405 protein-coding genes, 1 tRNA gene, 1 other RNA gene, 7 pseudogenes and 1 riboswitch (1 of these 415 running past the window's edge) are annotated in these 452188 nt (G+C 60.9%); of the genes and pseudogenes, 204 read left to right on the top strand and 210 right to left on the bottom strand.

Features of this window, described 5'->3' with window-relative positions; genetic code table 11:
* Nucleotides 1-85 precede the first annotated feature (85 nt).
* A complete protein-coding gene (locus tag GKKCFE_RS25190; RefSeq protein ID WP_139048639.1) occupies nucleotides 86-1087 on the bottom strand; it encodes a FecR domain-containing protein in 1002 nt (333 codons plus the stop codon).
* Nucleotides 1077-1577 (bottom strand): sigma-70 family RNA polymerase sigma factor, encoded by a 501-nt coding sequence (locus tag GKKCFE_RS25185; RefSeq protein WP_047230328.1) that lies wholly within the window; start codon nucleotides 1575-1577, stop codon nucleotides 1077-1079. Before GKKCFE_RS25185 ends, GKKCFE_RS25190 begins: the two co-directional genes overlap by 11 nt.
* 151 nt (nucleotides 1578-1728) lie before the next feature.
* Between GKKCFE_RS25185 and GKKCFE_RS25180 the strand changes: the two are divergent.
* Together GKKCFE_RS25180 and GKKCFE_RS25175 are read left to right on the top strand one after the other, a co-directional pair.
* Nucleotides 1729-2805, top strand: a pseudogene (locus GKKCFE_RS25180) (cache domain-containing protein); the annotation flags it as partial.
* Between the two features lie 117 nt (nucleotides 2806-2922).
* The gene (locus tag GKKCFE_RS25175) at nucleotides 2923-3708 is read left to right on the top strand and encodes a methyl-accepting chemotaxis protein (protein ID WP_371517439.1); all 786 of its coding nucleotides are present in this window, start codon (nucleotides 2923-2925) and stop codon (nucleotides 3706-3708) included.
* Nucleotides 3709-4584: 876 nt separating this feature from the next.
* On the opposite strand, the gene GKKCFE_RS25170 is transcribed toward GKKCFE_RS25175, so the two are convergent.
* From GKKCFE_RS25170 to GKKCFE_RS25150, 5 genes are all read right to left on the bottom strand, one after another.
* Nucleotides 4585-5049: an SRPBCC family protein gene (locus GKKCFE_RS25170; protein ID WP_047230510.1), complete on the bottom strand. Its 465-nt coding sequence runs from the start codon at nucleotides 5047-5049 to the stop codon at nucleotides 4585-4587.
* A gap of 34 nt (nucleotides 5050-5083) precedes the next feature.
* The gene (locus GKKCFE_RS25165) at nucleotides 5084-8503 is read right to left on the bottom strand and encodes an amino acid adenylation domain-containing protein (RefSeq protein WP_445577230.1); all 3420 of its coding nucleotides are present in this window, start codon (nucleotides 8501-8503) and stop codon (nucleotides 5084-5086) included.
* 10 nt (nucleotides 8504-8513) lie between these two features.
* On the bottom strand, nucleotides 8514-9446 hold the full coding sequence (locus GKKCFE_RS25160; RefSeq protein ID WP_445577229.1) for a diiron oxygenase: 933 nt from the start codon (nucleotides 9444-9446) through the stop codon (nucleotides 8514-8516).
* Nucleotides 9443-10219, bottom strand: a complete 777-nt coding sequence (locus GKKCFE_RS25155; protein ID WP_076383235.1) for a DUF3050 domain-containing protein — start codon at nucleotides 10217-10219, stop codon at nucleotides 9443-9445. The genes GKKCFE_RS25160 and GKKCFE_RS25155 overlap by 4 nt, the downstream gene beginning before the upstream one ends.
* A 688-nt stretch (nucleotides 10220-10907) precedes the next feature.
* Nucleotides 10908-11600 carry a GntR family transcriptional regulator gene (locus GKKCFE_RS25150; protein WP_107321456.1) on the bottom strand — a complete coding sequence of 231 codons (693 nt, stop codon included), beginning with the start codon at nucleotides 11598-11600 and terminating at the stop codon, nucleotides 10908-10910.
* A gap of 273 nt (nucleotides 11601-11873) precedes the next feature.
* Between GKKCFE_RS25150 and lapG the strand changes: the two genes are divergently transcribed.
* Nucleotides 11874-12497 (top strand): cysteine protease LapG, encoded by a 624-nt coding sequence (lapG, locus tag GKKCFE_RS25145; RefSeq protein WP_370695181.1) that lies wholly within the window; start codon nucleotides 11874-11876, stop codon nucleotides 12495-12497.
* A 14-nt stretch (nucleotides 12498-12511) separates the two neighbouring features.
* Nucleotides 12512-14458 carry a cyclic di-GMP receptor LapD gene (gene lapD, locus GKKCFE_RS25140; protein WP_188251841.1) on the top strand — a complete coding sequence of 649 codons (1947 nt, stop codon included), beginning with the start codon at nucleotides 12512-12514 and terminating at the stop codon, nucleotides 14456-14458.
* Nucleotides 14459-14970: 512 nt separating this feature from the next.
* On the opposite strand, the gene GKKCFE_RS25135 is transcribed toward lapD, so the two are convergent.
* A complete protein-coding gene (locus GKKCFE_RS25135) occupies nucleotides 14971-15354 on the bottom strand; it encodes a DUF6124 family protein (protein ID WP_139048870.1) in 384 nt (127 codons plus the stop codon).
* A gap of 451 nt (nucleotides 15355-15805) precedes the next feature.
* On the opposite strand from GKKCFE_RS25135, the gene GKKCFE_RS25130 reads away from it, so the two are divergent.
* On the top strand, nucleotides 15806-16183 hold the full coding sequence (locus tag GKKCFE_RS25130; RefSeq protein WP_139048871.1) for a helicase: 378 nt from the start codon (nucleotides 15806-15808) through the stop codon (nucleotides 16181-16183).
* Between the two features lie 180 nt (nucleotides 16184-16363).
* On the opposite strand, the gene GKKCFE_RS25125 is transcribed toward GKKCFE_RS25130, so the two are convergent.
* From GKKCFE_RS25125 to exbB, 6 genes are all read right to left on the bottom strand, one after another.
* Nucleotides 16364-17764 (bottom strand): aminoacyl-tRNA deacylase and HDOD domain-containing protein, encoded by a 1401-nt coding sequence (locus tag GKKCFE_RS25125; RefSeq protein WP_139048872.1) that lies wholly within the window; start codon nucleotides 17762-17764, stop codon nucleotides 16364-16366.
* A 78-nt stretch (nucleotides 17765-17842) separates the two neighbouring features.
* Complete coding sequence (gene recG / locus GKKCFE_RS25120) at nucleotides 17843-19918, bottom strand: ATP-dependent DNA helicase RecG (protein WP_047226182.1); 2076 nt, start codon at nucleotides 19916-19918, stop codon at nucleotides 17843-17845.
* A gap of 9 nt (nucleotides 19919-19927) precedes the next feature.
* On the bottom strand, nucleotides 19928-20848 hold the full coding sequence (locus tag GKKCFE_RS25115; protein WP_047226181.1) for a hydrogen peroxide-inducible genes activator: 921 nt from the start codon (nucleotides 20846-20848) through the stop codon (nucleotides 19928-19930).
* Between the two features lie 295 nt (nucleotides 20849-21143).
* A complete protein-coding gene (locus tag GKKCFE_RS25110; RefSeq protein WP_076383095.1) occupies nucleotides 21144-21899 on the bottom strand; it encodes an energy transducer TonB family protein in 756 nt (251 codons plus the stop codon).
* Nucleotides 21896-22324: a TonB system transport protein ExbD gene (exbD, locus tag GKKCFE_RS25105; RefSeq protein ID WP_047226179.1), complete on the bottom strand. Its 429-nt coding sequence runs from the start codon at nucleotides 22322-22324 to the stop codon at nucleotides 21896-21898. The genes GKKCFE_RS25110 and exbD overlap by 4 nt, the downstream gene beginning before the upstream one ends.
* A gap of 6 nt (nucleotides 22325-22330) precedes the next feature.
* Entirely contained in the window at nucleotides 22331-23311 is a 981-nt protein-coding gene (gene exbB, locus GKKCFE_RS25100; RefSeq protein WP_047226197.1) for a tonB-system energizer ExbB, read from the bottom strand.
* 188 nt (nucleotides 23312-23499) lie between these two features.
* Here exbB and GKKCFE_RS25095 point away from each other — a divergent pair, with 188 nt between their 5' ends.
* Entirely contained in the window at nucleotides 23500-24357 is an 858-nt protein-coding gene (locus tag GKKCFE_RS25095) for an SDR family oxidoreductase (protein ID WP_445577228.1), read from the top strand.
* Nucleotides 24358-24528: 171 nt separating this feature from the next.
* Here GKKCFE_RS25095 and GKKCFE_RS25090 read toward each other — a convergent pair whose 3' ends face one another.
* The gene (locus GKKCFE_RS25090) at nucleotides 24529-26514 is read right to left on the bottom strand and encodes a hypothetical protein (protein ID WP_445577227.1); all 1986 of its coding nucleotides are present in this window, start codon (nucleotides 26512-26514) and stop codon (nucleotides 24529-24531) included.
* Nucleotides 26515-26558: 44 nt separating this feature from the next.
* Nucleotides 26559-28226 (bottom strand): hypothetical protein, encoded by a 1668-nt coding sequence (locus GKKCFE_RS25085; RefSeq protein WP_445577226.1) that lies wholly within the window; start codon nucleotides 28224-28226, stop codon nucleotides 26559-26561.
* 564 nt (nucleotides 28227-28790) lie between these two features.
* On the opposite strand from GKKCFE_RS25085, the gene GKKCFE_RS25080 reads away from it, so the two are divergent.
* A complete protein-coding gene (locus GKKCFE_RS25080) occupies nucleotides 28791-29156 on the top strand; it encodes a DUF6124 family protein (protein ID WP_445577225.1) in 366 nt (121 codons plus the stop codon).
* Between the two features lie 501 nt (nucleotides 29157-29657).
* On the opposite strand, the gene GKKCFE_RS25075 is transcribed toward GKKCFE_RS25080, so the two are convergent.
* The 6 genes from GKKCFE_RS25075 to GKKCFE_RS25050 all read right to left on the bottom strand — a co-directional run bounded on the left by GKKCFE_RS25075 (nucleotide 29658) and on the right by GKKCFE_RS25050 (nucleotide 34953).
* Entirely contained in the window at nucleotides 29658-30398 is a 741-nt protein-coding gene (locus GKKCFE_RS25075; RefSeq protein WP_076383093.1) for a hypothetical protein, read from the bottom strand.
* Between the two features lie 54 nt (nucleotides 30399-30452).
* Nucleotides 30453-30833, bottom strand: a complete 381-nt coding sequence (locus tag GKKCFE_RS25070; protein WP_003229509.1) for a RidA family protein — start codon at nucleotides 30831-30833, stop codon at nucleotides 30453-30455.
* A gap of 27 nt (nucleotides 30834-30860) precedes the next feature.
* The gene (spoT, locus tag GKKCFE_RS25065) at nucleotides 30861-32966 is read right to left on the bottom strand and encodes a bifunctional GTP diphosphokinase/guanosine-3',5'-bis pyrophosphate 3'-pyrophosphohydrolase (RefSeq protein WP_047226172.1); all 2106 of its coding nucleotides are present in this window, start codon (nucleotides 32964-32966) and stop codon (nucleotides 30861-30863) included.
* A 60-nt stretch (nucleotides 32967-33026) separates the two neighbouring features.
* Nucleotides 33027-33290 carry a DNA-directed RNA polymerase subunit omega gene (rpoZ, locus tag GKKCFE_RS25060; protein ID WP_003177259.1) on the bottom strand — a complete coding sequence of 88 codons (264 nt, stop codon included), beginning with the start codon at nucleotides 33288-33290 and terminating at the stop codon, nucleotides 33027-33029.
* 166 nt (nucleotides 33291-33456) lie between these two features.
* Nucleotides 33457-34077, bottom strand: coding sequence for a guanylate kinase (gene gmk / locus GKKCFE_RS25055; RefSeq protein WP_445577224.1), 621 nt, complete (start codon nucleotides 34075-34077; stop codon nucleotides 33457-33459).
* Between the two features lie 12 nt (nucleotides 34078-34089).
* The gene (locus GKKCFE_RS25050) at nucleotides 34090-34953 is read right to left on the bottom strand and encodes a YicC/YloC family endoribonuclease (RefSeq protein WP_139048875.1); all 864 of its coding nucleotides are present in this window, start codon (nucleotides 34951-34953) and stop codon (nucleotides 34090-34092) included.
* Between the two features lie 280 nt (nucleotides 34954-35233).
* Here GKKCFE_RS25050 and rph point away from each other — a divergent pair, with 280 nt between their 5' ends.
* Nucleotides 35234-35956 carry a ribonuclease PH gene (rph, locus tag GKKCFE_RS25045; protein WP_047226169.1) on the top strand — a complete coding sequence of 241 codons (723 nt, stop codon included), beginning with the start codon at nucleotides 35234-35236 and terminating at the stop codon, nucleotides 35954-35956.
* Between the two features lie 30 nt (nucleotides 35957-35986).
* Complete coding sequence (locus tag GKKCFE_RS25040; RefSeq protein WP_047226168.1) at nucleotides 35987-36355, top strand: DUF4870 domain-containing protein; 369 nt, start codon at nucleotides 35987-35989, stop codon at nucleotides 36353-36355.
* A gap of 175 nt (nucleotides 36356-36530) precedes the next feature.
* Here GKKCFE_RS25040 and GKKCFE_RS25035 read toward each other — a convergent pair whose 3' ends face one another.
* Nucleotides 36531-37310: an exodeoxyribonuclease III gene (locus tag GKKCFE_RS25035; RefSeq protein WP_003177265.1), complete on the bottom strand. Its 780-nt coding sequence runs from the start codon at nucleotides 37308-37310 to the stop codon at nucleotides 36531-36533.
* Between the two features lie 82 nt (nucleotides 37311-37392).
* Here GKKCFE_RS25035 and pyrE point away from each other — a divergent pair, with 82 nt between their 5' ends.
* Entirely contained in the window at nucleotides 37393-38037 is a 645-nt protein-coding gene (pyrE, locus tag GKKCFE_RS25030; protein WP_047226167.1) for an orotate phosphoribosyltransferase, read from the top strand.
* A gap of 192 nt (nucleotides 38038-38229) precedes the next feature.
* Here pyrE and argB read toward each other — a convergent pair whose 3' ends face one another.
* The 4 genes and pseudogenes from argB to coaBC all read right to left on the bottom strand — a co-directional run bounded on the left by argB (nucleotide 38230) and on the right by coaBC (nucleotide 42486).
* Nucleotides 38230-39135, bottom strand: a complete 906-nt coding sequence (gene argB / locus GKKCFE_RS25025; protein ID WP_047226166.1) for an acetylglutamate kinase — start codon at nucleotides 39133-39135, stop codon at nucleotides 38230-38232.
* A 26-nt stretch (nucleotides 39136-39161) separates the two neighbouring features.
* Nucleotides 39162-40565, bottom strand: a pseudogene (locus GKKCFE_RS25020) (phosphomannomutase/phosphoglucomutase); the annotation flags it as partial.
* 251 nt (nucleotides 40566-40816) lie between these two features.
* On the bottom strand, nucleotides 40817-41272 hold the full coding sequence (gene dut, locus GKKCFE_RS25015; protein WP_047226164.1) for a dUTP diphosphatase: 456 nt from the start codon (nucleotides 41270-41272) through the stop codon (nucleotides 40817-40819).
* A gap of 5 nt (nucleotides 41273-41277) precedes the next feature.
* Entirely contained in the window at nucleotides 41278-42486 is a 1209-nt protein-coding gene (coaBC, locus tag GKKCFE_RS25010; protein ID WP_047226163.1) for a bifunctional phosphopantothenoylcysteine decarboxylase/phosphopantothenate--cysteine ligase CoaBC, read from the bottom strand.
* A gap of 145 nt (nucleotides 42487-42631) precedes the next feature.
* Here coaBC and radC point away from each other — a divergent pair, with 145 nt between their 5' ends.
* Entirely contained in the window at nucleotides 42632-43306 is a 675-nt protein-coding gene (gene radC, locus GKKCFE_RS25005) for a RadC family protein (protein ID WP_047226162.1), read from the top strand.
* A 134-nt stretch (nucleotides 43307-43440) separates the two neighbouring features.
* Here radC and GKKCFE_RS25000 read toward each other — a convergent pair whose 3' ends face one another.
* Nucleotides 43441-45027 carry an ABC transporter substrate-binding protein gene (locus tag GKKCFE_RS25000; protein WP_445577223.1) on the bottom strand — a complete coding sequence of 529 codons (1587 nt, stop codon included), beginning with the start codon at nucleotides 45025-45027 and terminating at the stop codon, nucleotides 43441-43443.
* Between the two features lie 436 nt (nucleotides 45028-45463).
* Here GKKCFE_RS25000 and rpmB point away from each other — a divergent pair, with 436 nt between their 5' ends.
* Together rpmB and rpmG are read left to right on the top strand one after the other, a co-directional pair.
* On the top strand, nucleotides 45464-45697 hold the full coding sequence (gene rpmB / locus GKKCFE_RS24995) for a 50S ribosomal protein L28 (protein WP_003229474.1): 234 nt from the start codon (nucleotides 45464-45466) through the stop codon (nucleotides 45695-45697).
* A gap of 11 nt (nucleotides 45698-45708) precedes the next feature.
* Nucleotides 45709-45864, top strand: a complete 156-nt coding sequence (rpmG, locus tag GKKCFE_RS24990; protein ID WP_003177274.1) for a 50S ribosomal protein L33 — start codon at nucleotides 45709-45711, stop codon at nucleotides 45862-45864.
* Nucleotides 45865-46068: 204 nt separating this feature from the next.
* Here the strand turns inward: rpmG and GKKCFE_RS24985 are convergent, their stop codons facing one another.
* Nucleotides 46069-46431 (bottom strand): cupin domain-containing protein, encoded by a 363-nt coding sequence (locus GKKCFE_RS24985; RefSeq protein WP_076383089.1) that lies wholly within the window; start codon nucleotides 46429-46431, stop codon nucleotides 46069-46071.
* 244 nt (nucleotides 46432-46675) lie between these two features.
* On the opposite strand from GKKCFE_RS24985, the gene GKKCFE_RS24980 reads away from it, so the two are divergent.
* Both GKKCFE_RS24980 and GKKCFE_RS24975 read left to right on the top strand, forming a co-directional pair.
* Entirely contained in the window at nucleotides 46676-48169 is a 1494-nt protein-coding gene (locus tag GKKCFE_RS24980; RefSeq protein WP_107321363.1) for an aldehyde dehydrogenase, read from the top strand.
* 187 nt (nucleotides 48170-48356) lie between these two features.
* On the top strand, nucleotides 48357-49499 hold the full coding sequence (locus GKKCFE_RS24975) for an MFS transporter (RefSeq protein WP_047226158.1): 1143 nt from the start codon (nucleotides 48357-48359) through the stop codon (nucleotides 49497-49499).
* A 40-nt stretch (nucleotides 49500-49539) separates the two neighbouring features.
* Here the strand turns inward: GKKCFE_RS24975 and GKKCFE_RS24970 are convergent, their stop codons facing one another.
* Nucleotides 49540-51105 carry a phospholipase D family protein gene (locus tag GKKCFE_RS24970; RefSeq protein WP_047226157.1) on the bottom strand — a complete coding sequence of 522 codons (1566 nt, stop codon included), beginning with the start codon at nucleotides 51103-51105 and terminating at the stop codon, nucleotides 49540-49542.
* 61 nt (nucleotides 51106-51166) lie between these two features.
* Nucleotides 51167-52600 (bottom strand): aminotransferase-like domain-containing protein, encoded by a 1434-nt coding sequence (locus GKKCFE_RS24965; RefSeq protein ID WP_047226156.1) that lies wholly within the window; start codon nucleotides 52598-52600, stop codon nucleotides 51167-51169.
* 179 nt (nucleotides 52601-52779) lie between these two features.
* Here GKKCFE_RS24965 and GKKCFE_RS24960 point away from each other — a divergent pair, with 179 nt between their 5' ends.
* Complete coding sequence (locus tag GKKCFE_RS24960; RefSeq protein WP_047226155.1) at nucleotides 52780-53025, top strand: DUF1127 domain-containing protein; 246 nt, start codon at nucleotides 52780-52782, stop codon at nucleotides 53023-53025.
* A 114-nt stretch (nucleotides 53026-53139) separates the two neighbouring features.
* On the opposite strand, the gene GKKCFE_RS24955 is transcribed toward GKKCFE_RS24960, so the two are convergent.
* Nucleotides 53140-54453: an NAD(P)/FAD-dependent oxidoreductase gene (locus tag GKKCFE_RS24955; RefSeq protein ID WP_274091381.1), complete on the bottom strand. Its 1314-nt coding sequence runs from the start codon at nucleotides 54451-54453 to the stop codon at nucleotides 53140-53142.
* A 146-nt stretch (nucleotides 54454-54599) separates the two neighbouring features.
* Here GKKCFE_RS24955 and GKKCFE_RS24950 point away from each other — a divergent pair, with 146 nt between their 5' ends.
* On the top strand, nucleotides 54600-54953 hold the full coding sequence (locus GKKCFE_RS24950) for a YkgJ family cysteine cluster protein (RefSeq protein ID WP_003206850.1): 354 nt from the start codon (nucleotides 54600-54602) through the stop codon (nucleotides 54951-54953).
* 13 nt (nucleotides 54954-54966) lie between these two features.
* Here GKKCFE_RS24950 and GKKCFE_RS24945 read toward each other — a convergent pair whose 3' ends face one another.
* Entirely contained in the window at nucleotides 54967-55455 is a 489-nt protein-coding gene (locus GKKCFE_RS24945) for an Lrp/AsnC ligand binding domain-containing protein (protein ID WP_003206849.1), read from the bottom strand.
* Nucleotides 55456-55610: 155 nt separating this feature from the next.
* On the opposite strand from GKKCFE_RS24945, the gene dadA reads away from it, so the two are divergent.
* The 6 genes from dadA (at nucleotide 55611) to GKKCFE_RS24915 (ending at nucleotide 61738) form a co-directional block, all read left to right on the top strand.
* The gene (gene dadA, locus GKKCFE_RS24940) at nucleotides 55611-56915 is read left to right on the top strand and encodes a D-amino acid dehydrogenase (RefSeq protein WP_047226153.1); all 1305 of its coding nucleotides are present in this window, start codon (nucleotides 55611-55613) and stop codon (nucleotides 56913-56915) included.
* A complete protein-coding gene (locus GKKCFE_RS24935) occupies nucleotides 56887-57240 on the top strand; it encodes a RidA family protein (RefSeq protein WP_445577222.1) in 354 nt (117 codons plus the stop codon). The genes dadA and GKKCFE_RS24935 overlap by 29 nt, the downstream gene beginning before the upstream one ends.
* 94 nt (nucleotides 57241-57334) lie before the next feature.
* A complete protein-coding gene (alr, locus tag GKKCFE_RS24930; protein WP_139048882.1) occupies nucleotides 57335-58408 on the top strand; it encodes an alanine racemase in 1074 nt (357 codons plus the stop codon).
* A gap of 128 nt (nucleotides 58409-58536) precedes the next feature.
* A complete protein-coding gene (locus tag GKKCFE_RS24925) occupies nucleotides 58537-59085 on the top strand; it encodes a cupin domain-containing protein (RefSeq protein WP_047226150.1) in 549 nt (182 codons plus the stop codon).
* Between the two features lie 183 nt (nucleotides 59086-59268).
* A complete protein-coding gene (locus GKKCFE_RS24920) occupies nucleotides 59269-59679 on the top strand; it encodes a c-type cytochrome (protein WP_047226149.1) in 411 nt (136 codons plus the stop codon).
* Nucleotides 59680-59815: 136 nt separating this feature from the next.
* Nucleotides 59816-61738 carry an acetyl-CoA hydrolase/transferase C-terminal domain-containing protein gene (locus GKKCFE_RS24915; RefSeq protein ID WP_076383086.1) on the top strand — a complete coding sequence of 641 codons (1923 nt, stop codon included), beginning with the start codon at nucleotides 59816-59818 and terminating at the stop codon, nucleotides 61736-61738.
* Nucleotides 61739-61860: 122 nt separating this feature from the next.
* Here GKKCFE_RS24915 and GKKCFE_RS24910 read toward each other — a convergent pair whose 3' ends face one another.
* Together GKKCFE_RS24910 and rep are read right to left on the bottom strand one after the other, a co-directional pair.
* Nucleotides 61861-62433: a xanthine phosphoribosyltransferase gene (locus tag GKKCFE_RS24910; protein WP_047226147.1), complete on the bottom strand. Its 573-nt coding sequence runs from the start codon at nucleotides 62431-62433 to the stop codon at nucleotides 61861-61863.
* Between the two features lie 69 nt (nucleotides 62434-62502).
* Nucleotides 62503-64512: a DNA helicase Rep gene (gene rep / locus GKKCFE_RS24905; RefSeq protein WP_047226146.1), complete on the bottom strand. Its 2010-nt coding sequence runs from the start codon at nucleotides 64510-64512 to the stop codon at nucleotides 62503-62505.
* A gap of 276 nt (nucleotides 64513-64788) precedes the next feature.
* Here rep and GKKCFE_RS24900 point away from each other — a divergent pair, with 276 nt between their 5' ends.
* Entirely contained in the window at nucleotides 64789-66459 is a 1671-nt protein-coding gene (locus GKKCFE_RS24900) for a putative bifunctional diguanylate cyclase/phosphodiesterase (protein WP_047226145.1), read from the top strand.
* A gap of 41 nt (nucleotides 66460-66500) precedes the next feature.
* Here the strand turns inward: GKKCFE_RS24900 and GKKCFE_RS24895 are convergent, their stop codons facing one another.
* Complete coding sequence (locus tag GKKCFE_RS24895) at nucleotides 66501-67898, bottom strand: NorM family multidrug efflux MATE transporter (RefSeq protein ID WP_445578070.1); 1398 nt, start codon at nucleotides 67896-67898, stop codon at nucleotides 66501-66503.
* Nucleotides 67899-68057: 159 nt separating this feature from the next.
* Here GKKCFE_RS24895 and GKKCFE_RS24890 point away from each other — a divergent pair, with 159 nt between their 5' ends.
* The 3 genes from GKKCFE_RS24890 (at nucleotide 68058) to GKKCFE_RS24880 (ending at nucleotide 73136) form a co-directional block, all read left to right on the top strand.
* Nucleotides 68058-68978, top strand: coding sequence for a LysR substrate-binding domain-containing protein (locus GKKCFE_RS24890; protein WP_047226144.1), 921 nt, complete (start codon nucleotides 68058-68060; stop codon nucleotides 68976-68978).
* 188 nt (nucleotides 68979-69166) lie between these two features.
* On the top strand, nucleotides 69167-71143 hold the full coding sequence (locus tag GKKCFE_RS24885; protein WP_445577221.1) for a methyl-accepting chemotaxis protein: 1977 nt from the start codon (nucleotides 69167-69169) through the stop codon (nucleotides 71141-71143).
* Nucleotides 71144-71921: 778 nt separating this feature from the next.
* Entirely contained in the window at nucleotides 71922-73136 is a 1215-nt protein-coding gene (locus GKKCFE_RS24880; protein WP_047226142.1) for an aldose 1-epimerase family protein, read from the top strand.
* A 6-nt stretch (nucleotides 73137-73142) separates the two neighbouring features.
* Here the strand turns inward: GKKCFE_RS24880 and GKKCFE_RS24875 are convergent, their stop codons facing one another.
* The gene (locus GKKCFE_RS24875; RefSeq protein WP_310663013.1) at nucleotides 73143-74636 is read right to left on the bottom strand and encodes a YifB family Mg chelatase-like AAA ATPase; all 1494 of its coding nucleotides are present in this window, start codon (nucleotides 74634-74636) and stop codon (nucleotides 73143-73145) included.
* Nucleotides 74637-74912: 276 nt separating this feature from the next.
* Between GKKCFE_RS24875 and GKKCFE_RS24870 the strand changes: the two genes are divergently transcribed.
* A complete protein-coding gene (locus tag GKKCFE_RS24870; protein ID WP_445577220.1) occupies nucleotides 74913-76190 on the top strand; it encodes a sensor histidine kinase in 1278 nt (425 codons plus the stop codon).
* A gap of 86 nt (nucleotides 76191-76276) precedes the next feature.
* Here the strand turns inward: GKKCFE_RS24870 and GKKCFE_RS24865 are convergent, their stop codons facing one another.
* A complete protein-coding gene (locus tag GKKCFE_RS24865) occupies nucleotides 76277-76537 on the bottom strand; it encodes an accessory factor UbiK family protein (RefSeq protein WP_076383082.1) in 261 nt (86 codons plus the stop codon).
* A 412-nt stretch (nucleotides 76538-76949) separates the two neighbouring features.
* Between GKKCFE_RS24865 and glnK the strand changes: the two genes are divergently transcribed.
* From glnK to sutA, 4 genes are all read left to right on the top strand, one after another.
* The gene (gene glnK, locus GKKCFE_RS24860; protein ID WP_002555808.1) at nucleotides 76950-77288 is read left to right on the top strand and encodes a P-II family nitrogen regulator; all 339 of its coding nucleotides are present in this window, start codon (nucleotides 76950-76952) and stop codon (nucleotides 77286-77288) included.
* Between the two features lie 33 nt (nucleotides 77289-77321).
* Entirely contained in the window at nucleotides 77322-78647 is a 1326-nt protein-coding gene (locus GKKCFE_RS24855; RefSeq protein ID WP_047226138.1) for an ammonium transporter, read from the top strand.
* A 214-nt stretch (nucleotides 78648-78861) separates the two neighbouring features.
* On the top strand, nucleotides 78862-79287 hold the full coding sequence (locus GKKCFE_RS24850; RefSeq protein ID WP_047226195.1) for a secondary thiamine-phosphate synthase enzyme YjbQ: 426 nt from the start codon (nucleotides 78862-78864) through the stop codon (nucleotides 79285-79287).
* 101 nt (nucleotides 79288-79388) lie between these two features.
* Nucleotides 79389-79712 (top strand): transcriptional regulator SutA, encoded by a 324-nt coding sequence (sutA, locus tag GKKCFE_RS24845; protein WP_014340827.1) that lies wholly within the window; start codon nucleotides 79389-79391, stop codon nucleotides 79710-79712.
* 211 nt (nucleotides 79713-79923) lie between these two features.
* Here the strand turns inward: sutA and GKKCFE_RS24840 are convergent, their stop codons facing one another.
* From GKKCFE_RS24840 to lptM, 6 genes are read right to left on the bottom strand one after another with little or no spacing between them, the layout of a single operon-like run.
* Nucleotides 79924-80628 (bottom strand): HAD family hydrolase, encoded by a 705-nt coding sequence (locus GKKCFE_RS24840; RefSeq protein WP_047226137.1) that lies wholly within the window; start codon nucleotides 80626-80628, stop codon nucleotides 79924-79926.
* Entirely contained in the window at nucleotides 80625-81524 is a 900-nt protein-coding gene (gene xerC / locus GKKCFE_RS24835) for a tyrosine recombinase XerC (protein ID WP_445578069.1), read from the bottom strand. The genes GKKCFE_RS24840 and xerC overlap by 4 nt, the downstream gene beginning before the upstream one ends.
* Before the next feature lie 2 nt (nucleotides 81525-81526).
* Nucleotides 81527-82249, bottom strand: a complete 723-nt coding sequence (locus GKKCFE_RS24830) for a DUF484 family protein (protein WP_047226135.1) — start codon at nucleotides 82247-82249, stop codon at nucleotides 81527-81529.
* 13 nt (nucleotides 82250-82262) lie between these two features.
* Entirely contained in the window at nucleotides 82263-83093 is an 831-nt protein-coding gene (gene dapF / locus GKKCFE_RS24825) for a diaminopimelate epimerase (protein WP_139048889.1), read from the bottom strand.
* 4 nt (nucleotides 83094-83097) lie between these two features.
* Entirely contained in the window at nucleotides 83098-84345 is a 1248-nt protein-coding gene (lysA, locus tag GKKCFE_RS24820) for a diaminopimelate decarboxylase (RefSeq protein WP_445577219.1), read from the bottom strand.
* A gap of 9 nt (nucleotides 84346-84354) precedes the next feature.
* Complete coding sequence (lptM, locus tag GKKCFE_RS24815) at nucleotides 84355-84525, bottom strand: LPS translocon maturation chaperone LptM (protein ID WP_047226132.1); 171 nt, start codon at nucleotides 84523-84525, stop codon at nucleotides 84355-84357.
* A 202-nt stretch (nucleotides 84526-84727) separates the two neighbouring features.
* On the opposite strand from lptM, the gene cyaY reads away from it, so the two are divergent.
* From cyaY to rnk, 3 genes are all read left to right on the top strand, one after another.
* Nucleotides 84728-85060 (top strand): iron donor protein CyaY, encoded by a 333-nt coding sequence (gene cyaY, locus GKKCFE_RS24810; protein WP_047226131.1) that lies wholly within the window; start codon nucleotides 84728-84730, stop codon nucleotides 85058-85060.
* 4 nt (nucleotides 85061-85064) lie between these two features.
* Complete coding sequence (locus GKKCFE_RS24805) at nucleotides 85065-85283, top strand: DUF1289 domain-containing protein (RefSeq protein ID WP_047226130.1); 219 nt, start codon at nucleotides 85065-85067, stop codon at nucleotides 85281-85283.
* 277 nt (nucleotides 85284-85560) lie between these two features.
* Complete coding sequence (rnk, locus tag GKKCFE_RS24800) at nucleotides 85561-85971, top strand: nucleoside diphosphate kinase regulator (protein ID WP_047226129.1); 411 nt, start codon at nucleotides 85561-85563, stop codon at nucleotides 85969-85971.
* Nucleotides 85972-85976: 5 nt separating this feature from the next.
* Here the strand turns inward: rnk and GKKCFE_RS24795 are convergent, their stop codons facing one another.
* From GKKCFE_RS24795 to GKKCFE_RS24785, 3 genes are all read right to left on the bottom strand, one after another.
* Nucleotides 85977-88820 carry a class I adenylate cyclase gene (locus tag GKKCFE_RS24795; protein WP_445577218.1) on the bottom strand — a complete coding sequence of 948 codons (2844 nt, stop codon included), beginning with the start codon at nucleotides 88818-88820 and terminating at the stop codon, nucleotides 85977-85979.
* A gap of 179 nt (nucleotides 88821-88999) precedes the next feature.
* Entirely contained in the window at nucleotides 89000-89248 is a 249-nt protein-coding gene (locus GKKCFE_RS24790) for a TIGR02647 family protein (RefSeq protein ID WP_047226127.1), read from the bottom strand.
* A 228-nt stretch (nucleotides 89249-89476) separates the two neighbouring features.
* A complete protein-coding gene (locus tag GKKCFE_RS24785; RefSeq protein WP_076383078.1) occupies nucleotides 89477-89761 on the bottom strand; it encodes a hypothetical protein in 285 nt (94 codons plus the stop codon).
* Nucleotides 89762-89885: 124 nt separating this feature from the next.
* Between GKKCFE_RS24785 and GKKCFE_RS24780 the strand changes: the two genes are divergently transcribed.
* Nucleotides 89886-90545, top strand: coding sequence for a glutathione S-transferase family protein (locus tag GKKCFE_RS24780; protein WP_445577217.1), 660 nt, complete (start codon nucleotides 89886-89888; stop codon nucleotides 90543-90545).
* Between the two features lie 129 nt (nucleotides 90546-90674).
* Here the strand turns inward: GKKCFE_RS24780 and argH are convergent, their stop codons facing one another.
* The gene (gene argH, locus GKKCFE_RS24775) at nucleotides 90675-92069 is read right to left on the bottom strand and encodes an argininosuccinate lyase (protein WP_076383077.1); all 1395 of its coding nucleotides are present in this window, start codon (nucleotides 92067-92069) and stop codon (nucleotides 90675-90677) included.
* A gap of 459 nt (nucleotides 92070-92528) precedes the next feature.
* Here argH and GKKCFE_RS24770 point away from each other — a divergent pair, with 459 nt between their 5' ends.
* The 7 genes and pseudogenes from GKKCFE_RS24770 (at nucleotide 92529) to GKKCFE_RS24740 (ending at nucleotide 98952) form a co-directional block, all read left to right on the top strand.
* Entirely contained in the window at nucleotides 92529-93275 is a 747-nt protein-coding gene (locus GKKCFE_RS24770; protein WP_047226123.1) for a LytR/AlgR family response regulator transcription factor, read from the top strand.
* A 147-nt stretch (nucleotides 93276-93422) separates the two neighbouring features.
* A complete protein-coding gene (hemC, locus tag GKKCFE_RS24765; RefSeq protein WP_047226122.1) occupies nucleotides 93423-94364 on the top strand; it encodes a hydroxymethylbilane synthase in 942 nt (313 codons plus the stop codon).
* Nucleotides 94361-95059 (top strand): annotated as a pseudogene (locus tag GKKCFE_RS24760) (uroporphyrinogen-III synthase); the annotation flags it as partial. The gene hemC and the pseudogene GKKCFE_RS24760, both read left to right, overlap by 4 nt.
* Nucleotides 95060-95143: 84 nt before the next feature.
* A complete protein-coding gene (locus tag GKKCFE_RS24755; RefSeq protein WP_445578068.1) occupies nucleotides 95144-96274 on the top strand; it encodes a uroporphyrinogen-III C-methyltransferase in 1131 nt (376 codons plus the stop codon).
* Nucleotides 96271-97518: a heme biosynthesis protein HemY gene (locus tag GKKCFE_RS24750; RefSeq protein ID WP_188251437.1), complete on the top strand. Its 1248-nt coding sequence runs from the start codon at nucleotides 96271-96273 to the stop codon at nucleotides 97516-97518. Before GKKCFE_RS24755 ends, GKKCFE_RS24750 begins: the two co-directional genes overlap by 4 nt.
* 255 nt (nucleotides 97519-97773) lie before the next feature.
* Nucleotides 97774-98316 (top strand): disulfide bond formation protein B, encoded by a 543-nt coding sequence (locus GKKCFE_RS24745; RefSeq protein ID WP_188251436.1) that lies wholly within the window; start codon nucleotides 97774-97776, stop codon nucleotides 98314-98316.
* 177 nt (nucleotides 98317-98493) lie between these two features.
* Nucleotides 98494-98952, top strand: a complete 459-nt coding sequence (locus tag GKKCFE_RS24740; protein ID WP_047226119.1) for an Rsd/AlgQ family anti-sigma factor — start codon at nucleotides 98494-98496, stop codon at nucleotides 98950-98952.
* Between the two features lie 61 nt (nucleotides 98953-99013).
* Here GKKCFE_RS24740 and GKKCFE_RS24735 read toward each other — a convergent pair whose 3' ends face one another.
* Nucleotides 99014-99679: an FKBP-type peptidyl-prolyl cis-trans isomerase gene (locus tag GKKCFE_RS24735; RefSeq protein ID WP_139048899.1), complete on the bottom strand. Its 666-nt coding sequence runs from the start codon at nucleotides 99677-99679 to the stop codon at nucleotides 99014-99016.
* 193 nt (nucleotides 99680-99872) lie between these two features.
* On the opposite strand from GKKCFE_RS24735, the gene GKKCFE_RS24730 reads away from it, so the two are divergent.
* Complete coding sequence (locus GKKCFE_RS24730; RefSeq protein ID WP_445577216.1) at nucleotides 99873-101066, top strand: AlgP family protein; 1194 nt, start codon at nucleotides 99873-99875, stop codon at nucleotides 101064-101066.
* Here the strand turns inward: GKKCFE_RS24730 and GKKCFE_RS24725 are convergent.
* Nucleotides 101063-101527: a TIGR02444 family protein gene (locus GKKCFE_RS24725; RefSeq protein WP_445577215.1), complete on the bottom strand. Its 465-nt coding sequence runs from the start codon at nucleotides 101525-101527 to the stop codon at nucleotides 101063-101065. The two genes, GKKCFE_RS24730 and GKKCFE_RS24725, sit on opposite strands and share 4 nt — an antisense overlap.
* A 50-nt stretch (nucleotides 101528-101577) precedes the next feature.
* Here GKKCFE_RS24725 and GKKCFE_RS24720 point away from each other — a divergent pair, with 50 nt between their 5' ends.
* From GKKCFE_RS24720 to rhtB, 3 genes are all read left to right on the top strand, one after another.
* The gene (locus GKKCFE_RS24720) at nucleotides 101578-103488 is read left to right on the top strand and encodes an ATP-binding cassette domain-containing protein (RefSeq protein WP_445577214.1); all 1911 of its coding nucleotides are present in this window, start codon (nucleotides 101578-101580) and stop codon (nucleotides 103486-103488) included.
* On the top strand, nucleotides 103488-104069 hold the full coding sequence (locus GKKCFE_RS24715) for a mechanosensitive ion channel family protein (protein WP_047226114.1): 582 nt from the start codon (nucleotides 103488-103490) through the stop codon (nucleotides 104067-104069). Before GKKCFE_RS24720 ends, GKKCFE_RS24715 begins: the two co-directional genes overlap by 1 nt.
* 87 nt (nucleotides 104070-104156) lie before the next feature.
* Nucleotides 104157-104789 carry a homoserine/homoserine lactone efflux protein gene (gene rhtB, locus GKKCFE_RS24710; RefSeq protein WP_047226113.1) on the top strand — a complete coding sequence of 211 codons (633 nt, stop codon included), beginning with the start codon at nucleotides 104157-104159 and terminating at the stop codon, nucleotides 104787-104789.
* A gap of 60 nt (nucleotides 104790-104849) precedes the next feature.
* Here rhtB and GKKCFE_RS24705 read toward each other — a convergent pair whose 3' ends face one another.
* The 4 genes from GKKCFE_RS24705 to GKKCFE_RS24690 all read right to left on the bottom strand — a co-directional run bounded on the left by GKKCFE_RS24705 (nucleotide 104850) and on the right by GKKCFE_RS24690 (nucleotide 108133).
* The gene (locus GKKCFE_RS24705; RefSeq protein WP_188251433.1) at nucleotides 104850-105593 is read right to left on the bottom strand and encodes a penicillin-binding protein activator LpoB; all 744 of its coding nucleotides are present in this window, start codon (nucleotides 105591-105593) and stop codon (nucleotides 104850-104852) included.
* Nucleotides 105594-105596: 3 nt separating this feature from the next.
* Nucleotides 105597-106184 carry a penicillin-binding protein activator LpoB gene (gene lpoB / locus GKKCFE_RS24700; protein ID WP_316912332.1) on the bottom strand — a complete coding sequence of 196 codons (588 nt, stop codon included), beginning with the start codon at nucleotides 106182-106184 and terminating at the stop codon, nucleotides 105597-105599.
* A gap of 161 nt (nucleotides 106185-106345) precedes the next feature.
* Nucleotides 106346-106717 (bottom strand): YcfL family protein, encoded by a 372-nt coding sequence (locus tag GKKCFE_RS24695; RefSeq protein ID WP_256229828.1) that lies wholly within the window; start codon nucleotides 106715-106717, stop codon nucleotides 106346-106348.
* Between the two features lie 18 nt (nucleotides 106718-106735).
* Nucleotides 106736-108133 carry a COG3014 family protein gene (locus GKKCFE_RS24690; protein WP_188251432.1) on the bottom strand — a complete coding sequence of 466 codons (1398 nt, stop codon included), beginning with the start codon at nucleotides 108131-108133 and terminating at the stop codon, nucleotides 106736-106738.
* Nucleotides 108134-108444: 311 nt separating this feature from the next.
* Between GKKCFE_RS24690 and GKKCFE_RS24685 the strand changes: the two genes are divergently transcribed.
* Both GKKCFE_RS24685 and GKKCFE_RS24680 read left to right on the top strand, forming a co-directional pair.
* Complete coding sequence (locus tag GKKCFE_RS24685) at nucleotides 108445-110343, top strand: FTR1 family protein (protein ID WP_445577213.1); 1899 nt, start codon at nucleotides 108445-108447, stop codon at nucleotides 110341-110343.
* Nucleotides 110344-110451: 108 nt separating this feature from the next.
* Nucleotides 110452-110907, top strand: a complete 456-nt coding sequence (locus tag GKKCFE_RS24680) for a YaiI/YqxD family protein (protein ID WP_445577212.1) — start codon at nucleotides 110452-110454, stop codon at nucleotides 110905-110907.
* A 120-nt stretch (nucleotides 110908-111027) separates the two neighbouring features.
* Here GKKCFE_RS24680 and elbB read toward each other — a convergent pair whose 3' ends face one another.
* Complete coding sequence (gene elbB, locus GKKCFE_RS24675) at nucleotides 111028-111696, bottom strand: isoprenoid biosynthesis glyoxalase ElbB (protein WP_417695322.1); 669 nt, start codon at nucleotides 111694-111696, stop codon at nucleotides 111028-111030.
* A 123-nt stretch (nucleotides 111697-111819) separates the two neighbouring features.
* Between elbB and GKKCFE_RS24670 the strand changes: the two genes are divergently transcribed.
* The gene (locus GKKCFE_RS24670; RefSeq protein ID WP_047226105.1) at nucleotides 111820-113055 is read left to right on the top strand and encodes a sterol desaturase family protein; all 1236 of its coding nucleotides are present in this window, start codon (nucleotides 111820-111822) and stop codon (nucleotides 113053-113055) included.
* Here the strand turns inward: GKKCFE_RS24670 and GKKCFE_RS24665 are convergent.
* Complete coding sequence (locus GKKCFE_RS24665; protein WP_445577211.1) at nucleotides 113036-113659, bottom strand: DedA family protein; 624 nt, start codon at nucleotides 113657-113659, stop codon at nucleotides 113036-113038. The two genes, GKKCFE_RS24670 and GKKCFE_RS24665, sit on opposite strands and share 20 nt — an antisense overlap.
* A 205-nt stretch (nucleotides 113660-113864) precedes the next feature.
* Here GKKCFE_RS24665 and hemB point away from each other — a divergent pair, with 205 nt between their 5' ends.
* Together hemB and ppk1 are read left to right on the top strand one after the other, a co-directional pair.
* On the top strand, nucleotides 113865-114878 hold the full coding sequence (gene hemB, locus GKKCFE_RS24660; protein ID WP_047226103.1) for a porphobilinogen synthase: 1014 nt from the start codon (nucleotides 113865-113867) through the stop codon (nucleotides 114876-114878).
* A 17-nt stretch (nucleotides 114879-114895) separates the two neighbouring features.
* Nucleotides 114896-117118 (top strand): polyphosphate kinase 1, encoded by a 2223-nt coding sequence (gene ppk1, locus GKKCFE_RS24655; protein ID WP_076383067.1) that lies wholly within the window; start codon nucleotides 114896-114898, stop codon nucleotides 117116-117118.
* Nucleotides 117119-117262: 144 nt separating this feature from the next.
* Here ppk1 and ppx read toward each other — a convergent pair whose 3' ends face one another.
* The 5 genes from ppx to GKKCFE_RS24630 all read right to left on the bottom strand — a co-directional run bounded on the left by ppx (nucleotide 117263) and on the right by GKKCFE_RS24630 (nucleotide 121789).
* A complete protein-coding gene (gene ppx / locus GKKCFE_RS24650) occupies nucleotides 117263-118765 on the bottom strand; it encodes an exopolyphosphatase (RefSeq protein WP_047226101.1) in 1503 nt (500 codons plus the stop codon).
* A gap of 177 nt (nucleotides 118766-118942) precedes the next feature.
* Nucleotides 118943-119680 (bottom strand): amino acid ABC transporter ATP-binding protein, encoded by a 738-nt coding sequence (locus GKKCFE_RS24645; protein ID WP_076383066.1) that lies wholly within the window; start codon nucleotides 119678-119680, stop codon nucleotides 118943-118945.
* Nucleotides 119667-120317 (bottom strand): amino acid ABC transporter permease, encoded by a 651-nt coding sequence (locus GKKCFE_RS24640; protein WP_445577210.1) that lies wholly within the window; start codon nucleotides 120315-120317, stop codon nucleotides 119667-119669. Before GKKCFE_RS24640 ends, GKKCFE_RS24645 begins: the two co-directional genes overlap by 14 nt.
* The gene (locus tag GKKCFE_RS24635) at nucleotides 120314-120982 is read right to left on the bottom strand and encodes an amino acid ABC transporter permease (RefSeq protein ID WP_047226098.1); all 669 of its coding nucleotides are present in this window, start codon (nucleotides 120980-120982) and stop codon (nucleotides 120314-120316) included. Before GKKCFE_RS24635 ends, GKKCFE_RS24640 begins: the two co-directional genes overlap by 4 nt.
* Before the next feature lie 21 nt (nucleotides 120983-121003).
* Nucleotides 121004-121789 carry a transporter substrate-binding domain-containing protein gene (locus GKKCFE_RS24630; protein WP_047226097.1) on the bottom strand — a complete coding sequence of 262 codons (786 nt, stop codon included), beginning with the start codon at nucleotides 121787-121789 and terminating at the stop codon, nucleotides 121004-121006.
* Between the two features lie 253 nt (nucleotides 121790-122042).
* Between GKKCFE_RS24630 and GKKCFE_RS24625 the strand changes: the two genes are divergently transcribed.
* The 6 genes from GKKCFE_RS24625 (at nucleotide 122043) to GKKCFE_RS24600 (ending at nucleotide 128262) form a co-directional block, all read left to right on the top strand.
* Nucleotides 122043-122750: a FadR/GntR family transcriptional regulator gene (locus tag GKKCFE_RS24625; protein WP_047226096.1), complete on the top strand. Its 708-nt coding sequence runs from the start codon at nucleotides 122043-122045 to the stop codon at nucleotides 122748-122750.
* Between the two features lie 120 nt (nucleotides 122751-122870).
* A complete protein-coding gene (gene trxA, locus GKKCFE_RS24620) occupies nucleotides 122871-123200 on the top strand; it encodes a thioredoxin TrxA (protein WP_139048907.1) in 330 nt (109 codons plus the stop codon).
* 242 nt (nucleotides 123201-123442) lie between these two features.
* Complete coding sequence (gene rho, locus GKKCFE_RS24615) at nucleotides 123443-124702, top strand: transcription termination factor Rho (protein ID WP_025216061.1); 1260 nt, start codon at nucleotides 123443-123445, stop codon at nucleotides 124700-124702.
* 122 nt (nucleotides 124703-124824) lie between these two features.
* Nucleotides 124825-126291, top strand: a complete 1467-nt coding sequence (gene ubiD, locus GKKCFE_RS24610; protein WP_039590257.1) for a 4-hydroxy-3-polyprenylbenzoate decarboxylase — start codon at nucleotides 124825-124827, stop codon at nucleotides 126289-126291.
* Nucleotides 126291-127259: a CDP-6-deoxy-delta-3,4-glucoseen reductase gene (locus tag GKKCFE_RS24605; RefSeq protein WP_047226093.1), complete on the top strand. Its 969-nt coding sequence runs from the start codon at nucleotides 126291-126293 to the stop codon at nucleotides 127257-127259. The genes ubiD and GKKCFE_RS24605 overlap by 1 nt, the downstream gene beginning before the upstream one ends.
* Nucleotides 127260-127593: 334 nt before the next feature.
* The gene (locus GKKCFE_RS24600) at nucleotides 127594-128262 is read left to right on the top strand and encodes a gamma-glutamylcyclotransferase (protein WP_047226092.1); all 669 of its coding nucleotides are present in this window, start codon (nucleotides 127594-127596) and stop codon (nucleotides 128260-128262) included.
* Here the strand turns inward: GKKCFE_RS24600 and glpT are convergent.
* Both glpT and GKKCFE_RS24590 read right to left on the bottom strand, forming a co-directional pair.
* Entirely contained in the window at nucleotides 128238-129587 is a 1350-nt protein-coding gene (gene glpT / locus GKKCFE_RS24595; RefSeq protein ID WP_445577209.1) for a glycerol-3-phosphate transporter, read from the bottom strand. The genes GKKCFE_RS24600 and glpT overlap by 25 nt on opposite strands.
* Before the next feature lie 268 nt (nucleotides 129588-129855).
* A complete protein-coding gene (locus tag GKKCFE_RS24590; protein ID WP_445577208.1) occupies nucleotides 129856-130833 on the bottom strand; it encodes an NADPH:quinone oxidoreductase family protein in 978 nt (325 codons plus the stop codon).
* 150 nt (nucleotides 130834-130983) lie between these two features.
* Between GKKCFE_RS24590 and GKKCFE_RS24585 the strand changes: the two genes are divergently transcribed.
* Nucleotides 130984-131391, top strand: coding sequence for a flagellar basal body-associated protein FliL (locus GKKCFE_RS24585; RefSeq protein WP_047226193.1), 408 nt, complete (start codon nucleotides 130984-130986; stop codon nucleotides 131389-131391).
* A 67-nt stretch (nucleotides 131392-131458) separates the two neighbouring features.
* Here GKKCFE_RS24585 and GKKCFE_RS24580 read toward each other — a convergent pair whose 3' ends face one another.
* From GKKCFE_RS24580 to GKKCFE_RS24565, 4 genes and pseudogenes are all read right to left on the bottom strand, one after another.
* The gene (locus GKKCFE_RS24580) at nucleotides 131459-132577 is read right to left on the bottom strand and encodes an ABC transporter permease (protein WP_445577207.1); all 1119 of its coding nucleotides are present in this window, start codon (nucleotides 132575-132577) and stop codon (nucleotides 131459-131461) included.
* A pseudogene (gene rbbA / locus GKKCFE_RS24575) lies at nucleotides 132577-135299 on the bottom strand (ribosome-associated ATPase/putative transporter RbbA). Before rbbA ends, GKKCFE_RS24580 begins: the two are co-directional and overlap by 1 nt.
* The gene (locus tag GKKCFE_RS24570; RefSeq protein WP_445577206.1) at nucleotides 135296-136261 is read right to left on the bottom strand and encodes an HlyD family secretion protein; all 966 of its coding nucleotides are present in this window, start codon (nucleotides 136259-136261) and stop codon (nucleotides 135296-135298) included. The pseudogene rbbA and the gene GKKCFE_RS24570 overlap by 4 nt, the downstream one beginning before the upstream one ends.
* An 81-nt stretch (nucleotides 136262-136342) precedes the next feature.
* Nucleotides 136343-136792, bottom strand: a complete 450-nt coding sequence (locus GKKCFE_RS24565; RefSeq protein ID WP_445577205.1) for an EVE domain-containing protein — start codon at nucleotides 136790-136792, stop codon at nucleotides 136343-136345.
* 195 nt (nucleotides 136793-136987) lie between these two features.
* Here GKKCFE_RS24565 and GKKCFE_RS24560 point away from each other — a divergent pair, with 195 nt between their 5' ends.
* Nucleotides 136988-137134, top strand: coding sequence for a hypothetical protein (locus GKKCFE_RS24560; RefSeq protein WP_092395219.1), 147 nt, complete (start codon nucleotides 136988-136990; stop codon nucleotides 137132-137134).
* A gap of 36 nt (nucleotides 137135-137170) precedes the next feature.
* Here GKKCFE_RS24560 and GKKCFE_RS24555 read toward each other — a convergent pair whose 3' ends face one another.
* The 4 genes from GKKCFE_RS24555 to GKKCFE_RS24540 all read right to left on the bottom strand — a co-directional run bounded on the left by GKKCFE_RS24555 (nucleotide 137171) and on the right by GKKCFE_RS24540 (nucleotide 138626).
* Nucleotides 137171-137776 (bottom strand): 5-formyltetrahydrofolate cyclo-ligase, encoded by a 606-nt coding sequence (locus GKKCFE_RS24555; RefSeq protein ID WP_047226085.1) that lies wholly within the window; start codon nucleotides 137774-137776, stop codon nucleotides 137171-137173.
* A gap of 116 nt (nucleotides 137777-137892) precedes the next feature.
* A non-coding RNA gene (gene ssrS / locus GKKCFE_RS24550) (6S RNA) lies at nucleotides 137893-138072 on the bottom strand.
* Between the two features lie 30 nt (nucleotides 138073-138102).
* The gene (locus tag GKKCFE_RS24545; protein ID WP_047226084.1) at nucleotides 138103-138420 is read right to left on the bottom strand and encodes a cell division protein ZapA; all 318 of its coding nucleotides are present in this window, start codon (nucleotides 138418-138420) and stop codon (nucleotides 138103-138105) included.
* Nucleotides 138417-138626, bottom strand: a complete 210-nt coding sequence (locus GKKCFE_RS24540; protein WP_030138125.1) for a TIGR02449 family protein — start codon at nucleotides 138624-138626, stop codon at nucleotides 138417-138419. Before GKKCFE_RS24540 ends, GKKCFE_RS24545 begins: the two co-directional genes overlap by 4 nt.
* A gap of 127 nt (nucleotides 138627-138753) precedes the next feature.
* On the opposite strand from GKKCFE_RS24540, the gene GKKCFE_RS24535 reads away from it, so the two are divergent.
* The 8 genes from GKKCFE_RS24535 to gcvH all read left to right on the top strand — a co-directional run bounded on the left by GKKCFE_RS24535 (nucleotide 138754) and on the right by gcvH (nucleotide 147802).
* A complete protein-coding gene (locus tag GKKCFE_RS24535; RefSeq protein WP_047226083.1) occupies nucleotides 138754-139308 on the top strand; it encodes a YecA/YgfB family protein in 555 nt (184 codons plus the stop codon).
* A gap of 27 nt (nucleotides 139309-139335) precedes the next feature.
* Nucleotides 139336-140670, top strand: coding sequence for a Xaa-Pro aminopeptidase (pepP, locus tag GKKCFE_RS24530; RefSeq protein WP_047226082.1), 1335 nt, complete (start codon nucleotides 139336-139338; stop codon nucleotides 140668-140670).
* Nucleotides 140667-141854 carry a 2-octaprenyl-6-methoxyphenyl hydroxylase gene (gene ubiH, locus GKKCFE_RS24525; protein ID WP_160893860.1) on the top strand — a complete coding sequence of 396 codons (1188 nt, stop codon included), beginning with the start codon at nucleotides 140667-140669 and terminating at the stop codon, nucleotides 141852-141854. The genes pepP and ubiH overlap by 4 nt, the downstream gene beginning before the upstream one ends.
* 67 nt (nucleotides 141855-141921) lie before the next feature.
* Nucleotides 141922-143139 carry a 2-octaprenyl-3-methyl-6-methoxy-1,4-benzoquinol hydroxylase gene (locus GKKCFE_RS24520; protein WP_445578067.1) on the top strand — a complete coding sequence of 406 codons (1218 nt, stop codon included), beginning with the start codon at nucleotides 141922-141924 and terminating at the stop codon, nucleotides 143137-143139.
* Nucleotides 143140-143382: 243 nt separating this feature from the next.
* A complete protein-coding gene (locus GKKCFE_RS24515) occupies nucleotides 143383-144387 on the top strand; it encodes an extracellular solute-binding protein (RefSeq protein ID WP_076383055.1) in 1005 nt (334 codons plus the stop codon).
* Between the two features lie 130 nt (nucleotides 144388-144517).
* On the top strand, nucleotides 144518-146134 hold the full coding sequence (locus GKKCFE_RS24510) for an ABC transporter permease (protein WP_047226078.1): 1617 nt from the start codon (nucleotides 144518-144520) through the stop codon (nucleotides 146132-146134).
* 150 nt (nucleotides 146135-146284) lie between these two features.
* Nucleotides 146285-147367 carry a glycine cleavage system aminomethyltransferase GcvT gene (gene gcvT / locus GKKCFE_RS24505; protein WP_445577204.1) on the top strand — a complete coding sequence of 361 codons (1083 nt, stop codon included), beginning with the start codon at nucleotides 146285-146287 and terminating at the stop codon, nucleotides 147365-147367.
* 51 nt (nucleotides 147368-147418) lie between these two features.
* Nucleotides 147419-147802 (top strand): glycine cleavage system protein GcvH, encoded by a 384-nt coding sequence (gene gcvH / locus GKKCFE_RS24500; protein WP_139048913.1) that lies wholly within the window; start codon nucleotides 147419-147421, stop codon nucleotides 147800-147802.
* A gap of 175 nt (nucleotides 147803-147977) precedes the next feature.
* On the opposite strand, the gene GKKCFE_RS24495 is transcribed toward gcvH, so the two are convergent.
* From GKKCFE_RS24495 to GKKCFE_RS24475, 5 genes are all read right to left on the bottom strand, one after another.
* Entirely contained in the window at nucleotides 147978-148298 is a 321-nt protein-coding gene (locus tag GKKCFE_RS24495; RefSeq protein ID WP_171061308.1) for a DUF2388 domain-containing protein, read from the bottom strand.
* 65 nt (nucleotides 148299-148363) lie between these two features.
* Nucleotides 148364-148813 (bottom strand): NfeD family protein, encoded by a 450-nt coding sequence (locus GKKCFE_RS24490; protein WP_047226074.1) that lies wholly within the window; start codon nucleotides 148811-148813, stop codon nucleotides 148364-148366.
* A gap of 9 nt (nucleotides 148814-148822) precedes the next feature.
* Nucleotides 148823-149743: an SPFH domain-containing protein gene (locus GKKCFE_RS24485; protein ID WP_047226073.1), complete on the bottom strand. Its 921-nt coding sequence runs from the start codon at nucleotides 149741-149743 to the stop codon at nucleotides 148823-148825.
* Nucleotides 149744-149916: 173 nt separating this feature from the next.
* A complete protein-coding gene (locus GKKCFE_RS24480) occupies nucleotides 149917-151701 on the bottom strand; it encodes a GspE/PulE family protein (RefSeq protein WP_047226072.1) in 1785 nt (594 codons plus the stop codon).
* Nucleotides 151702-151845: 144 nt separating this feature from the next.
* Nucleotides 151846-152178 (bottom strand): hypothetical protein, encoded by a 333-nt coding sequence (locus GKKCFE_RS24475; RefSeq protein ID WP_445577203.1) that lies wholly within the window; start codon nucleotides 152176-152178, stop codon nucleotides 151846-151848.
* Nucleotides 152179-152303: 125 nt separating this feature from the next.
* Between GKKCFE_RS24475 and GKKCFE_RS24470 the strand changes: the two genes are divergently transcribed.
* Nucleotides 152304-152774 (top strand): Lrp/AsnC family transcriptional regulator, encoded by a 471-nt coding sequence (locus tag GKKCFE_RS24470; RefSeq protein WP_047226070.1) that lies wholly within the window; start codon nucleotides 152304-152306, stop codon nucleotides 152772-152774.
* Nucleotides 152775-152886: 112 nt separating this feature from the next.
* On the opposite strand, the gene GKKCFE_RS24465 is transcribed toward GKKCFE_RS24470, so the two are convergent.
* Entirely contained in the window at nucleotides 152887-154254 is a 1368-nt protein-coding gene (locus GKKCFE_RS24465) for a CYTH domain-containing protein (RefSeq protein WP_445577202.1), read from the bottom strand.
* Between the two features lie 204 nt (nucleotides 154255-154458).
* Here GKKCFE_RS24465 and argE point away from each other — a divergent pair, with 204 nt between their 5' ends.
* From argE to GKKCFE_RS24450, 3 genes are all read left to right on the top strand, one after another.
* Nucleotides 154459-155616, top strand: coding sequence for an acetylornithine deacetylase (gene argE / locus GKKCFE_RS24460; RefSeq protein WP_047226068.1), 1158 nt, complete (start codon nucleotides 154459-154461; stop codon nucleotides 155614-155616).
* A gap of 133 nt (nucleotides 155617-155749) precedes the next feature.
* Entirely contained in the window at nucleotides 155750-157048 is a 1299-nt protein-coding gene (gene argA, locus GKKCFE_RS24455) for an amino-acid N-acetyltransferase (protein ID WP_047226067.1), read from the top strand.
* Between the two features lie 487 nt (nucleotides 157049-157535).
* On the top strand, nucleotides 157536-158846 hold the full coding sequence (locus tag GKKCFE_RS24450) for an OprD family porin (protein WP_139048916.1): 1311 nt from the start codon (nucleotides 157536-157538) through the stop codon (nucleotides 158844-158846).
* A gap of 94 nt (nucleotides 158847-158940) precedes the next feature.
* Here GKKCFE_RS24450 and hepT read toward each other — a convergent pair whose 3' ends face one another.
* Together hepT and mntA are read right to left on the bottom strand one after the other, a co-directional pair.
* On the bottom strand, nucleotides 158941-159369 hold the full coding sequence (hepT, locus tag GKKCFE_RS24445) for a type VII toxin-antitoxin system HepT family RNase toxin (protein WP_139048917.1): 429 nt from the start codon (nucleotides 159367-159369) through the stop codon (nucleotides 158941-158943).
* Nucleotides 159359-159754 carry a type VII toxin-antitoxin system MntA family adenylyltransferase antitoxin gene (gene mntA / locus GKKCFE_RS24440; protein WP_445577201.1) on the bottom strand — a complete coding sequence of 132 codons (396 nt, stop codon included), beginning with the start codon at nucleotides 159752-159754 and terminating at the stop codon, nucleotides 159359-159361. The genes hepT and mntA overlap by 11 nt, the downstream gene beginning before the upstream one ends.
* Before the next feature lie 333 nt (nucleotides 159755-160087).
* Here mntA and GKKCFE_RS24435 point away from each other — a divergent pair, with 333 nt between their 5' ends.
* From GKKCFE_RS24435 to GKKCFE_RS24405, 7 genes are all read left to right on the top strand, one after another.
* Nucleotides 160088-160726, top strand: coding sequence for a peroxiredoxin (locus tag GKKCFE_RS24435; protein ID WP_003206652.1), 639 nt, complete (start codon nucleotides 160088-160090; stop codon nucleotides 160724-160726).
* Between the two features lie 297 nt (nucleotides 160727-161023).
* Nucleotides 161024-161617 carry an NADPH-dependent FMN reductase gene (gene ssuE, locus GKKCFE_RS24430; protein WP_047226064.1) on the top strand — a complete coding sequence of 198 codons (594 nt, stop codon included), beginning with the start codon at nucleotides 161024-161026 and terminating at the stop codon, nucleotides 161615-161617.
* A 90-nt stretch (nucleotides 161618-161707) separates the two neighbouring features.
* Nucleotides 161708-162673, top strand: coding sequence for a sulfonate ABC transporter substrate-binding protein (locus GKKCFE_RS24425; RefSeq protein WP_445577200.1), 966 nt, complete (start codon nucleotides 161708-161710; stop codon nucleotides 162671-162673).
* Between the two features lie 24 nt (nucleotides 162674-162697).
* A complete protein-coding gene (gene ssuD, locus GKKCFE_RS24420) occupies nucleotides 162698-163846 on the top strand; it encodes an FMNH2-dependent alkanesulfonate monooxygenase (protein WP_445577199.1) in 1149 nt (382 codons plus the stop codon).
* Nucleotides 163847-163853: 7 nt separating this feature from the next.
* Nucleotides 163854-164636 carry an aliphatic sulfonate ABC transporter permease SsuC gene (ssuC, locus tag GKKCFE_RS24415; RefSeq protein ID WP_316912320.1) on the top strand — a complete coding sequence of 261 codons (783 nt, stop codon included), beginning with the start codon at nucleotides 163854-163856 and terminating at the stop codon, nucleotides 164634-164636.
* Nucleotides 164633-165439: an aliphatic sulfonates ABC transporter ATP-binding protein gene (gene ssuB, locus GKKCFE_RS24410; protein ID WP_107321383.1), complete on the top strand. Its 807-nt coding sequence runs from the start codon at nucleotides 164633-164635 to the stop codon at nucleotides 165437-165439. The genes ssuC and ssuB overlap by 4 nt, the downstream gene beginning before the upstream one ends.
* 25 nt (nucleotides 165440-165464) lie before the next feature.
* Nucleotides 165465-165680 carry a TOBE domain-containing protein gene (locus tag GKKCFE_RS24405; RefSeq protein WP_003177394.1) on the top strand — a complete coding sequence of 72 codons (216 nt, stop codon included), beginning with the start codon at nucleotides 165465-165467 and terminating at the stop codon, nucleotides 165678-165680.
* An 8-nt stretch (nucleotides 165681-165688) separates the two neighbouring features.
* Here GKKCFE_RS24405 and GKKCFE_RS24400 read toward each other — a convergent pair whose 3' ends face one another.
* Nucleotides 165689-166324 carry a TetR/AcrR family transcriptional regulator gene (locus tag GKKCFE_RS24400; protein ID WP_274091167.1) on the bottom strand — a complete coding sequence of 212 codons (636 nt, stop codon included), beginning with the start codon at nucleotides 166322-166324 and terminating at the stop codon, nucleotides 165689-165691.
* Nucleotides 166325-166562: 238 nt separating this feature from the next.
* A complete protein-coding gene (locus GKKCFE_RS24395; RefSeq protein ID WP_047226058.1) occupies nucleotides 166563-167939 on the bottom strand; it encodes a glutamine synthetase family protein in 1377 nt (458 codons plus the stop codon).
* A gap of 278 nt (nucleotides 167940-168217) precedes the next feature.
* On the opposite strand from GKKCFE_RS24395, the gene GKKCFE_RS24390 reads away from it, so the two are divergent.
* From GKKCFE_RS24390 to GKKCFE_RS24355, 8 genes are all read left to right on the top strand, one after another.
* Entirely contained in the window at nucleotides 168218-168994 is a 777-nt protein-coding gene (locus GKKCFE_RS24390) for a gamma-glutamyl-gamma-aminobutyrate hydrolase family protein (protein WP_445577198.1), read from the top strand.
* 41 nt (nucleotides 168995-169035) lie between these two features.
* The gene (locus GKKCFE_RS24385) at nucleotides 169036-170394 is read left to right on the top strand and encodes a glutamine synthetase family protein (RefSeq protein WP_047226056.1); all 1359 of its coding nucleotides are present in this window, start codon (nucleotides 169036-169038) and stop codon (nucleotides 170392-170394) included.
* 60 nt (nucleotides 170395-170454) lie between these two features.
* On the top strand, nucleotides 170455-171819 hold the full coding sequence (locus GKKCFE_RS24380; protein ID WP_047226055.1) for an aspartate aminotransferase family protein: 1365 nt from the start codon (nucleotides 170455-170457) through the stop codon (nucleotides 171817-171819).
* Between the two features lie 181 nt (nucleotides 171820-172000).
* Nucleotides 172001-173113, top strand: a complete 1113-nt coding sequence (locus GKKCFE_RS24375) for a polyamine ABC transporter substrate-binding protein (RefSeq protein ID WP_076386499.1) — start codon at nucleotides 172001-172003, stop codon at nucleotides 173111-173113.
* Nucleotides 173114-173327: 214 nt separating this feature from the next.
* Nucleotides 173328-174395 (top strand): polyamine ABC transporter substrate-binding protein, encoded by a 1068-nt coding sequence (locus tag GKKCFE_RS24370; RefSeq protein ID WP_139049040.1) that lies wholly within the window; start codon nucleotides 173328-173330, stop codon nucleotides 174393-174395.
* Between the two features lie 71 nt (nucleotides 174396-174466).
* On the top strand, nucleotides 174467-175609 hold the full coding sequence (locus GKKCFE_RS24365; RefSeq protein ID WP_047226052.1) for an ABC transporter ATP-binding protein: 1143 nt from the start codon (nucleotides 174467-174469) through the stop codon (nucleotides 175607-175609).
* Entirely contained in the window at nucleotides 175606-176526 is a 921-nt protein-coding gene (locus tag GKKCFE_RS24360; RefSeq protein ID WP_047226051.1) for an ABC transporter permease subunit, read from the top strand. The genes GKKCFE_RS24365 and GKKCFE_RS24360 overlap by 4 nt, the downstream gene beginning before the upstream one ends.
* Nucleotides 176523-177407: an ABC transporter permease subunit gene (locus GKKCFE_RS24355; protein ID WP_139048922.1), complete on the top strand. Its 885-nt coding sequence runs from the start codon at nucleotides 176523-176525 to the stop codon at nucleotides 177405-177407. Before GKKCFE_RS24360 ends, GKKCFE_RS24355 begins: the two co-directional genes overlap by 4 nt.
* A gap of 188 nt (nucleotides 177408-177595) precedes the next feature.
* On the opposite strand, the gene GKKCFE_RS24350 is transcribed toward GKKCFE_RS24355, so the two are convergent.
* The 3 genes from GKKCFE_RS24350 to GKKCFE_RS24340 all read right to left on the bottom strand — a co-directional run bounded on the left by GKKCFE_RS24350 (nucleotide 177596) and on the right by GKKCFE_RS24340 (nucleotide 181147).
* Nucleotides 177596-177937: a carboxymuconolactone decarboxylase family protein gene (locus tag GKKCFE_RS24350; protein ID WP_047226049.1), complete on the bottom strand. Its 342-nt coding sequence runs from the start codon at nucleotides 177935-177937 to the stop codon at nucleotides 177596-177598.
* A 104-nt stretch (nucleotides 177938-178041) separates the two neighbouring features.
* Nucleotides 178042-180450 carry a penicillin acylase family protein gene (locus GKKCFE_RS24345; protein ID WP_139048924.1) on the bottom strand — a complete coding sequence of 803 codons (2409 nt, stop codon included), beginning with the start codon at nucleotides 180448-180450 and terminating at the stop codon, nucleotides 178042-178044.
* Nucleotides 180451-180559: 109 nt separating this feature from the next.
* The gene (locus GKKCFE_RS24340) at nucleotides 180560-181147 is read right to left on the bottom strand and encodes a DUF6436 domain-containing protein (protein ID WP_047226047.1); all 588 of its coding nucleotides are present in this window, start codon (nucleotides 181145-181147) and stop codon (nucleotides 180560-180562) included.
* Between the two features lie 107 nt (nucleotides 181148-181254).
* Here GKKCFE_RS24340 and GKKCFE_RS24335 point away from each other — a divergent pair, with 107 nt between their 5' ends.
* Nucleotides 181255-182202, top strand: a complete 948-nt coding sequence (locus GKKCFE_RS24335; RefSeq protein ID WP_047226046.1) for an alpha/beta hydrolase — start codon at nucleotides 181255-181257, stop codon at nucleotides 182200-182202.
* A 133-nt stretch (nucleotides 182203-182335) separates the two neighbouring features.
* On the opposite strand, the gene GKKCFE_RS24330 is transcribed toward GKKCFE_RS24335, so the two are convergent.
* Nucleotides 182336-183079, bottom strand: a complete 744-nt coding sequence (locus tag GKKCFE_RS24330) for a DUF2059 domain-containing protein (RefSeq protein WP_188251420.1) — start codon at nucleotides 183077-183079, stop codon at nucleotides 182336-182338.
* A 140-nt stretch (nucleotides 183080-183219) separates the two neighbouring features.
* Between GKKCFE_RS24330 and GKKCFE_RS24325 the strand changes: the two genes are divergently transcribed.
* Together GKKCFE_RS24325 and GKKCFE_RS24320 are read left to right on the top strand one after the other, a co-directional pair.
* Nucleotides 183220-183852, top strand: a complete 633-nt coding sequence (locus GKKCFE_RS24325) for a 2OG-Fe(II) oxygenase (RefSeq protein ID WP_047226044.1) — start codon at nucleotides 183220-183222, stop codon at nucleotides 183850-183852.
* Between the two features lie 2 nt (nucleotides 183853-183854).
* A complete protein-coding gene (locus GKKCFE_RS24320; protein WP_139048926.1) occupies nucleotides 183855-184346 on the top strand; it encodes a DUF523 domain-containing protein in 492 nt (163 codons plus the stop codon).
* A gap of 73 nt (nucleotides 184347-184419) precedes the next feature.
* On the opposite strand, the gene GKKCFE_RS24315 is transcribed toward GKKCFE_RS24320, so the two are convergent.
* Nucleotides 184420-185793 (bottom strand): DUF3482 domain-containing protein, encoded by a 1374-nt coding sequence (locus GKKCFE_RS24315; protein WP_445577197.1) that lies wholly within the window; start codon nucleotides 185791-185793, stop codon nucleotides 184420-184422.
* Nucleotides 185786-187153 carry a DUF2868 domain-containing protein gene (locus tag GKKCFE_RS24310; protein ID WP_445578066.1) on the bottom strand — a complete coding sequence of 456 codons (1368 nt, stop codon included), beginning with the start codon at nucleotides 187151-187153 and terminating at the stop codon, nucleotides 185786-185788. The genes GKKCFE_RS24315 and GKKCFE_RS24310 overlap by 8 nt, the downstream gene beginning before the upstream one ends.
* A gap of 75 nt (nucleotides 187154-187228) precedes the next feature.
* Between GKKCFE_RS24310 and GKKCFE_RS24305 the strand changes: the two genes are divergently transcribed.
* The gene (locus GKKCFE_RS24305) at nucleotides 187229-187741 is read left to right on the top strand and encodes a dihydrofolate reductase (RefSeq protein WP_188251417.1); all 513 of its coding nucleotides are present in this window, start codon (nucleotides 187229-187231) and stop codon (nucleotides 187739-187741) included.
* 104 nt (nucleotides 187742-187845) lie between these two features.
* On the opposite strand, the gene GKKCFE_RS24300 is transcribed toward GKKCFE_RS24305, so the two are convergent.
* Nucleotides 187846-189237, bottom strand: a complete 1392-nt coding sequence (locus tag GKKCFE_RS24300; protein WP_445577196.1) for an L-cystine transporter — start codon at nucleotides 189235-189237, stop codon at nucleotides 187846-187848.
* Between the two features lie 243 nt (nucleotides 189238-189480).
* Between GKKCFE_RS24300 and GKKCFE_RS24295 the strand changes: the two genes are divergently transcribed.
* Nucleotides 189481-190536 (top strand): phosphorylcholine phosphatase, encoded by a 1056-nt coding sequence (locus GKKCFE_RS24295; protein ID WP_107321390.1) that lies wholly within the window; start codon nucleotides 189481-189483, stop codon nucleotides 190534-190536.
* A gap of 171 nt (nucleotides 190537-190707) precedes the next feature.
* Here the strand turns inward: GKKCFE_RS24295 and ilvD are convergent, their stop codons facing one another.
* From ilvD to GKKCFE_RS24270, 5 genes are all read right to left on the bottom strand, one after another.
* On the bottom strand, nucleotides 190708-192549 hold the full coding sequence (ilvD, locus tag GKKCFE_RS24290; RefSeq protein ID WP_047226039.1) for a dihydroxy-acid dehydratase: 1842 nt from the start codon (nucleotides 192547-192549) through the stop codon (nucleotides 190708-190710).
* Nucleotides 192550-192816: 267 nt separating this feature from the next.
* Nucleotides 192817-194019, bottom strand: coding sequence for an MFS transporter (locus GKKCFE_RS24285; RefSeq protein ID WP_139048930.1), 1203 nt, complete (start codon nucleotides 194017-194019; stop codon nucleotides 192817-192819).
* Nucleotides 194012-194965 carry a diiron oxygenase gene (locus tag GKKCFE_RS24280; RefSeq protein WP_445577195.1) on the bottom strand — a complete coding sequence of 318 codons (954 nt, stop codon included), beginning with the start codon at nucleotides 194963-194965 and terminating at the stop codon, nucleotides 194012-194014. Before GKKCFE_RS24280 ends, GKKCFE_RS24285 begins: the two co-directional genes overlap by 8 nt.
* Nucleotides 194962-196044, bottom strand: a complete 1083-nt coding sequence (locus tag GKKCFE_RS24275) for a SagB family peptide dehydrogenase (RefSeq protein ID WP_445577194.1) — start codon at nucleotides 196042-196044, stop codon at nucleotides 194962-194964. Before GKKCFE_RS24275 ends, GKKCFE_RS24280 begins: the two co-directional genes overlap by 4 nt.
* Before the next feature lie 405 nt (nucleotides 196045-196449).
* Nucleotides 196450-197646, bottom strand: coding sequence for a class I SAM-dependent rRNA methyltransferase (locus GKKCFE_RS24270; protein WP_047226035.1), 1197 nt, complete (start codon nucleotides 197644-197646; stop codon nucleotides 196450-196452).
* Nucleotides 197647-197845: 199 nt separating this feature from the next.
* On the opposite strand from GKKCFE_RS24270, the gene GKKCFE_RS24265 reads away from it, so the two are divergent.
* The 3 genes from GKKCFE_RS24265 to GKKCFE_RS24255 all read left to right on the top strand — a co-directional run bounded on the left by GKKCFE_RS24265 (nucleotide 197846) and on the right by GKKCFE_RS24255 (nucleotide 199899).
* A complete protein-coding gene (locus tag GKKCFE_RS24265) occupies nucleotides 197846-198661 on the top strand; it encodes an HDOD domain-containing protein (RefSeq protein ID WP_339490511.1) in 816 nt (271 codons plus the stop codon).
* 45 nt (nucleotides 198662-198706) lie between these two features.
* The gene (gene mutM, locus GKKCFE_RS24260; RefSeq protein ID WP_445577193.1) at nucleotides 198707-199519 is read left to right on the top strand and encodes a bifunctional DNA-formamidopyrimidine glycosylase/DNA-(apurinic or apyrimidinic site) lyase; all 813 of its coding nucleotides are present in this window, start codon (nucleotides 198707-198709) and stop codon (nucleotides 199517-199519) included.
* Nucleotides 199520-199581: 62 nt separating this feature from the next.
* Nucleotides 199582-199899, top strand: a complete 318-nt coding sequence (locus GKKCFE_RS24255; protein WP_047226032.1) for a hypothetical protein — start codon at nucleotides 199582-199584, stop codon at nucleotides 199897-199899.
* 148 nt (nucleotides 199900-200047) lie between these two features.
* Here GKKCFE_RS24255 and GKKCFE_RS24250 read toward each other — a convergent pair whose 3' ends face one another.
* From GKKCFE_RS24250 to GKKCFE_RS24230, 5 genes are all read right to left on the bottom strand, one after another.
* Nucleotides 200048-200299, bottom strand: coding sequence for a YfhL family 4Fe-4S dicluster ferredoxin (locus tag GKKCFE_RS24250; RefSeq protein ID WP_047226031.1), 252 nt, complete (start codon nucleotides 200297-200299; stop codon nucleotides 200048-200050).
* A 136-nt stretch (nucleotides 200300-200435) separates the two neighbouring features.
* Nucleotides 200436-200915 (bottom strand): pantetheine-phosphate adenylyltransferase, encoded by a 480-nt coding sequence (coaD, locus tag GKKCFE_RS24245; RefSeq protein WP_007897855.1) that lies wholly within the window; start codon nucleotides 200913-200915, stop codon nucleotides 200436-200438.
* A gap of 115 nt (nucleotides 200916-201030) precedes the next feature.
* Nucleotides 201031-202626 (bottom strand): GMC family oxidoreductase N-terminal domain-containing protein, encoded by a 1596-nt coding sequence (locus tag GKKCFE_RS24240; RefSeq protein WP_445577192.1) that lies wholly within the window; start codon nucleotides 202624-202626, stop codon nucleotides 201031-201033.
* 146 nt (nucleotides 202627-202772) lie between these two features.
* Nucleotides 202773-203318, bottom strand: coding sequence for a twin-arginine translocation pathway signal protein (locus tag GKKCFE_RS24235; RefSeq protein ID WP_445577191.1), 546 nt, complete (start codon nucleotides 203316-203318; stop codon nucleotides 202773-202775).
* A 26-nt stretch (nucleotides 203319-203344) separates the two neighbouring features.
* Nucleotides 203345-204775, bottom strand: a complete 1431-nt coding sequence (locus tag GKKCFE_RS24230) for a coniferyl aldehyde dehydrogenase (protein ID WP_047226028.1) — start codon at nucleotides 204773-204775, stop codon at nucleotides 203345-203347.
* Nucleotides 204776-204923: 148 nt separating this feature from the next.
* Here GKKCFE_RS24230 and GKKCFE_RS24225 point away from each other — a divergent pair, with 148 nt between their 5' ends.
* Together GKKCFE_RS24225 and GKKCFE_RS24220 are read left to right on the top strand one after the other, a co-directional pair.
* Nucleotides 204924-205595: a TetR/AcrR family transcriptional regulator gene (locus GKKCFE_RS24225; RefSeq protein ID WP_047226027.1), complete on the top strand. Its 672-nt coding sequence runs from the start codon at nucleotides 204924-204926 to the stop codon at nucleotides 205593-205595.
* Between the two features lie 33 nt (nucleotides 205596-205628).
* The gene (locus GKKCFE_RS24220) at nucleotides 205629-206483 is read left to right on the top strand and encodes a sulfurtransferase (RefSeq protein WP_139048936.1); all 855 of its coding nucleotides are present in this window, start codon (nucleotides 205629-205631) and stop codon (nucleotides 206481-206483) included.
* Nucleotides 206484-206522: 39 nt separating this feature from the next.
* Here GKKCFE_RS24220 and GKKCFE_RS24215 read toward each other — a convergent pair whose 3' ends face one another.
* Genes GKKCFE_RS24215 through GKKCFE_RS24200 form a run of 4 tightly spaced genes read right to left on the bottom strand, consistent with a single transcriptional unit; the run spans nucleotide 206523 to nucleotide 211003 of the window.
* The gene (locus GKKCFE_RS24215; RefSeq protein WP_445577190.1) at nucleotides 206523-207524 is read right to left on the bottom strand and encodes a hydrolase; all 1002 of its coding nucleotides are present in this window, start codon (nucleotides 207522-207524) and stop codon (nucleotides 206523-206525) included.
* 29 nt (nucleotides 207525-207553) lie between these two features.
* Entirely contained in the window at nucleotides 207554-208165 is a 612-nt protein-coding gene (rsmD, locus tag GKKCFE_RS24210; RefSeq protein WP_047226025.1) for a 16S rRNA (guanine(966)-N(2))-methyltransferase RsmD, read from the bottom strand.
* Nucleotides 208165-209655 carry a M16 family metallopeptidase gene (locus tag GKKCFE_RS24205; RefSeq protein ID WP_445577189.1) on the bottom strand — a complete coding sequence of 497 codons (1491 nt, stop codon included), beginning with the start codon at nucleotides 209653-209655 and terminating at the stop codon, nucleotides 208165-208167. Before GKKCFE_RS24205 ends, rsmD begins: the two co-directional genes overlap by 1 nt.
* Nucleotides 209648-211003: a M16 family metallopeptidase gene (locus tag GKKCFE_RS24200; RefSeq protein WP_274090485.1), complete on the bottom strand. Its 1356-nt coding sequence runs from the start codon at nucleotides 211001-211003 to the stop codon at nucleotides 209648-209650. Before GKKCFE_RS24200 ends, GKKCFE_RS24205 begins: the two co-directional genes overlap by 8 nt.
* Before the next feature lie 342 nt (nucleotides 211004-211345).
* Between GKKCFE_RS24200 and ftsY the strand changes: the two genes are divergently transcribed.
* From ftsY to rpoH, 4 genes are all read left to right on the top strand, one after another.
* On the top strand, nucleotides 211346-212797 hold the full coding sequence (gene ftsY / locus GKKCFE_RS24195) for a signal recognition particle-docking protein FtsY (RefSeq protein WP_188251408.1): 1452 nt from the start codon (nucleotides 211346-211348) through the stop codon (nucleotides 212795-212797).
* Entirely contained in the window at nucleotides 212794-213465 is a 672-nt protein-coding gene (gene ftsE, locus GKKCFE_RS24190; protein ID WP_024778908.1) for a cell division ATP-binding protein FtsE, read from the top strand. Before ftsY ends, ftsE begins: the two co-directional genes overlap by 4 nt.
* Nucleotides 213462-214484 carry a permease-like cell division protein FtsX gene (gene ftsX, locus GKKCFE_RS24185; RefSeq protein ID WP_047226021.1) on the top strand — a complete coding sequence of 341 codons (1023 nt, stop codon included), beginning with the start codon at nucleotides 213462-213464 and terminating at the stop codon, nucleotides 214482-214484. The genes ftsE and ftsX overlap by 4 nt, the downstream gene beginning before the upstream one ends.
* 112 nt (nucleotides 214485-214596) lie before the next feature.
* Entirely contained in the window at nucleotides 214597-215451 is an 855-nt protein-coding gene (rpoH, locus tag GKKCFE_RS24180; RefSeq protein WP_003177476.1) for an RNA polymerase sigma factor RpoH, read from the top strand.
* Between the two features lie 197 nt (nucleotides 215452-215648).
* On the opposite strand, the gene mtgA is transcribed toward rpoH, so the two are convergent.
* Entirely contained in the window at nucleotides 215649-216371 is a 723-nt protein-coding gene (gene mtgA, locus GKKCFE_RS24175) for a monofunctional biosynthetic peptidoglycan transglycosylase (protein WP_281459626.1), read from the bottom strand.
* Between the two features lie 73 nt (nucleotides 216372-216444).
* Here mtgA and GKKCFE_RS24170 point away from each other — a divergent pair, with 73 nt between their 5' ends.
* From GKKCFE_RS24170 to trmB, 4 genes are all read left to right on the top strand, one after another.
* A complete protein-coding gene (locus GKKCFE_RS24170; RefSeq protein WP_047226019.1) occupies nucleotides 216445-216816 on the top strand; it encodes a DUF423 domain-containing protein in 372 nt (123 codons plus the stop codon).
* A gap of 90 nt (nucleotides 216817-216906) precedes the next feature.
* Complete coding sequence (thiS, locus tag GKKCFE_RS24165; RefSeq protein ID WP_160893822.1) at nucleotides 216907-217107, top strand: sulfur carrier protein ThiS; 201 nt, start codon at nucleotides 216907-216909, stop codon at nucleotides 217105-217107.
* 54 nt (nucleotides 217108-217161) lie between these two features.
* On the top strand, nucleotides 217162-217956 hold the full coding sequence (locus GKKCFE_RS24160) for a thiazole synthase (protein WP_003177480.1): 795 nt from the start codon (nucleotides 217162-217164) through the stop codon (nucleotides 217954-217956).
* Between the two features lie 9 nt (nucleotides 217957-217965).
* Nucleotides 217966-218691 (top strand): tRNA (guanosine(46)-N7)-methyltransferase TrmB, encoded by a 726-nt coding sequence (gene trmB, locus GKKCFE_RS24155; RefSeq protein ID WP_047226017.1) that lies wholly within the window; start codon nucleotides 217966-217968, stop codon nucleotides 218689-218691.
* Nucleotides 218692-218837: 146 nt separating this feature from the next.
* On the opposite strand, the gene GKKCFE_RS24150 is transcribed toward trmB, so the two are convergent.
* From GKKCFE_RS24150 to GKKCFE_RS24110, 9 genes are all read right to left on the bottom strand, one after another.
* Nucleotides 218838-219161, bottom strand: a complete 324-nt coding sequence (locus GKKCFE_RS24150) for a DUF3392 domain-containing protein (protein ID WP_047226016.1) — start codon at nucleotides 219159-219161, stop codon at nucleotides 218838-218840.
* A 17-nt stretch (nucleotides 219162-219178) separates the two neighbouring features.
* Nucleotides 219179-220378, bottom strand: coding sequence for a radical SAM family heme chaperone HemW (gene hemW, locus GKKCFE_RS24145; protein WP_047226015.1), 1200 nt, complete (start codon nucleotides 220376-220378; stop codon nucleotides 219179-219181).
* Nucleotides 220375-220971, bottom strand: coding sequence for an RdgB/HAM1 family non-canonical purine NTP pyrophosphatase (gene rdgB / locus GKKCFE_RS24140; protein WP_047226014.1), 597 nt, complete (start codon nucleotides 220969-220971; stop codon nucleotides 220375-220377). The genes hemW and rdgB overlap by 4 nt, the downstream gene beginning before the upstream one ends.
* The gene (locus GKKCFE_RS24135; RefSeq protein WP_047226013.1) at nucleotides 220968-221402 is read right to left on the bottom strand and encodes a DUF4426 domain-containing protein; all 435 of its coding nucleotides are present in this window, start codon (nucleotides 221400-221402) and stop codon (nucleotides 220968-220970) included. Before GKKCFE_RS24135 ends, rdgB begins: the two co-directional genes overlap by 4 nt.
* Nucleotides 221403-221427: 25 nt before the next feature.
* The gene (metW, locus tag GKKCFE_RS24130; RefSeq protein WP_047226012.1) at nucleotides 221428-222048 is read right to left on the bottom strand and encodes a methionine biosynthesis protein MetW; all 621 of its coding nucleotides are present in this window, start codon (nucleotides 222046-222048) and stop codon (nucleotides 221428-221430) included.
* A 7-nt stretch (nucleotides 222049-222055) separates the two neighbouring features.
* Nucleotides 222056-223195 carry a homoserine O-succinyltransferase MetX gene (gene metX, locus GKKCFE_RS24125; RefSeq protein ID WP_047226011.1) on the bottom strand — a complete coding sequence of 380 codons (1140 nt, stop codon included), beginning with the start codon at nucleotides 223193-223195 and terminating at the stop codon, nucleotides 222056-222058.
* A gap of 241 nt (nucleotides 223196-223436) precedes the next feature.
* Nucleotides 223437-224027, bottom strand: coding sequence for a YggT family protein (locus GKKCFE_RS24120; protein ID WP_047226010.1), 591 nt, complete (start codon nucleotides 224025-224027; stop codon nucleotides 223437-223439).
* A 10-nt stretch (nucleotides 224028-224037) separates the two neighbouring features.
* Nucleotides 224038-224856, bottom strand: a complete 819-nt coding sequence (gene proC, locus GKKCFE_RS24115; protein ID WP_047226009.1) for a pyrroline-5-carboxylate reductase — start codon at nucleotides 224854-224856, stop codon at nucleotides 224038-224040.
* Nucleotides 224857-224898: 42 nt separating this feature from the next.
* The gene (locus GKKCFE_RS24110; RefSeq protein WP_047226008.1) at nucleotides 224899-225585 is read right to left on the bottom strand and encodes a YggS family pyridoxal phosphate-dependent enzyme; all 687 of its coding nucleotides are present in this window, start codon (nucleotides 225583-225585) and stop codon (nucleotides 224899-224901) included.
* A 54-nt stretch (nucleotides 225586-225639) separates the two neighbouring features.
* Between GKKCFE_RS24110 and GKKCFE_RS24105 the strand changes: the two genes are divergently transcribed.
* The gene (locus GKKCFE_RS24105; RefSeq protein ID WP_047226007.1) at nucleotides 225640-226674 is read left to right on the top strand and encodes a type IV pilus twitching motility protein PilT; all 1035 of its coding nucleotides are present in this window, start codon (nucleotides 225640-225642) and stop codon (nucleotides 226672-226674) included.
* A 146-nt stretch (nucleotides 226675-226820) separates the two neighbouring features.
* On the opposite strand, the gene GKKCFE_RS24100 is transcribed toward GKKCFE_RS24105, so the two are convergent.
* The gene (locus GKKCFE_RS24100; protein WP_047226006.1) at nucleotides 226821-227432 is read right to left on the bottom strand and encodes a C40 family peptidase; all 612 of its coding nucleotides are present in this window, start codon (nucleotides 227430-227432) and stop codon (nucleotides 226821-226823) included.
* A 249-nt stretch (nucleotides 227433-227681) separates the two neighbouring features.
* Between GKKCFE_RS24100 and GKKCFE_RS24095 the strand changes: the two genes are divergently transcribed.
* Complete coding sequence (locus tag GKKCFE_RS24095) at nucleotides 227682-228110, top strand: NINE protein (protein ID WP_047226005.1); 429 nt, start codon at nucleotides 227682-227684, stop codon at nucleotides 228108-228110.
* Between the two features lie 121 nt (nucleotides 228111-228231).
* Here GKKCFE_RS24095 and GKKCFE_RS24090 read toward each other — a convergent pair whose 3' ends face one another.
* From GKKCFE_RS24090 to gshB, 7 genes are all read right to left on the bottom strand, one after another.
* Nucleotides 228232-229503: a dihydroorotase gene (locus tag GKKCFE_RS24090; protein WP_076383024.1), complete on the bottom strand. Its 1272-nt coding sequence runs from the start codon at nucleotides 229501-229503 to the stop codon at nucleotides 228232-228234.
* Complete coding sequence (locus tag GKKCFE_RS24085) at nucleotides 229500-230504, bottom strand: aspartate carbamoyltransferase catalytic subunit (RefSeq protein WP_047226003.1); 1005 nt, start codon at nucleotides 230502-230504, stop codon at nucleotides 229500-229502. The genes GKKCFE_RS24090 and GKKCFE_RS24085 overlap by 4 nt, the downstream gene beginning before the upstream one ends.
* A 24-nt stretch (nucleotides 230505-230528) precedes the next feature.
* On the bottom strand, nucleotides 230529-231035 hold the full coding sequence (gene pyrR / locus GKKCFE_RS24080) for a bifunctional pyr operon transcriptional regulator/uracil phosphoribosyltransferase PyrR (protein WP_047226002.1): 507 nt from the start codon (nucleotides 231033-231035) through the stop codon (nucleotides 230529-230531).
* Between the two features lie 85 nt (nucleotides 231036-231120).
* Complete coding sequence (ruvX, locus tag GKKCFE_RS24075; RefSeq protein WP_047226001.1) at nucleotides 231121-231558, bottom strand: Holliday junction resolvase RuvX; 438 nt, start codon at nucleotides 231556-231558, stop codon at nucleotides 231121-231123.
* Entirely contained in the window at nucleotides 231558-232127 is a 570-nt protein-coding gene (locus tag GKKCFE_RS24070; RefSeq protein ID WP_188251403.1) for a YqgE/AlgH family protein, read from the bottom strand. Before GKKCFE_RS24070 ends, ruvX begins: the two co-directional genes overlap by 1 nt.
* A gap of 179 nt (nucleotides 232128-232306) precedes the next feature.
* Complete coding sequence (locus tag GKKCFE_RS24065; protein WP_047225999.1) at nucleotides 232307-233203, bottom strand: energy transducer TonB; 897 nt, start codon at nucleotides 233201-233203, stop codon at nucleotides 232307-232309.
* Nucleotides 233204-233280: 77 nt separating this feature from the next.
* Nucleotides 233281-234234 (bottom strand): glutathione synthase, encoded by a 954-nt coding sequence (gene gshB / locus GKKCFE_RS24060; protein WP_076383022.1) that lies wholly within the window; start codon nucleotides 234232-234234, stop codon nucleotides 233281-233283.
* Nucleotides 234235-234457: 223 nt separating this feature from the next.
* Here gshB and GKKCFE_RS24055 point away from each other — a divergent pair, with 223 nt between their 5' ends.
* The 9 genes from GKKCFE_RS24055 (at nucleotide 234458) to GKKCFE_RS24015 (ending at nucleotide 246375) form a co-directional block, all read left to right on the top strand.
* On the top strand, nucleotides 234458-234886 hold the full coding sequence (locus tag GKKCFE_RS24055; RefSeq protein WP_047225997.1) for a response regulator: 429 nt from the start codon (nucleotides 234458-234460) through the stop codon (nucleotides 234884-234886).
* A 47-nt stretch (nucleotides 234887-234933) separates the two neighbouring features.
* Nucleotides 234934-235299, top strand: a complete 366-nt coding sequence (gene pilH / locus GKKCFE_RS24050) for a twitching motility response regulator PilH (protein ID WP_047226188.1) — start codon at nucleotides 234934-234936, stop codon at nucleotides 235297-235299.
* A gap of 10 nt (nucleotides 235300-235309) precedes the next feature.
* Nucleotides 235310-235849, top strand: coding sequence for a chemotaxis protein CheW (locus GKKCFE_RS24045; RefSeq protein WP_047225996.1), 540 nt, complete (start codon nucleotides 235310-235312; stop codon nucleotides 235847-235849).
* A 213-nt stretch (nucleotides 235850-236062) separates the two neighbouring features.
* A complete protein-coding gene (locus GKKCFE_RS24040; protein ID WP_445577188.1) occupies nucleotides 236063-238120 on the top strand; it encodes a methyl-accepting chemotaxis protein in 2058 nt (685 codons plus the stop codon).
* 138 nt (nucleotides 238121-238258) lie between these two features.
* On the top strand, nucleotides 238259-244177 hold the full coding sequence (locus GKKCFE_RS24035) for an Hpt domain-containing protein (RefSeq protein ID WP_445577187.1): 5919 nt from the start codon (nucleotides 238259-238261) through the stop codon (nucleotides 244175-244177).
* Nucleotides 244170-244637, top strand: coding sequence for a chemotaxis protein CheW (locus GKKCFE_RS24030; RefSeq protein ID WP_445577186.1), 468 nt, complete (start codon nucleotides 244170-244172; stop codon nucleotides 244635-244637). The genes GKKCFE_RS24035 and GKKCFE_RS24030 overlap by 8 nt, the downstream gene beginning before the upstream one ends.
* Nucleotides 244638-244830: 193 nt before the next feature.
* The gene (locus GKKCFE_RS24025) at nucleotides 244831-245019 is read left to right on the top strand and encodes a nucleoid-structuring protein H-NS (protein ID WP_445578080.1); all 189 of its coding nucleotides are present in this window, start codon (nucleotides 244831-244833) and stop codon (nucleotides 245017-245019) included.
* 338 nt (nucleotides 245020-245357) lie between these two features.
* Nucleotides 245358-245987: a nucleotidyltransferase domain-containing protein gene (locus GKKCFE_RS24020; RefSeq protein ID WP_445578065.1), complete on the top strand. Its 630-nt coding sequence runs from the start codon at nucleotides 245358-245360 to the stop codon at nucleotides 245985-245987.
* Entirely contained in the window at nucleotides 245950-246375 is a 426-nt protein-coding gene (locus GKKCFE_RS24015; protein ID WP_445577185.1) for a hypothetical protein, read from the top strand. The genes GKKCFE_RS24020 and GKKCFE_RS24015 overlap by 38 nt, the downstream gene beginning before the upstream one ends.
* Before the next feature lie 157 nt (nucleotides 246376-246532).
* On the opposite strand, the gene GKKCFE_RS24010 is transcribed toward GKKCFE_RS24015, so the two are convergent.
* Complete coding sequence (locus GKKCFE_RS24010) at nucleotides 246533-247000, bottom strand: hypothetical protein (protein WP_445577184.1); 468 nt, start codon at nucleotides 246998-247000, stop codon at nucleotides 246533-246535.
* A 289-nt stretch (nucleotides 247001-247289) separates the two neighbouring features.
* Here GKKCFE_RS24010 and mdcA point away from each other — a divergent pair, with 289 nt between their 5' ends.
* The 9 genes from mdcA to madM all read left to right on the top strand — a co-directional run bounded on the left by mdcA (nucleotide 247290) and on the right by madM (nucleotide 254543).
* Complete coding sequence (mdcA, locus tag GKKCFE_RS24005; RefSeq protein ID WP_047226944.1) at nucleotides 247290-248960, top strand: malonate decarboxylase subunit alpha; 1671 nt, start codon at nucleotides 247290-247292, stop codon at nucleotides 248958-248960.
* Nucleotides 248961-249836 (top strand): triphosphoribosyl-dephospho-CoA synthase, encoded by an 876-nt coding sequence (locus GKKCFE_RS24000; RefSeq protein ID WP_047226945.1) that lies wholly within the window; start codon nucleotides 248961-248963, stop codon nucleotides 249834-249836. It abuts the gene before it with no gap.
* Nucleotides 249836-250135, top strand: a complete 300-nt coding sequence (locus GKKCFE_RS23995; RefSeq protein ID WP_047226946.1) for a malonate decarboxylase subunit delta — start codon at nucleotides 249836-249838, stop codon at nucleotides 250133-250135. Before GKKCFE_RS24000 ends, GKKCFE_RS23995 begins: the two co-directional genes overlap by 1 nt.
* A complete protein-coding gene (locus GKKCFE_RS23990) occupies nucleotides 250128-250979 on the top strand; it encodes a biotin-independent malonate decarboxylase subunit beta (RefSeq protein ID WP_139048952.1) in 852 nt (283 codons plus the stop codon). The genes GKKCFE_RS23995 and GKKCFE_RS23990 overlap by 8 nt, the downstream gene beginning before the upstream one ends.
* Nucleotides 250976-251779 (top strand): biotin-independent malonate decarboxylase subunit gamma, encoded by an 804-nt coding sequence (gene mdcE / locus GKKCFE_RS23985; RefSeq protein ID WP_445577183.1) that lies wholly within the window; start codon nucleotides 250976-250978, stop codon nucleotides 251777-251779. Before GKKCFE_RS23990 ends, mdcE begins: the two co-directional genes overlap by 4 nt.
* Nucleotides 251776-252396 carry a malonate decarboxylase holo-ACP synthase gene (locus GKKCFE_RS23980; RefSeq protein WP_445577182.1) on the top strand — a complete coding sequence of 207 codons (621 nt, stop codon included), beginning with the start codon at nucleotides 251776-251778 and terminating at the stop codon, nucleotides 252394-252396. The genes mdcE and GKKCFE_RS23980 overlap by 4 nt, the downstream gene beginning before the upstream one ends.
* Nucleotides 252393-253313, top strand: coding sequence for a malonate decarboxylase subunit epsilon (gene mdcH / locus GKKCFE_RS23975; protein WP_445577181.1), 921 nt, complete (start codon nucleotides 252393-252395; stop codon nucleotides 253311-253313). Before GKKCFE_RS23980 ends, mdcH begins: the two co-directional genes overlap by 4 nt.
* A gap of 67 nt (nucleotides 253314-253380) precedes the next feature.
* Nucleotides 253381-253773: a malonate transporter subunit MadL gene (gene madL / locus GKKCFE_RS23970; RefSeq protein ID WP_047226951.1), complete on the top strand. Its 393-nt coding sequence runs from the start codon at nucleotides 253381-253383 to the stop codon at nucleotides 253771-253773.
* Nucleotides 253774-253778: 5 nt separating this feature from the next.
* On the top strand, nucleotides 253779-254543 hold the full coding sequence (madM, locus tag GKKCFE_RS23965; protein ID WP_076386537.1) for a malonate transporter subunit MadM: 765 nt from the start codon (nucleotides 253779-253781) through the stop codon (nucleotides 254541-254543).
* 118 nt (nucleotides 254544-254661) lie between these two features.
* Here madM and GKKCFE_RS23960 read toward each other — a convergent pair whose 3' ends face one another.
* Nucleotides 254662-255576, bottom strand: a complete 915-nt coding sequence (locus GKKCFE_RS23960; protein ID WP_047226952.1) for a LysR family transcriptional regulator — start codon at nucleotides 255574-255576, stop codon at nucleotides 254662-254664.
* A 220-nt stretch (nucleotides 255577-255796) separates the two neighbouring features.
* On the opposite strand from GKKCFE_RS23960, the gene trhA reads away from it, so the two are divergent.
* Nucleotides 255797-256414: a PAQR family membrane homeostasis protein TrhA gene (trhA, locus tag GKKCFE_RS23955; RefSeq protein ID WP_047226953.1), complete on the top strand. Its 618-nt coding sequence runs from the start codon at nucleotides 255797-255799 to the stop codon at nucleotides 256412-256414.
* Between the two features lie 66 nt (nucleotides 256415-256480).
* On the opposite strand, the gene GKKCFE_RS23950 is transcribed toward trhA, so the two are convergent.
* Nucleotides 256481-257200, bottom strand: a complete 720-nt coding sequence (locus tag GKKCFE_RS23950) for a 16S rRNA (uracil(1498)-N(3))-methyltransferase (protein WP_047226954.1) — start codon at nucleotides 257198-257200, stop codon at nucleotides 256481-256483.
* 160 nt (nucleotides 257201-257360) lie between these two features.
* Nucleotides 257361-258767, bottom strand: coding sequence for an adenosylmethionine--8-amino-7-oxononanoate transaminase (locus GKKCFE_RS23945; protein ID WP_445577180.1), 1407 nt, complete (start codon nucleotides 258765-258767; stop codon nucleotides 257361-257363).
* A 224-nt stretch (nucleotides 258768-258991) separates the two neighbouring features.
* Between GKKCFE_RS23945 and GKKCFE_RS23940 the strand changes: the two genes are divergently transcribed.
* Complete coding sequence (locus tag GKKCFE_RS23940; protein ID WP_445577179.1) at nucleotides 258992-260749, top strand: flavin monoamine oxidase family protein; 1758 nt, start codon at nucleotides 258992-258994, stop codon at nucleotides 260747-260749.
* A 571-nt stretch (nucleotides 260750-261320) separates the two neighbouring features.
* Here GKKCFE_RS23940 and GKKCFE_RS23935 read toward each other — a convergent pair.
* Nucleotides 261321-261827 carry a hypothetical protein gene (locus GKKCFE_RS23935; RefSeq protein ID WP_047226957.1) on the bottom strand — a complete coding sequence of 169 codons (507 nt, stop codon included), beginning with the start codon at nucleotides 261825-261827 and terminating at the stop codon, nucleotides 261321-261323.
* A 339-nt stretch (nucleotides 261828-262166) separates the two neighbouring features.
* On the opposite strand from GKKCFE_RS23935, the gene GKKCFE_RS23930 reads away from it, so the two are divergent.
* Nucleotides 262167-262718, top strand: a complete 552-nt coding sequence (locus GKKCFE_RS23930) for a cytochrome b (protein ID WP_445577178.1) — start codon at nucleotides 262167-262169, stop codon at nucleotides 262716-262718.
* 32 nt (nucleotides 262719-262750) lie between these two features.
* Complete coding sequence (locus tag GKKCFE_RS23925) at nucleotides 262751-263347, top strand: YceI family protein (RefSeq protein ID WP_445577177.1); 597 nt, start codon at nucleotides 262751-262753, stop codon at nucleotides 263345-263347.
* A 253-nt stretch (nucleotides 263348-263600) separates the two neighbouring features.
* On the opposite strand, the gene GKKCFE_RS23920 is transcribed toward GKKCFE_RS23925, so the two are convergent.
* The 4 genes and pseudogenes from GKKCFE_RS23920 to ahcY all read right to left on the bottom strand — a co-directional run bounded on the left by GKKCFE_RS23920 (nucleotide 263601) and on the right by ahcY (nucleotide 269078).
* Nucleotides 263601-265466: a DEAD/DEAH box helicase gene (locus GKKCFE_RS23920; RefSeq protein ID WP_047230429.1), complete on the bottom strand. Its 1866-nt coding sequence runs from the start codon at nucleotides 265464-265466 to the stop codon at nucleotides 263601-263603.
* Between the two features lie 261 nt (nucleotides 265467-265727).
* Nucleotides 265728-266509 (bottom strand): annotated as a pseudogene (locus tag GKKCFE_RS23915) (substrate-binding periplasmic protein).
* A gap of 133 nt (nucleotides 266510-266642) precedes the next feature.
* Nucleotides 266643-267488: a methylenetetrahydrofolate reductase [NAD(P)H] gene (gene metF / locus GKKCFE_RS23910; RefSeq protein ID WP_047230426.1), complete on the bottom strand. Its 846-nt coding sequence runs from the start codon at nucleotides 267486-267488 to the stop codon at nucleotides 266643-266645.
* 180 nt (nucleotides 267489-267668) lie between these two features.
* Complete coding sequence (ahcY, locus tag GKKCFE_RS23905; RefSeq protein WP_076383373.1) at nucleotides 267669-269078, bottom strand: adenosylhomocysteinase; 1410 nt, start codon at nucleotides 269076-269078, stop codon at nucleotides 267669-267671.
* Between the two features lie 23 nt (nucleotides 269079-269101).
* Nucleotides 269102-269208: riboswitch (S-adenosyl-L-homocysteine riboswitch) on the bottom strand.
* A gap of 191 nt (nucleotides 269209-269399) precedes the next feature.
* Here ahcY and GKKCFE_RS23900 point away from each other — a divergent pair.
* Both GKKCFE_RS23900 and GKKCFE_RS23895 read left to right on the top strand, forming a co-directional pair.
* Nucleotides 269400-269804 carry an acyl-CoA thioesterase gene (locus GKKCFE_RS23900; RefSeq protein WP_188251837.1) on the top strand — a complete coding sequence of 135 codons (405 nt, stop codon included), beginning with the start codon at nucleotides 269400-269402 and terminating at the stop codon, nucleotides 269802-269804.
* Between the two features lie 203 nt (nucleotides 269805-270007).
* Nucleotides 270008-270889, top strand: a complete 882-nt coding sequence (locus GKKCFE_RS23895) for a formate/nitrite transporter family protein (protein WP_047230423.1) — start codon at nucleotides 270008-270010, stop codon at nucleotides 270887-270889.
* Here the strand turns inward: GKKCFE_RS23895 and GKKCFE_RS23890 are convergent.
* Nucleotides 270840-272009 carry an MFS transporter gene (locus GKKCFE_RS23890; RefSeq protein ID WP_445577176.1) on the bottom strand — a complete coding sequence of 390 codons (1170 nt, stop codon included), beginning with the start codon at nucleotides 272007-272009 and terminating at the stop codon, nucleotides 270840-270842. The genes GKKCFE_RS23895 and GKKCFE_RS23890 overlap by 50 nt on opposite strands.
* A 196-nt stretch (nucleotides 272010-272205) precedes the next feature.
* On the opposite strand from GKKCFE_RS23890, the gene GKKCFE_RS23885 reads away from it, so the two are divergent.
* Both GKKCFE_RS23885 and GKKCFE_RS23880 read left to right on the top strand, forming a co-directional pair.
* Nucleotides 272206-273039 carry an EamA family transporter gene (locus GKKCFE_RS23885; RefSeq protein WP_188251835.1) on the top strand — a complete coding sequence of 278 codons (834 nt, stop codon included), beginning with the start codon at nucleotides 272206-272208 and terminating at the stop codon, nucleotides 273037-273039.
* 50 nt (nucleotides 273040-273089) lie between these two features.
* Entirely contained in the window at nucleotides 273090-273473 is a 384-nt protein-coding gene (locus GKKCFE_RS23880) for an MAPEG family protein (protein ID WP_047230420.1), read from the top strand.
* A gap of 153 nt (nucleotides 273474-273626) precedes the next feature.
* Here the strand turns inward: GKKCFE_RS23880 and mltA are convergent, their stop codons facing one another.
* The gene (mltA, locus tag GKKCFE_RS23875) at nucleotides 273627-274820 is read right to left on the bottom strand and encodes a murein transglycosylase A (protein WP_445577175.1); all 1194 of its coding nucleotides are present in this window, start codon (nucleotides 274818-274820) and stop codon (nucleotides 273627-273629) included.
* A 123-nt stretch (nucleotides 274821-274943) separates the two neighbouring features.
* Here mltA and GKKCFE_RS23870 point away from each other — a divergent pair, with 123 nt between their 5' ends.
* Nucleotides 274944-275393 carry a c-type cytochrome gene (locus tag GKKCFE_RS23870; RefSeq protein ID WP_047230418.1) on the top strand — a complete coding sequence of 150 codons (450 nt, stop codon included), beginning with the start codon at nucleotides 274944-274946 and terminating at the stop codon, nucleotides 275391-275393.
* Nucleotides 275394-275481: 88 nt separating this feature from the next.
* Here GKKCFE_RS23870 and GKKCFE_RS23865 read toward each other — a convergent pair whose 3' ends face one another.
* Nucleotides 275482-275877 (bottom strand): DUF1090 domain-containing protein, encoded by a 396-nt coding sequence (locus GKKCFE_RS23865; protein WP_047230417.1) that lies wholly within the window; start codon nucleotides 275875-275877, stop codon nucleotides 275482-275484.
* Nucleotides 275878-275965: 88 nt separating this feature from the next.
* Entirely contained in the window at nucleotides 275966-277639 is a 1674-nt protein-coding gene (gene ligB, locus GKKCFE_RS23860; protein WP_445577174.1) for an NAD-dependent DNA ligase LigB, read from the bottom strand.
* Nucleotides 277640-277846: 207 nt separating this feature from the next.
* Here ligB and GKKCFE_RS23855 point away from each other — a divergent pair, with 207 nt between their 5' ends.
* Nucleotides 277847-278467, top strand: a complete 621-nt coding sequence (locus GKKCFE_RS23855) for a LysE family translocator (RefSeq protein WP_139048963.1) — start codon at nucleotides 277847-277849, stop codon at nucleotides 278465-278467.
* 142 nt (nucleotides 278468-278609) lie between these two features.
* Here the strand turns inward: GKKCFE_RS23855 and metK are convergent, their stop codons facing one another.
* Together metK and GKKCFE_RS23845 are read right to left on the bottom strand one after the other, a co-directional pair.
* A complete protein-coding gene (metK, locus tag GKKCFE_RS23850; RefSeq protein ID WP_047230414.1) occupies nucleotides 278610-279800 on the bottom strand; it encodes a methionine adenosyltransferase in 1191 nt (396 codons plus the stop codon).
* A gap of 19 nt (nucleotides 279801-279819) precedes the next feature.
* Nucleotides 279820-280815: an ArsR/SmtB family transcription factor gene (locus GKKCFE_RS23845; RefSeq protein ID WP_047230413.1), complete on the bottom strand. Its 996-nt coding sequence runs from the start codon at nucleotides 280813-280815 to the stop codon at nucleotides 279820-279822.
* A gap of 257 nt (nucleotides 280816-281072) precedes the next feature.
* On the opposite strand from GKKCFE_RS23845, the gene tkt reads away from it, so the two are divergent.
* The 9 genes and pseudogenes from tkt to GKKCFE_RS23800 form a co-directional block, all read left to right on the top strand.
* Nucleotides 281073-283070 (top strand): transketolase, encoded by a 1998-nt coding sequence (gene tkt, locus GKKCFE_RS23840; RefSeq protein ID WP_445577173.1) that lies wholly within the window; start codon nucleotides 281073-281075, stop codon nucleotides 283068-283070.
* A gap of 148 nt (nucleotides 283071-283218) precedes the next feature.
* Complete coding sequence (gene epd / locus GKKCFE_RS23835; RefSeq protein ID WP_160893965.1) at nucleotides 283219-284274, top strand: erythrose-4-phosphate dehydrogenase; 1056 nt, start codon at nucleotides 283219-283221, stop codon at nucleotides 284272-284274.
* Between the two features lie 24 nt (nucleotides 284275-284298).
* Nucleotides 284299-285462, top strand: a complete 1164-nt coding sequence (locus tag GKKCFE_RS23830) for a phosphoglycerate kinase (protein ID WP_139048965.1) — start codon at nucleotides 284299-284301, stop codon at nucleotides 285460-285462.
* 31 nt (nucleotides 285463-285493) lie between these two features.
* Nucleotides 285494-285718 carry a hypothetical protein gene (locus GKKCFE_RS23825; RefSeq protein WP_139048966.1) on the top strand — a complete coding sequence of 75 codons (225 nt, stop codon included), beginning with the start codon at nucleotides 285494-285496 and terminating at the stop codon, nucleotides 285716-285718.
* Between the two features lie 57 nt (nucleotides 285719-285775).
* Nucleotides 285776-286111: an MliC family protein gene (locus tag GKKCFE_RS23820; RefSeq protein WP_047230408.1), complete on the top strand. Its 336-nt coding sequence runs from the start codon at nucleotides 285776-285778 to the stop codon at nucleotides 286109-286111.
* A gap of 245 nt (nucleotides 286112-286356) precedes the next feature.
* Nucleotides 286357-287421 (top strand): class II fructose-bisphosphate aldolase, encoded by a 1065-nt coding sequence (gene fba / locus GKKCFE_RS23815; protein ID WP_003177554.1) that lies wholly within the window; start codon nucleotides 286357-286359, stop codon nucleotides 287419-287421.
* A gap of 111 nt (nucleotides 287422-287532) precedes the next feature.
* Nucleotides 287533-287823 (top strand): helix-turn-helix transcriptional regulator, encoded by a 291-nt coding sequence (locus GKKCFE_RS23810; protein WP_316912303.1) that lies wholly within the window; start codon nucleotides 287533-287535, stop codon nucleotides 287821-287823.
* On the top strand, nucleotides 287816-289075 hold the full coding sequence (locus GKKCFE_RS23805; protein ID WP_188251833.1) for a type II toxin-antitoxin system HipA family toxin: 1260 nt from the start codon (nucleotides 287816-287818) through the stop codon (nucleotides 289073-289075). Before GKKCFE_RS23810 ends, GKKCFE_RS23805 begins: the two co-directional genes overlap by 8 nt.
* Before the next feature lie 4 nt (nucleotides 289076-289079).
* Nucleotides 289080-289198: pseudogene (locus tag GKKCFE_RS23800) on the top strand (fructose-1,6-bisphosphate aldolase); the annotation flags it as partial.
* Between the two features lie 501 nt (nucleotides 289199-289699).
* On the opposite strand, the gene GKKCFE_RS23795 reads toward GKKCFE_RS23800, so the two are convergent.
* The 4 genes from GKKCFE_RS23795 to GKKCFE_RS23780 form a co-directional block, all read right to left on the bottom strand.
* Nucleotides 289700-289984, bottom strand: coding sequence for a fructose-bisphosphate aldolase (locus tag GKKCFE_RS23795; protein WP_139048968.1), 285 nt, complete (start codon nucleotides 289982-289984; stop codon nucleotides 289700-289702).
* A 502-nt stretch (nucleotides 289985-290486) separates the two neighbouring features.
* Nucleotides 290487-291155, bottom strand: coding sequence for a polysaccharide lyase family 7 protein (locus GKKCFE_RS23790; protein WP_445577172.1), 669 nt, complete (start codon nucleotides 291153-291155; stop codon nucleotides 290487-290489).
* Nucleotides 291156-291450: 295 nt separating this feature from the next.
* Nucleotides 291451-292122, bottom strand: a complete 672-nt coding sequence (locus GKKCFE_RS23785) for a polysaccharide lyase family 7 protein (protein ID WP_139048970.1) — start codon at nucleotides 292120-292122, stop codon at nucleotides 291451-291453.
* 281 nt (nucleotides 292123-292403) lie between these two features.
* Complete coding sequence (locus GKKCFE_RS23780) at nucleotides 292404-293069, bottom strand: polysaccharide lyase family 7 protein (protein ID WP_076383385.1); 666 nt, start codon at nucleotides 293067-293069, stop codon at nucleotides 292404-292406.
* 318 nt (nucleotides 293070-293387) lie between these two features.
* Here GKKCFE_RS23780 and GKKCFE_RS23775 point away from each other — a divergent pair, with 318 nt between their 5' ends.
* Genes GKKCFE_RS23775 through GKKCFE_RS23765 form a run of 3 tightly spaced genes read left to right on the top strand, consistent with a single transcriptional unit; the run spans nucleotide 293388 to nucleotide 296356 of the window.
* Nucleotides 293388-295511 (top strand): EAL domain-containing response regulator, encoded by a 2124-nt coding sequence (locus tag GKKCFE_RS23775; RefSeq protein WP_445577171.1) that lies wholly within the window; start codon nucleotides 293388-293390, stop codon nucleotides 295509-295511.
* A gap of 40 nt (nucleotides 295512-295551) precedes the next feature.
* Nucleotides 295552-296055 (top strand): M48 metallopeptidase family protein, encoded by a 504-nt coding sequence (locus GKKCFE_RS23770; protein WP_139049043.1) that lies wholly within the window; start codon nucleotides 295552-295554, stop codon nucleotides 296053-296055.
* 4 nt (nucleotides 296056-296059) lie between these two features.
* Nucleotides 296060-296356, top strand: a complete 297-nt coding sequence (locus tag GKKCFE_RS23765; protein ID WP_092401633.1) for a winged helix-turn-helix domain-containing protein — start codon at nucleotides 296060-296062, stop codon at nucleotides 296354-296356.
* 125 nt (nucleotides 296357-296481) lie between these two features.
* On the opposite strand, the gene GKKCFE_RS23760 is transcribed toward GKKCFE_RS23765, so the two are convergent.
* Complete coding sequence (locus GKKCFE_RS23760; RefSeq protein WP_139048972.1) at nucleotides 296482-296934, bottom strand: GNAT family N-acetyltransferase; 453 nt, start codon at nucleotides 296932-296934, stop codon at nucleotides 296482-296484.
* Between the two features lie 261 nt (nucleotides 296935-297195).
* On the opposite strand from GKKCFE_RS23760, the gene GKKCFE_RS23755 reads away from it, so the two are divergent.
* The gene (locus tag GKKCFE_RS23755; protein ID WP_139048973.1) at nucleotides 297196-297933 is read left to right on the top strand and encodes a substrate-binding periplasmic protein; all 738 of its coding nucleotides are present in this window, start codon (nucleotides 297196-297198) and stop codon (nucleotides 297931-297933) included.
* A gap of 142 nt (nucleotides 297934-298075) precedes the next feature.
* Here the strand turns inward: GKKCFE_RS23755 and yccS are convergent, their stop codons facing one another.
* The 12 genes from yccS to GKKCFE_RS23695 form a co-directional block, all read right to left on the bottom strand.
* Nucleotides 298076-300259: a YccS family putative transporter gene (yccS, locus tag GKKCFE_RS23750; protein WP_445577170.1), complete on the bottom strand. Its 2184-nt coding sequence runs from the start codon at nucleotides 300257-300259 to the stop codon at nucleotides 298076-298078.
* A 247-nt stretch (nucleotides 300260-300506) separates the two neighbouring features.
* Nucleotides 300507-301685: an NAD(P)/FAD-dependent oxidoreductase gene (locus GKKCFE_RS23745; RefSeq protein ID WP_445577169.1), complete on the bottom strand. Its 1179-nt coding sequence runs from the start codon at nucleotides 301683-301685 to the stop codon at nucleotides 300507-300509.
* 143 nt (nucleotides 301686-301828) lie between these two features.
* The gene (gene dbpA, locus GKKCFE_RS23740; protein ID WP_230682660.1) at nucleotides 301829-303166 is read right to left on the bottom strand and encodes an ATP-dependent RNA helicase DbpA; all 1338 of its coding nucleotides are present in this window, start codon (nucleotides 303164-303166) and stop codon (nucleotides 301829-301831) included.
* A 303-nt stretch (nucleotides 303167-303469) separates the two neighbouring features.
* Nucleotides 303470-304897, bottom strand: coding sequence for a multidrug transporter subunit MdtD (gene mdtD, locus GKKCFE_RS23735; RefSeq protein ID WP_076383389.1), 1428 nt, complete (start codon nucleotides 304895-304897; stop codon nucleotides 303470-303472).
* Between the two features lie 193 nt (nucleotides 304898-305090).
* Nucleotides 305091-306443: a TldD/PmbA family protein gene (locus tag GKKCFE_RS23730; RefSeq protein ID WP_445577168.1), complete on the bottom strand. Its 1353-nt coding sequence runs from the start codon at nucleotides 306441-306443 to the stop codon at nucleotides 305091-305093.
* A complete protein-coding gene (locus GKKCFE_RS23725; RefSeq protein ID WP_445577167.1) occupies nucleotides 306443-307885 on the bottom strand; it encodes a TldD/PmbA family protein in 1443 nt (480 codons plus the stop codon). Before GKKCFE_RS23725 ends, GKKCFE_RS23730 begins: the two co-directional genes overlap by 1 nt.
* Nucleotides 307886-308117: 232 nt before the next feature.
* Nucleotides 308118-309821, bottom strand: a complete 1704-nt coding sequence (gene betA / locus GKKCFE_RS23720) for a choline dehydrogenase (RefSeq protein ID WP_188251832.1) — start codon at nucleotides 309819-309821, stop codon at nucleotides 308118-308120.
* A 219-nt stretch (nucleotides 309822-310040) separates the two neighbouring features.
* Complete coding sequence (gene betB, locus GKKCFE_RS23715; protein WP_445577166.1) at nucleotides 310041-311513, bottom strand: betaine-aldehyde dehydrogenase; 1473 nt, start codon at nucleotides 311511-311513, stop codon at nucleotides 310041-310043.
* A gap of 80 nt (nucleotides 311514-311593) precedes the next feature.
* Nucleotides 311594-312214, bottom strand: coding sequence for a transcriptional regulator BetI (gene betI / locus GKKCFE_RS23710; RefSeq protein WP_047230364.1), 621 nt, complete (start codon nucleotides 312212-312214; stop codon nucleotides 311594-311596).
* A gap of 310 nt (nucleotides 312215-312524) precedes the next feature.
* Nucleotides 312525-313703, bottom strand: a complete 1179-nt coding sequence (choV, locus tag GKKCFE_RS23705) for a choline ABC transporter ATP-binding protein (RefSeq protein WP_047230365.1) — start codon at nucleotides 313701-313703, stop codon at nucleotides 312525-312527.
* The gene (gene choW, locus GKKCFE_RS23700) at nucleotides 313700-314545 is read right to left on the bottom strand and encodes a choline ABC transporter permease subunit (RefSeq protein ID WP_047230366.1); all 846 of its coding nucleotides are present in this window, start codon (nucleotides 314543-314545) and stop codon (nucleotides 313700-313702) included. The genes choV and choW overlap by 4 nt, the downstream gene beginning before the upstream one ends.
* Before the next feature lie 66 nt (nucleotides 314546-314611).
* Complete coding sequence (locus GKKCFE_RS23695) at nucleotides 314612-315559, bottom strand: choline ABC transporter substrate-binding protein (RefSeq protein ID WP_047230367.1); 948 nt, start codon at nucleotides 315557-315559, stop codon at nucleotides 314612-314614.
* 422 nt (nucleotides 315560-315981) lie between these two features.
* Here GKKCFE_RS23695 and GKKCFE_RS23690 point away from each other — a divergent pair, with 422 nt between their 5' ends.
* Together GKKCFE_RS23690 and GKKCFE_RS23685 are read left to right on the top strand one after the other, a co-directional pair.
* The gene (locus GKKCFE_RS23690; RefSeq protein WP_445577165.1) at nucleotides 315982-317358 is read left to right on the top strand and encodes an L-serine ammonia-lyase; all 1377 of its coding nucleotides are present in this window, start codon (nucleotides 315982-315984) and stop codon (nucleotides 317356-317358) included.
* A 447-nt stretch (nucleotides 317359-317805) separates the two neighbouring features.
* Nucleotides 317806-318909 carry a choline metabolism transcriptional regulator GbdR gene (locus tag GKKCFE_RS23685; RefSeq protein ID WP_047230369.1) on the top strand — a complete coding sequence of 368 codons (1104 nt, stop codon included), beginning with the start codon at nucleotides 317806-317808 and terminating at the stop codon, nucleotides 318907-318909.
* Between the two features lie 96 nt (nucleotides 318910-319005).
* Here GKKCFE_RS23685 and GKKCFE_RS23680 read toward each other — a convergent pair whose 3' ends face one another.
* The 6 genes from GKKCFE_RS23680 to choX all read right to left on the bottom strand — a co-directional run bounded on the left by GKKCFE_RS23680 (nucleotide 319006) and on the right by choX (nucleotide 324484).
* Entirely contained in the window at nucleotides 319006-319269 is a 264-nt protein-coding gene (locus GKKCFE_RS23680) for a hypothetical protein (protein ID WP_047230370.1), read from the bottom strand.
* Nucleotides 319270-319648: 379 nt separating this feature from the next.
* Nucleotides 319649-320812 (bottom strand): gamma-butyrobetaine dioxygenase, encoded by a 1164-nt coding sequence (locus GKKCFE_RS23675; RefSeq protein ID WP_445577164.1) that lies wholly within the window; start codon nucleotides 320810-320812, stop codon nucleotides 319649-319651.
* Nucleotides 320813-320832: 20 nt separating this feature from the next.
* Nucleotides 320833-321309 (bottom strand): thioesterase family protein, encoded by a 477-nt coding sequence (locus GKKCFE_RS23670; RefSeq protein WP_047230372.1) that lies wholly within the window; start codon nucleotides 321307-321309, stop codon nucleotides 320833-320835.
* 162 nt (nucleotides 321310-321471) lie between these two features.
* A complete protein-coding gene (locus tag GKKCFE_RS23665; protein WP_419417298.1) occupies nucleotides 321472-322437 on the bottom strand; it encodes an L-carnitine dehydrogenase in 966 nt (321 codons plus the stop codon).
* A 142-nt stretch (nucleotides 322438-322579) separates the two neighbouring features.
* Nucleotides 322580-323467: a 3-keto-5-aminohexanoate cleavage protein gene (locus GKKCFE_RS23660; protein ID WP_047230374.1), complete on the bottom strand. Its 888-nt coding sequence runs from the start codon at nucleotides 323465-323467 to the stop codon at nucleotides 322580-322582.
* 72 nt (nucleotides 323468-323539) lie between these two features.
* Entirely contained in the window at nucleotides 323540-324484 is a 945-nt protein-coding gene (choX, locus tag GKKCFE_RS23655; protein ID WP_047230375.1) for a choline ABC transporter substrate-binding protein, read from the bottom strand.
* Nucleotides 324485-324652: 168 nt separating this feature from the next.
* On the opposite strand from choX, the gene GKKCFE_RS23650 reads away from it, so the two are divergent.
* On the top strand, nucleotides 324653-325612 hold the full coding sequence (locus tag GKKCFE_RS23650; RefSeq protein ID WP_445577163.1) for a GlxA family transcriptional regulator: 960 nt from the start codon (nucleotides 324653-324655) through the stop codon (nucleotides 325610-325612).
* Between the two features lie 267 nt (nucleotides 325613-325879).
* Here GKKCFE_RS23650 and GKKCFE_RS23645 read toward each other — a convergent pair whose 3' ends face one another.
* The 3 genes from GKKCFE_RS23645 to GKKCFE_RS23635 all read right to left on the bottom strand — a co-directional run bounded on the left by GKKCFE_RS23645 (nucleotide 325880) and on the right by GKKCFE_RS23635 (nucleotide 327282).
* The gene (locus tag GKKCFE_RS23645) at nucleotides 325880-326296 is read right to left on the bottom strand and encodes a DUF3010 family protein (RefSeq protein ID WP_047230377.1); all 417 of its coding nucleotides are present in this window, start codon (nucleotides 326294-326296) and stop codon (nucleotides 325880-325882) included.
* Between the two features lie 32 nt (nucleotides 326297-326328).
* Nucleotides 326329-326655, bottom strand: a complete 327-nt coding sequence (locus GKKCFE_RS23640) for a helix-turn-helix domain-containing protein (protein ID WP_047230378.1) — start codon at nucleotides 326653-326655, stop codon at nucleotides 326329-326331.
* A gap of 225 nt (nucleotides 326656-326880) precedes the next feature.
* Nucleotides 326881-327282, bottom strand: a complete 402-nt coding sequence (locus GKKCFE_RS23635; protein WP_047230380.1) for a lysozyme inhibitor LprI family protein — start codon at nucleotides 327280-327282, stop codon at nucleotides 326881-326883.
* Nucleotides 327283-327517: 235 nt separating this feature from the next.
* Here GKKCFE_RS23635 and GKKCFE_RS23630 point away from each other — a divergent pair, with 235 nt between their 5' ends.
* From GKKCFE_RS23630 to GKKCFE_RS23585, 10 genes and pseudogenes are all read left to right on the top strand, one after another.
* A complete protein-coding gene (locus tag GKKCFE_RS23630; RefSeq protein ID WP_047230381.1) occupies nucleotides 327518-328495 on the top strand; it encodes a dipeptidase in 978 nt (325 codons plus the stop codon).
* 78 nt (nucleotides 328496-328573) lie between these two features.
* Nucleotides 328574-329104 carry a DUF5943 domain-containing protein gene (locus GKKCFE_RS23625; RefSeq protein ID WP_419417300.1) on the top strand — a complete coding sequence of 177 codons (531 nt, stop codon included), beginning with the start codon at nucleotides 328574-328576 and terminating at the stop codon, nucleotides 329102-329104.
* Nucleotides 329105-329119: 15 nt separating this feature from the next.
* Nucleotides 329120-331180, top strand: a complete 2061-nt coding sequence (gene dgcA / locus GKKCFE_RS23620; RefSeq protein WP_047230382.1) for a dimethylglycine demethylation protein DgcA — start codon at nucleotides 329120-329122, stop codon at nucleotides 331178-331180.
* A 160-nt stretch (nucleotides 331181-331340) separates the two neighbouring features.
* Nucleotides 331341-333305 carry a dimethylglycine demethylation protein DgcB gene (gene dgcB, locus GKKCFE_RS23615; protein WP_445577162.1) on the top strand — a complete coding sequence of 655 codons (1965 nt, stop codon included), beginning with the start codon at nucleotides 331341-331343 and terminating at the stop codon, nucleotides 333303-333305.
* Complete coding sequence (etfA, locus tag GKKCFE_RS23610) at nucleotides 333305-334525, top strand: electron transfer flavoprotein subunit alpha (RefSeq protein WP_445577161.1); 1221 nt, start codon at nucleotides 333305-333307, stop codon at nucleotides 334523-334525. The genes dgcB and etfA overlap by 1 nt, the downstream gene beginning before the upstream one ends.
* 15 nt (nucleotides 334526-334540) lie before the next feature.
* Entirely contained in the window at nucleotides 334541-335311 is a 771-nt protein-coding gene (etfB, locus tag GKKCFE_RS23605; protein ID WP_281459767.1) for an electron transfer flavoprotein subunit beta, read from the top strand.
* A gap of 329 nt (nucleotides 335312-335640) precedes the next feature.
* Nucleotides 335641-336207: a GNAT family N-acetyltransferase gene (locus tag GKKCFE_RS23600; protein ID WP_445577160.1), complete on the top strand. Its 567-nt coding sequence runs from the start codon at nucleotides 335641-335643 to the stop codon at nucleotides 336205-336207.
* Between the two features lie 1125 nt (nucleotides 336208-337332).
* The gene (locus GKKCFE_RS23595; protein WP_445577159.1) at nucleotides 337333-340785 is read left to right on the top strand and encodes an alpha/beta fold hydrolase; all 3453 of its coding nucleotides are present in this window, start codon (nucleotides 337333-337335) and stop codon (nucleotides 340783-340785) included.
* Between the two features lie 163 nt (nucleotides 340786-340948).
* Nucleotides 340949-342817: a c-type cytochrome gene (locus GKKCFE_RS23590; RefSeq protein WP_445577158.1), complete on the top strand. Its 1869-nt coding sequence runs from the start codon at nucleotides 340949-340951 to the stop codon at nucleotides 342815-342817.
* A 27-nt stretch (nucleotides 342818-342844) separates the two neighbouring features.
* Nucleotides 342845-344074 (top strand): annotated as a pseudogene (locus GKKCFE_RS23585) (metallophosphoesterase).
* A 102-nt stretch (nucleotides 344075-344176) separates the two neighbouring features.
* Here GKKCFE_RS23585 and gbcA read toward each other — a convergent pair.
* Entirely contained in the window at nucleotides 344177-345472 is a 1296-nt protein-coding gene (gene gbcA / locus GKKCFE_RS23580; protein WP_188251823.1) for a glycine-betaine demethylase subunit GbcA, read from the bottom strand.
* Nucleotides 345473-345754: 282 nt separating this feature from the next.
* Here gbcA and gbcB point away from each other — a divergent pair, with 282 nt between their 5' ends.
* Nucleotides 345755-346855 (top strand): glycine-betaine demethylase subunit GbcB, encoded by a 1101-nt coding sequence (gene gbcB / locus GKKCFE_RS23575; RefSeq protein WP_047228148.1) that lies wholly within the window; start codon nucleotides 345755-345757, stop codon nucleotides 346853-346855.
* Nucleotides 346856-346975: 120 nt separating this feature from the next.
* On the opposite strand, the gene GKKCFE_RS23570 is transcribed toward gbcB, so the two are convergent.
* Nucleotides 346976-348016, bottom strand: coding sequence for a threonine aldolase family protein (locus tag GKKCFE_RS23570; RefSeq protein ID WP_107323021.1), 1041 nt, complete (start codon nucleotides 348014-348016; stop codon nucleotides 346976-346978).
* A 196-nt stretch (nucleotides 348017-348212) separates the two neighbouring features.
* On the opposite strand from GKKCFE_RS23570, the gene GKKCFE_RS23565 reads away from it, so the two are divergent.
* The 8 genes from GKKCFE_RS23565 to fdhA all read left to right on the top strand — a co-directional run bounded on the left by GKKCFE_RS23565 (nucleotide 348213) and on the right by fdhA (nucleotide 358264).
* On the top strand, nucleotides 348213-348917 hold the full coding sequence (locus GKKCFE_RS23565) for a TraX family protein (RefSeq protein ID WP_445577157.1): 705 nt from the start codon (nucleotides 348213-348215) through the stop codon (nucleotides 348915-348917).
* A 217-nt stretch (nucleotides 348918-349134) separates the two neighbouring features.
* The gene (gene glyA / locus GKKCFE_RS23560; RefSeq protein ID WP_047228145.1) at nucleotides 349135-350388 is read left to right on the top strand and encodes a serine hydroxymethyltransferase; all 1254 of its coding nucleotides are present in this window, start codon (nucleotides 349135-349137) and stop codon (nucleotides 350386-350388) included.
* Between the two features lie 21 nt (nucleotides 350389-350409).
* Complete coding sequence (locus GKKCFE_RS23555) at nucleotides 350410-351660, top strand: sarcosine oxidase subunit beta (RefSeq protein WP_003177603.1); 1251 nt, start codon at nucleotides 350410-350412, stop codon at nucleotides 351658-351660.
* Nucleotides 351661-351674: 14 nt separating this feature from the next.
* Nucleotides 351675-352004, top strand: a complete 330-nt coding sequence (locus GKKCFE_RS23550; protein ID WP_003206305.1) for a sarcosine oxidase subunit delta — start codon at nucleotides 351675-351677, stop codon at nucleotides 352002-352004.
* Nucleotides 352001-355018, top strand: coding sequence for a sarcosine oxidase subunit alpha (locus GKKCFE_RS23545; RefSeq protein ID WP_445577156.1), 3018 nt, complete (start codon nucleotides 352001-352003; stop codon nucleotides 355016-355018). The genes GKKCFE_RS23550 and GKKCFE_RS23545 overlap by 4 nt, the downstream gene beginning before the upstream one ends.
* A gap of 164 nt (nucleotides 355019-355182) precedes the next feature.
* On the top strand, nucleotides 355183-355815 hold the full coding sequence (locus GKKCFE_RS23540) for a sarcosine oxidase subunit gamma (RefSeq protein WP_076383401.1): 633 nt from the start codon (nucleotides 355183-355185) through the stop codon (nucleotides 355813-355815).
* 166 nt (nucleotides 355816-355981) lie between these two features.
* Nucleotides 355982-356839 carry a formyltetrahydrofolate deformylase gene (purU, locus tag GKKCFE_RS23535; protein ID WP_135847526.1) on the top strand — a complete coding sequence of 286 codons (858 nt, stop codon included), beginning with the start codon at nucleotides 355982-355984 and terminating at the stop codon, nucleotides 356837-356839.
* Between the two features lie 225 nt (nucleotides 356840-357064).
* Nucleotides 357065-358264, top strand: coding sequence for a formaldehyde dehydrogenase, glutathione-independent (gene fdhA / locus GKKCFE_RS23530; RefSeq protein WP_047228141.1), 1200 nt, complete (start codon nucleotides 357065-357067; stop codon nucleotides 358262-358264).
* A 93-nt stretch (nucleotides 358265-358357) separates the two neighbouring features.
* Here fdhA and GKKCFE_RS23525 read toward each other — a convergent pair whose 3' ends face one another.
* The 3 genes from GKKCFE_RS23525 to GKKCFE_RS23515 all read right to left on the bottom strand — a co-directional run bounded on the left by GKKCFE_RS23525 (nucleotide 358358) and on the right by GKKCFE_RS23515 (nucleotide 359566).
* A complete protein-coding gene (locus tag GKKCFE_RS23525) occupies nucleotides 358358-358576 on the bottom strand; it encodes a hypothetical protein (protein WP_139048996.1) in 219 nt (72 codons plus the stop codon).
* A gap of 78 nt (nucleotides 358577-358654) precedes the next feature.
* Entirely contained in the window at nucleotides 358655-358858 is a 204-nt protein-coding gene (locus GKKCFE_RS23520) for a cold-shock protein (RefSeq protein WP_139048997.1), read from the bottom strand.
* Nucleotides 358859-359143: 285 nt separating this feature from the next.
* Nucleotides 359144-359566, bottom strand: coding sequence for a DUF3757 domain-containing protein (locus GKKCFE_RS23515; RefSeq protein WP_139048998.1), 423 nt, complete (start codon nucleotides 359564-359566; stop codon nucleotides 359144-359146).
* A gap of 314 nt (nucleotides 359567-359880) precedes the next feature.
* Here GKKCFE_RS23515 and GKKCFE_RS23510 point away from each other — a divergent pair, with 314 nt between their 5' ends.
* Nucleotides 359881-360462 carry a DUF2780 domain-containing protein gene (locus GKKCFE_RS23510; RefSeq protein ID WP_339492135.1) on the top strand — a complete coding sequence of 194 codons (582 nt, stop codon included), beginning with the start codon at nucleotides 359881-359883 and terminating at the stop codon, nucleotides 360460-360462.
* On the opposite strand, the gene GKKCFE_RS23505 is transcribed toward GKKCFE_RS23510, so the two are convergent.
* Complete coding sequence (locus GKKCFE_RS23505) at nucleotides 360463-361350, bottom strand: acyltransferase (protein ID WP_445577155.1); 888 nt, start codon at nucleotides 361348-361350, stop codon at nucleotides 360463-360465.
* Between the two features lie 276 nt (nucleotides 361351-361626).
* Here GKKCFE_RS23505 and rloA2 point away from each other — a divergent pair, with 276 nt between their 5' ends.
* From rloA2 to creD, 4 genes are all read left to right on the top strand, one after another.
* Nucleotides 361627-362130 carry a retropepsin-like aspartic peptidase RloA2 gene (gene rloA2 / locus GKKCFE_RS23500; protein ID WP_047228137.1) on the top strand — a complete coding sequence of 168 codons (504 nt, stop codon included), beginning with the start codon at nucleotides 361627-361629 and terminating at the stop codon, nucleotides 362128-362130.
* A 69-nt stretch (nucleotides 362131-362199) separates the two neighbouring features.
* Nucleotides 362200-362880, top strand: a complete 681-nt coding sequence (gene creB / locus GKKCFE_RS23495; RefSeq protein WP_445577154.1) for a two-component system response regulator CreB — start codon at nucleotides 362200-362202, stop codon at nucleotides 362878-362880.
* Entirely contained in the window at nucleotides 362880-364298 is a 1419-nt protein-coding gene (gene creC, locus GKKCFE_RS23490; RefSeq protein ID WP_445577153.1) for a two-component system sensor histidine kinase CreC, read from the top strand. The genes creB and creC overlap by 1 nt, the downstream gene beginning before the upstream one ends.
* Before the next feature lie 227 nt (nucleotides 364299-364525).
* A complete protein-coding gene (creD, locus tag GKKCFE_RS23485; RefSeq protein ID WP_445577152.1) occupies nucleotides 364526-365899 on the top strand; it encodes a cell envelope integrity protein CreD in 1374 nt (457 codons plus the stop codon).
* Nucleotides 365900-366082: 183 nt separating this feature from the next.
* Here creD and GKKCFE_RS23480 read toward each other — a convergent pair whose 3' ends face one another.
* The 8 genes from GKKCFE_RS23480 to GKKCFE_RS23445 form a co-directional block, all read right to left on the bottom strand.
* Entirely contained in the window at nucleotides 366083-366712 is a 630-nt protein-coding gene (locus GKKCFE_RS23480) for a glutathione S-transferase (protein WP_445577151.1), read from the bottom strand.
* A gap of 188 nt (nucleotides 366713-366900) precedes the next feature.
* Nucleotides 366901-367080 carry a hypothetical protein gene (locus GKKCFE_RS23475; RefSeq protein WP_076383409.1) on the bottom strand — a complete coding sequence of 60 codons (180 nt, stop codon included), beginning with the start codon at nucleotides 367078-367080 and terminating at the stop codon, nucleotides 366901-366903.
* The gene (locus tag GKKCFE_RS23470; RefSeq protein ID WP_173406477.1) at nucleotides 367077-368207 is read right to left on the bottom strand and encodes a PepSY-associated TM helix domain-containing protein; all 1131 of its coding nucleotides are present in this window, start codon (nucleotides 368205-368207) and stop codon (nucleotides 367077-367079) included. Before GKKCFE_RS23470 ends, GKKCFE_RS23475 begins: the two co-directional genes overlap by 4 nt.
* Before the next feature lie 65 nt (nucleotides 368208-368272).
* Complete coding sequence (locus GKKCFE_RS23465; RefSeq protein ID WP_445577150.1) at nucleotides 368273-370711, bottom strand: TonB-dependent siderophore receptor; 2439 nt, start codon at nucleotides 370709-370711, stop codon at nucleotides 368273-368275.
* A gap of 212 nt (nucleotides 370712-370923) precedes the next feature.
* Nucleotides 370924-371904, bottom strand: a complete 981-nt coding sequence (locus tag GKKCFE_RS23460) for a FecR domain-containing protein (RefSeq protein WP_445577149.1) — start codon at nucleotides 371902-371904, stop codon at nucleotides 370924-370926.
* Nucleotides 371901-372419 carry an RNA polymerase sigma factor gene (locus GKKCFE_RS23455; protein ID WP_305466884.1) on the bottom strand — a complete coding sequence of 173 codons (519 nt, stop codon included), beginning with the start codon at nucleotides 372417-372419 and terminating at the stop codon, nucleotides 371901-371903. The genes GKKCFE_RS23460 and GKKCFE_RS23455 overlap by 4 nt, the downstream gene beginning before the upstream one ends.
* Nucleotides 372420-372631: 212 nt before the next feature.
* Entirely contained in the window at nucleotides 372632-373339 is a 708-nt protein-coding gene (locus tag GKKCFE_RS23450; RefSeq protein WP_445577148.1) for a 3'-5' exonuclease, read from the bottom strand.
* A complete protein-coding gene (locus GKKCFE_RS23445) occupies nucleotides 373336-375270 on the bottom strand; it encodes a putative nucleotidyltransferase substrate binding domain-containing protein (protein ID WP_305468590.1) in 1935 nt (644 codons plus the stop codon). The genes GKKCFE_RS23450 and GKKCFE_RS23445 overlap by 4 nt, the downstream gene beginning before the upstream one ends.
* A 256-nt stretch (nucleotides 375271-375526) precedes the next feature.
* On the opposite strand from GKKCFE_RS23445, the gene GKKCFE_RS23440 reads away from it, so the two are divergent.
* Nucleotides 375527-375973: a response regulator gene (locus tag GKKCFE_RS23440; protein WP_047228125.1), complete on the top strand. Its 447-nt coding sequence runs from the start codon at nucleotides 375527-375529 to the stop codon at nucleotides 375971-375973.
* Between the two features lie 126 nt (nucleotides 375974-376099).
* On the opposite strand, the gene GKKCFE_RS23435 is transcribed toward GKKCFE_RS23440, so the two are convergent.
* Nucleotides 376100-378277: a malate synthase G gene (locus GKKCFE_RS23435; RefSeq protein ID WP_047228124.1), complete on the bottom strand. Its 2178-nt coding sequence runs from the start codon at nucleotides 378275-378277 to the stop codon at nucleotides 376100-376102.
* Between the two features lie 492 nt (nucleotides 378278-378769).
* On the opposite strand from GKKCFE_RS23435, the gene GKKCFE_RS23430 reads away from it, so the two are divergent.
* A complete protein-coding gene (locus tag GKKCFE_RS23430; RefSeq protein WP_047228123.1) occupies nucleotides 378770-379288 on the top strand; it encodes a glycine cleavage system protein R in 519 nt (172 codons plus the stop codon).
* A gap of 217 nt (nucleotides 379289-379505) precedes the next feature.
* On the opposite strand, the gene rarD is transcribed toward GKKCFE_RS23430, so the two are convergent.
* From rarD to GKKCFE_RS23405, 5 genes are all read right to left on the bottom strand, one after another.
* Nucleotides 379506-380393: an EamA family transporter RarD gene (gene rarD / locus GKKCFE_RS23425; protein ID WP_047228122.1), complete on the bottom strand. Its 888-nt coding sequence runs from the start codon at nucleotides 380391-380393 to the stop codon at nucleotides 379506-379508.
* A gap of 203 nt (nucleotides 380394-380596) precedes the next feature.
* Entirely contained in the window at nucleotides 380597-381571 is a 975-nt protein-coding gene (locus GKKCFE_RS23420; protein WP_047228121.1) for a serine/threonine protein kinase, read from the bottom strand.
* A gap of 189 nt (nucleotides 381572-381760) precedes the next feature.
* Nucleotides 381761-383656: a PhoX family protein gene (locus GKKCFE_RS23415; RefSeq protein ID WP_047228120.1), complete on the bottom strand. Its 1896-nt coding sequence runs from the start codon at nucleotides 383654-383656 to the stop codon at nucleotides 381761-381763.
* A 67-nt stretch (nucleotides 383657-383723) separates the two neighbouring features.
* Nucleotides 383724-384488: a TOBE domain-containing protein gene (locus GKKCFE_RS23410; RefSeq protein WP_445577147.1), complete on the bottom strand. Its 765-nt coding sequence runs from the start codon at nucleotides 384486-384488 to the stop codon at nucleotides 383724-383726.
* Between the two features lie 57 nt (nucleotides 384489-384545).
* Nucleotides 384546-385286, bottom strand: a complete 741-nt coding sequence (locus tag GKKCFE_RS23405) for a ComF family protein (protein WP_188251815.1) — start codon at nucleotides 385284-385286, stop codon at nucleotides 384546-384548.
* A 91-nt stretch (nucleotides 385287-385377) separates the two neighbouring features.
* On the opposite strand from GKKCFE_RS23405, the gene bioB reads away from it, so the two are divergent.
* The 11 genes from bioB to GKKCFE_RS23350 all read left to right on the top strand — a co-directional run bounded on the left by bioB (nucleotide 385378) and on the right by GKKCFE_RS23350 (nucleotide 398505).
* The gene (gene bioB, locus GKKCFE_RS23400; protein WP_445577146.1) at nucleotides 385378-386433 is read left to right on the top strand and encodes a biotin synthase BioB; all 1056 of its coding nucleotides are present in this window, start codon (nucleotides 385378-385380) and stop codon (nucleotides 386431-386433) included.
* 151 nt (nucleotides 386434-386584) lie between these two features.
* Nucleotides 386585-387763, top strand: coding sequence for an 8-amino-7-oxononanoate synthase (gene bioF / locus GKKCFE_RS23395; RefSeq protein WP_047228116.1), 1179 nt, complete (start codon nucleotides 386585-386587; stop codon nucleotides 387761-387763).
* Complete coding sequence (locus GKKCFE_RS23390) at nucleotides 387756-388487, top strand: alpha/beta fold hydrolase (RefSeq protein WP_445577145.1); 732 nt, start codon at nucleotides 387756-387758, stop codon at nucleotides 388485-388487. Before bioF ends, GKKCFE_RS23390 begins: the two co-directional genes overlap by 8 nt.
* On the top strand, nucleotides 388480-389292 hold the full coding sequence (gene bioC / locus GKKCFE_RS23385) for a malonyl-ACP O-methyltransferase BioC (RefSeq protein ID WP_445577144.1): 813 nt from the start codon (nucleotides 388480-388482) through the stop codon (nucleotides 389290-389292). Before GKKCFE_RS23390 ends, bioC begins: the two co-directional genes overlap by 8 nt.
* Nucleotides 389289-389972 carry a dethiobiotin synthase gene (bioD, locus tag GKKCFE_RS23380; protein WP_445577143.1) on the top strand — a complete coding sequence of 228 codons (684 nt, stop codon included), beginning with the start codon at nucleotides 389289-389291 and terminating at the stop codon, nucleotides 389970-389972. The genes bioC and bioD overlap by 4 nt, the downstream gene beginning before the upstream one ends.
* 108 nt (nucleotides 389973-390080) lie before the next feature.
* Complete coding sequence (locus GKKCFE_RS23375) at nucleotides 390081-390377, top strand: pyrroloquinoline quinone biosynthesis protein PqqE (protein WP_107323009.1); 297 nt, start codon at nucleotides 390081-390083, stop codon at nucleotides 390375-390377.
* Between the two features lie 275 nt (nucleotides 390378-390652).
* On the top strand, nucleotides 390653-392458 hold the full coding sequence (locus GKKCFE_RS23370; RefSeq protein ID WP_445577142.1) for a phenylacyl-CoA dehydrogenase: 1806 nt from the start codon (nucleotides 390653-390655) through the stop codon (nucleotides 392456-392458).
* 381 nt (nucleotides 392459-392839) lie between these two features.
* The gene (locus tag GKKCFE_RS23365) at nucleotides 392840-394129 is read left to right on the top strand and encodes a GGDEF domain-containing protein (RefSeq protein ID WP_047228110.1); all 1290 of its coding nucleotides are present in this window, start codon (nucleotides 392840-392842) and stop codon (nucleotides 394127-394129) included.
* Between the two features lie 91 nt (nucleotides 394130-394220).
* Nucleotides 394221-396017 (top strand): acyl-CoA dehydrogenase C-terminal domain-containing protein, encoded by a 1797-nt coding sequence (locus tag GKKCFE_RS23360; protein WP_445577141.1) that lies wholly within the window; start codon nucleotides 394221-394223, stop codon nucleotides 396015-396017.
* 218 nt (nucleotides 396018-396235) lie between these two features.
* The gene (locus GKKCFE_RS23355) at nucleotides 396236-398014 is read left to right on the top strand and encodes an acyl-CoA dehydrogenase C-terminal domain-containing protein (protein ID WP_076383422.1); all 1779 of its coding nucleotides are present in this window, start codon (nucleotides 396236-396238) and stop codon (nucleotides 398012-398014) included.
* A gap of 332 nt (nucleotides 398015-398346) precedes the next feature.
* Nucleotides 398347-398505, top strand: coding sequence for a YqaE/Pmp3 family membrane protein (locus GKKCFE_RS23350; RefSeq protein ID WP_038436734.1), 159 nt, complete (start codon nucleotides 398347-398349; stop codon nucleotides 398503-398505).
* Between the two features lie 133 nt (nucleotides 398506-398638).
* On the opposite strand, the gene GKKCFE_RS23345 is transcribed toward GKKCFE_RS23350, so the two are convergent.
* From GKKCFE_RS23345 to rpsU, 16 genes are all read right to left on the bottom strand, one after another.
* Entirely contained in the window at nucleotides 398639-400468 is a 1830-nt protein-coding gene (locus GKKCFE_RS23345) for a prolyl oligopeptidase family serine peptidase (RefSeq protein WP_445577140.1), read from the bottom strand.
* Complete coding sequence (gene pqqE, locus GKKCFE_RS23340; protein ID WP_417697075.1) at nucleotides 400434-401603, bottom strand: pyrroloquinoline quinone biosynthesis protein PqqE; 1170 nt, start codon at nucleotides 401601-401603, stop codon at nucleotides 400434-400436. The genes GKKCFE_RS23345 and pqqE overlap by 35 nt, the downstream gene beginning before the upstream one ends.
* Complete coding sequence (gene pqqD, locus GKKCFE_RS23335) at nucleotides 401575-401850, bottom strand: pyrroloquinoline quinone biosynthesis peptide chaperone PqqD (RefSeq protein WP_256231057.1); 276 nt, start codon at nucleotides 401848-401850, stop codon at nucleotides 401575-401577. Before pqqD ends, pqqE begins: the two co-directional genes overlap by 29 nt.
* On the bottom strand, nucleotides 401847-402599 hold the full coding sequence (pqqC, locus tag GKKCFE_RS23330; RefSeq protein WP_047228105.1) for a pyrroloquinoline-quinone synthase PqqC: 753 nt from the start codon (nucleotides 402597-402599) through the stop codon (nucleotides 401847-401849). Before pqqC ends, pqqD begins: the two co-directional genes overlap by 4 nt.
* A 211-nt stretch (nucleotides 402600-402810) precedes the next feature.
* Complete coding sequence (pqqB, locus tag GKKCFE_RS23325) at nucleotides 402811-403722, bottom strand: pyrroloquinoline quinone biosynthesis protein PqqB (protein WP_047228104.1); 912 nt, start codon at nucleotides 403720-403722, stop codon at nucleotides 402811-402813.
* 81 nt (nucleotides 403723-403803) lie between these two features.
* Entirely contained in the window at nucleotides 403804-403878 is a 75-nt protein-coding gene (pqqA, locus tag GKKCFE_RS23320; RefSeq protein WP_003177660.1) for a pyrroloquinoline quinone precursor peptide PqqA, read from the bottom strand.
* Between the two features lie 171 nt (nucleotides 403879-404049).
* Complete coding sequence (gene pqqF / locus GKKCFE_RS23315) at nucleotides 404050-406488, bottom strand: pyrroloquinoline quinone biosynthesis protein PqqF (protein ID WP_445577139.1); 2439 nt, start codon at nucleotides 406486-406488, stop codon at nucleotides 404050-404052.
* 55 nt (nucleotides 406489-406543) lie between these two features.
* Nucleotides 406544-407338 carry a carbon-nitrogen hydrolase family protein gene (locus GKKCFE_RS23310; RefSeq protein WP_173406483.1) on the bottom strand — a complete coding sequence of 265 codons (795 nt, stop codon included), beginning with the start codon at nucleotides 407336-407338 and terminating at the stop codon, nucleotides 406544-406546.
* A 12-nt stretch (nucleotides 407339-407350) separates the two neighbouring features.
* Nucleotides 407351-409033 (bottom strand): flavin monoamine oxidase family protein, encoded by a 1683-nt coding sequence (locus GKKCFE_RS23305; RefSeq protein ID WP_076383427.1) that lies wholly within the window; start codon nucleotides 409031-409033, stop codon nucleotides 407351-407353.
* Between the two features lie 211 nt (nucleotides 409034-409244).
* Nucleotides 409245-409706 carry an Lrp/AsnC family transcriptional regulator gene (locus GKKCFE_RS23300; RefSeq protein WP_024779396.1) on the bottom strand — a complete coding sequence of 154 codons (462 nt, stop codon included), beginning with the start codon at nucleotides 409704-409706 and terminating at the stop codon, nucleotides 409245-409247.
* 199 nt (nucleotides 409707-409905) lie between these two features.
* Nucleotides 409906-411336, bottom strand: a complete 1431-nt coding sequence (locus GKKCFE_RS23295; protein ID WP_188251807.1) for an alanine/glycine:cation symporter family protein — start codon at nucleotides 411334-411336, stop codon at nucleotides 409906-409908.
* A gap of 468 nt (nucleotides 411337-411804) precedes the next feature.
* A tRNA-Ile gene (locus GKKCFE_RS23290) sits at nucleotides 411805-411881 on the bottom strand.
* A gap of 15 nt (nucleotides 411882-411896) precedes the next feature.
* Complete coding sequence (locus tag GKKCFE_RS23285) at nucleotides 411897-415640, bottom strand: bifunctional diguanylate cyclase/phosphodiesterase (RefSeq protein WP_445577138.1); 3744 nt, start codon at nucleotides 415638-415640, stop codon at nucleotides 411897-411899.
* Between the two features lie 124 nt (nucleotides 415641-415764).
* Entirely contained in the window at nucleotides 415765-417612 is a 1848-nt protein-coding gene (rpoD, locus tag GKKCFE_RS23280) for an RNA polymerase sigma factor RpoD (RefSeq protein ID WP_047228083.1), read from the bottom strand.
* Between the two features lie 67 nt (nucleotides 417613-417679).
* A complete protein-coding gene (gene dnaG / locus GKKCFE_RS23275) occupies nucleotides 417680-419638 on the bottom strand; it encodes a DNA primase (RefSeq protein WP_047228082.1) in 1959 nt (652 codons plus the stop codon).
* A gap of 476 nt (nucleotides 419639-420114) precedes the next feature.
* Nucleotides 420115-420330, bottom strand: coding sequence for a 30S ribosomal protein S21 (gene rpsU / locus GKKCFE_RS23270; protein ID WP_002551877.1), 216 nt, complete (start codon nucleotides 420328-420330; stop codon nucleotides 420115-420117).
* 199 nt (nucleotides 420331-420529) lie between these two features.
* Here rpsU and tsaD point away from each other — a divergent pair, with 199 nt between their 5' ends.
* Complete coding sequence (gene tsaD, locus GKKCFE_RS23265) at nucleotides 420530-421555, top strand: tRNA (adenosine(37)-N6)-threonylcarbamoyltransferase complex transferase subunit TsaD (protein ID WP_445577137.1); 1026 nt, start codon at nucleotides 420530-420532, stop codon at nucleotides 421553-421555.
* 10 nt (nucleotides 421556-421565) lie between these two features.
* Here tsaD and plsY read toward each other — a convergent pair whose 3' ends face one another.
* Nucleotides 421566-422135 carry a glycerol-3-phosphate 1-O-acyltransferase PlsY gene (plsY, locus tag GKKCFE_RS23260; protein ID WP_139049024.1) on the bottom strand — a complete coding sequence of 190 codons (570 nt, stop codon included), beginning with the start codon at nucleotides 422133-422135 and terminating at the stop codon, nucleotides 421566-421568.
* Between the two features lie 74 nt (nucleotides 422136-422209).
* Here plsY and folB point away from each other — a divergent pair, with 74 nt between their 5' ends.
* Complete coding sequence (gene folB, locus GKKCFE_RS23255) at nucleotides 422210-422563, top strand: dihydroneopterin aldolase (RefSeq protein ID WP_018607238.1); 354 nt, start codon at nucleotides 422210-422212, stop codon at nucleotides 422561-422563.
* A complete protein-coding gene (folK, locus tag GKKCFE_RS23250) occupies nucleotides 422554-423081 on the top strand; it encodes a 2-amino-4-hydroxy-6-hydroxymethyldihydropteridine diphosphokinase (RefSeq protein WP_316912286.1) in 528 nt (175 codons plus the stop codon). The genes folB and folK overlap by 10 nt, the downstream gene beginning before the upstream one ends.
* 107 nt (nucleotides 423082-423188) lie before the next feature.
* On the opposite strand, the gene GKKCFE_RS23245 is transcribed toward folK, so the two are convergent.
* The 11 genes from GKKCFE_RS23245 to GKKCFE_RS23195 form a co-directional block, all read right to left on the bottom strand.
* Nucleotides 423189-424415 carry a multifunctional CCA addition/repair protein gene (locus GKKCFE_RS23245; RefSeq protein ID WP_047228078.1) on the bottom strand — a complete coding sequence of 409 codons (1227 nt, stop codon included), beginning with the start codon at nucleotides 424413-424415 and terminating at the stop codon, nucleotides 423189-423191.
* 63 nt (nucleotides 424416-424478) lie between these two features.
* Nucleotides 424479-426044: a SpoVR family protein gene (locus GKKCFE_RS23240; protein WP_047228077.1), complete on the bottom strand. Its 1566-nt coding sequence runs from the start codon at nucleotides 426042-426044 to the stop codon at nucleotides 424479-424481.
* On the bottom strand, nucleotides 426041-427312 hold the full coding sequence (locus GKKCFE_RS23235) for a YeaH/YhbH family protein (protein ID WP_047228076.1): 1272 nt from the start codon (nucleotides 427310-427312) through the stop codon (nucleotides 426041-426043). Before GKKCFE_RS23235 ends, GKKCFE_RS23240 begins: the two co-directional genes overlap by 4 nt.
* Nucleotides 427313-427425: 113 nt before the next feature.
* Nucleotides 427426-429348 (bottom strand): PrkA family serine protein kinase, encoded by a 1923-nt coding sequence (locus GKKCFE_RS23230; protein ID WP_445577136.1) that lies wholly within the window; start codon nucleotides 429346-429348, stop codon nucleotides 427426-427428.
* A 299-nt stretch (nucleotides 429349-429647) separates the two neighbouring features.
* Nucleotides 429648-429977 (bottom strand): thiosulfate sulfurtransferase GlpE, encoded by a 330-nt coding sequence (glpE, locus tag GKKCFE_RS23225; RefSeq protein ID WP_047228074.1) that lies wholly within the window; start codon nucleotides 429975-429977, stop codon nucleotides 429648-429650.
* Nucleotides 429978-430010: 33 nt separating this feature from the next.
* Nucleotides 430011-430889, bottom strand: a complete 879-nt coding sequence (locus tag GKKCFE_RS23220; protein ID WP_445577135.1) for a symmetrical bis(5'-nucleosyl)-tetraphosphatase — start codon at nucleotides 430887-430889, stop codon at nucleotides 430011-430013.
* Nucleotides 430889-431269, bottom strand: a complete 381-nt coding sequence (gene apaG, locus GKKCFE_RS23215; protein WP_047228072.1) for a Co2+/Mg2+ efflux protein ApaG — start codon at nucleotides 431267-431269, stop codon at nucleotides 430889-430891. The genes GKKCFE_RS23220 and apaG overlap by 1 nt, the downstream gene beginning before the upstream one ends.
* Before the next feature lie 108 nt (nucleotides 431270-431377).
* Nucleotides 431378-432196 (bottom strand): 16S rRNA (adenine(1518)-N(6)/adenine(1519)-N(6))-dimethyltransferase RsmA, encoded by an 819-nt coding sequence (rsmA, locus tag GKKCFE_RS23210; RefSeq protein ID WP_047228071.1) that lies wholly within the window; start codon nucleotides 432194-432196, stop codon nucleotides 431378-431380.
* Nucleotides 432193-433182, bottom strand: coding sequence for a 4-hydroxythreonine-4-phosphate dehydrogenase PdxA (gene pdxA, locus GKKCFE_RS23205; RefSeq protein WP_076383430.1), 990 nt, complete (start codon nucleotides 433180-433182; stop codon nucleotides 432193-432195). Before pdxA ends, rsmA begins: the two co-directional genes overlap by 4 nt.
* Nucleotides 433179-434495 carry a peptidylprolyl isomerase SurA gene (gene surA, locus GKKCFE_RS23200; protein WP_139049028.1) on the bottom strand — a complete coding sequence of 439 codons (1317 nt, stop codon included), beginning with the start codon at nucleotides 434493-434495 and terminating at the stop codon, nucleotides 433179-433181. The genes pdxA and surA overlap by 4 nt, the downstream gene beginning before the upstream one ends.
* Nucleotides 434476-437274, bottom strand: a complete 2799-nt coding sequence (locus GKKCFE_RS23195; protein ID WP_445577134.1) for an LPS-assembly protein LptD — start codon at nucleotides 437272-437274, stop codon at nucleotides 434476-434478. The genes surA and GKKCFE_RS23195 overlap by 20 nt, the downstream gene beginning before the upstream one ends.
* Before the next feature lie 130 nt (nucleotides 437275-437404).
* On the opposite strand from GKKCFE_RS23195, the gene GKKCFE_RS23190 reads away from it, so the two are divergent.
* The 3 genes from GKKCFE_RS23190 to GKKCFE_RS23180 are packed head-to-tail and all read left to right on the top strand — an operon-like array spanning nucleotide 437405 to nucleotide 439867.
* Nucleotides 437405-438430: an aminoglycoside phosphotransferase family protein gene (locus GKKCFE_RS23190; protein ID WP_445577133.1), complete on the top strand. Its 1026-nt coding sequence runs from the start codon at nucleotides 437405-437407 to the stop codon at nucleotides 438428-438430.
* Nucleotides 438427-439098, top strand: a complete 672-nt coding sequence (gene murU, locus GKKCFE_RS23185) for an N-acetylmuramate alpha-1-phosphate uridylyltransferase MurU (RefSeq protein WP_047228067.1) — start codon at nucleotides 438427-438429, stop codon at nucleotides 439096-439098. Before GKKCFE_RS23190 ends, murU begins: the two co-directional genes overlap by 4 nt.
* 1 nt (nucleotide 439099) lies before the next feature.
* A complete protein-coding gene (locus tag GKKCFE_RS23180) occupies nucleotides 439100-439867 on the top strand; it encodes a TerB family tellurite resistance protein (protein ID WP_047228066.1) in 768 nt (255 codons plus the stop codon).
* Nucleotides 439868-439909: 42 nt separating this feature from the next.
* On the opposite strand, the gene GKKCFE_RS23175 is transcribed toward GKKCFE_RS23180, so the two are convergent.
* Nucleotides 439910-440905, bottom strand: a complete 996-nt coding sequence (locus tag GKKCFE_RS23175; RefSeq protein ID WP_445577132.1) for an alpha/beta hydrolase family protein — start codon at nucleotides 440903-440905, stop codon at nucleotides 439910-439912.
* A 74-nt stretch (nucleotides 440906-440979) separates the two neighbouring features.
* Between GKKCFE_RS23175 and GKKCFE_RS23170 the strand changes: the two genes are divergently transcribed.
* From GKKCFE_RS23170 to trpE, 10 genes are all read left to right on the top strand, one after another.
* Nucleotides 440980-443376: a PAS domain-containing sensor histidine kinase gene (locus tag GKKCFE_RS23170; protein ID WP_445577131.1), complete on the top strand. Its 2397-nt coding sequence runs from the start codon at nucleotides 440980-440982 to the stop codon at nucleotides 443374-443376.
* A gap of 132 nt (nucleotides 443377-443508) precedes the next feature.
* Nucleotides 443509-444138: a response regulator gene (locus GKKCFE_RS23165; protein WP_445577130.1), complete on the top strand. Its 630-nt coding sequence runs from the start codon at nucleotides 443509-443511 to the stop codon at nucleotides 444136-444138.
* A 345-nt stretch (nucleotides 444139-444483) separates the two neighbouring features.
* Nucleotides 444484-445608 (top strand): ABC transporter ATP-binding protein, encoded by a 1125-nt coding sequence (locus GKKCFE_RS23160; RefSeq protein ID WP_139049033.1) that lies wholly within the window; start codon nucleotides 444484-444486, stop codon nucleotides 445606-445608.
* 49 nt (nucleotides 445609-445657) lie between these two features.
* Nucleotides 445658-446701, top strand: a complete 1044-nt coding sequence (locus GKKCFE_RS23155) for an ABC transporter substrate-binding protein (protein ID WP_047228061.1) — start codon at nucleotides 445658-445660, stop codon at nucleotides 446699-446701.
* Nucleotides 446702-446895: 194 nt separating this feature from the next.
* Nucleotides 446896-448143, top strand: a complete 1248-nt coding sequence (locus tag GKKCFE_RS23150; RefSeq protein WP_047228060.1) for an ABC transporter permease — start codon at nucleotides 446896-446898, stop codon at nucleotides 448141-448143.
* A 12-nt stretch (nucleotides 448144-448155) separates the two neighbouring features.
* Complete coding sequence (locus GKKCFE_RS23145; protein WP_047228059.1) at nucleotides 448156-448980, top strand: ABC transporter permease; 825 nt, start codon at nucleotides 448156-448158, stop codon at nucleotides 448978-448980.
* Between the two features lie 202 nt (nucleotides 448981-449182).
* Entirely contained in the window at nucleotides 449183-450331 is a 1149-nt protein-coding gene (locus tag GKKCFE_RS23140; protein WP_047228058.1) for an iron-containing alcohol dehydrogenase, read from the top strand.
* Nucleotides 450332-450409: 78 nt separating this feature from the next.
* Nucleotides 450410-451084 carry a ribulose-phosphate 3-epimerase gene (rpe, locus tag GKKCFE_RS23135; protein WP_047228057.1) on the top strand — a complete coding sequence of 225 codons (675 nt, stop codon included), beginning with the start codon at nucleotides 450410-450412 and terminating at the stop codon, nucleotides 451082-451084.
* A complete protein-coding gene (locus GKKCFE_RS23130) occupies nucleotides 451081-451899 on the top strand; it encodes a phosphoglycolate phosphatase (RefSeq protein WP_047228056.1) in 819 nt (272 codons plus the stop codon). The genes rpe and GKKCFE_RS23130 overlap by 4 nt, the downstream gene beginning before the upstream one ends.
* A 70-nt stretch (nucleotides 451900-451969) precedes the next feature.
* Nucleotides 451970-452188, top strand: partial view of an anthranilate synthase component I gene (gene trpE, locus GKKCFE_RS23125; RefSeq protein WP_047228055.1) — the beginning only. Its footprint extends 1263 nt past the window's final position; 219 of the gene's 1482 nt are visible here — the first part of the coding sequence; its start codon is at nucleotides 451970-451972; the stop codon falls past the right edge of the window.

The following is a 452188-nucleotide window of genomic DNA, read 5'->3' as shown; positions in this document are numbered from 1 at the left end:
GTGGGTTTCCGTTGGAGTCGCTAAGGGCAGATAAGCGTTGCTTACTGTCCTAGCCGGACTTGCGCGCAAAACCCGCCAAAAAAAATCAGACCGATTCCTGCACCGTGACCCACCAACGGGTTCGATAGCGTAATTGAACGGGGAGCGTGCGCGGCAGGACGGCCAGCAACCTGTCGGTGTCTTCCAGGCGGAAAACGCCTGACAAGCGCAGGTCCGCAATCGACGCGGCGCATTTCAGATAGCCCTGGCGGTAACGTCCTACCTCGTTGAGGAAGTCCTCCAGACGCATGTTGCGCGTCACGAGCAAACCCTCCGCCCAGGCGCCGATGTCCATATCCAGCGGCGGCGCCATGGTCGCTGTCGATGAGCTGAGCAGATAGCTCTGCCCGGCGCTCACCTGTAGCGGGGCACCATCGGCGCCACGGTGCGAAAGGATCGCGACCCTGCCACGGGTGACGCTCAGGCGTGTGCAGGCATTGTCCTGCCGCACCACGAAGCGCCCGTCCAGCCCTTCGAACAGGCCATGTCGGCTGCGCACCAGCAGCGGCCGCGCGGGATCGCGACCGCAGGTGAGCATGATTTCACCTCGCGTCAGGCTGATCAGGCGATGCTCGGTCGTGTAGTCCAGGTCGGCGGCGCTGTCAGTGTTCAGTTCAAGCCGCGTACCGTCGGGCAACTGGAAACCTCGATGTTCGCCGGTGGCCGTGGCGAAATCCGCGCTCCACGGCTGCCAGCCCAGGTCCTTGCCCAGCCACGCGGCGGAGCCTAGCAGCGCCACCCCCGACAACAGTTTCAAGGCCTGGCGCCGACCGAGTCGCTGGGCGCTGTTTTCCAGGGTGTCGAGAGCGACGTGGGCGCCGGGGACCGCCCGCAGGTTCGAGGTCAACTCACTGTGCAGCGCTTGCACCCGCTGCCAGGCCAATTCGTGTTCGTGATGGGCGGCGCGCCAGACTTCGCATTGTTGGCGCAAGGCCGGATTGGCAGCATGGTTGCGCAGGCGCAGCAGCCAGTTGATCGCTTGCCTGACTACCTGTTGGGATGGGCCGCTGCGTCGATTCAACACGTTATCCACAGGCTCAGCTTTCATAGCGCAACACATAGCAGTGATACAGCGCATCGGCGACGTATCGTTCCACCGAGCGCAAGGAAATGCCCATCTGCTCGGCAATCTGCTTGTACGTCAGGCCTTCGCACTGGGCCAGCAGAAATGCCCTGCGCACTTTCGGCTTAAGGCCCTCGAGCATTCTGGCGATGGCTTCCAGCAGCTCCAGGATCAAGGCCTGGGCTTCGGTGTCGGGGGCTTGGGCGGGTGGCAGGTGGGCGATGGATTCCAGGTAAGCGCGTTCGATTTCTTCCCGGCGCCAATGATCGATCACCAGGCCTTGGGCGATGGTGCGTAGAAAGGCGCGGGGCGACTTGAGCTCCAGGCGTTCGGTGCGTTGCAGCAGGCGCACGAAGGTGTCCTGGGCCAGGTCCGCTGCGTCGGCAGCATTGCCCAAGCGGCTGCGCAGCCATGTGTGAAGCCAGCCGTGATGGTTGCTGTAGAGCGTCTGTACTGCAAACTCGGGAGATGACATGAACGCGAAGGCCTGGATGTCGCGAATGATAATAGGTCGCATTGTCATCAGGGGTCAGTGAATTTGCAACCACCGTTCGACGCACCGTGTCCTTCCGTCGCCCATTTGTTTAAAGGGCTCATATTTTTTTAACTTTTGCCGACAGCGTTATATGCGTGCACCAAAGTGGAGCAGATCACAAGTCCGCCCGCGCTGTGACATGAATGCTGCAACCGGAATGCACCCCACTCCCTGCATAAGAAGCCTGTCGATGAATCTGAAGTTCAGCCATAAAATCCTTCTGGCCGCCTCTGGTGTGGTCGTTCTGGCTTTTGCCCTGTTCACGCTCTACAACGACTACCTGCAACGAAAAACCATTGGCAGCAGTCTCGAATCCTCCATCCAGCAGTCCGGCGACCTGACGGCCAGCAGCGTCCAGAACTGGATGAGCGGCCGGGTGCTGGTGCTGGAAAACCTGGCGCAGAATATTGCGCACCAGGGCGCGGGTGCCGATCTGCCGGGGCTGGTGGATCAGCCGGCGCTGACGTCGAATTTCCAGTTCACTTACGTGGGTCAGGCCAACGGCGTTTTCACCCAGCGCCCTGACGCAAAAATGCCCGATGGCTACGACCCGCGCCAGCGCCCCTGGTACAAACAGGCAGTCACCATCGATCAAACCATGCTGACCCCGCCCTACCTGGCAGCGGTCGGCGGCCTGGTGGTGACCATCGCCCTGCCGGTGAAGCACAACGGTGAGCTGCTCGGTGTGGTGGGGGGCGACCTGAGTCTGGAAACCCTGGTGAAAATCATCAACTCCGTGGATTTCGGCGGCATCGGCCATGGGTTTCTGGTCAGCGGCGACGGTCAGGTCATCGTCAGCCCGGACAAGGACCAGGTGATGAAGAACCTCAAGGACATCTACCCCGGTACGCCAGTGCGCATCGAGAAAGGTATCCAGGAGGTTGAGCTCAATGGGCAGGACCGCATTCTTTCGTTTACCCCCGTCGCGGGCCTGCCGAATACCCAGTGGTACATCGGTCTGTCGATCGACAAAGACAAGGCCTACGCACCGCTGAGCCATTTCCGTACCTCGGCGCTGATTGCGATGTTTGTGGCGGTGGCGGCCATTGCGTTGTTGCTGAGCCTGTTGATCCAGGTGTTGATGCGTCCATTGACCACCATGGGGCGCGCCATGCAGGACATCGCCCAAGGTGAAGGCGACCTGACCCGGCGTCTGGTGGTACAGGGCAAGGATGAGTTCGGTGAGCTGGGCAGCTCGTTCAACCAATTCGTGGAGCGGATTCACGCGTCGATCTCGGAGGTGTCTTCCGCCACTCGGCAAGTGCATGACCTGTCGCAGCGGGTGATGACTTCGTCCAATGCCTCGCTCATTGGCTCCGACGAACAGAGCGCCCGCACCAACAGCGTGGCAGCGGCCATCAATCAGTTGGGCGCCGCTACCCAGGAAATCGCCCGCAATGCCGCCGACGCCTCGCAACAGGCCAGCGGTGCCAGCGAACAAGCCGATGACGGACGCCAGGTGGTGGAAAAAACCATCCAGGCCATGACCGAGCTGTCACAGAAGATCAGCCTCTCGTGCACCCAGATCGAAACCCTGAACGCCAGCACCGACAACATCGGGCACATCCTGGACGTGATCAAGGGCATCTCTCAGCAAACCAACCTGCTGGCGCTGAACGCTGCCATTGAAGCGGCCCGTGCCGGTGAAGCCGGGCGCGGGTTTGCGGTGGTGGCCGATGAAGTGCGCAACCTGGCGCACCGCACCCAGGAGTCGGCGGAAGAAATCCACAAGATGATCACCTCGCTCCAGGTCGGTTCCCGTGAAGCGGTGACGACGATGAACGCCAGCCAGCTTTCCAGCGAAGAAAGTGTGGAAGTGGCCAACCAGGCGGGTCTGCGGCTGGTCAGCGTGACGCAGCGCATCGGTGAAATCGACGGCATGAACCAGTCGGTGGCTGCGGCCACCGAAGAACAGACCGCCGTGGTGGAAACCCTCAACATGGATGTCAGCCACATCAACCTGCTGAACCAGCAAAGCGTCGCCAACCTCAATGAAACCCTGAAGGATTGCGATGCCCTGTCGCAACAGGCCAATCGGCTGAAGCAGTTGGTGGACAGCTTCAAGATCTGATCTTTGCCGACCTCACCGCCAACCGTGCCGCCGCCATCGCGAGCAGGCTCGCTCCCACAGGGGATTGGCGGTGTGACTGGATCTTGCTGCCAATCGAAATCAGTGTCGGAGCGAGCCTGCTCGCGAAGACGGCGGCACAGCCAACATCATCAGCCAGCTGACCCACCCCTTTCGCGAGCAAGCTCGCTCCCACAGGGGATTGGCGGTGTGACTGGATCTTGCGCCCATCCCGGAACCAAAACTGTGGGAGCGAGCTTGCTCGCGATGACGGCGGCACAGCCAATATCATCGCCAGCTGACCCACCGCTTTCGCGAGCAGGCTCGCTCCCACAGGGGATTGGCGGTGTGACTGGATCTTGCTGCCAATCGAAATCAGTGTGGGAGCGAGCTTGCTCGCGATGACGGCGGCACAGCCAATATCATCGCCAGCTGACCCACCGCTTTCGCGAGCAGGCTCGCTCCCACAGGGGATTGGCGGTGTGACTGGATCTTGCTGCCAATCGAAATCAGTGTGGGAGCGAGCCTGCTCGCGATGACGGCAGCACAGCCAACATCATCGCCAGCTGACCCGCCGCTTTCGCGAGCAAGCCAGCTCCCACAGGGGATTGGCGGTGGAACTGGATCTTGCGGCCAACCGAAATCAGTGTGGGAGCGAGCCTGCTCGCGATGGCGACAGCACAGCCAACATCATCGCCAGCTGACCCACCGCTTTCGCGAGCAAGCTCGCTCCCACAGGGGATTGGCGGTGTGACTGGATCTTGCGCCCACCCCGGAACCAAAACTGTGGGAGCGAGCTTGCTCGCGATGACGGCAGCACAGCCAATATCATCGCCAGCTGACCCACCGCTTTCGCGAGCAGGCTCGCTCCCACAAGGTTTACTTGAACATCACTTGCACATTCCCCATCGCCTCATCGGCAAACCCTTGCAGGAAATCTCGGAAGCCGGACGGGGTATGGGCATCGGTGTGGTCGGCGATGATGGTCCAGGTGGCGCGGCAGCGGTTGTCCGCCAGGGGCTCGACGCGCATTGCCGCCCACAGGTTATCGATGCCCAGGGTGTTGTAGATCAGCGTCCAGGTCATGTGCATGGCCTGGTCATCATGGCTGTTGAGCTGTTCCACCACCAGGTTCTGCCCGTCGCGGAAAAACTTCTTGCGCAGGGACCTCACGCCCTCGCCGGTCATTTCGATGTGCTCAAGTGCCGGGATGAATCGATCGAACCTTGCAAAATTGCCCACCACTGCCCAGACGCTCGCCGCGTTGGCGGGTACTTCCACTGAAGTTTCGACCTCGCAGGCGTGGGGGTTCTTGATCAAGGTGTCGGGTTGAAGTGCATTCATGGTCTTGCTCCTTTTTTTACAGTTGAGGGGTGCTTCAGATGAAATCGATGGCCTTGAGGTAATCAGCGCCGCGGCGCAGCAAGGCCGGGGATTTTTCCGGGTAGCGGGCACCCATCTGCCGGACGCCCGCCCGGGCGTTGGCGTGGTTGATCAGCGAGATGTCGCCGATGTCTTCCTCGAAACCGTTGAGGTAGAAACCCAGTACGCCGAACAGCGCATTGTCGGCATCGACCCGGCCCAGTTGCCGTTGCCAGTCGGCGACGCTGACCAGGGAAAATTCCCGGCCGCTTTCACGAAACGACGCCACATAAGCGTCCCAGCTCAAGGGCTCGGGGTTGTGCAGGTTGAACACCGCCTGCGTCGGCTGATAACGACTGGCGTGGAAGGCGATGAAGCGCGACAGGAAGTCCACCGGCATCAGGTCGAAGTTGAGGGACAGATCCGGCACCTGACCGAGCTGGATCGAGCCCTTGAGCATCAGCATCAACCGGTTCTTGTGGGGCTGGCAGACCCCGGTCAGGCTGTTGAAACTGATGTTGCCGGGGCGAAACAGGTTGACCCACACCCCGCGATCCCGAGCGCGCTGCAGGATCCGTTCGCCGACCCATTTGGACAGGTTGTAGCCGTTCTTGATGTAGATCGGCGGCGTCTCTGCGGCGGGCTGCTCCAGGACCTGGCCGTCGGCATCCAGCGCACTGGACGCCGACAGCGTAGAGACGAAGTTGAAGATCTTCTTGCTGCGCCCTTCACACAGGCGCAGGCATTCGAAGATCGGCTCCACGTTGTCCCGCGCCAAAGACTCGTAGTCGAGCACATGATTGACGTGGGCGGCGTTGTGCACCAACGCGCCGAAGGTGCGGTCGATGCGGGCATAGACGTCGTCTGGCAAACCCAATTGCGGTTGGGTGATGTCGGCGGCGTAGACACTGACGCGGCTCAGGTCCAGGTGGTTCAGCCGATTGTCCCGCAGGGCCTGGGCAAAGCGTTCGGCCGCGCTTTGTCCGCCGGATTCGCGCACCAGGCACGCGACTTCGGTGGCGCCCCAGGCCAGCAAGGCCTCGACGATGTGTACCCCAAGAAAACTGTTGGCGCCGGTCACCACCACCTTGTGCACATCACCACACCGGCTGACAGGCAGGGGATCGAGGTTGAGTTCCGCTTGCGCATCGATCAAGGCCTGGGGGCTGAGGGTCGATGTGCTGTTTTGCGCAGGATCGTCCAGTAACTTCGCCAGCGTGATCAGCGTAGGTGCTTCGATGAAGCGATTGATCGACAGGCTGCGCCCGAAGGCTTCGCGGACCCCCAGCAACAGTTGTGACAGCAGGATCGAATGGCCACCGAGATTGAAAAAACTCTCATCGGTGGCGATGTCGTCGACCGGCAGCTCCAGCAACTCGGCCCACAGTTGCCGCAGCTGCGTTTCCAGAACGTTCTGCGGCTGGCGCCGATGGCTGCCGACCTGCACTTGCACCGCCGTGGCGAGCAAGGCCCGGCGATCGACTTTGCCATTGCTGGTGTAGGGCAGGCAGGGCAATTGCACGTAGGCCGCCGGGTGCATGTAGCTGGGCAGCGCGGTTTGTACATGCTCGCGCAAAGCCTGGAGGGCGGCGTCGGCCCGCTCTTCCCGAGGGTGAACCAGAAACGCCAGGATCCGCCGTCGTTCATCGACCCCCACCGCTACTTGGCGAAACAACTGGCTGTCGCGCAGGCAATGCTCGATTTCCTCGGGTTCGACCCGAAAGCCACGGATCTTCACCTGGTTATCGCGCCGACCACACAGTTCGATGCCGTGGTCGGTCCATTGGGCGATATCGCCTGTGCGATAAACCCGCAGCGTTGCCCCGCCAGGCAGCGTCAGGTTGAGGTAGCGGCTCGCGGTCAACGCCGGGTCGTTCAGATAGCCGAGGCCGACCCCAGGCCCGGCGATGTACAGCTCGCCCGGTGTGCCTTGGGGCACCGGTTGCAGCTGCTCATCCAGAATCAGCACCCGGCCATTGGCGATGGGCACACCGAGGTTGCGGTTGTTGTCACCGACACCGAATTGCCGGGTGGTGACCAGCACCGTGGTTTCGGTGGGGCCGTAGATGTTGTGGAAACTGCACTGCGGTGCGAGCTGCTCGATCACGAACGGCTCACAGACATCGCCGCCGGTAATCAGGTGTTCCAGCCCCAACGGTGCATCCAGCGGCATCACGCTCAGCAGCGCGGGTGGCAGGAAAGCATGAGTGACATGCTGTTGCTGAATCAGCGCCACCAGTTGCTGCGGGTCGCGACGCTGGTCTTCGCTGGGCACCACCAGCGTCGCACCCTGGATGAAGGTTGGCAGGATATCCAGCAACGATGCGTCAAAGTTGATGGTGGAGAACTGCAATGCCCGGCTGTCACGCTGTAAGCGGACATAGTCGCTATACCAGGCGCAGAAATGGCTGAGGTTGCGATGACTGAGCAGCACGCCTTTGGGTTGGCCGGTGGTGCCGGACGTGTAGATCGCCACGGCCGGTTCGTCGCTGTCCACCACGCGGCGGATCAGCGAGGCCGGGATGCCGGGTTTGGGTGAAGGCAGCTTGCGTACATCCAGCGTCGGCAGCGACAGCTCGCCCAGGTCGCTGTCACCGTCGTGCAGCAGTAAGTCGGCGTTGGCGTTCTCCAGGATAAAGCGCCGTCGTTGCGCGGGGTGCTGCGGGTCCAGCGGCAGGTACACCGCCCCGCAACCCAGTACCGCCAGGATAGCTGCGTACAACTGTGCGGACTTGGGCAGGCAGACACCAATCACTCCAGGTTTTGCCCCGGCCAGTTGCTTGAGCATCGGCTCCTGCAAGCGCAACGCCAGACTGCGCAAGGGCTTGTAGTCGACAAGCTGACCGTCGACCCATAGGGCCGCTTGCGTACCGTCATCGAGCATGCGCTGCTCGATGTCATGCATGACCGGCACTTCGGCTGCAGCCAGCAGCCAAGGCACCGCGGGCCGATTGAGGTGGTGTTCGAAGGCCAGCGACTCCAACACATCCAGTCCCTGCAACGATTCATCGCAGGCGTCGGTCTGCACCGTCGGCCAGTGATCGAAGCAGGCTTCGTCCCGGGAAAGCTGGCTGACCAGTCGCGCACCGTGCTCGACCACCGCCGCCAAGGCGCGCAGTCGCAAAGACTGGCCGTTGCCGCAGCCTTGCGGGGCGATCACTTCCTGGGACAACGGCCGATGCGCGCTGTCGCGGAAAACCACCACCGGCTGTGGCAATGCCTGGCCGGGAAAAGCCTGGAGCGCCACACGCACCTGAAGGTTTGAGCGGGCGTCTAGGGTGCAGGGCAGCGTCCCGTCATCAATCAACAGGTCTACCGCTGTGTGGTGCTGCGCTGATTCAAGATGCACAACACCGTGGCCGTGCAGTTCGAGCTCCTGGGCCAGGTCGGTCATGGCCTGGCTGGTGCCAGACACGGCAATTTCGAGGCGTCTCATGGGCGGATCCTCATGGGGTCAGGTAGTCGGCCAGGGCGTCACGCACGCAGGGGGACGCCAGCATCGAGCTGCTGCGAAAAAAGCGCGTGATATTGCCCACCAACGGGTGAAAACGATTGATGGGATACGCCAGCGCACTGGCCTCTTCGCGCAGTGACTGGCGCACGGATTCGTCGACGGGCAGGTGTGCGATCAGCTGAAAATCGAACGCCTGTTGCAGATCGCTCGCCAGGTACTGGCTGATGAAGCCGGGCATCAGTCGCGCAATCGCATCGCGGTCAGCTTCGGGCGCGTTGCGCCAGTAGATTTGCACCAGGCGCGTCCAGAATCCGGAGTGCCGTCCCTCATCCAGCAAGTGGTCGGCCATCAGGCCCTTGATCGACGCCTTGACCGAATCATCCCGGGCGAATGCCGCCACCTCGTTGGTCACGGTGTTCTCGGCAATGGCGATGCAGATCAGCTCCACGGCGCTGAGCAAATGCTCCGGTGCCTGGGCCAGCGTCGCCGGGATGGCGCGGCTGAGCTCGATCTGATCGGGCAACGGGATCGGCGCAATGCCAGTCATGTCGATGGTCTGCTGCATGAAGTCCATCGCCACCAGTGCGTGATAATCCTCGTCCACAACCACCGTCATCGCGTCGTAGCGGCAGGCGAACGGGAACTCGATGCCGAAGCTGTTCTTGGCAATGCGCCGGGCGGTGTGGTCCACCAGCTCGGTCTCGAAGATCACCACATCGTTGATGAACTTGTAGAGGCTCTGGACCAGCACAAAATCGCGCAGTTGCGGGCAGTGGCTGAGGAAGGTCTGGCTGTGCACCAGGGGCTGACGGCTCATGGGGAAGATCAACTTGTCGTCGTCTTCGACCCGGCGCCGTGGCCGGGTGCGGATGGTGGCGCGGCTTTCCCAGGCGTCGGCGAAGGATTGGTATTCGACAGCGTTCATGGCGCCACCTGCGCAAGCGGTTGGGCCATGCTCTGGCGTAACCCGTCCCACAACGCGGTGCGGCTTTGGACGGCGGCGAGTGCAGCGGCCAGAACCTCGGTTTCGCGCTGCGGGTCGCCATCGATCAGCCGGGCCAAGAGTTTTTCCGCTGCCGGGCCGTGGTCCTCGGAATCCACCTCGATGTGCCGCTGCAGGTAATAACGAAACGTCGGCGCCTGATCCAGGCCGATGCCCCAAGCGTCCAGCATGCGCTGGAACATCTGCGGGATGACGCTCTCGCGGCCATGCACGAAGGCGGCGGCCACGCTGTGGGCCGGTGCGTGCAGCGCCGTTTGCAGTGTCTGGCGGACGAACCGGGCCGCCGCCGGCTCCACTTCGACGCTCTCCAAGGCTGTTTCGGGACTGACGCCTTCCTGTTGCAAGGTGATGAACTGCTCAATGGCGCGAGTATCGGCGCCAACCTCGCGCATGGCGTCCAGGTACAGTTCGAAATGGCTGCAATAGCCGGCTCCGGGGCGGTCATCCGACTCCTCGCCCAGGACGATTTCGTTGATCAAACGTGCAGCGTGTGGGTCGGCCGGCGGTAACCAGGGCAAGTGGACACAGGTCAGCTCCCGTTGCAGCCGTTTGGTCAGTGACATGAAATCCCACACGGCAAAAACATGGCTTTGCATAAAGCGGCGCAGCAGATCGATTGATGTTATTTCAGAAAAAACCGGGTGTTGGCCAAGGGCGTGTTTTTTCAGAGATAGTTGTTCTTTGGTTGGCTGCATCGGAACGTCCTCATCAATGTTGTTTGTTCGGAAAAGTCACCCGGGCTTTAATAAAAGCGAGCGGGTGCCTGAACCGGAGTCCATAAGTTTCGAAAGTATTGAAGTGCTCGTCTTAACTACGCATTCATGGCGTGCGGGCAAGGTTTTTCGGACCTAGGCCATAAATGTAAGCGGTCGATAACAACTCGACGGATAAAAAGCTAATACACCGAACAAGTAAGCGGCAAGTGTTTTTTTAATTATTTAAATGGGGTTATTTGTTGGGCGCGAAGAGGGGTATTAAAACTTTTAATATAAGTTTTATTCAGGCGAAGCCGCTCCTTCCGATAGAGAAGTATCAGAATCGAAGAAGTTGAGTGAATGCCTCACTCGGAGCACTTCAGGGGACAGGGAAATAAGAAGTTGTTGTTTTATGGGGGGGACATCGGACGGACTTCCGATCATCCCGCCGGTTGGGCGGTGCTCCTTGCGTGTTGGCTTCGATTCGCCTGGCTGCGGCCAGGCGCTGACTTCTTCAGGTCTGTTTTTTAATCGACAAACGCAAGAGTGGGCCCAAATCGATGGCAGTGCCATTGAACTGATGGGGGCGACAGGGCGCGGCTACGCTGCGGCCTCGTCGGGCGGGCGAGAAACCGTGTAGGAGGGATGTGTAAGAAAGTGATGCGCCCCTCGGGGCGCGAGGGGCAGGTCAACGGCTTGGTTGTTGTTCCAGATAGCGACGGATGGTGACGCAGGCTTTTTCCAGATGCAGCTCCAGCAGGGCAACCGCTCTGTCGATGTCCTGGGCCGTAGCGGCCTCCAGCAGCGCGCGATGATCGTCCTGGGTCAGTTTGCCCAAGCCCATGGACGACAGATGGAAGCGCAAGAAGCGTTCTTCCTCATTGAGCTCGCGCTCGATCAGGTCCAGCAGTTTACTGTTGGGTGCCTTGTGATAAAGCGACATGTGAAACAGCCGGTTGAGCCTGCCGATTTCAGCGTGGTCGGTCTGGGCTTCCAGTTGCTCGATGTAATGGGCGGCCATGGCCAGGTCCTCGGCATCGAGGAGGGGAATGGACAGGCGCAATGCGAAAGATTCAAGGACCGAACGCAGGGCGTACGTTTCGATCGCATTGTTGGTGATCAACGGGGCTACCACGGCGCCTTTGTGCTGAACCACATTGAGCAGTGATTGCGCCTCGAGCTGGCGCAAGGCCTCGCGTACCGGCATGCGGCTGACGCCGAACAGGTCGGCCAGTTCCTGCTGGCGCAGGGCGGTGCCGCAGGGCAGGCGCCCGTCGAGTATGGCCTCACGCAGGGATTCTTCGATGATTGAGCGCGCTTGGGCAGCGGGAATGGGCCCGTTGACCTGGATAGTGCTTAGCGGTTTGGGCTTCTGTGTCACGACAACGCACCCTGACTGGTAGTAACAAAAATTGGATCCAAGCCAACAGTAGTTACAGATTGCCAAGCCGTCAAAACCTCGCGGCCCCGGTTCCTGAACTAAAGTTTAGTCTGCTCGTGGTGATCGCACCTTGCCATTGTCTTTTGCCGGGCCAGGCTTCACCATCCAACGCATTTCCCACGGCCCTTTTTGGACGTATTTCCCTTGGCTGCACCTTTCCCTGTTCCCAGGTCCTTGCGCTGGCTGTGTTCGGCATTGTTGCTGACCGGCCTCATGCTGGGCGGCCTGCAGGCTGACTGGGACTTTGCGCAGATCAGCCGGCGGGCGCAAGCGTTATATGGGCCGTTGGGCGAAGGGCAGCAACGGATCGATGCCTGGCAGCAATTGTTGGCGACCCAGAAGCAGACGCCGGAGCTTGAGCAGCTCAAGGTGGTGAACCTGTTTTTCAACAAACGGGTGCGCTACGTCGAAGACATCGACTTGTGGCGTCAGGTCGATTACTGGGAGACCCCGATCCAGGCCTTGTGGAAAGGGGCCGGGGATTGCGAGGACTACGCCATTGCCAAGTACTTCAGCCTGCGTCGTCTGGGGGTGTCCAGTGACAAGCTGCGCATCACCTACGTCAAGGCGTTGCGGCAGAACCGTGCGCACATGGTGCTCACTTACTACGCGACCCCCGATGCCATGCCGCTGGTACTCGACAGCCTGATCGACGGCATCCTGCCGGCCAGCCAGCGGACCGATCTGTTGCCGGTCTACTCTTTCAATGCCGAGGGATTGTGGCTGCCAGGCGCCAAGGGCAACAAGAAAGTGGGTGACACCAAGCGCCTGTCCCGGTGGCAGGATGTGTTGAAAAAAATGCAGGCCGAAGGTTTTCCGGTCGAGACGACTAACTAGGAGCGCGCGCTCAGATGTCCTTGTTCAAACAGCTGTTGATCGCTATCTGTCTGTTCCTGGTGGTTGCCTTCAGCGGCAGCTTCATGGTCAGTCTGGAAAGCTCGCGGGCCCAGTACGTCAACCAGTTGCGCTCCCACGCCCAGGACGCGGCCACGGCGCTGGCGCTGTCCCTGACGCCGAACATCGACGACCCGGCGATGGTGGAGCTGATGGTCAGTTCGATTTTCGACAGCGGCTATTACGCAACCATCCGTGTGGTCGATGTCGCCACCGACCAAACCCTCGTCGAGCGTACCGGCACGCCCGACGCCGGCAACGTGCCGCAATGGTTCATCAAGCTCATCGGCCTGGAGCCGGCCGGTGGCGATGCGATTGTTAGCCGTGGCTGGGAACAGGCGGCGCGGGTCGAAGTGGTCAGCCACCCGATGTTCGCCCTCGCCAAGCTGTGGCAGAGCGCATTGGGCAGCCTGGGCTGGCTGCTGCTGTGCGGCGCGGTGAGCGCGGTGCTGGGGGCCTTGCTGCTGCGTCGTCAGCTCAAGCCGCTGGATTACATGGTGCACCAGTCCCATGCCATCGCCCGTCGCGAGTTCCTGAGCCTGCCGGAGTTGCCGCGTACCCCGGAACTGCGCCGGGTGGTGCAGGCGATGAACCAGATGGTCGAGAAGCTCAAGGCGCTGTTTCAGGAGCAGGCCGAGCGTAGCGAAAAACTGCGGGTCGAGTCTTATCAGGACAATCTCACGGGCCTGGCCAACCGGCGGTATTTCGAAATGCAGCTCCACGCCCGGGTGAGCAACCCCGAGCAGGCCAGTTCCGGTTATCTGCTGTTGCTGCGGGTCAAGGACCTGGCCGGGTTGAACCAGCGGCTGGGCGGGCAGCGCACCGACCAGTTGCTCAAGGCCGTGGGCGAACAATTGCAGCGTGAATGCGCCCGCTACCCTGAAACCCACAACATGGTGACGCGCATCCGCGGTGGGGAGTTCGCCGTGCTGGCGCCGGGGCTGGTGCGCGAGGAAGCGCTGCAACTGGCGCAGAGCCTCGAAAGCGCGTTGGCGAGCCTGCATGCCACCGGTGCGACCGACGTGGCTTCGGTGGCCTCCATCGGACTGGCGCCATTCGTCCATGGCGACTCGCCGCAAGCCGTGCTCCAGCTCGGCGACCAGGCCCTTGCCCAGGCCGAAAGCCAGGGCGAACCGGGTTGGGCCTGCCTGGACCACAGCGCCTCGGCCAGCGTCGGTGACGATCATCATGCCTGGCACAATCTGCTCGACCAGGCCTTGAGCAATCAGCGCTTCGAGCTGTACTTCCAACCGGTGGTGGCCGCCCAGGACACCCAAGTGGTGCTGCATTACAAAGTGCTGTCACGACTGCTGGACGAGCAGGGCCAGACCATCCCCGCCGGGCGCTTTCTGCCATGGCTGGAGCGCTTCGGTTGGACCGCGCGTCTGGATCGTTTGATGCTCGAACAGGTGCTCAAGCAAATGGCCGGGCATGACCAGTCCCTGGCGTTGAACCTGTCTTCGGCGACGTTGGCCGATCCGCAGGCGCTGAACAAGGTCTTTGAGATCCTGCGGGCGCATTCCAACCTTGGGCCGCGCTTGACCCTGGAGATTGGTGAAGAGCAACTGCCGGAGCAAGCGGTGCTGGAGGAGTTGACTCGGCACCTGCGTGAGCTTGGTTTCTCCCTGAGCCTGCAGCGTTTTGGTGGGCGGTTCAGCATGATTGGCAACTTGTCGCGGTTGGGGTTGGCTTATCTGAAGATCGATGGCAGCTATATCCGTGCCATTGATCAGGAGAGTGACAAGCGCCTGTTTATTGAAGCGATCCAGCGTGCTGCTCACAGTATTGACTTGCCGTTGATTGCCGAGCGGGTTGAGACGGAGGGGGAGTTGGCGGTGATTCGGGAGATGGGGTTGTTTGGGGTGCAGGGGCAGTTGGTTGGGGAGCCTCGGCGTTGGGGGTGAGACGGCCTTGTATTCTTCTGGCTGAGTACATATCCATTGCTGCGGTAACGGCGGCTTATGGTTCCGCCCTTACGGCGGGTCACTTTCGAAAATCCGGAAGCCGGCCCAGGCGAAAGTAACCAAAGCGCTTTTGCCCCACCACTCGGCACCTCGCTTAGGCTCGGTGTGCCCTCACTCCGGCATTGCTCCGTGGGCCCGCCGCGAAGGGCCATCCATGGCCCAGCGCGGCTATCCCGGCATCCATGCCGGGATGCCCACTACGCAATACCTGCGTTCGGCCAGCGTGGTTAACGGGGCCCCCAGATCAAAATCAAAAGCGAGGCGGCCTGACAGCCGGCCTGGCTTTGGCGGGTGTACACCCATCAGACTTGTTTGAGCAGAACCTGTGGGAGCAAAGCTTGCTCGCGAGGCGGCCATATAGCCGGCCTGGCTCTTGCGGGTGTACTCCAATCCAATTGTGGGAGCGAGCTTGCTCGCGATGGCGTCGGCACAGTTTGCATCAAAGCAAAGCGCTACCCCTTGGTCCCAGGCGCCGCCATCTCCTTCGTTTCCAGATGATCCAACGCCCGTTCAACCAGCAACTGAACCCCATCGGCCATGCGGCTGATCGCCAGGGCTACGCAGCGGCGTGAGTCATCCACGTCGTCGGCCAGGTCGGCGGCGATGGTGCTGATGGAGAGCAGGTCTTCGGAGGCGTTGGCCAGCAGGGTTTCGGTGTCGATGTGGGGGGAGACGATGAAGAGTTGGTTTTTGTCAGGTTCGGACGGTGGGGAGGGCTGGGGTTTGAGGTAGTAATCGAGGGCGCGGGTGGCGGCATCTTCGAGCTTTTTTTCTGCGAGGGCTTCGACGCGGGATTTATGGCCGCTTTGCGGCGGATTTGGTGAAGGCTTGACCATATTTATGTACCAGAGTTGAGTTGGCATCCTTTCGCTTGCATTCGAAGAGGTGGCAACTGTGCGTAGGTGTGCAAGACCGGTCCGGTACCGCCGGCAGACCCGAAGGTCTCCCACGCACAATCGCCATAACGGACGCGAGCATAAAAAAATGCTCGGTCAATAGCTATAACCGATTGGGTACCAGCCGGACTTGCACGTCCGTATCACCGTTTTTTGCGATGACGGACAAAGGTTAGCGGCGCTCGGAAGCACTGCCTAGTTCATGAACAGCCCGGCGTTTTGAAGGAAATCTCCTAGGAACCTGAAAGGAAACGAAAACGTGAAAAGGTGACTTGGCGGTCATCATGCAAGAAAACTCATCCATCTTCCGTCAAAGCGATCCGATGATGGCGTTCCGCTGTGGAATCGCTAAACTGCCCCCGCCATTCATCTTTCTCACGAGGCCGTGCCCATGAAATTTCGCTTTCTGCTGTGGATGCTGGGGTTGTTGATGGGCAGGGCCAGCCGGACCAATCCGGCGTTCCAGCAGCAGTTGGGCGATAAGGAACTGGTGTTTCAACTGCAAACCCTGGACGGCAAGGTCGCCCGGCATTTCACGGTGAAAGACCAGCGCATCACCAGCCAGTCCGGCACTTACCCGACGCCTGCGTTCGCCATCGCCTTCAAGGACGCGGCTTATGGCTTTGCCACGATGCAGGCGAAGAACAAGCAGTTGGCGTTCATGACCGGGATTCAGGACAAGTCGATCCAGATCAAGGGCAACCCGGCGCTGGTGATCTGGTTTCAGGGGTTGATGCGGTATTTGAAGCCGAAAAAGGCTAAAGCCTAGTGATTTACCCTGTGGCGAGGGAGCTTGCTCCCGCTGGGCTGCGAAGCGGCCCCAAAATGGGTTGATGCGGCCTTCCTGGCGGATCGCGTCAGTTGGTTTTGCGACTGCTGCGCAGTCGAGCGGGAGCAAGCTCCCTCGCCACAAGAGCTTCACTCACCCGCAGTTACCGGGAGATCCTATTCAACCGTGGCTGAACTGCGAAGCCAGTTCGCGCAACAACACCTCAGCCTCCAGCACTTTGCTGACCACTTCATTGGCTTTGTCGCGACTCAGGCCGACGCGTTCGAGCAGTGCGTCGGGAATCTCCTCGTCGGGACCCGAGCCAATGCCACGGGCGCGCAGCAGGCGTACGGCCAGGCACACCAGGTTCGGGTAGGCGGCGTATTCGCCGTCGTAGTGCGGGTCGTGCTGGAAGCGCAGGGCGGTGGCCAGTTCGTCGGGCATGTCCCAGTAGCGCATCAGCCATGAACCGATCTGCTCGCGACTGATGCCCAAGAGGTGCTGCTCCACGTAGCTGTGGCACAGGTGCGGGTTGACCTCCAGGTGCCGGCAGATCAACGAGAAGTGCGGCGGGAAGACGTGGGCCAGCAACAGATAGCCGAAGTTGTGCAGCAGGCCGGACAGGTAGGTCAGGCCGCCTTCTGGGCGCTGGGCGCGCGGCATGGCGCGGGTCAGGCCCTCGATGACGGCGGCGGTGTAGATCGACTGATGCCAGTACGGCGTGGTGTGTTGTGGGTGGTCCTTAGGCAGGCTCAGGGTCTTGCCCAAGGCCAGGCCCAGTGCCAGGTTGATCACCAGGTCGAAGCCCAGTACCCGGACGATGGCGTCTTCCACCGAACGGATCTTGCCGGGCGAGGCGTAATACGGCGAGGCAGCCCAGCTCACCACTTGCGCGGCCAGGGCCGGATCGGTTTCCACGACGCCGGTGATGTCATCGATGGTGGCGTCCGGGTCGACCCGCAGCTTGATGATCTTCTGCGCCGTTTCGGCCAGTGGTGGAATTTCGATGGTTTCTTCCAGCCGTTGCTGGATACGTCGGGCGGTGAACGCCTGCACAGCCTGAGTGATTTCCGCGCGGTCGTCGTGCGGGCGATCAAGGTTGGGGGTGATGTTGCTCACGGCTTCGCCGAAGGTCGCGGCACTGGCCTTGGTGAGCATGCTCTTGAAGGCTTCGCTGGTCACTTCCAGCAGCAGCCCTGGTTCGCCTGAGTTGATCAGCAGCTTCGGCTCGCGCAGCAGGCTTTCTTCATACAGGCAAGGGGAGCTGGTCAGCGCCGGCAGGCCGGGCAGCAGGCTCAGGCTATGTTTGCCGAGCATGCGCTCCAGACGGTCAGTAGGCACCGCCGTGAGTTTGCGACCGGTGAGTTCGGCCAAGCGGTTGAGGTCCAGCAGTTGGCTTTGCGGAAACAGCACCATGAGGGCGCCAACGGCATCGTGCAACAAAACAGCCTGCACTTTACGGGCGGGATTCAGGCCTGGTCGTTCGATTACTTCGTCAAAGCCGATGCCCAGTTTCTCGAGCAACAGCCGAATAACAGACGGAGCGTGCGGGGTTTCGGGGACGAGGGCAGCTTCTGTCATGGTCTGTATCCGTTTTCCTACAAGTTCAGCAGTATAACCAGCTTGCCGGGCAGGCGCGCCCAGAAACTGAGAGCGTGCTCACACTTGGCCGTATTGCTGCCCGTGACGCAACCAGCGATCCAGCAGCGGGCTGACATGCTCCGGCCAGCGCTCCAGCAGCGCCTGGGCGGCGTCGCGTACAGCGGGGAGCAGATCGGCGTCGCGCATCAGGTCGGCTACCTTGAATTGAAGCAGGCCGGTCTGGCGCGTGCCGAGCATTTCACCGGGTCCGCGCAATTCCAGGTCTTTTTCGGCGATGACAAAACCATCGTTGGTTTCGCGCATGATGCCCAGGCGCTGGCGACCAATCTGCGACAGCGGCGGGTGATACAGCAAGACGCAATGGCTGGCGGCACTGCCCCGGCCGACGCGGCCGCGTAGCTGATGCAACTGTGCCAGACCCAGGCGCTCGGGGTTCTCGATGATCATCAAGCTGGCATTGGGCACATCGACCCCGACTTCGATCACCGTGGTGGCGACCAGCAATTGCAGTGCCCCGGCCTTGAATTCGGCCATGACGGCGGCTTTCTCGGCGGGTTTCATGCGCCCGTGGATCAGCCCGACTTTCAGTTCGCCGAGGGCGGCGGTGAGGTCTTCATAGGTGGTTTCGGCCGCCTGGCAGGTCAGCTCTTCCGATTCTTCAATCAGCGTGCACACCCAATAGGCCTGTCGCCCTTCGGCGCAGGCACCGCGCACGCGCTCGATCACTTCGACGCGCCGGGTGTCGGTGACCAGCACGGTATTGACTGGTGTGCGTCCGGGAGGCAGTTCGTCGAGGATCGAGGTGTCGAGGTCGGCATAGGCGCTCATGGCCAGGGTCCGCGGAATCGGCGTGGCGGTCATGATCAATTGGTGAGGGCACATCCGCCCGCCCACGCCTTTCTGCCGCAGCGCCAGGCGCTGCTGCACCCCGAAGCGGTGCTGTTCGTCGATGATCACCAGCGCCAGGTTCTTGAACTGCACTTCGTCCTGGAACAACGCATGGGTGCCGACCACCATCGGTGCACCTTCGGCGATCTGCGCCAGGGCGGCTGCGCGATTCTTGCCCTTGAGCTTGCCGGCCAGCCAGGCGACTTCGATCCCCAGGGGTTCGAGCCAGCGCTGGAAGGTGATGAAATGTTGTTCGGCGAGAATCTCGGTGGGCGCCATCAACGCCACTTGATAGCCGGCTTCCAGGGCCTGGAGCGCGGCGAGGGCGGCGACCACGGTCTTGCCGGCACCCACATCGCCCTGGATCAGCCGCAGCATCGGTTCGGGCTGGCTCAGGTCGTAGGCGATTTCGTTGCCGACCCGCTGCTGGGCCCCTGTGGGTTTAAAGCCGAGGTTAGCCAGGTAACGGGCCGGCAGATCCTTGGCCTTGGGCATGGCCGGGGCGCGCAGGGAACGCAGGCTTTCGCGCAGGCGTTGCTGGGACAGTTGATGGGTCAGCAGCTCTTCAAAGGCCAGCCGGTGCTGGGCCCAGTGATGCCCCAGGGCCAGTTCGTCGACATCGGCATCGGCCGGCGGATGGTGCAGGTAGCGAATCGCATCCGCCAGCGGCGCCAGTTGATAATCCCGGGCCAGTTCGTTGGGCAGCCAGTCGGGCAGGCTGCTGGGGCCGAGCAGGGTCAGGGTTTGCTGGCAGAGCTGGCGCAGACGCTGTTGGGTCAGGCCTTCGGTGAGCGGGTAGACCGGGGTCAGGGTTTCATCCACCGGGGGCGGCTCGTCGCCGGTGATGGCGCGGTATTCCGGGTGATAGATCTCCAGCCCGGATGCACCGGGCCGCGCTTCACCGTAGCAGCGCACGCGGGTGCCACGCTTGAGGCCCTCCTTTTGCGCATTGCTGAAGTGATAGAAGCGCAGGCTCAGCCCGCCGGTGCCGTCCTGCAGGCGCACCACCAGGCTACGGCGCCGACCCATGACCACGTCGGCGCCGCTGACGGTGCCTTCGATCACGGCGTCCTGGCCCGGACGTAAATGCCCGATGGGCACGACGCGGGTGCGGTCCTGGTAACGCAGCGGCAGGTGGAACAGCACGTCCTGAAGGTTTTCCAGGCCAACCTTGGCCAGCTTCTCGGCCATGGCTTCACCGACACCCTTGAGTGCCGTGACCGGCACTTTCGACAGCTCAGTCATGGCCGGGGCTTACTTGGCAGTGGGCGGCTTGGCCACGGAACACAGGCGGATCGAGTCAGCGAGGATCTCGATGGCCTTGGGTCGCGGAAAGCTGGCGCGCCAGGCGATGGCAACGGTGCGGAACGGCACGGGCGGCGTCAGTGGGCGAACCTCGATCACGCCAGGGGCGTAATGATGGCTGTCCACCGCCGACAGCGGCAAAATAGAAATGCCCAGGCCCGAGGCGACCATGTGGCGAATGGTTTCCAGGGAGCTGGATTCCACCGTGGTGTGCTTGGCGCCTTCGCTGCCTTTGGTCAGGGTCGGGCAGGCTTCCAGCACCTGGTCGCGGAAGCAGTGGCCTTCGCCGAGCAGCAGCAGGCTCTTGTCGTTGAGCAGGCCGGCGTCGATGGATTTTTTCTGGGTCCACGGATGCTGGGCCGGCATCAACACGTAGAACGGCTCGTCGTAGAGCGGCAGGGTCAGGACATCGGCTTCGTTGAACGGCAGGGCGATGATGATCGCGTCCAGTTCGCCGTTGCGCAGTTTGTCGCGCAGCACATGGGTGAAGTTTTCTTCGATGTACAACGGCATCTGCGGGGCGACCCGGTGCAGTTGAGGAATCAGGTGCGGGAACAGGTACGGGCCGACGGTGTAGATCGCGCCGACTTTCAGTGGGGCGGTCAGCTGGTTTTTGCCGGCCTGGGCCAGTTCACGGATGCCCTGAGCCTGTTCCAGGACTTTCTGTGCCTGGGCAACGATGCCTTCGCCCACTGGGGTCAGGCGCACGGCGCTTTTGCTGCGCTCGAAAATCAGCACGCCGAGCTCGTCTTCAAGCTTTTTCACGCCCACCGAAAGCGTCGGCTGGCTGACATGGCAACGCTCGGCGGCGTGGCCGAAATGTTGCTCCTGGGCGAGGGTGACGATGTAGCGTAATTCTGTGAGGGTCATGGCGAGCGTCCGTGAAGTTGCGAGCCAAGCATACCGGCTGCAATCGATAGACGCACGTTATCAGACTGGGGGTGCGGTGTGACACTGCCTAATGTGGGTATGGTGAGGGGATTTAACGACGCATATGGATTATTTGTGGGAGCAAGGCTTGCCCGCGATGAAGCGAGCGCGGTCCTCTCCGGAACCGAGGTGCCTGTATCGCGAGCAAGTTTTGCTCACACAGGCCCCCTTGCTCTACAGATACATTCCCTTCACCAGAAACAATAAGCCCCTGTAACAGGGGCTTGCCAATGGGTTAACGCCGACGCTTGTCGATGGAGTACACGAACGGCGCGACGATTTCGATGGAGCCGTTAACTAGCATGTCGGCCGGAGGCTTGGGCAGCGGTTGGGCGCGGCGAATCATTTCCAGGGTCGCCCGGTCCAGGGCGGCGTTGCCGGACTTGCTCACCAGCTCGAAGGACAACACATTGCCTTCGGCGTCCACCACGAACCGTAAACGGTTCAAGCCTTCCTTGCCGCGCGACTGGGCGCTGGCGGGGTATTTCTTGTACTTGCCCAAGTGCGCAAGCAAGGTGCCTTGCCAACTGGCCTTGGCCGCCATTTGCGCGGGGGATGGGCCAGGCGCCGGTTGCGCGGATTTCTCGGTCGGAGCCTTGGTCGGTTGAGTATCGCTGGGCTTTTGCTCCGACGGTTCTTCCTTGGGCGGTTCCGGTTTTTTCTCCACGGGCTTGGGTTTGGGCTTGGGCGGTTTAGGCTTGGGCTTGACCGGCTTGGGCACCGAAATCTCCGGTTTCTCGGCTTCGGCGATTTTAGGCAGCGGCAGTTCTTCGACCGGCTCCGGAGGCTGCGGTGGCGTGACGACTTTAGGCGGTGCGGGCGGTGGTGGGGCCGGAACCGGCGCCAGCTCGACCATCATTGCCTGGGGCGGCAATTCAATGGGCGGGTTTGACGTCCAGTTCAGGGCCAGGGCAATGGCGAGCGCATGCACGCCCAGCACCACGGCCAGGCTACCGCTGTAACGCGTCAGCTTTTGGCGCGTCGTGATCATTTCTTGGGCGCCGTCTCAAGTCCGACCAGGCCGACCTTCAGGTATCCGGCGGCGCGCAGGGCGTCCATCACGCTCATCAAGTCGCCGTAATCCACGCCTTTATCCGCCTGGAAGAAGATCGTCGTGTCCTTTTTGCCTTGGGTCTTGGCGTCGAGGGTCGCGCCGAGGCTATCGGCCTTGACCTCGTCTTCGCCCAAGAACAGGCGTTGGTCAGCCTTGACGCTGAGGAATACCGGTTTTTCCGGCCGCGGCGAAGGCTTGGCCGTCGAAGCCGGAAGGTCGACCTTGATGTCCACGGTGGCGAGCGGAGCGGCCACCATGAAGATGATCAACAGCACCAGCATCACGTCGATGAACGGCGTGACGTTGATTTCGTGGTTCTCGGCCAGATCGTCGTCTGCGCCTTCTTTCAAATGCAGGCCCATGGCCGATTACCCCACTTTCACCATGTGCGGTTGCGAGCCACGCTCGGGTGGCAGGTGGTCGAGGTCGCGGCTGACCAGCAACAGGACTTCGGCCGAAGCGTCCGAGACCTGTGCCTTGTAACCGGCAATGGAGCGGGCGAACACGTTGTAGATGACCACCGCCGGGATCGCCGCGACCAGACCCAGAGCCGTCGCGAGCAGGGCTTCGGCGATGCCAGGCGCCACGACAGCGAGGTTGGTGGTCTGGGTCTTGGCGATGCCGATGAAGCTGTTCATGATGCCCCACACGGTGCCGAACAGGCCGACGAACGGCGCGGTGGAACCGATAGTGGCGAGCACGCCGGTGCCGCTGCTCATGTTGCGACCGCAGGCTGCGACCAGGCGCTCGAGGCGGAAACTCACGCGCTCCTTGATGCCTTCCTTCTCACGACTGTTGGCCGACAGGCGCATCTCTTCGAGGGCGTCGTGAACCAGCAGATTGGCCAGGGTGCCCTCTTTGGCCGCAGAGGCGCTGGCCTCTTTGAGGGTGGTGGCTTTTTTCAGGTTGGCGATTTCACCGCGCAAGCGGCGCTTGGCGCCCATCAGCTCGAAGCCCTTGGCGATCCAGATGGTCCAGGTGATGATCGAGGCGATGGCCAGGCCGATCATGACGATTTTCACGATAATGTCGGCGTTCTGGTACATGCCCCATGGCGACAGATCGTGGGCCATGCCCAAGGTATTGTCGGCTTCGAGCATTTGAGGTGCGTCTGCGGCGTCGGCTTCGACGGCCTGGGCCGGCTCGCTGGCCTGAGGAGCCGCTACAGGCTCGGCTGCATCGACCGGCGCCTGGCTGGCGGCGGGTGCGGTGGCCGGGGTCGTGGCTGGCGCTTGGGCATCGGCGAACGCGGCGGCGGGTGCTAGCAGCAGGCTGAGCAGCAGGGCTGCCATGGCACTCCAGGCGCGAGGTCGGTTGGTTGGCGAAGCGGAGGGGAGATAGCGTGTCATGCTGGCCGGACCTGAGAGAAAAAGAAGGTTGATGTTCTTCCAGGCCTCGTGGGCCGAGAACAAAACTGGCTCGCATTATTGCAAGTAATTCTTGTTAACAAAAGTAATACAGTATCTTTTTTTTCCTGCATTGCTAGCCGCTCGTCCCCTCTGGCAGCTAGTCTGCGGCTTTACGAGAGGAGATTTTGATGTCCGCGCCTTCTGTTTTGATCGCCGGCTGCGGTGATATCGGTGGCCGCCTGGCGAGTCAGTTGCGGGCCGAGCAGTGGCAGGTCTACGGCTTGCGCCGTACGGTTTCGCAGCTGCCGGCCGGGGTTGTCGGGGTAGCGGGGGACTTGTTCAACGAGCAATGTCCCGCTGATTGGCCCACCGGTCCACTGGATTACGTGGTGTACAGCGTCGCCGCTACCGAGCATGACGAGGCGGGTTACCGCGCGGCTTATGTCCAAGGCTTACAGCATGTGTTGAGCTGGCTGAAGCAGCATGGACAGCAGCCAAAACGACTGCTTTTTGTCTCCAGCAGCAGCGTCTACGGGCAGCAGGGTGGCGAGTGGGTCGATGAAACCTCGCCCACCGTGGCCGGTGGCTATTCCGGCCGGCTGATGCTCGAAGCTGAACAGGTGGCGCTCGACAGCAGCATCCCGGCCAGCCGCGTGCGTTTGACCGGTATCTATGGTCCGGGCCGTGAATGGTTGCTGAGCCAGGTGCGCCAGGGCTATAGCGTGGTGGAAGACCCGCCCCTCTACGCCAACCGCATCCATGCCGACGACGCGGCGGGCCTGCTGGCCTTCCTGCTGGAAGCCGACCGTCAGGGCAAGCCCCTGGAAGACTGCTACATCGGCGTCGACGACACTCCCGCCGCGCTGGCCGAGGTGGTGGGTTGGCTGCGTGATTACATGGGCGTCACCCAATGGGCCGAAAACGCCAGCGTCCGCCGCGCCGGCAGCAAGCGCTGCAGCAATGCACGGGCGAAGGCCCTGGGCTGGACACCGAGGTATCCGAGTTTTCGTGAGGGGTATGCGGCTATTCTGGAGGGGCGCTGCTGATACGGCCTCAACGAGACCTTCAGGCATAGGTTCACTCGTTGTTGTGAGCCCTATTGCTGTGGCAAGCGGCGGATCCATGGCGCCCATCGAATGCATGGGTGCCACAGATCACCTCTCGAACTCCAGACCACGCCTGTACTCAGGTCGTGATCGTTCATCGGTTAGATCTGGTTACCTCGCAGTTGAGAGCTCAGGTTGCTCGATTGTCGGTAATACCAGGAGATCGGCAATGTCTGAATGGGCCTTGGCATCAGGGTGTACTGCCCCCAGGAACCAATCATCGAGTAATTCGCTGTTTGAGTTGAAGCGGGCCATGGTCATGAAGGCGTCGTTTCCAGTCCTGATGCTACGGGTTCGAGTGCTGCTATAGGGTTCCCATTGTGCAAAGGTTGAAATCGGCTCCATTGATGCGTGGTTTGTCTTGAGTTCTCCGCCCTTGGTCCAGGCAAAGCGATCCGATTCCGAGCAAGCTGCGCCCGCATCACACTCGGGAGATACTGCGCATAATGAACGTCCCTGAAACACGCGCTGAGCATCGATGAGGTTCCATCTTCTGTGAATCTCATCCCTGGCGGCTTCTTGGTTGTTGCGAAAATGGTCGATGAATTGCCGTTCGATCTTCTCTCCATTCTTTTCGTTAATCAGAAACATGAATCTTTTGCCACGATTCACGCCCAGGGTCTGAACGACTAACTCAGTCATTGCGACGTTGCCCTGGTTCAGTCGGTTTTTGCAGTACGCTTGGAACGGTGTCTGAATAGGGTTGGGATAGAGCAGCGCCTGCACCCTGTCGGACCGGATATGCAGGAAGTGGGTAAGTGCGTAATCCAGGTCGGCATACAGTTTTTTGAGATTGGGTTTGGCCGCATCGGTGGCTTTTTCCGGATGGATTACGCCAAGAAACAGCCTGAGGCCGTTTAGGCCCGTCATGTGAACACCGTCTTGCAAAACGCCGAGTCCGGCGAGGAACACGTTAGTCGAATCAGACCACGAGCTCTTGTATATCCCGCTTGGCACCAAGCCCCATTTCACTACACCGGAAAAACCAAAGTCATTACCTCCAAAAGAAAGAAGAACCTCGTCGACGGGTTGCATCTGTTTCTTGCAGGCATCGTACTTTATAGCGCCGAAATATTTTCGGCTCCCAAGCATTGTCTTTTCCGGCCGGAAAGAATGCGGACGTGCAGGGTAGGGGGCTTCCGGGCATAGAAGGTGTATTGCAGCATTCAGCTGTGATCTATTTAGTAGCTCACGTCTGACGATATCTTCCTGCAATGGCTCCCCCGCATTTTTTGGTGTCAGCTCAAGAAAGTTGCCGCCGTCGCGAGTCGACCAGCGTCTTACACGATTAGAAACGTCGTTCGCCGGAGGTGACATCTGCGCTCGAAAAAAACCATCGTAAATCTCGGCGCCAGAACAACTGAACGATGCAAACCTCACCACCAGATGAGGGTCGGAAATCGCCAGTTTGAGGGCGTACATTGATTGCCAGGAAAGCAGTGAGCGATGGCAGGTGGTGTCCCACCAATCGGCACCTTGCGAGAATCGGCCTCCAGCCTTGTTCTTGGCGCTCAGTACTCGGCTTCCTTTGATCAGGTCCTCGGTCGACTTTCCCGTTCCAATGGCTGCTCTATCGGGATTTCCTTCTCCGCTTGCGAAAGAGTCTCCGAATGCAAGGATCGTATGGGTCTTGATGAAGACGTTCGCAGAGGTCTTTTCACCCTCGGTAGGTTCCACGCTAAGCGTCGTGCTCACGCGCTCCGGAATGGAAATCTTGAGGGGTTCAGTACAGGGCACAGGTTTACCGTATTGCTTTTCATCTCGGAACCAGAGGCAGTCAGTCCCCTCGGGCACGCCGCTAACCTGAGCGACAATCGTGTGATCGCGGGCAAATAGGGCTTTTTTGTCGTAGAGCCCGGTTGCAGGATTCCATAGCGTTTGCGACGTCTTGGGCAGGAGCTCTCTCAGGCTTGCCGCGTTCTGTGTGGCCAGGAAATCGCTTGCTGAAAGTCCGGGCTTCCAACTGTCTTTTATCTTCTTTATTGCTTCCGTACCGCGAAAGAGTGGAAAGCCATTTTCAACTGACCAGGTAATCTCTGTCCCCATTGCTGGAAGCACAACTAGAAGTCCCAGTCCCACCAAAAATGCTCGCATCACGAATCCCTCCGTTGTCGCAATTCGGTTACTGCAAGAGCCAGGGTTTATTTTTCGATTTTGTAGCGAACCTTTTGGGTCAGAATTTCGCCCGCGACCTTGTACGTTGCGATCATGTCGTAGGTTCCGACGGTGCGTGCTGAGGAAATGACGTTGAAACAGGTGTTGTTGGGTGTGGTTTTGGCGGTGTTCTTGGTGATGGAAGAGGATGGCAATTGCTGGGGCACGTTTTTCGCGTCCATGCGGTAGAAACCAGCCTCTATATCAGTCAGATTGGTTGAGTGATACAGGCAATATTCACCGTCGTTTGTGGTGGGGGCGAAATCGCCGTTGGCCGTCAATGGGGAGATGAAAGCAACACCAGAGCTGCTCAACCGTTCGGCCTCCCGAGCTTCCTCCAATGCTTGCCGGGCGGCTTGATAATCCTGGTTGAAGGCGATGGGGCCACCGCGGACCTTGATCATCTTGTGAATGGAGGTTTCTGCCTGGGTCAACAATTTGCGTTTTTGCCAGAGCGTGGGGTCACCCCCCCTGACGATAGACAGAGCGAGCCAGGTTTTGTCGGTGAAGGGCTCAGGATCGGGCCGAGGGGTAGAATCAGAGGTACCTGACGCGTTCGCTGGTGGTTTCTTGGAAAGCCTGTGATTGACGTAATCCAGTTCACTGCTGCTGACGTTTTTCAGAGACGGACCATCGGGCGTATCTGCCCAGCCACGGCGTACGGCGGTGGGCACCAGCATGGCGATATCGCCGATCCAGGCGAAAGGGTTCCAGGAGCGGCCTTGATTTGTCATCTGCATAAAGCAATTGGCCGAAACACAATGCTCTTTATTGATCAGGACATAATCGCCCACATTCAAGGGAATAAATGAGCCGTTGTAATTCATGTTCGCCAACTGACCCGCATTGCCAGTGAAATTCATGTCGATTTCCATGACAACGTCATCTTTATTCAAGCTCAGCAGACTCTTGGCAATCTCCTTGGCGAAAGCTTGTTCCGACATGGTGACTGGGTTGGCCAGAGAAATGGTCTGGGTGACCGACTGAATGAAATCCAGAAATGCCGCAGAGTTCTGGTTTTCACCCTGGTCATACTCAATCACGGTAAGCCTCATGTTGAGGTGGTCGGCATCGAGTGTTTTTGGACCGTAGAGCAGCTTATTGAGGAACGGTGTGTTGGCTTTGTCGGATACCCCGAAATAGGGGCCCAGCACACGGGTGACTGTATCTGACTCGGTGCCGGCATTGGTTTCAGTAAACTCAGCCACCACCACGACCTCGTTAACACCGCCAATATCTTTTAAATATTTGAAGTACCCATCGCTGAGATAGATCGCAAACACATCGGCGTTGCTTTTATCTACACCAGCCTTACGGATGGTCAAATGGGGGTCGATTGCGTTTGTGAACAGTGTTGGATTGAACACCACCGCATTGGCGGCGGGTTGCGCTGGAGGGCTGGTTGCATCCGATTTGCGATAGATCTGCGTCGTTCCTGTTGGGACCGAGATACAGCTACTCAGTAGTAAACAGGTCGCCAGCAGAGGAATGATGCAGCCATCGCCCGTAGAAACAAAACGCCTCATACCCCTTCCTCCTTGAATCATCTGCATGGCATCAAAATAGTGGCCATTTGCGTCTTCAGCCAGTGTAGAACGGGCTTGTAAAAGTACAAGCGAGCTGCACCACGTTGAAAACCAGGCATGCCTGCTCACGATGATCACCTCCTGACGTTTGTTGAGCCGCTGTGTGCATCACCGCTTGCATGGTCGTGTCGTAGCCTTTGACCCGGCGCAGCTTGGTTCGCCCATCTTCTCGACCACCAGGGTCTCTATGCGTTGAATAGCGTGCTGCTCTTGAGCCGGATCGGTGGCCTACAGTGCTTCGAGCGTGCGAAGCCCTTCAGGAGGATTCATCGCGGAATACAGGTGTTCACGGCGTGCACTTCATCTCCTGACTGCCACGCCTCCACCAAGCCACGTCGCCTTGCGCCTTTGCCTACAACTACGCCAGAATCCGCCGGCTTGTGCGCCTTGTCCCCGGGTCCTATTGTCTTCCTGCCACTGCTCATCAGTGGTCGGGTTTAGTAGCCCGGTAATCGCAACGGTTGCATGAGTCTCATCAGTCAGGCATCGCCTGTACTCGATGGTGGCTGTGCGCATGGCGCCCTCGGGCGCGCCGGATTTCCGTTGCCTTACCGGTCTACTAACTTGCGCACAGCTGCCTCCTTTCGTTTAGTAGCGAGACGGTCGCGGCCTACTAACTAAGGGAACGTAAAAATGTTCAAAATTACTCCAAATCCTCCTGAAGCCGACTCCAATTCCCCCTACGCTACGGGCATCAACGCCAAGAAGCTCGACGAAGCCGCCACCCGTGCGCTGGACTACTATCTGCGACCGAAACCGACAAAGCAGGACGAACCCCAACCGGGCCAGATCTTCACCGTTGTTAAAGACCTCGACGACGAATGCCTACTCGCCAACCTCACCGAGACTCTGGCGTCGGCGGACGCCATGGTCAGTGATCTCGCTTTCGAGCTGGAAGGGTCCAGGCGTCATGTTTTGCTGGGTATTCAGCAATTGATCGAGCTGAGTACTTTGTTGGCGAATCGGGTGTTGGATAACGTTGAGGTGCGGCAGGCGTAAGTGACGGCCAATAAAAATCCGATGCGTTGCATCGGGTTTTTAAGATTTGCCATGTAAACAGCTTTCGCAAAGCTGCGATCGGGTCGAGTGTGTCTTTGGCGACGATTAGGGCTAGCTTTAGCTTCTACAGAAAGAGGTTGGCGAGGCCGTGGCGGGTAGGTATCAACCGAACTAGGCGCCGTTCGACCGATTCTGATCGAAATGGTCAGTCGGCAAAAGGCTGCTTTCGGCCCAGAGTGTGTAAAAACGCTTCGCCAAAATTGAGTTGTGCGCGTCTACGTTAAATCTGAAATTTATCGGCACATCAGCAGATGTGGATTTCGCGTAGAAGCACGATTTCCAGTCCAGCTTTGAGTACCTGACGCGTTCAAAAACGTTTTTACACACCCTCGGCCGATAGCGTCTCGCTGGCATTGATTAGCCAGCCTTGCTCGCGATGTGATGGTGCTTCACCACACCATCGCGAGCAGGGGGTATCAGTCTGAATGACTCAGTCCCGACTTACTGCTTCTCCAACACCCACTGCCGGTCACCCGGCGTGAACGAAGGCATTTCATCCGCCAGTGCCGCATTCACGGTCTGGAAAATTTCCAGCTTCTTGCCGTCGCGAGAGAAGATCCAGGTATTGCCCTGGCCGTTCTGTTGCAGCCAGATGTTGTCGTTGCCGCCGCTCATGGACGCGCAGTCGCCGGCCAGGCACAGGGCGTAGCGGTCGGCGCCTGGTAGTCCGCTGACCTGGCCGTCGGGTTGGAACTGCACGCTGGCGCCCTGGCCAGGGCCGTTGACGATGTTCCAGGTGCCGCCCAGATAAGCGGTATACAGCGCCCGTTCGAAACTGGCGCCCAGCGGCGCCCCCTCGGGCACCTGGACCTGGGCGCGCTCGAACACTTGCTGCGGCTCGTTCTCGGTGGCGGATTGGTTCAACTGGTCGCCGTCGCGTTGCAGTTCGCTGGCGGAGCTGCCGTAGAAATCGACTTTCCACGCACCGTCTTCTTCGCCCAGCAGCTTGCCTTCGACATTCTCGAAACCGTTGGTGTAACGCGCCTGGCCGGCCCGGGTGTTGACGTCCCATTCCAGGTTCGGGCCATAGGCCTGCAGCGCCTCGCGCAGCGGGCCGCCCTTGGCGGCGGCGTCGATTGCCGCCTGGTTGATCCAGGTGCCGCTGATATCACGGTCGGCAGGGTCGCTGGCGCAGCCGCCCAACAGCAGGGCAGCCAGCGAAAGAGCAAGCGCTTTGCGCATGGTGGAATCCTTAAACGAAAACGGCGCAGCCGGGGGGAGGCTGCGCCGGGCGTGTTACTCGATGACCAGGATGGCGTCCATCTCAACCTGCGAACCCTTCGGCAGGGCTGCTACGCCGATGGCGGCGCGGGCAGGGTAAGGCTGGTCGAAGTACTTGCCCATGATCTCGTTGACCTTGGCGAAGTGGCTCAGGTCGGTGAGGAAGATGTTGAGCTTGACGATGTCCTTGAACGAACCGCCGGCAGCCTCGGCCACGGCCTTGAGGTTCTCGAACACCTGCACGGTCTGGGCTTCGAAGCCTTCTACCAGTTCCATGGTTTTCGGGTCCAGCGGGATCTGGCCCGACATGTACACGGTGTTGCCCGCCTTGATTGCCTGGGAATACGTACCGATGGCGGCCGGGGCTTTGTCGCTGGTGATAACGGTCTTGGTCATTTATGACTCCTTGTAATGGATGGGGAGCTATGCACGCATACGAGTGATACGGATGACGCCAGTCAGGGCGCGCAGCTTCTTGATCACGCGGGCCAGGTGCACGCGGTCGTGCACGCTGACCACCAGTTGGACGACGCTGATGCGGCCATCGCGCTCGTCCATGCTGATTTTTTCGATATTGCCGTCGGCGGCGTTGACGCTGCTGGCCAGCAAGGCGATCAGGCCACGCTGGTGCTCCAGTTCGACCCGCAGCTCGACATTGAATTCGCCGGTGACATCCTTGGCCCAGGAGAGCTGGATGCATTTTTCCGGGTTGTGGCGGATTTCGCTGATGTTGCGGCAGTTATCCAGGTGCACCACCATCCCTTTGCCTGCGGACAGATGGCCGACAATCGGATCGCCAGGAATCGGCGTGCAGCACTTGGCATAGCTGAGCACCAGGCCTTCGGTACCACGAATGGCCAGGGGACCTTCGGGGCTAGGCAGCTGTTCGCCTTCGCCGAGCAGGCGGCGGGCGACGACGTAGGCCATGCGATTGCCCAGGCCGATGTCTTCCAGCAGGTCTTCGATCAGTTCCAGGCGGTACTCGCTGAGCATGATCTGCACGCGTTCAGCCGGGATCTTGTCCAGGGAGCTGTCGAAACCGTTGAGGACTTTGTTGAGCAAGCGTTCGCCCAGGCTGATGGATTCAGAGCGGCGTTGAAGCTTCAGGGCGTGGCGGATGTGCGTGCGAGCCTTGCCGGTGACCACGAAATTGAGCCATGCCGGATTTGGCCGCGCGCCGGCGGCGCTGACGATTTCCACCGTGGAGCCGCTTTGCAGCGGTTCGGACAACGGTGCCAGGCGGCGGTTGATCCGGCACGCGATGCAGCTGTTGCCGACGTCGGTGTGTACTGCATAGGCAAAGTCCACCGCCGTGGAGCCTTTGGGCAGCTCCATGATCCGGCCTTTGGGCGTGAAAACGTAGACCTCGTCCGGAAACAGGTCGATCTTCACGCTTTCGATGAATTCCAGGGAGTTGCCGGCCCGCTGCTGCATTTCCAGCACGCCTTTGACCCACTGGCGGGCCCGGGCGTGGGTGCTCTTGGGTTGTTCGTCGCCGCTGGACTTGTACAGCCAGTGCGCAGCGATGCCATTGTTGGCCATCTCTTCCATTTCGCGGGTGCGGATCTGGATTTCGATCGGTACGCCGTGCATGCCGAAGAGCGTGGTGTGCAGCGACTGGTAGCCGTTGGCCTTGGGAATCGCGATGTAGTCCTTGAAGCGCCCAGGCAATGGTTTGTACAAATTATGTACAGCGCCCAGTACGCGGTAGCAGGTATCGACCTTGTCGACGATGATCCGGAACGCGTAGACGTCCATGATCTCGTTGAAGGCCCGACGCTTGCCGCGCATCTTCTTGTAGATGCCGTAGAGGTGTTTCTGTCGGCCGCTGACCTCGCCTTCGATGCCGTCGATGGTCAGGCAGTGGCTCAAGGATTCTTCGATCTTGTTGACGATTTCCTTGCGGTTGCCCCGGGCGCGCTTGACGGCCTGGTTGATCCGCGCCGAACGCATCGGGTGCATGGCCTTGAAACCGAGGTCTTCGAACTCGATGCGGATCGCGTGCATGCCCAGGCGATTGGCGATGGGCGCATAGATTTCCAGGGTTTCCTTGGCGATTCGCCGGCGTTTTTCACCGGACAACACTTCCAGGGTTCGCATGTTGTGCAGGCGGTCGGCGAGTTTGACCAGGATCACGCGAATGTCGCGCGCCATGGCCATGGCCATTTTCTGGAAGTTTTCGGCCTGGGCCTCGGCCTTGGTCTCGAAGTTCATCTGGGTCAGTTTGCTGACCCCGTCGACCAGTTCGGCCACGGTTTCGCCGAACTGCGCCTGCAGCGCTTCCTTGGCGATGCCGGTGTCTTCGATCACGTCATGCAGCATCGCCGCCATCAGGCTCTGATGGTCCATGTGCATGTCGGCAAGAATGTTCGCCACCGCAAGCGGGTGCGTGACGTACGCCTCGCCGCTGCGGCGGCGCTGGCCGTCGTGGGCTTGTTCGGCGTAGAAATAGGCTCGGCGGACCAGGTTGACCTGGTCCGTGCCGAGGTAGGCCGATAAGCGATCGGCGAGGGCGTCTATGCTCGGCATGATAATGACTCCTGCCGTTTGCTGTGACCCCGCGCCGTGCTACGTCGACCAGGCATAGGCTTAGACCGCCTCGTTGGACTCGTCCTCGAACGCTGCGAACAGCGGTTCGTCTTCAACGATTTCAGCGTTGGCGATGAACTCGTAGCTCATCAGGCCTTCGGCGATTTCACGCAGCGCTACCACGGTAGGCTTGTCGTTTTCCCACTGGACCAACGGCTCTTTGCCACCGGTGGCCAGTTGACGGGCACGCTTGGTAGAGAGCATGACCAGCTCAAAGCGGTTTTCCACGTGTTCTAGGCAGTCTTCAACGGTTACGCGGGCCATGGTATTCCTCGGAGCGAATGCAATATGCGCGCTGCCCGGTTGGGCGAGCGGACTCAACAGTTTAAAAAAACGCCAGCGTTTAGGGAAGCGCTGATTTTTTGACCAGCCCCTCGACCCGCTACAAGCTCCAATGTAAAGCCGTCGCAGCGGTTTTGGGAAGGGCTGTTCAGCCCAGCAGTTCGGCCAATAATTTACCGAAACGTTGCTGCTGGCGTTTCTGCTGCAGCTGGCTGGAGCGGAAAATCGCCTTCAGATCGTCCAGCGCGTGGGCGAAATCGTCGTTGATGATCAGGTAATCGTAGTCGACGTAGTGGCTCATTTCGCTGACCGCTTCGCGCATCCGGCCTTCGATGATGTCGTCGCTGTCCTGGCCGCGATTGGTCAGGCGCTGGCGCAAGGCCTGCTGGCTCGGTGGCAGGATAAAGATCGAACGGGCCTGGGGCATCAGCTTGCGGACCTGCTCGGCACCCTGCCAGTCGATTTCCAGGATCAGGTCGTGGCCTTCGTCCAGGGTTTGCTGCAGATAGCTTTGCGAGGTGCCATAGAGGTTGCCGAAGACTTCGGCGCGCTCGAGGAAGTCGCCGTGCTCGGCCATTTTCACGAACTGTTCGCGGTCGACGAAGTGATAGTTCACCCCGTCCACTTCGCCCGGGCGCATGGCGCGGGTGGTGTGCGAGACCGAGACGCGGATCTGCGGCTCGGCGTCGATCAGCGCCTTGACCAGGCTGGTCTTGCCGGCCCCAGAGGGCGCGGAAATGATGTAGAGAGTGCCGGTGCTGTGGGTCATGTCGGGTTAGCCTTACTCAATGTTCTGCACTTGTTCGCGCATTTGCTCGATCAACACCTTGAGGTTGACCGCAGCCTGGGTGCTGCGCGGGTCGAAGGCTTTGGAGCCCAGTGTGTTGGCTTCGCGGTTGAGTTCCTGCATCAGGAAGTCCAGGCGGCGACCGGCCGCCCCACCGGATTTGAGTACCCGGCGAACTTCAATGATGTGGGTGCTCAGGCGATCCAGTTCTTCGGCCACGTCGCTTTTTTGCGCGAGCATGACCATTTCCTGTTCCAGGCGCTGCGGGTCCAGCTCGGCCTTCATGTCGACGAAGCGGTCGAGCACTTTCTGACGTTGGGTGGCGAGCATTTGCGGGACCAGTTCGCGCAGGGTGACGACGTCTTCCTCTATGGAAGTCAGGCGCTCGTCGATCAACCGGGCCAGTTCCGCGCCTTCGCGCTCGCGGCCGGCCTTGAGTTCTTTCAGGCCTTGATTGAACAACGCCAGCGCTTCGGCATTCAGGGCCTGCGGGTCGCTCGCATCACCTACCAGCACGCCGGGCCAGGCCAGGACTTCCAGCGGGTTCAGAGGCGCGGGGTGCTTGATCAGGCTGGCGACGGTTTCGGCGGCAGCCACCAGTTGCGCGGCGCGTTCGCGGTCCACCTGCAAGGCCTTGTCGGTGCTTTCTTCGGTGAAGCGCAGGGTGCATTCCAGCTTGCCCCGGGACAGGCCCTGGCGCAGGGCTTCACGCACGCTGCCTTCAAGGTCGCGAAAGGATTCGGGCAGGCGCAGGTGCGGCTCCAGGTAGCGGCTGTTGACCGAGCGCAGTTCCCAGCTCAGCGTGCCTTGGATGCCGGCTTTCTCGACGCGGGCGAAGGCGGTCATGCTGTGCACCATGGAGATTCCTCGCAATGCAGGCGGACGCAACGGTTAGTCGTAGCGCCTGGTATCTGTGGATAAAAGCCGAAGGGCAGCAAAGGCGCAGGATTGTAGCGCAGTGAGGTGCATGCCCCCAAACCGTGCATGTGACAAAGCGCTGCGGCTCGTCGGTCAGAGGTCAAAGGGGCTTGGCTCGTTGCAGCGGTTTTTTGGAACCGCGCGACGTTTAAACTGCCCTATGGCGGCCCACGGCTCTATAATGCTCGGCAGTTTTCCGTCCTCTGTACAGGTGTTCCCTATGAAACGTCCAAGTGGTCGCGCTGCCGATCAGCTTCGCTCGATCCGCATTACCCGCAACTACACCAAACACGCCGAGGGATCTGTACTGGTCGAATTCGGTGATACCAAAGTCATCTGCACCGTCAGCGTCGAAAACGGTGTGCCACGGTTCCTCAAGGGCCAGGGTCAAGGCTGGCTGACCGCCGAATACGGCATGCTGCCGCGCTCCACCGGTGAGCGCAACCAGCGTGAGGCCAGCCGCGGCAAGCAGGGCGGACGTACCCTGGAAATCCAGCGTCTGATCGGCCGTTCGCTGCGCGCCGCGCTGGACATGTCCAAGCTCGGTGACGTGACGTTGTACGTCGATTGCGACGTGATCCAGGCTGACGGCGGCACTCGCACCGCGTCCATCACCGGCGCCATGGTCGCACTGGCCGATGCCTTGAAAGTGATCAAGAAGCGTGGCGGCCTCAAGGGCGGCGATCCGCTCAAGCAGATGATCGCCGCGGTCTCCGTGGGCATGTACCAGGGCGAGCCGGTGCTGGACCTGGACTACCTGGAAGACTCCGCCGCCGAGACCGACCTGAACGTGGTCATGACCAGCGCCGGCGGCTTCATCGAAATCCAGGGCACCGCCGAAGGCGCGCCGTTCCAGCCGGAAGAATTGAGCGCTATGCTGGAATTGGCAAAGAAAGGCATGAACGAGATTTTCGAACTGCAAAAAGCCGCACTGGCTGACTGATCGTTTCGCGCTTCAGACAAGGAGAACGTCATGAGTGATGAGCAAACCCTACTGCCCCAGCCCAGCAAGGAGGCGCGCCAATGGGCGATGTTCTGTCACTTGTCCGCCTTGTTGGGCATCTGGATTCCGTTCGGTACGCTGATCGGTCCGTTGGTGCTCTGGCAGCTCAAGCGCGAGACTGACCCGTTCATCGATGCACAAGGCAAGGAAGCGCTGAACTTCCAGATCACTGTGGCAATTGCCTCGGCGATCAGCCTGCTCCTGATGATCGTGGTGATCGGCTTCTTCCTGTTCGGGCTGGTGGCTATCGGTGCGCTGGTGCTGACCATCATCGGTGGAGTGAAGGCCAATGAAGGGCAGCCGTATCGGTATCCGTTTACCTGGCGGCTGGTCAAATAACGATCAACGAGTAACCACTTGTGGGAGCGAGCCTGCTCGCGATAGCGGTTCATCATTCAACACAAATGTTGGCTGACCCACCGCCATCGCGAGCAGGCTCGCTCCCACAGTAAAAAGGGTTGCCCACAAAAAAACCGACATGGCTGTCGGTTTTTTTGTGGCTGCGAAACGACACTCAGATCGTCAGCGTCCAGTCGTAATCCACGATCAGTGGCGCATGCTGCGAGAACCGTGGCTGGCGCGGCAGGCGAGCGCTGCGCACGAAGCGGCGCAGACCTGGCGTCAGCAACTGGTAGTCGAAACGCCAGCCGAGGTTGAGCATCTCGGCCTGTTCGTTGTCTGGCCACCAGCTGTATTGGTCGCCTTCACGGCTGACTTCCCGCAGGGCGTCAACATAGCCCATGTTGCCGACAATCTCGTCCATCCAGGCCCGTTCCGGCGCCAGGAAACCCGGGGATTGCTGGCTGTCGCGCCAGTTCTTGATATCCAGCTTCTGTTGCGCCACGTACAGCGAGCCACAATAGATGTACTCGCGACGTTTGCGCCGCTGTTTATCCAGATAACGGGCGAAGTCGTCCATCAACTTGAATTTCTGATTCAAATCTTCATCGCCGTTCTGCCCCGAAGGGAGCAGTAAGGTCGCGATGCTGACCTTGTCGAAATCGGCCTGCAGGTAGCGCCCGTAGCGGTCCGCCGTCTCGAAACCGAGACCGTTGATGACAGCCTTCGGTTGCAGCCGCGAGTACAAAGCCACGCCACCCTGGGCGGGGACTTCGGCATCGCAGGCATAAAGGAAGTAACCATCCAGTTGGAAGGCTGCATCGTCCAGTTCAAAGGCGGAGGCGCGGGTGTCCTGCAGGCAGATGACGTCGGCATTCTGTGCTTGCAGCCAACTGAGCAACCCTCGCTCCACTGCAGCCTGAATACCATTGACGTTCACACTGATGATCCGCATAAATGGCCCCAAAAATCACGTGCGTGTATGATACACGGCGTGTACCTATTTAGCTAAATCCGTGGTATTTGGGGCTTTTTTCATGCAGGCGTATCAGCGCGATTTCATTCGTTTTGCCATCGATCGCGGCGTTTTGCGCTTCGGTGAGTTCACCCTCAAGTCCGGCCGCACGAGCCCGTACTTCTTCAATGCCGGCCTGTTCAACACCGGTGCCGCCCTGGCGCAACTGGGCCGTTTCTATGCGGCGGCCATTGTCGAAAGCGGCATTCCGTTCGACGTGCTGTTCGGCCCGGCCTACAAAGGCATTCCTCTGGCTGCCACTACTGCCGTCGCCCTGGCCGAACACCACGGCCGCGACCTGCCCTGGTGCTTCAACCGCAAGGAAGCCAAGGCTCATGGTGAAGGGGGCAGCCTGGTGGGCGCGCCGCTGACCGGTGAAGTGCTGATCATCGACGACGTGATCACCGCCGGCACCGCCATTCGTGAAGTGATGCAGATCATCGGTTCCCAGGAAGGCGCCAAGGCCGCCGGTGTGCTGATCGCCCTGAATCGCCAAGAGCGCGGCAACGGTGAGTTGTCGGCGATCCAGGAAGTGGAGCGTGACTTCAACATTCCGGTGGTCAGCATCGTGTCGCTGACCCAGGTGCTGGAGTTTTTGGCCGACGACCCGCAGCTCAAGCAGCATTTGCCGGCGGTTGAGGCTTATCGGGCGCAGTTCGGCGTCTGAAATGGCTCCTGATTTTGATCTTGTGGCGAGGGAGCTTGCTCCCGCTGGGCCGCGTAGCGGCCCCAACATGTTGGCGATCGCTGCGCAATCGAGCGGGAGCAAGCTCCCTCGCCACAAAAACATCATCTGAAAAGTGGTGTAAAAAAAGACCCCGCTCAGTCTGGCTGAGCGGGGTCTTTTTATGGGTGTCGCTTACGGCCGCTTGCGATTACTGATCAACGTACCCACGCCGGTATCGGTGAAGATCTCCAGCAGGATCGCATTCGGTACGCGACCGTCGATGATCAAGGAACTGCCAACGCCGCCCTGGACCGCTTCCAGTGCGCAGCGGATCTTTGGCAGCATGCCGCCGTAGATGGTGCCGTCGGCGATCAGTTCATCGACCTGTTGAGTCGACAATCCGGTCAGGACCTTGCCGGTCTTGTCCATCAGGCCGGCGATGTTGGTCAGCAGCATCAGCTTTTCGGCTTTCAGTGCTTCGGCAACCTTGCCCGCCACCAGGTCGGCGTTGATGTTGTACGACTCACCGTTGGCGCCGACGCCGATGGGCGCGATTACCGGGATGAAGTCGCCCTTGACCAGCAGGTTCAGCAAGTCGGTGTTGATGCCGACCACTTCGCCCACATGGCCGATGTCGATGATTTCCGGCTGGGTCATCTCCGGCGTCTGGCGGGTGACGGTGAGTTTCTTCGCCCGGATCAGCTCGGCGTCTTTACCTGTCAGGCCGATGGCGCTGCCGCCATGCCGGTTGATCAGGTTGACGATGTCCTTGTTGACCTGGCCGCCGAGGACCATCTCCACCACATCCATGGTCTGCGCGTCGGTGACGCGCATGCCGTCGATGAAGTGGCTCTCGATCGACAGGCGCTTGAGCAGGTCGCCGATCTGCGGGCCACCACCGTGAACGACCACCGGGTTGATGCCCACAGCCTTCATCAGCACGATGTCGCGAGCGAAGCCGGTTTTCAGCTCCTCGCTTTCCATCGCGTTGCCGCCGTATTTGATCACCAGGGTCTTGCCGACATAGCGTCGGATATAAGGCAACGCTTCGGACAGGACCTTGGCGGTATTGGCGGCGGCTTCGCGTTCGAGGGTCATTCAGGGCTCCGGTGGTGCTTCAAAAATCAGAACGGTAGTTGAAGATCAGGTGCAACACGTTTGAGTTGGGTGTGGAACACATCCTTGATGCGCTGCAGTTCGGCTTCGTTGTCGGCTTCGAAACGCAGCACCAGCACCGGCGTGGTGTTGGATGCGCGAACCAGGCCCCAGCCTTGGGGATAGTCGACCCGCACACCATCGATGGTGGTCAGTTCGGCCCCTTCGCCCCATTGAGCGTCGTGCAGTGCATCAATGATGCTGAATTTGCTCTCTTCGGTCACATGGATATTGATTTCCGGCGTAGAAATATCGTTCGGGAAGGTCGCGAAGAGCTCTTCGGCCGTGGATTTCTCTTTGCTGAGGATCTCCAGCAGGCGTGCGGCGCTGTAGATGCCGTCGTCGAAACCGAACCAGCGCTCCTTGAAGAAGATGTGGCCGCTCATTTCGCCGGCCAGCAGGGCGCCACTCTCTTTCATTTTCTTCTTGATCAACGAGTGGCCGGTTTTCCACATCAGTGGGCGACCGCCGTATTCCTTGATCAGCGGCACCAGGCGGCGGGTGCATTTAACGTCGAAAATGATTTCGGCGTTCGGATTGCGCGCCACCACGTCACGGGCGAACAGCATCAGCAAGCGGTCCGGGAACACGACGCTGCCGGTGTTGGTGACCACGCCCACGCGGTCGCCGTCGCCGTCGAAGGCCAGGCCCAGGTCGGCGTTGGTTTCCTCGACCTTGGCGATCAGGTCTTGCAGGTTTTCCAGCTTGCCCGGGTCCGGGTGATGGTTGGGGAAGTTGCCGTCCACTTCGCAGAACAGCGGGATGACTTCGCAGTTCAGGGCTTCAATCAGTTGTGGGGCGATCACGCCGGCCGCGCCGTTGCCGCAATCGACCACCACTTTCAGGCGGCGGGCGAGCTTCACATCCTTGACGATTTCATCGTTGTAGCGCCCCAGGATGTCCACCTTGGTGACGCTGCCCTGGCCGCTGCTCAGGTCATTGGTCTTGAGGCGGGTGTGCAAGGCCTGGATCTGCTCGTTGGCGAGGGTGTCGCCGGCGATGACGATCTTGAAGCCGTTGTAGTTCGACGGGTTGTGGCTGCCAGTGAGCATCACGCCGGATTTACCGGCCAGCACGTTGGCGGCGTAGTACAGCGCTGGCGTCGGCACCAGGCCCACGTCGCTGACATGGCAACCACTGTCGGCAACCCCTTTGATCAATTGTTCAACCAGCTCGGGGCCGGACAAGCGACCATCGCGACCGACGCACACGTTCGGTTCACCCTGGGCCAGGCTCTGGGAGCCGATGGCGCGGCCGATCCAATAGGCGGTTTCGGCGGTGAGGGTCTCCGGTACCACGCCACGGATGTCGTAGGCGCGGAAGATGCTATCAGGAAAAATTGGGGCGATTGCGGCTGGGGTGTTCATGGGCGGGGCGCTCTATCAGGAAGATGACTGGACAGGCCGACGGTTCGCGTCGGCAGGCTCAAACTGAAGGGTATGACGGCGTTTTTGGCAGAGAGTTCGTGGTGGGAAAGTGCCATGAGACAGCGTTACCTCGCCTCTATCGCCTAATACATTGATTCCAAGTGGGAAACCCTGCAGCCAGCCTGTGGGCATTTTTCGTCCTGAAACAGAAGCTTAATAAAGGGGCCGGGCGAGACGCCCGGCCTGAAACTGCTGGATCAGTGGCTGCCGGAATGCCCGAAGCCGCCAGCGCCGCGCTGGCTCTCGTCGAATTCTTCCACCAGTTCGAAGTGCGCCTGGACCACCGGTACCAGCACCAGTTGGGCGATGCGCTCGCCCACGGCGATGTTGAATGCCGTTTGACCACGGTTCCAGCACGACACCATCAGTTCGCCTTGGTAATCGGAGTCGATCAGGCCCACCAGGTTGCCCAGTACGATGCCATGCTTATGGCCCAGGCCCGAGCGCGGCAGGATCAACGCAGCCAGGCCCGGGTCGCCGATGTACACCGACAGGCCGGTTGGGATCAGCAGGGTCTGGCCGGGCTCCAGGACGGTGTCCTGCTTGAGCATGGCCCGCAGATCGAGGCCGGCGGAACCCGGTGTGGCGTAATGCGGCAGCGGGAATTCGGTGCCGATGCGAGGGTCGAGGATCTTGGCTTGTAGAGCGTGCATGTCAATTAAACCTGGTTCAGCCGTTCGGCGATAAAAGTGATCAGCTGGCGGGCAATCTTGCTCTTGCTGGTCTGGGCGAAAAGGGTGGCATGCAACTGGCGGTCGATCACGCTGCAGGCGTTTTCTTCGCTGTTGAAGCCAATGCTCGGGTTGGCGACGTCGTTGGCGACGATCAAGTCCAGGTTCTTGTCCTTGAGCTTGCGCGCGGCGTAATCGAGCAGGTGCTCGGTTTCGGCGGCGAAGCCGACACTGAACGGACGGTCCGGGCGGGTGGCGATGGTCGCGAGGATGTCCGGGTTGCGCACCATTTGTAGTAGCAGGCCGTCGCCGCTCGTAGGGTCTTTCTTAAGTTTTTGCGGGGCGACTACCTCGGGGCGGTAGTCCGCCACCGCCGCCGAGGCGATGAACAGGTCGCACGGGATAGCCGCTTCGCAGGCCGCCAGCATGTCCCGGGCGCTGACCACGTCGATGCGGGTCACCCGATCAGGGGTCGGCAAATGCACGGGGCCGGTGATCAGCGTGACCCGGGCGCCGGCTTCCACGGCGGCTTCGGCCAGGGCGAAGCCCATTTTCCCGGAGCTGTGGTTGGTGATGTAGCGCACCGGGTCGATGTTTTCCTGGGTCGGTCCGGCGGTGATCAGCACATGCTTGCCGGTCAGTGCCTGGCGCTGGAAGCAGTCGGCGGCGCACTGGGCCAGGTCGTTGGCTTCGAGCATGCGTCCCATGCCGACATCGCCGCAGGCCTGGCTGCCGGAAGCCGGGCCAAAGACTTTCAGGTCGCGGCTTTGGAGCAATTGCAGATTGGCCTGGGTGGCCGGATCGCGCCACATGGCCTGGTTCATGGCTGGGGCGAGGGCAACCACGGCGTCGGTGGCGAGCACCAGGGTGGTCAGCAAATCATCGGCGATGCCTTGGGCCAGGCGGGCGATCAGGTCGGCCGTGGCTGGGGCGATCAGCACCAGGTCGGCCCACTTGGCCAGTTCGATATGACCCATGGCGGCTTCGGCCGCCGGGTCGAGCAGATCCAGGTGGACAGGGTGCCCGGACAGGGCCTGCATGGTCAGCGGGGTGATGAATTCACTGCCGCCGCGAGTCATGACGACCCGTACTTCCGCGCCCTGGTCGATAAGCCTGCGGACCAGCTCGGCGCTCTTGTAGGCGGCAATGCCGCCGCCGACGCCCAGAACGATGCGTTTCCGATACAGCCGCTGCATAGGCCTGCCTTTCGATTTCAATGGTCAGTGCAGGACGAACCCCTCGGCAGCAGCCTGCCTGGGTGCAAATCGCCTGCAAAAAAGATGGGCTACGATATCACAGCGACCGCTACGGAACAGCGGCGCCCACAATCAGGGAGATGCTATGAGTATTCGCGACTGGCCGGTGGCCGAGCGGCCACGGGAGAGGTTACTGGAGTTGGGATCGGCGAGTCTTTCGGACGCCGAGCTTTTGGCGATTTTCTTGCGCACGGGTGTGTCGGGTAAAAGCGCCGTGGACCTGGCGCGACATCTGCTGCATCAATTTGGTGGCCTGCGGGTTTTGCTCGAGGCTGATCTGCGTACCTTCAACGCACATCTGGGGCTGGGCCCGGCGAAATTCGCGCAGTTGCAGGCCGTGCTGGAGATGGGGCGTCGGCATCTGGCCGAAAATTTGCGGCGGGAATCGGTGCTGGAGAGCCCGCTGGCCGTGCGGGACTACCTCAAGGCCATGTTGCGTCACGAGCCTCATGAAGTGTTTGGATGTCTGTTCCTCGATTCCCGGCATCGGGTGCTGGCGTATGAGGCGTTGTTTCGCGGTTCCATCGACAGCGCGAGTGTCTATCCCCGGCAGGTGGTCAAGCGCGCCCTGGCCCATAACGCCGCAGCGTTGATCCTGTGCCACAACCACCCCTCCGGCAACACCGAGCCCAGCCAGGCCGACCGGGTACTCACTGAGCGGCTTCAGGAAGCACTGGAGTTGATCGATGTGCGGGTGCTCGACCACTTCATCGTCGGCGATGGTGAGCCGCTGTCCATGGCGGAGTATGGGTGGATGTAGCCACGGTCAGGCTTGAATAATCCCTTGTGGGAGCAAAGCTTGCTCGCGATAGCGGTTTTACAGCCAACAGAAGTGTTGTATGTAACGACGTCATCGCGAGCAAGCTTTGCTCCCACAGGGGGGGCTGGCAGTGGTTACTTGATACTGACCTTGGAGTAATCCTGCCGCCCAAACGGGCTGACCGAGTAACCCTGCACATCCTTGCGGGTCAGGGCGAACGCGGTCGGGTGCGCCAGGGGCAGCCACAGGGCCTGTTGCTGGATCTGCGCCTGGGCCTGCTCATAGAGTTTGGTGCGCACGCCCTGCTCGCTCGTGGTTTTGCCGGCACTGATCACTTTATCCAGGTCCGGGTTGCAATAACGGGCGAAGTTGGTGCCGGACTTGAGTGCCGCGCAGGAAAACTGCGGCGTGAGGAAGTTGTCCGGGTCACCGTTGTCACCGGCCCAGCCCATGAACAGCAAGTCATGTTCGCCGGCCTTGGCGCGACGGATCAGTTCGCCCCATTCGATCACGCGGATCTCGGCCTGAATGCCGATCTGCGCCAGGTCGGCCTGCAGCAACTGCGCGCCCAGGCTGGGGTTGGGGTTCAGCAGGCTGCCGGAAGGGCGGGTCCAGATGGTGGTCTGAAAGCCGTCCTTCAAACCGGCCCTGGCCAGAAGATCACGGGCCTTGGCCGGGTCATGGGCGTAACCGGGCAAGTTTTTGGCGTAGCTCCAGGTGTTCGGAGGGTAGGGGCCCTTGGCCGCTTCGGCGGTGCCCTCGAAAACGGCCTTGAGGTAGCTGGCCTTGTCGAAGGCCAGGTTGACGGCTTGTCGAACCTCGGGTTTGTCGAAGGGCGGGTGCTGGCTGTTGATCGCCACGAACGCGGTCATGAAGGCGTCGGTCTGCGCCACTTTCAACGTTGGCTCCTGCCTGGCGGCCTGGACGTCCTGCGGCTTGGGTGACAGGGCGATCTGGCATTCGTTGCGCCGCAGTTTTTGCAGGCGCACATTCGCGTCCGGCGTGATGGCGAAGATCAGCGGATCCACCTGGGGCTTGCCAGCGAAATAGTCGTGGTTGGCCTTGTAGCGAATCGAAGCGTCTTTCTGGAACCGGTTGAAAATAAACGGGCCTGTGCCGATGGGCTGATTGTTGAGTGCTTCTGGCGTACCGGCTTTCATCAACTGATCGGCGTATTCGGCCGAATATATGGAGGCAAAGCCCATGCTCAAGGTGGCCAGGAAGGTCGAATCCGCATGATCGAGGATGAAGCGCACGGTCAGCGGGTCCAGCGCGTCGATTTTCTTGATCAAGCTCGGTAGCTGCATGGACTGGGCGTGGGGGAAACCGCTCTGGGCGATTTTGTGCCAAGGGTTTGCCGGGTCAAGCATGCGTTCGAAGCTGAACTTGACGTCCTCGGCGGTCAGATCGCGGCGCGGCGTGAAGTATTCGGTCCGGTGGAATTTGACCTGGGGGCGCAGCTTGAACACGTAGGTCAGTCCATCGGACGAGACTTCCCAGCTCTCGGCGAGGCTGGGGATGACCTTGCCGCTGGCGGTGTCGAAATCCACCATGCGGTTCATCAGCACGTCGGCGGATGCGTTGGTGGTGGTCAGCGAATTGTACTGAACGACATCGAATCCTTCCGGGCTGGCCTCGGTGCAAACGCTCAGGGCGGCGGCCTGGGCCAGCGGGCTGATCAGCAGAGGGGCGAGCAACAGTGGGAGGGCAGCGAGGCGCATGGTCGGTTTCCTGTGCAAGTCGAAGGCCCATCTGCATGTGCAGTCTGGAAAAGACCTACCCTAGTGGCCTCGTTGGAAAATGACTATCCCCTTTTTGCATTTTCCGGCACCCTGCGACGCTGTATTAACGGCTCAAGCTCGGCATCGGTTAAAAAAACCGGCCTGCAGCGACGAGCGGTCAAAGGCGGCGCCAGCCTGTGCCCCAGCCGTTCGGGGGCGTTACGCGTCGCTTTCCAACGAAGACAAATCACACCGGCAGTTGTTGCACTGTGGTCTTTCTGGTATAAAGCAGCGCTCTTTTCTAGGGGCCCGGTTCCTTCACTGTAGGTGTAGCCGGTAAGACCCTTAAAGAAACGCGGCGCCTGGCGCCAAATGACTGAGAGATTAAGCGGCCAACCCATGCCGGGTTGGGCATGTGGTTTTAGAGGGCTGAGGCATGTCGAGAGTCTGTCAAGTTACCGGTAAGGGTCCGGTGACTGGGAATAACATTTCCCACGCAAACAACAAAACCCGTCGTCGTTTCCTGCCGAACCTGCAGCATCACCGCTTCTGGGTTGAAGAAGAGAAACGTTTTGTGCGTCTGCGCGTATCTGCCAAAGGCATGCGTATCATCGACAAGCGTGGCATCAGTGTCGTGCTCGCCGAACTTCGCCGCGATGGCAAGATTTAAGGGAGCTAATCATGCGTGAATTGATTCGTTTGATCTCGAGCGCCGGTACTGGTCACTTCTACACTACCGACAAGAACAAGCGTACTACCCCGGACAAAATCGAGATCAAGAAATATGATCCGGTTGTTCGCAAGCACGTGATCTACAAGGAAGGCAAAATCAAGTAATTGATTTTTCCCTTCTTACGAAAAAGGCCCGTATCGCAAGATACGGGCCTTTTTTGTTGCCGGATTTTTGTTGCCTGTTGGGGCCTCATCGCGAGCAGGCTCGCTCCCACATTGGCGCTGCGTAACGCTCGAGTTCCAGGCAAGCACCATTCCCTGTGGGAGCGAGCCTGCTCGCGATGAGGCCAGGTCTAACGATGCAAATCCTCAAACCTTCTGTTCAAACACCACATAAATCTTGCGGCACGCCTCCAACACTTCCCAAGTGCCCGTGAACCCCGCGGGGATCACGAAGCGGTCACCGGCCCGCAGGGTCTTGGCATTGCCATCATTGTCCCGCAGCACGGAAACGCCCTGGACGATCTCGCAGTATTCATGTTCGGTGTAGTTGACCGTCCACTGGCCGACCGCGCCTTCCCACACGCCTGCATTCATTTGCCCGCAAGGGCTGCTGTAGTGGTTGAACACCGTTTGTTCGGGATCACCCTTGAGTACCTTGGCTGCGTCCGGGCGATAGCGTTCGGCGGTGGTACTGGCCTGACTGAAATCGACGATGTCCTGGATGCTCATGCGGCAATTCTCCGGTAATGACGGCGCGAATGGCTGGAAGAGCCAAAGTCTATGTTTATTAAAACGAACATCGCAAGGCCGTTTGCTAGCGTTGTGTCAAATATATTGAAACATTACCAGCCGCTGGTTTAGGGTGGCGGGTGCCCCGCGCCGAAAACAGCGCCGAAAACAGGCCGGCCGGGCAGAATTCGTGGAGCGCTGCGCATCGCGTGGCGTTCGTACTCAATAAGAGGAGGACACTCGCATGACCACCCTGACTCGTGCCGACTGGGAACAACGCGCCCGCGACCTGACCATCGAAGGCCGTGCCTTCATCAACGGCGAATACACCGATGCGGTGTCCGGCGAAACCTTTGACTGCCTCAGCCCGGTGGATGGCCGTGTGCTGGGCAAGATCGCCAGTTGCGACGTCGCCGACGCCCAACGTGCCGTCGAAAACGCCCGCGCCACCTTCAACTCCGGTGTCTGGTCGCGCCTGGCGCCGAGCAAGCGTAAAGCGACCATGATTCGCTTTGCCGGCCTGCTCAAGCAGAACGCCGAAGAACTGGCGCTGCTCGAAACCCTGGACATGGGCAAACCGATCAGCGACTCCTTGAATATCGATGTTCCCGGTGCAGCTCAAGCGTTGAGCTGGAGCGGTGAAGCCATCGACAAGATTTACGATGAAGTGGCCGCGACCCCCCACGATCAGTTGGGCCTGGTGACCCGTGAACCGGTGGGCGTCGTAGGCGCTATCGTGCCGTGGAATTTCCCACTGATGATGGCCTGCTGGAAGCTCGGCCCGGCGCTGTCCACCGGTAACTCGGTGGTGCTCAAGCCGTCGGAAAAATCCCCGCTCACCGCTATCCGCATTGCCGCATTGGCAGTGGAGGCCGGTATTCCCAAGGGCGTGCTCAACGTGCTGCCGGGCTACGGCCACACGGTTGGCAAGGCCCTGGCCCTGCACATGGATGTCGATACCCTGGTGTTCACCGGTTCCACCAAAATCGCCAAGCAACTGATGGTTTACTCGGGCGAGTCCAACATGAAGCGTGTCTGGCTGGAAGCCGGCGGCAAGAGCCCGAACATCGTGTTCGCCGATGCCCCGGACCTGCAAGCGGCCGCCGAGTCCGCCGCCAGCGCCATTGCCTTCAACCAGGGCGAAGTCTGCACCGCCGGCTCGCGACTGTTGGTGGAGCGTTCCATCAAGGACACCTTCCTGCCGCTGGTGATTGAAGCGCTCAAGGGCTGGAAACCTGGCAACCCCCTGGACCCGGCCACCAATGTCGGCGCCCTGGTGGATACCCAGCAGATGAACACCGTGCTGTCCTACATCGAGGCCGGTCACAGCGACGGCGCCAAGCTGGTGGCCGGCGGCAAGCGGATCCTCGAAGAAACCGGCGGCACCTATGTCGAGCCGACGATTTTCGACGGGGTGAGCAACGCCATGAAAATCGCCCAGGAAGAGATTTTCGGTCCGGTGCTGTCGGTCATCGCTTTCGATACCGCCGAGGAGGCCATCCAGATCGCCAACGACACGCCGTACGGCCTGGCCGCGGCGGTATGGACCAAGGACATTTCCAAGGCTCACCTGACCGCCAAGGCGCTGCGTGCTGGCAGCGTTTGGGTCAATCAGTATGACGGCGGCGACATGACCGCACCGTTCGGCGGCTTCAAGCAGTCGGGTAACGGCCGCGACAAGTCGCTGCATGCGTTCGACAAGTACACCGAGCTGAAGGCGACCTGGATCAAGCTCTGACAGGGGCGGCCCCGGATCCTGTTCGGGGCTGCATGCAGTGCTGGTCCCCTGTGGGAGCGAGCCTGCTCGCGATAGCGGTGTGACAGTCGACGACTCTGTTGAATGTTGCGCCGCTATCGCGAGCAGGCTCGCTCCCACAGTGTTTTGTGGGGCCTGAAAATCGATAACTATCCACAGGAGCGTGGAAATGCGTTGGGCGACCTATTTCGCCGTGTTGGCATCTGTCCTGAGTGTCGGCTTGGCGCTGGGCGTGAGCATGCCGCTGGTGTCGCTGCGTCTGGAAGGCTGGGGTTATGGTTCGTTTGCCATCGGGGTGATGGCCGCCATGCCGGCCGTTGGGGTGTTGGTCGGGGCCAAGGTGTCGAGTCGGCTTGCGGCGCGGTTCGGCACGGCGGCGTTGATGCGCTTGTGCCTGTGGGGTGGGGCGGTGTCCATCGGGTTGCTGGCGCTGTTGCCCAGTTATCCGGTCTGGTTGGTGCTGCGGCTGATGATCGGCGTCGTCCTGACCCTGGTGTTCATTCTGGGTGAAAGCTGGATCAACCAACTGGTGATCGAACAATGGCGCGGACGGTTGGTGGCGTTGTACGGCAGCAGTTACGCCCTGAGTCAGTTGTCTGGTCCGTTGCTGCTGGGTGCGCTGGGGACTGATCACGATTATGGCTTTTGGGTGGGTGTCGGTCTTTTGCTGGTTTCGCCGTTGCTGTTGCTGGGGCGCAGCGGTGCGCCCAGCAGTGAAGCCTGCAGCGTCACTTTCAAGGATCTATGGGCGTTTTGTCGTGGGTTGCCGGCAATCGCCTGGGCGGTGTCGTTGTTCGCGGCGTTCGAGGCAATGATCCTGACCTTGTTGCCGGTTTACTGTTTGCGTCAGGGCTTCAGCGCCGACATTGCGCTGGCGATGGTCAGCACGGTAGTGGTCGGTGATGCCTTGCTGCAGCTGCCCATTGGCGCTCTTGCGGACCGCCTGTCGCGCCGGTCGTTGTTCACTGGCTGTGCGGTGGCGCTGATGCTGTCGAGCCTGGCGGTTCCACTGCTGATCGATACCTTGCTGATCTGGCCACTGTGGGTGCTGTTTGGAGCCAGCGCAGGCGGGTTGTTCACCTTGTCACTGATCCTGATCGGCGAGCGTTATCGCGACGATGCACTGGTGCGGGCCAACGCCCATATTGCCCAGTTGTGGGGGATCGGTTGCCTGATTGGCCCACTGGCGGCGGGGGCGGGCAGTCAATGGATCAGTGGGCATGCGCTGCCCTTGTTCATGGCCGCGGGAGCGTTCGGCTTGGTGGTTCTGTTGTTGCGCCAAGGGGCGTTTGGCGCCACGCAACCTGCCTGAACAAAGTGAAGCCTTGGGAAACGTGCTGAACCCGGGGCTTCTACAGCATTCGCTCCAGCCCAACGGTGGTGGCGAACCAGGCGTTGAAGCGGCGCCACCAACTGCCGGGTTCGCGGTCCAGGTCATGCAGTTGGCCGTTGTCTTCGGTGGTCCATATCAGCTTCCCGTCCTTCAGGCGGGCCTGGTAACTCAGGGCCGGTGCCATGCCCTGCAAGGCCAGTTCGCGCACTTGGCCGGCGAGTTCGGGACTGTCGACCAAGACCCCCACTTCGGTGTTCCACAGCACTGAACGCGGATCGAAATTGAACGAGCCGATGAAGGATTTCTTCCGGTCGAAGATGATCGCCTTGCTATGCAGGCTGGAGTCCGATTCGCCGTAGGACTTGCTGTAGAACAAATGGGGGCTGCCACCCGTGTCCCCGGGCTGGCGACGCAATTCGTACAGCCGCACCCCATGTTGCAGCAAAGCCCTGCGATACGGCGCGTAACCGCCGTGCACCGCCGGTACGTCGGTGGCCTCCAGGGAGTTGGTCAAAAGACTCACCGCCACTCCGGCATCGGCGCGGCTGGTCAGGTAGACCAACCCTGGCTGGCCGGGTACAAAGTAGGCCGAAATCATGATCAGTTCTTCACTGACCCCCGTCAGCTCCGGGCCCAATTGCGTGGTCAGCAACAACTGCGGGTCAGGCTCATCCCTGGCCAGTACTTTGCTGGGTGCATCCCACAGCGCCTGGTTCCAGGCCCAGATCAATTGCCTGCGCCAGATGTCCAGGCGCGGTTGGGTCCGGTAGGAGGTCAACTGCTGGTAAAGCGCGTGATTTTCCTTGTGCGTCTGCTCCAGTGACTCTTGCAGGCGTAGGCGGCTGTTGGCCAGATCCTTGGGGGTTGGCCGACGGGACAGGAATTGTTCGATGGGTTTGCTCAGGGCGCTGTTCCAGTATTGGTCGAAGCTGTGCCCCAATTGTTCGGCCACCGGCCCAACGCCAAGCAGGTCGATGTCGGTGAAGTTCAGGTTGGGTTCGGCGTCGAAATATTCATCCCCCAGATTGCGACCGCCGACGATGGCCATGCTGTTGTCCGCCAGCCAGAGCTTGTTGTGCATGCGCCGGTGTTGCAATGAGAGGTTGAGCAGCCGCCCGAGGCTGCGGGTTACCCCGGTGGCGCGCCCCAGATGAAGTGGGTTGAACAGGCGTATCTGGATCCGCGGATGAGCGGCGAGGGTCGCGATGATCTGATCCTGGCCATCGCTGGTGGTGTCATCCAGCAGGATGCGCACGCGTACGCCGCGGTCGGCGGCTTTGAGCAATTCATCCACCAGCATTCGCGTGCTGATGCCGTCATGAACGATGTAGTACTGCAAATCCAGGCTGCTTTGGGCGTTGCGGATCAACTCGGCCCGGGCGGAGAAGGCGTCGGTACTGTCAGATAGCAGGCGGAAACCCGAGCGTCCCTCGTGTGGAGCGGCCTGGGCCTGTACCGAGCGTCCGAACGAAGATTCGGTCGCCGGGAGTGCCTGGGAAGGTTCGCGGGTGATGTCAAAACTGGCACAGCCGCCCAGCAGCGAGGCGACTAGCAGGAGCACAGGCAGGATGGGTCTGGGTCTCACGTAGGCTCGTTCCGCTTGTTTGCGTTGATCGGCTTGTGGGTGCTGCTTCCCTGAGTAAAGCTCAGACGGCGTCGAGTCGGGTTTCGTTCAACAACGCAATGGCCGCGGCGCCGACCTTGCGGACGGCGTCCTCGATCTGTGCCGTTGGTTTGGCAGCGTAGTTCATGCGCAGGCAATTGCGGTACTTGCCCGAGGCGGAAAATATGCTGCCGACCGCCACCTGCACGCCCTGGTCATGCAGGACCCGATTAAGCTTGAGTGTATCGAAGCCTTCGGGGAGTTCGACCCAGAGCATAAAGCTGCCGCGTGGGCGGCTGGCGCGAGTACCCGCTGGAAAATAGCGGCTGACCCAGTCGATCATGACGTCGCGATTGCGTTGGTATTGGCTGCGCATCCGCCGCAAATGCGGTTCGAAATGTCCGCCCTTGAGAAACTCCGCAATGGCTATCTGCGGTTGCGGTGCGGTGGAGCCGGTGCTGATGTATTTCATGTGCAGCACCCGTTCCAGATAGCGGCCGGGTGCGACCCAGCCCACTCGCAAACCCGGTGCCAGTGTCTTGGAAAAAGAACTGCAGAGCAGGACGCGGCCATCGTCGTCGAAGGATTTGATCGTGCGGGGCCGCGGGTAGGTGTAGGCCAGTTCTCCATACACATCGTCCTCGATAATCGCCACGTCGAAGCGCTGCGCCAAGGTCAGCAACGCGCGTTTGTTGGCCTCGGGCATGATGTAGCCCAGCGGGTTGTTACAACTGGGCGTCAACTGTATGGCCTTGATGGGCCACTGTTCCAGCGCCAGCTCCAGGGCCTCCAGGCTGATGCCGGTCAGCGGATCGGTGGGGATTTCCAGGGCCTTCATGCCCAGGCCCTTGAGGGTTTGCATGGCGCCGTGAAAGCTGGGGGAGTCCACCGCGACGATATCGCCTTGTTCACAGGTGGCGCGGATGCTGACCGACAGCGCTTCGTGACAGCCCGTGGTGACGATCAGGTCGCCGGCTCCCAGTTTGCAACCCGAGTCCAGCGACAGGCGAGCGATCTGTTCGCGCAACGCGAGGTTGCCGTAGATGTTGTCGTAATACAGGCCCGGCATGTCTTGCCGGCGGCTGATCTGCGCGAGGCTGCGCAACAGCGGTTTCATGGTCGGCGAGTTGATATCCGGCATGCCTCGGCCCAGTTGCACCACGTCTTTGCGTGGTACCGAGCGTATCAGCTCCAGCACCTGGTCCCATTGGGAGATGTCCACCGGTCGTTGGGCTGGGCGACCCACTACCGGCAGGTCCGGCAGTTCACGGCTGGCCGGTACGAAATACCCTGATTTGGGTTTTGGCATCGCCAGCCCGCTGTCCTCCAACACGCGATAGGCCTGCTGCACCGTACTCAGGCTGACACCGTGCTCCATGCTCAGCGCGCGCACTGACGGCAGCCGGTCGCCGGGACGGTAGAAGCCCTGTTCGATGCGGGTGCCGAGCAATTCGGCGAGGTTCACATAAAGGGTCATGGCGCGCTCTCGATGAAGTGGACAACGGTAACCAATACAGTTGCGGCGGAAAAAGACAATTCAGTGTCGAAAAGCCGCAATCTGTATGCATGGAAAACACATTGTTTGAATCTGTATTGATTCTGGCCGTCCGCGCATCATGAAAGCTCTGGCTACCCAAGTAAACAGGAGCGATCAAAATGAACGGCTTGAGCGATGTGCGGCTGACGTTACACAGCCAGGAACTGGCGGCGGGGCAGGAAAAGGAGCTACGCAATGCGATGTTGCACAGTGCCCCGTCCAGCCTGAGCCGCTGGGCCCTGTTCTGGCGTCGTCTGCATACACGCAAGGCCTTGTTGGAGCTCACACCCGAACAGTTGCGTGATATCGGGCTGAGCCGAGAGCAGGCGCGGGAGGAGGGCTTGAAGCCGTTCTGGCGGCTTTGAAGCGGTACCGGGCCTGAAAACTGCTATCGCGGGCATGCCTTGCTCTTACAGCCCTCTTTCAATCTGTGCGAGCAAGGCGTGCCCGCGATAGCGTCACCAGTAGCGCTGGGCGCTTTAAACCAACTCTTTCAACCGATGCCACAGCATCCCCAGCGCCAACAGTGGCGAGCGCAAATGTTTCCCGCCGGGGAAGGTCATGTGCGGCACCTGGGCGAACAGATCGAAACCACCACTCTGTTGCCCACTGATGGCTTCGGCCAACAGCTTGCCGGCCAAGTGCGTGGCATTCACTCCGTGGCCGGAGTAGGCCTGGGCGTAGTACACGTTGGGCTGATCCTTGAGTCGACCAATCTGCGGCAAGCGGTTGGCGCCGATGCCGATCATCCCGCCCCATTGAAAGTCGATTTTCACCTGCGCCAGTTGCGGGAATACCTTGAGCATTTTCGGACGCATGTACGCGCCAATGTCTTGCGGGTCACGACCCGAGTAATGGCAGGCTCCGCCGAACAGTAAGCGTCGATCCGCGGAAAGTCGGTAGTAATCCAGCGCCACCCGTTGATCACAGACCGCCATGTTCTGCGGCAACAACGCCTGGGCCTGAGCCTCGCTCAAAGGTTCAGTGGCGATGATGTAGCTGCCGGCGGGCAGCACTTTGCCGCTGAGTTCCGGGTTGAGCCCATTGAGGTAGGCGTTGCAGCCCAGCACCAGGGTCTTGGCCCGGACCGCGCCCTGTTGGGTATGCACCTTCACTTCCGGGCCGTAATCAATGCGCGTGACCGCCGATTGCTCGAACAGCCGGACCCCCAGTTGCTGCGCGGCGCAGGCTTCGCCCAAGGCCAGGTTCAGCGGATGCAAATGGCCCGAGCCCATGTCGATCAGGCCGCCGACGTAGCGATCCGAACCCACCACACTGTGCATTTCGTGGGCTTGCAGCAGCCGGGTCTGATGGCGATACCCCAGGCTGCGCAGCTCTTCAGCGTCCTCAGCGAAACCTTCCAGATCGCTTGGCTTGTTGGCGAGGTCGCAATAACCCCAGGTGAGGTCGCAGTGGATCTGAAAGCGCTCGACCCGTTGACGGACGATTTCCACCGCCTCAAGGCCCATGAGCTTCATCTGGCGTACGCCGTCGGCACCGATGACCGGGGCGAACTGATCGAGGCCATGACCGACGCCGCGAATCAGTTGACCGCCGTTGCGCCCGCTGGCCCCCCAGCCGATCTTGTGCGCTTCCAGCAGCACTACGCTCATGCCGCGCTCGGCCAGTTCGATCGCTGTGTTCAACCCCGAGAACCCACCGCCTACCACGCAGACATCCGCCACCAGCTCGCCCTGCAGCAGCGGATGATCCGGTTGCGGCAAGCTGCTGGCGGCGTAGTAAGAGGCGGCGTGCGAATGGCTCGGGACAGGTTGCTGAACACGGGCGTTCATGTGCGTAATCCTGATTATTGTGTTTGAGAAATTTTACGGAGCATAAGCCGGGGATTCGTCCATGGGCAACACCGGTCGGTTGGCGCTGTCTGGGACAGAGCTTTTCGTGCAAAATCCTGCCTTGTCCCGTCTCGGTAGCCGCTTCGATGAGCTGCAACAGTCAAAAAATCCGCACGCTGCGCCAACAGATTCCCTCGTTCGAGTGCGTACCGGGCTGCCATGACTGCTGCGGGCCAGTGACCACCTCGCCCGAGGAAATGGCCCGCTTGCCACGCAAGACTCGCGCCGAACAGGACGCGGCCATGGAAGCGCTCGACTGCGTGCACTTGGGACCCAATGGCTGCACGGTCTATGACGAGCGGCCGCTGATCTGCCGGTTGTTCGGCACCACGGCGACCTTGCCGTGTCCCAATGGCCGGCGGCCGGTGGAACTGATTCATCCGCGGGTCGAGAAGCAGATTCACGAATATATGGCCAGCACCCGGCAGGTATTGGTGTAGCCAAGAACGCCCCTCAATCCGGAATCGGCAGGTTCAAGCTCTCCTTCACTTCTTCCATCACGATGTAGCTCTTGGATTCGCGCACGTGGGGCAGCTTGAGCAGGATGTCGCCCAGCAGCTTGCGGTACGAAGCCATCTCGGAAATCCGCGCTTTCACCAGATAGTCAAAGTCGCCTGACACCAGATGGCATTCGAGCACGTGAGGCAATTTCAGCACCGCGCGCCGGAATTCTTCAAAGGTGTCGCCGGATTTGTAGTCGAGGCTGATTTCGACGAACACCAGCAGACTTCCCTTCAGATGCTGCGGATTGAGCCGGGCGTTGTAGCCCATGATGATTCCCTCGCGCTCCAGGCGACGAACCCGCTCGGTGCAGGGGGTGGTGGAGAGGCCGACCTTTTCCCCAAGCTCCGTAAAGGAAATCCGTCCATCCGCCTGGAGGATGCGCAGGATGTTGCGGTCGATCTTGTCCAGCTCACGTTTGGTCTGAGTGTTGGTCCGCACAGGTGATGCTCCTCCATGAAAAGGGTTTTTGCCGAGAATTCTCGCCAAATATAGGCATTTATATAGTGAAAAGCACTGCCTGATCTTTTCTAAACTGCGCACATTACGGTCTGTACAACAAAACGTCAGCGGTTATCCGCGATGAGGGCTTCAACATGCGCGTTCTGGTTTTAGGTAGCGGCGTCATCGGTACCGTCAGTGCTTACTACCTGGCCCGTGCCGGGTTTGAAGTCGTGGTGGTTGATCGTCAGCCGGCGCCAGCCATGGAAACCAGTTTTGCCAATGCCGGCCAGGTGTCGCCGGGTTATGCCTCGCCGTGGGCCGCACCAGGTGTGCCACTCAAGGCCATCAAGTGGCTGTTGCAGCGCCACGCACCGCTGGCGATCAAAGCCACCGCTGACATCGACCAGTACCTGTGGATGGCGCAGATGCTGCGCAACTGCACCGCCAATCGTTATGCCGTCAACAAGGAGCGCATGGTGCGTCTGTCCGAGTACAGCCGCGACTGCCTCGACGAACTGCGCGCCGAAACCGGGATTGCCTACGAAGGCCGCAGTCTGGGGACCACTCAATTGTTCCGTACCCAGGCTCAGGTTGATGGTGCGGCCAAAGACATCGCCGTGCTGAAAGAGTCCGGTGTGCCCTTCGAAGTGCTGGACCGTGAAGGCATTGCCCGCGTCGAGCCGGCGTTGGCCAATGTCACCGACATCCTGGCGGGTGCCTTGCGTCTGCCCAATGACCAGACTGGCGACTGTCAGATGTTTACCACGCGCCTGGCGCAAATGGCCGTAAAACTGGGTGTGGAATTCCGCTTTGGCCAGGATATCCAGCGCCTGGACTACGCCGGTGATCGCATCAACGGCGTCTGGATCGATGGCAAGCTGGAAACCGCTGACCGCTACGTCCTGGCCCTGGGCAGTTATTCACCGCAATTGCTCAAACCGCTGGGCATTCGTGCGCCGGTGTATCCGCTCAAGGGTTATTCCCTGACGGTGCCGATCACCAATCCGGCGATGGCTCCGACCTCGACCATTCTCGACGAAACCTACAAGGTCGCGATTACCCGGTTCGATAACCGCATCCGTGTGGGCGGCATGGCGGAAATCGCCGGTTTTGACCTGTCTCTCAACCCGCGTCGGCGTGAAACCCTGGAGATGATCGTCAACGACCTTTATCCTCAGGGCGGCGATCTGGCCCAGGCCAGTTTCTGGACCGGTCTGCGTCCGACCACTCCGGATGGCACACCGATCGTGGGCGCCACCCCGTTCAAGAACCTGTTCCTGAACACCGGCCACGGCACCCTCGGTTGGACCATGGCCTGTGGTTCCGGGCGCTTGCTGGCGGACCTGATGGCGAAGAAAAAACCACAGATCAGCGCCGAAGGCCTCGATATTTCCCGTTATGGCAGTAAACACCAGGAGTCTGCAAAACATGTCAATCCAGCGCCAGCTCACCAATGACCGCATGAGTCAGGTCGTCCAGCACAACGGCACTGTTTACCTGGCCGGGCAGGTTGGCGACGACATGAGTGCCGGTATCGAACAGCAGACCCGTGAAACCCTGGCCAATATCGAGCGTTTGCTGGACCTGGCCGGGACCGACAAAAATCATCTGTTGTCGGTGACGATTTACCTGAAAGACATCGACGCCCATTTCGAAGGCATGAACGCGATCTGGGACAAATGGCTGCCCAAGGGCGTCGCGCCGGCCCGGGCCACTGTGCAAGCCAAACTGTGCGAACCGGAAATCCTGGTGGAGCTGTCCGTCGTGGCAGCGCTGCCCTAAACCCGGAAAACGATCCCTCTTGCGGTGCTGTTGGTGGTTCATGCCGTCAGCCAGCGCCGTTTTTTTTACCTAGTCCGCCTAGAAGCCTGCCGCCATGCGTCCTGCCCGTGCTCTGATCGACCTTCAAGCCTTACGTCACAACTACCAATTGGCCCGCGAAGTGACGGGGGCCAAAGCTCTTGCGGTGATCAAGGCCGATGCCTATGGGCACGGCGCAGTGCGCTGCGCCGAGGCTTTGCAGGACACGGCCGACGGGTTTGCCGTGGCTTGTATCGAAGAAGCGCTGGAACTGCGGGCCGGCGGGATTCGTGGGCCGGTCTTGCTGCTGGAAGGGTTCTTCGAGGCCGATGAACTGCCGCTGATCGTCGAACACGATTTCTGGTGTGTGGTGCATTCGTTGTGGCAGCTCGAAGCGATTGAAAACGCGACCCTGAGCAAGCCGATTACGGTCTGGCTCAAGCTCGACTCGGGGATGCATCGGGTGGGGCTGCATCCGGCGGATTATCAGGCGGCCTATCGTCGACTGCTGGCCAGCGGCAAGGTGGCGAAGATCGTGTTGATGAGCCATTTCGCCCGCGCCGATGAACTGCACGATCCCAGCAGCACCGAGCAACTGGCCGTGTTCGAGGCGGCCCGCCAGGGGCTGGCGGCGCAGATCAGTTTGCGCAACTCCCCGGCAGTGCTGGGTTGGCCGCAGATACCAAGCGACTGGGTGCGGCCAGGCATCATGCTGTACGGTGCGACCCCCTTCGAGGAAGCCAACGCCGTCGCTGCGCGGCTGCAGCCGGTCATGACTCTGGAGTCCAAGATCATCAGCGTGCGTGAATTGCCCGCCGGCGAGCCGGTGGGGTATGGCGCCCGTTTTGTCACCGCGCAACCGACGCGGGTCGGCGTGGTTGCCATGGGATACGCCGACGGTTACCCGCGCCAGGCGCCGAACGGTACGCCGGTGCTGGTGCACGGGCAGCCTAGTCAACTGGTCGGTCGGGTCTCCATGGACATGCTGTGTGTCGACTTGACGAATATCCCCAACGCCGGGCTCGGTTCGACCGTGGAGCTGTGGGGCAAGACTATCCTGGCCAGTGATGTCGCGAAGGCGGCCGGCACGATTCCTTATCAGATTTTCTGCAACCTGCGCCGGGTTCCACGGCTCTATTCCGGGGGCTGACGCAAAGCGCAATCTACCGAAAGTCGCTTCACCGCACGGGATTGAGGTCAAAGTGTTGTAAATACTGAACGCTGTCGCCATGATAACGCTCACTTTCCACACAACCTGATTCCCTGGAGGCTCCAGCATTGGACGTCGGTGAACGACTGCAATCCATTCGTAAACTCAAAGGCCTTTCCCAGCGTGAACTCGCCAAGCGCGCGGGCGTCACCAACAGCACCATTTCGATGATCGAGAAAAACAGCGTCAGCCCCTCGATCAGCTCGCTGCGTAAGGTCCTTGGCGGGATTCCCATGTCCATGGTCGAGTTTTTCTCCGAAGAAATTCTGCAGGAGAAACCGACTCAGATCGTCTACAAAGCCAATGAACTGATCGACATTTCCGACGGTGCCGTCACCATGAAACTGGTGGGCCGGGCGCACCCCAGCCGGGCGATTGCTTTTCTCAACGAGATCTACCCGCCTGGCGCCGATACCGGTGACGAGATGCTTACCCATGAGGGCGAAGAGACCGGGATTCTGGTGGAAGGGCGGCTGGAGTTGGTGGTCGGCGCCGAAACCTTCGTACTCGAAGCGGGCGATAGCTATTATTTCGAGAGCACCAAGCCACACCGTTTCCGTAATCCGTTCGATGCGCCGGCGCGACTGATCAGCGCAGCCACACCGGCCAATTTCTAGGAAAAGAGGCGCCGTGCCCGGACGGCAAAGGCGCCCGAAGGATGAGCTGTCATGACAAACAAGACCCTTGCGACTTTGGGGTTGTTTCAGTGTGACGGCCTTCCCGCTATACTTGCGCCCGCCTGCAAACCGTGGCCGCAGGCGTGACTAGCCACCATTGAGGGTGTACGCGTGAATCTAATTATGAAAATGCTGGCTGCACCAGCAACCGTATTGGCCCTATGGGCAGCCAGTGTCCAAGCAGCGCCCAACGACGAAATCGCCAAGCGCCTTGAACCGGTCGGCCAGGTCTGCGTTCAAGGGCAGGAATGCAAGGGCATGGAGGTCGTGGCTTCGGCTGGCGGCGGTGGAGCCAAGACGCCGAAGGATGTTATTGCAAAACACTGCAATGCTTGCCACGGCACCGGCCTGCTGGGCGCTCCGAAAATCGGCGACACGGCTGCCTGGAAAGAGCGCGCCGATCATCAGGGCGGCCTCGACGGCATCCTGGCCAAGGCGATCACTGGCATCAACGCCATGCCGCCTAAAGGCACCTGCGCCGATTGCTCGGATGAAGAGCTCATGGGCGCGATCAAAGAGATGTCGGGTCTGTAATAGCCAGCATCTTCCGCAAGAAAGCCGCTTACGAGCGGCTTTTTTGTGCCCGGTGGTTTTACAAAGGCTGTTCATCGCAACCAAGACCCGGCAAGCTCGGTCCAACCCACATTCATGGAATGTCCCGGAGGGTCGGATGGTGCAGTTGTGTTCAATCGAACAGGCGGTGGATGACGTACTCGCGCGCCTGCCAGCGCACATTCATCTGGGGATGCCCCTGGGGTTGGGCAAACCCAATCTGTTCGCCAACGCCCTGTACCGGCGTATCGCGCAACTGCCTGAGCGACAACTGACCATCTACACCGCTCTGAGCCTGGGCCGACCCAATCTGGGCGATGGTTTGCAGAAGCGCTTTCTCGAGCCCTTTATCGAACGGGTCTTTGGCGATTATCCGGAACTGGATTACCTGGCCGATCTGCACCGTGACAGCCTGCCGGCCAACATCCACGTCCAGCAATTCTTCCTGCAACCGGGCAGCCTGTTGCACAGCGAGTCGGCCCAGCAGGATTACGTCAGCAGCAACTACAGCCACGCCGCGCGGGACATCAATGCCGCTGGCTTGAACCTGATCGCGCAACTGGTGGCCAGTGATGCGCAGCATCCTGACCGCCTGAGCCTGAGTTGCAACCCGGACATCACCCTCGACCTGTTGCCGATGGTCGCCAAGCGGCGTGCGGCGGGGGAGACCATCCTCATGGTGGGCCAGGTTCACAGTGATCTGCCCTACATGCCCGGTGATGCGGAAGTCGGCATCGACACGTTCGACCTGTTGATCGACGAAAAGGACAGCCACACGCTGTTTTCCACGCCGAACATGCCGGTGGGGTTTCAGGATCATATGATCGGCCTGCACGCCAGTGCCCTGGTGCGTGACGGCGGTACGTTGCAGATCGGCATCGGCTCCATGGGCGATGCGTTGACGGCGGCGCTGCTGGCGCGTCAAGCCGACAATGCCGCTTACCAGGCGTTGCTGGCGGAGCTGAATCTCAGCCAGTGGGCGCAGTTGATCGAGCGTGAGGGCGGGGTCGAACCCTTTGCCAAAGGGTTGTACGGTTGCAGCGAAATGTTCGTCAACGGCTTGCTGGTGCTGGCAGAGGCCGGAATTATCCGGCGCAGGGTCTATCCCGACGAGCCGACCCAGGAACGAGCCAACGCCGGCACCCTCGACGAGGCTGCGCAACCTGATGGCATCTGCATCCATGGCGGATTCTTCCTCGGCCCTCGCAGTTTTTACGAACGCTTGCGCGAGCTGCCCCAGAGTCGGCGCCTCGAATTCAACATGACCCGCATCAGTTACATCAACGAGCTGTACGGCCAGGAAAGACTCAAGCGCCTGCAGCGACTCGATGCACGTTTTATCAACACGGTTTTCACCATGACCTTGCTGGGCGCCGGGGTGGCGGACCAACTGGAAGATGGTCGCGTACTCAGCGGCGTCGGCGGGCAGTACAACTTCGTTGCCCAGGGCCATGCGCTGGAGGGCGGGCGCTCCATTCTGCTTCTGCGCAGTTGGCGCGAGGCGGGGGGCGAGATCAGTTCGAACATCGTCTGGGAATACGGCCATTGCACCATTCCCCGACACTTGCGAGACATCGTGGTGACTGAATACGGTATCGCTGACCTGCGGGGCAAGACTGATGCCGCGGTGATCGAGGCGCTGCTGAACATCAGCGACTCACGCTTCCAGCCGGAGCTGATCGAGCAGGCGCAAAATGCCGGCAAGTTGCCCAAGGATTTTCGCCTCGATCCGCGCTTCGCCGAGAACACCTCGGAACGCTTGCAGGCCATCCAGGCACGGCATCCGAATTTGTTCCCGGAGTATCCGCTGGGCAGCGATTTCGACGGGGTGGAGCGGGACCTGTTGCGGGCGCTGAACTGGCTAAAGAGCAAGTTCAAACTCACCGAAATGCTGGAGCTGGGCAAGGCTGCACTGGATGCGCCGCCGCCGTCGGAGTTTCCCGAGCATTTGGAGCGGATGCAGTTGGCGAGCCCCGAAGGGCTGAAAGAAGAGCTGGGTCAGCGCTTGTTGCTCGCCGGTCTCAAGATCACCGCGCCTTAACGGCCACTTCAAAGCCCCTATGGGAGCGAGCCTGCTCGCGATAGCGGACTGTCAGTCAACATTGGTGTTGGATGTGCCGGCCTCATCGCGAGCAGGCTCGCTCCCACAGGGATGCAGGGCGATTATTCGATAAAGGTCACGACACCACCGGCCAGCGATTGCACCCGGGCCAACGATTCAACGCGATAGCCTTGGGCATCCAGCTCCGCACGTCCACCCTGGAACGATTTCTCGATCACGATCCCCAAGCCTGCCACGGTGGCGCCGGCCTGCTTGATGATGGAGATCAGCGCCTGGGAGGCTTTGCCGTTGGCCAGGAAGTCATCAATGATCAGTACCCGGTCGCTGCTGGTCAGGTGGCGCGGGCTGATGGCCACGGTGCTTTCGGTCTTTTTTGTGAACGAATACACGGTCGCGGACAACAGGTTCTCCGTCAGGGTCAGAGAGTGTTGCTTGCGGGCGAAAATCACCGGAACGCCCAGGTTCAGGCCGGTCATGATCGCCGGGGCAATTCCCGAGGCTTCGATGGTAACGATTTTAGTGATGCCCGAGTCCTTGAACAGCGCGGCAAATTCGTCGCCGATCAGCTTCATCAATTGCGGGTCGATCTGGTGGTTCAGAAAAGCATCGACTTTCAGAACCTGATCGGAAAGTACGATGCCGTGTTCACGAATTTTCTGGTGCAGGGCTTCCATCAAGCCTCCTTTAATGACGCCTTCGGCGCCCCTGGATTTGGTAAAAAGTTCGGTAAAAAGTAGTCGATTCTAGCGCTTGAGCATCGCTCGTATATCGGCCAGGGCGCTATTGCCGCGAACGGCCTTGACCTCGGTCGGTGTGTCGTCATTGCCTTCCCAGGCCAAGTCGTCCGGCGGCAGCTCATCGAGGAAGCGGCTCGGGGCGCAGTCGATCACCTCGCCGTATTGCTTGCGCTTGGCGGCGAAGGTAAAGGCCAGCGTCTGACGTGCGCGGGTAATACCGACGTAGGCCAGGCGCCGTTCTTCTTCGATGGTGTCGGCTTCGATGCTGGAGCGGTGGGGCAGGATTTCTTCTTCCATGCCCATGATGAACACGTAGGGGAATTCCAGGCCCTTGGAGGCGTGAAGGGTCATCATCTGCACGCCTTCGGCGCCGTCTTCCTCTTCCTGCTGGCGTTCGAGCATGTCCCGCAGCACGAGTTTGCCGATGGCGTCCTCGACGGTCATGTCGCCGTCTTCGTCCTTTTCCAGAGTGTTTTTCAACGCCTCGATCAAGAACCAGACGTTGCCCATGCGGTAGTCCGCGGCCTTGTCACTGGAGCTGTTGGTACGCAGCCAGTTCTCGTAGTCGATGTCCATGACCATGCTGCGCAGCGCCGAGATCGGGTCTTCGCCGGCGCACTGTTCGCGCACCTTGTCCATGAAGCGCTTGAAGCGCGCCAGACGGTCGGTGAAGCGGCTGTCCAGATGCTCGCCCAGGCCGATTTCGTCGGTGGCGGCGTACATCGAGATTTTGCGCTCGGTGGCGTAGTTGCCGAGTTTTTCCAGGGTGGTCGAGCCGATTTCCCGGCGTGGGACGTTGATCACTCGCAAGAAGGCGTTGTCGTCGTCCGGGTTCACGATCAGGCGGAAATAAGCCATCAGGTCCTTTACTTCCTGACGGCCGAAGAAGCTGTTGCCCCCCGACAGGCGATAGGGGATCTGGTGATGCTGCAATTTCAGCTCGATCAGCTTGGCCTGGTAGTTACCGCGATACAGGATGGCGAAGTCGCTGTACGGTCGGTCGGTGCGCAGGTGCAGGCTGAGGATTTCCATGGCCACGCGCTCGGCTTCGGCGTCTTCGTTGCGGCAGCGAATCACGCGGATCTCGTCGCCGTGGCCCATCTCGCTCCACAGTTGCTTTTCGAACTCGTGGGGGTTGTTGGAGATCAGCACGTTGGCGCAGCGCAGGATGCGGCTGGTGGAGCGGTAGTTCTGCTCCAGCATCACCACTTTGAGCGACGGGTAGTCTTCCTTGAGCAACATCAGGTTTTCCGGCCGCGCACCACGCCAGGCGTAGATCGACTGGTCGTCGTCGCCCACCACGGTGAACTGGTTGCGGATGCCGATCAGCAGCTTCACCAGCAGATACTGGCTGGCATTGGTGTCCTGGTATTCATCCACCAGCAGGTAGCGGACCTTGTTCTGCCATTTCTCGAGGATGTCGGCGTGGTCCTGGAACAGCTTGACCGGCAGCAGGATCAGGTCGTCGAAGTCCACCGCGTTGAACGCCTTGAGCGTGCGCTGGTAATGGGCGTACACGATGGCGGCGGTCTGCTCCTTGGGATTGCGGGCGTTTTCCAAGGCTTGGGGCGGCAGGATCAGGTCGTTTTTCCAGGCGCCGATCATGTTCTTGATCTCGTCCACGCCGTCGTCGCCCGAATATTCCTTTTGCATGATGTCGGTCATCAGCGCCTTGACATCGGTCTCGTCGAAAATCGAGAAACCCGGCTTGTAGCCCAGCCGTGCATGTTCCTTGCGGATGATGTTCAGGCCCAGGTTGTGGAAAGTGCAGACCGTCAGGCCACGGCCCTCACCGGCGCGCAGCAGGCCGCCGACCCGCTCTTTCATTTCCCGGGCGGCTTTGTTGGTGAAGGTCATGGCGACGATGTACTGGGCGCGGATACCGCAGTTCTGGATCAGGTGCGCGATCTTGCGGGTGATCACACTGGTCTTGCCGGAGCCTGCACCGGCGAGCACCAAAAGAGGGCCGCCGACATAGTTCACGGCTTCTTGCTGCCGGGGATTGAGTCGGGACATGACAGGGTCAGGGAGTCGTTTGCGAAATGGGCCGGCATTTTAACAGGCTCACAGAATTGTGCTGCTCTGTCCGACTTGTGACGCAACACTGCATTGTCATTTGCCGCTTTTGTTACTTTCACGCAGGATGTGGGGCGAATGGGCGTCCAGCGTTCGGCTTCGAGGGTAAGAAAAGCCGTCTGAAGCAAGTGTTTGAGAACCATTGGCATTGGTCATTAGCGGTCAGCAGGTCATAATGCCCTGCGCCTATTACCTTGCAGAGTCTAGGGAGTCAGCTTGTCAACGTCTGTCGAACCCTTGCGTTTGCTGCTATTGGCCGAAGAGCCGGTATGGTCAGCGATTTTGCGCGAGTGCCTGGCCCCCATGGGGCCGTCGGTCGTGTTGATCAGTGCCCCGAGCTGGGAGTCGGTCAGCAGCCTGTTCGAAGACAACCACAACGCGGTGCTGCTGACCGTCGCGGCGTTGCAGCCGGCACCCGGTCGTTGCCGTTTGCCGACGGTCCTGTTGCTCGAGCACGAGCCCACCACTGCACCTGATGGTGTCAGCGATTGGCTGGTACGTGATGTGCTCGATGGCGCCACTCTGCGCCGTTGCCTGCGCCATGTGCGCGAGCGCGGAGTGCTGGAAAACACGCTGCAGCGGCTTGCCGAACAGGATCCGCTGACCGGCATCGCCAATCGCCAGGGCTTCCAGACCCTGCTGGCGGCGCGCCTGGCTGAAAACGAAGGCCGTGGCCTGGCGCTCGGTCATCTGGATCTGGATAACTTCCGTCACGCCAACGATGCCCTCGGCCACCAGGCCGGTGACCGTTTGATCCTGCAAGTAGTGTCGAGGCTCAAAGGTTCGCTTGAAGCCGGCGATCAACTGGCGCGCTTGGGCAGCGACGAATTTGCGCTGCTGATCGACACCCGCCGGGCGCCTCAGCGGGCTGAGTGGATGGCCGAGCGCATCACCGAAGCCATGGCCGAACCCTACTGGGTCGATGGCGAAAGCCTGCTGATCGGTTGCAGCCTGGGGATCGCCCACGCTCGCGCCCAGGCCGGCGCGGACCCGCTGATGTGGCACGCCCATATCGCCATGCAGCAGGCCAAGAGCACCCAGGGCTGCACCTTTCATATCTTCAACGAACGCATCAATCGTAACGCCCGCAGCCTCGCCGACCTGGAGAGCGAGTTGCGTCGGGCGCTGCGGCGCGACGAGCTGGAGTTGCATTACCAACCCCGGCTGAGCCTCGATGGCGGCACTATCGTCGGCCTCGAAGCCCTGGTGCGCTGGCGTCATAACGAACGCGGGCTATTGCCTCCCAGTGAGTTCGTGCCACTGGCCGAACAGAGCGGGCTGATCGTACCGCTGGGCTACTGGGTGATTTCCCGGGCATTGCGGGACATGCAGGCGCTGCGTGAAAGGGGATTGGCGCCCCTGCACATGGCGGTCAACCTGTCGTTCCGGCAGTTCCAGGACAGCCAGTTGCTGCCGACCCTGAGCCGCCTGATCGCCGAACGCGGTGTCGAGGCGCAGTGGTTGGAATTCGAACTCACCGAAACCGCCGTCATGCGCCGCAGCGAACTGGTCAAGCAGACCATGGACGCCCTGGGTCGCCTGGGGGTGCGCTTTTCCCTGGACGATTTCGGCACCGGCTTCTCCTCGTTCGTGCACCTCAACAGCCTGCCCATCGCCTTGCTCAAGATCGACAAGAGCTTCGTGGGTGGCATGGAGCAGCGCGAGGAAAATCGCAAATTGGTCCATGCGATGATCAACCTGGCCCACAACCTCAACCTGGAAGTGGTGGCCGAGGGCGTGGAAACCCGGGAGCAACTGGATTTGCTGCGCGGTTACGGCTGCGACCAGGTGCAGGGCTTTTTGATCAGCAAGCCGTTGCCCCTGGCGGAGCTGGTGGAATACCTGACGTTTGACGGCAGCCAGCAGTCGGTGCTGGAAATCGGCTGACACCAAGCCTTGTGGGAGCGAGCCTGCTCCCGCATGGGATTTCAGTCGGCCTGGACAGTTTCAAAGCCCTGGTGCCGCAGAGGCTCACTGCGGATCATTCGCTTCATCTTCCACTCAAATGCCAAGGTCAGGCTCACCGCCGCGCAGGCCAGACCAAGGGCCAGGCCCCACCAGACGCCGGTCGGGCCCCAGTGCAGATGGAAGGCCATCCACCATGCCGCCGGTGCGCCAATCAGCCAATAACAGCCCAGGCCCACCAGGAAGGTGGTCTTGGCGTCCTTGAGCCCACGGATACAGCCCATGGCAATGGTTTGCGCACCGTCGAACAGCTCGAACCACGCCGCTACCGCCAACAGGCTCACCGCCAGCTCGATTACTCCGCGAAACGCCGGGTCTTCGTGGTCCAGGAACAAGCCGACCAATGGGTTTGGCAGCAACCAGAACACCATCGCGAACGCCAGCATGACCGCTGCGCCGAAGCCAATTCCGACCCGACCGGCCAGCCGTGCCATCAGCAGTTGCCCGGCGCCATAGTGCTGGCCGATGCGCATGGTGATCGCATATGACATTCCCGCCGGGACCATGAATGCCACCGAGACAATCTGCAGAGCGATCTGGTGCGCTGCCAATGGCGTGCTGCCCATGGTGCCGATGCACAGCGCGGCGAACGCGAACAGCCCGACTTCCACTGCGTAAGTGCCGCCAATGGGCAGACCCAGGCGCCACAGTTCCTTGAGGTACTGGCGATTGGGCCGCGACAGACCATTGAGCAACGGATAAGCGCGGTAGGCTTGATGCCGGTGAATATGCCAGGCCAGGGCCAGAGCCATGCAGTTGGCGACGATGGCCGTGACCAGGCCGATTCCCATCAGGCCCAGTTTTGGCAGGCCGAACATGCCGGTGATCAGTGCGTAATTGAGCAGGAAGTTGGCCACCGTGCCGCCGAGACTGATCACCATCACTGGGGTAGCCCGGCCAATGGCGCTGGTAAAGCCGCGCAGGGCCATGAAACTCAGATAGCCGGGCAGCGCGAATGGCAGCACCAGCAGGAACTGGCCGGCGGCCAGGACGTTGGTTTCGGTCTGGCCGAACAGCAACAGTACCGGCTTGAGGTTCCACAACAGGAGCCCGGCCACCAACCCCATCAACCAGGCCAGCCACAACCCGGCCTGAGTCAGTCGGGTGGCGCCTTCGACATCACCGGCACCCTGCCGAATCGCCACCAACGTGCCCACCGCGGCGATCACACCGATGCAGAAAATCGACACGAATGAATAGGTCGCCGCTCCGAGCCCGCCGCCTGCCAGGGCCTCGGGACTCAGGCGCGCCATCATCAGGGTGTCGGTCAGGACCATCAGCATGTGCGCCAACTGCGAGGCAATCAACGGCCCTGCCAGCCGCAGGATAGCCCACAGTTCGATTCGCACCGGATGCCGCATGATCATCACACTCCATGTTCAAACAAGGCTGTAAAACGGCGATTCTCGGCGCTCTCAGCGGTTTGCACAAAAGGATAAAAGCGATCACTGGCATGATTAAAACTCATGCTGATAACTTTCTGATAGGGTGCGTAAATATCGCCATAGGAGCTTTTCCCGATGTCTCGTCGTCTCCCTCCTCTTTATGCGTTACGGGCATTCGAAGCGGCGGCGCGATACAGCTCGTTCACCCGGGCGGCCGAGGAACTATCGATTACTCAAAGTGCCGTCAGCCGGCATATTCGTACACTCGAAGAGCACTTTGCCTGTCGGCTGTTCCAGCGCAGTGGTCGCAACCTGCAGTTGACCGAAGCGGCGCGGTTGCTGCTACCGGGCGTGCGTGAGGGTTTCATGGCGCTGGAACGGGCCTGTCATACCTTGCACGGCGAAGATGGCATCCTGCGCATGAAGGCGCCGTCCACGCTGACCATGCGTTGGCTGTTGGCGCGCCTGAGTCGCTTCCGGCATCTTCAGCCCGGCAATGAAGTGCAACTGACCAGCGCCTGGATGGACGTCGATTCAGTGGACTTCAACACCGAGCCTTTCGATTGCGCGGTATTACTGGGCAACGGGCATTTTCCTAGCGACTGGGAGGCAAGCTTGCTGTTTCCCGAGGAGCTGATTCCGGTAGGCGCACCGAACCTGTTGAACGACCAGCCCTGGGATGTGGCGCGGTTGGCCAGCGCAGAATTGCTGCATCCCACGCCGGACCGTCGTGATTGGCGCAACTGGCTTTCGCGCATGGGTCTGTCCGATCAGGTCTCGCTCAAGGGCGGGCAGGTGTTCGATACGCTGGAACTGGGCATGATCGCCGCGGCGCGCGGCTACGGCGTGTCCATGGGTGATCTGTTGATGGTGGCCGAGGACGTGGCCCAAGGGCGCTTGAGCCTGCCATGGCCTACCGCCGTCGCCAGCGGCGAGCACTATTACCTCGTCTGGCCGAAAACCCGTCCAGGAGGTGAACGTTTGCGCCGTCTGAGCGATTTTCTCCAGGGCGAAGTGAAGGCCATGCAATTACCCGACGTAAAGCGTCTGGGCTGAATCGTTGAAGCGCCCGTGCTAGCCACTTGGCATTATTCCTTCCAAAGCGCTCAAGTATTCGGTTTCGCCGCCGAATGTGTGGAAGTAGTACTTTCGTATTAGAAAGGGACTGCCTACATATCACCCGAATAAAATTGCCGAGTGTGCGACGTGATCAGGATGATCCGGTCACTTGGCTAGGAGCCGTCATGTCTCAACCTCGTGCCCGAATCGCCTCACAGCTGGGCCTAGCCCTTGCCGTGATACTGGCGATCGTGATCTCCGGCAGCACCGTCTTTGCCCTGCGCTCGCTGGACTCCGCCAACCTCGCGACCCGTGAAGAACACCTGGCCAGCGAAGCGCGTCTGATGGCCGACCAGCTCAATACGTTCCATGGCACCCTGCGTGAAAGCACGCAGCGATTGAGCGGACTGTTCGATAAACGCTTCAGCGCGGGGCTGAGCGTGCACCCGGATGAGCCGGTCGCGGTGGCAGGCGTGCAGGCTCCAACCCTGAGACTGGGCAGCGAAGTGCTGAACAACAACTTCAAGGAAGTTGATGACTTCAAGCAGACGACCGCCGGGGTGGCGACGGTGTTCGTGCGCAGCGGCGACGATTTCATCCGCGTGAGCACTTCCTTGACCAAGCAGGACGGTACGCGGGCCATCGGCACCTTGCTCGACCGTGCCGGCCCGGCTTATGCCCCGGTCATGAGTGGGCAGAGCTACATTGGGCGGGCCCTGCTTTTCGGGCGCTTCTACATGTCGCAGTACACCCCCGTACGCGATAGCAGCGGTAAGATCATTGCCGTGTTGTATGTGGGATTCGATTACACCGACGCACAGAACGCCCAGTTCGAGAACCTCAAGCGCTTCCGTATCGGTCAGACCGGTTCGCTGGCGGTACTGGATGAGCAAAACAAATGGTTGGTTCCGCCAGCGGGTGTGCAGGCGCTGGAGCAGGCGACCGGGACCATCAAGGAGTTGGTCAAGAAGCCAGGCAAAGGTGTGTTCTGGAGCGATACCGCTGAAGATTTCTACAGCGTTGCCGTGCCGTTCGAGGACGGTCCGTGGGCGGTGGTGGCGAGCATGCCGAAAGCCGAGATTCGCGCCGTGACCTGGAGTGTCGGTACGCAACTGGCTATCGGCAGCTTGCTGGCCATGTTGCTGGCCGTGGGCTCGGCGGTGTGGCTGCTGCGCAGCAAACTGGCCCCGCTGGGCGATCTGGTGCGCCAGGCCGAGGCGCTGGGCGCCGGCGACCTGAGCGTGCGTCTGAATGTGTCGAGCCACGACGAAATCGGTCAGTTGGCCCGTGCCTTCAACCAGATGAGCCAGGCCCTGTCGACCATGGTCGAACATATCCGCAAGGCCTCGCAAGAGGTCAACAGCCGCGCCCAGGCCCTGTCCGGGTTGTCCAGCGGGGCCTATGAGGGCATGGAGCAGCAGTCCGGCGAAATCACCAGCATGGCTGGCGCAGTGGAAGAGTTCAGCGCGACCTCGTTGAACATCGCCGATAACATGGGCAATACCGAACGCCTGGCCCAGGATAACGCCCAGCAAACCCGCATCGGTCGTACGTCGATGGATGAAGCATCCTCGTCGCTGGAGCAAATTGCTGGCGCACTGAACAGCACTGCCACGGTCATCAACACCTTGGGCCAGCGCTCCCAGGAAATCGGCGGCATCGTCGGGGTGATCACCTCGATCGCCGAGCAGACCAACCTGCTGGCGCTCAACGCGGCCATCGAAGCCGCCCGTGCGGGTGAGCAGGGCCGGGGCTTTGCCGTAGTGGCTGACGAAGTTCGTAGCCTGGCGTCCCGTACCCGTCAGGCCACTGACGAAATTTCCGGCATGATCAATAGCATCCAGCAGGAAACCGGTAACGCCATCAGTACGATGGAAAAAGGCAACTTGTTGATGCAAGAAGGCTTGTCGCGCAATGCCAATGTGGCCTCGGCCCTGGCGCGCATCGACGAGCAAAGCCGTTCGGCAGGCCAGCAATTCGCGGCGATCACCACCGCCACTCAGGAGCAAAGCAGCACCGCGACCCTGCTCAGCAGCAACCTGCAAAGCATCGCCATGGCCAACAGCGAACAGCGCGAAGTGGTCTCGAACCTGGCGATCACCGCCAAGGAACTGGAAAAACTGGCGCAGGACCTGCGCAAAGAGGTTGACCGCTTCCGCTGAGCCGTCGCAGACCCATCGCGAGCAAGTTCACCCCAGATCCCTCTGGGAGCGGGCTTGCTCGCGACAACAGTGGCATAGCCAACATCCCCGCCACTGACCCACCGCTATCGCGAGCAGGCTCGCTCCCACAGGGACTTGGCGGCGAACGAAGATTTTGCGGCCATCCCCGACCAGTGTGGGAGCGAGCCTGCTCGCGAAGGCGTCGGCATAGCCGACATCCCGCCACTGACCCACCGCTATCGCGAGCAGGCTCGCTCCCACAGGGGCTTGGCGGCGAACGAAGATTTTGCGGCCATCCCCGACCAGTGTGGGAGCGGGCTTGCTCGCGAAGGCGTCGGCATAGCCAACATCCCCGCCACTGACCCACCGCTATCGCGAGCAGGCTCGCTCCCACAGGGGCTTGGCGGCGAACGCACATTTTGCGGCCATCCCCCCGATCAGTGTGGGAGCGAGCTTGCTCGCGAAGGCGTCGGCATAGCCGACATCCCGCCACTGACCCACCGCTATCGCGAGCAGGCTCGCTCCCACAGAGGCTTGGCGACGAACGAAGATTTTGCGGCCATCCCCGACCAGTGTGGGAGCGAGCCTGCTCGCGAAGGCGTCGGCATAGCCGACATCCCCGCCACTGACCCACCGCTATCGCGAGCAGGCTCGCTCCTACAGGGGCTTGGCGGCGAGCGGGCGTTTGCGGTTTTCAAGGTTATCGCTGTTTTTAAGCTTGCTGAAACGTTTCTTCAAGTCTATAAAAACCGCACAACTCCAAGAAAAGGCTGCCCTTATGACTCCGCTCAAACTTGTCATTGCCCTCAGCGCCCTGGGCGCTACGTCCCACGCCATGGCCTGGGATTACGTCCTGCTCGACACCGATAAAGCCGCTCAGCCCTGGAAAATCACCAGCCAGCAGCTAGGCGTGAAAACCGACAAGCCCTTTTCCGTGACAATGCGCACCCTGCATGGCGGTCGGCAGGAAGGCGTCAGCATCGTCGATATCGACAACGGCACGATGAAGCTCTCGGTCGTCCCAACACGGGGCATGAACGTGCTGCAGGCCTCGGTCGGTGAAGTGCGTATGGGCTGGGATTCGCCGGTCAAGGAAGTGGTCAATCCATCGTTTATTGAGCTCAACGGCCGCGGTGGACTGGGCTGGCTCGAAGGCTTCAACGAGCTGGTGACCCGCTGTGGCTACGAATGGGTCGGCCATCCCGGCATGGACAACGGCGAGCTGCTGACGCTGCATGGCCGCGCCGCCAACATCCCGGCCAACAAAGTGACGCTGCACATCGATGAAAAACCGCCTTATGCGATTACTCTGCGGGGCGAGCTGAAGGAGCAAGCCTTCAAGAAAGTCGATTTCTCGGTACAAACCGAACTGCTGACCGAGCCCGGCAGCGTGAGCTTCGCACTCAAGGACACGCTGACCAACAACGGCGACTATCCGAAGGAATACCAAGCGCTTTACCACAGCAATTTCAGTACACCGTTCCTGGAGCAGGGGGCTCGCTTCGCGGCGCCGGTCAAGCAGGTCTCGCCGTTCAACGACAAGGCCAAGGGCGATCTGGCGGATTGGCAAACCTACCGAGGGCCAACCAAGGACTACGACGAAACCGTCTACAACGTCGTGCCTTATGCCGATGCCAAGGGCGACACCCTCACCGTGCTGCACAACAAGGCCGGTAGCCTCGGTGTATCGGTGGGCTTCAACACCGGCACGCTCCCCGTGTTCTCCCTGTGGAAAAACACCGATACCCAAGGTCAGGGTTACGTGACCGGGCTGGAGCCGGGCACCAGTTTTTCCTATAACCGCCGGTATCAACGGCCACTGGGCCTGGTGCCCACCATCGCGCCAAAAGAGCACAAGCAGTTCCAGATCCACTACAGCCTGTTGGCGGATAAAGGTGCCGTGGATAAAGCCCTCAAACGTATCGATGAAATCCAGGGCGCCCAGCAAACCGAAGTACGAAATACGCCGCTGGTGGACCTGAGCAAGCCATGATGCCCATCAGGGCGTGGCGGGCCGGTATTGCAATGCTTCGGCCAAGTGCTCCCGGCTGATTCGATCCGCTTGCTCAAGGTCCGCCAGCGTACGGGCGACCTTGAGCAGGCGGTGGGCGGCTCGCAGCGACAGGGTCAGTCGTTCGCAGGCGGTTTCCAGCCAGGTTTCATCGGTTGTGGATAACTTGCAATGTCGACGCAAACCCGGCAGATCCAGGAACGCGTTGGCGCATCCTTGGCGCTTTTGCTGGCGTTCGCGGGCCTCCGCCACTTGCTCGGCTACGGTAGCCGTATCGTCACCGGATTCGCTTTTGGGGCTCAACGCCGTGGCTTCCCGGGCGACGGTCAGGTGCAGGTCGATGCGGTCCAGTAAGGGGCCGGAGAGTTTATTGCGGTAGCGCTGCACCATGTCCGGCGTACACGAGCATCGGCCACTGGTCTCGCCAAGGTATCCACAGGGGCAGGGATTCATCGCCGCCACCAACTGGAAACGCGCCGGAAAGCGCACCCGGTCACGAGCGCGCGAAACCACGATGTGGCCCGATTCCAGCGGCTCCCTCAAGACCTCAAGAACCTTGCGGTCGAACTCCGGCAGTTCATCGAGAAACAGCACGCCATGGTGGGCGAGGGTGATCTCTCCCGGTTGCGGCTTTGAGCCGCCACCCACCAGCGCCGGGCCGGACGCCGAGTGATGCGGTTGACGAAACGGGCGCTGCGGCCAATGGCTCAACGGTACGCAACTGGCGACCGACTGAATCGCGGCGACCTCCAGGGCTTCACTTTCAGCCAGTGGCGGCAACAACCCCGGTAAACGACTCGCCAGCAATGTCTTGCCGGTGCCTGGTGGTCCGCTGAACAACAGGTTATGGGCTCCCGCAGCGGCGATCAGCAATGCGCGCTTGGCCCCGACCTGGCCTTGTACTTCATTCAGGTCAGGATAGGGCTTGCTCGCCGAGAGCAGCCCGTTGGAAACATAAGGCACCACCGGGGTATGGCCATTGAAGTGGGCTACCGCTTCAAGCAGATGATCCACCGCGATCACCTTCAGCCCCGATGCCAGACAGGCTTCCTCGGCATTCGCGCGCGGCACCAGCAGCGTACGCCCGGCCTTGCGCGCCGCCAGCGCCGCGGGCAACACGCCGCGCACCGGGCGCACCGCGCCGGACAACGCCAACTCCCCGAGACATTCCACATCGTCCAGCATCAGGGTCGGCACCTGTACGCTGGCCGCCAGGATCCCCAAGGCAATCGCCAGGTCGAACCGCCCGCCGTCCTTGGGCAGATCCGCCGGCGCCAAGTTCAGCGTGATGCGCCGCGCCGGGAAATTCAGGCCCGAATTGATGATCGCACTGCGTACCCTGTCCTTGCTTTCCTTCACCGCCGCCTCAGGCAAACCGACCATCGTCAGCGATGGCAAACCATTGGCCAGATGGACTTCAACGGTAACGGCAGGAGCCTCCACCCCCACCTGGGCGCGGCTATGGACAATGGCGAGCGACATGCAATCGTTCCTTGAGTGAATAAGGGGCCGCGTCCTGCGGCTCTTGAAGGTTAGTCGTGGGATAGGCTTTCGGTGGGGCAATCGAAGGCGAAAATTTTGCCAGGATGTTGCGGTTACTAATGGCCGATCACCCCCGCGAACACGATGGCGATAGGGCGCGCGTTCGTTCAGCAGGGCTCTGCGGTCGTTTCACGGAGCCTTCGAAATGACCGCCCCAGCCCCTGCTAGACTCCGATTTGTCCAATCGGCATCTACGGCACAGGGAGTGAGTGGCCCATGAACGATCTGCTGGCTCTGTTAACCGACAAGCGCTTCATGCCCCACGGGCATTGCTATATGTGGCGGCCGGATTTGCTGTGGACCAATGTCATTGCCGATGGCTTGATCACCCTGTCCTACATCTCCATCCCCTTCACCCTTCTGTATTTTATCCACAAGCGCAAAGACGTGCCTTTTGACTGGATGCTGACGGCTTTTGGTGTGTTCATCCTGGCCTGCGGGACCAGCCATGTGATGGAAATCCTGACTATCTGGCAGCCCTACTATTGGCTGTCGGCGCTGGTTAAGGTAATCACTGCTATCGCCTCGGTGATTACTGCCATCCTGCTGGTTCGGCTAGTGCCTGCGGCCCTTAAGATCCCCAGCCCGCAGCAACTGGCCAGGGTCAATGACGAGTTGCGTGAGGCGCAGGCCGAACTGGTCACTACCGCGCGCCGGGCCGGTATGGCGGAAATCGCCACCAATGTGCTGCACAACGTGGGCAATGTACTCAATAGCGTCAATGTGTCAGCCCGACTCTTGTACGAGAAAGTGCACGCATCCAAGGGGCAGGGGGTGATCAGGGTTGCTGAATTGATGAAGGAGCATTCCGATGATCTCGGCGCCTTTATCAGCAGCGATCCGAAAGGTCGCGCGCTACCCGGCTATCTTGGCAAGTTGGCCGAAGCCCTGGCAGCCGAGCAGCGGAGCATGATCGATGAGTTGGTGCAGCTGACCAAGAGCATCGACCATATCAAGGAAATCGTCGCCACCCAGCAGTCCTATGCCGGTAACTCCAGCGTGCTGGAGCCGGGTTCGCTGCGAGAGCTGATCGAGGATGTGGTGCGCATCTGCGATGTGTCCCTGGCGCGTCATCATGTGACGCTGATCAAGGAGCTCGCCGATATTCCGATGATGTCGCTGGACAAGCACAAGGTGCTGCAAATACTGATCAATCTAATCAACAACGCCAAGCAGGCGCTTGATTCGGTGGCGGATCGACCGTCGCGCATTACCCTGCGTCTGAAGGCCACTGACGACAAGCATGTGCGGATCGAGGTCGAGGACAACGGCGAGGGTATCTCCAGGGACAATCTCACCCGGGTGTTCGAGCATGGTTTTACGACGCGTGCCGACGGTCACGGCTTTGGACTGCACAGTTGCATTCTGGCTGCGCACGAGATGGGCGGCGAGCTGACAGTGCAGAGCGCGGGGCCGGGCAAGGGCGCGCTCTTTACCCTGGAGTTGCCGCTTGCGCTGGCCCAAGGTCAATCTCAGCGAGCCGCGAGTGGCTGACCTAGTCGGCTTGAGGTCTCGGCAAAAAAGCGTTGCAGGGGAGCGAGACAAAAAATCGCAGCTTTCAGCAGCTCCTGCTGGGGATTTTATTCGGTAGGAGGATTTATCTTCGCCTCCAACTCCGCCACCTTCGCCTCCAGGCTCTCCAACCGCGCCCGGGTCCGGGCCAGTACGACCATCTGACTGTCGAATTCTTCCCGGCTGACCAGATCCAGCTTGCTGAACCCGCTTTGTAGCAGGGCCTTGAACTGGCTTTCGATTTCGCTTTTGGGCAGGGGTGTGTCGCCGCTCAATAGGCGGGAGGCGTGGCCGCTGAGGGCGTCGAGGAGGTCTTTGGGCGCAAGCATGGCAGGTGTCCTGAAAACGATGAGGGCAGTGTATCACGCAGCGTCTATATTCAATTGGCGAGCAAGGAGTGCACGCTTTTCGCGCACTGGACCGGGCATCGCCGCACTGTTGTTGTGCGTATTGTTCCTGTTCGGGGTGCGGCGCGAGCCGGCACAGTGGGTAAGAGACTGAAATCAGAAGGTTTGGGCACAGATGGCAAGGTTTCTGCTTAGTGGCTGATGACCCATGCACTGATGCAGTCGCTGTGACGAATGCAGTGCAGCCGGCGAGGCGGGGAGCTTCGTCAGAGTGGTTAGCTGGCACCGGTCGGGCAACTTGGGCCGACGATGCGTTACAAAGCCAGGCACTGCGCTTAGACTTGAGTCGGGTTTGTTTTCCTGGGGCAAGTCCACCAATTCGGGAGAAAGTTTCATGAAGCTAGTCACTGCCATCATCAAGCCGTTCAAGTTGGACGACGTGCGCGAGTCGCTGTCCGAAATCGGCGTGCAGGGCATTACCGTTACTGAGGTCAAAGGCTTCGGTCGGCAGAAAGGTCACACCGAGCTGTATCGCGGCGCGGAATACGTGGTTGATTTCCTGCCCAAGGTGAAGATCGATGTCGCCATTGACGACAAGGATCTGGACCGGGTTATCGAGGCGATCACCAAGGCCGCCAATACCGGCAAGATTGGTGACGGCAAGATATTTGTGGTCAATCTGGAACAGGCTATTCGCATCCGTACCGGCGAAACCGATACCGACGCTATCTAAGCCGCCAAACCCAACGCCCCAGGAGAAAACAATATGACTCTGCGTAAATTCGCAGGGCTAGGAGCCCTGTTGTCCTTCGTAACGCCTGGCCTGGCCATGGCAGAAGAAGCGGCAGCCCCAGTCCTGAACTCCGGCGACACTGCCTGGATGCTCACTGCCACAATTCTTGTACTGTTCATGACTATTCCCGGCCTGGCGCTGTTCTACGGCGGCATGGTTCGGTCGAAAAACATTCTTTCCGTGATGATGCAATGCTTTGCCATTACCGGTCTGATCAGCATCCTGTGGGTCATTTATGGCTACAGCATTGCGTTCGACACCACGGGGATGGAGCAGGGCGTCGTCAACTTCAATTCGTTCGTCGGCGGTCTGAACAAGGCATTCCTGGCGGGCCTCACGCCTAGTAGCCTGACTGGCCTGTTCCCTGAAGCGGTGTTCATCACCTTCCAGATGACGTTCGCCATCATCACCCCGGCCCTGATCGTCGGCGCGTTCGCCGAGCGGATGAAGTTCTCCGCCATGCTGATCTTCATGGCCGTGTGGTTCACCCTGGTGTATGCACCGATTGCGCACATGGTCTGGTCCGGCAACGGCGGCCTGATGTGGGACTGGGGTGTGCTGGACTTCGCTGGCGGCACCGTGGTGCACATCAACGCCGGTATTGCTGGCCTGGTGGCATGCCTGGTACTGGGTAAGCGCAAGGGCTTCCCGACTACCCCGATGGCACCGCATAACCTGGGTTACACCTTGATGGGTGCGGCCATGCTGTGGGTAGGCTGGTTCGGCTTCAACGCCGGTTCCGCCATCGCGGCCAACGGCACCGCCGGTATGGCAATGCTGGTGACCCAGATTGCAACCGCTGCTGCGGCGTTGGGCTGGATGTTCGCCGAGTGGATCACCCACGGTAAGCCAAGCGCACTGGGCATTGCCTCGGGTGTGGTGGCGGGTCTGGTGGCGATTACTCCGGCTGCCGGTACCGTGGGCCCGATGGGCGCCCTGGTCATCGGCTTGGCGGCGGGTGTGGTGTGCTTCTTCTGCGCCACTACCCTCAAGCGCAAAATGGGCTATGACGACTCCCTGGACGCCTTCGGCGTGCACGGCATCGGCGGTATCCTGGGCGCGATCCTGACCGGTGTGTTCGCAGCGCCGGCCCTGGGTGGCTTCGGCACCGTGACTGATATCGGCGCGCAAGTGTGGATTCAGCTCAAGGGTGTAGGCTTCACGGTGATCTACACCGCGATCGTCACCTTCATCATTCTCAAAGTCCTGGACGCCGTCATGGGTCTGCGTGTCTCCGAGGAAGAAGAAGCGGTCGGCCTGGACCTGGCCCAGCACAACGAGCGTGGCTACAATCTGTAAGTACACGCAATAAAAAAAATGCCCGGTTCGCCGGGCATTTTTTTGTCTGGAGTTTGTCATTGCTCACAGGATGTACCGGTTTTTCCGACGTCTTTTGTTATGTACGCGACATGGGTTTTTCTACCGCCATCGGCTTACACCAAAGCAGGCGTATTAGGCCCTTTGTTTTTTCCCAGAGCGCGCTAGAATGCGCGCCGAACGTGCGGAGATCTGTATGTGGCAACAGACGCTGATAACCCTGCGGGCAAGGCCTCGGGGCTTTCATCTGGTAACGGACGAGTTGCTCGCCGGCCTGCCTGAACTCCGGGCATGTCGTGTCGGTCTGTTGCATCTGTGGCTGCAGCATACCTCGGCCTCGTTGACCATCAACGAGAACGCCGATCCGGCGGTGCGTCGAGACTTCGAACGATTTTTCAATCGGCTGATCCCACAAGGAACCGCCGATTATGAGCACAACGACGAAGGCCTGGACGACCTCCCGGCGCACTTCAAGGCCAGCGTGCTGGGGTGTCAGCTTAGCCTGCCGGTCACGGCGGGACGGCTGGCATTGGGTACCTGGCAAGGTGTTTATCTGGGCGAGCACCGTGATCATGGCGGTGCTCGTAAAGTCCTCGCCACTTTGTACGGTGATGGGGAGTAACCGCTGATTGCCGGCGGATGTTGAATTTTTTCTGGCAGCCTTCGACAGACGGCGAAGCTGGGCTATAACTAATCTGCTTTTCGCAAGTCATGAGGTAGAACATGAGCGACGATGATCTGGAAAACGACGACCTCGAAGTAGGTGACGAAGACGAGACCGAAGAAGGCCTGGAAGCGGCGGCTGAAGACGTCGCCGACGACGATGGGGCCGATGTACCGGCGCCAACCGCCAAAGGCAAGGCCAAGGCGGCGGTTTCGGTCGACGAGTTGCCGAGCGTAGAGGCCAAGAACAAGGAGCGTGATGCGCTCGCCAAGGCCATGGAGGAGTTCCTGGCCCGAGGCGGTAAAGTGCAGGAAGTGGAGGCCAACGTTGTTGCGGATCCGCCCAAGAAACCGGACAACAAGTACGGCAGCCGCCCGATCTGAGCATCTGCTTCTTGCTTGCTGAAAAAGCCCGCCGTCGCTGCGGGCTTTTTCATGGGCTATAAAAATCTTCAGGCCAGGCGCCGCGGATCCTGTGGGAGCGAGCCTGCTCGCGATAGCGATCCATCTGTCACATCGACGCTGGATGTGCCATTGCTATCGCGAGCAGGCTCGCTCCCACAATTTGAGTTCTGGTGGCCACAAAACAGGCGGTTCAGGGTTGGCTATGCCACCCCGCCAGTAACCCCGGCAGCTCGGTCAGGCTGCGAATCTCTGCATCCGGTACATGCTCGGCATCCCAGGTTTTACCCGCCGGATTGAACCAGATTGCCCGCAAGCCGGCCTGTTGGGCGCCGGCGATGTCGTCACCCGGATGATCGCCAATGTGCACGGCGGTTTGCGCTGTGGCGCCGCCGCGTTGCAAGGCTTCGTGGAACAGCCGGGCGTCAGGCTTGGCGATGCCGATGTCCTCGGCGCACAGGGCGAACTTGAAATAATCCGCCAGTCCCAGGCGACGTACATCGGCGTTGCCATTGGTGACCACGCCGAGGGCGAAATGGTTGGCTAGAATTTCCAGGGTAGGCTGCACCTCGGGAAAGATTTGCAGTTGGTGACGGGCGTGCAGGAATGTTTCGAACGCTTCGTCCGCCAGCTCCGAGGCTTGCCACTGGTCATAACCGGCGTCCTGCAAGGCACGGAACAGCACTCGTCGGCGCAGTGCGCTGATGCGGTGCTTCAGGCCGGGCTCCTCGCGCAACACTTGCTCGCGAATGGTAAAAAGATGCTCCACCGGCACGCTGCCCAGGTTCGGGGCGTTGTCGGTCAGCCACTGGCGTAAGATGGCCTCGGCACTGGCGATCACCGGGGCGGTGTCCCATAGGGTGTCGTCGAGGTCGAAAGTGATGAGCTCGATGGTCATGATTCGTCGCCCTTGATTCGTTTGGCCCTTGGGTGGGCACTGTCATAGACCGTTGCCAGGTGCTGGAAGTCCAGGTGGGTATAGATCTGGGTGGTCTTGATGTCGGAGTGGCCGAGCAGTTCCTGGACGGCGCGCAGGTCCTGGGAAGACTCCAGCAGATGGCTGGCGAAGGAATGCCTGAGCATGTGGGGGTGCAGGTTCTGTCCCAGCTCGCGTTCACCGGCGGCCTTGACCCGCACCTGGATCGCCCGCGGGCCGAGACGCCGGCCTTGCTGGCTGACAAATACCGCGTCGTCGGCCGGGTTGGTCAGCGCCCGCAACGGCAGCCACAGCTCCAGGGCCTCACGGGCTTTGCGGCCAACGGGCAGCAAACGTGTCTTGCTGCCCTTGCCCAGCACCTGGACCATGCCATCGGCCAGGTCCAGTTGATCCAGGTTAAGCCCCGTCAGTTCGGAAAGCCGCAGGCCGGAGGAGTAGAACAATTCGAGAATCGCCTGGTCCCGTCGCGCCGGGAAGTCATCCTCGACGGCGCCTTCCAGCAATTGCAGGGCCCGGTCGGTGTCCAGGGTCTTGGGCAGCCGGCGTTCGCCCTTGGGCGGTGCCAGGCCGGTGGCGGGGTCGTGATCGCACAGCCCTTCGCGGTTGAGGTAGTGGTACAGGCCTCGCACTGCTGACAACAGTCGCGCCAGGCTGCGGGAAGATTGCCCTTGTTGATGAAGGCGGGCGACCAGGCTGCGCAGGCGCTGGATGTCCAAGGCTGCCCAACTGCCGATGTTTTGCTTCTGGCACCAGGCCAACACTTTTTCCAGGTCGCGGCGATAGGCCGACAGCGTGTGGGGCGACACCTGGCGCTCACTGCGCAGGTGTTCGCAGTAGGCGTCCAGCTGCCGTTCCATCATCAGCGTACCGAGCGCAGTGAACCAGTCATGCGCGGCAGGACCCGGCCGGTGACTTCGGCGATGTAGCTTAAAAACAACGTGCCCACCGAGCTTTTGTAGTGTTGCGGATCACGACTGGCAATGGCCAGCACGCCATGTACGCCCTGGTGGGCGATGGCGACGACAGCGGTGGAGCCGATCTGCTTGCGCTGTTCTTCGCCGAAGAGGAAGTCCAGCTCATGTTCGCGCAGGCTGCCGCTGACGCTCTTGTTCTCCGTGAGCAAGCCGCCGATGGCTGTCTGTGCATCGGCGTGGGTTACCCAGCGCCCCACTGGCATGGCGTTATCGCCAAACAGGATCAGGCTGACAAAAGGCACCTGGAAATCCTGGCGCAGACTGTCTTCGACACTCATCACCAGGTCTTCGAGGGTGTTGGCATCCATGAGCGCCAGGATCAAGCGACGGGTCTTGTCGAAGAGCCGATCGTTATCCCGGGCTACGTCCATCAGGTGCGAAAGACGATGGCGCATTTCGATGTTGCGCTCGCGCAGAATCTTCATCTGATGCTCGACCAGCGACACCGTGTCGCCGCGGCGGTGGGGGATGCGCATCGTCGCCAGCAGTTCTTCATGCTCGACGAAGAAGTCCGGGTGAGCCTCCAGGTACGCGGCCACGGCTGCGGCGTCCGGATGGCTGGGGGATTCGTCGGGCTGCGGGGCTGGAACCTGTGGCTTGTCGGTCATGGGTTTGACTCACTCAAAGACGAACTTGTCCTTCGTATACGCGTACTGCCGGGCCGGTCATCAGCACCGGTTGGCCGGGGCCTGCCCATTCGATGGACAAGCGTCCACCGGGCAGGTCGATCAGTAAAGGCGAATCCATCCATCCCTGACTGATCGCGGCGACTGCCGCCGCGCAGGCGCCGGTGCCGCACGCCTGGGTTTCCCCGGCACCGCGTTCCCAGACGCGCAATTGCGCACGGTGGCGATCGATGACCTGCAGGAAACCGACATTCACCCGCGCGGGGAAGCGCGGATGATTTTCGATCTTCGGCCCCAGCTCATGCACTGGCGCGCTGTTGATATCGCTGACTCGCAAGACGGCATGGGGGTTGCCCATGGATACTGCCGCCAGTTCCACCGTGGTGCCGTCGACCTCCAACTGATAGCTCAAGGCCTGGGCCGGCGCTTCGAACGGAATGTCCGCCGGTATCAAGCGCGGGGCACCCATGTTGACGCCGATCTGGCCGTCGCTGCGTACATCCAGTTCGATGATGCCGCTTTTAGTCTCGACGCGAATCTGCCGTTTGGCGGTCAGGCGCTTGTCCAGCACGAATCGGGCGAAGCAGCGGGCGCCGTTGCCGCACTGCTCGACTTCCGAACCATCGGCGTTGAAGATCCGGTAACGGAAGTCCACGTCCGGGTTGTTGGGCGCCTCGACGATCAGCAACTGGTCGAAACCGATACCGGTGTGCCGGTCGCCCCATTGTTTGGCATGCTTGGGCAGGATGTGCGCGTGCTGGCTGACCAGGTCGAGGACCATGAAGTCGTTGCCCAGGCCGTGCATCTTGGTAAAACGCAGCAGCATGGTTTTACTCCGGCAGCAGGCTTTCGCCGGCAAACAACTCGGCTACCGTCTCGCGGCGACGCACTTCAAACGCCTGATCACCGTCCACCAGCACTTCGGCGCAGCGGCCGCGAGTGTTGTAGTTGGAACTCATGACAAACCCGTAGGCCCCGGCCGAATGCACGGCCAGCAGATCGCCTTCTTCCAGCGCCAGCTCCCGACCCTTGGCCAGGAAGTCGCCGGTTTCGCAGATAGGGCCGACAATATCGTAGCTGCGGGCGGCGGTAGCGCGAGGGCGCACCGCGGTGACGTCCATCCAGGCCTGGTACAGCGCCGGGCGGATCAGGTCGTTCATCGCCGCATCGACGATGGCGAAATCCTTGTGCTCGGTGTGCTTGAGGTATTCGACCTGGGTCAACAGCACGCCGGCATTGGCAACGATGTAGCGGCCCGGCTCGAACATCAGGGCCAGGTCGCGACCGTCGAGGCGTTCACGCACCGCCTTGACGTAGTCGGCCACCAGCGGCGGCTCTTCGTCGCGGTAGCGCACGCCGACGCCGCCGCCCAGGTCGATGTGACGCAGGTAGATGCCGCAATCGCTGAGGCGGTCAACCAGCGCCAGCAGGCGGTCGAGGGCATCGATGAAAGGCTCGAGGGTGGTCAGTTGCGAGCCGATGTGGCAATCCACGCCCAGCACTTCCAGGTTCGGCAGTTGGGCCGCGCGTACGTACACATCCTCGGCGTCGGCAATGGCGATGCCGAACTTGTTTTCCTTGAGACCGGTGGAAATGTACGGGTGCGTGCCGGCATCAACGTCCGGGTTCACGCGCAAAGAGATCGGCGCGCGGACACCCATCTCGGCGGCGACCAGTTGCAGGCGCTCCAGCTCATCGGTCGATTCGACGTTGAAGCAGTGCACCCCCACTTCCAGGGCGCGGCGCATGTCTTCACGGGTCTTGCCGACGCCGGAAAAAACGATCTTGTCGGCGCTGCCGCCAGCGGCCAGCACGCGTTCGAGCTCACCACCGGAAACGATGTCAAAGCCGGCACCCAGGCGTGCCAGGACGTTGAGTACACCGAGGTTGGAGTTGGCCTTTACGGCGAAACATACCAGGTGCGGCATGCCGGCCAGAGCATCGGCGAAGGCCAGATACTGGGCTTCGATGTGTGCACGGGAATAAACGTAGGTTGGCGTGCCGAAACGTTCCGCGAGCGCGGACAAGGCAACCCCTTCCGCGAACAGCTCCCCGCCACGGTAGTTAAAAGCGTCCATGGCGTTCCCTTAATAAGTGGTGTGGGTATCGTGCGCGTGGGACTTGGATTGCGACGACTTGGCCTGTTCTTCAGGGGATTTGCTGTCGTCGGGCAGGTACAGCGGACCTTTTTGACCACAGGCTGTCACAAGGCAAGCAACCGCGACGAGCGCAGCAAGGGAAGAGATCAGGCGCTTCATGGCGAAATCCTTGAAAATGCGTTAATTGCGCCGGAGTATACCGGCCACCCGGCAGCTTGCCTATGCAACGGGGTTCCCGTCCGGCGCCGGGAGGCTTTTCCCAAAGCCGGCTGTCGTCGGTCGGTATATCCTTTGCAATCGCCGGGAAGCGTCCGTATCTTGCGGCGCTTGAGCATGAGCAGACATTTTCGAGGTTGCCGCAATGAGTTTGACTGAAGCCCGTTTCCACGATCTGGTCGATGCGACCCAGCAAACGCTGGAGGATGTATTCGACGAAAGCGAGCTGGACATCGACCTGGAAAGCTCCGCCGGGGTGCTGACCGTCAAGTTCGAAAATGGCAGCCAGTTGATTTTCAGCCGCCAGGAGCCGTTGCGGCAGCTGTGGTTGGCGGCGGTGTCCGGCGGTTTCCACTTCGACTACGACGAGGAAAGCGAACGCTGGATGTGCGACAAGAGCGAAGAGCAATTGGGCGAAATGCTCGAGCGCATCGTCAAGCAGCAGGCCGGGGTGGAACTGGATTTCGAAGGCCTTTGACAGCGTGAGCCAGAACACTCCGGCGCGCCCGCCCAAACCGCTCTACAGCAACGTCAGCCCCGCAGTGCCCTCTCCGTGCACCAGCGTGTGCAAGTTGGATGAGCAGAAGGTCTGCCTCGGTTGTTTCCGTCATGTGGAGGATATCCGCGAATGGCGCTCGGCCGATGATGAGCGCCGCCGGGTCATCTGCGCCGAGGCGGCTAAACGCAAATCTCTGGTGTAATCGCCCACTGTGTGGGAGCAAGGCTTGCCCGCGATGAAGACGACGCGTTCTTCCTGAAATCGAGGCGCCTGTTTCGCGAGCAAGCTTTGCTCCCACAATCCCCGCGCCACAGTAATTCTGCTCCCCATGACAATGGGTAGATTTGGCCCGGGTTGTTTATTTATTGAGCTGTGATAGTGTCCAGCTACGCCTCAACTCATCGAGGCCCGTGAAAACCCCGTCTTTTTGTGGCGGGGTTTTGCTTTTTTCGTGCAGAACAAAGGAGTCTGCCTGAATTATGACCGTACCTTCCATCACCCTTACACGTCTGGACGTACAACGTCTGGAGCGCCTGATCGATAGCCTTGATGAAACGCTGCCGGGCGTGATTGCGTTGCAAACCGAACTGGATCGTGCCGACACCGTGGTAGGCCACGATGAAGTGCCCGCCGATGTCGTGACCATGAATTCGCGTGTGCACTGCCGCGAAGAAAGCAGCGGCAAGGACTATCACCTGACCCTGGTTTATCCACAGGATGCCAATGCCGACGAAGGCAAGATATCAATCCTTGCCCCGGTAGGCAGCGCACTGTTGGGCCTGAAGGTTGGCCAGCACATCGACTGGCCGGCGCCGGGCGGCAAGACGCTGAAACTGACATTGCTGGCCGTGGAATACCAGCCGGAAGCGGGCGGCGATTTCCACCTCTAAGCGCTTCAGACCAAGGCCAGCGCCTCGTTCAGGGCGCGTTCCAGGTCAGCCTTGTAACGCAGGTACAAATTACTTGAGCAGGCCCCATCACCCACAAGACCCGAGAGGTCCAGGTCGGTGATGTAGCAGCGATAGCGTTCGGCCTCGCGGCGCTGTTCGACGATCTCCCTGGCGACCACGCGGAACAACTGGTCGCCATGTTCCAGCTCCGAAAACTCCCGCTGATCGCAATACAGGGTGACGTGCACCTGCCCATGAGTGGCTTTGCCGATGATTGCCTGCACGTCATAGAACGGCTTGTTCACTGGCGTTTGCGGCGCCTGCCGCGCCTCGATCCGCCGTGCCCGCCCGCTGCCCGAGGGCAGGAGCTGGTAGTACAGGGTTTCCAGGGGCAATGGCTGGGTGGCATCCATCGGCAGTAACGCGTCGCGGCGGTACAGCACCGATTGCAGGAAGCGCTGCAATGGCACCAGCAGGCTGTGGTCGTCGTGATAAGGCAAGCGCTGTTGCCACAGGGCATTGAGCTCATCGAGCACGTACAGCTCAGCGTCGTCCTCGTTGACCCGGTAGAACACCTGAATGCACTCGGGCTGCCCCATGGGCAGGATCAGCGCCAGGTCATGGTCCTCCAGAGCCATCGGATCCAGATGCAGAGGGCTGTAGGCCGTCAGCTCCTCGCCCAGGTAATCCATCAGCGCCGACAGGCTGCCCAGGGCCACGTGATTGACCTGGCCCGGCACCAGCTCCAATACGTGGTAGTGCTGCTGGACCTGGAGCAGATAGCGGTGGTTGAGCCTGCTTAGTAGCAGGGTCTGGGCCGTTTCGATGACTTCCTCGACCCGGCGGGCAATGAACTGCGCGCGGTTGTGGCAGAAACAGCGTACCTGCAAACGCGGCTGGCGCTGAGTGACGGGCAGGTCATTGAGGTAATCGCGCAGGCAGTCGAGCAGGGCGTGCTCGCCGTCGAAGCGGTTGACCAGCACCTCGTTCCAACTGTTGAGCGTGACCTGATCCAGGGTCAGCACCAGGTTCTCCCGAACCCCGGCGTAGCTCAGGGAGTCCGTGCGCTCGGTGGTCATCAGGATATTGAGGTCGCGATGATGCTTGAGCGGATCGACGCCGACGTTAACCAGTATCAGCACTTCGCTGGGCACGCTGGCGCGCAGCAGCTGTTCTTCATCTACCGTGCTCAGCGGCAGGGCGATGGACTGTTGCAGGCTGCCCAGCAGGTTGAACAGTTCGAACTCACTCAGGTCGCTGCTACCAGGGTGCAGCGCCAGGCGCGTACTGCTGTCGATCACACCGTTGCGATGGCACCAGGTCAGCAACTCCAGCAGCTCGCGGCAGCGTTTGATCGGTGCGAAGTTTTCCCACTCCAGGGCGTTGAGGCTGCCGTTGTACAGGCCCCACTGATTCTGCCCGGGTTCTTTCTTGTTCGGTGACTGCACCAGCGTCAGGGTGTCTTCGGCCAGGTCCGGGGCGATGCCGGGGTTGATGAACTCGACTTTGTCGGCCTTGCGTTCGAATGCGGCATACAACCGCCGGCCCAGGACGTTGAGGTCGCGCTTGTTGATCAGGCTGACGGTTTTTTCGGTGCGGGCGAACTGGGTCAGGAAGCGGTAGCTGTAGGTCAGTTCGTTGACCAGCGCCCGCCGTTCGTTGCTGACCTGACGCACTTTCCACTGGCTGCGGCTGTCCAGCAGCGCCAGTTGCCGTGGGTCCCAGCCCCATTCCCGGGCCAGACGCTCAAGCAGAACCCGTTGCCAGCCAGTGCTGCGCCCCTGGCCGGTCAGCTTGCGATTGACCTTCAGGTAAAGCGCCCTGCGCACCAGCTCCAGGCGTTCGGATTCACCTCGGGCGTTGAGGTACTCCTCGATACGACGGTAAACCACCATGTAGGGATCCAGCTCTTCCAGGTCCAGGCGGTTGGCGAACACCGCCTGTTTGAAGCGCAGGCTCAGGCAGCGAACGTCCGGGTGTTCGCTGGCGTAGACTTCGATCAGCAGCAGCTTGAGCACTGATTTGTAGGGCGACTCGATGCCCTTGAACAATTGCCAGAGGCCGGCACCGATGAATTCTCCCGGCGGGATATAGGCCAGGTGCCCCAGGTTGAGCGTTTCATCGGCGCGGATGAAGCGTTTGGAAATCAGCGTGTGGGTGTACTGCTCATAGTTTTCTTCTTCATACACCGGCACCAGCCACCAGATCGGCGTGCGTCCGGCCAGCCAGATCGCCGTGCGGTAGAACTCGTCCAGCAGCAGGTAATGCTGGGTTGTACCGCAATCGTCGGAACTGAGCTGAGTGTCCCGGTCGCCGCGGACAAAGCGCGCCGGGTCGATCAGGAAAAAATGCGCTTCAGCGCCCTGGGTCGCCGCCCAGGTTTCCAGCAGCAGACATTTTTTGCGCAGTTCGGCCAGTTCGTCCTCGCTCAGGTCCGGACCATGGCAGACCCACACATCCATGTCGCTTTGATCCGCTTGGGCGAGGGTGCCGAGGCTGCCCATCAGAAACAGACCCAGAATCGGTCGCGGCGGATTGTTGCCGTGGCGCGGCTTGTAGGAGAACGAGCGGGTCAGCCGCTGGGCTTCGGCGAGGACGCTGGCGTCGGGCTCGTAGTTGGACAACCCGGCAGGCGTGCTGCCAGAGACATAGCCGGGCAGGAGCGGGTGATTGACGTGGAAAAACAACGGCAACAGCGTCAGCACGCTTTGCTGGCGGGTCGACAGACCTTCCAGGGCGCGATCCATCCGTACGCTGTTGAGCTTGAGAAAACGTGCGCGCAACTGGCTCAGGACCTTGCGGTCGATTCCCTCGTCCAGATCGGGGCGTATTTCGTGATTGCGGGTCATGTCAGCTCAAACCGGCTCGCGGCGTCGAACGTGGGAGATCACAGGTGGTGGCAGTTTAGCGCCCGAACCCGGGATTTCTTAAGCTGAATGTATGTTTTTGACGTCAGAATTTTTACACAGTGCGCCAAGGCGCCTGCGGAAACCTCGATGAAGGAGATTTCCGTGGGCGACAGGAGGAATCAGGCGGCTTCTTTTACGACGTTGAGAATGGTCAGCAGGCTTTGCACATGCTCGGCGGCATCCCGGCCCAGGCTGGTCAGGTAACCACCGTCGGACTGGGTTATCAGGTCTTTTTCGAACAGGCGTTTAGCGGCAGCGATGGCAGAGGGGGCAGCGGTCTGATGGATTTTCAGGCCTTCCTGGGAACTGTCCAGGTTGAAGAGTGCAAGGATTTCCAGTTCGGCAACCAGCTCAGGGGTAAGCGACATAAGGACTCCAGACTTTCTAGGAATTTGGTCGACAGCGTCACTAAAGTGAGCGCACTCGGCCGAGCTGTCCAGTGTCAGCGTCATGCTTTTTTTGTTTTGGGTGACCGCAGGCGTAATTCGTTGTGGCGAGGGAGCTTGCTCCCGCTGGAGCGCGAAGCGGTCCCAATAGCTTGATGGCTGCTGCGCAGCCGAGCGGGAGCAAGCTCCCTCGCCACAGTCGGTGAGACCTTATTTCTTTTCTGGCGGCAACTCGGGAAGAGCGCGCAACGCCGTTTCGTACCACTGGGTATCGAACGCACGGTCTTCTTCGAGGATCGCATCAATTTCCACTGCCAGCACATGGGCCATCAGGTTGAGAATTTCTTCGCGCTCGTAACCCACCAGGGTCAATTTATTGAAAACGGCCTTGGCCGCTGGCGGGTTGTCATTTTCGATCTGGTTTTCGATGGCCTGGATCAGCGTGTTCTCGACGAACTCTTCTTCGTCGTTGTCGATGTCGGTTGGCTCGCTCATGGCAGGCTCCTTGGAGAAAGGTCGCCAGTTTACCTGCATTCAGCGCAGTGATGCGCCTGGCAAGAAACGGCTCGGCGGTCTATAACGCAAGGCTGCCAACCCCGCACGGCCTGGAGGCTTTGTCATGCTCAAGCTTTATGGTTTTTCCGTCAGCAATTATTACAACATGGTCAAGCTGGCGTTGCTGGAAAAGGGCCTGCCCTTCGAAGAGGTGCCGTTCTACGGCGCTCAGACCCCCGATGTGCTGGCCATCAGTCCACGGGGCAAGGTGCCGGTGCTCAAGACCGAGCAAGGGTTTATCAACGAAACCAGCGTGATCCTCGAATACATCGAACAAACCCAGCCGGGCAAAGCCCTGTTGCCCAGCGACCCGTTCGAGCGTGCTCAGGTGCTGGCTTTGTGCAGGGAAATCGAGTTGTACATCGAGCTGCCGGGACGGGCTTGCTACGCCGAGGCGTTTTTCGGCATATCGGTACCCGACGCCATCAAGGAAAAGACCAAGACCGAATTGCTGCTGGGGTTCGCCTCGCTCGGCCGTCACGGCAAATTCTCGCCCTACGTGGCGGGTGACAGTCTGAGCCTGGCCGATCTGTATTTCCTCTACAGCGTATCGCTGGCGTGCCAGGTGGGCCGGAAAGTGTTCGATATCGACTTGCTGGCGGATATGCCGGCGGCCAAGGGGCTGATGGAGCGGCTGGAGCAGAACCCGAATGTGCAGCGGATTGCGGCCGACAGGGATGCGGCGATGCCGGGGTTTTTGGCGATGATCGCGGCCAAGAAGTGAATTTTTTGCTGTTCTGAAGGGCGCTATCGCGAGCAGGCTCGCTCCCACATTTGATCTCCATGTGTTCACACATGTGCGTTCACTGAAGATCCACTGTGGGAGCGAGCCTGCTCGCGATGCTTTCGGCTTTTAACGGCTGGCGAGCATCGCCTGGCCGCGCACCACGGCAGCCTTCACCTGGGCAGGCGCTGTGCCGCCGATGTGGTCGCGGGCATTGACCGAACCTTCCAGAGTCAGCACGGCAAACACGTCCTGCTCGATCTGGTCACTGAACTGGCGCAGTTCGTCCAGGCTCATCTCCGCCAGGTCCTTGCCGTTGTCCACGCCGTACTTCACGGCATGGCCGACGATTTCGTGGCAATCACGAAACGGCAGGCCACGGCGTACGAGGTAATCAGCGAGGTCGGTGGCGGTGGAGAAGCCGCGCAAGGCCGCTTCGCGCATCACTGCATGCTTGGGCTTGATCGCCGGGATCATGTCGGCAAAGGCCCGCAGCGAATCACGCAGGGTATCGGCGGCATCGAACAGCGGTTCCTTGTCTTCCTGGTTGTCCTTGTTGTAGGCCAGCGGCTGGCCTTTCATCAGGGTTAGCAGGCCCATCAGCGCACCGAACACCCGACCACTCTTGCCGCGTACCAGCTCCGGCACGTCGGGGTTTTTCTTTTGCGGCATGATCGAACTGCCGGTGCAGAAGCGATCCGGCAGGTCAATGAACTGGAATTGCGCGCTGGTCCACAGCACCAGTTCTTCGGAGAAGCGCGACAGATGCATCATCGCAATGCTCGCGGCGGCGCAGAATTCGATGGCGAAATCGCGGTCCGAAACGTTATCCAGCGAGTTGCCGCCCACGGCGTCGAAACCCAGCAACTGTGCGGTGTATTCACGATCGATCGGGTACGTGGTGCCGGCCAGCGCGGCGCTGCCCAGGGGCATGCGGTTGGTGCGCTTGCGGCAGTCCACCAGGCGCTCGTAGTCGCGGCTGAGCATTTCGAACCAGGCCAGCATGTGATGCCCAAACGTTACAGGTTGAGCGGTTTGCAGGTGCGTGAAGCCCGGCATGATGCTCTCGGCCTCGCGCTCGGCCTGCTCCAGCAAGCCTTTTTGCAGACGGGTGATCTCGCCCAGGATCAGGTCAATCTCATCGCGCAGCCACAGGCGAATGTCGGTGGCCACCTGGTCGTTTCGGCTGCGGCCGGTGTGCAGCTTCTTGCCGGTCACGCCGATGCGATCGGTCAGGCGCGCTTCGATGTTCATGTGCACGTCTTCGAGATCGACGCGCCAGTCGAACTGGCCGGCCTCGATTTCAGCCTGGATGGTTTTCAGGCCATCGATGATGCTGTCGCGCTCGGCATCGGTCAGTACGCCGACCTTGGCCAGCATGGTGGCGTGGGCGATCGAGCCCATGATGTCGTGGCGATACAGGCGCTGGTCGAAGTTGACGGAGGCGGTGAAGCGGGCGACGAAGGCGTCGACGGGTTCACTGAAGCGGCCGCCCCAGGACTGATTGGTCTTGTCAGTGCTCATGAATTCGCTCGTGATCGGCTGTGGAAAAAGTAGCGGTTAAAGGCTGCGGCGGATGATAGCAGGGTTGCCGGGACTGGCGCTGGCACTGGTCGGCAGGTTTTTTGCGCACAACCCGAGCATTTAATGGGTTTTTTGCACAACGATATTTTTCGATTGAGCAATATCGGCGCGGCAACCGTCTACAGTGGACTGTAGGACTTTTACTTTTTCATCCACGGAGCATTGGACGAATAGAAGAGGGGGGCTCGTATTGGTCAGATGGAGTGTTAACAATTCCTACGACGGCGCCGTGCGACAACAGGCCTCAAGCATCGATTGGCAGACGCGGGTAAAGATAGGTAACCGCCTCGCGGCACTTTTTGGCCCTCGAACGAGTCTTAGCGTGGATCGCGGTGACGGATGTCACTTCCCCTGTCTACGCTATCCTTGTGCGAGACTCACGCAGGAATCCAGCGCAATATGAATGTCCTGATCGTTGATGACGAACCACTGGCCCGTGAGCGCCTGAGCCGAATGGTTGGCGAACTCGAGGGTTACAGTGTCCTGGAGCCGAGCGCCACCAATGGCGAAGAGGCGTTGGCCCTTATTGACAGCCACAAGCCGGATATCGTGCTGCTCGACATTCGCATGCCTGGCCTGGACGGTTTGCAGGTCGCGGCGAAGTTGTGCGAGCGTGAGTCACCGCCCGCGGTGGTGTTCTGCACCACTCGGGACGACTTCCCGCCGGAGGTGCTGCAGGCCGGCGCCGTGGGCTACCTGATCAAGCCGGTCACTGCCGAGGCGCTGGTCGAGGCCTTGCGCAAGGCCGAGCGGCCCAACCGCGTGCAACTGGCGGCGTTGACCCGTCCGGCCGCCGAAAGCGGCAGCGGCCCGCGCAGCCACATCAGTGCGCGCACTCGCAAAGGCATTGAACTGATCCCATTGAATCAGGTGGTCTACTTTATCGCCGACCATAAATACGTGACCTTGCGTCACGAGAGCGGCGAGGTGCTGCTGGACGAACCACTCAAGGCTCTTGAAGACGAGTTCGGTGAACGCTTCGTGCGCATCCACCGCAACGCCTTGGTGGCTCGCGAGCGTATCGAGCGTTTGCAGCGCACACCCCTTGGGCATTTCCAGTTGTTTCTCAAAGGCCTCAATGGCGACGCGCTGATTGTCAGCCGGCGGCACGTGGCCGGCGTGCGGAAGATGATGCAACAGCTTTAGCTTGAGGTTCCAAGGCGTCCAAGCCGTTTGGCGCGTTCCATTTCCAGGACATTGACGGCCAGGGAGGCCTTGGGGTCGTGATTCAAGTCAAAGCGAATTTGACTGAGCTGTTATTATCCGCCGTATCTTTTAAGTACGGATTGATCCATGTCCCCTCGCGAGATCCGCATCGCCACCCGTAAAAGTGCCTTGGCCCTCTGGCAGGCCGAATACGTCAAAGCCCGTTTGGAAGAGGCCCATCCCGGCCTGATCGTGACGCTGGTGCCCATGGTCAGTCGCGGCGACAAGCTGCTGGACTCGCCGCTGTCGAAAATCGGCGGCAAGGGCCTGTTCGTCAAGGAGCTGGAAACCGCGCTGCTGGACAACGAAGCCGATATCGCCGTTCACTCGATGAAAGATGTGCCCATGGACTTTCCGGAAGGCCTGGGCCTGTTTTGCATCTGCGAGCGAGAAGATCCACGCGATGCGTTCGTTTCCAACACGTTTGCAAGCCTCGACGCCCTGCCCGCCGGGAGCGTGGTCGGCACCTCCAGCCTGCGTCGCCAGGCGCAGTTGCTGACCCGCCGCCCAGACCTGCAAATCCGCTTTCTGCGGGGCAACGTCAATACCCGCCTGGCCAAACTCGATGCCGGTGAGTACGACGCAATTATCCTTGCCGCCGCCGGCCTGATCCGCCTCGGTTTTGAAGATCGCATCACGTCGGCCATCAGCGTCGATGACAGCCTGCCGGCCGGTGGGCAGGGGGCGGTGGGTATCGAATGTCGCAGCGCCGACAGCGAGATCCATGCCCTGTTGGCACCGCTGCATCACGACGACACCGCCACCCGGGTCTTCGCCGAGCGCGCCCTCAACAAACACCTCAATGGCGGTTGCCAGGTGCCGATTGCCTGTTACGCCGTACTCGAAGGCGAGCAGGTCTGGTTGCGCGGTCTGGTGGGTGATCCGAACGGTGGCCGACTGCTCAGTGCCGAGGCCCGGGCGCCGCGCCGCGATGCCGAAGCGCTGGGTGTCCGGGTAGCCGAAGACCTGCTCAGCCAGGGTGCCGACGACATTCTCAAGAAGGTCTACGGCGAGGCGGGCCACGCGTGACGGGCTGGCGGCTGCTGCTGACCCGGCCGGTCGACGAGTCGTCGGCCCTGGCGGCTGTCCTGGCCGAGGCCGGGATCTACAGCAGCAGCCTGCCGTTGCTGGATATCGAGCCGGTCCCCATGTCCGACTCCATGGGGGAGACTTTTCAACGGCTGGACCAGTACTGTGCCGTGATTGTGGTGAGCAAGCCCGCCGCACGTTTGTGTGTGGAGCTGCTGCGCCAATATTGGCCCCAGCCGCCAGACCAGCCATGGTTCAGCGTGGGGGCGGCGACCGGGCAGATCCTTATCGATGCCGGCCTCACTGTGTTTTATCCCGACCACGGCGATGACAGCGAAGCCTTGCTGGAGCATCTGGTGTTACGCCAGGCTATCACCCGACCCAATCCCAAGGTTTTGATTGTGCGTGGCGAGGGCGGGCGCGGCTTGCTGGCGGAGCGCTTGCGCGAGCAAGGTGCTAGTGTCGATTATCTGGAACTGTACCGGCGCAGCCTGCCGCATTACCGAGAAGGTGAGTTGGCGGCAAGGGTCAAAGCGGAACGCTTGAACGCGCTGGTGGTCAGCAGTGGGCAGAGCTTCGAGCATCTGCAGCGGTTGGCTGGCGATGAGTGGCCCGCGCTGGCGCGGTTACCGTTGTTCGTTCCAAGCCCAAGGGTTGCCGAGATGGCCCGTGCCGCCGGGGCCCTGACAGTTGTGGATTGCCGTGGCGCCAGTGCTGCGGCTTTGCTGGCGGCGTTACGGGATCAGTCCGTGCCGTTTTCTAATGCAAAGGATGGATACGTGAGCGAAACAGCCTTGCCAAAAGATCAAGACCAACCCGCGATCGATACGCCGGTTGAAACCCCGGCTCCGAAGGCGCCGCGTCGCGGCAACGGGCTGGCCATTGTCGCGTTGTTGTTGGGAGCCGCCGGCGTGGCCGTTGGTGGTTGGGGCGTGTGGCAGGTGCGTCATCTGCAAGCCAATAACCAGCAGCAGGTCACTCAGGTTCAGGCGCTCAATGATCAGGCCCAGACCCTCAAGCTCAATGAGCAACGCCTGAGTGAGCGTCTGGCTCAATTGCCTGCGGCGCAAGAGCTGGAAGAGCGTCGGCGTCAGGTCGCCCAGTTGCAGGGTGATCAACAACGACTGAACCAGCGCCTGGAAACCGTGCTCGGTGCCAGCCGCAAGGACTGGCGCCTGGCCGAAGCCGAACATCTGCTGCGCCTGGCCAGTCTGCGTCTTTCCGCCCTGCAGGACATCAGCAGTGCCCAGGCGCTGGTCCAGGGTGCTGACGAAATTCTGCGCGAGCAAAATGACCCCGGCTCATTCGCCGCTCGCGAGCAACTGGCCAAGACCCTTGCTGCGTTGCGTAGTACCGAGCAGCCAGATCGTACCGGGCTGTTCCTGCAGTTGGGGGCCTTGCGTGACCAGGTCCTGCAACTCACGGAACTGGCCCCCGAATACAAGGATCGTGGTGAGTCGTTGCTGGGCTTGACCGCCGATGGCGATGGCGCCAGCCGCTGGGCGCAGTGGTGGGACCAGATATCGCGCTATATCCGTATCGATTTCAACGCGGATGAGAATGTCCGTCCGCTCTTGGCCGGGCAGAGTCTGGTGCAGGTGCGCCTGGCCTTGAGCCTGGCCCTGGAGCAGGCGCAATGGGCCGCTCTCAACGGCCAGGCTTCGGTGTACACCCAGGCGCTGGCTCAAGCGCGTGACGTGCTCCAGAACAACTTCAACCAGGACAACCCGCAAAGCAAAGTCATGCTCGAGCGCGTGGTCGAGCTGGCCAGGCAGCCGGTGACGGTTGCGACCCCGGATCTGACAGGAACCCTGAGCAGCGTTCAGGCCTATCTGGAGCGCCGCAACTTGAACGCCGAAGAGTCGGTCAAGCCGCTGGCCAAACCTGATGAGCAGGAGGCCACGCCATGAAACGCCTCTACGTGATTATGTTCGTGGTCATCGCTGTCGCTGCCTTGCTGGGCGTGGCGATCGCCGAACATTCGGGTTACGTGCTGGTGGCATACAAGAACTTCCGATACGAGGCCGGCCTTTGGGTCACCCTGGCGCTGGTGGCGGTGCTCTGGCTGGTGTGGCGGGGCGCGAGCGCCTTGATCGGGCTGGTGACCACTTCCACTGGCGTGGTCAATCCATGGTCGCGCCGCAACCGCAGCCGACGGGTGCAGGTGGCCATCGAGCACGGACAATTGGACCTGGCCGAAGGTCGCTGGGCCAGTGCCCAGCGTCACTTGCATCGCGCCGCTGAAGCCGAGCGCCAACCGTTGCTGTATTACCTTGGCGCCGCCCGTGCGGCCAATGAGCAAGGTCTTTACGAACAGTGCGACAGCCTGTTGGAGCGTGCCCTTGAACGTCAGCCTCAGGCCGAGCTGGCGATTGCCTTGACGCACGCACAATTGCAGATGGACCGCGGCGACACCGACGGTGCGTTGAACACGCTGCAAGCCATGCACGATCGCCACCCACATAACGCCCAGACCCTGCGTCAGTTGCAACGTCTGCATCAGCAGCGCGGGGATTGGTCTGCGGTGGTCCGGTTGTTGCCGGAGCTGCGCAAGGACAAAGTCCTGCCGCCGGCTGAGCTGGCTGAACTGGAGCGTCGGGCCTGGGGCGAAAACCTCACCCTGGCGGCCCACCGTGACGAAGACGGCAGTGTCGGGTTGCAATCGCTTAACCGTGCCTGGCAACAACTGTCGTCCGCACAACGCCAGGAATCGGCGCTGGTGCTGGCCTATGCCGAGCAACTGCGACAACTCGGGGCGCAGGCCGAGGCCGAAGAGGTGCTGCGGGCGGCACTCAAGCGTCACTATGACAGTCACCTGGCGCGCCTGTACGGGTTGGTCCGCGGCAATGATCCGGGCCGCCAACTGCAAGCGGCAGAAGGCTGGCTCAAGGACCACCCGAGCGACCCTGGCCTGCTGCTGACACTGGGCCGCCTGTGCCTGCAAAACAGTTTGTGGGGCAAGGCACGGGATTATCTGGAAAGCAGTTTGCGCCTGCAGCGCAATCCCGAGGCCTGCGCCGAACTGGCGCGACTGCTGGCGCAACTGGGGGATGCCGAGCGCAGCAACCAGCTCTTCCAGGAAGGCTTGGGGTTACTGGATGAGCGCTTGCTGGCCGCGCCACTGCCGGTCCCGGCTCAGGTTTTGGCCACTTGAGAGAGAGTGAGTCGTTCTTGAGGGTTGTATGAATCATTGTGGCGAGGGAGCAAGCTCCCTCGCCACGTGTTTATTGACGCCCCTAAAGGCGTTAGCAATGCCTTCGGTAAAGTCCTACAGCAAGCTGCGCTTAATCTTCTCTTGCTTGTCGGGAATTCCCTACACCCCTGGTGAAGTGTCTGCACGGCCCCGCCTTGAAAGGCCGGCGGCCTTTCCTCTACCGTAACAGCCTGTCTCTTCTGTTACGGAACTGCCATGTCTTTGGCTTGCTCACGCTTCTTGTTTTTCATGGCTTTCATCGCCGCCGCTCTGGTTTTTGGTATCGCCAGTTACCTTGAATATGCGGTAGGTCTGACGCCTTGCAGCCTGTGTGTTTTGCAACGGTTGTGCCTGATGCTGTTTTTGATGAACTGTCTCGCCGCATGCCTGCATGGTCCCGCTCAGAAGGGCAGTATCTTCTACGGGGCGATGGGACTGGTTTTCGCGTCGAGCGGGTTGACGCTGGCATGGCGTCAGGTTCTGGTGCAAGGCGACTCGCTGGAGCAGTTGCCCGATTGTATCGATCACCTCAAGGCAGTGAGTTCGTGGTGGGGCGCTGTACATCGTGTACTCGAGGGTGCGATCGACTGCGCGAGCATCACCTGGACCCTGTTCGATCTGAGTCTTCCCGAATGGAGCCTGTTGTTTTTTCTCGCCGTGTCTTTTGTGATGTCCTATCTGCTGCTGCGCCTTGTCTGGAACGCTCTGGTACGACCGCTCAGCGGCACAACGTCGCAACTGGTCCGGGTCATGGATTAAACACTTGTATGAACTTTATCTCCTGCGTACCTTGAAGCGGTTGTCGTGCGGGCATAATCTGGCCCGCACGTGTTATCGGATTTATGCCGCTCGATCATGTTGTGTCTGGCTTGTCCCTGATCATTTCAGGCGGTGCGCAGGCTGCGAGTGGCATGACTCACAAGGGAAGAAATCACCATGCTCGAAAGTTGTCAGAATGCTCAGGAACGCTGGGGTGGGGTGCATCTGCTGATCGACCGCTGGTTGCAGGAGCGTCACGAACTGGTTCGGGCCTATGATGCTCTCGGCGACAGGCCTGAAGCGCTGAGTGAAAGCCGCAAGCCGTTGCAGGAGTTCTGCGGTGTGCTGGTCGACTACGTGTCTGCCGGTCATTTCGAGATATACGAGCAACTGACGAGCGAGGCCAAGGCCTTCAACGACAAACGTGGCCTGGAGCTCGCCGAGCAAATCTACCCGCGTATCGACGTCATCACCGAAAAACTGCTGGCCTTCAATGACCTGTGTGATGAAGGCAAATGCGTAGCGGAAAAATTCAAGGAACTGGGTGGCTTGCTGCACGAGCGTTTCGAACTGGAAGACTGCCTGATCGAAGTGCTGCACAACTCCCACAAGGAAGAAGCGCCGGCCCAGGCTTGAGGATTTTTGCAGAGTCAAAAGAACGGTGCGCATTGCGCACCGTTTTTTTTTGGAGTCAGCTTCAGGTCGTCGCGCCCAGCAACTCGATTTCAAACACCAGCGGCGTGAACGGGGGGATGACATCCCCGGCTCCTTCGGCGCCGTAGGCCAGGGTGGAAGGAATTACCAGTCGCCATTTTGCGCCTACCGGCATTTGCGGCAATGCACTGCGCCAACCGTCAATCACGCTGTCGAGACTGAACCACTGCGCTTGTCCGTTGGAATCAAACACGGTGCCGTCTGGCAATCGACCGACATACAACACCTGGACCTTGCCGTGAGGGCCGGCCTTGGCGCCATTGCCGGGCTTGAGTTCGGTCAGCAGAATGCCATCTGCCAGTTGCTGAGCACCGGGCCGGGCTTTTTCCTCATCAAGAAATTTCTGCTCGGTTTTCAGTGCCGCTTCGATCTGCGGCGTCGCCGGTGACGACGTCAGCCGTGCCTGATGGTCGGCCAGTATCTGTTCGATGCGCTCATCCTTGAGGGCCAACGGTTTGCCCAGATAAGCCTGTTGCAGAGCCTCGACCAACGCCTGGATCTGCAGGTCGGGTACATCCTGGCGCAGACGTTCACCCAGGCTTGCCCCCAGGCTGTACGCCAGGTCATGAGCGTCGTTTGCGCTGGTTTTTTCTGCGGCCTGAGCCATGGAGCAAACCATGCAAAGGAATAAAAACAAGTGACGCGACATGTAGTGTTCTCCGGCCTCGAATGGAGGGGATTATGCCAGTGCCGATATCCGCAAAGGTGGTTTGCCCCGGCAGTGGGGTAGAAGATTTTTCGTCCCTTGCAACGCAACGTCTTGTGTACTGTCAACATGCCCTAGCGGCGGTTGCAGCAGAGGTCTAGTATGAGCCGCACTCACGTCAGTCAGGAGGTAAACCATGTCGGCCACCAAGAAGCCAGTAAACACTCCGTTGCACTTGCTCCAACAACTTTCGGGCAGTCTGCTCGAGCATCTGGAAAACGCCTGCTCCCAAGCCCTGGCTGATGCTGAAAAACTGCTCGCCAAACTGGAAAAACAACGCGGCAAAGCGCAGGAAAAACTGCACAAGTCGCGCACCAAACTGCAAGACGCGGCCACCGCCGGCAAGGCCAAGGCACAAGCCAAGGCCAAAGACGCTGTGAAAGAACTCGAAGATCTGCTCGATGCCTTGAAGGATCGTCAGTCCGAAACCCGCGCCTATATTCTGCAACTCAAGCGTGATGCCCAGGAAAGCCTGAAACTGGCCCAAGGCGTCGGTCGTGTGCAAGAAGCCGTGGGCAAGGCACTGAGCCTTCGTGCTGCCAAGCCTGCCGCTGCCGCTGTATCGGCCAGAAAACCGGCCGCTAAACCTGTCGCGACAAAAACACCGGCCAAGGTAGCTGCCAAACCTGCCGCAAAAGCGCCGGCCAAAGCAGCGAGCAAACCAGCCGCTAAACCGGCTGCGAAAAAACCGGTTGCTGCCAGCGCTGCAAAACCGGCTGCGAAAAAAACTGCAGTCAAAGCTGTAGCCAAGCCGGCGGCCAAAGTGGCTGCCAAGCCAGCCGCTAAACCGACCGCTAAAACAGCCGCCGCCAAACCCGCAGCGACAAAAACCGCCGCGGCTAAACCGGCTGCCAAGCCAGCTGCTACAAAAACGGCTGCTGCCAAGCCCGCCGCCAAACCTGCTGCCAAGCCAGCCGCTGCCAAAGCGCCCGCCAAAGTTGCAGCTAAACCTGCTGCCAAGCCAGCCGCTGCCAAAGCTCCCGCCAAAGTTGCAGCTAAACCTGCTGCCAAGCCAGCCGCTGTCAAAGCGCCTGCCAAAGCTGCGGCTAAACCGGTTGCCAAACCGGCTGCTGCCAAACCTGCCGCCAAGCCTGCCGCCGCCAAACCTGTGGCCAAGCCCGCTGCGAAACCCGCCGTGAAAAAGCCTGCTGCCGCAAAACCTTCGACTGCTCCGGCGGCCAAGCCTGCGACATCGACATCGACATCGACATCGACATCGACTCCGGCGCCTGCAGCGACCCCTGCGCCAACCGCCAGCACTGCGACCCCGGCGCTGAACCCGAGCGCCGCCCCGGCGCCGAGCAGCAACACCCCAACCCGCGCTTCCTAAGTGCCGGACGCCGCGACGCGCAGCTGATGCAGCGCGTCGCGGTTCCCTTGGTCGGCGCCCGCCACGAGTCCTTGCAGCCATTGCGCTGAATCTTTGGGTTGTTCCCCAGGCCATTCCCTGGTCGCAGTCTCCAGTCGCTCCAGCAATCGTCGCTCGGCTTCCAGTTCCAGTCGCTTGACCTGCTCGCGCAGGCTATCGAGTGCCGTGTCTTGAAGGGCGCGGGCTTTCCATTGGCTACGGAGCGTGCGCAAGGGCTGAACGACGTCCGTGTCCCAAGGGCCGACCCATTGCTGAAGCTGTTGCAGTCTTTGTTCAGTGCAGGCTACCCCGCGCTGTTCCAGCCACAGCCCGCAAAGCAGCAGGCAGACATTGGCGCCGGCGCCCTGCAGCGCCAGGCAGGTTTGTTCCACACCAGGCTTGGCGTAGAGGTCGAGGGAAAAGCTCCATAGATCAGAGGACATCGTGCTACTCGCGCCAGTTGCGAGCGAAGCTGGTAGACTCCGCCGCCATTATGATTCGACTTCAGAACCTGACTTTACAGCGTGGCCCGCAACGTCTGCTAGAAGACGCCGAGCTGACCCTGCACGCCGGCCACAAAGCTGGCCTCATCGGTGCCAACGGCGCCGGCAAATCGAGCCTGTTCGCCCTGCTTCGAGGTGAACTGCATCCGGACTCGGGCGATTGCCTGCTGCCCGCCGATTGGCGTATCGCCCACATGCGCCAAGAGGTCGACACCCTTGAGCGCCTGGCGGTGGACTACGTGCTTGACGGCGACCTGCGCCTTCGTCAGGTCCAGCGCGACCTGGCGGCGGCCGAGGCGGCACACGATGGCGCCGCACAGGCCCGTCTGCACGCGGAGCTCGACAGCGCCGACGGCTACACCGCCGATGCCCGCGCACGCAAGCTGCTGGCAGGCCTTGGGTTTACCAATGAGCAGATGGACCGTCAGGTTGGGGATTTCTCCGGTGGCTGGCGGATGCGCTTGAACCTGGCCCAGGCCCTGATGTGCCCTTCGGACCTGCTGCTGCTCGATGAGCCCACCAACCACTTGGACCTCGACGCCATCATCTGGCTCGAAGACTGGCTCAAGAGCTATCCCGGCACATTGCTGCTGATTTCCCATGACCGCGATTTCCTCGACGCGGTGGTGGATCATGTCGCCCATGTCGACCAGCGCAAGCTCACCTTGTACCGTGGCGGCTACAGCGCATTCGAGCGCGCCCGTGCCGAACGCCTGGCCCAGCAACAGCAGGCCTACGAGAAGCAGCAGGCGCAGCGTGCGCACATGGAAAGCTACATCGCCCGGTTCAAGGCCCAGGCCACCAAGGCCCGTCAGGCCCAGAGCCGGATCAAGGCACTGGAGCGGATGGAAGAGCTGTCCGCGGCCCACGTCGATTCACCGTTTGATTTTGTTTTCCGCGAATCGACCAAGATTTCCAGCCCGCTGATCGACCTGTCAGATGCGCGTATGGGCTATGGCGACAAGACCGTGCTGGAGAAGGTCAAGCTGCAGCTGACCCCTGGTGCGCGGATCGGCCTGCTGGGCCCGAACGGTGCTGGTAAGTCGACCCTGATCAAGAATCTCTCCGGCGAGCTCGAGCCCCTGGCCGGGCGTCTGACCCGGGGCGAGAACACCGTGGTCGGTTACTTCGCCCAACATCAGCTCGATTCTCTCGACGCCAAGGCCAGCCCGCTGCTGCATTTGCAGCGTCTGGCACCGAACGAACGCGAGCAGACCCTGCGTGATTTCCTCGGTGGTTTCGACTTTCGTGGTGCGCGCATCGATGAGCCGGTACTGAATTTTTCCGGTGGTGAAAAGGCTCGTCTGGCGCTGGCATTGATCGCCTGGGGCCGGCCGAACCTGTTGCTGCTCGACGAACCGACCAACCACCTCGATCTGGAAATGCGCCTGGCCCTCACCATGGCCTTGCAGGAATTCAGCGGCGCGGTGCTGGTGGTGTCTCACGACCGGCATTTGCTCAAGAGCACCACGGATAATTTTTTCCTGGTGGCCGACGGCAAGGTCGAAGAGTTCGACGGTGATCTGGAAGACTATGCCCGTTGGCTGGTGGATTACCGTCAGCGCAACGCACCGGTCAGTACCACGCCGGTTAACCCGGACAAAACCGACAAGAAAGCCCAGCGCCAGGCCGCCGCCGCATTGCGTCAGCAGTTGGCGCCTCACAAGCGTGAGGCCGACAAGCTCGAAGTCGAACTGGGCAAGCTGCATGAAAAACTGCAAAAGATCGAAACCAGCCTCGGCGACAGCGGTCTCTACGAAGCGGCGCGCAAGGATGAGTTGCGCGATCTGCTGGCCGAACAGGCCAGGCTGAAGGTTCGGGAAGCGGAGCTTGAGGAGGCGTGGATGCAAGCCCTGGAACTGCTGGAAAACCTGCAAGCGGAGCTGGAGGCACTGTCCTGATGGAAGCCTTGGCTCTGCCGATACCCGTCATGTGGGTCGAGCCGATCTGGCTCGGTGTGCAAATACTGCTGATCCTGCTGGCCGGTTACATCGCACAGCGTTGCGTGGCGCGGGCCCTCACGGGCCTTGCTGAGCGCTACCCGTTACCGTCCCAGTTGGTGATCATCCTGCGGGGTGTGCTGCGCTGGCTGATCATGGGCAGCGCGGTGCTGGTGGTACTTGAGCGCCTGGGCGTCTCGGCCACGGTGCTGTGGACCGCGTTGTCGGGGTTCGTCGCGGTGGCGGCGGTGGCGTTCTTCGCCATCTGGAGCGTGCTGTCGAATCTGCTGTGCGCCATCCTGATCTACACCGTCGGGCCGTTTCGTCTGGGCGATGTAGTTGAGCTGGTGGAGTCCACCGACAAGCCCGGCATCAAGGGGCGGGTGGTGGCCATCAACCTGCTTTACACCACCCTGATCGAACCCGAGGAACTCGGTACGGGCAGTTCCATGGTGCAGGTGCCCAACAGCCTGTTCTTCCAGCGTTCAGTTCGACGCTGGCGCGGCAACGAGGCGTTTCCGGTCGGCGGGTTCGTCGAGTAAGCGGGTCTCGATTGTTAAATATCTGTGGTCAACCGTCCGGCGGCGCATTAGCTTAGTGGTTTCAACGAATCTGAGCCGAGGTGTGCAATGGTGCTGGAAACATGGCTGGCGTTTTTCGCCGCTTGCTGGGTGATCAGTCTTTCGCCGGGCGCCGGTGCCATCGCATCGATGTCCAGCGGTCTGCAATACGGTTTCTGGCGCGGCTACTGGAATGCCCTGGGCCTGCAATTGGGGCTGGCGTTGCAAATCGTGATTGTCGCCGCCGGTGTCGGCGCGGTCCTCACCGCATCGGCGACCGCGTTTTATGCGATCAAGTGGTTTGGTGTGGCCTATCTGGTTTATCTGGGCGTCAAGCAGTGGCGAGCCATCCCGGGCGATCTCAGTGATGACGCGGCCGTGCGGCCTATCGGCAAGCCTTTGGCGCTGGTGTTTCGCGGTTTTCTGGTCAACATCAGCAACCCCAAGGCATTGGTGTTCATGCTTGCAGTGTTGCCTCAATTCATCGACCCGCATGCCCCGCTGATCAAGCAATACCTGATCCTGGGTGTGACGATGGTTTGCGTCGACCTCATCGTCATGGCCGGGTACACCGGGCTGGCATCCAAAGTCCTGCGCCTGCTGCGCACTCCGAAACAGCAGCGTCGAATGAACCGCACCTTTGCCGGGCTGTTCATTGGTGCGGCGGGGTTGCTGGCGACAATTCGCAAAGCCTCGGTCTAACCCGCCGGTTGCAATGTGGCGGGGATAAATCTCCTCGCCACAAAATAATCGCTGAACCGCTTAGCGCAAAATGACCGGCGCAGTATCCCGTGGCAGGTTGTTGCGCGGCACAGGCTCGCCGGTCTGTTCGTAGTCAGGCCCACCAAGTTGTTCGCTCAGTTGCCGCGCTACGTCCTCACCCAGGGCCTTGGACACTTCGCGCACGACCCGCGGGCGGTTGAGGTTGATGCGTACGTCCCGGTGGTTCAGCAGCTTGGTGTCCTGGCCTTCACCCATGGCGGTGAAGGCCGAGGTGATTTCGTAGGTCTTGGTGTTGATCAGGCTGAAATCCGCCACCAGGGTCAAGGCGAGCACGGCCGAGTAGCTGTTGGTATTGGCCAGTTCATTGATGTCGCGGGTGAAGTCGATGTCCGATACGGTGCCGAACAGCACGTAATCGGCGCCCTTGAAGTGCCCGGCCTTGATTCGCTTGATCACGTCATAGACGTCGCCCGTGGACGAAGCAGTGTGGGGCGTGCCTTGCACGAGCTGGAACATCCCGCTGCGCAGGATTTCGCCCTTGATGTCGCCGGTGAACTTGCGCAGTTCGCCCTGCTCGATGTAGCTGGTGGTGGCCTCCATCTCGTCGTAGCTCGACGAGGCGCTGGCGCTGTAAGGGTTCGCCTGGAAGTTGCTCTGGGCCGAAACGGTGTGGATGTATTCCTCCACCCGTTGCTGGTACGCCAGGTCCGTGACCGCGACTTTCGGGGCCGCCTGGGCGCCGAACGCGCAGGCCAGGGCCATGATGCCGATCCATGTGCGCATGGCTTAGCGCTCCGTGGTCTTGCGGATTTCTTTCTCGTCCATCCACTCGGCCAGACCGCTTTCGACGTCGATCAATTGCAGGCTGAATTTGTAGAAGACGTCCTTGTAGTCGCTGCTGCGCTTGACGATCGAGCTGATGGAGCCTTCGAGGCGGTATTTGGCCGCGATCATGTTGCCGGTCTTGGCCACGGTGCTTTTCTTGTACAGGCCGCTCTGGTTTTGCAGTTTGAGCTGGTCAACCTGGCTGTCCATGGCGTTGTTGTCGCTGGCGAAACGTGCGGCACCGGTCTTCATCAATTGGGTCTTGATGCTGGTGGTGATCTCGCGGGTGTCGATGTACTCGCTGGTCTTGTTCTTCACGTCATAGACCTGAACCACCGGGCGGCCCTGCAGAATGCCGGACTGGGCCAGGGAGCGGGTCATGGACTCGGCGATCATTTGCAGGTCGGTGGAGCCAAATTCGTTGGTCACGGTTTCCACGGCCTTGGTGTCGCCGTAGCTGATGTTCTTGTTGCCCAGGACTGGAGAGTTGTTGGCACAGCCGCTGATCAGCAGGGCGGCCAGGGCGAGGGATGAAATGCGTACAAACATGGGAGTGCTCTCGAAAGCTGAAAAATTAGGGTTAACACGTGGTGCCAGTCAGTAGAGCCTTTGTGGGAGCGAGCCTGCTCGCGATAGCGGTCTGTCAGCCAAGCTCATTGCTGGCTGATGCATTGCTATCGCGAGCAACCTCGCTCCCACAGGTGTGTGGCTCAAGGCGTATTGATTTCCAACCGGAAATCCACAGCCTTGGGTGTCGGTGCGATGGCCGGCAGGAAACTGGTTTGTTCGCCATACAGCGTCAGGCTTTTCCAGGTTTCTTCCTCGGCAACCGGAAAGCCTTCCGGTCCCAACCAGGCAAAGCGGTAGTACATCGTCTTGTTGTTGAAGCTGGTGTTGCTCAGCTGCACATTGACGGTCAGGTAGCCGTTTTCCCGGGCTACGCGCATGGCGCCGACCACGATGTTTTTCTGCTTGCCCATGGCCACGACTTTGCTGGCGGCGCTGCCCGGCTCCGGTGGCGCAGGGGTGGCGCAACCGGCCAGCAAGGCCAGGACACCGATGGTGATCAGTTTTAAACGCATTTGAACAAGACTCCGTTCTTAAGGTTGCTTGATGCTGGCGACGGCGGTCGGGTTGGTGCTCGGGATCACCTGGGCGGCCAGGCCACCGGCGAAGACCTGATTGCCTACTGCCCGCAGGCTGATGACCTGGTAACGCTGATCGACGGTGACCTTGACCACCGAACCGCCCACCGCATTCGGCAAGGTGACCTGGTGTTCACCTTTTTTCAGGCGCAGACGCACCACTTGGGTGTAGTCCGGCAGGGTGCGCCAGGTCCGGGTGTCCGCGCCTTCCAGCACGGCCGAGGTCAGGCCCACCGCGAGGCCGGCCAGGGGATTGGTTTCGTTGATCTGTTTTTGCGCCACGCCACGGGTGATCGCGCGCACGGTTGTGCGCAGGATGATGCCGGGCATGTCGTCGCGCAGGGCGCGGCGGGACATTGCTGTGGTGCTGTTGAGCTGGGTCAGGTCCAGTTGACGACCGTCGACACCGATTTGAGTGAACGTGGCGGTGGAGGTGTCAGGCTTGATCAGGGGGAATGACAGTGGCGTGATCACCACATTGCCGCTGATGGGCAGGGGCAGGGGAATGCGGATCGAGTCCCGGGACGGCGCCAGGCCGCTCTGCACCACAATCAGGATGTCGCTTTCATCCTTCTTGCCAGCGGGCTTGTCGAGGTTGATCAATGCCTGCTCCAGCAACGGCGTATTCGGACGCAGTTCGGCGGCTTTGCGATAACCCGGAGCGGCCAGGTCTTTTTCGCCCAAGGCTTCATAGACGAACCCGGCCAGGTAATGGCTGAACGCACTCTGATAGCTGTTTTTCAGGCTAATCACTTCCGGCGCGTCGAGGCTGGCCACCGGGTAGCCCTGCAGGTCCTTGTACTCGGTCTTGACCCCTTGCTTCTCGGCGTCTTCCTCGCGCTTGAGGTATTCCTTGTCCCGCAGGTCGGCAATCACCGCTTCGCGCTCGTGGGTTTTCTTGATCTGCATCCGCGCGCCGTCGAAGTCGTTCACGGCCAGCTGGTTCAGGGCCATCTGCGTGGTCAGCATGACCTTTTCGTAGTCATAGCCTTCGTAGCGTCGAACTTTATCGTTGACCAGAAAGCTGCCGAACTGTGCCAGATATTTGCCTGTGTCGAGCTTGACTGCATCTTCCCACTGACCCACCTGCTGATCGGCGCTGGACCAGGCAGCCTGACTGCCGGGCAGGTCGCCCTTGGCGCGCAACAGTTCGCCTTTTTCGAAGAAATACAGCAGGTCTTTGTCTTGGCTGGTGTTGTTTTTCTCCAGCAGGGTCAACGCCGCGTCGACGTTGCCGGAAGCCAGTTGCTGATTGGTCTGGGCCAATTCGCTGTCGTAGTTGCGAAACGCAGAGCAGCCAGACAACAAGGTGATCGCGCCGAGGGCGATCGAAAGAGCGGCACGGGATGCCATGAATACTTCTTCCCTGAGGTATCAGCCGGGGGTGCGGGTCGGGCTGGGACGATCCACGGACGAGCGCCGGGCGCTGTCGGTTCCTCATAACCGGAGGAGCTTTTATGCCTTCGGACAATAAGAGGGCGGCGGGATTATAAACATGGCCGTTGGCTATGTAATGGCTTTTTAATCTCGTAATGCAGTTTTTGTGACATCACTTCCAAGCGTGAAGATCCGATGAAATCTGCTTCAGAAACACATCAACCCTTGAGTCAAGGTCATTGGAAGTGAACAATGTGTTACTTCTTATTTCCATCTGAGAGTCATTCATGACTGCCCCGTACCGTTTTCTGGCCTGGCTAGCGCTGCCGTTGTTTGCGCTATGCAGCGCCAATCTATTGGCCGACACCCTGGAGGGCGCCCCCCAGGCGCTGCATTTACTGGATTACATCGGGGCGGATTATCCGGCGACGGTGCAGGCGGGCAAGGTTGTCGACGAGTCTGAATACCGCGAGCAACTGGAATTTACCCAGCGCCTGGAAGGGCTGATCGTTGCGCTGCCAGCCAAACCTGAAAAAGCAGAGCTGACACAAGGCGTCGCCGCCTTGCGCAGCGCCATCACCGCGCATCAGGACGGCGATGAGGTCGCCCGCCTGGCGCGGCAACTGGGGGCCCGACTGGCGGTGGCGTATGAGGTCAGTCAGGCGCCGGTGATCACCCCGGACCCGGCCCGCGGTGCGCCGCTATATGCGCAGAATTGCTCGGTGTGCCACGGTGACAGCGGGGCCGGCGACGGTCCCGCCGGTGTCGGCCTGGAGCCTGCGCCCGCCAACCTGCGCGATGGGGCGCGCTTGGATCATCTGAGTCTCTACGCGATCTACAACACGCTTGGCATGGGCGTCGAAGGCACTGACATGCCGGCCTTTGCCGATCAGCTCGACGACCGTCAGCGCTGGGACCTGGCGACGTACATCGCCAGCTTCAGCGCCGACCCGGCGGCCGCTAAAAGCGGACAGACCTTCAACCTCGCTGATCTCGCGCGCCAGACACCGGCCGAAATCCTCGCGGCGCAGGGCCCTGAAGCGGCAGCCACCTTTCGTGCCCAGCGTGCCCAGCCGCCACAAGTGCAGCGTGGCCCGGCGCAGTTGCTCGACTACACCGCCACCACCCTGGACAAGAGCATCGCGGCGTATCGCGCCGGTGATCACGACCAAGCCTATGACTTGTCGGTAGCGGCTTACCTGGAAGGTTTCGAGCTGGTGGAAAGTTCGCTGGATAACGTCGATGCCAATGTGCGCAAGGACACTGAAAAAGCGCTGATGGCCTACCGTCAGTCGTTGCAGGATGGCTTGTCGGTCGAGCAGGCCGAGCAGCGCCTGGACGCGGCCAAGGCCAAGCTGACGGAGTCGGCGGATCTGCTGGGTGGCGACGGTTTGAGCTGGTCGCTGAGCTACATCTCGGGCTTGCTGATTCTGCTTCGCGAAGGGCTGGAAGCGATTCTGGTGCTGGCGGCGATCCTGGCGTTCCTGCGCAATACCGGCCAACAGTCAGCGGTTCGCAGCGTCAACGTCGGTTGGGGGCTGGCGCTGCTGGCTGGTCTGGCGACCTGGGGGCTGGCCGCTTATGTGATTGACGTCAGCGGCGCCCAGCGCGAATTGCTCGAAGGCGCAACGGCCTTGTTTGCCAGTGTGATGGTGCTGTGGCTGGGTGTGTGGATGCACGACCGACGTCACGCGGCGGCCTGGCAGGATTACATCAAGAGCAGTCTGGTGGGCGGCGGCGGACGTTTCGGTTTTGCGATCCTGGCGTTTTTCTCGGTCTATCGCGAGCTGTTCGAAGTGATCCTGTTCTACGAAACCCTGTGGCTGCAAGCCGGTCCCGCCGGGCATGATGCCGTGTTGGCCGGCGGTGCCACGGCGCTGGTGCTGTTGGTGGGGTTGGCCTGGGTGATTCTGCGCGGCTCGGCGAAACTGCCTCTGGCGTTGTTTTTCAGCATCAATGCCGGATTGCTCTGCGCGCTGTCGGTGGTTTTCGCCGGTCATGGCGTGAAGGCGCTGCAGGAAGCCGGGATCTTTGGCACCCGTCCGGTGGCGTTCTTCGATTTCGACTGGCTGGGCATTCACGCCGATGCTTATTCCTTGGCCGCCCAAGTGGTGGCGATCGTGGCGATTGTGGTGTTGTACGGGCGCAGTAGGGTGGCGGAGAAGCGTAGGGTCCAGGTTTCCTGAACAGCATTCGCTGCGCTCATAATCGCGGGCAAGCCTTGCTCCCACAGTCAGTATTCGCCTGTGGGAGCAAGGCTTGCCCGCGATGCTTTTAATTAGAGGAGAAACTCAATGCGTGTATGGATCGACGCCGACGCCTGCCCCAAGGCCGCGAAGGAACTGGTGGTCAAGTTCGCCTTGAAACGCCGCTTCGAAGTGGTGCTGGTGGCCGGCCAACCGCAGATCAAGCCAGCGTTGGCCTGCGTGAAGCTGATCGTGGTGCCCAGCGGGCCTGACGCGGCGGACGATTACCTGGTGGAGCATGCCGTACCGGGTGAGCTGGTGATCTGCAGCGACGTACCGTTGGCTGACCGGCTGGTGACGAAGGGGGTTGCGGCACTGGATCCGCGGGGCAAGGAGTTCGATGCGCAGAACATGGGTGATCGGCTGGCGGTGCGCAACCTGTTCACCGACTTGCGTGAGCAGGGCCATATGGGCGGCGGGCCGGCAGCGTACAGCGAGCGGGACAAGCAAGGGTTCGCCAATGCGCTGGATCGGATACTGACGCGCTTGGCCCGAACTTCCTGAGTCTTGCTCGGACCTCTTGTGGGAGCGAGCCTGCTCGCGATGACGGTGTGTCAGCAAACAGATACATCAACTGAACTGACGCCATCGCGAGCAGGCTCGCTCCCACATTGAAGGGTGGTGTTACTCGTCATTCTCGTGAGTCAACTCCAGCACCCGGTCTACCAGTTTATTGATCCCCGAAGCCGCTTCGCTGATGTTCTGCGCCAGCATGTAGGCCGGCGTGCTGACCAGCTTGCGCGCAGTGTCTTCGACGATATCGGTGACAGCGCAGTCTTCGTGGATGCCGCCCATTTTGGTGACGGCGGCGGCAGTGTCGGTATCTGTGCCAATGGTGCAGGTCACCCCCGGACCATAGATTTTTGCCGCCAGGGCCGGGGAAATGCAGATCAGCCCCACCGGTTTTCCGGCCTCGGCAAAGGCTTCGGTCAGCGCCAGAACCTCCGGCTGGACGGTGCAGCCCGCGCCTTCGACGGCAAAGTTGGAGAGGTTCTTCGCCGCGCCGAAACCGCCAGGCACGATCAGCGCGTCGAAGTCCTCGACGTTGGCTTCGCGCAAATCCTTTACATTGCCCCGAGCGATCCGGGCGGACTCCACCAGCACGTTGCGGCTCTCGGGCATCTGCTCGCCGGTCAGGTGATTGATGACCTGCAACTGCGCGATGTCGGGGGCGAAACACTGCACCTGTGCGCCGCGCTGGTCGAGGCGCAGCAAGGTGATCACGCTTTCGTGGATCTCTGCACCGTCATACACGCCACAGCCGGAAAGGATCACTGCAACTTTTTTGCTCATGGGCTTTTCTCCAGATTCATGGCGTTAAATGTCCACTAATTTGTCACTCGTTGCCATAGGGTTATCGAGCAGCTACACCTAATCTGCCGACTATCTCCCTGCTTTGTCTGCTCGGGTTGCGTCATGAATTTCATTCTGTATGCCGTGCCGTTTTTCTTTGTGCTGATTGCCGTCGAGTTGCTGGCCGACCGCTGGCGGGGTGTGAGCCATTACCGCGTGGCAGACGCCATCAACAGCCTGAGCACCGGCGTGCTCTCCACCACGACCGGTTTGCTGACCAAGGGCGTGGGGTTGGTGACCTACGCGTTTGCCTTGGAACACCTGGCCGTTATCCACTTGTCTGCCGACCAGGCCTGGGTCTGGGTATTGGCCTTCGTGTTCTACGACTTCTGTTATTACTGGCTGCACCGCATGGGCCATGAGCGCAACATCCTCTGGGCGGCCCATTCGGTCCATCATCAGAGCGAGGACTACAACCTCTCCACGGCGTTGCGCCAGACCAGCACCGGGTTTGTGTTGAGCTGGATTTTCTACCTGCCGCTGGCGGTGGCCGGCGTGCCGCTGGTGGTGTTCGTCAGCGTGGCGGCGTTGAATCTGCTGTATCAGTTCTGGGTCCACACCCAACACATCCCCAAGCTCGGCTGGCTGGAGTGGTGTTTCGTTACGCCGTCCAATCATCGCGCCCACCATGCACAGAACCCTCTTTACATGGATCGCAATTACGGCGGGGTGTTCATTATTTGGGACCGTCTGTTTCGCACCTTTCAGGAAGAAGACGCTAACGAACCGGTGATTTTTGGCGTGACCACGCCGCTGGCGAGCTGGAATCCGTTGTGGGCCAACCTGCAGTTCTATGCGCAATTGTGGGCGGATGCGCGACGGGCAGAGCGCTGGCGAGACAAACTGCGGATCTGGTTTATGCCCACCGGTTGGCGTCCGGCGGATGTGGCGGCGCGGTACCCGCTGAACAAGCCGGACCTGAGTCAGTTCCGCAAATTCGAGGTGCCGCTGGACGGCCGCCAGCAGTGGTACGTGGCGTTGCAGTTCTGTACCTACATTGCGCTGGGCAGTTACTTGATGAACCTGGAGAACAGCCTGTCGGTTGCTGCCCTGGTGTTGGGTTGGGGCACGGTGGCGCTGGGTTTGTTTGTGTTGGGCGTGGCCCTGGAGAATCGCCCGTGGGCCCTGAGGCTGGAGCTGTTGCGGCTGGTCCTGAATTTACCACTGGTGTGGCTGGCGCCGCTGGTGGGGTTGTGGCCGGCCAGCCCCGTGGCCTGGGTTGGGTTGCTCAGCTACAGCCTGCTCAGTGGCATCGGGCTGTATTGCTGTCGCAGTCGGGTCACTCGGCTGGCGTCGTAGGCTGGTGGGTCCTGGCTTGCTCCAGCCGTTCGGCTTCGAGGACTTTCCTGGCCAGCCGTGCATTCTTGATACGTCGACGCAGCCACAGGCATAGCCCCAGCACCAGCAGGGCACCGAGTACCCACAACTCATATTTCTTGATGCTGCCCAGCATGCCTTCGAGCACCGCGCCGAAGTGGTACGCGGCGGCGGCCAGGGCAGTGGCCCAGATCGCCGCGCCGATACCATTGAGCAACAGATAGCGGCCCGGCGGATAGCCCGACAGCCCGATGGCCACCGGCATGACTGTGCGCAAGCCGTAGACGAAGCGAAAACTCAGGACCCAGATGTCCGGATGCCGGCGAATGTGCTCCAGCGCCCGATCGCCCATCAACTGCCAGCGAGGTTTTCGCGCCAGTAGCCTGCGGCCGTGCTTGCGCCCCATGAAGTACCACAACTGATCGCCCGCGTAGCTGCCGCAGAACGCCACCACCACCACCAGATTGATGTCCATGTAGCCACGGAACGCCAGGAAGCCTGCGAGCACGAGGATGGTTTCGCCTTCGAAGAACGTGCCGATAAACAAGGCCAGGTAGCCGAAGTCATGGAGAAATTGCTGGAGCATTGTCTGGGTGCTGGCGAAATGAACGCGCAGCCTAACCCTTCGGACACATTCAGGAAAGTATCGAGATGTGTCTCGACGTGAACATTTCCTGCAACGACAATGACTGCGACGACGGGACGCAGGTGCACATATCTGTCATCTGTTCGTCATAATGGCCGTCTATAACTGTCACGCTCGCCCGTCAGCGCGGGCTCAGGAGTCTGCCGTGAGCTTTACCCCCGCCAATCGTCTGTTCCCCGCTACCCGTCTGCGTCGCAATCGCCGTGATGAGTTCTCTCGTCGGCTGGTACGTGAAAACGTGCTGACCACCGATGACCTGATCCTGCCGGTGTTCGTGCTGGACGGTGAGAACCGTCGCGAGGCCGTGGCATCGATGCCCGGGGTAGAGCGCCTGACCATCGACCTGTTGCTTGAAGAAGCTGCCAAGTGGGTCGAGCTGGGTATTCCGGCGCTGGCGCTGTTCCCGGTCACGCCTGCCGGGCTCAAGTCCCTGGACGCCGCCGAAGCCTGGAACCCCGATGGCATCGCCCAGCGCGCGACTCGGGCCCTGCGTGCCCGTTTCCCGGAACTGGGCGTGATCACCGACGTGGCGCTGGACCCGTTCACCACGCATGGGCAGGACGGCATTCTCGATGAAGAAGGCTATGTGCAGAATGACATTACCGTCGATGCACTGGTCAGGCAGGCGTTGTCTCACGCCGAGGCCGGTGCCCAGGTGGTGGCGCCGTCGGACATGATGGACGGTCGCATCCAGGCGATCCGTGAGGCGCTTGAAGTGGCCGGTCATGTCAATGTGCGGATCATGGCCTACTCGGCCAAGTACGCCAGCGCCTATTACGGCCCGTTCCGTGATGCGGTCGGCTCGGCGCTGAATCTGGGCAAGGCCAACAAGGCCTCTTATCAGATGGACCCGGCCAACAGCGAGGAAGCCTTGCACGAAGTGGCGGCGGACTTGTCAGAAGGGGCTGATATGGTCATGGTCAAGCCGGGCATGCCTTACCTCGACATTCTTTGCCGGGTCAAAGACGAATTCAAAGTACCGACCTTTGTCTATCAGGTCAGCGGCGAGTACGCCATGCACATGGCGGCAATCCAGAACGGCTGGTTGGGCGAAGGAGTGATCCTTGAGTCCTTGACCGCTTTCAAACGTGCAGGAGCTGATGGCATCCTGACTTACTTTGCTGTGCGCGCCGCCCAATTGTTACGAGAGCAGAAATAGCCTCCCAGGAACTTGTGATGAATACCGAAGGACTCTCTGAAGTTGCCGTAAAAGACGCTCAGCCCGTGGTCGAGCAGGTCGCCGAAACACCGCCGGAGCATGAGGCCGTGCCTACGCCGCCGGTGGTACCCGAGGCCCCCGTGGCCCCTGCGATTGTCATTCCCAACCTGGATGACAGCAGCCTGTACATCCATCGCGAGCTGTCGCAACTGCAGTTCAACATCCGCGTGCTGGAGCAGGCGCTGGACGAGTCCTACCCGCTGCTGGAACGGCTCAAGTTCCTGCTGATCTTTTCCAGCAACCTGGACGAGTTCTTCGAGATTCGCGTCGCCGGCCTGAAAAAGCAGATCACCTTCGCCCGTGAACAGGCCGGTGCCGACGGCCTGCAGCCGCACCAGGCTCTGGCCCGCATCAGCGAGCTGGTCCACGGCCACGTTGACCGCCAGTACGCGATTCTCAATGACATTCTGTTGCCCGAACTGGAAAAGCATCAGGTTCGCTTCATTCGTCGGCGCAACTGGAACACCAAGCTCAAGACTTGGGTGCGCCGCTATTTCCGCGACGAGATCGCCCCGATCATCACCCCGATCGGCCTCGACCCGACGCACCCGTTCCCGCTGCTGGTCAACAAGAGCCTGAACTTCATTGTCGAGCTTGAAGGCATCGACGCCTTCGGTCGCGATTCCGGCCTGGCGATCATCCCCGCGCCACGCTTGTTGCCGCGCATCATCCGCGTGCCGGAAGACGTCGGCGGGCCCGGTGACAATTATGTGTTCCTGTCGTCGATGATCCACGCTCACGCCGACGACCTGTTCCAGGGCATGAAGGTGAAGGGTTGCTACCAGTTCCGCCTGACCCGTAACGCCGACCTGTCGGTAGACACCGAAGACGTCGAAGACCTGGCCCGCGCCCTGCGCGGCGAGCTGTTCTCGCGCCGCTACGGTGATGCGGTGCGCCTGGAAGTGGCCGACACTTGCCCCAAACACCTGTCCGACTACCTGCTCAAGCAGTTCAACCTGCATGAGACCGAGCTGTATCAGGTCAACGGTCCGGTCAACCTGACCCGACTGTTCAGCATCACCGGTCTGGACAGCCATCCGGAACTGCAATATTTGCCGTTCACGCCGCAGATCCCGAAGTTGCTGCAAAACAGCGAAAACATTTTCAGCGTGATCAGCAAGCAGGACATTCTGCTGCTGCACCCGTTCGAGTCGTTCACGCCCGTGGTCGACCTGCTGCGCCAGGCGGCCAAGGATCCCCACGTATTGGCGGTGCGCCAGACCCTGTATCGCAGCGGCGCCAACTCGGAAATCGTCGACGCCTTGGTGGACGCGGCGCGTAACGGCAAAGAGGTCACGGCAGTGATCGAATTGCGGGCGCGCTTCGATGAAGAGTCCAACCTGCAACTGGCCAGTCGTCTGCAAGCGGCCGGTGCGGTGGTGATTTATGGTGTGGTCGGCTTCAAGACCCACGCCAAGATGATGCTGATCCTGCGGCGCGAGGCCGGCGAGATCGTGCGTTACGCCCACCTGGGCACCGGCAACTATCACGCCGCCAACGCCCGTCTGTACACCGACTACAGTCTGCTGACCTCCGACGATGCCTTGTGCGAAGACGTCGGCAAGCTGTTCAGTCAGTTGATCGGCATGGGCAAGACCCTGCGCATGAAAAAACTGCTGCACGCGCCGTTCACCTTGAAAAAGGGCATGCTCGACATGATTGCCCGGGAGACGCAGTTCGCCCTGGACGGCAAGCCGGCGCACATCATCGCCAAATTCAACTCGCTGACCGATCCGAAGATCATCCGCGCGTTGTACAAGGCCAGCCAGTCGGGCGTGCGCATCGACCTGGTGGTGCGCGGCATGTGCTGCCTGCGGCCGGGTATCCCGGGGGTTTCCCACAACATCCATGTACGCTCGATCATCGGCCGCTTCCTGGAACATACCCGGGTGTTCTACTTCCTCAACGGTGGGGAGGAGCAGATGTTCCTGTCCAGCGCCGACTGGATGGAGCGCAACCTCGACAAGCGCGTCGAGACCTGCTTCCCGGTGGAAGGCAAGAAGCTGATCCTGCGGGTCAAGAAGGAGCTGGAAAGCTACCTCACCGACAACACCCACAGCTGGAGCCTGCAATCGGACGGTCGCTATATCCGCAACACGCCGACCGGCAACCAGAATGCCCGCAGCGCCCAGGCGACATTGCTGGAGCGCTTGGGCAGCCCATTGCTGACGGTTCGTTAAGAGGCAGAGGCAGGCTTAGCTTTTGTGGCGAGGGAGCTTGCTCCCGCTGGGCTGCAAAGCGGCCCTGAATTCTTGGGAGGGCTTCGCCCTCCAGCGGGAGCAAGCTCCCTCGCCACAGGGATTGCAGCTCACTCCAGTGAGCAATCAGTGGATGTTCAGCACGATCCCGACTCGGGTAAGCCATTCAGCTTCCTGGGCGAAGTCGGCCTGGGTCAGTTGGTTCTCCTCCAGCCAGCCCTCGGGAAACAGCACATCCAGTTGAGCTCCGTCGGCGCGCAGGACCACCTGAGGCATTTCCTGGGTACCGCGGATGTGGTGGAACAGGATCGCAAAGCGCAGCAGCACGCACAGACGAATCAGTTTGATACCGTCATTGCCGAACTCGGCGAATTTATCCCTGGGAATATTGCGCCGGTGGCCACGTACCAATAGCGCGAGCATCTGCTGGTCTTCGCGGGAGAAGCCTGCCAGGTCCGAATGCTCGATCAGGTAGGCGCCGTGTTTGTGGTAGTGATAGTGGGCGATGTCCAGGCCCACCTCATGCACCTTGGCGGCCCAGCCCAGCAATTCGCGCCAGACCCCGTCGTTCAGATCCCAGTCGTCGGCCACTTGGTCGAAGGCGTGCAGCGCCTTGCGTTCGACCCGTGCGGCCTGTTCCTGATCGACGTGGTAACGCTCCATGAGCGAGCCCAGGGTGCGCTCACGGACGTCTTCATGGTGATGGCGCCCGAGTAGGTCATAGAGCACGCCTTCGCGCAGGGCGCCCTCGCAGTGGTCCATGCGTTGCAGTTCCAGAGCGTCGAAAATTGCTTCGAGGATCGCCAGGCCCGCCGGGAAAATCGCCCGGCGGTCAGGCTTGATGCCTTCGAAATCGATTTTGTCCGAGTCGCCGAGCTTGAACAGCCTGCGCTTGAGCCAGGCCAGGCCTTCGGCGTTGACCTCGCCAGTGCCATGGCCGCCGGCCTTGAGGGCCAGGCCAATGGCGCGAATGGTGCCCGAGGAGCCAATGGCTTCATCCCAGGTCAGGCGGTGCAGGGCATGTTCGATGCTCATGATTTCCAGACGAGCCGCCGTATAGGCCTGGGCGTAGCGCGCCGGGGTGATCTTGCCGTCGCGGAAATAACGCTGGGTGTAGCTGACGCAACCCATTTGCAGGCTTTCGCGCAGCAGCGGCTCGAAGCGCTGGCCAATGATGAATTCGGTACTGCCGCCACCGATGTCCGCCACTAGGCGTTTGCCCGGTGTGTCTGCCAGCGTATGGGAGACACCGAGGTAAATCAGACGGGCTTCTTCACGCCCGGAAATGACTTCCACCGGATGGCCGAGGATCTCTTCGGCGCGGTGGATGAATTCGCCGCGGTTGCGCGCCTCGCGCAATGCGTTGGTGCCCACGATCCGTACCGCGCCCAGGGGCATGCCGTTGATCAGTTGGGCGAACCGCTTGAGGCAATCGAGCCCGCGCTGGATGGATTCTTCGCTCAGCTGGCGCTCTTCGTCGATGCCGGCGGCCAGTTGGACCTTCTCGCCGAGCCGCTCAAGAATTCGGATTTCCCCGTTCTGGGCCTTGGCGACGACCATGTGGAAGCTGTTGGAGCCCAGGTCTATGGCTGCGATCAGGGACAGATTCTTGGCTTGGGATGGCGGCATGGTCAAAAAGTCTCGGTCGATAACCTTGCCATCCTGCCACGATCAACCGCTTACGCCAACGCAAAGGCGACCGCTTCGCGTCAATCGCGAGCAGGCTCGCTCCCACAAGTGACCGAGTCGCGATCGAAGTGGGTGCGAGCCTGCTCGCGATGAGGCCAGAAACGGCGCAGCAGAACCTCAGGTCGCCGACTCGACCGTCCCGATAAAATTCGCCAGTTCCACCGTCTGCGGATCGGCGAACAGCACCTTGGGGTCCCCCGTCTCATGCACCTTGCCCTGGTGCATGAACACCAGCTTGTCCCCTACTTCACGGGCGAAGCGCATCTCGTGGGTGACCATGATCAGGGTCATGCCGTCCTTGGCCAGCTGTCGCACCACGCCGAGCACTTCATTGACCAGTTCCGGGTCCAGGGCGGAGGTGATTTCGTCGCACAGCAGTACTTTTGGCGACATCGCCAGGGCGCGGGCGATGGCGACCCTCTGTTGCTGGCCGCCGGACAGGCGGTCCGGAAAGGCGTCGAATTTCTCCCCGAGTCCGACTCGCTCCAGCATCTGGCGTGCCAATTCAGCCGCTTTGGCCTTGGGTACTTTTTGAACAACCTGCGGCGCGAGCATCACGTTCTCACCGACGGTCAGGTGCGGGAACAGGTTGAATTGCTGGAACACCATCCCGACTTTCTGTCGAAGGCTGCGCAGATCGGCGCGGCTGGCGTCGAGGTATTCGCCGTCGACTTCAATCACGCCGTCGTTGATCGACTCCAAACCATTGAGGGTGCGCAAGAGGGTGGATTTGCCCGAACCGCTGCGACCGATGATTGCCACGACCTGGCCTTCCTCGACGCTCAGGTCGATGCCTTTAAGCACGTGGTGATCGCCGTAGTATTTATGCAGGGCGGAAATTCTAAGCAGAGGCATGCAGTCTCCTTTCCAGGTAGCGCGCACTGAGGGACAAGGGGTAGCAAAGCAGGAAGTAACCGAGGGCCACCAAGCCATACACCATGAACGGCTCGAACGTGGCGTTGGCGAGCATGCCGCCGGTCTTGGTCAGTTCGGTAAAGCCAATGATCGAGGTCACTGCCGTGCCCTTGACCACTTGCACCGAAAACCCCACGGTCGGCGCCACGGCGATGCGCAAGGCCTGGGGCAGGATCACGTAGCGCAACTGCTCCAGCGGGTTGAGGGCCAGGCTCGAGGATGCTTCCCACTGGCCGTTGGGAATCGCGTCGACGCAGCCGCGCCAGATCTCCGCCAGATAGGCACTGGTAAACAGCGTCAAGGCAATCGCCGCCGCCATCCACGGCGAGATTTCCACCCCGGCCAGGGCTACGCCGAAGAACACCAGGAACAGCTGCATCAACAGCGGTGTGCCCTGGAACAGCTCGATGTAGGTGCGAGCAATATTGCGGGGCAGGGCGTTTTTGGAAATGCGCAGCACCATCACCAGCAAGCCGATCACGCCGCCCCCGATAAACGCCACCAGCGACAATGCCAGGGTCCATTGCAGGCCCGTGAGCAGGTTGCGCACCACGTCCCAGAAAGTGAAATCGCTCATTGGCTGCTCCTGGCAATGTAGCGGCGCCCCACCCAGTTCAGGAACTGGCGGATCAACAGCGCCATGCACAAGTAGATCAGCGTGGTCAGTGCATAGGTTTCGAACGCGCGGAAATTACGGGACTGAATGAAGTTGGCGGCAAAGCTCAGCTCTTCAGTGGCGATCTGCGAGCAGACCGCCGAGCCGAGCATCACGATGATGATCTGGCTGCTCAGGGCCGGCCAGACCTTGCCCAGCGCCGGCAGCAGCACCACATGACGAAAGGCTTCGAAACGGCTCATTGCCAGAGCCGCGGCGGCTTCCAGCTGCCCACGCGGAATGGCCTGGATGCCGGCGCGGATGATCTCGGTGGAGTAGGCGCCGAGGTTGATCACCATTGCCAGTACCGCTGCCTGCCATTCGGATATCTGCAAGCCCAGGGACGGCAGGCCGAAGAAAATGAAAAACAGCTGCACCAGGAATGGCGTGTTGCGGATCAGCTCCACGTACACGCCGAAGATCGCCGAGAACGGACGAATATGCCACGCCCGCACCACGGCACCGACGATGCCCAGGCCAACCCCGAGCAGCGCGCCGATGGCCGTCAACTCCAAGGTGAACAAGGCACCGCGCAACAGCAGCTCGGTGTTCTGCACCACCGGCATAAAATCGAACTGATAAGCCATGCTCAACCTCTCAGGCGACGGTCAGAGATCGGCCGGCAGCGGCTGCTTGAGCCAGGTCTGGGAGTTTTTCTCCAGGCTGCCATCGGTCTTGGCAGTGGCCAGGATCTGGTTGACCTTGTCCAGCAGCGCCGGCTCGTTCTTGTTCACGCCCACATACACTGGCGAATCCTTGAGTTTTACTTTCAGCGCCGGGACGCGCTTGGGGTTGCGTTCGCTGATTGCGACCATCACCACGTTGCCGCTGGCGATCAGGTCCACCTGACCGGCCAGGTAGGCGGCGATGGTCGAGTTGTTGTCTTCAAAGCGTTTGATCGTGGCGCCTTGGGGAGCGACCTTGGTCAGCTCGATGTCTTCGATGGCGCCGCGGGTGACGCTGATGGTCTTGCCCTTGAGGTCGTCCAGGCCATTGATGGCGGCGTCGGGCGGGCCGAATACCGCGAGGTAGAACGGCGCGTAGGCGCTGGAGAAGTCGATGACTTTTTCACGCTCGGGGTTCTTGCCCAGGCTGGAGATCACCAGGTCAACCTTGCCGGTGGTCAGGAACGGAATGCGGTTGGTGCTGTTGACGGGGGTCAGTTCAAGCTTGACCTTGAGCTGATCGGCCAGCAGTTTCGCGGTGTCGATGTCCAGGCCGCGCGGCTTCATGTCCGGGCCAACCGAGCCGAACGGCGGGAAGTCCTGGGGGACTGCGACTTTGAGGGTGCCACGCTTGACCACGTCTTCCAGGCCGTCCGCTTGAGCGGGCAGATGAGTGAGCATCAGGCTGGCGAACAGGGCGGTAAGCAGGGCGCTGTAACGCTTGATCATGGCGAATCTCCGCATCGGTGATGTGATTTCTGCGTTCGGACAGAGCACAGGCCATGCCAAGCTGGTTTTTAATCTGCCAAAGCCACGGTTTTACTGGTGGGATGAGGTCTTACTGGTCTGAACAGTTGCGCCGCGTTTCGCACCGTTATCGAGCGTTGGTATTTGCCGCCGAACCCAAGTGGAGCACGACTTGCCGGGCGCGGCGTTTAGCTTTACAACTGGTCGCTCACTGGCCCGGTTCGTCTGAAAAACCATGAATTCCATCTCTCGCGCAGTGCCCGAAGTGGCGCTGCAAGCCATCCGTAAACTGATCGTCGATGAAGGCTTCGCTCCCGGGGATGCGCTGCCGTCGCAACGGGACCTGGCGTTGCAACTGGGGGTGAGTCGCGCCTCGCTGCGTGAAGCGCTTTCATCGTTGAGTGCGCTGGGCGTCATCAGCGTACAGCCGGGCAAGGGTGTGTTCGTGCAGTCGTCGGTGGAGGTTTCGCGCAGCGAACTGGCCCCGGGCTGGCCGTTCGCGGCCCAGGCTTCGCCGGTGGATATCTTCCAGTTGCGTTATGCCCTGGAGGGTTTCGCGGCCGGGTTGGCGGCGGTGACGTTGAGCGCCGATGAACTCGACACATTGGAGGACAACGTCGAGGCCATGCGTCGGGAGCTCAAGGCAGGGGATTTCGACGCAGCGGCGCGGCTGGATTTCGAGTTCCATCGGCGCATCCTGCAGGCCAGCGGCAACCAGGCGATGCTGAGTATTCTCACCGCCAGCGCCGACATCTTCCTGGAGAGCCAGAAACTGCCGTTCATCAGGGCGGAGCGGGCGATGGAGACCTGGCAGGAGCATCGCAAGATCCTTCGGGCCCTGGCCCGTCGCGCTTCGGGTGGCGCGCAAAAAGCCATGCAGGAACACGTACGTAACGCCGCACTGCGCACCGGAATTTCCTTCGTGGCCCCGGCTGCCCCATGACGGGCGTCATACCTAAATACATCAGACACCATAGCGAGACTCAATCAACTGCGGCTTCCTGAACCCGGTAAGGGCAGCTATGATGGGCCACGTTTTTTTGCTGACAATCCCGGAGATTCCATGAGCAGCGATCTGATCAAACATGTTAGCGACGCTAGCTTCGAGGCTGACGTACTCAAGGCCGAAGGCGCGGTACTGGTCGACTATTGGGCTGAGTGGTGCGGTCCATGCAAAATGATCGCCCCGGTCCTGGACGAAATCGCTGGCGCCTACGCTGGCAAGCTGACCATTGCCAAGCTCAATATCGACGAGAATCAGGAAACCCCGCCCAAGTATGGCGTGCGTGGTATCCCGACGCTGATGCTGTTCAAGAACGGTAATGTCGAAGCCACCAAGGTTGGCGCACTGTCGAAGTCGCAACTGGCTGCTTTCATCGACGCCAACATCTAAGCGCCGAATGCTGTTGAAAAAGCCCCGCTAATCGCGGGGCTTTTTTCGTTACTCGGGGCTAGACGCTCGCAAACTCAGGTGTTACATTCGGCCCCGCACTGGTTTCTCCTTTGCCCCCTGCAAGCCGTCGCCGACGCACTCCTTTCGAATAAGTACGCGATCCTGTCGCCTTCTCCGCGGCGCGGCCTCATTAAGCCAAAAGCTTAATTTCCCCCCTCCATAAATGATTACGTCATTCCTATATGAATCTGACTGAACTCAAGCAAAAGCCGATTACCGAACTGCTCGAATTGGCCGAACAGATGGGCATAGAAAATATGGCCCGTTCGCGCAAGCAGGACGTGATTTTCTCCCTGCTCAAAAAGCACGCGAAAAGCGGCGAGGAAATCTCCGGTGATGGCGTGCTGGAGATTCTCCAGGACGGCTTCGGCTTTCTCCGCTCCGCAGACGCTTCCTATCTTGCCGGCCCAGACGATATCTACGTCTCGCCGAGCCAGATCCGTCGTTTCAACTTGCGCACCGGTGACACCATCGTTGGCAAGATCCGCCCTCCGAAGGAAGGCGAGCGTTACTTCGCACTGCTCAAGGTCGACACGATCAACTTCGATCGTCCGGAAAACGCGAAGAACAAGATTCTCTTCGAGAACCTGACCCCGCTGTTCCCGACCGTGCGCATGAAGATGGAAGCCGGTAACGGTTCCACCGAAGACCTCACCGGCCGGGTCATCGACCTGTGCGCACCTATCGGCAAGGGTCAGCGCGGTCTGATCGTGGCGCCGCCGAAAGCGGGCAAGACGATCATGCTGCAGAACATCGCGGCCAATATCGCTCGTAACAACCCTGAAGTTCATCTGATCGTGCTGCTGATCGACGAGCGTCCGGAAGAAGTGACCGAGATGCAGCGCACCGTGCGCGGCGAAGTGGTTGCCTCGACGTTCGACGAGCCGCCGACCCGCCACGTGCAGGTTGCCGAGATGGTGATCGAGAAGGCCAAGCGCCTGGTCGAACACAAGAAAGACGTGGTGATCCTGTTGGATTCCATCACCCGTCTGGCCCGTGCCTACAACACCGTGATCCCGAGCTCCGGCAAGGTGCTGACCGGTGGTGTCGATGCCCACGCCCTGGAGAAACCGAAACGTTTCTTCGGCGCCGCGCGCAACATCGAAGAAGGCGGCTCGCTGACCATCATCGCCACCGCGCTGGTTGAAACCGGCTCGAAGATGGACGAAGTGATCTACGAGGAATTCAAAGGCACCGGTAACATGGAACTGCCTCTGGATCGCAAGATCGCTGAAAAGCGCGTCTTCCCGGCCATCAACATCAACCGTTCCGGCACCCGCCGCGAAGAGTTGCTGACCGCCGACGACGAGCTGCAGCGTATGTGGATCCTGCGCAAGCTCCTGCATCCTATGGATGAAGTCGCTGCCATCGAGTTTTTGGTCGACAAGTTGAAGCAGACCAAGACCAACGATGAGTTCTTCCTGTCGATGAAGCGCAAGTAATCGATCAGGCAGGGCAGCAAAGCCGGGGAAACCCGGCTTTTTGCTATCCGTGCATTCACTATTTTGAACGGGCGGCGTTAAACTCGGGCCCCCGAACGCCACGGCTACCATGAGGCTTTTGCATGCAGTATCGCGACTTGCGCGACTTTATCAGCGGTCTGGAACAGCGCGGCGAACTCAAGCGCATCCAGGTGCCGGTGTCCCCCGTACTGGAAATGACCGAGGTCTGCGACCGTACGCTGCGAGCCAAAGGCCCGGCGCTGTTGTTTGAAAACCCGACCGGTTATGACATCCCGGTGCTGGGCAACTTGTTCGGTACGCCGGAGCGCGTGGCCTTGGGCATGGGCGCCGAAGCCGTCAGCGAATTGCGCGAGATCGGCAAGCTGCTGGCGTTTCTCAAGGAGCCTGAGCCGCCCAAAGGCCTGAAGGATGCGTGGTCCAAGCTGCCGATTTTCCGCAAGATCATTTCCATGGCGCCGAAAGTCGTCAAGGACGCCATCTGCCAGGAAGTGGTGATCGAAGGCGACGATGTCGACCTGGCAATGTTGCCGGTGCAGACCTGCTGGCCGGGCGACGTGGGGCCGCTGATTACCTGGGGCCTGACCGTCACCAAAGGTCCGAACAAGGATCGTCAGAACCTCGGTATCTACCGTCAGCAGGTCATTGGCCGGAACAAGGTCATCATGCGCTGGCTGAGCCACCGTGGCGGTGCACTGGATTACCGGGAATGGTGTGAAAAACATCCTGGGCAACCGTTTCCGGTGTCCGTGGCCCTCGGCGCGGACCCGGCGACCATTCTCGGCGCTGTCACGCCAGTGCCTGACAGTCTTTCCGAATATGCTTTCGCCGGGCTGTTGCGTGGCAACCGCACCGAACTGGTGAAATGCCGCGGCAACGACCTGCAAGTGCCGGCCACTGCCGAGATTATTCTTGAAGGCGTGATCCATCCCGGCGAAATGGCCGATGAAGGTCCGTATGGCGACCACACCGGCTACTACAATGAAGTCGACAGCTTTCCGGTGTTCACCGTCGAGCGCATTACGCATCGGATCAAGCCGATTTACCACAGTACCTACACTGGCCGTCCGCCTGATGAGCCGGCCATTCTCGGGGTGGCTCTGAACGAAGTGTTCGTGCCGATCCTGCAGAAGCAATTTCCCGAGATCACCGACTTCTACCTGCCGCCGGAAGGCTGCTCTTACCGCATGGCCGTGGTGACCATGAAGAAGTCGTACCCGGGACATGCCAAGCGAGTCATGCTGGGGGTCTGGTCGTTTTTGCGACAGTTCATGTACACCAAGTTCGTTATTGTCACTGACGACGATATCAACGCACGAGACTGGAACGACGTGATCTGGGCCATCACCACGCGCATGGACCCCAAGCGTGACACGGTGATGATCGAGAATACGCCGATCGATTACCTCGACTTTGCCTCGCCGGTGTCCGGCCTGGGGTCGAAGATGGGACTCGATGCCACGCACAAATGGCCCGGTGAAACCACCCGTGAGTGGGGCCGGGTGATCGTCAAGGATGAAGCCGTTACCCAACGGATCGATGCCATCTGGAATCAGTTAGGAATAGATTGATGCGTGTAACCTTGCAGCCTTCCGGGGCGGTGTTGGATATCCGGCCCGCCGAGCGGATTCTCGATGGCGCGCGACGCCTGGGCTACGAGTGCCCGCAAAGCTGCCGCAATGGCAACTGCCATGTCTGTGGTGCGCTGTTAGTGGAAGGCCGCGTGAAGCAGGCGGGTGAAGTGCGCGATCACGGTGAGATTTTCACCTGCATTGCCGAGCCCCTGGAGGACTGTGTGGTGCTCTGGGATGGCGTGCTGTCACCGGGCGAGTTGCCGGTGCGCAGCCTGGCGTGCCAGGTCACTGAATGCGCCGACGTGGGCGGTGATGTCTGGCGAGTACGCCTGCGCGCGCCGGCGGGCAAGCCGCCGCGCTATCACGCGGGGCAGTACCTGATGATCGAGCGGGAAAATGGCGAGAAATCGGCGTTTTCCCTGGCCTCGGCGCCGCATTCGGGGCGCGAGCTGCAATTGCACGTATTAGTGCGCGAAAACAGTGCGCAGACATTGTTGGAGCAACTTCAGCGTAACCCCAATGTGCGCATCGAAATGCCCTTTGGCGACACCCATTTGTCCGAGTTGCCGGAGGGCCCACTGGTGTTGATTGCCGCCGGTACCGGCATGGCGCAGATGCACAGCCTGATCGAACATTGCCGCGCAGCGGGTTTCAAACACCCGGTGCATCTGTATTGGGGTGTGCGGCGTCCGGAAGATTTCTATGAAATCGAGCATTGGGATGAGTGGAAAAAACTGCCGAACCTGTATCTGCACAAAGTCGTCAGCGACCTGTGCGGCTGGACAGGTCGTTGCGGGATGCTTCACGAAGCTGTGTGCGAGGACATCAGCAATCTCAAGGATGTGCATGTCTACGCCAGCGGTTCGCCGGCCATGATCTATGCCACGCTCGATGCCTTGGTAGAGGCCGGAATGGACGCCCACCAAATGCGCGCCGACGTGTTTGCCTATGCGCCGCGCTCTTGAGCCGCGCTCTTGAGCGGCTCTTGAAGCTTGATTGAGGTCTGTTTTTTTGTAGCGAAAGAATTTCAGCTTTGTAGGAGCAAAGCTTGCTCGCGAAACAGGCACCTCGCTCTCTGAAAGACTGCATCGCTCTCATCGCGGGCGAGCCTTGCTCTCACAGGGTCATATACCTGGCGATATATCGATTCGATATTTAGTACGCGCACTAGATGTCGTTAAGGTATATGCCTGAGTTTCAGGCATTCATGGCATCCAACTTGCCTTGATTCTGATCAGCGTCAGTGTCATGACGGCGCTACCCCACTTCCGACCCGCGAGGAGCCAACTGCTACCGGCCATGACCGCTATCGAATCCGCCTTTGCCAGCGCCCCATACCCGCCACGCCTCGACCTGGGGCCGCAGCTGACCCATGAGCAGCTGCGCACGTCGATGCAATCGACCATGAGTCTGCACCAGGGCGGGCCAGTGTGGTTGTTCGCTTATGGTTCGTTGATCTGGCGGCCGGAATGCACGGCGGTGGAGCGGGTGCGCGGCCGGGTTCACGGTTATCATCGCGGTTTGTATTTGTGGTCTCACGAACACCGTGGCACCCCTGAATTGCCGGGGCTGGTGTTTGGGCTGGATCGCGGCGGTTCGTGCAGCGGTTTTGCCTATCGATTGCCACAAGACAATCTTGAGGATTCGCTGTTTGCCTTGTGGCAGCGCGAGATGCCGTTCCCGTCCTATCGTCCGCACTGGCTCAGTTGCCGTCTCGAAGATGGCAGCCGGGTGCAGGCCTTGGGTTTCGTGCTGGAGCGACACCTGCCCAGCTATGCCGGCAACTTGCCGGATCATGTGCTGAGCCAAGTGTTCGAAAGCGCCTGTGGGCGCTATGGCACCACTCGCGATTATGTCGAGCAGACCATCCACGCCCTGCGCAGCCACGCCATGCCAGACCGGAATCTGGAGGCGCGGCTCAAACGCTGTAAATCAGCCCTGGATCAGGCCACCGCTTCGCGGCTCTGACTGGCGATTTGCTTGTGCCACAAGGTTGGCGCGAGGAACGCCATCGCCAGCAGGCAAGCACCCACCAGCAATACAAAACCACCGTTCCAGCCGAAATGGTCCACCGTGTAGCCCATGGCAGCACTGGCCGCGACCGAGCCGCCCAGGTAGCCAAACAGCCCGGTGAAACCTGCGGCGGTGCCAGCGGCCTTTTTCGGCGCCAGTTCCAGAGCCTGCAAACCGATCAGCATCACCGGGCCGTAGATCAGAAAGCCAATGGAAACCAGGGCGATCATGTCCACGGTCGGGTTGCCGGCCGGGTTCAGCCAGTACACCAGTGTCGCCACGGTCACCAGCGCCATGAACACCATGCCCGTCAGGCCCCGGTTGCCGCGGAAGATTTTGTCCGACATCCAGCCGCACAGTAACGTGCCGGGGATGCCTGCCCACTCATACAAAAAGTACGCCCAGGAGGTTTTATCCACCGTGAAGCCTTTGGCTTCCTTGAGGTAGGTGGGCGCCCAGTCCAGCACGCCGTAGCGCAGCAGGTAAACAAAGACGTTTGCCATGGCGATGTACCAGAGCATTTTGTTGCGCAGCACGTACTTGACGAAGATTTCCTTGGCGCTGAACTCGTTCTCGTGACTGGCGTCGTAGCCTTCCGGGTAATCGTTCTTGTATTTTTCGATCGGCGGCAGGCCTACCGATTGCGGGGTGTCGCGCATGGTCGCGAAGGCAAACAGCGCCACCAGTAGCGCCACGGCCGCCGGTACATAAAACGCCGCATGCCAGTCATTGAACCAGCCCATCCCCAGCAGGAACAGCGGCCCAATCAAGCCACCGCCGACGTTATGCGCCACGTTCCAGACGGACACCACACCGCCGCGTTCTTTCTGCGACCACCAGTGCACCATGGTCCGGCCACTGGGTGGCCAACCCATGCCCTGGGCCCAGCCATTGATGAACAGCAGGATGAACATCATGGTTACGCTGGATGTTGCCCAAGGCGCGAAACCGAAAATGAACATCACCCCCGCCGAGACCAGCAAACCGAATGGCAGGAAATAGCGCGGGTTGGAACGGTCGGACACCAGGCCCATCAGGAACTTCGAAAGCCCGTAGGCGATGGCAATGGCCGACATGGCCAGACCCAACTGACCCCGGGTGTAGCCCTCCTCGATCAGGTACGGCATGGCCAGGGAGAAGTTTTTGCGCAGCAGGTAATAACCGGCGTAGCCGATGAAGATGCCGGCGAAAATCTGCCAGCGAAGGCGTCGGTAGGTGCTGTCTATTTTTTCTTCAGGCAGGGGCGCCTGATGTACGGCAGGACGAAAGAAAGCAAACATTCAAGGGCTCCAGATTCTTGTTATGACTGCGGATGCGAATGTTACAGTTTCGTTACCGAAAATAGCATCGCTTCTCATCACTTAAACAATGGAAATTTCCCTGAATGAATGTTCTTAAATGAACATGTCGCGCAGAAATACGCCGATGGCGTTGTAGGACTGCCTTGTGAGGTAAGTAGATGCCGGGCGCCCGGCGCTTCGCCTTGATCGCCAGATTCAATCGTCACGCGGTCCGCCGCTTTTGGCACGCGGACCGCTTGATTGACTATCAACGCACCTGCACCACCACCTTCCCCACGGCCTTGCGCTGGCCCAGGTCATTGATCGCCTGGGCGGCGTTGCTCAATGGATACACCTGCGAGACCAGTGGCTTGAGCTTGCCTTCGGTGAACCAGTTGAACAGTTGCTGGAAGTTGGCGGCGTTGTCCTGGGGTTGGCGTTGGGCGAAGGAGCCCCAGAACACGCCGACCACGGCGGCACCTTTGAGCAGGGCCAGGTTTACCGGAAGCTCGGGGATGCGTCCGCTGGCAAAGCCGACCACCAATAGCCGGCCGTTCCAGGCGATGGCGCGAACGGCCTGATCAAACAGATCGCCGCCCACCGGGTCGTAAATCACATCGGCACCCTGGCCGTCGGTGAGGCGTTTGATTTCATCCTTGAGGCTGGTTTCGCTGTAGTTGATCAGTTCGTCGGCACCGGCAGCCTTGGCCACGGCCAGCTTCTCTGCACTGCTGGCGGCGGCAATCACCCGGGCGCCCATGGCCTTGCCGATCTCCACGGCCGCCAGGCCGACGCCGCCCGATGCACCGAGCACCAGCAGAGTTTCGCCGGGTTGCAGGTTGGCCCGTTGCTTGAGGGCATGCATCGACGTGCCGTAGGTCATGCTGAAGGCGGCGGCGGTGTTGAAGTCCATGGACGAAGGGATGGGCAACACGTTGTAGCCTGGCACGGCCACCTGTTCGGCAAAGCTGCCCCAGCCGGTCAACGCCATGACCCGGTCACCGACCTTCAGGTGGCTGACCTTTTCGCCCACGGCGCTGATGACGCCCGCTGCTTCGCCGCCGGGGGAAAACGGGAAGGGTGGTTTGAATTGGTATTTGCCCTCGATGATCAGCGTGTCAGGGAAGTTCACGCCGGCGGCATGCACGTCCAGCAGCACTTCGTTCTTCTTCGCGACGGGGCTGGCGACGTCTTCCAGCACCAGCGATTCGGCAGGACCGAATTCTTTGCACAGCACGGCTTTCATCAGGGCTATTCCTTTGGGAGTGATGGCCGATAAGTGTAGGTGTGAGAGTCAATGGGTCAACGAGCATGCCCTGCCCTGATAGCCGGCCATAAGCTTGTGCTTGAACGGCGGGTCGGTATGCTGGGCCGCAAACCGTATGAGGAGTCGAATGTGAAAGCGTGGATCATGTTGATGCTGGCCCTGTCGTTGCCTGTGACGGCAATGGCCGAGGAAGCCAAAGAAGGCGAGGCGCCGAAGGTCAGTTACATCACCCTCAGCCCGCCGTTCGTGGGCAACTATGGCTTGGACGGCTCGGCAAAGCTGAGGGTGTACAAGGCCGATGTGGCCCTGCGTGTCACGGGGGATGCCGCCGCTGCGGCGGTGAAGGCCAACGAGCCGCTGATCCGTAATCAGCTGGTTGCGCTGTTCGCCCAACAGACCACCGAGGCCATGAACAATATCGAAGCCAAGGAAAAACTGCGCCAGGAAGCCTTGAAGCAGACCCAGCAGATCATGAACGACGAAACCGGCAAGCCGATGGTGGATGACCTGTTGTTCAATAACCTGATCATTCAATAAACCCGCTCGATCGCAGCCTTTGGCAGTGCCCGGATCCCCAGGCGCTACCCAAGGCTGCTTTTTTTCGTCAAGACGCCAGGCTTTTGCGAAACCGGCCCAGGGCGATTGCGAAGAACAACAGCCCGATTGCCGCCAGTGCCAGCAGGTCTGGCCATACCACGCTCACGCCTGCATCACGGAACAGGATCGCCGCGCTGAGGCTGACGAAATGGGTCGAAGGCGAACCTTGCATCACCCATTGCAACCATTGCGGCATGCTGTCCAGCGGCGTGCTGCCGCCCGACAACAGCAGCATCGGAATGATGACCGGGATCGACAGTAAGCCGAACTGGGGCGTCGAACGGGCAAGGGTGGCGAGAAAAATACCCAGGGCGGTGCTGGCGAACAGGTAGAGCGCAGTCACCAGCAGGAATAGCAGCATGGAGCCGGCAAGCGGAACGCCCAGTGCGAACTTGACGATGATTTCCAGCGACGCCCAGGTACATAGCACCACCACCAGCATGTTGCTCCAGATTTTCGCCAGCATGATTTCCAAGGCCGTGAGCGGCAGCACCAGCAAGTGATCGAGGGTGCCGTGCTCGCGCTCGCGCAACAGCGCCGTGCCCGTCAGGATGATGGCCAGGATCGTGATGTTGTTGACGATCTGGATCACGGCCAGGAACCACCCGCCCTCTAGGTTGGTGTTAAACAGCGCTCGGGTGGTCAGCTTTACGGGCGTTTGTGCGCTTGCTTGTGCCTGCCCGCTGTAGGTCAGCAGTTCCTGTTGGAAAATCCGCCCGATGTAGCCGGCGCCCATGAACGCCTGGCTCATGGCTGTGGCATCAACGTTCAGTTGCAGCGCAGGCTCTCGTCCGGCGAGCAGATCGGCCTGGAAGTTGGCGGGCACGTTGATGACGAAGGTGTAGCGGCCATTGTCCATGACCTTGTCCAGTTCGGCGTAGGGCAGTGCCACCGGGCTCTGGAACTCCGGCGGTTGCAGGACCAGGGCCAATTGGCGTGAGAGATGGCTCTGGTCTTCGTCCACTATTGCGACACTGGCGTTGTGCACGCCGATCACCGAACCGGCGGCCGGCATGTAGATCGCCACGGTGAAGGCGTAGCCCAGGAACAGCAACAGAACGGAGTCGTAGCGCAGGCTGGTCAGTTCCTTGAGCCCAAGACGCCAGATATGTGAAAGCGTATGCATCAGGCCTCCTGCTTCTTCAGCATGATCAGGCTGAGCCCGGTGAAACCCAGGAAAAACCCGAACAACGCCAGGCATTGTGGCCATAGCTGGCGCAGATCAAGGGCCTTGGTGAAGGTGCCGACGGCGATGTCGAGGAAGTGCCCGGCGGGAAACAGCTGGCCCATCACCGAGGCTGCACCGTCCAGGGATGAGCGCGGCACGATCAGCCCTGAGAACTGGATGGTCGGGAGGCTGGTGATGATCATGGTGCCGAGGATCGCGGCGATCTGGGTGCGGGTGAATGCCGAGATCAACAGCCCCATGCTGGTGGTCGCCAGCACATAGAGCAGGCCGCCCAACGCCAGCGTCAGGGCGCTGCCCTTGAATGGCACGCCAAACAGCCAGCGGTTCATCGCGGTCAGCAGGGCCAGGTTGATCAGGCTTACCGCCAGGTAGGGCACTTGTTTGCCCAGCAGGAACTCCAGGCGGGTCAGCGGCGTAGCGTAGAAGTTGGTGATCGAGCCCAGTTCCTTTTCCCGCACGATGCCCAGCGCCGTCAACATGGCCGGAATGAATGCGAGGATCAGCGCCATGACCCCTGGGCCGATGGCGTTGACGCTGACCACGTCCTGGTTATAACGAAAGCGTGTCTCCAGCTTCGCGCTGGGTTGCCGGGTGGGCGCGTGACTGCTGGATTCAGCCAGTTGCTCAAGGTTGCCCTGGTGCACCGCCTGGACGTAGTTGCGACTGGTCTCGGCCCGAAACGGTATGCCGCCATCCAACCAGGCGCCCACTGTCGGTTGGCGGCCGGCGTAGAGGTCTCGACCGAAACCGGGGGGGATTTCCAGGGCCAGCTTGATCTCCGAGCGCTGCAAGCGTCGGTGTAGCTCCTTTGCATCGCGGATGATCGGTCGTTCTTCGAAGTAGCGTGAGCTGCGGAACGCCTCCAGGTAGGCACGGCTTTGCGGGCTCTGATCCTGGTCATACACGGCGAAGGCCAGTTTCTCCACGTCGAGGGAAATACCGAAGCCGAAGACCACCATCATGAACAATGCCCCCAGCAGGGCGAATGCCATCCGCACTTTGTCGCGCAGCAACTCCTTGCCCTCCCGACTGGCGACGGCCCACAGGCGACCGAGGCTCAGGCCGCGCCGGTCCCGGGGCGCGCCGGCGTTCTCGAGGGTCACGGGGGCGGCGTCTTGCTGCGTTTCGCCCTGGGCGTTTTCCAGGCAGGTGACGAACGCGGCTTCCAGCGTCTGACCGCTGAACTGCGCTTGCAAGGCCGCTGGCGTGTCGCAGGCCAGGACCTTGCCGGCGTGCATCAGCGAAATGCGATCGCAGCGCTGGGCCTCGTTCATGAAGTGCGTGGAAAGAAAAATCGTCACACCTTGCTCGCGAGACAACTCGATCAACAGTCGCCAGAAATCATCCCGCGCGGCCGGATCGACGCCTGAGGTCGGCTCGTCGAGGATCAGTACTTCCGGGCGATGCAAAACCGCCACCGCCAGGGACAGGCGCTGCCGCAGGCCCAGTGGTAGCGCCCCGGACGTTTGGTCCGCCAGTTCCTGGAGATTGAAGCGCTGGATAAGTTCATCGATGCGCTGGCGGCTGTCTGTAGTGGGCAGATCGAACAGCTTGGCGTGCAGCTCCAGGTTTTGGCGCACGCTCAGTTCGCCGTAGAGCGAAAAGCTCTGGGACATGAAACCCACCCGCTTGCGGGTGGCGAGGTCCTTGGCGTTGACCGGGTTGCCCAGCAGCCGGGCACTGCCTTCGCTGGCGGGGATCAGTCCGGTCAGCACCTTCATGGTGGTGGTCTTGCCGCAACCGTTGGAACCCAGGAAGCCAAAGATTTCACCGCGACCAATCGCGAAGCTGACGTTATCGACGGCGGTGAAATCGCCGAAGCGCAAGGTGAGATCGTGGGCTTGGATGGCAATGTCGGTAGTGTTGGCGGTCCTGGGGGGATCACCAGCGGGTCGGCGTCATGGCCGCTGCCGCCCTGGAAGTGGGTGAAGGCCGAATCGAGCTTGCCGTCCGGGGTGACCTTGGCCAGCTCCGCACTCAAGCCCTTGGCGATCAAGCGACCGTTGTCGAGCATCAGGCAGTGCTCGAATTGCTCGGCCTCTTCCATGTATGCCGTGGCGACCAGCAGGGTCAGTTGCGGTCTTTGCCGGCGCACGCTCTCTATCAGTTCCCAGAAGCGTCGCCGGGACAGCGGGTCCACGCCCGTGGTGGGTTCGTCGAGAATCAGCAGGTCCGGTTCATGGATCAGCGCACAACACAGGCCGAGCTTTTGTTTCATGCCGCCGGACAGTTTGCCTGCCGGACGGTCGGCAAAACGCTGCAGATCGGTGGCCAGCAGCAAGGTCCCCATGCGTTGTTCGCATTCTGCTCGCGATAGCCCGAACAATGTGCCGAAGAACCGAATGTTCTCGCCTATCGACAGGTCCGGGTAAAGGTTGCCCCCCAACCCTTGGGGCATGAAGGCAATGCGTCGGTAGAGAGTCTTGCGATGGCGTCGATCGTCAATCGAGGCGCCGAGCACATCCAGTTGGCCATGCTGGAGCTTCTTCACCCCGGCAATCAGCCCCAGCAGGCTCGATTTGCCGGCACCGTCCGGGCCGATCAGGCCACAGCGAGTGCCGGCGGGCAGGCTGAAGGCGATTTCGCTCAGCGCCACATGCTGGCCGTAGCGATGTTCGAGACCCGAGGCGTGCAATGCCTCGCCGGCGGTGGCGCTCATTTCAAGTTGGCCGGCCAGTCAATGGGCGCCGTGCGCACGTAACCGGCCCCGGGCATACCCGGTTTTGCCTGGGGCACTTCGCCGGGACGGGTCAGGTGCACTTTGACGCGGAACACCAGTTTCTGGCGCTCATCACGGGTTTCGACTTCCTTGGGGGTGAACTGGGATTTGGCCGCGACGAAGCTGACTTTGGCCGGTAGCGGCCGCTCGGGCAGGGCGTCGAGCAACAGTCGCGCTTCATCGCCTACCGCCAGTTTCCCGGCCACCGACGCCGGCAGGTAGAGGTTCATGTACTGGTCGCTCGGATCGATCATCAGCAATACTCGACCGCCGGCGCCGAGCACTTCACCTGGCTCGGCCAGGCGCAACTGGATCACGCCGTCGAGGGGGGCCCGCAAGGTGCTGTCATCTATTTCGCTGGTGAGCTGGGCCACCTGGGCCAGGGTCGCGCCGATGGCCGCATTCGCCGCCGATACCTGGGCCCGGGCGGCGTTGACCGCTGCGTTGGCGGTGTCGACGCGAGCTTGTTGCTGGTCGAGGATCTGGCCGCTGGCGTAACCGCGCTTGAACAGTTCCTGGGTCCGCTTGAGTTCTTGATGGGCGAGCAATTGTTCGCTCTGGCGCAGTTGCACGTTGGCTTCGGTGGCGGCGAGGTTCTGCCGGGCCCGGGTGACTTCGGCTTCGGCCTGGTTGCGCTGGGCCTCCAGGGTGCGGGTGTCCATGCGCGCCAGCACTTGGCCCTTGATGACGTTGTCGCCTTCGTCGACCTGAACGTCGGCCAGGCGCCCGGGTGTCTTGCTGGCGATCTGGACTTCGGTGGCCTCAAGGCGGCCATTGCCCATGCTCAAGCCTTCCGGCAGGCGATCCTGGCGTGACTTCCAATAGCCAAATCCACCGGCGGCCAGCAACAGAGCCATCAAGGCGAAGGCAAAAAAGCGAGAGGTACGATGGTTCGTCGACATGTCCGGCATCCTGCGGCTGTAGCATCGAAGTCTGCAGGATCAGCGACCGACCCCGCTTGATGTCCATCAACTCATCGGCGATCAGCGCAGCGCAATCACCGCTGCCCATTGTTCGGCCGTGACGGGCATCACCGACAGCCGTGAGCCTTTCTGCACCAGCGGCATTTCAGCCAGGGCGGTCTGTTGCTTGAGGTAGTCGAGCTTCAGCACGCGGGGGAATGTTTCGACGTGGGCCACGTCGATCGCGGTCCAGGGGTTTTTATCCGGCCCGGCCTTGGGGTCGAAGTAATGGCTGCCGGGTTCCAGCGCCGTTGGGTCAGGGTAGGCCGCGCGGACGATTTGGCCGATCCCGGCAATGCCTGGCTCGGGGCAACTGGAGTGGTAGAAAAAGAACGCATCGCCCACCGCCATGGCCCGCAGGAAGTTGCGCGCCTGGTAGTTGCGCACCCCGTCCCATCGCGCCTGGCCGAGCTTTTCCAGACCCTGGATGGACAATTCGTCGGGCTCGGATTTCATCAGCCAATAGGCCATGATTTCTACTCCTGGGCGGTAATTATAAAAAAAGTTCAGCGATCTTATGACAAACCGACAGTCGGTTGACGCCAGAGTTTGCGTGTTGCAGCAGGTTGCCGCAAAATGCCGGCCTTCCAAGCTTTACGCTGCTGCACGGCCAATAAGAAAACCGCTGCTGTCATCGTGTGTGATATGCCTTGAGGGGGGCAATCGATGAAACGCAAACCGGATTTGTTGTGGATCTTGGTCATTCTGTTCGGCCTGGGGGTCGTTACCACGGGATACGCCCAGAGTCTGTGGGCCAGCAAGACCGATACACCGATGGAAATCACCCAGCCCGCGCCTTCGCTCAAACGCTGAGCCGGTCTTGCGGACGCCGCTGTTTTCCTGCGGCGTCTACCCCGCGATGTACCAGTGCCGGTCGCTGACCGTTCCCTGCAGCGGCACGTCCCAGCTCGCCTGCGCCAACCGTTCGACTTTCTGACATTCATGGGCCAGTCCCAGCAGTGTCGGCTTGCGCCATTGCTTGCGTCGCGCCAGATACGCCAGGCTGCGGTCATAAAAGCCACCGCCCATGCCCAGCCGACCTCCCGCATCGTCAAACCCCACCAGCGGCAATAGCACCAGGTCCAGCGTCCAGACCTTGCGTTGCCGGGCGATGTTCATCCGCGGCTCCAGAATACGAAAACGATTGGGCCGCAGCTTTTCGCCGGGGCGGATGCGCTGGAACACCATCTTGGTCTGCGGCCATGGGCTCAGTACCGGCAGATAAGTGGCCTTGCCCCGGCGCTGAGCGGCGCGCAGCAACAGGCGCGGGTCGATCTCGCCATCGTTGGGCAGGTACAGGGCGATGTGTCTTGCCCGGCGAAACAGCGGGTGCTGGGCCAGTTGCCTGTAGAGCCCGCGAGCGGCTTCACGCTGCTGGGCAGGTGTCAGGGCGCGACGGGCCTGGCGTAGCAGGCGGCGGAGTTGCGGGCGCGGCAGCAGCGCGGGTTCGGTCATATCGATAATTCACGCAATCGGAGGCGACAGCACAGCGTAACCGCAAAACAGCGCGCTCAGAAATGCCTGCGCCAGACACAACAATGCCAGTCTTGATGACTGGCATTGTGAGAATCAGGCTCCCCGGATGAACCGCTGTCGGCTTAGCCCTTGAACCCGAAAGTTCAAGGTGGAAGTTGCAGGGGGCGTTAAGGCTTTCCGTCAAGCGGACATGCACACCGGCCCCAACGTGCAACTCCCGTGGTTGTGCGTATCGGCTCAGGGACATCACCAACTGGCAAGCACCCCAGGGAGTGACGCAAGTATACCCCAGGCAGCCTCGCGAATCAGCCCTTGCTGACGTCCGGGTCGGTGGCCAGTACCAGATCCACCCGATCGAGCAGGTCGCGCACCTGTTCACGGGTCGAGCCGCTGACTTGCACGTCCGGCGTATCCTGGCGGTGCAACAGCTCGTGGGTGATGTTCAAGGCAGCCATTACAGCAATGCGGTCGGCGCCGATGACTTTGCCGCTGCTGCGGATCTCGCGCATCTTGCCGTCCAGGTAACGGGCGGCGCTTACCAGGTTGCTGCGCTCTTCCTGGGGACAGATGATCGAATATTCTTTATCGAGGATCTGCACGGTTACGCTATTGCTTGAACTCATGAGTCTTGCTCCAGGGCCTTGAGGCGCGAAATCATCGATTCGACCTTACGCCGGGCGATTTCGTTTTTTTCAATGAGGTGCGCGCGTTCCTCGCGCCAGGTCTTTTCCTGAGCTAATAGGAGTCCGTTTTGGCTCTTAAGTTGCTCGACCCGCTCAATTAGCAATTCGAGTCTGGCCATCAGCGCTTGCAGGTCGGTGTCTTCCATTGTGTCCACTGAAGATTGTGTCTGATGGGGATAGGGTCGCACAGCCTCTGATAGTCTTGGCGAGTCTGTCGATGTAGGATACAAGGCCTCCATTCTAGACATAGCGCCGTCTGGCGCCTAGCTGCCCATGCCCATTCAGAATTCCCCGTATCAAGCGTTTGCCACCCTGCTGAGCACCAGCGGTCATCCTGTCTCGCCTGCTGAACTGCATGGCCTGTTGCTTGGGCGCAGTTGCGCCGGCGCCGGCTTCGATGCCGACGGCTGGCTGGCTGACGCCGCCGAGTTGCTGGAAGGCGAGCCGGCGGACAACGTGCGCAATGCGCTCATCGGCCTGCAGGAAATGGTCAAGGGTGAGTTGACCAGCGATGACATGACCGTCGTCCTGCTGCTGCCTACCGATGACGCTCCGCTGGCCGAACGCGCCGCAGCGCTGGGCCAGTGGTGCCAGGGCTTCCTCGCCGGCTTCGGCCTGACCCGCCGCGAATATGCGTTGAGTGACGAGGCCAAGGAAGTATTGCAAGACCTGGCGGCGATCTCTCAGGTCCAGGACGCCCTGGAAGAATCCGATGACGGTGAAAGCGACTACATGGAAGTGATGGAGTACCTGCGGGTCGCGCCATTGCTGCTGTTCACCGAAACCAAGAAAACCGCTGAACCGGCCGCCAAGCCGTCCTTGCACTGATTGCTTGAAAGGGAACACCGTCTGCCCATGATTCATATCCCGAAATCGGAATACAGCCGTCGCCGCAAGGCCCTGATGGCGCAGATGGAACCCAACAGCATCGCAATCCTGCCCGCCGCCGCCGTTGCCATTCGCAACCGCGACGTCGAGCACGTTTACCGCCAGGACAGCGACTTTCAATACCTCAGCGGCTTCCCCGAGCCGCAAGCGGTGATCGTGCTGATGCCCGGCCGGGCCCATGGCGAGTACATCCTGTTCTGCCGCGAACGCAACGCCGAGCGGGAGTTGTGGGATGGCCTGCGAGCCGGCCAGGAAGGGGCAATGCGTGACTATGGCGCCGACGATGCATTTCCCATCACCGACATCGACGACATCCTGCCGGGCCTGATCGAGGGCCGTGATCGGGTGTATTCGGCCATGGGCAGCAACCCGGAATTCGACCGGCACCTGATGGAGTGGATCAACGTGATTCGCTCCAAGGCCCATCTCGGTGCCCAGCCGCCGAACGAATTCGTTGCCCTGGATCATCTGCTGCACGACATGCGCCTGTATAAATCGGCGGCAGAGGTGAAGGTGATGCGCGAAGCGGCGCGGATTTCCGCCCAGGCGCACATCCGGGCCATGCAGGCCGCGCGCACGGGGTTGTACGAATACAGCCTGGAGGCCGAGCTGGATTATGAGTTCCGCAAGGGCGGGGCGAAAATGCCCGCCTACGGGTCGATCGTCGCGGCGGGTCGCAACAGCTGCATCTTGCATTACCAGCAGAACGACGCACTGCTCAAGGACGGCGACCTGGTATTGATCGACGCCGGTTGTGAAATCGACTGCTACGCCAGTGATATCACCCGTACCTGGCCAGTCAGCGGCAAGTTTTCGCCCGAGCAGAAGGCGATCTACGAAGTGGTGCTGGCCGCCCAGGAAGCGGCGTTCGCCGAAATTGCGCCGGACAAACACTGGAACCAGGCCCACGAAGCAACAGTGCGAGTCATTACCGAAGGGCTGGTGCGCCTGGGCCTGCTGGAGGGCGAGGTGGACGAGTTGATCGCCAGCGAAGCCCACAGGGCCTTCTACATGCACCGCGCCGGCCACTGGCTGGGCATGGACGTGCACGACGTTGGCGAGTACCGGGTCGGCGGCGAATGGCGGGTACTGGAAGTCGGTATGACGTTGACCGTGGAGCCGGGTATCTACATCGCCCCGAACAACCGCAACGTAGCGAAAAAATGGCGCGGCATTGGCGTGCGCATCGAGGATGACGTGGTAGTGACCAAAACCGGTTGTGAAATCCTGAGTCACGGCGTACCCAAGACGGTCGCCGAAATCGAGGCCCTGATGGCCGCCGCCCGGGCTGATGCGGCATGAGCCGGGTCAATCTGGCGATCGTCGGCGGTGGCCTGGTAGGCGCGAGCCTGGCCCTGGCCCTGCAAGCCGGCGCCAAGGCCCGGGGTTGGAAGATCATGCTGATCGAACCCTTCGCTCCCGGCGATGCCTGGCAGCCGAGCTACGATGCCCGTTCCTCGGCCTTGTCGTTCGGGTCCCGGCAGATTTATCAACGCCTGGGTATCTGGCAGGAAGTTTCTCGTCGCGCCGAGCCGATCAAGCAGATCCACGTGTCTGATCGCGGGCGATTTTCCACGGCGCGGTTGTCGGCCATGGAAGAAGGGGTGCCGGCCCTGGGGTATGTGGTGGAAAACGCCTGGCTCGGCCAGTGCCTGTGGCAAGGGTTGGACACCGAGGTGGTCAGTTGGCACTGTCCGGCACAAGTCACCCGGATGGAGCCCATGGTCGGCGGCTATCGCCTGACGCTCGATGACGAAACCACCTTGGAATGCGACCTTGCCGTGCTGGCTGACGGTGGTCGTTCCAGCCTGCGCGAACAGCTGGGTATTGGCGTGCGCAATCGACCTTATGGGCAGAGCGCGCTGATTGCCAACATCACACCCGGCGAAGCCCATAACGGCATGGCCTTCGAGCGCTTCACCGACGACGGCCCGATGGCCTTGTTGCCGCTGCCGGAGAACCGTTGCGCGCTGGTCTGGACCCGTCAGGGCATGGATGCGCAACGTCTGGCGGCCCTGGATGAGCGCAGCTTCCTCAGCGAATTGCAGGGCGTGTTCGGTTATCGCCTGGGCACCCTGAAACAAGTGGGCGCTCGGCATCTTTATCCGTTGGCGCTGGTGGAAGCCGAAGAACAGGTCCGCCCGCATCTGGCGATCCTGGGCAACGCGGCCCACAGTCTGCATCCAATTGCCGGCCAGGGGTTCAACCTGTCCCTGCGCGATGCCCAGGCCCTGGCCGACGCCTTGCTCGACAGCGACAGCGCGCCGGGGGATTTCGCCGTGCTGCAAGCCTATCGCGAGCGTCAGCGGATGGATCAGACGCTGACCGTCGGGTTTTCCGACCAGGTTACGCGGCTGTTCAGCAGCAATCTGCCGCTGGTGTCCCTGGGCCGCAACCTTGGCCTGCTGGGGCTCGACCTGCTGCCTCCGGCCAAGCGCTGGTTCGCCCGCCAGGCCATGGGGTTGGGGACGCGTCCCGATGCGTGAGGCTTGGTTCGATCATTTTTCTCATGGGCGACTCATGTCGCCAGCACAACAGGCTTAAAGCATGGAATTGCGTGCAGATCTGCTGATTGTCGGCGCCGGAATGGTCGGCAGCGCCCTGGCGCTGGCGTTGCAGGGCAGTGGCCTGCAAGTGTTGTTGCTCGACGGCAGCCCGATGAGCGTCAAACCCTTCGATCCCCAGGCTGCCTTCGAACCCCGGGTCAGTGCCTTGTCGGCGGCGAGCCAGCGGATACTTGATCGTCTTGGGGTCTGGGACGGCATTATCGCCCGGCGCGCCAGTCCTTATACCGACATGCACGTCTGGGACGGCAGCGGCACCGGGCAGATCCACTTCTCGGCGGCCAGCCTGCATGCCGAGGTCCTGGGGCACATCGTCGAAAACCGCGTTGTGCAGGATGCCCTGTTGGACCGCCTGCATGACTGCGATCTGGGTCTGCTGGCCAACGCGCGGCTTGAGCAGATGCGCCGCTCCGGCGATGACTGGTTGCTGACCCTGGCCGATGGCCGCACCCTGCGGGCACCGCTGGTGATCGCCGCCGACGGTGCGAACTCCGCCGTGCGTCGCTTGACGGGGGTTGCGACCCGGGAATGGGATTACCTGCACCACGCCATCGTAACCAGTGTGCGCAGCGCCCGGCCTCATCGGATGACCGCATGGCAGCGCTTTACCGATAACGGTCCCTTGGCATTCCTGCCTCTGGAGCGCGACGGCCTGCACGATTGGTGCTCGATCGTCTGGTCCACCACCCCTGGCGAGGCACAGCGGTTGATGGCACTTGAGGAAGCGGATTTCTGCAACGAGCTGGAGCGGGCCTTCGAAGGTCAACTGGGGACGGTGCTGAGCGCCGATTCGCGCTTGTGCGTACCGCTGCGCCAGCGCCATGCCAAGCGCTACGTGGCCGAAGGGCTGGCGCTGATCGGCGATGCGGCCCACACCATCCATCCGCTGGCCGGACAGGGGGTGAACCTGGGTTTCCTGGATGCCGCCGTCCTGGCCGAAGTGCTGTTGCAGGCGGCCGGGCGCGGTGAACGGCTGGCGTACGTGAAGGTACTGAGCCGCTACGAACGCCGACGCATGCCCCATAACCTGGCGCTGATGGCCGCGATGGAAGGGTTTGAGCGGCTGTTCCAGGCCAATCCGTTGCCGGTGCGTTGGCTGCGTAATACCGGGCTGAAACTGGTGGACGGTCTGCCCGAGGCCAAGGCGTTGTTCGTACGTGAGGCGTTGGGGTTGACCGGGGATTTGCCGGATTTGGCCAAGGTCTGAGAGATGGGTTGGGGCTTATGGCCCTATCGCGGGCAAGCCTTGCTCCCACAAGCTCTTGCTTCCACAGGGGCAATGTGGGACGGAGCTTTTGTGGGAGCACGGCTTGCCCGCGATGGCGGACGCAAAAACACAGCACCTCTCATAGTTGCAACATTTTGAAACGTGTCTGGACACTGTTCGATTGAGAAGGCAAATGTGAGTCCTTATCATTCGCGCACTTATAACAATCGAGAGACCGCTCCCATGTTGGCACCCAAGCGTCTGCTGTCCGTCCTCGCCTTGACCCTGATCGGCGCTACCGCCGCCCAGGCTGCCGATGAGGTAGTGGTCTACTCCTCGCGTATCGATGAGCTGATCAAGCCGGTTTTCGATGCCTACACCAAAAAGACGGGCGTCTCGGTGAAGTTCATCACCGACAAGGAAGCGCCATTGATGCAGCGGATCAAGGCCGAGGGTGAAAACGCCACCGCGGATCTGTTGCTGACCGTCGACGCCGGCAACCTCTGGCAGGCCGAGCAGATGGGGATTCTCCAACCGTTCACTTCCAAGGTGATCGACGCCAACATCCCGGCCCAATACCGCGCGTCTTCCCATGCCTGGACCGGCCTGAGCCTGCGGGCGCGGACCATTGTTTACTCCACCGACCGGGTCAAACCGAGCGAACTGACCACCTATGAAGCCCTGGCGGGTAAAGAGTGGGAAGGCCGCCTGTGCCTGCGCACCTCGAAGAAGGTCTACAACCAGTCCCTGACCGCCACCCTGATCGAAACCCACGGCGCGGAAAAAACCGAAGAAATCATCAAGGGCTGGGTCAAGAACCTGTCCACCGATGTGTTCTCCGATGACACGGCACTGCTTGAAGCCATCAATGCCGGGCAGTGCGACGTCGGTATCGTCAACACTTACTACTTTGGTCGCCTGCACCAGCAGAAGCCGGACCTGAAGGTCAAGCTGTTCTGGCCGAACCAGGCCGACCGTGGCGTGCACATCAATCTCTCGGGCATCGGCCTGACCAAATACGCACCGCACCCGGAAGCCGCGAAGAAACTGGTGGAGTGGATGACCACGCCCGAAGCCCAGAACATCTTTGCCGACGTGAACCAGGAGTTCCCGGCCAATCCGAACGTGGAGCCTTCCAAGGAAGTCGCCGCCTGGGGCAAGTTCAAGGCTGACACCCTGCCGGTTGAAGTGGCGGGTAAACGCCAGGCCGAAGCTATCCGCTTGATGGATCGCGCTGGCTGGAACTAAAAAAGCACTCAAGATCGCAGCCTGCGACAGCTTCTACAGGGGATCGCGTTCCAATGTAGAAGGTGGCGCAGGCTGCGATCTTTTTTTTTGCGGTTTAATAGGCGTTTGCTGACTGCCCCGAGATTCCCCCTTGACCCACCCCGTCCAACGCCGCTGGTACCCTCTGGTTTTTGCTATCGCCGCGCTGGTGCTGTTGCCCTTGAGCGTCCTGCTGCTGTCCTGGCAAAACATCGATCAGCAAATCTGGTCCCACCTGTGGGATACCCAGATGCCACGCTTGTTGGGCAACACCCTGACGCTGATCGTCGGTGTGGGTGTTGGTGTAACGTTGCTGGGCGTCAGCCTTGCCTGGCTCACCAGCCTGTGTGAGTTCCCCGGGCGACGCTGGCTCGACTGGGCGTTGATGTTGCCGTTTGCGATTCCGGCCTACGTGCTGGCGTTTGTCTTCGTGGGCCTGCTGGACTTTGCCGGTCCGGTGCAGACATTGATGCGCGAATGGTTCGGCAGCAACCTGCGCCTGCCCCGGGTACGCTCCACCGGCGGAGTGATCCTGGTGCTGGTCCTGGTCTTTTACCCTTACGTTTATTTGCTGGCGCGAAGTGCGTTCCTGGCCCAAGGCAAGGGATTGATGGAAGCGGCCCGGGTGCTCGGGCAGTCGCCGTGGCAGGCGTTCTGGCGAGTGGCGTTGCCGGTGGCCCGACCGGCCATTGGTGCTGGCGTGGCGCTGGCGTTGATGGAAACCCTGGCGGATTTCGGCGCGGTGTCGGTGTTCAACTTCGACACCTTCACCACGGCCATCTACAAAACCTGGTACGGCTTCTTCAGCCTCTCCAGCGCCGCGCAACTGGCCAGCCTGTTGCTGCTGGCGGTGATGCTGGTGCTTTACGGCGAACGCCGCGCCCGAGGCGCCCAGCGGGCGAGCAACGAGCGACCCCGGGTCAAGGCGCTTTATCACTTGCGCGGTCTCAAGGCGGTGGCGGCCAGCGGCTGGTGCGCCCTGGTGTTTGCCTGCGCATTTGTTATTCCGATGCTGCAACTGCTGGTGTGGTTCTGGCAGCGCGGCCGGTTCGATCTGGATGAGCGTTATGCCGGGCTGATCGTCCATACCCTCTATCTGGGTGGGCTCGCGGCACTGGTCACCGTTTGCGTCGCCTTGCTGTTGGCCTTCGCTCGACGCCTGGCGCCGACCCGTCCCATTCGCGCCGGTGTCGGCCTGGCGAACCTGGGCTACGCCTTGCCCGGTTCGGTGCTGGCGGTATCGATCATGCTTGCCTTCAGTTATTTGGACCGCGAACTGGTCATCCCCCTGTCAACGCTACTTGGCGGTGCCGGCAAACCGTTGCTGTTGGGCAGCCTGTCGGCCCTGCTGCTGGCCTATCTGGTGCGCTTTTTGGCCGTGGCCTACGGTCCACTGGAAAGCAGCCTCGCGCGAATCCGTCCTTCTTTGCCTGAAGCAGCACGCAGCCTTGGGGTCAGTGGGCCGCGACTGTTTTTCAAAGTGTATCTGCCGTTGCTGTTGCCGGGCACCTTGAGTGCGGCGTTGCTGGTGTTCGTCGATGTGCTCAAGGAAATGCCCGCGACCCTGCTGATGCGCCCGTTCGGCTGGGACACGCTGGCGGTACGGATCTTTGAAATGACCAGTGAAGGGGAGTGGGCCCGGGCCGCGTTACCGGCGCTGACCCTGGTGCTGGTGGGGTTGTTGCCGGTCATCGGATTGATACGACGCTCGGCCCATCGAAACAGCTAGGTGTCAGTCCTACATCATGCGGCTACAATGCGCGGCATTCGGTGCGGTCCGTCTGTCGGACCGGGCAACTGATAGCGTCTGAAAACGTTTTTGGCGTTCACGCTGTGCAGTGCTCGTCCGCACCTTCGCCAAGCCCGGAAGGAGACACCCATGGGACAGCGTACGCCTCTGTATGACCTTCATCTCGCCCTCGGCGCGAAGATGGTCGATTTTGGCGGTTGGGATATGCCTTTGCATTACGGCTCGCAGGTTGAGGAGCACCATCAGGTGCGTCGCGACTGCGGTGTGTTCGATGTATCCCACATGACCGTTATCGATGTCGCCGGTCCCCAGGCCAAGGTCTGGTTGCAGCGCTTGCTGGCCAACGATGTCGATCGCTTGCAGGACACGGGACGTGCCTTGTACAGCACCATGCTTAACGAGCGCGGCGGCATCGTCGACGACATGATCATTTATCGGGTCGAGCACGGCTATCGGCTGGTCTTCAACGCCTCGACCCGCGATCAGGACCTGGCCTGGATGCAGGCGCAACTCGGTGAATACGATGTGCACCTGCTTGAACGCCCCGAACTGGCAATGCTGGCGATCCAGGGCCCCCAGGCCCGGCACAAGATTGCCGAACTGCTTTCGCAATCGCGCGGCCAACTGATCCAGCAACTCAAGCCTTTCGAAGGCCGTGCCGACGGTGACTGGTTCATCGCCCGTACCGGCTACACTGGCGAAGATGGCCTGGAAATCGTCCTGCCTGCCCACGAAGCCCCGAGTTTTTTCAATGATCTGGTGGGCGCCGGCATTTCTCCCATCGGCCTTGGCGCTCGCGATACCTTGCGTCTGGAAGCTGGCATGAACCTGTATGGCCAGGACATCCACCAGGACGTTTCTCCGCTGGCCTCGAACATGGCCTGGAGCATCGCCTGGGAACCGGCGAGCCGTCAGTTCATCGGGCGCAGTGCTCTGGAAGCCGAGCTGGCCGGCGGTGTACAGCAAAAGCTGGTGGGCCTGGTGCTGGAAGAACGCGGCGTTCTGCGCGCTCATCAGGTGGTCCGCATCGCCGATGTTGGCGAAGGGGAGATCACCAGTGGTAGTTTTTCTCCTACGCTTAGCAAGTCAATTGCCTTGGCACGCGTTCCGATGGCCACCGCCGATCGTGCCGAGGTGGAAATTCGTGGTAAGTGGTACCCGGTACGAGTGGTCAAGCCGACCTTCGTCCGCCATGGCAAAACCCTGATTTAACCTTTTGCGGCGGGCCGCTGACCGCTGACACTTCTCTTGAGGACACAGAATATGAGTGATATCCCTGCCGAACTGCGTTTTGCCGAAAGCCATGAGTGGGCGCGTCTGGAAGCTGACGGTACGGTCACCGTGGGCATCAGCGATCATGCGCAGGAAGCTCTGGGTGATGTGGTGTTTGTCGAGCTGACCGAGGTCGGTAAGGTTTATTCCGCGGGTGACCAGGCCGGTGTGGTGGAGTCGGTAAAAGCCGCTTCCGACATCTACTCGCCGATCAGTGGCGAAGTGATCGCAATCAACGAAGACCTGGGCGGTTCACCGGAACTGCTGAACTCCGATCCATACGGGGCCTGGATCTTCAAGCTCAAGCCAAGCGACAAGGCTGAGCTGGACAAGCTGCTTGATGCGGCAGGCTACAAGGCTGCTATTGGCGAATAAGCAACAAACCTGTGGGAGCGAGCCTGCTCGCGATGGCTGTGGGTCAGTCAATATGGTTGCCACTGATCCACCGCCATCGCGGGCAGGCTCGCTCCCACAGGTTTTAAGTGCCTTGGAGAGAATTGCCAGGCAAAAAATGCCGCTCAATCGAGCGGCATTTTTCATCGGTCTGGAATCAGTCCTGGGCGACGGCGTTTTTCGCCAGGATCGCGTTGGCCAGCTCCATGTCGGTGGCCTGCAGGCCCGGGTTGTCGGCACGGACTTTCTGCATTGCAGCTTCCAGGTATGGACCACGGATACCGCCGTCGCTGGCAACGAAGCTGCCGGCGTCGTCCTGAGCGGCGACGATCAGCTTGTTATCCTTGAAAGTCAGGTAGGTGGAACCGGTGGTTGCACCGGACGAGATGACGTTACGCCAAAACGTGTCGGCCATTGCCGAGCCGACAGGAAGAGCGAGCAAGGCCAAGGTCGCGACAGCAAGTTTGAGACGCATGATAGGTGACTCCACTGGGTTAACTATGACTTTGGATAACCAACCCCTCGATTGAGTTCCATGACGTCTCAGTCAGCCCGTTCTACCAGCAGCACCGCGCCTTCCTGTGCCACCACCCTGACCCGCGTGCCCACGGGCGACTCGGGCCCCTTGGCCAGCCAGACACTGTCCGCCACCTTGATCTTGCCGCGTCCATCGATAATCGCTTCATGAATCTGAAAGACCTTGCCGATCAGTTCCTGCCCGCGCAGGTTCAGGAGCGGTTGATCGCTTTGGCGCACTGCGCTGCGCTGGCGTCGCCACCAGTACAGTGCTGTCGCGATGGCGAAAAGGCCGAACAACAGGAACTGCATTTCCCACGGCATCTGCGGCAGGATGAACGTGAGCACGCCGACCGCGGCGGCGGCTATGCCGATCCACAGCAGGTAGCCGCCGGCGCCAAACACTTCGAGGATCAGCAGGATGACGCCCAGCGCCAGCCAGTCCCAGTACGATAGTTGTTGCAGGAACACCCACATATTGGCGCCTCAGGCTTTCTTGCTGTCGAAGGTGGCCTTGACGATCTCACCGATGCCGCCAACCGCTCCGATGACCTGACTGGCTTCCAGCGGCATCAGGATCACTTTGCTGTTGTTGGCCGACGCCAGGCGGCCCAGCGCATCAATGTATTTTTGCGCGACGAAGTAGTTCACGGCCTGGACGTTGCCGTCTGCGATTGCCTGGGATACCACCTGGGTGGCCAGCGCTTCGGCTTGCGCTTGACGCTCGCGGGCCTCGGACTCCAGGAACGCGGCCTGGCGGCTGCCCTCTGCCTCGAGGATCTGCGCCTGCTTCTTGCCCTCGGCGGTGAGAATCGCCGACGCTCGCAAGCCCTCGGCTTCCAGGATTTGGGCACGCTTGATGCGTTCGGCTTTCATCTGCCCTGACATGGCGGCCATCAGGTCGGCCGGTGGGCTGATGTCCTTGATCTCGATCCGGGTGATCTTGATGCCCCACGGTGCTGTAGCTTCATCGACAGTGCGCAGCAGTTTTTCATTGATGCCATCACGCTGGCTCAGCATCGCGTCCAGCTCCATGGACCCCAACACGGTGCGGATATTGGTTTGCAGCAGATTGCGGATCGCGTGCTCGAGGTTGTTGACCTCGTAGGCAGCCTGGGCGGTATTGACCACTTGGAAGAAGCACACTGCGTCGATCTGTACCGTGGCGTTGTCGGCGGTAATGACTTCCTGAGGTGGGATGTCCAGTACGCTTTCCATGACATTGATCTTGCGGCCGATGCGATCCATCACTGGGATGATGATGTTCAAGCCGGGCTTGAGGGTGTTGGTGTAGCGGCCGAACCGTTCGACAGTCCATTGGTAGCCCTGGGGCACGACCTTGAAGCCCATGAATAGAATGGCGACCACGAGGCCGATAAAAAGTAAAAGTACGCTACCGATCTGCATGACTGTTCCCTGTTCTGATTGAAAATGACTTGCGCGCCCTGAGTGTAGGGCAAACGGCCATTGTCATCACTCAGAGGGAGCAAAGCTTGCTCGCGATGCAGGCGCCTTGCTTCCTTGGGAGACCGCGCCATTTTCATCGCGGGCAGCCTTGCTCCCACAGCCTCTCCCCACAGCTACTTCTGCTCGCTCTGCGGCGTCACGCGCAGGACCTCCTCAACGGTCGTCAGCCCTGCGGCGACTTTTTGTGCGCCCGATAACCGCAAGCTGCGCATCCCTTCCTTGAATGCCTGGCGACGCACCGCCAGCAGGTCGGTGTCGGGGTGAATCAAGCCTTTGACGCTGTCGGTCAGTTGCATGATTTCGTAGACCCCGGCGCGGCCGCGATAGCCGGTGTCACGGCATTCCAGGCAGCCGACGGCCTGTTGGGCATTGGCCGGCAACGGGGCCTGCCAGGGGCGTGTCAGGGTCTGCCAATCGTCTTCATCCAGGGTCAGAGGGGCCTTGCAGTGCGGGCACAGCGTGCGTACCAGGCGCTGGGCCATGACGCCGAGCACCGTGGCCTTGATCAGGTAATGGGGCACGCCTAGCTCCAGCAAGCGACTGATGGCGCTCGGTGCATCGTTGGTGTGCAGGGTCGAGAGGACGAGGTGTCCGGTGAGCGCCGCCTGGATCGCCATTTCAGCGGTTTCCAGATCGCGGATCTCGCCGATCATGATGATGTCCGGGTCTTGCCGCATCAACGCACGCACGCCGGCGGCGAAGGTCAGGTCGATGTTGTGCTGCACCTGCATCTGGTTGAAGGACGCCTCGACCATTTCAATCGGGTCCTCGATGGTGCAAAGGTTTACCTCTGGCGTGGCCAGCTTCTTGAGGGTGGTGTAGAGGGTGGTGGTCTTGCCCGAACCGGTCGGGCCGGTCACCAGGATGATGCCGTTGGGCTGACGGGTCATGTCTTGCCAGCGGCGCAGGTCATCGGCGGAGAAGCCGAGCTGGTCGAAGTCCTTGAGCAGTACTTCGGGATCGAAGATCCGCATGACCATTTTTTCGCCAAACGCCGTGGGCAGCGTCGACAGGCGCAATTCCACTTCGCCACCGTCCGGAGTCTTGGTCTTGACCCGGCCGTCCTGGGGCTTGCGCTTTTCCGCGACGTTCATCCGCCCCAGGCTCTTGAGGCGACTGATGATCGCCATCGTCACCTGCGGCGGGAACTGATAGACGGTGTGCAGCACCCCGTCGATGCGAAAGCGCACCGTGCCCTGCTCGCGACGCGGTTCGATGTGGATATCGCTGGCCCGTTGCTGGAAGGCGTATTGGAACAGCCAGTCGACAATGTTGACGATATGGGCGTCGTTGGCGTCCGGCTCCTGATCGCTGGCGCCCAGGTTGAGCAGTTGTTCGAAGTTGCTCAGGTTGCTCGGTTGCTGGTCGACCGTAGTGGCGCCGCTGACCGATTTGGCCAGGCGATAGAACTCCACGCTCAGGCGCTGGATATCCACCGGGTTGGCAACGACCCTCTGGATCGGCAGCTTGAGTACATGGGTCAGGTCCGCTTCCCAACTGCTGACGTAAGGCTGGGCGCTGGCCACCGTGACCGCGTCGCGGTCCACAGCCACCGCGAGAATCTTGTGGCGCTGGGCAAAGGCGTAGGACATCAGCGGCGTGACGGCCGCCACGTTGATTTTCAGCGGGTCGATGCGCAGGTAGGGCTGGCCGGCCTGTTGCGACAGCCAGAGGGTCAGGCTTTCCAGGTCCAGGCGCTTGCCGGGGCGGCTGAGATCGTCCAGATGCTGGTTGGCGATGAACTCCAGTGGGTGCAGCTGGGCGCTGGCGCTATGGCGCCGGCGCGCATTGAGTGCGGTTTCGGCGCAGTCCTGGCTGATGAAGCCCTGGGCGACCAATTGGCGCAGCAGATCATTGAGGTCCAGCCAGCGGTCCTGAGTGGCGTGTTTGGTGGACATGCGGGTTCCTATTGGACAATTGCAGCAAAGCCGCGATACAGACGCTTCGGCGTCCTCGCTCGGTCTGCAAAAGAATAGTCCCGACACTATGGACCGTTGGGCCACTACCCGACCAATGCGTTTCGAATTCTTGCCGGCAGCCGTTCAGCCTGCCGCCTGGGCCGGCTCAAGGCGCGCATTGTCAGCGTCTTGCAGGTCCACGGAACACACGCTGATCAGGTTACGTAATTTTTCAGCGAGCACTTGGGCACGGTGCCAGCTCAACCCGTCCATGAGGATCTCCATCGACAGCAGATCGGCGTGGCGTTCGACGTGGACCTGCCGGGGTGTCAGGCCTTGCAAGGCAAACAGATTCAGCGCCCGGCACAGCAGATCCGGTTCGGCTTCGGCCCGCAGATAGTAGTGGGCGCGACAATGGCCGTTCTGGGCGTGCCAGACATCGGGTCGGTTGGGGGTGACGGCTTCGAGAGAGGGCATGGACAGTCTCCGTGGATGTGGAGAAATATTTACATGCGCGACGGGGTATTTCTTATCTAATATGAATGATTATTCAGATCTGGTGAATCGTATGATTCAGGATTAAGTCTAGAAGAGGTTTATTTATGCACGGAGAGTTGGACGGCTACGACCGCAGGATCCTGGCGCTGTTGCAAGAGGATGCTTCGCTGTCCAGCGCGCAGATCGCCGAACAGGTGGGCTTGTCCCAATCACCCTGCTGGCGGCGGATTCAACGGATGAAGGAGGAGGGGATTATTCGCGGTCAGGTAACCTTGCTTGATCGCAAGAAAATCGGCCTGAACACGCAGATATTCGCCGAAATCAAACTCAACGCGCACGGACGTTCGAACTTCACCGAGTTCACCGAAGCCATTCGCGGCTTCCCCGAGGTGCTGGAATGCTACGTGCTGATGGGATCGGTGGATTTCCTGCTGCGCATCGTCACGGCGGACATCGAGGCGTATGAGCGTTTCTTTTTCGAAAAGCTGTCGATGGTGCCGGGGATCCAGGAAGTGAACTCGATTGTGGCGCTGTCGGAGATCAAATCGACGACGAGTTTGCCGGTGGTGCGCTGAGCTTGTTTTTGCGGTGTTTGTGCTGCCCCCATCGCGAGCAGGCTCGCTCCCGCATGGGATCTCTGTTCGCCGAAGATCCACTGTGGGAGCGAGCCCGCTCGCGATGGCGATGTTACAGGCGCAACAAAGTCTTCCAGGCCCGATTCTGATAAACCGCGATCGCCTGTTGCTTGCGCGCGTCCAGGGCTTCTTCGGTAATCGGTTCGTTGGCCAGTTGCGCCAGTTTGTTCAGCTCACCGTAGAGGCGGTCCATTTCCGGGATTTCCAGCACATGGCGGGCGTGGTGCAGCCAGGCCTGGATGCGTTCGATGCGCGGCAGTTGTTCGGCCAGGTCTTCCGGCTGTTGCTGATAGCGTTGCAGTTGCAGCGACGAGGACTCTTCGCCCAGCAGGCGCGGTAGCCAGCTAGCCAGTTGGGCGGCACCCTGGCGATTGCCGCGGGTGTTGCGCTCGGCGGCCCAGCTGCGGGCCAGCAGCCAGCGTGAAGTGTTGAGGGAGAATTGGCCCCAGCGCGGGTCTTGCAGCTCTTCAAGGAACTGTTCCGGCGCGGCCTTGCGCACGTCTTCGTCATCCAGGCCGGCCTGGACCAACGGGCGCCAGTCTTCCAGCAGTGCGTCCAGGGCGACGCGCAAGTCATGCGTTGATTGGCGTGGTGCGGCCTGGCCGAGGCTGCTGAGCAGGGCGCGCAATTCGGCCAGGTTTTCCACCCAGTCCTGCAGCAGGCGCCAGTGGCCGTTAAAACGATACTGTTCGGCCAGACGCTGGCTGCTGCTCAGCAAATGCCAACTCAGCGTGGCAAAGGCATCATCGAGTGGCATCTCGGCGGTCAATTGCGGGGCCGGCAGACTCAGGGCATAGCTGTTCGCATCATGCAGGCGATAACCACGCTCGGCCTTGCTGATATCACACGGCATCAAGGGCAGGGTCGCGGCCAGCTCGGCGGCCAGTTCCAGCAGGGCAGCGGGTTCACCTTCGCGCAATTCCAGCTCCAGCTCGCAGATTTCTTCCTTCTGCTTGCCGACCACGACGTGGCCCAGGTCCAGCGCGGCCTCGATGACCACTTTGCTTTTGCCGCGGCCCCAGGCGATTTCCGCGCGTTCACGCACGAAATCGGTGGTGAAGATGGCCTTGAGGGTTTTCTTGTCCAGTTCGGCCAACGCCTCTGGCCAGCATTCGCCATCGAGTTTCTTCAGGTCGAGCTTGGCTTTGGGCAGGTGCCAGTCGTACTCGTTGCGCTCGGACAGGCCGGCGATGCTCTGGCCGCGAGTCTTGAGGGTCTGGATCACCTCTTCGCCGTCGCGACGCAGGCGCAGGGCGACCTTGGCCCCGGCCAGGTCACGCTCTGGCGTGTCGAAATACTGGTTCATCAGTTCGTGGCGTTCCCAGCCGCTTTTGTTGCGTTTCTTGAGCAATGGGTGCTCGCGCAAGGCTGCCAGGGTCTCGCGGCTGACGCGGAGTTTGATTTCGGTTTCTTTCTGCATGGCCGGAAAATCCAGGGATCGGGTGCGCAGCCGGGGGAAGGTGTGGCTGCCAAGGCCGTGCAGTGTACAGGACTCATCCGTTCTACGCGCCGCGGCGGTTATGGGAGTGTCCTGTCTCACCAATACTGTTCCTTTTTGGTGAGACAGGACACTCGCGCAAGATGGTTCTATGATGGACATCAATTTGTAAGTCCGGAGCCAGCGATGCCTTTGCCCACCCTGAAAGATCAGTTCGCTGCCCTGATCGCCGCGCCTTCGGTCAGTTGTACCCAACCTGGGCTGGACCAGTCCAACAGCGCCGTGATCGAGCTGTTGGCGGGCTGGCTCGCCGATCTGGGGTTCTCCTGCGATATCCAGCAGGTCAGCCCCGGCAAGTTCAATTTGCTGGCCAGTTTCGGCAGCGGTCCCGGAGGCCTGGTACTGGCCGGACACAGCGACACGGTGCCGTTCGACGGCCAGTTGTGGCAGACCGATCCGCTGAAGCTCACCGAGGTCGATGGTCGTTGGGTTGGCCTGGGCAGTTGCGACATGAAGGGTTTTTTCGCCCTGGCCATCGAAGCGGTCAAGCCCTTGCTGGAGCAACCGTTCAAGCAGCCCTTGCTGATCCTGGCCACTTGCGACGAAGAAAGCTCCATGGCCGGCGCCCGTGCCCTGGCCGATGCCGGAAGGCCGTTGGGGCGTGCGGCGGTGATCGGCGAGCCGACCGGACTCAAGCCGATTCGGATGCACAAAGGCATCATGATGGAGCGCATCGACATCCTCGGGCGCAGCGGTCATTCCTCCGACCCGAGCCTGGGTCACAGCGCCCTTGAAGCGATGCACGACGCTATGGGCGAGTTGCGTGGCCTGCGTCTGCAATGGCAGCGCGAATTTCGTAACCCGCAATTCACCGTGCCACAGCCAACCCTGAATTTCGGCTGCATCCACGGTGGCGACAACCCCAACCGGATTTGCGGCCAGTGCTCCATGGAGTTCGACCTGCGGCCATTGCCCGGCATGGACCCGAATGTCTTGCGGGCGGCGATCCAGCAGAAGCTCAATCCCATCGCCGAGCGCCATAAAGTCAAGATCGACTACGCACCGCTGTTCCCCGAGGTGCCCCCCTTCGAGCAGGCCGAAGACTGCGAACTGGTGCGAGTGGCCGAGCGACTCACCGGCCATCGTGCCGAAGCAGTGGCGTTTGGCACCGAAGCGCCTTATCTTCAGCGTCTTGGCTGCGAAACCCTGGTACTTGGCCCCGGCGATATCGCCTGTGCCCACCAACCGGGCGAGTACCTTGAAATGTCACGTTTGCAACCTACCGTGCAGCTATTGCGGCAACTGATCGAACATTACTGCCTGACACCGGCCACGGCCGGCTAAATTGCCCACATCCGGGCCCGTATTCATGAGGAGAGCGCGCGTGTCGCCAAGCCTGTTCCGACGATAACCATCAGCCCGCTGTGCGTTCCGTTTCGTCTTTTTTCGGCTGCTATTTATTTACAGGCCCAGGTTCATGCCCGAATACGTCAATTGGCTTCGTCACGCTTCGCCCTACATCAACGCCCACCGCGATTGCACCTTCATCGTCATGCTGCCCGGCGATGGTGTGGAACATCCGAACTTCGGCAACATCGTCCACGACCTGGTGTTGCTGCACAGCCTTGGCGTGCGTCTGGTGCTGGTTCATGGTTCGCGTCCACAGATCGAAACCCGCCTCGCCGCGCGGGGCCTGACGCCCCATTACCACCACGGTATGCGCATCACCGACGCTGCAACCCTGGAATGCGTGATCGACGCTGTCGGCCAGCTGCGCATCGCCATTGAAGCGCGCCTGTCGATGGACATGGCGTCCTCGCCGATGCAGGGTTCGCGCCTGCGGGTCGCCAGCGGCAACCTGGTGACGGCACGGCCCATCGGCGTACTGGAAGGCGTGGATTATCACCACACCGGCGAAGTCCGTCGGGTCGATCGCAAGGGCATCAATCGCCTGCTGGACGAACGCTCCATCGTCCTGCTGTCACCATTGGGCTATTCACCGACCGGGGAGATTTTCAACCTCGCCTGCGAAGACGTGGCGACCCGGGCGGCCATCGACCTGGCAGCCGACAAACTGCTGCTGTTCGGTGCCGAGCAGGGGCTGATCGGCGAAGACGGTCGTTTAGTGCGCGAGTTGCGCCCGCAACAGGTCCCGGCCCACATGCAACGGCTGGGCAGCGACTATCAGGCCGAGCTGCTGGATGCGGCGGCCCAGGCCTGTCGCGGCGGTGTGGCGCGCAGTCATATCGTCAGCTACGTCGAAGACGGTGCGTTGCTGGCCGAACTGTTTACCCGCGATGGCAGCGGTACGCTGGTGGCCCAGGAACAATTCGAGGTGGTGCGCGAAGCGGCCATCGAGGATGTCGGCGGTTTGCTGGACCTGATCAGCCCGCTGGAAGAACAGGGGATTCTGGTGCGTCGTTCCCGCGAAGTGCTGGAGCGTGAGATTGAGCAGTTCAGCGTGGTCGAACGCGAAGGCATGATCATCGCCTGCGCGGCGCTTTACCAGATCGCCGATTCGGATGCCGGGGAGCTGGCGTGCCTGGCGGTGAATCCGGAATACCGCCACGGCGGTCGTGGCGATGAGCTGCTGGAGCGGATCGAAACCCGGGCTCGGGCCAAAGGGCTCAAGACGCTCTTCGTACTCACCACCCGTACGGCCCATTGGTTCCGCGAGCGGGGCTTTGAGCCCAGCAGTGTCGAGCGCCTGCCAGCGGCGCGGGCATCGCTGTACAACTATCAGCGCAACTCGAAAATCTTCGAAAAAGCCCTCTAGGCGCCCTGCCTGGGGGAGCCGCACATCGGAGCGAACCGCGTAGCTGCGACCTTCTTGATTCCAGACAATGATCCGTCAGGCTGGAATCCATCAAGATCGCAGCTACGCTGTTTTGTCCATGAGTGCTGCACTTGGAATGCATGGAAGCCGGCTGCGTTTCCCACGATCGCCACAGTGCAGAATCGCTATCAATAAAAATATTCAGTAATTCACAGACTGGCCGATATGCCATGTCACGGTTGGATGACGCTTTGATGGCGGTGATATTTCCAAATGAGCTGAAAACTTATGAAACAATTCTTTTTAGATTTATAAACAAACCATTATTCTGCGGGCCGGTGTCGCGGGGTTAGACGATGGTCGTAATCACAAATGCTTACGATTGACTTGCCAGTCACGGTCTGGCGCTAATCACGCATCCGCGGATTCCGGGCGTTCGACCCGGAACCAAAGACACACAAGAATTAGAAAACGAGAGGAGCGAAGCATGAACAAGTCCACCTTGGCCCTGGCTGTGGCCGTTGGGGTTCTGGCGCAGCAGGCAGGCGCCGCGGGTTTTATCGAGGACAGCAAGGCGTCTGTCAGTTCTCGTACAATGTACTTCGATAACGATCACCGCGAAGGCGGTGCCGACCAACGTGAGACGGCCACTGGCCTGAAGTTCGACTACAAGTCTGGCTTCACCCAAGGGGTCGTGGGTTTTGGTATTGATGCCCAGGCGCTGGTAGGTATACATCTGGATGGCGGCAAAGGTCACCACCCCAATAACAATTCTTTTGTTCCAAGCGACACCGATGGTTCGGCCGTGCATAACTGGAGCCGTCTGTCAGCTAATGTGAAAGCGCTCTTCTCGAAGACCGAGGCTCATGTAGGTGGTGCATTGGCGCCTAACCTGCCGATCCTGATCGCGAACGATGCTCGTCTCCTGCCACAGACCTTTGAAGGTGGCACCATCACCTCCAAGGAGATCGACGGTGTAACTTTCAACGCCGGTCAGCTGGAGCATGCCACGGGCCGTGCATCAAGCAACAGCACTGGTCTGGCAGTGGACGGGGGTACCCAGGAGAGCAACCAGTTCCGTTACGGCGGTGCCGACTGGAAGGTCACCAAGGACCTGACCCTGCAGTACTACTACGCCAACCTGCAGGACTATTACAAGCAGCACTTCCTGGGCGCGGTACACGTTTTTCCGATCAGCGAAAACCAATCGTTCAAGACTGACCTGCGTTACTTCGACAGCAGCTCGGATGGTCGTAACGGTGAGGCGGGTTACGAGTTCAGCAACAACGGTGGTTATGCCAAGAACCCCGGTGAGGTCGATAACAAAACCTGGAGCGCCATGTTCACCTATACCCTGGGTGGCAGTGCCTTCCTGTTGGGCCATCAGCAAGTCGGTGATGACGGTGGTTTTGTCTACATGAACCAAGGCAGTCTGGCTAACGAAGGGGCCGGTGGTGCGAGCTTCTACCTGTTCACCGACAGCATGATCCACCAGTTTGTCCGCGCAGGCGAGAACACGACCTTCGGTCAGTACTCCTATGACTTCGCTTCGCTGGGTGCCCCGGGCCTGAAAGCCTCGATCTCTTACCTCCATGGTGACGACATCAAATCCGCCTCGGGCGGCAGCGACTCCTCGGAATGGGAGCGTGACTTGCGCCTGGACTACGTTGTCCAGCAAGGTCCTCTGAAAGGTTTCGGTACCACTGTGCGTCACGGTTCCTACCGTGGCAGCGGTACCGGTCTCGCCGACCGGGATCAAACTCGCCTGATCTTCAACTACACTTACAACTTCATGTAAGACGTAGCGAAGTAAAAAAGCCCCGCCCGGCAGCACGCCGGGCGGGGCTTTTGCGTTTCTGGGGAGGCGGGAGGATTTTTAAGCGGTCCCTTCGCTATCGTGCAGACTCCGTCGCATCTTTACGCAGGATGAACGCACTGAATGCCAGAAAATCGTCCAGATGTCCGGTAATGATCGCAACCATGATCGGCAATTGCAGGGCTTGGTAGTCATGCACGGCGATATTCCTGAAACCCACCATGTTCTTCAGGTTTTTCACCAGACCTTCTTCCACCCAGCCTCCTTGAAAAAGCAACTCGAATGTATCGCGGGCACTTTGCGGGACACCCAATCGCTCACGTCGAATCAAATGCTGTCCCATATCCAGTGCCGCTTCGCACGCACGCTGGATGTTCAGGACTGCCGAATCCTGGCGAGTGAAATCGGTGGCAAACGTAGCGGGATCTTTCTCGTACTCCTCCCGTACCCTGGCGACGCAACGCTCGATACTCGCTGCTTTATTGATCAGTACGTCATCGGCCATACACGCTGCCTTCTTCCTGAATATCCTTGAGCAATCCCGCCCGAGCCTCATCGAGAGCGGTTTTTTCGCTGAGGATAAAACACTCGAACAAACCCGCCTGTACGTCTCTGGCCCAAAGCCTCTGGCCTCGGGTCACGATCTGGTATTGCATGACGGTTGTTGCCCCGCGTAAATCAATCAGATCCACCGGACTGCCCGCGATATCCGCCAAGTCACCTGAAAGCTGCCACAACGACACAGGATCGACTTCGCCGGACAAAAGCACAGCAATATCGACATCACTGTCAGGCCCGGCGGTGCCCTGTGCATGGCTACCGAACAGGTAAACCGCCAGCAGTCCAGGAAGATGGTTTTGCAGATGAATCAGCAAGGCTTGAATGTTCATGCTGCCTATCCTAGCCGCTCGTCCTGAAATCGCGTCAATAATTTCCGCAGTGTGGGTACAAAACAAAAAAAGCCCCGCCCGGCAGCACGCCGGGCGGGGCTTTTGCGTCTTCGGATCAGGCCCACCCCTGTAGCCTTCTCCGAACCTTCTCTTCTTTCAGCAACTCGAGGCCTTCTCGAAACCTCGAAATAATCATGAGCGGCTAGGCCCGAAGCCGCCAGTGAACAGTTTTTTATATTCGCTATTGATCTAGATAAATGGATATTGATTCTTTTTAAAGCAATCAAAACCGGTGCACAGTTTGGACTCACAAAAACCATCAGGAGCCGCACCATGAGCCTCAGACTCGGCGACATCGCCCCCGATTTCGAACAGGATTCCAGCGCCGGCAAGATTCGCTTCCACGAGTGGCTCGGCGATAGCTGGGGCGTGCTGTTTTCCCATCCGGCGGATTTCACACCGGTGTGCACCACCGAACTGGGCCTGACCGCCAAGCTCAAGGACGAGTTCGCCAAACGTGGAGTCAAGGCCATTGCTCTCTCGGTAGACCCGGTGGACTCGCACCACAAGTGGATCGAGGACATCAACGAAACTCAGAATGCGGTGGTCAATTTCCCGATCCTGGCCGACGCCGACCGCAAGGTGTCGGACCTGTATGACCTGATCCACCCCAACGCCAGTGACACGCTGACCGTGCGCTCCCTGTTCGTGATCGATCCAAACAAGAAAATCCGCCTGACTATCACGTACCCGGCCAGCACCGGGCGCAATTTCAACGAGATCCTGCGGGTGATCGACTCATTGCAACTGACCGACAACTACAAGGTGGCCACACCGGCCAACTGGCAGGACGGCGATGAAGTGGTAATCGTGCCATCGCTCAAGGATGAGGAAGAACTCAAGCAGCGCTTTCCCAAGGGTTACCGCGCGGTAAAACCTTACCTGCGCCTCACTCCGCAGCCCAATCGCTGACGCAAAACCTGAACCTGTGGGAGCGAGCCTGCTCGCGATAGTGGTCTATCAGTCGACATCGCCGCCGGCAGATCCGCCGCCATCGCGAGCAGGCTCGCTCCCACAAAGAGGATCTCTGTGCACTAAGGGGTTTGGCCGTTCCGACGGCCTTTTTTACGTCTTGATGTTTATATCTCTTTATCGAATAAACAAATGAAAAAATATGATTTAAAGGTATATAAACCGGCTGTTATGGTTTGCTCCATCCCGCGAGATCGCCCACTGCGCATCGCACGTGACAGTTAAGGAATGGTTGGTATGTTGGTTGTCTCGCTCGGCGGCAGTCCTAGCCAGCGCTCCCGTTCAGGAGTGCTGCTGGAGCGCTCACAACGTTGGTTGCAGCAACAGGGGGTGGAAGTGGTGAGCTATCAGGTGCGGGATTTTCCCGCCGAGGATTTGCTCCATGCCCGCTTCGGCAGCCCCAAGGTGGTGGACCTCCTCGCCCAGATCGAAAACGCCGACGGGCTGTTGATCGCCACGCCGGTCTACAAGGCGTCTTTTTCCGGTGCTTTGAAGACAGTGCTGGACCTTCTGCCGGAACGTGCCCTGGCCCATAAGGTGGTATTGCCCATGGCCACGGGCGGCAGCATCGCCCATATGCTGGCGGTGGATTACGCCCTCAAGCCGGTGCTGTCGGCGCTCAAGGCCCAGGAAATGCTCCATGGGATTTTCGCCGAAGACAGCCAGATCGCTTATGGCGAAGGCAGTGCCCAGGCGCAGTTGGCCCCGGCCCTGCAAGCGCGCCTGAGCGAAGCGCTGGAGCAGTTCTACAGCGCCATGGCTCGCCGGCCAAAGCCGCTGGACCCCAGCGTATTGAATGAACGCCTATTGAGTGCTCGCTGGAGCATCTGACCCGATACATCACTGATTCAACTTCACCTTACTCAGCCGCCAACGGCCAAGCAGGTGCAGCCAAAACCCCACAGCAAAAGGAGAGGCGCCATGCGCACTGTCATTTTGCGTCGCGGGCTGGTCGCTCTGTTTGCTGCGGCTGTGTCCTTCGGCGCCATCACCCAGGTTCAAGCCGAGACCCTTCGGATCGGTTACCAAAAATACGGCACGTTGGTGCTGCTCAAGGCCAAGGGTACTTTGGAAAAGCGCCTCGCCGCCCAGGGCGTGGACGTGCAATGGACCGAGTTTCCCGGCGGCCCCCAACTGCTTGAAGGCTTGAACGTCGGCTCCATCGATTTTGGTGTGACCGGCGAAACCCCTCCGGTATTCGCCCAGGCGGCCGGCGCTGACCTGCTTTATGTTGCTTACGAGCCGCCCGCGCCTGACAGCGAGGCGATCCTGGTGCCCAAGGGCTCGCCCATCCAGTCGGTGCAGGACCTCAAGGGCAAGAAAGTCGCGCTGAACAAAGGCTCCAACGTCCACTACCTGCTGGTCCGGGCACTCGAAGATGCAGGCCTCAAGTACGCCGATATCCAGACCGTTTTCCTACCGCCGGCCGATGCCCGTGCGGCGTTCGAACGTAGCAGCGTGGACGCCTGGGTGATCTGGGACCCGTATCAGGCGGCCGCTGAGCAACAGTTGCAGGCACGCACCCTGCGTGACGGCAAAGGCATCGTCGATAACCACCAGTTCTACCTCGCCACCAAACCCTATGCGCAAAAAAATCCCCAGGTCATCACGACGCTGGTGGAAGAAGTGCGCGCGGTGGGGGAGTGGTCCAAGGCCAACCCTGAAGAGGTGACCCAGCAGGTAGCGCCGCTGCTCGGCCTGCCTGCGGACATCACCCTGACGGCGGTGAAACGCCAAGGCTACGGGGCGTTGTTCCTCACGCCGGAAGTGGTGGCGGCGCAGCAGAAAATCGCTGACCGCTTCTACCAGCTCAAATTGATCCCCAAACCCTTGAGCATCAAGGACGTGATCTGGACGCCGCCGGCGGCCGTTGCGAAAGCGCAGTAATTCGATCCCTTAGGAGACCACTCCATGAGCCTCAATATTTTCTGGTTCCTGCCCACCCACGGCGATGGCCATTACCTTGGCACTGCTGAAGGCGCCCGCGCCGTCGATCACGGCTACCTGCAGCAGGTAGCCCAGGCGGCGGATCGACTGGGTTTCGGCGGTGTGCTGATTCCTACCGGACGTTCCTGCGAGGACTCCTGGCTAGTGGCCGCTTCGTTGATTCCGGTGACCCAGCGCCTGAAGTTCCTCGTCGCCCTGCGCCCCGGGATCATTTCCCCGACGGTGGCGGCGCGCCAGGCCGCGACGCTCGACCGGTTGTCCGGTGGACGTGCGCTGTTCAACCTGGTGACCGGCGGCGACCCGGACGAACTGGCTGGCGACGGCCTGTTCCTGGACCACGAGCAACGCTACCAGGCGTCGGTGGAATTCACCCGCATCTGGCGCCGGGTGCTGGAAGGCGAAACCGTGGATTATGAAGGTGAGCACATCAGTGTGAAGGGCGCCAAGCTGCTCTATCCGCCGATTCAGCAACCGCGTCCGCCGCTGTATTTCGGCGGCTCGTCGGAAGCTGCCCAGGATCTTGCGGCCGAACAGGTGGAAATGGTGCTGACCTGGGGTGAGCCGCCCGCAGCCGTCGCGCAAAAAATCGAACAAGTGCGGGCCAAGGCCGCGACGCTTGGCCGTACCGTGCGCTTCGGCATCCGCCTGCATGTGATCGTGCGTGAAACCAACGCCGAAGCCTGGCGAGCGGCCGACCGGCTGATCTCCCACCTGGACGACGACACCATTGCCCGTGCCCAGGCCTCCCTGGCGCGTTTCGATTCGGTGGGCCAGCAACGTATGGCCGCGTTGCATGGCGGCCGACGCGACAAGCTGGAAGTCAGCCCCAACCTGTGGGCCGGTGTCGGCCTGGTGCGCGGCGGCGCCGGAACGGCGTTGGTGGGCGATGGCCCGACCGTGGCGGCCCGGGTCAAGGAGTACGCCGACCTGGGTATCGACACCTTTATCTTCTCCGGTTATCCACACCTGGAAGAGTCCTATCGCGTGGCGGAACTGCTGTTCCCACACCTGGACGTGGAGCGCCCGGAGTTGCCGAAGAGCCAGGGCTATGTGAGCCCGTTTGGTGAAATGGTCGCCAACGACATTCTTCCCAAAGCCGCGTCCCAGAGCTGAGGCGGCCATGAAGAAAATTATCCACAACCTGGCGCCCTGGGCGGTGCCGCTGCTGTCGCTGGCGGTGTGGCAACTGTCGGTATCGGCAGGCTGGTTGTCCACGCGGATCCTGCCGGCCCCCGTGGCCGTCATCGAAGCCGGGGTCAACCTGGTGCGCAGCGGCGAAATCTGGACGCACTTGGCCATCAGCGGTTGGCGCGCAGCGGTGGGCTTCCTGATCGGCGGCGGCATCGGCCTGACCCTGGGTTTCATCACCGGTTTGTCGACATGGGGCGAGCGACTGTTGGACAGCTCGGTGCAGATGGTGCGTAACGTGCCGCACCTGGCGCTGATTCCGCTGGTGATCCTGTGGTTCGGCATCGATGAGTCAGCGAAAATTTTCCTGGTGGCGCTGGGCACGCTGTTCCCCATCTACCTCAACACCTACCACGGGATTCGTAACGTCGATCCGGCGCTGGTGGAAATGTCGCGCAGCTACGGCTTGTCCGGCTTCAGCCTGTTTCGCCAAGTGATCCTGCCCGGCGCCTTGCCTTCGATCCTGGTGGGCGTGCGCTTTGCGTTGGGCTTCATGTGGCTGACGCTGATCGTGGCGGAAACCATTTCAGCCAGTGCCGGCATCGGTTATCTGGCGATGAATGCCCGGGAATTCCTGCAGACAGACGTGGTGGTCCTGGCGATTCTTCTGTACGCCGTGCTCGGCAAACTGGCCGACCTTGCCGCCCGCGGGCTTGAGCGGGTCTGGCTGCGCTGGCACCCGGCGTATCAAGTGAGCAAGGGAGGTCCCGCATGACCGCCCAACAACCTCCACGCTTGCTGCGCGGTATCCCGCTGGCCGTGCGCAAATTGCAAAAAAACTTCGGTTCGCGCCAGGTGCTGCGTGACATCGACCTGCATATACCGGCCGGGCAGTTCGTGGCAGTGGTCGGGCGCAGCGGCTGCGGCAAAAGTACTTTGCTGCGCTTGCTGGCTGGCCTCGATCAACCCACCGACGGCCAATTACTGGCGGGTTCGGCACCGTTGAGTGCCGCACAACAGGACACGCGGTTGATGTTCCAGGAGGCGCGTTTGCTGCCCTGGAAAAAAATCATCGACAACGTTGGCCTCGGGCTAAAGGGCAACTGGCGCCCGCAGGCGTTGCAAGCACTGGAAGCCGTCGGTTTGGCCGACCGCGCTCATGAGTGGCCGGCGGCGCTGTCTGGCGGACAGAAACAACGGGTGGCCCTGGCCCGCGCGCTGATTCATCAGCCACGCCTGTTGCTGCTCGACGAACCCTTGGGGGCGCTGGACGCCCTGACCCGGATCGAGATGCAGCAATTGATCGAGCGCCTGTGGCAGCAACACGGCTTCACCGTGCTGCTGGTGACCCATGACGTCAGCGAGGCGGTGGCCATCGCCGACCGGGTGATCCTGATCGAGGACGGCCGGATCGGCCTCGACTTGGCCATCGACCTGCCACGCCCACGGGCTCGCGGCTCTCATCGGCTGGCGAGCCTGGAAACCGAAGTTCTCAACCGCGTGCTGTCCTTGCCCGGCCAACCGCCGGAGCCCGAACCGATTTCACCCTTGCCTACGCAACTGCGTTGGGCGCAATAACTTCATCCAGACAGGAATCGACACCATGACTATCAAAGCCATCAACGTACGCAACCAGTTCAAAGGCACCATCAAGGAAATCGTCGAGGGCGACGTGCTGTCGGAAATCGACGTACAGACTGCCTCGGGTATTGTCACCTCGGTCATCACCACTCGTTCCGTCAAGGAGCTGGAGCTGGCGATCGGCAGCGAAGTGATCGCCTTCGTCAAATCCACGGAGGTGTCTATCGCCAAGTTGTGAGCGATGTTTCAGGGGGCATCACGCTTGGGCAAATACGGCGGCAGATACAACCCCAGGTAAGCATCGAACACCCGCATGCCTTCTTCGGCCATGCGCGGGGTGATCTGGCCGTGTTGCTGCACCGAGCGCGCGTAGACGCGGTCGCCCAGTTCCATGGCCAGGGCGAACACATCAACGTCATGGGGCAGTGCCGGCAGTTCGAAATGGCGAGCGAAGAGCTTGTGCAACAATTCGCCGAGTTCGAGATCGTGCTGACGGTCGGCCTGGATGACTTCAGTCAGGCCATGTTGGGCCAGGATCAGTTGGCGGGCGGCGGCGTCCTGGCTGTAGATGGTCAGCATGCGTTGCTCCACCTGCCGCGACAGGTCGTGCCAGTGGTTCAGTCGCGCATGATCGATCGGCACTTGCAGGCAGGCGCGAAAGGCCGCGTGGACGTCGGCGGTCAGCCCTTGCAGCAGGGCCGGGACGCTGGCGAAGAAGTGATACACCGAGGAGGGCGGAATCCCGGCGCGTTCGGCGACGCTGTAGATCGACAGGCTGGCCACGCCTTCGGCAGCAAGCAGCGTGCGGGCGGCATCGAGAATCGAGTCGATCCGGGCCTGGCTGCGGGCGCGAGGCTTGCGAGGGGTGGCGGTGCGCGTCATCGGTGTCTCCTGCGGGGCTGCCGGGCATTGTACGAGCCGGGTTCTGTATTGTCTTCAAGGCCGTCATCGCGAGCAGGCTCGCTCCCACATTGGATCTTTGGTGGTCAGTTAATCATGCTCACCACTGTTCCCTGTGGGAGCGAGCCTGCTCGCGATCCGCCGAAGGCGGCCATCCACCCCAAGGCATAAAAAACGCCGCAGCCTCGAAGGCCTGCGGCGTTTTTTTACTGCAACCCGCTTACACGGTATGCAGGTACCAGTTGTACTCAAGGTCGGAGATGGAGTGTTCGAACTCCTCCAGCTCGCTTTCCTTGCAGGCCACGAAGATATCGATGTATTTCGGATCGATGTACTTGGCCATGACTTCGCTGTCGTCCAGCTCGCGCAGGGCATCGCGCAGGTTGTTCGGCAGGCTTTGCTCGTTCTGCTCGTAGCTGTTGCCTTCCACCGGCGCACCGGGCTCGATCTTGTTGACCAGGCCATGGTGCACGCCAGCCAGTACGGCGGCCATCAGCAGATACGGGTTGGCGTCGGCGCCGGCCACGCGGTGTTCCAGACGCACCGCATCGGCGGAGCCGGTGGGTACGCGCAGGGCCACGGTGCGGTTGTCCAGGCCCCAGGTTGGCGAGTTCGGCACGTAGAACTGTGCGCCGAAACGACGGTAGGAGTTCACGTTCGGGCAGAGGAAAGCCATCTGCGCCGGCAGGGTCTCGAGCACACCGCCGATCGCGTGACGCAGTGCGGCGTTCTGCTCGGGATCCTCGCTGGCAAAAATATTCTTGCCATCTTTATCCAGGATCGAAATGTGGACGTGCAGGCCATTGCCCGCCTGGCCCGGATACGGCTTGGCCATGAAGGTGGTGTCCATTTCATGGTCGTAGGCGATGTTCTTGATCAGGCGCTTGAGCAGTACCGCGTAGTCGCAGGCCTTGATCGGGTCGGCCACGTGGTGCAGGTTCACTTCGAACTGCGCCGGGGCACTTTCCTTGACGATGGCATCGGCGGGAATGCCTTGCTCCTTGGCTCCCTCCAGAATGTCCTGGAGGCAATCGACGTATTCGTCGAGGTCGTCGATCAGGTAGACCTGTGTCGAGTGCGGGCGTTTGCCGGAGATCGGCGAGCGGGGCGGTTGTGGGCGTCCATTCACGTTCTCCTGGTCGATCAGGTAGAACTCCAGTTCGAATGCCGCGCAGATGGTCAGGCCCAGCTCATCGAACTTGGTCACGACCTGGCGCAGGACTTCGCGAGGGTCGGCGAAGAAAGGGTCACCTTCAAGTTCGTGCATGGTCATTAACAGTTGCGCGGTAGGGCGCTTCTGCCATGGCTCGTTGCACAGGGTGTCAGGGATTGGATAACAGATCCGGTCAGCGTCGCCGATGTCCAGGCCCAGGCCGGTGCTTTCCACCGTGGAGCCGTTGATATCCAGGGCAAATAAAGAGGCCGGCAGGTTGATGCCTTTCTCGTAAACCTTGTGGAGGCTGGTGCGTTCAATGCGCTTGCCGCGCACCACACCATTCATATCCGCAATCAGAAGGTCAACGTACAGAACCTCAGGATGTTCCTTAAGGAACGCGTTCGCTTCGTTAAGCTGAACGGCACGCGGGGGTACCGACATGATGCAACACCTTTGTTGTTAAAAATATCAATCATTGATCTCTTCTAAACCCAGTCAACCCGAACGGCATGCCGAAGTCAAGCTGGGCCTTTTTTGCTCTAAAAAAGCACCTGCGGGGCTTTTTTGAGGCAATTTGGGGCGTTTTTTTCCCTTTGAGGGCAGTGGCGCCCGCAGGCTTGAGCGGGCCGTGTTGTATTTTTTACGGGGGTGTTGTGTAAAAAAATGAACAAGGCTAAGCTCGATTCAAACCCATAACAGCAATAATACCGGGGTGCTTCATGTCTCGCCTGCCGTTAATCGGCGTCACCACCTGCTCCAGGCAGATGGGTCTGCATGCGTATCACGTCAGTGGCGATAAATATTCCCGGGCTGTCGCGACAGCCGCCAAGGGCTTGCCAGTGCTGCTTCCGTCCCTGGCGGATCTGTTCCCGCCGTCCGATATTCTGGACGCCCTGGACGGCATTCTTTTTACTGGCTCTCCTTCTAATGTAGAACCTTTTCACTATCAGGGCCCCGCCAGCGCGCCGGGCACTGCTCATGATCCTGCACGGGATGCCACCACCCTGCCGTTGATCCGCGCCGCTGTAGCGGCCGGCATCCCGGTGCTGGGTATCTGCCGTGGGTTCCAGGAGATGAACGTAGCCTTTGGCGGCAGCCTGCATCAGAAAGTTCATGAAGTCGGAACGTTCATCGATCATCGTGAAGACGACACTCAAGCGGTGGATGTCCAATACGGTCCTGCCCACGCCGTGCATATCCAGCCTGGCGGTATTCTGGCAGGGCTGGGGCTGCCGCTGGCGATTCAGGTCAATTCGATCCACAGCCAGGGTATCGAGCGTCTGGCACCCGGGTTGCAGGCCGAAGCGGTGGCGCCGGATGGCCTGATCGAGGCTGTTTCGGTGCCAGGAGGCAAGGCTTTTGCTTTAGGTGTGCAATGGCACCCTGAATGGGAGGTAAGCTCCAACCCGTACTACCTTGCGATTTTCCAGGCATTTGGCGATGCCTGCCGGGCAAGGGCAACACAACGCGACGCCGATGCGTCAAACAACGCCTGACTACTAAATAGCAGCCAGGAAACTCACGCCTAGAGGCATTTATGAGTAACAACCTCGACCAGCTCACCGATTGGTTGAAAGACCATAAGATCACAGAAGTCGAATGCATGATTGGCGACCTGACCGGCATCACCCGGGGCAAGATTTCGCCGACCAACAAGTTCATTGCCGAAAAAGGCATGCGCCTGCCCGAGAGCGTTCTGCTCCAGACCGTTACGGGCGACTATGTCGAAGACGACATCTATTACGAACTGCTCGACCCTGCCGACATCGACATGATGTGCCGCCCGGACGAAAACGCAGTGTTCCTTGTGCCCTGGGCCATCGAGCCCACCGCCCAGGTTATCCACGACTCCTACGACAAGCATGGCAATCCCATCGAACTGTCGCCGCGCAACGTGCTCAAGAAAGTGCTCAAGCTCTATGCCGACAAGGGCTGGCAGCCGATCGTCGCGCCGGAAATGGAGTTCTACCTGACCAAGCGCAGCGACGACCCGGACTTCCCGTTGCAGCCGCCCATTGGCCGCTCCGGTCGCCCGGAAACCGGCCGTCAGTCGTTCTCGATCGAAGCGGCCAACGAATTCGACCCGTTGTTCGAAGATGTCTACGACTGGTGCGAACTGCAGGAGCTGGACCTCGACACGCTGATCCATGAGGACGGCACGGCGCAGATGGAGATCAATTTCCGTCACGGCGACGCCTTGTCCCTGGCCGACCAGATCCTGGTGTTCAAGCGCACCATGCGCGAGGCGGCGCTCAAGCACAACGTTGCCGCCACTTTCATGGCCAAGCCCATGACCGGCGAGCCCGGCAGTGCGATGCACCTGCACCAGAGCATCATCGACAAAGACACCGGCAAGAACGTCTTTTCCAATGAAGACGGGACCATGAGCACGCTGTTCCTGAATCACATTGGAGGTCTGCAGAAGTTCATCCCCGAGCTGCTGCCGCTGTTTGCCCCCAACGTGAACTCGTTCCGCCGCTTCCTGCCGGATACGTCGGCGCCGGTGAACGTGGAATGGGGTGAAGAGAACCGCACCGTGGGCCTGCGCGTGCCGGAAGCCGGGCCGCAGAACCGTCGGGTGGAAAACCGTTTGCCGGGCGCCGACGCCAACCCGTACCTGGCGATCGCCGCCAGCCTGTTGTGCGGCTACATCGGCATGGTCGAAGGCATCAACCCGAGCGCGCCGGTGGTGGGGCGAGGGTATGAACGTCGCAACCTGCGCCTGCCACTGACCATCGAAGATGCCCTCGAGCGCATGGAAAACAGCGCCACCATCGAGAAATACCTGGGCAAGAAATTCATCACAGGCTACGTCGCGGTCAAGCGGGCCGAGCATGAAAACTTCAAGCGCGTCATCAGTTCGTGGGAGCGGGAATTCCTGCTCTTTGCCGTCTGAAGCGCCGGGCGGGACTGCTTCAGGCAGTTCCGTCCCCACCGATCTACAAGGAGAATTCGCATGACCGGCAACAATCCGCAAACCCGTAAATGGCAGGCCCTGAGCAACGATCACCACCTGGCGCCATTCAGCGACTTCAAGCAGCTCAAAGAGAAAGGCCCGCGCATCATCACCCACGCCAAGGGCGTTTACCTGTGGGACAGTGAAGGCAACAAGATCCTCGATGGCATGGCCGGCCTCTGGTGCGTGGCCGTCGGCTACGGCCGCGACGAACTGGCCGACGCCGCCAGTCAGCAGATGCGCGAGCTGCCGTACTACAATCTGTTCTTCCAGACCGCTCACCCGCCGGTGCTGGAATTGTCCAAAGCCATCGCCGACATCGCCCCTGAAGGCATGAACCACGTGTTCTTCACCGGCTCCGGCTCCGAAGGCAACGACACCATGCTGCGCATGGTCCGCCACTACTGGGCGATCAAGGGCCAGCCGAACAAAAAAGTCATCATCAGCCGCAAGAACGGTTATCACGGTTCGACCGTGGCCGGCGCGAGCCTGGGCGGCATGACGTACATGCACGAGCAGGGCGACCTGCCGATCCCCGGCATTGTCCACATCGCCCAACCGTACTGGTTCGGCGAGGGCGGCGACATGAGCCCGGAAGAGTTCGGCGTATGGGCGGCCAACCAGCTGGAAGAAAAGATCCTGGAAATCGGCGTGGACAATGTCGGTGCCTTCATCGCCGAGCCGATCCAGGGCGCGGGCGGAGTCATTGTGCCGCCGGACAGCTACTGGCCGCGCATGAAGGAAATCCTCGCCAAGTACGACATCCTGTTCGTGGCCGATGAAGTGATCTGTGGTTTCGGTCGCACAGGTGAGTGGTTCGGTACCGATCATTACGGGTTGAAACCCCACATGATGACCATCGCCAAGGGCCTGACCTCCGGTTACATCCCCATGGGCGGCCTGATCGTGCGTGACGATGTGGTGGCAGTGCTCAACGAAGGCGGCGACTTCAACCACGGGTTTACCTATTCCGGTCACCCGGTAGCCGCTGCGGTGGCCTTGGAAAACATCCGCATTCTGCGCGACGAAAAGATCGTCGAGCGTGTTCATGGCGAAACGGCACCCTATTTGCAACAGCGCCTGCGGGAACTGAACGATCATCCGCTGGTGGGTGAGGTACGCGGTGTCGGCTTGCTGGGGGCGATTGAACTGGTTCAGGACAAGGCCACGCGCAAGCGCTACGAAGGCAGGGGTGTGGGCATGATCTGCCGGCAGTTCTGTTTTGATAACGGGCTGATCATGCGCGCCGTGGGTGACACCATGATCATTGCGCCGCCGCTGGTGATCAGCAAGGCCGAGATCGATGAACTGGTGACCAAGGCGCGGCACTGCCTGGACCTGACGCTCAGTGCGTTGCAAGGCTAAGTGCTAGGCTCTGAGCGAGGCGCCCGTACGGGCCTCGTCCGGCGTAAACAAAAGGCTGGGCTTTTGTTGAAAGGCTGGCCTGTAACTTGCCAGACTACCGGCTGTTCAAGTTGCCCGCGAGCCGGCTACTGAACGACGGCTAAGAAGAATAACTGGAGCATTTTTCATGAAGGCATTAGGCATGAAGACATTAGGTATGAAGATGGCTGGCAAGACCCTCCTCGCCATGTCCCTGACGGGCGTGATGGCGAGTGCTGTTCAGGCGGACGACAAAGTGCTGCACGTCTATAACTGGTCCGATTACATTGCACCGGACACGGTCGCCAAGTTCGAGAAAGAGACGGGGATCAAGGTCGTCTACGACGTGTTCGACAGCAACGAGACCCTGGAAGCCAAGTTGCTGGCGGGCAAGTCCGGTTATGACATCGTGGTGCCGTCGAACAACTTCCTGGCCAAGCAGATCAAGGCCGGTGTTTACCAGGAGCTGGACAAGTCCAAGCTGCCGGACTGGAAGAACCTGGACACCGACCTGCTCAAGGCCGTGGGCGATGCCAGCGACAAGGGCAACAAATATGCCTTCCCCTACATGTGGGGCTCCATCGGTATTGGCTACAACCCGGAGAAGGTCAAGGCCGCACTGGGTATCGACAAGATCGATTCGTGGGACGTGGTGTTCAAACCGGAAAACATGGCCAAGCTCAAGAGCTGCGGCGTGAGCTTCCTCGATGCACCGACCGAGATGATCCCGGCGGCACTGCATTACCTGGGCAAGCCGACCGACAGCAAGGACAAGGCTGACCTGAAGGCCGCTGAAGACCTGTTCCTGAAGATTCGTCCTTCGGTTGCCTATTTCCACTCCTCCAAATACATCTCAGACCTGGCCAACGGCAACATCTGCGTGGCCGTGGGCTACTCCGGTGACCTGGAGCAGTCCAAGGAGCGCGCCAAGGAAGCGGGAGACAAGGTCAAGCTCAGCTACGTCATTCCAAAAGAAGGCGCCGGCACTTTCTACGACATGGTCGCCATTCCCAAGGACGCCGAGAACGTCGAATCCGCCTACAAGTTCATGAACTTCCTGATGCAGCCGCAGATCATGGCTGAAATCACCAACGCCGTACGTTTCCCGAACGGCAACAAGGCGGCCACGCCACTGGTGGACAAGGACATCACCAGCGATCCGAGCATCTACCCGTCTGACGAAGTGAAGAAGCAGCTGTATGCAATCAGTGATCTGGATGCCGGCACGTTGCGTCTGATCACCCGCAGCTGGACCAAGATCAAGTCTGGCAAGTAAGCCGGTCTGAGGCATCTTCCTGTTGTCGCCGGCATCGCGGCGGCGGCAACGGGAATAATTAAATGACTAAAAGTTTTGCTGGATCGGTTTATCGAGGGTAAGTTGCGCGCCGGTTTTGTTGCAGGGCACATCGCTGCCAGGTAACGGGGGCAACTTGGGCCCAACTATTTAAGAGGACCTCCACGTGCCTGTTTTTTCTTTGTTACGCAATGCCATGCTGATCGGTGCCGGACTGACGCTTGCCGTCAGCGTCCAGGCTGCCTCCACCGTGCATATTTATAACTGGTCGGATTACATCGGCGAGACCACCCTGGCGGACTTTGAAAAGGCCACGGGGATCAAACCGGTGTACGACGTCTTCGACTCCAACGAAACCCTGGAAGGCAAACTGCTGGCCGGTCGTACCGGCTACGACGTGGTCGTGCCGTCCAACCATTTTCTGGGCAAGCAGATCAAGGCCGGGGCGTTCCAGAAGCTCGACAAGTCGCAGTTGAGCAACTACGCCAACCTGGACCCGGTGCTGCTCAAGCGCCTGGAAAAGAATGATCCGGGCAATCAGTACGCCGTGCCTTATCTGTGGGGCACCAACGGCATCGGCTACAACGTCGAGAAGGTCAAGGCTGCACTGGGCGTCGACAAGATCGACTCGTGGGCCATGCTGTTCGAACCGGAAAACATCAAGAAACTCTCCAGCTGTGGCGTTTCGTTCCTCGATTCGGGCGACGAGATGATCCCGGCGATGCTCAATTACCTGGGCCTGGACCCCAACAGCCAGAACCCTGAAGACTACAAGAAGGCCGAGGCTCAACTTCTCAAGATCCGGCCTTACGTCACCTACTTCAACTCTTCCAAATACATCTCCGACCTGGCCAATGGCGAGATCTGCGTGGCTGCCGGTTTCTCCGGTGACATCTTCCAAGCCCGCGAACGTGCTGAAGAAGCGAAAAAGGGCATCGAGATCGCTTATGTGATTCCCAAGGAAGGCGCCAACCTCTGGTTCGACATGCTGGCGATCCCGCGCGATTCCTCCAACGTCAAAGAAGCCCACGCCTTCATCAACTATTTGCTCAAGCCTGAGGTGATCGCCCAAGTCAGTGACGCCGTCGGCTATGCGAACCCCAATCCCAAGGCCGGCGAGTTGATGGACCAGCAAGTGCGCACCGACGAAGCGGTTTACCCACCGCAAGCGGTCATTGACAAGCTGTACGTCAACTCCGAGCTGCCGCCCAAGATCCAGCGCGTCATGACCCGCAGCTGGACCAGGGTCAAGTCAGGCAAATAGCGTCAAGCGCTTTAACTATTCCAAGGCTCGTCCGCGCAGGGCGAGCTGCAAATTTTGTGGGAGTTTCGTAAATGGCAGTTGCCTCCGGCGCCTATAAGAAAGCCCTCGAGGGCGACCAGACACCCAAGCAGGTGTTGGTCAAAATCGACCGGGTCACGAAAAAGTTCGACGAGACGATTGCCGTGGACGATGTGTCCCTGGAAATCAAGAAAGGCGAAATCTTCGCCCTGCTCGGCGGTTCGGGATCGGGCAAATCCACCTTGCTCCGCATGCTGGCGGGTTTCGAACGGCCCACGGAGGGGCGCATTTTCCTCGACGGTGTAGACATCACCGACATGCCGCCCTATGAGCGGCCGATCAACATGATGTTCCAGTCCTACGCCTTGTTCCCCCACATGACCGTGGCGCAGAACATTGCTTTCGGCCTGCAGCAGGACAAAATCCCGAAAGCCGAGATCGACGCCCGCGTGGCCGAAATGCTCAAGCTGGTGCAGATGAGCCAGTACGCCAAGCGCAAGCCGCATCAGCTCTCCGGCGGCCAGCGTCAACGTGTGGCCCTGGCCCGTTCCTTGGCCAAGCGGCCCAAGCTGTTGCTGCTCGACGAACCGATGGGCGCCTTGGACAAGAAGCTGCGCTCGCAGATGCAGCTTGAGCTGGTCGAGATCATCGAGCGGGTTGGCGTAACCTGCGTCATGGTGACCCACGATCAGGAAGAGGCCATGACCATGGCCGAGCGCATCGCGATCATGCACCTGGGCTGGATCGCCCAGATCGGCAGCCCGATCGACATCTACGAAACCCCCACCAGCCGGCTGGTCTGCGAGTTCATCGGCAACGTCAACATCTTCGAGACCGAAGTGGTGGACGACGCCGAAGGCCACGCGGTGCTGACTTGCAAGGACCTGGACCGCAACATCTACGTGGGCCACGGCATCAGTACCTCGGTGCAGGACAAATCGGTCACCTACGCCATCCGCCCGGAAAAACTGCTGGTCACCGCCGAGCAGCCGGACTGCGAGCACAACTGGTCCAGCGGCAAGGTCCATGACATCGCCTACCTGGGCGGCCATTCGGTGTTCTACGTCGAATTGCCGAGCGGCAAGCTGGTGCAGTCCTTTGTCGCCAACGCCGAGCGCCGTGGTCAGCGTCCGACCTGGGGCGACCAGGTATTCGTGTGGTGGGAAGACGACAGCGGCGTGGTGCTTCGCTCATGAACATGCGCAAATTCAAACGCCGACTCGACCGAATAACGCCCGGTGGCCGTCAACTGGTCATCGGGGTGCCCTTCATCTGGCTGTTCCTGTTCTTCATGCTGCCGTTCTTCATCGTCCTGAAGATCAGTTTTGCCGAAGCCGACGTGGCCATTCCGCCGTACACCGAGATCTACAGCTACATCGACCAGAAGCTGCAGGTGCTGCTCAACTTCAGTAACTATGTGCTGCTCAGCGAAGATGATCTGTACATCGCCGCCTACCTCGGCTCGCTGAAGATGGCCCTGATCAGCACCGTCTTGTGCCTGCTGATCGGCTACCCGATGGCCTACGCCATCGCCAAGGCCCGCCCGGACCTGCAAACGGTGCTCCTGCTGCTGATCATGATGCCGACCTGGACCGCGATCCTGATCCGCGTCTATGCGTGGATGGGCATCCTCAGCAACAACGGTCTGCTCAACGGCTTTTTGATGAGCATGGGCTGGATCAGCGAACCGCTGCAGATCCTCAACACCAACCTGGCGGTCTACATCGGCATCGTCTACTCGTACCTGCCGTTCATGATCCTGCCGCTCTACGCCAACCTGGTGAAGCATGACCCGAGCCTGCTGGAAGCGGCGTCCGACCTGGGGTCGAGCACCTTCAACAGTTTCTGGAAAATCACCGTGCCGCTGTCCAAGAACGGCATCATCGCCGGCTGCATGCTGGTATTCATCCCGGTGGTGGGCGAGTTCGTGATCCCGGAACTGCTGGGTGGCCCGGAAACCCTGATGATCGGCAAAGTGCTGTGGCAGGAATTCTTCAACAACCGTGACTGGCCGGTGGCGTCCGCGCTGGCAGTGGTGATGCTGGCGATCCTGATCGTGCCCATCATCCTATTCAACCGCAGTCAGGCCAAAGAAATGGAGGGCAAGGAATGAAGCGCTTCAGTTTTTCAAGCCTGATGCTGGTGCTGGGTCTGCTGTTCATCTATGCGCCAATGCTGATCCTGGTGATTTACTCCTTCAACGCTTCGAAACTGGTGACGGTGTGGGGCGGCTGGTCGATCAAGTGGTACGTCGGTCTGCTGGACAACAGCCAGTTGATGGGCTCGGTGGTGCGCTCGCTGGAAATCGCCTGCTATACGGCGATCGCCGCGGTGGCCCTGGGTACACTGGCGGCCTTCGTATTGACCCGTATTACTCATTTCAAGGGCCGCACGCTGTTCGGCGGCCTGGTCACCGCACCACTGGTGATGCCGGAAGTGATCACCGGTCTGTCGTTGTTGCTGCTGTTCGTGGCGATGGCGCAGATGATCGGCTGGCCCCAGGAGCGTGGCTTGGTCACGATCTGGATCGCCCACACCACGTTCTGCTCGGCCTATGTGGCGGTGGTGGTCTCGGCACGCTTGCGTGAACTGGACCTGTCCATCGAAGAAGCGGCCATGGACCTGGGGGCGCGGCCGTGGAAGGTGTTCTTCCTGATCACCATCCCGATGATCGCGCCATCGCTGGCGGCGGGGGGCATGATGTCGTTCGCCTTGTCGCTGGACGATCTGGTGCTGGCGAGTTTCGTCTCCGGCCCGGGCTCGACAACCTTGCCGATGGAAGTGTTCTCGGCGGTACGCCTGGGGGTCAAACCGGAAATCAATGCCGTGGCGAGCCTGATCCTGCTGGCCGTATCGTTGGTAACTTTCCTGGTCTGGTACTTCAGCCGCCGCGCCGAAGAAAACCGCAAGCGGGCGATCCAGCAAGCTATCGAAGAAAGCGCCGCCGACTCCTGGAAACAGCCAGACCCGCGCCGGGCAGCCGCGCCGGTCTGACCGGACGCTGAGTCACTGTGGGAGCAACTGTCTTGGATGGTTTATTTAGCCATCCTTTCCAGGGACAGCGAAGCTCCCACAGGTCTTTTTGTTGCCCACAAATCCGGGGGCAGGCCCAAGTCCAATGTGGGAGCGAGCCTGCTCGCGATAGCGGCGTAGCAGTCAATGAAGATCTCAGTGATCGCCTCTCACTTCTTCAACGCATCATGCGCTTCCAGCGCCCGCAGGGAGTAGATATACGCCGCGCCGGCATTCAGCGAAACCGCAGTGGCCAGGGTGGCGGCGATCTCTTCGCGGGTGGCGCCGGCCTTGATGGCTGCATCAGTATGCACGCCGATGCAGCCGTCACAGCGGGTCGTGATCGCCACGGCGATGGAGATCAGCTCCCGGGTCTTGGCATCCAGCACGTTGTTATCGGCCGCGGCTTCATCCAGGGCCATGTAGGCCTTGACCATTTTCGGATTGCTTTTGCCCAGGGCGCCGAAGGCACTTTTGATGGTGGGCAGCAGTTCGGACCAGTTGATGAACATGGGGTTGACTCCATAAAGAGGGGTAGTTGTTAAACCCTTCCAGTCTTGACCATAAATAACGCCCAAGCCTGTTAATTGATGAAAAGCGTTGCCTGTCATTGGGCTCAGGGTTCGGCCCCGACCGGCAGCAGCTTCAAGGTGCTGCGGGTATTGGCCATCACTTCTATTTCGGCCAGATGCGCCTGGTAGTACAGCCCTTCGATGTAAGACTCGGCCTGATCCGCGTAATGCGGGTCGAACGGCACGCCGCTTTGGCCGACGGGGTTGACGGTGACGCTGTGGGCCGGATCGGCGAAATCGATGATGCGCCGGGTGGAAGGGCCATAGGTCACTGGCCAGGGCGCCGGGCCGATTTTGGCCGAGAGGTTATTGGGCACTTCATGGGTGCCGGGTGCAGCAAAGGGGCCGACGTTGAAGATCCGGTCCAGCGGCTTTTGCAGGCCCAGTGGATGACCATGGGTGAGGGTGTGCGCCTTGCCCCATTGCCATTGGCTGGCATCGTCACCGAAGGTGGCCTTGAGGTGCGCCAGGCTCTTGCCCCAAGCGCTCATCACCGTGTCGACACGGGTCTCCTTGCCCGGGGTGGTGCGATCGTCCCACCAGGGCGAATCCTCTGATGCCGCCAGGCGTGGCAGCGCGGCGTCGATCACTCGGGTCGACAGCGCGGTTTCGAAGAGCTCGTCGCCCAATTCATCGTGCAGCGCGGCGTCGGCCAGGTTGAAGAGGAACTGGTTGAACAGTGTGGCGCTGATGGAGCCCAGCGGATAGTCGCCCTGCCATTGGGCCAGTTGCTCCACCCATTTGCGTTCCTGGGGGTCGCTGACCTCGTTACGCAGCACCGGTAGCAAAGGCGCGAGCAAGCGCCGGCCGTAGGGGGTGGTGGTGCCCAGTTGCAGTTCACGTGTGGTCTCGATGTCCCACTTGGCCTGCTTGTCGCCCAGTTGGAGGTTGAGTTTCTGGCCGCGGTCGGCAAGGTTGTAATAACCCGGAATTTCCATGCCGCTGGCCGATACCGGCTGGAAATTGGCTGACACGATGTAGCCTCGCGCCGGGTTTTCTTCCTGGGGGTTGCTGCTGAAGGGGTAGAAACCCTCCTTCTGCGCCTCTGCGCTGCCGCCATCGAGCATGAAACCGGGCTTCACGCCGGCCGGCCGCTTGGGCAATTGCGCCGCGGCCCACCAGCCGATATCGCCCTTGGCGTTGGCCCACACCACATTCAGCCCTGGCGCGTGGATCTTGGCTGACGCGCTGCGAGCCTTGGTCAGGGTGTCGGCGCGATTGAGCTGGTAGAAGGCTTCGAGGATCGGGTTGCGGCTTTCCAGGAACCCCCACCACATGGCGATGGGGGTCTTGCCGGCGTGGGCGCCGAGGGCGTCGTTGACGATCGGGCCATGGGGCGACTGGCGCAGCTGCAGCGTCACCGGCGCCTGGCCCTTGACTGCGATCTGTTGTTCGCTGCGGGTCATGTCCACCCATTGGTCGCGATACCAGACCTGCTCGGGATTATCCGGGTTGACCCGTTCGACGATCAGGTCCAGGTCGTCGTTCTGGAACATCGTGACGCTCCAGCCGAAATCCTTGTTCATGCCCAGCGTCGCAAAGGGCATCAGCGCCTGGTAATGCCCGTAAAGCTCGAAACCCGGGGCCGACAGGTGCGCCTCGTACCACACCGACGGCGCGGAAAAGCGAATATGCGGGTCGCCCGCCAGCAACGGTTTGCCGCTGTGGGTGCGGCTGCCGGAGACCGCCCAGGCGTTGCTGCCTTCGAACTGCGGCAGGCCGTTTTCGGCCAGGGCCTGTTCACTGAGACGGGCCAGGGCGTTGAGGTCTTTCCAGTCGGCGGCGGCCAGGGGCAGGCCGCTCTTGCGAGTCTCGGCCAGCACGCCATTGGGCTGCCAGTCGAGGTCGAAAATGTTCAGGTAGTCGCTGCCCAGTTGATCGCGCACGTAAGTCAAAAGCGGCTCGGTGCGAAACGCGGCCGCAAAGCTGTAGGCCATGTAGCCGGCAATGCTCACGGTGTCCTCTGCGGTGAAAGGACGCTTGGGGATGCCCAGCACATCGAACTCCACCGGTCTGGCGTGGGTTTCCTGGTAGCGGTTGATGCCATCCAGGTACGCCTGCATCGCGATCCAGGCCGGGGACTGTGGGTCCTGTTCCGTCAGATAGGTCGCGGCGCGTTCGCGAATGCGCAGGCTGCGCATCAGTTTGTCGGTGTCGAGCAGCTTCGGCCCGAGTACCTCGGCCAGTTCGCCACGGGCGAGGCGGCGCATGATCTCCATTTGAAACAGCCGGTCCTGGGCATGGACATAACCCAGGGCGCGGTACAGGTCGGTTTCGTTTTCAGCACGGATATGCGGCACGCCGCGTTCGTCGTAGCGCACGGTCACCGAGCCTTGCAGACCTTGCAGCTGCACCGTGCCCTGGCGGGTGGGCTGCTTGCTGTAGAGGTAGCCGCCCGCGACGATGATGGCGGTGACGACCAATGACAGGAAGGCGATGAGGGTGCGTTTCATGCTAAATCCTTATTGAGTGACAGCGGTCCCATGGTTTCGCTGTTTATTCCCATGTTTAACATGCCGCCGGGTGTCTGCGTATCCTTGCTTGGGGGATTTTCCCTGCGGCCTATTCTTTGGCGGATGTGTCCTGCCCCCACGGGCAATAACACCCTACCGCCAGCGTGTGGGTCGCATTCACCGCCCGGCCGCTGCTCAGGGCCTCGAGAATCGGCTCGATGAAGCTGTTGCTCGAATTGCAGGTCAGGCCTTCGCTGTAGGGGCCGAAGTACGCCAGTTTGCCGCTGCGATCCCAGATCGCTACTGCCGGACTGGCGGGAATCTGGCTTGAGCCGGGGAGCACCGAAAGCGGTTTGAGGCTGCTCAGCGTGGTCGGCAATTGGCCCTGACTGCCGGTTTTTTGGACTGCATAAAACTCGACACCTTGGGGGGCGTATTTCTCCACCAGCTCGGAAAGGTGCTGTTGGTTGCCGACGTTGCATGGGCAGGCGGGATCCCAGAAATGCACCAGACGGATCGGGCCAGGGCCGGCCAGGCCGGGGGGGAGGCGCAAAGGGTCGCCGGAAAATACCGCCGTGTGTTCACTGAACGCTCGCAGAAAGCGGCCCTGAAACCAGTCGTAGGCGATCCACAACACGGCGGCGCACCCGAGGGCAAGCAAGCTGGCAAGCAAGGTCGTTCGGTGGGACGGGCGCATGGAGTCGATCCTCTGAGGCCACGTAGCTTGCCATGCCTGGCGCGACAGATGAATATCGCAGGCCTACAAAGTCTGTTTCGCGCGTTGCGCTTTTATGTGGAAATCCTATGCCCGTCAGTTTCGACCCCGATCACCTGCGTGCCAGCCTGCAACCTTTGGCTCAGTGGCAGCCGCTGTCTGCGCAGGCGCTGGCTTATCAGCGGTTCTACGGCCTGGATTTCCCCCACCGCACGTTGCGCAAGGGCCTGGGGCGTTTCGAGATAGACGGATATGAGTTGGTCGGTCAGGTCTGGTGGCCGGAAAAAGCGCTAGCGACGCTGTTTCTGTTCCACGGCTATTACGACCATATGGGGTTGTACCGGCACTTGATCGAGTGGGCGCTGGAGCAGAAATTCGCCGTGATCGCCTGCGACCTGCCGGGCCACGGCCTGTCCAGTGGCGAACGCGCCAGCATCGGTGATTTCGCCGAGTACCAGGCCACGTTGCAAGGCCTGCTGACCGAGGCCGGGACGCTGGAGCTGCCGCAACCCTGGCATCTGTGCGGACAAAGCACCGGAGGGGCCATCGTGGTTGATCACGTGCTCAACCAAGGCCAGCACAGCCCTGCCCAAGGTCAGGTCATACTGCTGTCGCCCTTGGTGCGGCCGCGGGCCTGGGGCTGGTCGCGCCTGAGTTACTACTTGCTCAAACCCTTTGTAACCGGCATCGCCCGACGTTTCAGCGAGAACTCCACCGACCCGGACTTCCTGCCATTCCTGCAAGCCGACCCGTTGCAACCGCTGCGCCTGCCCACCGCGTGGGTCGGAGCGTTGGGGCAATGGATCAAGCGTATCGAAGTCGCCCCGAGCAGCCCGCGCCAGCCCTTGATCGTGCAGGGCCAGGCGGACATGACGGTGGATTGGGCGCATAACCTGCAAGTGTTGCGCAGCAAGTTCGATCGGCCCCAGGTGCTGATGTTGCCCGAAGGCCGGCATCACCTGGCGAATGAGGCGCTGGCGATGCGGCAGGAGATGTTTGGATTTCTGACGAAGCGGATGAGCCGGGTTCGGCGCTGACCGGGCTATTGCTATCGCGAGCAGGCTCGCTCCCACACTGGTTTTTCGACGATCACAAAATCTGAGTTCACTCAAACACCCTGTGGGAGCGAGCCTGCTCGCGATAGCGGTGTCAGGGGCGCTGAAGATCTATCTATTGCCCGAGAGTCTGCCCCACCGCCAACCCCGCCCGAATCGCTGCCAAGGCCGCTTGATAATAAGCCTGGCCCTCAGCCGACTCGGCGAAGGTGGCGAACTCCTCCAGCTCGGTGTCCGTCAGGTCGCGGTAGACGTACAGCAGTGTGTTGTTCAGGTCTGCGCCGATCTGCTCCATCAGACGCTGGCGCTGACCGTTCAGCATGCCCTGGGCCTGGCCGGCACCCAGCAGGCCGGGGATCATCGAGCTCAGGCTGTCCGCCGCCACGCCGGCGATCGCCAGGCTGACTTCGGCGCCGGCCTCGCGGGCGGGCAGGGACTGGGCCAGATGGCCGATGATCAATAGGCGGTTGTCACTGACTTGCATCTTCGGCAGGCCCTTGGCGTTCTTCGCCAATTGGTCGCGACGGGTCGCCAGCAGCTCGGCTGCCACGACTTTGCGGCCCAGGGGCGACTGAAAAAAACTCAGGGCCGGGGCTGGGTCGGTGAGGTTCTTGCGCAATTGCGCCTCGGCCCGCTGGTCCATGGCCTGGGGGGCAAAGCGTTGATTGCTGTTGTTGACCAGTGCCTGGAACACTGCCGGTGGCAGGCTGCTCTGGTAACGCTGCTGCGCGGCGCTCAAGGCGTCATTGAAATGCGCCCGTTGTTCCGGCCAGCCGGCGACCTTGTACAACTGGTCGTAGCTGTCTGCCCAGGTGGGCAACGCACAGAACATCAACAATGAGAAAAGCAAACGGCGCATAGGGACTCCTGTCAGCAGCCGACTATTCTCCGTGGGGTGTGGGGACTTGTCGAGAATTCGTATCAAGTTCCTGCGCCTGCGCCATCAGGCGTGACAAACCCGCTGCGCGGCGCTGTCGGTTTTGCAGGCACAGGAATACTATGCGCGCCATGCAAATACCTTCTGATCACCCACTGCTGTTACGTATCGTCGACGACCTGGCCGAGCGCGGCTGGTCGCAGCAGAATATCTTCCTGCCGGACGCGCTGACCCGCGCCCTGGCAGCCGAATGTCGCCAGCGCGCCGCCGAAGGCGAACTGGCCCCGGCGGCGGTCGGGCGCGGGCCGTTTTCGGAGATTCGTGAAGGGATTCGGGGTGATCGTATCCAATGGATCGAGCCCGGTCAGGCGCAAGCGTGCGACCGTTACCTGGGCTTGATGGACAGCTTGCGGGAGGCGATCAATCGCGGGTTGTTCCTGGGGCTGGAGGATTTCGAAAGCCACTTCGCGCTGTACCCTCCTGGCGCCTTCTACCTCAAGCACGTCGACCGCTTTCGCGATGACGATCGACGCATGGTGTCGGCGGTGCTTTACCTCAACGACGCCTGGTTGCCGGAGCATGGCGGCCAGTTACGCATGTACCTGGACGATGGCGTGGAGCACGACGTGGTGCCCACCGGCGGTTGTCTGGTGGTGTTCCTGTCGGGGGACATCCCCCATGAAGTCCTGCCGGCGGCGCGAGATCGCCTGTCCTTGACCGGCTGGTTCCGGCGCCGCGGCACCGAGGTGTTCTGAGCATGGAAAAGATCCTCGTCAGCCGCTGCCTGCTCGGACACCGCGTGCGCTACGACGGCGGTGCCAGTGGCCCGTTCGATCAGCTTCAACGCTGGCTCGACGAAGGTCGGGTCGTGCCGCTGTGCCCGGAAGTCGCCGGCGGCTTGCCCACGCCTCGGGCGGCGGCAGAAATTCCCGGTGGGCAAGGCACGCAGGTGCTCGACGGCCAGGCGACGGTGATCACCACCGAGGGTGAAGACGTCAGTGAACAGTTTCTGTCCGGCGCGTATCAAGCGCTGGAGCGGGTGCGCGAACACGCTATCCGTATCGCCGTGCTCAAGGCCAACAGCCCGTCGTGCGGCAATCTGTTGACCTACGACGGCACGTTCAGCGGCGTGAAAGTGCCTGGCGAAGGCGTGACGGCGGCCTTGCTCAAACGTCATGGGGTGCAAGTGTTCAGTGAGTTGGAATTGGCAGAAGCTGCGGCGGCGCTCAGTGCCTTGACCGACGAATAAGCACCGGTAGCGACACTCTCATCGCGGGCAAGCCTTGCTCCCACAAATCCCCTTGCCACAGGGGTTGTGTCATCTAGAGCTGCTCGGCCAACTGCTCGATCTGTTCCTGGCGTTCCGATTGGCTCAACCGCGCCTGCGGATTAAGCGACGACCATTGCGGGTACGCTCTGGCCTTGTTCAGCGCTTCGGGCAGTTTGCCCTCGCGCCAGGTTTTATCCTGGGGTGTGGCGATGTGGATGCTGTCCATTGCCGCATGGCCGCGCTGGTTGAGGGCTTGCAACAGTTGCCGTTGGCGCAGGGCCAACAGGCGTAGCACACTGTCGTCCACTGTCAGCTCCCGCTGGCCCTTGAGCTTGCCCATCAACCTGTTCCCGTAGCTGCGGGCGGTTTGCAGGGCGCCACCGGCAATGGCGCCGGCCAGGGCGGCGGCGCCGAGGGTCAGACCGCCCACCAGCAAATCCACGCCGGCACCGGCCGCTGCGCCCGCCGCGATCCCGCCACCCACACGCACACCTAGCTGTTTGAGGGTGTCAGGATTGAACAGGTCATCGCCCCAGCGGCCGTCGAGTAGAGGCAAATCGCTGGCGGCGGCGTCCTGGGGGCGGAAGGCGTAGAGCTTGAGCAAGGCTTCGACGCAGCGCTGCTCCCGTTGACGCACGGCGTTGCGCAGCTCGCTGATGGCCTGTCGTTCCAGCTCGGCATCGCTGGCTACGCTGCGTCGGCAAGCGGCGCAATCGATCAGCAGTTCGGCGATCAAGCGCTGCGCGCTCCGTTGACGGGCCAGCCGTTGGGCCTGTTGATCGGCGACCAGTCGTTCCAGTTGCCCACGGGCGCTTTCCAGCAACAGCGCGAGGCTTTCATACAGGCGTCGCTCGCCATCCTCGGGCGGAGCGACGCTGTCGAAACGCACCAGAGCGTGCAGCCCCAACCGTGCCAGGGCTTCGCGCCAGTCGGGCTCGCGGTGGCTGGCGCTGCTGACGAAATTCAACACTGGCAGCAGCGGTTTGCCGCAACTGGCGAGCACTTGAAGCTCATCCCGGTACTTGGCCAGCACCGGCTCTCGCGCATCGATCACATAGAGTCCGGCATCGCTGGCGAGCAATTGTCGCAGCACTTTGGCTTCCTGTTCGAAGCGTTGTCGTGCCTCGCTGCCGTCCAGGAATCGCGCCAGGCGTGCCGGCCCGTCCAAGCGCTCACCGGGGCGCTCCAAGCGTTCGAGGTAGTCAAGCAGGGCGATGGCGTCTTCCAGGCCCGGCGTGTCGTACAGCTCCAGCAACGCTTCGCCGTCCACCGACAGGCGCGCGCCCTCGACGTGTCGGGTTGTGCTGGGGCGGTGGGACACTTCGCCGAAGCCGACGTCCCGGGTCAGTGTGCGCAGCAAGGAGGTTTTGCCCACATTGGTGTGGCCAACCACGGCCAGCTTCAGCGGCTTGGTGGGTTCAGTCATGGCCGGTCTCCAGCCAGTTCAAAGGCGCGCAGTCCGCGAAGGGCAATTGCAACTGTTGCAGCGCGTTGTGCCAATCGCCCAGGCGTTCAGCGTCCAGCGCTTGCCCGGGCGGTGCCTGCAACAACCAGATGCGGGTGGCGCCGGCGCTGCGGGCCAGTTCGGCGATCAGCGCCAGGCTGCCACGATCCGGTGAACGTCGTGGGTCGCAGGCAATCGCCAGGCGCGCGGGAGGAAAGCGTGACAATTGTTCGAGGAGTTTGTGGCGCGATTCGCGGCTGTCGAGCACTCCGGCGTTTTTCACCGTGCCTGGCAGTTTCGGTGGCCAAGGCCGGTCGTCCAGTTCGATCGCCACCAGCAGCGCACCGTCGCTTTGCAGCGCGCCAACGTCACTTTCAATTTGATGCAATTGCGCGGGCGCGGCATCGCTGATCCCCAGGCGCTCGCTACTGGGCATCAGCCGCTCCCGCAGTTGGGCATAACCTGGCAGGTTCAAGTCCAGGCGCAGCGTGGCGCGGCCGCGACGCCAGCGCCACAGGCACACCAGCGCCAGACACAGGCGCGGCAACACGCCGTAGACCAGCGTCACGCCCACCAGCCAAGCGGCCCAGGCCTGGCGGGCGCTTTCGATATTCAGCGCGGCATCGCCACTGGCGCGAATCATCTCTTCGGTTGGCCCGCTCAAACCCAGTAGGGCGGGCAGGGCGCCGAGGGCCTGGGTCATGACGACGAAGGTCTCACCGCCGAGAATGGTGGTTTCCCATACAAAACCGTAGCGCCGGGTGGCCATCAGCATCAGTACGATGACCAGCGCGCTGAGCATCGCCAGCAGCCACAAACCATTGACCAGCGCACCGAGGGCCCAGCGATTGAGCTTGTGCCGTTGCAATAACAGCAGCAGGGCTGGCGCCAGTTGCGCAGCCTTGGCATCGCGGGCGAGTTTTTCGCTGAGCCACAACCACAGGCGCCCCAGCGTTGCACCTTGCTCACCCGCAAAGATCAGGCCCAGGGCCCAGCCGATAAGCAAGATCAGGTTTAACGCCAACAGGCTGCCCAGGGCCCAGAACACATTGACCGGCGTGTGTCCGTCGCCGAGTGCGGCAAAGCCCAGGCCAGCGCCACTGATGATGGCGAGCACAGCCATTATGATCAGCGCCAGGCGCGCCCCTTGCAGCCAGTGATGCAAAGCCTGGCTGAGCCCGTCGCGCTCGGCCAGCCAGCGGGCGCGGTGACGGATACGGCTGGATAAATCGCCACCCGCCGCGCGGGCCAGGCGATTGGCCTCCTGATCTTCGAGCGGGCCGGCGTGTTCTTCACGCAGACGTACCGTCTCGGTCAACCAGAGGTCGTGCAGTTCTGTCAGAGGCTCAGACACAGGCGCTTCCGTCGCAAATGAGGGTTGAGCATAACCGCTGTGGCCTCTGGTATCCTCGCCGGCATGAAAAAAACACTCCCTTTAAGCCTGATCGCAGCCCTCGGTGAAAACCGTGTGATCGGCGTCGACAACAGCATGCCCTGGCACTTGCCGGGGGACTTTAAATACTTCAAGGCTACCACCTTGGGCAAGCCCATCATCATGGGCCGCAAGACCTGGGACTCCCTGGGGCGGCCGCTGCCGGGGCGCTTGAACATCGTGGTCAGTCGTCAGCCTGGCCTCTTGCTGGAGGGCGCGGAAGTCTTTTCCACGCTGGAGGCAGCGGTGGAACGGGCCGAGGCGTGGGCGTTGCAGCAGGGTGTCGACGAACTGATGTTGATCGGCGGCGCCCAGCTGTACGCCCAGGCCCTGGAGCAGGCGGACCGACTGTACCTGACCCGTGTGGCGCTGAGCCCGGACGGCGATGCCTGGTTTCCGGCGTTCGATTCGAGCCAGTGGAAACAGGTGTCGAACCAGCCGAATCCGGCCGAGGGCGACAAGCCGGCCTACAGCTTTGAGGTGTGGGAAAAGCTGTAAGCCATGTGGGAGCAAAGCTTGCTGGCGATTCAGACGACGCGGCGCTTCAGTCGAACCGCATCCGTTCTTCGCGAGCAAGCTTTACTCCCACAAGTATCGGGCAATCAAGCCTGCACCAACTCCCCATGCTCCTCGGCATCCAGCAAAGCCTTGTCGGTCTGCTGCATCACCTGGCTGGTGATCGCCCCGGCAGTGATCGAACCGCTGACGTTCAACGCTGTGCGGCCCATGTCGATCAGTGGCTCGACGGAAATCAGCAGCGCCACCAGTGAAACCGGCAAGCCCATGGCCGGCAGCACGATTAGCGCGGCAAATGTCGCGCCTCCACCGACACCGGCCACCCCGGCCGAGCTCAAGGTCACGATCGCTACCAGCGTCGCGAGCCACACCGGATCCAGCGGGTTGATGCCCACGGTCGGCGCGACCATCACCGCCAGCATGGCCGGGTAGAGGCCGGCGCAGCCGTTCTGGCCGATGGTGGCGCCGAACGACGCGCTGAAGCTGGCAATGGCCCGTGGAATGCCGAGGCGGCTGGTCTGGGCTTCGATACTCAGCGGGATGGTCGCGGCGCTGGAGCGGCTGGTGAAGGCGAAGGTCAGGACCGGCCATATCTTGCGGAAAAAACGTAACGGGTTGATTCCAGCGGCGGACACCAGCAGACCGTGAACCACGAACATCAGGCCCAGACCCAGGTACGACACCACCACGAAACTGCCAAGCTTGATGATGTCCTGGACGTTGGAGCCGGCCACCACTTTGGTCATCAGCGCCAGCACGCCGTACGGGGTCAGCTTCATCACCAGCCGCACCAGACGTGTCACCCAGCTTTGCAGGGTGTCGATGGCGTTGACCACTTTCTGACCTTTTTCCACGTCATCCTTGAGCAATTGCAGTGCCGCGACACCCAGGAAGGCCGCGAATATCACCACGCTGATGATCGAGGTCGGCTTGGCCCGGGCCAGGTCGGCAAAGGGGTTCTGCGGAACGAACGAGAGCAGCAACTGCGGGATATTCAGGTCTGCGACCTTGCCGGCATAGTCGCTCTGGATCACCTGCAGGCGTGCGATTTCCTGGCTGCCGGCCACCAGGCCTTCGGCGGTGAGACCGAACAGGTTGGTCAGGCCGATACCGATAAGGGCGGCGATGGCGGTGGTGAACAGCAGTGTGCCGATGGTCAGGAAGCTGATCTTGCCCAGGGATGAGGCGTTATGCAGGCGCGCTACCGCGCTGAGAATTGAAGCGAAGACCAGCGGAATCACGATCATTTGCAGCAACTGCACATAGCCGTTGCCCACCAGGTCAAACCAGCCGATCGAGGCTTTCAGCACCGGATTGCCGGCGCCGTAAATCGTGTGCAGGACGGTGCCGAACACCACGCCCAGCACCAGTGCCAGCAGGACTTTTTTGGCCAGGCTCCAGGTGCTGTGACGGGTTTGCGCCAGACCAAACAGCAAGGCGAGGAACACCAGCAGATTGAGGATCAGCGGCAGATTCATCAAAAAAACTCCGATAGGACTTGTGCCAGTCGCCTGAAGCCGCGACTGCGAGGCGGGAAGCCTAACAGCCTGATATCTAATGAATTAATAATAAAAAGGTATGTAGATTGTCGTTTATGGAATAAGGCAAGGACGTTTATGGGCATGCCGCTGGCGGTATCAAGACGCAAGCGGTCGCGGGCAGGAGAGAAACGTCACAAGCATTTGTTAGCGTCGAGTTCTTTGAACCTTGGAGAAACGCCGATGAAGCTTGCACCTCACCTTCTCGTTGTCGCCATGGGCCTGGGCCTCGTTGGCCAGGCGCTCGCCACTGAGCTCAAGCACTGGCCAGCGGAACAGGCCAAGGCGCTGGACGCGATGATCGCGGCCAACGCCAACAAAGGTAACTACGCGGTGTTCGACATGGACAACACCAGTTACCGCTATGACCTGGAAGAGTCCTTGCTGCCGTTCATGGAGAACAAGGGCCTCATCACCCGCGAAACCCTCGACCCATCTCTGAAGCTGATGCCGTTCAAAGACACGGCCGAACACAAGGAAAGCCTGTTCAGCTACTACTACCGTTTGTGCGAAGTGGACGACATGGTCTGCTACCCCTGGGTCGCCCAGGTGTTTTCCGGCTTTACCCTCAAAGAACTCAAAGGCTACGTCGACGAATTGATGGCTTCTGGCAAGCCGGTCCCGACCACGTATTACGACGGCGACAAGGTGGTCAACTACAACGTCAACCCGCCGAAGATTTTCACCGGTCAGGTCGAGCTGTACAACAAACTGATGGAAAACGGCATCGAGGTCTATGTCATGACCGCGGCTTCGGAAGAATTGGTGCGCATGGTCGCCGCCGATCCGAAGTACGGCTACAACCTCAAGCCGCAGAACATCATCGGCGTGACCACGTTGCTCAAGGATCGCAAGACCGGCGAACTGACCACCGCCCGCAAGCAGATCAGCAATGGCAAATATGACGAGAAGGCCAACCTGAGCCTTGAGTACACACCGTATCTGTGGACTCCGGCGACCTGGATGGCCGGCAAGCACGCGGCAATCCTGACGTACATCGACGAATGGAAAAAACCGGTGCTTGTGGCTGGCGACACCCCCAGCAGCGACGGCTACATGCTGTTCCACGATGTGAACGTGGCCAAGGGTGGCATTCACCTGTGGGTCAACCGCAAGGACAAGTACATGGACCAGATCAACGGCATGATGGCCAAGCACGCCGCGGCCCAGGCCAAGGAAGGGCTGCCAGTGACGGCGGACAAGAACTGGGTGATCGTCAAGCCGGAAGATATCCAGTAAACCCTGTGGGAGCGAGCCTGCTCGCGATGACGGCGGCACATTCAACATCGATTCCGACTGACACACCGCCTTCGCAAGCAGTCTCGAACAGTTGATCATCGATGGTTTGTTTCACTGCAAAAAAATGCCCCACCTTGTGGTGGGGCATTTTTTATTGCCGTCTATGGACGCTTACAACCCGTCGAGCATCGCCTTGTTACGCACCGCGCCCTTGTCGGCGCTGGTGGCGAGCAGGGCATAGGCCTTGAGGGCGGTGGTGACTTTGCGCGGACGCACTTCCACCGGCTTCCAGCCTTTGTTGTCCTGTTCAACACGGCGTCCGGCCAGTTCTTCATCGCTGATCAGCAGGTTGATCGAGCGGTTCGGAATGTCGATCAGGACTTTGTCGCCGTCGCGCACCAGGCCGATGGCACCGCCAGCAGCGGCTTCCGGTGAAGCGTGGCCGATGGACAGGCCCGAGGTGCCGCCGGAGAAACGGCCATCGGTCAGCAGTGCGCAGTCTTTGCCCAGTCCTTTGGACTTCAGGTAGGACGTGGGGTAAAGCATTTCCTGCATGCCCGGACCACCTTTTGGCCCTTCGTAGCGGATGATCACGATATCGCCGGCCTTCACTTCGTCGGCGAGGATCCCGCGCACGGCGCTGTCCTGGCTTTCGAAAATCTTGGCGTTGCCTTCGAACACATGGATCGATTCGTCGACGCCGGCGGTTTTCACCACGCAGCCATCCAGAGCGATGTTGCCGTACAGCACAGCCAGGCCACCTTCTTTGGAGTACGCGTGCTCGACGCTGCGGATGCAGCCGTTTTCACGGTCATCGTCCAGGGTTTCCCAGCGAGTCGATTGGCTGAACGCCGTTTGCGTTGGAATGCCTGCCGGGCCGGCCTTGAAGAAATGATGCACGGCTTCGTCGGTGGTCTGGGTGATGTCCCACTTGGCGATGGCCTCGGCCATGGTTTTGCTGTGTACGGTCGGCAGGTCGGTGTGCAACAGGCCACCACGGGCCAGGGAGCCGAGGATGCTGAAGATCCCGCCAGCGCGGTGCACGTCTTCCATGTGGTACTTCTGGATGTTCGGCGCGACCTTGCACAGCTGCGGCACGTGACGGGACAGACGGTCGATGTCGCGCAGGTCGAAATCGATCTCGGCTTCCTGGGCGGCGGCCAGCAAATGCAGGATGGTGTTGGTGGAGCCGCCCATGGCGATGTCCAGGGTCATGGCGTTTTCGAACGCCTTGAAGTTGGCGATGTTGCGCGGCAGCACCGACTCGTCATCCTCGCCGTAGTAACGCTTGCACAGCTCGACGATGGTCCGGCCGGCCTGCAGGAACAGCTGTTCGCGATCGCTGTGGGTGGCGAGGGTCGAACCGTTGCCCGGCAGGGCCAGGCCAAGGGCTTCGGTCAGGCAGTTCATCGAGTTGGCGGTGAACATGCCGGAGCACGAACCGCAGGTCGGACAGGCGCTGCGCTCATACTCCGCGACCTTTTCATCGGAAGCGCTGGAGTCGGCGGCGATCACCATGGCGTCGACCAGGTCAAGGCCATGGCTGGCGAGCTTGGTCTTGCCGGCTTCCATCGGGCCGCCGGAAACGAAGATCACCGGGATGTTCAGGCGCAAGGCCGCCATGAGCATGCCGGGGGTGATCTTGTCGCAGTTGGAAATGCACACGATGGCGTCGGCGCAATGGGCATTGACCATGTATTCGACGGAGTCGGCGATGATCTCGCGACTGGGCAGCGAATAAAGCATGCCGTCGTGGCCCATGGCGATACCGTCATCCACGGCAATGGTGTTGAACTCTTTGGCTACGCCACCCGCGCGTTCGATTTCCCGGGCAACCAGTTGACCCAGGTCCTTGAGGTGAACATGGCCTGGCACGAACTGGGTGAAGGAGTTGGCAATGGCGATGATCGGCTTCTTGAAGTCGTCATCCTTCATCCCCGTGGCGCGCCACAACGCACGGGCGCCGGCCATGTTGCGGCCATGGGTGGATGTTTTCGAGCGGTAATCAGGCATGGAGCACTCCGGGCGGCAAATCAGGTACGTATCAGGTATCAATGGGAAGTGAGCTTCTGTTGACGTCTGGAACACCCGGGTTTGGCCGTGTGTCCGGAAGTGGCCGATGACTTTGCAGGATCGCTGCGCGCCTCAGCATGAGCTCATAAACCCGCCGGGGATGAATGGCGATGAATGTCGCGATTCTACACCCCTGGCGTCAGGATGAAATGACGCAAAGCGCTGATCGGGTGCCAATGTCGTGCTCGGGATGACGACTGGCGATGTTCAACCCGTCAACAGCGTCCTGTGACGATGCCGGAGCAGGCCATTGAGTGCCAGCCCCAGGAGGCTGAGCAACATCAGGCATAGAGCCAGGGTGGTTTGCAGGTCCAGCGGAGTGAGGCTGAGCGCAGCGCTGGTCAAACCGCCGACAATGAAGATCAGCACGCTGCCCGCCGAGGCCGATGTACCGGCTTGCTCGGGGAAGATATTCATTGCTCGGGTGTGGGCCGCCGCACGAGCAATGGTCGTTCCGGCGGTGCACACGATCATGGGCAGTAGCAGCGTGGTGACCGACAAGCCCAGATGGCTGGAGAGCCCAAGCATCAACACTCCCGCCGTCAGGATCAGGCACAGCCCCGTGAGGATTTGCGTCTGTGGGTCGATCCGATTGCTCAGCACGGTCGCGACCGCTCCACCGCCGATATAGGCCAGCCCGTAGCCCAGCAACGTCAGCGAAAATGCCTGCGGCGACAGTTGCAGCTGGTCAATGAAAACCAGCGGTGAGATGACGATGAACGAGAAATGGCAGGAAAAAGCCAATGCTGACGTCAGCCAGTAGGCCATGAAGTTGAAGTCACTGCATACCGTCCGGTAGGACGCAATGAAGTCCGGGCGCCTGGGTTGGCTATCCGCTGGCAAAGGCTTGAGTAGAAGACTGGCGCTCAAGAACACACTGACAGCCAGGGCAATGAATACCAGGAAGCTGCCGCGCCAGCCCATCCAGCTTTGCAGTCCGGTGCCGGCCAAGGGTGAAACGGAAATGAAAATGCCACCGCAGGTGACCAGGAAAATCCGTAATCGCTGCTGCTCCTGGCCTGTAAACAGGTCCTGGATCAGTGCCTGAGAGAGCACGAAACAACCGCATCCCACGGCTTGGATGACCCGGAAAAGCAGGAAGGACCAGTAGTCATTGGCAACCACGCACCCGGTCGCGCCAACGGCCGAGACGATGATCCCGATCAGCAGCAGGTTCTTTCGTCCCATGGCGTCGGAAAGCGGGCCGACCAGCAGTTGGGACACTGCGATCCCCACTGCGAACAGGCTGACAGACAGGGCGATATCGGGCGATGGACGCTCAAAGTGTGCGGACAGCGCCGGAAACGAAGGCAGCACCACATCGATGGGGAATACGCCGAGCAAGGTCAGCATCAACAATAAGCCGACAGTGGCCGCTTTGCGTGTGGCGAGATCATGAGTGTCAGCCATCGATAAACCCCGCCTGGAAGAACCTCTGCCGATTGGGGTCGTCATCGAAGAAACCTGCCTGCTGCATGGCTGTGAAGGTCGAGACTGCCCCCGAGCGAACTCGCTGGGCGTGAGCGTCCGGTTGCAGGAGGTTTGCAACGATCTTCAACCCGTCCTGTTCGTCAAAGCCGGCGCTGGCGAGGCTACGCGTTAACCAAGGGATGTCGGGCTCGAAGTAAAGGCCGATGATGTCCAGCAGCAGCCTTGCGGCCAGAGCACGCTGGTCAGGGGCCAGGGCGGACCACAGATACTGGAACACCTCGCTGAAATAGCGACTATGGCGTGCCTCGTCCTCGAGATGATTCCTGAGTATCTGGTAAACCGTGGAGACCAAGGTCTCGCGGGTAATGGCCAGCAGCTCCTTGGCGATGATCGTTTCGGAAACGAACCCCAGCAGAAACCACGCCAGAGGGCGATCCGGGGGGCTTGTGGCTTCGATCACGCCCAGCAGGCGGTCGATGCGCCTGGGGAGCGAGCGGTCGCGGATGTCGTACAGGGCGACGATCTGTTCGGCCACTTCATTGGAAAACAGTGCGTGGTAACCCTCGTCGGTGTAGAGCTGCAGGGCGGCGGTTTTCATCTGGCTGGGGATGGGTACGCTCAGTTCGCCATGGACGATGGTTTCCACTGCGCGATTGACCACCCGGTGTTCGAGTAAGGTGGTGTAGTCGAGGAAGTACACCAGGTGATTGGCCGCCAGGCGTTGGGCAATGGCGCGCCCCGCCTTATTGATCAGCGGATGTTCGATATAGGGTATGAAGGCTGGCGCAAACCAGTCCCGACTGGCGAGTTGATGCTCCAGATCGTCGGGTAGGCGGTAGTGGTTTTTGCGCACGCGCACCGCAGCTTTTTTATCCCAGTCGCCCAAGGTGTAGCGCGGCCTCTGAGTGAAGGTCGGGCCGCTCATGATGCAGAGTCCTGGCCATTGACCAGCGCCATCAGCGCCTGGCAGTGGACCTGCCCATCGCCATGACCGCAGCCGACAAAAAACAACGGCTGTTCGGGAGTGTCTTCAAGGTCAAGCAGCCGTTCTACCTGACGGTCGCTCAATGCCCCGGTCAGCCAGGTCTTGAGGCCTAGCGCAGTCGCCACCATCAAAAAGGTCTGGGACACGTGGCCCGTTTCGACAAACGCCATTCGATAGGCGCGCGAGTGTTCGTACTTCCACCAGAGCTTGTCGAAGCGCGAAGTGATGAATAGCCCGAATGGCAACGGATTGATGAAGTGCTGTCCGGCTAACAATTGCCCCAGCGGTTCATCCGGAAGTGACCGGATCAGGCTCAAGGCATGTTCGGCCGGATGGTAGGCGTAGATTCCCGGCTCCAGCCCGGCCACGTGACGCACGTACAGGTAACCTTCGCAGGCATTCAGGCCGCCGCCCGAGGGGCTACTGCGTCGCGCGCCCAGCGTTTCGGGATGACCGGTCTCGTGAGCCAAAGGGCGCTCGTTCAGGTAACCCAGGGTCAGGTAGAGGAGGGTGCTGACCTGCTCGATTGAAATGGCTCGTTCGCTGAATGAGCGAGAGGTGCTTCGACTGACAAGCGTCTGTCCCAGCGAAACGTCCTCGATGTCGACCAGGGAGCAGGGCGTCAAGGCAATCCGGTCAACCGGGCACGGTTTTATGCGGCAGGCCGGCGGCGGTGATGATAGAACCTCTTGGCAATGCTGCAGGTACAGGGTTGCCCATTCCTCGACATTTTGGGGAACACTTTCGCAAGGAATATTTTTTGTGCCGATATGAAATATTCTGGATAACTCGTCCCATCGCCATTCGAGGGCTTCCTTGGGTTCTGCAGTCAATATGCCGGCATTCAGGAATTCAATGTCGAGGGGGTTGCAAGTGTCGAAGTGTGAAGGGTTGTGAATAAGTTGTGCCAGTCGCGTTGAATAATGCAGATCGAGCTCGAACTGAGTGTGCTGCTCATAGTTCCATACAATCTGGTGCGGCGGGCGCGCAAGTATGAAAACGCACGGATTTATATGCATTAAGGTTTTCCGCTGAGGGGGCGAGCATGGATGGGCTGAGGCGCCGGCACTCCTCAGCTCCACCCTTTACTTACTTAGCGGCCTGTTGGAACAATCAGGCCGGCCAGGTTTGCGATCTTGTTAGCTTCCAGATTGATTGCTTTCATGATACAGCTCCTTTTTTGAATAAGCGGTTTGAATAAATGTTGTTTTTTTCGAGGGTCATCACTTGCGAAGTGACAGTTCAATCATAGTTTTTAATGAGTGCTTGGCAAGCGGATATTGAGTAGGAAAGTTCCAGTAATAATGTGGGATGACTCATACAAAAAGTTATTTTGTAGGCTTTTGCTTAAGCGCTCGGTAACTTTTCACACGTGCAAAAAAAAACGCAGCCAGGGCTGCGTTTAATAAGGGTCAGCAAATGATTCAGCTGTTGGGCAGCAACCGGCAGGTGATGCTCTTGATGTAGCGGGTCTCGGCGATGGCTGGGTGTACCGGATGGTCCGGTCCCTGGCCCCCGCGTTCGAGCAGCTGGATGTTGCGGTCCAGGTGCCGGGCGCTGGTCAGCAGGATGTTTTGCAGGTCGTCTTCGGGCAGGTGCATCGAGCACGAAGCGCTGACCAGGATGCCATCCTTGCTGAGCAGGCGCATGGCCTGTTCGTTGAGGCGGCGATAGGCGCCTTCACCATTTTTCAGGTCTTTCTTGCGCTTGATGAACGCTGGCGGGTCGGCAACGATGACGTCGAAACGCTCTTCACTGGCCTTGAGTTCTTTCAGGGCTTCGAACACGTCGCCTTCAATGCAGGTCAGCTTTTCGGCAAAGCCATTCAACGCCGCGTTGCGCTCTACGCCATCGAGGGCGAAGGCCGAGGCGTCGACGCAGAATACTTCGCTGGCTCCGAACGCAGCGGCCTGCACGCCCCAACCGCCGATGTAGCTGAACAGATCCAGTACGCGCTTGCCCTTGGCATACGGCGCCAGGCGTGCGCGGTTCATGCGGTGGTCGTAGAACCAGCCGGTTTTCTGACCTGCCATGACTGGAGCTTCGAACTTCACGCCGTTCTCTTCCAGGGCGACCCACTCCGGTACGAGGCCGAACACGGTCTCGACGTAGCGGTTCAGGCCTTCGGCATCGCGGGCGGCGGAATCGTTCTTGAACAGGATGCCGCTGGGCTTGAGCACCTGGGTCAGGGCGGCGATCACGTCGTCCTTGTGGGCTTCCATGGTGGCCGAGGCGATCTGCACCACCAGGATGTCGCCGAAACGGTCGACTACAAGGCCAGGCAGCAGGTCGGAGTCGCCGTAGACCAGGCGATAGAACGGCTTGTCGAACAAGCGCTCACGCAACGACAGCGCCACGTTGAGACGATGCACCAGCAGGGATTTGTCCAGCGGCAGCTTCACGTCACGGGACAGCAGGCGGGCGCAGATCAGGTTGTTGGGGCTCATCGCGACGATGCCCAACGGCTTGCCGCCAGCGGCTTCGAGGATGGCCTGGTCGCCGGCCTTGAAGCCGTGCAGCGGGGTAGCGGCTACATCGATTTCGTTGCTGTAGACCCACAGATGGCCGGCGCGCAGGCGACGGTCGGCGTTGGCTTTGAGGCGCAGGCTGGGCAGGGACATGACGTCGCTCCGGAAAAAAGAGCGGGAGTATAGCGTGTTGCGGCCTGTGCGGGGCTTGTGATGGACATGTGGCGCGATTTGTCCGACGGTGTATCGGATCCATCTTTAAGGGTTAGAATCGCCGCCTGACCCAGAGTGTATGCCCATGTCCCAAGAGCTTTCCGCCGAACAGATCCAACAGTCCCTGCAAGGCATCAGTGTGCCGCCCCAGCCGCAGATCATGGTGGATCTGCAGATGGAGCAGTACATGCCTGATCCGGACCTGGAGACCATTGCCAAGCTGATCTCCCATGACCCGGGCCTCTCGGGTGCCTTGCTCAAGATCGTCAATTCGCCGTACTACGGCCTGCGCAACAAGATCACTTCGATCCAGCGCGCGGTGAACCTGCTGGGCAGCCGTTCGATCATCAACCTGATCAACGCGCAGTCGATCAAGGGCGAGCTGCACGATGATGCCATCGTCACCCTCAATCGCTTCTGGGATACGGCCCAGGACGTGGCGATGACCTGCCTGACCCTGGCCAAGCGCGTCGGTCTGGAAAACGGTGATGAAGCCTACGCCTTGGGGCTGTTCCATGATTGCGGCGTGCCGTTGATGCTCAAGCAGTTCCCCAACTACATGAGTGTGCTGGAGCAGGCCTACGCCAATGCCAGCGCCGAGTGCCGGGTGGTGGACACCGAGAACCGCGAATTCAACACCAACCATGCGGTGGTCGGGTACTACACTTCCAAATCCTGGCGCCTGCCGGACCATGTCAGCCAGGCCATCGCCAACCATCACAACGCCCTGGCGATTTTCAGCGATGAGACGTCACGCAACAACAGTCAGCTGAAAAACCTGCTGGCGATCCTGAAAATGTCCGAAAACATCTGCGCATCGCACCGGGTCCTGGGCAATCAGCCGGTCGATCATGAGTGGGCCTGTGTCGGCGCTCTGGTGCTCGATTACATCGGTTTGTCGGAATACGATTTCCAGACCCAGAAGCAGGAAATTCGCGACCTCGCCACGCGCTAAGCATCGAAAACCAGCACCAGGCCTTCGCCTTATTCGAGAACCCCCATGCCAGAACTGCCGGAAGTCGAAACCACCCGCCGCGGAATTGCTCCCCACCTGGAAGGGCAGCGTGTCAGCCGTGTGGTCGTACGCGACCGGCGCTTGCGCTGGCCGATCCCCGAAGACCTTGATGTGCGACTGTCGGGTCAGCGGATCGTGCTGGTGGAGCGGCGGGCCAAGTACCTGCTGATCAACGCCGAAGTCGGCACCTTGATCAGCCACTTGGGCATGTCCGGTAACCTGCGCTTGGTGGAAGTCGGCATGCCTGCCGCCAAACATGAGCATGTGGACATCGAACTGGAATCCGGCCTGGCCTTGCGCTACACCGACCCGCGCCGCTTCGGGGCGATGCTCTGGAGCCTCGACCCGCTCAACCACGAATTGCTGATTCGCCTCGGGCCGGAACCGTTGACCGATCTATTCGATGGCGAGCGTCTGTTCCAGCTTTCCCGAGGACGCTCCATGGCGGTCAAGCCGTTCATCATGGATAACGCGGTGGTGGTGGGGGTGGGCAATATCTATGCGACCGAAGCGCTGTTCGCCGCCGGGATCGACCCACGCCGCGAAGCCGGGGGCATTTCCCGGGCGCGCTATCTGAAACTGGCGCTCGAGATCAAACGCATCCTTGCCCATGCCATCGAGCGCGGCGGTACGACGCTACGTGATTTCATCGGGGGAGACGGCCAGCCGGGTTACTTCCAGCAGGAACTCTTCGTGTATGGCCGGGGCGGCGAGTCATGTAAGGTCTGCGGTACGGGGCTGCGGGAGATTCGCCTGGGCCAGCGCGCCAGCGTCTGGTGCCCACGCTGTCAGAGCTGATCCGTCCTGCGGTCTATAGTCCTATAGTCAGTTGTCATACTGCCTAGCCGAAGGATCGCCCGATGAATCTGCTTCGACCTGTCGTTCTCGCGCTGCTGTTGTGTCTCGGTTTGCCTGCCCAGGCGAACAGCGGCAGCGGCGACCCGCGCTACACCATCCAGAATCCGCCGGCCTACGCCATGATCGGCGACCTGCTGATCGCCCGTCCGCTGCTGCTCGCCGCCACCGTGATCGGTGCCGGGGCATTTGTGGTGTCGTTACCCTTTACGGCGTTGGGCGGTGGCGTCGGCGATGCGGGGAAGGCGTTGGTGGTGGACCCGGCGAAGGCGACATTTGTGCGGTGCCTGGGGTGTGTTGGGGAGGGGTTTGAGCAGGAGTGATGTCGCTGTGGCTGCGGGCCTCATCGCGAGCAGGCTCGCTCCCACAAGGGATTTTGCTTAAGACATGAATGGTGTCGCCACCACAGAACCCTGTGGGAGCGAGCCTGCTCGCGATGAGGCCGGCACAGGCCCTACAAAACTACCTGGCTCAAACCTTGCCAGTAATCTTGCGATATTTCGCCATCAACTGTTCTTCCGTTTCCGGATGGGCCTCGTCCAGCGGAATGCAATCTACCGGGCAGACCTGTTGGCACTGAGGTTCGTCGTAATGGCCGACGCACTGGGTGCAGAGGTTCGGGTCGATGACGTAGATCTCTTCGCCTTGGGAGATGGCCTCGTTCGGGCACTCGGGTTCGCAGACGTCGCAATTGATGCAGTCGTCGGTGATGATCAGGGACATGCAGGCTCCTGCCGGGGCGTTGGGCCCGGGCATCTGAAAAACGTATGTGCGCAATTGTGCCGCATTGGCGATCGCAGTGCACGCGGGCGCGATGGACTGCGCTGTGCTGGCTGCGAAGTGGACCGCAGCCAGCGGGTTATTTCTTGAAGCGCAGGGTCAACGCATCGGCCACGGCCGGGTGGACGAACTTGGTGATATCGCCGCCCAACGCCGCAATTTCGCGCACCAGGGTCGAGGAAATGAAGGAGTAGCGCTCCGACGGCGTCAGGAACAGGCTTTCGACGTCCGGCGCCAACTGGCGGTTCATGTTGGCCAGTTGGAACTCGTATTCGAAGTCCGAGACCGCACGCAGGCCACGCAGGAACACATTGGCGTTCTTTTCCTTGGCAAAGTGCGCCAGCAGCGTCGAGAAGCCGACCACTTCCACATTGGGCAGATGTTTGGTGACCTCGCGGGCCAGCTCCACACGTTGCTCCAGCGGGAACAGCGGGTTTTTCTTCGGGCTGGCGGCGACGGCGATGATCACATGGTCGAACAGGCGCGAGGCGCGTTCGACCAGATCGCCATGGCCCTTGGTAATAGGGTCGAAGGTACCTGGGTACAACACTCGGTTCATCGCGTCGTCCTGGCGGGTGTCCGTTGGGGAGTCGGATGGTATCGCAGCCTACTCGGTCGGCCAAGTCGGCTGTAAGGTAAGTAAGCACTATAGACAGTGCGAATAATCCGCCAACTCATGGGTTTTTCAAGCGATCGGCCAGGGATGTGGCCAATTGTGCCGTCAGCCCATACACCGATAATTGCGGATTGGCGCCAATGCTGGTGGGGAACAGCGAGCCGTCATGGATGGAAAGATTACTCAATTGATGATGTCGCCCAAGGCTGTCGGTGACGGCGCTTTTCGGATCTTCGCCCATGGCGCAACCACCCATCACATGGGCGCTGCCCAGGCGCGTGCGGTACAAGGCCAGGTCCAGGTCGTCGATCAGCGTACGGGCCTGGGCCAGGGTTTTCACGTAACGGGCGTCGCTGTGCATCGGCATGACCGCCCTGGCGCCGCCGGCAAACTGAATCTCGGCCATGCTGTGAAACGCCCGGCGCAAACCGTCCCAGGCATAAGGAGACACCGCATAGTCGAGCACAGGTGTGCCGTCGCTGCGCAACTGAACGTTGCCGCCGCTGCTGTCGGGGTGAAAACCATCGCGCAACAGCGCCAGCATGGCGTGGGTGTGGGGCAGTTGCGCCATATGCTCGGCGTTCTCGCTGCCAAACCCGCCCAGTAGCGCGGCGGCGAGGGCCGGGTGCAGGGGCGGAACTTCCAGTTTGTAGGACATCTTGCCGGTGGCGCCGTCCTGCCACTGGAAATGATCTGAATAAATCGATTGTGGTGCGCCGTAGAACGGATTGATCACCTCGTCGAATTGACCGGCCGACATGTTCACCAAGTGCAGGAAGGTGCGTTTACCCAGGCGTCCGTGCGGGTCGGGCGCTTCGGAGCGCAACAGCAAGGCCGGACTGTTGATGCTGCCGCCGGCCAGTACGTAGTGCCGCGCCTTGACCGTGACGTGCCGTCCTGTCGGTGCCACACAACGTTCGTCCATGGCCAGGCATTCGAGGCCGACAACCGCAGCGTTTTTGATCATCAGCCGTTCGGCCCGTGCCAGGTAAAGCAGCGCGCCGCCCTTGTCCAGCGTGGCCGGAATGGTGGTGACCAGCATCGACTGCTTGGCGTTGGTCGGGCAGCCCATGCCGCAATAGCCCAGGTTCCAGCAACCGCGCACATTGCGCGGGATGACGTGCCAGCTATAGCCCAGCTGTTCACAGCCTTTGCGGATCACGTCGTTGTTGGCATTGGGCGGAACCTGCCAGGGCGCCACCCCAAGGCGCTGTTCCATTTTTTCGAACCAGGGCGCCATTTCCGCGGGGCTGTGGCCCTTGACGTTGTGCTCGGTGGCCCAGTGATCCAGGGTCTGATCGGGCGTGCGGAAACAGGAGGTCCAGTTGATCAATGTCGTGCCACCCACCGCGCGACCCTGAAGAATGGTGATGGCGCCGTCCTTGCTCATGCGTCCGAGGCCTTCCTGATAAAGGCTGGTGTAGGCCTGCTCCTCGAGCAGCTTGAAGTCATGGCTGGTCTTGAGGGGACCCTCCTCGATCAACACCACCTTGTAGCCGGCGGCGCTGAGAATTTCTGCCGTGGTGCCCCCGCCGGCGCCGCTGCCGATGATCGCAACGTCCGCTTCCAGGGTCAGGTCCTGGGTCAACTGCGCACCGTTGTAGGTGGTCCAGCCGCGGGCAAGACCTTCGCGGAAGAGATCGGGTACGGGCATGTTGGTGTTCTCTTATTGTTATGAGTATGTGATGCCCCCTTGTGGGAGCGAGCCTGCTCGCGATGGCGTCGGATCAGCTGCATCTGTATTGACTGACATACCGCCATCGCGAGCAGGCTCGCTCCCACAGGGTTTGGATGTGACTGTTAAACCGTTGGCGGTCCCGGGTATCCACAATGCGCCCAGGCCTCGGCCTGGCTGTACCACGCCATCATGACCATTTGCAGCAACGAACTGTGCCCCTGGCGAAGCAGGTCCAGCGAGCTGTTTTCCCACCGACCGAGAAATTTCCGGATGTCATCGACGCTGGCGTTTTCCCAGGAGCCCCAGATTCCGGTCAGTGGCCCACGGGTAACACCCAGCGTGAGCACGTCGAATAACTGGTGCGTGAGCTTGAGCATGGATGGGGACAGATGAACCAGGGTGGTGTCCAGGCTTTGCAAGGTCGCTTCAGCGGCGCCAGGAAGCTTTTCAGCGACCACGGAGCCGTCCAGCATCACGGGAATGACGGCGCGCAAAAACGGCAGGTCGCTGTCACGCAAGGCTACAAAACCGCTGGCCGAGCGGCTGGGGCCGCAACCGCTCAGGCTGGCACCCAGCCCGACGGTGACCAGGAAGGCGCTGGCGCCGAGGCTGAACTGCAACAGGCCGCGTCGTGAGAGGGCAGGTGTATCGGTCAGGCTTGGATTCATTATTGTTATACCCGGAAAGACTGCTGCTAACGGACAAACAACTTCTGGATCAGTTTCTGGAGGGGCTTGCCGTAAGGTGGATAAATCAGTTTCGCCGCGTTGAACCGCTGTTTGCTCAGCACGCCCTTGGCCTTGCTGAACGTCAGGAAGCCTTCGTGACCGTGGTAGTGCCCCATCCCCGAGGCGCCAATGCCGCCGAAGGGCAGGTCGTCCTGGGCGACGTGCAGCAGCGTATCGTTCAGGCAAACGCCACCGGAATGGGTCTCGTTGAGCACGCGATGATGTTCGGCCTTGTTGTAGCCAAAGTAGTAGAGCGCCAGCGGGCGAGGCCGCTGATTGATGTAGGCAAATGCCTGGTCCAGGTCCTGATAGGGCACGATGGGCAGCAGCGGGCCGAAGATTTCGTCCTGCATGACGGTCATGTCATCGCTGACGTTGAGCAACAGGCTGTGGGCCATGCGTCGCCCCTGACCTCGATCGAACAACTCGATCAGCAATGCGCCCTTGCTGGTGGCATCGCTTATGTAGCCGTTGAGTCGCGCCAATTGTCGTTCGTTGATGATCGCGGTGTAGTCCGGATTGTCAGTCAGGGTCGGATAAAACCCGCGAACCGCTTCGCGATACGCTTCAACGAATTCGCCGACACGGTTCTGCGGCACCAGTACGTAGTCTGGCGCGACACAGGTTTGTCCGGCATTCAGGGTTTTGCCGAATGCAATGCGCTCGGCGGCGTCTTTGACGGGCACGTCCGCGGATACGATGGCGGGCGATTTACCTCCCAGTTCGAGCGTGACCGGGGTCAGGTTCTCGGCGGCGGCGCGCATCACATGCTTGCCAATGCTGGTGGCGCCGGTGAACAGCAAGTGGTCGAAGGGCAACCTGGAAAACGCCATGCCAACCTCAGCCTCGCCGAGCACCACGCACACCAGATCCTGAGGGAAAATGCGCGCCAGCAGTTGTTTGAGCAGCAACCCGGTGGCAGGGGTCGATTCGCTCAGCTTGAGCATCACCCTGTTGCCCGCCGACAATGCCCCCACCAGCGGCCCGATAGCCAGGAACAGCGGGTAGTTCCAGGGTACGATGACCCCGACCACGCCCAGCGGTTGGTACACCACTTTGGCTGACGCCGGCTGGAAGGCCACGCCCACCTTGCGCCGGGAAGGTTTCATCCAGCCCTTAAGGTGACGGCTGGCGTAATGGATGCCGTGCAGGCTCGGCATGAGCTCGGCCAGCAGCGTTTCGTCCGCACTGCGGTGGCTGAAGTCCTGGCTGATAGCGTCGATCAGTGCTTGTCGCTCGTTGCTCAGTAACTCGCGCAACGCCTTGAGCCATTGCCGCCGCTGCTCGGCAGGTGGCATGGGGTGGGCGGCAAAGGCCTGGCGCTGGGTGTCGAAAAGCGCTTGCAGTTCGCCCAGGTGCTGTTGAGATTCGCGCAGGTAAGCAACGTCGGCAGGCATGGGCGGGCACCGATAGTATTAGAGTGAGTGTTTTCTAGAGCTTGTGCTCTAAAAAGTCAACCGACATCCGTGACGCCTTTGGGTTTGTCCCGTGACCGATAGGTCGTAAGATGCCGTTCAATGCTTTCGTCGAATTAAAGCTCAAGCCATGGCCATACGAATAAAAACCAGCGAGCGCATCGTGCAGAACAGCCTTGAGCTGTTCAATCAGCAGGGTGAGCGCAGCGTCAGCACCAACCATATCGCCGCCCACATGGACATGTCCCCGGGCAATCTCTACTACCACTTCCCCAACAAGCAGGCGATCATCGCCGTATTGTTCAGTGAATACGAAAACCTGGTGGACAGTTTCCTGCGTCCGCCCCAAGGCCGTGCGGCTACTGTCGAGGACAAGCGCTTCTATCTGCAGGAGTTGCTCTCGGCGATGTGGCGCTACCGCTTCCTGCACCGAGACCTGGAGCACCTGCTCGACAGCGACCCGGACCTTGCCGCGCGCTATCGTCGGTTTTCCCAGCGTAGTCTGATTCACGGCACCGCTATCTACGAGGGCTTTGTGGCCGCCGGTATCCTGAAAATGGACCGGGTGCAAATCGAGTCTCTCACCCTCAATGCCTGGATCATCCTCACGTCCTGGGTCCGTTTCCTCTGCACCACACGGGAAAATTCCAACCATTTGAGCGAGCAGGCCATCAAGCGTGGGGTCTATCAAGTGCTGGTGCTGGAGGCCGGTTTCGTGACTGAGCAGGCCCGCGAAGCGGTGGATGCGCTGTTTAAGGAGTTCTATGTCCCCCTGGCCCAGACCCTGGAAGAAGGGGCGTAAGATTCAAATTCGATCGAGCCACAGGAGCCCGTTATGCCCATTGCGCAACTCATCAGTCCTCAAGCCCTGGAACACAGGCGGTCGCAGCCCGGACTGGTGATCCTCGATTGTCGTTTTGCCCTGGAGGACTCGGACTACGGCCAGCGCAGTTACGCCGAAGGCCATATTGCCGGGGCATCCTTCGCTGACCTCGAACGGGACCTGAGTGGGCCGGTCACCAAAGGCGTGACCGGCCGCCATCCGCTGCCGGAGCCTGAGGCCCTGATGAAGCGTTTGCGGGCCTGGGGGATCGGCAACGACAGTGACATCGTTTTGTACGATGACGGCCCTGGCGCCTATGCCGCCCGGGCCTGGTGGTTGCTGGCCTGGCTGGGTAAGCGCGATGGCGTTTATATCCTCGATGGCGGGCTCAAGGCTTGGCATGCCGCCGGCTTGCCCTTGAGTCTCGATCCAGCGGTCAACGGTCCCGGGACCTTCAGTGGTTCGCCGGACGCGACCCTGTTGCTCAGTGCCGAGGCGCTTGAGGAGCGTCTCGGTGAGCCGGACATGACCTTGCTCGATGCCCGGGCGTTGCCGCGTTTCAAGGGTGAGGTCGAGCCGATCGATCCGGTGGCCGGACATATTCCGGGCGCGCAGTGCGCAGCGTTCACCGAGAACCTGGGTGCTGATGGGCGCTTCCTGCCAGTCGACCAGCTCAAGCAGCGCTTTGCCGAGAAATTGGGAGGACGCTCGCCGACGGAACTGGTGGCCTATTGCGGCTCCGGCGTGACGGCATGCCATAACCTGTTTGCCTTGTGCCTGGCGGGGTATCCGTTGGGGAGGTTGTACGCCGGTTCATGGAGTGAGTGGATCACCGATCCCCAAAGGCAAGTGGCGGTCGGTGACTGAACGCAGGCCCCGCAGGAGATCGCAGCCTCGTTACGCTCCTCAGCTCCTACAGGACAGGCCCGCCAGCCAACCGGGGATTCGCCGCTCCAGATAATACCCTGGGCGGCGCAAGCTCCCGTCGACAAAGCCCACATGCCCGCCTTGTGCATGCAGTTCAAGCTGGGTAGAGGCAGACAGCTCGCCAGATTCGGGCAAGCTGTGGGGAAATACGAAAGGATCGTCGCAGGCCTGGATGACCAGGGTCGGCGTGCTGATCTCGCCCAGAAAGTAGCGACTGGAGGCGCGGCGGTAATAGTCCGCCGCGTCAGAGAAGCCGTGCAGCGGCGCCGTCACCCGTCCATCGAAGTCCCAGAAGGTGCGCATGTTTTCCAGGGAGCCCAGCGCTGTGAGGGTCGCCAGACCCTCGTGGCGTCCGTCGTGCTGGAACTGGCGTTGCTTGTTGCGCACGTAGGCCACCATCTCGCGCATGAAATGGGCCTGATAAAACCTGGAAAATCCCTGTCCGATGCGATCGGCGCACTGGTCGAGGCGAAACGGTACCGACACCGCGACCGCTCCTTGCAACTGACTGTCGCCCCCCGTTTCCCCCAGGTGCTTGAGCAGCACGTTGCCGCCCAGTGAATAGCCCACCGCAAACAGCGGTGCCAAGGGGCGGCGGGACCGTAGATGGGCGATGGCGGCGGCCAGGTCTTCGCTGGCCCCCGAGTGATAGCTGCGGGGCAACAGGTTCGGTTCTCCCGAGCAACCGCGCCAGTTCAACGCCACGCTGGCCCAGCCCTGATTGCCAAGCGCCTGTTGCAGGCCGGCCACGTAGGGCGAGTTGGAAGAACCGGTCAGCCCGTGAAGCACCAGCACCAGTGGCGCGTCGACTCGGTGGGGGCCATGCCAGTCGAGATCGAGAAAGTCGCCGTCTTCCAGCCACAGGCGCTCACGTTCCCGAGCGATGTGGATGGTCTTGCGCCACAGCGGTCCCCACAAGGTTTGCAAGTGCGGGTTGCCAAGGCCCAGGGCCGGGACGAAGTGTTCAGATGCAGCAGACACGATCATTTCTCGATGCACTGGCCAGCCGTTCAGCCAACGGCCTCGGCCACACGTTGCCACAACGCGTAATACACCCGTCCGGATTTCTGTTCACGATGCAGGCGCCAGTTGCCCGGCAACCCCAATGTGGACGGGGCGGCTTCGCTTTCAGTGTAGACCCAGGCATCGTCGGCCAGCCAATGACGTTCTTCGAGCAGGGTGCAAACGGCCGGCAGCAGGTTCTGATTGAAAGGCGGGTCGAGGAACACCAGGTCGAAAGGCGTCGCTGGCTGGCTGTCCAGATAACGCAGCGCGTCGGCGGTCTGCACCTGACCGACGGTGCAGCGCAGTGTGCCCAGGTGCTCTTTCAGGCTGGAGACCGCCAGGCTGCTGGCGTCCAGCGCCTGCCCCATGGCGGCGCCACGAGACAACGCCTCAAGAAACAATGCACCGCTGCCGGCAAACGGGTCGAGTACCCGAGCGCCGGCCACGTAGGGCGCGAGCCAATTGAACAGGGTTTCGCGTACCCGGTCCGGGGTTGGACGCAGGCCCGGCGCGTCGGGGAAGCTCAAGCGCCGGCTGCGCCATTGGCCGCCGATGATGCGCAACTGATTCACACCGTTATGCACGGGTTTCTTGCTGGAATTGGATGGGCGGGCCATTAGTGCTCCGGAACCCCGAGCGGTTGCTCGGCAGGGTTTTCAGTGGGTGCCGGCAGCGGCTTTTGCGGCACGGTCGGGCCGGCGGTGACGATGACCATTTTATCCGTGCTCAGGTGTTTGTTCAGCGCGGCCTTGACCTGTTCGACGGTCAGTTCCTGGGACTGACGCATGAAGTCTTCCAGGTAGCTGAGCGGCAAGTCATAGAAACCCATGGCCCCGAGCTGGCCGACGATGTCTTCGTTGCTGGCGGTGGACAGCGGGAAACTGCCGGCCAGCTCACGCTTGGCGTCATCGAGCTCTTTTTGGGTCGGGCCGTTCTTCAGGTAATCGGCGAACACCTCCTGCACCAGTTTCAGCGTGCCTTCGCTCATTTCGGCGCGGGTCTGCAGGTTGATCATGAACGGGCCACGGGCCTGCATCGGCGAGAAGCCGGAATACACGCCGTAGGTCAAGCCACGCTTTTCCCGGACCTCTGTCATCAGTCGCGTGCCGAAACCACCGCCGCCGAGGATCTGGTTGCCCAGGGACACGGCCGCATAGTCCGGGTCGTCCCGGTCGATGCCCAGTTGCGCGAGCATCAGGTTGGTCTGCTTGGACGGGAACTCGATGTGACCGATGCTCGCCTTCGGTTCAACCGGTTGCACGGTCTTTGCCAGCGCCGGGCCCTTCGGCAGTGCGGCGGACACCTGACTGGCAATCGCTTCGGCTTCGGCGCGGGACAGGTCCCCCACCAAGGCAATCACCGCGTTGCCGGCGGCGTAGGCCCTGGTGTGGAAAGCCTGGACCTGGGCCAGCGTGATCGCAGGAATGCTTTGCGCGGTGCCGTCACTGGAATGGGCATACGGATGATCACCGTACAGACGCTTCATCAGTTCCAGCCCCGCCAGTTTGCCGGGGTTCTGCTTCTGGTACTCGAAACCGGCCAGCAGCTGATTCTTGATGCGCGCAAAGGAGTCGGCGGGGAAGGTCGGTTTGCCAACGACGTCGGCGAACAGCTTCAGCGCCGGCTCGCGCTTGTCCACCGCACTGAGACTGCGCAGTGACGCCAGGGCCATGTCCCGCAAGGCACCGTTGCCGAAGTCGGCGCCGAGGCTTTCGAACCCTTGGGCAATGGCGCTGACATCCTTGCCCGCTACGCCCTCATTGAGCATGGCGTTGGTCAACAGCGCCAGGCCGGGTGTATCGCCGTCCTGGCTGCTGCCGGCGGCGAATGTCAGGCGCAGGTCGAACATTGGCAATTCCCGGGCTTCGACGAACAACACTTTGGCGCCGTCAGCGGTTGTCCAGGTTTGTACGTCGAGCTGGCGACGGCTGGGTGCCTTGTCGTCCAGTTCGGCCAAAGATTGCAGCTTGTTGCTGGCCTTGGCTTTGTCCAGCGCCTGGCTGGCGTTGGTGTCATTGGATGGCGACAGGTAAAAGGCCAAGGCGCCGATCAGGGCGATCAACACCACACCGATCAGCACCAAACGCGATGATTTGCGCTCACTCATGAGCTTTCTCCTCGGGCAGGACGTGCGCGACGCTCAGGCGCGAGCGGGTGAAATACAGCTGGGCTGCCTTCTGGATATCTTGCGGGGTCACGCTTTGCAGTTCAGCGAGTTCGGTGTCCATCAGTTTCCAGGACAAACCGACCGTTTCCAGTTGGCCGATGGCGGTGGCCTGGCTGGTGATCGAATCGCGCTCGTACACCAGGCCAGCGATGACCTGGGCGCGGACGCGCTCCAGTTCCTCGGCGGTCGGGGCAGTGGTTTTCAACTGTTCGAGCAGGCGCCACAGACCGGCCTCGGCCTGGGCCATGGTCTTGTTTTTCTGGGTGTTGGGCGTGGCCGACAAGGTGAACAGCGTGTCGCCACGGGTAAAGGCGTCGTAGCTCGACGAACCGCCGGACACCAGCTCTTCGCCGCGTTCCAGCTGGGTCGGGATCCGCCCGCTGTAGCCGCCATCCAGCAAGGCCGAGATCAGCCGCAGGGCATTGACCGAGCGTTTGTCGGTCGCGGTGGCGATGCTCGGTACGTTGAAAGCCAGCATCAGGCTTGGCAGTTGGGTCTGCACATGCAAGGTAATCTGCCGCTCGCCAGGTTCGGCCAGTTCCAGGGGGATCTTCGCCGGCGGCACGTCGCGCCGGGCAACCGGACCAAAGTAACGCTGGGCCAGCGTCTTGACCTCGTCGGGCGTGACGTCGCCGACCACCACCAGGGTTGCGTTATTCGGCGCGTACCAGGATTCGTACCAGTGGCGCAGTTCCTCGACTTTCATCCGCTCCAGGTCGGCCATCCAGCCGATGGTCGGCGTGTGGTAGCCGCTGGCCGGGTAAGCCATGGCCTTGAAGCGCTCATAGGCCTTGGACATCGGCTTGTCGTCGGTGCGCATGCGGCGCTCTTCCTTGATCACCTCGATCTCGCGGCTGAACTCCTCCGGCGGCAGGCGCAGGCTGGCCATGCGGTCGGCTTCCAGTTCGAAGGCAACGCCCAGGCGATCGCGGGCCAGCACCTGGTAGTAAGCGGTGAAGTCATCGCTGGTGAAAGCGTTTTCTTCGGCGCCAAGGTCGCGCAGGATCAGCGAAGCTTCGCCGGGGCCGACTTTCGAGCTGCCCTTGAACATCATGTGTTCCAGAGCGTGGGACAAACCGGTCTGGCCCGGGGTTTCATAACTGGAGCCAACCTTGTACCAGACCTGGGACACCACCACCGGTGCGCGATGATCTTCGCGCACCACGACCTTCAGGCCGTTGTCGAGGGTAAATTCATGGGTGGGTTGTGGATCGGCAGCCAAGGCTGAAAAAGGCAGACAAACTGTGCTGAGCAGCAGGCCTGCAGCACGGCGGGCAAGAGCATTCATTCGTGTTTAAACCTGTTGGGCTGCCCGCTAGGTCTTAGCGTCGGCGGGCGAGAGGGTGCTAGGATACTGATCCGTTTTACTGGCGGCCACGCCTATCGGGCCTTTTCTCGGTCCGGGGTTGTTTGGGTTCTCGGAAGAAGCCCTGGGTTTGTTCGTTGATCCCAGCGTTTTCGCCGATGATGCCGTGCCAGTCCTTCGAAAAAATCGACCTTGAGGTGTCCTGGGGACAACTCGACAAAATGTTGCGCGTGAACAAGCTGGGTGAAACGCAGTCTGTTCAGCATCGAATATTTATCACCGAGGCGCCCTGGGCGCGTCGCTACCGTGAGATAGCCGTCCTCCATGTTTGGTTCCAACGACGACAAGAAGACCCCAGCTGCGGCTGGCGAGAAAAAAGGCCTGTTCGGATGGCTGCGCAAGAAGCCGCAGGAAACTGTCGTCGAACAGCCGCAACCGCTGCCTGAGCCCGATGCCGAGGCGGTGGCCGAACAAGCTGCCCCGATTGTCCTGCCGATTGCCGAGCCGGTATTGCAACCGGCCGAGCCCGAGCCGGGGTCGAGCGCTGAACCGGTGGCCGAGCAACCGCTGACCCCACCCGAAGGGCAAACCCCCTGGCTGACCTTGCCCGTGGCGGAAGAGCCGGTAGCGTTGGTGGAGGACGCGCAGGCGTCGCATATCGCCCCGCCGATTCCGGCACTGACCCCATCTGTCGCGGCCCCGGCCGTGGAGCCGATCGTCGAAGTGCCAGCGCCTGCCATCATGCCTGTCGCTGCCCCTGCTGCCCCTGCTGCCCCTGAACCGGAGCCTGTTGCAGTTGAATTGCCAGCTCTCGCAGAGCCCGCGCCTGCCGCCGAAGAGAACAAGGTCGGCTTCTTCGCCCGCCTCAAGCAAGGCCTGTCCAAGACCAGCGCCAGCATCGGCGAAGGCATGGCCAGCCTGTTCCTGGGCAAGAAAGTCATCGACGACGAATTGCTGGAAGACATCGAAACGCGCTTGCTGACCGCCGATGTCGGCGTCGAGGCGACGTCGGTGATCATCCAGAGCCTGACTCAAAAGGTGGCGCGCAAGCAGCTCACCGACGCCGACGCTTTGTACAAGTCTTTGCAGGGCGAGTTGACCAACATGCTCAAACCGGTGGAACAGCCGCTGGTGATTGCCTCGCAGAACAAGCCGTTCGTGATCCTGGTAGTGGGCGTCAACGGCGCCGGCAAGACCACGACCATCGGCAAACTGGCGAAGAAGCTGCAGTTGGAGGGCAAGAAAGTCATGCTCGCCGCCGGCGACACCTTTCGCGCCGCCGCGGTCGAACAACTGCAAGTGTGGGGCGAGCGCAACAAGATTCCGGTAATCGCCCAGCACACCGGCGCCGACTCCGCTTCAGTGATTTTCGACGCCGTGCAGGCCGCCAAGGCCCGTGGCATCGATGTGCTGATTGCCGACACGGCCGGTCGCCTGCACACCAAAGACAACCTGATGGAAGAGCTGAAGAAGGTTCGCCGGGTGATCGGCAAGCTCGATGCCGACGCACCCCATGAGGTGCTGTTGGTGCTGGACGCCGGCACCGGCCAGAACGCCATCAACCAGGCCAAGCAGTTCAACCAGACCGTCCAACTGACCGGACTGGCCCTGACCAAGCTCGACGGGACCGCCAAGGGCGGGGTGATTTTCGCCCTGGCCAAGCAGTTCGGCCTGCCGATTCGCTACATCGGCGTGGGTGAAGGCATCGACGATCTGCGCACCTTTGAAGCCGAGCCCTTTGTCCAGGCACTGTTTGCCGAGCGGGAGCACTCATGATTCGTTTCGAACAGGTCGGTAAACGCTATCCGAACGGTCACGTCGGCTTGCATGAGCTGAGCTTTCGGGTCCGTCGTGGCGAGTTTCTGTTTGTCACCGGCCATTCTGGCGCCGGTAAAAGTACCTTGCTGCGCCTGCTGCTGGCGATGGAACGGCCCACCACCGGCAAACTGCTGTTGGCCGGCCAGGACCTGAGCACCATCAGTAATGCCCAGATCCCTTACTTGCGTCGGCAGATCGGCGTGGTGTTCCAGAATCACCAGTTGCTGTTCGATCGCACTGTGTTCAACAACGTGGCGTTGCCCTTGCAGATCCTTGGCCTGTCCAAGGCCGAGATCAACAAGCGCGTGGATTCGGCCCTGGAGCGTGTGGCGCTGTCGGACAAGACCGATCTGTACCCCGGCGACCTGTCCACCGGCCAGCAACAGCGCGTGGGCATCGCCCGCGCCATCGTTCATCGCCCGGCCTTGCTGTTGGCGGACGAACCTACCGGTAACCTGGACCCGCGTCTGGCGGCGGAAATCATGGGCGTATTCGAAGACATCAATCGCTTGGGCACCAGCGTGCTGATTGCCAGTCACGACTTGGCCCTGATCGCGCGCATGCGTCACCGCATGCTCACCTTGCAACGCGGTCGACTGATCGGTGACGGGGAGGCTGGCGTATGAGTGCGACCCGCAGCCCCAAGGTGGCCGAGCGCGTGGCTCCGAAAGCCTCCGATCCGCAGCCGCCAAAGAAGAAGCGCGACGATGACGACGGCCCGGATTTCGCGACACTGTTTCACGCCTGGGTCGAAAGCCATCGCGCCAGCCTGCTGGACAGCCTCAAGCGTCTGGGCAAGCAGCCGATCGGCAGCTTTTTTACCTGCATGGTGATGGCGGTGGCCCTGAGTTTGCCCATGGGCCTGTCATTATTGCTAAGTAATGTGGAGCGCCTGGGTGGCTCCTGGCAGCGTGCCGCGCAGATTTCCCTGTATTTGCAGCTGGAAGCGAGCCCTGCCGAAGGCCAGGCGTTGCGCGAGCAGATCAAGGCCATGCCGGGCGTGGCCGACGCCGAATACATTGGTCGCGAGCAGGCGCTGGAAGAATTCCAGCAGCAGTCCGGCCTGGGCGATGCCCTCAAGGAACTGCCGGAAAACCCGCTGCCGGGTGTGGTACTGGTGACACCCGACGAAGTCGACAAGCCGACCCTTGAAGCATTAAGACAAAGACTTTCCGAGTTGCCGAAGGTACAACAGGCGCAACTTGATCTAGTCTGGGTCGAGCGTCTTGCGGCGATCCTCAAGCTCGGCGACCGATTTGTCTTCGGTCTGACGGTGCTTCTGGTTTCTGCATTACTTTTGGTGATAGGCAATACCATTCGTCTTCATATTGAAAACCGCCGCACCGAGATAGAAGTGATTAAACTCGTCGGCGGTACGGACAGTTATGTACGCAGGCCCTTCCTTTATATGGGGGCGCTGTATGGCTTCGGTGCGGGGATTCTGTCCTGGGGCGTATTGGCGTTTGGCCTGGACTGGCTGAATGACGCGGTAGTGGGGCTGGCCGGTTTGTACGGCAGTGATTTTTCCCTGGCCGGAGTGCCAGCCGCCGACGGTCTGTCGCTCTTGCTTGGCGCGGTGCTGTTGGGTTATATCGGTGCATGGATTGCGGTAGCACGCCACTTGCGTGAGCTTGCTCCAAAATAGTGTTTTTTGCGCGTATTGACCTTTCGGTTTTTGTGGGAACTTGTCCTACGGTTCCCGGTCAATTTTCGCAGTGCTGAACTGCACGAGTTATGTGAGTCGGAGGTTTTTTCGTATGACCACTTCTTTGCAACCTGCTTATGCTCTGGTCCCGGGTGCGAACCTGGAGGCCTATGTGCACACGGTGAACAGCATCCCCTTGCTGACGCCCGAGCAGGAGCGTGAACTGGCCGAGAGTCTCTATTATGAGCAGGATCTTGAGGCGGCTCGGCAGATGGTGCTCGCCCACCTGCGTTTTGTTGTACATATCGCCCGCAGCTATTCCGGCTACGGGCTGGCCCAGGCCGACCTGATCCAGGAAGGCAACGTCGGCCTGATGAAGGCGGTCAAGCGTTTCAACCCGGAAATGGGTGTACGCCTGGTGTCGTTTGCAGTGCACTGGATCAAGGCGGAAATCCACGAGTTCATCCTGCGCAACTGGCGCATCGTGAAAGTCGCGACCACCAAGGCCCAGCGCAAGCTGTTCTTCAACCTGCGCAGCCAGAAGAAACGTCTGGCCTGGCTGAACAATGAAGAAGTCCATCGTGTGGCCGAGAGTCTGGGCGTCGAGCCGCGGGAAGTGCGCGAGATGGAAAGTCGCCTGACCGGCCATGACATGGCCTTCGACCCGGCCGCCGAAGCGGACGACGACAGCGCTTTCCAGTCGCCGGCCAACTACCTGGAAGACCACCGGTATGACCCGGCGCGTCAACTGGAAGACGCCGACTGGAGCGACAACTCCAACACCAACCTGCACGAAGCTCTGGAAGTGCTGGACGAGCGCAGCCGTGACATCCTTTACCAGCGCTGGCTGGCCGAGGAAAAAGCCACGCTGCACGACCTGGCGCAGAAGTACAACGTGTCGGCCGAGCGGATTCGCCAGCTTGAGAAGAGCGCGATGAACAAGCTCAAGGTGTCGATTGCGGCTTGACCTGCGGTAGCGGAAAAAAAACGCCCCGATCAGTGATGATCGGGGCGTTTTTGTGTGTGCTCACTATTGGATTCGCCGCAGACCCCCTGTGGGAGCGAGCTTGCTCGCGATGGCGGCTTATCATTCAACATCGATGCTGCCTGACTCTCCGCCATCGCGAGCAAGCTCGCTCCCACAGTTGAATGTCGGTGTCTGGTCTACTGGGCCCAAGGCGCCCGCCGCGAGTCATTGAGCCCCAGCAGGTAGCTGTCGCCCCCCAACTGGCTCATCTGCCGGCGGATCCAGTTCGCGCGCCGCAGTACATAAGGGCTTGGGCGTGCGGCGCTCCATACCCGGGGGTTGGGCAGGACCGCCGCCAGCAGGCTGGCCTGTTGCCGGGACAATGCAGCGGCGCTTACCCCAAAGTGATGCCGCGCCGCGGCTTCGGCACCGAACACACCGTCATCCCACTCGACGCTGTTGAGGTACACCTCGAGGATCCGCTGCTTGGGCCAGAGTATTTCGATCAGCGCGGTAAACCAGGCTTCCAGGCCCTTGCGCAGCCAGCTGCGGCCCGGCCACAGGAACAAGTTCTTGGACACTTGCTGGCTGAGGGTGCTGGCACCGCGAATCGAGCCGCCACGTCCGTTATGGGTAAGCGCGGCCTGGATCGCACCGAAGTCGAAGCCCCAGTGCTCTGGAAATTTCTGGTCCTCACCTGCGATTACCGCGATTTTGAGGTTGTCGGAAATCTGATCCCAGGGTTGCCAGGTACGCTGCAGGTCGATCGGCTCGCCACCGAACCAGGATTCAACCTTGCGCTCGATCATCAGCGCGGTGAACGGCGGCGGCACCACGCGAAACAACAGCACCAGCACAACGCTGCCGACGGCGAACCAGAGCAGGGCTTTAACGAATCGTCGAAACAATGAACGCAACATAGAGATGGCTTGGCCGAACCCGTCGAGCGGGCCATTATACAGACCCTGTCCACCGAGTCTGACTGGAGTTCTCATGCTGCGTAGTTTTCTGATGCTGGCTGCTTTTTTCGGCTTCACCGGCGTGGCATTGGGAGCGTTTGCCGCCCACGGCCTGAAAAATCGCCTGAGCGCCGATTACCTGGCGATCTTCCATACCGGCGTCACCTATCAGTTGGTACACACCCTGGCGTTGCTGGGCGTCGCGCTGCTGGCCACGCACATCCCCGGACGTATCGTCACCTGGGCCGGGATTTCGTTTGTCATCGGTATCCTGCTGTTCTCCGGGAGTCTGTATCTGCTGACGCTCACGGGCATCAGCAAACTGGGCATTATCACGCCGTTCGGTGGGGTGGCGTTCCTGATCGGCTGGTTGTGCCTGGGGCTTGCCGCCTGGCGGTTGGGCTGACCGCACGGTCCAATTCATGACGAATGGCTTGGGTCGTCCAGACTGATCGGGCTAGAATGCCAGCCCCTAAAAATGATGGCGGCATCCGGCATGCGCATTCAATTGAACGGCGAACCCCTTGATCTGCCCGACGGTGAAACCGTTGCGGCCCTGCTGACCCGTCTGGAACTGACCGGACGCCGCGTCGCGGTGGAGCTCAATCTGGATATCGTCCCGCGCAGCCAGCACGCCGACACCACGTTGAACGACGGCGACAGCGTCGAAGTGGTCCACGCCATCGGCGGCGGCTAGTCCCTGCGGTTTTCCAGTATTTCGCAAGAACCTCACCCCAACAGAGGATTTCCCATGAGCATCGTTCGTAGCGACAAGCCCTTCGTCCTGGCCGGTCGTACCTACCAGTCGCGTCTGCTGGTTGGCACCGGCAAATACCGCGACATGGAAGAAACCCGCCTGGCCATCGAAGCCTCGGGCGCTGAAATCGTGACCGTTGCCGTGCGCCGCACCAACATCGGCCAGAACCCGGGCGAACCGAACCTGCTGGATATCCTGCCGCCAGATCGCTACACCATCCTGCCCAACACCGCCGGTTGCTTCGACGCCATCGAGGCCGTGCGCACCTGCCGCCTGGCCCGTGAGCTGCTCGACGGCCACAACCTGGTGAAACTGGAAGTGCTGGCGGACCAGAAAACCCTGTTTCCCAACGTGATCGAAACCCTCAAGGCCGCCGAAACCCTGGTCAAGGAAGGTTTCGACGTGATGGTCTACACCAGCGATGACCCGATCATCGCCCGTCAACTGGCGGAAATCGGCTGCATCGCGGTGATGCCGCTGGCTGGCCTGATCGGCACGGGTCTGGGGATCTGCAACCCGTACAACCTGCAGATCATCCTGGAAGAAGCCAAGATTCCGGTGTTGGTGGATGCCGGTGTCGGCACCGCGTCCGACGCCACTATCGCCATGGAACTGGGCTGTGAAGCAGTGCTGATGAACTCGGCCATCGCCCATGCCCAGCAACCGATCCTGATGGCCGAAGCCATGAAGCACGCCATTGTGGCCGGTCGCCTGGCGTACCTCGCCGGCCGCATGCCGAAAAAACTCTACGCCAGCGCCTCTTCGCCGCTGGATGGTCTGATCAAGTAAGAGCCATTGATGACTGAATCGAACGACACGCCTGTCCTCCCGGAAGAAGGCGAAGAGCGCCAACACCGCCGCATCAAGAGTTTCGTGATGCGCGCCGGGCGCATGACCGAAGGCCAGCAACGCGGCCTGGAACAGGGCACGCCGCTGTTTGTCCTGCCCCTGGCCGATGCGCCGGTGGACTTTGACCAGGTGTTCGGCCGCTCGGCGCCGCGCTCGCTGGAAATCGGCTTCGGCATGGGCCACTCGCTGCTGGAAATGGCTGCCGCGGCGCCGGAACAGGATTTCATCGGTGTGGAAGTTCATCGTCCCGGTGTGGGCGCGCTACTCAACGGCGTACTGACCCAAGGGCTGACCAACCTGCGGGTCTACGACTGCGACGCCATCGAAGTGCTCAACCGCTGTGTGGCCGACAACAGCCTCGACCGGCTGATGCTGTTCTTCCCGGACCCATGGCACAAGAGCCGCCATCACAAGCGCCGCATCGTCCAGGCGTCGTTCGCTGAGTTGGTGCGCAGCAAGTTGAAGGTCGGCGGTGTGCTTCACATGGCCACCGACTGGGAACCCTACGCCGAGTACATGCTGGAAGTGATGAACGTCGCCCCGGGTTACCGTAACCTGGCCGAAGACGGCAAGTGCGTACCGCGCCCGGCCGAACGACCGATCACCAAGTTCGAACGCCGTGGCGAACGCTTGGGGCATGGGGTTTGGGATTTGAAGTTCGAGAAGGTGGCTTAAACACCAGAAGATCCTGCTGAAATGGGATCCCCTGTGGGAGCGAGCTTGCTCGCGATGAGGCCATAACATTCAATATCAATGTTGACTGTCAGGCCGCCATCGCGAGCAAGCTCGCTCCCACATTTCGTTCTGTGCTACATCGAAAATCAGCGACGGTCAGCGACCACCCCAATCAACACCAGCACCACCAACAGCACCGGTGCCAGGCTGTAGTTGTTGAACTGGCTCAAGCCCCGGACGACCCATGGCGTGGCGTAGATCAAGGCCGCGCCGCTGCCGATCATGCACAGCAGGGCGATCAGCGGGACGCGCAAGGCCCCGGCAATATTGCCAAGGCGTTGTTCGACCCAGCCTTTGATGTCGGCACCAAACAGCACCAGCAGGCAGCCTACCAATGCCAGGGAGATTTCCGACAGGTTGCTGCGGCTCCAGCGGGACACGGTGGCGAGCAGGTCGAGTACCAGATCCATGGGGTTTCCTTGTGTGATTAGCTCAAAAATTTCTGCAACAGGTCATTGAGAAACAACTGTCCGCGCTCGGTGGCTGCCAGACGTGCCGGTTCGACCCGCAACAACCCGCTTTGTTCGGCCTCGCGTCGGCCTTCAGCCAGACTCTGCAAAGGCAGGCCGGTGCGTTCTGGGTAAAGCCGCGCGTCCACACCTTCGGTCAGGCGCAGCGCGTTCATCAGGAACTCGAAGGGCAGTTCTTCATTGCTCAGGGTTTTCTCGCCGGCCAGGAAGCGTTTGGCTGGGTTGAGGTAGTCCTTGGGCAGGCGGGTTTTCCAGGTGCGCACAATACGCCCGTCCGGATGGCTGAGCTTGCCGTGGGCGCCCGCGCCGATGCCGATGAAGTCGCCGAAACTCCAGTAATTGAGGTTATGCCGCGCCGGTCGCCCGGGCTGGGCGTAGGCCGAGACTTCGTATTGGCTGTAGCCATGTTCGGCCAGCAACGCTTGCCCGGCTTCCTGGATGTCCCACAGCGTGTCGTCCTCCGGCAAGGTCGGCGGCTGGTTCCAGAACACCGTGTTTGGCTCCAGGGTCAACTGATACCAGGACAGATGCGTGGGCTTCAGTGCAATGGCCTGGCGCAAGTCGCTCAAGGCGTCGTCCAGGGACTGATCGGGCAGGCCATGCATCAGGTCCAGGTTGAAGTTGTCGAACCCGGCCTGACGGGCCATGCCGGCGGCGCGCACAGCTTCGTCACCGTTATGAATCCGGCCCAAAGCCTTGAGCTTGGCTTCCTGAAAGCTCTGGATGCCAATGGATAGGCGATTGATGCCCAGTGCCCGGTAAGCGACAAATTTCTCTTGCTCGAAGGTCCCTGGGTTGGCTTCCAGGGTGATTTCAATGTCATGGGCGAAGGGGATTCGCGCCTCGACACCTTTGAGCAGCCGGCCCAGGGCCTGGGCGCTGAACAGGCTTGGAGTACCGCCGCCGAAAAAGATCGAGCTCAGTTCCCGGCCATACACCGCCTGCAGGTCCTGGTCGAGATCGGCCAGCAAGGCGTCGACGTATTCTTCTTCCGGCAACTGCGGGCTGGCGGCATGGGAGTTGAAATCGCAATACGGGCATTTGCGTACACACCACGGAATGTGGATGTACAACGCCAAAGGCGGCAGCACTGGCAGCGGCGCCCGAGGCGTTTGCGCACCGCCATGGATCAGAGGTGCGGGGGACTCATCGATCATTGCAGGCCCAGGCGTTGGCGCAGCAAAGCCATGGCGCGGGCGCGGTGACTCAGCTGGTTTTTTTCCACCGGGCCCAGTTCGGCGCTGGAGCAGTTGCGCTCTGGCACCCAGAACAGCGGATCGTAGCCAAAACCGTGCTCGCCGCTGGCTTCGGTGAGAATGCGCCCGTGCCACAAGCCTTCGCAGAGGATCGGCAGTGGATCGTCGGCATGACGGACGAGGGCCAGGACGCAGACGAACTGTGCGCCGCGCTCGGCTTCGGGCACATCCTTGAGGGCCTCGAGCAGCTTGGCGTTGTTCGCCGCGTCGCCTTTGCCATCTGCGTAGCGGGCTGAATAGATGCCCGGCGCACCGCCGAGAAAGTCCACCGCCAGCCCGGAGTCGTCGGCCAGCGCCGGCAGGCCGGAAATGCGCGCGGCGTTGCGGGCCTTGAGGATGGCGTTCTCGACGAACGACAGGCCGGTTTCTTCAGGTTCGACCTGGCTGAACTCGCCAATCGAGCGCAGTTGCACCGACCCGCCGAGCATGGCCTGGAGTTCCTTGAGTTTGCCGGCGTTGTGGCTGGCCAGTACGAGTTGGGTGAAATTCATCATTCGCCGGGGAACAGTTCCTGGTTGAAGTTGAGGGTGTTGATCTTGTCGCCCGTTTTCACCTGGATGTTGAAGGTGCGGGTTTCCTGCTGTTTCACCGGGTATTGGGCGATGTAATAGGTCGCGTTGGGTTCGGCCACCTCCTTGAAGTTCAGCGTGACACTGCTGCTGGTAAGGTCCTTGACTGTCCCGCTGACCTCGGCCTTCAAGGGTTTACCATCCTTGAGTACCGAAACGTTGATCACGCCCTGGGTCTTGTCGCGGATCAATCCGGCGGCGTCGGCAATATCCGGCGTCAGGAAGGTGGAGTTGAAGGTGTTGTAGTGCACGGTGATGTCGCCGAACACTTCCTTGCGATCGCTCTTGATGACATCCGCAGCCATGGCTCCGGCGCTCAGGCAGGCGGTAATGAGAAACAACGCTAGACGTTTCATGTCGTGCTCCTGGAAAGGCCGGGCTTCACACCGCGACCTGATGATCGGCAAGGCCTGGGCTGCTGACCCGATAGATGCCTATTTCACCTAACAGATTAGGCCATAGCTTGCTGGCCCACCCGTGGCGGTGCTGCTGGTCCACCGCCAGGCGATCGATGACCTTGGCTTGGCGTTCGCGGCACAATGCCTCGAAATCCTCGAAGGTGCAGAAGTGGATGTTCGGCGTGTTGTACCAGGTGTAGGGCAGAAACTCCGACACCGGCATGCGGCCCTTGCTCGCCAGGTACCAGCGGCAGCGCCAGTGACCGAAGTTGGGGAAGGTGATGATGCACTGGCGCCCGACCCGCAGCATTTCGTCGAGGATCTTGTCCGGGTAGTGCACCGCTTGCAGCGCCTGGGTCATGACCACGATGTCGAAGCTGTTGCTGGCGAAGTTGCCCAGGCCCTTGTCCAGGTCCTGCTCGATCACGTTTATGCCCTTGGCCACGCACTCGGCGATGTTGTCCGGGTCGTTTTCCAGGCCGTAGCCGGTGACTTGCTTGTGGTCGCGCAGCCAGGTCAGCAGTTCGCCGTTGCCGCAGCCCAGGTCGAGCACGCGGCTGCCGGCGGGGATCCATTCCTGGATGATGTCCAGATCGGCTCTCATGGCGTCCTCACAGCGTTATACGGTTCATGTAGTTGCCGAACGCCTGCAGGTAGCGCGGGATCGGGATCAGAAAGGCGTCGTGACCCTGGGGCGCGTCGATTTCCAGGTAGCAGACGTCCTTGCGGGCAGCCATCAGCGCGTCCACCAGCTCCCGTGAGCGGGCCGGGGAGAAGCGCCAGTCGGTGGTGAACGACATCACGCAGAACCTGGCGGTGGCGCCTGCAAAGGTTTTTGCCAGGTCATCGTCGAAGTTCGCCGCCGGATCGAAGTAGTCCAGGGCTTTCGTCATCAACAGGTAGGTGTTGGCATCGAAGCGTCCGGAGAATTCTTCGCCCTGGTAGCGCAGGTAGCTTTCCACCTGGAATTCGACGCTGTGGAAGTCGTAGTTGAGCTTTTCGCTCTTGAGACCGCGGCCGAATTTCTCGCCCATGGAATCATCGGACAGGTAGGTGATATGCCCGACCATCCGCGCCAGCATCAGCCCGCGCTTGGGAATCACGCCGTGTTCCTGGAACGAGCCGCCGTGGAATTCCGGATCGGTGAGGATCGCCTGGCGCGCCACTTCGTTGAAGGCGATGTTCTGCGCCGACAGCTTGGGGGCCGAGGCGATTGCCAGGCAGTGGCGCACACGGTCCGGGTAAGTGATGGTCCATTGCAGGGCTTGCATGCCGCCCAGGCTGCCGCCGATCACTGCGGCCCACTGGGCGATACCGAGGCGATCCGCCAGGCGTGCCTGACTGTGGACCCAATCTTCCACGGTCAGCACCGGAAAGTCGGCGCCGAAGGGTTTGCCGGTGTCCGGGTTGACGCTGCTGGGGCCGGTGGAGCCGTTGCAGCCGCCGAGGTTGTTCAGGCTGACCACGAAGAACTTGTTGGTGTCGATGGGCTTGCCCGGGCCGATGCAACTGTCCCACCAGCCCGGCTTGCGGTCGTCGACACTGTGATAGCCGGCGGCGTGGTGATGCCCCGACAAGGCATGGCAGATCAGCACGGCATTGCTCGCCGTGGCATTGAGGGTGCCGTAGGTTTCGAAAATCAGGTCATAGGCTGGCAACGAACGACCGCAGGCCAGGGCCAGGGGCTCGCTGAAATGCGCCATTTGCGGCGTCACCAGACCAACGGAATCGGGGGGAAAGGCAGCTGGCATCGACCCTGCTCTCGTTGAAATGAGGCGTAAGTCTAAAGACCGCTGTGGCAAGCGGCAAGCAAAGGGCGGAGCTGATTGTCCGCCGCTTTACCCGTGGCGAGGGAGCTTGCTCCCGCTGGGGCGCGAAGCGGCCCTGAAAGCTGCTGCCCGTGACTGTCCGGGATACGGTGGCGCCCGCTTTGGGGCTGCTTTGCAGCCCAGCGGGAGCAAGCTCCCTCGCCACAGGAAAGGCTGCAGCGTTTTAGATCAGCAACCGCAGGATTTCCGGCATCATGGTCATCGCCGCCAGGTTGTTGATCACCAGCATGTCGATCAGCTTGAGCACCAGGAACGCCAGGATCGGCGAGATATCCAGGCCGCCGAGGTTCGGCACGATGCGGCGGAACGGTGCCAGCGCCGGCTCGCAGATCTGGTTTACCAGTTCGGCGCCCGGGTTGTGGCTGCCGGGAGCGACCCAGGACAGGATCACGCTGATGATCAGGGCGAAGAAGAAAATCTTCAGGAACAGCGCGGTCACGCCAATGATCGACCAGATCAGCAGTTGCAGCGGGTTGCCGGTGGTGCCGTAGGTCAGCAGCAGGGTCAGGGCCATCAGCGCCAGTTGCACGATGATCGCCAGTACCAGCGACGACATGTCCAGGCCGAACACGCTCGGAATGATCCGGCGCAGTGGCTTGAGCAATGGCTGGGTGGCCTTGACGATGAACTGGCACAGCGGGTTGTAGAAGTTGGCGCGCACCAGTTGCAGCACAAAGCGCAGCAGTACGATCAGCAGGTACAGGCTGCCGAGGGTTTGCAGCACGTAGACCGCTGCAGTGTTCAATCCGATCATGAATGGCTCCTTATTGGCCCAGTTGTTCGGCCATTTCGGCCGAGCGGTGCGCGGCGGCGCCGAGTGCTTTTTCCACCAGGGCTTCGAAGCCCCCGGCCTGGAACGATTTGATGGCGGCTTCAGTAGTGCCGGCTGGCGAAGTTACCCGGCGCCGCAGTTCGGCCGCATCGACATCGCTGGACACTGCCATGTGGGCGGCGCCCAGGGCGGTCTGCAACGTCAGTTTGGCGGCGGTTTCGCGCGGCAGGCCGAGTTTTTCACCGGCGGCGGTCATGGCTTCGATCAGCAGGAAAAAGTATGCCGGGCCCGAGCCGGACACGGCCGTCACCGCATCCAGTTGCTGCTCGGTTTCCAGCCACAGTGCCAGGCCTACGGCCGAGAGCAGTTCTTCGGCCTGCTGGCGCTGTTCGGCGGTCACTTGTGCGGTCGCGAACAGCCCACTGACGCCCTGGCGCAGCAGCGCCGGGGTGTTGGGCATGCAGCGCACGATCGGCTGGGACCCGAGCCAGTTGTTCATGCTGGCGCAGGTGATGCCGGCGGCGATCGACACCACCATCTGATGGGGTTTGAGGCTTGGACGAATGGCCTCGCAAACAGTTTTCATCGCCTGTGGCTTGACCGCCAGCACGACGACGTCCGCGCCCTCGATGGCCTGGGCGTTGTCGGCGAACGTTTCGATGCCGTGCTCTGTGCTCACCCGGGCGCGAGTCTCGGCCCCCGGATCGCTGGCGCGGATCTGCGAAGCGTCCAGACCCTTGGCCCGCAGGCCGCCGATCAGGCTGGCGGCCATGTTGCCGGCGCCGATGAAGGCAATACGTGTGTTGCTCATGACAGGTCCTTGATTAGAGAGTTGAGTCAGCATGGCGTACGGCTAGCTACGGCTATAGTCGCGCGCACCAAACAGCGCGGTACCGATCCGCACCCAGGTGGCGCCCTGGGCAATGGCCGACTCGAGGTCATGGCTCATGCCCATGGAAAGGGTGTCCAGCGGTAGCTTCAGATCGGCTTGCAAGCGTTGAACCGCTGCGAAGGCGGCATCCTGGGCGGCACGCTCCTCGGTCGGTTCGGGAATCGCCATCAACCCACGCAGCTTCAGGCGTGGCAACGCGCTGATGGCGCTGGCCAGAGCGGGCAGGTCCGCCGCGGTGCAGCCGGATTTGCTGTCTTCACCGCTGACGTTGACCTGGATGCAGATATTCAGCGGCGGTAGGTCGGCCGGGCGCTGCTCGGACAGGCGTTGTGCAATTTTCAAACGATCCACGGAATGCACCCAGTCGAAATGTTCGGCGATAGCGCGCGTCTTGTTCGATTGAATGGGGCCGATGAAGTGCCAGATCAAGGGCAGGTCGGTCAGTTCGGCCTGTTTGCCCAGCGCCTCCTGCAGATAGTTCTCGCCAAAGTCCCGCAGGCCGGCGGCATAGGCTTCACGCAGGGCCTGGGCGGGCTTGGTCTTGCTCACCGCCAGCAGCTGCACGCTGTGTTCGTCGCGGTGGGCGGCTTGTTCGGCTGCGCGGATACGCGATCTAACCTGAGCAATGTTGTCTGCTATCGTGGACATTAAAGAAGCGCCAGCGGTGAGGTTCGCGGCATTCTACTGGAATTGAGGAGCGCTATGGATATCACTGAGCTACTGGCGTTCAGCGCCAAACAGGGCGCATCGGACCTGCACTTGTCCGCCGGGCTGCCGCCGATGATCCGTGTCGATGGCGATGTGAGGCGGATCAACCTGCCGGCCCTGGACCACAAGCAGGTCCATGAGCTGATCTACGACATCATGAACGACCGGCAGCGGGTAGATTACGAGAAGTTTCTGGAAACCGACTTTTCCTTCGACGTGCCGGGCGTCGCACGGTTCCGGGTCAATGCGTTCAACCAGAATCGCGGTGCAGGTGCGGTGTTCCGGACCATCCCGTCGAAAGTCCTGACCATGGAAGACCTGGGGATGGGCGAAGTGTTTCGCAAAGTGACCGAGGCGCCTCGCGGGCTGGTGTTGGTGACCGGGCCGACCGGCTCCGGCAAGTCCACCACCCTGGCGGCGATGATCGACTACCTCAACACCCACAAACACCATCACATCCTCACCATCGAAGATCCCATCGAGTTTGTCCACGAGCCGCGCAAATGCCTGATCAACCAGCGCGAAGTGCACCGCGACACCCAAAGTTTCTCCACGGCCCTGCGCTCAGCCCTGCGCGAAGACCCGGACGTGATTCTGGTGGGGGAGATGCGTGACCTGGAGACCATCCGCCTGGCCCTGACCGCCGCCGAAACCGGTCACCTGGTGTTTGGCACCTTGCACACCACCTCGGCGGCCAAGACCATCGACCGGGTGGTGGACGTGTTCCCGGGGGATGAGAAATCCATGGTCCGCTCGATGTTGTCCGAATCCTTGCAGGCGGTGATTTCACAGACGCTGGTCAAGAAGATTGGCGGCGGCCGGGTCGCGGCTCATGAAATCATGCTGGGAACGTCGGCGATCCGTAACCTGATCCGCGAGGACAAGGTGGCGCAGATGTACTCGGCGATCCAGACCGGTGGGTCGCTGGGGATGCAGACATTGGATATGTGTTTGAAGGATTTGCTGAACAAGGGGCTGATCAGCCGCGAGCATGCGCGGGAGCGGGCGCGTACGCCGGATAACTTCTGAGGATCGGCCCACAGAACCTCCTGTGGGAGCGAGCCTGCTCGCGATCGCGTTGGATCAGCCAACATTGAAGTTGACGGATGTACCGCTATCGCGAGCAGGCTCGCTCCCACAGTTTTGCTTGAACTGGCAAATGTGCCACTTTCAAATCAGCGCTGAACCAGCTGCATCCCTTTCGGCTCTTTGGGCAGCACCCGCTTGGCAAGGACGTAGTGGCTGTTCCAGTACGGCTTGTTCAAGGTGTCGATGGTGACCGACTTGCCACGGCGCGGGGCGTGGATGAAGCGGTCATTGCCCAAGTAGATGGCCACGTGGTTGACCCGGCGGCTCTTGAGCTTGAAGAAGATCAGATCGCCGGGCTTGAGGTCCTTGCGATCGACCTTCTGGCCGTGACCGCTGGCCATCGCATTGGAAGTGCGCGGCAGGTCGAAGGTGGCATCGTTGAAGGCGTACTTCACCAGGCCGCTGCAATCGAAACCTTTGCTTGGGCTACTGCCGCCCCAACGGTAAGGTGTTCCCAGTACGTTCACGGCACGGCTCAAGACGTTGCTGCTTGTCTTGGCGGTCATGACCGGAACCAGCTTGCTATTGGCGGTGCTCAAACGCTGGGCGTTTCGCTTGTTCTTGCTCGAAGGAGCAGAAACATGGGATTTGGGGGTGTAGCCGTTGACGTTGGGAAGACGTTGCTCACGATTGGTGGCGTGGGCGGCCAGGGGCAATAATAGGCAAATGGTTAGCCATGTCTTGATAAATGGACGCATTAGGCAGGGCTCTTGAAGGTAAGCGCGCAACTTTATAACAGCTTTTTTTACTGTTCCGAGGCCGTTTGTCGAATCGCAACCCCAGGTGAAACCCGCATAATTGCGACATATTGACCTGATTGTCTGACAGAACCCAGACAGCACGGGGGTTTACCGGGTTCCTGACGCTGGAGACCGCTTGTCGGCAATCCATAAAAAAGTCACAAATAATCCGAACAAATTTATCTATCGAGGCAAAAGAGGCGATTCATGAACAGCTATCAGCAGGACGCTTTACGCGATACCCACAGCAAAGTGATCGGCTATCTCTTGTGGATTTTCGGCTTTACCGGCGCCCACCGCTTCTATTACGGCAAGCCGGTCACCGGCACGATCTGGTTTTTCACCTTCGGCTTGTTGGGCATCGGCTGGCTGATCGACCTGTTCCTGATTCCGGCCATGGATCGGGAGGCCGATCTGCGCTTCACCCCGGGTCCCCTCGAGTACAGCGTGGCGTGGATTCTGCTGACGTTTCTCGGTGTGCTGGGTGTGCACCGCATGTACCAGGGCAAATGGCTCACCGGCATCCTTTACCTGCTGACTGGCGGGGTGTTTTTCCTGGGGGTGCTGTATGACTTCTGGACGCTGAACGATCAGGTCTCGATTCGCAATGCGCAGAAGCGCGGGGCTTTTCACTAAGACCGAGTCGCCTGCATCGCGAGCAGGCTCGCTCCCACACTGGATCAAGGTGTTCACAGGTTATGTGTTCACCGAAGATCCCTGTGGGAGCGAGCCTGCTCGCGATAAGACCGACTCGGTGTCAGGCCTGGTGAGTAATCCGCCCGTCCATCAGCGTATAACGCACCACCCCCGGCAAACTGTGGCCAAGGAACGGGCAATTGTCACCCTTGGAGCGCCAGGCTTCACCCGCCACGGTGGACGCTGCCGGGTCGAACAGCACCAGGTCCGCCGCCGCGCCCACTGCCAGTTTACCCACCGGTAATTGCAGCGCGTCGGCCGGGCCGTTGCTCAGGCGTGCCAGCAGGGTCGGCAGGTCCAGCAATCCGTCTTCCACCAGCGTCATGGCCAGTGGCAGCAACAGTTCGACGCTGCTGATGCCCGGTTCCGTGGCGCCGAATGGTGCCAGCTTGGCATCGCGCTCGTGGGGCTGGTGATGGCTGGAGATGGCCGAGATCACCCCGGACTTCACGGCCTCGCGCAAGCCATCGCGGTCGGCGCGGGTGCGCAGCGGCGGCTGGACGTGATAGACGCTGTTGAAGTCGATCAGCGCTTCGTCGGTCAGGATCAGTTGGTACAGCGCCACATCGGCGGTGACGGGCAGGCCGCGAGCCTGCGCCTGGGCGATCAGTGCGGCGCCGCGGGCGCTGGTCAACTGGCTGAAGTGTGCGCGCACGCCGCTTTGTTCCACCAGCAGCAGGTCCCGGGCCAGGGCCACGGTTTCGGCGGTTTCCGGAATGCCTGGCAGGCCGAGGAAACTGGCGGTCGGGCCTTCGTGGGCCAGCCCACCTTCAGCCAGATCGTGATCCTGGGAGTTGAAGATCACCGTCAGGCCGAAGGTCGCAGCGTATTCCAGGGCGCGGCACAGGGTGCGGGTATTGCGAAAACTGTTCAGGCCATTGCCGAACGCCACGCAACCGGCGTCGCGTAGCGCAATGAGTTCTGCCAGTTGCTCGCCATCGAGGCCTTTGCTCAAGGCGCCGATAGGGAAGACCTTGGTGTTGCCGGCTTCGCGGGCGCGATCGAGGATCAGCTCGGCCACGGCCGAGGTGTCCAGTACCGGCTTGGTCTGTGGCGGGCAGCACAAACTGGTCACGCCACCGGCGGCGGCAGCCTGGGTTTCGCTGACGATACTGCCTTTGCGGCTATAACCGGGTTCGCGCAGGGCGACGTTCAGGTCCACCAGGCCAGGGGCGGCCACCAGGCCTTGGGCGTTGAGGGTATCAACGGCGGTAAAACCGGCCGGAGCGGCGCCAAGGGCGACAATTTTGCAGGCATCGATGTGGATGTCAGTCACTTGATCCAGGCCGCTGGCCGGATCGATCACGCGTGCGCCGAGAATGCTGAGCTTCACTGGGCGTTCTCCTGGTCGAATTGGCGCTGGGCCGTTTGCCCGCTCATGGCCATGGACAGCACGGCCATGCGGATGGCGATGCCGTAGGTCACCTGGTTGAGGATCACCGAATGTGGTCCGTCGGCCACTGCCGACTCGATCTCCACCCCGCGGTTGATCGGCCCCGGGTGCATGACGATGGCGTCCGGCTTGGCCCCGGCCAGGCGCGCGGTGGTCAGGCCGAACAGGCGGTAGAACTCGCCTTCGCTGGGCAACAGGCCGCCGGTCATGCGTTCGCGCTGCAGGCGCAGCATGATCACCACGTCCACGTCCTTGAGGCCTTCGGTCATGTCGGTGTAGACCTTCACACCGTACTGCTCGACGCCAATGGGCAGCAGGGTTTTCGGCGCGATCACGCGGATGTCCGGGCAGCCGAGAGTCTTAAGGGCGAGCATGTTCGAACGGGCCACCCGCGAGTGCAGGATGTCGCCGACGATAGCCACCGACAGGTTCTCGAAGCTGCCCTTGTGCCGACGGATGGTCAGCATGTCCAGCATGCCCTGGGTTGGGTGGGCGTGACGGCCGTCGCCGCCGTTGATGATCGCCACTTGTGGGCATACATGCTCGGCAATGAAATGCGCGGCGCCGGAATCACCGTGACGCACGACGAACATGTCGGCCGCCATGGCCTCGAGGTTGCGCAAGGTATCGAGCAGGGTTTCGCCCTTGCTCGCCGAGGAGGTGGATACGTTGAGGGTGATCACGTCCGCCGACAGCCGCTGGGCTGCCAGTTCGAAGGTGGTGCGGGTGCGGGTGGAGTTTTCGAAGAACACGTTGCACACGGTCTTGCCGCGCAGCAACGGGACTTTCTTGACCGCCCGGGCCCCGACTTCGAGGAACGAATCGGCGGTGTCGAGGATTTCCGTCAGCAGCTCGCGGCGCAGGCCGTCGAGGGACAGGAAGTGCCGCAGCTGGCCCTGATCGTTGAGCTGTAGCGCTCGCTTGGTTTCGAGAGGCGTCATCGCAATGGACTCTTACAAGGGCAGTTAAAGGGCAAGGTCTTGCAGTTCGAGTTGCAGCGGCGCGGGGCCGGACAGCTTGACTCGCTCGTGAGCGGCCAGCGTCAGCGTCGCGCCGACCACGTTCGGGCGGATCGGCAGCTCGGCGGCGTCCAGGTCCAGCAGGCACACCAGGGTCACGCTGGCGGGGCGGCCATAATCGAACAGTTCGTTCATGGCGGCGCGGATGGTCCGGCCGCTCATCAGCACATCGTCGATCAGTACCAGATGCTGGCCTTCAATCTCGAATGGCAGGGCCGAAGGGCGTACTTGCGGGTGCAGGCCGTTCTGGCTGAAGTCGTCGCGGTAGAACGACACATCGAGGGTGCCCAGCGGCGCATCGCTGCCCAGTTCTTCGAGCAAGGCCTGGGCGACCCAGACGCCACCGGTGCGAATGCCGATGTAGCGCGGTTCGCTGATGCCGCGTTGTTCCAGATGCGCCGTGAGACGAATCGCCATCTGGCTGATCAGTTCGGCGGGATTGGGCAGGCTCATGCTGGCTCCTTCAGGTTCCCGGGCCGGTGGTCAGAGGCCCGGTTTATCGCTAAAAGAAAGCGCCCTGGCGGCGCTTTCAAAAAAATCAGGTTTCGAACAGGGCGGCGTTGGCGTCGAGCCAGCCTTGCAGCAGCAGGGCGGCCGCGATGGCGTCTACCGGGTTGTCGCGGTAACTGCCTTTCTGCCCGCCACGTACCAGGCGTTCGCCCTTGGCCTCGAACGTGGTCAGACGCTCGTCGTGGGTATAGAAAGGCAGGTTGTAGCGGCCGTTGAGCCTGCGGGCGAATTTCTCCGCACGAACGCACATCTCGCTGGGCGTGCCGTCCATGTTCAGCGGCAGGCCGACCACCACGGCGTCGGGTTTCCACTCCTTGATCAGCGCTTCGACCTGGTTCCAGTCGGGAACGCCGTTCTGCGCCTTGAGGGTGCACAGCTCGCGGGCCTGGCCGGTAATCACCTGGCCGACCGCCACGCCGATCTGTTTGGTGCCGTAATCGAAGCCCAGCAGCAAGCGCAGGGCCATCAGGCGTGTCCTGCCTGGCTGGTGAGCAGACTGAGGTTGACCCCCAGCCGGCTGGCCGCTGCTTCCAGGCGCAGTTCGCTGCTGGTGTTGAACAGGATGTCGGCGTCGAACGGGCAGGTCAGCCAGGCGTTATCGGCCAGCTCGGCTTCCAGTTGCCCGGCTTCCCAACCGGCATAGCCGAGGGCGATCAGGCTTTTTTCCGGGCCTACGCCGTCGGCGATGGCGAACAGCACATCCTGGGAGGTGGACAGCGATACGCCATCCAGGTCCACGGTGGCCTGGTAGGACGGCCCCGTCGGGTGGAGCACGAAGCCTCGGTCGGTCTGCACCGGGCCGCCGATGAAAATCGGGACGTGCTGGCACAAGAGTGGCGGTTCTACATCCGGGCGCAACTGCTCAAGAATGTCCGCCAGGTTCAGTTCCTGCGGCCGATTGACCACCAGCCCCATGGCCCCATTGGCCGTGTGCTCGACGATGTAGGTCAAGGTGTGGGCAAAGTTCGGATCGGCCATGTGTGGCATGGCAATCAGGAAGTGATGCTTGAGGTAGGTGGGGCTGACGTTTTTCATAGGCGCTAGTGTGGCGGCGCAGGGGCGAACTGACAAGCTGGGGATGTGCAGCAAATGCCGGAGACTGTCACGAAACCCCTGTGGGAGCGAGCCTGCTCGCGATGCGGTGTGTCAGGCGACATCAATGCTGGATGTTCGATTGCTATCGCGAGCAGGCTCGCTCCCACAAGGGGATGGGGTCAGTTGCTGGAGAGACGATCGCCCCGGGCGAACTTCCAGGTGCGGATGATTTCCAGGCGGTCGATGTCCGACAGGTCCCCGGTAAACGGTGCGAACGGCGCGGCCAGGCGCACGATCCGCTGGGCGGCCTGATCCAGCAATGGCTGGCCGGAGGACTCCAGCACCAGCACTTCATACAACGAGCCGTCGCGGTTGATCGAGACCAGCAGCCGCAAGTTGCCATAGATCTGCTTGCGCCGGGCTTCGTCGGGGTAGTTGAGATTGCCGATGCGCTCGACTTTCTTGCGCCACTCATCTTTGTACCAGGCGCCCTTGTCGCGCATGGTCGAGGCGGCGCTCAGGCGGTGGATACGCGGGCGTTTGGCATACAACTGCTGTTCCTGGGCCAGCTCGGCTTCCAGGCTGGCGATGTCGCTGGACAGTTGGGCGCTGTCGAAGGTGGGCACCGGGGCCTTGGGTTTGGGGTCGGGCCTGACCTCTTCCTTGACCGGGGCTTTTTTCGGCTTCGGCGCCACGGTGGTCACGGCTGCCTTGGGCGCCGTCTCCCGGACCTCGGGCTTGGCCGCTGGCGGCGGTGTGACCTTCTGCACTTTATTGTCCTGGAACGGCGCGATCTGGGTGGTCTTGGGCGTCGCCTTTTTTTCCAGGGTGCCACTGCCTTGCTGGTTTTCCTGGGCGAGGAAGTCCGCTTTTTGTGGCTTGGCTTCGCTTTTGAAGGTGGCCAGGGTGATTTCCAGGGTCTGGCTGATCTGTTTGGGTTCTACCGTGGCAAACCCGACGCCCAGCAGCAGTGCCAAGTGGATCAATGCCGCCAGGAACAGGGTAAAACCGAGACGATCAGCCGGGCGCACGCCGCGATGGGCGAGCTCTTGGGGCAGATCGGACGGGAGGGTCATGGCAAGGAAACCAACATCGCGTTTTTTTCAGGCCGGGCATGATAACGCAATGTGGGTTTCCTTCAGCAGGATCTGGATCAACGAGCCTTGAGCTTCTGATCGATGGCATCCATCAGCATCGCGCCGATGTCGGTGCCGAAGGCGTTGTCGATCTCGCGGATGCAGGTCGGGCTGGTGACGTTGATTTCCGTCAGGTGCTCGCCGATCACGTCCAGGCCCACGAACAGCAGACCCTTCTCCCGCAGGGTCGGGCCGACCTGGGCCGCGATCCAGCGGTCCTTTTCAGTCAACGGACGCGCCTCGCCACGCCCGCCGGCCGCCAGGTTGCCGCGGGTTTCGCCGGCCGCGGGAATGCGCGCCAGGCAATAGTCCACCGGTTCGCCGTCGATCATCAGGATGCGCTTGTCGCCATCGACGATGGCCGGCAGGTATCCCTGGATCATGATCTGCTGCTGACCGTGCAGGGTCAGGGTTTCCAGGATCACCGACAGGTTGGGGTGGCCGGCGGTGTGACGGAAAATCGAGGAGCCGCCCATGCCGTCCAGGGGCTTGAGGATCACGTCGCCGTGATGGTCGGCGAATTCACGCAGCACGTCCGGGCGACGGCTGACGATGGTGGGCGGCGTGCATTGCGGGAACAGCGTGGCGAACAGCTTTTCGTTGCAGTCGCGCAGGCTCTGGGGTTTGTTGACCACCAGCACACCGGCGTTTTCGGCCTGCTCCAGCAGGTAGGTGGAATACACGAACTCCATGTCGAAGGGCGGATCCTTGCGCATGAGGATCACGTCCAGGTCGCTGAGCAGCGCATCGCGTTCGGCGCCCAGCTCAAACCATTTTTCGGGGTTGGCGAAGACGTTCAGCGGCTTCATCCGTGCCCGCGCCTGGCCTTCGGCCTGGTAGAGGTCGCGCTGCTCCATGTAGAACAGCTCCCAGCCGCGCTTCTGAGCGGCCAGCAGCATGGCCAGCGAGCTATCCTTTTTATAGGAAATGCTGGCGATAGGGTCCATGACAATGCCGACGCGTACGCTCATGGCTTGGTTCCTCGAAAATTGATGGGCACAAATGGTGTGAAAAAGTGGCGTCAGAGTGGCGCCCGGAAGATTGGCGGTCAAGGAAAAACCACTGTACCGAGCGGCCGATAGATCGGCGATGGAGACTGTGCTAAAAAGGCTGGCATGTGACGTGCGGGCCTTGAACATCAAGGGTTTGCGCTGTCGTTCACACTTACGCGTTAAAAACCGGTTTGCAGTGGCAATGGCAGAGCATCTTACGCAGCAGCAACCCAGCGCCTTGAAGGTCATGGTCATCGACGACTCGAAGACCATCCGCCGCACCGCCGAGACCTTGTTGCGCAACGTGGGTTGCGAGGTCATCACGGCGGTCGATGGCTTCGATGCCCTGGCCAAGATCGCCGACCATCATCCGGGCATTATCTTTGTCGACATCATGATGCCGCGCCTGGACGGTTACCAGACTTGTGCCCTGATCAAGAACAACAGCGTTTTCAAGGCCACGCCGGTGATCATGTTGTCGTCCCGGGACGGTTTGTTCGACAAGGCCAAGGGGCGCATTGTCGGCTCCGATCAGTTTTTGACCAAGCCTTTCAGCAAGGAAGAACTGCTGGGCGCGATACGGGCTCATGTTCCGGGCTTTGCCGCTGTCCAGCCGCACCAGGCACATTAATGACACTCGGCCATCGGGCCTGGGGTCAACAAAAAATGGGGAACACCATGGCACGAATTCTGATCGTCGATGATTCGCCGACCGAAATGTACAAACTGACCGGCATGCTGGAAAAGCACGGCCACCAGGTCCTGAAGGCCGAAAACGGCGCCGACGGCGTGGCCCTGGCTCGCCAGGAAAAGCCCGACGCGGTCCTGATGGATATCGTCATGCCCGGCCTCAACGGTTTCCAGGCCACGCGCCAGTTGACCAAGGATCCGGACACCGGGCACATCCCGGTGATCATCATCACCACCAAGGACCAGGACACCGACAAGGTCTGGGGCACTCGCCAAGGCGCGAAGGACTACCTGACCAAACCGGTGGACGAAGAAACCCTGATCAAGACCCTGAACAACGTGCTGGCGGGTTGATGACACGGCCATGAGCCAATCCCTGACCGCTTTCGAACTGCTCCTGCAGATCGACCGGCGTTGCCGGCTGCTGGGGGCGGACCTGCCGTCACAACCGACCCACGGCGACAGCTGGAGCGGCATCGGTTTTCGCCTCGGCGAACACTGGTACGTGGCGCCCATGGGCGAAGTCAGCGAAGTGCTGCACGAACCGCGCTACACACATTTGCCCGGGGTCAAGCCATGGGTTCGTGGTGTGGCTAATCTGCGCGGGCGCTTATTGCCGTTGATGGATTTGTGCGGTTTCTTCGGCCATGAGCTGTCGAGCGTGCGCAAGCAGCGGCGGGTGCTGGTGGTGGATCATGACGAGGTCTTTACCGGGTTGCTGGTGGATGAAGTCCTCGGATTGCAGCATTTTGCCCAGGACAGCCTGGAGCCGACGCTGATGGACGACCTTGACGGCCCGGAGTCGGCCTTCGTCAAGGGCCGGTTTCGCGGCGAACGGCAGTGGCAGGTGTTCAGCCCGTTTGCGCTGACGCGCTCGCCGGGGTTCATGGATGTAGCTGTTTGACGAGATGCCACACGGTCCCTTGTGGGAACGAGCCAGTGGGAGCAAAGCTTGCTCGCGATGGCGGCGCCTCGGTAGGCGGGAAACCGTGTTGTTTTCATCGCAGGCAAGCCTTGCTCCCACAGAGTCACACTGATTGAGCAGGCTGCACTACAAGGGCTTGCTTACAGTTGGCAGTGGTGAGTGGGTTGGATTGGGCAGTACAGGCGAGAACCGATGAGCAAAGCAAATACAGGTAAGCCTCTGGAAGCGTCGCGCAGTCGTTCGCAGATCATCGTGCTGTTCGTCGCGCTGATTGTCTTCATCATGCTGCTGTTCGCCAACTTCGCTTACCTCAACACCCAGTCCAACTACGACAAGCAGTACATCGGCCACGCCGGTGAGTTGCGGGTGCTGTCCCAGCGCATCGCGAAGAACGCCACCGAGGCGGCCGCCGGCAAGGCCGCGGCGTTCAAGTTGCTGAGCGAGGCGCGCAATGATTTCGCCCAGCGCTGGGGCTACCTGAAGCAAGGCGACCCGGTGACCGGCCTGCCACCGGCACCTGCTGCCCTGCGCCCGCAGATGCGTGCCGTACAGCTGGACTGGGAACGCCTGCTCAAGAACACCGATGCCATCCTGTCCAGCGAACAGACTGTGCTGTCGCTGCATCAGGTGGCGGCGACCCTCGCCGAAACCGTGCCGCAATTGCAGGTCGAGTACGAAAAGGTCGTCGAAATTCTCCTGCAGCGCGGCGCGCCCGCCGCGCAGGTCGCCATGGCCCAGCGCCAGTCGTTGCTGGCCGAACGGATTCTCGGGGCGGTGAACACCGTGCTGGCGGGGGATGAAAACGCCAGTCAGGCCGCCGATACCTTTGGCCGCGATGCCGCACGTTTTGGTCAGGTGCTCAATGGCATGTCGCAAGGTGACCCGGCCTTGAAGATCTCCCAAGTACAGGACCGCGATGCCCGGGCCCGCCTGAGTGAGATCAGCGAACTCTTCGAATTCGTCTCCGGCTCGGTGGACGAAATCCTCGAAACCTCTCCTGAGTTGTTCAAGGTGCGCGAGTCGGCAGGCAACATCTTCAACCTGTCGCAAACCTTGCTGGACGAAGCGTCGCACCTGGCCACCGCGTTCGAAAACCTGGCCGGCGGGCGTTCCGCAAACGCCATCGGTGGTTATGTGCTGGGTCTGTTGGCGCTGATGTCGATCATCCTGATCGGGCTGGTGATGGTCCGCGAAACCAACCGGCAGTTGCGTGAAACCGCAGAAAAGAATGAGCGCAACCAGAACGCGATCATGCGTCTGCTGGACGAGATCGAAGACCTGGCCGATGGCGACCTGACCGTGACCGCCTCGGTTACCGAAGACTTTACCGGCACCATCGCCGATTCCATCAACTATTCGGTGGACCAACTGCGTGACCTTGTGGCCACCATCAACCTAACCGCCGGCCAGGTCGCCGCTGCGGTGCAGGAAACCCAGGCTACGGCGATGCACCTGGCGCAGGCTTCCGAACATCAGGCCCAGCAGATATCCGAAGCTTCGACTTCAATCAATGAAATGGCCCAGTCCATCGATCAGGTCTCGGCCAATGCCGCCGAGTCGTCGGCGGTGGCCGAGCGCTCCGTGGAGATCGCCAACAAAGGCAACGAGGTGGTGCACAACACCATTCATGGCATGGACAACATTCGCGAGCAGATCCAGGACACGGCCAAGCGCATCAAGCGCCTGGGGGAGTCGTCTCAGGAAATCGGCGACATTGTCAGCCTGATCGATGACATTGCCGACCAGACCAACATCCTGGCACTCAACGCCGCTATCCAGGCGTCCATGGCCGGTGACGCCGGGCGCGGGTTCGCGGTGGTGGCCGATGAAGTGCAGCGGCTGGCGGAGCGCTCTTCGGCGGCGACCCGGCAGATCGAGACCCTGGTGCGGGCGATTCAGGCGGACACCAACGAGGCGGTGATTTCCATGGAACAGACCACCACCGAAGTGGTGCGCGGCGCCCGACTGGCCCAGGATGCCGGGGTGGCCCTGGAAGAAATCGAAGGCGTGTCCAAGACCCTGGCGGCGCTGATCCAGAGCATTTCCAACGCGGCGCAGCAACAGACCACGTCGGCGGGGCAGATTTCCTTGACCATGAACGTGATCCAGCAGATCACCACGCAAACCTCTTCCGGCTCCACCGCCACCGCCGAGAGCATCGGCAACCTGGCGAAAATGGCCAGTCAGCTGCGTCGTTCGGTGTCGGGGTTTACTTTGCCGGCGGCGGCTGTTGATGAGGGAAAAGTGTGACTGTGGGAGCAAGGCTTGCCCGCGATGAAGATAACGCGGTACTTCGGGAGCTACGGCGTCTGCATCGCGAGCAAGCTTTGCTCCCACAGAGAAACTTCTTCCCCACAGAGGTGTTAGGTTCTGCTGATTGGAGTGGTTATGGGTGATCGGCACGACTATGTGGCCCTGGAGTGGGTCAAGGGCGAGATTGCCGAAACGCTGAAGCAGGCCCATCTGGCGCTCAATCGCCTGGTGGACGACCCGCAGGCGGCGGATGCCCTCGCGCATTGCCTGGCGTGCATTCATCAGGTGCACGGCGGCCTGCAGATGGTCGAGTTCTATGGTGCCGCGCTGCTGGCCGAGGAGATGGAGCAGCTGTGCGTCGCCCTGCAGGACAACCGCATCGCCCATCGCGACGAAGCCATCAGTCTGTTGAGCCAGGCCCTTGGGCAGTTGCCGATCTATCTGGACCGCATCCAAGGTGCCCGCCGCGATCTGCCGTTGGTGGTGCTGCCATTGATCAATGATTTGCGCAGCGCCCGGGGCGAGAGCCTGTTGTCGGAGACCAGCCTGTTCAGTCCAGAGTTACCGCTGATCGCGCCGCTCAGTGACGAGGCCTTGAAGCGACTCGAACCGGCTGACCTGCCCAACACCTTGCGCAAACTGCGCCAGACCCTGCAAGTGGCCCTGGTGGGGCTGTTGCGCGAACAGGACGACGCCACCCATCTCGGCTATCTGGCCAAGGTCTTCCACCGCCTGGAAGGGCTGTGCGCCGGCGCACCGCTCAATGCGCTGTGGCAGGTGGCGTCGGCCCTGGTCGAAGGCATGCGCGAGGGGCGTATCGCCAATAGCCCGGCCCTGCGCAGCTTATTCAAGGAAGCGGACAAGGAACTCAAGCGCCTGTTGGACCAGGGCCTGCAAGGCATCAATCAACCGGCGCCGCCACAGTTGCTGACGAGTTTGTTGTTCTATATTGCCAAGGCCGAACATCCCAGCGGGCAGATGCAGATCATGAAAGAACGCTACTCACTGGACGACGCGCTGCCCGACAGCGCCATGGTCGACGAAGAACGCGCACGCCTGGCCGGACCGGACCGCGATGCCATGCGCTCGGTGCTCGCCGCACTCTGCGAAGAGCTGGTGCGGGTCAAGGAGCGGCTCGACCTGTTCGTGCGCAGTGACCGCCAGCACGCCTCGGAGCTGGACAGCCTGCTGGCGCCCCTGCGACAGATCGCCGACACCCTGGCGGTGCTCGGCTTCGGTCAGCCGCGAAAAGTGATCATCGATCAATTGGCGGTGGTCCTGAGCCTCGCCCAAGGTCATCGCGAGCCGGATGACGCGACGCTCATGGATGTCGCCGGGGCCTTGCTCTACGTCGAGGCCACTCTGGCCGGCATGGTCGGCACCGTCGAGCCCGAGAGCCCTGAAGACAGCCACCTGCCCACCACAGACCTGACCCAGATCCACCAGATCGTTATCAAGGAAGCCCACACCTGCCTGCAACAGGCCAAGGACATGATCGTCGACTACATCGACGCCGACTGGAACAGCGAGCAACTGCAAGCGCTACCGGCGTTGCTGACCCAGGTGCGCGGCGCGCTGGCGATGATCCCCTTGAGCCGCGCCGCCAGCCTTGTGGAGGCGTGCAATGGTTTCATTCGCGAGCATCTGCTGTTGGATCACGCCCAGCCGGGCTGGGAAGAACTCGATCACCTGGCCGACGTAATCACCGGCCTCGAATATTACCTGGAGCGTTTGAGCGAAGACCCGGAAACGCCCGGCGAACCTTTGTTGGACGTGGTCGAGCGCAGTCTGGGTGCCCTCGGTTATTTCCCCGACGAAGCCCGGGTGCCGTTGCTTGACGATGTGCTGAGCCCGAACGAGGCCCAGGTCATGCAGGACTTGCAGGAGCTGGATGACCCGCAGACCGTGCAGTCCTTGGCCCAAATGCTGGCCAGCCCGGTCTCGGCGGTCAACCCGCCGGCCCGGAGCACGCCGGGTAGCCTGTTGCCGCCGCCGTTGGACGAGCATCCGGTGGACGACGAGCTGCGCGAGGTCTTCCTTGAAGAAGCCGACGAGGTGCTCGACGTTTTGCGCGAATACCTGCCGCGCTGGGCCGCTCACCCTGACGACCATGGCGCCCTGGCCGAATTGCGCAGGGCCTTCCATACCCTCAAGGGCAGCGGTCGGATGGTGCGGGCGCTGGTCTTGGGTGAGCTGGCCTGGGCCGTGGAAAACCTGCTCAACCGGGTGCTGGAGCGCAGTGTTGAGCCGGGTGCTGCGGTCCGGCAGTTGCTCGATGACACGGTGCAGTTGCTACCGGCCCTGGTGAGCGAGTTTGCAGACAACCGCCAGCGTCAGCGCGACGATGTCGACCGTCTGGCGGCCCGTGCCCATGCGCTGGCAAAGGGCGTCGATGACGATGAAGACGCCCAGGATGTCGCCGCCCTCGACCCGTTGTTGCTGAAGATATTCGACAACGAAGCCCAGGGTCACCTTGCCAGCCTCAATCGCTTTCTCGACCAGGCCGCCGAACACTTGCCGCTGCAGGCCAACGACGAATTGCAGCGAGCCTTGCATACCCTCAAGGGCAGCGCATCAATGGCCGGCGTGTTGCCGATTGCCGAGCTGGCCGGCGCGATGGACCAGTTGGCCCGGGAATACAAGGCGCACCTGATCGCCCTCGACCTTGATGAAACTGAATTGCTGCTGGAGGCCGAGGGCCTGTTGCGCCTGGGCTTGCGTCAGTTGCACGGTGACCCCCTGGCGCCGATCCCCGGCGCCGAAGAGCTGATCCAGCGAACCCAAACGCTGCTGGCCGAGCGCCTGCAAACGGCCCTCAGTGCACCGGACAAAGGCTTGCGGACCAAGCGCGATCCCCAACTGATCAACAACTTCCTCGCCCAGGGCATGGACATCCTGCTCGATGCCGAAAACCTGTTGCGCCGTTGGCAGCAGCACCCCGGCGAAGGTCAGGAACTCAGTGCACTGCTGGACGAGCTGACCACTCTCGGCGAAGGCGCGCACTTGGCCGACTTGCACCCGGTGGACGAGCTCTGTGAAGCCTTGCTCGATCTCTATGGCGCAGTGGAGGAAAGCAGCCTGGCAGTCAGCGACGTGTTTTTCCAGGAAGCGCAGCGCGCCCATGAAGCCTTGATCGACATGCTCGATGAACTGGCCGCCGGGCAACACGTGCACTCGCAGCCCGAGCGGGTGCAGGCCCTGCGCGGCTTGCTCCAAGAGAGCCTGGACCCATCCGCCACCGGCCTGATCCGCAGCGATGGCAGCCGCACCCTGAGCATCCGCGAACTGGGTAACGCGACAGCGGAACTGCAGCGCAGCGCCCCTGCTGAGACCTCAGTGGACGACGACATTGCCTCGATCTTCCTCGAAGAAGCGCAGGACATCCTCGAAAGCGCCGCCCAGGCCCTGCAACGTTGGCTGGCCGACCCGGACAACGCAGCGCCGCTGTCCTCGTTGCAACGCGACTTGCACACCCTCAAGGGCGGCGCACGAATGGCCGATATCCGGCCGGTGAGCGACCTGGCCCAGGAGCTGGAAAATCTCTACGAAGGGCTGGTGGACCGCCGTTACAGCCACAGCGAGGAACTCGAGCAACTGCTCAGCAGCAGTCACGAACGCCTCGATCTGCTGCTCGGGCAGTTGCAGCAGGGCCAGCCGTTGGGCGATCCCGTTGCGCTGATCGACGCCATTCGCCGGTTCCGTCAGGACAAGCCGAACCCAATCGATTCGGCAGGGGCGATCCAGGGCGAGGGGGCCGGACATGACCCGGAGCTGCTGGAAATCTTCCTCGAAGAAGGTTTCGACATTCTCGACAGCGCAGGCTCAGCGCTGCTGCGCTGGCAGGACGAACCATCGAACCGTCAGGCCCTGGAAACGCTGTTGCGGGATTTGCACACCCTCAAGGGTGGTGCGCGGATGGTGGAAATCGTCCCCATCGGCGACCTGGCCCATGAGCTGGAAAATCTCTATGAAGGCTTGTCGGCGGGGCTGCTCCAACCGACTCCAGCGCTGTTCGCCTTGCTGCAAAGCAGCCATGACCGGCTGGCGCAGATGCTCGATGCGGTACGCGCCGGCCACCCGTGCCCTGTTGCCGACCGGCTGATCGCGCAGATCCAGGCGGTGAATCATCCGCAGGACAGCGAGACGCCCAAAGTCGTCCCCGCGCCGGAACCGGCCCCGACCCCGCCGCCTGCGCCCACAAGGCCTGAGACCGGCACCCCGAGCGACGGCGCGGACATGGTCAAGGTCTCCGCCGAACTGCTTGACGACCTGGTGAACCTGGCTGGGGAAACCTCGATTTTCCGTGGGCGTATCGAACAGCAGGTCAACGACGCGCGCGTGGCCCTGGGCGAGATGGAAACCACCATCGAGCGCATGCGCGACCAGTTGCGCCGTCTTGATACCGAAACCCAGGGCCGGATCCTCAGTCGCCAGCAGGTCGAGGCCGAGCGCCTGGGCTACGAAGAATTCGACCCGCTGGAGATGGACCGGCATTCCCAGTTGCAGCAATTGTCCCGGGCGCTGTTCGAATCGGCCTCGGACTTGCTCGATCTCAAGGAAACCCTCGAACGCAGCAATCACGACGCTGAGAACCTGCTGCAACAGCAGGGGCGGGTCAATACCGAACTTCAGGAAGGGTTGATGCGCACGCGCATGGTGCCGTTCGAGCGCATGTTGCCGCGCCTCAAACGCATCGTGCGGCAAGTGGCGCAGGAGTTGGGCAAGGACGTGGAGTTCGTGGTTGGCAATGCTGAAGGCGAAATGGACCGTAGCGTGCTGGAGCGCATGGCCGCGCCCTTGGAGCATATGCTGCGCAACGCCGTCGACCACGGCCTGGAGCCAGCCGACGTGCGCATCGCTGCCGGGAAACCGGCCCGGGGGCGCATCAGCCTCGACCTGTCCCGGGAAGGTGGCGACATCATTTTCGACATTCGCGACGACGGCGCCGGCGTGCCGCTGGAGGCGGTGCGCAGCAAGGCGATCAAGCGTGGTCTGCTGGCACCGGACAGCGACATCAGCGACCGCGACGTGCTGCAATTCATCTTGCAGCCGGGCTTTTCCACCGCCGAAAAAATCACCCAGATTTCCGGGCGCGGCGTCGGCATGGACGTGGTCCATGAAGAGGTGCGGCAACTGGGTGGCAGTATGGTCATCGACTCTACGCCGGGGCAGGGCGTGCATTTCCGCATTCGCCTGCCGTTTACCGTGGCGGTCAACCGGGCGTTGATGGTGCAATGTCACGAAGACCAGTACGCGATCCCACTGAACACCATCGAAAGTATCGTCCGGGTGTTGCCCGCTGAACTGGATGGCTATTACCAGCTCGACCCGCCGACCTACACCTACGCCGGGCAACGCTATGAGCTGTGCTACCTGGGTGAGCTATTGAAAACCGGCGCTCGCCCGAAACTGTTGGGCCAGAGCCAACCGTTGCCGGTGCTGCTGATGCAATGCAGCGAGCGGCATATCGCGGTGCAAGTGGACGCTACCGCCGGGACCCGGGAGATCGTGGTCAAGAGCCTCGGCCCGCAATTTTCGGCGGTGCAGGGCTTGTCGGGGGCGACGATCCTGGGCGATGGCCGGGTGGTGTTGATTCTCGACCTGTTGGCGCCGATCCGCGCCTTGCCTCATCAGGTCCCACGCCGCCCGGCAGCGGCGCAAGGCGAGGGCGAACACCCGCGAGCATTGCTGGTGCTGGTGGTGGACGACTCGGTGACGGTCCGCAAGGTCACCAGCCGCCTGCTGGAGCGCCACGGCATGCACGTGCTCACCGCCAAGGACGGCGTGGATGCCATGGCGCTGCTGGCCGAACACTCCCCCGACCTGATGTTGCTGGACATCGAAATGCCGCGCATGGACGGCTTCGAAGTGGCCACGCAAGTACGCAATGACCCGCGCCTGGCCCACCTGCCGATCATCATGATCACCTCCCGCACCGGCCAGAAACACCGCGACCGCGCCATGGCCATCGGCGTCAACGACTACCTTGGCAAGCCGTACCAGGAATCGGTGCTGCTCGACAGCATCGCCCGCTGGAGCAAAACCCATGCATGACCTTCACCCGCGCACCGGGCACATCACTGGGCTGCTGCTACCCCTGGCCGACCGGCACCTGATTTTACCCAACGTGGCCGTGGCCGAGCTGATCGACTACCAGAGCAGCGCGTTCGATATGGACACTCCGCCGTGGTTCCTGGGTTGGGTGAGCTGGCGCGAACGGCAAATCCCGTTGCTGAGTTTCGAGTCGGCCTGCGGCCAGAAAACCGTGATCGGCGAGCGTGCGCGCATCGTCGTGCTCAATGCCCTGGGCGGGCACCCGGAGTTGCGGTTCATTGCGCTGCTGGTCCAGGGTATCCCGCGTTCCTACAAACTCGACACCCAGTTGAGCTACGTCGATGTACCGCTGTGTGGGCTGGAACAGGCGGCGGTACAAGTGGGCGAGCATGTGGCGAAGGTGCCGGATTTGTTGGCCCTGGAAGAGTTGGTCGTTGCCTCGGGGTTGGCAAAAAGCTAGGTCAGACACAGTACCTGTGGGAGCGGGCTTGCTCGCGATGGCGGCCTGACAGCCGACCAGGGTTTTGTTGACCGGGTACATATCCATTGATGCGGTAACGGCCGCTGGCGGTTCCGCTCTTACAGCGGCTCACTTTTGAGAAGCCGGAATGCCGGCCCAGGCAAAAGTAAGCAAAACGCTTTTGCCCCACCACTTGGCACCTCGCCTAGGCTCGGTGTGCCCGAACGAAGACATTGCTCCGTGGGCCCGCCGCGAAGGGCCATTCATGGCCCAGCGCGGCTATCCCGGCATCCATGCCGGGATGCCCACTCCACAATACCTGCGTTCGGCCAGCGTGGTTAACGGGGCGCCCGAGATCAACGTCCAGCGCGAGGCGGCCTGATAGCCGGCCTGGCTCTTGCGGGCGGTGTACACCCATCAGACCTGTTTGGACTGGACCTGTTTGAGTAGGACCTGTGGGAGCAAAGCTTGCTCGCGAAGGCGGCGGCACATTCGGCATTGATGCAAGTAGACCCACCGCTATCGAGACCCAGCTCGCTCCCACAATGATTTACGTGTCGATTACTGGATTCAGGCATGCCGCTGATTCAGCGTCATATCAACGGATCGTTCCCATAAAGGGTCTGATCAGTCCCTTCTTGGGACTTATTCAAGGCTCAGAGCTTGATAGGTCCCAAAAAGGGATCTATCGTTCCCTTTTTGGGACTCGCGGTGGCCTCCATGAATCAGCTCTCTCTCAGTGATGCTCTATTCACTGCCACCCAGCAGCGAGTCTTGGGCTTGTTGTTCGGTAAGCCGGATCAAAGCTTCTACACCAACGAAATCGCCCGCTGGGCTCAAGTCGGTAAGGGCAGCCTCGTGCGGGAGTTGGAGCGCCTGCAACGCTCTGGTGTGCTCACCATGACGCGTCTGGGCAATCAAACCCATTATCAAGCCAATCCACATTGCCCGATTTACAGCGAACTGTTGGGCATCGTGCAGAAAACTATCGGCATCGCCGAACCGTTGCGCCAGGCGCTGGAACCCTTTTCAGAACAACTGAGCTGGGCGTTCGTCTATGGCTCCATTGCCAAGGGCCAGGCAAACGCATCCAGTGACATAGATCTCATGCTGATCGGCGAAGGCCTGCACTACAGTGAAGTGATGGAGCGGCTCATGCCCTTGGAAGAGCAGCTGGGTCGCCCCCTCAACCCTACGCTCTACACGCCCCAGGACTGGGCTGCGAAATTTGCGGCTGGCAACAGTTTCGTGGTGCGGGTAGCGCAACAGGACAAGATCAATTTGCTGGGTGAAGACCCTTTGGAGTCCAAGGATGGGCAAGCACGAAAACCTGAAGAATCTGTTAAATAGCGGCGGCCTGAAAGCCGAACCGCCTGATCGTCAGGAATGTGAAGGCTTGATGCGTTCTGCAGTGGATCGCCTGAAGGACGCACAAACAACTTCCCTCTCATTTGCCAGCCGGTTCGACCTGGCCTACAACGCCGCCCATGCCGCAGCGCTCACGGCGCTACGCTTGAGCGGCTATCGTTCGGACAAGCGTTATCTGGTCTTTCAATGTCTGGTCCACACCGCAGACGCTAGTAAAGTGCAGGTCCGGTTATTCGCGCTGTGCCATGAGCGGCGCAACCTTGCCGAGTACGAGGGGTATATGAATGAAGATGATGCACTGCTTACCCAGCTGATTGAGAGTGCGGTAGAACTGCTCGAACGGGTCCGGCAATTGATGAGTATGAGTTGACCCGTTGCGGTCGCCGCAAACTTCCAATCCAACCCGTTCCCCTGTGGGAGCGAGCTTGCTCGCGATAGCGGCAGAACAGGTCAGCATTGACGTTGCCTGACACTCCGCCATCGCGAGCAAGCTCGCTCCCACAGGGGGTGTTACAGCTTTCCGCAGATTAGGACACCATCTTGACCCTGATGTTATCGATTTCAAATTCGTAGAGCGTTCCGGCATGGTCCTTACCGACACGCAGGCCTAGCAGCATCTCTCGATTGTTAGGGGTGAAGGGAAAAGCAAACGTTTCTGAATCCTGCCACTCTTCGCCAGGTGTGCCAGGATGTACCAATGTGCCGGCCCAAATCTGATGCTTATCGTTGGTCATCGCAATCTGAATATAGTGAAGCACTTCCTGTTTGAAGCGGTAACGGTAAGTTACTAGAAACATGTTCCCCATCAACCTGGGATCGATATTAAAGATCTTGCGCAGACTTGGTTTGAACATAGAAATTTCACGCCCCTCGATTTTTCCAGACCAGAAACTGTTCTCGCCTTCAGTCACAACTCTTGCGTCGACTGCCCCATCGCCATCAACCCACTTGTTCCTGTCTTCCCTATCGAATGTGGTGAGATCTTCGTATTCCATAAACGCCTCCAAAATATTGTGTGAGGTTACAGGCGCATCGACCTTGTTCCTGGAAAGCGAGCATTGAGGATCGCTGCACAGCTTATTCAGCCCTGCAAACGGCAAATCAGATACTGTCAGGGCTGACAGGTCCGATCGGTTATGCGACGGATGGTTTTGCATTGGATGGGCTGATTCCAACCCGGACAACCATTACGCCAACCGTAACGATCCACCACCGAGCTTGATTGATGCCCTCGCCACAACACTCCTAATGTGGCCTCCACGACAGCGAACCCGTGGAGTGGTCATGACAACAACAATATCCCCCGACTCGCGCTGGACGCGGCGGCGTTGCGAAAAGCAGCGGCGTCTCGAGCTGGTGAAGGGGCTTGCCGACGGTGTGGTGTTGCCCACCGACAAGATCGTTGCGGCGCTGGAGGCGTTGATCCTGCCGGGCGATCGCGTGGTGCTGGAAGGCAATAACCAGAAGCAGGCGGATTTCCTGTCACGCTCTCTGGCCAAAGTCGACCCGGCGAAGCTGCACGACCTGCACATGATCATGCCCAGCGTCGGCCGCTCCGAACATCTGGACCTGTTCGAACGCGGCATTGCCCGCAAGCTGGATTTTTCCTTCGCCGGCACCCAGAGCCTGCGCATCAGCCAGTTGCTCGAAGACGGTCTGCTGGAAGTCGGCGCGATCCACACCTACATCGAGCTCTATGCCCGGTTGGTGGTGGACCTGATTCCCAACGTGGTGCTCTCGGCCGGGTTCATGGCCGACCGTGCCGGCAATATCTACACCGGCCCCAGCACCGAAGATACCCCCGCGCTGATCGAGCCGGCGGCCTTCAGCGATGGCATCGTCATCGTCCAGGTCAACCAATTGGTGGACGATGTCAGCGACCTGCCACGGGTTGATATCCCGGCGTCCTGGGTCGATTTCGTGGTGGTGGCCGACAAGCCCTTCTACATCGAACCGTTGTTCACTCGCGACCCGCGCCACATCAAGCCGGTGCATGTATTGATGGCGATGATGGCCATCCGCGGGATCTACGAAAAACACAATGTCCAGTCCCTCAATCACGGCATCGGGTTCAACACCGCCGCCATCGAGCTGATCCTGCCGACCTACGGCGAGTCCCTCGGCCTGAAGGGCAAGATCTGCCGTAACTGGACCCTCAATCCCCATCCGACCCTGATTCCGGCCATCGAAAGCGGCTGGGTCGAAAGCGTGCATTGCTTTGGCACCGAACTGGGCATGGAAAACTACATCGCCGCGCGGCCGGACGTGTTCTTCACCGGTCATGACGGCTCGCTGCGCTCCAACCGCATGGTCTGCCAACTGGCCGGGCAATACGCGGTGGACCTGTTCATCGGCGCCACTTTGCAGGTGGACGGTGACGGACATTCCTCGACGGTGACCCGTGGCCGACTGGCCGGTTTCGGCGGTGCGCCGAACATGGGCCACGACCCGCGGGGGCGCCGTCACGGCACGCCGGCCTGGCTCGACATGCGCCACGGCGATGGTGAGGCGCCGCTGCTTGAGCGCGGCAAGAAACTGGTGGTGCAGATGGTCGAGACCTTCCAGGAGGGCGGCAAACCCACCTTCGTCGAAACCCTCGACGCGGTGGAGGTGGCGAAAAAAGCCGGCATGCCCCTGGCACCGATCATGATCTACGGCGACGACGTCACCCATTTGCTCACCGAAGAAGGCATCGCCTACCTGTACAAGGCCCGCTCGCTGGAAGAGCGTCAGGCAATGATCGCGGCCGTGGCCGGGGTCACTGCCATCGGTTTGCGCCATAACCCGAAAGACACTGCCCGTATGCGCCGCGAAGGCTTGATTGCCCTGCCTGAAGACCTCGGCATTCGTCGCACCGATGCCACCCGCGAGTTGCTCGCCGCCAAGAGCGTGGCCGATCTGGTGGAGTGGTCCGGTGGTCTCTACAACCCGCCCGCCAAGTTCAGGAGTTGGTAAATGCACGCCTTCAACCTGCAACCGAAAAAATTGTCCTTGGCCGAGCGCTTGGCGGACATGGCCGTGGACGCGCTGATCGACGAAGCCGACCTGTCACCCAAGCCGGCCCTGGTGGATCGGCGCGGCAATGGCGCCCACACTGATCTGCACTTGGGGCTGATGCACGCTTCGGCGCTGTCGCTGTGGCCGGCATTCAAGGAAATGGCCGACGCCGCCCTTGAATGCGGCGAGATCGGCCTGCCGTTGCGCGAAGCCCTTGGGCGGATCGGCCGTGAGGGGGAAGCGGCGATGCTCGCTACCACCGATGGTGTGAACACCCACCGTGGCGCGATCTGGGCGTTGGGGTTGTTGGTGGCTGCGGCCGCGCTGGAACCTGAATCCAGCGTCGCCAGCGCCGTCACTTTACGTGCCGCCCGCCTGGCCTTGCTCAACGATCGCTACGCCCCCAAACCTTTCAGCCATGGCGCTCAAGTGGCCCAACGCTACGGCGTGCGCGGTGCCCGGGAAGAAGCGCAACTGGCATTCCCGGCCGTCACCGGCCTGGGCCTGCCACAACTCAAGCGCAGTCGCGCGGCGGGGGCGGGAGAACAGAACGCGCGGCTCGATGCCTTGTTGGCGATCATGACGACGTTGGCCGACACCTGCGTGCTCTACCGCGCCGGTGAGCCGGGTTTGCAGGCCATGCAGCACGGTGCCAGAGCGGTGCTCGACGCTGGTGGCAGTGCCAGCCTGGGCGGTCGTCGCCAGTTGCATGCGCTGGACCAACAACTGATTGCCATGAACGCCTCGCCCGGCGGCGCTGCTGACTTGCTCGCCGCCTGCCTGTTCCTCGACCGTATCGAGCGCGGCGATGGCCTCTTCCCAGGAGTGTGCTGATGCAAACCTTATCCTTTGAATTTCCCGCCGGGCAGCCGCCACGGGGCCGGGCGCTGGTGGGCTGTGTCGGCTCGGGCGACCTGGAAGTGCTGATCGAGCCGGGCCTGGCGGGCAAGTTGACCATTCAGGTGCAGACCTCGGTCAACGGCAGTGAACAACGCTGGCAACACCTGTTCGCCCGCATGTTCGACGGCCAGATGCCGCCGGCCCTGGCGATCGACATCCACGATTTCGGCGCCACCCCCGGGGTGGTGCGTTTGCGCCTGGAACAGGGCTTCGAGGAGATCGGCCATGACTGACAGCGCCGCGTTGCTCAACAAACACAGCTTCGTCGAGCTGGGTGCCCGGCAACGGGCCAAGGCCCTGCTGGATAACGGTTCGTTCCGTGAACTGCTCGACCCCTTTCAGCGAGTCATGTCGCCGTGGCTGCTGCGCCAGGGCGTGGTGCCGCAAAGCGACGACGGTGTGGTGATCGCCAAGGGTTTGCTTGCTGGCCTGCCGGTGGTGATCGCGGCCATCGAAGGTGCGTTCCAGGGCGGCAGCCTTGGCGAAGTCGGGGGGGCGAAGATCGCCGGCGCGCTGGAGCTGGCCGCTGAAGACAACCGCAAGGGCATCCCGACCCGCGCCGTGTTGCTGCTGGAAACCGGCGGCGTGCGTCTGCAAGAGGCCAATCTGGGGCTGGCGGCGATTGCCGAGATTCATTCGGCGATTGTCGACTTGCGCCAGTACCAGCCCGTCATCGGCGTGGTGGCCGGCAGCGTCGGTTGTTTTGGCGGCATGTCCATCGCCGCTGGGCTGTGCAGCTATCTGCTGGTGACCCAGGAAGCGCGACTGGGCCTGAACGGGCCGCAAGTGATCGAGCAGGAAGCCGGGATCGACGAATACGATTCCCGTGATCGGCCGTTCATCTGGAGCCTGACCGGCGGTGAGCAACGCTTCGCCACCGGGTTGGTGGACCGCTATGTGGCTGATGACGTGGCGCAGATCCGCGAGCAAGTCAGCCAGTTGTTGCAGTTGGGTGTACCCGCCGAGCACCGCAGCGGTCAGGCCGAGGTATTCCTGCAACGTTTGGCCCGACTGGACACTGAAGTGCAAATCGAACCGGCCGCGGTTCGCCAGCTGTATCAGGGAGAACGCCCATGAATTCGTATTCGTTGAGAGGCTTGCGCTGGTTCGCGGCTCTGAGCGACGGCGCCACGCCGTTGGCAGGACTGCCCGCTTCGCTGAAAGTGGCCGACGTCACACTGGGCCAGCAAAACGTGCGGCTGTTGGCCGTCGTGGCCGATCCCGATAGCCGTTTCCCTCGTGCCCGCAACGGCGAAGTCGGTTTGCTGGAAGGCTGGGGCTTGGCCAAGGCCGTGGATGAGGCTATTGACGCCGACCGTGATGCGTCCAGCAAGCGCGCGCTGATTGCCATCGTCGATGTGCCGAGCCAGGCCTACGGTCGTCGCGAAGAAGCCCTGGGCATTCATCAGGCCCTGGCCGGTGCCGCAGACAGCTATGCGCGAGCGCGGCTGGCGGGGCATCCGGTGATTGGTTTGCTGGTGGGCAAGGCGATGTCCGGGGCGTTCCTGGCCCACGGTTATCAGGCCAACCGGTTGATCGCCTTGCGTGATCCGGGCGTGATGGTCCACGCCATGGGCAAGGCCTCGGCGGCGCGGGTGACCCTGCGCAGTGTCGAAGAGCTTGAGGCCCTGGCCGCCAGCGTGCCGCCGATGGCCTACGACATCGACAGTTTCGCCAGCCTCGGTTTGCTCTGGGAAACCCTGTCGGTGGAGCAGATCGAACAGCCAAACGCGGCGGATCTGGCACGGGTCAGGGATTGTCTGCAACAGGCGATCAACGAAGTGGCAGGTGCGCCTCGGGACCTGAGCAGCCGTCTCGGGGCGACGCATCGTGCGGCTTCCAGCACCGTTCGCCAATTGTTGAGAGCGCAGTGGTGAGCACCTTCCTGGCCCACGACCTGCTATGGGGAATGACTCCACAGGCGTTGCCTGCGGATGCGCCGGCGTGGGTCATTGAGTCCTTGAGCCTTGAGCAGCCGGTGGTGGTGCGGCGAGCGATCACCGCGCCGGGACACATTGCCGTGGGCGTGCGAGGCGTCTCGCGGGAACAGCGTTACGCCACGTCGATGCCGGTGGCGGCGATCCAGCGCCGGGTGCGCCCGGAGGACCTTTGCCATGTCGCATTGCGGCGTGACTTGCCGGCGTTGCAGGCGCTCGCTCAAGTGCGGCCAATGCTGGATGCCAGCGGCTGGATCTGGGGCGTCAGCGGCAGCGCCGGATTTGAACTGGCCAGTGGCATCGAGGCGCTGCATGCACGCAGCGATCTGGACTTGATCCTGCGCACACCGGATCCGCTGGATCGTATCCAGGCCAGGGATTTGTTGGCGCAACTGGACGGTTCGACGTGCGCCGTGGACATGCAACTGCAAACCCCCTTCGGCGCCGTCGCCCTGCGCGAGTGGGCCGGCTCGGCGCGGCGGGTATTGCTCAAGGATAATCTTCAGGCGCGTCTGGTGACCGATCCATGGCAACCGGCGCTGGAGCAAGTGGCGTGAGCAGCCTTTTGGTATTCCCCGGCCAGGGTGCGCAGCGAGCGGGCATGCTCCAGGGCGTGTCGCCGCAACTGCTGGAACTGGCCTGTGAAGTGCTCGGCGAAAACGTACGACAGCTGGACAGCACCGAGGCGTTGCAATCGACCCGAGCCGTACAACTGTGTCTGTTGATCGCGGGTGTCGCGGCGGCCCGGCAATTGTTGGAACAGGCACCTGTGCCGGATTACGTCGCGGGCCTGTCCATCGGCGCGTACCCGGCGGCGGTGGTGGCTGGTGCGCTGGGGTTCGATGATGCATTGCGCCTGGTCAGCCTGCGTGGCGAACTGATGCAGCAGGCGTATCCGCGAGGCTACGGCATGACGGCGATCATCGGCCTTGATCTGGCGACAGTGGAGGCGTTGCTCGCGCAGGTACACAGCGCCATGACGCCGGTTTACCTGGCCAACATCAATGCCGATAACCAGGTGGTCATCGCTGGCAGTGACGAGGCCATGGCCAGCGTTGCCGAGAGAGCACGCCGCCAGGGCGCCGCGAAAGCGTGTCGGCTGGCGGTGAGCGTACCGTCCCACTGCCCGTTGCTGGAGGTCCCGGCCCGGGCGTTGGCCCAGGTGTTTGCCGACGTGTCGTTGAAAGCGCCCGTTTTGGGTTATCTGAGCGGCAGTCGTGCCCGGCCCGTGGTGAACACCGACGCCTTGCGTGAGGACCTGGCCTTCAACATGTGCCGCGTGGTGGATTGGCGCGGCACCGTGCAAAGCGCCTACGAGCGAGGCGTGCGGTTACAGATCGAACTGCCACCCGGTGCGGTTTTGACGGGACTGGCGCGTCGGGTGTTCGAGCAGGGCACCGTCATTGCCTTCGACGGTGCGCGCCTGGACACCTTGCAGACGCTGCTCAGAGAGGAGGGACGCCGCCGACCCTAAACCACCGACTCAAGCTGGCGAAGCACAAAAACAACAACTTCGACGATGCACTTTGAGGACTACAACAATGATTATTTACGGTGTGGCGTTTTTGGCCTTTTGTACCCTGGCGGGTATTTTCATCGGTGAGCTGCTGGGCAAACTGATCGGCGTGCCGGCCAACGTCGGCGGTGTCGGCATTGCGATGCTGCTGTTGATCGGCCTGGGCAGTTACCTGAGCAAACGCGGCCTGTTCAAGGGCAAGTCCGAAGCCGGCGTGGAATTCTGGAGTGCGATCTACATTCCTATCGTGGTCGCGATGGCGGCCCAGCAAAACGTCTATGGCGCGCTCAAGGGCGGGCCAATGGCGATTCTGGCTGGGACCCTGGCGGTGGTGATTGCCTTTGCGATGGTGCCGGTGCTGGTGCGCATCGGCAACAAAGGGCCTGAAACCGATGTTTCCGCCAAGACAGTCGGGTGATTGCCATGTACGAATCAATGATGAAAGTGATCACCGGCTACGGTCTGCTCAGTGGCTTTGCGATTGTCGGCATCACCATGTGGGTGTCGTATTGGATCAGCGACACGTTCACCAAGGGCCGCCTGCACGGTTCGGCCATCGCGATTCTCCTGGGGTTGGTGCTGTCGTACATCGGCGGTGCGATGACCGGCGGGCAGAAGGGTGTAGTAGACATTCCGCTGCTCTCGGGCATCGGCTTGCTGGGCGGCGCCATGCTGCGTGACTTCGCCATTGTCGCCACGGCGTTTGGGGTGAGTGTCGAGGAACTCAAGCGCGCCGGGTTCGTCGGGGTGCTGGCGTTGTTCGTCGGGGTGGCCACCTCGTTCATCGCCGGTGTCGGAGTGGCGATGGCCTTCGGTTACACCGACGCGGTGAGCCTGACCACCATCGGCGCCGGAGCGGTGACCTACATCGTCGGGCCGGTCACTGGCGCGGCGATCGGTGCCAGTTCCGAGGTAATGGCGCTGTCCATCGCCGCCGGTTTGATCAAGGCGATCCTGGTGATGGTGGCGACGCCGTTCGTGGCACCTTTTATTGGCCTTAACAATCCGCGCAGTGCGGTGATCTTTGGCGGGTTGATGGGCACTTCCAGCGGCGTGGCCGGCGGCCTGGCGGCCACCGATCCGAAACTGGTGCCGTATGGTTGCCTGACGGCGGCGTTCTACACGGCGCTCGGGTGCTTGCTCGGGCCTTCGCTGTTGTATCTGATCATGCGGGGGTTGTTGGGCTAAGGCTTTGAATTTTCGCTGAGCGGGCTGTCCTCATCGCGAGCAGGCTCGCTCCCACATTGGATCGGTGTTCACCATCCCGTGTGGGAGCGAGCCTGCTCGCGATGAAGGCGACTGGGTCTCAAGCCTGGCGATTGGCATACATCCGGCACTCCGCCAGCAACGCCAGCAAATTCGGATCGCGCTCCTTGGCCTTCAGGAATACCACGCCGATGTGCTGCTGCAGCCGATACTTTTCCTGCAACGGGATCAGTTTCACCCGGTTTTCATACACCGCCGCAATCCGTCCCGGCAGCAAGGCATAACCGACCCCGGAGCTGACCATGCTCAGCAGGGTGAAGATGTCGTTGACCTGCATCGCCACCTTCGGCTCGAACCCCGCCTGCTTGAACACTCGATTACCATCCTGATGGGTGGCGAAGCCCTGGGTGAGGGTGATGAAGGTTTCGTTGCACACTTCGGCCAAGTCCACTTCACTGCGTTGGGCGAAGGCGGAATCGGCTGGCGTGGCGAGAAAAATGTCGTCTGAAAACAGCTCGATATGCTCGCAGTCAGGGTCGTTCACGCTGTCGTCCAGGGAGATCAGGATGGCGTCCACCTCCATGTTCTTGAGCTTGTACAGCAGGTCGATGTTCGAGCCCAGGATCAGGTCGATGTTCAGTTCGCTGCGGCGGATTTTCAGGCCCATGATCAACTGCGGCACGGTCTTGACCGTCAGTGAATACAGCGAGCCGAGCTTGAACCGCTCCGCGGAAAACCCGGCGGCTTCACGGGTCAGGCGCACGCTTTCGATCACGTCCTGAATCAGCTTCTGTGTGCGTTCTTCCAGCACGTAAGCGCTTTCCAGGGGGGTGAGGTTGCGGCCCTCGTGCTTGAACAACGGGCAACGCAAGGCGCTTTCCAACGAGTGAATGGCCCGGTGTACGCTGACGTTGCTGGTCTGCAACTCGGCCGCCGCCCGCGCAAGATTGCCGGTGCGCATGAACGCCAGGAACACCTCGAGTTTTTTCAGGGTCAATTCTTCGTCGATCAGCATGGGGTGGACTCTTATTCGTATCGCCCGATTGTGCCCCAATCGGTAGGAGGATGTTGATCTGTGGGAGCAAAGCTTGCTCGCGATGCAGGCGACTAGGCTCCTGAGGCACCGCGTTATCTTCATCGCGGGCAAGCCTTGCTCCCACAGAGAGCTAAACATTGCACTTTGTAGCGCCAAGCCTGAGCCTTGGCGTCTGTTTTGGAATGTGAGGTGGGACTGGATGTATCACGGAGAGCGACTCAACGCCTGGACCCACCTGGTCGGGGCGGTGGCGGCTTTTATCGGGGCGGTGTGGTTGCTGGTAATTGCCGGGATGACGGGCGATGCGTGGAAAATCGTCAGCGTGGCGATCTACGGTTTCACCTTGCTGGTGCTGTACAGCGCTTCGACGGTTTACCACAGTGTGCGCGGGCGCAAGAAAGCAATCATGCAGAAGGTCGATCACTTTTCGATCTATCTGCTGATCGCCGGCAGCTATACGCCGTTCTGCCTGGTCACCCTGCGCGGGCCGTGGGGCTGGACCTTGTTCGGGATTGTCTGGGGGCTGGCGCTGATCGGGATCTTGCAGGAGATCAAGCCGCGCTCTGAAGCACGAATCCTGTCGATCGTGATCTACGCGGTGATGGGCTGGATCGTGCTGGTGGCGGTCAAACCGTTATTGGCCGCCTTGGGCAGCGCCGGCTTTGCCTGGCTGGCTTCGGGTGGTGTGTTGTACACCGTCGGCATTGTCTTTTTCGCGCTGGACCATCGGTTGCGGCACGCCCATGGCATCTGGCATCTGTTCGTGATCGCCGGCAGTTTGCTGCATTTTGTGGCGATCTTGTTCTATGTGCTCTAGCTCATAACCACCGCTGGTCCTGTGGGAGGGAGCAGGCTCGCTCCCACACGGCTTCTTCATTCGACTTTAGAAATCCCCCCACAGCTGCTGTGCCACGGCCAGTGCCACCACCGGTGCGGTTTCAGTGCGCAGCACGCGCGGGCCGAGGCGGGCGGCGTGGTAGCCGGCGGTCCCGGCTTGTGCCACTTCGGCATCCGACAAACCGCCTTCGGGGCCGATCAGGAAGGCCAGGCTCGACGGTCTGGCATGGCTGACCAGCGGCTCGGCCACCGGGTGCAGCACCAGTTTCAGTTCGGCGTCGGTTTGCTTCAGCCAGTCGGCCAGTAGCAGCGGCGGGTGGATCACCGGCACGGTGGAGCGCCCGCACTGCTCGCAAGCGCTGATCGCCACCTGGCGCCAGTGCAACAGGCGTTTGTCGGCGCGTTCGTCCTTGAGGCGCACTTCGCAGCGCTCGCTGAAAATCGGCGTGATCTCGTTGACGCCCAGTTCGGTAGCTTTCTGGATCGCCCAGTCCATGCGCTCGCCCCGGGACAGGCCCTGACCGAGGTGGATGCGCAAGGGCGATTCAACCTGCCCGGCGAATTGTTCGTTCAACTGCACAAGCACGCGTTTTTTGCCGACTTCGGCCAGGGTGCCGCGAAACTCCTGGCCAGAGCCGTCGAACACCTGCACCGCATCGCCCTCGGCCATGCGCAGCACCCGACCGATGTAGTGGGCCTGGGCTTCGGGCAGTTCGTGAGCGCCGAGGCTGAGGGGGGCGTCGATGAAGAAGCGGGACAGTCTCATGTTTTTTCTCTACTGAATCTGAATTCGGCATTGCTGGTTGAGCGAGCGCTTTTGTGGCGAGGGAGCTTGCTCCCGCTGGGCTGCGAAGCGGCCCCTTTTTTTTTGCGATTGCTGCGCAATCGAGCGGGAGCAAGCTCCCTCGCCACAGAGAAACGGAACGTCAGCCCGGATCGCGATAGCCCGGATGAAAATCCTTCGGCACCGCCACGCTGACCTTGTCCCGGGTGGCGATGTCGATGCCCTCGCTGGCCACTTCAGCCAGGAAGTCGATTTGCTCGGGGGTGATGACATACGGCGGCAGGAAATACACCACGCTGCCCAGCGGCCGCAGCAATGCGCCGCGCTCCAGAGCATGCTGGAACACCGTCAGGCCGCGACGTTCCTGCCATGGGTAAGCGGTCTTGCTCGCCTTGTCCTTGACCATCTCGATGGCCAGGACCATGCCGGTCTGGCGCACTTCGGCCACGTTCGGGTGATCGGCCAGGTGCGCGGTGGCGCTTGCCATGTGTTGGGCGAGGGCCTTGTTGTTTTCGATGACGTTGTCTTCTTCGAAGATATCCAGCGTCGCCAGGGCCGCCGCGCAGGCCAACGGGTTGCCCGTGTAGCTGTGCGAATGCAGGAAGGCGCGCAGGGTCGGGTAGTCGTCGTAGAACGCGCTGTAGACCTCATCGGTCGTCACGCACGCCGCCAGCGGCAGGTAGCCGCCGGTCAGGGCCTTGGATAGGCAGAGGAAGTCCGGGGTGATACCGGCCTGTTCACAGGCGAACATCGTGCCGGTGCGGCCGAAGCCGACGGCGATTTCGTCGTGGATCAGGTGCACGCCATAGCGGTCGCAAGCCTCGCGCAGCAGTTTCAGGTACACCGGGTGATACATGCGCATGCCACCGGCGCCCTGGATCAGCGGCTCGACGATTACGGCGGCCACGGTGTCGTGGTGTTCGGCCAAGGTCTGTTCCATGGCCGCGAACAGATTGCGCGAATGCTCTTCCCAGCTCATGCCTTCAGGGCGGAGGTAGCAATCGGGGCTCGGCACTTTGATCGTGTCCAGCAGCAATGCCTTGTAGGTTTCGGTGAACAGCGGCACGTCGCCCACCGACATCGCTGCGATGGTTTCGCCGTGGTAGCTGTTGCTCAGGGTGACGAAGCGCTTCTTGGCCGGCTGGCCACGATTAATCCAGTAGTGAAAGCTCATCTTCATCGCCACTTCGATGCAGGACGAGCCGTTATCGGCGTAGAAACACCGGGTCAGGCCTTCAGGTGTCATCTTCACCAGGCGCTCGGACAGTTCGATCACCGGCTGGTGACTGAAGCCGGCGAGGATCACATGCTCCAGTTGATCGACCTGGTCCTTGATGCGCTGGTTGATCCGCGGGTTGGCATGGCCGAACACGTTGACCCACCAGGAACTGACGGCATCGAGGTAGCGCTTGCCTTCGAAGTCTTCCAGCCACACGCCTTCACCGCGCTTGATCGGGATCAGCGGCAGCTTTTCGTGGTCTTTCATCTGGGTGCAGGGATGCCATAGCACCGCGAGGTCGCGTTGCATCCACTGGTTATTCAGGCCCATATACAGTCTCCTCGAGGCGGCTCGCGGCGGGCGCGGGCAAAACAATCGGGCAAGCCTATGCAATGGCAGCCCCGGGGACAACCCATTGTGTCATTCCTGCTACCTTGAGTAAGGCGATAGACGCCGCTGGCGGCGCTGGGGTGGCTGACGTATTCTTCGCCGTTCTCTGAGCCGTCTGGCTCGAAAAACTGATCGTTCCTGCGTTTTATTCCGGAGTTCGCTGAATGTCTGCTGGTTGGCTGCGCGCCTGTGCGCTGGTGGTGATAGGGCTGTTCAGCGTGTGTGCGCTGGCCAAGGACAAGCAACCGACGGTGATCGTCATCGGCGGCGGCCTGGCGGGGCTCACGGCGGCCTACGAGCTGCAGAACAAAGGCTGGCAGGTAACCCTGCTGGAAGCCAAGCCAAGCCTGGGCGGTCGTTCGGGCATGGCCACCAGTGAATGGATCGGCAACGAAAAAACTCAGCCGGTACTGAACAAGTACATCTCGACCTTCAAGCTGAGCACCACACCGGCCCCGGAATTCGTGCGCACCCCCAGCTATTTGATCGACGGCACCTACCTCACCGCCACTGACCTGGCGACCAAGCAACCGGCCACGGCTGAGGCCCTCAAACGTTACGAAACCACCCTGGACGACCTGGCCCGTTCCATTGAAGACCCACAGAACCCGTCGGCCAACAACACGTTGCACGCCCTGGACCAGATCAGTGTCTCCAACTGGCTCGACCGTCTGCAATTGCCGACCACCGCGCGGCAGTTGGTGAACCAGCAGATCCGCACCCGCTATGACGAGCCGTCGCGGCTGTCGTTGCTGTATTTTGCCCAGCAAACCCGGGTCTACCGTGGTGTGTCCGACCGTGACCTGCGCGCCGCGCGCCTGCTGGGTGGCAGCCCTGTGTTGGCCCAGGCTTTCGTCAAGCAACTGAAAACCATCAAGACCAGCTCGCCCGTCTCGGCCATCTCCCAGGACAAGGACGGCGTTACCGTCAAGGTTGGCAGCGTCGGCTATCAAGCTGACTACGTAGTGCTGGCGGTGCCGTTGCGAGCCCTGAACAAAATCCAGCTGACCCCGGCCCTGGACGCCCGGCATCAGGGCGCGATCAAGGGCACCAACTACGGCTGGCGCGACCAGATCATGCTCAAGTTCAAGACCCCGGTCTGGGACAGCAAGGCGCGCATGTCGGGTGAGATCTACAGCAACACCGGTCTGGGCATGATGTGGATCGAGCCGGCCATGAAGGGCGGCGCCAATGTGGTCATCAATCTGTCCGGCGACAACGCCCGGGTGATGCAGGCCTTTGGTGACAAGCAGATGGCCGATCAGGTGCTGATTCGCTTGCACGCGTTTTACCCGCAGGCCCGGGGTGCTTTCACCGGTTATGAAATTCGCCGCTACAGCACCGACCCGTCCATGGGCGGCGCGTACCTGGCCTTCGGACCGGGCCAGATCAGCAAGTACTGGCGCCTTTGGGAAATGCCGTTGCAGCGCGTAGCCTTTGCCGGCGAACACACCGACACCTTGTACCCGGGCACCCTGGAGGGCGCGTTGCGCAGCGGTCAGCGGGCGGCCAGCCAGGTTGAAGACCTGGCGGCGGGCAAATCGTTTGAACCGGCCAAGGTCGTGCCGGTGGCGGCGGCAGCAGCTGCCGGTGCGGTGGCGGCGAAGAAGGGTAACTTCTTCAGCAACCTGTTTGGTGGCTCGGATGACGACAAGAAGCCGGAGCCGGTCAAGGCTCCGGAGCCGGTAGCGCCTGCTCCAGTGCCGGCACCCGCCCCAGCGCCCGCACCGGTGGCACCATCCGCGCCAGCCCCGGCGAAAGTTGAGCCCGCCAAGAAAGCAACGACCAAACCAGCGGTGAAAAAACCAGCCGCCAAGACCCCGGCCAAAAAAGCCCCGGCCAAGGCTCCGGTGAAAAAGGCCCCGCCGGCGAAGAAGCCGGCAGTCAAACCGACGACGACTACTGAAACCAAGGCTCAGTAACGATCAGGTGGAAAGAACGCGGCTCAAGGGCCGCGTTTTTTATCCAGCATCAAGCGTGCCGGCGGCGCCACTCAAAGCCCGGCGTCGCTTAATAAGCGCTACGTCCTACACGCCTTGGCGATATATCGGAAACTTCCCACCCTTTAACTAGAAGCAGGCTATAGCGCTTACCAAACCAAAAGTCTAGGCTCCTCGAAAAACAGGAGCGCGTATGAAAATACTAATGGCAGTGGTTGTATTGGTTTCGATATATGGATGTGTGTATGGCGAATGCCGGGATCCTTTGACAATTCCGATGATTCCAAAAAGAGATCCGCAGTTAGCACACAAATGCTCCATCGATCCATATAAGCCTGAGTGTTCGGTAAACTAATGCTTCAAGTTTCAGGCTCGTAAACTGGAGTGACCATGAAACCGATAGAAGCTTTGATGTTCTTTATAATGCTCGCCAGTAGAGGCTTTACTGGCGGTCGTATGACGCTTAAAAAATACGACCCTCAATTGGCGTACAGATGCGATATGGATCCACAGGTCCGAGTACCCCATTAAGTAACATTACCTAAGAGAATTTTTAGAGAGGGGGTAACGAAAATGACCACGTATGAATTGGCACGTCCTCAAACAGGATCCTGACCCGCTTCGGCTTCGACATACGTCCCGGAACGAAGCCAAAGCGGGCCCAGCAGAGGTTGCCTGTTCGCATGTCAAAAATGACCAGGTTTCCATCGTCCTGCATGGTCATACAAGTGTTATACCAAAGTGACTTATCAGTACTGTGGGTGCTTTCGGCGATCCACAATCGCCGTCTGGACGGATCATAAAGAAAGCCGCTGTTGCTGACGACGAATTGTAGAGGTTCACGCATTCTCCTTGGATACAACGTGACGCTGTGAGGTTGTTTATCACCAGCGGTCCAGATAATTGCCTCGCGGTCCTTGATTACCAAGTTTCCATCGGCCTGCAATATCAATCGGAACCGCCCATTACTGGATTTTAGGTATTGCCCCGGGGACATCGTTTGATTAGGGGGTAATTGCGGCGAGCCGTTAGCTTTAAAATGGGTATAACGAACAGCCATTTTGTTCACCTTGTTCAATGAGTTGTGGAGCGCTCATTTGATCAAGGGTGAAAGTGAAAATGGCGATAGATATATATTGAATGGAACAAATAGTTGGACGGCGGTGACGGCTCCGGTGCGATCCCCTGTGGAAGCGAACCTGCTCGTGATGAGGTCCATACAGGCCCCAAAGGCTGCCTGATCGCCTCGCCATCACCCACCGTTTCCCCTTTAATCTTTCCTTAACCCACCCCCTCCAGACTGATGATCGTATTTCTCGATATTTCAAAGCAAAAATTTCCGCTTTAAATCGATAGATAACTCGCTAGTCTTGGTCGCAGTTTTCACAGGATATGAGCAATGCAGCTACGCAACTCTTCTTCTCGCTATGGCTGGGTCAGCATCGTTTTGCACTGGGGCATTGCACTGGTGGTGTACGGGCTGTTCGCGCTGGGGCTGTGGATGGTCGGCTTGGATTACTACAGCACCTGGCGTAAAGACGCGCCGGACCTGCACAAGAGCATTGGCTTGGTGCTGCTGGCGGTCATGTTGCTGCGGGTGATCTGGCGGGCTGTCAGTCCGCCACCACCGACCTTGTCAACCTATGGCCGCCTGACCCGCGTCGGCGCCAAGCTTGGCCATAGCGCACTGTATCTCGGGTTGTTCGCCGTGATGATTGCCGGTTACCTGATTTCCACCGCAGACGGTGTCGGGATTCCGGTGTTTGGTCTGTTTGAAGTACCCGCGCTGGTGTCCGGACTGCCCGATCAGGCAGACGTTGCCGGCCAGATTCACTTCTACTTGGCATGGGCGCTGGTAATTTTCTCCGGCCTCCATGCGTTGGCAGCATTGAAACACCACTTTATCGATCGTGACGCGACCCTCAAGCGCATGCTGGGACGCCAAGCCTGATGTTCAACCTCGACTCCAAAGGAATAGAAAGCATGTTGAAAAAAACGCTCGCCGCCCTGGCAATCGGTTCTGCCCTGCTGTCGGCCGGTCAGGCCGTGGCTGCCGACTACGTGGTCGACAAGGAAGGCCAACACGCCTTCGTCGACTTCAAGATCAGCCACCTGGGCTATAGCTACATCACCGGTACCTTCAAGGACATCGACGGCAAGTTCAGCTTCGACGCCGCCAAGCCTGAAGACAGCAAGATCGAGTTCAACGTGAACACCGCCAGCGTGTTCACCAACCACGCCGAGCGCGACAAGCACATCGCCAGTGCTGACTTCCTGAACGCGAGCAAATTTGCCAAGGCCACCTTCGTGTCCACCAGCGTCAAATCCACCGGCAAGAACGCTGATGGCAAGGAAACCGCCGACGTGGCTGGTGACCTGACCCTGCTGGGCGTGACCAAGCCTGTCGTGGTCAAAGCCACCTTCCTGGGTGAAGGCAAGGACCCGTGGGGCGGCTACCGTGCCGGCTTCGAAGGGACCACCAGCATCAAGCGTTCCGATTTCGGCAAGCAGAAAGACCTGGGCCCAACGTCCGACGTGGTCGAGCTGTACGTTTCGTTTGAAGGTGTCAAAGCGAAATAACATTCGCGCCTGACAAAAAACGCCCCTGATCTTGGATCAGGGGCGTTTTTTATTGCCGCATGGAATCTTGTGAACCGCACATGACCCCTTGTGGGAGCGAGCCTGCTCGCGATAGCGGTGGGTTAGTCAACCTCTGTACTGGCTGAACCACCGCAATCGCGAGCAGGCTCGCTCCCACGGGGTGAAGTTGGCGTCACTCAAAAAAAATGCCCCTGATCGCGAGATCAGGGGCATTTTTACGGCTTGGAGAAACTCAGCGATTGCGGGTCAGCAGTGCCGGCTTCTCGCCCCGTGGACGGCTTGGCAGTTGATCCAGCTGTTCAGGCGTCGGGAATCGATCGATCTTCGATTCCTTGTGCATGATCTTCGGCTGGTTACCACGAGGGGCTTGCACGGCAGGTTCCTGACGAGGCTGCTCGTCACGTGCTGGGCGGCGAGGGCGGGAGTCTTCGCGGCGGGCCTGGCCGTCACGAGGTGCGCCGTTGCGCGGGCCGCTGCGCTTGGCCGGCGGGGTGCCGGTGGACGAGCCGTTGCTGTTGCGCGGGCCGTTCTGACGCCCCTGGGATTGGCCACGAGGAGCACCTGCGCCCGCCGCGCCCTGTGCCGGTGCGCCAGGACGACGTCCGCGACCCTGGGCGGGTTTCTGCTGCGGCACGTAATCGACGCGGTTGCCGAAGTTATCGATATCGTCGTCCAGGAACTCGTCCGGTGCGCGATCGGCAGCTGCACGTGGTGCCGGGCGCTGCTGTTCACGGGCCGGAGTACCTTCGCGAGGCTTGTGCTCGCGAGCCGGGCGTTCGCCTCGACTGGTGCTGGCCGATTTTTCCTTGCCCTTGTCCTTGCCTTTGTCTTTACGGCCGCCGCCACCACCGCCGCCGCCATTTGGACCGTCACCGCGAGGGCCACGGGCATTGCGTGGGTTGCGCACGTCCGGACGTTCACGCACTTCAGGCTTCTCGGCCTCGATGGTGCTGGCATCGAAGCCCATCAGGTCGCCATCGGCGATTTTCTGCTTGGTCATGCGCTCGATGCTTTTGAGCAGTTTCTCTTCGTCCGGCGCGACCAGCGAGATCGCTTCGCCCGAACGGCCGGCCCGGCCAGTACGGCCGATACGGTGTACGTAGTCTTCATCGACGTTCGGCAACTCGAAGTTGACCACGTGGGGCAACTGGTCGATGTCCAGACCGCGAGCGGCGATGTCGGTGGCAACCAGAATGCGCACTTCGCCGGCCTTGAAGTCGGCCAGGGCCTTGGTGCGGGCGTTCTGGCTCTTGTTACCGTGGATCGCCACGGCCGGCAGGCCATGCTTGTCCAGGTACTCGGCCAGACGGTTGGCGCCGTGCTTGGTGCGGGTGAACACCAGGACCTGTTCCCAGGCGCCGGCGGTAATCAGGTGCGCCAACAGGGCACGCTTGTGGCTGGCCGCCAGGCGGAACACACGTTGTTCGATGCGCTCGACCGTGGTGTTTGGCGGTGTGACTTCAATGCGTTCCGGGTTGTGCAGCAGCTTGCCGGCCAGGTCGGTGATGTCCTTGGAGAACGTCGCCGAGAACAGCAGGTTCTGACGCTTGGCGGGCAGGCGGGCCAGCACTTTCTTCACGTCATGGACAAAGCCCATGTCGAGCATGCGGTCGGCTTCGTCCAGCACGAGGATTTCCACGTGGGACAGATCGACGCTGCCCTGGCCGGCCAGGTCGAGCAAACGACCCGGACAGGCCACCAGCACGTCGACGCCACGGGCCATGGCCTGGACCTGAGGGTTCATGCCAACGCCGCCGAAAATGCAGGCACTGACGAATTTCAGGTCGCGAGCATAGATCTTGAAGCTCTCGTGTACCTGGGCCGCCAGTTCGCGGGTTGGGGTCAGGACCAGGACGCGCGGTTGGCGCGGGCCGTGACGCTGGGATTTGTCTGGGTGACCGTTGGGGAAAAGCCGCTCCAGGATAGGGAGGGCAAAACCACCGGTTTTACCAGTGCCTGTCTGCGCCGCGACCATCAGATCGCGACCTTGCAACACGGCGGGGATGGCCCGCTGTTGCACCGGGGTAGGCTGGGTGTAGCCGGCAGCCTCGATGGCGCGGACTAAAGCCTCGGAGAGACCGAGGGAAGCAAAGGACATGAGTAATCCTGTTTTAGTGAGGGCCTGGCCCAATGGGATAGTCTTGCCGGGCGCGAATGACGTTCAACAAAAAGACGTCATCCCGTCCGGTCCTGCCGAGTCTGGAAGGCAGGTCCGGACAGGGCTCGCGCGGGCTGGAAGCTGCGCTGTAGCGGTGTCGGGATGCCTTTTGCAAGACCGGGCGTCCGGGCGTGAGCCTGGCGGGAAGGCCGGAGTATAACAGAGCAAACGCCGCGCGCCGCTTTCCTGCTGCTCAACGGTTTATTTCAACGCTGCACCGGGCTGGACGGTTCGGTCCTGGCAGACGGAACGGCGCCATAGCGGGCGATCAGCTCGGCATAGGCCGGTTCGCGCTTGAAGCGCTTGAGTTCGGCGCTGAAGCGCTGCACCAGCAGATCCATCCCGGCGTTGCGCCGCACCGCCAGGTATTGGCTTTGACGGCTCACAACCACGGGGTTTTCGGTGATCTGGTCGCCCAGTTGCATTTGCTTGAGTACGTGCCGACCCACCCGGCGGTCGGTGATGAGCAGGTCAATCCGGCCCAGTTGCAACTTGCCGAAGTTGGCTTCATGGGTGGGTGCCGTCTCACGTTTGAACAGGGTCGACTCACTGAAGGCCTGGCTGTACAGATAGCCGGGCGAGGTGCCCACGGTCAGGCCGCCCAAGTCATCCAGCGTGCGAAAGGGATGGGGACGGGCGTTGGCGTAGAACATCACGAACTCCACGTCCGAAAGCGGTTCGCTGGGGTAAAGCAGCATGGCGTCGCGTTCGTTGCTGTGGAAAATGTCCAGCGCACCGTCCGCCAGGCCCTGCTCAAGCATCGCCAGGCAACGTTTCCACGGCAGCAGTTGCCATTGCACATCAATGCCCAGGCGCTTGAACACAATGGCGGTGGTTTCGTAGTCGAGTCCCAGCACCTGGCCGTTCTCTTCGTAGACATAAGGCGCCCAGGGTTCGGTGACAATGCGCAGCTTCTCGGCCCGGGCATCCATGCTCAGGTACAGGAGGACAAAGGTGGTCAGTAACCGGGTGATGAAGGGCATGGCCTGAGGTTACGACGAGAGCTCATCAAATAGCTAGAGCCCTCTGGCCCGCGGTCTGGTCGTCTTTCGACATAGGACGAACGAAAAAGCCTTGGTTTTCGCCAAGGCTTTTATACACCGCCGAACTAAGTCATTAACGCGGCAGCTTGAGGTTATTCCATACCGCGAGGCTGGGCTCGGCCTGGTTCAGGGTATAGAAATGCAGCCCCGGTGCCCCGCCTTGTAACAAGCGTTCACACATTTGTGTGATGACTTGCTCTCCGAAGCTTTGGATGCTGGATGTGTCGTCGCCGTAGGCTTCCAGCTGCTTGCGGATCCAGCGTGGGATTTCTGCCCCGCAGGCGTCGGAAAAACGCGCGAGTTTGCTGTAGTTGGTGATTGGCATGATCCCCGGCACGACAGGAATGTCGACGCCCATCTTGCGTACGCGGTCGACAAAGTAGAAGTAGCTGTCAGCGTTGAAGAAGTACTGGGTGATCGCGCTGTTGGCGCCGGCGTTGGCCTTGCGTACGAAGTTGAGCAGGTCGTCTTCGAAGTTGCGTGCCTGGGGGTGCATCTCTGGGTAGGCCGCCACTTCGATATGGAAGTGCTCACCGGTTTCTTCACGAATGAATTCAACCAGGTCGTTGGCGTGGCGCAGTTCGCCGCTCGCCATGCCCATACCCGAGGGCAGGTCACCGCGCAGGGCCACGATACGGGTGATGCCGGCAGCCTTGTACTGGCTCAACAGGCTGCGCAGATCGGCTTTGCTGTCACCCACGCAGGACAGGTGCGGGGCGGCGGGGATTTTGACTTCACTTTCGAGCTGCAACACGGTGTTGATCGTGCGGTCACGGGTCGAACCGCCAGCGCCATAGGTGCAGGAGAAGAAGTCGGGGTTGTAACTCGCCAACTGACGGGCAGTGGCGATCAGTTTTTCATGCCCAGCATCGGTCTTCGTCGGGAAGAACTCGAAGCTGTAGCGACGGTCTTGGGACATGGTCATATCCTTGGAAACTCGTAGGCCGGTGAGGCTTGCATATCCCTTCTGGAAGCGGACTCATGTGGGAGCGAGCCTGCTCGCGATTGGCATCACCTCGGTCTGACAGTCAGATCAAGGTGTCTGCATCGCGAGCAGGCTCGCTCCCACAGGTCCGCTCCACCAAGGAGGCAGCGCCGATCAGTAGCGGTAAGCGTGCGGCTTGAACGGGCCTTCGACGGTCACGCCGATGTAGTCAGCCTGTTGCTTGGTCAGTTTGGTGACCACGCCGCCGAAACCGCGGACCATTTCCAGGGCCACTTCTTCGTCGAGTTTCTTGGGCAGCACTTCCACGGTCAGGCGCTCGGCTTTCTGGGCTGGCGACAGGTCGGCGTATTTCTGGCCGAACAGGAAAATCTGCGCCAGGACCTGGTTGGCAAACGAGCCGTCCATGATGCGGCTTGGGTGGCCGGTGGCGTTGCCCAGGTTTACCAGACGGCCTTCGGCCAGCAGGATCAGGTAGTCATCGTTCTGTGGGTCGAAGCTGCCGGCGCCGGTGCGATGCACCTTGTGGACCTGTGGCTTCACTTCTTCCCATGCCCAGTTCTTGCGCATGAAAGCGGTGTCGATTTCATTGTCGAAGTGGCCGATGTTGCAGACCACGGCGCGCTTTTTCAGGGCCTTGAGCATGTTCGCGTCGCAGACATTGACGTTACCGGTGGTGGTCACGATCAAGTCGATCTTGCCCAGCAGCGCTTTGTCGATGCTTGCTTCGGTGCCATCGTTGTTACCGTCGATGAATGGCGAAACCAGCTCGAAGCCGTCCATGCAGGCCTGCATGGCGCAGATCGGGTCGACTTCGGACACCTTGACGATCATGCCTTCCTGGCGCAGGGACTGAGCCGAGCCCTTGCCCACGTCACCGTAGCCGATGACCAGCGCCTGCTTGCCCGACAGCAGGTGGTCGGTACCGCGCTTGATGGCGTCGTTGAGGCTGTGACGGCAGCCGTACTTGTTGTCGTTCTTGCTCTTGGTCACCGAGTCGTTGACGTTGATGGCCGGGATCTTCAGTTCGCCCTTGGCCAGCATGTCCAGCAGGCGGTGTACGCCGGTGGTGGTCTCTTCGGTCACGCCGTGGACGTTGTCCAGTACGGCTGGGTATTTCTTGTGCAGCAGTTCGGTCAGGTCGCCGCCGTCGTCAAGAATCATGTTGGTGGCCCATGGCTGGCCATCCTTGAGGATGGTCTGCTCCAGGCACCATTCGTATTCCTCTTCGGTCTCGCCCTTCCAGGCAAATACCGGGATACCGGCAGCGGCAATGGCGGCAGCGGCCTGGTCCTGGGTCGAGAAGATGTTGCAGGACGACCAGCGCACTTCCGCACCCAGGGCAACCAGGGTTTCGATCAGCACGGCGGTCTGAATGGTCATGTGGATGCAGCCGAGGATCTTCGCGCCCTTGAGCGGTTGCTCGCCGGCGTATTTGCGACGCAGGCCCATCAGGGCTGGCATTTCGGATTCGGCGATGATGATTTCGCGACGACCCCAGGCAGCCAGGGACATGTCGGCGACTTTGTAATCGGTAAAATCTGCAGGCGTGATAACAGCGCTCATGAAGAGCCTCCATTCGTAATGTATGCGAATGGGCGCCGTTGTGCGTTTAGTGTCCGTGCGGGATGCCCCGTACAAACAACGCCCCATCCGAGCCTGACAGGTCGAACCTGCTGCAGCGCCCCTCGGACAGGTGGCGGGAACGGTCCAAAGCGAGGACCGAGGTAAAGCGGTGGCGATTATAACGGGCTAATCGGATCTTCCAAAGGGTTTCTGTCGGCAAATCAAAATTGCCGATGATCGTTATTGGGGCCACGACATAGAGCCACGCTGCCCGGTCTGCCATGATGCAGGCATCCATCGGCCAGACGCTCAGGAGTGAACATGAATTTCCACACCCGCAAGTGGGTCAAGCCCGAAGACCTCAACCCCAACGGCACGCTGTTTGGCGGCAGTCTGTTGCGCTGGATCGACGAGGAAGCGGCGATCTATGCCATTGTCCAGCTCGGCAACCAGCGTGTGGTTACCAAATACATCTCCGAAATCAACTTCGTCAGCGCTTCGCGCCAGGGCGACATCATCGAGCTGGGCATCACCGCCACCGAATTCGGCCGCACCTCGATCACCCTGACCTGCGAAGTGCGCAACAAGATCACCCGTAAAAGCATCCTGACTGTGGAGAAGATGGTTTTCGTCAATCTTGGGGAGGATGGCCTGCCGGCGCCGCACGGCCGGACCGAGATCAGGTACGTCAAGGATCAGTTTCAGGACGATATTGCCAGTGCATGAGATCGGCGGCGTCGCCAATCGCGAGCAGGCTCGCTCTCACATGGCCTTGCGGTCGATCGCAGCATTGTTGTCTACCACCCATCCCTTGTGGGAGTGAGCCTGCTCGCGACGGCAGTGCTTCAAGCTCCTGGATTTCATCCGCCACTGAACAGCTCCGAAGGCCGCGTGTCGTAGGTACATCACGCCACCGGTTCAGGAGCTCCATGGACACTCGTAAAGACGGCAAGACCCCTGATCTTTCGGCACAGGAAAAGCACGAAGTCGACCGCAATCAGCCACCGCGGGCCGCAGTGCTGCATGAAATTATCCGGACCCAGGGCAATCAGGAACTGGAGCGCAGTGTCGCCGCGCTTTGGTGGTCGGCCCTGGCCGCCGGGTTGACCATGGGCCTGTCGCTGATGGCGATGGGGCTGCTCAATTCCCGCTTGCCCGAGGGTGAAGCCTTCAAGGTGATCGCCAGCTTCGGCTACTGCGCCGGTTTTCTCGCGGTGATTCTTGCCCGCCAGCAGTTGTTCACCGAAAACACCTTGACCGCCGTGCTGCCCATCATGAGCAAACCCACCTTGGGCAACTTCGGCCGTCTGTTCCGCCTGTGGGGTGTGGTGCTGGTGGGCAACCTGTGCGGGACCTTGCTGGTGGCCTATGTGATGCTGCATCTGCCGATTTTCGACCGCCGCACCGATATGGCTTTTCTGGAGATCGGTCGCAAGGTCATGGAAAACGACACCGGCCAGATGTTCGCCAAGGGCATCATTTCAGGCTGGATGATCGCCACCATGGTCTGGATGATCCCGTCCATGGAGAGCGCCAAGATGTGGATCATCATCCTCATCACCTACCTGATGGCGCTTGGGGATTTCACCCACATTGTCGTCGGCTCGGCCGAAGTGTCCTATCTGGTGTTCGCCGGCCAGCTGTCGTGGGAGGACTTCTGGATGGTGTTTGCCGGGCCGACCCTGGCAGGGAACATCATTGGTGGCAGTTTCATCTTTGCGCTGCTGAGTCATGCCCAGGTGCGGAGCGAGACCGGCCAGCCTAGTCGGCCACACCCACCAGGGCGTCCTGACGACGCTGACGATAAATAAAATACAGTGCTGTCAACACGGTCAGCCCGCCCACCAGAGCGCCGGTCCATGGCAGGTCCGCCAGGTCGGCGCCGCTGGCCACCACCAGGCCGCCAATCCAGGCACCCGCCGCGTTGCCAAGGTTGAACGCGCTCTGGTTCAGGGTCGAGCCCAGGTTCGGCGCTTCTTGGGCCTGGTCGATGACCAGCAATTGCAGGATCGGACACAGTGCAAAGGCGAACACACCCCATAGGACCAGGGTAATCGCTGCTGGAACCACCGACCGGCTGGTCTGGCTGAACGCGGCCAGTACCAGCACCACCGCCAGGGCCATGGCTACCAGCGAAGGCAGCAGGCGCCGGTCCGCCAGCCGTCCGCCGAGGAAACTGCCCGCTGTCAGGCCGACACCGAACAGCAGCAGCATGAGCGTGATGCCGTGGGGGCTGACCCCCGTGATGTCCTGCAGGATCGGCGCGATGTAGGTGAACACGCTGAACAGGCTGGTGGAGGCCAGCACGCTCATGCCCAGGGCCAGCAACACGTTGGCCTTGCCCAGCACTCTGAACTCGCTGGCCAGATTGGCCTTCTCCATGGGAATTTCCCGGGGCAGCCAGACCCATTGGGCAAGGGCGGCAATGATCCCGATGACCGATACTGCCCAGAAGGTCGAGCGCCAGCCGGCATATTGGCCCAACGCAGTGCCCAAGGGCACGCCCAGCACATTGGCCAGGGTCAGTCCTGTGAACATCATCGCAATGGCCTGGGCCCGTTTGTTCGGTGCCACCAGTCCGGCCGCGACCACCGAGCCGATCCCGAAGAATGCCCCGTGGCACAGTGCGGTGATGACCCGGGCGGCCATCAGCGTGGCGTAGTTCGGCGCCAGGGCGCAGAGCACGTTGCCGACGATGAACATCAGCGTCATGCCCAGCAGCGTTGCCTTGCGCGGCATGTTGGCGGTGCCGATGGCCAGGATCGGCGCGCCGAACACCACGCCCAGGGCGTACCCGGTAATCAGCAGCCCGGCCTGGGGAATGCTCACGGCCAGGTCACGGGCGACATCGGGCAACAGCCCCATGATGACGAATTCGGTGGTGCCGATGCCAAAAGCGGCGACGGCCAAAGCAAGCAAGGCGAGTGGCATGCGCAAGGTCTCTGTCTGTAGTCTTGACGCTCTGATCAGGCATACGCATGCCGATGCGCCGGTTCGGATGAAACGGGGCAGCAGCAAAATTATTGGAATTGGTTTATGCGCAACTGAGTGCGGCGTGGTCGTTTGCAGTATAAACGGGCGCTGATGGATGGCGAATCAATTCTCTGGACGCAATAAGGAGCGTGCTGTGCTGGCAACGGCCTTGGTATTGGTCGCCGCGCTGTTGCATGCGGCATGGAATACGCTGATCAAGTTCAGTGGCGAGCGTTTGCTGGTGGTGGCGTGCATGGACAGCGTCGCGTTGCTGTTAGTGGTGCTGGCGCTGGGCTTCGTGGCGTTGCCACCGCTGGAGATCTGGCCGTGGATCCTGGCGTCGGCGGCATTCGAGCTGTTGTACCGCTATCTGTTGATTCAGGCGTATCGGGTGGGTGACCTGGGGCTGGTCTATCCGCTGATGCGTGGTCTGTCGCCATTGGTGGTGCTGGCTTTGACGTTGATCTTCGCCGGAGAAGTGCTGACAACCCATCAGATCATCGGCATCTTGCTGATCCCGTTCGGCATGCTGTGCCTGTTGTGGCAGGGCGGTGGTGGCGAACGGTTGCCCTGGTCGATGCTACCGGTGGTGGCGCTGATCGGCCTGTGCATCGGCTGCTACACCTTTATTGACGGCCATGCCCTGCGGCGCTGGCCCCGGCCACTGGATTACCTGGCCTGGGTCACGCTGCTCAGTGCCTGGCCCTTTCCGTTGCTGGCGCTGGTGCGCAAACGACCTGCGTTCATGCTGTTTTGGCGTGAACAGTGGCGGCTGGGGTTGGCGGTCGGGTTTTGCGTATTGTTGAGCTACGCTCTGGTGCTGTGGGCCATGCAACTGGGCTCGATTGCCGAAGCGGCTGCGCTGCGGGAGATCAGCGTGATCCTGGTGGTGTTGTTTGGCATGCGCTACCTGAAAGAACCTTTCGGCCGGCCGCGGCTCTTAGCCTGCGGGCTGGTGCTGATTGGCATGTTGGTGATGAAATTCTGACCAGTGCCTCGATTCTGTTTTTCTATAACACTCAAAGAAGGAACTGCTTCATGACGGTTGCCCTGTGGTGCATTTTGATTGCCTTTCTCCTGCCTTACCTGTGCATTGCGATCGCCAAGGCCGGTGGAAAGTACCGGTTGAGCGACAACCACGACCCTCGGGATTTTCTGGACTCGCTCGAAGGAGCCCCCCGGCGTGCATACGCCGCGCAACTGAACAGCTTTGAAATCGCCCCGTTTTTCGCCGCTGCCGTGATCGTCGCGCACCTGGCCGGCAATGCCGAGCTTGTGACCATCAACGTGCTGGCGGTGCTGTTTATCACCAGTCGTCTGCTGTACATCATCTGCTATCTGGCGGATTGGGCGATCTTGCGTTCGCTGGTGTGGTTCGTGGGGGTAGGGTTGGTGTTGAGTTTCTTCTTCGTTTCGGTCTGAGCCTGGCGGTTGAGTCCCGTTGTCTGTGCTGGCCCCATCGCGAGCAGGCTCGCTCCCACAGTTGATCTCCAGTGGACACATGTTTTGTGTACGACTAGATCCAATGTGGGAGCGAGCCTGCTCGCGATGGCGCCGGTACAGTCAGCCCACTTCTCAGGGATTGGCGGTGACCGTATTGGCAACCTGCGGCACCTGCGGCACCTGCGGCAATGCCATGCCCTTGGGCCACAGCATCCAGATCTGCCCCTGTTGTTTCATATCCCCGGCCAGGTTTCCCGCTGCTTCGCCGGTGCCCCAGAACAGATCCGCCCGTACTTCGCCGGCAATTGCGCCGCCGGTGTCCTGAGCCGCGACCGGGCGGTTCAATGCACTGCCGTCAGGGCGGGTGGTGGACAACCACAACAGGCTTCCCAGAGGAATCACCTTGCGATCCACCGCCACGCTGTAGCCGGCGGTCAGCGGCACATTCAGTGAGCCCCGCGGCCCTTCGTTGCTGTCGGGGTTGCGGTTGAAAAACACGTAGCTGGGGTTGCTGCCCAGTAATTCGGGAATCCGGTTCGGGTTGGCTTTTGCCCAGGCACTGATGGTGCCCATGGTCACCTCTTCTTTCTTCAGTTCGCCCTGTTCGACCAGCCAGCGCCCGATGGGCCGGTAAGGGTGGCCGTTCTGGTCGGCATAGCCGATGCGCAACTGGCGGCCGTCATCGAGTCGAATGCGGCCCGAGCCCTGGATTTGCAGGAATTGCAGGTTCATCGGGTCTGTCAGCCAGGCGATCACCGGCGCCTTTACCCCGTTGGTTTCGATGGTGGCCGCGTCGTCGTAGGGCTTGAGCACTCGGCCTTCGAGGCGACCGCGCAGGCGCTTGCCCTTGAGCTCGGGGTAAATACTGTCCAGCGACACGATGATCATGTCCTCCGGCACCCCGTACACCGGGATGTTGGCGCTGGCAGTCTGGGTGAGGCTGCCGGGGTAGACCGGTTCGTAGTAACCGGTAATCAGACCGTTGGGGCTGTTGCCACCCGAGCGCAGGCCGTAGACATCCAGGTTCTGCTTCAGAAAGTTGCGCACATCTACAGCGGTCAGCGGCACATTGGCCGCCGCCGCGCAGGTGGCACCCCACACCGCGTCGGCCTTGAGCCGGGTGCAGGCGCTGCGCCAGGAGCCAAAGCCCGCCAGCAGGTCTTCGTCGGACACCGATGGCAAGGCTTCCCACGGTGCGCTGACATAAGTAGCGACGGCGTGAGTCTGGGGCTCTTCGGCTTTGTCGCCGCGATTGCAACCGGCCAACAGCGCGATAAGCGGTAGGGTCAGCGCCAGGCCTTTGTGCCAGCTCTTGAAACTGTGCATGAGATTTCCTTGCCGGTCGTACGGACGCTCCAGGCGTCCAGACAACCCGTATTGATAATAGGGCTATTGGTCTTTGCCGATGACCCGAGGATACTAACCGCCGTTTCCTGCTCCGAGGCCAAGATGTTTGTAAAACGATTTTCCATGGCCGTGCTGGCCTGCCTGATGTTGTCCGCCTGTGGCGGTGTCGATCCCAATTCCCCGCTGGGCCAACGCAAAGCGATCTTCAAGCAGATGCTCAAGACCAACGAAGAGTTGGGTGGCATGTTGCGCGGTCGCATCCCGTTCGACGGCCCGCGCTTTGCCGAGGGCGCGGTGCAACTTGATCAACTGTCCCGCGAGCCGTGGAAGCATTTCCCGCAAGTGCGTGAAGAAGACCACACCAGTGCCCGGGATGAGGTCTGGCAAAAACAGGCGCGTTTCCAGGAACTGGCCCGCAGCCTTGAAGCCGCCACCGGTGAGTTGGTAACCGCCAGCAAGGTCCAGCCGTACAGGGCCAGCAACCTGGGGCCTGCGGTGCAGAAAGTAGAGGACGCGTGCAGTGCCTGCCATAAAGAGTTTCGGGATTATTGAGTAGGGGCAGCTGCAAGTTTTTAGCTGCAAGCTGCAAGCTGCAAGCTGCAAGTGTGAAGCTTGGGGCTTGCAGCTTGAAACTTGCCGCTTATTTATCCAACTCATCCACCGCTTCCTGCAACTCTTTGCGCGAAGCCGCCAGCTTGTCCTTGCGTTTGTTGATCCGCTGCGCGTCGCCTTTTTTCATGGCTTTGTCCAGATCGGCCTGACGCTGGTTTACTTCGTGCTTGGCTTCAAGAACCTTGTTTTCACGTTCCTTGCGCAGGGACGCGTCGGTGCAATGGGTGGTGACCTGGCTTAATGCTGTTTCCAGGCCGGCTTGCTGGTCTTTGTTGTCGCGGGACTTGGCCAGCTCGATTTGATTGATGATGCCCTGGCGCTTGGCTGCGCAGCCGGTGAGTTCCGGTGTTTGCTCGGCTGCCATCAGGGGGGCGGCCATAGCGCTGCATAGTGTCAGCAGTGCGATAGGAGACAGGAAATTCATAGCAACTCCGTGAAAACTCGCGAACGGTTGGTATAGATGCGCTGTTGGAGCGCATGTTTACCCCTTGGGTTCAACTGTGGGACCTGGATTAAAAACCGTCGACCCCGGCACCCCTTAGTACTTCACTTAACGCCAGCACCTGTGGGTCGCGAAAAAAAGCCCTCAGTTGCGCGGCGCGTCCCGGGCCGATACCGGCTTCGGCTTGCCAATGTTCGATGTCGCGCTCGGCAAGCACCTGCCATGGCCCCTCCAGCCGGACCTCGCCAGCGGGTGGCAGGCCAAGAGCCTTGAGCCACTGCCCAAACGGACGTTGCCGGGCGCTGTGCAGGCTGTCGAGCAAGCGGGCGCTGCTGCGTTCGCCGAAGCCGGCAATGTTAGCAAGCTCGTCGGCATCGAGGGTCATCCAATCCAGCAATCCATTGAGTCGCCCGGCGGCCAGGAGTTTTTCCCAGGTGCCCGGGCCGACATGGGGCAGGGCTAACCCGTGCTTGCCGCTGAGCCAGCCCAGGCGCGCCAGGAACTGGCTTTCGCAGCCGGGTGTCGGCTGCCAGCAACTTAAAAAGTGATGATCGGCTGCCGTTGGGGCGTTCACGTCCTGGCGCTCGACACTGCGCAGCACGACGCTGTCCAGGCGCGGGATAGTCAGCCCGGCCAGGCTGATGGCGACCCGGTCGCCAGGACGGATATCCATTTGCTCCCAGCGTTTGAGGGAGCTGACGCTCACGCGGCGGATTCGTCGGTCGTCGAGCATGACAGGTTCAAGTTCCAGCACGGGCGTGATGCGCCCAGTACGACCAATCTTGAAGCGCACGTTGCGCACCTCGGCCAGGGCCTGGGCATAGGGGTACTTCCAGGCCACGCTCCAGAACGGCGCCCGGGCTTGCCAGCGGTCAGCCGGTGGGCGGCGGCTTTGGCGCAGGACGATGCCATCGCTGGCAAAGGGCAGTGGCGTGCGATACCAGTGGTTGCGCCAGTGCTCGACGTCGGCCAATGCCTGAACGGGCTGGCTGTAGCCGATGGTGTCGGCGAAGCCCAGCGCCTGCAGGGTCGCCTCCCGTTCGGGTAGCGTGGCCGGTCCGTCAGGCCAGTCCCAGACAAACAGGCCGATGTCCGCCCCTTCTTGCGCGGTCAAATTCGTGCGCGCCATCAGCCCCGCCACGGTCGCCCGGGCGTTGAGACTGCCGTTGCGGGCCTGGACATGGGCAATCAGCCGCCAGTACAGCTCACCCTGAACGACCAGGTCCAATGGCTGATTCAGCCGTTGCGGGATGGCGTTGATTTTGTGCGCAGCCCAGGTCCAGTCTTGCCCCTGGGCACCATCACCGCGGCTGATCGCCTGATGCAGGCGCCCCCCGCGATAGATCAGAGTCACGGCCACGCCATCGACTTTCGGTTGGACCCAGAGGTCTTCTCGGCCTTGTAGCCACGCCTTGACCGCGTCGGCATCCTTGAGTTTGTCCAGGCCGGTGTGTGCAACCGGGTGTGGCACTTTCCCGCCCGCCGTACGCAGGGGGAAGCTGGGTGTCACAAGGTCAAAGCAGTCGCGCCAATGGCCCAGCTGGATGCGGGATTGATCGTAGAGTTCATCGGCTACCAGTGATCGGCCGAGACGGTGATAGCTGTCATCCCACGAATCGATTCGCTGTTGCAGGGCGGTGATTTCCGCCTGGGCGCGTCCGAGGGGCCAGTCGGGACAAGGCGCGGCAATGACAGGGGAGCAGATGAATATAAGACAGGCCAATAGGCGTGATAACGGCAGCATCGAAGCATCCTTGCTTGGTGGTGTGCTTGAAGGCTAGTCACTGTCACAGAAGGTGCGAGGCTGGGAGCGTTACCGGATTTTGCAGGGGGCGATAGCGAAGTCGTGGCGGTACAGTGCAGCGTGATTTGGTTGCGCAACTGTGCCTTGAACCCATCAGGGGCGAGTGCAGAATGGGGGCTCGATCCGCTCTGCCAGGCGTGCATCCCTATGGACCTGACGACCCTCGCTGTTTTCATCCCGGCCTGCTTCGCGCTGAACATGGCGCCGGGGCCGAATAACCTGCTGTCCATCAGCAACGCCTCGCGTTATGGCTTCGTCCGGGCGTGCAGCGGTGGCATTGGCCGGTTGCTGGCGTTTGCACTCATGATTGCCCTGGCAGCGGTGGGGTTGACCGCTGTGCTGCATACCTCGGAACTGTTGTTCCTGGGGATCAAGTTCGTGGGTGCCGCTTATCTGTTCTACCTTGCCGTGCAATTGTGGCGGGCGCAGCCAGAAACCGGAGCTGAAACGGCGGTCACTTCGATGAGCGTGACCCGCCTGGCACGCCAGGAGTTTCTGGTGGCGATCGGCAACCCGAAGGCGATCCTGTTGTTCACCGCCTTCCTGCCGCAGTTCGTCGACCGCGCCAGCACTGTCACCCAGCAGTTCGCCGTGCTGGGCGGCCTGTTCCTGGCGCTGGAGTGCATTGCCATCGGGTTGTATTGCTACATGGGGATTTATGCGCGGCGGCTGTTTGCCCGGCCGAGCGGCAAACGTCTGTTCAATCGCCTGTGTGCGGGGCTGCTGGCCAGTGCGGCTTCGTTCTTGCTGGTGGCGCGACGGTCCTGAAGTCGATGGCCCCTTGCTCCCACAGATAAGTGCCCAAGCGACAAATCCTTGCATGGCTTAACCCCCCCCTGAATGGGTATGGGCCGGACATGAAAAAGCCCCTGACGACCCAGTCGCCAGGGGCTTTTCGTACCCGCAGTTTTTACAGGCCGGCAGCGGCGCGCAGGGCGTCGGCGCGGTCGGTTTTTTCCCAGGTGAAGGTGGTGAAGGTGTCGTCACCGACCGTCTTGGTCTGCGGCGTGCGACCGAAGTGGCCGTAGGCGGCAGTGTCCTGGTACATCGGGTGCAGCAGGTCGAGCATGGTGGTGATGGCGTACGGACGCAGGTCGAACACTTCACGAACCAGCTTGATGATCTTGTCATCGCCGATCTTGCCGGTGCCGAAGGTGTTCAGCGAGATCGAGGTAGGCTGAGCAACGCCGATGGCATAGGAAACCTGGATCTCGCAGCGCTCGGCCAGGCCGGCGGCCACGATGTTCTTGGCCACATAACGACCGGCATAGGCTGCCGAACGGTCGACCTTCGATGGATCCTTGCCGGAGAACGCGCCACCGCCGTGACGGGCCATGCCGCCGTAGCTGTCGACGATGATCTTGCGACCGGTCAGGCCACAGTCGCCTACCGGGCCACCGATGATGAACTGGCCGGTCGGGTTGATGTGGAACTGGGTGTCCTTGGACAGCAGCTCGGCAGGCAGTACGTGCTTGACGATCAGCTCCATCACGCCTTCACGCAGGTCTTTATAGGACACTTCAGGGTTGTGCTGGGTCGACAGTACGACAGCATCGATACCGACAACCTTGCCGCCTTCGTAACGGCAAGTCACCTGGGACTTGGCATCCGGGCGCAGCCAAGGCAGCAGGCCGGATTTACGGGCTTCAGCCTGGCGTTGAACCAACTGGTGCGAGAAGGTGATCGGTGCTGGCATCAGCACGTCGGTCTCGTTGCTGGCGTAGCCGAACATCAGGCCCTGGTCGCCGGCACCCTGGTCTTCAGGCTTGGCGCGGTCAACACCCTGGTTGATGTCGGGGGACTGCTTGCCGATGATGTTCATCACGCCGCAGGTCGCGCCATCGAAGCCGACGTCGGAGCTGTTGTAGCCAATGCCCAGGATGACGTCACGGACGATCTGTTCCAGGTCGACCCAGGCTGAAGTGGTGACTTCGCCAGCGATGATCGCCACGCCCGTTTTCACCAGAGTTTCGCACGCCACGCGGGCGAACTTGTCTTCAGCAATGATGGCGTCCAGCACCGCATCAGAAATCTGGTCGGCGATTTTGTCCGGATGCCCTTCAGACACGGACTCGGAGGTGAAAAGGGAGTATTCGCTCATCTCGATGTTTTCCTACAAGTTACCGATGGTGAGTGTCGCCAGCCGGTCGCTGAAAATGGCGGACCTGGATCTGGAAACCATTACGTAAGCCCACATAGAGGCTTTCCCCGGGCACGAGGCCCGCAGCGGTGGCCCAACGGGCCAGATCGTCCTGTTCAAACCCCAGCCAGAGATCACCGCAGGCCTCCTTGGCCCAACTCTGGTTGTGGCTGCATAACTCTGTCACTAACAGGCTACCGCCCGGTTGCAGCAAGTCGGCCATGTGCTTGAGCGCATCGGCCGGCGCGGCGAAATGGTGAAGCACCATGTTCAATACAACACAATCGGCCTGCAGGCTCACACCATTCAAGGCATCGGCCAGTTGCAGGCTGACATTAGCCAGTGTTTCACGTTCGCACACCTGGCGTGCCAGCTCGAGCATGGCCGGGCTGTTGTCCAGCGCGGTCACTTGGCTGAAACGCCGCGCCAGCTCCGGCAGAAACGCGCCGTCGCCAGGGCCGACTTCAATGGCCGTGGCGGTGGGCTCGAAGCCCAGTTTGTCGAGCAGCGCCACGACGCTTTCACGGTATTGCGGCAACCCGGCAATCAGGTCCTGCTGGGCGCGAAACTTCTCGGCCACCCGGGCAAAAAAATCCTGGCTGGCAGCGGCTCGCTGCCCGTGTACCTGGGCGATGCGGGCCTGCACGTCTGCCGGCAGGTCCAGCTCATCCACCTCTTCGAGCAACGCGGCATGCAGCTTGCCGCCCAGCAGATCGGTATGGGGCAGGGCGCGGCGGTAAAAAATCGCATTGCCTTCACGACGGGTCGCCACCAGGTCGGCCTGGGCCAGGACCTTGAGGTGGTGGCTCATGCCGGATTGACCGATGCCGAAGATCTGCGCCAGTTCCAGCACGCCGAACGAATCGTTGGCCAAGGCGCGCAATACATTGAGCCGCAGCGGATCGCCGCCGGCCTTGCAAAGGGCCGCCAGCTCATCGCAATCGTCATGGCGAATGGAAGGCACGCGTAAATTCATAGGGCGGCAGTCTAGTGAGGGGTATGGATCACCGCAAGGTCAATATCAAAAAGTTTTGATATTGCTCGATAAATGGCACTTCCCAAGGCGTGCTTGACTCTACAAACCTTCAGCGGAAAGGTTTCACCTGGCGAATGCGACTTTATCCACCGGAAAAAAGCCTCTGGATGACTATCTGTCATTGCCCCGGGGCGGGTGGGTGAGGGAAAATGCTCGCCTTTTTTCAGTTTCACAATTCAAAACCCAGGAGATCAGCGATGCCCAGCCGTCGTGAGCGTGCCAATGCCATCCGTGCACTCAGCATGGATGCCGTGCAAAAAGCCAACAGCGGCCATCCCGGTGCCCCTATGGGTATGGCGGATATCGCCGAGGTGCTTTGGCGCGACTACCTCAAGCACAGCCCGAGCAACCCGTCGTTTGCCGACCGTGACCGCTTCGTGCTGTCCAACGGCCACGGCTCGATGTTGATCTATTCGTTGCTGCACCTGACCGGTTATGACCTGTCGATCGATGACCTGAAGAATTTCCGCCAGTTGCACAGCCGCACTCCGGGCCACCCGGAATATGGCTACACCCCAGGCGTGGAAACCACCACCGGTCCACTGGGCCAAGGCCTGGCCAACGCCGTGGGCTTTGCCCTGGCGGAAAAAGTCCTGGCGGCGCAGTTCAATCGCCCAGGCCACAACGTTGTCGATCACCACACCTACGTGTTCCTGGGTGATGGCTGCATGATGGAAGGCATTTCCCACGAAGTCGCCTCCCTGGCCGGCACCTTGGGCCTGAACAAGCTGATCGCTTTCTACGATGACAACGGCATTTCCATCGACGGCGAAGTCGAAGGCTGGTTCACCGACGACACCCCCAAGCGTTTCGAAGCCTACAACTGGCTGGTCATCCGCAATGTCGACGGCCACGACCCGGAAGAAATCAAGACCGCCATCGAGACGGCGCGCAAGAGCGCCCAGCCGACCCTGATCTGCTGCAAGACCACCATCGGTTTCGGTTCGCCCAACAAACAAGGCAAGGAAGACTGCCACGGCGCGCCACTGGGCGCCGAGGAAATCGCCCTGACCCGCGCTGCGTTGAAGTGGGAACACGGTCCGTTCGAAATCCCGGCCGACATTTATGCCGAGTGGGACGCCAAGGAAAAAGGCCGTGCCGCCGAAGCCGAGTGGGACCAGCGCTTTGCCGCCTACTCCGCGCAATTCCCTGAGCTGGCCAATGAACTGGTGCGTCGCCTCAGCGGCGAGCTGCCTGCCGATTTCGCTGAAAAAGCCTCGGCTTACATCGCTGAAGTCGCCGCCAAAGGCGAAACCATTGCCAGCCGCAAGGCCAGCCAGAACACCCTCAACGCTTTTGGCCCGCTGCTGCCGGAGCTGCTCGGCGGTTCGGCCGACCTGGCCGGTTCCAACCTGACCTTGTGGAAGGGCTGCAAAGGCGTCAGCGCCGAAGATGCCAGCGGCAACTACATGTACTACGGTGTTCGTGAGTTCGGCATGAGCGCGATCATGAACGGTGTGGCTCTGCACGGCGGCCTGGTGCCTTACGGCGCTACCTTCCTGATGTTCATGGAATACGCCCGCAACGCAGTGCGCATGTCGGCCCTGATGAAGAAGCGCGTGCTTTATGTGTTCACCCACGACTCCATCGGCCTGGGCGAAGACGGCCCGACTCACCAGCCGATCGAGCAACTGGCAAGCCTGCGCTGCACGCCGAACCTGGACACCTGGCGCCCATGTGACGCCGTGGAATCGGCAGTGGCCTGGAAATACGCCATCGAGCGTAACGACGGTCCATCGGCGCTGATCTTCTCCCGCCAGAACCTGCAGCACCAGAACCGCGATGCCGACCAGATCGGTGACATCACCCGAGGCGGCTATGTGCTCAAGGACTGCATTGGCGAGCCTGAACTGATCCTGATCGCCACCGGCTCCGAAGTCGGCCTGGCCGTCCAGGCCTACGACAAACTGACCGCGCAGGGCCGCAACGTACGTGTGGTGTCCATGCCGTGCACCAGCGTGTTCGATGCCCAGAACGCCGGCTATAAGCAAGCGGTATTGCCGTTGCAAGTCAGCGCCCGGATCGCCATCGAAGCCGCTCACGCCGATTACTGGTACAAGTACGTCGGCCTGGAAGGTCGCGTGATCGGCATGACCACCTACGGCGAATCGGCGCCTGCGCCGGCGTTGTTCGAGGAGTTCGGCTTTACCCTGGAAAACATTCTGGGTCAGGCTGAAGAGCTGTTGGAAGACTGATCCGAAGTCGCGTCGTCCGGGCTGACGCCATCGCGAGCAAGCTCGCTCCCACAAGGATCTCCACCGACCCTGTGGGAGCGAGCTTGCTCGCGATGGCGATGGCTCAGGCAACGCTGCCCTGATGGATTCACCCAAGTCAGAGAACCCCATGCCCCAACCGCGTCCCTACAAAGTTGCACTCAACGGCTACGGCCGGATTGGTCGTTGCGTCTTGCGTGCGTTGTTCGAGCGAGGGGCCAAGGCTGGGTTCGAGATTGTGGCGATCAACGATCTGGCCGACATGGCCAGCATCGAATACCTGACACGCTTTGACTCCACCCACGGCCGGTTTCCGGGCGAGGTGCGGGTCGAGGGCGATTGTCTGCACATTAATGGCGATTGCGTGAAAGTCCTGCGCAGTGCCACTCCCGAAGGTATCGATTGGGCATCCTTGGGTGTCGACCTGGTGCTTGAATGCTCGGGCGCCTACAACACCCGTGAAGATGGCCAGCGCTTCATCGCGGCCGGCGCGCCGCGGGTGTTGTTCTCCCAGCCGATGGCCAGCGAAGCGGATGTCGACGCGACCATTGTCTACGGCGTGAACCAGGATTGCCTGAGCGGCGACGAGCTGTTGGTGTCCAACGCGTCCTGCACCACTAACTGCGGCGTGCCGCTGCTGCGCCTGCTGGACCAGGCCATTGGCCTGGAATACGTGTCGATCACCACCATTCACTCGGCGATGAACGATCAACCTGTGATCGACGCCTATCACCATGAAGACTTGCGGCGGACCCGTTCGGCGTTCCAGTCGGTGATTCCGGTGTCCACTGGTCTGGCGCGCGGCATTGAACGGCTGCTGCCGGAACTTGCGGGGCGAATTCAGGCCAAAGCCGTGCGGGTGCCGACGGTCAACGTGTCCTGCCTCGACATCACTATGCAGACCGTGAGCGATACCGACGCCACCGAGGTCAACCGGATCTTGCGCGAAGCCGCCACCAGCGGTCCGCTCAAAGGCCTTCTGGCTTACACCGAGTTGCCCCATGCCAGCTGTGATTTTAACCATGACCCACATTCGGCCATCGTCGATGCCAGCCAGACCCGGGTTTCCGGGCCACGGCTTGTGAACATCCTGGCTTGGTTCGACAACGAATGGGGGTTTGCCAACCGAATGCTGGACGTTGCCGAGCATTACCTGCAAACCGCTTCTAAAAAACCTGCTCTCTAAACAGTTACCCAGGAATTGCGACCCATGACCGTGTTGAAGATGTCCGACCTCGATCTGCAAGGTAAGCGCGTACTGATCCGCGAAGATCTCAACGTCCCCGTCAAGGACGGTGTTGTCACCAGCGACGCGCGTATCCTGGCTTCGCTGCCGACCATCAAGCTGGCCCTGGAAAAAGGCGCGGCCGTGATGGTCTGCTCCCACCTGGGCCGTCCGACCGAAGGCGAATTCTCGGCGGAAAACAGCCTCAAGCCGGTCGCCGCTTACCTGAGCAAAGCCTTGGGCCGTGACGTACCGCTGGTGGCTGACTACCTGGGCGGTGTGGACGTGAAGGCCGGCGATGTCGTGCTGTTCGAAAACGTGCGCTTCAATAAAGGCGAGAAAAAGAACGCTGACGAACTGGCCAAGCAGTATGCAGCCCTGTGCGACGTGTTTGTGATGGACGCGTTCGGCACCGCCCACCGCGCCGAGGGCTCGACCCACGGCGTGGCGAAGTTCGCTAAAGTGGCCGCTGCTGGCCCGCTGCTGGCCGCCGAACTGGACGCACTGGGCAAGGCCCTGGGCTCCCCGGCCCAGCCGATGGCTGCCATTGTTGCCGGCTCCAAGGTCTCCACCAAGCTCGACGTGCTTAACAGCCTGAGCCAGGTGTGCAACCAGTTGATCGTCGGCGGCGGCATTGCCAACACCTTCCTTGCTGCGGCCGGTCACCCGGTCGGCAAATCCCTGTACGAGCCGGACCTGCTGGACACCGCCCGGGAAATCGCCGCCAAGGTCAGCGTGCCGTTGCCGGTGGACGTGGTGGTCGCCAAGGAATTTGCCGAAGGCGCCACCGCCACCGTCAAGCTGATCGCTGACGTGGCCGAAGACGACATGATCCTCGACATTGGCCCCCAAACCGCAGCCAATTTCGCCGAACTGTTGAAATCTTCCAAGACTATCCTGTGGAACGGTCCGGTCGGCGTGTTCGAGTTCGACCAGTTTGGCAACGGCACCAAAGTGCTGGCCCAGGCCATCGCCGAGAGTGACGCTTTCTCCATCGCTGGCGGCGGCGACACCCTGGCGGCGATCGATAAATATGGCGTGGCCGAGCAGATCTCCTACATTTCTACCGGCGGCGGTGCGTTCCTCGAATTCGTCGAAGGCAAAGTACTGCCAGCCGTGGAAGTCCTGGAAAGCCGGGCCAAGGCCTGAGGTTTCGTTGACCAGGCAAAGGAGTGTTGTGATGGTCAAGACGTTGGCGCTTTTATTGCTGACCGCATCCCTGGCCGCTTGCGGGAGCCACCCGCAAGCCGCACCGGAAGCGGTCACTCCCAGCGAGCCGAAAACAGGTTGCTACCAGGCCGAGTGGCAGGCCGAAACCAACCCGGTGCTCAATAAGCGTTCCGGGCCGGACGGCCTGGACAAATACGAGACGCAGGTCCCGGCCAAGGAACATGGTTGCCCTTGACGGGTCTGACTCATTAACTCATGGCTGGCGGCTTGCGCTGTCAGTCGAGGAACACGGATGAAAGGCTTTATCGCCGTTGTGGCGCTGGCAATGCTGGCCGGTTGTGCGCAGCTGGATCGGTTTCGTTCGTCCGAGCCTGTAGTAGAGGGCTGGACAACCTGGACCTGTGACAGTCAGGCCAAGGTGCTGTGGCGCTATACCGATGACACCCGCAAGGAAGTCGACGTTCGCCTCGGCGGTGCCGAGCAGGTCTATCACCTGAAGGAAGAGCCGGGCGCATCGGGTACGCTGTACAGCGACGACATGCTGGCGTTTCACGTCAAAGGTGAGGAAGGCCTGGTTTACTGGGTCGCCACCAATGACTTGATTGGCCGGGGCTGCAAGGCTGACTGATTCAATAGAGATCCAATGTGGGAGCGAGCCTGCTCGCGATAGCGATGTATCAGGCATCAGTGATGTTGACTGTCGGGCCCTCATCGCGAGCAGGCTCGCTCCCACAGGGGCCTCTTATAGTTTCGAGATTTTGTTTCACCGAACACACAGGCCGGACCCACCCCCGACCTGCAATGACTTGAATAGCCGCCGCCGCTCCGGCAGGCTGGCACGATTAACGACCCTCGACCGGGAGAGACACACTAATGGCACTTATCAGCATGCGTCAGATGCTGGACCACGCAGCCGAGTTCGGCTACGGCGTCCCAGCCTTTAACGTCAACAACCTTGAGCAGATGCGCGCCATCATGGAAGCCGCTGACAAGACTGACTCCCCGGTGATCGTCCAGGCTTCGGCCGGCGCCCGCAAATACGCCGGCGCGCCATTCCTGCGTCACCTGATCCTGGCTGCCATCGAAGAATTCCCGCACATCCCGGTGTGCATGCACCAGGACCACGGCACCAGCCCTGACGTCTGCCAGCGCTCCATCCAACTGGGCTTCAGCTCGGTCATGATGGACGGCTCCCTGGGTGAAGACGGCAAGACCCCGACCGACTACGAATACAACGTTCGCGTCACCCAGCAGACCGTCGCCATGGCCCATGCCTGCGGCGTCTCGGTGGAAGGCGAACTGGGTTGCCTGGGCTCGCTGGAAACCGGCATGGCCGGTGAAGAAGACGGCATCGGCGCCGAGGGCGTGCTGGACCACAGCCAGATGCTGACCGACCCGGAAGAAGCCGCGGACTTCGTCAAGAAGACCCAGGTCGACGCCCTGGCCATCGCCATCGGCACTAGCCACGGCGCCTACAAGTTCACCAAGCCGCCTACCGGCGACGTGCTGGCCATTGACCGCATCAAGGAAATCCACAAACGCATTCCCAACACTCACCTGGTGATGCACGGTTCTTCCTCGGTTCCGCAAGAGTGGCTGGCGATCATCAACCAGTACGGCGGCGACATCAAAGAAACCTACGGCGTGCCGGTTGAAGAAATCGTCGAAGGTATCAAGTACGGCGTGCGCAAGGTCAACATCGACACCGACCTGCGCCTGGCCTCTACCGGTGCCATGCGTCGTTTGATGGCGACCAATCCGAGCGAATTTGATCCGCGTAAGTTCTTCGGGGCTACCGTGACGGCGATGCGTGATGTGTGTATTGCGCGTTACGAAGCTTTCGGTACTGCGGGTAATGCTTCGAAGATCAAGCCGATCTCGTTGGAAGCGATGTATCAGCGGTATTTGAAGGGTGAGTTGAACGCTAAGGTTAACTAAGGCTTGAGCGTCAAAAAAGCCCGCAGTGATGCGGGTTTTTTTGTGCGTGGGAATTGGCCTTGAAGATCGGAGGACACAACACGCTTGAAATGTCCGCTATAAAGGACATAATTGGATTTCAAAGCTAAAAAGTCCGTTATAGGTGACACTGTGCTGATTCTAAACCCTTCAGTTCTTGGCGAGAGGATGCGTGCACTGCGCCGTGCGAAGGGATATACCCAACAGCTTCTCGCTGAGAAAGCCAACTGCAGCCGCAAAACGATCATCGATCTTGAGGCCGGTGAAAACGTGGCTGTGTACACCTTGTTTCGAGTCGTATCGGCGTTGGGGATGGCGCTGGAAATCGTCGACAAGCGGATTGACCTCAAATCCCTCGCTGATCTGGTAGAGCATGATGAGTAAGGTCAAGCTGCTCAATGTCATGACACCGCAAGGTTATAGCGGCGACTTGTCCAAAGGTTCGCAGTTTTCGTTCGCCTATGCGAGCGCCGAGGCGTCTCGGGAGGTTTCGTTGGTCATGCCCTATGACCCTACGCCTTCAGTCAGTAACGTCCTTCATCCTATCTTTGATATGAACGTGCCCGAGGGGTTTCTGGCCGACCAGATCAAGCGTCGTATGGCCAGACACATGCAAGTCGATGACATGCGGCTGTTATCGGTGATAGGTGGTAATCAGATCGGTCGACTCAGTTACGTCAACCCTGCGCAGGCCCCTACGACTGTGCGGGCTCAGGTCGGGTTGCAGGACATTCTGTCGGCGGATACTTCACAAAGTGTTTTTGACTTCCTTGTTGATACTTATTTTGAGTCTGGCATTTCGGGCGTCCAACCCAAGGTACTTGTGCCTGACTTGGATAAGCTGACTGGCGATCGAAAAACCATGCTCAGCTCCGATCTGATCGTGAAATCCGGCGCCGAGGAGTATGCCCATCTGGCGCAGAATGAATTCCTTTGCCTGGAAGCCGCTCGTTTGGCCGGGTTGGAAACTCCGCCATTCTGGCTGTCGGAAAACGGTGAGTTGTTTGTAATGGAACGGTTCGACCTGACCCCTTCCGGGCGCTTGGGGTTTGAGGACATGGCAGTGCTCCTTGGCCTGCACAAAGACCCTCATGACAACTACAAATATTCCCAGAGTTACGAGACCCTTGCGGCAGTAGTGGATCAGGTATGCCGGCATGCTGAGCCGGTTCGCGAACGGGAGCGCTTTTTTTCTTCGGTGTGCCTCTCGGTCATGGTGCGCAACGGCGATGCCCACCTGAAAAATTTCGGTGTTATTTATACGCATCCCGACGCACTGGAAACCGTGCGGTTGGCACCGGTTTTTGATGTCACCACTACCACGGTGTATGAACACTACAACCCCAAGTCTGGCCGCTCGTTGGTGGATCGGACCTTGGCGATCAAGATGAACAAGGTGAAGACCTATCCTGATCGGCAGCAACTGATCGAGTTCGGTCGCAAGCATTGTGGGGTAGATAAGCCATTGTTGATTATTGAGCGAATCGCCGACGCGATGAGCCAAGCGTTGGCGATCAATGGGCATCGTATTGATGGGGAGCTGCTAAAAGGCATGCAGGCGGAGTGGGATGGCGGACGGCTTGCAGCACTTTATGACTCGGTTGCACCTCGATTCAGGCGCAAGCCATTGGCGTGAAGCGAGTATTGTTCGTTATGAAGCGTTCGGGACGCTGGTAATGCTTCGAAGATCAAGCCGATTTCTTTGGAAGCGATGTATCAGCGGTATTTGAAGGGTGAGTTGAACGCCAAGGTTAATTAAGGTTTCAGCGTTTTGAGAAAACCCGCAGTGATGCGGGTTTTTTATGTGTGGGGTTTGTGTGTATATCCGTTTTTTGGGTAACGGCTGCTTATGGTTCCGCCCTTACGGCGGGTCACTTTCGAAGAGCGCGAAAGTAACCAAAGCGCTTCTGCCCCACCACTCGGTGCCTCGCCTAGGCTCGGCATGCCCGAACGCAGGCCTTGCTCCGTGGGCCCGCCGCGAAGGGCCATCCATGGCCCAGCGCGGCTATCCCGGCATCCATGCCGGGATGCCCACTACGCAATACCTGCGTTCGGCCAGCGTGGTTAACGGGGCCCACAGATCAAAATCAAAAGCGAGGCGGCCTTATAGCCGACCTGGCTCTTGCGGGTGTACTCCAATCCAATTGTGGGAGCGAGCCTGCTCGCGATAGCGGTAATTCAATTGCACAGAAGTTGGATTTACTGCCGTCATCGCGAGCAGGCTCGCTCCCACAGGGGATCATCTCCCGCCGGGAGGGCTTTATTGGTCTTCGAGGCCGCGTTGTTCAATGACGCCGAACACATCGGTGACATCCTGAACCAGGATCCGGGCGACATTGGTGAGGGTATTGAGGTCGCTGGAGGCCGAATCGCGCAGGGTGGCGCAGGCCATGAGCGTCAAGTAGTCGAGCGTGGCATGCAGGCGTTCGCTGGCACAGGCGTGAAGCTCGCTCAGTGGGACGGTTTTATCGATGAACAGGACGGGTTGGGTGGTGGCGATCGGGGTCAAGGGCGTGAAGCGGCTAATCGATTGATGCATGGTCATAGATGAAATTCCCTATAGAAAAAGAATTGCCACCTTTTTGCTGCGAAACAAAGTGGGTGGCAGCTACGCGCGGGTTCGCAGACCGAGAATGACCAAACCCGGCAGACCCAAAGGCCTCCCGCGCGCAACCGCCATAAAATGAACGTCGGCAATTCTGCCTGAGTTTTCATTTTGCGGTGCAAAGTCATTGTTCTCTGTCGGGCTGCGAAACCCGTGCCCCGCTGACCAAAGCCAGCAGACGAACCCGAACTATAGAGGAGATTTTCGAGCCCAAAATCGACCTGTAGGACGCACCGCGCCCACGTGGCGAGGGAGCTTGCTCCCGCTCGGGGGCGCAGCCGCCGCAAAACTTGGGTATGTGCTAGGTCTGACGAAAAGAGGGGACTGCTTCGCAGTCCAGCGGGAGCAAGCTCCCTCGCCACGGTGGGCGAATTCCTACGAAATTTACAGACGGTCAGGCGAGCAGCATTCCGTTGCTGCTGTGGCGCCTGAAGCACCGTGGTCAGGTGTTGTGATCGATATCCAGCTTGCTGAACGTCACTTTCCCGCCTTCGCTGGTATAGCCCGTATTGTCTTGCACATACACGCCAGCCTTGAAATACAGCGGCTTGACCTTCCATTTGGCGCTCATGGTGGTGTACCAGCTACGACCCGCCGCGGTGATGCCCAGGTCGCCGGTACGATCAAGATGGATTCGGTAAGAAAAGGACCGATCAAGCTTCATCCCCGTGGCAACGGTAATGACCCGGCCGTCGTCGTCATCGGGGCGCATGCGCACTTTGGCGACGATGTTGCCGGTCTTGCTGTCGTCCTTGTACTGGTATTCCAATTTCAGCATGGGTTTGTTGCTGTCCTTGGCGTGGATCTGACCGATCACGATCTTGCCGCTGCTGGGCACCTGGTTGACTGCCAGGGTCGCCTGCAGATAGTTGTCGGCGTCGGGGTACAGCCAGTTGCGCAAGGTGCCGTCTTTATAGGTTTCCCGCAGCTCGCTGCGCGGGTATATGGCGTTTTCCGTCTTGGCGCCGGTCACCGGTGCCCAGAAATACACCGTCTGGCCTTCAGAGTTGAAATATTTGTTCTTGAAACCGTCCACCAGTCGAGGGGTTTCGATGGTTTTGGGTGGGCTTCCCTCGGGGATGCTCAAGTTCCAGGTTGCAAGATCGACCATGTGCGGGCCCTTTCTACGGAATGAATATGTTGCAAGATCCAGCCGGAGGCTCTAGCCAGCGCTTTATGACGCGTCCCGAGAAACGCGGGGGGATCGAATTTTCGTATCCGTCCGGCGGGGGGGTGGCGTCAACTGTCCGTCAGAGTGGTGTTTGCCGCTTTGGTGCCCGAGGACGACGACCGTTAGTCGGGCAATTCGAATTTTTTTTGAACGATGGCGCTATGGCATCGGCGTCGATGTGGGTCACGTTCGAAGGGAGCAGCGTCCATGCTGCGCTATGCCAGGGGAAATACGCTTATCGAACGGTGTGATGAATTTCCAGCATGCTGAACGTCACTTTTCCACCTTCAGTGGTGTAGCCGGTGTTGTCCTGCACGTAGACGCCGGCTTTGAAATACAACGGCTTGTCCTTCCAGTCCGGGCTTACCGTGGTTCTCCAGTTGTAACCCGCCGCGCTGATGCCCAGCGCGCCCTTCGGACTGAGGTGAATCTGGTAGGAAAATCTGCGATCAAGTTGCACGCCTGTGGCGATGGTGATGACTTGGCCTGACGCATCATCGGGGCGTAGTCGGACTTTGGCGACGATGTTGCCGGTGGAGCTGTAGGCCTTGTATTGGTATTCCAGTTTCACCATGGGCCGGGTGCTGTCTTTGGCGTGGATCTGGCCGATCACGAGCTTGCCGGTGCTGGGCACCTGGTTGACGGTCAGGGTTGCGCGCAGCTTGTTGTCTGCCGCGGAGTAGAGCCAGTTGCGCAGGGTGCCGTCGCTGTAGGTTTCCCGCAGTTCGCTGCGCGGGTAAATGGCGTTGGCGGTCTTGGCACCGGTCACGGGAGCCCAAAAAAACAGGGTGCCGGTTTCGGCATTGAAATACTGGTCTTTGAACCCTTGCGCCAGTCTCGGCGTCTCGATGGTCGCCGGAGGGCTGCCTTCGGGAATGCTCAGATTCCAGGTGGTGAGGTCGATCATGGTCGGATCCTGCGTAACGAAAGTAAAAATGCTGAGAACCAAAGCGGGAGGCTCTACTCCAGGCATTTGGGGTGTGTTGATCACGCAGGAAGGAGTTTTTTTGAATGACCATCCGGCGGATGTTTGACGTCAATTGCCCGTCGAATAGGTCATTTGCAGCATCTGTGCCTGGAGAGAGAACCGTTAGTCGGCAGTTTCGAATTCGCCATGAACGACTTCGCATTGATAAGGTCGCCTGGGCGGGCAGCGCTGCGTTCCTGCCATGGCGCCCTGCCAAGCGGCTAGATGTGATCGATATCCAGCAGGCTGAACGTCACGGTCCCGCCTTCGGTGGGATAACCGGTGTTGTCCTGCACGTACACGCCCGCCTTGAAGTACAGCGGCTTGTCGCTCCAAGTGGAGCTGATGGGGGAGCTCCACTGGTAACCCGCACCATTGATGGTCAGGACGCCGGCGGGGCTGAGGTGGATCAGGTAAGAGAAGGACTGATTGAGCTTTATGCCTGTGGCGATGGTGATGACCTGGCCCGATTCGTCGTCGGGACGCATGCGCACTTTGGCTACGATGTTGCCGGTGGAGCTGTAGGTTTTGTACTGGTACTCCAGTTTCACCATGGGGCTGGTGCTGTCTTTGGCGTGGATCTGGCCAATGACGAGCTTGCCAGTGCTGGGGACTTGGTTGACGGTCAGCGTGGCGGCCAGCTTGTTATCAGCCGCTGAGTACAACCAGTTGCGCTGGGTACCGTTGCTATAGGTTTCCCGCAGTTCGCTGCGTGGGTAAATCGCGTTGGCAGTCTTGGCGCCGGTGACCGGTGCCCAGAAAAACACCGTTCCGGAGTCGGCGTGGAAATACTGGTTCTGGAACCCCTGCACCAGTTGAGAGGTTTCGATGGTCGTTGGTGGGCTGCCTTCGGGGATGCTCAGGTTCCAGGTGGCGAGATCAATCATGGTCGGATCCTACGTAACGGAGTGAAAATGCTGAACGCCCAGCCAGAGGCTCTAGCTCAAGCTTTTTGGCGCATTGATCACGCAGGGGGAAATTTTCGATGACCGCCCAGCGAATGATTGACGTCAATTGTTCGTCGAAGGTGTCATTGCAGGTTTTGTGCCCGAGGTGGGTGACCGTTAGTCGGCTATTTTGGGCTTTGTCTGGATGATGGCGGGATGACACCTACTGCTTTTCAGAATCACGGTCTAGAGTGAGATCACAGTATTTGTCCGCCTTGCTACGGCAAGACGGACGTGACGCCCGATAAGAGAAGCAGCATGGAATGCGTGCAACCACCGCTTGGCGAAGACAGTTCCGTCCTTTTGATAGTTGATGATTACCCTGAAAACCTGCTCAGCATGCGAGCGTTGTTGCAGCGTCAGGACTGGAAGGTGATGACCGCGTCCTCGGGTGTCGAAGCCCTTAACCTTCTACTCGAACATGACATCGACCTGGTCCTGCTGGATGTGCAGATGCCCGACATGGACGGTTTTGAAGTAGCGCGTCTGATGCGCGGCAGCCAGCGGACACGGCTGACCCCGATCATTTTCCTGACCGCCAACGAGCAATCCCAGGATGCGGTGATCAAGGGCTACGCCAGCGGCGCCGTGGATTACCTGTTCAAACCATTCGATCCGCAGATTCTCAAGCCCAAGGTTCATGCCCTGCTCGAACACCAGCGCAATCGCCGGGCCTTGCAGCGCCTGAGCCAGGATCTGGAAGCAGCCAGGGCTTTCAACGCCTCGGTGCTGGATAACGCTGCTGAAGGCATCCTCGTGGTGGATGAAAGCGGGTGTATTCGCTTCGCCAATCCGTCTACCTGCCGCCTGCTTAATGCCACCGCCGAGCAGTTGCAGGGAATGCCGCTCCTGGATTTCCTGCAAAAACCCCACATCCCCGAGTGGGACGGCTCCGATATCCATGTCGCCTACTGCCGGGGGCAGACCTGGCGTCTGCACGATGCGGTCTTGCGCACCGCGCCCGGCCAGCAGGTGTCGGTGGCCTTGTCTTGTGCGCCCCTGCCTGCGGAGCAGAAGGCCATGGTGGTAACGCTTCAGGACATGTCGGTGGTGCGTCACTTGCACCAGCAACTCGAATACCAGGCCGTCACTGACCCGCTGACCGGTCTGCTCAACCGCAGGGGGTTTTATCAGACAGCCGAAAACCTGCTGATGCGCAGCGAGCGGCTGGAAAGCAACTGGGTGCTGCTGTACCTGGATCTTGATGGCTTCAAACGGGTCAATGACTCGTTGGGCCATGATGCCGGTGACCGCGTGTTGCGCTGGGTGTCGGAACAACTGAAGGCGTGCCTGCGCCCGTTCGACATTCTGGCGCGTCTGGGCGGCGATGAGTTCACCGCCCTGCTGGATCTGGAAGTGCCCGAGCAAGCGGCCAAGATTGCCGAGAAACTCATCGAACGGGTGTCTATCTGCCAACAGATCGAGGGCATGGACGTAGCGCTGGGGGCCAGCATCGGCATCGCGACGTACCCCGACTGCGGCGCCAATCTCGACGGTCTGCTGCGTGCATCCGACATCGCCATGTACGAGGCCAAGCGCGCTGGCCGTCAGCAATACCGTTTTTACGATCACGAAATGAACGGTCGAGCCCGTTCACGGTTGATGCTCGAAGAAAGTGTGCGCTCGGCCATCGAAAACCGCGATTTCAATATGGTCTACCAGCCCCAGGTGGCGGTTGGCGACGGGCGTATCCGTGGCTTCGAGGCGCTGTTGCGCTGGCAGCACCCCAGCGTCGGTGATGTGCCGCCGGGGTTGTTCCTGCCATTACTGGAAGAGGCCCGATTGATCAGTCGGCTGGGGAGCTGGATTTATCATCGCAGCGCCGCCCAGCGTAAAGTCTGGGAGCGCTTGTTCGCTGATGATCTGGTACTGGGGGTGAGTCTGAGCAGCACCCAGTTCGGTTTGCCCAACCTGGTGACCGAATTGCGCCAGGTCCTGGAGCGACATGCCCTCAAACCCCGGCAACTTGAGGTCGAGGTGACTGAAGATGCACTGATGCGCAACCCCGACGAAACCCATAAACAACTGCGGTTGCTGCATAACCTCGGGGTGCGAGTGGCGTTGGATGATTTCGGTTCCGGGCCTTGCTCGCTGGCGCACCTGCGCGACCTGGAACTCGATACCCTCAAGCTTGATCGACACCTGATCGCCCGTCTGCCGGATTCGCCCCGGGATGCGGCACTGGCGGCGTCGGTCATCGATTTGTGCAAGCAATTGGGGTTGCGGGTGATCGCCGAGGGCGTAGAGACGCCTGAGCAATATAAGTGGCTCAAGGCCCACGGCTGCGAATATGTGCAGGGGTTCCTGGTAGCGCGGCCCTTGATGGCCGAAGACACGGATGCCTTTGCCCGGCCATTTGACTGGAGCGCGATGCAGGTCTGAATTCGCTACACTGGCGGCTTTTGTGACTGTGTTGCCGCCGATGATCGCGCTCAAATACCTCCAGGCTTACCCCGCCGCCCTGCAAGCCCAAGTGCAGCAACTGATTGCCCAGGATCGGCTGGGCGACTACTTGCAGCAGCGCTACCCCGACCGGCATTCGGTCCAGAGCGACAAGGCCCTGTACGGTTATGCGCTGGATCTCAAGCAACAATACCTGCGTAACGCGCCCGCTATCGACAAGGTGCTGTTCGACAATCGCCTGGACCTGACTCACCGCGCCCTGGGCTTGCACACTGCCATTTCACGGGTGCAGGGCGGCAAGCTCAAGGCCAAGAAAGAAATTCGTATCGCTTCGCTGTTCAAGGACGCGGCACCTGAGTTTTTGAAAATGATCGTGGTGCACGAACTGGCCCACTTCAAGGAGTCGGACCACAACAAAGCGTTCTACCAACTCTGCGAGCACATGCTGCCGGGGTATCACCAGTTGGAATTCGACTTGCGGGTGTACCTGACCTGGCGCGATCTGCAACCCCCCAAGGAATGACCGAATGGACGTCAGCAAGACCAAAAGCAGCTTCTATCGTCGTTTGTATGTGGCGTACCTGATTGATAGCGGCGTGGCCAGCAACATTCCCGCGCTCACCGAAGTCACCGGCATGCCGCGACGCACCGCCCAGGACACCGTGGCAGCGCTGGCGGACCTGGATATCGTGTGTGAATTCGAGCAGCTAGAGGGTGCCCGTAACCATGCCGGGCATTATCGGATCCGTGATTGGGGGGCGATTGATCGGCGCTGGATCGAGGGGAATTTGCAGCGCATTAAAGCGGTGTTGGAGTATCCCTGAACATTGGCGGCGTCTGGGTCGGCGTTATCGCGAGCAGGCTCGCTCCCACATTGATCTGCAGTGGACATATGATTTATGTACCACGCAGATCCACTGTGGGAGCGAGCCTGCTCGCGAAGAGGGCATCAAGGCCGATGCATGCCAATGTGTGGAATCCCGTCTTCCATGTACTCGATACCCACCACTCCAAACCCATACCGTGAGTAATACCCCTGCAGATGCGCCTGTGCCGACAGTGAGATCGATGTACCGGGCCAGTGCTTCTCGGCCTGCTTGAGACCCTGTTCCATCAGTTTGTGGCCCAGCCCCTGTCCCCGTGCTTGGGGGGAGATGACCACGCGCCCGATGACCACGTCACTGTTTTGCGAGTGCGGATCGAGCAAGCGAAGGTAAGCCACCAGACGATTGTCCTGCCAGGCCATCAGGTGGCAGGTGTCGCCCTCCAGGTCCAGGCCGTCGACGTCCAGGTAGGGGCAATTCTGCTCCACGACGAATACTTCGGCGCGCAATTTGAGGATGGCGTACAGCTGTTCCTTGCTCAGGTCACTGTGATGTTTGCAGACCCAGTCGATATCCATTTTTTGAATTTCCTGAAGAACCTGATGCCGATATTAAGCGGGCTGGCTGCGGAAGTCTCTTTCTTGGACAACTGTAAAAATCTGTGACAAAGGCCAAAATGCCATCATCGAATTGTCGCGGCGTGGCCTTCTTTGTGTAATCTTCGATTCAACGCTGCGCAGCGGTTCCACTGAGCTAATGTTAGGACCGGATGTCTGACGACATCTCTTGAGATTCGGCTAAAAACAAACCGGGCTTTGAACCCGTCAAGGATGTTTGGCATGCCGCGATTGCATCGAGCTCTTGCTTTGGTCGGGTTGCTGTTGCTGAGCCACAACGCTTGCGCGCAAAAGTTGCGTCTGGTGGCAGATGGCTGGCCACCCTTTACCGACACCACGCTGGTCAATGGTGGCCTGGCGACCGATATCGTCAGTACCGCTCTGGCGCGAGCCGGTTATGCCAGTGACTTTGAGCAGGTGCCTTGGGCCCGGGCGATGCTGGGCATCGGCGAGGGGCGCTATGACGTGCTGATCAATGCCTGGTACAGCGAAGAACGTACCCATGTGGGCCGTTTCTCGGCTGAATACCTGCTCAATCGCGTGCGCTTCATCAAGCGTAAGGACGCACCCATCCAGTACGAGAACCTGCAGCAGCTGCATGCCTATCCCATCGCCGTGGTCCGCGGATACGCCTACTCCAAGGCGTTCGATGAGGATCAGCAATTGCAGAAAATCCCTGTGCATAACTTTGCAATGGCCGTGCGCATGCTCGCTGCCGGTCGGGTGAAGCTGACCCTGGAAGATGAGTTCGTCGCCCGTTATTACTTGGCTCGTGAGTCGGCCAAGGTGCGCAACGCCGTGGAGTTCATGCCCAAGCCACTGAGTGAAAACAGCCTGCACATTCTGGTCAGCCTGAAGAACCCGCAGCACGAGCAGATTGTCGCGGGATTCGATCGGGAGATTGCGGCGATGAAGGCCGATGGTAGTTATGCGCGGTTATTGAAGGCGCACGGGATGTGATCTTGCGGTGCCTGGACTGGCGCTATCGCGAGCAGGCTCGCTCCCACAGTTGATCTAGAGCGGACACTTAAATTTTGTACGGCTGAGGTCCACTGTGGGAGCGAGCCCGCTCGCGATGGCGGTGGTGCGAGCACCACACTCCTCAAGCCTCGCTAGTATCCTTGACCAGATGCGCCGCCAACGTGCGCAGCGGCCCCAACTGACGGCAGATCAACCCCAGTTGCGTCTGCACCAGCCGCTGACCCTCGTCGATATCATCGGGCATCTGCTCAAGCTCACTGGCCAAGGCTTCTTCCTCGTCGCTTTGGACCGCTATCGGTTGTTTGCTCGCCAGGCCCTGGGCAATTTCGTCGATGCTCGCGGCCAGTTTCACCCCTGCGCCGTCGATCAGGTGTTCGCGCACGTCTGCAGGCAATGCGGTGTCCCGATGGGCGCCCAGACCTGACAAGTAGCTGAGCAGGGTGTGGGACAGCACCAGGAAGCGGAACCCGACATCGGCTTCCTTACGGAAATGCCCCGGCTCCATCAGCATGTTTGCCAAGGTGGTGGACAATGCGGCGTCGGCGTTGTGGGCGTTGCGTCGGGCCAGGCGATAGGCCAGGTCATCGCTTTTGCCGGCGGCGTATTGCTGCATGATCTGGCGCAGGTAAATGCTGTTGCAGGTCAGCGTGTTGGCCAGCACCTTGTTCAACCGGCGGCCTTGCCAGTCCGGCAGGAACAGGAATACCGCAAGGCCGGCGATCAGGCTGCCCAGCAGCGTATCGAACAGGCGTGGCAGCAGCAGTCCATAGCCGTCGCCCACCTGGTTGAAGCAGAACAGCACCATGATCGTGATCGCGGCGGTCGCCAGGGTGTAGCGGGTCGTGCGGTTGGTAAAGAACACCACCCCGGCGGCGATGGCGAAAGACGATTGCACCAGCGGGTTGGGAAACAGATCGAACAGCGCCCAGGCCACCGTCAGGCCGATGGCGGTGCCGATGATCCGTTGGCCGAGCTTGCGCCGGGTGGCGCCGTAGTTGGGTTGGCACACGAACAGCGTGGTGAGAATGATCCAGTAGCCTTGGGACGGGTGGATCAGATGCACCATGGCATAACCCACACTCAGCGCCAGGGGCAGGCGCAGGGCATGCCGGAACAGCAGCGAGGTGGGCGTGAGCTGTGTGCGCAAGCGGACCCAGACGTCCTTCAGGTTGCGCGGCGAGCGATCCAGCAGGCTGCTATCGGTGGCGTCGGCCAGGGCGTCGGGGTTGCTCGCGTCGCTGAGCAGGCGGTCCATGGTGCCAAGGTTCGCCGACAAGGCCCGTAGCGAACGCAGCAATCCGCGCCAGGCTGGGTTGCTCTGAATCCGCAGGTGTTCGAGGGAGGCATGCAGGTCATTCAGCGCCTCGGCGAAGCTGGCGTCATAGACGAATGGCTGGCGCAGTTGGATCGACTCGGCCAACGCTTGGCAGGCTTTACCTTGCTGGCGCAGCAGGCGTTGGCAGCGGAACAGCACGTCGCTGTGAAAGAACGCCTCGGCCAGCGCGTTGTAGGGGTAGTGGGAAGAGCTGGCGCGCTCGTGGATATCCTGGGCGAGGAAGTACAGCTTCAGGTAGCGGCTGACCTTCGAGCCTGGTCGCCCATTGCCTACGCGGTGCAGGATGATTTCCTTCGCCGCGTTAAGCGCGGCGACGACCCGGCCGTTCTGCTGGGCCAGTTCCAGGCGCCGGGCTTCGACGTCCAGTTGGCGGATCGGCTCGAAGAGCGATGATTTGAGCTTCAGGTAGCGTCCCAGCTCGCGGAACAGCCGCGCCAGGCTTTGCTGCACCGGCTGGTTGGAAAACAGCGCCTGCCACAGTACCGAGAGCAGGCCGTACCAAGCCGCACCGGCCACCAGCAGCAAAGGTTCGTGCCAGAAATCGGTGACCGCGCCACCGCGCTGGTCTACGCCGATCATGGTGTAGACCGAGAGAATCAACGTGGCCGAGGCAATCGCGCCATAGCGTTCGCCCAGCGCACCGAGCATAGTCAGGGCGAAGCTCGCCAGCGCCAGGGCAACGATGAACAGAACCGGATAAGGGAACAGCAATTCCACCGACAGCGCTGCGATGGTGAAGCACACCAGCGTCACGGCCAGCGCGTTGAGGCGGCCCTGCCAGCTGTCATCGGTCTCGGCCAGGGCGCTGGCGATGATGCCCAGGAACAGCGGGATCAACAGCGCCATCTCATCCAGATACCAACACAGCGCCATGCTGCCGGTCAGGGCGATGAACACCCGCACGCTATAACTGAATTTATCCAACGCCCAAAGGCGACGCAGAGACTGACTAAACGAGGTCGATGACATGAAGTGCACGGGCCTGACGGGCAATGACGCTAAATTGAGGCAGTAATGACGCCGACGCAATGGCGGCGATCACATCCGGCAGCAAAAAGTGTTCCTTCGCGTGTGAATGCAATTTTAGAAAACACCATAGCCCCCCTGTGGGAGCGAGCTTGCTCGCGATGGCGTCAGGTCGGTCACATTAATATTGACTGAACCTCCGCTATCGCGAGCAAGCTCGCTCCCACAGGGTTGTTGTTCACATGTTGGATCAGACGTATTGCGCAGCCGCATACCCCGACGCCCAGGCCCATTGGAAGTTGAACCCGCCCAGGTGCCCGGTGACGTCCAGCACTTCGCCAATGAAATACAGGCCAGGGCTTTTCAGTGATTCCATGGTCTTGGACGAGACTTCCCGCGTATCGACGCCGCCCAGGGTCACTTCGGCGGTGCGGTAGCCTTCGGTGCCGGCCGGGACGACATTCCAGCTCGACAGTTTCTCGGCAATGTCTGCCAGTTCGGCGTGGGTGTATTGCTTCATGGGTTTGGAGACGAACCAAGTATCGGCCAGCAGGGTGGCCATCTTCTTGGTGAACAATTCGCCCAGCAGGGTTTTCAGTTCGCTGTTGGGGCGTTCGGCCTGTTGCTGTTGCAGCCAGCTCGGCACGTCGTGGTCCGGCAGCAGGTTGATCTGCACCGTGTCACCCGGTTCCCAGAACGAGGAAATCTGCAGGATCGCCGGGCCGCTGAGGCCGCGGTGGGTGAACAGGATGTTCTCGCGAAAACTCTGCTCGTTGCAGCTCACCAGGCAATCCACTGAAGTGCCTGAAAGTTCGGTGCACAACGCCTTGAGCTGGTCAGTGATGGTGAACGGTACCAGCCCGGCGCGGGTGGGCAGCAGTTGGTGCCCGAACTGTTTGGCCACCTGGTAACCGAAACCGGTCGCGCCCAGCGTCGGGATCGACAGCCCGCCCGTGGCAATCACCAAGGATTGGCAGGTGATGGCCCCGAGGGTGGTTTGCAGCAGGTAGCCGCTCTCGGTTTTCTCGATGCGCTCGATCGAGGTGTCCAGGTGCAGGTTGACACCGGCCTGGTCGCATTCGTCCAGCAGCAGGCCGAGGATGTCGCTGGACTTGTTATCACAGAACAACTGGCCGAGTTTTTTCTCGTGATAGGGCACGCTGTGCTTGGCCACCAGGGCGATGAAATCCCACTGGGTGTAACGGGCCAGGGCCGACTTGCAGAAATGCGGGTTCTGCGAGAGGAAATTGCCCGGTTCGCTGTACATGTTGGTGAAATTGCAGCGCCCACCGCCGGACATGAGGATTTTCTTGCCGGCCTTGTTGGCGTGGTCCAGCAACATCACCTGCCGTCCGCGCCCTGCGGCGGTCAGCGCGCACATCAACCCCGCGGCGCCAGCGCCAATGATCACGACTTCGGTAGAGCGCAAAACGGTGTCCCTCTAAATGTCACCACAAAACCCATTGTGGGAGCGAGCCTGCTCGCGATGAGGCCGGTACATTCAACATTGATGTTGTCTGACAGTCCGTCATCGCGAGCAGGCTCGCTCCCACAGTTTGATCTCTGTTGGAGTTACAGGATCCGCACCCGCAACGAACGGCCCTTGATCTTGCCATCGTTCAGGCGTTGCAGCGCCTGTTTGGCGATTGCGCGCTCCACGGCGACATAGGCCTGGAAGTCGAAAATCGCGATCTTGCCGACCTGGGCGCCGGGGATGCCGGCCTCGCCGGTGAGGGCGCCGAGGATGTCGCCGGGGCGGACTTTGTCTTTGCGCCCGGCACCAATGCACAGGGTGCTCATGGCCGGCAGCAGCGGGCCGCCGCCCTGGGGCTTGAGGTTGTCCAGTTGGTCCCAGCTCAGTGGCGACTTCTGCAACTGCTCGATCGCTTGGGCGCGGTGGGCTTCGGACGGCGCCACCAGGCTGATGGCGATGCCTTTTTCACCCGCACGCCCGGTGCGGCCGACGCGGTGAATGTGAATTTCCGAATCGCGGGCCAGTTCGACGTTGATCACCATGTCCAGTGCGTCGATGTCCAGGCCACGGGCCGCCACATCGGTGGCGACCAGCACCGAGGTGCTGCGGTTGGCGAACATCGCCAGCACCTGATCGCGGTCGCGCTGTTCCAGATCGCCATGCAGGCCGACCGCCGAGATACCTTTGGATGTCAGATGGTCGACGGTTTCCTGAACCTGCTGCTTGGTGAAGCAGAACGCCACGCAGGAGGCCGGACGGAAATGCGCCAGCACCTTGACCACGGCGTCCATGCGCTCCTCGGGGGAGATTTCATAGAAACGCTGCTCGATCTGCGCGTCGGAGTGAAAGGCTTCGGCCTTGACCTGCTGCGGGTTGCGCATGAACTTGGACGACAGTTGCTTGATGCCCACCGGGTAGGTGGCTGAGAACAGCAAGGTCTGACGGCGTTCCGGGGTCTGCTGGATGATGTCTTCGATGGCGTCGTAGAAGCCCATGTCGAGCATGCGGTCGGCTTCATCGAGGATCAGCGTGTTGAGGCCGTCCAGCACCAGCGAGCCCTTGCGCAGGTGCTGCTGGATGCGCCCTGGCGTGCCGACGATGATGTGGGCGCCGTGCTCCAGGGAAGCGATCTGCGGGCCAAACGACACGCCGCCACACAGGGTCAGGACCTTGATGTTGTCTTCGGCGCGGGCCAGGCGCCTGATTTCCTTGGCAACCTGATCGGCCAGCTCACGAGTCGGGCAGATCACCAGTGCCTGGCAGCCGAAGAAGCGCGGGTTGATCGGGTTCAGCAGGCCGATGCCGAAGGCCGCGGTCTTGCCGCTGCCGGTCTTGGCCTGGGCGATCAGATCCATGCCCTTGAGGATCACCGGCAAGCTCTGCGCCTGGATCGGCGTCATCTGGGCATAACCGAGGGATTCGAGGTTAGCCAGCATGGCGGCGGACAGCGGCAGAGTATTAAAAGCGGTGGCAATGGTGGTCACGGGACTGGCCTGCAAAACAAAATGTCGCGCAGTGTAGCAGCCTCGTGCCACTTTTCTCGAAAGTTCTGGACGAGCTGTGGCGCAGTTCTGAAGCGGACGAATTCCCTGTGGCGAGGGAGCTTGCTCCCGCTGGGGCGCGAAGCGCCCCCAAACCGGCCAACACGGTGTACCTGAAAGTTCGTGTCGCCTGGATTGCGACTGCTGCGCAGCCGAGCGGGAGCAAGCTCCCTCGCCACGAAAGCTCACCGATCCTGGTCAGTGCTCGATATGCTCATCCGGCCGCTTGGCCCGCCGCCCATCCTCTTTCGACAGCTGCGAAAAAATCGTCGCCGCCAGCATCGCCATGATGCCCACCGTCAGGAACGTCAACTGGAACGCGCCAAGCACGGTGTCCACCCCGTCGTTGCCGACCTGGGCGGTAAAGCCGCCGAGCAGCGCACCAGCACAGGCCACGCCCAGGCTCAGGGACAGTTGCGCCACCACCGACAGCAGGCTGTTGCCGCTGCTGGCGCTGGCGTCGTCCAGGTCAATCAGGGTCACGGTGTTCATCGCGGTGAACTGCAACGAGTTGATTGCTCCCAGCACCGCCAGTTGCGCCAGCAGCAGCCAGTACGGCGTCTGTTCGCTGACCAGGCCCATGCTCGCCAGCATCAGGCCCAGGGCCAGGGTATTGGCGGTCAATACGCTGCGGTAGCCGAAGCGCTCGATCAACGGCCGGGCCACGGACTTGGCGACCATCGCCGCCGCGGCCAGAGGTAACATGCTCATCCCGGCCTGGGACGGTGAATAGCCCAGGGCCACTTGCAGCAGCAACGGCACCAGGAACGGCAGGGCGCCGCTGCCCAGGCGCGCGAACAGATTGCCGAGAATCCCCACGGCGAAGGTCCGGGTCTTGAACAGCGACGGTGCGAACAGCGGGTTTTCGATGTGCCCGGCCCGTAGCCAATAAGCCGCCAGGCAGGCCATGCCGCCGAACAACAGCAACATCACGCGCAAGTGCGGCAGGTGCAGTTCACCGAGGCCTTCCATGGCGATGGTGATCAGCACCATGGCCGCGCCAAACAGCAGAAAACCCAGGCCATCGAACCGGGTACGCTCGCTGCCGCGCAGGTCCGGGATGAATTTCCACACTGCGTAGCAACCCAGCACGCCCACCGGCAGGTTGATGATGAAGATCCAGTGCCAGGTCAGGTACTCCACCATCCAGCCGCCCATGGTCGGGCCGATCAGTGGACCGAGCAGGCCGGGAATGGTGATGAAACCCATGATCCGCACCAGTTCCGAGCGTGGGTAGGCCCGCAACACGACCAACCTGCCCACCGGCAGCATCAGCGCGCCGCCCAGGCCCTGGATCACCCGGGCGCCGATCAGCATGGACAACGAATTGGACAAGGCGCAGAGCAACGAGCCGAAGCTGAACAACAGGATCGCGCCGAAGAAAATCTTCTTGGTCCCGAAGCGGTCGGCGATCCAGCCAGAGGCCGGGATCAGCAGCGCCACGGTGAGCATGTAGGCAATGATCACGCCCTGCATGCGCAGCGGGTTTTCCGCCAGGTCGCTGGCCATGGCGGGCAGGGCGGTGTTGAGGATGGTCCCGTCCAGGGACTGCATGAAAAAGGCAATCGCCACGACCCAAGGAAGCCAGCGGGCGGTGACAGCGTCGAGCGGTGCGCGGTTGGGCATGGGACCTCTTGTACGGAGTGTTGATCAGGAACAGATGCCGCTGTTGTGGCGAGGGGATTTATCCCCGCTGGGCTGCGAAGCAGCCCCAGAACTGTCGCCTCGGTGAGTCAGGCAGAACGCATTTACCCTTTGGGGGTCGCTTCGCAACCCCGCGGGGATAAATCCCCTCGCCACAGGTCCTGTGTTTGGTTGGCTACAACGTCAAGGTCAAGCGCTTGACTAATGCCCCCGGCAACAGCATCGAAGCCGTGGCCCGCTGGCTGTAGGTGCTGGCCGAGAGCAGCAGTTCCCGCTCCCGGCTCAGGCCTTCGAGTTGCGAGCCGAGCAGGCTGTAGACGCTGTCGTCGAAACGCATGGTGCTGACCGGCGCGACGATCTGGCCGTTCTCGACCCAGAACGTGGCGAAGCGGGTCATGCCGGTCATGCGCGCGGCCGGTTGGTCCGAGTAGTTCAGGTACCAGAGGTTGCTGATGTACAGCCCGGTGCCAAGGTGTTCGAGGATATCTTGCTGCTCGAGCTGGCCTTCGTTCATCACCAGCGCCGTGGGGTATTCGTAGCTGCTGGCGCCGTTGGCGTTCAGGCCGTGCTCGGCGGCGCTGCGGGAGTTGATCAACTGTGCACCGGCCATGCCTTTGACGATCAGGCCCAAGTCATCGCGCGGATAACCTTCGTCGGAAAACGCCGGGCTCAAAGAGCCGCTGACCTGCTCACTGAGCCATACGTCGGGGCTCAAGCTTGCTTCGTTCGCGTAGAACTTCTGCAATGGACTTTGCTTGCTGGCAATCGCCCGGGCCGAAAACCCGCCCCAGCTGAGCATGCCCATGATTTCTTCCATCGCCGCTGGTGCCAGGTAGGCGCGGTATTCACCGGGCGGCAGGGTGCGCAAGGGGCGGCCCAAAAACGCCAATTGCTCGCGGGCCTGTTCAAAGCGCCTGGCAAAGCCTTCGCTGCTCCATTCGTGCCCGGCGTAGCTGGCTTTTACCGCCTGGCCGTTTTCATGGAACAGGCTGAAATCGAAGTTGAAGCTGTTGGCCTGATGCCAGCCGAACGCCCCCGAAGAACTGGCAAAGCCCCGGCTGATGGGGCCGGCGGCATAGAAACCGACCAAATCCAGACCGTCGGCGGCGCGGGTGATTTCGGCCACGGCCTGGTCAGTGTCCGGCAACGGATGGTCCTGCACGTTGTGGCTCTGCCAGTGGTTGTGGTTGAGCAGCAGGTACGGATCGGGCGGCAGCAGCGGCAGGGTTTCGCGCAACTGTTGCAGACCTTCGGCCAGGCGATGCAGGTCGGTTTCGACTTCACCGGACAAGGTGATCTGCAAGTCGGCGTGGCGCCCGTCGTTGATCAGTTTGAAGCTGACGCTGGCCTGCTGCACCTGCCCGGCCTGACGGACCTTGCCATGGTTGAAACGCACAAAAGCAGAGGATTCGGCGGCGTAGCCGAGGGTGAACTGCTCGGCTTCGCGCAGTGCATTGTGCAGCCAGTCCACCAGCGTCTTGAAGGCCTCGGCCTGATTGTTGCCGGTGCTTATATTGCCGGTGCTCATCAGGCATCTCCCCCAAACACTGCGACATTGCTGAATACGCACGCCGGCGAGGCATGGCCGACGCGAATGACCTGGTTCGGTTCGCCCTTGCCACAATTTGGCGTGCCCAGTACCTGGGCGGTACTGGCATCGCCCACCGCCCGCAGGCTTTTCCAGAATTGCGCGGAAATGCCTCGGTAGTTGGGGTTTTTCACCACGCCCTTGAGCTCGCCATTTTCGATCAATTGACCCCACTCGCAACCGAACTGGAATTTGTTGCGGGCATCGTCGATGGACCAGGAGCGGTTGGTGCGCATCAGCACGCCGTGTTCGATGCCCTGGATCAGTTGCTCCAACGATTGGTCGCCGGGCTCGATGTTCAGGTTCGCCATGCGGTCGATGGGCGGGCGATTCCAGCCACAGGCGCGGCTGTTGGCGACCCCGCTCAGGCCTGCGCGAAATTGCGACAGCGCACCACCCAGGGGGCGCAGCAACAGCCCTTCACGAATCAGAAATTCTTTGCTGGCGGCGGTGCCGTCGTCGTCATGGCTGTAGCTGGCCAGCTCTTCGGGAACGTTCGGGTCGAAGGTCACGTTCAATAGCTGGGAGCCGTATTGCAGATGCCCAAAGTCGCCGGTCGTGACGAAACTGGTGCCGGCGTAATTGCGCTCGTCTCCCAGGATGCGGTCCAGTTCCAGCGGGTGACCGATGGACTCATGGATCTGCAGCATCATCTGATCGGGCATCAACAGCAGGTCACGGGGGCCTTGCGGGGTGTTCGGCGCCAGGAGCAATTGCAGGGCCTGGTCGGCGATCTTTGGTGCGGCACCGATCAGGCCGCAGCGGCGGATGACATCGAAGCCGCCTTGCTGGCCGAAGTTCTCACGGCCCAGGGTGCGGGTCTGGCTGTCGTTGCCGTCGAAGGCGGTGACGTCCAGGGCCGGATAAACAAAGCGTTGGGCCTGGCGCAGTTCGGCGCCGACGCTGTTGAGGTAGATCTGCTCGACCTGGGTCAGGCCGATGCTGACCTGCCAGTTCACCAGGCGCTCATCCTTGGGCACCGCGGCGGATTCGTCACCCAGTAATTGATAGCAGTCGTTGAGGGACGGGAACGCCTGGTCGAAGTGAGGCGAGAAGTAATCGGCGCGGTCGCTGGAGACCGCCTGCTCGCGCAAGTCGAGCAGGGCGTGTGGCTTGAGTCGGCGGGCTTGTTGCTCGGCCCGCTCCAGCGCCGCTTGCAGGCCGGCCTGGGACAGGTCGTTGGTGGCCGCATAGGCCTCGACACCGTTGACCCGCACGGTCAGCATCGCCCCTTCGTCACGGCCCAGGCTGGGCGGTTCGGCAATGTTCTTGCGCACCGACAGATGCTGGCCGGACTCGCGCACGTAGCGCAGGGAAAAGAACTCAGCGCCCGTGCGCAAGGCAGCAAACCGCTGCTTGAGCTGGGGGTGGACATCGAACATGGAACCTCCTTGTCTGGAGTGGCGGTGCAGCGAGGTGCGGCGCATTGACGCGACGGCTCTAGATTAGGCCTGGGCGGGGGAGGGATCAAGGCAGATGGGAATATGGAGTGTCAGGCCGGACGCCATCGCGAGCAGGCTCGCTCCCACAGTGGAACTTGGGTGATCGCAAAATTTGCGTCCACCACCCATCCCCCTGTGGGAGCGAGCTTGCTCGCGATGGCGGTGCAGCGCCTTACTGGGCGGTTGGTCCCACTTCACGCAACGGCTTGCCGCGCACCGGCGCGTCGCCGGCCACGTAGTACGGCGCGGTGCTGCGTGGCAGTGGCTGGCGGCCACGGATCTTGTCGGCGATTTTCTCGGCGATCATGATCGTTGGCGCATTCAGGTTGCCGGTGGTGATGATCGGCATGATTGAGGCATCGACCACGCGCAGCCCTTGCATGCCATGGACGCGGCCTTCGCCGTCCACCACCGCCATGTCGTCGGTGCCCATCTTGCACGAGCAGGACGGATGGAAAGCGGTTTCGGCGTGCTCGCGGATGAACTGGTCCAACTGCTCGTCAGTCTGCACCTCGATGCCCGGACTGATTTCGCGACCGCGGAACGGGTCGAGCGCCGGCTGCTGCATGATCTCGCGGGTCAGGCGGATGCCGTCGCGAAACTCCTGCCAGTCCTGCTCGGTGGCCATGTAGTTGAACAGGATGCTCGGGTGCTGGCGCGGGTCCTTGGACTTGGCCTGGATCCGGCCACGGCTTGGCGAACGCATCGAGCCCATGTGTGCCTGGAAACCGTGTTCCTTCACGCCGTTGCTACCGTTGTAGTTAATTGCCACCGGCAGGAAGTGATACTGGATGTTCGGCCAATCGAAGTCCGGGCGGGTGCGGATGAAACCGCCAGCCTCGAATTGGTTGCTGGCGCCGATGCCGGTGCCGTTGAACAGCCATTCGGCACCGATGGCCGGCTGGTTGTACCAGAGCAGCGACGGGTACAGCGAAACCGGCTGGGTGCAGGCGTATTGCAGGTACAGCTCCAGGTGGTCCTGGAGGTTTTCACCGACGCCTGGCAGGTCATGGACCACCGGGATGTCGAGGCTTTCCAGCAGTTTGGCCGGGCCGACGCCGGAGCGTTGCAAAATCTGCGGCGAGGCGATGGCGCCGGAGCAGAGCAATACTTCCTTGCGGGCGCGGGCCTCGACGCGCTCTTCAGCAGCGCCCACCAGATAACGCACGCCGACCGCACGTTTGCCTTCGAACACGATCTTGTCGGTCAGGGCATGGGTGACGATGGTCAGTGTCGAGCGCTTCTTGGCCACGTCCAGGTAACCGCGCGCGGTGCTGGCGCGACGACCATTGGGCGTGACGGTACGGTCCATCGGGCCGAAACCTTCCTGCTGATAACCGTTGAGGTCTTCGGTGCGCGGGTAACCGGCCTGAACGCCGGCTTCGACCATGGCATGGAACAGCGGGTTGTTGCCGGCCTTGGGCGTGGTCACGCTGACCGGGCCGTCACCACCGTGGTAGTCGTTCGGGCCGATGTCGCGGGTTTCGGCTTTGCGAAAATACGGCAGGCAGTCCAGGTAGGCCCAGTCTTCCAGGCCCGGCAGCTTGGCCCAATTGTCGTAGTCCAGGGCGTTGCCGCGGATGTAGCACATACCGTTGATCAGCGAAGACCCACCCAGGCCCTTGCCGCGACCGCATTCCATGCGACGGCCGTTCATGTGCGGCTCCGGGTCGGTCTCGTAGGCCCAGTTGTAGCGACGACCCTGCAGCGGGAACGCCAGGGCGGCGGGCATTTGCGTGCGGAAATCCAGGCGATAGTCCGGCCCACCGGCTTCGAGCAGCAGGACGGTGACGCCTTCGTCTTCGGTCAGGCGGGTGGCCAGGGTGTTACCGGCCGAACCGGCACCGATGATGATGTAATCGAATTCTTGGGACATGAAATGCACCCTCTTTTTGAATTGGGTTCAGGTCGCGATTGCCTTGACGCCGCGCAACCTGTGGCGAGGGGATTTATCCCCGTTCGGCTGCGCAGCAGTCGTAAATCAGCGACTGGGTTTGTCTGAAGAATGGGGGGCCTTGGGGAGGGGGCTGCTACGCAGCCCCACGGGGATAAATCCCCTCGCCACAACGGCGTTCACTCAAGGCCTCATGTCAGATCAGAACACCGACGCGTAATCGCCCAGTTCGACCTGTACCGATTTGATACGGGTGAAGTTGTTCAGCGAACTGATGCCGTTCTCCCGGCCCACGCCCGATTGCTTGTAACCGCCGACCGGCATTTCGGCGGCCGATTCGCCCCAGGCGTTGATCCAGCAGATGCCGGCTTCGAGCTGATGAATCACCCGGTGCGCGCGGTTCAGGTCGCGGGTCACGACGCCGGCGGCCAGGCCGAAGTCGGTGTCGTTGGCGCGGCGGATCACTTCTTCTTCGGTTTCATAGGTGAGGATGCTCATCACCGGACCAAAGATTTCTTCACGCACGATGGTCATATCATCGGTGCAATCGGTGAACACGGTCGGGGCGACGAACGCGCCCTTGGCCAATTCGCCTTCAGTCAAACGACCGCCGCCGCACAGCAGGCGCGCGCCCTCGGCCTTGCCTTTCTCGATGTAGCCCAACACGCTTTCCATGTGGGCGAAGCTGACCAGCGGCCCGAAGTTGGTGTTTTCATCTTCTGGATTGCCGATGCGAATACGTGCCACGCGCTCGGCGATCTTGGCTTCGAAAGCTGCCTTGAGATGGCTCGGCACGAACACCCGGGTGCCGTTGGTGCAGACCTGGCCGGAGCTGTAGAAGTTGGCCATCATCGCGGTGTCGGCGGCGCGATCCAGATCGGCGTCGTCGAAGATGATCAGCGGTGACTTGCCGCCCAGTTCCATGGTTACGTCCTTGAGCGACGAGCTCGAGGCGCTGGCCATGACTTTCTTGCCGGTGTCGGTGCCGCCGGTGAACGAGATTTTCTCGATGCGCGGGTGCTCGGTCAGCCAGGTGCCGACTTCACGGCCGCTGCCCGTCAGCACGTTGAACACCCCCGCTGGTACGCCGGCTTCGGTGTAGATTTCGGCCAGTTTCAGGGTGGTCAGCGAGGTGACTTCGCTCGGCTTGAAGATCATCGCATTGCCAGCTGCCAGGGCCGGTGCCGATTTCCACAACGCGATCTGGATCGGGTAGTTCCACGCGCCGATGCCGGCCACCACGCCCAGGGGTTCGCGACGGGTGTAGACGAACGAAGTGGTGCGCAGCGGCACCTGCTCGCCTTCGATGGCGGGCACCAGGCCGGCGTAGTATTCCAGCACGTCGGCGCCGGTGACGATGTCGACGTAGCGGGTTTCGGAATAGGCTTTGCCAGTGTCGAGGGTTTCCAGGGCGGCCAACTCATCGTTGCGCTCGCGCAGGATCTCTACGGCGCGGCGCAGGATGCGTGAACGCTGCATGGCGGTCATGGCGGCCCAGACTTTCTGGCCTTTTTCGGCGCTGACCACGGCGCGCTCGACGTCTTCTTTGGTGGCCCGCTGCACCTGGGCGAGTACTTCACCGTTGGCCGGGTTGATGGCTTCGAAAGTGGCGTCGCCGCTGGCATCGCTGTACGCGCCATCGATGTAGAGTTTTTGCAGTTCGAAACGGGCCATAAAGTCCTCGCAAGTGCATGAGTGGTTGGCTGACCACCGGGGCGTGTCGTCTACAGCTGACTACGCGGTTCGGTGGCGGTTCAGGAGCCGAGCGGTTCTGTGTGCTCTGTTACCCCTGCCTTGGCCAATTGGAAATCCATGTATTCGTAAGCGATCCGGTGCGCCTGGGCGGTATCGAACGCGTCTCCCGACAGCGCCCCGCGCAGCCACAAACCGTCAATCAACGCGGCCAGGCCCCGTGCCGCGCTACGTGCCTCATCGAGGGGCAACACGCGGCGGAACTGGCAACACAGGTTGGAATACAGACGGTGATCGTTGATCCGCTGCAACCTGTGCAAAGACGGGTGGTGCATGCTGGTGGCCCAAAAGGCCAACCAGGTTTTCATTGCCGGGCCATTGACCTGGCTGGCGTCGAAGTTGCCTTCGATGATCACCTGCAGGTGAGCCCTTGGGCTTGGGTCCTCCAGCGCCTGACGGCGTGCAGTGACGTTCTCGCTCAGGACACTCATCAGGTACTGGGCCGTGGCCGCGATCAGGCCATTCTTGTCCTTGAAGTAGTGGCTGATGATGCCGTTGGAGACACCGGCCAAACGGGCGATCAGCGCAATGCTGGCGTCCCCCATCCCGACCTGATCGACCGCTTGCATAGTGGCTTCGATCAATTGCTGGCGGCGGATGGGTTGCATACCGACCTTGGGCATCTGGTACATCTCCTTAGGCCATCCGATGGATGAGTGTTGTCTATCGGAATGAAGGCCAGTCTATTTTGTTTTGATTGAACGTTCAATCAACAAAAATAAGTTCTATGACAAGTCGTCGCTATTTGCCGGGGCGAGGACTTTTGGGGATGTCTTTATAACACTCGTCGGTTGGCATGTAGGCCAAATGCGCTTGATAGCTGGAATACTGTTGTGGTGAGGGGATTTGCATTCCAAGTCAAGCTGGTCAGCAGTTCAGAATCACCCAAACAAAAACGCCGCGATCGTCTCGCGGCGTTTTTGTCGGTTTCGCTTAGCCCAGGTTTTTGCCGAGCAGTGCGTGGTACAGCTCACTGTCGCCAAGAATCCCGACGACCTGCTGGTTATCGTGAAGTACCAGCTTGTTGCCGGTCTGGTAGCGAATCTGCAGCGCGTCGCGCATGCCGATGTTGGAGTCCACCAGGGTCGGACGACGGCCCAGGCCTTCGACGGCTTGGCCCGGGGCCCAGTTTTGCAGGTCCAGCACCGCGCCGTTCTGGCGGGCGCCCTTGATGGTGTTGCCTTCGGCCAGATCGAGCCAGGAGTCGCCGCCCGGATCCAGGCACACCGAACCGTTGATGCGCTTGCAGTTGTCCAGGGTGCGCATCAGGCTGCGGCCACAGAGCACGTTGAGCGGGTTGGTGTGGGCGACGAAGGTGCGCACGTAATCGTCGGCCGGGTTCAGCACGATTTCTTCCGGCTTGCTGTACTGGATGATCCGGCCGTCTTTCATGATCGCGATCCGGCTGCCCAGCTTCAAGGCTTCGTCCAGGTCATGGCTGACGAACACGATGGTCTTGCTCAGTTTGCGTTGCAATTCCAGCAATTCGTCCTGCAAGCCCTGGCGGATCAGTGGGTCGAGGGCCGAGAAAGGTTCGTCCATCAGCAGGATATCGGCGTCCATCGCCAGGGCGCGGGCCAGACCGACCCGTTGCTGCATGCCGCCGGACAACTCGTCCGGTTTCTTGTTGCGCCACTGGGTCAGGCCAACCAGCTCAAGTTTTTCATCCACCAGCTTCTTGCGTTCCTTTTCCGGCCGGCCCTGCATTTCCAGGCCGAAGCTGATGTTTTCGCGCACCGTAAGCCAGGGCATCAGGGCGAACTTCTGGAACACCATGGCAATGCGCTTGGTGCGCATCATCTTCAGTTCGGCCGGGCTGCAGGAGGCGATGTCGATCTGCCGGCCTTCATGCTCGACGAACAACTTCCCGCGACTGACGGTGTTCAAGCCGTTGATGCAACGCAGCAGGCTGGATTTACCGGAGCCGGACAGCCCCATCAGTACGCAGATTTCGCCTTTTTCAATGTCCAGGCTGGCTTTTTCCACACCGACGATTTGCCCGGTTTTCTTCAGGATTTCGTTGCGCGTCATGCCTTGGTCGAGCAGCTTGAGGGCTTCACGTGGATCTTTGGAGAAGATCACGTCGACCTCTTCGAAGCGGATTATGCTCATGCGTCACCCCCTACTTTGGCGTCGGGTTGCTTGCAGATTCGGTCGAGCATGATTGCCAGCAATACGATCGCCAGGCCTGCTTCGAAGCCCAGGGCGATATCAGCGGTGTTCAGTGCGTTGACCACGGGTTTGCCCAGGCCGTCGGCACCCACCAGCGCGGCGATGACCACCATCGACAACGACAGCATGATGCATTGGGTGATACCGGCCGCGATGCTGGGCATCGCATGGGGCAGTTCGATACGGGACAGCAGTTGGCGACGGGAGCAGCCGAAGGCTTTGCCGGCGTCCATCAGTTCGTCCGGAACGTCGCGGATACCCAGGTAGGTCAAGCGGATGGGCGCGGCAATCGCGAACACCACCGTCGAGATCAGACCGGGGACCACACCCAGCCCGAAAAGGGTCAGGGTAGGAATGAGGTAAACGAAGGTCGGTACGGTCTGCATCAGATCGAGCACCGGACGCATCATGGTGTAGAACAGCGGCTTGTGCGCGGCAACAATGCCCAGCGGCACGCCGATCAAGACACAGACCAGGGTCGCGAACAGCACCTGGGCCAGGGTTTCCATGGTTTCCTGCCAGTAACCCAGGTTCAGGATAAGCAGAAAGGCTGCGATAACGAAGACCGTCAGGCCCCACTTGCGCTGGATAAAATGCGCCAGTAGAGCGATGAGGCCGATCAAGACAAGCGGGTTGAACCAGGTCAGCGCAAACGTCACGCCGTGAATCATCGTTTCCAGTGACAAGGCGATGGCATCGAATGTGTTGGCGCCGTGTTGCGTCAACCAGTCGACAAAGCCCGCAATGTACTGGCCCAAGGGTATTTTCTGATCAATCAGCATGGTAGTGAACATCCGCATGCAAGGAATAAACAGCCCGGACGAGCGAACCCGCCCGGCATAAAAGCATTACTGCGCAAGCTTGGCTTTCACGGCTTCCAGGCCGGGTTTACCGTCAATGGTGGTCACGCCAGCGAGCCAGGTATCGAGTACCTGTGGGTTTTTCTTCAGCCAGGCCTTGGCGGCTGCGTCAGGCTTCATCTTGTCGTCAAGCACGTTGCCCATCAGCGTGCTTTCCATGTCCAGGGTGAAGGTCAGGTTTTTCAACAACTGACCTACGTTGCTGCATTCCTGGACGTAGCCTTTGCGGGTATTGGTGTAGATGGTTGCCTGGCCGAAATTCGGACCGAAGTACTCGTCACCACCGGTGAGGTACTTCATTTTGAAGCGGGTGTTCATTGGATGTGGTTCCCAGCCCAGGAACACCACGGCGGTGCTGCGGCGCTCGGCGCGATCGACCTGTGACAACATGCCGGCTTCGCTGGACTCGACGATCTTGAAACCGGCGTCCTTCAGGCCGAAGGCATTCTTGTCGATCATGCTCTGGATCAGGCGGTTGCCGTCGTTACCCGGTTCGATGCCATAGATCTTGCCGTCCAGTTCCTTCTTGAACTTGGCGATGTCGGCGAAATCCTTCAGCCCTTTGTTATAGAGCTCTTCGGGCACCGCCAGGGTGTACTTGGCGTTCTCCAGGTTGGCCCGCACCGTATCCACGGTGCCGGCTTCGCGGTAGGCCTTGATGTCGTTTTCCATCGTCGGCATCCAGTTGCCGAGGAACACATCCATGTTCTTGCCGTCGGCCAGGGACTTGTAGGTCACCGGTACGGAAATCATGGTGGTCTTGGTTTTGTAGCCCAGGGCCTCAAGTACCACGCTGGTGGTGGCGGTGGTCACGGTGATGTCGGTCCAGCCGACATCGGAGAAGTTGACGGTGCTGCACTGCGCGGGTTCAGCAGCGTTGGCCAGCATCGGAAGACTCAGCATGGCGGCCAACAACAACGGCGTGGAACCTTTCATGGGTGGACTCCTGGTGTTTTATCGGCGGTGTCCGGTCAGGACCACCGCGCTTATTGGGGTTGCGGTTGGTGGCGCGTGGGCACTCTTCGACACGCGGCCTTGCAAACGAGCCGTAACCGATCATGTACCAGTGCAAATCTGTCGCCTACAGGGTGCGTCGTATCCAGTACAGGGAGGGTCGCATCCAGTGTCAGTGACGTCGTTTACAGATTTTTTTCACCCTTGGCTGGCCTCTGATACGCAAAAAACGTCGTAAAACCGGGGCAAAGGGCGGGCGACGTCGGTGGGCATGATTGCGTCGGTGTCAGACGTCGAACGCCCTGGCAAAAGCCGGATGATGCGGGCATCCCGGCGTTGAGCGTAGCAGCTCCGCCACCGGGCGCTCCTGCGCCCGGATGTGCCTGTTCTGGAGGTTCTCGGCAATGGCAATCAGCGTGTTCGACCTGTTCAAAATTGGTATCGGCCCGTCCAGTTCCCACACCGTGGGCCCCATGCGCGCTGCGGCGCTGTTCGTTGAAGCGATGCGCGCGAAGTCGTTGCTGCGCGATGTGCGTCGGGTCGAGGTGCAGCTGTTCGGCTCGTTGTCAGCAACAGGCATCGGCCATGGCAGTGACAACGCGGTGATCATGGGTTTGATGGGCGAGTGGCCAGACGCGATCGATCCGTCGCAGATTGGCCCGCGCATCGAGTTGTTGCGCCAAACCCAGACCCTGCTGCTGGACGGTCGCCTGCCGGTGCCTTTCGTCTGGTCCCGGGATATGCGCCTGCTCGACGAAAACCTGCCGTTCCACCCCAACGCGATGACGCTGGTGGCCAAGGGTGACCACGGCGAGTTGCACCGCGACACCTATTATTCAGTCGGCGGTGGCTTCGTCGTCGATCAGGCCCAGGCGTCCAGCGGCGTGGTGGATCTGGACGTCACTGAACTGCCTTACGATTTTTCCAGTGCCGAAGAACTGCTCCAGTTGTGTAGCACCCACAACCTTCGGGTGGCCGAGCTCATGATGGCCAACGAAAAGGTCTGGCGCTCGGAGGAGGAGATCCGCAGCGGCCTGATGAAACTCTGGCGGGCGATGCAGGATTGCGTCGAGCAGGGTCTCAAGCATGAGGGCATCTTGCCCGGCGGTTTGAATGTGCGCCGGCGAGCGGCCAAGTTACACCGCAGCCTGCAAGAGCTGAGCAAACCCAATGTCATCGGCTCGACGCTCAGCGCCATGGAATGGGTCAACCTGTTCGCCCTGGCGGTCAATGAAGAAAACGCCGCCGGTGGGCGCATGGTCACGGCCCCGACCAATGGTGCGGCGGGGATCATTCCGGCGGTGCTGCATTACTTCATGAAATTCAGCGAAGCGGTCACCGATGCCAACGTTGTGGATTACTTCCTCGGCGCGGCGGCGGTGGGCATCCTGTGTAAAAAGAACGCCTCTATCTCCGGTGCCGAAGTCGGTTGCCAAGGGGAGGTGGGCTCGGCCTGCGCCATGGCGGCGGCCGGCCTGGCGGAGATCCTCGGTGCGACGCCTGAGCAACTGTGCAATGCGGCGGAAATCGGCCTGGAGCACAACCTTGGCCTGACCTGCGATCCGGTGGGCGGCCTGGTACAGGTGCCGTGTATCGAGCGCAACGCGATAGCCGCGGTGAAAGCCATCAACGCCGCGCAGATGGCGCTGCGCGGAGACGGCCAGCACTTCATCTCTCTGGACCGGGTGATCCGCACCATGCGCGATACCGGCGCCGACATGCATGACAAATATAAAGAGACATCGCGCGGTGGACTGGCGGTCAGTGCGGTGGAGTGCTGATCTCCTCGCCAGAGGCGATCGCATATCGCTCACAAAATGCACACTGATCCACAAACGCGCCACCTTTTAGCGCGTCGCAAACAGACATGACACCGTTTGTCGGACCCACCGCTGTTCGTCCCTCGACCGTTCGTCATTCGCACCTGTGGTGATACCGGTTGCGCAAGTGGCGCAGCCCAGTTCCCACAAGTGCTACCGTTCTGCTCACGGCCAACGGTGGCGGGTGCCTGCCGCCCCTGATGGCACCTATAACCCACACTCATCGCGTGCCTTATTTAGACTGGCCGCGATGTCGTTTTCAGGATTTATTGAACACGCATTCAATTTAGGCATGGCAATTGCTCTATCGATGCAAAGCCCGTCTCTTGCGTAGAGACCGAGGGCAACAACCAATAAAAAGAGCCTCCGCCTGAGGCCATCACTTGCTTTGTGTGAGGAGATACCGCGATGACGACGTCCAACTCAGGGGCCCAACCCCAGAACCGTGCGCCTCAATCCATCGGCTTTTTGCTGCTGGACAATTTCACGCTCATTTCCCTGGCGTCCGCGGTGGAGCCGCTGCGCATGGCCAACCAGCTGTCCGGTCGTGAGCTGTATCGCTGGACCACCCTCACTGTTGATGGCGGCCAGGTCTGGGCCAGTGATGGCTTGCAAATCACGCCGGACGCGGCCATGCACAAAGCGCCGCCCATCGACACCGTCATTGTGTGTGGCGGCGTGGGCATTCAGCGCACCGTCACCCGTGAACACGTGTCATGGCTGCAGAGCCAGGCCCGTCAGTCCCGGCGCCTCGGCGCGGTCTGCACCGGCAGTTGGGCCTTGGCCTGCGCGGGTCTGCTGGATGGCTTCGATTGCAGTGTGCACTGGGAATGTCTGGCGGCAATGCAGGAAGCCTTTCCGCGGGTATCTATGAGCACCCGTCTGTTCACCCTCGACCGCAACCGCTTCACCAGTTCCGGCGGCACCGCGCCACTGGACATGATGCTGCACCTGATCAGCCGCGATCACGGCCGCGAGTTGTCGGCAGCGATCTCCGAAATGTTTGTCTATGAGCGCATTCGCAACGAGCAGGATCACCAGCGCGTGCCACTCAAGCACATGCTGGGCACCAATCAGCCGAAGTTGCAGGAAATCGTCGCGCTGATGGAAGCCAATCTCGAAGAGCCGATCGACCTGGACGAACTGGCGGTGTACGTCGCCGTCTCCCGGCGCCAGTTGGAGCGCTTGTTCCAGAAATACCTGCATTGCTCGCCGTCGCGCTATTACCTCAAGCTGCGGCTGATCCGGGCGCGGCAACTGCTCAAGCAGACGCCGATGTCGATCATCGAAGTGGCGTCGGTGTGCGGTTTCGTTTCCACGCCGCACTTCTCCAAGTGCTACCGCGAATACTTCGGCATTCCACCGCGCGACGAGCGCGTCGGCTCCAACACCGCGCAGCAGGTGGCGATGATGCCGCTGCCACAGGCGCTGGTGCTGTCGCCATTGTCTGGCCCGTTGTCAGCGTTGAGCCAGGCGCGTAATGAGTCGACGTTTGCCAGTGTGAGGCTTTAAGACCGAGGCGCCGTCAATCGCGAGCAGGCTCGCTCCCACAGATTCTGTGATCGACACCGAATCACTGTGGGAGCGAGCCTGCTCGCGATAGGTTTTTCAGACGTTCTGGTTTTTCTGATACTCCGCCAAAGCCGGCAGCAGCTGCAGATCAATCGCCCGGCGCACGGCGGGCAGGATGGTGGCGCCGCTGATGTACATGTCCTTGACCATCTTGCGCAGTTCATTGGCGCGGGCCGTGTCCAGCCCGCGCACCGCACACTCGCAGGCCTGTTCGGCGGTGGAGCCGCTGGGTATTTGCAGCCCCAGGGCCTTGAGCTGGCCCAGCAGGTCTTCCTGGTCGATCAAATCGGCGTACATCATGACGCTTTTCCTTGTTCAGGGATTGGGGTCGTGACTCGATTCTGGTAGCCGGCCGAAGCGGCGGCAAGGGCAAATGGTCGCGATGTCATGAATGACTATGGGGGCGTCGTTTTCGGCTAACTTGCCCAGGCCTGGACTGGGCACACTGGCCCCAAGCTGAATCACGACGGTTTGGTCACCCTCGCGCAACAGCTCCTCCAGTAACGCAACTGCCCCGATCCAGTCACGGCTTGATCGGGGATTTTTTTGCCTGGGTGAATCAGAGGGTGATGGGGTGTTGGACAGACCGCTATCGCGAGCAGGCTCGCTCCCACAGGCGCTCTGTGTCGTGCACAAGGTCTGTGGGAGCGAGCCTGCTCGCGATGAACGATGACGCGGTCTACCGTTGCAACACCAGAATCTTCGACAGCAACTCATCGCGATCCACATAGCACCCTTGGAAATGTCGAGCTCCGGTGGCCGGGTCGAACGCATTGCGGGCGTGCAGGGTACGGCGGTTGTCGAAACACCACAGTTGGCCGGGTTCAAGCCTTTGCATCAGGCGGAACTGCGGCTCGCGAGTCAGCGCTATGAAGCGGCGGTAGGCACGGTAGAGCCTGGGCATCTGCTCGACCGAGGTGTCGAACGGCCCGCGCAGAAAGTTCGCCATGCGGATCTCCGAGACCTGTCCCAGGGCATCCAGCGCGATAATGGGCGCCAGGCAGCGGTAATCACTGTGGCGGTCCTTGTTGCGAAACTCCACCGGGATTTCACACAGCGCGGCAAAGGCCTCGGGGTCTTCCTGGCGCAGCGCCTCGGCGATGGCGAAACCGTCGACAAATAGGCTCTCGCCGCCGTCGGCGTCATTCATCAGGCAATGCAGAAACTGTAATCCTGGTTGCAGCTCCCGGGTGGGCAGGTCGCTGTGCAGTGGCAGGTTGAAAGCGGTGTAGGCGTTACTGTCGGCATCGGCCTTGGATTGCACGTTGAACAGCACGCCGAAGTTGCTCTGGCGGATGAACGAAATCTGCTGGGCGATCAGTTTCAGCGAGCCGGGTTCGGTGGGTACGCCGCGCACCTGGGTCAGGCCGATGTCGCGCACCGCCAGCAACCATTGCAACAACGTATCGGTGTTGTCCATCAGTGCCTGGTAATCGAACACCGGCAGTTGCAGATCGTGCCGCCAGAGCCGGCGCTTGGGCTTGCTCGCCAAGCGTTCAGCCCTGGACTGATCATCGTAGGCATGGGCACGCAGCCAGCCTGGGTCGAAACGGCTTTGGTGACTGTCCTGCCAATCCACGCACAGACAGCCTTCACTGTCGAGACGGGTCGCACGGGGGGCCAGGTCTTCAGGTACATCGACGATTTCCAGCACCTGCTCGCGGGTCACGGTGTAGACGCATTGCGGGCAGGGGCAGTTGTCCCGCAGCCACTGATGATGGAAGGGGCTGATCCGACCGTCGGCCCAGGTGACCTGCACCCGGTCGGTCAAGGGCGTCACTGCGGTCAATGCACAGATCAGGGGGTAACGGCGGAAGTCGGCAAAAGCGGCGGCGGTGTTCATGGCGATCTCCTGTTCGGGTTTTATCGGGCCGGCGGCAATGCGATGACCCGGCCGATATAGGCCGGCGGCGACAGGTCGGATTGCTCCGTGAGCAGGGCTTTGAGCTTGCCCAGGGTCTGTTCCGTGAAGGGCGCCGAGCGCGGGCCAGCCAGGTCGACGTGCAGCAGCATCTGCTCGTTTCCGGCCAGTTCCTTATCGCCGCCGACCAGGTGCAGGCTGTGGTAGAGATGCAGGCGTTTGGCGTCGTGGCCGATGATCTGTGTACGCACCTCGACCTGGGCGTCGAGCTTCACTTCGTGCAGGTAGTTCAAGTGCAGTTCGAGGGTGAACAGCGAGTGGCCGCTGGCTTCGCGGTTCTGGCTGTCCATGCCCAGGTGATCCATCAGTGCGTCGGTCGCGTAGCTGAAGATCAACAGGTAATAGGCATCGCGCAGATGGCCGTTGTAATCGACCCATTCGGGGAGGATGCGGGTTTGGTAGGTGGTGAGGGTGGGCATGTTTCTGGTTCCGACAGTTGTGGTGACTGGGCTGGCGTTATCGCGAGCAGGCTCGCTCCCACAATGAACTTCTGGGTGAGACAGATCGCATTCACACCTCAAATCCTGTGGGAGCGAGCCTGCTCGCGATGGGGCCAGACCTGCTGATCCAAAAGCCAAGGTTTACTCGCTGAAGGCCATCCCATGCTTTTCTTTGGTGGTCTTCACCGCTTCCAGCACTGCCAGCAGGCAATCATCACGATAGCGCTCCAGGGCCGAGATGCTGTGGCTGCCCAGTTGCTCGCTCGTGCCGTCCACGACGTCATCGATCAGCTTGTCGGTCAGCTCCGGCGCCGGCAGGTAGGTCCACGGCAACTGCAACGCAGGGCCGAATTGAGCCATGAAATGGCGCATTCCGGCATCGCCACCGGCCAGTGTGTAAGTCAGGAACGTGCCCATGAACGACCAGCGCAAGCCGGCGCCAAAACGGATGGCATCGTCGATTTCGCCGGTGGTAGCCACACCGTCGTTGACCAGGTGCAGGGCTTCGCGCCAGAGCGCTTCGAGCAACCGGTCGGCAATGAAACCGGGCACTTCCTTGCGTACATGCAGTGGGCGCATGCCGAGGGATTCGTACACCTGCATCGCGGCCTGTACCGCTTCGGGCGCGGTGTTTTTGCCGCCGACGACTTCCACCAGCGGCAGCAGGTAGACCGGGTTGAACGGGTGCCCGACCACGCAGCGTTCCGGGTGGGTGGAACCTTCATAGAACTCGCTTGGCAGCAGTCCCGATGTGCTGGAACCAATCAGCGCATTGGGCTTGGCGGCGGCGCTGATCTGGCCGTGTAGCTCGAGCTTCAGCTCCAGGCGCTCGGGGGCGCTTTCCTGGATGAAATCGGCGTCGCGCACGCATTCTTCGATGGTCGCGACAAAGCGCAGCCGATCCTGGGAGGCACCGGGTGCCAGGCCTTGTTTCTCCAGTGCGCCCCAAGCGTTGGCCACGCGTTTGCGCAGCGCTGCCTCGGCACCCGGCGCCGGGTCCCAGGCCACGACGTCCAGGCCATGGGCCAGGGCGCGACTGACCCAGCCGCTGCCGATAACACCGCTGCCCAGGGCGGCGAAGGTCTTGATGTCGGTGATAAAGCTCATGGTGATTTCCTGAAAGGGTTCGCTGATCTAAATGTGGGAGCGAGCCTGCTCGCGATGGCGCTGTGTCAGTCGGCACATCAGTCGCCTGTTTCACCGCTATCGCGAGCAGGCTCGCTCCCACAGGGGAAGGTGTCGGTTGGGTTTAGCCGCGCTGGGTCAGCCCCATCTTCTTGCGCCCCTCGGCCGGGGTGAGCACGCGCGCGCCGAGGCGGCTGAGGATTTCGCTGGCGCGTTCCACCAGTTGGCCATTGGTGGCAAGCACGCCTTTGTCCAGCCACAGGTTGTCTTCCAGGCCGACCCGCACGTTGCCACCCAGCAGCACCGCCTGGGCCGCCATCGGCATTTGCATGCGGCCGATGCCGAAGCCGGCCCACACGGCGTCCGCCGGCAAGTTGTCGACCATGGCTTTCATGGTGGTGGTGTCGGCCGGCGCTCCCCACGGGATGCCCAGGCAAAGCTGGAACAGTGGGTTGTCCAACAGGCCTTCCTTGATCATCTGCTTGGCGAACCACAGGTGGCCGGTGTCGAAGATCTCCAGCTCGGCCTTGACCCCCAGTTCGGTGATGCGCTTGGCCCCGGCCCGCAGTTGCGCCGGGGTGGAAACATAAATGGTGTCGCCATCACCGAAGTTCAGGGTGCCGCAATCCAGGGTACAGATTTCCGGCAGCAACTCCTCGACGTGGGCCAGGCGGGTCAGCGGGCCCACCAGGTCGGTATTGGGGCCGAACTCCATGGGATTTTCGCCGCCGCCGATCTCCAGATCGCCGCCCATGCCGGCGGTGAGGTTGACGATGATGTCCACGTCCGCCTCTCGGATGCGCTCCATCACTTCGCGGTACAGCGCCACGTCACGGCTGAACTTGCCGGTCTGCGGATCGCGAACGTGGCAGTGGACCACCGTGGCGCCGGCCTTGGCGGCCTCGACGGCGGCTGCGGCGATCTGTTTCGGGGTGACCGGCACGTGTGGGCTTTTGGCGGTCGTGTCGCCAGCACCGGTGAGTGCGCAGGTGATGATGACGTCGTGGTTCATGGTGCAGGTTCCTTACAGGCGTGATGAGTCACTGCGCAGCCGATTGGCGCTGCGCAGATGGATGGCGTTTGTTCAGTTGCTGGTCAGTTTCAGGTTGTCGGCGGCAGGCTTGCCATCGAAGGTGGTGACGCCTTCGAGCCAGCGTTGCTTGTCTTGCGGATTATCCTTGAGCCATTGCTTGGCCGATTCGAGCGGGTCCTTGTGATCCAGCAGTGGCTGCATCATCCGGCTCTCGTCTTCGGCGGTGAACGTCAGGTTGCTCAGCAGACGGCTGACGTTCGGGCATTTTTGCGCGTAGTCCGGCGCGGTGACGGTCCATACGGTGGCCATGCCTTCGTTCGGGCCGAGGGCGTCTTCGCTGCCGGTGAGGTAGGTCATTTGCACGTTGACGTTCATCGGGTGCGGCGCCCAGCCGAAGAACACCACGGCTTCCTTGCGGCGCACGGCGCGGTCCACGGCGGCGAGCATGCCGGCTTCGCTGGATTCCACCAGTTGGAATTTGCCCAGGCCGAACTGGTTCTTGGCGATCATCGCCTTGATCTGGGTGTTGGCGCCGGAACCGGGTTCGATGCCGTAGATCTTGCCGCCCAACTCTTTTTCGAATTTGGCGATGTCAGCGAAAGTCTTCAGCCCTTTGTCGGCCAGATAAGTCGGCACGGCCAGGGTGGCGCGGGCGTCCTTGAGGCTGGGTTGCTCCAGGACCTTGACCTGTTTGGCCTCGACAAACGGGGTGATGGTCTGGGTCATCAGTGGGTTCCAATAGCCCAGGAACATGTCCAGGCGCTGGTCGCGGATGCCGGCGAAAATGATTTGCTGGGAGGCGCTGGTCTGTTTGGTCTTGTAGCCGAGGCCGTCGAGCAACACTTGGGTCATGGCGCTGGTGGCGATGACATCGGTCCAGTTGACCACACCCAGGCGCACGTTCTGGCACGCGGCGGGATCGGCCGCCATCGCAGCGGAACTCAGGAAGGTGGTGGTGCTGAGTGCAAGAACGCAGGAGCTGATCAGTCGTTTCATGTCGGGTTCCTCGGCAGTCTTTGTTATGGGTTCCGGCATCTGCGCGCCGGTGATGCCAAGTTACGCAGCCAGTCCGCCGGCAAAACGCACAGCGGCGACTCGCTCTTGCACTGCAGCGACCTGTGGCGTATCAAGGACCGCACGCTACCCGCCAACCGAGTGCGCTACATGTCCCAGGATTTCTACTTCTTGTTGATGCCGGGTTTTTCGGCCATCGGTTTCATTTCGGCCATCGAACCGTTGCGGGTCGCCAACCGCTTTCGCGGTGAGTTGTACCGTTGGCATGTGTTGAGCGCCGATGGCGGGGCGGTGCTGGCAAGCAATGGCATGTCGGTCAACGCCGATGCCGCGTTGGAGCCATTGAAGAAAGGCGCGACCCTCTGGGTGGTGGCGGGGTTCGAACCGCTCAAGTTCGTGACCCCGGCGTTGGAGCGCTGGCTGCATCGGCTGGACAACGAGGGCGTCACCCTGGGCGGCATCGACACCGGCAGTGTGGTCCTGGCTGAGGCGGGGCTGCTGGAAGGCCATCGGGTAACCCTGCACTGGGAAGCGATCGAGGCGTTCAAGGAATCTTATCCACAGCTGAGTGTGACCCAGGAACTGTTCGAAATTGACCGCCGGCGCATCACCTGCGCCGGCGGCACTGCGTCCATCGACCTGATGCTGGACCTGATCGGCCAGGCCCATGGCCCGCAACTGGCGATTGAGGTCAGCGAACAATTCGTGCTCGGCCGCATCCGTCCGCGCAAAGACCACCAGCGCATGGAAATTGCCAGCCGCTATGGCATTCGCAACAAGAAACTGGTGCACGTCATCGGCGAGATGGAAACCCACAGCGAGCCGCCCCTGAGCACCTTGGCCCTGGCCGAATCCATCAACGTCACCCGCCGCCAGCTCGAACGCCTGTTCCGCCTGCACTTGGACGACACTCCCAGCAACTTCTACCTGCGCCTGCGCCTGGAAAAGGCCCGGCAACTGTTGCGCCAGACCGACATGAGTGTGCTGGAAGTGAGCATCGCCTGCGGTTTCGAATCACCGTCGTACTTCACCCGCAGTTATCGAGCGAGGTTTGAACGGTGCCCGCGGGAAGATCGGCGGCGCCAAGGGGATGGGCGGGAGGTGGTTTGACAGGCTTTTATACTCAATTATGTTCGCGACTAAATTACACCTGTCGCCATAATTGAGTATGAAAGCATGTGTTGACCACCGAGGCAGGGGGGCAACGCCATGTTCACCGGCTCCAATCGCGACAAGCTCGTTCGGACCTCTGTGGGAGCAAGGCTTGCCCGCGACGAAAGCGGCGCGGTGCATGGGAGAGCGAGGCGCCTGTATCGCGGGCAAGCCTTGCTCCCACACAAAAAACTGCCGCAAGTCCAGTGTTTGGCTGAAAGAGGCTTACTTCTTCACCAGCGCCGAACACGCCGCCTTATAAGCCTCATGCTGATACTTGTTCAGCGTCGCGGGCAATGCGAAGTCGTGTTTCTTGTTCTGCGCATTGATGGTCTGCGGCGACAGCAGCGTCACCTCACAACCCTCAAGCAACTGGAAAACCCCTTCGATCTTGAACGTGGTCGGCCCGCCAGCGAACTCGCCTTTCTTGCTGCGCTTCTTGATGGCGATGCGGTCGATACCGTTATCCACCACGAACGCCCGGACCTGGGCGGCGAACGCCTTGACGTTGGCGGCCTCGTCATCATCGTCCAGGGCGATTTTCTTGGTATTCAGCGCGACGTGACTCAACGCCTGTGGATCCAGCGAGGCAACGGCAATGATCGCTTCGCTGCCTTTGATTTCGATGCCGCAGATTTTCATGTGAATTCCTTTGCTCGATAGTGGCGTGCAGCTTACAGCTCCAACTGATCGGCATGGATACCAAAGGCGGCGGCAATTTTTTCGCGAGTTGCCCGGCGAGGTTTGGCGACTGATTCCTGCTGGGCAAACGCCGGTTGAGAAATACCCAGGCGCCTGGCGACCTCATCCTGGGTCAAGTTCAGATGTTCGCGCCATGCACGGATGGGCGTGGCGCCGTCGACAATGCGGCTGACGACTTCATGGGGAATCAGATCGGGTTCCATTTTTTTTTGCGCAACGTATTGGGCATACGGAATGACCACGAATGCAGGATTCCCGTTTGCGTCGTTTATGATCTGAATATCAGTAGGTACGTTCATCGCGTTTCTTGACCTCTTGAATGCTGACGACCTTGATCGCCCCGTCCCGAACCTGGGCCTGATGCATAGAGTGCATTTTCAGAAGCTGCTTAACGGCCTTTCTGGTCCAGTGAATAGTGTTCATGGAGGAATATAAGTCTTTTATAAGATTTGCTAATCCTGACTTATATTTTCTCTAGGGCCAACGTATGAACGGTGTCTGAATATTGCTCCGTAAACGGCCCTTTATTCCTGCCCAATCGACTCCAAGAACTCCGACCGGTCATCACTCACCTGGGCCATGCAGTCGTTTTCGGCGATTTTGTAGGCTTCGCTGCCGGGTTTGGCCGGGAAGGCGGCGATGGCGCAGTCGGCATCGCGTTGTTTTTGCCACAGTTGCTGGGCAACTCTGATTTTGCTGGTGATGTCGTTGAGCTGGGCCTTGTTGTCGGCGTAGAGGGTTTGCAGGCGTTCGTTGAGGCTCTGCAGGTTGTCGGCGAGCAGTTGTTCGGCGGCGGCTTTGCCGTAGGCCGAACAGGCCAGGGTCTGGACGTCGTTTTCCACGGCGTCGCAGGGGTTGTGTTCGGTGTCTTCGGTCGCGTGGGCGACGGTGCTGATCAGGGCCAAAGCCAGGATGATTGATTTCATTGCGTTGCCGCTCGAGTCCAGTGAAAACCAGTGATGCGGCGGATTCTGGCGTAAGCCTCGGGTAAAGAACAGACGGGTAGGGTGGCCCGCTCATAGCCCTTTGTCGTGGATTGACGCTTTCGGCAATTCCCCTGTCGTTTTTGCACCCGGTCGCCAATGCACCGAGGCATATGCTGGCCCCAAAGCGCCGGCACACGATTCGGCGCATGAATCGCTGACAAAAGGGGACTGCCTGATGAGCCCAGCCGAATTGCACGCCGACAGCATCGTTATCGACGGGCTGATCATTGCCAAGTGGAACCGTGACCTGTTCGAAGACATGCGCAAGGGCGGCCTGACTGCCGCCAACTGCACGGTGTCGGTGTGGGAAGGTTTTCAGGCCACCATCAACAATATTGTGGCCAGCCAGAAACTGATCCGCGAAAACAGCGATCTGGTGATCCCGGTGAAAACCACCGCCGATATCCAGCGCGCCAAGGCTCAAGGCAAGACCGGCATCATCTTTGGCTTCCAGAACGCCCACGCTTTCGAAGACCAGCTTGGCTACGTCGAGATCTTCAAGCAGCTCGGCGTTGGCGTGGTGCAGATGTGCTACAACACCCAGAACCTGGTGGGCACCGGCTGCTACGAGCGTGACGGCGGCCTGTCGGGCTTCGGTCGTGAAATCGTCGCCGAGATGAATCGGGTCGGCATCATGTGCGACCTGTCCCACGTCGGCTCCAAGACCTCCGAAGAGGTCATCCTCGAATCGAAGAAACCGGTCTGCTACTCCCACTGCCTGCCCTCGGGCCTGAAGGAGCACCCGCGCAACAAATCCGATGAAGAGCTGAAGTTCATCGCCGACCACGGCGGTTTTGTCGGCGTGACCATGTTTGCGCCGTTCCTGGCCAAGGGCATCGATTCGACCATCGACGACTACGCCGAGGCCATCGAATACACCATGAACATCGTCGGTGAGGACGCCATCGGCATCGGCACCGATTTCACTCAGGGTCACGGTCAGGATTTCTTCGAAATGCTGACCCACGACAAAGGCTATGCCCGTCGGCTGACCAGCTTCGGCAAGATCATCAACCCCCTGGGCATCCGCACCGTGGGCGAGTTCCCGAACCTCACCGAGACGCTGCTCAAGCGCGGCCATCCAGAGCGGGTGGTGCGCAAGATCATGGGCGAGAACTGGGTCAACGTCCTGAAAGACGTCTGGGGCGAATAAAGCCGCCGCATCACTGAATCCTTAACCTGCGGCCATTAGCGCCGCAGGCATACCACGAATTTTCGGAGTTAAGTTTCCATGGCCAAAATCGCCCCTCAATTGCCTATCGAAGTCGACAGTGAAACCGGTGTCTGGACCTCTGATGCCCTGCCGATGCTCTACGTGCCGCGGCACTTTTTCGTCAATAACCACATGGGCATCGAAGAAGTGCTGGGCGCCGACGCCTACGCCGAGATTCTCTACAAGGCCGGCTACAAATCCGCCTGGCACTGGTGTGAAAAAGAAGCCGAATGCCATGGCCTGGAAGGCGTCGCGGTATTCGAACACTACATGAAGCGCCTGTCCCAGCGCGGTTGGGGCCTGTTCAAGATCCAGGACATCGACCTGGAAAAAGGCACCGCCAGCGTCAAGCTGGAACACTCGGCGTTCGTCTACGTGTACGGCAAGGTCGGGCGCAAGGTCGACTACATGTTCACCGGCTGGTTTGCCGGCGCCATGGACCAGATCCTCGCCGCTCGCGGCAGCAAGATCCGCACCGTGGCCGAGCAGGTCTACGGCGGTTCCGAAGAAGGCCACGACGACGGCCTGTTCATCGTCAAGCCGTTGTAAGTCGAGGATCGCGCCATGGCTTTTGAAGCAATGTTCCAGCCGATCCAGATCGGCAAACTGACCATCCGCAACCGCGTGCTCAGCACCGCCCACGCCGAGGTCTACGCCACTGACGGCGGCATGACCACCGACCGGTACGTGAAGTATTACGAAGAGAAGGCCAAGGGCGGCATCGGCCTGGCGATCTGTGGTGGATCGTCCGTGGTTGCCATCGACAGCCCGCAGGAATGGTGGAGTTCGGTGAACCTGTCCACCGACCGCATCATCCCGCACTTCCAGAACCTGGCCGACGCCATGCACAAGCATGGCGCCAAGATCATGATCCAGATTACCCACATGGGGCGTCGCTCGCGCTGGGACGGCTTCAACTGGCCGACCCTGATGTCGCCGTCCGGCGTGCGCGAGCCGGTGCACCGTGCGACCTGCAAGACCATCGAGCCGGAAGAAATCTGGCGGGTGATCGGTAACTACGCCCAGGCGGCACGGCGTGCCAAGGCCGGTGGCCTGGACGGCGTTGAGCTGTCCGCCGTGCACCAGCACATGATCGACCAGTTCTGGAGCCCACGGGTCAACAAGCGTACCGACGAATGGGGCGGCAGCTTCGAGGGGCGGATGAAGTTCGGCCTGGAAGTGCTCAAAGCCGTACGCGCCGAAGTGGGCGACGACTTCTGCGTGGGCATGCGCATCTGCGGTGATGAGTTCCACCCGGACGGCCTGTCCCACGAGGACATGAAGCAGATCGCCAAGTACTACGACGACACCGGCATGCTGGATTTCATCGGCGTGGTGGGCTCGGGTTGCGACACCCATAACACCCTGGCCAACGTTATCCCGAACATGAGTTATCCACCGGAGCCGTTCCTGCACCTGGCCGCCGGTATCAAGGAAGTGGTCAAGGTTCCGGTGCTGCACGCGCAGAACATCAAGGACCCGAACCAGGCCACGCGGATCCTCGAGGGCGGTTACGTCGACATGGTCGGTATGACCCGTGCCCACATCGCCGACCCGCACCTGATCGCCAAGATCAAGATGGGCCAGATCGACCAGATCAAGCAGTGCGTCGGCGCCAACTACTGCATCGACCGCCAGTACCAGGGCCTGGATGTGCTGTGCATCCAGAACGCTGCGACCTCCCGTGAATACATGGGCGTGCCGCACATCATCGAAAAATCCACCGGGCCCAAGCGCAAAGTGGTCGTCGTCGGTGCCGGCCCGGCCGGGATGGAAGCGGCGCGTGTGGCTGCCGAACGTGGCCACGACGTGACCCTGTTCGAGAAAAAAGAATTCATTGGCGGGCAGATCACCACCGCTTCGAAAGCCCCGCAACGGGACCAGATCGCCGGCATTACCCGCTGGTTCCAGCTGGAACTGGCCCGGCTGAAAGTCGACCTGCGCCTGGGCGTGGCGGCGGACGCGGCGACCATCATGGACCTGCGTCCGGATGTGGTGGTGCTGGCCGTCGGCGGGCATCCATTCCTCGAGCAGAACGAACACTGGGGCGCCGCCGAAGGGCTGGTGGTCAGCAGCTGGGACGTGCTCGATGGCAAGGTTGCACCGGGTAAGAACGTACTGGTCTACGACACCATTTGTGAATTCACCGGCATGTCGGTGGCCGACTTCCTCGCCGACAAGGGCAGCCAGGTCGAAATCGTTACCGACGACATCAAGCCGGGCGTGGCCATTGGCGGGACTTCGTTCCCCACTTACTACCGCAGCATGTACCCCAAGGAAGTGATCATGACCGGGGACATGATGCTGGAGAAGGTCTACCGCGAAGGCGACAAGCTGGTGGCGGTGCTGGAGAACGAATACACCGGTGCCAAGGAAGAGCGCGTGGTGGATCAGGTAGTGGTGGAAAACGGCGTGCGGCCGGATGAAGAAATCTACTACGCGCTCAAGGAAGGTTCGCGCAACAAGGGCCAGATCGACGTCGAAGCCTTGTTCGCGATCAAGCCCCAACCGTGCCTGGAGCAGAGCGGCGATGGTTACCTGCTGTTCCGCATCGGTGATTGCGTAGCGCAGCGTAATACCCACGCCGCCATCTACGACGCGCTGCGGTTGTGCAAGGATTTCTAACGGCTTGCACATAGCCCTGTGGGAGCGAGCCTGCTCGCGATGAACGATAACGCGGTCTGCCTGAGGCACCGCGGCGCCTGAATCGCGAGCAGGCTCGCTCCCACAGGAACCGAGTAAGGCATCTCGACCTGCAAGACCTGAGGTCTTTGGGAGCTTCACCATGCTGAACACCCTTCTTCCCATCCTGCTGTTCGCTGCCCTGGGCCTTGCGGTCCTTGGCGCTTTGCGGCGGGTGAACATGTGGCGCCGGGGGCGACCGTCCAAGGTCGACCTGATCGGTGGTCTTTTCGCCATGCCCAAGCGCTACATGGTGGATTTGCACCATGTGGTGGCGCGGGACAAATACATCGCCAACACCCACGTCGCCACGGCGGGTGGTTTTGTGCTGGCGGCGCTGCTGGCGATTCTGGTGCATGGTTTCGGCCTGCAGAACCGCATTCTGGGCTATGCCTTGCTGTTCGCCACGCTGCTGATGTTCAGCGGCGCGATCTTCATTGCCCTGCGTCGTCGCAATCCACCGTCACGGCTGTCCAAAGGCCCGTGGATGCGCTTGCCCAAGAGCCTGTTCGCGTTCTCCATCAGTTTTTTCCTGGTGACCTTGCCGGTCGCCGGGATCTTGCCGGCGGACTTCGGGGGCTGGGTATTGGTGGCGCTGTTGGGCCTGGGCGTGCTTTGGGGTGTGTCGGAAATGTTCTTCGGCATGACCTGGGGCGGGCCGATGAAACATGCCTTTGCCGGGGCCCTGCACCTGGCCTGGCACCGCCGCGCCGAACGCTTTGGTGGCGGCCGCTCAACCGGTCTCAAACCTTTGGACCTGAACGACTCCGCTGCACCGCTGGGCGTTGAGAAACCCAAGGATTTCACCTGGAACCAGTTGCTCGGTTTCGACGCTTGCGTGCAGTGCGGCAAGTGCGAAGCCGCGTGCCCGGCCTTTGCCGCCGGCCAGCCGCTGAACCCGAAAAAACTCATCCAGGACATGGTCGTCGGCCTGGCCGGCGGCACCGATGCGAAATTCGCCGGCAGCCCCTACCCATCCCTTGACGGCAGGGGTAAACCGGTGGGCGAACACAGCGGCAATCCACACCAGCCAATCGTCAACGGCCTGGTGGACGCCGAGACGCTATGGTCCTGCACCACTTGCCGGGCGTGCGTTGAGGAATGCCCGATGATGATCGAGCACGTCGATGCCATCGTCGACATGCGTCGTCACCTGACCCTGGAGAAAGGCGCCACGCCGAACAAGGGCGCTGAAGTACTGGAAAATCTCATCGCCACCGACAACCCTGGCGGCTTCGCCCCGGGCGGGCGGATGAACTGGGCGGCGGACCTGAACCTGAACCTGCTCAGCGAGGTGAAATCCACCGACGTGCTGTTCTGGGTCGGCGACGGTGCCTTCGACATGCGCAACCAGCGCACCTTGCGCGCCTTCGTCAAAGTGCTCAAGGCGGCGAACATCGACTTTGCCGTGCTCGGTCTCGAAGAGCGCGACAGCGGCGATGTGGCTCGGCGCCTGGGTGATGAAGCGACTTTCCAGCTGTTGGCCAAGCGCAACATCCAGACCTTGGGTAAATACAGCTTCAATCGGATTGTCACCTGCGACCCTCACAGCTTCCACGTGCTGAAAAACGAATACGGCGCCTTCGATGGCAACTACCGGGTGCAGCACCACAGCACCTACCTGGCAGAAGTCATCGAGGCCGGCGCCCTGAACCTCGGCCAGCACAAGGGCGACAGCGTGACCTATCACGACCCGTGCTACCTGGGCCGTTACAACGGCGAATACGAGGCGCCACGCCAGGTGCTGCGTGCGCTGGGCATCGAGATCAAGGAGATGCAGCGTTCCGGTTTCCGCTCCCGTTGCTGCGGCGGTGGCGGCGGCGCGCCGATCACTGACATTCCGGGCAAGCAGCGTATCCCCGATATGCGCATGGAAGACATCCGCGAAACCGGCGCCGAACTGGTGGCAGTGGGTTGTCCACAGTGCACCGCGATGCTTGAGGGGGTGGTTGAGCCACGCCCGATGATCAAGGACATCGCTGAACTGGTGGCCGACGCTCTGCTCGAAGACGCGGTTGCGAACAAACCAGCGGCTCCGGCCAAACGTGAACCTGCGGAGGTGCACTAATGAGCGACATCATCCGCCGCGACCCTCGCGCCGAGTGGATCGCCCGTAACCGCCTGCACCCACTGCACGCGGCCATGCAACCGGTCCAGCACAGCTGGATGGGTCCCAACGGTGTCATCCGCAAGAACGTTCATGGTGTCGGATTCATCGGCCCCAACGGCATCAAGCGTATCGACCGCAGCGGCGCCCAGCAGGGCGGCGCGACCAAGCGTACCGCGGCAACTGAAGTGCAATTGCCGCTGCATCAGGTGCCGCAACCGGCGTTTTATATCTGCGTGGTGCCGGACATGGTGGGCGGTCGTCTCAGCAGCCACGACCGCGATCTGCTGGGCCTGGCCCATCAATTGGCCGGTACCGACGGCGCGGTGCTGGCGGTGGTGTTCGGCGAGCACAAGGAAAGCACCTTCGCCACGGCCGGTGTCGACCGCTTGCTGGTATTGGAAGGCGAAGCGTTCAGCGGTTATTCACCGGAACAGCGAGTCCAGGGCCTGCGGGCTGTGGATAACCAATTCAACCCACGCCATTGGCTGCTGCCTGACAGCCGCACCGGTGGCGGCGAACTGGGCCGGCGGTTTGCCGCAGCCCTGGGCGAGCGCCCGGCCACACGGGTCTGGCAGGTCAAGGGTGAGGAGTGCATCGGTCGTGCCGGTGCTGGCCTGCAAGACCTGGCGCGGCCTCTGGCGCGGTTGATCCTGGCCGCGGCCGAATGCGCCGAACCGGTGAGCGAAACCCGCCACGAAGCCTTGCCGGTGGAGTTATCCACAGGCGTGGCCCGCAGCTTGTCGCGCATCGAAGACCTGGGCTCGGTGGCGGTGGACCCGGGCGCGATCCCGATGGCCGAAGCCGAATTCATTTTTTCCGGCGGCAACGGGGTCAAGGACTGGGCGCTGTTCCACCAGACCGCTGCGGCCCTGGGCGCCACCGAGGGTGCTTCGCGGGTAGCGGTGGACGATGGCTTCATGGCGCGGGATCGCCAGGTTGGCGCGTCCGGCACCTGGGTTACGGCGCGGGTCTACGTCGCGGTGGGGATTTCCGGGGCTATCCAGCACCTGCAGGGCATCGGCGCCTGCGACAAGGTGGTGGCGATCAACCTCGATCCGGGCTGCGACATGATCAAACGGGCAGACCTGTCGGTGATTGGCGACAGCGCGGCGATTCTCCAGGCCTTGATCGCGGCGGTAGAGGCGTACCGCAACGAAGCCAAGCGCGATGCGGCTTAAGCTAAGGATTCAACCATGAGTACTCAAGTGATCAGCCTGGTGTCCATCGGCGCCCACCCCACTTCCGGTCGGCCCCGGCGCGCCGAGCAGGATGCGCGGGCCGTGGAACTGGGCCTGCAACTGGCTGGCAACGACCTGCAAGTGCTGCACGCAGGCGACGTGGCTGAAGCGGCCCTGCGCGCCTATCTGGGCATGGGTCTGGACGAACTCTACGTACTGGATAACCCCGCAGGCGCCGACGCACTGCCGGCCCTGACCGACTATCTGCGTGATGCGGGAGCCCAAGTGGTGCTCACCGGCAGTCAGGCGGAAACCGGCGAGGGTTCCGGCATGTTGCCGTTCCTGCTGGCAGAAAATCTCGGCTGGCCGCTGGTGGTGGGGTTGGCCCAGGTCGAATCCATCGACAGTGGCGTAGCCTTGGTTCTGCAAGCCTTGCCCCGCGGCCAGCGGCGACGTCTCAAAGTGCGCCTGCCGTTCCTCGCCACGGTGGATAACGCGGCCCCCAAACCCCGGCAAAGCGCCTACGGCCCGGCCCGACGCGGGGCGTTGCACGCTGAAGAAGTCGAGGTGATCGACGACGCCCTGTTGGCGGTGGCGACCCTGCAACCGGCCAAACCACGGCCCAAACGCCTGAAAGTGATCAAGGCCAAGAGCGGCGCCGACCGCATGAAAGCCGCCACGGCCAAGGCCAGCGGCGGAGGTGGGCAGGTGCTCAAAGGCGTGAGCCCGGAGGCGGGCGCCGAGGCGATTCTCAAGTTGCTGATTGAGGAAGGGGTGGTTCGCTAAATCCAGGCTCACCTTGTCCCTTGTGGGAGCGAGCCTGCTCGCGATAGCGGTCTTCCATTCACCTCCATGTTGACTGGCATGGCCCCATCGCGAGCAGGCTCGCTCCCACAAGGGCTGAGGTTTACCCACAATCCCTGTGCGCGCCTCTGTGGATAACCTGTTCGATCCTATCCGGACACCGCGCAAATCAGGCCTTTCAAGCCTTCGCTCAAAAAACGTCCAATCTGACCCGCTGCAACATCCAGCCATAAAACCGCTGCCCTGGCATGTTGTCGTGACTCAAACCTGCGCCTAAAAAAAGCTGTTTGACAGCTAATGGAGCCACATCAATGGAAGTTGAATTTCGTCCGGCGTTGCCCACGGATACACGGGAGATCGCTCGTCTGTTCCGGATTTCCTCAGAGGGCGCGTCGGATTACATCTGGAGCCAGCTGGCGGAGCCCGGGCAGGATCTGCTGGAGGTAGGGGCTGCTCGCTATGCCCGTGAGGATGTCGATTTTTCCTACCAGAACTGCCTTATTGCAGAAGCCGGCGGACAGGTCATCGGCATGATGCATTGTTACGTGACGCGTGAGGATCCGCTGGCGACTCCCGTCACTGATCCGATCCTGGCGCCCTACGCCGACATGGAAGTCCCCGATACCCTCTATATATCGAGCCTGGCCCTGCATGAAGGGTGGCGTAACAAGGGGCTCGGCGTGCGCTTTCTCGAGCGAGCGCAACAACGTGCCGATCAACTGGCGCTCAAAGGCCTCAGTTTGATCGACTACGCAGCGAACATTGGCGCCCGGCGCTTTTATGAGCGCCACGGTTTTGGCATCGTCAAAACCTGCCGGGTCGTCCCGCATCCGCTGATTCGGGTGACGGGGGAGGCGTATCTCATGCATCGGCCTTAACCGTCACGGCGGATTGTTCTGGAGCCAAGAGCCCTCTGTGGGAGCGAGCTTGCTCGCGATAGCGGTCTGTCAGGTAACGATGAGGGTGACGGCTAGTCGGTCATCGCGAGCAAGCTCGCTCCCACAGGGGTTATGTGTTTACCCACAATCCCTGTGCGCGCCTCTGTGGATAACCTGTTCGCCCCTCGCCACACCCCACGCAGATCAAGCTCCCCAAGCCTGCGCTTAAAAAACAACCAGCCTAACTCACGGTTTTTCCTCGATTTTGTTTGTGAATAAACGTGAGCGCAAGACGCTACTTGCCCCCAATCTCTGTTGGCGCTTCTGTGGATAAGATGTTCGCTACCCTCTACAAGCCATACGGAACGGGGCTTTTATGGGGTTGATCATAAAATGATCAATTCGTCGTTTTTATCCGGAAAACTCCGCTAAAACCTCGATTTACCGGCCATAGTCGCGGTTTTCCACAGAACCGTCAGAATTACCCCCAAACACTGTTGGCGCTTCTGTGGATAAGGTGTTCGCTCTCCTCCAGAAGCCAGGCTAGACAAGGCTTTCAGGTGGTTGATCAGTTTTTGACCTATATGGAAAGGAAACGCTCTTTGTTCATAAGTCACGGTTTTTCTTTAGCTTTTACTTAAAAAAATCAGTCGCAATGAGGCACTTGTCCCCATTAGCTGTGGGTGGACATGTGGATAACTTGTTTGCGAAAGTGTAAGAGCCACGGCGGGTATAGTCCCAGACGCTATAGATCAAATTTCATACAGTTCTAAGGATCCACCTTGACGTGGCCCTGGCAGCTGTCTTCACTCATGGCACAAGGACACCGCCACTTTATCCACATCTGGTTCAGGGAGAACGCATGATGGATAGCAAGCCCCCCTGCTGGTACCCGATCTCTGCTGCGACCTGTACTCCGACCCCTCCCACCCGGTTACCCAAACGCAGACGTCGTCGTGCCACCAATCAGCGTGCGCGTTTATAGCGCCTCGTTGAGCCCTGAGTTTCCCCTGTAACACCGTTGACTGCCGCTCCAACCCGTACGGGATAGTGGCCAGGCGTTCGTGCGCCTGTCGATTTGCAGGCAACCGCAGAGTTGCCCCATCTGCCTGAGAGGACTTGAACATGACACGGATCTCGACCCCCATAAGCGAAATCAAGGAGCATTACGACGTTATCGTCATTGGTTCCGGCTACGGCGGTGGCATTGCTGCGTCACGCCTGTCCCGGGCTGGGCGCAAGGTTTGTCTGCTGGAGCGGGGCCGGGAGATCCAGCCCGGCGAATACCCCAACACCATGCTTGCGGCCACCGAAGAGTTGCAGGTGCATGACCCGGACGGTCACATCGGGTCGCGCACCGGACTGTTCGACCTGCACGTCAACGCCCAGCAGAACGTGGTGGTCGGTTGCGGCCTGGGCGGCACTTCGCTGATCAACGCCAACGTTTCGCTGGAGCCGGAGCCCGGTGTGTTCGAGGACTCGCGCTGGCCGCAGGCGGTGCGTGACCATTGCGACACGCTGCTCAAGGACGGTTATGCGCGGGCTCGGGAAATGCTCAAGCCCAACCCTTACCCAGATGCGTCGCCGAACCTGCCCAAGCTCGACGCCAACCGCAAGTCGGCGAGTTATCTCAAGCAGGACGCACATTTCTACAAACCGCCCATCAACGTGACATTCGACAAGTTGCCCAACAACCTCAACCACGTCGGCGTCGAGCAGTTGCCGTGCAACGGCTGTGGGGATTGCGTCTCGGGCTGTAACAACAAGGCCAAGAACACCACGCTGATGAATTACCTGCCGGATGCCTGGAACCATGGTGCGGAGATTTTCTGTCAGGCCCAGGTGCGGCACCTGGAGCGCGACGGCGACGGCTGGATCGTGCATTTCCAGTACCTGGACAGCGGCCGTGAGCTGTTCTCGGCGCCAACCCTGTTCGTGCGCGCCGACATCGTCGTGGTGTCCGCCGGCACCCTGGGCTCGACCGAGATCATGCTGCGTTCCCGGGACAAAGGCCTGTCGATGTCCAGTCAATTGGGCGAGAACATGAGCGGCAACGGCGACATCCTCGGGTTTGGCCACAACTGCGACCAGACCATCAACGGTATCGGTTTCGGCGCCCACTCGGCCAAGGAGCTGGAGCCGGTGGGACCGTGCATCACCTCGATCATCGACATGCGTACCGAGGGTGACTGGCGCAGCCGCATGGTCATCGAGGAAGGCTCGATCCCCGGCGCACTCGGTCGGCCCATGGTGCCGAGCATGGCGGCGTTCGCCGGGATGATCGGCGTGCCCACCGACACGGGCCTGGGTGCCAGCCTCAAGTACAAGGCCCGGGAAGCCGAGAGCTTTCTGCGCGGCCCGTACTACGGCGCGCTGCATAACATGCAGACCTACCTGATCATGAGTCACGACAACGGCAAGGGGCGCATGGTGCTCGACAACAAGGACCAGCTGCGCATCGACTGGCCCGGCGTCGGCGAGCAGGAAAACGTGACTCTGGGCAATGAGCGTTTGCACCAGAGCACCAAGGCGTTGGGCGGGATCTGGGTCGAGAATCCGATCTGGACCAAGCTGCTCAAGCACAGCATCGTTTCGGTCCACCCGTTGGGCGGCTGCGTGATGGGGGAAGACGCGACGCAAGGCGTGGTCAACCACAAGGGTCAGGTGTTCAGTGGTGCCAGCGGGACGGATGTCTATCCCGGTCTGTACGTGACGGACGGTGCGGTGATCCCGACTTCCCTGGCGGTGAACCCGTTGTTGACCATCTCGGCGGTGAGCGAGCGCAACATGGGGCTGCTGGCGGCCGATCGTGGCTGGATCATCGACTACACCCTGCCTTCGGCCCCGCGCAAACCGGTGGCGGCGCCGACCCTTGGCGTGCAGTTCACTGAAACCATGAAGGGCTACTTTTCCACGGCATTTACCCAGCCCCAGGGCACTGATCTTTCGCTTTACGAAGCGGCGGCCAAGCGCGGCAAAGCCGATAACTCGTCCATCGAATTCACCCTGACCATCACTGCCGCCGATCTCAATCGCCTGATCAAGGAACCGGAACACGCCGCCACCCTGGTGGGTACGCTGGATGCGCCGATGCTTTCGCCCAAGCCGCTGGTCGCCAGCAACGGAGTGTTCAACCTGTTCGAGCAATACCAGGAACAGGTGGATGTGCGGCACATGAACTACGACATGAAACTGACCGCCGAGGACGGCAGCGATTATTACTTCAGCGCCTTCAAGACCGTGCCCGAGGACAACGGGGTGCTGAATATCTGGCACGACACCAGCACGCTCTATGTCACGCTGTATCGCGGGCCGGACAAGAGCGGCGAGGTCATCGGCTCGGGGGTGATGCACATTCTGCCGGCCGACTTCGCCAAGCAGATGACCACCATGAAAGTGCTCAACGCACGTAACGAGCGTGAGCGAGTGGAAGCGTTGGCCCGCTTTGGCAAGTTCTTCGCCGGCATTTTGTGGGAGAGCTACGGCGGGGTGTTCGCTGGCGATGTGTACTTCAACCCGGACGCGCCGCCTCGCAGCAAGCGGCCGCTGGACGCACCGGCGCCGACCGTGCATTTCTTCCAGACCGAGGACAATGTCGAGCTACGTCTGACTCGCTATCAAGCGGGCAGCAAAGGCCCGGTGATGCTGGTGCATGGCCTGGGGGGGGGATCGAATATTTTCTCCACCGACACCATCCAGACCAACCTGCTGGAGTACCTGTGCAAGCACGAGTACGACGTCTGGCTGCTGGACTTGCGGGTGAGCATCCTGCTGCCGGCCAGCAAGCATGAATGGAACGGCGACCAGGTGGCCCAGTACGACTTCAAGGCTGCTATCGAGCAGATCCAGCAGGCCACGCTGGCCCGTGACGTGCAATGTGTGGTGCATTGCTACGGTGCGACGACGTTCTTCATGTCGATGCTGGCGGGGCTGCAAGGGGTGCGCTCGGTGGTCTGCTCACAGATCGCCGCCGACACGGTGGTTGCCACCGCCACCGGACTGAAGGCCGGTTTGCATTTGCCGGGGATGCTCGATGCCATCGGCATCAAGTCCCTCACGGCCTACGCCGACACCAAGGAAAGCTGGTTCAACAAACTCTACGACAAGGCTCTCAACGGTTATGCCCGGATCGAGGCCCAGGGCTATTGCACCAACCCGGTCTGCCATCGCATCACGTTCATGTATGCGTCGCTGTACCGTCACGACACCCTCAACGAAACCCTGCACGACAACCTGCATGAATTGTTCGGTGAGTCGAATATCCAGACCTTCGAGCACCTGGCGCTGATCGTGCGCAAGGGGCATCTGGTGGACTTCAAGGGCAACGACGTCTACATGCCGCATTTCGATCGGTTGAAATTGCCGATCTGCTTCATCAGCGGCGCCGAGAACCAGTGCTACCTCCCTCAAAGCACCCTCAAGACCTACGAGCGTCTGTGCGATATGCACGGCACGCAACTGTTCAGCCGTCACGAAGTGCCGGGCTACGGCCACATCGACTGCATTTTTGGCAAGGACGCGGTGGTGGATGTGTACCCGATCATCCTCGAACACCTGGAGAAGACCGCGCTCGGTTGACGCAAGACTGAGTCGACTGCATCGCGAGCAAGCTCGCTCCCACAGGGGGCTATGCGCCGCTGAATTCGTGCACGCCACATATCCAGTGTGGGAGCGAGCTTGCTCGCGATGGCGGTCGCCAGAGCGCCGCATCTCGAGGGTCAAGAATAAGGAAAAGGATGCCATGAACACTTACATCCGTTGGTTCCAACGCATCATCTGGGTGGGCATTGTGATGAACATGGTCTTCGCGATTCCGGCGCTGTTCGCGCCGGCGTTGCTGACGTCCATGCTTGGCCTGCCGCCCGTGCTGTCCGATCCCTGGCTGGAAAACACCGGCATGTTGCTGGTGGGGATCAGCCTGTTCTACATGCCCTCGGGGTTCAACGCGCCGCGTTTCGTGGTGCATTCGTGGTTGTGCGTGCTGTCGCGGCTGGTTGCGGTGGTGTTCTGGATCTACCTGATCAACACTAACAACCAGGGTCAGTTGTTCGTGCCGATGTTGATGGGCGACTTGAGCATGTTCCTGATTCTGGGCGTGCTGCTGTACCTGGGCAGCCCGGTCGCCCATCGTCCACTGGCCTTGCTCTGCGCCGGTTGGCGGGAGTGGCGCGCCGGCTGGGCGCAGCGCTGGCAGAGCCATAGTTTCAAGGTTGGCATGCTGGTGATGCTGCTGGTGCTGGGTTTTATCGGCTACCAGACCTGGTACCAGATGATCCGAGAGGTGCCGCAACCGGATTTTGCCTCCGACGAAGACCATTACAAATACGCCGCCATCGGCCTGGGCATCGAAGCGCGGATCCCTTATTACCTGTTCGCCGTGCTGCCGCAGATGTGCCCGGAAAAACTGCCCAAGCCCGGCGGTTACGAGGTGTTCGGGTTTCTCTACGAGAACGGCAACGACCTGCCGATCGGCATGGCCAAGCGGCAACTGGGCTACCCCACCGTGGAGCCGAACTGCGCGCTGTGCCACACCGGCTCGTACCGGGCCAATGCCAGTGACGTAGCGGTTCCGGTCGCCAGCGCGCCGGCCAACACCCTGCAACTGCAGGCCTTCCAGTGGTTTGCCTACGATTGTGCCAGCGACCCGAAATTCACCCCAGATGCGGTCATGGCGGCGATCAACAGCAAGTTCCAGCTCGGTTTTTTCGAAAAACTGTACAACCGTTACCTGATCATCCCGATGGCCAAGAGCGCGCTACTCAAGCAGAAGCAGGCCTACGCTTGGCAGAAACTGCGCCCGCCCCAAGGTCCGGGGCGGACCGATACCTTCAACCCGACCAAAATGGTGGTGTTCGGCTTCCCGGATGACTCCACCATCGGCACCGTGGACTTGCCGCAGGTCTGGAACCAGAAGCCCCGTGAGTCGATGTATCTGCATTGGGACGGCAATAACAACAAGATTCACGAACGCAACTACGCGGCGGCCATGGCCGTGGGCGCGACACCGCAATCGGTGCTGCCGCCGAGTTTCAACCGGGTGACCAATTGGCTGCTGGGCCACAAGGCGCCGGCGTGGCCGTTCGCCCTGGACCAGGCGAAAGTCGCCCAAGGCAAACCGATCTGGGAGCAAAACTGTGCCGCTTGCCACGACTTCGGCCGTGCCGACACGGGACAGGTCACCACCAACATCGACCAGTTGGGCACCGATCCCCATCGCCTGAACTCCTTCACCGTCGGGCTGGTGACGGCGTTCCACGGCTTCAAGAAACCGCCGTTCGACTTCGGCGCGTACCGCAAGACCCAGAGCTACAGCAACACCCCCACTGACGGCGTCTGGCTAAGGGCGCCGTACCTGCATAACGGCTCGGTGCCGACCCTGTGGGACTTGTTGCAACCGCCCGAGTTGCGGCCGCAAGTGTTCTACACCGGCTCCGACATCTACGACCAGGAGAAGGTCGGCTTCATCACCAGCGGCGCGCAGATGAAGGCGTCGGCGGATTTCAAATACGACACCCGCCTGGAAGGCAACCACAACGGCGGCCACCTGTATGGCACGCAGTTGTCGGATGCCGACAAACGGGCCCTGATCGAATTCATGAAAACCCTGTAGCCCAGGGCACTGCGAAGGAGCGTTCACATGTCATTACTGCACCATTGGGAACATGAGTTCGACAAGGTCAAAGTCCGCCTGCACGGGTTGGTCACGCGGCTGGAGATGTCCTGGAAAAAACTCGTCAACGACCTGGAGCCCGAAGAGTTCGAGGCCATCGTCAAGCTGCTCCAGCGTGGCCACGATCAGGCCCGGCACGTCATCGATCACGGCGACCTGCCGGATGACGAACCGGCCGTGCCGTGGGAGCTGGCCCACGGTCTTTCGATCCTGAAGATCGGCAATGCCAGCGCCTTGCCGCAAACCGAGGACGAGCTGCCGACCCGCGTGCTCAAGGACGGCACCTTGCTCGGTTGCCGCAAATGGGAGTTGCTCGACCTGTTGTGGAGTGAGGCGTTGCTCAAGTGGATCGAGAACCTGCGCCATCACGCGCCGTTCGCCACTAACCCGGCACTGGTGAAAATGGACAGCGACGTGGTGTTTGCGATTGCCGGCGACTGGGGCACCGGACCGTTCGACAGTCATGCTCCGGCCGTGGCTGTCGCCAATCAGATGCAACTGGCCGAGGCCGACTTCACCATCCATCTGGGGATGTGTATTACGCCGGCACCCATTCCCAGGAGGACGTCGACATGGTCGGCTGGCCCCAGGGCAAGCACGGCTCGTTCACGCTCAATTCCAACCACGAGATGTACAGCGGCGCCCACGGTTATTTCAAGGAGCTGGCCAAGCGTTTCCCGGTGCAACAGGGCACCAGTTACTTTGCCCTGTACAACGACGATTGGCTGGTGGTCGGCCTCGACAGTGCCTACGCCTCGGACGCGATGAATCTGTACATGGATGGCACCCTCAACGCGCAACAGATCGACTGGATGAAAAACCTAGCTGATGGTGCTCAGTCATCACCAGGGCTTCGATATTTCCGGGCACCACAAGACCGCGCTTTACCAACCGGTCTGCGATGCCCTGGGGCGTGAGCCGGACTACTGGTATTGGGGGCATCTGCACAACGGCATCTGCTACGCGCCCCAAGGCGGGCTGCACGCACGCTGTGCCGGGCACGGGGCGATTCCCTACGGCACCACCAGCGAGTTGAACGGACATGCCGGGGTGTTGTGGTCGGAAACGCAACTGGCGGGGGATGAGACGTACCCGGAACGGGTGTTGAACGGGTATGTGAAGGTGCGGCTGGTGGGGGAGGAGATTGTCGAGACGTTTTATGGGGAGGATGGCAGTGTGCGGTGGTCTTCCCGGTAGTCGGTGAATGTCAGGCCGCTATCGCGAGCAAGCTCGCTCCCACAGGTTTTGTGAACGACACAGAACCCCTGTGGGAGCGAGCTTGCTCGCGATGCTTTTGACTTAGCCCTGGACCGGAACGCCCTTGAGATACGGCGCAGGTTCCGCCCCCAGGTTGTTGAGCATGCGCTCGCTGTACCAGTCCACGAAGTTCACCACGCCGAACTCATAAGTCTTGGAGTACGGGCCTGGCTGGTAGGCGGTGGAGTTGATGCCGCGCTGGTTTTCTTCGGCCAGGCGACGGTCCTGGTCGTTGGTGGCGTCCCAGACCTGGCGCATGCGTGCCACGTCGTAGTCCACGCCTTCGACCGCGTCCTTGTGTACGATCCACTTGGTGGTGACCATGGTCTCCTGGGCGCTGATCGGCCACACAGTGAACACGATGATGTGGTCGCCCATGCAGTGGTTCCACGAGTGGGGCAGGTGCAGGATACGCATCGAGCCCAGGTCCGGGTTCTTGATGCGGCCCATCAGTTTGGCGCAGCCCTGCTTGCCGTCCATGGTCATCGACACGGTGCCCTTGAGCAGCGGCATGCGCACGATACGGTTGCGCAGGCCGAAACTGGCGTGGGCGTAAGGGATTTTCTCGGCGTCCCAGGCTGCGGCGGAGGCCGCGACATGGTCCTTGAACGCCTGGTCGGCCCGTGGGTCGGTGACGTCGTCCCATTCCAGCAGGGTCTTGAGCAGTTCCGGGTGTGCGCCGCCGCAGTGGTAGCACTCACGGTTGTTTTCCAGCACCAGTTTCCAGTTGGCCTTTTCCATCAAGGTGGTTTGCACCGCCACCTTGGTGTTTTCCATGTCATAGGGTTCCATGTAATGGGTCAAGGTCGCCAGGAAGTCGTCGATGGCCGGTGGGTTCTCCGCCAGGCTGATGAAGATGTAGCCACCGGCGGTCTTCACGTTCACTGGCTTCAAGCCGTACTGGTTCATGTCGAAATCGGCGCCCATTTCGGTGCCGGCGAACAATAGGCGACCGTCCAGCTCGTAGGTCCACTGGTGGTAATGGCAGACCAGCTTGGCGACCTTGCCCTTTTCGCTGGTGCACAGCCGCGAGCCACGGTGCCGGCAGACGTTGTGGAACGCATGCACCACGCCGTCGGCACCGCGAATCACGATGATCGGGTTCTTGCCAACCTGCAGGGTCAGGTAGTTGCCCTTGGTCGGAATTTCGCAGGTCATGCCGGCGATCAACCATTCCTTCTGGAAGATTTCCTGCATGTCGATATCAAACAGGCGCTCATCGGAGTAGAACGGCTGCGGCAGCGAGAAAGTGCGCTCGCGTTCCTGCAGCATTTGCGCGGTGGCCTTGCGTGCGGGTTCCAGCGGATCGCCCAGGCTCAGGGTTGCGGTGACGTCCATCGTTTTATCCTCATGGCCCTCTACGTGGCCGGCGAAAGTGGCTAATCAAATGTGCTACGCAAGGCAGAAAATATTATTTATCTGTTGGGGCGAGTGTGGGGCCGCGCAGGGGGCGAACCTTATCCATGGGCGACATGGCCCAATCTGTTCCCGACGCGCAAGGTCCGGTCGTTGGGGGCTGGTCGCGGTAAGCATGTGAATGTCGCAGATAGGTAAATGGGCGATTCGCGCTATACGCAGAATCGCCTCATAAGAGGCCGACAGTCGGCCGTGGAGATCAGCATGTCCAACAGCTTCCTGAACCCGGTAACCACCCAGACCTGGGCCAATGGTCGTCACATTGTCCGTTGCGTCAAAGTCATCCAGGAAACCTGGGATGTGCGCACCTTTTGTTTCATGGCTGATCAGCCGATTCTGTTCTTTTTCAAGCCGGGGCAATTCGTCACCCTGGAGCTGGAAATCGAAGGTCAGCCGATCATGCGCTCCTACACCATCTCCAGCTCGCCGTCGGTGCCCTACAGTTTTTCGGTGACCATCAAGCGTGTACCGGGGGGCAAGGTTTCCAACTGGCTGCACGACACCCTGCACGAAGGCCAGGAGCTGGCGGTGCACGGGCCGGTCGGCCTGTTCAATGCCATCGACTTCTCGAACCCCAAGGTGCTTTACCTCAGTGGCGGTGTCGGCATCACGCCGGTGATGTCCATGGCGCGCTGGTACTACGACACCAATGCCAACGTCGACATGGTGTTTATCCACAGCGCCCGCTCGCCCAAGGACATCATCTATCACCGCGAGCTGGAACACATGGCGTCGCGGATCGATAACTTCAACCTGCACCTGATCTGCGAAAAACATGGGCTGGGCGAGCCTTGGGCCGGGTATCGCGGCTATCTGAACCACAAGATGCTGGAGCTGATGGCGCCGGACTTTCTGGAGCGCGAAGTGTTTTGCTGTGGCCCGACGCCCTACATGAACGCGGTCAAGCGCCTGCTGGAAGCCGCTGGCTTCGACATGACGCGTTACCACGAGGAGTCCTTCGGCGCCACGCCACCGGAAGCCCGCGCCGACGCGGTGGAACAGGCCGAACAGGCTGCCGACGCCCCGGAAGTCGATGTGGCGGACCTACATCTGGTGGAGTTCACCGCCTCTGGCAAGAGTATTCGCGTGGGGCCGGGAGAAACCGTCCACGCCGCCGCCGCCAAGCTCGGCATGATGATTCCCAAAGCCTGCGGTATGGGCATCTGCGGCACCTGCAAGGTTTTGAAACTGGGCGGGGAAGTGGAGATGGACCACAACGGCGGTATCACCGAAGACGACGAGGCCGAAGGTTACATCCTGTCGTGCTGCAGCGTGCCGAAGGGGGATGTGCGGATCGAGTTCTGATCAGTCCATCCAAGTAGCGATGAGCACCTTCTGTGGGAACAAAGCCAGTGGGAGCAAGGCTTTGTTCCCACTGTGAGCCCCTCTCACCACAGGGGTATGACGGGCATGGGTTCGGTTTTTCTAGCCCGCCATCACTTCCCGAATATCCACCGCCAATTCCCGCACCCGCGCTTCTTCGGTGTCCCACGAGCACATGAACCGCGCGCCGCCCTTGCCAATGAAGGTGTAGAAGCGCCAGCCCTTGGCGGTCAGCGCGGCGATGGCCGGTTCCGAGAGTTGCAGGAATACGCCGTTGGCCTGGACCGGGAACATCAGTTCCACGCCTGGGATGTCGCTCACCAGTTGCGCCAGCAGTTGGGCGCAGTGGTTGGCGTGCCGGGCGTGCTTGAGCCAGGCGTCGTTTTGCAGCAGGCCGACCCAGGGCGCCGAGAGAAAGCGCATCTTCGAGGCCAACTGCCCGGCCTGTTTGCAGCGATAGTCGAAGTCTTCTGCCAGGTCGTGGTTGAAGAACAGGATCGCTTCACCCACCGCCATGCCGTTTTTCGTCCCGCCAAAGCACAGCACATCCACCCCGGCTTTCCAGGTCAGGTCTGCCGGTGAGCAGCCGAGGAAGGCGCAGGCGTTGGAGAATCGTGCGCCGTCCATGTGCAGGTTCAGCCCCAGTTCCTTGCAGGTGGCGCTGATGGCGCGGATTTCTTCCGGGGTATAGACGCTGCCAACTTCCGTGGCCTGGGTCAGGGTCACAACGCGGGGCTTGGGGTAGTGGATATCCTGGCGCTTGAGGGCGATCTCGCGGATCGAGTCCGGGGTCAGCTTGCCATTTTCGGTGCGCGCCACCAGCAGCTTGGAACCATTGGAAAAGAACTCCGGCGCGCCGCATTCGTCAGTTTCGACGTGGGCGGTTTCCGAGCAGATCACGCTGTGGTAACTCTGGCACAGCGAGGACAGCGCCAGGGAGTTGGCCGCGGTGCCGTTGAACGCGAAGAATACTTCGCAGTCGGTTTCGAACAAGGCACGGAAATCATCCGCCGCGCGGTGGGTCCACTCGTCATCGCCGTAAGCCCGCTGATGACCCTGGTTGGCTTCTTCCATGGCCGCCCAGGCTTCGGGGCAAATGCCGGAATAGTTGTCGCTGGCGAATTGTTGACTCTTGTCGGTCATGGCCTTGCTCCTGAAATAGAGAGTCCTGGGTAAGAGATCCCTGACAGAATTCCCGGATGGAGAATTCCGTGGTCCGGCGTGCTTTGAGTCCGGCACGCGGTGGTCGATAGTGGTGCGCACTTTACCCAAGATTCGCGGGGGAACACACTGGATGTTTCTGTCAGAAACTCACAAAACCGCTAGGGCGGCTGTACCCATGAACCGACGTGACGGAGCCTTGGACCTGCTCAAGTGGTTGGCTCTGTTGGCGATGGTGCTCGATCATCTGCGATATGTCGGTTACTCCGCCGATTGGTTGTATGTGCCGGGACGTCTGGCGTTCCCCTGGTTCTGTCTGGCGATGGCGGCGAACCTAGCGCGCAACGGGGCCAGTGCGAGCTCGTGGCGTTACCTGGGCTGGCTGTTGCTGTTCAGCTCAGTGAGCGAAATTCCTTATCGGTTGTTTATTCCTGTGCCGGCTACCTTGAACGTGCTGCCGACCCTGACCCTCGGGTTGCTGGTGGCGCGTAGTTGGCAAACCCATACGCTGGAAGCGCGTTTGCTGGCAGCGGGGGCGTTGCTGCTGGCGGCGCTGTTTTCCTCGCGGCTGATGTTCGGTTTTTTCGGCGTCCTGCTGCCGCTGGCGATGTTGCTGGTATTTCGCCGGCCCTGGTATTTCGCGTTGTTGCCAGGCTTGGTGTGCCTGGCGGCCAACCAGTGGCGGGTGCTGTATGGCGCGGCCTGGCTGGGGGATGCGGTGGCGATCGGCGGGTTGGTGGCGTGTCTGTTTGCGCCATGGCTTGGGCTGGTGCTTTTGCGACACGCTGGTCGTTTTCATCCTCCGTCCATGCGGCGCTGGGCCTACGGTCTGTATCCCGCGCATTTCCTGCTGTTGCTCGCGGTTCGCCAGATCGCCGCATAGCCCTATGGGAGCAAGGTCTGTGGGATAACACAGGGTTATCCCACAGACCTTGTTCCCCGACTCTTTGAACGCATGTCGTAAACGCACCTTTGCGTGGCGTCCATAGGCATTTGACCTGCCTGCGCCGGCCATACCATCGCTTCCAAAGGGCACGACCGAACGGTGGTCAGTGCCTCACCGAGACGAAAGGCGCACCGCCGCCGCTGGGAGAGACGCGATGTTCAGCAAGCAAGACCAGATCCAGGGTTACGACGATGCACTGCTGGCGGCGATGAATGCCGAGGAGCAACGCCAGGAAGATCACATCGAGCTGATCGCGTCAGAGAACTACACCAGCAAACGTGTGATGCAGGCCCAGGGCAGCGGCCTGACCAACAAATACGCCGAAGGTTATCCGGGCAAGCGTTACTACGGTGGCTGCGAGCACGTCGACAAAGTCGAGGCCCTGGCTATCGAGCGCGCCAAGCAGCTGTTCGGCGCCGACTACGCCAACGTCCAGCCGCACTCCGGTTCTTCGGCCAACAGCGCCGTGTACCTGGCCTTGCTGCAGGCCGGCGATACCATCCTGGGCATGAGCCTGGCCCACGGCGGTCACCTGACCCACGGTGCCAAGGTGTCGTCCTCGGGCAAGCTCTACAACGCGGTTCAGTACGGCATCGACACCACCACCGGCCTGATCGACTACGACGAAGTCGAGCGCCTGGCGGTCGAGCACAAGCCGAAGATGATCGTCGCCGGCTTCTCGGCTTACTCCAAGACCCTGGATTTCCCACGTTTCCGCCAGATCGCCGACAAAGTCGGTGCCCTGCTGTTCGTCGACATGGCCCACGTCGCCGGTCTGGTCGCTGCCGGTCTGTACCCGAACCCACTGCCTTACGCCGATGTGGTCACCACCACCACTCACAAGACCCTGCGCGGTCCGCGTGGTGGCCTGATCCTGGCCAAGGCCAACGAAGAGATCGAGAAAAAGCTCAACGCTGCGGTATTCCCGGGCGCTCAAGGCGGTCCGCTGATGCACGTCATCGCCGGCAAGGCGGTGTGCTTCAAGGAAGCGGCGGAGCCAGGTTTCAAGGCCTACCAGCAGCAAGTGATCGATAACGCCCAGGCCATGGCTGGCGTGTTCATCAAGCGCGGCTACGATGTAGTGTCCGGCGGTACCGATAACCACCTGTTCCTGGTCAGCCTGATCCGTCAGGGCCTGACCGGCAAGGACGCCGACGCCGCCCTGGGCCGCGCGCACATCACCGTCAACAAGAATGCCGTGCCGAACGACCCGCAATCGCCGTTCGTGACCTCGGGCCTGCGCATCGGCACCCCGGCGGTGACCACGCGCGGCTTCAAGGTCACCCAGTGCGTGACGCTGGCCGGCTGGATCTGCGACATCCTCGACAACCTCGGCGACGCCGATGTCGAGGCCAATGTTGCCCAGCAAGTGGCGGCCCTGTGCGCGGACTTCCCGGTTTATCGCTGAGTCGGTTTTGGAGTAATGACTATGCAACGCTATTCGGGCTTCGGCCTCTTCAAACACTCTCTCAGCCATCATGAAAACTGGCAGCGGATGTGGCGCACGCCGACCCCGAAAAAGGTCTACGACGTGGTCATTGTCGGCGGTGGCGGGCATGGTCTGGCGACCGCCTACTACCTGGCCAAGGAACACGGCATCACCAACGTGGCCGTGGTCGAGAAGGGCTGGCTGGGCGGCGGTAACACCGCGCGCAACACCACCATCGTGCGCTCCAACTACCTGTGGGACGAATCGGCCCACCTGTACGAACATGCGATGAAACTCTGGGAAGGCCTGTCCCAGGACCTGAACTACAACGTGATGTTCTCCCAGCGTGGCGTCTACAACCTGTGCCATACCCTGCAGGACATTCGTGATTCCGAGCGTCGCGTCAGTGCCAACCGCCTCAACGGCGTGGACGGCGAGCTGCTCAACGCCAAACAAGTGGCCGACGAGATTCCGTACCTGGACTGCTCGAAAAACACCCGCTACCCGGTGATGGGCGCCACCGTCCAGCGTCGCGGCGGCGTGGCCCGTCACGATGCCGTGGCCTGGGGCTTTGCCCGGGCGGCGGACGCGTTGGGCGTGGACCTGATCCAGCAGACCGAAGTGATCGGTTTCCGCAAGGAAAACGGCGTGTGCATCGGTGTGGAAACCAACAAGGGCTTCATCGGCGCCAAGCGCGTCGGTGTGGTCACCGCCGGTAACTCCGGACACATGGCCAAGCTCGCGGGCTTCCGCCTGCCGATCGAATCCCACCCGCTGCAAGCGCTGGTGTCCGAGCCGATCAAGCCGATTATCGACAGCGTGATCATGTCCAACGCGGTGCACGGCTACATCAGCCAGTCCGACAAGGGCGACCTGGTGATCGGTGCCGGTATCGACGGCTACAACGGCTACGGCCAGCGTGGCTCGTACCCGGTGATCGAACACACGGTTCAGGCCATCGTCGAGATGTTCCCGGTGTTGTCCCGTGTACGCATGAACCGCCAATGGGGCGGCATCGTCGACACTACGCCGGACGCCTGCCCGATCATTTCCAAGACCCCGGTGCCGAACATGTTCTTCAACTGCGGTTGGGGCACTGGCGGCTTCAAGGCCACTCCGGGCTCGGGCAACGTCTTCGCTGCAAGCCTGGCCAAGGGTGAAATGCACCCGCTGGCCGCGCCGTTTTCCATCGACCGTTTCCACAACGGTGCACTGATCGACGAACACGGCGCTGCTGCCGTCGCCCACTAACAGGAGAAATCCCTATGTTGCACATCTTCTGTCCTCACTGCGGCGAACTGCGCTCCGAAGAGGAATTCCATGCATCCGGCCAGGCGCACATCCCGCGTCCGCTGGATCCGAATGCCTGCACCGACGAGCAGTGGGGCGACTACATGTTCTTCCGTGACAACCCGCGTGGGTTGCACCATGAGCTGTGGGACCACGTCGCCGGCTGCCGCCAGTATTTCAACGTGACCCGTGACACCGTGACCTACGAGATTCTGGAAACCTACAAGATCGGCCAAAAGCCGCAATTTACCGACAAGGCTGACAGTCCGAAAGCGGCCGCGCAGGCTCTGGGAGAGAAGGTATGAGCCAGATCAATCGCCTGTCCAACGGCGGACGGATCGACCGCAACAAAGTGCTGAGCTTCACCTTCAACGGTCAGACCTATAAAGGCTTCGAGGGCGATTCCCTGGCCGCTGCACTGCTGGCCAACGGCGTCGACATCATCGGCCGCAGCTTCAAGTATTCCCGTCCGCGTGGCATCTTTGCCGCCGGCGCCGAAGAGCCGAACGCGGTACTGCAGATCGGCGCCACCGAAGCCACGCAGATCCCTAACGTGCGCGCCACGCAACAGGCGCTGTATCAAGGGTTGGTCGCCACCAGCACCAACGGCTGGCCGAACGTGAACAACGACATGATGGGTATTCTCGGCAAGGTCGGCGGCAAGCTGATGCCGCCGGGCTTCTACTACAAAACCTTCATGTACCCGCAATCGTTCTGGATGACTTACGAAAAGTACATCCGCAAGGCCGCGGGCCTGGGTCGCTCGCCGACCGAGAACGACCCGGACACCTACGACTACATGAACCGTCATTGCGACGTGCTGATTGTCGGCGCCGGCCCTGCTGGCCTGGCTGCCGCATTGGCCGCGGCCCGCAGCGGTGCACGGGTGATCCTGGCCGACGAGCAGGAAGAGTTCGGCGGTAGCCTGCTCGATTCCCGCGAGAGCCTGGATGGCAAACCAGCGACCGAATGGGTGGCTGCTGTTGTGGCTGAGCTCAAGTCGATGCCAGATGTGGTGCTGTTGCCGCGCGCCACGGTGAACGGTTACCACGACCATAACTTCCTGACCATCCACGAGCGCCTCACCGACCACCTGGGTGATCGCGCGCCAATCGGCCAGGTCCGCCAGCGCATCAACCGGGTCCGCGCCAAGCGCGTGGTGCTGGCGACTGGTGCCTGCGAACGGCCGCTGGTCTACGGCAACAACGACGTACCGGGCAACATGCTGGCCGGCGCGGTCTCCACCTACGTGCGCCGCTATGGCGTGGCACCGGGCAAGAAACTGGTACTGAGCACCAACAACGACCACGCCTATCGCGTGGCGCTGGACTGGCTCGACGCCAGCCTGCAAGTGGTGGCCATCGCCGACGCCCGCAGCAACCCGCGTGGTGCGCTGGTGGAAGAGGCGCGTGCCAAAGGCATCCGCATCCTCACCGGCAGCGCCGTGATCGAGGCTCGTGGCAGCAAGCGCGTCACCGGGGCCCGCATCGCCGCCATCGACGTCAAGGCGCACAAGGTCACCAGTCCCGGCGAATGGCTGGACTGCGACCTGGTGGCCAGCTCCGGCGGCTACAGCCCAGTGGTTCACCTGGCTTCGCACCTGGGCGGCAAGCCGATCTGGCGCGAAGACATCCTTGGTTTCGTACCGGGCGAAGCACCGCAGAAGCGCGTGTGCGTCGGCGGCGTGAATGGCGTCTACAGCCTGGGTGACACCTTGGCCGATGGTTTCGAAGGTGGCGTGCGCGCGGCCAACGAAGCCGGTTTCAAAGCGGTGGAGGGTGTGTTGCCCAAAGCCCTGAGCCGCCAGGAAGAACCGACCCTGGCGTTGTTCCAGGTGCCGCATGAAAAATCCACTGCACGGGCGCCGAAGCAATTCGTCGACCTGCAGAACGACGTCACTGCCGCCGCCATCGAACTCGCCACCCGCGAAGGCTTCGAGTCGGTGGAACACGTCAAGCGCTACACCGCTCTGGGCTTCGGCACCGACCAGGGCAAGCTGGGCAACGTCAACGGCCTGGCCATCGCGGCCCGCTCGCTGAACGTGAGCATCCCGCAGATGGGCACCACCATGTTCCGCCCGAACTACACGCCGGTGACCTTCGGCGCGATAGCCGGGCGGCACTGCGGACACATCTTCGAGCCGGTGCGCTTCACCGCGCTGCATGCCTGGCATGTGAAAAACGGCGCCGAATTCGAAGACGTCGGCCAGTGGAAGCGCCCTTGGTACTTCCCGAAGAACGGCGAAGACATGCACGCTGCGGTCAAGCGCGAATGCAAAGCCGTGCGCGATAGCGTCGGCCTGCTGGATGCCTCGACTCTGGGCAAGATCGATATCCAGGGCCCGGACGCCCGCGAGTTCCTTAACCGCGTGTACACCAACGCCTGGACCAAGCTCGACGTGGGCAAGGCCCGCTACGGTTTGATGTGCAAGGAAGACGGCATGGTCTTCGACGATGGCGTGACGGCCTGTCTGGCGGACAACCATTTCGTGATGACCACCACCACTGGCGGCGCGGCGCGCGTGCTGCAATGGCTGGAGATCTATCACCAGACCGAATGGCCGGACCTGAAGGTGTACTTCACTTCGGTTACCGACCACTGGGCGACCATGACCCTGTCGGGCCCCAACAGCCGCAAGCTGCTGAGCGAAGTCACCGACATCGACCTGGACAAGGACGCTTTCCCGTTCATGACCTGGAAAGAAGGCCTGGTGGGTGGTGTACCGGCGCGGGTGTTCCGTATCTCGTTCACCGGCGAACTGTCGTACGAAGTCAACGTGCAGGCCGACTACGCCATGGGCGTGCTCGAGCAGATCGTCGAGGCCGGGAAGAAATACAACCTGACCCCGTATGGCACCGAGACCATGCACGTATTGCGGGCCGAGAAGGGCTTCATCATTGTCGGTCAGGACACTGACAGCTCGATGACCCCGGACGACCTGAACATGGGCTGGTGCGTAGGCCGGACCAAACCGTTCTCGTGGATCGGCTGGCGTGGCATGAATCGCGAAGACTGCGTACGTGAGGACCGCAAGCAACTGGTGGGCCTCAAGCCGATCGACCCGAATGTCTGGCTGCCGGAAGGTGCGCAACTGGTGTTCAACACCAAGCAGGCGATCCCGATGACCATGGTCGGTCATGTGACGTCCAGCTACGCCCACAACTCCCTGGGTTATTCATTTGCCATGGGCGTGGTCAAGGGCGGCCTCAAGCGGATGGGCGAACGCGTGTTCGCGCCATTGGCCGACGGCAGCGTGATCGAAGCAGAGATTGTTTCTTCGGTGTTCTTCGATCCGAAGGGGGATCGGCAGAATATCTAATGACCTTCAGGTCTGTGGTGAGCAGCTGCTACGCGTTGTCCGCATCGCGAGCAGGCTCGCTCCCACAGGAGATCGCATGACCCTTGTGGGAGCGAGCCTGCTCGCGATGGCGGTAGAACAGCCACCACAAGGGCCTGAATCAGAATTCAAGACAGGTGCTCCATATGACCGCAGTCAACGTGTACCAACAACGCCCAACCACCGGGGCCAAGGCCGAGTCGTCGCTGCACCATGCCGACCTCGCCAGCCTGGTGGGCAAGGGTCGCAAGAACGCCGGCGTGACCGTGCGCGAGAAGAAACTCCTGGGCCACTTGACCATCCGTGGCGATGGTCATGACCCTGCGTTCGCTGCTGGCGTGCACAAGGCCCTGGGCCTGGAGCTGCCGGGCGCGCTGACCGTCATCGTCAAGGGCGAAACCAGCCTGCAATGGCTCGGCCCGGACGAGTGGCTGCTGGTGGTGCCCAGTGGCGAAGAATTTGCCGCCGAGAAAAACCTGCGCGAAGCCCTGGGCGATCTGCATATCCAGATCGTCAACGTCAGTGGCGGCCAGCAGATCCTCGAACTTTCCGGCCCGAATGTGCGCGACGTGCTGATGAAATCCACCAGCTATGACGTACACCCAAGCAATTTCCCGGTGGGCAAGGCCGTGGGCACGGTGTTCGCCAAGTCGCAACTGGTGATCCGCCACACGGGCGAAGACACCTGGGAACTGGTGATTCGCCGCAGCTTCTCCGATTACTGGTGGCTGTGGTTGCAGGATGCCGCGGCTGAGTATGGGTTGAGCGTGCAGGCCTGACTAGGGTTGGACGCTGTCCTTTTGTGGCGAGGGGATTTATCCCCGTTGGGCTGCGCAGCAGACCCCAAACCTGCCACCTCAGTACGTCAGGCCGATCACATCAAGCTTTTTGGGGCTGCTTCGCAGCCCAACGGGGATAAATCCCCTCGCCACAGGAGTCACTGCAATGAGCCGCGCCCCAGACACATGGATCTTGACTGCCGACTGCCCCAGCGTGCTCGGCACGGTGGACGCGGTGACGCGCTTTCTGTTCGAGCAAGGCTGCTACGTCACCGAGCACCATTCCTTCGACGACCGGCTCTCGGCGCGTTTTTTCATTCGTGTGGAATTTCGCCAGCCGGATGGCTTTGACGAGCAGAGCTTTCGCAGCGGCCTGGCCGAACGTGCGCAAGCCTTTGGCATGGTCTTCGAACTGACGCCACCCAACTACCGGCCCAAAGTGGTGATCATGGTCTCCAAGGCCGATCACTGCCTCAACGACCTGCTCTACCGTCAGCGCATCGGCCAGTTGTCCATGGACGTCGTGGCCGTGGTGTCCAACCACCCGGACCTCAAGCCGCTGGCCGACTGGCACCAGATTCCGTACTACCATTTCCCCCTGGACCCGAACGACAAACCGTCCCAGGAGCGGCAGGTGTGGCAGGTGATCGAAGACACCGGCGCCGAGCTGGTGATTCTCGCCCGCTACATGCAAGTGCTGTCGCCGGAGCTGTGTCGCAAGCTCGACGGCAAGGCGATCAACATCCATCACTCGCTGCTGCCGGGCTTCAAGGGCGCCAAGCCGTATCACCAGGCCTACAACAAAGGCGTGAAACTGGTCGGCGCCACGGCGCACTACATCAACAACGACCTGGACGAAGGCCCGATCATCGCTCAGGGCGTGGAAGTGGTGGACCACAGCCACTATCCCGAAGACCTGATCGCCAAGGGCCGGGACATCGAAGGGCTGACCCTGGCCCGGGCCGTGGGGTATCACATCGAGCGAAGGGTGTTTCTCAACGCCAACAGAACTGTCGTTCTTTAGATTTTTGGGGCCGCTTCGCAGCCCATTCGCGAGCAAGCTCGCTCCCACAGGATCTGCGTCGTTATACAGATTCTGATGACACCCACAATCCACTGTGGGAGCGAGCTTGCTCGCGATGAGGCCCTTACAGACAACAAAGAAACAAGACACAAGCACTACCCGAGCAATCAACGCGCTGCCTGCCTGGGCAACGCAGTTTCATAAAAACAACAGCGAGGTGAAAGCATGTCTGGCAATCGTGGTGTCGTGTATCTCGGCAACGGCAAGGTCGAAGTACAGAAAATCGACTATCCAAAAATGCAGGACCCGCGTGGCAGGAAGATCGAGCACGGCGTCATCCTGCGCGTGGTATCCACCAACATCTGCGGCTCCGACCAGCACATGGTGCGCGGCCGCACCACCGCTCAGACCGGCCTGGTCCTGGGCCACGAAATCACCGGTGAAGTGATCGAAAAGGGCAACGACGTCGAAAACCTGAAGATCGGCGACCTGGTGTCTGTTCCGTTCAACGTGGCTTGCGGGCGCTGCCGTTCCTGCAAAGAACAACACACCGGCGTCTGCCTGACCGTCAACCCGGCCCGTGCCGGCGGTGCCTACGGTTATGTGGACATGGGTGACTGGACCGGCGGTCAGGCCGAATACGTGCTGGTGCCGTACGCGGATTTCAACCTGTTGAAGCTGCCGGACCGCGACAAGGCCATGGAGAAAATCCGCGACCTGACCTGCCTGTCCGACATCCTGCCGACCGGCTACCACGGCGCCGTCACCGCCGGCGTTGGTCCTGGCAGCTCCGTCTACATCGCGGGTGCCGGTCCGGTTGGCCTGGCGGCTGCCGCTTCCGCCCGCCTGCTGGGTGCCGCTGTGGTCATTATCGGTGACGTCAACCCGATCCGCCTGGCCCACGCCAAGGCCCAGGGTTTTGAAATCGCCGACCTGTCCAAAGACACCCCGCTGCACGAACAGATCGCCGCGCTGCTGGGCGAACCGGAAGTCGACTGCGCCGTTGACGCGGTGGGCTTCGAAGCCCGTGGTCACGGCCATGAAGGCGTCAAGCACGAAGCTCCGGCCACCGTGCTCAACTCGTTGATGGGTGTGGTTCGCGTGGCCGGCAAGATCGGCATCCCCGGCCTCTACGTCACCGAAGACCCGGGCGCGGTCGATGCCGCGGCAAAAATGGGCAGCCTGAGCATCCGTTTCGGTCTGGGCTGGGCCAAGTCCCACAGCTTCCACACCGGCCAGACCCCGGTGATGAAGTACAACCGCCAACTGATGCAAGCCATCATGTGGGATCGCATCAACATCGCAGAAATCGTCGGCGTACAGGTCATCAGCCTGGACGACGCGCCTAAAGGCTACGGCGAGTTCGATGCAGGCGTACCGAAGAAGTTTGTGATCGATCCGCACAAGATGTTCAGTGCGGCCTAAGCGGTAGGCAAGACGGAAAAAGGGCGACAGTGATGTCGCCCTTTTTATTCGGCACAGCGCAAGCAGCAGCTTGTAGTACTGAAGCGACTGGGCTTACTCGTCGTCGCTGATGACCTGAAGATTGATCGCGTAATATTGCCCATCGTCGCCCAACATCAACTCGTACGCCACTTTCTGTCCGGGTTTTATGACCGGCCCGCCTTCTTCGACTGGAGGGACCCTGAAGAAGATGTTTTGCCCATTTGCATGGGACGGCGTTAATCCAATGCCGCCTTCAGCGGAGTCATGACGCTTTACAGGCTGCTTTTCCATGGCAAAACTCCTATCAAAAGAGTTTGGGCCTGCGGTCCGGAGTGCGAGCTGTCGAAACATACCCGCACCGCGACCAACTTATGCAGGTTGAACATTGTCGGCTTGCATGCCTTTTTGCCCTTTGGCAGCCTCATAGGTCACTTTTTGTCCTTCCTTCAAGGTCTTGAAACCGTCGCCTTTTATAGCTTTGAAATGGACGAAGAGATCATCACCGCCGTCATCCGGTGTGATAAAACCATAGCCCTTTTCATCGTTGAACCACTTTACTGTTCCGTTACTCATGTTCTTCTCGCCTGGATGAAGGGTTGGTGCGGGTAAGCGATGGGGGTCGCTTGTATCTCGTTGATGCGTGATTGAGCTTAACTCAGTGAAAAGGGTTGCCTACTGTCAGAGTTGACAGTGGGCGAGGGCTTTATGGAATAACTGCTCGTCTTGTTATGTCCAGCAGAGCAGCGCCTGGCGGTTCGCCGACATGGGGTCGTTCCCTGAATAGGCTGGTATTTATTCCAGCGTCACTCTGGTGGCCTGCATGCCCTTGCTATATTCAGATGAATTATGACTTAACAATCAAAAGCTAAGGTTGAAGTAGTCGGCGGTTATCAGCTTGCAGGCCTTAGTGTCCAGGCTCTCGCAGCGATTGTCTTCCCATGGCGAAAATCCCGGTTCCACAACCTGGAGATACTCCAGCGTCAAGTTTATTTCGCCGTATTTGCACGTGATGGTCATCCTTGTGGGCGTCTGCTCGGCGTCGTCGGGCTCATCAATAGCGTATTCGGCACCGTTGAATTGCAGCAGAGCCGGATCGACCACGTCCACCAGGCTTTGGCTCTGCCACTCGCGATCATCCTGTACTTCGACTGAATAGATATCTTCCACGGATTCAATTTTTCTGTGGATGTCAGTGACGGCGGGACAGGTTATTTCATTGGCCTGGATATGGCCGACAAACAGCATCAGTAATCCCGCCCCTTTCGCCAGTGTGTTTTGCATGTGTCGGGTTCCCAGGTTTGGTTGGTTGCTATGGTTTGCGGCTTTTTTCCGGCGGGCTACTGTCAGTGTTGACAGTTGTTCATACCCATTTTGAATAACAAACATGTACCTATTGAGTCTTGGCAATAACACTTCAACTGTTTTTGTTTATATAAGCGGTCGCCTGCGTCTGACGCGGGGCACTGGGACAATGAATGGCGTGCCGGGCATACGGCGTGTGTGGGGGAACAATCCTCGCCCGCCCCAGTCAAACGCACGATTTTGCGCCGCCCCTTTAGTGGGCGGCTTTTTCATGGCTCAAGAGGATGTCCCGGATGAAGGTTTCACGAGGTTTTGCACTGTCTTGCCTGCTCGCGCTGGCAAGCAGCCCGGCCTTCGCGCAGTTCAGCCTCAGTGATGCGGCCAATGCGGTGGCGGCGATGCAGGGCGATCAGCAGGGGGAAGGCGCGGTGGCAGCTGCGCCGCAAGCTGCCGGGTTGCTCAATACCCTGGGCTCGGAGCTCAAGATCACCCCGGAACAGGCCATCGGCGGTGCCGGTGCGATGCTGGGGCTGGCGAAGAACCGACTCAGTGAGCCGCAGTTTTCCGAATTGAGCAAAAGCGTGCCGGGCCTCGATCAGATCGCTGGCAACAACGCTATCGGTGGGCTGAATGGCTTGGGTGGCCTGGGCGGTTTGCTCGGTGGCGGGTCGGACAAGAACGCCTTGCTCGACGGCCTGCTGGGTAACGTCAAGGACACCCACGACCTGAACAACGCCTTCAGCGCGCTGGGCATGGACAGCGGCATGATCGGCCAGTTTGCCCCGGTGATCCTTGAATACCTCGGCCAGCAGGGCGTGGCCAGTTCGCTGCTGCAGAACCTGGGTGGAATCTGGGGGGCAGGCGCGGGTATCTGATCAGCCGCGCTCGTTGCGCAAGGCGGCGATGCGCTGATCTTTTTCGATCCAGAGCTGGTTCACCCAGTTCTGGACATGCTGGCGAAACACCGGGTCGTTTTCGTAATCGCCCTGCCACAGCGCCGGGTCCAGTTCGCGGGTCTGGATGTCGATAATGACCTTCGGCACCGCGCCGCTGATCAAAACCCAGAACCCCGGCGTCCGTTCCTGGGGGTACACCACCGTCACGTCCAGCACCGCGTCCAGTTGCTCGCCCAGCGCCGCCAGCACGAATGCCACGCCACCGGCCTTGGGTTTGAGCAGGTGTGTGAAGGGAGACTGTTGCTGTTGGCTCTTGGCGGCGGTGAAGCGTGTGCCTTCGAGGTAATTCACCACGGTGACCGGTTGGCGCTTGAACAGCTCGCAGGCCTGACGGGTGATTTCCAAGTCTTTGCCTGCCAGCTCCGGATTTTTTGCCAGGAAGGCCTTGGTGTAGCGTTTCATGAAAGGGTAATCCAGCGCCCACCAGGCCAGGCCCAGGAACGGTACCCAGATCAGCTCTTTCTTGAGGAAAAACTTGAAGAACGGCGTACGCCGGTTGAGGGCCTGGATCAGCGCGGGGATGTCGACCCAGGACTGGTGATTGCTGATGACCAGATAGGAGGTGTCGCGGCGCAAGTCGCCGCCGCCGCGTATGTCCCAGCGGGTGGGGATGCACAGGGCGAAGATCAGTTTGTCGATTTCGGCCCAGGTTTCGGCGATCCACATCACCGCCCACGAGGCGTAATCACGAAGACGCCCGGGCAGGACCAGTTTAAGCAGCGCGAACACCATCAACGGCCCGAACAGCACCAGGGTGTTGAGTAACAGCAGAAGGGTGACAAAACAGCCGGTGAGCAGGCGGCGCATAAATGACTCTTGCAAACAGGTGGGCGGGCCATGATAAGCAGCTTCGGGCGGCAGACCAAATCGAGGTGAAACGAGCGAAGTGATCTGTGGGAGCAAAGCTTGCTCGCGATGAAGGTAACGCCATTTCTCTGGAAAACCGGGGTGCCCGTATCGCAAGCAGGCTTTGCTCCCACAGACCCCCTTTCCCCGGCAGCGATGTTCTTGACGCCAACCGAACGAATTCACAGCCCACGGTCTAAAATCCCGCTGCCCACCCTTACAAAGGAAGTCCATTACGTGAAATCCCTTCTCGCTCTGCTTTCCCTGGTGGCCCTTCCAGTGCTGGCCGCCGAACCGACCCTGTACGGGCGCTACGAATACATTGCGCTGCCGGAAATCGGCGGTGAGGTGCTCAAGGCCAAGATGGACACCGGCGCCCTGACGGCCTCGCTGTCGGCCAAGGACATCGAAACCTTTACCCGCGACGGCGAGGACTGGGTACGGTTCCGCCTGGCGACCAAAGGCGCGAGCAACAAGCTCTTTGAGCACAAGGTCGCACGCATCAGCAAGATCAAGACCCGTTCGGAAGAAGATGAAGACGACGAATCGGCTGCCCCCAGCAAACGTCCGGTGGTGGAGCTTGAAATGTGCCTGGGTGATGTCAAGCGGACCGTTGAGGTCAACCTGACGGACCGCAGCAGCTTCAACTACCCGCTGCTGATCGGCGCCAAGGCCCTGCGCGAGTTTGATGCGGCGGTGAACCCGGCGCGACGTTTTACCGCTGACAAGCCCGACTGCTGATTTCCCTGATTGACGTGCCCCCGGGGTTGGGGCACCGTTCCGGCAACTTTACTGTCGGGCGCGGACGCCATGCCTCACATTCTGATTGTCGAAGACGAAGCCGCCATTGCCGATACGCTGGTGTTTGCCCTGCAAGGGGAGGGTTTCGGCACCACCTGGCTGAGCCTTGGCGCGGCTGCGCTTGAGCATCAGAAAAGCACCCCGGCGGACCTGATCATCCTCGACGTGGGCCTGCCGGATATCAGTGGATTCGAGACGTGCAAAAATCTCAGACGTTTCAGCGACGTTCCGGTCATCTTTCTTACAGCCCGGGATGCTGAGATCGACCGGGTAGTGGGGCTGGAGATCGGGGCCGACGATTATGTGGTCAAACCGTTCAGCCCTCGGGAAGTGGCGGCGAGGGTCCGCGCCATCCTCAAGCGGGTCGCGCCGCGACCGCCCACGGATCTGGGCGCCGGGCTATTTCAGGTCGACACCGACCGGATGCAGATCAACTATCGTGGCAAACCGCTGAACCTCACCCGCCACGAATTCCGCCTGTTGAACTGTCTGCTGGAGCAACCCGAGCGTGTGTTCAGTCGCGAACAACTGCTCGACGCCCTGGGTGTGGCCAGTGATGCCGGCTACGAGCGCAGCATCGACAGCCACATCAAGAGCGTGCGCGCCAAATTGCGCCTGGTCAGGGCCGAGGCTGAACCGATCCAGACTCACCGTGGCCTCGGTTACAGCTACAGCCCGGGGCAGAGCTGATGTCGCTGGGCATCCGGATTTTCCTGGTGTATGTGCTGTTCATCGGTTTGACCGGGTATTTCGTCCTCAGCACGGTGATGGAAGAAATACGCCCCGGCGTGCGCCAGTCCACCGAAGAAACCCTGGTGGACACCGCTAACCTGATGGCCGAGATCCTGCGGGACGATTTCAAGGCCGGCACCCTCAATCAGAACCGCTGGCCGCAACTGCTCAAGGCTTACGGTGAGCGCCAGCCTGCAGCATCGATCTGGGGGTTGCCAAAGAACCAGGTCAACCATCGCATCTACGTCACGGACGCCAAGGGCATCGTGGTGCTCGACTCCAGTGGTGTGGCGGTGGGCCAGGATTATTCGCGCTGGAACGACGTCTACCTGACCCTGCGCGGGCAGTACGGCGCACGCTCGACCCGCAGCGTTGCCGATGATCCGACGTCTTCGGTGATGCACGTTGGCGCGCCGATTCGCGACAACGGTCGGATTATCGGCGTGGTCACCGTGGCCAAGCCCAACAGTTCGCTGCAACCCTATGTCGACCGCACCGAGCGGCGCCTGTTGGCTTACGGCGCCGGGTTGATCGGCCTGGGGCTGCTGTTGGGCGCCTTGTTGTCGTGGTGGCTGAGCGCGGCGCTACGGCGTTTGACCGTTTATGCCGAGGCCGTCAGCCAGGGGCAACGGGTGGAGGTGCCGCATTATCGCGGCGGCGAGTTCGAGCAACTGGCCGGGGCGGTGGAACACATGCGCACCCAACTGGAAGGCAAGGCTTACGTCGAGCGCTACGTGCATACCCTGACTCACGAACTCAAGAGCCCGCTGGCGGCAATCCGTGGTGCCGCCGAGTTGCTGCAGAGCGACATGCCGACGGCCCAGCGTCAGCGTTTCGTCAGCAACATCGACAACGAAAGCGTGCGCATGCAGCAGTTGATCGAGCGTTTGCTCAACCTGGCCCAGGTCGAGCAGCGACAGGGACTGGAAGAAGAGATTGCCGTGCCGCTGGCGGAATTGATGGACGAACTGCTGGAGGCCCGCAGTGGCTGGATCGAAAGCCGGCAGTTGCGGATCGAGCGGCACATTGCCGTGGACCTGACATTGACGGGAGAGCCGTTTCTGTTGCGTCAGGCCCTGGGCAATCTGCTGGAAAACGCCCTGGACTTCACGCCCGTCAACGGGCTGTTGCGCATGAGTGCCGAGCGTGTCGGCAACCGCGTCGAGATCCGGCTGTTCAATCAGGCCGAACCGATTCCCGCCTACGCCCTGCCGCGTCTGAGTGAACGCTTCTACTCCCTGCCGCGCCCTGACAGTGGTCGCAAGAGCACCGGGTTGGGCCTCAACTTTGTGGAGGAAGTGGTGCAGTTGCATGCCGGGGAGTTCAGTATTGGCAATGTCGAGGGTGGGGTTGAGGTGGTTTTGCGGTTGCCTTGAAAACCGCCTCTGCCGCCTGACAGAACACAACCCTGTGGGAGCGAGCCTGCTCGCGATAGCAGTGGCTCAGCTTGCACGGGTGTTGCTTGACAGTCAGCTATCGCGAGCAGGCTCGCTCCCACAGTTCGTTTGCCTTGGGCAGTCTCCACACAATCTCCACAATCTCTCCATAACCCCAGCACACAGCCGGCTCAAGCTCTCCCTCATTCGAACAGGGAGAGCCCCACATGAACCGCAGCCTCGCCGTAAAACTGGGCATGATTGCCCTATTGATCCTCCTGCTGATGATCCCGTTGTTGATGATCAACGGCCTCATCGACGAGCGTCAGGAACTGCGCGACGGTGTACTGCAGGACATCGCCCGCAGTTCCAGTCACAGCCAGCAACTCATCGGGCCGATGATCGTGGTGCCGTTTCGCAAGGATGTGCGGGTCTGGAATACCAACGAGAAGACCGGCGCGCGGTTCCTGGAAACCGTCGAGCAAAGCGGTGAGTTGTATTTTCTGCCGGAGCAATTGGACGTCGACGGCCAGATCCGCACAGAAACCCGTGCACGCGGGATCTACGAGGCGCGGTTGTTTCATGCCGACAACCGGATCGACGGCCACTTCAAGGTGCCTGAGCGTTTCGGCGTGGCCACCAAGGATTTTGCCGACTACCGCTTTGACGAGCCCTATCTGAGCGTGGGCATCAGCGACATCCGCGGCATCGAGAATGCACTGACCCTGAAGCTCAACCAGCAGACCGTCGATTTCCTGCCCGGCTCGCGGATCGGCTGGCTGGGGCAGGGCGTGCATGTGCCGCTGCCAATGGTCACGGCCCAGAGCAGCACTGAGCTGACCTTCGGTTTCGACCTGCGGCTGCAAGGCACCGGTCAATTGCAGATTCTGCCGGTAGGTAAGTCCACCCAAGTGCACCTGTCGGCCGACTGGCCGCACCCCAGCTTCATCGGCAACTACCTGCCGACCCAGCGCGACATCAATGAGCAGGGCTTCAGTGCCGACTGGCAGACCTCGTTTTTCTCTACCAACCTGCTGGAAACCTTGCAAGCCTGCGAGCCAAGCGATGGCTGTGAAGCGTTTCGCAGCCGTGCCTTTGGTGTGAGTTTCATCGACCCGGTGGACCAATATCTCAAGAGCGACCGGGCGATCAAATATGCACTGCTGTTCATAGCGCTGACGTTTGCCGGGTTCTTTCTCTTCGAAGTGCTCAAGAGCCTGGCGGTGCATCCGGTCCAGTACGCCTTGGTAGGCGTGGCTCTGGCGTTCTTTTACCTGTTGCTGCTGTCCCTGTCGGAACACATCGGTTTTGCCCTGGCGTATTTGCTGTCAGCCAGCGCCTGTGTGCTGCTGATCGGGTTCTATGTCTGTCATGTGTTGCGCAGCGTGAGCCACGGCCTGGGGTTTTCGGCGGGGTTGGCGGGCTTGTACGGTTTGCTCTATGGATTGTTGAGTGCCGAGGACTACGCCTTGCTGATGGGCTCGCTGTTGCTGTTCGGTCTGCTCGGTGTGTTCATGGTATTGACCCGTAAGCTGGACTGGTACCGGGTGGGGGCGAAGCCGACGGCTGCGATGACGTTCGATCTGGGAGAGGTGAAATGAGCCGGTCGCTGGGGTTGCGCGAGGACCGGCAATGGCGAGCAGTGCTGGTGACGCGCATAGGGCAGTTGTTTCCCTTGGATCCGCTGCGCTGCCATCGCGGGCAAGCCTTGCTCCCACAGGCGGAGCAAGGTCTATGTGGGAGCAAGGCTTGCCCGCGACAAGGCCAGTATGGCTAACGCAGGGCTAGATTCTAGGCACTGTCTCGACCATCGAAGGCCGCAAGCTCACTTCGGCAAACCACGCTGCCAATTGTGGATTGGCCTTGCGCCATTCCAGATCGGGATGGCGCAGGTCCAGGTAACCCAGGGCGCAGGCCACGCTGATGGACGCAATGTCGAAATGGCAGGCCAGTTCGGCTATTGCCTCGGCTTCGAGCATGCCCAGGGCGCGGCGGATCTTGTCCCGTTGCGCATCGAGCCACTCGGCCCAGTGTTTTTCTGAAGGTCGCAGGGCGGTTTCGTAGAGAATCATCACCGCGGCATCCATGATTCCGTCAGCCAGGGACGCTAGGGTCAGGCGTCGCCACCGGGCTGCGCCGTCCCGGGGGATCAGCGGATTGCCGACGTGCTGGTGGTCGAGGTATTCAAGAATGACGCGACTGTCGTGGAGCACATTGCCATTGGCCAGGCGCAGGGCCGGGATCTTGCTCAGGGGGTTGTCATCAATGAGTGCCTGGTCTGGCCTGACCGGCGTGAGCTGGCTGAGCTGCAACGCCACGCGGTCTTGCTGGCCGGTTTCGTGCAGCAGCACCAGGACCTTGCGCACGAAAGGCGAAGCGGGGTTGTGGAACAACGTCATGCTGGGGGCCGACATGCAGGTATCCTCGATTAACGGGCAAGGGCTTAGCCTAGACAGTTCCAAGTCGGCAGGCGAGGCCGATTGGATACCAGTGTGGGAGCGAGCCTGCTCGCGATAGCGCAGTGTCAGTCGATATCAATGTGACTGGTTCACCGCCATCGCGAGCAGGCTCGCTCCCACATTGGGTCCGCGTCGGGCTGAAGTTATCTGCGTTTGATCAGCCCCCAGGTTCCCAGCACCGTCGGCACGCCCAAACCCACCCAACTCACGGCATCCCAGGCCCCATCGCCGAGCAATGCCGAAAACAACCCCGCCGCGCTCAGCACGCCGATTGCCACGGGAATACCAAACACTTTCCAGAAACTCGACTGCCGGGGCCTCACGAGACCACCTGCGCCGCGACCGCTGCGCGTTTGGCCGCTTTTCGCCGCACGACCCAAAGGTAGACGCCGCTGCCGAGGACGATGATGGTCAGCACGTCCAGGGTCGCCCAGAAAATCTGCATCGGCCGACCGCCGTAGTCGCCGAAGTGCAGCGGCAGGGACAGGCTCATCATATCCATGTACCACGGCCGTTCAGCCACGGCGGTGACGTCCAGGGTGCTGGCGTCGATCAATACGGGTGTCAGCAGATGGGAGGTCAGGTGGGTGTCACCTTTCATGAACACGCTGTAGTGGTGTTCGCTGGAAAACAGCGTACCGGGGAAGGCGATGAAGCTGGGTTCCATGCCCGGCGCAACTTCTTTGGCGATGTCCAGCAAGCGGGTCGCCGGGGCCAGTTGCGTCAGCGGCGGGGCGTCGCGATAGGGCTCGACCATGGCGCTGAGGCTGTCATTGCGCCAGGCGGCGATGATCAGGTCGGCGCACGCCGCGATGACGCCGGTCACGCCCACCGTCAGCGCCCAGACCAGCGTGACCACGCCGATCAGGTTGTGCAAATCGAGCCAGCGCAGGCGCGTGGATTTATCCTGGCGCACCGTGGCGAATTTCAGGCGGCGCATGAACGGCAGGTACAACACTACACCGGAAACGATGGCGATCACGAACAACAGGCCCATGAACGCCAACAGCAACTTGCCTGGCAAGCCGGCGAACATGTCCACATGCAGGCGCAGCATCACCATCATGAAACCGCCGTTGGCCGAGGGCATTTCCAGGGCCTCGCCGGTGCGGGCATCGAGCATGAACGTGTGGGAGGAATTGGGTTCGGTGCCCGGCGTAGGCGCCATGATGGTGATGACACCGTTGGGATCATCCTCGTCCCAGCCAAAATACTGGACCACCTCACCGGGGCGATGGGCCTTGGCTTTTTCCACCAGTTGCGCAAGGTCCAATGGCGGTGTGTCGGCCGGCATTTCGCGAAGCTCGGGGGCGTCGCCCAGCAGATGCTCGATTTCGTGATGAAAAATCAACGGCAGCCCGGTGATCGCCAGCATCAGCAGAAATACCGTGCAGATCAGGCTGGTCCAGGTGTGGACGAAGGACCAGCGACGGATGGTTTTGCTTTTCATGATTGATCCGAATGCAAAAAGGGCCACAGGTGGCCCTTCAAAAGGTTTACGCAAATGCTAACCGTTTACCATTTGTAATTCACGCTGGCGACGACGCTGCGTTGATCGCCGTAGTAGCAGTAGAAACCGTCACACGTGGACAGGTAGTCCTTGTTGAAGACGTTTTTTGCATCCACCGCCACCGATACCCCTTTGAGCGAGTTGTCCAGGCGACCCAGGTCGTAATGGGCCGAGGCGTCATACACGGTATAGGAACCGACATGGCCCCAGTCGGTGTTGGTGGTGTTGCCATAGGTGTCGCCGACGTAACGCACACCCGCACCGACACCAAAGCCGTCCAGCGGGCCGTTGTGCCAGGTGTAGTCCGCCCAGGCGGTGGCTTGGTTACGCGGCACCTGGGCCATGCGCTTGCCTTTTTCCGCCGTCGTGCCTTTGGTGATTTCACTGTCGTTGTAGGTGTAGGAGCCGATGAGCTTCAGGTTGTCGGTCACGTCGCCCGAGGCCTCCAACTCCAGGCCACGTACCTGTACTTCACCCACTTGGCGGGTGACGTTGTTTTCGGTGACAGAGTTGTTTTTCTGGGTCAGGTCGAACACCGCCGCCGTCAGCAGGGTTTTGGTGCCGGGTGGCTGGTACTTGATGCCCGCTTCGTACTGTTCGCCTTCGGTCGGCTTGAATGCATCGGTGCTGTTGACGTTGGTACCGGCCGCTGCCTGGAAGGACTGGGCGAAAGAAATGTACGGCGTCACGCCATTGTCGAAGACGTAGCTCAGCGCCGCGTTACCGCTGAATTTCTTGTCGCGCTGGGTGTTGGTCGCGCCGGCCTGGTTGTGGAACTCGGTGCCGGTGTGGATCCAGTCTTCACGACCACCCAGGGTCAGACGCCAGTTGTCCAGGGCGATCTGGTCCTGGATGTAGAGACCGGTTTGCTGGGTCTTCTGGTTGTAGTCGTACATGGTGAAGTACTGGACGTTGGAGAAATCCTGTCCGTAGGTCGGGTTGTGGATGTTGCTGGTCGGCACGCCAGTCGAACCCCAATCCCAGCGCGAATTGCTGTTGGAGCGCTGGTGATCCAGGCCCAGCAACAGGGTGTGGCTGAGGGCTCCGGTCTGGAAGTCGGCCTGGAAGTTGTTGTCCACGGCGAACTGGCTGATGTCTTCGTTGATGACGCTGGCGCTGCGCTTGACGTTGCCGTTGGCATCCACGGATTGGTCGGGGCCGTCTGGCCCGAATTGGCCACCTGCGGAGATGCCTTGGGTTTCCAGGTCGCTCTTGGTATAGCGCAGGTTCTGGCGGAACTGCCAAGTGTCGTTCAGACGATGTTCAAACGCATAACCGAGGGCGTAGTAGGTGCGGTCGTAGAATTCCCAGTCCGGGTCACCCAGGTTTTTGTGGTGGGAAATCTTGCCGGCCGGCGACGACAGCTTGGTGCCTTGCAGCGGCAGGAATTGCCCGGTGATGCCGGTGTCGTCGCGGGTGTACTGGGACAGGAAGGTCAGGCGCGTGTCGTCGTTGATGTTCCAGGTCAGGCTCGGGGCGATGTTGTAGCGTTTGTCCGGGATGTGATCGACCTGGGCGTTGCTGTCGCGCACCGTGCCGCTGAGTCGATAGAGGAACTGGCCTTCGTCATCGACCTTGCCGGTGCTGTCGAAGTTGATCTGCTTGTGTTCGTAGCTGCCGGCTTGCAGTTCGACCTCGTGGCTGCTTTGAGCTTGCGGACGACGGCTGACCATGTCCAGCATGCCGCCGGGTGGCGTCTGGCCGTAGATCGAAGACGCCGGACCACGCAGCACGGCGATGCGCTCGAGGTTCCAGGGCTCGATTTTCGGCGTGACGTAGTTGCCCTTGGGCAGCGGCAGACCATCGAGGAACTGCGTCGGTACAAAACCGCGCACCAGCAGCCAGTCGTTGCGTGAGTCCGAGCCGTAGCCGCTGCTCTGCACGCCAGCGGTGTAGCGCAGGGCGTCATTGAGGTTGAGGACCGAGCGATCTTCCATCTGCTGGCGTGTGACCACGGAAACCGAGCGCGGCAGTTCGACAATCGGCGTATCGGTCTTGGTGCCGGCCGCCGTGCGGGTGGCGACATAGCCGTCGGTCGGACCCCATGCGGTCTCGCTGAGGCCGGCGCCGATCACGCTGGTTTCCGGCAAAGCCATGACGCCTTCGGGCACGGCCACCAGGCTGTAGGTGCCGGCGCTGCTTTGTTGCAGTTGAAGGCCGGTGCCGCGCAACGCCTCACGTAATGCGCCAATGGCATCGAACTGGCCCTGGACTGGTGCCGAGGTTTTGCCCGAGGCCAGGGACGGGGTCAGACTCAGGGCGAGCCCGGCCTGACTGGCGATCTGGTTCAGGGTGCTGGCCAATGGTGCGGCGGGCAGGTTGTAGGTGCGCACGCTCGAGGCTTGTTCGGCGGCCAGCAACGGGCCGCTGACCAACGGGGCGGCAAAAGCGATGGCAACGGCCAACAGACTGGGGCGCAACAGGGTGTCTAGCGGGCGGGACATACGGCGGCTCCTGAATGGAAATATTTCTCAATTGCCTTGGTGCCGGATGAAAATTCAAAAGTGATAGGGCTGGATGAAAATAATTTAGATTCAGATTGGGGTGAGGTGTCCTACGGGTCTTCGGATCGGGACGGCTTCATCGCGAGCAGGCTCGCTCCCACAGGGGATCACTGAAGATCAAATGTGGGAGCGAGCCTGCTCGCGATGGGGCCTCAAGGCTTGGTCTCGGCCCTCGGCCCCACCATCACCCACCAGCGCGTGTGATGCTCGACCTGTACCGGTAAGGTCGGCAGCAGGGCGCTGAGTGCCAGATCGGTGTCGTGCAGCGGGAAGCTGCCCGTGATGCGCAGGTCGGCTACCTGTGGCTCGACGCCCAGGTAGCCGCGACGATAGCGTCCCAGCTCATGGACCAGGTCTTCGAGGCGGGCGTTGTCCACTACCAGCATGCCGCGGGTCCAGGCATCGGCGCCCGGACTCAGGGCCATCGTCGGCCCGAGACCGTCGCGGCGCATCAACACCTGCTGGCCTTCACGCAGGATCTGCTCTTCATCGGTGGCCTGTGGATGCGCCGCCACCGCCGACTTCAACACGCTCAAGCGCGTGCCTTCTGCTTCTCGCTTGACCAAAAACCGGGTGCCCAGGGCGCGCATGTTGCCTTCGCGGGTTTCAACGATAAACGGACGCGGGTCGTTGTGGCCGGTTTCCACCAGGATCTCGCCTTCTTGCAGGACAATGCGGCGCTGCTTGTCATCGAAACGCACGTCCAGCGCACTGTGGGTGTTGAGGTTGATCAGCGTGCCGTCGGCCAGGCGCAGGACGCGTTGTTCGCCGGTGGCGGTGCGCTGGTCGGCCAGCCAGTAATCCAGCGGCAAGTAACGATCTCCGGCAAACAACGCCAGGCCGATCACTGCAACAATGCTGGCCAGGCTGCTACCGAGCTTGCGCACCCGGCGACGGATGTTTGCTCTGGATTGCAACAACGCGGCTCGCCCAGGGCCGTTGGCGACACTGAAGCGTTGGTCAAGCATGCCCAGTTGCCGCCAGGCCCGGGCATGTTCTTCGTCGGCGGCATGCCATTGGGCGAACGCTTCCCGCTCCTGGGCACTACCGCCGCCTGAGTCCAAGGACAGTTGCCAGGCAATGGCCGCATCCAGAACCCCGGTCGAGACGGGTTTGGAAGAAGGCGTGCTCATGTCGGCTCACCATAAAGCGCGATGTAGCACTGGCGCATGCCCTGGGCCAGGTACTGCCGCACCCGGGGCACGGAAACCCCCAGGCGCTCGGCGATTTCTGCATGGCTGAGGCCGTCGAGGCGGTTGTAGAGGAAGGCGGCGCGGGCCTTGCTCGACAATTTGCCAAGCAGCCGATCGATAGCCTTGAGGTCTTCGACGATCAGTTGCTGCTCTTCCAACGACGGCTGTTCGTTTTCCGGGATCAGCATCAGCTCGGTGAGGTAGGCCTGCTCCAGCGCCGCCCGACGGAAATAATCGAACAGCAGTCCCTTGGCGATCGCCACCAGAAACGCCCTGGGCTCCCGGGGCGCTGTCAGTTCCTCCCGGCCCAGCAGGCGCACGAAGGTGTCCTGGCTCAGATCTTCGGCCCGTTGCGGGCAGGCCACGTTGCGGCGCAGCCATGCCAATAGCCACCCGCGATGGTCACGGTACAACGCACCAACCAGATCACTGTGGGGGCTTGGGGCTGACGACACGAAGCATCACCGACGTTTTAAGTAACGAGAATTGTTCGCGATTGTCGCAGAGGCGGGGGAGAGAAAGCAATTGGCGCTGGTCGGAGCACGATCCGCAGATTCAGGAGAGTCTGGAGCAAGGCTTGCCCGCGATGGTATCGCCGGGACTGGCAGCCTGGCCGAGTCGCCTGCATCGCGGGCAAGCCTTGCTCCCACAGGTCAACCACCTTGGGCTAAAGCGAAGGCGCCCGTTGCCGTCGCTTCCATTTGCTCAGGTGCTGTTGCAGCTCAAGCGGGCTATGGATCTGCTGCTGACGGGCACGGCTGAACAGAATGAGCGCCAATTCGGCGGTGGCCAGGGCGTCGGCGCTGGCGTTATGACGGTCGAAGACTTGCAATTTGCACCAGTCGATCCAGTCGTCCAGGCCGGCCTTGCGCAGGTGCGCTTGAGGGCAGAGCATCGGCGCCAGGTCAGCGACATCCAGAAACGAATGCTGCAAGCGATAACCGAGGTAATCCTTCAGTGCTCGCCCCAGCATGTGGGAGTCGAACGGCGCATGAAATGCCAGCAGAGGGCTGTCGCCGACGAATTCCATGAACGCCAGCAGCGCCTCGGCGGGGTCGCTGCCGGCGGCAATTTCACTCGGCGCCAGGCCATGGATCAATACGCTGGGTCCCAGCTTCTGCTTGTCGCACTGCAAGGTGCGTTCGAACTGTTGGCTGAAGTCGATGGCGCCGTCTTCTATGACCACCGCACCGATGGACAGCACCTGATCCTTGTTCAGGTTCAACCCCGTGGTTTCCAGATCCAGCACCACCCAGCGTTGCTCCCTCAGGCTGCATTCACCCAGGGGCGCGGGGGCCGGCAGGCGCTCCAGGCGCTGTTGCACGTCTTCAGGCAACATCGGTTGGACCGGGCGTAACCAGGAAAAAATGCTCACAACTGGTACCTCAGCGTCAGGCTGCTTTGCAGCCGTTGGGCTTGGCGCAGGGATTCGCGCAGAATGCGCCGGTCCAGATGATTAAGGCTGTCGGGGTCGACCCGGTTGGAGTAGGGCAGGTTTTCGCGGGTCTGCAGTTGATGTTGTTGCATGCGGGTTTGCTGGATGAAGTGGTAGGCCTCTTCATAGGCCGCGCCATCGAGCGGTTGGATCACGTCCTTGATGACCAGTTGCCGCAAGCGCTCCAGGGTATTGTTGGCTTCGATGCCATTGGCCAGGGCCAGCAGGCGAGCGCCGTCGACAAAAGGCGTCAGGCCTTGCACTTTCAGGTCCAGGGTGGCTTTTTCGCCGTTCTTGCGGCTGAGCACGAAATCCCTGAAGCGTCCCACCGGTGGACGATGACGCAGCGCGTTCTCGGCCATCATGCGCTGGAACAAACGGTTATCGGCCACCTGTTCGAGCACTTGCTGGCGCAACTGCTCACAGCCTTGCTCATCGCCCCAGACCACCCGCAGGTCGAAATAGATACTCGAGCTCAATAGGTTTTCCGGCGTCGCTTCACGAATGAATGCGGCAAAGCGTCGGGCCCATTCGGCGCGGGACAGGCACAGCTCCGGGTTGCCGGCCATGATGTTGCCCTTGCACAAGGTGAAACCACAGAGGGCCAGGCTCTGGTTGATCTGTTGGGCGATGGGCAGCAGCAGCCCGCGGATCTGCGCCGCATGGGCGGCGTCCCGGGCTTCGAACAGGATGCCGTTGTCCTGGTCGGTGTGCAGGGTCTGCTCGCGCCGGCCTTCACTGCCGAAACACAACCAACTGAACGGCACGCCCGGGTCACCCTTGTCGGCCAGGGTCAGTTCGATGACCCGGCACACGGTGTGGTCGTTGAGCAGTGTGATGATCTGGGTGATCTGCGTCGACGACGCACCATGGGCCAGCATGCGCTCGACCAATTGACCGATCTCGCCGCGCAGGGCCACCAGGGTCTCGACTTTCGGGGCGCTGCTGATGGTCCGTGCCAGATGCACCAGGTCGACCCGCTGCAGGGAAAACAGATCGCGCTCGGACACCACGCCGCACAAGCGATGGTCCTTGACCAGACAAACATGGGCGATGTGGCGCTCAGTCATGGCGATGGCCGCGTCGAAGGCGCTGTGGTCCGGCGAGAGATAGAAGGGTGTCGGGGTCATGTGCGCGGCGATGGCTTCGGAAAAATCCCCGGAGCCGTCGGCGACCACATGCCGCAGGTCGCGCAGGGTAAAAATCCCTACCGGCGCTTTTTGCTCGTTCACCACCACAATGCTTCCGACCTGCTGTTCGTGCATCAGTTTCACGGCTTCGCGCAGGGGCATGTCGGGGTTGCAACTCACCGGATGACGCATCGCCAGCTCGCCCAGCCGGGTGTTGAGCGAATATTGGGTGCCGAGGGTTTGCGCGGACTTCTGCTGGACTTGCTGATTGAACTGGTCGAGCAGGCTGCTGACTCCACGCAGCGCGAAATCACGAAACGGGCTCGACAGGGCGAATAGCTTGATGAATGCCTGCTTGTTCAACTGCAGGCAGAAGGTGTCCTCGCCGGCACGGTGTTCGGTGCGCGTGGCCCGCTCGCCCAGCAGCGCGGCAAGGGGGAAGCATTCGCCGGTGGTGATTTCGAAGGTGGTCTCGGTGCCACCTTTTGCCGAATGCGGACGCTCGCCCACGACCCGGCCCTGCTTGACGATATAAAAGTGTTCCACCGTGCCGTCGGCCGGTTTGATGATGGTGTCCCCCGGTGCGTAAAAACGCAGCAGGCATTGCTCCACCAGATAAGCCAGGTGAGCGTTTTCCATTTGGTTGAACGGGGGAAAACGCTGAAGGAATTGCAGCGTTCCCTGGATGTTCTGCAACACCGCGGTTTTCCCAGCCTGGGTAAAGGCGTCCGTTTTTTTCATAACCATGGCGCAGTCTTTTTTGAATTGTTGTGGTCGGATCTGTCCCCATGGTCAACCCCTGAGGGTAGGGTGCCCATTGGACGTAAGTCTAGGTCAACGCAAAAGGCTGGGAACGATAGAAAAATCCCTCGTGTGGTCTATCCGAAGCCTGCAATAAATGTACTTGGAAAAAAATCCGACGAAGTGCACATTGAAGCGACGCAGAACGATGTCTGACCACTGTGCCGGGGATCGATTAAAGAACGTAGAGAGCATCATGTCCGACCACGATATTTTGAGTGACGCCGAGCGCGAGGCGCTGAGTGCCGTCATGCTGGAACCCGACCTGCCGCCGCAACGAGTCTTGATTGTCGATGACGACAAGGACGCCCGTGAGTTGCTATCGGAAATTCTGGCCCTGGACGGCATTCACTGCATGACCGCCGCCAGCGGTGAAACGGCGCTCAAGTTGCTGGAAACCAAGCCGTCGATTGGCCTATTGATCACTGACTTGCGTATGGGCAATGTCGATGGCCTTGAACTGGTCCGCCTGGTCCGTGAGTCGGAGCGGGCAGCGCTGCCGATCATCCTCGTCTCCGGCGATGCCGACGTGAAGGACGCCATCGAAGCGATGCACCTGAGCGTAGTGGATTTTTTGCTCAAGCCTATTGATACGGAAAAATTGCTGGGTCTGGTCAAGCATGAGCTGGGGATGGATCTTTAAAATTGTCTGTGGGAGCCGATGAATCCCACAATGACTCGAGCATCAGCTAGGGCTTGGTGATTTTGCAATGAAAAAGCCCTGATCTTTCGATCAGGGCTTTTTCTTGTGCTGCGTTTTACCCTTCAATCACAGCCCATTGGCTGCCTTGAACTCGCGACGACGACGGTGCAGCACCGGCTCGGTATAGCCGTTAGGCTGCCGGGTGCCTTCGATCACCAACTCCACTGCCGCCTGGAAGGCGATGTTGCTGTCGAAGTCCGGCGCCAGTGGACGGTACAGCGGGTCGCTGGCGTTCTGGCGGTCCACCACCGGCGCCATGCGCTTGAGGCTTTCCATCACCTGGTCCTGGGTGACGATGCCATGGCGCAGCCAGTTGGCGATGTGCTGGCTGGAAATACGCAGCGTCGCACGGTCTTCCATCAGGCCAATATCGTTGATGTCCGGCACCTTGGAGCAACCTACGCCCTGGTCGATCCAGCGCACCACGTAACCGAGGATGCCCTGGGCATTGTTGTCCAGTTCGTTCCTGATCTGCTCCGGCGTCCAGTTCGGGTTCACGGCCAACGGGATGGTCAGGATGTCGTCCACCGAGGCGCGGGCACGTTGGGCCAGTTCGGCCTGACGGGCGAACACGTCGACCTTGTGATAATGCAGCGCGTGCAGCGCTGCAGCGGTCGGCGACGGAACCCACGCGGTGTTGGCACCGGCCATGGGATGAGCGATTTTCTGCTCCAGCATCGCTGCCATCAGGTCCGGCATGGCCCACATGCCCTTGCCGATCTGTGCGCGACCCTGCAGGCCGGTGCTCAGGCCGATATCGACGTTCCAATTCTCATACGCGGCGATCCACTTCTCGGCTTTCATATCAGCCTTGCGCACCATCGGGCCGGCTTCCATGGAGGTGTGGATTTCGTCGCCGGTGCGGTCCAGGAAGCCGGTGTTGATGAACACCACGCGTTCACTGGCGGCCTTGATGCAGGCCTTGAGGTTGACCGTGGTCCGGCGCTCCTCGTCCATGATCCCGACCTTGAGGGTGTTGCGCGGCAGGTTCAGCACGTCCTCGACGCGACCGAACAGTTCGTTGGTGAACGCCGCTTCTTCCGGCCCGTGCATCTTCGGCTTGACGATGTACACCGAGCCGGTACGGCTGTTGCGGCGCGAAGTATTGCCGTTGAGGCTGTGGATTGCCGCCAGGCTGGTGACCAGGCCATCCAGGATGCCTTCCGGTACTTCCTGACCGTCCTTGTCCAGGATCGCGTCGATAGTCATCAGATGACCGACGTTGCGCACGAACAGGAGCGAGCGGCCATGCAGGGTCAGGCCCGAACCGTCCACCGTCGTGTACGCACGATCGGGGTTCATGGTGCGGGTAAACGTCTGACCGCCCTTGGCGACCTGTTCCGACAGATCGCCCTTCATCAGGCCGAGCCAGTTACGGTAGATCACCACTTTGTCATCGGCATCGACGGCGGCGACCGAGTCTTCGCAGTCCATGATGGTGGTCAGTGCCGCTTCCATCAGGATGTCTTTGACGCCGGCGGCATCGGTCTGGCCGACGGGGGTGCTGGCGTCGATCTGGATTTCAAAGTGCAGGCCGTTGTGCTTCAACAGCACGGTGGTCGGTGCCGAAGCGTCGCCCTGGAAACCGATCAGTTGCGCGTCGTCACGCAGGCCGCTGTTGCTGCCGCCCTTGAGGGCAACCACCAGTTTGCCATCGACGATCTTGTAAGCGGTGGAATCGACATGGGAGCCGGCGGCCAACGGCGCGGCTTCGTCGAGGAAGGCGCGGGCAAAGGCAATGACCTTGTCGCCGCGTACCTTGTTGTAGCCTTTGCCTTTCTCCGCGCCGTCGGCTTCGCTGATGGCATCGGTGCCGTACAGCGCGTCGTACAAAGAACCCCAGCGGGCGTTCGAGGCATTGAGGGCGAAGCGGGCATTCATCACCGGCACGACCAGCTGCGGGCCGGCCATGCGGGCGATTTCGTCATCGACATTTTGCGTCGTGGCCTGGAAATCCGCCGCTTCTGGCAGCAGATAACCGATGTCTTGCAGGAAGGCTTTGTAAGCCACGGCGTCGTGGGCCTGGCCGGCACGGGCCTGGTGCCAGGCATCGATCTGTGCCTGGAAATCGTCGCGTTTGGCGAGTAGGGCTTTGTTCTTCGGGGCCAGGTCGTGGATGACTTTGTCGGCACCGGCCCAGAACGCATCGGCGGTGAGGCCGGTTCCGGGGATAGCTTCGTTATTCACGAAGTCGAACAGGACTTTGGCGACCCGCAGGCCACCGACTTGAACGTGTTCAGTCATTGCTTGCCTCACTCTGCTCAGCTATTTCGCTTTTCAGCTCTTCGATTTTGACAATGAAGCCTCGGGACATTTAAACCACAAACCCCGGAACCAGTACATGCCATCGCTGGCGGCTGGGTGGGACCTGTCACGGGCGTTAAGCCTTGCTGACGGGGCTTTCAGGGATGCGACCGCGCCTTGAACAGTCATTGGTCCAACATTATGTAGTGCGCGCTGCGGCATACTACATGATCAATTGCGGTTGTGAAAATTAGACTAATTGCGTCGTTCCGCGACCCACTAAAGTGTTACGGTCACGACGAGGCACGGGATGTTCTCAAAAAACGTATGGATTGTTCCATATAAATCTTGATCTTTGTACACGATGTATCTGGTTTCATCCTGTGGGAGCAAGCTTTGCTCTCACAGGAGCGAGGTATATATCTTTAGGCCATCAGTCTGCTCGCGACCACCTGCCTATACTCTTCTTTCCACAACAAGAGGGCTCGCGCCATGGACCATCTCGTCATCACTGTTTTCGCCCCGGACAAGCCCGGGTTGGTCGAGCAGATCGCCCTTTGCATCGCCGAGCACGGCGGTAACTGGCTGGAAAGCCGCATGTCCCGTCTGGCGGGACAATTTGCCGGGATCCTGCGCCTAAGCGTTCCGGCTGAATCCCATGATGAATTGATCGAAGCCTTGCAAGGCCTGTCGGCCCACAACATCCGCGTGCTGATCGCCGAGGGCATCGTCGAAGAGTCCTGCACTTGGAAGCCTATCGCGATGGAGCTGGTGGGTAATGATCGCCCGGGGATCGTGCGCGACATCACGCGCTTGCTGAGTGAGCAGGGCGTCAACGTCGAGCGACTGGTCACGGACGTGCGGCCGGCGCCGATGAGCAGCGAGTTGCTGTTTCATGCCGAAGCGATCCTCGGGGTGCCAGTGACCTTGTCCCTGGACACTTTGCAGGAACGTTTGGAAACCCTGGCCGATGAGCTGATGGTGGAGCTGAAACTCAGCGACGAGAACTGATACAGGTTATCCAAGGAAAAACTGCGCCTGCCTGTGGATAACCTGTAGAGACACCTCGCCAGCCCACGTCCGCCGGGCGCTGGCGGGATATGATTAAAAAATCACCAGTTTTCAAGGGCTTGTGCACAAACGGCGGGGATCACGCTGTGGATAACCTTGGGAAGGATAAGCGCAGGCCACGCCCGGCGTGGCCTGTGGAGGTTCGTACGTTTTTTGATCAGTTGCGCCGGCGCATGCTGATCACGGCATCGACGCTATACACCGCAAGCCCAGCCCAGATAAACAGGAACGCCACCAATGTGCTGGACGACAGATGCTCACCGAACAGCAGTACGGCGAGCAACAACACCAGCGTCGGTGCGATGTACTGGAGGAACCCGAGGGTGGTGTAGGGCAAATGCCGCGCCGCAGCGTTAAAGCACACCAACGGCACCAGCGTCACGGGCCCTGCCGCCACCAGCCACCAGGCTTCGGAGGTGGTCCAGAAAACGGCTTGGGCGCTGGTAGCCGCCGGGTTGAACAACAACCAGGCAATGGCGATCGGCACCAGCATCCAGGTTTCCACTACCAGTCCGGGTAAAGCCTTGACCGGCGCCTGCTTGCGGATCAGCCCATAAAAGCCGAAGGTCAGCGCCAGCACCAGCGACACCCAAGGCAGGCTGCCCACTTGCCAGACCTGCTGCGCCACACCGACCGCGGCCAACCCCACCGCCAGCCACTGCATGCGCCGCAACCGTTCACCCAGGATCAACATGCCGAGCAATACGTTCACCAGCGGGTTGATGTAGTACCCCAGGCTCGCTTCGAGCATGCGCTCGTTGTTCACCGCCCAGACATAGGTCAACCAGTTGGCCGCGATCAACGTACCGCTCAGGGCCAGGATTGCCAGCCGCTGTGGATTGTCCCGCAGTTCGCGCCACCAGCCCGGGTGTTTCCAGACCATCAGCAACGCCGCGCCGAACAGCGCCGACCACAGCACCCGGTGGATGATGATCTCCACGGACGGCACATTGGCGATGGCTTTGAAATAGATCGGGAACAGACCCCAGATGATGTAGGCACTCAGGCCCAGGATATACCCGCGACGCGGGTTGGCGGCTTGCATGCAGAATCCTTGCTTAGGCAGCTAACAAAAGAGTGATTGTAAGGAGATTTGTCAGATTGTGCTGTGAACCTTTATGAGCGCCATCGCCGGCCCCTGTGGGAGCGAGCCCGCTCGCGATGACGATGGCCCATTCAACATGGACATCGACTGACCTACCGCGATCGCGAGCAGGCTCGCTCCCACAGGGGGGCGGCAGTGGCAAATTAGAACAACTTCAACGGCTCCTCATTGAGCGCCGCCAATTGCTCGCGCAACGCCAACACCTGGTCGCCCCAGTAGCGTTCGCTGCCGAACCACGGGAAGCTGCGCGGGAACGCCGGATCGTCCCAACGGCGCGCCAGCCAGGCGCTGTAGTGCATCAGGCGCAGGGCCCGCAGTGGCTCGATCAAGGCCAGTTCACGCGGGTCAAAGTCATGAAACTCGCGGTAGCCGTCCATCAATTCCGACAACTGCCCCAGGCATTCCTGGCGATCACCGGCGAGCATCATCCACAAATCCTGTACCGCCGGGCCCATGCGGCAGTCGTCCAGGTCGACGATATGAAAAACCTCGTCGCGACACATCATGTTGCCGGGGTGGCAGTCGCCGTGCATGCGGATGTTCTGGTGGGGCGTGGCGGCATAAACCTCTTCGACCCGTTTGAGCAGGTCCCGGGCCACCGACTCGTAGGCCGGAAGCAGGCTGCGGGGTACGAAACCGCTTTGCAGCACGGTGGCCAGCGAATCGTGGCCGAAGTTTTTCACGCCCAACGCTTCACGATGCTCGAACGGACGGGTCGACCCGACCGCGTGCAGGCGCCCGAGCAATTGCCCCAGGCGATAGAGTTGGTCGAGGTTGCCCGGCTCAGGCGCGCGGCCGCCACGACGGGGAAACAGGGTGAAACGAAACCCGGCGTGTTCGTGCAGACTGACGCCGTTGTGAATCAGCGGCGCTACCACCGGCACGTCGCATTCGGCCAGTTCGAAGGTGAAGCGGTGCTCTTCCAGAATCGCTTCGTTGGTCCAGCGCTGAGGGCGATAGAACTTGGCGATCAGCGGCTCGGCGTCTTCGATACCCACCTGATAGACACGGTTTTCATAGCTGTTGAGGGCCAGCACACGGGCATCGCTGAGCAAGCCCATGCTTTCAACGGCATCGAGCACCAGGTCGGGTGTGAGGGTTTCAAACGGATGGGACATGCTGACTCCTGCGCAGCGGCAGGGCTGCCGCGTCCGGCCCAGCATGGTAGCGCAGACGGAGGGAGATAGGTGACGGCTGTGCCGATGCCATCGCGAGCAGGCTCGCTCCCACAGGATTTTGTGGCGCACCGTAGATTGCAGGTGCACTGGAATCAACGTGGGAGCGAGCCTGCTCGCGATAAGGCCCGATCAGGCGCCGATGACCCCGCCATCCTCACGGGTAATCACCATCACCGACGACCGCGGCTTACCGTTGGGCAGATGCTCAGGGAACGTCGAGCCGCCGCTGGGATGCTGGATGCCGACGAACAGGGTTTTGTAGTCCGGCGAGAAGCTGATGCCGGTCACTTCGCAACCCACCGGCCCGACCAGGAATCGACGGATTTCGCCGCTGTCGGGGTCGGCGCAGAGCATCTGGTTGTTGCCCATGCCGGCGAAGTCCCCGGTATTGCTGAAATCACCGTCGGTCTGAATCCACAGCCGCCCGGCCTTGTCGAAGCCCAGGCCATCGGGGCTGTTGAACATGTTCTGGGCGTTGATGTTGGACGAGCCGGCTTTCGGCGTGCCGGCGTGTACCGCCGGGTTGCCGGCGACCACGAACAGATCCCAGGAGAAGGTCTTGGAGGCATGATCGTCGCGGTCGGTGCGCCAGCGCAGGATCTGCCCGTAGACGTTCTTGGCCCGAGGGTTTGGCCCTTCCACCGGTTGACCGGCATCACCGCGCTTGGAGTTGTTGGTCAGGGTGCAATAGACCTGGCCGTCCTTGGGGCTGACCACGATCCACTCGGGGCGGTCCATGCGCGTGGCGCCAACGGCACTGGCGGCCAGGCGCGCATGGATCAGCACTTCGGCCTGGTCAGCGAAACCGCTGCTGGCGTCGATGCCGTTCTTGCCGTGGGTCAGTTCGATCCACTGGCCCTTGCCTTTGGGGTGGTCCGGGTTGCCGTCGCCGGCATCGAAGCGCGCCACATACAAGGTGCCGTGGTCCAGCAGGTTGCGGTTGGCTTTGGCATTGCGATGGTTGATGCGCTCGCGGCTGACGAACTTGTAGATGAATTCGCCGCGCTCGTCATCGCCCATGTACACCACGGCGCGACCGTCATTGGTCTGCGCGAGGGCGGCGTTTTCGTGTTTGAAACGGCCCAGAGCAGTGCGTTTTACCGGGGTGGATTGCGGGTCGAACGGATCGATTTCCACCACCCAGCCATGGCGATTGAGTTCGTTGGGGTTCTTCGCCAGATCAAAACGCGGGTCGTGCAGGTGCCAGTTGATTTCACTGCTGGTGACAGTGGCGCCATAGCGTTTTTGTGCCGCGTCGAACTGCAGGTCCGCCTTGCTGCTGCCGAAGCAGTCAGTGAAGTTCTCTTCGCAGGTCAGGTACGTGCCCCACGGCGTCATGCCGTTGGCGCAGTTCTGGAAAGTCCCCAGCACTTTTTTGCCGCTCTTGTCGGCGCTGGTTTTCAGCAGGTCGTGGCCGGCTGCCGGACCACGTAGGCGAATCGGCGTGTTGCCATGAATCCGGCGGTTGTAGCGCGATTCCTGGACGAACTGCCACTGGCCGCGACGGCGCTGGATCTCGATCACCGACACGCCTTCGGCGGCTTGGGCCTTGCGCACGTCTTCGGCCGACTGAGGCTGGCCGCCGTGAGGGAACAGGTATTGGTAGTTGGTGTACTCGTTGTTGATCGCCATCAGCGCCCGGTTCTTGTCGCCGGGGAATTCGAACAGGCTCATGCCGTCGGTGTTGTCGCCAAACTGCTCTTCCTGAGCGCGGGCTGTTCCATTGCCACTGGGGTCGAACGCCGGTGCATTTTTGCGCAGTGGCTGGCCCCAACTGATCAGCACCGAGGCTTTGTAGCCCGGTGGCAGGGTAATGGTGTCGGCCGTGGCGGCGGCGATGCTTTTAAAGCCCAGCAGCTTGCTGTTGCCTTCGCTCACGGCGGCGGCCAGCACGCTGCGGCTCAGCAGGTTGCCGCCCAGGAACATCGCCGCGCCGCACAGGGCGCCGGCGCTGATGAAGCTTCGACGGCTCAGGCCGACGATCTTTTCCAGGTCGGTGGATTGGTTTTCTTCTAATAGGCTCATCATCAGGCTCCCTGCTGGTTTTGGCAGTCACCTTAAAGCGGGTCGATGAAACTATTGTTGCAGCGCGCTACAGCGGTGTGCCGAGCAGCACATTTGTCGGTGAAAACGCGACGTGCACCGCAGAACCGGTAGCCAGGTTTCGCTCATGCAATTGGAGCGGATCGGCCAGGGCGCACAATGTCTGGCCGTTGGGCAGGCTGATACGCACTTCACTGGGGCCGTCTTCGGCGGCGGCAACCTGCTCGATCACGCCGCGCAACGTGTTGATTCCCGATTGCTCCGCTGACTCGATGGGGTGCAACTCCAACCAGCCGGCCTTGATCAGGGCCACCACTTCGGTGCCGATAGCCAGCTCCAGGCGTAAGGTGCTGTCATGGGTGATTTGCGCCTCGATGACCAGACCCCGGGCCAGTTCCAGGCGTACCCGGTCATTGTGGCCCTGGGCCTCGATCCCCAGGACTTTGCCATGCAGTTGATTGCGCGCGCTGGTGCGCAGCATCAAGCGACTGAGCAGGCCCAGATCCCCGGCGTCCTCGCTGGCTTCCAGTAACTGCGCCTGCAGCGCTTGCAAGCGCTGATACAGACGCAGCACGCGTTGCCCCTCCTCTGACAGCTTGGCGCCGCCACCGCCCCTGCCGCCGACGCTGCGTTCCACCAGCGGCTGGTCCGCCAGGTTATTCAACTCGTCGATGGCATCCCACGCCGCCTTGTAGCTCAGGCCCGCGCTCTTGGCGGCGCGGGTGATCGAGCCTTGTTCGGCAATGTGCTGCAACAAGGCGATGCGTTGTGGGCGCCGGACGATGTGCTGGGTCAGGAGCGGGGGCAATGACATGATGGAGAACTGCGCCAAGGAATCATGAGCGGACGTTGGCGCCTCGCAGGCGGCGCGTCAAGCCGGCTCACCGGGTTTCGGCGTGCGGGCCAGGCAATACACATCGACCCGGGCGGCGCCGGCATCCAACAGCAGGCGGGCCAGCGCCTGGGCTGTGGCGCCGGTCGTGAGCACATCGTCGACCAACGCCAGGTGACGGTTGCCGAGCACGGCGTCGGGTGTGATGGCAAAGGCTTGACGCAGGTTTCGGCGCCGGGCCCTGGCATCGAGTGCCTGCTGGGCGGGGGTGTCCAGGACGCGCCGCAGCAGTTGTTCTTCGCAAGGGATCTTCAATGTCGCGCTGAGCCAGCGTGCAAGCATCGAGGCCTGATTGAAACCCCGTTGACGCAAGCGCCGATTGGCAAGCGGTACTGGCACCAGTGCGTCGGGTGGCTCCAGTCCTTCATTGAAGTGATGCTGCAGGGACTGCGCCAGCAGTTCGCCCATCAACCGACCGAGCGGCCATTTGGCCTGATGTTTGAAGCGTGCGATCAGGCTGTCGATAGGAAAGTCGTAGGCCCATGGCGCCAGGACCCGCTCGAAGGCTGGCGGTTGAGTGGCGCACTGGCCACAACGCAGCCCGGCCATGGGCAGTGGCAAGGCGCAGATACTGCACTGGTCACCGAGCCAGGGCAGTTCGCTCTCGCAGGGGGTGCAAATGGGTTGGGGCGTGTCGGTGGTTTCGCCACACAACAGACAAGGTTGTTTGTTTTTTAACCAGATGTAAACCGGTCCATCGTATCGTGGTTGACAGCGCATGACTCTTCCTTAAATATGCCGAACATCCGTGTCGCGCCTGTGGGTATTCCATGTCCCCAGGTGCCAGCCAAGCATAATCAAGGAAATGCCCATGAGCGCCAGCACCACTGCCAACCTGCGTCATGACTGGTCTTTGGCCGAAGTCAAAGCTCTCTTCGTCCAGCCCTTCAATGACCTGTTGTTCCAGGCGCAGACCGTGCACCGCGCGCATTTCGATGCCAACCGCGTCCAGGTGTCCACGCTGCTGTCGATCAAGACCGGCGCCTGCCCGGAAGATTGCAAATATTGTCCGCAGTCCGGCCACTACAACACCGGGCTGGAAAAAGAAAAGTTGCTGGAAGTGCAGAAAGTCCTCGAAGAGGCCGCCCGTGCCAAGGCCATCGGCTCGACCCGTTTCTGCATGGGCGCGGCGTGGAAGCATCCGTCGGCCAAGGACATGTCTTATGTGCTGGAGATGGTCAAAGGCGTGAAGGCCATGGGCCTGGAGACCTGCATGACCCTGGGCCGCCTCGATCAGGACCAGACCCAGGCCCTGGCCCAGGCCGGCCTGGACTACTACAACCACAACCTCGACACGTCGCCGGAGTTCTACGGCAGCATCATCACCACTCGTACCTACAGCGAGCGTCTGCAAACCCTGGCTTACGTGCGAGATTCGGGGATGAAGATCTGCTCCGGCGGCATCCTGGGCATGGGCGAGTCCCTGGACGATCGCGCCAACCTGCTGATCCAGCTGGCGAACCTGCCGGAGCATCCGGAATCGGTGCCGATCAACATGCTGGTAAAAGTCGCCGGCACGCCACTGGAAAACGCCGAAGACGTCGACCCGTTCGATTTCATTCGCATGCTCGCCGTGGCGCGGATCCTGATGCCCAAGTCTCATGTGCGCCTGTCCGCCGGCCGCGAAGCGATGAACGAACAGATGCAGGCCCTGGCATTTTTCGCCGGTGCCAACTCGATTTTTTATGGCGACAAACTCCTCACCACCGCCAACCCGCAAGCCGACAAGGACATGCAACTGTTCGCTCGCCTGGGCATCCAGCCGGAGGCCCGCGAAGAGCATGCTGATGAAGTGCATCAGGCGGCTATTGAACAGGCGCTGGTGGAGCAGAAGAGCAGCGAGCAGTTCTACAACGCCGCCCTCTGAGCTGACGCAAAAAAAATGTGGGAGCGAGCCTGCTCGCGATGGCGATGGAGCATTCAACATTTGTTGACTGGCACGCCGCTATCGCGAGCAGGCTCGCTCCCACAGGGGGATCTCCTCCAGTCTTTAAATAGCGGTTCACCCCGAGGCCTGCATGCCCTTCGATCTCGCCGCACGCCTGACTGCCCGTCGTGCCGAAAACCTCTATCGCCAGCGCCCGCTGCTCGAAAGCCCACAGGGGCCAGAGGTGGTGGTGGACGGCCAGCCGCTGCTGGCGTTCTGCAACAATGATTACCTGGGCCTGGCCAATCATCCGCAAGTGATCGAAGCCTGGCGCGCCGGTGCGGCGCGATGGGGCGTGGGTGGCGGTGCTTCCCATCTGGTGATCGGCCACAGCGGTCCACATCACGCTCTGGAAGAAGCCCTGGCTGACTTGACTGGCCGCCCGCGGGCACTGCTGTTCACCACTGGCTACATGGCCAACCTTGGCGCTGTCACCGCATTGGTGGGGCAGGGTGATACGGTGCTGGAGGATCGACTCAACCACGCTTCGTTGCTCGACGCCGGGTTGCTGTCCGGCGCGCGCTTCAACCGTTACCTGCACAACGATGCCCAGAGCCTGGCCAACCGTCTGGAGAAAGCCACCGGCAATACGTTGGTGGTTACCGATGGTGTGTTCAGCATGGACGGTGACATCGCCGATCTGCCGGCCCTGGCCCGTGCAGCCAGGGCCAAGGGCGCCTGGCTGATGGTCGATGATGCCCACGGTTTCGGCCCGTTGGGGGCCAATGGCGGCGGGATCGTCGAACATTTTGGCCTGAGCCAGGATGACGTGCCGGTATTGGTCGGCACCCTGGGCAAAGCCTTCGGTACTGCCGGTGCTTTTGTCGCCGGCAGTGAAGACCTGATCGAAAGCCTGATCCAGTTCGCTCGTCCCTACATCTACACCACCAGTCAACCGCCGGCCCTGGCCTGCGCTACGCTCAAGAGCCTTGAGCTGCTGCGCAGCGAGCATTGGCGGCGCGAACATTTGCAGGTGCTGATCCGCCAGTTTCGCCACGGTGCCGAGCAGATCGGCCTGCAATTGATGGACAGTTTCACGCCGATCCAGCCGATCCTGATCGGCGATGCGGGGCGGGCGATGCGCTTGTCGCAGATGCTGCGTGAGCGGGGACTGATGGTCACTGCGATCCGCCCACCCACCGTGCCGGCCGGCAGCGCTCGTCTGCGCGTGACCTTGACCGCCGCTCACAGTGAGGCTCAGGTGCAGCTACTGCTGGAGGCATTGGCCGAGTGTTTTGCACAACTGGGACCGGAGCCAAGCCATGCGTGATCGACTGATATTGCTGCCTGGTTGGGGCTTGGGCGTTTCCCCGCTGGAGCCTCTGGCGGCTGCGCTGCAAGGGCTCGATGAACATCTGCGGGTCGAGATCGAGCCGTTGCCGGCACTGACCTCAAGCGACCTCAATGAATGGCTCGATGAGCTGGATGCCACATTGCCCCAGGATGCCTGGTTGGGTGGCTGGTCGCTGGGCGGCATGCTGGCCGGCGAGCTGGCGGCGCGTCGGGGCGAGCGCTGTTGCGGCTTGTTGACCCTGGCGAGCAACCCTTCTTTCGTGGCCCACGATCAATGGCCGAGCGCGATGGCCGGTGAAACCTTTGATGGGTTTCTCGCCGGGTGCGCCGCCGACCCGCGCCAGACCCTCAAACGCTTCAGTTTGTTATGTGCCCAGGGTTGCGGCGATCCGCGCGGCTTGTCGCGATTGTTGCTGGCGGGTGCGCCTGTCACTTCACCTGATGTGTTGATGGCCGGGCTCGAGCTGCTGGCGCAACTGGATACCCGCGCCGCCTTGCAGGGCTTCGGCGGCCCGCAGCTCCACGTGTTTGCCGGGCTCGACGCCCTGGTACCGGCTGAGGCAGCGGGTGAATTGCTGGTGTTGCTGCCCGATGTTGAAATCGGTCTGATCGAACAGACCGGCCACGGATTCCCTCTGGAAGACCCCCACGGTGTGGCGGGAACGATTCAGGCTTTTTTGCATGAGTCCGATGATGACTGATTTGTCTGTTGCCAAATTGCCCGGTGCCTTGCCGGACAAGCGCCAGGTGGCGGCCTCGTTTTCCCGGGCGGCGACCAGTTACGACAGCGTGGCCGAGCTGCAGCGCGACGTAGGCCAGCAGTTGCTGGACCGGCTGCCTGCTTCGATCATGCCTGAGCGCTGGATGGACCTGGGTTGTGGCACCGGCTATTTCACGAGGGCGCTGGGTACGCGCTTCGGCGAGGTGACCGGGTTGGCGCTGGATATCGCCGAAGGTATGCTCAACCATGCTCGTCCTCAGGACGGGGCTGCGCACTTTATAGCCGGTGATGCCGAGCGGTTGCCCTTGCAGGCCTCCAGCTGCGATCTGGTGTTCTCTAGCCTGGCGGTGCAGTGGTGCGCGGATTTTGCCTCGGTGTTGAACGAAGTCCATCGGGTTTTGAAACCCGGTGGCGTGTTTGCCTTTACAAGCCTTTGCGTCGGCACGTTGTACGAACTGCGCGACAGCTGGCGTCAGGTGGATGGCCTGGTGCACGTCAACCGTTTTCGCGGGTTCGAAACGTATCAAGAGCTATGTGAGGCCAGCGGGCTGAACGTTATCAGCTTGGAAAACCGTCCCCATGTGATGTATTACCCGGACGTGCGCGGTCTGACCCATGAATTGAAAGCCCTCGGCGCCCACAATCTGAACCCCGGCCGGCCCGGCGGGTTGACGGGCAGGGCGCGGATCCTTGCACTGGTTGACGCTTACGAACAGTTTCGTCAGGTACAGGGTTTGCCCGCGACCTACCGGGTGGTTTACGCCGTGCTGGAGAAACCGCTATGAGCCAGGCTTATTTCATCACCGGTACCGACACCGACGTGGGCAAAACCACCGTCGCGGCTGGCCTGCTGCATGCTGCGCGACAGGCTGGCATGAGCACCGCCGCGGGTAAGCCCGTGGCCTCTGGTTGTGAAGTAACGCCCAAGGGCCTGCGCAACGCCGATGCCTTGGCGCTGTTGGCCGAATGCTCGGTGCCGCTTGAGTATGCCCAGGTCAATCCGGTGGCGTTCGAGCCGGCCATCGCGCCTCACCTGGCCGCTCGGGAAGCCGGCGTGGCCTTGACTGTGCAATCGTTGCTGGGGCCGATGCGTGAAGTGTTGGCCTTGGAGGCCGATTTCACTCTGATCGAAGGCGCGGGCGGCTGGCGCGTTCCGTTGGCCGATCAGGACAACCTCTCGGACTTGGCGATGGCGCTGGGACTGCCGGTGATCCTGGTGGTGGGCGTGCGCCTGGGCTGCATCAGCCACGCCCTGCTGACCGCCGAGGCCATCGCCCGGGACGGCCTGCAACTGGCGGGTTGGGTGGCCAATATCATCGACCCCAAGACATCGCGCCTGGAAGAAAATCTGGCGACCCTGGCCGAACGCCTGCCGGCGCCGTGCTTGGGGCGTGTGCCGAAAATCAAGGGCATCACCGCCGAAGCCGTGGCTGCGCATCTGCACCTGGATTTGCTGGATTACTAAGGTTTTTACTATGACAAGGCACTGTGCCATTAGTGTTTTTGTCGGGCCTTTTCCCCAGGCTTCTGTTTCAATGTCCGCTGTCTACCCTTCAAGAAGACGAGTTCTGCCATGGAAATCTCAGGAAATACCGCGTTCTATGCCGGTCTGAGCACTATTCAGACAGGGCAGAACCGTGTCGATCAGGCCTCTAGCCAGATTGCCAACAATACGATCGAGCGTTCGGTCACCAGCCAGTCGTCCGAACTGCAAGCCGATCGCTTGCGGTCGGTGGATCGCAGCCAGCAATCGGACTTGGCCAGCAACATGGTTGAAATGTCCCAGGGCAAATTTCAGGTCGAACTGGGCGTGAACGTGGCCAAGGCTTCCGATGAAATGCTCGGTACGTTGATCGACACTTTCGTCTGATTCTCTACTTCAGGTTTGTCAAAACGCCGCGATTATTCGCGGCGTTTTCGTCTCTAACTCCTTCTGGCTCAACTAATCTTTTCCTACGGACGCTGTGAGTGTTTCGCTGCGGTGAATTGCTGTGCCTGGGATTTTTTCCGGGACGATGACGAACGGCAAAAGATCGACGCTTGACAAGATTTAGGCGTAAACGTATGTTTCAAACAACTGTTTGACCGTCACAACAAATCCATGCGGTCGTTCATTCCCGGTTACATCAGCAGAGGTTTATCGCTATGCCTGACTACAAGGCCCCCTTGCGTGATATTCGCTTCGTTCGTGACGAACTGCTTGGCTATGAAGCGCACTATCAGAGCCTTCCGGCTTGCCAGGACGCAACGCCAGACATGGTTGACGCCATTCTTGAAGAAGGCGCCAAGTTTTGTGAGCAGGTGCTGGCGCCGCTGAACCGTGTGGGCGACCTCGAGGGCTGCACCTGGAGCGAATCCGGTGTGAAGACCCCGAGCGGCTTCAAGGAAGCCTACAAGCAATTCGTCGAAGGCGGCTGGCCAAGCCTGGCCCACGACGTTGAGCATGGTGGTCAAGGCCTGCCGGAGTCCCTGGGCCTGGCGGTCAGCGAGATGGTCGGCGAAGCCAACTGGTCGTGGGGCATGTACCCAGGCCTGTCCCATGGCGCGATGAACACTATTTCCGAGCACGGTACGCCCGAGCAGCAAGAGGCCTACCTGACCAAGCTGGTTTCCGGCGAATGGACCGGGACCATGTGCCTGACCGAGCCGCACTGCGGTACTGACCTGGGCATGCTGCGCACCAAGGCCGAGCCTCAGGCCGACGGTTCGTACAAGGTCAGCGGCACCAAGATCTTCATTTCGGCCGGCGAACACGACATGGCCGACAACATCGTCCATATCGTTCTGGCACGCCTGCCGGACGCTCCGGCCGGTACCAAAGGTATTTCGCTGTTCATCGTTCCCAAGTTCCTGCCTAACGCCGACGGCTCCATCGGTCAGCGCAATGCGGTGAGCTGCGGTTCGCTGGAACACAAGATGGGCATCCACGGCAACGCCACTTGCGTGATGAACTTTGACGCGGCCACCGGTTTCCTGATTGGCCCGGCGAACAAAGGCTTGAACTGCATGTTCACCTTTATGAACACCGCACGCCTGGGCACCGCGCTGCAAGGCCTGGCTCATGCCGAAATCGGTTTCCAGGGTGGCCTGAAGTACGCCCGTGACCGTCTGCAAATGCGTTCCCTGACTGGCCCGAAAGCGCCGGACAAGGCTGCCGACCCGATCATCGTGCACCCCGACGTGCGTCGCATGCTGCTGACCATGAAGGCCTTCGCCGAAGGTAACCGGGCGATGGTTTACTTCACTGCCAAGCAAGTGGACATCGTCAAGTACGGCGTCGATGAAGAAGAGAAGAAAAAAGCCGATGCACTGCTGGCGTTCATGACGCCGATCGCCAAGGCGTTCATGACTGAAGTCGGCTTCGAATCGGCCAACCACGGCGTGCAGATTTATGGCGGTCACGGTTTCATCGCCGAGTGGGGCATGGAGCAGAACGTTCGCGACAGCCGCATTTCGATGCTGTACGAAGGCACCACCGGCATCCAGGCTCTCGACCTGCTGGGCCGCAAAGTGCTGATGACCCAGGGCGAAGCGCTCAAGGGCTTCACCAAGATCGTTCACAAGTTCTGCCAAAGCAACGAAGGCAACGACGCGGTCAAAGAGTTCGTAGAACCTCTGGCTGCGCTGAACAAGGAATGGGGCGAGCTGACCATGAAGGTCGGTATGGCGGCCATGAAAGACCGCGAAGAAGTTGGCGCGGCCTCGGTGGATTACCTGATGTACTCCGGTTATGCCTGCCTGGCCTACTTCTGGGCTGACATGGCGCGCCTGGCGGCGGAAAAACTCGCCGCCGGCACCTCCGAAGAAGCTTTCTACACCGCCAAGCTGCAGACCGCGCGCTTCTACTTCCAGCGCATCCTGCCACGCACCCGCACTCACGTGGCAACCATGTTGTCGGGCGCCAACAACCTGATGGACATGAAAGAAGAAGACTTCGCACTGGGCTACTAAGCCTTACGCGGTTCTTCTAAAAAAGCCGCTGCTTCCTTCGGGAGCAGCGGCTTTTTCATGCTCGCTGCAAATCCCACATTGGAATGTTCAATAGCCACAAAATATGTATCCACCGCGGGCCCTTGTGGGAGCGAGCTTGCTTGCGATAGTGGTGTGTCAGCCCATGGAGATGTCTATTGAACAAACGCCATCGCGAGCAAGCTCGCTCCCACACAGATCAACAGTGATCCTGAAACAATATTCATCCAACCCAACCCTAAGAAAACCGTTCCCTCTGCCGTTACAGCGATGGCAGTGTGACATCTGTCACATCTTGCGTGCCTTAATGCCCCAGTAGCAGGCACAATGCCATCTTCGCTCAGCCCGGTCGGAGCTTTACCCTTGCCGCGTTCTTCCGCTGTACGTCTCAGTCATTTCCTACCGTCATTGGTGCTATTGCTGGCGGGGCTTGCGGCTGCCTACGTCAAGGATCTCAATGTCTTTTTCACCTCCCTGTTCAACGTTCTTCCTACATTGGTGTTGTTGCTCGGAGGGGCGTACTGCGCCGTTTACCGACGTCAGCGTGAGCTGTTTCTGATGATCACGGTGTACATCGCCTATTTCCTGCTGGACACCCAGACCGATTTCTATCGCGACAACGGCAAGGTGCGCGATGACGCAGCGGTGGTGTTTCACCTCGTCTGCCTGTTGTTGCCGCTGTTGTTTGGCCTGTTCGCCGCGTGGCAGGAGCGGACTCATTTGTTCCAGGACATGGTGGCGCGGTTCGCGGTGCTGCTGATCTTTGGAAGCGTGGCGCTGGCCCTGGAGCAAAGTTTTCCCCAGGCACTGCTGTTGTGGCTTTCGGAGATCCGCTGGCCAGCGTTGCACGGTGCCTGGATGAGCCTGATCCAGTTGTCCTACCCGGTGTTCATCGCCGCCTTTGTGTTGCTGGCCTGGCAATACTGGCGCCATCCGCGACCGTTGCATGCCGCGCAATTGGTGGGTTTGCTCGGGGTGTTCTGGATGTTGCCCAAGACCTTCATCCTGCCATTTACCCTGAATATCATGTGCAGCCAGGTGATGCTGATGATCGCGGCGGCGGTCGCCCACGAGGCTTATCAGATGGCGTTCCGTGACGAACTGACCGGCCTGCCGGGGCGTCGGGCGCTGAATGAGCGCATGCAGCGCCTGGGTCGCAATTATGTCTTGGCGATGAGCGACGTGGACCATTTCAAGAAATTCAATGACACCCACGGCCACGACGTGGGCGATCAGGTGTTGCGTCTGGTCGCCAGCAAACTGTCGAAAATCAGCGGTGGCGGTAGGGCTTATCGCTACGGTGGAGAGGAATTTGCGCTGGTATTCGCAGGAAAAACCATCGAAGAGTGCATGCCTCATCTGGAAGTCATTCGCGAATCCATCGCGAACTACAGCATCCAGCTACGCAATCCCGACAGTCGTCCCCAGGATGATCAACAAGGTCGCCAGCGTCGTGCCGGTGCCGGGGCATCCAGTGTATCGGTGACGGTCAGCATCGGTGTGGCCGAGCGCATCGAACAGCGCACCCCCGAAGAAGTGCTCAAATCCGCTGACCAGGCTCTCTACAACGCCAAGGGAGCCGGGCGTAACTGTGTGATTGCCTATGGGCAGAACCGTCGCGGTGCGGTGCGCATGGAAGCGGCCGCGGGTTGAGTGATGATGGCGCATTCAGCGTCTGGACTGTGATTGTGAGCCTCGGTGGCCGGCAGTAGGTTTGAACGACCTGTTACCGGAGAAGACCACCATGCCCGAGTACAAAGCCCCGCTGCGCGACATGCGCTTTCTGATCGATCACGTCTTCGATTTCCCTGGCCGCTATGCCGAACTGGGCGCCGACGATGCCAGCCCGGACATGATCAGCGCGATCCTCGAGGAAGGCGCCAGGTTCTGTGAGAATGTGCTGGCGCCGCTCAATCGCTCCGGTGACGAAGAAGGCTGCCATTTCGACAACGGCGTGGTCACCACGCCTACAGGCTTCAAGCAGGCGTTCGCACAGTACGTGGAGGGCGGCTGGCATGGGCTGGCTGCGGACCCGGCTTACGGTGGCCAAGGATTGCCCAGTTCCCTGGGCCTGGTCATCAGCGAAATGGTCGGCTCCAGCAACACCTCCTGGGGCATGTACCCGGGCCTGACCCATGGTGCGATGTCGGCCATTCATGCCCACGGCACCGAAGAGCAGAAGCAGGCCTACCTCACCAAGCTCACGGCCGGTCAATGGACCGGCACGATGTGCCTCACCGAAGCCCATTGCGGCACGGACCTGGGCATCATCAAGACCCGAGCCTTGCCTCAGGCCGATGGCAGCTACGCGATTACCGGCAGCAAGATTTTCATTTCCGCCGGCGAACACGACATGAGCGACAACATCATTCACTTGGTGCTCGCCAAACTGCCGGATGCGCCTGCCGGGACCAAAGGTATCTCGCTGTTCATCGTGCCCAAGTTCCTGCCAGACGCCAGTGGCGAAGCGGGACCGCGCAATGGCGTCTCCTGCGGCTCGATCGAGCACAAGATGGGCATCAAGGCGTCCGCCACCTGCGTGCTTAATTTCGACGGGGCCAAGGGATTCTTGATCGGCGAGCCGAACAAGGGTCTGAACTGCATGTTCACCATGATGAACCATGCCCGGCTGGGCACCGGCATGCAGGGCCTGTGCCTCGGGGAAGCGAGCTTCCAGGGCGCGATCAAATATGCCAACGACCGTTTGCAGATGCGCTCGCTGACCGGCCCCAAGGCGCCGGAAAAAGCCGCCGATCCGATCATCGTCCACCCCGATGTGCGCCGGATGTTGCTGACCATGAAAGCCTTCAACGAGGGCAACCGGGCGCTGACTTACTTCACCGCGCAACTGCTGGATATCGCACACCTGAGCAGCGACGAAACCGCCCGCCAGGAGGCCGAAGACCTGCTGGCGTTCCTCACCCCGATCTGCAAGGCTTTCATGACCGATACTGGCCTGGAAGTGACCAACCACGGCATGCAGGTGTTTGGCGGCCATGGTTTCATTCGTGAGTGGGGCATGGAACAGCTGGTGCGCGACTGCCGTATTGCGCCGATCTATGAAGGCACCAACGGCATCCAGGCCTTGGATCTATTGGGGCGCAAGGTGTTGGGCAGCCAGGGCAAGTTGCTGCGAGGGTTCACCAAAATCGTCCATAAGTTCTGCGCCGCCAACGCTGAACATCCGCAGCTCAAGGATTACGTCGCGCAACTCAACGGGCTCAACCAGCAATGGGGCGAACTGACCACCCGGGTTGGCATGGCGACCATGAAGAACCCCGATGAAGTCGGCGCCGCTTCGGTGGACTATCTGATGTACAGCGGTTACATCATCCTGGCCTATCTGTGGTTGCGCATGGCGTTGGTGGCCCAGGCGCAACTGGATGCAGGCGAAGGTGATGCGGATTTCTGCCGGGGCAAACTGGCGACCTGTGAGTTTTACTTCAAGCGCCTGCTGCCAAGGACCGCTGCCCATCGGGCCGCGGTGGAGGCGGGGAGCGATTGCTTGATGAAGCTGCCGGCGGAGTTGTTTGCCCTCTGATGTGAGGGGGACAAAGATCGCAGGCTTCGCCAGCGCCTACAGAAGTGCGCATATTCCCTGTAGGAACTGGCGAAGCCTGCGATCTTTTCTTTGGTGACTAAAAATAACAAAACAGTCACCGGCTGACCCTATGTGTCGCAAAAGTTGTTGGGGTACACTCAGGCCACTGCAAAACCGTTTTCTTACGAACCAATTGTTTAGATCTTGCGAGGTTTGCCATGGCTGACTACAAAGCGCCCCTGCGCGATATGCGCTTCGTCCTCAATGAAGTGTTCGAGGTCGCGAAGCTCTGGGCTCAACTGCCGGCGCTGGCCGAGACCGTAGACGCTGAAACCGTCGAGGCGATCCTTGAGGAAGCCGGCAAAGTCACCAGCAAAAGCGTTGCCCCCCTCAGCCGTGCAGCTGACGAAGAAGGTTGCCACTGGGCTGACGGTGCCGTCACCACGCCAGCCGGTTTCCCACAGGCCTACAAGACTTACGCTGAAGGCGGCTGGGTCGGTGTCGGTGGTGATCCGACCTACGGCGGCATGGGCATGCCCAAGGCTGTTTCGGCTCAGGTCGAAGAAATGGTCAACTCCGCCAGCCTGTCCTTCGGCCTGTACCCCATGCTGACTGCCGGGGCTTGCCTGTCGATCAATGCTCACGCCAGTGAAGAGCTGAAAGCAGCCTACCTGCCGAACATGTACGCCGGCGTCTGGGCTGGTTCCATGTGCCTGACTGAGCCGCATGCCGGTACGGACCTGGGCATCATTCGCACCAAGGCCGAACCTCAGGCCGATGGTTCCTACAAGGTCAGCGGCACCAAGATCTTCATTACTGGCGGCGAACACGATCTCACCGAAAACATCATCCACCTGGTGCTGGCAAAGTTGCCGGATGCGCCGGCAGGCCCGAAAGGCATCTCGCTGTTCCTGGTGCCCAAGTTCATGGTTAACGCCGACGGCAGCCTGGGGGCGCGTAACGCGGCCAATTGCGGGTCGATCGAACACAAGATGGGCATCCAGGCGTCCGCCACCTGTGTGATGAACTTCGACGACGCCGTGGGTTATCTGGTCGGCGAGCCGAACAAAGGCCTGGCGGCGATGTTCACCATGATGAACTACGAGCGTTTGGGTGTGGGTATCCAGGGCTTGGCCACCGGTGAGCGCTCCTACCAGAACGCCATCGAATATGCCCGTGACCGCTTGCAAAGTCGTTCGCCAACCGGCGCGCAGAACAAAGACAAAGTCGCTGACCCGATCATCGTCCACCCGGACGTGCGTCGGATGTTGCTGACCATGAAAGCCTCGAACGAAGGTGGCCGGGCATTTTCCACCTACGTGGCGATGCAACTGGACACCGCCAAGTTCAGCGAAGACCCGGCCACCCGCAAGCGTGCCGAAGATCTGGTGGCCTTGCTGACCCCGGTGGCGAAGGCGTTCCTGACTGATCTGGGACTGGAAACCACTGTCCATGGCCAGCAGATTTTCGGCGGCCACGGCTACATTCGCGAATGGGGTCAGGAGCAACTGGTGCGTGACGTGCGCATCACCCAGATCTACGAAGGCACCAACGGTATCCAGGCGCTGGACCTGGTAGGGCGCAAGATCGTCGGCAGTGGCGGGGTGTTCTACAAGCTGTTCGCTGACGAAATCCGCCACTTCACCGCTACCGCGAGCAGTGATCTGGCCGAGTTCACCAAGCCGTTGAACGACGCTGTCGGTACGTTGGATGAACTGACCGAATGGCTGCTGGACCGGGCGAAAAGCAACCCGAACGAAATCGGCGCGGCTTCGGTGGAATACCTCCAGGCGTTCGGCTACACCGCCTATGCCTATATGTGGGCACTGATGGCCAAGGCGGCCTTGGGCAAAGAAGCGCAGGATGATTTCTATGCGAGCAAATTGGGTACGGCGCGGTTCTACTTCGCCCGTTTGCTGCCGCGCATCCACTCCCTCAGTGCCTCGGTGAAGGCGGGTAGCGAGTCGTTGTTCCTGCTGGACGCTGGGCAGTTTTGAAATCTGACGACGTGTAAGCAAATGCTTACACGTCGTGCTGGCGTTTTCCCTCTATCGGCGGATTGGATCCAGAGCTAATCTACTTCACATGGACGTCGCGCAGGATGCGCAAAGCAAAAACACGGACACGTAGGATTCTGCCAGGATGGCGGAGCGAAATGGATGTCAGGGAAACAGTCTGCAAAGCCCCGCTTCGGCGGGGTTTTCTTTTGTCCGCGTTTTTATCTTCCCGCGCTTTATCCCTTCTGGATGGCTTCTCACTGAACCCTGACGAGCGGTCGGGTGTCCATGAGCTATATGGCAATGTGGCCATCGCCAATCAGGAGTCATCCATGGATATCATTCGAATCATCATCGCCATCCTGCTACCGCCGTTGGGTGTGTTTCTGCAAGTGGGCTTCGGCGGGGCATTCTGGCTCAACATCCTGCTGACTCTGTTGGGTTACATCCCGGGCATCGTGCATGCGGTGTACATCATCGCCAAGCGCTGAATTTGTTGGTTTGCACAAATCCCCTGTGGGAGCGAGCCTGCTCGCGATAGCGGTAGATCCAGTCAAAATCTCCATGGACTGATCCACCGTTGTCGCGAGCAGGCTCGCTCCCACATTTGGTTTTGCATTTGCCCTATAGGGGGCCATCCATCACCCTGCGATAGAACAACCATTCATGCTCCAGCGCATGAGCCTGGTTGATCGCCTTGCGAAAGCCATGGCGCTCATCGGCGTAGTAATGCGCTTCTACCGCGATGCCGTTGTTCTGCAATGCCTCGACCATATCGCGTGTCTGCTGCGGCACGACCACGGCATCCAGTTCACCCTGGAAAAATATCACCGGGGTGCGGATCTGATCAGCGTGCAGCAGTGGCGTGCGGTCCCGATAGCGTTCGGCGTCCTGTTGCGGGTCGCCGATCAGCCAGTCCAGATAATCGCCTTCAAATTTGTGCGTGGCGTGGGCCAGGGCGACGGGGTCGCTGACACCATAGAGACTGGCGCCGGCGCGGAACACGTCATGGAACGCCAGGGCGCAAAGAGTCGTGTAGCCGCCAGCACTGCCGCCACGAATGAACGCGCAACGGCCATTGATCAAGCCTTGTTCCTCAAGGTGCGTGACCACCGCGCAGGCATCCTCGACGTCCACCACCCCCCAATTCAAATACAGCGCCTGTCGATAGGCTCGGCCATAACCGCTGCTGCCACGGTAATTGAGATCGGCCACGGCAAAGCCGCGCTGGGTCCAGTACTGGATGCGCGGATCAAAGATGGGATAACACGCCGAGGTCGGTCCACCATGGATGAACACCACCAGTGGCGGTTTTTCTTCGGCGTTCATGGCCGGGTAAAAGAACCCATGGGCTTGGCTGGAAGCCGAGGGATAGCGCAGGGTCCGGGGGCGACTGATGTGTTCGACGGGCAACGGCGCAACGCCACCGGCGAGCACCACCACGGCATGGCTTTGCCGCTCAATGGCTATCACCGCCGACGGGCTGATTGGCGAAGCGGCGATGGCATAAATGAACCGCTCATCGAGCGCCAGGCTGCGAAAACGCGAATAGGAGCCGGTGAAATCCTCGGATACGCCGTCACTGCGGCAGAGGCCCAGTCGCCCGAACCCCGCCTCGGTCCAACTCGCCAGGTAATCGCGTTCGCCCAGCGGCAGCCAGGTACAGCCGCCCAGTTGCCAGGGTGCTGGGGCGTGATCGGCTTCGGCGGCGGGCAGTGGCTCCAGGTCGTCGGCGGATTCAATCCAGGGCTGCCAATAACCGCCACGATCGCTCAGGCAATAAAGGCGACCGGAATCATCAAAACGCGGTTGCTGAATAGACTCCTCGTGACCGCTGCCCGCGACGCAACGCGGCTCATTCCAGGCGCCAGCGTTGCGCTCGGCCAGCATCAGTCTCGTTGACGTCCACGGTTGATGGGGGCGGCTCCACTCAATCCAGGCCAGTCGTCGACCATCTGGACTCAAGGTCGGCGCGGCGTAGAAGTCCGCACCTTCGGCCAACAGATGTCGTTGATGATCTGCCAGGCCGATCGAGACCAGGCGATGCTGATTGGCCTGCTCCTCCACTGCCAGCACCTGGCCGCAAGCGAAGTGAAGATCGCCATATCGACAATCACCTGAGGTCAGCGCCACGGGTTGTTCGCCGGCGAGCGACTGGTGATACACCTGCTGATCGGCCTCATTGACGAACAGCACACCGTCGTCGCTCAGGCAGAACGATCCGCCGCCATATTCATAAACCCGGCTGCGAACACTGAATCCATCCGGGGTCAGGCATCGGGCCTTGGCATCCTGCCAATGCCAGATCCGGCAGGCACCGTCTTCGGGACGGTATTGATTCCAGAACAGTCCAACGGGCCCGGCTTGCAGCTCAGCGAAGTCGATGCCTGCCGCAACGGCCTGGGCTGCGCTGAAAGAATCAGCCTTTGGCGATGAGGCGTGAGTTTCGTTCATTGCGAAAGGCCAGTTGTTCAATCGTCTGAGTGGCATGCTCGGCGTCTTCCCGAGCCTGAAGAATCATCCCGTGATGCTCGGATTTGCTGCACACCGGGTCGGCATTGCTCGCATCGCCCGTGAGCATGAATGCCTGGCAGCGACAGCCGCCGAAGTCCTTTTCTTTTTCATCACACGAGCGGCACGGTTCGGGCATCCAGTCATAGCCGCGGAAGCGGTTGAAACCGAACGAGTCGTACCAGATGTGCTGCATGCTGTGGTCGCGCACGTTGGGAAATTGCACGGGCATCTGCCGGGCGCCGTGGCAGGGCAGTGCAGTGCCGTCCGGCGTGACGGTCAGGAAAATGCTGCCCCAGCCGTTCATGCAGGCCTTGGGGCGTTCTTCATAATAGTCCGGGGTGACGAAGATCAACTTGCACGGATGCCCTTGGGCCTCGAGTCTGGCGCGGTACTCGTTGGTGACACGTTCGGCGCGCACCAGTTGTTCTTGGGTGGGCAGCAGGCCGACGCGGTTGAGCTGTGCCCAACCGTAGAACTGGCAGGTGGCAAGTTCGACGAAGTCGGCTTCAAGGGCGATGCACAGCTCGATAATGCGGTCGATCTTGTCGATGTTGTGCCGATGGGTGACGAAGTTCAGCACCATCGGATAGCCGTGGGCCTTGACCGCCCGGGCCATTTCCAGTTTTTGCGCGAAGGCTTTCTTTGAACCTGCCAGCAGGTTGTTCACCTGTTCGTCGCTGGCCTGGAAGCTGATCTGGATGTGGTCGAGACCGGCCTTTTTGAAATCGCTGATTTTCTGCTCGGTCAAGCCGATGCCAGAGGTGATCAGGTTGGTGTAGAAACCCAGCCTGCGCGCCTCGGCGATCAGTTCGGCCAGGTCCTGGCGCACCAGCGGCTCGCCGCCGGAAAAGCCCAATTGCGCGGCGCCCATCTCACGCGCCTCGCGAAACACCTTGAACCACTGCTCGGTACTCAGCTCCTTGCCCTGCTCGGCGAAGTCCAGCGGATTGGAGCAGTACGGGCATTGCAACGGGCAACGGTAGGTCAGCTCGGCCAGCAGCCACAGCGGCAGGCCGACTTCAGGCTTGGGCGGCAGGCTTGTGGCGTCAGGCAAGTTCGATCCAATGCTCTGCACGGGCGACCTCCATGAATTGCTCGATGTCGTCACCGAGTTCCGGCACGTCGGGGAACTGCTTCTCCAACTCACCGATGATGGCCGCGACATCCCGTTCACCGTCGATCAGGCCGCCAATCAGCGAAGCGCTGTCGTTGAGCTTGATCATGCCTTCAGGATAGAGCAGCACGTGGCCCTTCTGTGCCGGTTCGTACTGGAAACGATAGCCGGGGCGCCAGCGTGGGGTCTTGCTGCGGTCGAAACTCATAAGGTAATTCCTTTGTGCCACACCCGTTGCCCGGTCACGCTGTGATAGGGCGGGCGGTTCAATTCGTAGGCCATGCTCATGGCATCGAGCATGCTCCAGAGGATGTCCAGTTTGAACTGGAGAATCTCCAGCATGCGCTCCTGGCCTTCGCGGGTGGTGTAATGCTGCAAGGTAATCGCCAGGCCGTGCTCCACGTCTCGCCGGGCCTGGCCCAGGCGGGTGCGGAAGTATTCGTAGCCGGCGGGGTCGATCCAGGGGTAATGCTGCGGCCAGCTGTCCAGGCGCGACTGATGGATCTGCGGTGCGAACATTTCGGTCAGGGAGCTGCTGGCGGCTTCCTGCCAAGAGGCGCGGCGGGCGAAGTTGACGTAGGCATCCACCGCGAAGCGCACGCCCGGCAGCACCAGTTCCTGGGAGCGCAGTTGATCGGGATCCAGGCCAACCGCCTGACCCAGCCGCAACCAGGCTTCGATGCCGCCGTCTTCGCCGGGCGCGCCGTCATGGTCCAGCAGGCGCTGGATCCACTCGCGGCGGATTTCCCGGTCCGGGCAGTTGGCCAGGATCGCGGCATCCTTGAGCGGGATGTTCACCTGATAGTAAAAACGGTTCGCGACCCAGCCCTGGATCTGCTCGCGAGTGGCGCGGCCCTCATACATCGCCACGTGATACGGGTGATGAATGTGGTAATACGCACCCTTGGCACGCAGGGCCGCTTCGAACTCGGCGGGGGACAGGGGGGTGTCAGTCATTGCGGTTCTCCGGGCAATTCCCGTGGATTCTGTGGCGTCAGGGTTGGCCCCATCGCGAGCAGGCTCGCTCCCACACTCGATCTGTAATGCATGAAATATCCGGTACGACTCAAACTACCGTGGGAGCGAGCCTGCTCGCGATGGCGTCTCATTAGCCAGCAGCGATTGGCTGACACAGCGCACACCCACTCCCACAATCGTCGCGCCCGTCCTACAACTCAATACTCATTCCGTCGTAAGCCACCTCAATCTTTCGACGTACAAGTTCGGCCCGCTCGGGCGAGTCTTCATCGAGGATCGGGTTGGTATTGTTGATATGAATAAGGACCTTGCGCGGTTCGGGCAGTTGCTCCAGCACTTCGATCATCCCGCCAGGCCCGTTCTGTGCCAGATGGCCCATCTCGCGACCGGTGCGGGTGCCGACGCCACGACGCTGCATTTCATCGTCGTCCCACATCGTGCCGTCCACCAACAGGCAATCGCTGCCGGCCATGATCTCCAGCAAAGGCTCGTCGACTTTACCCAGGCCTGGGGCGTAAAACAGCTTGCCGCCGGTGCGCAGGTCTTCGACGATCAGGCCGATGTTGTCGCCTGGGTGCGGATCGAAGCGGTGCGGTGAATAGGGCGGCGCGGCGCTGCGCAGCGGCAGGGGAGTGAAGCGCAGGTTCGGGCAGGCCGGGATGGTGAACGGCTGGTCGAGTTCGATGCGGTTCCAGCTCAGCCCGCCGTTCCAGTGGGTCAGCATGTTGAACAGCGGAAAACCGGTGCTCAGGTCTTCATGGACCATGTCGGTGCACCAGACTTGATGCGGGCAGCCTTCGCGCAGGCTGAGCAGGCCGGTGGTGTGGTCGATCTGGCTGTCCATCAGAATGATGGCGCCGATACCGGTGTCCCGCAGTGCCCGACCCGGTTGCATCGGGGCGAATCCTTGGAGCTGGGCGCGAATGTCCGGGGAGGCATTGCACAGCACCCAGTTCACGCCATCATCGGAAATCGCGATGGACGACTGAGTGCGTGCCTGGGCTCGCAGGCTGCCGTTGCGAAAACCTGCGCAATTGGCGCAGTTGCAATTCCACTGGGGGAAACCGCCGCCGGCGGCGGAACCTAGAATCTGGACAAACATGGCCGCTCCATCTGCAAACCGAAATAAAAAACGCCCCGGCTGACCGAGGCGTTGTGCTGCGCGTTCAACCGCCTGCAGCAATCAACGGCTGGCGAAGTACATGGTGACTTCGAAACCGATACGCAGGTCGATATATGCGGGTTTGGACCAAGACATGGAAATACTCCTTTAGGTGGGATGCTGTCATCAGGATGGGTCGGTTGAGACCTATACATATAGTCCACCTCCGAAGGGAGATGTTCAGATGCTTAGGCGGCTATGTTACTAAATCTGACATATTCGTTGGCTGCAATTCTCCAAGAAAGCTCATTGCACAGACTGTAATGATCATGGCACCGCGTGCCAGGGCTCTCCAGGGCAGGCTCCATTGGTCAGGCAGTAGCGTGCACTTTCGGCGCTAGTCAGATGCCGCACGGCGTCCATCAGCTGTTCTCGATTCACACGCATGATGGCGTCGGGCAATTGCTCAAGATAATCCGACGGGTGGCCAGCGAGTTTGCCCTGCCAGAGCAGTTCGGCCGCTTGGGCGCAGGGCAGGACGGCGCTCTGGAATTGGGCGGTGAGGGCCTGCTGCTGACTGGCCAGCGTCGAATCGTCGAGCTGCTGGAGCAGGTCCGGCAGGCCGCTCAGGAACTGGTCGATATGGGCGATCAACTGGGCCGCCGAGGCGCTGGGTGATTGGACACCGAACAACAAACCGGTCTGCCCATCGATCTGCTTCACACCGCTGAACACTGCGTAACCCAACTGCAACTCGACCCGCAGGCGCTGGTAAAACGCTGTTTGACACAGCTGTGCCAGCAACCGCCATGCGGCTTCGTCGCGCAGGGCTCGGGTAGGCGTGGGACAAAACAACAACACGGCCTGTTCGTCGCCGTGGGTCTGAAGGGTGTGCCAGATCGGCTGCCCGCAAGGGGAGGCCGGTTGGGCTTGCTGGCCGGCAATGCCGGGCACCCGGGCCAGCACCGGGCCCATTGCTCCCTGGGTGGCGGCCGAGAGACCGATGGCCAGTGCGTCCCAATGCGCCGTCGTCCACACGCTGTTGTCGCGATCGGGCAGCGCCAAGGCTGACGATGAGGAGTTTTGCTGGCAATGAATCGGCAGCTCCTTCAACAGGTGTCGAATCGGTATCAGTGCAGGTTCGCTCTTCGCTGGCGCCGGCGGCAGTGGTTGTCCCAGCTTCGTCAGGATGTGCTCGAGCACCAAGGGCATCGGTGCCTGCAGGCCAACCAGCTTCAGCAGCCATTGGTCGGCGCAGGGCTCAAAGGTGACTTCCACGCCGGCCTGCTGCGCATCTTCACGCAGATCCTGCAGATGCCGATCAAGCCTGGCCGAGAGGTCGAGCGGGGGCAGCGTCGCCAGGCGCCAGCGCAGATACACCGCGCCTTGCGAGGTGTTGTCCGCCAGCCCTTGGCTGAACTGCATGGGGGAACGTTCCCGCCGGCCCCGGGAGCGGTCCTGGGCGAAGGTGCGCAGACCGCGATGGGCGCTGGTCTGGCCGCGTATCAACCCGGTACGGGGTGGTTCGCTTGCCGTTTGCAGGAACGGGTTGGGCGCGGGCAGTTGCCATTGCCCGGTGACGTGCTCCGCCGGGTGCAATTGCTTGAGAATTTCCCTGAGCCGCGACAGATCGTTTTCCGACAGTTGAACATCACGTTCTTCATTGTCCCAACGGGCCAGTTGCAACGCCGTCGCGGTCTCCTGCCGACGTTGCAGGCGGGCGCTGAACTCATCGCGCAAGGGCGCCCAGTCGTCCTGGGCGGCGAAAAATCCCAACCAATCGTGCAGCAATGGCTGAATGTCGTTCAGTGCGTGATCGTTGTCGAGTTTGAACTCGATGTGCAACAGCGCCTGCTCGGCAAACTCGTACAGCGCCGATGCCTTGAGGCTGTCAGCCAGACCGCGTTGACGCAAGGTGGCGAGCAGGCCGCCCGGTTTGCTGTTGTTCAGCCATGTGCAGAGAAAATCCATGGCTTGCGGCGAGGCGACCGGTAAACCTTCGAAGGCGCACAGCAGATCGAGACGTCCTGGGCTGACCTGTTGATAACCGGCTTGGTGCGATGCCATCAGCTCCGGCGCTGGCTGCCGGGTGACCGCTTCACCCGCAGGCACATCGCCGCTGAACTGCTCGGCCAGTGCCTTCAAGGCTTCGATGCTTTGCGGGCCCGCCAGACTCAGCGTCATTTGGCCGCTCTGGTAGAACCTTCGATAAAAGTCTTGCAGTGCCATTTGGAACTCGGCCCGCTGCACCGCGAGGCTGTCGCGATTACCCGCATGGAAACCTCGCAGTGGATGAGCGGCGGACAGTCCTTCGTGCAGGGCCACTTGTCGCTGGGCCGTGGGGTCCTGAGACCAGGCGATGAATTCCGCGTGCAGCACTTCTCGCTCGCGCAATTGGACAGTTTCATCCAGGCGCGGATGGGAGAGCATGTCCCCGAGTCGCTCCAGACCGCCGGCAAAGGCAGCCGGTGATAATTCGAAGAAGAAATCGGTGGTGCGATCGCTGGTGCGGGCATTGACCTGGCCGCCATGCCGTTGCACGTAGGTCATCAGGTTCTGCTCTGTGGGAAACCGCTCAGTGCCGAGGAAGAAAAGATGTTCGAGCAAGTGCGCCAGTCCCGGCCAGGCGAGCGGCGCATCATGGCTGCCGACCGCCACCCGCAGCACCGCAGCGCTGCGCTTGAGGCCGGGGACATGGCGCAATGTCACTCGCAAGCCGTTGGCCAGGGTTTCAGTGTGGGGGCAGAAGGAATCGACGGCCGACATGAGCGTTTCCAGAACAGAGAAGCGCTCATGCTAGCGGATTAGGGAGCGTTCTCAATCAGTGTTTGTTCAAGTCGTCGTAAAGCTCAGGGCGGCGGTCATGCAGGTAGTTGTAGGCCGCACGGCAATCCTCAATCAGTTGCCGATCCAGTTCCCCCACGATCAAGGCCTCGTCCAGCCCGGCAAGGGCAGGGCGGCTGCCATCCGGGGCGGCGATGCTGCTTTGCCCGCAGTACTGCAATTCACCTTCATGACCGCAATAGTTGGCGTAAGCCACAAAACACTGGTTCTCGATGGCACGGGCGCGCACGGTGACATCGGCGATGAACTCATAGGGCTGCATGTTGGCGGTGGGCACCAGGATCAGTTCGGCGCCGGCCAGGGCCAGGCGCCGGGCGTTTTCCGGAAACTCCAGGTCATAGCAGATCAGAAAGCCGAGCTTCCAGCCGTTAAGCTCGACGATGGGCAGCTCGCTATCGCCAGCGCTGAACATCGCGTGGTCCAGATCGCCAAACAGGTGACTCTTTCGATAATTTGCCAGGCGTTCGCCGTGGGCGTCTATCAGTTGCACCGCGTTGTAAATCTGCCCATCTTCGCTGCGTTCCGGGTAGCCATAGGCGATCGCCAGACTGGCCGCCTTGGCGATGCGAGCGATCTGCTGCGCCCATTCGCCGTTGTAGACCTCGGCCAATACATTCACCGCGTCGACGCCAATGTTGTAGCCGGTCAGGAACATTTCCGGCAACACCAACACATCGGCGCCCCTGGCCTCCAGCGCCACCTGATGCAGGCGTTGCAGGTTGGCGGCCGGGTCCAGCGGCAGCGGTGAACATTGGTAAAGGGCTACACGCATCAAAAACTCCTTTTATTCGGGCAGGGCGATCGGACCGATTTCGTCGAACACGTCACCTGGCCCCGGGTTCTCGGGGTGAGTTTCACCGCCGAAGTGCTTCATGATTCCCCACACGGCATTGAGTGAGGTTTGTACCGCGCCCTCAACCCAGGCCGGTGTCCATGAGACGTCATCGCCGGCGATAAAGATCCCTCGCTGTTCGGCCGGCATGTCGTCCTGCATGAAATGGGCGTACATGCGCTGGTTGTAGCGATAGTGGCCGGGCAGAGCACCTTTGAATGCGCCGAGGAAATGCGGGTCGGCTTCCCAGGAGACGGTGATCGGATCGCCGATGATCCGTGCGGCGATGTCCACCTTGGGGTAAATCTTCTTCAAGGCGTCGAGCGCCAGCTTCACGCGTTTTTCCACCGGATGGGGGAGCATTTTCAGCGCATCGCTCATCCACGAGTACGACAGGCAAATGACCCCCGGCTTGTCATCGCCATTGTCGAACAGATAGGTGCCACGGGTGAGGCGGTCGGTGAGGGTCATGCTCATCAGGTCGCGGCCGGTTTCCGGATCCTTGTCCTTCCAGAAGGGCCGGTCGACCATCACGAAAGTCTTCGACGATTGCATGTAGCGGGTGCGGTCCAGGGCCATCCACATTTTTTGCGAGAACAGCGCCTCTTCGCATTCGATCTGAGTGGTCAGCAGCCAGCTTTGGCAGGTGACCAGCACCGCGGCATATTCGCGGGTGTTGTCCCACACGTCGGTCACGCTGAACCGGCCATCGTCGGCGCGTGCGATGCGCTTCACACCGCTGCGCGGGGCGCCCAGGTGCAAGGAGTTGAGGCTGGTACCTTCTGGCCAGTGCGCGCAGCGCTCCGGCACATGCTTCCAGATGCCATGGGGCACCTGCTCGACGCCACCGACCACCAGATGCTGATGATCGTCGCAATTGGTCATCACCACGCGGAAAATTTCCAGCATCGAATTGGGGAAGTCCGAGTCCCAGCCGCCGGTGCCGAAACCCACCTGGCCGAACACTTCACGGTGCTGGAACGAGAGTTTGGCAAACGCCTTGGACGTGGCGACGAAGTCGTAGAAAGTGCGGTCGTCCCACAGGGGGACCAGGGTGTTCCACAGTTCCTTGAGGCGTGGCACGTCGCGGTCGCGAATCGCCTGCTGGATATCGCCGAAGCGCGAACCGTCCTCCAGCGCATCCGCCCAGGCGTCGGCCACTTCCTGGAACAATGCTGGCAGGTCGGCCAACTTTTGTGCGTAGTAGGTCTGGCCTTCCAGATCGATGACCGTGCTGCCCGAGGCCGGGGTCAAAGGGTTGGGAAACGGTTTGGTCTCCAGGCCCAGTTTGTCGACGTAGTGATAGAACGCCGTGGACGACACCGGAAACCGCATCCCCCCCAGCTCGGCAATGACACCCTCGGCGCCGTTGAACGCTTGTGAGCGCAGGCGCCCACCCATTTTCGACGCTTCGTAGACCACCGGCTTGAGGCCCAGCTTCATCAACTCGTAGGCCGCCACCAGACCGGCGATCCCGGCACCGACAATCGCGACTTCTGCCCCGTGGTTGTGGGCGGGAATACTGCCCAGGCCGGCGGGATGCTCGATCCAGTCGTCAAAAGCGAAAGGAAAGTCCGGCCCGAAAATGGTGATGGGCTTCTTGCCGTCTGCTGGGTGGCGATTGTTCTTGTTCATGGCTGACCTTGATTGGGCGACTCGACGCGGCTTTCGCGTCTGAGTATAGGAAAGATGCCAGCCATTCTAGAGAGGGTGAAACACGTTAATAAGACGCAATGTGTCGTCGTTCTGGATTGTTATCAGTCATTTTGATGTGTGGGTTGGTCGTAGTGACGAGGCGGAACCTGCTGGGCATGGCCTTCTGGTGAAGGGCAGTGGGCGGTTCCCTCTAGACCGGCTGCCCCCGATCGATCTTGCTGCTGAGGATGATCGAAGTGGTGGTTTTCTCCACCCCATCGACACTGCCAATCTGATCCAGTAGCTGATCCAGTTGCTCCGGTGAATCCGTGCGCAGCCAGGCCACATAGTCGAATTCGCCGCTGACCGCACACAGTTGTTGGACCTGGGCCATCGCACTCAAGCGCCGCAGCACGTCCTTGCCGGAGCGCGGTTGAACCTTGATGCCGACGTAAGCCTGTAACCCGCCGTCTATCACCCGCTGCCCCAGACGCACGCCGTACCCGGTGATGACCTTGGTTTTTTCCAGCCGTGCCAGCCGCGAAGTCACGGTGGTGCGGGCGATGCCCAATTGTCGGGCGAGCATGGCGACGCTTTCCCGGGCATTGATTTGCAGGGCGGCAATCAGTTGGCGGTCGATTTCGTCGAGGACGGGAGGGCGGGTGTCAGACAAGATGGGCTCCGGCGTGGATATCGGTGGCTGGCATGTTACAGGCTCGCATGCCTTTGCCACCTACTCCATTGGGATGCGCTCGGGAATGCCTGCCACCATGACGTTGGTCATGGTGGCAGTATCCGCAGATTTGACGATGCTGGCATCAGCCCGTTTCAGATGCGGCCACAGCCCAATCCAGGCTGCGACCGGGCCGGGATCATTTCCAGCGATTGGTATCCCATGCCTTGCGGTCGAGATCGAGGTCGGGGAAATTTGCCGGATCGAAGACCGGCCTTGCCACACCGGCTTTCAACTGCGCGCGGAAGTCGTTGATCACCCGTATCGCGGTAGGGAACAGCATCAAAATCGCAATGAGGTTCACCAGTGCCAGAATGCCCATCATCGGATCTGAGAAGAAGAACACCGAGGTGGCGTTCGGGGCCGCGGCGCCGAGGAAAATCAAGCCCAGGATAAACACGCGCAGCACCAGCAGGGCCGGTTTGGATTTGGTGATGGCCGCCAGTGCGTTCTCACCCAGATAGACGTTATAGATGATGGACGAGAAGGCGAAGAGCAGGATCGCCAGGCTCAACGCGTAGCGCGACCACTCACCAAAATGGCTGGCCAGTGACTGTTGTGTCAGCACGACACCGTCGATACCTGTAGCACCGGCAACATAGACATCACCCAACAGGATGATGAAAGCCGTGCACGAGCAAATCACGATCGTGTCGATGAAAACCGAAAACGATTGGGTAATGCCCTGGCTGACCGGGTGATGTACCAACGCTGTCGCTGCAACGTTCGGTGCTGAACCAAGTCCAGCCTCGTTTGAGAACAGACCGCGGCGCAAGCCTTGTGCAATCGCAGCCCCCATGCCGCCGGCGATGGCTTCTTCATAGCCGAAGGCACTGGAGACGATGCGTACGAAGAGCGCCGGAATTTCACCGATGTTCATCACGATGACGATCAGGGCAAGCGCCAGGTAACCCAGCGCCATGACGGGCACCACGACATCGGCCGCCTTGGCGATGCGCTTGATTCCACCAAAGATCACAAAACCGGTGACAAGCACCAGGAGTGCCCCGGTCACAAGGCGGCTGATCCCGAACGAATCCTGCATCGCGCCGGCAACCGTGTTGCCTTGAAAGGCGTTGAAGCCAAGGCCGAACGCCGACAGCAGGCAGACTGCATAAACTATCGCCAGCCAGTTGTAGTTCGACCCGAGGCCGTGCCGGATATAGTCGGCTGGGCCGCCACGGAAGGAGTGTTCACCGTCGGTGCGCTTGTAGATCTGGGCAAGCGTACATTCGACGAGACTTGTCGCCATGCCGACGAGCGCGATGCACCACATCCAGAAAACCGCGCCGGGCCCACCGAGCGTGATCGCGACGGCTACACCGGCAATGTTTCCGCCGCCCACGCGGCCGCCCACGGATACGAGTAGCGCTTGTCGCGCGCTGAGGTTGTTGGGGTCACTGTTCTGGTTCTTCCCTGACAGCACGCGGAACATCCGGCCGAAGAATTCGAACTGGACGAAACCCGACATGATCGTGATGAACACTCCGAAGACCACGAGAATGGGTATGAGCGACCACCCCCACGTGAGGCTGTCGACATACCCAAACAGCGTTTGCAGGAATTCCATCTGTTTCTCCTATATTTCTTATTATCGGCGGAATCGCTCTCTTGAGCGTCCCGCGATCAGTTTATGCCTGGTTTTACATCCGATTTCGCGTCTTCGGACGTTTCGGTGCCGCCGATCGTTCCCGATCTGAAAACTCGCTATATGGCACCGTCGAGTCGTTCGAGGGCTAAACCGGCCTTTATCGCTGGCAGTGGCCGGGCCCTGGCGGGCGCAACTGTACTACAGAGCGGTAGTTTCGGCGCCCTGAGAGTTGTGTTTAATCCGTCTCAGGAGCTGTCCGACGCCTGTTCAGCGGGGACTACCAGTTTGATTCACTGAATGTCCGGTATAGGCGAAATTCACTATAGCTGGGCGGGTACATACCGCATGGATGACGCTCTTGTTGCGCGGTTTATGAAGACCTTGGGCCAGATCACACAGTCTCGCCACTCAAAAACGCAAAAGCCGCGCAATGCGCGGCTTTTTGTATGGTGGGCCCACACGGACTCGAACCGTGGACCAAAGGATTATGAGTCCTCTGCTCTAACCAACTGAGCTATAGGCCCTCAGTAGGCCGCGGATTATAGCGACGGTTTCTCGGCTGTGCTATCCGAAAAATCCGATACGGTCATACGAAGAAACGTTGCGGCGAACTCTTCGGCGCACAGGGGCAGGCTGACGATGTAGCCCTGGATCTGTTCGCACCCTTCTTCAGCCAGGAATTGTTGTTGGGCCAGGGTCTCGACGCCTTCGGCGATGATGGTGAATTGCATACTGCGGCCCAGCGCGATGATTGCCCGCACGATGGCCACGTCGTGCGGGTCATCGGGCAGGCCACGGACGAAGGACTGGTCGATCTTGAGGAAGTCCAATGGCAAACGCTTGAGATAGCTCAGGGAGGAGTAGCCGGTGCCGAAGTCGTCTATCGCCAGTTGCACACCGAGTTTTTTCAGCTGGTGCAGCACCGCGAGGGCTTCTTCGGCCTGGCTCATGATGAAGTTTTCGGTAATTTCCAGTTGCAACAAGCCGGGCTTGAGGTGGTGCTCACGCAGCAACTGTTCGATACGCCCCAGCAGGTTGGGTTGGCGCAATTGGGCTCCGGCAAGGTTGACCGACAGCGGGCCGAGGCTTTCGTAGGCGTCGTTCCATTCGGACAGTTGTCGACAGGCATGTTCCAGTACCCAGTCGCCAATCTGCAGGATCATGCCGTTTTCTTCGGCCAGGGGGATGAAATGCTCCGGCGGTACGTCGCCAAATGTGGGGTGGGTCCAGCGAATCAGCGCCTCGGCGCCCACCAGGCGATTGTCGGCAAGGCTGAATTTGGGTTGGAAGGACAACGATAATTCGTTGCGCTCGATGGCGCGTCGCAACTCGTGTTCCAGTGCCACCCGCTCACTGGCCTGGGCGGTGAGGTCGCGGGTGTAGCTTTCAACCCGGTTGCGCCCCTTGGCCTTGGAGCGGTACATCGCCGCGTCGGCATTCTTGACCAGCGTGGCGACGTCGCAGCCATCCTGTGGGTACAGGCTGGTGCCGATGCTGGCGCTGATGAAAAACTCATGTTCACCGGCCTGGAACGGTGCGGCAAAGCAATTCAACAGTTTTTGGGCAATGTGTTCGGCGTCGCTGGGTTGTTGCAGGCCTGGCAGCAGGATGATGAATTCGTCACCCCCCAGGCGCGCCACGGTATCGATATCGCGCAACTGCTCGCGCAGGCGCACGGCGATACCCTTGAGCAGCAGATCTCCCACCGGGTGTCCCAAGCTGTCATTGATGTGCTTGAAGCGGTCCAGGTCCAGGAACAGCACCGCACCCTGGCCGCCATCTTCCTGCTGGCTGTTGAGCGCCGTCAGTAATCGGCTTTCGAACAATGTGCGATTTGGCAGGCCGGTGAGCGGGTCGTGGTGCGCCTGGTAATCGAGTCGGGCCTGGGCGTGCTTGAGGCTGGAAATATCGGCAAAGACCGCAACGAAATGGGTGATTTCCCGATCCCGGTTACGCACCGCGCTGATGGTCAGCCAACTGGGATACAACTCGCCGTTTTTACGCCGGTTGGAAATCTCCCCCTGCCAGTGTCCCTCGGCGGTCAACTGGTGCCACATCGCGGCATAGAACGCACTGTCATGCAGGCCGGAAGCCAACAGCCGCGGCGTGTGACCCAAGGCTTCGGTTTCGCTATAGCCGGTGATCTCGCTGAAGGCGCGGTTCACCGCGCTGATGTGCTGTTGTGTATCGGTGATCAGCACGCCTTCGGCAGTGCTTTCGAACACGGTGGCTGCCTGTTGCAGTTTTTCCTGCATCAGGTGGCGTTCGGTGATGTCCCGGGCGATGGTCAGCATGCAGTCTTCGTTGCCGATGGGCAGAGGGCGGCTGGACACTTCGCAGAGCCTTATCTGCCCATCGTTACGGCGGATATGACATCTGAAGTCCCTGACATAACCGTCTCGTTGCAATTGGTCGAGCATCTGTTTGCGCTCATTGAGGTTGACCCAGATACCCAGGTCCAGGGTGGAACGGTCCACCGACAAGGCGCTATTGAAACCGGTAATACGGCTGAAGCCTTCGTTGACCTCAATCAGCAGGCCGTCGCTTTGCCGGGACAGTAGCAGGCCGTCGGGCGAGGCATGAAAAGCCTTGGCGAACTTCTCTTCGGAAGTCTGCAACTGCTGCTGGGTTTCCTTGAGCTGGCTGATATCACGGACTACCACGACCAGGGCTGGGGTGGTGTCGAGGTCGAAGGGTTCGGCCGAGATCAGCCCGGTGAACACCTGGCCATTGCTGCGGCGGAAAGGCATCTCCAGATTGCGGATACTGCCGGCCTGTAATCGTTGCAGCAGGCCCGGGCCGACGTCCTGGATGCCCCAGATGTTCAGTTCGGTCGCGGTTTGGCCCACCACCTCTGCGGCGCTCAGGCCAATCTGCTCCTCGAAGGCTTTGTTGACCTCCAGCAGGCAACCGTCCATCAGGCGCGCTATCACCAGGATGTCCGGACATTGACGGAATACCGAGGCGAATTTTTGCTCGGAGAGGCGCAGCGCTTCCTCGGTGCGTTTGGCTTCGCTGATGTCGATCATCAACCCGCGCATCACCGGTTCGTGGCCGTGTTCGATCAGGCTGACAATGTCGCGCACCCACAGGCAGCGACCGTCAGCAGTGATCACGCGGTAATCAATACAATGGTCCCGGCCCGCCAGCACTTCATGCTCACAATAGCTCTGGGCGCGGATCAGGTCGGCAGGATGAATGATGTTGCGCCAGAACCCTGGAATCAGCCAGTGAGAGAGGGGATAACCGAGCAGATCTTCGGCGTGAGGCGACACGTAGCTGTAGGTGAAGTCACTGACCCTTGCCTCCCAGGCAATTGCTGAAAGGCTCTCCACCAGCCCGCGGTAATGGTATTCGCTGCTGCGCAGTTCTTGTTCCAGATCGACTCGGCGCGCGATCTCTGAGCTGAGGCGGCGATTGATGCGAATCACCGCCGCAAGGACACCGCTCAAGAGGAGCAGCGCAGGCAAGCCGTAAACCAGCAGGTCTGACCAGAACCTTCGGTAATCTCGGACATTGCCGACCCATTTCTCCTGGATTTCGCTGATCTGGGCCGGGCTCATGTCCGCTATCACCTTGTCCAGGATACCCACCAGTATCCTGTTCTCCCGGGGGACGCCCATGGCCAGTTGATAGCGATAGGGTGTTTCTCCGCTGACATAGAGCCCGTCAAGCTTGAGTTGGCGCAGGCTCCAGACACTGGAAGCCAGGTCGCCCACCACCGCATCCACTTTATCTGTGGCCAAGGCTTGCAAGGCTGAGCTGACATTGGGCAGCGCCACCAGATTCAGGTCTGGATGGTGGTTGCGCAACAGTTCGTGGGGCGCATAGTTTTCCACCACGGCGATTTTCAGCCCGTACAAATCCTCAAGGTTATGAGGTTCTGCACCGCCATGATGGGCCAGGATGACGATGGGAAAGTCCAGATATGGGCGGGTGAAGGCCAGGTAGTTCTGACGTTCGGGCGTGGACATGATGCCGGGTAAAAGATCGATTTTGCCCTGTGCGACCTGCTCCAGCACCATCGTCCAGCTGACGGGCTCGATAGGCGTGAGCGTGACAGCCAGCCGCTCGCGGATAACATCCACGTAGTCGGCGGCCAGGCCCTGATACCGCCCCTGATCGTCGCGAAATTCGAACGGTGGCCAGGAGGCGTCGACACCCAGGCGCAGGTCGGGGTGTTCCTTGAGCCAGCGGCGCTCTTCGTCGGTGAGCGTCAGCGCGCCAGCCGTTGCGGTCCAGCTCATCAATGACAGCAAAATCACGGCCGTCAGTCTGGGCATCACGGTCTCGTCATGGCTTGGGGAGGATGTTTCGAGTGTAGACGGGCAATAGGGCGGGGGGGCGTAGCGGGGGGATTTTATCTGCACATAACAAAACCCCCGGCAGGGCCGGGGGTTTTTAACATCACTCGTCGAGGAAGGAGCGCAAGTGCTCGCTTCGCGTCGGGTGGCGCAATTTGCGCAAGGCCTTGGCCTCGATCTGACGAATCCGCTCGCGGGTTACGTCAAACTGCTTACCGACTTCCTCAAGGGTGTGGTCGGTATTCATGTCGATGCCGAAACGCATGCGCAGTACCTTGGCTTCACGGGCAGTGAGGCCGGAGAGCACTTCGCGAGTCGCTTCCTTGAGGCTCTCAACGGTGGCGACATCAATCGGCGACTGCATGGTGGAGTCTTCGATGAAGTCACCCAGATGGGAGTCTTCGTCATCACCGATCGGGGTTTCCATGGAGATCGGCTCTTTGGCGATCTTCAATACCTTGCGGATTTTGTCCTCAGGCATTTCCATGCGTTCGCCCAGCTCTTCCGGAGTCGGTTCACGACCCATCTCCTGCAACATCTGCCGGGAAATGCGGTTGAGCTTGTTGATGGTCTCGATCATGTGCACCGGAATACGGATGGTGCGGGCCTGGTCGGCGATCGAGCGAGTGATCGCCTGACGGATCCACCAGGTGGCATAAGTCGAGAACTTGTAGCCGCGACGGTATTCGAACTTGTCCACCGCTTTCATCAGGCCGATGTTGCCTTCCTGGATCAGATCGAGGAATTGCAGGCCGCGGTTGGTGTACTTCTTGGCGATGGAGATCACCAGACGCAAGTTCGCTTCGACCATCTCTTTCTTCGCGCGGCGGGCCTTGGCCTCACCGATCGACATGCGACGGTTGATGTCCTTGATCTCGGCGACGGTCAGGCCGGTTTCGGCCTCCAGCGCGGTCAGCTTCTGCTGGCAACGAATGATGTCCGGTTGCAGGCGGGCAATGGCTTCAGCGTATTTGCTTTTGCCTTTGGCCAGTGCATCGGTCCAGCTTTCGTCGACTTCGTGGCCAGGGAACTGACGCAGGAAATCAGCACGTGGCATGCGGGCATCACGCACGCACAGTTGCATGATCGCGCGCTCTTGCTGACGCAGACGATCCAGGGCGCCGCGGACACGCTCGACCAGGCCTTCGAATTGCTTTGGCACCAGTTTGATCGGCATGAACAGCTCGGCCAGTGCCAACAGCTCGGCAATTGCCTGCTTGTTGTTGCGGCCATGCTTCTTCAGCGCCTTGCGGGTGATTTCCATCTGGTCGGCCACAGCGCCGAAACGCTGGGCAGCGATGACCGGATCCGGACCGCTTTCGGCTTCTTCTTCGTCGTCGCTGGCTTCGGCGTCGTCGTCATCGGTGTCGTCGTCGGCCTTGGCGGCTTTCGCGTCGATCGGCGGCGGCACTTCGGCTGCAGGCGGCGCGATACCGTCGTCCGGGTCGATGTAACCGCTCAGGACGTCGGACAGGCGGCCACCTTCGGTGGTTACGCGGGTGTACTCGGAGAGAATATGGTCAACCGTGCCAGGGAAGTGCGCGATTGCGCCCATCACTTCGCGGATGCCTTCTTCAATGCGCTTGGCGATTTCGATTTCGCCTTCACGCGTGAGGAGCTCTACCGTACCCATTTCACGCATGTACATGCGCACGGGATCGGTGGTGCGACCAATGTCGGTCTCGACCGCTGCCAACGCTGCGGCCGCTTCTTCAGCGGCCGCCTCGTCGGTATCGGCGTCGGCCAGCATAAGGGCATCCTTATCTGGAGCAACCTCGAATACGTTGATCCCCATGTCGTTGATCATGCGGATGATGTCTTCCACCTGTTCCGGATCTGAAATATCCTCCGGCAGGTGGTCGTTGACCTCCGCGTAAGTCAGGTAGCCCTGCTCACGACCCAATAGGATCAACTCTTTGATACGAGACTGCTGTTGCGCTTTTCCGGACATAACACCCTATCCACTGAAGGTCTTGGCGGGCAAAAAACAAGCCGAGGATTATACCTGAGCTGTGACCTCACGCGCCAGTTGAGGTCGGGTTTGATGCGCAAACATTGCGGCTGAGTAAATCGCGCAATTGGTTTTTCTCTTCGCTGGTCAACTCGCTCTGGCGAGCTTTTCGCAGAAGTTGTTCCAGATTTCGCTCGCGTTGGCGGGCGGACAAGCTAGTAATGGTGTCGAAAAACTGTTGTTCAAGGTTGTCTCCATCAATCAACCATTCCTTCTCGGCCAGGGCCTTCAACAGGCGCCCTTGTTCGGTGCCGTGCCACCGGGCGATCAACTGGAAAGAGTTAAGTTTGGGGTTCTTCTGCACGGCTTCAAGGAGTGCGATCAGCAATTGCGTATTGCTGTGGTCCTCGGCGGCGAAGTGCCCAGCGTCCTCGACCTTTTCAGCCAGTTGCGGGTGGTGCAGCAAAGTCCGCAGGGCGGCCAGTGTTGGTGGTTCGACGGCGGCCGGCACGCGCGGGGCACGTGGCTGGTCGCGATCGCCGCGCTTACCGTTCTTGTCCCAGGGTTTTTTGTCCCATTTCTTGCCGCCGCTGCCCGGTTTCTTGGGTGTCCATTCCTGCGCAGGCGCGTAGTCCTGCTGAGGTTGATGATAGTCGGCGAAATCCGGCATCGCGTCGTAATCAATGCCTGGGTCGTAAGCCGGCGGTGCTTCCTGGGGGGCGCTGTGGACCAACTGATTGACCGCTTCGCTGTTCAGGCCGGTGATTTCGGTCAGACGCTGGCGCATCAGTGTGCGCAAGTTGGCGCCGGGTACCTTGTCGATCAGCGGTGCCGCGAGGGTGGCCATATGAGCCTTGCCTTCGAGGGAGCGTGGATCGGCTTCTTCGGTCAACTGCTGGAAAAAATAATCGGCCAGCGGTTGCGCGTGCTGGTTGATCCGCGCACGGAAAGCATCGGTGCCTTCGGAGCGCACCAGGGTATCCGGGTCCTCGCCCTCGGGTAAAAACAGAAAGCGCGCTCGCCGCCCATCCTGCAGGCATGGCAATGTCGCTTCCAGTGCTCGCCAGGCGGCATTGCGGCCGGCCTGATCGCCGTCGAAGCAGAACAGCACGCTGGGCACGACGCGAAACAGGCGCTTCATGTGCTCTTCGCTGGTGGCGGTGCCCAGGGTCGCAACGGCATTGCGCAAACCTTGCTGGGCCAGGGCGATCACGTCCATGTAACCTTCGACGACGATGATTTCGTCGAGGTTGCGGTTGTTCTTGCGCGCTTCGTACAGCCCGTAGAGTTCCTGTCCTTTATGGAATACCGGGGTCTCCGGGGAGTTCAGATACTTGGGTTTGTCGTCGCCCAGGACCCTGCCGCCAAACGCGATGATCCGTCCGCGCGTGTCACGGATCGGGAACATTACCCGGTCGCGGAAGCGATCATAGCGCTTGCCGGTTTCGGCATTCTCGATCAGCAGGCCGGCGTCGATCATCGCGCGCTGCTGCAAGGTGTCGCTGCTTAAGTGCTTGTACAGATTGTCCCAGCCGGGTGGGGCAAAGCCGAGGCCGAAATCCCGGGCGATTTCCCCGGTCAGGCCGCGGCCCTTGAGATAATCCACGGCTGCCTTGCGGGCAGGATGGCTTTTGAGGGCCTGGCGATAAAAATCGGCCGCCGCTGTCAGCAATGGGTAGAGCGGCGAGTCGGTGGGTTGGCGCGGTTTGTGCGCTCGGCCACTTTCCTCTCGGGGAATTTCCATGCCGGCGGCTTTGGCCAGTTCTTCGACAGCCTGGGGGAAGTCCAGGTTGTCGTGGTCCATGATGAAGCCGAGGGCATTGCCGCCAGCGCCACAGCCGAAACAGTAGTAAAACTGTTTGTCGGGGCTGACGCTGAAGGACGGGGTCTTTTCCTTGTGGAACGGGCAGCAGGCCGTGTAATTCTTGCCGGCTTTTTTCATTTGCAGGCGAGAGCTGACCACATCGACGATGTCGGTGCGGTTCAGGAGGTCGTCAATAAAGCTCTGGGGAATCAGCCCGGCCATGGCGTTCTCATCATCACTGCGCGAAATATGGACCCGAAATCAGCAGGCGTAACCGACTCTTGGTCTTGAGGCACGGTAAAACGGTGGCTCGACCGGGTCGTCTGCATCATCGCTGTCGGGAAGTGTATCTGCCGATAGTCCACTGACGTTAATCACTAATCAGTATTCGACTGTTTGAATATGTTGCGCTGAGTCCGGTAACGGCCGTTCAGGCCTCGGATCATCAGGCGGGCACGCAAGCAGGTGCCTTGGGCTGATCGTCGTTAGAGGAATCAGGGTGTGCTCGTCAGTAGCCTTGGAAGGCTCGTCAGAAGAGACGTGCACCGCTGGCAAAAGAGCCAGGTCTGACGTGGTAAAGCAGGTTGTCTCGGTCGCATGTGCGACTTTGACAGTGAAGCATCAAGCGTTTTCCGCAAATGCCATAAGCCCGGCTTGAGGGCCGGGCTTGGCAGAAGCTTGCTACGGACGTCTGTGTATTAGTACAGACGTACGGCGCGGCGCTGTTCGCGCTGAACTTTCTTGGCGTGACGCTTAACAGCGGCTGCTGCTTTGCGCTTACGCTCGGAAGTCGGCTTCTCGTAGAATTCGCGGCTACGAACTTCAGCCAGAACACCGGCTTTTTCGCAGGAGCGCTTGAAACGACGCAGAGCTACGTCGAAGGGTTCGTTCTCTTTTACTTTGACGGCTGGCATCCAGAGCTACCTTCATTCATTACCGGGGTCAACATCCTCGCGGCAAAAGAGCACTTGAAGACGTCGGTTTTTAAGGGTTGCGGATGTTAACCCCTCATCGCTCGGAATGCAAAGCCTCTGATCGAAAACCGCTGGTCGGGGCACAACGCGACGACTATTATGCGCGCCTTCGAATTCAGCCTCTACAAGGCGCAAACCCATGCTAGTACTGGGATTAGAAACCTCCTGCGACGAAACCGGTGTCGCATTATACGACAGTGAACGCGGCCTGTTGGCCGATGCGCTGTTCAGCCAGATCGACCTGCACCGCGCCTATGGCGGCGTGGTGCCCGAGCTTGCGTCCCGCGATCACGTCAGGCGCATGCTGCCCTTGATTCGCCAGGTCCTGGCCGAGGCCGGCTGTGTGCCGACCGAGATCGACGCCATTGCCTACACCGCCGGGCCGGGCCTGGTGGGCGCGCTGCTGGTGGGTGCTTCCTGTGCCCAGGCGCTCGCCTTCGCCTGGGGTATCCCGGCCTTGGGTGTGCATCACATGGAAGGTCATTTGCTGGCGCCGATGCTGGAGCCGCAACCGCCGGAGTTTCCGTTCGTCGCTTTGTTGGTCTCTGGCGGTCATACCCAGTTGGTCCGGGTCGATGGCATCGGCCAATACGAACTGTTGGGGGAAACCCTGGACGACGCTGCCGGTGAAGCTTTCGACAAGACCGCGAAGATGATGGGCCTCAATTACCCGGGCGGACCGGAAATCGCACGGTTGGCGGCCCACGGAGTGGAAGGGCGTTTCGTCTTCCCGCGGCCGATGTGTGACCGCCCCGGTCTGGATTTCAGCTTCAGCGGCCTGAAAACCTTCGCCCTGAACACCTGGCAGCAATGCGTCAGCGCCGGAGACGACGGCGAGCAAGCCCGTTGCGACATCTCGCTGGCGTTCCAGCAGGCGGTGGTGGAGACTTTGACCATCAAGTGCAAGCGCGCCCTGAAACAGGCCGGACTCAAGCGTCTGGTGATCGCTGGCGGAGTCAGTGCGAACAAGGCTTTGCGCGTGTCACTAGAGAACATGCTTGGCAGCATGAACGGCGACGTTTACTACGCCAGGCCGGAGTTCTGCACAGATAACGGGGCGATGATTGCCTTCGCCGGATGCCAGCGTTTGCAAGCCGGCCAGCACGAAAGCCTGGCAATCAGCGTGCAGGCGCGCTGGCCCATGGAGCAGTTGTCACCGCTGTAGGGCGATTGGATTAAAAATGCCGTTCGCGCCCGGCAAACAGGTCGCGTAGATTGCCCCGGTGGCGCCAGACGATCAGTGCAACGAGTGCGGTTACCGGCAGCAAGGCCGCCGGCTCCTGCCAGGCCAGCAATGGCAGGATCAGCGGTGTGGCGATCAGGGCGGCCAGGGAGCTGGTGCGGGTCAGGTAGAACGTCAGCAGCCAGGCAGCGACGGCCAGCAGGGCGGCGGGGGGATACAGACCCAGCAGCATGCCGGCGGCGGTGGCGACGCCCTTGCCGCCGCGAAAGCGAAAGTACAGCGGGAACAAGTGACCCATGACCGCGCAGACACCGATCCAGGCCTGTTGCTGCAACGAAAGTCCTGCAAGATTGGCGAGCAGAACCGGGACAAGGCCTTTGCAGAGGTCGCCAAGCAAGGTCAGGATGGCAAGTTTGCGTCCGGCCAGGCGCAGCATGTTGGTGGCGCCGGCATTGCCCGAGCCACTCATTCGCGGATCCGGGCGACCGGTCAGGCGGCTGAGCAAAATGGCGAAGGACAGCGAGCCGAGCAGGTAGGCGAAAGTCGCCAGTAACCAAAACATGCTAACTATTCCGGGCGAGGACGCCCTGATTCTAACGGCGCATTGCGCCCTTGTCGTGCTGCGGAGAAGAGTGCTTGGACAGAGTGTTTATCGAAGGCCTGGAAGTCGACACGGTCATTGGTGCCTACGACTGGGAGCGCGGCATCCGCCAGTGTCTGCGGCTGGATCTGAGTTTCGCCTGGGATAACCGTCCGGCCGCCGCCGGCGATGACCTGACCCTAGCGCTCGACTACGCCAGCGTATCGTCGCGCATCCAGGCATTTGCCGAGCAAGCCCAGTTCCAATTGGTCGAGACCTTTGCCGAACGACTGGCCCAGGCGCTGATGGACGAGTTCAAGATTACCTGGTTGCGCCTGAAAGTGACCAAGCCCGGCGCTGTGCCGGCCGCCAGTGGCGTGGGCGTGGAGATCGAGCGCGGATGTCGCTGACTCAGGTTTTTCTCGGGCTCGGCAGCAATATCGAGCGCGAAGCCCACTTGTGCGCAGGTCTTGAAGCCCTTGCCGGTTTCCTGGTGGACATACGCTGTTCGGCGGTATTCGAGAGCCAGCCGGTGGGGATCAAGAGCGGGCCTTTCTTCAATTTCGTCGTAGCTGCCTACACGGATCTGCCGCTGATGGAGCTGGACCGTCGCCTCAAGTTCATCGAGGCAGACAACGGTCGTTATGCGCCGGACCGTAAAGGGCTGCCGCTGGATATCGACGTGTTGTTGTATGGCGAGCAGGTCGGCAATTTCGACGGCTTGATCCTGCCCCGCGCCGAAATTCTCAAGAACGCCTTTGTCCTGTGGCCATTGTCGTTGATTGCACCCGATCGGATACATCCTGGCGTAGGCAAAAGCTTCGCGACTTTGTGGGATGAGTCGCAGATTGACCAGGTGTTGGCTCCGGTGGCTTTTGAATGGCGGGGTGTACCGCTCACGCCTTTGGAGCTGCTGTCAGGTCGCTGACGTCATCGCGAGCAGCCTCGCTCCGACATTGCGCCTGAGCGGCCCGCGATGCCTGTGGGAGCGAGCCTGCTCGCGATGGCCGAGATGCAAGCCGACACAAAGCTTTCTCAGCTCGCCGCGTCTTTATACGCTTTCAATGCCCGAAGACGCTCACGCTTGATCGCCTCGCCCAATTCAGGTCCCTTGAAGCCTTTTTCCAGCAAGGGCTGCACCGCTACTCCGCGTGCGGCCGCTGCCGCTCCACGCAGGTAATCTGCCTGTGGATAACTTCGACTCTCCAGGCCCTTGCGGCCGCGCGCATCCATCTCGCACGCGGCGATGAACTCCTCGAAGCGCTGAGGGCGGCGATACACGTCAAAACTCTGCAACAGCTCAAGCAAAGTGGATGCCTTCAGCTCAAGCGCACGATGGCCGTGGGTATGGTATTGACCGACCAATAAGGCCAACTCCTGACAGTCGCGCGGCGCCTTGAAACGTTCATTGACCGCCTTGATCAGCTTCAGGCCCGTGTGTTCATGGGCGATATGCCGGGGCCATTCGTGCGCGGGCGTCAGGCCTTTGCCCAAGTCATGCAGCAGGCACGCCCAACGAACTGTCAGGGGCTGTTCATGCAGCGCGGCCTGCTCCAGCACGCTCAGGGTGTGGACGCCAGTGTCGATTTCAGGGTGATGGGCCTCGGGTTGAGGCACGCCGAACAGTGCATCCACCTCGGGCATCAAGACTTTGAGGGCTGTGCAATCGCGCAGGACCTGGATAAACACCTGCGGTTGTTTTTCCATGAGAGCGCGGGAAATTTCTTTCCAGCTGCGTTCGGCGGTCAAGGCTTGCAGTTCGCCCGAGTCGCTGAGCTGGCGCATCAGTTCCAGGGTCTCGTCCGCCACTTTGAAACCGAGCGGAGCATAACGCGCGGCAAAGCGGGCAACCCGCAGGACCCTGAGGGGATCTTCGGCGAACGCGGGGGAAACATGGCGTAGCAGGCGGGCTTTGAGATCGCGTTGGCCGTGGTACGGGTCGGTAAGATTGCCATGGTCATCTTCGGCCATGGCGTTGATCGTCAGGTCCCTGCGGATCAGGTCTTCTTCGAGGGTCACTTCAGGGCTGGCGTGGAACACGAAGCCGCCATAACCGCGGCCACTTTTGCGTTCGGTGCGGGCGAGGGCGTATTCCTCCCCGGTCTTGGGATCAAGGAATACCGGAAAGTCAGCTCCCACCGGGCGAAAGCCCTTGGCGAGCATATCCTCGGCCGTAGCCCCCACCACGACCCGATCAATGTCGGTGACAGGAATGCCCAGCAGGCGATCGCGAACGGCGCCGCCGACTTTATAGATCTGCATAAAAAACCTCCGTTGGTCTGACAGGATAACCTTTGCGCCAGGCCTTCGGAGGTGAAAACGGGTTCAAAGATGAATGACAGCCAGGTCCAACCGGCCATAATCTCCTTCGGTTTGCTCGGTTCTGGGGGGCACGTGATGGGTTTTCATCACCTGCTCGCCTTGCAGGGTTTCGAGATGGATGTCGAACCCCCAGAGGCGGTGCAGGTGCTTGAGGACTTCATCGGTTGAGTCGCCCAACGGTTTGCGATCATGCGCCTGATGGCGCAGCGTCAGCGAGCGATCGCCCCGGCGATCGATGCTGTAGATCTGAACGTTGGGTTCGCGGTTGCCCAGGTTGTATTGCGCCGCCAGTGTCTCGCGGATGACGCGATAACCGCTTTCATCGTGGATGGCAGGCACCAGCAGGTCATCTTTCTGGTCATCATCGAGGATGCTGAACAGTTTCAGGTCGCGGATGACCTTGGGCGAGAGGTACTGGAGGATGAAGCTCTCGTCCTTGAAGCTGCTCATGGCGAATTTGATAGCGGACAACCAGTCCGAGCCGGCGATGTCCGGGAACCAGCGCCGATCCTCCTCTGTGGGGTTTTCACACATGCGCCGGATATCGCGGTACATGGCAAAGCCCAGTGCATAAGGGTTGATGCCGCTGTAATACGGGCTGTCGAAACCGGGCTGGAACACCACGCTGGTGTGGGACGTGAGGAACTCCATCATAAAACCGTCGGTGACCAGGCCTTCGTCGTACAGGTCGTTCATGAGCGTGTAATGCCAGAAGGTGGCCCAGCCTTCGTTCATGACCTGGGTCTGGCGCTGCGGATAAAAATACTGAGCGATCTTGCGCACGATGCGCACGATCTCCCGCTGCCACGGCTCCAGCAGCGGAGCGTGTTTTTCAATGAAATAGAGGATGTTTTCCTGAGGCTCGGCAGGGAAGCGCGCGTTGTCTTTCTCGCTGTACTTGTCGGCACCTTTGGGAATGGTGCGCCACAGATCGTTGATCTGCTTTTGCAGATGTTCTTCGCGGTCCTTTTGGCGACGGCGTTCTTCTTCGGCGGAAATCGGATACGGTCGTTTGTAGCGGTCCACGCCGTAGTTCATCAGCGCGTGGCAGGAGTCCAGCAGGTCTTCCACGGCATCGATGCCGTGACGCTCCTCGCATTGCATGATGTATTGCTTGGCAAATACCAGGTAATCGATGATCGAGCTGGCATCGGTCCAGGTGCGAAACAGGTAATTACCCTTGAAGAAGCTGTTGTGGCCGTAGCACGCATGGGCTACCACCAAGGCCTGCATGCAGATGGTGTTTTCTTCCATCAGGTAGGCGATGCAAGGGTCGGAGTTGATCACGATCTCATAGGCCAACCCCATCTGGCCGCGGCTGTAGGACTTCTCGGTACTGAGGAAGTGTTTGCCGTAGGACCAGTGGTGATAGCCCAAAGGCATGCCGACCGACGCGTAGGCGTCCATCATCTGCTCGGCGGTGATCACCTCGATCTGGTTCGGGTAAGTGTCCAGGGCATAACGGTCCGCGATACGGCTGATTTCCCGGTCGTAGGCCTGGATCAGCTCGAACGTCCATTCGGAGCCGGTGGAGATGGGTTGACGCTTCTGCTCTTTTTTGGCGGTCATGTCACTAACCTGCGCTGGAAGAGTTCACGGAAGACCGGGTAGATGTCCCCGGCCGAGACCAGTTGCTGCTGGGCAAATGTGTCGGAAAACGCTTCGGCAATGCGTTCATATTCGTACCACAAGGCCTGATGTTCCCGTGGAGTAATTTCCACATAGGTGTAGTACTGGACGAACGGCATGATCTGGTTAATCAGGATGTCGCGGCAAATGGGTGAATCATCGTTCCAGTTGTCGCCGTCGGACGCTTGGGCTGCATAGATGTTCCATTCATTGGCCGGATAGCGTTCGGCCATGATTTCCTGCATCAGCTTCAGGGCACTGGAAACGATCGTGCCGCCGGTTTCCCGGGAATAGAAGAACTCCTCTTCGTCCACTTCCCTGGCGCTGGTGTGGTGGCGGATGAACACCACATCGATCTTGTCGTAGTTCCGTTTGAGGAACAGGTACAACAGGATGAAGAACCGCTTGGCAATATCCTTGGTGGCCTGGGTCATGGACCCCGACACGTCCATCAGGCAGAACATCACGGCCTTGGAGCTGGGGTTGGGTTGTTTCACCAGCAGGTTGTACTTGAGGTCGAAGGTATCGAGAAATGGCACACGGTGAATCCGCGCGCTAAGTTTTTCGATCTCCGCTTCCAGCTCCTGAATATCGCCAAAATTGTCGGGTTCTTCGCGCTTGAGGCGGGCGAGCTCCTCCTTTGTCTCGCGCAACTTTGCCCGGCTGCTGCCAGACAGCGCGATGCGCCGGGCATGGGCCGAGCGAAGCGTACGGATAATGTTGATACGCGAAGGATTGCCTTCATTGCTGATGCCGGCGCGCACCGTCTTGAACGTATCGGTGCCGGTCAGGTTGCGCTTGACCAGATTCGGCAGCTCGAGGTCCTCGAACATGAACTCCAGGAATTCCTCCTGGGTAATCTGGAACACGAATTCGTCCATGCCCTCGCCGGAGTTACCGGCCTTGCCCGGACCTCTCCCGCCACCTCCGCCTTGCGGACGCGGAATGTGTTCGCCGCTGGTGAATTCCTTGTTGCCGGGGTGCACGACAGTCTGTTTGCCGCCACGCCCGTGGTGAAGCACCGGCTCGTCGATGTCGCGTCCGGGGATGCTGATCTGCTCGCCATGTTCCATGTCGGTAATGGAACGGCGACTGACCGCCTCTTCGACGGCCTTCTTGATGTGGTCACGGTAACGCCGCAGAAACCGCTGGCGGTTCACCGTGCTTTTGTTCTTGCCATTAAGGCGTCGGTCGATCACATAGCTCATAGGTGGCCCTCTGGGCAGCTTCAAGTTCTCAGCTTCAAGCTGCAAGCCGCAAGCGCAGGGACGGTGAGCGCCCCTGCAGCTCATGGCTTGAAGCTTGCCGCTGCTTCACTGCCTCACTGCGATTTCCGGACCCGCAGGTACCACTCGGAGAGCAGTCGTACCTGTTTGTCGGTGTAGCCACGTTCGACCATGCGTGTGACGAAGTCGTTGTGTTTTTGCTGGTCCTCCTTGCTGGCCTTGGCGTTGAAACTGATGACTGGCAGCAGGTCTTCGGTGTTGGAGAACATTTTCTTCTCGATGACCACCCGCAGCTTTTCGTAGCTGAGCCAGGTCGGGTTCTTGCCGTTGTTGTTGGCTCGGGCCCGCAAGACGAAGTTGACGATTTCGTTGCGGAAATCCTTGGGGTTGCTGATCCCAGCCGGTTTCTCGATTTTTTCCAGTTCCTCGTTCAGCGCCACGCGGTTGAGGATTTCGCCGGTTTCCGGATCGCGGTATTCCTGATCCTGGATCCAGAAGTCCGCGTAAAGCACGTAGCGATCGAAGATGTTCTGCCCATATTCGCTGTAGGACTCCAGGTACGCGGTCTGGATTTCCTTGCCGATGAACTCGATATAACGCGGAGCCAGATACTCCTTCAGGAAACGCAGGTAACGCTCGCGGGTTTCTGCCTGGAATTGTTCCTGCTCGATCTGCTGTTCCAGCACATACAGCAGGTGAACCGGGTTGGCTGCGATCTCGTGTGGATCGAAGTTGAAGACCTTGGACAGAATCTTGAAGGCAAAACGTGTGGACAGACCATTCATCCCTTCATCGACTCCCGCGTTGTCGCGGTATTCCTGGATCGACTTGGCCTTCGGATCAGTGTCCTTGAGGTTCTCACCGTCATAGACGCGCATCTTCGAATAGATGTTGGAGTTTTCCGGCTCCTTCAGGCGCGACAGCACCGTGAACTGGGCAAGCATCTTCAGTGTATCGGGGGCGCAGTGGGCCTTGGACAACGAGCTGTTGAACAGCAGCTTGTCGTAGATCTTGACCTCATCGGTGACTCGCAGGCAGTAGGGCACCTTGACGATGTAGATCCGGTCGATGAAGGCTTCGTTGTTCTTGTTGTTGCGGAAGGTGTGCCATTCCGATTCGTTGGAGTGCGCCAGCAGGATGCCGCTGAACGGAATCGCCCCGAGGCCTTCAGTGCTGTTGTAGTTGCCTTCCTGGGTTGCGGTCAGCAGGGGGTGCAGCACTTTGATGGGCGCCTTGAACATTTCGACGAATTCCATCAGGCCTTGGTTGGCCCGGCACAGCGCACCCGAATAGCTGTAGGCGTCGGCGTCGTTTTGAGGAAACTCTTCCAGCTTGCGGATATCGACCTTGCCCACGAGGGCCGAAATGTCCTGGTTGTTTTCATCCCCCGGTTCGGTCTTGGCCACCGCGATCTGGTTGAGGATCGAAGGGTAGAGCTTGACCACCCGGAACTGGCTGATGTCACCGCCGAACTCGGCCAGGCGCTTGGTGGCCCATGGCGACATGATGGTATTGAGGTAGCGGCGCGGAATACCGAAGTCTTCCTCCAGAATCGCGCCATCTTCGGTAGCGTTGAACAGCCCCAGGGGGGATTCGAACACTGGAGAACCCTTGATGGCGTAGAAGGGCACCTTTTCGATCAGCTCCTTGAGCTTCTCGGCCAGGGACGATTTACCGCCGCCGACGGGACCAAGCAGGTACAGGATCTGTTTCTTTTCTTCCAGACCCTGAGCTGCGTGGCGGAAATAGGACACGATCTGGTCGATGCACTCTTCCATGCCATGGAAGTCCTGGAAGGTCGGATAGCGGCGAATCACCTTGTTGGAAAAGATCCGCGAAAGCCTCGAATTGGCCGAGGTATCCAGCAGTTCCGGTTCTCCGATTGCCAGCAACAGGCGTTCCGCAGCCGATGCGTAGGCGCTGCGTTCCTGCTTGCAGAGATCGAGGTATTCCTGCAGCGAGTATTCCTCCTGCCGCGTGGACTCGAAACGTTGCTGGAAGTGGCTAAAAATACTCATGACGTCACCTCGCTCGATACGTGGAGCCGGTGTCGGATCAATCAGTCGATGCTGGTCGGCCGCTGGGAACCCAGCTGCCGTTTACCCCCCAGAATGCTTTCAGAAATGCCGTCTCCTGAAAGCTGTCTCCCGATGAACCCGCGCGCCGGTGTACCGGCTCTCCCCTGTTTTGGATGGCCTGAGGCTAAGGATAGTTCGGAATCGGAGAGGTAAAGGTTGAATGCGTAATTAGTTGTGGCAGACCGTTCGTCCGCCATCACCCAAACCCGCGGTTCACGTGGGCTTGGGCGTCATAAAAATTATTCCGGGTTACCTGGGGCTGTTTCTGCAGGATAAGTCGTGCGCCACAGCTCAAAACCGCCGTCCAGGCTATAGACATCGGAGAAGCCTTGGCTGACCAGGTAAGCGGCTGCGCTCTGGCTGGAGTTGCCGTGATAACAGACCACCACCACGGGGGCATCGAGGTCCGCATTGCGGATGAAATCGGAGAGGGAGTGGTTATCCAGATGGGTCGAGCCGCTGATGTGCAGGGCGGCGAAGGTGGCCGGATCTCGAACGTCGACGACAACCGCGCCTGTTTCACGCAGGGCCTGGGCCTGCTCTGGGGGGATGCGTTTAAAAGCGGTCATTTGGGACTCCTGTAGCCTGACGCGCGGCATCGATCAAACGATGGTAGCGGCCGTTACTGATGCAATGGTCGGATGATGAAGGGATTTGGCGTGACCCTGTTCGTCACACTCGCAACGCAGTTGCTCGCCAGAGTCGATGTTCATCAGCGTCATCGCGCTACCCCATACGCATCCGGTGTCGAGGGCGAAAACCCCAGGTTCGTCGGATTGGCCTTCCAGTGCCGCCCAGTGCCCGAAAATGATCTTCAGGTTACGGGTCTTGCGCTCTTTGTGTTTGAACCAAGGGGCGTAGCCAGGTGGCGCGGTCTCGATGCCTTCCTTGCCCTTGAGGTCCAGCTTACCGTCGCGGGTGCAGAAGCGCATGCGGGTGAAATAATTGGTGATGACTCGCAGACGGGCGGTGCCGGTGAGATCGTTGTCCCATTTGACCGGTTCATTGCCGTACATGCCATCCAGGTAGGGGCCGAACAGGTTGTCGTCGCGCAGCGCGTGTTCGACTTCGCCGGCGTACTTGAGCGCCTTGCGCAAGGACCACTGGGGTGGGATGCCGGCGTGCACCAGCGCCAGATTGCGTTGCTCGTCGTAGTGCATGAGCTTTTGCAGGCGCAGCCATTCCAGCAGCTCGACGCAATCGGGAGCATCGAGGATCTCGCTCAAGGTATCGGATTTTTTCAGGCGTTCGATGTTCTGCCAGGCGGCCAGCAGGTGCAGGTCGTGATTGCCGAGCACGCAGACCAGCGAATCGCGGATGTTGTAGAGAAAGCGCAAGGTCTCAAGCGATTGCGGGCCGCGATTGACCAGATCGCCCACCAGCCACAGCGTGTCTTTCTGTGGGTCGAAGGCGACCCGTTCCAGCAGGCATTTGAGCGGGTCCAGGCAACCTTGCAGATCGCCGACCGCATACGTGGCCATCAGTGCAAGGCTCCGGGCACCGCCAGGCGAAACGGCTTGATGATCGCGTCGAAACGCGTGCCGTCCTCCGCCAGCATCTGGTACGTCCCCTGCATGGTGCCGACCTTGGTCGTCATCACTGTCCCACTGCTGTAGCTGTGGCTTTTTCCAGCGTCGATCAGCGGTTGCTGACCGACCACACCCTCGCCCCGCACGTGCTCAACATGACCATCGCCGTCGGTGATGACCCAGTGGCGTGATAGCAGGCGGGCTGGCAATGAGCCGTTGTTGCTCACGGTAATGGTATAGGCGAAGGCGAAACGGTTGTGCTCAGGTTGCGACTGTTCTGCCAGAAAGCGGGTGGCGACGCTGACGTCGACCTGATAACGAAGATCGGACATGCAAAAAGGCCTTAAAAGCGAAGCGGGACGCGGGCGTAGCTGAGAAGATCAGTCTAGGCCATGTATCGGGTAGTAGACCAGACGTCCCACCCGATAGCGATGAGCTTGTCAGATGGCGTCGGCTTTGGGCGTTACCTGTTCGCTGAGTTTGTCGGCCAGGCGCACGAACGCCGCCAGGTCCAATTGCTCGGGACGCAGGCTGCCGTCAACGCCGGCGGCTTCGATTTCGGCGCTGCTGAGCAATAACTTCAGGGTGTTGCGCAGGGTTTTGCGACGCTGATTGAAAGCTTCGCGTACGACGCGCTCCAGCAGGCGATGATCCTTGGCCGGGTGCGGCAGGACGGCGTGGGGTACCAGGCGGACGATGGCCGAGTCGACTTTGGGGGGCGGGTTGAATGCCCCAGGGCCTACGTTGAACAGATGTTCGACCCGGCAATGGTACTGAACCATGATCGACAGGCGACCCCAGTCACCGCCGCCAGGGCCTGCAGCCAGCCGTTCGACCACCTCTTTTTGCAGCATGAAGTGCATGTCGCGGATCAGGCCAGCATTGCTCAGCAAATGAAAGATCAGCGGCGTGGAGATGTTGTACGGCAGATTCCCCACCACCCGCAGGCTATTGGGCGCCGCCTCCAGGCTATTGAAGTCGAACTTCAGCGCGTCGCCCTGGTGGAGGTTGAAATTGCTCATGCCAGCGAACTGCTGGTTGAGGATCGGGATCAGATCCTTGTCCAGTTCCACCACATCCAGTTGCGCGCCGCTGCCGAGCAGGCCTTCGGTCAGCGCGCCCTGGCCCGGGCCAATCTCCAGCAAGCGATCGTCGGGTTTGGCATTGATGGAGCGCAGGATGCGATCGATTACGCCAGCGTCATGCAGGAAGTTCTGGCCGAAGCGCTTGCGCGCGCGGTGTTGGTATTGCTCGGTCATAAATGGGTCTCGGCCATCTGGTAGGCGGTTTCCAGGGCGACCTGCAGGCTGCCGGTATCGATCCTGCCACTGCCGGCCAGGTCCAGGGCGGTGCCATGGTCCACCGATGTGCGGATGATCGGCAGGCCCAGGGTTACGTTGACTGCCGCGCCGAAGCCTTTGTACTTCAGTACGGGCAGGCCCTGATCGTGGTACATCGCCAGCACCGCGTCGCAGTGCTCCAGATATTTGGGGGTGAACAGAGTGTCGGCAGGCAGCGGGCCACGCAGGTCCATGCCCTCGCTGCGCAAGCGCTCCAAGGTGGGTTCTATGGTGTCGATTTCTTCATGGCCCAGATGTCCGCCTTCACCGGCATGGGGGTTGAGCCCGCACACCAGGATACGGGGCCGGGCGATGCCGAACTTTTCCTGCAGGTCGGCGTGCAATATCCGCGTGACCCGCTCCAGGCGTTGCGGGGTGATGGCATCGGCGACGTCCCGCAAGGGCAGGTGCGTGGTTACCAGTGCCACGCGCAGGCCGCGGGTGGCGAGCATCATTACCACCTGCGTGGTGTGGGTCAGGTCCGCCAGGAACTCGGTATGCCCGGAAAAGGCAATCCCGGATTCGTTGATCACGCCCTTGTGCACCGGAGCGGTGATCATGCCGGCGAAACTCCCGTCCAGGCAGCCCTGGCCAGCGCGGGTCAGGGTTTGCAGGACGAATGCCGCGTTGGTCTTGTCCAGTTGCCCGGTAACCACCGGGGCGCCCAGTGGCGTATCCCAGACATACAGGCTGTTGGCGGGGGCCGGGACATCCGGCCAGGCTCCCGGTGTCACCGGCAGCAGGTCGACGACCACCCCCAGCTGCGCAGCCCGCTCGAGGAGCAGGTCGCGGCTGGTGATGGCTATCAGGGGATGTGGCTGGGGTTGCGAGGCGAGCAGCAGGCACAGGTCGGGACCGATGCCGGCAGGCTCGCCGGGAGTCAGCGCGAAACGCTTGGGTTTCACTGCGCTGCCTGGTCTGCACCAGGGAGTTTGATTTCGACGTAGGCTTCATCGCGAATCTGACGCAGCCAGGTTTGCAGCTCTTCGTCGTATTTGCGGTTGCGCAGCACGGTCATCGCCTGTTGTTCACGAGCCTGGGTGGTGCTGTCGGTGGCGCGGCGGCCAAGGACTTCCAGTACGTGCCAGCCATAAGGGCTCTTGAACGGCTTGGACAGCTGGCCTTGTGGTGTCTCGGCCATCACCTGGCGGAACTCGGGCACCAGTGCGTTCGGGTCAACCCAGTTCAGGTCGCCGCCGTTGAGGGCTGATCCCGGGTCTTCCGAGAAACTCTTGGCCAGCTCGGCGAAATCTTCACCCGCTTCGATGCGCTCATAAAGCTTTTCCGCCAGACGCTGGGTCTCGGCTTCGCTGCGGATCTCGCTTGGCTTGATCAGGATATGACGAACATGCACTTCGTCACGCACCTGAGCACCGCCACCGCGCTTTTCCAACAGCTTGAGGATAATGAAGCCGCCGGGCGTGCGGGCTGGTTGAGTGATGTCACCCACGGCCATGCTGCTCAGTTCGCGATCGAACGGAGGGGGCAATTGGGCGGCTTTGCGCCAGCCCATATCACCACCTTCCAGGGCGTTGTCACTGCCAGACCTGGCAATGGCCATCTGACCGAAGTCGGCGCCTTGCTTGAGCTGCTGGTAGATGTCCATCGCCTGACGGTAAGCATTCTGGATGGCTTCGGAGTTGGCGCTTTCCGGGGTAGGAACCAGGATGTTCGCCAGGTGCAGTTCCTCGGAAAGCTGCATCTTGCCCAGATCGGAGGCGAGGAAGTTTTTCACTTCCTGCTCGGACACCTGGATGCGTTCGGCTACACGACGCTGGCGCACACGGCTGATGATCATCTCGCGGCGGATCTGATCGCGAGCGTCCTCGTAAGAGAGGCCGTCGCGAGCCAGGGCGGCGCGGAACTGGTCGACGCTCATGTTGTTACGCTGGGCAATGGTGCCGACGGCCTGGTTCAATTCTTCATCAGTGATGCGAATGCCCGAGCGTTCGCCAATCTGCAATTGCAGGTTTTCGACGATCAGGCGTTCGAGCACCTGTTGATCCAGTACGCCCGGAGGCGGCAGGCCACCACCGCGCTTGGCGATGGTCTGCTGCACTTCATGGACGCGCTGGTCCAGCTGGCTTTGCATGACCACGTCGTTGTCGACGATAGCCACCACTTTGTCGATGGGCTGTACCGCGGCGTTGGCCGCAGTACCCAGGAACAGCGCTCCCAGCATCAGCGGGCGCAGACAATCAGAAAGCTTGGTCTTCACGTTCACGATAACCTTGGATGCCTTTGTCGAGGAAGCTCTCTACCTTGGCGCCGGTGAGGCCGCCGAGTCCCTTCAGGACAATTTGGAGGAAGATGCCGTGGTCGCCCTTCTCGTTTTCCGGGGCGGCTTGACTGAACTCTTCATAGTCGACCCAGTAACGGTTGATCAGGCGCAGTTTCCAGCAGCAGTTGTCGTATTCGAAACCACCGAAGGCTTCCAGGGTACGGTTGCGGTTGTAGTCATACTGCCAGCGGCTGATGAGATTCCACTGCGGCACGACCGGCCAGATGACCGAGAAGTCGTGCTGCTGGATCTTGTAGTAGTCCTTCACGTAGCCCGGAGTGCCCGGAGTGCCATAGTCGCCGCCACCCACGGACCATTGGCCAGTAGTCTGGTCGTAGCGCACCTGGTCGTTGCGGTAGCGGTAACCGGCGTTGATGACCTTGTTCGGGTTGTCTTCAGGCTGGTAGTGGAACATCGCGCTGCCCGAGCGGGGGCTGCGGGTGTCCGGGTCCCAGTTGTAGGTGGCCGTGGTGCGCCAATCGCGATTCCAGCGGAATTCGTATTCCAGTGCGTATGGCGATACGTCCGACTTGGCATCTTCACGCGTGTTGAAGTCGATGCCGGGCAGTTGGACTTCGCGGTCCTTGAAGTAAAAGGCCTGGCCGACGCTGACGCGCTGGCGCTCGAAACCGTTTTCCTGGATCCAGCGACTGGTCACGCCCAGGGAGAGTTTGTTCTCGTCGCCGACACGGTCGGAGCCGGAGAAACGGTTGTCCCGGAACAGCGAGGAGTAGCTGAAAGTGGATTCGCCGGTGTCGAAAACCGGGATGTCGCTCTGATCTTTCTCAGGCACATAGAGGTAGAACAGTCGCGGTTCCAGGGTTTGACGGTAGTTGCTGCCAAACCACTGGGTGTCCCGGTCGAAGTACAGGCCGCTGTCGATGCTGGCGATTGGGACGCCGCGGCTCTGGCTGCCACTATAAGTACCCCGCAGGCGATCAGCCTCGGCAGACTGTGCGGCGATTTGCGACTTGCCCCTACCATCCAGGTCCAGATCGTATTGGGTGTACTGGTATTTAAGCGACGGCTTGATGAAGCCATAGCTTGCTTCCATCGGAAGGCTCACAACCGGCGCCAGGTTCAGGCGATTGCCGTTAGCCCGTGCCAGGCCGCGAACGTTGGTGTCCAGCCATGGCTCGAAGTTGCCGTCCTCATCGGTGTAATTGCCGGTCCGTAAATCTCGATCAAACCGCACCAGCTCCGTCTTGTAGGCGAAATCCAGACCATACGGGTGCTGCGGCAGGTCGCCAATGAAGGTGATCTGCGGCAGGCGGTTGTACGGCGTGATCTTCGAAATCGTCGCCATCTGGTAAGCCTGTACATTCAGCCGCGCAACGTAGTTGTCACCCCGATAACTGACTGCACCCTGCTGGTTTACCCGGTCATTGGACTCAACACCAATCTGGTCGGACTGCAGATCCTGGAAGTAATAAGGATCGCTGATCTTGGTGTAGTCGACTTCCGTCAGCACGCGCGAATCGAGCCCACCCTTGTGCTGCCAGTTGTACATGTAGCGGGTCTTGTCGTAGTCGGACTGGCCACTACGTTCATCGTCTTCATCGTTGAGGTACGCCGCACCGAACTGACCTTCGCTGGACTTGGTCAGGTAGCGGAACTCGCCTTCCATCAACAGGCCGCGCTTGCTCATGTAGCGCGGATACAACGTGGCGTCGTAGTTGGGTGCCAGGTTGAAGTAATACGGAGTGACCAGCAAAAAGCCGGTATCGGTGCCGGTGCCGATGGTCGGCGGCAGGAAGCCGGACTGGCGACGGTCATCGATCGGGAAATAGATGTACGGCGTATACAGGACCGGGAAGTCCTTGACCCGCAGCGTCACGTTGGTGGCGGTGCCGAAGCCGGTAGCCGGGTTCAGGGTGATGTTGTTGCCCTTGAGCGTCCAGGCGTTGCTGCCCGGCTCGCACGTGGTGTACGTACCGTCCTTGAGGCGGATGATCGCGTTTTCAGCACGCTTGGCGTACAGCGCGTTACCGCGGATGCGTGACTTGTGCATCACGTATTCGGCGTTGTCGACCTTGGCTTCGCCAGTGTCCAACTGCACATCGGCGTGGTCGCCAACGATCAGCGCGCCGTTGTCACGGACCCGAACGTTGCCGCTCAGCTCGCCGCGGTTTTCAGCCTGGTACAGGTTGGCCTCGTCGGCCTCGACCTGCATGCTGCCTTGACGCATGACCACGTCGCCGGCCAGCGTTGCCACCTGCTCTTCCTGCTGGTAGCGCGATGCTTTGGCGCCAAGGAAGGTCGGAGCGTCGCTTTTGTCCGTCTTGTCATTCATGCCAGGACGAACGGGCTCGATATAGGCGCCGGCGCAATAAGGACCGGTTTCGGCCAATTGGGCAGGGGTGAGGTTCTCCCGTGGAACCCAGTCCAGGTGACTGTAGTCCGCACTGCGAGACTTCAGGCCGCGGCCTTTGGCTTCGGTGACGAGCACGGGCTTGTCGCCGGCTTCTTCGCCCGAGCTGCTGTCGGCCGGGGCCTCGCCGCTGGCGGAAACCGCACTGCCGTCATGCACCGGACGTGGCGGCAATGCAGCAGCCGGCGTCTTGGGCGAACAGTCCCAGGCACCCGAAGCGGAGACGGAGCAGTCATACTGCTCTGCCGCGACGACGAATGAAGAGGCCAAGGGTTGCAGGGCCAGCAGACTGCCGGTGACCAGCAACGGAAATTTTTTACGAAACGCGGGGGATTTCAATGCCATCTTATTAGTCCGGGCTTCCTGCGTGCCATCTGCCCGCGGTGTGGGCCGCACGCCTCTCGATGGTCTGAAAAAGATGCTGGATAATAAAGCATGACCCGCTTGACGGCTAGCGCCGTCGGAGACCCTTGCAATGCCTGACCAAGATGTACGCCTGCAACACCTGAAAGTTTGGCTCGATGAGCAGCTGCCGATCCTTTTTGTTCAGCAGGGCTGGGGCGCCGTACCCCCGGCCACGTTGACCGCGGCCAGCAGCGACGCGAGTTTCCGCCGTTATTTCCGCTGGGAAGGCGAGGGCCGCAGTTTGATCGTGATGGATGCGCCACCGCCCCAGGAAAACTGCAAACCCTTCGTGGACATTGCTTTTTTGCTGGCTAAATCCGGCATCAACGTGCCAAAAATTTATGCCGAAGACCTCGAACGCGGTTTTCTTTTGCTCAATGACTTGGGCAATCAGACGTATCTGGACGTGATCAACGGCGACAATGCCGACCCATTATTCCGTGACGCCCTGCAGGCCCTGCTGGCTTTCCAGCAACTGCCGATGGTCGCGCCACTGCCCAGCTACGACGTCGCTTTGCTGCACCGGGAGCTGGAGCTGTTTCCTGAGTGGTACGTCAAGCATGAGCTGGGTATCGAATTCGATGCTGCTCAACAAGCGCTCTGGCAGCAGGCCAGCGACCTGCTGATCAACAGCGCGCTGGCTCAGCCGAAAGTGCTGGTTCATCGCGACTACATGCCACGCAACCTGATGCTCAGTGAACCGAACCCCGGCGTACTGGACTTTCAGGATGCGGTCTACGGCCCGGTGACCTATGACGTCACGTGTCTGTTCAAGGACGCCTTTCTCAGTTGGCCCGAGGAGCGCGTGCGTGGCTGGCTCGAGGATTACTGGCAGCGGGCCGGTGCGCTCGGCATCCCGGTCCAGCCGGACCTCGAGGATTTCCTGCGGGCCAGCGACCTGATGGGCGTGCAGCGCCATCTCAAGGTCATCGGGATTTTCGCGCGTATTTGCCACCGCGACGGCAAGCCGCGCTACCTGGGCGATGTGCCGCGCTTCTTTGCCTATATAGAAGCGGTCATTGCCCGTCGCCCTGAACTGGCGGAACTGGATCAGTTGCTCTCCAGCCTGCGTCAGTCGGCCGGAGCGACGGCATGAAAGCGATGATCCTGGCGGCGGGTAAAGGGGAGCGGATGCGGCCCTTGACCCTCACCACGCCCAAGCCGCTGGTTCGTGCCGGCGGCGTTCCCTTGATCGAATACCATCTGCGTGCCTTGGTTCGGGCCGGGTTCAAGGATATCGTGATCAATCACGCCTGGCTCGGTCAGCAAATCGAAGATTATCTAGGGGACGGTTCACGTTTTGGCGTGAGCATTCATTTCTCGCCCGAAGGTGAGCCGCTGGAAACCGGCGGTGGCATTTTCCGCGCCCTGCCGTTGCTGGGCGACGAAGCGTTCCTGGTGGTCAACGGCGACATCTGGACCGATTACGATTTCAGCGCCTTACGCCGACCTCTGGACGGCTTGGCGCACCTGGTACTGGTGGATAATCCCGAACACCATCCGGGCGGCGATTTCCTCCTGGCCGACGGACAGATTCATGATGGCGGGGCGGCTGCCGACAAACTGACCTACAGCGGCATTGCCGTCTTGCATCCGCGGTTGTTCGAGGGCTGCCTGGACGGCGCGTTCAAACTCGCACCGCTGCTACGCAAGGCCATGGCCGAGGGTCAGGTCAGCGGCGAGCACCTGAAGGGACACTGGGTGGATGTGGGGACTCATGAACGTTTGGCGCAGGTTGAAACCTTGATAGAAGCGAGCCGTTGATATGTGGTGGCCAGGGACTCTGATTGGAGCCGGGGCGGGCTTTGCCATAGCCAGCATTCCGGGGGCCATGCTGGGAGCGTTATTAGGACAGGCGCTGGATCGGCGACTTAATCTGCAAGGCTGGGCGCAGCTGCGCGAGCGTTTGGGTGGCCGTCCGGCATTACGCAACGATGAGTTGTTGTTTGTATTGCTGGGCCGGCTGGCCAAGAGCGATGGACGAGTGGTGGATGGGCACATCCAGCAGGCGCGTCAGGAGATGCGCGCGCTGGACCTGAGCGAGCCAGCGCAACGCCGGGCCGTCGCCGCATTCAACCGGGGCAAAACCGGAAACGACCATTTGCGCGGTTATTTGCGTCGCCTTGCGACCCAGCCCCATGCGGCTGAGGGCGTGCTGCGCGCCTGCTGGCGGATGGTCTGGGCCGACGGTCGCGCGGGCATAGCCGAGCGTGAGTTGCTTGCTCAGTGGGGCAAATGGCTGGGGTGGACGCCGCAACAGGTCCAGGCACTGGCGGCGGATTACGAGCCACACAAACAGTCGTTGCCCAACAGCGGCGCGACCTATCAGGAGGCGTTACGCTTGCTGGGAGTTTCGGCCACCAGCGAGCCGTCGCAGATCAAGCGGGCTTATCGCCGTCTGCTCAGTCGTCACCACCCGGACAAGATTGCCGGCAGTGGGGCGACGCCGTTGCAAGTGCGTGATGCCACCGACAAGACCCGGGAGTTGCACAACGCCTATCGGTTGATCCGCGAGCGCCGGGATTTTCGCTAGAAGGGGATCGCCACAGTGGCTGGCTTGGGGCTTGTCTAAGCCTCACTCCCCCGGCTTCTGCGGGTTCAACCAACCCCGTACCCGACGAAACAGCTGTTCTTGCTGCGCCGATGAGTTGGGCACCGCTTTGAGTGACACCTGACTGAAGCTTGATCCTTTAAGACGCTTACTGGCCTGTAAGCGCTCCAGCGCTGCATTGCGATCCTGAGCTTTGTCCATGTAGAAGATGTCGGCGGTGGCCAGCTTCAAGGTAGGGGTCAGTTCGGCCAGGGCGGGCTTGACTGCGAGCGGGGTCTGGGCGGCGACCATCACGAAACGCTCGAATTGCGAGGGCTGTTTTTCATTCAGGTAACGTGCCGCCCAATAGGCGCCGGTGCCGTGGCCCAGCAGAACAATACTGCGGGCGCCCTGCTGTTCGGCGTAGGCCAGTGCCGCATCGATGCGGGCAAAGATACGTTCGGCATCGGCCAGGAGGTGTTCCTCGCTGGTTTGGGCAACGACCGGATCCACAGCGTCAGCCTCGCCGCCCGCCACTTGTTCAATCGGTGCTGCGGTCGTGGCGTCCGGTGCCGCGCCAGCCACGTCGGCCGGTTTGGTCTCGGGCGGTGTTTCCACCACGCGCGGTGCGATGACGTCGCTTTGCAGGTCCGGCAGGGTGATACTCAGGCTGCTCCACTCGATATCCGGTAACTTTTTGCGCATCGGGCCGATCACTTGAGGCCAGTCAGCGGTTTCGCCGGCGCCGGGGACTATGATGACCGCGCCCTTGGGTTCGCTGGTGTTGGCTGGTTTCCAGAGAGCCAGGAAGGTGTCGCTGCCGGTTTGTAGCTGTTGTTGCTCCTGGACCGGGATCTCCCGTTCAAGTGCTGTCGCTTCTTCTTCGCTGCGCTCGAGCAAAGGCGGACGTTCGACCGGTTTTTCCTCGGTGGCTTGATCCGCCGCCGCGGGGGCCGGTTCTTCAGCCTGTACAGAAAAGGCACTCGGCAGGATCAGCGACAGGCACAATGCTGGCAATGCCAGGCGATAAACAAAGGGCATCGGATATTCCATGACCAGAAGTATTTCCGGCAGCCTAATGGGTTGGTCAGTATTTGTCAGTGCATGAGACTTCGATGATGCGTTTTTGCTGCCTGTGGGTTATCGGCTGTTTATGGCTTCCCTTGATGGCGTGGGCCGCGCCCGCACCGTCGTTGACTGGGGTGCAACTGGACGCGGGCCAGCGACAATGGCTGCTCCAGCATCCGCAACTGCGCGTCGGCCTCGTGTTGCAGGCGCCCTATGCGCAATATGACCGGCGCTTGCAGCGTCTGTCCGGCACCAATGTCGAGCTGATGCAGTGGTTGGGCAAGGCGTTGAATGTCGAACTGACCTGGCGCAATTTCCAGGACGTGGCGCAGTTGGAAGCCGCGTTGCGCTCCGGTGAGGTGGATGTTGCCCCAGGGCTGACCCAGACCCCGGCCGGGTTGCGACTCTGGCGGTTTTCCGACCCCTACATGCGCGTGCCGCAATTGATCGTGGGCCAGAAGAAGGGCGCCGAAGGGGTCGAGCTGGAAAAGCTCGATGCTCAAGTGCGGGTGGCGGTGCGCATGCCCAGTACCACGGCCGATTATTTGCGTAGCAACTACCCGACGTTGAATCTTCAAGGCGTACCGTTGGAGCGTCAGGCGTTGCAACTGTTGTTGAGCCAGCAGGCCGGTTACGCGGTGGTCGATGAGGCGCAGTTGGGGCGACTGATGGTCGAGCCTGAATTCGCCGGGCTGGTGGTCGTAGGCGATATCGGCCTGCCGCAACTGTTGCGCGTCGCCACTCGCCGGGATTGGCCTGAGTTGGCCGACATCATCGAGAGCGGTTTGCAGGCGATCCCGGCCAAGGAACTTGAGCAACTGCACAGTCGCTGGCTCAAGCCCAAATATCCACGTCTGACCGACACCCCGGGTTTCTGGCAAAACCTGACCCTATTGCTGCTGGCCCTGCTCTTGAGCTGCGTGGCGATCGTGTTCTGGCAGCGCCGCGAGCAAAGGGCGCTGGAGCGGCGCCTGCGCAATGCGCGAAATGACATCGCCCAGCGGACCGCCAGCGAGGAAGCCCTGCGCCTGACGCAATTTTCCATCGACCAAAGCACTGTCGGCATTCTCTGGGTCAATTGGGATAGCCATGTACGGTATGCCAACCGCGCCGCCGAAATCATGCTGGGCTATGCGCCGGGCGCGATCATTGAACGCCCCTTGATCGACTTCGAACCGGGCCTGCACATGGATCGCTGGCTGAACCTGTGGAAACGCGCCCGGGCCAGCGAGGAGGGGCCACAGAGTTTCGAAACCGAATGCGTGCGGGCTGATGGAAGTATCCTTCCGGCCGATGTTTCCTTGAGCTTCCTGCGCTTTCGCGATGCCGAATACCTGGTGGTCTACATAAACGACGTCACCGAGCGCCGTCGCGCGCTGGCGGCGCTGCGCGAAAGCGAGGCGCGCTTGCAGGGGATCGCTGCCAACGTCCCGGGCCTGGTCTTTCGCCTGGAGCGGGCGCCGGTAACCGGGCAGATCGACTTTGCCTACATCAGTGAGGGTAGCGAAAGCCTCGTGGGGTATTCGCCAGCGACCCTGGCCCGTAGCGACACCGGCCTGCGCAGCCTCGTACACCCCCAGGACAAGGCCAGTTATCACCGCACTCAGGATCAGGCGCTGGACAACGACAGCGACTGGTCGTGGCAGGGGCGCATCCTGACCCGCGAAGGCCGGGAGCGCTGGGCCGAGATCAAGGCCATTACCCGTCGTCTCGAAGACGGCGCTTACGTGTGGGACGGTATCGTCTGGGACATCACCGAAAGCAAGCGCATCGAACTGGAGCTGGCCAGCTCCAGGGAGCAGCTGCGCGAATTGTCGGCGCACCTGGAGAGCGTGCGGGAAGAGGAAAAGGCGCGCATAGCTCGGGAGGTCCACGACGAGTTGGGGCAAATGTTGACCGTCTTGAAGCTGGAAACGTCCATGTGCGAACTGGCCTATGCGCAGCTCGACCCGGGCCTGCAAGAGCGGCTCAACAGCATGAAGCGCCTGATTGCCCAATTGTTCCAGTTGGTGCGGGACGTGGCGACGGCATTGCGACCTCCGATCCTTGATGCGGGCATCGCCTCGGCCATCGAATGGCAGGCGCGGCGTTTCGAGGCGCGCACGCAGATCCCATGCCTGGTACAGGTGCCGGACAATCTTCCGCCCTTGAGCGACGCCAAGGCCATCGGTCTGTTTCGAATTCTCCAGGAAGCGCTGACCAATGTGATGCGCCATGCTCAGGCGCATACTGTAGAACTGACGCTGGTGCAGGAAGACGACCAGCTTTGTCTGACGGTGAGCGACGACGGTGTAGGATTCGTTCCCGCCACGGGTCGGCCGACCTCCTTTGGTCTGGTCGGCATGCGGGAGCGGGTGTTGATCATGGGCGGGCAGTTATCGTTGGAAAGTGAGCCAGGGGAGGGGACGACCCTGGCGGTGCGGGTACCGGTGAATGAGGCCTGATGATTTTTGTTTGGCTTGGCTTGGCTGACGCTATCGCGAGCAGGCTCGCTCCCACATTGATTGAGATGCACACACGCACAACCCTGTGGGAGCGAGCCTGCTCGCGATGAGATTCTGAATCTGGAGAAAAACGTGATCCGTGTACTGGTAGCCGAAGACCACACCATCGTGCGCGAAGGCATCAAGCAGTTGATCGGCCTGGCAAAGGACCTGGTGGTCGTGGGGGAGGCGAGCAATGGCGAACAATTGCTGGAGATCCTGCGGCATGTGCCCTGCGAAGTGGTGCTGTTGGATATCTCCATGCCTGGCGTCAATGGTCTGGAGGCGATCCCGCGGATCCGAGCGTTGAACAATCCACCGGCCATCCTGGTGTTGTCGATGCACGACGAGGCGCAAATGGCGGCGCGCGCGCTGAAGGTCGGCGCCGCCGGCTACGCGACCAAGGACAGCGACCCGGCCTTGCTGCTCATGGCGATTCGCAAGGTCGCGGCCGGCGGACGTTACATCGACCCGGAACTGGCCGACCGCATGGTTTTCGAAGTGGGCCTGACCGACAGCCGACCGCTGCACTCGCTGCTGTCCGAGCGCGAATTCTCGGTCTTCGAGCGCCTGGCCCAAGGGGCCAACGTCAACGACATCGCCCAGCAATTGGCCCTGAGCAGCAAAACCATCAGCACTCACAAAGCGCGGCTGATGCAGAAACTCAACATCACTTCCTTGGCGGAACTGGTGAAGTACGCGATGGAGCATAAGTTGCTCTAAGCCCACCACAATCCCCTGTGGGAGCGAGCCTGCTCGCGATAGCATTGGACCATTCAGCATCTTAGTTGACTGACACACCGCCATCGCGAGCAGGCTCGCTCCCACAGGGGCAGTGTGTCGGCATATCCATTTGCGACACGCCCCAACACCGCTTTTGTCCCTGCTTGCAGCTTGCAGCTCATAACTCACGACTGTCCTTATCCAATCCCGCCATCCTTGTAGGGAAATCCCTACACCGACTCTTCCATCCGGCTGAGGCGATTCTCTCCTGCGCCCCGATTTGCGCAGGCCCCAGGCTCCACTAGGCTTGATTCACAAGCAGTCATCAATACAAAAGGTGCGGGTATGAGCCAGGTCGATTCAAGCGCGGGGGCCAGTGATGTGCTGGTCAGCTTTCGTGGTGTGCAAAAGAGCTACGACGGCGAGAACCTGATCGTCAAGGACCTCAACCTGGACATTCGCAAAGGCGAATTCCTGACTCTGCTCGGGCCGTCCGGTTCCGGCAAAACCACCAGCCTGATGATGCTCGCCGGGTTTGAAACACCCACTGCCGGTGAGATCCAGCTGGCCGGACGCTCCATCAACAACGTGCCGCCCCACAAGCGTGACATCGGCATGGTGTTCCAGAACTACGCTTTGTTCCCGCACATGACCGTTGCCGAGAACCTGGCCTTCCCGCTGACCGTGCGCGGCTTGAACAAAAGCGACGTGAGTGATCGGGTCAAGCGCGTCTTGAGCATGGTCCAGCTGGACACGTTTGCCCAACGCTACCCGGCGCAGTTGTCCGGCGGCCAGCAACAGCGCGTGGCCCTGGCCCGGGCGCTGGTGTTCGAACCGCAACTGGTGCTGATGGACGAACCCCTTGGCGCCTTGGACAAACAACTGCGTGAACACATGCAGATGGAGATCAAGCATCTGCATCAGCGCCTCGGTGTGACAGTGGTCTATGTGACTCACGACCAGGGCGAAGCCTTGACCATGTCCGACCGGGTAGCGGTGTTCCATCAAGGCGAAATCCAGCAGATTGCCCCGCCACGCACCCTCTACGAAGAGCCAAAGAACACCTTCGTCGCCAATTTCATCGGCGAGAACAACCGTCTCAACGGCCGCCTGCACAGCCAGACCGGCGATCGTTGCCTGGTGGAGCTGGGGCGTGGTGAAAAGGTCGAGGCCCTGGCGGTGAACGTCGGCAAACCCGGCGAGCCGGTGACCCTGTCGATCCGCCCGGAACGGGTGAGCCTCAACGGCGCAAGCGAACAATGTGTCAACCGCTTCTCAGGGAGGGTGGCGGAATTCATCTATCTGGGCGACCACGTCCGGGTTCGCCTGGAGGTCTGTGGCAAGAATGACTTCTTCGTGAAACAACCGATTGCCGAACTCGATCCCGGGCTCGCTGTTGGGGACGTGGTTCCGCTTGGCTGGCAAGTCGAGCATGTGCGTGCGCTCGATCCCCTTCTAGAGGCGAATTGATCGCCCCCTGCTGTACCAACACCAACCCTGCACGTGGAGAGAACAATAAATGTTGAGATCCCTGAAGTTCACAGCCCTGACCCTGGGCATGATGGGTGCGGCAAGCGCGATGGCGGCGGGCCCGGACCTGACTGTGGTGTCTTTCGGTGGGGCGAACAAGGCGGCTCAGGCCAAAGCCTTCTACGCGCCGTGGGAAGCCGCCGGCAACGGCAAGATCATCGCTGGCGAATACAACGGTGAAATGGCCAAGGTCAAGGCCATGGTCGACACCAAGAGCGTTTCGTGGGACTTGGTGGAAGTCGAGTCCCCGGAGCTGTCCCGTGGTTGTGACGAAGACATGTTCGAGCAACTGGACCCGGCTCTGTTCGGCAAGGCCGAAGACTACGTCAAGGGCGCCATCCAGCCTTGCGGCGTGGGCTTCTTCGTGTGGTCCACCGTGCTGGCCTACAACGCCGACAAACTGAAAACCGCACCGACCAGTTGGGCGGATTTCTGGGACACCAAGCAATTCCCAGGCAAGCGTGGCCTGCGTAAAGGCGCCAAGTACACCCTGGAATTTGCCTTGATGGCTGACGGCGTCGCGCCGAAAGACGTGTACAAAGTGCTGGCCGGCAAAGATGGCCAGGATCGTGCCTTCAAGAAGCTCGACGAACTCAAGCCGAACATCCAGTGGTGGGAGGCCGGCGCCCAGCCGCCGCAGTACCTGGCTTCCGGTGACGTGGTCATGAGCTCGGCCTACAACGGTCGGATCGCCGCGGTGCAGAAGGAAAGCAACCTGAAAGTGGTGTGGAACGGCGGCATCTACGACTTCGACGCATGGGCAATTCCACGCGGTCTGGACAAGACCCGCGCCGAAGCTGCGAAGAAATTCATCGCTTTCTCGGTGGCACCGCAGCAGCAAAAGATCTACTCGGAAAACATCGCCTACGGCCCGGCCAATACCCAGGCTGTACCGCTGTTGTCCAAGGATGTCTTGAAAGACATGCCGACCACCCCGGAAAACATCGCCAACCAGGTGCAGATCGACGTCAGCTTCTGGGCTGACAACGGTGAGCAACTGGAGCAGCGCTTCAACTCCTGGGCGGCGAAGTAACCGCTGACAGAGATCGTTCCCACGCTCCGCGTGGGAATGCCGCCCAGGACGCTTCGCGCCCTTTGTGACGCAGTGCGTCATTGGATGCATTCCCACGCGGAGCGTGGGAACGATCCCCTCAGAGGCCAACGTTTCAAAAGAACAGAAGCGGCACGCCGCTTCTGTAACGATCAAAAAGATTTGCGGAGTTCGCCATGGCCATCGCCGTTCCACTGAACGCGGGCACCAGCCCCACCCTGAAGCAACGGCTCAAGCGCGCCGAGCGGGTCAACCGCTGGAAGGCCCAGGCCTTGATCGCGCCGCTGGTGTTGTTTCTGTTGCTGGTGTTCCTGGTGCCAATCGTGGCGCTGCTGTTCAAAAGCGTCAGCAACCCGGAAGTGGTCAACGGCATGCCGCGCACTGTCGCCGCGGTCGCTGCCTGGGACGGACGTGGGTTGCCAGGCGAGCCGGTATACAAAGCCGCCAGCGAAGACCTGGCCGAAGCGCGCAAGAATCAGACCTTGGGCGATTTGTCCAAGCGCCTGAACATGGAACTGGCCGGCTATCGCAGCCTGCTGACCAAGACCGCCCGTGCGCTGCCGTTCGCCACCGAGCCGGTTTCCTATAAAGAAGCGATGGAGAGCCTCGACGAACGCTGGGGGGATCCGGCGTATTGGCAGGTGATCCGCCGCAACACCAGTGATGTCACCCCGTATTACCTGCTGGCGGCCGTCGATCATCGCATCGATGATCTTGGCGAACTGGCCCCGGCCACCCCCGACCAGGCGATCTACCTGGATATTTTTGCCCGTACGTTCTGGATGGGCCTGGTGATTACCGCGATCTGCCTGGTGCTGGCCTATCCGTTGGCCTACCTGCTGGCGAACCTGCCGTCGCGCCAAAGCAACCTGCTGATGATTTTGGTGCTGTTGCCGTTCTGGACGTCGATCCTGGTGCGGGTGGCGGCGTGGATCGTGCTGCTGCAATCGGGCGGGCTGATCAACAGTGGCCTGATGGCCATGGGCATTATCGATAAGCCTCTGGAGTTGGTGTTCAACCGCGCCGGTGTCTACATCTCCATGGTCCATATCCTGCTGCCGTTCATGATCCTGCCGATTTACAGCGTGATGAAAGGCATCTCTCCGACTTACATGCGTGCGGCGATTTCCCTGGGCTGCCATCCGTTCGCCAGCTTCTGGCGCGTGTATTTCCCGCAGACCTATGCCGGTGTCGGCGCCGGTTGCCTGTTGGTGTTCATCCTCGCCATCGGCTACTACATCACTCCGGCGTTGCTGGGCAGCCCGAGCGATCAGATGGTCAGCTATTTTGTCGCGTTCTACACCAACACCAGCATCAACTGGGGTATGGCCACGGCGCTCGGCGGGTTGTTGTTGCTGGCAACCGTCGTGCTGTATCTGATTTACAACTGGCTGGTGGGCGCCAGTCGCCTGCGCCTGAGCTGAGGGGAGATTGAAATGCTGAGTCCTTACATGTCCCCCGTCGAGCGGGTGTGGTTCTACAGCTTGCGCATATTCTGCGGGCTGATCCTGTTGTTCCTAATCCTGCCGGTGCTGGTGATCATTCCATTGTCGTTCAACTCCGGCAGCTTCCTGGTGTACCCGTTGCAAGGCTTTTCGTTGCAGTGGTACCACGATTTCTTCGCTTCGGCGGAGTGGATGCGAGCGCTGAGGAACAGCGTCATCGTCGCCCCGGCGGCGACGGTACTGGCGATGGTCTTCGGTACCCTGGCGGCGATTGGCCTGACCCGTGGTGATTTCCCAGGCAAGGCGCTGGTGATGGCCCTGGTGATCTCGCCGATGGTGGTGCCGGTGGTGATCATCGGGGTGGCCAGTTACCTGTTCTTCGCTCCGCTGGGGATGGGCAACAGTTTCTTCTCGCTGATCGTGGTCCATGCCGTGCTGGGCGTGCCGTTCGTCATCATCACGGTGTCGGCGACTCTGCAGGGCTTTAACTACAATCTGGTTCGGGCCGCCGCCAGCCTTGGGGCTTCGCCGTTGACGGCGTTTCGTCGAGTGACCTTGCCGTTGATCGCCCCGGGCGTGATCTCCGGCGCACTGTTCGCCTTCGCGACCTCGTTCGATGAAGTGGTGGTGACGCTGTTCCTGGCCGGTCCCGAGCAGGCAACTCTGCCAAGGCAGATGTTCAGCGGTATCCGCGAGAACCTCAGCCCCACCATCGCCGCCGCCGCGACGCTGCTGATCGCCTTTTCGGTGATCCTGTTGCTGACTCTGGAGTGGTTGCGTGGGCGTAGCGAGAAGCTGCGTACTGCGCAGGTCTGACGGTCAGTATTGTACCCTGTGGGAGCGAGCCTGCTCGCGATAGCGGAGTGTCAGTCGATAAAAATGTCGAATGTTCTACCGCCATCGCGAGCAGGCTCGCTCCCACAGGGGATTTGCGGTGTATTCATGGGCTGAATGGAAGACAACCTTAAATACCGAGCTATCCTTGTGCCAGCCCATACGCGAATAAGAGGCCGCGCACATGAGTCTTTCCTCATTCAAGATCGCCCACAAACTGATCACCGGTGCCGCTGCCATCGAGCAACTGGCGGCCGAGCTGACGCGGCTGGATGTCGATAACCCGCTGATCGTCACCGACGCTGCGCTGGTCAAGTCCGGCACCGTGGAGCTGGCGCTGCAGCATCTGGGCGGGCGCGACTACGAAATTTTCGATCGGGTCATGCCGGACCCGGAAATCGCCATCGTTGAAGACTGCATGCAGGCCTACCGTGACGGCGGCCATGATGGCTTGATCGGCCTGGGCGGCGGCAGTGCCATCGACATTGCCAAATGCGTGGGGGTCTACGCCGGTTACCACGGCGAGCTGCAGGATATGTTCGGGGTCGATCAGGTCCCGCGCAAAGGCGCGCCCATGATCGCCATCCCCACCACGGCCGGGACCGGCTCTGAAGTCACCAACGTGGCCATCCTCTCCGACAAAGCCGCGCAACTCAAGAAAGGTATCGTCAGCGATTATCTGCTGCCGGACGTGGCGCTGGTCAGCCCGCAGATGACCCTTACCTGCCCCCGGAGCGTGACCGCCGCCAGTGGCGTCGATGCACTGGTGCATGCCATCGAGTCCTACCTGTCGCTCAATGCCTCGCCGATCACCGATGCCTTGGCTATCGGCGCAATAAAACTGATCACCCGCGCCTTGCCCAAGGCCTACGCCAACCCCGCTCATTTGCAAGCTCGCGAAGACATGGCCACTGCAAGCCTGATGGCCGGCATGGCGTTCGGCAATGCTGGGGTCGGGGCGGTGCATGCGCTGGCGTATCCGCTGGGGGGGCGCTTTCACGTGTCCCATGGTGTGGCAAACGCCTTGTTGCTGCCGTATGTCATGGCGTGGAACAAGATGGCTTGCGTCGAGCGCATGCGCGACATTGCCGAAGCCATGGGCATAAAGACCGCGCACCTGAGTGACCTTGAAGCCGCTGATGAAGCCGTGGAGGCCATGGTTGCGCTGTGTGCTGCCGTGGAAATCCCCCAGGGCCTGAGCAGCCTTGGGGTGACGGACGAAGTGATACCGTCCATGGCGGTGGAAGCGGCCGGGATCGAGCGACTGATGCGCAATAACCCACGCAAACTGAGCGCCAGCGATATCGAGAAGATCTACCGCGCGGCGTATTGATCGTCTGCCACGGTGGGCGCGCCAAATCTTGAGGTATACAATGCGCGCCATCGTGATTTCGCTCAAAACAGGTGCGTCATGCAGCCCTTCGCTATTGCTCCGTCGATTCTCTCCGCCGACTTCGCCCGCCTGGGCGAGGAAGTGGACAACGTTCTGGCCGCCGGCGCCGACATCGTGCACTTCGATGTCATGGACAACCATTACGTACCCAACCTGACCATCGGCCCGATGGTCTGCGCAGCGCTGCGCAAGTACGGCGTCACGGCGCCGATCGACGCGCACCTGATGGTCAGCCCGGTGGATCGCATCGTCGGCGACTTCATCGAGGCCGGTGCCACCTACATCACCTTCCACCCCGAAGCCACCCAGCACATCGACCGCTCCCTGCAGTTGATTCGCGAAGGCGGATGCAAGGCCGGCCTGGTGTTCAACCCGGCCACGCCCCTGGACGTGCTCAAGTACGTGATGGACAAGGTCGACATGATCCTGCTGATGAGCGTCAACCCCGGCTTCGGCGGGCAGAAGTTCATTCCTGGTACCCTCGACAAGCTGCGCGAAGCCCGCGCGCTGATCAAGGCATCGGGCCGTGATATCCGCCTGGAGATCGACGGTGGCGTGAACGTCAATAACATCCGCGAAATCGCAGAGGCCGGTGCCGACACCTTTGTCGCAGGCTCGGCCATTTTCAATGCGCCGGACTACAAAGAGGTCATTGAAAAGATGCGTGCCGAACTGGCCCTGGCCCGTCTATGAGCGGCTTTGAGCAGCTGTTCCCCGGCAGCCTGCCGCGTCTGGTGATGTTCGACCTCGACGGCACGCTGGTCGACTCGGTGCCGGACCTGGCGGCGGCCGTGGACAACATGCTGCTCAAGCTCGGTCGCCCGGCCGCCGGAATTGACGCCGTGCGCCACTGGGTCGGCAACGGCGCGCCCATGCTGGTGCGGCGGGCCCTGGCCAACCATATCGATGCCCAGGGCGTCGATGACGCCGAGGCCGAGCGGGCGCTGGAGTTGTTCAACGAAGCCTATGAAGGCAATCACGAACTGACGGTCGTCTACCCCGGTGTGCGTTCCACCCTCAAGTGGCTGCACAAGCAAGGCGTTGAAATGGCCCTGATCACCAACAAGCCGGAGCGCTTTGTCGCGCCGCTGCTGGATCAGATGAAAATCGGTCGTTATTTTCGCTGGATCATCGGTGGCGATACCCTGCCACAGAAAAAACCTGACCCGGCCGCGCTGTTTTTCGTGATGAAAATGGCCAACATCCCGGCCTCTCAATCGCTGTTCGTCGGCGACTCGCGCAGCGATGTGTTGGCGGCGAAAGCCGCCGGGGTCAAATGTGTGGCGCTGAGCTACGGCTACAACCATGGCCGGCCGATCGCCGAGGAGTTTCCCGCGCTGGTGATCGACGATTTGCGCCTGTTAATTCCCGGTTGCCTTGACCCGGCCGCTGAGATAACGTTGCCCGACGCTGTTCAATCCTCTTCTGGAAACGCCATCGTGGTGGTCACTCGCAAACTCTGGATGAAAGTCATGAAGGCCCTGGCCCGCTGGCGTTGGCGCGCCTGACCTGATTCTGGCCGGTTATCCGGCGCGTTTGCATACCTGACTGTCAGCTCCTCCTGCCACGAGGCACACCATGATCCGCGAAGAATTCCTGCGTCTAGCCGCTGCCGGCTATAACCGTATCCCGCTTGCCTGCGAAACCCTGGCCGACTTCGACACGCCGCTGTCGATCTACCTCAAGCTGGCCGATGAGCCCAACTCATACCTGCTCGAATCGGTGCAGGGCGGTGAGAAATGGGGCCGTTATTCCATCATCGGCCTGCCGTGCCGCACGGTGCTGCGGGTCCATGAC

The organism is Pseudomonas sp. E141, from assembly GCF_052659885.1.
This window is presented reverse-complemented; position numbering and strand designations above follow the sequence as displayed.

What these genes read in the sequence shown, in the direction of transcription:
- GKKCFE_RS25190 (WP_139048639.1), bottom strand. Translation starts at nt 1,087, where the DNA reads ATGAAAGCTGAGCCTGTGGATAACGTGTTGAATCGACGCAGCGGCCCA.
- GKKCFE_RS25185 (WP_047230328.1), bottom strand. Translation starts at nt 1,577, where the DNA reads ATGTCATCTCCCGAGTTTGCAGTACAGACGCTCTACAGCAACCATCAC.
- GKKCFE_RS25175 (WP_371517439.1), top strand. Translation starts at nt 2,923, where the DNA reads ATGACTTCGTCCAATGCCTCGCTCATTGGCTCCGACGAACAGAGCGCC.
- GKKCFE_RS25170 (WP_047230510.1), bottom strand. Translation starts at nt 5,049, where the DNA reads ATGAATGCACTTCAACCCGACACCTTGATCAAGAACCCCCACGCCTGC.
- GKKCFE_RS25165 (WP_445577230.1), bottom strand. Translation starts at nt 8,503, where the DNA reads ATGAGACGCCTCGAAATTGCCGTGTCTGGCACCAGCCAGGCCATGACC.
- GKKCFE_RS25160 (WP_445577229.1), bottom strand. Translation starts at nt 9,446, where the DNA reads ATGAACGCTGTCGAATACCAATCCTTCGCCGACGCCTGGGAAAGCCGC.
- GKKCFE_RS25155 (WP_076383235.1), bottom strand. Translation starts at nt 10,219, where the DNA reads ATGCAGCCAACCAAAGAACAACTATCTCTGAAAAAACACGCCCTTGGC.
- lapG (WP_370695181.1), top strand. Translation starts at nt 11,874, where the DNA reads ATGCTGGGCGGCCTGCAGGCTGACTGGGACTTTGCGCAGATCAGCCGG.
- lapD (WP_188251841.1), top strand. Translation starts at nt 12,512, where the DNA reads ATGTCCTTGTTCAAACAGCTGTTGATCGCTATCTGTCTGTTCCTGGTG.
- GKKCFE_RS25135 (WP_139048870.1), bottom strand. Translation starts at nt 15,354, where the DNA reads ATGGTCAAGCCTTCACCAAATCCGCCGCAAAGCGGCCATAAATCCCGC.
- GKKCFE_RS25130 (WP_139048871.1), top strand. Translation starts at nt 15,806, where the DNA reads ATGAAATTTCGCTTTCTGCTGTGGATGCTGGGGTTGTTGATGGGCAGG.
- GKKCFE_RS25125 (WP_139048872.1), bottom strand. Translation starts at nt 17,764, where the DNA reads ATGACAGAAGCTGCCCTCGTCCCCGAAACCCCGCACGCTCCGTCTGTT.
- recG (WP_047226182.1), bottom strand. Translation starts at nt 19,918, where the DNA reads ATGACTGAGCTGTCGAAAGTGCCGGTCACGGCACTCAAGGGTGTCGGT.
- GKKCFE_RS25115 (WP_047226181.1), bottom strand. Translation starts at nt 20,848, where the DNA reads ATGACCCTCACAGAATTACGCTACATCGTCACCCTCGCCCAGGAGCAA.
- GKKCFE_RS25110 (WP_076383095.1), bottom strand. Translation starts at nt 21,899, where the DNA reads ATGATCACGACGCGCCAAAAGCTGACGCGTTACAGCGGTAGCCTGGCC.
- exbD (WP_047226179.1), bottom strand. Translation starts at nt 22,324, where the DNA reads ATGGGCCTGCATTTGAAAGAAGGCGCAGACGACGATCTGGCCGAGAAC.
- exbB (WP_047226197.1), bottom strand. Translation starts at nt 23,311, where the DNA reads ATGACACGCTATCTCCCCTCCGCTTCGCCAACCAACCGACCTCGCGCC.
- GKKCFE_RS25095 (WP_445577228.1), top strand. Translation starts at nt 23,500, where the DNA reads ATGTCCGCGCCTTCTGTTTTGATCGCCGGCTGCGGTGATATCGGTGGC.
- GKKCFE_RS25080 (WP_445577225.1), top strand. Translation starts at nt 28,791, where the DNA reads ATGTTCAAAATTACTCCAAATCCTCCTGAAGCCGACTCCAATTCCCCC.
- GKKCFE_RS25075 (WP_076383093.1), bottom strand. Translation starts at nt 30,398, where the DNA reads ATGCGCAAAGCGCTTGCTCTTTCGCTGGCTGCCCTGCTGTTGGGCGGC.
- GKKCFE_RS25070 (WP_003229509.1), bottom strand. Translation starts at nt 30,833, where the DNA reads ATGACCAAGACCGTTATCACCAGCGACAAAGCCCCGGCCGCCATCGGT.
- spoT (WP_047226172.1), bottom strand. Translation starts at nt 32,966, where the DNA reads ATGCCGAGCATAGACGCCCTCGCCGATCGCTTATCGGCCTACCTCGGC.
- rpoZ (WP_003177259.1), bottom strand. Translation starts at nt 33,290, where the DNA reads ATGGCCCGCGTAACCGTTGAAGACTGCCTAGAACACGTGGAAAACCGC.
- gmk (WP_445577224.1), bottom strand. Translation starts at nt 34,077, where the DNA reads ATGACCCACAGCACCGGCACTCTCTACATCATTTCCGCGCCCTCTGGG.
- GKKCFE_RS25050 (WP_139048875.1), bottom strand. Translation starts at nt 34,953, where the DNA reads ATGGTGCACAGCATGACCGCCTTCGCCCGCGTCGAGAAAGCCGGCATC.
- rph (WP_047226169.1), top strand. Translation starts at nt 35,234, where the DNA reads ATGAAACGTCCAAGTGGTCGCGCTGCCGATCAGCTTCGCTCGATCCGC.
- GKKCFE_RS25040 (WP_047226168.1), top strand. Translation starts at nt 35,987, where the DNA reads ATGAGTGATGAGCAAACCCTACTGCCCCAGCCCAGCAAGGAGGCGCGC.
- GKKCFE_RS25035 (WP_003177265.1), bottom strand. Translation starts at nt 37,310, where the DNA reads ATGCGGATCATCAGTGTGAACGTCAATGGTATTCAGGCTGCAGTGGAG.
- pyrE (WP_047226167.1), top strand. Translation starts at nt 37,393, where the DNA reads ATGCAGGCGTATCAGCGCGATTTCATTCGTTTTGCCATCGATCGCGGC.
- argB (WP_047226166.1), bottom strand. Translation starts at nt 39,135, where the DNA reads ATGACCCTCGAACGCGAAGCCGCCGCCAATACCGCCAAGGTCCTGTCC.
- dut (WP_047226164.1), bottom strand. Translation starts at nt 41,272, where the DNA reads ATGCACGCTCTACAAGCCAAGATCCTCGACCCTCGCATCGGCACCGAA.
- coaBC (WP_047226163.1), bottom strand. Translation starts at nt 42,486, where the DNA reads ATGCAGCGGCTGTATCGGAAACGCATCGTTCTGGGCGTCGGCGGCGGC.
- radC (WP_047226162.1), top strand. Translation starts at nt 42,632, where the DNA reads ATGAGTATTCGCGACTGGCCGGTGGCCGAGCGGCCACGGGAGAGGTTA.
- GKKCFE_RS25000 (WP_445577223.1), bottom strand. Translation starts at nt 45,027, where the DNA reads ATGCGCCTCGCTGCCCTCCCACTGTTGCTCGCCCCTCTGCTGATCAGC.
- rpmB (WP_003229474.1), top strand. Translation starts at nt 45,464, where the DNA reads ATGTCGAGAGTCTGTCAAGTTACCGGTAAGGGTCCGGTGACTGGGAAT.
- rpmG (WP_003177274.1), top strand. Translation starts at nt 45,709, where the DNA reads ATGCGTGAATTGATTCGTTTGATCTCGAGCGCCGGTACTGGTCACTTC.
- GKKCFE_RS24985 (WP_076383089.1), bottom strand. Translation starts at nt 46,431, where the DNA reads ATGAGCATCCAGGACATCGTCGATTTCAGTCAGGCCAGTACCACCGCC.
- GKKCFE_RS24980 (WP_107321363.1), top strand. Translation starts at nt 46,676, where the DNA reads ATGACCACCCTGACTCGTGCCGACTGGGAACAACGCGCCCGCGACCTG.
- GKKCFE_RS24975 (WP_047226158.1), top strand. Translation starts at nt 48,357, where the DNA reads ATGCGTTGGGCGACCTATTTCGCCGTGTTGGCATCTGTCCTGAGTGTC.
- GKKCFE_RS24965 (WP_047226156.1), bottom strand. Translation starts at nt 52,600, where the DNA reads ATGACCCTTTATGTGAACCTCGCCGAATTGCTCGGCACCCGCATCGAA.
- GKKCFE_RS24960 (WP_047226155.1), top strand. Translation starts at nt 52,780, where the DNA reads ATGAACGGCTTGAGCGATGTGCGGCTGACGTTACACAGCCAGGAACTG.
- GKKCFE_RS24955 (WP_274091381.1), bottom strand. Translation starts at nt 54,453, where the DNA reads ATGAACGCCCGTGTTCAGCAACCTGTCCCGAGCCATTCGCACGCCGCC.
- GKKCFE_RS24950 (WP_003206850.1), top strand. Translation starts at nt 54,600, where the DNA reads ATGAGCTGCAACAGTCAAAAAATCCGCACGCTGCGCCAACAGATTCCC.
- dadA (WP_047226153.1), top strand. Translation starts at nt 55,611, where the DNA reads ATGCGCGTTCTGGTTTTAGGTAGCGGCGTCATCGGTACCGTCAGTGCT.
- GKKCFE_RS24935 (WP_445577222.1), top strand. Translation starts at nt 56,887, where the DNA reads ATGTCAATCCAGCGCCAGCTCACCAATGACCGCATGAGTCAGGTCGTC.
- alr (WP_139048882.1), top strand. Translation starts at nt 57,335, where the DNA reads ATGCGTCCTGCCCGTGCTCTGATCGACCTTCAAGCCTTACGTCACAAC.
- GKKCFE_RS24920 (WP_047226149.1), top strand. Translation starts at nt 59,269, where the DNA reads ATGAAAATGCTGGCTGCACCAGCAACCGTATTGGCCCTATGGGCAGCC.
- GKKCFE_RS24915 (WP_076383086.1), top strand. Translation starts at nt 59,816, where the DNA reads ATGGTGCAGTTGTGTTCAATCGAACAGGCGGTGGATGACGTACTCGCG.
- GKKCFE_RS24910 (WP_047226147.1), bottom strand. Translation starts at nt 62,433, where the DNA reads ATGGAAGCCCTGCACCAGAAAATTCGTGAACACGGCATCGTACTTTCC.
- rep (WP_047226146.1), bottom strand. Translation starts at nt 64,512, where the DNA reads ATGTCCCGACTCAATCCCCGGCAGCAAGAAGCCGTGAACTATGTCGGC.
- GKKCFE_RS24895 (WP_445578070.1), bottom strand. Translation starts at nt 67,898, where the DNA reads ATGCGGCATCCGGTGCGAATCGAACTGTGGGCTATCCTGCGGCTGGCA.
- GKKCFE_RS24890 (WP_047226144.1), top strand. Translation starts at nt 68,058, where the DNA reads ATGTCTCGTCGTCTCCCTCCTCTTTATGCGTTACGGGCATTCGAAGCG.
- GKKCFE_RS24885 (WP_445577221.1), top strand. Translation starts at nt 69,167, where the DNA reads ATGTCTCAACCTCGTGCCCGAATCGCCTCACAGCTGGGCCTAGCCCTT.
- GKKCFE_RS24880 (WP_047226142.1), top strand. Translation starts at nt 71,922, where the DNA reads ATGACTCCGCTCAAACTTGTCATTGCCCTCAGCGCCCTGGGCGCTACG.
- GKKCFE_RS24875 (WP_310663013.1), bottom strand. Translation starts at nt 74,636, where the DNA reads ATGTCGCTCGCCATTGTCCATAGCCGCGCCCAGGTGGGGGTGGAGGCT.
- GKKCFE_RS24870 (WP_445577220.1), top strand. Translation starts at nt 74,913, where the DNA reads ATGAACGATCTGCTGGCTCTGTTAACCGACAAGCGCTTCATGCCCCAC.
- GKKCFE_RS24865 (WP_076383082.1), bottom strand. Translation starts at nt 76,537, where the DNA reads ATGCTTGCGCCCAAAGACCTCCTCGACGCCCTCAGCGGCCACGCCTCC.
- glnK (WP_002555808.1), top strand. Translation starts at nt 76,950, where the DNA reads ATGAAGCTAGTCACTGCCATCATCAAGCCGTTCAAGTTGGACGACGTG.
- GKKCFE_RS24855 (WP_047226138.1), top strand. Translation starts at nt 77,322, where the DNA reads ATGACTCTGCGTAAATTCGCAGGGCTAGGAGCCCTGTTGTCCTTCGTA.
- GKKCFE_RS24850 (WP_047226195.1), top strand. Translation starts at nt 78,862, where the DNA reads ATGTGGCAACAGACGCTGATAACCCTGCGGGCAAGGCCTCGGGGCTTT.
- sutA (WP_014340827.1), top strand. Translation starts at nt 79,389, where the DNA reads ATGAGCGACGATGATCTGGAAAACGACGACCTCGAAGTAGGTGACGAA.
- GKKCFE_RS24840 (WP_047226137.1), bottom strand. Translation starts at nt 80,628, where the DNA reads ATGACCATCGAGCTCATCACTTTCGACCTCGACGACACCCTATGGGAC.
- xerC (WP_445578069.1), bottom strand. Translation starts at nt 81,524, where the DNA reads ATGGAACGGCAGCTGGACGCCTACTGCGAACACCTGCGCAGTGAGCGC.
- GKKCFE_RS24830 (WP_047226135.1), bottom strand. Translation starts at nt 82,249, where the DNA reads ATGACCGACAAGCCACAGGTTCCAGCCCCGCAGCCCGACGAATCCCCC.
- dapF (WP_139048889.1), bottom strand. Translation starts at nt 83,093, where the DNA reads ATGCTGCTGCGTTTTACCAAGATGCACGGCCTGGGCAACGACTTCATG.
- lysA (WP_445577219.1), bottom strand. Translation starts at nt 84,345, where the DNA reads ATGGACGCTTTTAACTACCGTGGCGGGGAGCTGTTCGCGGAAGGGGTT.
- lptM (WP_047226132.1), bottom strand. Translation starts at nt 84,525, where the DNA reads ATGAAGCGCCTGATCTCTTCCCTTGCTGCGCTCGTCGCGGTTGCTTGC.
- cyaY (WP_047226131.1), top strand. Translation starts at nt 84,728, where the DNA reads ATGAGTTTGACTGAAGCCCGTTTCCACGATCTGGTCGATGCGACCCAG.
- rnk (WP_047226129.1), top strand. Translation starts at nt 85,561, where the DNA reads ATGACCGTACCTTCCATCACCCTTACACGTCTGGACGTACAACGTCTG.
- GKKCFE_RS24795 (WP_445577218.1), bottom strand. Translation starts at nt 88,820, where the DNA reads ATGACCCGCAATCACGAAATACGCCCCGATCTGGACGAGGGAATCGAC.
- GKKCFE_RS24790 (WP_047226127.1), bottom strand. Translation starts at nt 89,248, where the DNA reads ATGTCGCTTACCCCTGAGCTGGTTGCCGAACTGGAAATCCTTGCACTC.
- GKKCFE_RS24785 (WP_076383078.1), bottom strand. Translation starts at nt 89,761, where the DNA reads ATGAGCGAGCCAACCGACATCGACAACGACGAAGAAGAGTTCGTCGAG.
- GKKCFE_RS24780 (WP_445577217.1), top strand. Translation starts at nt 89,886, where the DNA reads ATGCTCAAGCTTTATGGTTTTTCCGTCAGCAATTATTACAACATGGTC.
- argH (WP_076383077.1), bottom strand. Translation starts at nt 92,069, where the DNA reads ATGAGCACTGACAAGACCAATCAGTCCTGGGGCGGCCGCTTCAGTGAA.
- GKKCFE_RS24770 (WP_047226123.1), top strand. Translation starts at nt 92,529, where the DNA reads ATGAATGTCCTGATCGTTGATGACGAACCACTGGCCCGTGAGCGCCTG.
- hemC (WP_047226122.1), top strand. Translation starts at nt 93,423, where the DNA reads ATGTCCCCTCGCGAGATCCGCATCGCCACCCGTAAAAGTGCCTTGGCC.
- GKKCFE_RS24750 (WP_188251437.1), top strand. Translation starts at nt 96,271, where the DNA reads ATGAAACGCCTCTACGTGATTATGTTCGTGGTCATCGCTGTCGCTGCC.
- GKKCFE_RS24745 (WP_188251436.1), top strand. Translation starts at nt 97,774, where the DNA reads ATGTCTTTGGCTTGCTCACGCTTCTTGTTTTTCATGGCTTTCATCGCC.
- GKKCFE_RS24740 (WP_047226119.1), top strand. Translation starts at nt 98,494, where the DNA reads ATGCTCGAAAGTTGTCAGAATGCTCAGGAACGCTGGGGTGGGGTGCAT.
- GKKCFE_RS24735 (WP_139048899.1), bottom strand. Translation starts at nt 99,679, where the DNA reads ATGTCGCGTCACTTGTTTTTATTCCTTTGCATGGTTTGCTCCATGGCT.
- GKKCFE_RS24730 (WP_445577216.1), top strand. Translation starts at nt 99,873, where the DNA reads ATGTCGGCCACCAAGAAGCCAGTAAACACTCCGTTGCACTTGCTCCAA.
- GKKCFE_RS24725 (WP_445577215.1), bottom strand. Translation starts at nt 101,527, where the DNA reads ATGTCCTCTGATCTATGGAGCTTTTCCCTCGACCTCTACGCCAAGCCT.
- GKKCFE_RS24720 (WP_445577214.1), top strand. Translation starts at nt 101,578, where the DNA reads ATGATTCGACTTCAGAACCTGACTTTACAGCGTGGCCCGCAACGTCTG.
- GKKCFE_RS24715 (WP_047226114.1), top strand. Translation starts at nt 103,488, where the DNA reads ATGGAAGCCTTGGCTCTGCCGATACCCGTCATGTGGGTCGAGCCGATC.
- rhtB (WP_047226113.1), top strand. Translation starts at nt 104,157, where the DNA reads ATGGTGCTGGAAACATGGCTGGCGTTTTTCGCCGCTTGCTGGGTGATC.
- GKKCFE_RS24705 (WP_188251433.1), bottom strand. Translation starts at nt 105,593, where the DNA reads ATGCGCACATGGATCGGCATCATGGCCCTGGCCTGCGCGTTCGGCGCC.
- lpoB (WP_316912332.1), bottom strand. Translation starts at nt 106,184, where the DNA reads ATGTTTGTACGCATTTCATCCCTCGCCCTGGCCGCCCTGCTGATCAGC.
- GKKCFE_RS24695 (WP_256229828.1), bottom strand. Translation starts at nt 106,717, where the DNA reads ATGCGTTTAAAACTGATCACCATCGGTGTCCTGGCCTTGCTGGCCGGT.
- GKKCFE_RS24690 (WP_188251432.1), bottom strand. Translation starts at nt 108,133, where the DNA reads ATGGCATCCCGTGCCGCTCTTTCGATCGCCCTCGGCGCGATCACCTTG.
- GKKCFE_RS24685 (WP_445577213.1), top strand. Translation starts at nt 108,445, where the DNA reads ATGACTGCCCCGTACCGTTTTCTGGCCTGGCTAGCGCTGCCGTTGTTT.
- GKKCFE_RS24680 (WP_445577212.1), top strand. Translation starts at nt 110,452, where the DNA reads ATGCGTGTATGGATCGACGCCGACGCCTGCCCCAAGGCCGCGAAGGAA.
- elbB (WP_417695322.1), bottom strand. Translation starts at nt 111,696, where the DNA reads ATGAGCAAAAAAGTTGCAGTGATCCTTTCCGGCTGTGGCGTGTATGAC.
- GKKCFE_RS24670 (WP_047226105.1), top strand. Translation starts at nt 111,820, where the DNA reads ATGAATTTCATTCTGTATGCCGTGCCGTTTTTCTTTGTGCTGATTGCC.
- GKKCFE_RS24665 (WP_445577211.1), bottom strand. Translation starts at nt 113,659, where the DNA reads ATGCTCCAGCAATTTCTCCATGACTTCGGCTACCTGGCCTTGTTTATC.
- ppk1 (WP_076383067.1), top strand. Translation starts at nt 114,896, where the DNA reads ATGAATACCGAAGGACTCTCTGAAGTTGCCGTAAAAGACGCTCAGCCC.
- ppx (WP_047226101.1), bottom strand. Translation starts at nt 118,765, where the DNA reads ATGCCGCCATCCCAAGCCAAGAATCTGTCCCTGATCGCAGCCATAGAC.
- GKKCFE_RS24645 (WP_076383066.1), bottom strand. Translation starts at nt 119,680, where the DNA reads ATGCCTCTGCTTAGAATTTCCGCCCTGCATAAATACTACGGCGATCAC.
- GKKCFE_RS24640 (WP_445577210.1), bottom strand. Translation starts at nt 120,317, where the DNA reads ATGAGCGATTTCACTTTCTGGGACGTGGTGCGCAACCTGCTCACGGGC.
- GKKCFE_RS24635 (WP_047226098.1), bottom strand. Translation starts at nt 120,982, where the DNA reads ATGGCTTATCAGTTCGATTTTATGCCGGTGGTGCAGAACACCGAGCTG.
- GKKCFE_RS24630 (WP_047226097.1), bottom strand. Translation starts at nt 121,789, where the DNA reads ATGATCAAGCGTTACAGCGCCCTGCTTACCGCCCTGTTCGCCAGCCTG.
- GKKCFE_RS24625 (WP_047226096.1), top strand. Translation starts at nt 122,043, where the DNA reads ATGAATTCCATCTCTCGCGCAGTGCCCGAAGTGGCGCTGCAAGCCATC.
- trxA (WP_139048907.1), top strand. Translation starts at nt 122,871, where the DNA reads ATGAGCAGCGATCTGATCAAACATGTTAGCGACGCTAGCTTCGAGGCT.
- rho (WP_025216061.1), top strand. Translation starts at nt 123,443, where the DNA reads ATGAATCTGACTGAACTCAAGCAAAAGCCGATTACCGAACTGCTCGAA.
- ubiD (WP_039590257.1), top strand. Translation starts at nt 124,825, where the DNA reads ATGCAGTATCGCGACTTGCGCGACTTTATCAGCGGTCTGGAACAGCGC.
- GKKCFE_RS24605 (WP_047226093.1), top strand. Translation starts at nt 126,291, where the DNA reads ATGCGTGTAACCTTGCAGCCTTCCGGGGCGGTGTTGGATATCCGGCCC.
- GKKCFE_RS24600 (WP_047226092.1), top strand. Translation starts at nt 127,594, where the DNA reads ATGACCGCTATCGAATCCGCCTTTGCCAGCGCCCCATACCCGCCACGC.
- glpT (WP_445577209.1), bottom strand. Translation starts at nt 129,587, where the DNA reads ATGTTTGCTTTCTTTCGTCCTGCCGTACATCAGGCGCCCCTGCCTGAA.
- GKKCFE_RS24590 (WP_445577208.1), bottom strand. Translation starts at nt 130,833, where the DNA reads ATGAAAGCCGTGCTGTGCAAAGAATTCGGTCCTGCCGAATCGCTGGTG.
- GKKCFE_RS24580 (WP_445577207.1), bottom strand. Translation starts at nt 132,577, where the DNA reads ATGCATACGCTTTCACATATCTGGCGTCTTGGGCTCAAGGAACTGACC.
- GKKCFE_RS24570 (WP_445577206.1), bottom strand. Translation starts at nt 136,261, where the DNA reads ATGTCGACGAACCATCGTACCTCTCGCTTTTTTGCCTTCGCCTTGATG.
- GKKCFE_RS24565 (WP_445577205.1), bottom strand. Translation starts at nt 136,792, where the DNA reads ATGGCCTATTGGCTGATGAAATCCGAGCCCGACGAATTGTCCATCCAG.
- GKKCFE_RS24560 (WP_092395219.1), top strand. Translation starts at nt 136,988, where the DNA reads ATGAAACGCAAACCGGATTTGTTGTGGATCTTGGTCATTCTGTTCGGC.
- GKKCFE_RS24555 (WP_047226085.1), bottom strand. Translation starts at nt 137,776, where the DNA reads ATGACCGAACCCGCGCTGCTGCCGCGCCCGCAACTCCGCCGCCTGCTA.
- GKKCFE_RS24545 (WP_047226084.1), bottom strand. Translation starts at nt 138,420, where the DNA reads ATGAGTTCAAGCAATAGCGTAACCGTGCAGATCCTCGATAAAGAATAT.
- GKKCFE_RS24540 (WP_030138125.1), bottom strand. Translation starts at nt 138,626, where the DNA reads ATGGAAGACACCGACCTGCAAGCGCTGATGGCCAGACTCGAATTGCTA.
- GKKCFE_RS24535 (WP_047226083.1), top strand. Translation starts at nt 138,754, where the DNA reads ATGCCCATTCAGAATTCCCCGTATCAAGCGTTTGCCACCCTGCTGAGC.
- pepP (WP_047226082.1), top strand. Translation starts at nt 139,336, where the DNA reads ATGATTCATATCCCGAAATCGGAATACAGCCGTCGCCGCAAGGCCCTG.
- ubiH (WP_160893860.1), top strand. Translation starts at nt 140,667, where the DNA reads ATGAGCCGGGTCAATCTGGCGATCGTCGGCGGTGGCCTGGTAGGCGCG.
- GKKCFE_RS24515 (WP_076383055.1), top strand. Translation starts at nt 143,383, where the DNA reads ATGTTGGCACCCAAGCGTCTGCTGTCCGTCCTCGCCTTGACCCTGATC.
- gcvT (WP_445577204.1), top strand. Translation starts at nt 146,285, where the DNA reads ATGGGACAGCGTACGCCTCTGTATGACCTTCATCTCGCCCTCGGCGCG.
- gcvH (WP_139048913.1), top strand. Translation starts at nt 147,419, where the DNA reads ATGAGTGATATCCCTGCCGAACTGCGTTTTGCCGAAAGCCATGAGTGG.
- GKKCFE_RS24490 (WP_047226074.1), bottom strand. Translation starts at nt 148,813, where the DNA reads ATGTGGGTGTTCCTGCAACAACTATCGTACTGGGACTGGCTGGCGCTG.
- GKKCFE_RS24485 (WP_047226073.1), bottom strand. Translation starts at nt 149,743, where the DNA reads ATGCAGATCGGTAGCGTACTTTTACTTTTTATCGGCCTCGTGGTCGCC.
- GKKCFE_RS24480 (WP_047226072.1), bottom strand. Translation starts at nt 151,701, where the DNA reads ATGTCCACCAAACACGCCACTCAGGACCGCTGGCTGGACCTCAATGAT.
- GKKCFE_RS24475 (WP_445577203.1), bottom strand. Translation starts at nt 152,178, where the DNA reads ATGCCCTCTCTCGAAGCCGTCACCCCCAACCGACCCGATGTCTGGCAC.
- GKKCFE_RS24470 (WP_047226070.1), top strand. Translation starts at nt 152,304, where the DNA reads ATGCACGGAGAGTTGGACGGCTACGACCGCAGGATCCTGGCGCTGTTG.
- GKKCFE_RS24465 (WP_445577202.1), bottom strand. Translation starts at nt 154,254, where the DNA reads ATGCAGAAAGAAACCGAAATCAAACTCCGCGTCAGCCGCGAGACCCTG.
- argE (WP_047226068.1), top strand. Translation starts at nt 154,459, where the DNA reads ATGCCTTTGCCCACCCTGAAAGATCAGTTCGCTGCCCTGATCGCCGCG.
- argA (WP_047226067.1), top strand. Translation starts at nt 155,750, where the DNA reads ATGCCCGAATACGTCAATTGGCTTCGTCACGCTTCGCCCTACATCAAC.
- GKKCFE_RS24450 (WP_139048916.1), top strand. Translation starts at nt 157,536, where the DNA reads ATGAACAAGTCCACCTTGGCCCTGGCTGTGGCCGTTGGGGTTCTGGCG.
- hepT (WP_139048917.1), bottom strand. Translation starts at nt 159,369, where the DNA reads ATGGCCGATGACGTACTGATCAATAAAGCAGCGAGTATCGAGCGTTGC.
- mntA (WP_445577201.1), bottom strand. Translation starts at nt 159,754, where the DNA reads ATGAACATTCAAGCCTTGCTGATTCATCTGCAAAACCATCTTCCTGGA.
- GKKCFE_RS24435 (WP_003206652.1), top strand. Translation starts at nt 160,088, where the DNA reads ATGAGCCTCAGACTCGGCGACATCGCCCCCGATTTCGAACAGGATTCC.
- ssuE (WP_047226064.1), top strand. Translation starts at nt 161,024, where the DNA reads ATGTTGGTTGTCTCGCTCGGCGGCAGTCCTAGCCAGCGCTCCCGTTCA.
- GKKCFE_RS24425 (WP_445577200.1), top strand. Translation starts at nt 161,708, where the DNA reads ATGCGCACTGTCATTTTGCGTCGCGGGCTGGTCGCTCTGTTTGCTGCG.
- ssuD (WP_445577199.1), top strand. Translation starts at nt 162,698, where the DNA reads ATGAGCCTCAATATTTTCTGGTTCCTGCCCACCCACGGCGATGGCCAT.
- ssuC (WP_316912320.1), top strand. Translation starts at nt 163,854, where the DNA reads ATGAAGAAAATTATCCACAACCTGGCGCCCTGGGCGGTGCCGCTGCTG.
- ssuB (WP_107321383.1), top strand. Translation starts at nt 164,633, where the DNA reads ATGACCGCCCAACAACCTCCACGCTTGCTGCGCGGTATCCCGCTGGCC.
- GKKCFE_RS24405 (WP_003177394.1), top strand. Translation starts at nt 165,465, where the DNA reads ATGACTATCAAAGCCATCAACGTACGCAACCAGTTCAAAGGCACCATC.
- GKKCFE_RS24400 (WP_274091167.1), bottom strand. Translation starts at nt 166,324, where the DNA reads ATGACGCGCACCGCCACCCCTCGCAAGCCTCGCGCCCGCAGCCAGGCC.
- GKKCFE_RS24395 (WP_047226058.1), bottom strand. Translation starts at nt 167,939, where the DNA reads ATGTCGGTACCCCCGCGTGCCGTTCAGCTTAACGAAGCGAACGCGTTC.
- GKKCFE_RS24390 (WP_445577198.1), top strand. Translation starts at nt 168,218, where the DNA reads ATGTCTCGCCTGCCGTTAATCGGCGTCACCACCTGCTCCAGGCAGATG.
- GKKCFE_RS24385 (WP_047226056.1), top strand. Translation starts at nt 169,036, where the DNA reads ATGAGTAACAACCTCGACCAGCTCACCGATTGGTTGAAAGACCATAAG.
- GKKCFE_RS24380 (WP_047226055.1), top strand. Translation starts at nt 170,455, where the DNA reads ATGACCGGCAACAATCCGCAAACCCGTAAATGGCAGGCCCTGAGCAAC.
- GKKCFE_RS24375 (WP_076386499.1), top strand. Translation starts at nt 172,001, where the DNA reads ATGAAGACATTAGGTATGAAGATGGCTGGCAAGACCCTCCTCGCCATG.
- GKKCFE_RS24370 (WP_139049040.1), top strand. Translation starts at nt 173,328, where the DNA reads ATGCTGATCGGTGCCGGACTGACGCTTGCCGTCAGCGTCCAGGCTGCC.
- GKKCFE_RS24365 (WP_047226052.1), top strand. Translation starts at nt 174,467, where the DNA reads ATGGCAGTTGCCTCCGGCGCCTATAAGAAAGCCCTCGAGGGCGACCAG.
- GKKCFE_RS24360 (WP_047226051.1), top strand. Translation starts at nt 175,606, where the DNA reads ATGAACATGCGCAAATTCAAACGCCGACTCGACCGAATAACGCCCGGT.
- GKKCFE_RS24355 (WP_139048922.1), top strand. Translation starts at nt 176,523, where the DNA reads ATGAAGCGCTTCAGTTTTTCAAGCCTGATGCTGGTGCTGGGTCTGCTG.
- GKKCFE_RS24350 (WP_047226049.1), bottom strand. Translation starts at nt 177,937, where the DNA reads ATGTTCATCAACTGGTCCGAACTGCTGCCCACCATCAAAAGTGCCTTC.
- GKKCFE_RS24345 (WP_139048924.1), bottom strand. Translation starts at nt 180,450, where the DNA reads ATGAAACGCACCCTCATCGCCTTCCTGTCATTGGTCGTCACCGCCATC.
- GKKCFE_RS24340 (WP_047226047.1), bottom strand. Translation starts at nt 181,147, where the DNA reads ATGCGCCCGTCCCACCGAACGACCTTGCTTGCCAGCTTGCTTGCCCTC.
- GKKCFE_RS24335 (WP_047226046.1), top strand. Translation starts at nt 181,255, where the DNA reads ATGCCCGTCAGTTTCGACCCCGATCACCTGCGTGCCAGCCTGCAACCT.
- GKKCFE_RS24330 (WP_188251420.1), bottom strand. Translation starts at nt 183,079, where the DNA reads ATGCGCCGTTTGCTTTTCTCATTGTTGATGTTCTGTGCGTTGCCCACC.
- GKKCFE_RS24325 (WP_047226044.1), top strand. Translation starts at nt 183,220, where the DNA reads ATGCGCGCCATGCAAATACCTTCTGATCACCCACTGCTGTTACGTATC.
- GKKCFE_RS24320 (WP_139048926.1), top strand. Translation starts at nt 183,855, where the DNA reads ATGGAAAAGATCCTCGTCAGCCGCTGCCTGCTCGGACACCGCGTGCGC.
- GKKCFE_RS24315 (WP_445577197.1), bottom strand. Translation starts at nt 185,793, where the DNA reads ATGACTGAACCCACCAAGCCGCTGAAGCTGGCCGTGGTTGGCCACACC.
- GKKCFE_RS24305 (WP_188251417.1), top strand. Translation starts at nt 187,229, where the DNA reads ATGAAAAAAACACTCCCTTTAAGCCTGATCGCAGCCCTCGGTGAAAAC.
- GKKCFE_RS24300 (WP_445577196.1), bottom strand. Translation starts at nt 189,237, where the DNA reads ATGAATCTGCCGCTGATCCTCAATCTGCTGGTGTTCCTCGCCTTGCTG.
- GKKCFE_RS24295 (WP_107321390.1), top strand. Translation starts at nt 189,481, where the DNA reads ATGAAGCTTGCACCTCACCTTCTCGTTGTCGCCATGGGCCTGGGCCTC.
- ilvD (WP_047226039.1), bottom strand. Translation starts at nt 192,549, where the DNA reads ATGCCTGATTACCGCTCGAAAACATCCACCCATGGCCGCAACATGGCC.
- GKKCFE_RS24285 (WP_139048930.1), bottom strand. Translation starts at nt 194,019, where the DNA reads ATGGCTGACACTCATGATCTCGCCACACGCAAAGCGGCCACTGTCGGC.
- GKKCFE_RS24280 (WP_445577195.1), bottom strand. Translation starts at nt 194,965, where the DNA reads ATGAGCGGCCCGACCTTCACTCAGAGGCCGCGCTACACCTTGGGCGAC.
- GKKCFE_RS24275 (WP_445577194.1), bottom strand. Translation starts at nt 196,044, where the DNA reads ATGCATATAAATCCGTGCGTTTTCATACTTGCGCGCCCGCCGCACCAG.
- GKKCFE_RS24270 (WP_047226035.1), bottom strand. Translation starts at nt 197,646, where the DNA reads ATGTCCCTGCCCAGCCTGCGCCTCAAAGCCAACGCCGACCGTCGCCTG.
- mutM (WP_445577193.1), top strand. Translation starts at nt 198,707, where the DNA reads ATGCCAGAACTGCCGGAAGTCGAAACCACCCGCCGCGGAATTGCTCCC.
- GKKCFE_RS24255 (WP_047226032.1), top strand. Translation starts at nt 199,582, where the DNA reads ATGAATCTGCTTCGACCTGTCGTTCTCGCGCTGCTGTTGTGTCTCGGT.
- GKKCFE_RS24250 (WP_047226031.1), bottom strand. Translation starts at nt 200,299, where the DNA reads ATGTCCCTGATCATCACCGACGACTGCATCAATTGCGACGTCTGCGAA.
- coaD (WP_007897855.1), bottom strand. Translation starts at nt 200,915, where the DNA reads ATGAACCGAGTGTTGTACCCAGGTACCTTCGACCCTATTACCAAGGGC.
- GKKCFE_RS24240 (WP_445577192.1), bottom strand. Translation starts at nt 202,626, where the DNA reads ATGCCCGTACCCGATCTCTTCCGCGAAGGTCTTGCCCGCGGCTGGACC.
- GKKCFE_RS24235 (WP_445577191.1), bottom strand. Translation starts at nt 203,318, where the DNA reads ATGAATCCAAGCCTGACCGATACACCTGCCCTCTCACGACGCGGCCTG.
- GKKCFE_RS24230 (WP_047226028.1), bottom strand. Translation starts at nt 204,775, where the DNA reads ATGCCTGCCGACGTTGCTTACCTGCGCGAATCTCAACAGCACCTGGGC.
- GKKCFE_RS24225 (WP_047226027.1), top strand. Translation starts at nt 204,924, where the DNA reads ATGGCCATACGAATAAAAACCAGCGAGCGCATCGTGCAGAACAGCCTT.
- GKKCFE_RS24220 (WP_139048936.1), top strand. Translation starts at nt 205,629, where the DNA reads ATGCCCATTGCGCAACTCATCAGTCCTCAAGCCCTGGAACACAGGCGG.
- rsmD (WP_047226025.1), bottom strand. Translation starts at nt 208,165, where the DNA reads ATGGCCCGCCCATCCAATTCCAGCAAGAAACCCGTGCATAACGGTGTG.
- GKKCFE_RS24205 (WP_445577189.1), bottom strand. Translation starts at nt 209,655, where the DNA reads ATGAGTGAGCGCAAATCATCGCGTTTGGTGCTGATCGGTGTGGTGTTG.
- GKKCFE_RS24200 (WP_274090485.1), bottom strand. Translation starts at nt 211,003, where the DNA reads ATGAATGCTCTTGCCCGCCGTGCTGCAGGCCTGCTGCTCAGCACAGTT.
- ftsY (WP_188251408.1), top strand. Translation starts at nt 211,346, where the DNA reads ATGTTTGGTTCCAACGACGACAAGAAGACCCCAGCTGCGGCTGGCGAG.
- ftsE (WP_024778908.1), top strand. Translation starts at nt 212,794, where the DNA reads ATGATTCGTTTCGAACAGGTCGGTAAACGCTATCCGAACGGTCACGTC.
- ftsX (WP_047226021.1), top strand. Translation starts at nt 213,462, where the DNA reads ATGAGTGCGACCCGCAGCCCCAAGGTGGCCGAGCGCGTGGCTCCGAAA.
- rpoH (WP_003177476.1), top strand. Translation starts at nt 214,597, where the DNA reads ATGACCACTTCTTTGCAACCTGCTTATGCTCTGGTCCCGGGTGCGAAC.
- mtgA (WP_281459626.1), bottom strand. Translation starts at nt 216,371, where the DNA reads ATGTTGCGTTCATTGTTTCGACGATTCGTTAAAGCCCTGCTCTGGTTC.
- GKKCFE_RS24170 (WP_047226019.1), top strand. Translation starts at nt 216,445, where the DNA reads ATGCTGCGTAGTTTTCTGATGCTGGCTGCTTTTTTCGGCTTCACCGGC.
- thiS (WP_160893822.1), top strand. Translation starts at nt 216,907, where the DNA reads ATGCGCATTCAATTGAACGGCGAACCCCTTGATCTGCCCGACGGTGAA.
- GKKCFE_RS24160 (WP_003177480.1), top strand. Translation starts at nt 217,162, where the DNA reads ATGAGCATCGTTCGTAGCGACAAGCCCTTCGTCCTGGCCGGTCGTACC.
- trmB (WP_047226017.1), top strand. Translation starts at nt 217,966, where the DNA reads ATGACTGAATCGAACGACACGCCTGTCCTCCCGGAAGAAGGCGAAGAG.
- GKKCFE_RS24150 (WP_047226016.1), bottom strand. Translation starts at nt 219,161, where the DNA reads ATGGATCTGGTACTCGACCTGCTCGCCACCGTGTCCCGCTGGAGCCGC.
- hemW (WP_047226015.1), bottom strand. Translation starts at nt 220,378, where the DNA reads ATGATCGATGAGTCCCCCGCACCTCTGATCCATGGCGGTGCGCAAACG.
- rdgB (WP_047226014.1), bottom strand. Translation starts at nt 220,971, where the DNA reads ATGATGAATTTCACCCAACTCGTACTGGCCAGCCACAACGCCGGCAAA.
- GKKCFE_RS24135 (WP_047226013.1), bottom strand. Translation starts at nt 221,402, where the DNA reads ATGAAACGTCTAGCGTTGTTTCTCATTACCGCCTGCCTGAGCGCCGGA.
- metW (WP_047226012.1), bottom strand. Translation starts at nt 222,048, where the DNA reads ATGAGAGCCGATCTGGACATCATCCAGGAATGGATCCCCGCCGGCAGC.
- metX (WP_047226011.1), bottom strand. Translation starts at nt 223,195, where the DNA reads ATGCCAGCTGCCTTTCCCCCCGATTCCGTTGGTCTGGTGACGCCGCAA.
- GKKCFE_RS24120 (WP_047226010.1), bottom strand. Translation starts at nt 224,027, where the DNA reads ATGATCGGATTGAACACTGCAGCGGTCTACGTGCTGCAAACCCTCGGC.
- proC (WP_047226009.1), bottom strand. Translation starts at nt 224,856, where the DNA reads ATGAGCAACACACGTATTGCCTTCATCGGCGCCGGCAACATGGCCGCC.
- GKKCFE_RS24110 (WP_047226008.1), bottom strand. Translation starts at nt 225,585, where the DNA reads ATGTCCACGATAGCAGACAACATTGCTCAGGTTAGATCGCGTATCCGC.
- GKKCFE_RS24105 (WP_047226007.1), top strand. Translation starts at nt 225,640, where the DNA reads ATGGATATCACTGAGCTACTGGCGTTCAGCGCCAAACAGGGCGCATCG.
- GKKCFE_RS24100 (WP_047226006.1), bottom strand. Translation starts at nt 227,432, where the DNA reads ATGCGTCCATTTATCAAGACATGGCTAACCATTTGCCTATTATTGCCC.
- GKKCFE_RS24095 (WP_047226005.1), top strand. Translation starts at nt 227,682, where the DNA reads ATGAACAGCTATCAGCAGGACGCTTTACGCGATACCCACAGCAAAGTG.
- GKKCFE_RS24085 (WP_047226003.1), bottom strand. Translation starts at nt 230,504, where the DNA reads ATGACGCCTCTCGAAACCAAGCGAGCGCTACAGCTCAACGATCAGGGC.
- pyrR (WP_047226002.1), bottom strand. Translation starts at nt 231,035, where the DNA reads ATGAGCCTGCCCAATCCCGCCGAACTGATCAGCCAGATGGCGATTCGT.
- ruvX (WP_047226001.1), bottom strand. Translation starts at nt 231,558, where the DNA reads ATGGCCCTGCGCTTGCTGCTGGGCTTCGATTACGGCACCAAACAGATC.
- GKKCFE_RS24070 (WP_188251403.1), bottom strand. Translation starts at nt 232,127, where the DNA reads ATGAAAAACGTCAGCCCCACCTACCTCAAGCATCACTTCCTGATTGCC.
- GKKCFE_RS24065 (WP_047225999.1), bottom strand. Translation starts at nt 233,203, where the DNA reads ATGACCCTCCCGTCCGATCTGCCCCAAGAGCTCGCCCATCGCGGCGTG.
- gshB (WP_076383022.1), bottom strand. Translation starts at nt 234,234, where the DNA reads ATGAGCGTACGCGTCGGCATTGTCATGGACCCTATCGCCAGCATTTCC.
- GKKCFE_RS24055 (WP_047225997.1), top strand. Translation starts at nt 234,458, where the DNA reads ATGGCAGAGCATCTTACGCAGCAGCAACCCAGCGCCTTGAAGGTCATG.
- pilH (WP_047226188.1), top strand. Translation starts at nt 234,934, where the DNA reads ATGGCACGAATTCTGATCGTCGATGATTCGCCGACCGAAATGTACAAA.
- GKKCFE_RS24045 (WP_047225996.1), top strand. Translation starts at nt 235,310, where the DNA reads ATGAGCCAATCCCTGACCGCTTTCGAACTGCTCCTGCAGATCGACCGG.
- GKKCFE_RS24040 (WP_445577188.1), top strand. Translation starts at nt 236,063, where the DNA reads ATGAGCAAAGCAAATACAGGTAAGCCTCTGGAAGCGTCGCGCAGTCGT.
- GKKCFE_RS24035 (WP_445577187.1), top strand. Translation starts at nt 238,259, where the DNA reads ATGGGTGATCGGCACGACTATGTGGCCCTGGAGTGGGTCAAGGGCGAG.
- GKKCFE_RS24030 (WP_445577186.1), top strand. Translation starts at nt 244,170, where the DNA reads ATGCATGACCTTCACCCGCGCACCGGGCACATCACTGGGCTGCTGCTA.
- GKKCFE_RS24020 (WP_445578065.1), top strand. Translation starts at nt 245,358, where the DNA reads ATGAATCAGCTCTCTCTCAGTGATGCTCTATTCACTGCCACCCAGCAG.
- GKKCFE_RS24015 (WP_445577185.1), top strand. Translation starts at nt 245,950, where the DNA reads ATGGGCAAGCACGAAAACCTGAAGAATCTGTTAAATAGCGGCGGCCTG.
- GKKCFE_RS24010 (WP_445577184.1), bottom strand. Translation starts at nt 247,000, where the DNA reads ATGGAATACGAAGATCTCACCACATTCGATAGGGAAGACAGGAACAAG.
- mdcA (WP_047226944.1), top strand. Translation starts at nt 247,290, where the DNA reads ATGACAACAACAATATCCCCCGACTCGCGCTGGACGCGGCGGCGTTGC.
- GKKCFE_RS24000 (WP_047226945.1), top strand. Translation starts at nt 248,961, where the DNA reads ATGCACGCCTTCAACCTGCAACCGAAAAAATTGTCCTTGGCCGAGCGC.
- GKKCFE_RS23995 (WP_047226946.1), top strand. Translation starts at nt 249,836, where the DNA reads ATGCAAACCTTATCCTTTGAATTTCCCGCCGGGCAGCCGCCACGGGGC.
- GKKCFE_RS23990 (WP_139048952.1), top strand. Translation starts at nt 250,128, where the DNA reads ATGACTGACAGCGCCGCGTTGCTCAACAAACACAGCTTCGTCGAGCTG.
- mdcE (WP_445577183.1), top strand. Translation starts at nt 250,976, where the DNA reads ATGAATTCGTATTCGTTGAGAGGCTTGCGCTGGTTCGCGGCTCTGAGC.
- madL (WP_047226951.1), top strand. Translation starts at nt 253,381, where the DNA reads ATGATTATTTACGGTGTGGCGTTTTTGGCCTTTTGTACCCTGGCGGGT.
- madM (WP_076386537.1), top strand. Translation starts at nt 253,779, where the DNA reads ATGTACGAATCAATGATGAAAGTGATCACCGGCTACGGTCTGCTCAGT.
- GKKCFE_RS23960 (WP_047226952.1), bottom strand. Translation starts at nt 255,576, where the DNA reads ATGCTGATCGACGAAGAATTGACCCTGAAAAAACTCGAGGTGTTCCTG.
- trhA (WP_047226953.1), top strand. Translation starts at nt 255,797, where the DNA reads ATGTATCACGGAGAGCGACTCAACGCCTGGACCCACCTGGTCGGGGCG.
- GKKCFE_RS23950 (WP_047226954.1), bottom strand. Translation starts at nt 257,200, where the DNA reads ATGAGACTGTCCCGCTTCTTCATCGACGCCCCCCTCAGCCTCGGCGCT.
- GKKCFE_RS23945 (WP_445577180.1), bottom strand. Translation starts at nt 258,767, where the DNA reads ATGGGCCTGAATAACCAGTGGATGCAACGCGACCTCGCGGTGCTATGG.
- GKKCFE_RS23940 (WP_445577179.1), top strand. Translation starts at nt 258,992, where the DNA reads ATGTCTGCTGGTTGGCTGCGCGCCTGTGCGCTGGTGGTGATAGGGCTG.
- GKKCFE_RS23935 (WP_047226957.1), bottom strand. Translation starts at nt 261,827, where the DNA reads ATGGCTGTTCGTTATACCCATTTTAAAGCTAACGGCTCGCCGCAATTA.
- GKKCFE_RS23930 (WP_445577178.1), top strand. Translation starts at nt 262,167, where the DNA reads ATGCAGCTACGCAACTCTTCTTCTCGCTATGGCTGGGTCAGCATCGTT.
- GKKCFE_RS23925 (WP_445577177.1), top strand. Translation starts at nt 262,751, where the DNA reads ATGTTGAAAAAAACGCTCGCCGCCCTGGCAATCGGTTCTGCCCTGCTG.
- GKKCFE_RS23920 (WP_047230429.1), bottom strand. Translation starts at nt 265,466, where the DNA reads ATGTCCTTTGCTTCCCTCGGTCTCTCCGAGGCTTTAGTCCGCGCCATC.
- metF (WP_047230426.1), bottom strand. Translation starts at nt 267,488, where the DNA reads ATGTCCCAAGACCGTCGCTACAGCTTCGAGTTCTTCCCGACGAAGACC.
- ahcY (WP_076383373.1), bottom strand. Translation starts at nt 269,078, where the DNA reads ATGAGCGCTGTTATCACGCCTGCAGATTTTACCGATTACAAAGTCGCC.
- GKKCFE_RS23900 (WP_188251837.1), top strand. Translation starts at nt 269,400, where the DNA reads ATGAATTTCCACACCCGCAAGTGGGTCAAGCCCGAAGACCTCAACCCC.
- GKKCFE_RS23895 (WP_047230423.1), top strand. Translation starts at nt 270,008, where the DNA reads ATGGACACTCGTAAAGACGGCAAGACCCCTGATCTTTCGGCACAGGAA.
- GKKCFE_RS23890 (WP_445577176.1), bottom strand. Translation starts at nt 272,009, where the DNA reads ATGCCACTCGCCTTGCTTGCTTTGGCCGTCGCCGCTTTTGGCATCGGC.
- GKKCFE_RS23880 (WP_047230420.1), top strand. Translation starts at nt 273,090, where the DNA reads ATGACGGTTGCCCTGTGGTGCATTTTGATTGCCTTTCTCCTGCCTTAC.
- mltA (WP_445577175.1), bottom strand. Translation starts at nt 274,820, where the DNA reads ATGCACAGTTTCAAGAGCTGGCACAAAGGCCTGGCGCTGACCCTACCG.
- GKKCFE_RS23870 (WP_047230418.1), top strand. Translation starts at nt 274,944, where the DNA reads ATGTTTGTAAAACGATTTTCCATGGCCGTGCTGGCCTGCCTGATGTTG.
- GKKCFE_RS23865 (WP_047230417.1), bottom strand. Translation starts at nt 275,877, where the DNA reads ATGAATTTCCTGTCTCCTATCGCACTGCTGACACTATGCAGCGCTATG.
- ligB (WP_445577174.1), bottom strand. Translation starts at nt 277,639, where the DNA reads ATGCTGCCGTTATCACGCCTATTGGCCTGTCTTATATTCATCTGCTCC.
- GKKCFE_RS23855 (WP_139048963.1), top strand. Translation starts at nt 277,847, where the DNA reads ATGGACCTGACGACCCTCGCTGTTTTCATCCCGGCCTGCTTCGCGCTG.
- metK (WP_047230414.1), bottom strand. Translation starts at nt 279,800, where the DNA reads ATGAGCGAATACTCCCTTTTCACCTCCGAGTCCGTGTCTGAAGGGCAT.
- GKKCFE_RS23845 (WP_047230413.1), bottom strand. Translation starts at nt 280,815, where the DNA reads ATGAATTTACGCGTGCCTTCCATTCGCCATGACGATTGCGATGAGCTG.
- tkt (WP_445577173.1), top strand. Translation starts at nt 281,073, where the DNA reads ATGCCCAGCCGTCGTGAGCGTGCCAATGCCATCCGTGCACTCAGCATG.
- epd (WP_160893965.1), top strand. Translation starts at nt 283,219, where the DNA reads ATGCCCCAACCGCGTCCCTACAAAGTTGCACTCAACGGCTACGGCCGG.
- GKKCFE_RS23830 (WP_139048965.1), top strand. Translation starts at nt 284,299, where the DNA reads ATGACCGTGTTGAAGATGTCCGACCTCGATCTGCAAGGTAAGCGCGTA.
- GKKCFE_RS23825 (WP_139048966.1), top strand. Translation starts at nt 285,494, where the DNA reads ATGGTCAAGACGTTGGCGCTTTTATTGCTGACCGCATCCCTGGCCGCT.
- GKKCFE_RS23820 (WP_047230408.1), top strand. Translation starts at nt 285,776, where the DNA reads ATGAAAGGCTTTATCGCCGTTGTGGCGCTGGCAATGCTGGCCGGTTGT.
- fba (WP_003177554.1), top strand. Translation starts at nt 286,357, where the DNA reads ATGGCACTTATCAGCATGCGTCAGATGCTGGACCACGCAGCCGAGTTC.
- GKKCFE_RS23805 (WP_188251833.1), top strand. Translation starts at nt 287,816, where the DNA reads ATGAGTAAGGTCAAGCTGCTCAATGTCATGACACCGCAAGGTTATAGC.
- GKKCFE_RS23795 (WP_139048968.1), bottom strand. Translation starts at nt 289,984, where the DNA reads ATGACCATGCATCAATCGATTAGCCGCTTCACGCCCTTGACCCCGATC.
- GKKCFE_RS23790 (WP_445577172.1), bottom strand. Translation starts at nt 291,155, where the DNA reads ATGGTCGATCTTGCAACCTGGAACTTGAGCATCCCCGAGGGAAGCCCA.
- GKKCFE_RS23785 (WP_139048970.1), bottom strand. Translation starts at nt 292,122, where the DNA reads ATGATCGACCTCACCACCTGGAATCTGAGCATTCCCGAAGGCAGCCCT.
- GKKCFE_RS23780 (WP_076383385.1), bottom strand. Translation starts at nt 293,069, where the DNA reads ATGATTGATCTCGCCACCTGGAACCTGAGCATCCCCGAAGGCAGCCCA.
- GKKCFE_RS23775 (WP_445577171.1), top strand. Translation starts at nt 293,388, where the DNA reads ATGGAATGCGTGCAACCACCGCTTGGCGAAGACAGTTCCGTCCTTTTG.
- GKKCFE_RS23770 (WP_139049043.1), top strand. Translation starts at nt 295,552, where the DNA reads ATGATCGCGCTCAAATACCTCCAGGCTTACCCCGCCGCCCTGCAAGCC.
- GKKCFE_RS23765 (WP_092401633.1), top strand. Translation starts at nt 296,060, where the DNA reads ATGGACGTCAGCAAGACCAAAAGCAGCTTCTATCGTCGTTTGTATGTG.
- GKKCFE_RS23760 (WP_139048972.1), bottom strand. Translation starts at nt 296,934, where the DNA reads ATGGATATCGACTGGGTCTGCAAACATCACAGTGACCTGAGCAAGGAA.
- GKKCFE_RS23755 (WP_139048973.1), top strand. Translation starts at nt 297,196, where the DNA reads ATGCCGCGATTGCATCGAGCTCTTGCTTTGGTCGGGTTGCTGTTGCTG.
- yccS (WP_445577170.1), bottom strand. Translation starts at nt 300,259, where the DNA reads ATGTCATCGACCTCGTTTAGTCAGTCTCTGCGTCGCCTTTGGGCGTTG.
- dbpA (WP_230682660.1), bottom strand. Translation starts at nt 303,166, where the DNA reads ATGCTGGCTAACCTCGAATCCCTCGGTTATGCCCAGATGACGCCGATC.
- mdtD (WP_076383389.1), bottom strand. Translation starts at nt 304,897, where the DNA reads ATGCCCAACCGCGCACCGCTCGACGCTGTCACCGCCCGCTGGCTTCCT.
- GKKCFE_RS23730 (WP_445577168.1), bottom strand. Translation starts at nt 306,443, where the DNA reads ATGAGCACCGGCAATATAAGCACCGGCAACAATCAGGCCGAGGCCTTC.
- GKKCFE_RS23725 (WP_445577167.1), bottom strand. Translation starts at nt 307,885, where the DNA reads ATGTTCGATGTCCACCCCCAGCTCAAGCAGCGGTTTGCTGCCTTGCGC.
- betA (WP_188251832.1), bottom strand. Translation starts at nt 309,821, where the DNA reads ATGTCCCAAGAATTCGATTACATCATCATCGGTGCCGGTTCGGCCGGT.
- betB (WP_445577166.1), bottom strand. Translation starts at nt 311,513, where the DNA reads ATGGCCCGTTTCGAACTGCAAAAACTCTACATCGATGGCGCGTACAGC.
- betI (WP_047230364.1), bottom strand. Translation starts at nt 312,214, where the DNA reads ATGCCCAAGGTCGGTATGCAACCCATCCGCCGCCAGCAATTGATCGAA.
- choV (WP_047230365.1), bottom strand. Translation starts at nt 313,703, where the DNA reads ATGAGCATAATCCGCTTCGAAGAGGTCGACGTGATCTTCTCCAAAGAT.
- choW (WP_047230366.1), bottom strand. Translation starts at nt 314,545, where the DNA reads ATGCTGATTGATCAGAAAATACCCTTGGGCCAGTACATTGCGGGCTTT.
- GKKCFE_RS23695 (WP_047230367.1), bottom strand. Translation starts at nt 315,559, where the DNA reads ATGAAAGGTTCCACGCCGTTGTTGTTGGCCGCCATGCTGAGTCTTCCG.
- GKKCFE_RS23690 (WP_445577165.1), top strand. Translation starts at nt 315,982, where the DNA reads ATGGCAATCAGCGTGTTCGACCTGTTCAAAATTGGTATCGGCCCGTCC.
- GKKCFE_RS23685 (WP_047230369.1), top strand. Translation starts at nt 317,806, where the DNA reads ATGACGACGTCCAACTCAGGGGCCCAACCCCAGAACCGTGCGCCTCAA.
- GKKCFE_RS23680 (WP_047230370.1), bottom strand. Translation starts at nt 319,269, where the DNA reads ATGATGTACGCCGATTTGATCGACCAGGAAGACCTGCTGGGCCAGCTC.
- GKKCFE_RS23675 (WP_445577164.1), bottom strand. Translation starts at nt 320,812, where the DNA reads ATGAACACCGCCGCCGCTTTTGCCGACTTCCGCCGTTACCCCCTGATC.
- GKKCFE_RS23670 (WP_047230372.1), bottom strand. Translation starts at nt 321,309, where the DNA reads ATGCCCACCCTCACCACCTACCAAACCCGCATCCTCCCCGAATGGGTC.
- GKKCFE_RS23665 (WP_419417298.1), bottom strand. Translation starts at nt 322,437, where the DNA reads ATGAGCTTTATCACCGACATCAAGACCTTCGCCGCCCTGGGCAGCGGT.
- GKKCFE_RS23660 (WP_047230374.1), bottom strand. Translation starts at nt 323,467, where the DNA reads ATGAACCACGACGTCATCATCACCTGCGCACTCACCGGTGCTGGCGAC.
- choX (WP_047230375.1), bottom strand. Translation starts at nt 324,484, where the DNA reads ATGAAACGACTGATCAGCTCCTGCGTTCTTGCACTCAGCACCACCACC.
- GKKCFE_RS23650 (WP_445577163.1), top strand. Translation starts at nt 324,653, where the DNA reads ATGTCCCAGGATTTCTACTTCTTGTTGATGCCGGGTTTTTCGGCCATC.
- GKKCFE_RS23645 (WP_047230377.1), bottom strand. Translation starts at nt 326,296, where the DNA reads ATGAAAATCTGCGGCATCGAAATCAAAGGCAGCGAAGCGATCATTGCC.
- GKKCFE_RS23640 (WP_047230378.1), bottom strand. Translation starts at nt 326,655, where the DNA reads ATGAACGTACCTACTGATATTCAGATCATAAACGACGCAAACGGGAAT.
- GKKCFE_RS23635 (WP_047230380.1), bottom strand. Translation starts at nt 327,282, where the DNA reads ATGAAATCAATCATCCTGGCTTTGGCCCTGATCAGCACCGTCGCCCAC.
- GKKCFE_RS23630 (WP_047230381.1), top strand. Translation starts at nt 327,518, where the DNA reads ATGAGCCCAGCCGAATTGCACGCCGACAGCATCGTTATCGACGGGCTG.
- GKKCFE_RS23625 (WP_419417300.1), top strand. Translation starts at nt 328,574, where the DNA reads ATGGCCAAAATCGCCCCTCAATTGCCTATCGAAGTCGACAGTGAAACC.
- dgcA (WP_047230382.1), top strand. Translation starts at nt 329,120, where the DNA reads ATGGCTTTTGAAGCAATGTTCCAGCCGATCCAGATCGGCAAACTGACC.
- dgcB (WP_445577162.1), top strand. Translation starts at nt 331,341, where the DNA reads ATGCTGAACACCCTTCTTCCCATCCTGCTGTTCGCTGCCCTGGGCCTT.
- etfA (WP_445577161.1), top strand. Translation starts at nt 333,305, where the DNA reads ATGAGCGACATCATCCGCCGCGACCCTCGCGCCGAGTGGATCGCCCGT.
- etfB (WP_281459767.1), top strand. Translation starts at nt 334,541, where the DNA reads ATGAGTACTCAAGTGATCAGCCTGGTGTCCATCGGCGCCCACCCCACT.
- GKKCFE_RS23600 (WP_445577160.1), top strand. Translation starts at nt 335,641, where the DNA reads ATGGAAGTTGAATTTCGTCCGGCGTTGCCCACGGATACACGGGAGATC.
- GKKCFE_RS23595 (WP_445577159.1), top strand. Translation starts at nt 337,333, where the DNA reads ATGACACGGATCTCGACCCCCATAAGCGAAATCAAGGAGCATTACGAC.
- GKKCFE_RS23590 (WP_445577158.1), top strand. Translation starts at nt 340,949, where the DNA reads ATGAACACTTACATCCGTTGGTTCCAACGCATCATCTGGGTGGGCATT.
- gbcA (WP_188251823.1), bottom strand. Translation starts at nt 345,472, where the DNA reads ATGGACGTCACCGCAACCCTGAGCCTGGGCGATCCGCTGGAACCCGCA.
- gbcB (WP_047228148.1), top strand. Translation starts at nt 345,755, where the DNA reads ATGTCCAACAGCTTCCTGAACCCGGTAACCACCCAGACCTGGGCCAAT.
- GKKCFE_RS23570 (WP_107323021.1), bottom strand. Translation starts at nt 348,016, where the DNA reads ATGACCGACAAGAGTCAACAATTCGCCAGCGACAACTATTCCGGCATT.
- GKKCFE_RS23565 (WP_445577157.1), top strand. Translation starts at nt 348,213, where the DNA reads ATGAACCGACGTGACGGAGCCTTGGACCTGCTCAAGTGGTTGGCTCTG.
- glyA (WP_047228145.1), top strand. Translation starts at nt 349,135, where the DNA reads ATGTTCAGCAAGCAAGACCAGATCCAGGGTTACGACGATGCACTGCTG.
- GKKCFE_RS23555 (WP_003177603.1), top strand. Translation starts at nt 350,410, where the DNA reads ATGCAACGCTATTCGGGCTTCGGCCTCTTCAAACACTCTCTCAGCCAT.
- GKKCFE_RS23550 (WP_003206305.1), top strand. Translation starts at nt 351,675, where the DNA reads ATGTTGCACATCTTCTGTCCTCACTGCGGCGAACTGCGCTCCGAAGAG.
- GKKCFE_RS23545 (WP_445577156.1), top strand. Translation starts at nt 352,001, where the DNA reads ATGAGCCAGATCAATCGCCTGTCCAACGGCGGACGGATCGACCGCAAC.
- GKKCFE_RS23540 (WP_076383401.1), top strand. Translation starts at nt 355,183, where the DNA reads ATGACCGCAGTCAACGTGTACCAACAACGCCCAACCACCGGGGCCAAG.
- purU (WP_135847526.1), top strand. Translation starts at nt 355,982, where the DNA reads ATGAGCCGCGCCCCAGACACATGGATCTTGACTGCCGACTGCCCCAGC.
- fdhA (WP_047228141.1), top strand. Translation starts at nt 357,065, where the DNA reads ATGTCTGGCAATCGTGGTGTCGTGTATCTCGGCAACGGCAAGGTCGAA.
- GKKCFE_RS23525 (WP_139048996.1), bottom strand. Translation starts at nt 358,576, where the DNA reads ATGGAAAAGCAGCCTGTAAAGCGTCATGACTCCGCTGAAGGCGGCATT.
- GKKCFE_RS23520 (WP_139048997.1), bottom strand. Translation starts at nt 358,858, where the DNA reads ATGAGTAACGGAACAGTAAAGTGGTTCAACGATGAAAAGGGCTATGGT.
- GKKCFE_RS23515 (WP_139048998.1), bottom strand. Translation starts at nt 359,566, where the DNA reads ATGCAAAACACACTGGCGAAAGGGGCGGGATTACTGATGCTGTTTGTC.
- GKKCFE_RS23510 (WP_339492135.1), top strand. Translation starts at nt 359,881, where the DNA reads ATGAAGGTTTCACGAGGTTTTGCACTGTCTTGCCTGCTCGCGCTGGCA.
- GKKCFE_RS23505 (WP_445577155.1), bottom strand. Translation starts at nt 361,350, where the DNA reads ATGCGCCGCCTGCTCACCGGCTGTTTTGTCACCCTTCTGCTGTTACTC.
- creB (WP_445577154.1), top strand. Translation starts at nt 362,200, where the DNA reads ATGCCTCACATTCTGATTGTCGAAGACGAAGCCGCCATTGCCGATACG.
- creC (WP_445577153.1), top strand. Translation starts at nt 362,880, where the DNA reads ATGTCGCTGGGCATCCGGATTTTCCTGGTGTATGTGCTGTTCATCGGT.
- creD (WP_445577152.1), top strand. Translation starts at nt 364,526, where the DNA reads ATGAACCGCAGCCTCGCCGTAAAACTGGGCATGATTGCCCTATTGATC.
- GKKCFE_RS23480 (WP_445577151.1), bottom strand. Translation starts at nt 366,712, where the DNA reads ATGTCGGCCCCCAGCATGACGTTGTTCCACAACCCCGCTTCGCCTTTC.
- GKKCFE_RS23470 (WP_173406477.1), bottom strand. Translation starts at nt 368,207, where the DNA reads ATGAAAAGCAAAACCATCCGTCGCTGGTCCTTCGTCCACACCTGGACC.
- GKKCFE_RS23465 (WP_445577150.1), bottom strand. Translation starts at nt 370,711, where the DNA reads ATGTCCCGCCCGCTAGACACCCTGTTGCGCCCCAGTCTGTTGGCCGTT.
- GKKCFE_RS23460 (WP_445577149.1), bottom strand. Translation starts at nt 371,904, where the DNA reads ATGAGCACGCCTTCTTCCAAACCCGTCTCGACCGGGGTTCTGGATGCG.
- GKKCFE_RS23445 (WP_305468590.1), bottom strand. Translation starts at nt 375,270, where the DNA reads ATGAAAAAAACGGACGCCTTTACCCAGGCTGGGAAAACCGCGGTGTTG.
- GKKCFE_RS23440 (WP_047228125.1), top strand. Translation starts at nt 375,527, where the DNA reads ATGTCCGACCACGATATTTTGAGTGACGCCGAGCGCGAGGCGCTGAGT.
- GKKCFE_RS23435 (WP_047228124.1), bottom strand. Translation starts at nt 378,277, where the DNA reads ATGACTGAACACGTTCAAGTCGGTGGCCTGCGGGTCGCCAAAGTCCTG.
- GKKCFE_RS23430 (WP_047228123.1), top strand. Translation starts at nt 378,770, where the DNA reads ATGGACCATCTCGTCATCACTGTTTTCGCCCCGGACAAGCCCGGGTTG.
- rarD (WP_047228122.1), bottom strand. Translation starts at nt 380,393, where the DNA reads ATGCAAGCCGCCAACCCGCGTCGCGGGTATATCCTGGGCCTGAGTGCC.
- GKKCFE_RS23420 (WP_047228121.1), bottom strand. Translation starts at nt 381,571, where the DNA reads ATGTCCCATCCGTTTGAAACCCTCACACCCGACCTGGTGCTCGATGCC.
- GKKCFE_RS23415 (WP_047228120.1), bottom strand. Translation starts at nt 383,656, where the DNA reads ATGAGCCTATTAGAAGAAAACCAATCCACCGACCTGGAAAAGATCGTC.
- GKKCFE_RS23410 (WP_445577147.1), bottom strand. Translation starts at nt 384,488, where the DNA reads ATGTCATTGCCCCCGCTCCTGACCCAGCACATCGTCCGGCGCCCACAA.
- GKKCFE_RS23405 (WP_188251815.1), bottom strand. Translation starts at nt 385,286, where the DNA reads ATGCGCTGTCAACCACGATACGATGGACCGGTTTACATCTGGTTAAAA.
- bioB (WP_445577146.1), top strand. Translation starts at nt 385,378, where the DNA reads ATGAGCGCCAGCACCACTGCCAACCTGCGTCATGACTGGTCTTTGGCC.
- bioF (WP_047228116.1), top strand. Translation starts at nt 386,585, where the DNA reads ATGCCCTTCGATCTCGCCGCACGCCTGACTGCCCGTCGTGCCGAAAAC.
- GKKCFE_RS23390 (WP_445577145.1), top strand. Translation starts at nt 387,756, where the DNA reads ATGCGTGATCGACTGATATTGCTGCCTGGTTGGGGCTTGGGCGTTTCC.
- bioC (WP_445577144.1), top strand. Translation starts at nt 388,480, where the DNA reads ATGACTGATTTGTCTGTTGCCAAATTGCCCGGTGCCTTGCCGGACAAG.
- bioD (WP_445577143.1), top strand. Translation starts at nt 389,289, where the DNA reads ATGAGCCAGGCTTATTTCATCACCGGTACCGACACCGACGTGGGCAAA.
- GKKCFE_RS23375 (WP_107323009.1), top strand. Translation starts at nt 390,081, where the DNA reads ATGGAAATCTCAGGAAATACCGCGTTCTATGCCGGTCTGAGCACTATT.
- GKKCFE_RS23370 (WP_445577142.1), top strand. Translation starts at nt 390,653, where the DNA reads ATGCCTGACTACAAGGCCCCCTTGCGTGATATTCGCTTCGTTCGTGAC.
- GKKCFE_RS23360 (WP_445577141.1), top strand. Translation starts at nt 394,221, where the DNA reads ATGCCCGAGTACAAAGCCCCGCTGCGCGACATGCGCTTTCTGATCGAT.
- GKKCFE_RS23355 (WP_076383422.1), top strand. Translation starts at nt 396,236, where the DNA reads ATGGCTGACTACAAAGCGCCCCTGCGCGATATGCGCTTCGTCCTCAAT.
- GKKCFE_RS23350 (WP_038436734.1), top strand. Translation starts at nt 398,347, where the DNA reads ATGGATATCATTCGAATCATCATCGCCATCCTGCTACCGCCGTTGGGT.
- GKKCFE_RS23345 (WP_445577140.1), bottom strand. Translation starts at nt 400,468, where the DNA reads ATGAACGAAACTCACGCCTCATCGCCAAAGGCTGATTCTTTCAGCGCA.
- pqqD (WP_256231057.1), bottom strand. Translation starts at nt 401,850, where the DNA reads ATGAGTTTCGACCGCAGCAAGACCCCACGCTGGCGCCCCGGCTATCGT.
- pqqC (WP_047228105.1), bottom strand. Translation starts at nt 402,599, where the DNA reads ATGACTGACACCCCCCTGTCCCCCGCCGAGTTCGAAGCGGCCCTGCGT.
- pqqB (WP_047228104.1), bottom strand. Translation starts at nt 403,722, where the DNA reads ATGTTTGTCCAGATTCTAGGTTCCGCCGCCGGCGGCGGTTTCCCCCAG.
- pqqF (WP_445577139.1), bottom strand. Translation starts at nt 406,488, where the DNA reads ATGTCGGCCGTCGATTCCTTCTGCCCCCACACTGAAACCCTGGCCAAC.
- GKKCFE_RS23310 (WP_173406483.1), bottom strand. Translation starts at nt 407,338, where the DNA reads ATGCGTGTAGCCCTTTACCAATGTTCACCGCTGCCGCTGGACCCGGCC.
- GKKCFE_RS23305 (WP_076383427.1), bottom strand. Translation starts at nt 409,033, where the DNA reads ATGAACAAGAACAATCGCCACCCAGCAGACGGCAAGAAGCCCATCACC.
- GKKCFE_RS23295 (WP_188251807.1), bottom strand. Translation starts at nt 411,336, where the DNA reads ATGGAATTCCTGCAAACGCTGTTTGGGTATGTCGACAGCCTCACGTGG.
- GKKCFE_RS23285 (WP_445577138.1), bottom strand. Translation starts at nt 415,640, where the DNA reads ATGCCCAGACTGACGGCCGTGATTTTGCTGTCATTGATGAGCTGGACC.
- rpoD (WP_047228083.1), bottom strand. Translation starts at nt 417,612, where the DNA reads ATGTCCGGAAAAGCGCAACAGCAGTCTCGTATCAAAGAGTTGATCCTA.
- dnaG (WP_047228082.1), bottom strand. Translation starts at nt 419,638, where the DNA reads ATGGCCGGGCTGATTCCCCAGAGCTTTATTGACGACCTCCTGAACCGC.
- rpsU (WP_002551877.1), bottom strand. Translation starts at nt 420,330, where the DNA reads ATGCCAGCCGTCAAAGTAAAAGAGAACGAACCCTTCGACGTAGCTCTG.
- tsaD (WP_445577137.1), top strand. Translation starts at nt 420,530, where the DNA reads ATGCTAGTACTGGGATTAGAAACCTCCTGCGACGAAACCGGTGTCGCA.
- plsY (WP_139049024.1), bottom strand. Translation starts at nt 422,135, where the DNA reads ATGTTTTGGTTACTGGCGACTTTCGCCTACCTGCTCGGCTCGCTGTCC.
- folK (WP_316912286.1), top strand. Translation starts at nt 422,554, where the DNA reads ATGTCGCTGACTCAGGTTTTTCTCGGGCTCGGCAGCAATATCGAGCGC.
- GKKCFE_RS23245 (WP_047228078.1), bottom strand. Translation starts at nt 424,415, where the DNA reads ATGCAGATCTATAAAGTCGGCGGCGCCGTTCGCGATCGCCTGCTGGGC.
- GKKCFE_RS23240 (WP_047228077.1), bottom strand. Translation starts at nt 426,044, where the DNA reads ATGACCGCCAAAAAAGAGCAGAAGCGTCAACCCATCTCCACCGGCTCC.
- GKKCFE_RS23235 (WP_047228076.1), bottom strand. Translation starts at nt 427,312, where the DNA reads ATGAGCTATGTGATCGACCGACGCCTTAATGGCAAGAACAAAAGCACG.
- GKKCFE_RS23230 (WP_445577136.1), bottom strand. Translation starts at nt 429,348, where the DNA reads ATGAGTATTTTTAGCCACTTCCAGCAACGTTTCGAGTCCACGCGGCAG.
- glpE (WP_047228074.1), bottom strand. Translation starts at nt 429,977, where the DNA reads ATGACCGCTTTTAAACGCATCCCCCCAGAGCAGGCCCAGGCCCTGCGT.
- GKKCFE_RS23220 (WP_445577135.1), bottom strand. Translation starts at nt 430,889, where the DNA reads ATGGCCACGTATGCGGTCGGCGATCTGCAAGGTTGCCTGGACCCGCTC.
- apaG (WP_047228072.1), bottom strand. Translation starts at nt 431,269, where the DNA reads ATGTCCGATCTTCGTTATCAGGTCGACGTCAGCGTCGCCACCCGCTTT.
- rsmA (WP_047228071.1), bottom strand. Translation starts at nt 432,196, where the DNA reads ATGACCGAGCAATACCAACACCGCGCGCGCAAGCGCTTCGGCCAGAAC.
- GKKCFE_RS23195 (WP_445577134.1), bottom strand. Translation starts at nt 437,274, where the DNA reads ATGGCATTGAAATCCCCCGCGTTTCGTAAAAAATTTCCGTTGCTGGTC.
- GKKCFE_RS23190 (WP_445577133.1), top strand. Translation starts at nt 437,405, where the DNA reads ATGCCTGACCAAGATGTACGCCTGCAACACCTGAAAGTTTGGCTCGAT.
- murU (WP_047228067.1), top strand. Translation starts at nt 438,427, where the DNA reads ATGAAAGCGATGATCCTGGCGGCGGGTAAAGGGGAGCGGATGCGGCCC.
- GKKCFE_RS23180 (WP_047228066.1), top strand. Translation starts at nt 439,100, where the DNA reads ATGTGGTGGCCAGGGACTCTGATTGGAGCCGGGGCGGGCTTTGCCATA.
- GKKCFE_RS23175 (WP_445577132.1), bottom strand. Translation starts at nt 440,905, where the DNA reads ATGCCCTTTGTTTATCGCCTGGCATTGCCAGCATTGTGCCTGTCGCTG.
- GKKCFE_RS23170 (WP_445577131.1), top strand. Translation starts at nt 440,980, where the DNA reads ATGATGCGTTTTTGCTGCCTGTGGGTTATCGGCTGTTTATGGCTTCCC.
- GKKCFE_RS23160 (WP_139049033.1), top strand. Translation starts at nt 444,484, where the DNA reads ATGAGCCAGGTCGATTCAAGCGCGGGGGCCAGTGATGTGCTGGTCAGC.
- GKKCFE_RS23155 (WP_047228061.1), top strand. Translation starts at nt 445,658, where the DNA reads ATGTTGAGATCCCTGAAGTTCACAGCCCTGACCCTGGGCATGATGGGT.
- GKKCFE_RS23150 (WP_047228060.1), top strand. Translation starts at nt 446,896, where the DNA reads ATGGCCATCGCCGTTCCACTGAACGCGGGCACCAGCCCCACCCTGAAG.
- GKKCFE_RS23145 (WP_047228059.1), top strand. Translation starts at nt 448,156, where the DNA reads ATGCTGAGTCCTTACATGTCCCCCGTCGAGCGGGTGTGGTTCTACAGC.
- GKKCFE_RS23140 (WP_047228058.1), top strand. Translation starts at nt 449,183, where the DNA reads ATGAGTCTTTCCTCATTCAAGATCGCCCACAAACTGATCACCGGTGCC.
- rpe (WP_047228057.1), top strand. Translation starts at nt 450,410, where the DNA reads ATGCAGCCCTTCGCTATTGCTCCGTCGATTCTCTCCGCCGACTTCGCC.
- GKKCFE_RS23130 (WP_047228056.1), top strand. Translation starts at nt 451,081, where the DNA reads ATGAGCGGCTTTGAGCAGCTGTTCCCCGGCAGCCTGCCGCGTCTGGTG.